General features: G+C 34.6%; 404 protein-coding genes, 3 pseudogenes, 2 riboswitches and 1 other annotated feature (2 of these 410 cut by a window edge). Of the genes and pseudogenes, 93 read left to right on the top strand and 314 right to left on the bottom strand.

The window, feature by feature from the left end; all coding sequences use genetic code 11:
* Positions 1-143, top strand: the 3' end of a protein-coding gene (locus tag MKY04_RS05120) for a DMT family transporter (protein ID WP_126295227.1). It extends 172 nt beyond the left edge of the window; the window shows 143 of its 315 coding nt (coding positions 173-315); its start codon lies off the left edge, out of view; its stop codon occupies positions 141-143.
* Between the two features lie 258 nt (positions 144-401).
* Here MKY04_RS05120 and MKY04_RS05115 read toward each other — a convergent pair whose 3' ends face one another.
* The 3 genes from MKY04_RS05115 to MKY04_RS05105 form a co-directional block, all read right to left on the bottom strand.
* Entirely contained in the window at positions 402-1055 is a 654-nt protein-coding gene (locus tag MKY04_RS05115) for a DUF1801 domain-containing protein (RefSeq protein ID WP_126295228.1), read from the bottom strand.
* 288 nt (positions 1056-1343) lie between these two features.
* Positions 1344-1751 carry a DUF5412 domain-containing protein gene (locus tag MKY04_RS05110; protein ID WP_126295229.1) on the bottom strand — a complete coding sequence of 136 codons (408 nt, stop codon included), beginning with the start codon at positions 1749-1751 and terminating at the stop codon, positions 1344-1346.
* A 513-nt stretch (positions 1752-2264) separates the two neighbouring features.
* Complete coding sequence (locus tag MKY04_RS05105) at positions 2265-3542, bottom strand: IS110 family transposase (protein WP_126296408.1); 1278 nt, start codon at positions 3540-3542, stop codon at positions 2265-2267.
* A 489-nt stretch (positions 3543-4031) separates the two neighbouring features.
* Here MKY04_RS05105 and MKY04_RS05100 point away from each other — a divergent pair, with 489 nt between their 5' ends.
* Positions 4032-4682, top strand: a complete 651-nt coding sequence (locus tag MKY04_RS05100) for an SDR family oxidoreductase (protein WP_346235461.1) — start codon at positions 4032-4034, stop codon at positions 4680-4682.
* Between the two features lie 131 nt (positions 4683-4813).
* Here the strand turns inward: MKY04_RS05100 and MKY04_RS05095 are convergent, their stop codons facing one another.
* The 3 genes from MKY04_RS05095 to MKY04_RS05085 all read right to left on the bottom strand — a co-directional run bounded on the left by MKY04_RS05095 (position 4814) and on the right by MKY04_RS05085 (position 7478).
* On the bottom strand, positions 4814-5392 hold the full coding sequence (locus tag MKY04_RS05095) for a hypothetical protein (RefSeq protein WP_126295231.1): 579 nt from the start codon (positions 5390-5392) through the stop codon (positions 4814-4816).
* Between the two features lie 473 nt (positions 5393-5865).
* Complete coding sequence (locus MKY04_RS05090; protein ID WP_126295232.1) at positions 5866-6288, bottom strand: hypothetical protein; 423 nt, start codon at positions 6286-6288, stop codon at positions 5866-5868.
* Between the two features lie 290 nt (positions 6289-6578).
* Entirely contained in the window at positions 6579-7478 is a 900-nt protein-coding gene (locus MKY04_RS05085; protein WP_126295233.1) for a stalk domain-containing protein, read from the bottom strand.
* An 820-nt stretch (positions 7479-8298) separates the two neighbouring features.
* Between MKY04_RS05085 and MKY04_RS05080 the strand changes: the two genes are divergently transcribed.
* From MKY04_RS05080 to MKY04_RS05070, 3 genes are all read left to right on the top strand, one after another.
* Positions 8299-10059 carry a methyl-accepting chemotaxis protein gene (locus tag MKY04_RS05080; RefSeq protein WP_126295234.1) on the top strand — a complete coding sequence of 587 codons (1761 nt, stop codon included), beginning with the start codon at positions 8299-8301 and terminating at the stop codon, positions 10057-10059.
* Between the two features lie 213 nt (positions 10060-10272).
* On the top strand, positions 10273-13428 hold the full coding sequence (locus tag MKY04_RS05075) for an amino acid adenylation domain-containing protein (RefSeq protein ID WP_346235460.1): 3156 nt from the start codon (positions 10273-10275) through the stop codon (positions 13426-13428).
* Positions 13428-14114, top strand: a complete 687-nt coding sequence (locus MKY04_RS05070; RefSeq protein WP_246020397.1) for a 4'-phosphopantetheinyl transferase family protein — start codon at positions 13428-13430, stop codon at positions 14112-14114. Before MKY04_RS05075 ends, MKY04_RS05070 begins: the two co-directional genes overlap by 1 nt.
* A gap of 223 nt (positions 14115-14337) precedes the next feature.
* Here the strand turns inward: MKY04_RS05070 and MKY04_RS05065 are convergent, their stop codons facing one another.
* The 5 genes from MKY04_RS05065 to MKY04_RS05045 all read right to left on the bottom strand — a co-directional run bounded on the left by MKY04_RS05065 (position 14338) and on the right by MKY04_RS05045 (position 18019).
* Positions 14338-14469, bottom strand: coding sequence for a hypothetical protein (locus MKY04_RS05065; protein ID WP_346235459.1), 132 nt, complete (start codon positions 14467-14469; stop codon positions 14338-14340).
* 118 nt (positions 14470-14587) lie between these two features.
* The gene (locus tag MKY04_RS05060; RefSeq protein WP_346235458.1) at positions 14588-15088 is read right to left on the bottom strand and encodes a hypothetical protein; all 501 of its coding nucleotides are present in this window, start codon (positions 15086-15088) and stop codon (positions 14588-14590) included.
* Positions 15089-15104: 16 nt separating this feature from the next.
* Positions 15105-15692 carry a dienelactone hydrolase family protein gene (locus tag MKY04_RS05055; RefSeq protein ID WP_126295236.1) on the bottom strand — a complete coding sequence of 196 codons (588 nt, stop codon included), beginning with the start codon at positions 15690-15692 and terminating at the stop codon, positions 15105-15107.
* A gap of 134 nt (positions 15693-15826) precedes the next feature.
* A complete protein-coding gene (locus MKY04_RS05050) occupies positions 15827-17092 on the bottom strand; it encodes an MFS transporter (RefSeq protein WP_126295237.1) in 1266 nt (421 codons plus the stop codon).
* Between the two features lie 165 nt (positions 17093-17257).
* Positions 17258-18019: a GNAT family N-acetyltransferase gene (locus MKY04_RS05045; RefSeq protein WP_346235457.1), complete on the bottom strand. Its 762-nt coding sequence runs from the start codon at positions 18017-18019 to the stop codon at positions 17258-17260.
* A 289-nt stretch (positions 18020-18308) separates the two neighbouring features.
* Here MKY04_RS05045 and MKY04_RS05040 point away from each other — a divergent pair, with 289 nt between their 5' ends.
* Positions 18309-18761, top strand: a complete 453-nt coding sequence (locus MKY04_RS05040; protein ID WP_346235456.1) for a thiol-disulfide oxidoreductase DCC family protein — start codon at positions 18309-18311, stop codon at positions 18759-18761.
* Positions 18754-19176 carry a hypothetical protein gene (locus tag MKY04_RS05035; RefSeq protein WP_126295239.1) on the top strand — a complete coding sequence of 141 codons (423 nt, stop codon included), beginning with the start codon at positions 18754-18756 and terminating at the stop codon, positions 19174-19176. The genes MKY04_RS05040 and MKY04_RS05035 overlap by 8 nt, the downstream gene beginning before the upstream one ends.
* A 919-nt stretch (positions 19177-20095) precedes the next feature.
* Here MKY04_RS05035 and MKY04_RS05030 read toward each other — a convergent pair.
* The 6 genes from MKY04_RS05030 to MKY04_RS05005 all read right to left on the bottom strand — a co-directional run bounded on the left by MKY04_RS05030 (position 20096) and on the right by MKY04_RS05005 (position 24080).
* Positions 20096-20242, bottom strand: a complete 147-nt coding sequence (locus MKY04_RS05030; protein ID WP_185807767.1) for a hypothetical protein — start codon at positions 20240-20242, stop codon at positions 20096-20098.
* A 111-nt stretch (positions 20243-20353) separates the two neighbouring features.
* Entirely contained in the window at positions 20354-20803 is a 450-nt protein-coding gene (locus MKY04_RS05025; protein WP_346235455.1) for a hypothetical protein, read from the bottom strand.
* A gap of 437 nt (positions 20804-21240) precedes the next feature.
* Positions 21241-21573, bottom strand: a complete 333-nt coding sequence (gene csaA / locus MKY04_RS05020) for a chaperone CsaA (protein WP_126295241.1) — start codon at positions 21571-21573, stop codon at positions 21241-21243.
* A gap of 17 nt (positions 21574-21590) precedes the next feature.
* On the bottom strand, positions 21591-22499 hold the full coding sequence (locus MKY04_RS05015; protein ID WP_346235454.1) for an EamA family transporter: 909 nt from the start codon (positions 22497-22499) through the stop codon (positions 21591-21593).
* A gap of 89 nt (positions 22500-22588) precedes the next feature.
* Positions 22589-23287, bottom strand: coding sequence for an AraC family transcriptional regulator (locus MKY04_RS05010; protein ID WP_346235453.1), 699 nt, complete (start codon positions 23285-23287; stop codon positions 22589-22591).
* 289 nt (positions 23288-23576) lie between these two features.
* Positions 23577-24080 carry a DinB family protein gene (locus MKY04_RS05005; protein WP_346235452.1) on the bottom strand — a complete coding sequence of 168 codons (504 nt, stop codon included), beginning with the start codon at positions 24078-24080 and terminating at the stop codon, positions 23577-23579.
* A gap of 109 nt (positions 24081-24189) precedes the next feature.
* Between MKY04_RS05005 and MKY04_RS05000 the strand changes: the two genes are divergently transcribed.
* Entirely contained in the window at positions 24190-25137 is a 948-nt protein-coding gene (locus MKY04_RS05000) for a YafY family protein (protein ID WP_346235451.1), read from the top strand.
* A gap of 35 nt (positions 25138-25172) precedes the next feature.
* Here the strand turns inward: MKY04_RS05000 and MKY04_RS04995 are convergent, their stop codons facing one another.
* The 6 genes from MKY04_RS04995 to MKY04_RS04970 form a co-directional block, all read right to left on the bottom strand.
* Complete coding sequence (locus MKY04_RS04995; RefSeq protein ID WP_346235450.1) at positions 25173-25613, bottom strand: hypothetical protein; 441 nt, start codon at positions 25611-25613, stop codon at positions 25173-25175.
* Positions 25614-25789: 176 nt separating this feature from the next.
* Complete coding sequence (locus MKY04_RS04990; protein WP_346235449.1) at positions 25790-26023, bottom strand: hypothetical protein; 234 nt, start codon at positions 26021-26023, stop codon at positions 25790-25792.
* 393 nt (positions 26024-26416) lie between these two features.
* Positions 26417-27481 carry a site-2 protease family protein gene (locus MKY04_RS04985; protein ID WP_346235448.1) on the bottom strand — a complete coding sequence of 355 codons (1065 nt, stop codon included), beginning with the start codon at positions 27479-27481 and terminating at the stop codon, positions 26417-26419.
* A gap of 234 nt (positions 27482-27715) precedes the next feature.
* Positions 27716-28423: a DNA alkylation repair protein gene (locus MKY04_RS04980; RefSeq protein ID WP_126293664.1), complete on the bottom strand. Its 708-nt coding sequence runs from the start codon at positions 28421-28423 to the stop codon at positions 27716-27718.
* Positions 28424-28625: 202 nt separating this feature from the next.
* Positions 28626-30014, bottom strand: a complete 1389-nt coding sequence (locus tag MKY04_RS04975) for a plasmid pRiA4b ORF-3 family protein (protein ID WP_126293733.1) — start codon at positions 30012-30014, stop codon at positions 28626-28628.
* Positions 30015-30216: 202 nt separating this feature from the next.
* Positions 30217-31131 (bottom strand): tetratricopeptide repeat protein, encoded by a 915-nt coding sequence (locus tag MKY04_RS04970; protein WP_126293665.1) that lies wholly within the window; start codon positions 31129-31131, stop codon positions 30217-30219.
* 248 nt (positions 31132-31379) lie between these two features.
* Between MKY04_RS04970 and MKY04_RS04965 the strand changes: the two genes are divergently transcribed.
* From MKY04_RS04965 to MKY04_RS04950, 4 genes are read left to right on the top strand one after another with little or no spacing between them, the layout of a single operon-like run.
* Positions 31380-32165 carry an ABC transporter ATP-binding protein gene (locus MKY04_RS04965; protein ID WP_126293666.1) on the top strand — a complete coding sequence of 262 codons (786 nt, stop codon included), beginning with the start codon at positions 31380-31382 and terminating at the stop codon, positions 32163-32165.
* A gap of 11 nt (positions 32166-32176) precedes the next feature.
* A complete protein-coding gene (locus tag MKY04_RS04960; protein WP_346235447.1) occupies positions 32177-33169 on the top strand; it encodes an iron ABC transporter permease in 993 nt (330 codons plus the stop codon).
* A complete protein-coding gene (locus MKY04_RS04955; RefSeq protein WP_126293668.1) occupies positions 33170-34186 on the top strand; it encodes a FecCD family ABC transporter permease in 1017 nt (338 codons plus the stop codon).
* 4 nt (positions 34187-34190) lie between these two features.
* On the top strand, positions 34191-35105 hold the full coding sequence (locus tag MKY04_RS04950; protein WP_346235446.1) for an ABC transporter substrate-binding protein: 915 nt from the start codon (positions 34191-34193) through the stop codon (positions 35103-35105).
* Between the two features lie 265 nt (positions 35106-35370).
* Here the strand turns inward: MKY04_RS04950 and MKY04_RS04945 are convergent, their stop codons facing one another.
* Together MKY04_RS04945 and MKY04_RS04940 are read right to left on the bottom strand one after the other, a co-directional pair.
* Entirely contained in the window at positions 35371-35577 is a 207-nt protein-coding gene (locus MKY04_RS04945; RefSeq protein WP_126293670.1) for a hypothetical protein, read from the bottom strand.
* A gap of 29 nt (positions 35578-35606) precedes the next feature.
* The gene (locus MKY04_RS04940) at positions 35607-36221 is read right to left on the bottom strand and encodes a hypothetical protein (RefSeq protein WP_126293671.1); all 615 of its coding nucleotides are present in this window, start codon (positions 36219-36221) and stop codon (positions 35607-35609) included.
* A gap of 408 nt (positions 36222-36629) precedes the next feature.
* Here MKY04_RS04940 and MKY04_RS04935 point away from each other — a divergent pair, with 408 nt between their 5' ends.
* Both MKY04_RS04935 and MKY04_RS04930 read left to right on the top strand, forming a co-directional pair.
* Complete coding sequence (locus MKY04_RS04935; protein ID WP_126293672.1) at positions 36630-38027, top strand: processed acidic surface protein; 1398 nt, start codon at positions 36630-36632, stop codon at positions 38025-38027.
* A complete protein-coding gene (locus MKY04_RS04930) occupies positions 38005-38661 on the top strand; it encodes a class D sortase (RefSeq protein WP_126293673.1) in 657 nt (218 codons plus the stop codon). Before MKY04_RS04935 ends, MKY04_RS04930 begins: the two co-directional genes overlap by 23 nt.
* Positions 38662-38789: 128 nt before the next feature.
* Here MKY04_RS04930 and panE read toward each other — a convergent pair whose 3' ends face one another.
* From panE to MKY04_RS04910, 4 genes are all read right to left on the bottom strand, one after another.
* Positions 38790-39713, bottom strand: coding sequence for a 2-dehydropantoate 2-reductase (gene panE / locus MKY04_RS04925; RefSeq protein WP_126293674.1), 924 nt, complete (start codon positions 39711-39713; stop codon positions 38790-38792).
* A gap of 368 nt (positions 39714-40081) precedes the next feature.
* Positions 40082-41344, bottom strand: coding sequence for a group II intron reverse transcriptase/maturase (gene ltrA / locus MKY04_RS04920; protein WP_346235866.1), 1263 nt, complete (start codon positions 41342-41344; stop codon positions 40082-40084).
* 686 nt (positions 41345-42030) lie between these two features.
* Positions 42031-43158 carry a Xaa-Pro peptidase family protein gene (locus MKY04_RS04915; protein ID WP_346235445.1) on the bottom strand — a complete coding sequence of 376 codons (1128 nt, stop codon included), beginning with the start codon at positions 43156-43158 and terminating at the stop codon, positions 42031-42033.
* Positions 43159-43180: 22 nt separating this feature from the next.
* Complete coding sequence (locus MKY04_RS04910; protein ID WP_346235444.1) at positions 43181-44578, bottom strand: sodium:solute symporter family protein; 1398 nt, start codon at positions 44576-44578, stop codon at positions 43181-43183.
* A 140-nt stretch (positions 44579-44718) separates the two neighbouring features.
* On the opposite strand from MKY04_RS04910, the gene MKY04_RS04905 reads away from it, so the two are divergent.
* On the top strand, positions 44719-45612 hold the full coding sequence (locus MKY04_RS04905) for a LysR family transcriptional regulator (protein WP_346235443.1): 894 nt from the start codon (positions 44719-44721) through the stop codon (positions 45610-45612).
* 306 nt (positions 45613-45918) lie between these two features.
* Here the strand turns inward: MKY04_RS04905 and MKY04_RS04900 are convergent, their stop codons facing one another.
* From MKY04_RS04900 to norA, 4 genes are all read right to left on the bottom strand, one after another.
* The gene (locus MKY04_RS04900) at positions 45919-46437 is read right to left on the bottom strand and encodes a YfiT family bacillithiol transferase (protein WP_346235442.1); all 519 of its coding nucleotides are present in this window, start codon (positions 46435-46437) and stop codon (positions 45919-45921) included.
* 270 nt (positions 46438-46707) lie between these two features.
* Complete coding sequence (locus tag MKY04_RS04895; RefSeq protein ID WP_346235441.1) at positions 46708-47883, bottom strand: chromate transporter; 1176 nt, start codon at positions 47881-47883, stop codon at positions 46708-46710.
* A 16-nt stretch (positions 47884-47899) separates the two neighbouring features.
* Complete coding sequence (locus MKY04_RS04890) at positions 47900-48208, bottom strand: PadR family transcriptional regulator (protein ID WP_126293678.1); 309 nt, start codon at positions 48206-48208, stop codon at positions 47900-47902.
* Between the two features lie 532 nt (positions 48209-48740).
* Positions 48741-49934 carry a multidrug efflux MFS transporter NorA gene (norA, locus tag MKY04_RS04885; protein ID WP_126293679.1) on the bottom strand — a complete coding sequence of 398 codons (1194 nt, stop codon included), beginning with the start codon at positions 49932-49934 and terminating at the stop codon, positions 48741-48743.
* A 100-nt stretch (positions 49935-50034) separates the two neighbouring features.
* Here norA and MKY04_RS04880 point away from each other — a divergent pair, with 100 nt between their 5' ends.
* On the top strand, positions 50035-50874 hold the full coding sequence (locus MKY04_RS04880; RefSeq protein WP_126293680.1) for a MerR family transcriptional regulator: 840 nt from the start codon (positions 50035-50037) through the stop codon (positions 50872-50874).
* 141 nt (positions 50875-51015) lie between these two features.
* Here the strand turns inward: MKY04_RS04880 and MKY04_RS04875 are convergent, their stop codons facing one another.
* Complete coding sequence (locus MKY04_RS04875; RefSeq protein ID WP_428833894.1) at positions 51016-51513, bottom strand: YkvA family protein; 498 nt, start codon at positions 51511-51513, stop codon at positions 51016-51018.
* 693 nt (positions 51514-52206) lie between these two features.
* Here MKY04_RS04875 and hpaB point away from each other — a divergent pair.
* The gene (gene hpaB / locus MKY04_RS04870) at positions 52207-53655 is read left to right on the top strand and encodes a 4-hydroxyphenylacetate 3-monooxygenase, oxygenase component (protein WP_126293682.1); all 1449 of its coding nucleotides are present in this window, start codon (positions 52207-52209) and stop codon (positions 53653-53655) included.
* Positions 53656-53806: 151 nt separating this feature from the next.
* On the opposite strand, the gene MKY04_RS04865 is transcribed toward hpaB, so the two are convergent.
* The 12 genes from MKY04_RS04865 to MKY04_RS04810 form a co-directional block, all read right to left on the bottom strand.
* Positions 53807-54049, bottom strand: coding sequence for a CsbA family protein (locus MKY04_RS04865; RefSeq protein ID WP_126293683.1), 243 nt, complete (start codon positions 54047-54049; stop codon positions 53807-53809).
* Between the two features lie 33 nt (positions 54050-54082).
* Positions 54083-55252: a PDZ domain-containing protein gene (locus MKY04_RS04860; RefSeq protein ID WP_346235440.1), complete on the bottom strand. Its 1170-nt coding sequence runs from the start codon at positions 55250-55252 to the stop codon at positions 54083-54085.
* Positions 55253-55377: 125 nt separating this feature from the next.
* Positions 55378-56823, bottom strand: coding sequence for a S41 family peptidase (locus tag MKY04_RS04855; protein WP_126293685.1), 1446 nt, complete (start codon positions 56821-56823; stop codon positions 55378-55380).
* Between the two features lie 237 nt (positions 56824-57060).
* On the bottom strand, positions 57061-57633 hold the full coding sequence (locus tag MKY04_RS04850) for a TlpA disulfide reductase family protein (protein ID WP_346235439.1): 573 nt from the start codon (positions 57631-57633) through the stop codon (positions 57061-57063).
* A gap of 259 nt (positions 57634-57892) precedes the next feature.
* A complete protein-coding gene (locus MKY04_RS04845) occupies positions 57893-59146 on the bottom strand; it encodes a murein hydrolase activator EnvC family protein (RefSeq protein ID WP_410799185.1) in 1254 nt (417 codons plus the stop codon).
* A 59-nt stretch (positions 59147-59205) separates the two neighbouring features.
* On the bottom strand, positions 59206-60102 hold the full coding sequence (ftsX, locus tag MKY04_RS04840) for a permease-like cell division protein FtsX (protein ID WP_126293687.1): 897 nt from the start codon (positions 60100-60102) through the stop codon (positions 59206-59208).
* Positions 60092-60778: a cell division ATP-binding protein FtsE gene (gene ftsE / locus MKY04_RS04835; protein WP_126293688.1), complete on the bottom strand. Its 687-nt coding sequence runs from the start codon at positions 60776-60778 to the stop codon at positions 60092-60094. Before ftsE ends, ftsX begins: the two co-directional genes overlap by 11 nt.
* 540 nt (positions 60779-61318) lie before the next feature.
* Positions 61319-61807 (bottom strand): DinB family protein, encoded by a 489-nt coding sequence (locus MKY04_RS04830; protein ID WP_346235437.1) that lies wholly within the window; start codon positions 61805-61807, stop codon positions 61319-61321.
* A 423-nt stretch (positions 61808-62230) separates the two neighbouring features.
* Entirely contained in the window at positions 62231-62395 is a 165-nt protein-coding gene (locus MKY04_RS04825; RefSeq protein WP_126293690.1) for a DUF2197 domain-containing protein, read from the bottom strand.
* Positions 62396-62878: 483 nt separating this feature from the next.
* Positions 62879-63445, bottom strand: a complete 567-nt coding sequence (locus MKY04_RS04820; RefSeq protein WP_126293691.1) for a hypothetical protein — start codon at positions 63443-63445, stop codon at positions 62879-62881.
* A gap of 174 nt (positions 63446-63619) precedes the next feature.
* Positions 63620-64159 (bottom strand): carbon monoxide dehydrogenase, encoded by a 540-nt coding sequence (locus tag MKY04_RS04815; protein WP_126293692.1) that lies wholly within the window; start codon positions 64157-64159, stop codon positions 63620-63622.
* 128 nt (positions 64160-64287) lie between these two features.
* Positions 64288-64593, bottom strand: coding sequence for a hypothetical protein (locus MKY04_RS04810; RefSeq protein ID WP_148103502.1), 306 nt, complete (start codon positions 64591-64593; stop codon positions 64288-64290).
* Between the two features lie 296 nt (positions 64594-64889).
* Here MKY04_RS04810 and MKY04_RS04805 point away from each other — a divergent pair, with 296 nt between their 5' ends.
* Positions 64890-65510 (top strand): flavin reductase family protein, encoded by a 621-nt coding sequence (locus MKY04_RS04805; protein ID WP_126293694.1) that lies wholly within the window; start codon positions 64890-64892, stop codon positions 65508-65510.
* A 530-nt stretch (positions 65511-66040) separates the two neighbouring features.
* Here MKY04_RS04805 and MKY04_RS04800 read toward each other — a convergent pair.
* The 6 genes from MKY04_RS04800 to MKY04_RS04775 all read right to left on the bottom strand — a co-directional run bounded on the left by MKY04_RS04800 (position 66041) and on the right by MKY04_RS04775 (position 71012).
* Positions 66041-66610, bottom strand: coding sequence for a DUF2812 domain-containing protein (locus MKY04_RS04800; protein ID WP_126293695.1), 570 nt, complete (start codon positions 66608-66610; stop codon positions 66041-66043).
* 108 nt (positions 66611-66718) lie between these two features.
* Complete coding sequence (locus MKY04_RS04795) at positions 66719-67984, bottom strand: erythromycin esterase family protein (protein WP_346235436.1); 1266 nt, start codon at positions 67982-67984, stop codon at positions 66719-66721.
* Positions 67985-68088: 104 nt separating this feature from the next.
* The gene (locus MKY04_RS04790; RefSeq protein ID WP_246020242.1) at positions 68089-68703 is read right to left on the bottom strand and encodes a DUF2812 domain-containing protein; all 615 of its coding nucleotides are present in this window, start codon (positions 68701-68703) and stop codon (positions 68089-68091) included.
* Between the two features lie 12 nt (positions 68704-68715).
* Complete coding sequence (locus MKY04_RS04785; protein ID WP_126293698.1) at positions 68716-69030, bottom strand: PadR family transcriptional regulator; 315 nt, start codon at positions 69028-69030, stop codon at positions 68716-68718.
* A gap of 469 nt (positions 69031-69499) precedes the next feature.
* Positions 69500-70495, bottom strand: a complete 996-nt coding sequence (locus MKY04_RS04780) for an LCP family protein (RefSeq protein ID WP_126293699.1) — start codon at positions 70493-70495, stop codon at positions 69500-69502.
* Positions 70485-71012: a sigma-70 family RNA polymerase sigma factor gene (locus MKY04_RS04775; RefSeq protein ID WP_126293700.1), complete on the bottom strand. Its 528-nt coding sequence runs from the start codon at positions 71010-71012 to the stop codon at positions 70485-70487. The genes MKY04_RS04780 and MKY04_RS04775 overlap by 11 nt, the downstream gene beginning before the upstream one ends.
* A gap of 368 nt (positions 71013-71380) precedes the next feature.
* Here MKY04_RS04775 and MKY04_RS04770 point away from each other — a divergent pair, with 368 nt between their 5' ends.
* The 3 genes from MKY04_RS04770 (at position 71381) to MKY04_RS04760 (ending at position 74312) form a co-directional block, all read left to right on the top strand.
* The gene (locus MKY04_RS04770; protein ID WP_126293701.1) at positions 71381-71899 is read left to right on the top strand and encodes an RNA polymerase sigma factor; all 519 of its coding nucleotides are present in this window, start codon (positions 71381-71383) and stop codon (positions 71897-71899) included.
* Positions 71872-72783, top strand: a complete 912-nt coding sequence (locus MKY04_RS04765; RefSeq protein ID WP_126293702.1) for a sigma factor regulator N-terminal domain-containing protein — start codon at positions 71872-71874, stop codon at positions 72781-72783. The genes MKY04_RS04770 and MKY04_RS04765 overlap by 28 nt, the downstream gene beginning before the upstream one ends.
* A 1076-nt stretch (positions 72784-73859) precedes the next feature.
* A complete protein-coding gene (locus tag MKY04_RS04760; protein WP_126293703.1) occupies positions 73860-74312 on the top strand; it encodes an AraC family transcriptional regulator in 453 nt (150 codons plus the stop codon).
* Positions 74313-74588: 276 nt separating this feature from the next.
* Here MKY04_RS04760 and MKY04_RS04755 read toward each other — a convergent pair whose 3' ends face one another.
* The 13 genes from MKY04_RS04755 to MKY04_RS04695 form a co-directional block, all read right to left on the bottom strand.
* The gene (locus tag MKY04_RS04755; RefSeq protein ID WP_346235435.1) at positions 74589-75338 is read right to left on the bottom strand and encodes an ABC transporter permease; all 750 of its coding nucleotides are present in this window, start codon (positions 75336-75338) and stop codon (positions 74589-74591) included.
* A gap of 381 nt (positions 75339-75719) precedes the next feature.
* Positions 75720-76997, bottom strand: a complete 1278-nt coding sequence (locus tag MKY04_RS04750) for an IS110 family transposase (protein WP_126296408.1) — start codon at positions 76995-76997, stop codon at positions 75720-75722.
* A gap of 169 nt (positions 76998-77166) precedes the next feature.
* Complete coding sequence (locus tag MKY04_RS04745; protein WP_126293707.1) at positions 77167-77487, bottom strand: PadR family transcriptional regulator; 321 nt, start codon at positions 77485-77487, stop codon at positions 77167-77169.
* Between the two features lie 562 nt (positions 77488-78049).
* On the bottom strand, positions 78050-78970 hold the full coding sequence (locus MKY04_RS04740; RefSeq protein ID WP_126293708.1) for an aminoglycoside phosphotransferase family protein: 921 nt from the start codon (positions 78968-78970) through the stop codon (positions 78050-78052).
* A gap of 73 nt (positions 78971-79043) precedes the next feature.
* Positions 79044-79592, bottom strand: coding sequence for a GNAT family N-acetyltransferase (locus MKY04_RS04735; protein WP_126293709.1), 549 nt, complete (start codon positions 79590-79592; stop codon positions 79044-79046).
* A 440-nt stretch (positions 79593-80032) separates the two neighbouring features.
* Positions 80033-81253 (bottom strand): DUF4097 family beta strand repeat-containing protein, encoded by a 1221-nt coding sequence (locus MKY04_RS04730; protein ID WP_126293710.1) that lies wholly within the window; start codon positions 81251-81253, stop codon positions 80033-80035.
* Positions 81254-81357: 104 nt separating this feature from the next.
* Positions 81358-84225 (bottom strand): excinuclease ABC subunit UvrA, encoded by a 2868-nt coding sequence (uvrA, locus tag MKY04_RS04725; protein ID WP_126293711.1) that lies wholly within the window; start codon positions 84223-84225, stop codon positions 81358-81360.
* Positions 84226-84232: 7 nt separating this feature from the next.
* A complete protein-coding gene (gene uvrB, locus MKY04_RS04720) occupies positions 84233-86215 on the bottom strand; it encodes an excinuclease ABC subunit UvrB (protein ID WP_126293712.1) in 1983 nt (660 codons plus the stop codon).
* Between the two features lie 397 nt (positions 86216-86612).
* Positions 86613-87809 carry an iron-containing alcohol dehydrogenase gene (locus tag MKY04_RS04715; RefSeq protein ID WP_126293713.1) on the bottom strand — a complete coding sequence of 399 codons (1197 nt, stop codon included), beginning with the start codon at positions 87807-87809 and terminating at the stop codon, positions 86613-86615.
* A 6-nt stretch (positions 87810-87815) separates the two neighbouring features.
* Positions 87816-89288: an aldehyde dehydrogenase family protein gene (locus tag MKY04_RS04710; protein WP_410799041.1), complete on the bottom strand. Its 1473-nt coding sequence runs from the start codon at positions 89286-89288 to the stop codon at positions 87816-87818.
* Positions 89248-90678, bottom strand: a complete 1431-nt coding sequence (locus MKY04_RS04705) for a hypothetical protein (protein WP_126293714.1) — start codon at positions 90676-90678, stop codon at positions 89248-89250. Before MKY04_RS04705 ends, MKY04_RS04710 begins: the two co-directional genes overlap by 41 nt.
* A gap of 323 nt (positions 90679-91001) precedes the next feature.
* Positions 91002-91994 carry a LacI family DNA-binding transcriptional regulator gene (locus tag MKY04_RS04700; RefSeq protein ID WP_346235434.1) on the bottom strand — a complete coding sequence of 331 codons (993 nt, stop codon included), beginning with the start codon at positions 91992-91994 and terminating at the stop codon, positions 91002-91004.
* A gap of 183 nt (positions 91995-92177) precedes the next feature.
* Positions 92178-92453 (bottom strand): IDEAL domain-containing protein, encoded by a 276-nt coding sequence (locus MKY04_RS04695; protein WP_126293716.1) that lies wholly within the window; start codon positions 92451-92453, stop codon positions 92178-92180.
* Between the two features lie 339 nt (positions 92454-92792).
* Here MKY04_RS04695 and MKY04_RS04690 point away from each other — a divergent pair, with 339 nt between their 5' ends.
* Entirely contained in the window at positions 92793-93299 is a 507-nt protein-coding gene (locus MKY04_RS04690; RefSeq protein ID WP_185807667.1) for a competence protein ComK, read from the top strand.
* Between the two features lie 176 nt (positions 93300-93475).
* Here MKY04_RS04690 and MKY04_RS04685 read toward each other — a convergent pair whose 3' ends face one another.
* The 4 genes from MKY04_RS04685 to secA form a co-directional block, all read right to left on the bottom strand.
* Positions 93476-93883 (bottom strand): hypothetical protein, encoded by a 408-nt coding sequence (locus tag MKY04_RS04685; protein ID WP_126293718.1) that lies wholly within the window; start codon positions 93881-93883, stop codon positions 93476-93478.
* Between the two features lie 781 nt (positions 93884-94664).
* Positions 94665-95879 carry an ISL3 family transposase gene (locus tag MKY04_RS04680; protein ID WP_346234469.1) on the bottom strand — a complete coding sequence of 405 codons (1215 nt, stop codon included), beginning with the start codon at positions 95877-95879 and terminating at the stop codon, positions 94665-94667.
* 175 nt (positions 95880-96054) lie between these two features.
* A protein-coding gene (prfB, locus tag MKY04_RS04675; protein WP_410798868.1) for a peptide chain release factor 2 occupies positions 96055-97159 on the bottom strand; the annotation gives its coding sequence in 2 pieces (ribosomal slippage) (positions 96055-97083 and positions 97085-97159; 1104 coding nt in all).
* Positions 97160-97291: 132 nt separating this feature from the next.
* Positions 97292-99799 carry a preprotein translocase subunit SecA gene (gene secA, locus MKY04_RS04670; protein WP_126293719.1) on the bottom strand — a complete coding sequence of 836 codons (2508 nt, stop codon included), beginning with the start codon at positions 99797-99799 and terminating at the stop codon, positions 97292-97294.
* A gap of 248 nt (positions 99800-100047) precedes the next feature.
* Here secA and MKY04_RS04665 point away from each other — a divergent pair, with 248 nt between their 5' ends.
* The 3 genes from MKY04_RS04665 (at position 100048) to MKY04_RS04655 (ending at position 102202) form a co-directional block, all read left to right on the top strand.
* Positions 100048-100467, top strand: coding sequence for a VOC family protein (locus MKY04_RS04665; RefSeq protein ID WP_346235433.1), 420 nt, complete (start codon positions 100048-100050; stop codon positions 100465-100467).
* A 126-nt stretch (positions 100468-100593) separates the two neighbouring features.
* Positions 100594-101163: a hypothetical protein gene (locus MKY04_RS04660; protein ID WP_346235432.1), complete on the top strand. Its 570-nt coding sequence runs from the start codon at positions 100594-100596 to the stop codon at positions 101161-101163.
* A 133-nt stretch (positions 101164-101296) separates the two neighbouring features.
* Positions 101297-102202 (top strand): DMT family transporter, encoded by a 906-nt coding sequence (locus tag MKY04_RS04655; RefSeq protein WP_346235431.1) that lies wholly within the window; start codon positions 101297-101299, stop codon positions 102200-102202.
* Positions 102203-102376: 174 nt separating this feature from the next.
* Here MKY04_RS04655 and MKY04_RS04650 read toward each other — a convergent pair whose 3' ends face one another.
* Positions 102377-103549: a DUF418 domain-containing protein gene (locus tag MKY04_RS04650; RefSeq protein ID WP_346235430.1), complete on the bottom strand. Its 1173-nt coding sequence runs from the start codon at positions 103547-103549 to the stop codon at positions 102377-102379.
* A 104-nt stretch (positions 103550-103653) separates the two neighbouring features.
* Here MKY04_RS04650 and MKY04_RS04645 point away from each other — a divergent pair, with 104 nt between their 5' ends.
* Both MKY04_RS04645 and MKY04_RS04640 read left to right on the top strand, forming a co-directional pair.
* Positions 103654-104349: a response regulator transcription factor gene (locus MKY04_RS04645; RefSeq protein ID WP_126293724.1), complete on the top strand. Its 696-nt coding sequence runs from the start codon at positions 103654-103656 to the stop codon at positions 104347-104349.
* Positions 104346-106016 carry a HAMP domain-containing sensor histidine kinase gene (locus MKY04_RS04640; protein ID WP_346235429.1) on the top strand — a complete coding sequence of 557 codons (1671 nt, stop codon included), beginning with the start codon at positions 104346-104348 and terminating at the stop codon, positions 106014-106016. Before MKY04_RS04645 ends, MKY04_RS04640 begins: the two co-directional genes overlap by 4 nt.
* A 350-nt stretch (positions 106017-106366) precedes the next feature.
* Here MKY04_RS04640 and MKY04_RS04635 read toward each other — a convergent pair whose 3' ends face one another.
* The 3 genes from MKY04_RS04635 to MKY04_RS04625 form a co-directional block, all read right to left on the bottom strand.
* Positions 106367-107767, bottom strand: a complete 1401-nt coding sequence (locus tag MKY04_RS04635; RefSeq protein WP_346235428.1) for a vWA domain-containing protein — start codon at positions 107765-107767, stop codon at positions 106367-106369.
* A gap of 730 nt (positions 107768-108497) precedes the next feature.
* Positions 108498-109052: a ribosome hibernation-promoting factor, HPF/YfiA family gene (hpf, locus tag MKY04_RS04630; RefSeq protein ID WP_346235427.1), complete on the bottom strand. Its 555-nt coding sequence runs from the start codon at positions 109050-109052 to the stop codon at positions 108498-108500.
* 113 nt (positions 109053-109165) lie between these two features.
* Positions 109166-109417 (bottom strand): PilZ domain-containing protein, encoded by a 252-nt coding sequence (locus tag MKY04_RS04625; protein ID WP_346235426.1) that lies wholly within the window; start codon positions 109415-109417, stop codon positions 109166-109168.
* A gap of 161 nt (positions 109418-109578) precedes the next feature.
* Between MKY04_RS04625 and istA (MKY04_RS04620) the strand changes: the two genes are divergently transcribed.
* Complete coding sequence (gene istA / locus MKY04_RS04620; RefSeq protein WP_036176596.1) at positions 109579-111009, top strand: IS21 family transposase; 1431 nt, start codon at positions 109579-109581, stop codon at positions 111007-111009.
* Positions 111002-111727, top strand: a complete 726-nt coding sequence (gene istB, locus MKY04_RS04615) for an IS21-like element helper ATPase IstB (RefSeq protein ID WP_346234634.1) — start codon at positions 111002-111004, stop codon at positions 111725-111727. The genes istA (MKY04_RS04620) and istB (MKY04_RS04615) overlap by 8 nt, the downstream gene beginning before the upstream one ends.
* Here istB (MKY04_RS04615) and MKY04_RS04610 read toward each other — a convergent pair.
* The 27 genes from MKY04_RS04610 to MKY04_RS04480 all read right to left on the bottom strand — a co-directional run bounded on the left by MKY04_RS04610 (position 111710) and on the right by MKY04_RS04480 (position 134894).
* Positions 111710-111928: a hypothetical protein gene (locus MKY04_RS04610; protein ID WP_346235425.1), complete on the bottom strand. Its 219-nt coding sequence runs from the start codon at positions 111926-111928 to the stop codon at positions 111710-111712. The two genes, istB (MKY04_RS04615) and MKY04_RS04610, sit on opposite strands and share 18 nt — an antisense overlap.
* A 220-nt stretch (positions 111929-112148) precedes the next feature.
* A complete protein-coding gene (gene fliS / locus MKY04_RS04605) occupies positions 112149-112553 on the bottom strand; it encodes a flagellar export chaperone FliS (protein WP_126293505.1) in 405 nt (134 codons plus the stop codon).
* 98 nt (positions 112554-112651) lie between these two features.
* A complete protein-coding gene (locus MKY04_RS04600) occupies positions 112652-113011 on the bottom strand; it encodes a flagellar protein FliT (protein WP_346235424.1) in 360 nt (119 codons plus the stop codon).
* 27 nt (positions 113012-113038) lie between these two features.
* A complete protein-coding gene (gene fliD / locus MKY04_RS04595; protein ID WP_346235423.1) occupies positions 113039-114610 on the bottom strand; it encodes a flagellar filament capping protein FliD in 1572 nt (523 codons plus the stop codon).
* Between the two features lie 12 nt (positions 114611-114622).
* Entirely contained in the window at positions 114623-114997 is a 375-nt protein-coding gene (locus MKY04_RS04590) for a flagellar protein FlaG (protein ID WP_346235422.1), read from the bottom strand.
* A gap of 335 nt (positions 114998-115332) precedes the next feature.
* On the bottom strand, positions 115333-115482 hold the full coding sequence (locus MKY04_RS04585) for a glycosyltransferase (protein WP_346235421.1): 150 nt from the start codon (positions 115480-115482) through the stop codon (positions 115333-115335).
* 155 nt (positions 115483-115637) lie between these two features.
* Positions 115638-116303, bottom strand: a complete 666-nt coding sequence (locus MKY04_RS04580; RefSeq protein ID WP_346235420.1) for a TylF/MycF/NovP-related O-methyltransferase — start codon at positions 116301-116303, stop codon at positions 115638-115640.
* 15 nt (positions 116304-116318) lie between these two features.
* On the bottom strand, positions 116319-117032 hold the full coding sequence (locus MKY04_RS04575) for an acylneuraminate cytidylyltransferase family protein (RefSeq protein WP_346235419.1): 714 nt from the start codon (positions 117030-117032) through the stop codon (positions 116319-116321).
* A gap of 18 nt (positions 117033-117050) precedes the next feature.
* Positions 117051-118181 (bottom strand): UDP-N-acetylglucosamine 2-epimerase, encoded by a 1131-nt coding sequence (neuC, locus tag MKY04_RS04570; RefSeq protein ID WP_346235418.1) that lies wholly within the window; start codon positions 118179-118181, stop codon positions 117051-117053.
* An 11-nt stretch (positions 118182-118192) separates the two neighbouring features.
* Positions 118193-119236 (bottom strand): N-acetylneuraminate synthase, encoded by a 1044-nt coding sequence (neuB, locus tag MKY04_RS04565; protein ID WP_346235417.1) that lies wholly within the window; start codon positions 119234-119236, stop codon positions 118193-118195.
* A 14-nt stretch (positions 119237-119250) separates the two neighbouring features.
* Complete coding sequence (locus tag MKY04_RS04560) at positions 119251-120960, bottom strand: motility associated factor glycosyltransferase family protein (RefSeq protein WP_346235416.1); 1710 nt, start codon at positions 120958-120960, stop codon at positions 119251-119253.
* 38 nt (positions 120961-120998) lie between these two features.
* Positions 120999-121340, bottom strand: coding sequence for a hypothetical protein (locus MKY04_RS04555; RefSeq protein ID WP_346235415.1), 342 nt, complete (start codon positions 121338-121340; stop codon positions 120999-121001).
* 129 nt (positions 121341-121469) lie between these two features.
* On the bottom strand, positions 121470-122291 hold the full coding sequence (gene hag, locus MKY04_RS04550) for a flagellin Hag (RefSeq protein ID WP_346235414.1): 822 nt from the start codon (positions 122289-122291) through the stop codon (positions 121470-121472).
* A 251-nt stretch (positions 122292-122542) separates the two neighbouring features.
* The gene (gene csrA, locus MKY04_RS04545) at positions 122543-122761 is read right to left on the bottom strand and encodes a carbon storage regulator CsrA (RefSeq protein WP_346235413.1); all 219 of its coding nucleotides are present in this window, start codon (positions 122759-122761) and stop codon (positions 122543-122545) included.
* Complete coding sequence (fliW, locus tag MKY04_RS04540; protein ID WP_346235412.1) at positions 122761-123204, bottom strand: flagellar assembly protein FliW; 444 nt, start codon at positions 123202-123204, stop codon at positions 122761-122763. The genes csrA and fliW overlap by 1 nt, the downstream gene beginning before the upstream one ends.
* 17 nt (positions 123205-123221) lie before the next feature.
* The gene (locus MKY04_RS04535; protein WP_346235411.1) at positions 123222-123785 is read right to left on the bottom strand and encodes a DUF6470 family protein; all 564 of its coding nucleotides are present in this window, start codon (positions 123783-123785) and stop codon (positions 123222-123224) included.
* 192 nt (positions 123786-123977) lie between these two features.
* Positions 123978-124883, bottom strand: a complete 906-nt coding sequence (flgL, locus tag MKY04_RS04530) for a flagellar hook-associated protein FlgL (protein ID WP_346235410.1) — start codon at positions 124881-124883, stop codon at positions 123978-123980.
* Between the two features lie 34 nt (positions 124884-124917).
* Entirely contained in the window at positions 124918-126552 is a 1635-nt protein-coding gene (gene flgK, locus MKY04_RS04525) for a flagellar hook-associated protein FlgK (protein ID WP_346235409.1), read from the bottom strand.
* A gap of 80 nt (positions 126553-126632) precedes the next feature.
* A complete protein-coding gene (locus MKY04_RS04520; RefSeq protein ID WP_346235408.1) occupies positions 126633-127130 on the bottom strand; it encodes a flagellar protein FlgN in 498 nt (165 codons plus the stop codon).
* A gap of 24 nt (positions 127131-127154) precedes the next feature.
* A complete protein-coding gene (flgM, locus tag MKY04_RS04515) occupies positions 127155-127415 on the bottom strand; it encodes a flagellar biosynthesis anti-sigma factor FlgM (RefSeq protein ID WP_346235407.1) in 261 nt (86 codons plus the stop codon).
* 168 nt (positions 127416-127583) lie between these two features.
* Positions 127584-127994, bottom strand: a complete 411-nt coding sequence (locus MKY04_RS04510; protein ID WP_346235406.1) for a TIGR03826 family flagellar region protein — start codon at positions 127992-127994, stop codon at positions 127584-127586.
* Between the two features lie 158 nt (positions 127995-128152).
* Positions 128153-128767, bottom strand: a complete 615-nt coding sequence (locus MKY04_RS04505) for a ComF family protein (RefSeq protein ID WP_346235405.1) — start codon at positions 128765-128767, stop codon at positions 128153-128155.
* Positions 128764-130203: a DEAD/DEAH box helicase gene (locus tag MKY04_RS04500; RefSeq protein ID WP_346235404.1), complete on the bottom strand. Its 1440-nt coding sequence runs from the start codon at positions 130201-130203 to the stop codon at positions 128764-128766. Before MKY04_RS04500 ends, MKY04_RS04505 begins: the two co-directional genes overlap by 4 nt.
* Before the next feature lie 113 nt (positions 130204-130316).
* Complete coding sequence (locus MKY04_RS04495) at positions 130317-131162, bottom strand: DegV family protein (protein ID WP_346235403.1); 846 nt, start codon at positions 131160-131162, stop codon at positions 130317-130319.
* Between the two features lie 181 nt (positions 131163-131343).
* Positions 131344-131871 carry a nuclear transport factor 2 family protein gene (locus tag MKY04_RS04490; RefSeq protein WP_346235402.1) on the bottom strand — a complete coding sequence of 176 codons (528 nt, stop codon included), beginning with the start codon at positions 131869-131871 and terminating at the stop codon, positions 131344-131346.
* A gap of 1146 nt (positions 131872-133017) precedes the next feature.
* Positions 133018-133692: a response regulator transcription factor gene (locus MKY04_RS04485; RefSeq protein WP_126293537.1), complete on the bottom strand. Its 675-nt coding sequence runs from the start codon at positions 133690-133692 to the stop codon at positions 133018-133020.
* A gap of 29 nt (positions 133693-133721) precedes the next feature.
* Positions 133722-134894, bottom strand: a complete 1173-nt coding sequence (locus MKY04_RS04480) for a sensor histidine kinase (protein ID WP_346235401.1) — start codon at positions 134892-134894, stop codon at positions 133722-133724.
* A gap of 171 nt (positions 134895-135065) precedes the next feature.
* Between MKY04_RS04480 and MKY04_RS04475 the strand changes: the two genes are divergently transcribed.
* From MKY04_RS04475 to MKY04_RS04465, 3 genes are all read left to right on the top strand, one after another.
* Positions 135066-135698: a YigZ family protein gene (locus MKY04_RS04475; protein ID WP_346235400.1), complete on the top strand. Its 633-nt coding sequence runs from the start codon at positions 135066-135068 to the stop codon at positions 135696-135698.
* Positions 135699-135894: 196 nt separating this feature from the next.
* The gene (locus tag MKY04_RS04470) at positions 135895-136980 is read left to right on the top strand and encodes an LCP family protein (RefSeq protein WP_346235399.1); all 1086 of its coding nucleotides are present in this window, start codon (positions 135895-135897) and stop codon (positions 136978-136980) included.
* Between the two features lie 294 nt (positions 136981-137274).
* Positions 137275-137817: a metal-dependent hydrolase gene (locus tag MKY04_RS04465; RefSeq protein WP_346235398.1), complete on the top strand. Its 543-nt coding sequence runs from the start codon at positions 137275-137277 to the stop codon at positions 137815-137817.
* Positions 137818-138025: 208 nt separating this feature from the next.
* Here the strand turns inward: MKY04_RS04465 and MKY04_RS04460 are convergent, their stop codons facing one another.
* A complete protein-coding gene (locus MKY04_RS04460; protein WP_346235397.1) occupies positions 138026-139105 on the bottom strand; it encodes an MraY family glycosyltransferase in 1080 nt (359 codons plus the stop codon).
* Between the two features lie 427 nt (positions 139106-139532).
* Here MKY04_RS04460 and secA2 point away from each other — a divergent pair, with 427 nt between their 5' ends.
* A complete protein-coding gene (secA2, locus tag MKY04_RS04455) occupies positions 139533-141899 on the top strand; it encodes an accessory Sec system translocase SecA2 (RefSeq protein ID WP_346235396.1) in 2367 nt (788 codons plus the stop codon).
* Positions 141899-142795 carry an accessory Sec system S-layer assembly protein gene (locus tag MKY04_RS04450; RefSeq protein WP_346235395.1) on the top strand — a complete coding sequence of 299 codons (897 nt, stop codon included), beginning with the start codon at positions 141899-141901 and terminating at the stop codon, positions 142793-142795. Before secA2 ends, MKY04_RS04450 begins: the two co-directional genes overlap by 1 nt.
* A 143-nt stretch (positions 142796-142938) precedes the next feature.
* Here MKY04_RS04450 and pyrF (MKY04_RS04445) read toward each other — a convergent pair whose 3' ends face one another.
* The 20 genes from pyrF (MKY04_RS04445) to MKY04_RS04350 form a co-directional block, all read right to left on the bottom strand.
* Entirely contained in the window at positions 142939-143913 is a 975-nt protein-coding gene (gene pyrF / locus MKY04_RS04445; RefSeq protein WP_126293545.1) for an orotidine-5'-phosphate decarboxylase, read from the bottom strand.
* Entirely contained in the window at positions 143906-144547 is a 642-nt protein-coding gene (locus MKY04_RS04440) for a hypothetical protein (RefSeq protein WP_126293546.1), read from the bottom strand. Before MKY04_RS04440 ends, pyrF (MKY04_RS04445) begins: the two co-directional genes overlap by 8 nt.
* Before the next feature lie 89 nt (positions 144548-144636).
* Positions 144637-145257, bottom strand: coding sequence for a dTMP kinase (gene tmk, locus MKY04_RS04435; protein ID WP_126293547.1), 621 nt, complete (start codon positions 145255-145257; stop codon positions 144637-144639).
* Positions 145254-146084 carry a hypothetical protein gene (locus MKY04_RS04430; RefSeq protein WP_148103500.1) on the bottom strand — a complete coding sequence of 277 codons (831 nt, stop codon included), beginning with the start codon at positions 146082-146084 and terminating at the stop codon, positions 145254-145256. The genes tmk and MKY04_RS04430 overlap by 4 nt, the downstream gene beginning before the upstream one ends.
* Positions 146085-146111: 27 nt before the next feature.
* Complete coding sequence (locus MKY04_RS04425) at positions 146112-146798, bottom strand: CPBP family intramembrane glutamic endopeptidase (RefSeq protein WP_126293549.1); 687 nt, start codon at positions 146796-146798, stop codon at positions 146112-146114.
* A 288-nt stretch (positions 146799-147086) separates the two neighbouring features.
* Positions 147087-147362, bottom strand: coding sequence for a PqqD family protein (locus MKY04_RS04420; protein ID WP_126293550.1), 276 nt, complete (start codon positions 147360-147362; stop codon positions 147087-147089).
* Positions 147362-148579 carry an MFS transporter gene (locus MKY04_RS04415; protein ID WP_126293551.1) on the bottom strand — a complete coding sequence of 406 codons (1218 nt, stop codon included), beginning with the start codon at positions 148577-148579 and terminating at the stop codon, positions 147362-147364. Before MKY04_RS04415 ends, MKY04_RS04420 begins: the two co-directional genes overlap by 1 nt.
* Positions 148580-148584: 5 nt before the next feature.
* Entirely contained in the window at positions 148585-148872 is a 288-nt protein-coding gene (locus MKY04_RS04410; RefSeq protein ID WP_126293552.1) for a hypothetical protein, read from the bottom strand.
* Entirely contained in the window at positions 148869-149528 is a 660-nt protein-coding gene (gene pyrF, locus MKY04_RS04405) for an orotidine-5'-phosphate decarboxylase (RefSeq protein ID WP_126293553.1), read from the bottom strand. The genes MKY04_RS04410 and pyrF (MKY04_RS04405) overlap by 4 nt, the downstream gene beginning before the upstream one ends.
* Before the next feature lie 15 nt (positions 149529-149543).
* Positions 149544-150797, bottom strand: a complete 1254-nt coding sequence (locus MKY04_RS04400) for an aminotransferase class V-fold PLP-dependent enzyme (protein WP_126293554.1) — start codon at positions 150795-150797, stop codon at positions 149544-149546.
* Positions 150798-151442: 645 nt separating this feature from the next.
* A complete protein-coding gene (locus MKY04_RS04395; RefSeq protein ID WP_346235394.1) occupies positions 151443-152090 on the bottom strand; it encodes an AroM family protein in 648 nt (215 codons plus the stop codon).
* Positions 152091-152120: 30 nt separating this feature from the next.
* The gene (locus MKY04_RS04390) at positions 152121-153503 is read right to left on the bottom strand and encodes a dihydroorotase (RefSeq protein ID WP_126293556.1); all 1383 of its coding nucleotides are present in this window, start codon (positions 153501-153503) and stop codon (positions 152121-152123) included.
* A gap of 11 nt (positions 153504-153514) precedes the next feature.
* Entirely contained in the window at positions 153515-154423 is a 909-nt protein-coding gene (locus tag MKY04_RS04385) for a dihydroorotate dehydrogenase (protein ID WP_342774105.1), read from the bottom strand.
* Positions 154424-154426: 3 nt separating this feature from the next.
* Positions 154427-155209, bottom strand: a complete 783-nt coding sequence (locus MKY04_RS04380) for a dihydroorotate dehydrogenase electron transfer subunit (RefSeq protein ID WP_410799198.1) — start codon at positions 155207-155209, stop codon at positions 154427-154429.
* Between the two features lie 5 nt (positions 155210-155214).
* Positions 155215-156444 (bottom strand): M20 family metallo-hydrolase, encoded by a 1230-nt coding sequence (locus MKY04_RS04375; RefSeq protein ID WP_126293559.1) that lies wholly within the window; start codon positions 156442-156444, stop codon positions 155215-155217.
* 239 nt (positions 156445-156683) lie between these two features.
* Positions 156684-157958 carry a TRAP transporter large permease gene (locus tag MKY04_RS04370; RefSeq protein ID WP_346235393.1) on the bottom strand — a complete coding sequence of 425 codons (1275 nt, stop codon included), beginning with the start codon at positions 157956-157958 and terminating at the stop codon, positions 156684-156686.
* 11 nt (positions 157959-157969) lie between these two features.
* Positions 157970-158449, bottom strand: coding sequence for a TRAP transporter small permease (locus MKY04_RS04365; RefSeq protein WP_346235392.1), 480 nt, complete (start codon positions 158447-158449; stop codon positions 157970-157972).
* Positions 158450-158511: 62 nt separating this feature from the next.
* Positions 158512-159579 carry a TRAP transporter substrate-binding protein gene (locus MKY04_RS04360; RefSeq protein WP_346235391.1) on the bottom strand — a complete coding sequence of 356 codons (1068 nt, stop codon included), beginning with the start codon at positions 159577-159579 and terminating at the stop codon, positions 158512-158514.
* Between the two features lie 139 nt (positions 159580-159718).
* A complete protein-coding gene (locus tag MKY04_RS04355) occupies positions 159719-161293 on the bottom strand; it encodes a PucR family transcriptional regulator (protein ID WP_346235390.1) in 1575 nt (524 codons plus the stop codon).
* A gap of 31 nt (positions 161294-161324) precedes the next feature.
* Positions 161325-161495: a hypothetical protein gene (locus MKY04_RS04350; protein WP_346235389.1), complete on the bottom strand. Its 171-nt coding sequence runs from the start codon at positions 161493-161495 to the stop codon at positions 161325-161327.
* Between the two features lie 616 nt (positions 161496-162111).
* On the opposite strand from MKY04_RS04350, the gene MKY04_RS04345 reads away from it, so the two are divergent.
* The 3 genes from MKY04_RS04345 (at position 162112) to MKY04_RS04335 (ending at position 165601) form a co-directional block, all read left to right on the top strand.
* Positions 162112-163368 carry an MFS transporter gene (locus MKY04_RS04345; protein WP_346235388.1) on the top strand — a complete coding sequence of 419 codons (1257 nt, stop codon included), beginning with the start codon at positions 162112-162114 and terminating at the stop codon, positions 163366-163368.
* Entirely contained in the window at positions 163352-164104 is a 753-nt protein-coding gene (locus MKY04_RS04340; protein ID WP_126293564.1) for a nucleoside phosphorylase, read from the top strand. The genes MKY04_RS04345 and MKY04_RS04340 overlap by 17 nt, the downstream gene beginning before the upstream one ends.
* 282 nt (positions 164105-164386) lie before the next feature.
* Positions 164387-165601: an ISL3 family transposase gene (locus tag MKY04_RS04335; protein WP_346234469.1), complete on the top strand. Its 1215-nt coding sequence runs from the start codon at positions 164387-164389 to the stop codon at positions 165599-165601.
* A 114-nt stretch (positions 165602-165715) separates the two neighbouring features.
* Here the strand turns inward: MKY04_RS04335 and MKY04_RS04330 are convergent, their stop codons facing one another.
* Both MKY04_RS04330 and MKY04_RS04325 read right to left on the bottom strand, forming a co-directional pair.
* Complete coding sequence (locus tag MKY04_RS04330; RefSeq protein ID WP_346235387.1) at positions 165716-166225, bottom strand: C40 family peptidase; 510 nt, start codon at positions 166223-166225, stop codon at positions 165716-165718.
* Positions 166226-166573: 348 nt separating this feature from the next.
* On the bottom strand, positions 166574-167611 hold the full coding sequence (locus MKY04_RS04325; RefSeq protein WP_346235386.1) for a C40 family peptidase: 1038 nt from the start codon (positions 167609-167611) through the stop codon (positions 166574-166576).
* A gap of 248 nt (positions 167612-167859) precedes the next feature.
* Between MKY04_RS04325 and brnQ the strand changes: the two genes are divergently transcribed.
* The 4 genes from brnQ to MKY04_RS04305 all read left to right on the top strand — a co-directional run bounded on the left by brnQ (position 167860) and on the right by MKY04_RS04305 (position 173155).
* Positions 167860-169164 (top strand): branched-chain amino acid transport system II carrier protein, encoded by a 1305-nt coding sequence (brnQ, locus tag MKY04_RS04320; protein WP_126293567.1) that lies wholly within the window; start codon positions 167860-167862, stop codon positions 169162-169164.
* Between the two features lie 64 nt (positions 169165-169228).
* Complete coding sequence (locus tag MKY04_RS04315; RefSeq protein WP_346235385.1) at positions 169229-170182, top strand: LCP family protein; 954 nt, start codon at positions 169229-169231, stop codon at positions 170180-170182.
* 106 nt (positions 170183-170288) lie between these two features.
* Complete coding sequence (locus tag MKY04_RS04310; protein ID WP_346235384.1) at positions 170289-171662, top strand: S41 family peptidase; 1374 nt, start codon at positions 170289-170291, stop codon at positions 171660-171662.
* A 377-nt stretch (positions 171663-172039) separates the two neighbouring features.
* Positions 172040-173155: an IS4 family transposase gene (locus MKY04_RS04305; RefSeq protein WP_126296411.1), complete on the top strand. Its 1116-nt coding sequence runs from the start codon at positions 172040-172042 to the stop codon at positions 173153-173155.
* Between the two features lie 129 nt (positions 173156-173284).
* Here the strand turns inward: MKY04_RS04305 and MKY04_RS04300 are convergent, their stop codons facing one another.
* The 6 genes from MKY04_RS04300 to MKY04_RS04275 all read right to left on the bottom strand — a co-directional run bounded on the left by MKY04_RS04300 (position 173285) and on the right by MKY04_RS04275 (position 182677).
* Positions 173285-173875, bottom strand: coding sequence for a TetR/AcrR family transcriptional regulator (locus MKY04_RS04300; protein WP_346235383.1), 591 nt, complete (start codon positions 173873-173875; stop codon positions 173285-173287).
* A 211-nt stretch (positions 173876-174086) separates the two neighbouring features.
* Positions 174087-175607 (bottom strand): murein biosynthesis integral membrane protein MurJ, encoded by a 1521-nt coding sequence (gene murJ / locus MKY04_RS04295; RefSeq protein WP_346235382.1) that lies wholly within the window; start codon positions 175605-175607, stop codon positions 174087-174089.
* Positions 175608-175648: 41 nt separating this feature from the next.
* Positions 175649-176743, bottom strand: coding sequence for a glycosyltransferase (locus tag MKY04_RS04290; RefSeq protein WP_126293572.1), 1095 nt, complete (start codon positions 176741-176743; stop codon positions 175649-175651).
* Positions 176743-177885: a polysaccharide pyruvyl transferase family protein gene (locus MKY04_RS04285; RefSeq protein ID WP_346235381.1), complete on the bottom strand. Its 1143-nt coding sequence runs from the start codon at positions 177883-177885 to the stop codon at positions 176743-176745. The genes MKY04_RS04290 and MKY04_RS04285 overlap by 1 nt, the downstream gene beginning before the upstream one ends.
* A gap of 307 nt (positions 177886-178192) precedes the next feature.
* Positions 178193-180922 (bottom strand): S-layer homology domain-containing protein, encoded by a 2730-nt coding sequence (locus MKY04_RS04280; RefSeq protein ID WP_346235380.1) that lies wholly within the window; start codon positions 180920-180922, stop codon positions 178193-178195.
* Between the two features lie 264 nt (positions 180923-181186).
* Entirely contained in the window at positions 181187-182677 is a 1491-nt protein-coding gene (locus tag MKY04_RS04275) for an O-antigen ligase family protein (RefSeq protein ID WP_346235379.1), read from the bottom strand.
* 191 nt (positions 182678-182868) lie between these two features.
* Between MKY04_RS04275 and MKY04_RS04270 the strand changes: the two genes are divergently transcribed.
* Positions 182869-184881 carry an S-layer homology domain-containing protein gene (locus MKY04_RS04270; RefSeq protein WP_346235378.1) on the top strand — a complete coding sequence of 671 codons (2013 nt, stop codon included), beginning with the start codon at positions 182869-182871 and terminating at the stop codon, positions 184879-184881.
* Between the two features lie 572 nt (positions 184882-185453).
* Here MKY04_RS04270 and MKY04_RS04265 read toward each other — a convergent pair.
* From MKY04_RS04265 to MKY04_RS04225, 9 genes are all read right to left on the bottom strand, one after another.
* On the bottom strand, positions 185454-186440 hold the full coding sequence (locus tag MKY04_RS04265; protein ID WP_346235377.1) for a nuclease-related domain-containing protein: 987 nt from the start codon (positions 186438-186440) through the stop codon (positions 185454-185456).
* 706 nt (positions 186441-187146) lie between these two features.
* Positions 187147-188361, bottom strand: a complete 1215-nt coding sequence (locus MKY04_RS04260) for an ISL3 family transposase (RefSeq protein WP_346234469.1) — start codon at positions 188359-188361, stop codon at positions 187147-187149.
* A gap of 155 nt (positions 188362-188516) precedes the next feature.
* On the bottom strand, positions 188517-190442 hold the full coding sequence (locus MKY04_RS04255) for an N-acetylmuramoyl-L-alanine amidase (RefSeq protein ID WP_346235376.1): 1926 nt from the start codon (positions 190440-190442) through the stop codon (positions 188517-188519).
* Positions 190443-190710: 268 nt separating this feature from the next.
* Positions 190711-191625 carry a C40 family peptidase gene (locus tag MKY04_RS04250; protein WP_346235375.1) on the bottom strand — a complete coding sequence of 305 codons (915 nt, stop codon included), beginning with the start codon at positions 191623-191625 and terminating at the stop codon, positions 190711-190713.
* 224 nt (positions 191626-191849) lie between these two features.
* A complete protein-coding gene (locus MKY04_RS04245) occupies positions 191850-192971 on the bottom strand; it encodes an S-layer homology domain-containing protein (RefSeq protein ID WP_346235374.1) in 1122 nt (373 codons plus the stop codon).
* A 239-nt stretch (positions 192972-193210) separates the two neighbouring features.
* Positions 193211-195661 (bottom strand): S-layer homology domain-containing protein, encoded by a 2451-nt coding sequence (locus MKY04_RS04240; RefSeq protein WP_346235373.1) that lies wholly within the window; start codon positions 195659-195661, stop codon positions 193211-193213.
* A 721-nt stretch (positions 195662-196382) separates the two neighbouring features.
* Positions 196383-197063, bottom strand: a complete 681-nt coding sequence (locus MKY04_RS04235; RefSeq protein ID WP_246020287.1) for an S-layer homology domain-containing protein — start codon at positions 197061-197063, stop codon at positions 196383-196385.
* Between the two features lie 47 nt (positions 197064-197110).
* On the bottom strand, positions 197111-199870 hold the full coding sequence (locus MKY04_RS04230) for an S-layer homology domain-containing protein (protein ID WP_346235372.1): 2760 nt from the start codon (positions 199868-199870) through the stop codon (positions 197111-197113).
* A 207-nt stretch (positions 199871-200077) separates the two neighbouring features.
* On the bottom strand, positions 200078-201973 hold the full coding sequence (locus tag MKY04_RS04225) for an S-layer homology domain-containing protein (protein WP_346235371.1): 1896 nt from the start codon (positions 201971-201973) through the stop codon (positions 200078-200080).
* Positions 201974-202792: 819 nt separating this feature from the next.
* On the opposite strand from MKY04_RS04225, the gene MKY04_RS04220 reads away from it, so the two are divergent.
* Positions 202793-203281 carry a hypothetical protein gene (locus MKY04_RS04220; RefSeq protein ID WP_126294237.1) on the top strand — a complete coding sequence of 163 codons (489 nt, stop codon included), beginning with the start codon at positions 202793-202795 and terminating at the stop codon, positions 203279-203281.
* Positions 203282-203333: 52 nt separating this feature from the next.
* Here MKY04_RS04220 and MKY04_RS04215 read toward each other — a convergent pair whose 3' ends face one another.
* Positions 203334-203759, bottom strand: coding sequence for a YiaA/YiaB family inner membrane protein (locus MKY04_RS04215; RefSeq protein WP_126294236.1), 426 nt, complete (start codon positions 203757-203759; stop codon positions 203334-203336).
* Between the two features lie 343 nt (positions 203760-204102).
* Between MKY04_RS04215 and MKY04_RS04210 the strand changes: the two genes are divergently transcribed.
* Both MKY04_RS04210 and MKY04_RS04205 read left to right on the top strand, forming a co-directional pair.
* On the top strand, positions 204103-205572 hold the full coding sequence (locus MKY04_RS04210) for a carbon starvation CstA family protein (RefSeq protein WP_346235370.1): 1470 nt from the start codon (positions 204103-204105) through the stop codon (positions 205570-205572).
* A 490-nt stretch (positions 205573-206062) separates the two neighbouring features.
* On the top strand, positions 206063-207532 hold the full coding sequence (locus MKY04_RS04205; protein WP_126294234.1) for a carbon starvation CstA family protein: 1470 nt from the start codon (positions 206063-206065) through the stop codon (positions 207530-207532).
* Between the two features lie 1171 nt (positions 207533-208703).
* Here MKY04_RS04205 and MKY04_RS04200 read toward each other — a convergent pair.
* Positions 208704-209153 carry a competence protein ComK gene (locus MKY04_RS04200; protein WP_346235369.1) on the bottom strand — a complete coding sequence of 150 codons (450 nt, stop codon included), beginning with the start codon at positions 209151-209153 and terminating at the stop codon, positions 208704-208706.
* Positions 209154-209505: 352 nt separating this feature from the next.
* On the opposite strand from MKY04_RS04200, the gene MKY04_RS04195 reads away from it, so the two are divergent.
* Positions 209506-210006, top strand: coding sequence for a sigma-70 family RNA polymerase sigma factor (locus MKY04_RS04195; RefSeq protein ID WP_346235368.1), 501 nt, complete (start codon positions 209506-209508; stop codon positions 210004-210006).
* Positions 210007-210101: 95 nt separating this feature from the next.
* Here MKY04_RS04195 and MKY04_RS04190 read toward each other — a convergent pair whose 3' ends face one another.
* The 4 genes from MKY04_RS04190 to MKY04_RS04175 all read right to left on the bottom strand — a co-directional run bounded on the left by MKY04_RS04190 (position 210102) and on the right by MKY04_RS04175 (position 222391).
* Positions 210102-210245: a hypothetical protein gene (locus tag MKY04_RS04190; protein WP_185807697.1), complete on the bottom strand. Its 144-nt coding sequence runs from the start codon at positions 210243-210245 to the stop codon at positions 210102-210104.
* A gap of 296 nt (positions 210246-210541) precedes the next feature.
* Entirely contained in the window at positions 210542-212197 is a 1656-nt protein-coding gene (locus MKY04_RS04185) for a pre-peptidase C-terminal domain-containing protein (protein ID WP_346235367.1), read from the bottom strand.
* A gap of 340 nt (positions 212198-212537) precedes the next feature.
* On the bottom strand, positions 212538-217307 hold the full coding sequence (locus MKY04_RS04180; RefSeq protein WP_346235366.1) for a DUF6359 domain-containing protein: 4770 nt from the start codon (positions 217305-217307) through the stop codon (positions 212538-212540).
* A gap of 119 nt (positions 217308-217426) precedes the next feature.
* Complete coding sequence (locus MKY04_RS04175; protein ID WP_346235365.1) at positions 217427-222391, bottom strand: choice-of-anchor I family protein; 4965 nt, start codon at positions 222389-222391, stop codon at positions 217427-217429.
* A gap of 452 nt (positions 222392-222843) precedes the next feature.
* Here MKY04_RS04175 and MKY04_RS04170 point away from each other — a divergent pair, with 452 nt between their 5' ends.
* On the top strand, positions 222844-224385 hold the full coding sequence (locus MKY04_RS04170; RefSeq protein ID WP_346235364.1) for a hypothetical protein: 1542 nt from the start codon (positions 222844-222846) through the stop codon (positions 224383-224385).
* A gap of 237 nt (positions 224386-224622) precedes the next feature.
* Entirely contained in the window at positions 224623-225129 is a 507-nt protein-coding gene (locus tag MKY04_RS04165) for a hypothetical protein (RefSeq protein WP_126294227.1), read from the top strand.
* 201 nt (positions 225130-225330) lie between these two features.
* On the opposite strand, the gene MKY04_RS04160 is transcribed toward MKY04_RS04165, so the two are convergent.
* Both MKY04_RS04160 and MKY04_RS04155 read right to left on the bottom strand, forming a co-directional pair.
* Positions 225331-226494 carry an ABC transporter permease gene (locus MKY04_RS04160; protein WP_346235363.1) on the bottom strand — a complete coding sequence of 388 codons (1164 nt, stop codon included), beginning with the start codon at positions 226492-226494 and terminating at the stop codon, positions 225331-225333.
* A complete protein-coding gene (locus MKY04_RS04155; RefSeq protein ID WP_346235362.1) occupies positions 226484-227767 on the bottom strand; it encodes an HlyD family secretion protein in 1284 nt (427 codons plus the stop codon). Before MKY04_RS04155 ends, MKY04_RS04160 begins: the two co-directional genes overlap by 11 nt.
* Positions 227768-228013: 246 nt before the next feature.
* Here MKY04_RS04155 and MKY04_RS04150 point away from each other — a divergent pair, with 246 nt between their 5' ends.
* Positions 228014-228571, top strand: coding sequence for a TetR/AcrR family transcriptional regulator (locus MKY04_RS04150; RefSeq protein ID WP_126294225.1), 558 nt, complete (start codon positions 228014-228016; stop codon positions 228569-228571).
* Positions 228572-228703: 132 nt separating this feature from the next.
* Here the strand turns inward: MKY04_RS04150 and MKY04_RS04145 are convergent, their stop codons facing one another.
* The 8 genes from MKY04_RS04145 to MKY04_RS04110 all read right to left on the bottom strand — a co-directional run bounded on the left by MKY04_RS04145 (position 228704) and on the right by MKY04_RS04110 (position 238850).
* Positions 228704-230389, bottom strand: coding sequence for a phospho-sugar mutase (locus tag MKY04_RS04145; protein WP_346235869.1), 1686 nt, complete (start codon positions 230387-230389; stop codon positions 228704-228706).
* Positions 230390-230397: 8 nt separating this feature from the next.
* The gene (locus tag MKY04_RS04140) at positions 230398-231687 is read right to left on the bottom strand and encodes a glucose-6-phosphate isomerase (protein ID WP_346235361.1); all 1290 of its coding nucleotides are present in this window, start codon (positions 231685-231687) and stop codon (positions 230398-230400) included.
* A 303-nt stretch (positions 231688-231990) separates the two neighbouring features.
* On the bottom strand, positions 231991-232869 hold the full coding sequence (galU, locus tag MKY04_RS04135; RefSeq protein ID WP_126294222.1) for a UTP--glucose-1-phosphate uridylyltransferase GalU: 879 nt from the start codon (positions 232867-232869) through the stop codon (positions 231991-231993).
* Positions 232870-232944: 75 nt separating this feature from the next.
* Positions 232945-234159: an ISL3 family transposase gene (locus tag MKY04_RS04130; protein ID WP_346234394.1), complete on the bottom strand. Its 1215-nt coding sequence runs from the start codon at positions 234157-234159 to the stop codon at positions 232945-232947.
* A gap of 179 nt (positions 234160-234338) precedes the next feature.
* A complete protein-coding gene (locus MKY04_RS04125) occupies positions 234339-235259 on the bottom strand; it encodes an NAD-dependent epimerase/dehydratase family protein (RefSeq protein WP_346235360.1) in 921 nt (306 codons plus the stop codon).
* A 69-nt stretch (positions 235260-235328) separates the two neighbouring features.
* Positions 235329-236696 carry a sugar transferase gene (locus MKY04_RS04120; RefSeq protein ID WP_346235359.1) on the bottom strand — a complete coding sequence of 456 codons (1368 nt, stop codon included), beginning with the start codon at positions 236694-236696 and terminating at the stop codon, positions 235329-235331.
* A gap of 253 nt (positions 236697-236949) precedes the next feature.
* On the bottom strand, positions 236950-237702 hold the full coding sequence (locus tag MKY04_RS04115) for a glycosyltransferase family 2 protein (RefSeq protein WP_346235358.1): 753 nt from the start codon (positions 237700-237702) through the stop codon (positions 236950-236952).
* Positions 237699-238850 (bottom strand): glycosyltransferase, encoded by a 1152-nt coding sequence (locus MKY04_RS04110; protein WP_346235357.1) that lies wholly within the window; start codon positions 238848-238850, stop codon positions 237699-237701. Before MKY04_RS04110 ends, MKY04_RS04115 begins: the two co-directional genes overlap by 4 nt.
* A gap of 916 nt (positions 238851-239766) precedes the next feature.
* On the opposite strand from MKY04_RS04110, the pseudogene MKY04_RS04105 reads away from it, so the two are divergent.
* The 5 genes and pseudogenes from MKY04_RS04105 to MKY04_RS22245 form a co-directional block, all read left to right on the top strand.
* Positions 239767-239938, top strand: a pseudogene (locus tag MKY04_RS04105) (IS256 family transposase); the annotation flags it as partial.
* A 195-nt stretch (positions 239939-240133) separates the two neighbouring features.
* On the top strand, positions 240134-241255 hold the full coding sequence (locus MKY04_RS04100) for an acyltransferase family protein (protein WP_346235356.1): 1122 nt from the start codon (positions 240134-240136) through the stop codon (positions 241253-241255).
* A gap of 142 nt (positions 241256-241397) precedes the next feature.
* Positions 241398-241556, top strand: coding sequence for a hypothetical protein (locus MKY04_RS22255; protein WP_428833902.1), 159 nt, complete (start codon positions 241398-241400; stop codon positions 241554-241556).
* Positions 241557-241709: 153 nt separating this feature from the next.
* Positions 241710-241850 (top strand): annotated as a pseudogene (tnpB, locus tag MKY04_RS22250) (IS66 family insertion sequence element accessory protein TnpB); the annotation flags it as partial.
* Entirely contained in the window at positions 241831-241884 is a 54-nt protein-coding gene (locus MKY04_RS22245; protein WP_428833901.1) for a hypothetical protein, read from the top strand. The pseudogene tnpB and the gene MKY04_RS22245, both read left to right, overlap by 20 nt.
* Before the next feature lie 541 nt (positions 241885-242425).
* Here the strand turns inward: MKY04_RS22245 and MKY04_RS04095 are convergent.
* The 14 genes and pseudogenes from MKY04_RS04095 to MKY04_RS04030 form a co-directional block, all read right to left on the bottom strand.
* Positions 242426-242734 carry an ATP-binding protein gene (locus MKY04_RS04095; protein ID WP_346235355.1) on the bottom strand — a complete coding sequence of 103 codons (309 nt, stop codon included), beginning with the start codon at positions 242732-242734 and terminating at the stop codon, positions 242426-242428.
* Positions 242735-243311: 577 nt separating this feature from the next.
* The gene (locus MKY04_RS04090; protein WP_346235354.1) at positions 243312-243545 is read right to left on the bottom strand and encodes a hypothetical protein; all 234 of its coding nucleotides are present in this window, start codon (positions 243543-243545) and stop codon (positions 243312-243314) included.
* Between the two features lie 1068 nt (positions 243546-244613).
* A complete protein-coding gene (locus MKY04_RS04085; protein WP_346235353.1) occupies positions 244614-245933 on the bottom strand; it encodes a glycosyltransferase family 39 protein in 1320 nt (439 codons plus the stop codon).
* 146 nt (positions 245934-246079) lie between these two features.
* The gene (locus MKY04_RS04080) at positions 246080-246397 is read right to left on the bottom strand and encodes an EamA family transporter (RefSeq protein ID WP_346235352.1); all 318 of its coding nucleotides are present in this window, start codon (positions 246395-246397) and stop codon (positions 246080-246082) included.
* Positions 246387-246713: an EamA family transporter gene (locus tag MKY04_RS04075; protein ID WP_346235351.1), complete on the bottom strand. Its 327-nt coding sequence runs from the start codon at positions 246711-246713 to the stop codon at positions 246387-246389. The genes MKY04_RS04080 and MKY04_RS04075 overlap by 11 nt, the downstream gene beginning before the upstream one ends.
* Positions 246704-247330 (bottom strand): HAD-IB family hydrolase, encoded by a 627-nt coding sequence (locus MKY04_RS04070; RefSeq protein ID WP_346235350.1) that lies wholly within the window; start codon positions 247328-247330, stop codon positions 246704-246706. The genes MKY04_RS04075 and MKY04_RS04070 overlap by 10 nt, the downstream gene beginning before the upstream one ends.
* A 23-nt stretch (positions 247331-247353) precedes the next feature.
* Positions 247354-248271, bottom strand: a complete 918-nt coding sequence (locus MKY04_RS04065) for a decaprenyl-phosphate phosphoribosyltransferase (protein WP_346235349.1) — start codon at positions 248269-248271, stop codon at positions 247354-247356.
* Positions 248272-248549: 278 nt separating this feature from the next.
* Entirely contained in the window at positions 248550-249572 is a 1023-nt protein-coding gene (locus tag MKY04_RS04060) for a glycosyltransferase family 4 protein (protein ID WP_346235348.1), read from the bottom strand.
* Positions 249572-251905, bottom strand: coding sequence for a methyltransferase domain-containing protein (locus MKY04_RS04055; protein ID WP_126294211.1), 2334 nt, complete (start codon positions 251903-251905; stop codon positions 249572-249574). Before MKY04_RS04055 ends, MKY04_RS04060 begins: the two co-directional genes overlap by 1 nt.
* Positions 251906-251909: 4 nt before the next feature.
* Complete coding sequence (locus MKY04_RS04050; RefSeq protein WP_185807694.1) at positions 251910-253178, bottom strand: ABC transporter ATP-binding protein; 1269 nt, start codon at positions 253176-253178, stop codon at positions 251910-251912.
* A 13-nt stretch (positions 253179-253191) separates the two neighbouring features.
* Positions 253192-253980 (bottom strand): ABC transporter permease, encoded by a 789-nt coding sequence (locus tag MKY04_RS04045; protein ID WP_126294209.1) that lies wholly within the window; start codon positions 253978-253980, stop codon positions 253192-253194.
* A 175-nt stretch (positions 253981-254155) separates the two neighbouring features.
* A complete protein-coding gene (locus MKY04_RS04040) occupies positions 254156-255733 on the bottom strand; it encodes an O-antigen ligase family protein (RefSeq protein ID WP_126294208.1) in 1578 nt (525 codons plus the stop codon).
* Between the two features lie 18 nt (positions 255734-255751).
* Positions 255752-256246 carry a tetratricopeptide repeat protein gene (locus tag MKY04_RS04035; protein WP_126294207.1) on the bottom strand — a complete coding sequence of 165 codons (495 nt, stop codon included), beginning with the start codon at positions 256244-256246 and terminating at the stop codon, positions 255752-255754.
* Positions 256247-257386: 1140 nt separating this feature from the next.
* Positions 257387-258003: pseudogene (locus tag MKY04_RS04030) on the bottom strand (ISL3 family transposase); the annotation flags it as partial.
* A 146-nt stretch (positions 258004-258149) separates the two neighbouring features.
* On the opposite strand from MKY04_RS04030, the gene istA (MKY04_RS04025) reads away from it, so the two are divergent.
* Positions 258150-259580 carry an IS21 family transposase gene (gene istA, locus MKY04_RS04025; protein WP_036176596.1) on the top strand — a complete coding sequence of 477 codons (1431 nt, stop codon included), beginning with the start codon at positions 258150-258152 and terminating at the stop codon, positions 259578-259580.
* Positions 259573-260298 carry an IS21-like element helper ATPase IstB gene (gene istB, locus MKY04_RS04020; protein WP_346234634.1) on the top strand — a complete coding sequence of 242 codons (726 nt, stop codon included), beginning with the start codon at positions 259573-259575 and terminating at the stop codon, positions 260296-260298. Before istA (MKY04_RS04025) ends, istB (MKY04_RS04020) begins: the two co-directional genes overlap by 8 nt.
* On the opposite strand, the gene MKY04_RS04015 is transcribed toward istB (MKY04_RS04020), so the two are convergent.
* The 7 genes from MKY04_RS04015 to MKY04_RS03985 form a co-directional block, all read right to left on the bottom strand.
* Positions 260281-260820 carry a transposase family protein gene (locus tag MKY04_RS04015; RefSeq protein WP_428833893.1) on the bottom strand — a complete coding sequence of 180 codons (540 nt, stop codon included), beginning with the start codon at positions 260818-260820 and terminating at the stop codon, positions 260281-260283. The genes istB (MKY04_RS04020) and MKY04_RS04015 overlap by 18 nt on opposite strands.
* Positions 260821-261087: 267 nt before the next feature.
* A complete protein-coding gene (locus MKY04_RS04010; protein ID WP_346235347.1) occupies positions 261088-262401 on the bottom strand; it encodes an ISL3 family transposase in 1314 nt (437 codons plus the stop codon).
* 239 nt (positions 262402-262640) lie between these two features.
* Complete coding sequence (gene ltrA, locus MKY04_RS04005) at positions 262641-263903, bottom strand: group II intron reverse transcriptase/maturase (protein WP_346235866.1); 1263 nt, start codon at positions 263901-263903, stop codon at positions 262641-262643.
* Positions 263904-264609: 706 nt separating this feature from the next.
* Positions 264610-265968, bottom strand: coding sequence for an IS1182 family transposase (locus MKY04_RS04000; RefSeq protein ID WP_346235868.1), 1359 nt, complete (start codon positions 265966-265968; stop codon positions 264610-264612).
* 284 nt (positions 265969-266252) lie between these two features.
* Complete coding sequence (locus tag MKY04_RS03995) at positions 266253-269438, bottom strand: S-layer homology domain-containing protein (RefSeq protein WP_126296356.1); 3186 nt, start codon at positions 269436-269438, stop codon at positions 266253-266255.
* An 836-nt stretch (positions 269439-270274) separates the two neighbouring features.
* The gene (locus tag MKY04_RS03990) at positions 270275-270994 is read right to left on the bottom strand and encodes a WecB/TagA/CpsF family glycosyltransferase (protein ID WP_126295526.1); all 720 of its coding nucleotides are present in this window, start codon (positions 270992-270994) and stop codon (positions 270275-270277) included.
* Between the two features lie 223 nt (positions 270995-271217).
* Positions 271218-272489: a nucleotide sugar dehydrogenase gene (locus MKY04_RS03985; protein ID WP_126295527.1), complete on the bottom strand. Its 1272-nt coding sequence runs from the start codon at positions 272487-272489 to the stop codon at positions 271218-271220.
* Positions 272490-273107: 618 nt separating this feature from the next.
* Here MKY04_RS03985 and MKY04_RS03980 point away from each other — a divergent pair.
* Positions 273108-274223 (top strand): IS4 family transposase, encoded by a 1116-nt coding sequence (locus MKY04_RS03980; protein ID WP_126296411.1) that lies wholly within the window; start codon positions 273108-273110, stop codon positions 274221-274223.
* A gap of 422 nt (positions 274224-274645) precedes the next feature.
* On the opposite strand, the gene MKY04_RS03975 is transcribed toward MKY04_RS03980, so the two are convergent.
* On the bottom strand, positions 274646-275107 hold the full coding sequence (locus MKY04_RS03975; protein WP_126295528.1) for an IDEAL domain-containing protein: 462 nt from the start codon (positions 275105-275107) through the stop codon (positions 274646-274648).
* A gap of 231 nt (positions 275108-275338) precedes the next feature.
* Complete coding sequence (locus tag MKY04_RS03970; RefSeq protein WP_126295529.1) at positions 275339-275677, bottom strand: hypothetical protein; 339 nt, start codon at positions 275675-275677, stop codon at positions 275339-275341.
* Between the two features lie 165 nt (positions 275678-275842).
* Here MKY04_RS03970 and MKY04_RS03965 point away from each other — a divergent pair, with 165 nt between their 5' ends.
* Positions 275843-276310 (top strand): helix-turn-helix domain-containing protein, encoded by a 468-nt coding sequence (locus MKY04_RS03965; RefSeq protein ID WP_126295530.1) that lies wholly within the window; start codon positions 275843-275845, stop codon positions 276308-276310.
* A gap of 191 nt (positions 276311-276501) precedes the next feature.
* The gene (locus tag MKY04_RS03960; protein ID WP_126295531.1) at positions 276502-278136 is read left to right on the top strand and encodes an S-layer homology domain-containing protein; all 1635 of its coding nucleotides are present in this window, start codon (positions 276502-276504) and stop codon (positions 278134-278136) included.
* 860 nt (positions 278137-278996) lie between these two features.
* On the opposite strand, the gene MKY04_RS03955 is transcribed toward MKY04_RS03960, so the two are convergent.
* Positions 278997-280019, bottom strand: a complete 1023-nt coding sequence (locus MKY04_RS03955) for a lipoprotein (protein ID WP_346235346.1) — start codon at positions 280017-280019, stop codon at positions 278997-278999.
* A 364-nt stretch (positions 280020-280383) separates the two neighbouring features.
* Here MKY04_RS03955 and MKY04_RS03950 point away from each other — a divergent pair, with 364 nt between their 5' ends.
* Positions 280384-281979: a hypothetical protein gene (locus tag MKY04_RS03950; protein WP_346235345.1), complete on the top strand. Its 1596-nt coding sequence runs from the start codon at positions 280384-280386 to the stop codon at positions 281977-281979.
* Complete coding sequence (locus MKY04_RS03945) at positions 281976-284816, top strand: DEAD/DEAH box helicase (RefSeq protein ID WP_346235344.1); 2841 nt, start codon at positions 281976-281978, stop codon at positions 284814-284816. The genes MKY04_RS03950 and MKY04_RS03945 overlap by 4 nt, the downstream gene beginning before the upstream one ends.
* A 390-nt stretch (positions 284817-285206) precedes the next feature.
* Here MKY04_RS03945 and MKY04_RS03940 read toward each other — a convergent pair whose 3' ends face one another.
* Positions 285207-285608, bottom strand: coding sequence for a single-stranded DNA-binding protein (locus MKY04_RS03940; RefSeq protein ID WP_346235343.1), 402 nt, complete (start codon positions 285606-285608; stop codon positions 285207-285209).
* 254 nt (positions 285609-285862) lie between these two features.
* Between MKY04_RS03940 and MKY04_RS03935 the strand changes: the two genes are divergently transcribed.
* The gene (locus tag MKY04_RS03935) at positions 285863-286291 is read left to right on the top strand and encodes a YwpF family protein (protein WP_346235342.1); all 429 of its coding nucleotides are present in this window, start codon (positions 285863-285865) and stop codon (positions 286289-286291) included.
* 145 nt (positions 286292-286436) lie between these two features.
* Here MKY04_RS03935 and MKY04_RS03930 read toward each other — a convergent pair whose 3' ends face one another.
* The 10 genes from MKY04_RS03930 to spoIID form a co-directional block, all read right to left on the bottom strand.
* Positions 286437-286844 carry a hypothetical protein gene (locus tag MKY04_RS03930; RefSeq protein ID WP_346235341.1) on the bottom strand — a complete coding sequence of 136 codons (408 nt, stop codon included), beginning with the start codon at positions 286842-286844 and terminating at the stop codon, positions 286437-286439.
* Between the two features lie 194 nt (positions 286845-287038).
* Positions 287039-287428 carry a hypothetical protein gene (locus tag MKY04_RS03925; protein ID WP_346235340.1) on the bottom strand — a complete coding sequence of 130 codons (390 nt, stop codon included), beginning with the start codon at positions 287426-287428 and terminating at the stop codon, positions 287039-287041.
* A 158-nt stretch (positions 287429-287586) separates the two neighbouring features.
* Positions 287587-288024, bottom strand: a complete 438-nt coding sequence (fabZ, locus tag MKY04_RS03920; protein ID WP_346235339.1) for a 3-hydroxyacyl-ACP dehydratase FabZ — start codon at positions 288022-288024, stop codon at positions 287587-287589.
* A 147-nt stretch (positions 288025-288171) separates the two neighbouring features.
* Entirely contained in the window at positions 288172-288438 is a 267-nt protein-coding gene (locus MKY04_RS03915) for a DNA-directed RNA polymerase subunit beta (RefSeq protein WP_126295539.1), read from the bottom strand.
* Between the two features lie 44 nt (positions 288439-288482).
* Positions 288483-289319, bottom strand: a complete 837-nt coding sequence (locus tag MKY04_RS03910; RefSeq protein WP_346235338.1) for a flagellar hook-basal body protein — start codon at positions 289317-289319, stop codon at positions 288483-288485.
* 24 nt (positions 289320-289343) lie between these two features.
* A complete protein-coding gene (locus tag MKY04_RS03905) occupies positions 289344-290180 on the bottom strand; it encodes a flagellar hook-basal body protein (RefSeq protein WP_346235337.1) in 837 nt (278 codons plus the stop codon).
* Positions 290181-290249: 69 nt separating this feature from the next.
* Positions 290250-291248, bottom strand: coding sequence for a rod shape-determining protein (locus MKY04_RS03900; RefSeq protein WP_126295542.1), 999 nt, complete (start codon positions 291246-291248; stop codon positions 290250-290252).
* Positions 291249-291471: 223 nt separating this feature from the next.
* Entirely contained in the window at positions 291472-291726 is a 255-nt protein-coding gene (locus tag MKY04_RS03895) for a sporulation transcriptional regulator SpoIIID (RefSeq protein WP_126295543.1), read from the bottom strand.
* Between the two features lie 276 nt (positions 291727-292002).
* Positions 292003-292659 carry a M23 family metallopeptidase gene (locus MKY04_RS03890; protein ID WP_126295544.1) on the bottom strand — a complete coding sequence of 219 codons (657 nt, stop codon included), beginning with the start codon at positions 292657-292659 and terminating at the stop codon, positions 292003-292005.
* A 70-nt stretch (positions 292660-292729) separates the two neighbouring features.
* Positions 292730-293689, bottom strand: a complete 960-nt coding sequence (gene spoIID, locus MKY04_RS03885; protein ID WP_126295545.1) for a stage II sporulation protein D — start codon at positions 293687-293689, stop codon at positions 292730-292732.
* Between the two features lie 312 nt (positions 293690-294001).
* On the opposite strand from spoIID, the gene MKY04_RS03880 reads away from it, so the two are divergent.
* Positions 294002-294601: a hypothetical protein gene (locus MKY04_RS03880; protein WP_346235336.1), complete on the top strand. Its 600-nt coding sequence runs from the start codon at positions 294002-294004 to the stop codon at positions 294599-294601.
* A 272-nt stretch (positions 294602-294873) separates the two neighbouring features.
* Here the strand turns inward: MKY04_RS03880 and murA are convergent, their stop codons facing one another.
* From murA to MKY04_RS03730, 30 genes are all read right to left on the bottom strand, one after another.
* Positions 294874-296205: a UDP-N-acetylglucosamine 1-carboxyvinyltransferase gene (murA, locus tag MKY04_RS03875; protein WP_346235335.1), complete on the bottom strand. Its 1332-nt coding sequence runs from the start codon at positions 296203-296205 to the stop codon at positions 294874-294876.
* A gap of 366 nt (positions 296206-296571) precedes the next feature.
* Positions 296572-296814 (bottom strand): DUF1146 family protein, encoded by a 243-nt coding sequence (locus MKY04_RS03870; RefSeq protein ID WP_346235334.1) that lies wholly within the window; start codon positions 296812-296814, stop codon positions 296572-296574.
* Between the two features lie 56 nt (positions 296815-296870).
* The gene (locus tag MKY04_RS03865; protein ID WP_346235333.1) at positions 296871-297278 is read right to left on the bottom strand and encodes a F0F1 ATP synthase subunit epsilon; all 408 of its coding nucleotides are present in this window, start codon (positions 297276-297278) and stop codon (positions 296871-296873) included.
* A gap of 24 nt (positions 297279-297302) precedes the next feature.
* Positions 297303-298718 (bottom strand): F0F1 ATP synthase subunit beta, encoded by a 1416-nt coding sequence (gene atpD, locus MKY04_RS03860; RefSeq protein WP_126295298.1) that lies wholly within the window; start codon positions 298716-298718, stop codon positions 297303-297305.
* A 49-nt stretch (positions 298719-298767) separates the two neighbouring features.
* The gene (atpG, locus tag MKY04_RS03855) at positions 298768-299631 is read right to left on the bottom strand and encodes an ATP synthase F1 subunit gamma (protein ID WP_126295297.1); all 864 of its coding nucleotides are present in this window, start codon (positions 299629-299631) and stop codon (positions 298768-298770) included.
* Between the two features lie 55 nt (positions 299632-299686).
* Entirely contained in the window at positions 299687-301195 is a 1509-nt protein-coding gene (gene atpA, locus MKY04_RS03850) for a F0F1 ATP synthase subunit alpha (protein WP_126295296.1), read from the bottom strand.
* Positions 301196-301223: 28 nt separating this feature from the next.
* The gene (locus tag MKY04_RS03845) at positions 301224-301760 is read right to left on the bottom strand and encodes a F0F1 ATP synthase subunit delta (RefSeq protein WP_346235332.1); all 537 of its coding nucleotides are present in this window, start codon (positions 301758-301760) and stop codon (positions 301224-301226) included.
* Positions 301757-302275, bottom strand: a complete 519-nt coding sequence (gene atpF, locus MKY04_RS03840; protein WP_126295294.1) for a F0F1 ATP synthase subunit B — start codon at positions 302273-302275, stop codon at positions 301757-301759. The genes MKY04_RS03845 and atpF overlap by 4 nt, the downstream gene beginning before the upstream one ends.
* 195 nt (positions 302276-302470) lie before the next feature.
* Complete coding sequence (gene atpE, locus MKY04_RS03835; RefSeq protein ID WP_036200106.1) at positions 302471-302683, bottom strand: F0F1 ATP synthase subunit C; 213 nt, start codon at positions 302681-302683, stop codon at positions 302471-302473.
* Between the two features lie 74 nt (positions 302684-302757).
* A complete protein-coding gene (gene atpB, locus MKY04_RS03830; protein ID WP_346235331.1) occupies positions 302758-303471 on the bottom strand; it encodes a F0F1 ATP synthase subunit A in 714 nt (237 codons plus the stop codon).
* A gap of 31 nt (positions 303472-303502) precedes the next feature.
* Positions 303503-303874: an ATP synthase subunit I gene (locus MKY04_RS03825; RefSeq protein WP_126295292.1), complete on the bottom strand. Its 372-nt coding sequence runs from the start codon at positions 303872-303874 to the stop codon at positions 303503-303505.
* A gap of 514 nt (positions 303875-304388) precedes the next feature.
* Positions 304389-305510 (bottom strand): non-hydrolyzing UDP-N-acetylglucosamine 2-epimerase, encoded by a 1122-nt coding sequence (gene wecB / locus MKY04_RS03820; RefSeq protein WP_126295291.1) that lies wholly within the window; start codon positions 305508-305510, stop codon positions 304389-304391.
* 209 nt (positions 305511-305719) lie between these two features.
* Positions 305720-306349, bottom strand: a complete 630-nt coding sequence (upp, locus tag MKY04_RS03815) for a uracil phosphoribosyltransferase (protein ID WP_126295290.1) — start codon at positions 306347-306349, stop codon at positions 305720-305722.
* 372 nt (positions 306350-306721) lie between these two features.
* A complete protein-coding gene (glyA, locus tag MKY04_RS03810; RefSeq protein WP_126295289.1) occupies positions 306722-307981 on the bottom strand; it encodes a serine hydroxymethyltransferase in 1260 nt (419 codons plus the stop codon).
* 209 nt (positions 307982-308190) lie between these two features.
* Positions 308191-308748 (bottom strand): TIGR01440 family protein, encoded by a 558-nt coding sequence (locus MKY04_RS03805; protein ID WP_126295288.1) that lies wholly within the window; start codon positions 308746-308748, stop codon positions 308191-308193.
* Positions 308749-308758: 10 nt separating this feature from the next.
* Positions 308759-309196, bottom strand: a complete 438-nt coding sequence (gene rpiB / locus MKY04_RS03800; protein WP_126295287.1) for a ribose 5-phosphate isomerase B — start codon at positions 309194-309196, stop codon at positions 308759-308761.
* Positions 309197-309508: 312 nt separating this feature from the next.
* A complete protein-coding gene (locus MKY04_RS03795) occupies positions 309509-310804 on the bottom strand; it encodes a methyl-accepting chemotaxis protein (RefSeq protein ID WP_126295286.1) in 1296 nt (431 codons plus the stop codon).
* Positions 310794-311252 carry a low molecular weight protein arginine phosphatase gene (locus MKY04_RS03790; protein ID WP_126295285.1) on the bottom strand — a complete coding sequence of 153 codons (459 nt, stop codon included), beginning with the start codon at positions 311250-311252 and terminating at the stop codon, positions 310794-310796. Before MKY04_RS03790 ends, MKY04_RS03795 begins: the two co-directional genes overlap by 11 nt.
* 16 nt (positions 311253-311268) lie before the next feature.
* Positions 311269-311781, bottom strand: coding sequence for a manganese efflux pump MntP family protein (locus MKY04_RS03785; protein ID WP_126295284.1), 513 nt, complete (start codon positions 311779-311781; stop codon positions 311269-311271).
* Between the two features lie 211 nt (positions 311782-311992).
* Entirely contained in the window at positions 311993-313009 is a 1017-nt protein-coding gene (locus tag MKY04_RS03780) for an L-threonylcarbamoyladenylate synthase (protein ID WP_126295283.1), read from the bottom strand.
* A 103-nt stretch (positions 313010-313112) separates the two neighbouring features.
* A complete protein-coding gene (locus MKY04_RS03775) occupies positions 313113-313709 on the bottom strand; it encodes a stage II sporulation protein R (RefSeq protein ID WP_185807773.1) in 597 nt (198 codons plus the stop codon).
* 45 nt (positions 313710-313754) lie between these two features.
* Complete coding sequence (gene prmC / locus MKY04_RS03770) at positions 313755-314615, bottom strand: peptide chain release factor N(5)-glutamine methyltransferase (RefSeq protein ID WP_126295281.1); 861 nt, start codon at positions 314613-314615, stop codon at positions 313755-313757.
* A complete protein-coding gene (gene prfA / locus MKY04_RS03765) occupies positions 314605-315681 on the bottom strand; it encodes a peptide chain release factor 1 (RefSeq protein ID WP_126295280.1) in 1077 nt (358 codons plus the stop codon). The genes prmC and prfA overlap by 11 nt, the downstream gene beginning before the upstream one ends.
* A 261-nt stretch (positions 315682-315942) precedes the next feature.
* Positions 315943-316515, bottom strand: coding sequence for a thymidine kinase (locus MKY04_RS03760; protein ID WP_126295279.1), 573 nt, complete (start codon positions 316513-316515; stop codon positions 315943-315945).
* A 207-nt stretch (positions 316516-316722) separates the two neighbouring features.
* Positions 316723-316923 (bottom strand): 50S ribosomal protein L31, encoded by a 201-nt coding sequence (rpmE, locus tag MKY04_RS03755; RefSeq protein ID WP_126295278.1) that lies wholly within the window; start codon positions 316921-316923, stop codon positions 316723-316725.
* Positions 316924-317135: 212 nt separating this feature from the next.
* The gene (gene rho, locus MKY04_RS03750) at positions 317136-318419 is read right to left on the bottom strand and encodes a transcription termination factor Rho (RefSeq protein WP_126295277.1); all 1284 of its coding nucleotides are present in this window, start codon (positions 318417-318419) and stop codon (positions 317136-317138) included.
* Between the two features lie 148 nt (positions 318420-318567).
* The gene (gene glpX / locus MKY04_RS03745; protein WP_126295276.1) at positions 318568-319530 is read right to left on the bottom strand and encodes a class II fructose-bisphosphatase; all 963 of its coding nucleotides are present in this window, start codon (positions 319528-319530) and stop codon (positions 318568-318570) included.
* A gap of 101 nt (positions 319531-319631) precedes the next feature.
* Complete coding sequence (locus MKY04_RS03740) at positions 319632-320912, bottom strand: UDP-N-acetylglucosamine 1-carboxyvinyltransferase (protein ID WP_126295275.1); 1281 nt, start codon at positions 320910-320912, stop codon at positions 319632-319634.
* A 287-nt stretch (positions 320913-321199) separates the two neighbouring features.
* Entirely contained in the window at positions 321200-321850 is a 651-nt protein-coding gene (gene fsa / locus MKY04_RS03735; RefSeq protein ID WP_126295274.1) for a fructose-6-phosphate aldolase, read from the bottom strand.
* A gap of 304 nt (positions 321851-322154) precedes the next feature.
* Complete coding sequence (locus tag MKY04_RS03730) at positions 322155-323009, bottom strand: class II fructose-bisphosphate aldolase (protein WP_126295273.1); 855 nt, start codon at positions 323007-323009, stop codon at positions 322155-322157.
* Between the two features lie 1192 nt (positions 323010-324201).
* On the opposite strand from MKY04_RS03730, the gene MKY04_RS03725 reads away from it, so the two are divergent.
* Entirely contained in the window at positions 324202-324402 is a 201-nt protein-coding gene (locus MKY04_RS03725; RefSeq protein WP_148103529.1) for a hypothetical protein, read from the top strand.
* Between the two features lie 262 nt (positions 324403-324664).
* Here the strand turns inward: MKY04_RS03725 and MKY04_RS03720 are convergent, their stop codons facing one another.
* The 4 genes from MKY04_RS03720 to MKY04_RS03705 form a co-directional block, all read right to left on the bottom strand.
* Positions 324665-325282 carry a metallophosphoesterase gene (locus tag MKY04_RS03720; RefSeq protein ID WP_126296317.1) on the bottom strand — a complete coding sequence of 206 codons (618 nt, stop codon included), beginning with the start codon at positions 325280-325282 and terminating at the stop codon, positions 324665-324667.
* A 15-nt stretch (positions 325283-325297) separates the two neighbouring features.
* Positions 325298-326383, bottom strand: coding sequence for an ABC transporter ATP-binding protein (locus MKY04_RS03715; protein ID WP_346235330.1), 1086 nt, complete (start codon positions 326381-326383; stop codon positions 325298-325300).
* Entirely contained in the window at positions 326346-328103 is a 1758-nt protein-coding gene (locus MKY04_RS03710; RefSeq protein ID WP_346235329.1) for an iron ABC transporter permease, read from the bottom strand. Before MKY04_RS03710 ends, MKY04_RS03715 begins: the two co-directional genes overlap by 38 nt.
* A 161-nt stretch (positions 328104-328264) precedes the next feature.
* Positions 328265-329338 carry an extracellular solute-binding protein gene (locus MKY04_RS03705; protein WP_346235328.1) on the bottom strand — a complete coding sequence of 358 codons (1074 nt, stop codon included), beginning with the start codon at positions 329336-329338 and terminating at the stop codon, positions 328265-328267.
* A gap of 153 nt (positions 329339-329491) precedes the next feature.
* Here MKY04_RS03705 and MKY04_RS03700 point away from each other — a divergent pair, with 153 nt between their 5' ends.
* A complete protein-coding gene (locus tag MKY04_RS03700) occupies positions 329492-330388 on the top strand; it encodes a LysR family transcriptional regulator (RefSeq protein WP_346235327.1) in 897 nt (298 codons plus the stop codon).
* Between the two features lie 303 nt (positions 330389-330691).
* Here the strand turns inward: MKY04_RS03700 and MKY04_RS03695 are convergent, their stop codons facing one another.
* The 4 genes from MKY04_RS03695 to MKY04_RS03680 form a co-directional block, all read right to left on the bottom strand.
* Positions 330692-332017 carry an FtsW/RodA/SpoVE family cell cycle protein gene (locus tag MKY04_RS03695; protein WP_126296376.1) on the bottom strand — a complete coding sequence of 442 codons (1326 nt, stop codon included), beginning with the start codon at positions 332015-332017 and terminating at the stop codon, positions 330692-330694.
* Positions 332007-332426 (bottom strand): PadR family transcriptional regulator, encoded by a 420-nt coding sequence (locus tag MKY04_RS03690; RefSeq protein ID WP_126296377.1) that lies wholly within the window; start codon positions 332424-332426, stop codon positions 332007-332009. The genes MKY04_RS03695 and MKY04_RS03690 overlap by 11 nt, the downstream gene beginning before the upstream one ends.
* The gene (locus tag MKY04_RS03685) at positions 332411-332962 is read right to left on the bottom strand and encodes a sigma-70 family RNA polymerase sigma factor (protein ID WP_346235326.1); all 552 of its coding nucleotides are present in this window, start codon (positions 332960-332962) and stop codon (positions 332411-332413) included. Before MKY04_RS03685 ends, MKY04_RS03690 begins: the two co-directional genes overlap by 16 nt.
* Before the next feature lie 453 nt (positions 332963-333415).
* Positions 333416-333802: a response regulator gene (locus tag MKY04_RS03680; RefSeq protein WP_346235325.1), complete on the bottom strand. Its 387-nt coding sequence runs from the start codon at positions 333800-333802 to the stop codon at positions 333416-333418.
* Positions 333803-333970: 168 nt separating this feature from the next.
* On the opposite strand from MKY04_RS03680, the gene MKY04_RS03675 reads away from it, so the two are divergent.
* Complete coding sequence (locus MKY04_RS03675; RefSeq protein WP_126294846.1) at positions 333971-334501, top strand: DUF2529 family protein; 531 nt, start codon at positions 333971-333973, stop codon at positions 334499-334501.
* A 325-nt stretch (positions 334502-334826) separates the two neighbouring features.
* Here the strand turns inward: MKY04_RS03675 and MKY04_RS03670 are convergent, their stop codons facing one another.
* The 18 genes from MKY04_RS03670 to MKY04_RS03585 all read right to left on the bottom strand — a co-directional run bounded on the left by MKY04_RS03670 (position 334827) and on the right by MKY04_RS03585 (position 357824).
* Positions 334827-335924 (bottom strand): ABC transporter ATP-binding protein, encoded by a 1098-nt coding sequence (locus MKY04_RS03670; protein ID WP_126294847.1) that lies wholly within the window; start codon positions 335922-335924, stop codon positions 334827-334829.
* A gap of 212 nt (positions 335925-336136) precedes the next feature.
* Positions 336137-337465, bottom strand: coding sequence for a pectate lyase (locus tag MKY04_RS03665; protein ID WP_346235324.1), 1329 nt, complete (start codon positions 337463-337465; stop codon positions 336137-336139).
* A gap of 22 nt (positions 337466-337487) precedes the next feature.
* Positions 337488-337820, bottom strand: coding sequence for a cupin domain-containing protein (locus MKY04_RS03660; RefSeq protein ID WP_246020350.1), 333 nt, complete (start codon positions 337818-337820; stop codon positions 337488-337490).
* A gap of 15 nt (positions 337821-337835) precedes the next feature.
* A complete protein-coding gene (locus tag MKY04_RS03655; RefSeq protein WP_346235323.1) occupies positions 337836-338999 on the bottom strand; it encodes an oligogalacturonate lyase family protein in 1164 nt (387 codons plus the stop codon).
* 84 nt (positions 339000-339083) lie between these two features.
* On the bottom strand, positions 339084-340571 hold the full coding sequence (locus MKY04_RS03650; protein ID WP_346235322.1) for an altronate dehydratase family protein: 1488 nt from the start codon (positions 340569-340571) through the stop codon (positions 339084-339086).
* Between the two features lie 14 nt (positions 340572-340585).
* Positions 340586-342055 (bottom strand): tagaturonate reductase, encoded by a 1470-nt coding sequence (locus MKY04_RS03645; RefSeq protein WP_126294851.1) that lies wholly within the window; start codon positions 342053-342055, stop codon positions 340586-340588.
* Positions 342056-342187: 132 nt separating this feature from the next.
* Complete coding sequence (gene uxaC / locus MKY04_RS03640; RefSeq protein WP_126294852.1) at positions 342188-343591, bottom strand: glucuronate isomerase; 1404 nt, start codon at positions 343589-343591, stop codon at positions 342188-342190.
* 104 nt (positions 343592-343695) lie between these two features.
* Positions 343696-344538 carry a sugar phosphate isomerase/epimerase family protein gene (locus MKY04_RS03635; RefSeq protein ID WP_126294853.1) on the bottom strand — a complete coding sequence of 281 codons (843 nt, stop codon included), beginning with the start codon at positions 344536-344538 and terminating at the stop codon, positions 343696-343698.
* 145 nt (positions 344539-344683) lie between these two features.
* Entirely contained in the window at positions 344684-345514 is an 831-nt protein-coding gene (gene kduI, locus MKY04_RS03630; RefSeq protein WP_126294854.1) for a 5-dehydro-4-deoxy-D-glucuronate isomerase, read from the bottom strand.
* Between the two features lie 26 nt (positions 345515-345540).
* On the bottom strand, positions 345541-346554 hold the full coding sequence (locus MKY04_RS03625; protein ID WP_126294855.1) for a sugar kinase: 1014 nt from the start codon (positions 346552-346554) through the stop codon (positions 345541-345543).
* A 2-nt stretch (positions 346555-346556) separates the two neighbouring features.
* Entirely contained in the window at positions 346557-347204 is a 648-nt protein-coding gene (locus MKY04_RS03620) for a bifunctional 4-hydroxy-2-oxoglutarate aldolase/2-dehydro-3-deoxy-phosphogluconate aldolase (RefSeq protein WP_126294856.1), read from the bottom strand.
* A 424-nt stretch (positions 347205-347628) separates the two neighbouring features.
* Entirely contained in the window at positions 347629-349176 is a 1548-nt protein-coding gene (locus tag MKY04_RS03615) for a response regulator (RefSeq protein ID WP_126294857.1), read from the bottom strand.
* Positions 349169-350974 (bottom strand): sensor histidine kinase, encoded by a 1806-nt coding sequence (locus tag MKY04_RS03610; RefSeq protein ID WP_246020352.1) that lies wholly within the window; start codon positions 350972-350974, stop codon positions 349169-349171. The genes MKY04_RS03615 and MKY04_RS03610 overlap by 8 nt, the downstream gene beginning before the upstream one ends.
* A gap of 688 nt (positions 350975-351662) precedes the next feature.
* Positions 351663-352772, bottom strand: a complete 1110-nt coding sequence (locus tag MKY04_RS03605) for a glycoside hydrolase family 88/105 protein (RefSeq protein ID WP_126294858.1) — start codon at positions 352770-352772, stop codon at positions 351663-351665.
* A gap of 195 nt (positions 352773-352967) precedes the next feature.
* Positions 352968-354317, bottom strand: coding sequence for a sugar ABC transporter substrate-binding protein (locus MKY04_RS03600; protein WP_346235321.1), 1350 nt, complete (start codon positions 354315-354317; stop codon positions 352968-352970).
* 50 nt (positions 354318-354367) lie between these two features.
* Positions 354368-355204, bottom strand: a complete 837-nt coding sequence (locus MKY04_RS03595) for a carbohydrate ABC transporter permease (RefSeq protein WP_346235320.1) — start codon at positions 355202-355204, stop codon at positions 354368-354370.
* 8 nt (positions 355205-355212) lie between these two features.
* Positions 355213-356154 (bottom strand): carbohydrate ABC transporter permease, encoded by a 942-nt coding sequence (locus MKY04_RS03590; RefSeq protein ID WP_126294860.1) that lies wholly within the window; start codon positions 356152-356154, stop codon positions 355213-355215.
* A gap of 359 nt (positions 356155-356513) precedes the next feature.
* On the bottom strand, positions 356514-357824 hold the full coding sequence (locus MKY04_RS03585; RefSeq protein WP_346235319.1) for a Gfo/Idh/MocA family oxidoreductase: 1311 nt from the start codon (positions 357822-357824) through the stop codon (positions 356514-356516).
* 381 nt (positions 357825-358205) lie between these two features.
* On the opposite strand from MKY04_RS03585, the gene MKY04_RS03580 reads away from it, so the two are divergent.
* Positions 358206-358982 carry an alpha/beta hydrolase gene (locus tag MKY04_RS03580; protein WP_428833892.1) on the top strand — a complete coding sequence of 259 codons (777 nt, stop codon included), beginning with the start codon at positions 358206-358208 and terminating at the stop codon, positions 358980-358982.
* Positions 358983-359260: 278 nt separating this feature from the next.
* Here MKY04_RS03580 and MKY04_RS03575 read toward each other — a convergent pair whose 3' ends face one another.
* From MKY04_RS03575 to MKY04_RS03535, 9 genes are all read right to left on the bottom strand, one after another.
* On the bottom strand, positions 359261-360859 hold the full coding sequence (locus tag MKY04_RS03575) for a CTP synthase (RefSeq protein ID WP_126294863.1): 1599 nt from the start codon (positions 360857-360859) through the stop codon (positions 359261-359263).
* Between the two features lie 806 nt (positions 360860-361665).
* Positions 361666-362250 carry a DNA-directed RNA polymerase subunit delta gene (rpoE, locus tag MKY04_RS03570; RefSeq protein ID WP_185807748.1) on the bottom strand — a complete coding sequence of 195 codons (585 nt, stop codon included), beginning with the start codon at positions 362248-362250 and terminating at the stop codon, positions 361666-361668.
* Positions 362251-362882: 632 nt separating this feature from the next.
* Positions 362883-366158, bottom strand: a complete 3276-nt coding sequence (gene icmF, locus MKY04_RS03565) for a fused isobutyryl-CoA mutase/GTPase IcmF (protein WP_126294865.1) — start codon at positions 366156-366158, stop codon at positions 362883-362885.
* Positions 366159-366302: 144 nt separating this feature from the next.
* Positions 366303-366941 (bottom strand): TetR/AcrR family transcriptional regulator, encoded by a 639-nt coding sequence (locus tag MKY04_RS03560; protein ID WP_126294866.1) that lies wholly within the window; start codon positions 366939-366941, stop codon positions 366303-366305.
* A gap of 3 nt (positions 366942-366944) precedes the next feature.
* A complete protein-coding gene (locus MKY04_RS03555) occupies positions 366945-368084 on the bottom strand; it encodes an acyl-CoA dehydrogenase (RefSeq protein ID WP_346235317.1) in 1140 nt (379 codons plus the stop codon).
* A gap of 47 nt (positions 368085-368131) precedes the next feature.
* Positions 368132-369262 carry an acyl-CoA dehydrogenase gene (locus MKY04_RS03550; protein WP_346235316.1) on the bottom strand — a complete coding sequence of 377 codons (1131 nt, stop codon included), beginning with the start codon at positions 369260-369262 and terminating at the stop codon, positions 368132-368134.
* Between the two features lie 15 nt (positions 369263-369277).
* Positions 369278-370129 (bottom strand): 3-hydroxybutyryl-CoA dehydrogenase, encoded by an 852-nt coding sequence (locus tag MKY04_RS03545; RefSeq protein WP_346235315.1) that lies wholly within the window; start codon positions 370127-370129, stop codon positions 369278-369280.
* A gap of 154 nt (positions 370130-370283) precedes the next feature.
* Positions 370284-371477, bottom strand: coding sequence for an acetyl-CoA C-acetyltransferase (locus MKY04_RS03540; RefSeq protein ID WP_346235314.1), 1194 nt, complete (start codon positions 371475-371477; stop codon positions 370284-370286).
* Between the two features lie 298 nt (positions 371478-371775).
* Complete coding sequence (locus MKY04_RS03535) at positions 371776-373956, bottom strand: (Fe-S)-binding protein (protein ID WP_126294871.1); 2181 nt, start codon at positions 373954-373956, stop codon at positions 371776-371778.
* Positions 373957-374953: 997 nt separating this feature from the next.
* Here MKY04_RS03535 and MKY04_RS03530 point away from each other — a divergent pair.
* Positions 374954-375490: an HXXEE domain-containing protein gene (locus tag MKY04_RS03530; RefSeq protein WP_346235313.1), complete on the top strand. Its 537-nt coding sequence runs from the start codon at positions 374954-374956 to the stop codon at positions 375488-375490.
* 107 nt (positions 375491-375597) lie between these two features.
* Here the strand turns inward: MKY04_RS03530 and MKY04_RS03525 are convergent, their stop codons facing one another.
* The 14 genes from MKY04_RS03525 to speB form a co-directional block, all read right to left on the bottom strand.
* Entirely contained in the window at positions 375598-376158 is a 561-nt protein-coding gene (locus tag MKY04_RS03525) for a cob(I)yrinic acid a,c-diamide adenosyltransferase (protein ID WP_126293272.1), read from the bottom strand.
* A 3-nt stretch (positions 376159-376161) separates the two neighbouring features.
* Positions 376162-377622 carry an adenosylcobinamide amidohydrolase gene (locus tag MKY04_RS03520; protein ID WP_126293270.1) on the bottom strand — a complete coding sequence of 487 codons (1461 nt, stop codon included), beginning with the start codon at positions 377620-377622 and terminating at the stop codon, positions 376162-376164.
* Positions 377623-377627: 5 nt separating this feature from the next.
* Positions 377628-378566, bottom strand: coding sequence for a FecCD family ABC transporter permease (locus MKY04_RS03515; protein WP_126293283.1), 939 nt, complete (start codon positions 378564-378566; stop codon positions 377628-377630).
* 217 nt (positions 378567-378783) lie between these two features.
* A riboswitch (cobalamin riboswitch) is annotated at positions 378784-378964 on the bottom strand.
* A gap of 196 nt (positions 378965-379160) precedes the next feature.
* Positions 379161-379916 carry an amino acid ABC transporter ATP-binding protein gene (locus MKY04_RS03510; protein ID WP_126293268.1) on the bottom strand — a complete coding sequence of 252 codons (756 nt, stop codon included), beginning with the start codon at positions 379914-379916 and terminating at the stop codon, positions 379161-379163.
* Positions 379917-379929: 13 nt separating this feature from the next.
* Positions 379930-380643 (bottom strand): amino acid ABC transporter permease, encoded by a 714-nt coding sequence (locus MKY04_RS03505; protein WP_126293266.1) that lies wholly within the window; start codon positions 380641-380643, stop codon positions 379930-379932.
* A 12-nt stretch (positions 380644-380655) separates the two neighbouring features.
* A complete protein-coding gene (locus MKY04_RS03500; protein WP_126293264.1) occupies positions 380656-381366 on the bottom strand; it encodes an amino acid ABC transporter permease in 711 nt (236 codons plus the stop codon).
* Positions 381367-381431: 65 nt separating this feature from the next.
* Positions 381432-382313, bottom strand: a complete 882-nt coding sequence (locus tag MKY04_RS03495) for a transporter substrate-binding domain-containing protein (protein WP_126293262.1) — start codon at positions 382311-382313, stop codon at positions 381432-381434.
* Positions 382314-382318: 5 nt separating this feature from the next.
* Complete coding sequence (locus MKY04_RS03490; RefSeq protein ID WP_185807643.1) at positions 382319-383521, bottom strand: acyl-CoA dehydrogenase family protein; 1203 nt, start codon at positions 383519-383521, stop codon at positions 382319-382321.
* A gap of 253 nt (positions 383522-383774) precedes the next feature.
* The gene (locus tag MKY04_RS03485) at positions 383775-385442 is read right to left on the bottom strand and encodes an acyl-CoA dehydrogenase family protein (protein WP_126293258.1); all 1668 of its coding nucleotides are present in this window, start codon (positions 385440-385442) and stop codon (positions 383775-383777) included.
* Positions 385443-386945, bottom strand: a complete 1503-nt coding sequence (locus tag MKY04_RS03480; protein ID WP_126293256.1) for a class I adenylate-forming enzyme family protein — start codon at positions 386943-386945, stop codon at positions 385443-385445.
* The gene (locus MKY04_RS03475; protein ID WP_126293254.1) at positions 386945-387328 is read right to left on the bottom strand and encodes a MerR family transcriptional regulator; all 384 of its coding nucleotides are present in this window, start codon (positions 387326-387328) and stop codon (positions 386945-386947) included. Before MKY04_RS03475 ends, MKY04_RS03480 begins: the two co-directional genes overlap by 1 nt.
* Positions 387329-387968: 640 nt before the next feature.
* On the bottom strand, positions 387969-389636 hold the full coding sequence (gene argS, locus MKY04_RS03470; protein ID WP_126293252.1) for an arginine--tRNA ligase: 1668 nt from the start codon (positions 389634-389636) through the stop codon (positions 387969-387971).
* On the bottom strand, positions 389633-390073 hold the full coding sequence (locus MKY04_RS03465) for a DUF1934 domain-containing protein (RefSeq protein WP_126293250.1): 441 nt from the start codon (positions 390071-390073) through the stop codon (positions 389633-389635). Before MKY04_RS03465 ends, argS begins: the two co-directional genes overlap by 4 nt.
* Before the next feature lie 257 nt (positions 390074-390330).
* Positions 390331-391203, bottom strand: a complete 873-nt coding sequence (gene speB, locus MKY04_RS03460; RefSeq protein ID WP_126293248.1) for an agmatinase — start codon at positions 391201-391203, stop codon at positions 390331-390333.
* A 326-nt stretch (positions 391204-391529) separates the two neighbouring features.
* On the opposite strand from speB, the gene MKY04_RS03455 reads away from it, so the two are divergent.
* Entirely contained in the window at positions 391530-393587 is a 2058-nt protein-coding gene (locus MKY04_RS03455; RefSeq protein WP_346235312.1) for a transglycosylase domain-containing protein, read from the top strand.
* Between the two features lie 351 nt (positions 393588-393938).
* On the opposite strand, the gene MKY04_RS03450 is transcribed toward MKY04_RS03455, so the two are convergent.
* Positions 393939-394457, bottom strand: coding sequence for a YwhD family protein (locus MKY04_RS03450; RefSeq protein ID WP_126293244.1), 519 nt, complete (start codon positions 394455-394457; stop codon positions 393939-393941).
* 69 nt (positions 394458-394526) lie between these two features.
* Between MKY04_RS03450 and MKY04_RS03445 the strand changes: the two genes are divergently transcribed.
* The gene (locus tag MKY04_RS03445; RefSeq protein WP_126293243.1) at positions 394527-394715 is read left to right on the top strand and encodes a 2-hydroxymuconate tautomerase; all 189 of its coding nucleotides are present in this window, start codon (positions 394527-394529) and stop codon (positions 394713-394715) included.
* Positions 394716-394953: 238 nt separating this feature from the next.
* Here the strand turns inward: MKY04_RS03445 and MKY04_RS03440 are convergent, their stop codons facing one another.
* Both MKY04_RS03440 and MKY04_RS03435 read right to left on the bottom strand, forming a co-directional pair.
* Positions 394954-396273 (bottom strand): HD domain-containing protein, encoded by a 1320-nt coding sequence (locus MKY04_RS03440; RefSeq protein WP_346235311.1) that lies wholly within the window; start codon positions 396271-396273, stop codon positions 394954-394956.
* A 421-nt stretch (positions 396274-396694) separates the two neighbouring features.
* Positions 396695-396919 carry a DUF1450 domain-containing protein gene (locus tag MKY04_RS03435; protein ID WP_126293239.1) on the bottom strand — a complete coding sequence of 75 codons (225 nt, stop codon included), beginning with the start codon at positions 396917-396919 and terminating at the stop codon, positions 396695-396697.
* Between the two features lie 375 nt (positions 396920-397294).
* On the opposite strand from MKY04_RS03435, the gene MKY04_RS03430 reads away from it, so the two are divergent.
* A complete protein-coding gene (locus MKY04_RS03430; protein ID WP_126293237.1) occupies positions 397295-397951 on the top strand; it encodes an RsfA family transcriptional regulator in 657 nt (218 codons plus the stop codon).
* Positions 397952-397969: 18 nt separating this feature from the next.
* On the opposite strand, the gene MKY04_RS03425 is transcribed toward MKY04_RS03430, so the two are convergent.
* A complete protein-coding gene (locus MKY04_RS03425) occupies positions 397970-398803 on the bottom strand; it encodes a biotin/lipoate A/B protein ligase family protein (RefSeq protein ID WP_346235310.1) in 834 nt (277 codons plus the stop codon).
* A gap of 497 nt (positions 398804-399300) precedes the next feature.
* Between MKY04_RS03425 and hemQ the strand changes: the two genes are divergently transcribed.
* Positions 399301-400056, top strand: a complete 756-nt coding sequence (gene hemQ / locus MKY04_RS03420; protein WP_126293233.1) for a hydrogen peroxide-dependent heme synthase — start codon at positions 399301-399303, stop codon at positions 400054-400056.
* Positions 400057-400151: 95 nt separating this feature from the next.
* Here hemQ and MKY04_RS03415 read toward each other — a convergent pair whose 3' ends face one another.
* Positions 400152-400334, bottom strand: a complete 183-nt coding sequence (locus MKY04_RS03415) for a hypothetical protein (RefSeq protein ID WP_126293231.1) — start codon at positions 400332-400334, stop codon at positions 400152-400154.
* A gap of 887 nt (positions 400335-401221) precedes the next feature.
* Here MKY04_RS03415 and MKY04_RS03410 point away from each other — a divergent pair.
* On the top strand, positions 401222-401623 hold the full coding sequence (locus tag MKY04_RS03410) for a spore coat protein GerQ (protein WP_246020178.1): 402 nt from the start codon (positions 401222-401224) through the stop codon (positions 401621-401623).
* 77 nt (positions 401624-401700) lie between these two features.
* On the opposite strand, the gene MKY04_RS03405 is transcribed toward MKY04_RS03410, so the two are convergent.
* The 6 genes from MKY04_RS03405 to MKY04_RS03380 all read right to left on the bottom strand — a co-directional run bounded on the left by MKY04_RS03405 (position 401701) and on the right by MKY04_RS03380 (position 406714).
* A complete protein-coding gene (locus MKY04_RS03405; RefSeq protein WP_126293229.1) occupies positions 401701-403380 on the bottom strand; it encodes a methyl-accepting chemotaxis protein in 1680 nt (559 codons plus the stop codon).
* Between the two features lie 38 nt (positions 403381-403418).
* Positions 403419-404597, bottom strand: coding sequence for a M20 family metallopeptidase (locus MKY04_RS03400; protein ID WP_126293228.1), 1179 nt, complete (start codon positions 404595-404597; stop codon positions 403419-403421).
* Between the two features lie 249 nt (positions 404598-404846).
* Complete coding sequence (locus MKY04_RS03395; RefSeq protein ID WP_126293227.1) at positions 404847-405227, bottom strand: DUF423 domain-containing protein; 381 nt, start codon at positions 405225-405227, stop codon at positions 404847-404849.
* 257 nt (positions 405228-405484) lie between these two features.
* Positions 405485-405772, bottom strand: coding sequence for a YwdI family protein (locus MKY04_RS03390; protein WP_126293225.1), 288 nt, complete (start codon positions 405770-405772; stop codon positions 405485-405487).
* Positions 405769-405951 (bottom strand): uracil-DNA glycosylase, encoded by a 183-nt coding sequence (locus tag MKY04_RS03385; RefSeq protein ID WP_126293279.1) that lies wholly within the window; start codon positions 405949-405951, stop codon positions 405769-405771. The genes MKY04_RS03390 and MKY04_RS03385 overlap by 4 nt, the downstream gene beginning before the upstream one ends.
* A gap of 82 nt (positions 405952-406033) precedes the next feature.
* The gene (locus MKY04_RS03380; RefSeq protein WP_126293223.1) at positions 406034-406714 is read right to left on the bottom strand and encodes a uracil-DNA glycosylase; all 681 of its coding nucleotides are present in this window, start codon (positions 406712-406714) and stop codon (positions 406034-406036) included.
* 209 nt (positions 406715-406923) lie between these two features.
* Here MKY04_RS03380 and thiD point away from each other — a divergent pair, with 209 nt between their 5' ends.
* The 6 genes from thiD (at position 406924) to ilvA (ending at position 413477) form a co-directional block, all read left to right on the top strand.
* The gene (gene thiD, locus MKY04_RS03375; protein ID WP_126293222.1) at positions 406924-407757 is read left to right on the top strand and encodes a bifunctional hydroxymethylpyrimidine kinase/phosphomethylpyrimidine kinase; all 834 of its coding nucleotides are present in this window, start codon (positions 406924-406926) and stop codon (positions 407755-407757) included.
* A gap of 216 nt (positions 407758-407973) precedes the next feature.
* Positions 407974-408324 (top strand): YojF family protein, encoded by a 351-nt coding sequence (locus MKY04_RS03370; RefSeq protein WP_346235309.1) that lies wholly within the window; start codon positions 407974-407976, stop codon positions 408322-408324.
* Positions 408325-408338: 14 nt separating this feature from the next.
* On the top strand, positions 408339-409016 hold the full coding sequence (gene bshB2, locus MKY04_RS03365; protein ID WP_346235308.1) for a bacillithiol biosynthesis deacetylase BshB2: 678 nt from the start codon (positions 408339-408341) through the stop codon (positions 409014-409016).
* 285 nt (positions 409017-409301) lie between these two features.
* Positions 409302-410651 carry a YjiH family protein gene (locus MKY04_RS03360; RefSeq protein ID WP_126293217.1) on the top strand — a complete coding sequence of 450 codons (1350 nt, stop codon included), beginning with the start codon at positions 409302-409304 and terminating at the stop codon, positions 410649-410651.
* 170 nt (positions 410652-410821) lie between these two features.
* Positions 410822-412036: an ISL3 family transposase gene (locus tag MKY04_RS03355; protein WP_346234469.1), complete on the top strand. Its 1215-nt coding sequence runs from the start codon at positions 410822-410824 to the stop codon at positions 412034-412036.
* Between the two features lie 178 nt (positions 412037-412214).
* The gene (gene ilvA, locus MKY04_RS03350) at positions 412215-413477 is read left to right on the top strand and encodes a threonine ammonia-lyase IlvA (protein WP_126293215.1); all 1263 of its coding nucleotides are present in this window, start codon (positions 412215-412217) and stop codon (positions 413475-413477) included.
* Between the two features lie 167 nt (positions 413478-413644).
* Here the strand turns inward: ilvA and MKY04_RS03345 are convergent, their stop codons facing one another.
* The 4 genes from MKY04_RS03345 to MKY04_RS03330 form a co-directional block, all read right to left on the bottom strand.
* A complete protein-coding gene (locus MKY04_RS03345; protein ID WP_346235307.1) occupies positions 413645-414622 on the bottom strand; it encodes a nuclease-related domain-containing protein in 978 nt (325 codons plus the stop codon).
* Positions 414623-414881: 259 nt separating this feature from the next.
* The gene (locus tag MKY04_RS03340) at positions 414882-415676 is read right to left on the bottom strand and encodes an ABC transporter ATP-binding protein (protein WP_346235306.1); all 795 of its coding nucleotides are present in this window, start codon (positions 415674-415676) and stop codon (positions 414882-414884) included.
* Positions 415669-416700, bottom strand: coding sequence for an ABC transporter permease (locus MKY04_RS03335; protein WP_126293211.1), 1032 nt, complete (start codon positions 416698-416700; stop codon positions 415669-415671). Before MKY04_RS03335 ends, MKY04_RS03340 begins: the two co-directional genes overlap by 8 nt.
* A gap of 29 nt (positions 416701-416729) precedes the next feature.
* The gene (locus MKY04_RS03330; RefSeq protein WP_346235305.1) at positions 416730-417755 is read right to left on the bottom strand and encodes an ABC transporter substrate-binding protein; all 1026 of its coding nucleotides are present in this window, start codon (positions 417753-417755) and stop codon (positions 416730-416732) included.
* A 374-nt stretch (positions 417756-418129) separates the two neighbouring features.
* Positions 418130-418174, top strand: a riboswitch (PreQ1 riboswitch).
* A gap of 6 nt (positions 418175-418180) precedes the next feature.
* On the opposite strand from MKY04_RS03330, the gene MKY04_RS03325 reads away from it, so the two are divergent.
* From MKY04_RS03325 to trpA, 6 genes are all read left to right on the top strand, one after another.
* On the top strand, positions 418181-418663 hold the full coding sequence (locus tag MKY04_RS03325; RefSeq protein WP_126293207.1) for a QueT transporter family protein: 483 nt from the start codon (positions 418181-418183) through the stop codon (positions 418661-418663).
* A gap of 222 nt (positions 418664-418885) precedes the next feature.
* Positions 418886-419150: a binding site (T-box leader), on the top strand.
* Positions 419151-419261: 111 nt separating this feature from the next.
* Positions 419262-420296: an anthranilate phosphoribosyltransferase gene (gene trpD / locus MKY04_RS03320; protein ID WP_346235304.1), complete on the top strand. Its 1035-nt coding sequence runs from the start codon at positions 419262-419264 to the stop codon at positions 420294-420296.
* On the top strand, positions 420296-421090 hold the full coding sequence (gene trpC / locus MKY04_RS03315) for an indole-3-glycerol phosphate synthase TrpC (RefSeq protein WP_346235303.1): 795 nt from the start codon (positions 420296-420298) through the stop codon (positions 421088-421090). The genes trpD and trpC overlap by 1 nt, the downstream gene beginning before the upstream one ends.
* A gap of 2 nt (positions 421091-421092) precedes the next feature.
* Positions 421093-421713: a phosphoribosylanthranilate isomerase gene (locus MKY04_RS03310; RefSeq protein WP_126293202.1), complete on the top strand. Its 621-nt coding sequence runs from the start codon at positions 421093-421095 to the stop codon at positions 421711-421713.
* Positions 421714-421770: 57 nt separating this feature from the next.
* Complete coding sequence (gene trpB / locus MKY04_RS03305; RefSeq protein WP_126293200.1) at positions 421771-422988, top strand: tryptophan synthase subunit beta; 1218 nt, start codon at positions 421771-421773, stop codon at positions 422986-422988.
* A complete protein-coding gene (gene trpA / locus MKY04_RS03300; protein ID WP_126293199.1) occupies positions 422985-423767 on the top strand; it encodes a tryptophan synthase subunit alpha in 783 nt (260 codons plus the stop codon). Before trpB ends, trpA begins: the two co-directional genes overlap by 4 nt.
* A 131-nt stretch (positions 423768-423898) precedes the next feature.
* Here the strand turns inward: trpA and MKY04_RS03295 are convergent, their stop codons facing one another.
* The 3 genes from MKY04_RS03295 to MKY04_RS03285 all read right to left on the bottom strand — a co-directional run bounded on the left by MKY04_RS03295 (position 423899) and on the right by MKY04_RS03285 (position 426834).
* A complete protein-coding gene (locus MKY04_RS03295) occupies positions 423899-424849 on the bottom strand; it encodes an L-threonine 3-dehydrogenase (RefSeq protein WP_126293197.1) in 951 nt (316 codons plus the stop codon).
* Positions 424850-425095: 246 nt separating this feature from the next.
* Positions 425096-425422, bottom strand: coding sequence for a YolD-like family protein (locus MKY04_RS03290; RefSeq protein WP_126293195.1), 327 nt, complete (start codon positions 425420-425422; stop codon positions 425096-425098).
* Positions 425423-425532: 110 nt separating this feature from the next.
* Positions 425533-426834, bottom strand: a complete 1302-nt coding sequence (locus MKY04_RS03285) for a DNA polymerase thumb domain-containing protein (RefSeq protein ID WP_346235302.1) — start codon at positions 426832-426834, stop codon at positions 425533-425535.
* A gap of 220 nt (positions 426835-427054) precedes the next feature.
* On the opposite strand from MKY04_RS03285, the gene MKY04_RS03280 reads away from it, so the two are divergent.
* Complete coding sequence (locus MKY04_RS03280) at positions 427055-427828, top strand: SDR family NAD(P)-dependent oxidoreductase (protein ID WP_126293191.1); 774 nt, start codon at positions 427055-427057, stop codon at positions 427826-427828.
* Positions 427829-427875: 47 nt separating this feature from the next.
* Here the strand turns inward: MKY04_RS03280 and MKY04_RS03275 are convergent, their stop codons facing one another.
* The gene (locus MKY04_RS03275; RefSeq protein ID WP_346235301.1) at positions 427876-428415 is read right to left on the bottom strand and encodes an isochorismatase family cysteine hydrolase; all 540 of its coding nucleotides are present in this window, start codon (positions 428413-428415) and stop codon (positions 427876-427878) included.
* A 397-nt stretch (positions 428416-428812) separates the two neighbouring features.
* Complete coding sequence (locus tag MKY04_RS03270) at positions 428813-429604, bottom strand: carbon-nitrogen family hydrolase (protein ID WP_126293188.1); 792 nt, start codon at positions 429602-429604, stop codon at positions 428813-428815.
* Between the two features lie 210 nt (positions 429605-429814).
* Here MKY04_RS03270 and MKY04_RS03265 point away from each other — a divergent pair, with 210 nt between their 5' ends.
* Entirely contained in the window at positions 429815-430627 is an 813-nt protein-coding gene (locus MKY04_RS03265; protein ID WP_126293186.1) for a DUF2262 domain-containing protein, read from the top strand.
* Between the two features lie 40 nt (positions 430628-430667).
* Here the strand turns inward: MKY04_RS03265 and MKY04_RS03260 are convergent, their stop codons facing one another.
* Together MKY04_RS03260 and MKY04_RS03255 are read right to left on the bottom strand one after the other, a co-directional pair.
* Complete coding sequence (locus MKY04_RS03260; RefSeq protein WP_126293184.1) at positions 430668-430898, bottom strand: hypothetical protein; 231 nt, start codon at positions 430896-430898, stop codon at positions 430668-430670.
* Between the two features lie 188 nt (positions 430899-431086).
* Positions 431087-432163 carry a hypothetical protein gene (locus MKY04_RS03255; protein ID WP_126293183.1) on the bottom strand — a complete coding sequence of 359 codons (1077 nt, stop codon included), beginning with the start codon at positions 432161-432163 and terminating at the stop codon, positions 431087-431089.
* 382 nt (positions 432164-432545) lie between these two features.
* Between MKY04_RS03255 and MKY04_RS03250 the strand changes: the two genes are divergently transcribed.
* Both MKY04_RS03250 and MKY04_RS03245 read left to right on the top strand, forming a co-directional pair.
* Positions 432546-433736, top strand: coding sequence for a pyridoxal phosphate-dependent aminotransferase (locus MKY04_RS03250; RefSeq protein ID WP_126293181.1), 1191 nt, complete (start codon positions 432546-432548; stop codon positions 433734-433736).
* 538 nt (positions 433737-434274) lie between these two features.
* Positions 434275-434925 (top strand): LysE family translocator, encoded by a 651-nt coding sequence (locus MKY04_RS03245; protein WP_126293179.1) that lies wholly within the window; start codon positions 434275-434277, stop codon positions 434923-434925.
* Positions 434926-435068: 143 nt separating this feature from the next.
* Here MKY04_RS03245 and MKY04_RS03240 read toward each other — a convergent pair whose 3' ends face one another.
* From MKY04_RS03240 to MKY04_RS03180, 13 genes are all read right to left on the bottom strand, one after another.
* Positions 435069-435482 carry a phosphotransferase gene (locus MKY04_RS03240; RefSeq protein ID WP_346235300.1) on the bottom strand — a complete coding sequence of 138 codons (414 nt, stop codon included), beginning with the start codon at positions 435480-435482 and terminating at the stop codon, positions 435069-435071.
* Positions 435479-435607, bottom strand: a complete 129-nt coding sequence (locus tag MKY04_RS03235; protein WP_346235299.1) for a hypothetical protein — start codon at positions 435605-435607, stop codon at positions 435479-435481. Before MKY04_RS03235 ends, MKY04_RS03240 begins: the two co-directional genes overlap by 4 nt.
* A gap of 84 nt (positions 435608-435691) precedes the next feature.
* On the bottom strand, positions 435692-435826 hold the full coding sequence (locus MKY04_RS03230) for a hypothetical protein (protein WP_346235298.1): 135 nt from the start codon (positions 435824-435826) through the stop codon (positions 435692-435694).
* A gap of 360 nt (positions 435827-436186) precedes the next feature.
* The gene (locus tag MKY04_RS03225; RefSeq protein WP_346235297.1) at positions 436187-437044 is read right to left on the bottom strand and encodes a MetQ/NlpA family ABC transporter substrate-binding protein; all 858 of its coding nucleotides are present in this window, start codon (positions 437042-437044) and stop codon (positions 436187-436189) included.
* 14 nt (positions 437045-437058) lie between these two features.
* The gene (locus MKY04_RS03220; RefSeq protein ID WP_126293277.1) at positions 437059-437700 is read right to left on the bottom strand and encodes a methionine ABC transporter permease; all 642 of its coding nucleotides are present in this window, start codon (positions 437698-437700) and stop codon (positions 437059-437061) included.
* A 27-nt stretch (positions 437701-437727) separates the two neighbouring features.
* Positions 437728-438729: a methionine ABC transporter ATP-binding protein gene (locus MKY04_RS03215; protein ID WP_126293174.1), complete on the bottom strand. Its 1002-nt coding sequence runs from the start codon at positions 438727-438729 to the stop codon at positions 437728-437730.
* Between the two features lie 360 nt (positions 438730-439089).
* The gene (locus MKY04_RS03210; protein ID WP_126293172.1) at positions 439090-440160 is read right to left on the bottom strand and encodes a nucleotide kinase; all 1071 of its coding nucleotides are present in this window, start codon (positions 440158-440160) and stop codon (positions 439090-439092) included.
* Positions 440161-440249: 89 nt separating this feature from the next.
* Positions 440250-441437 (bottom strand): glycine C-acetyltransferase, encoded by a 1188-nt coding sequence (locus MKY04_RS03205; protein ID WP_126293170.1) that lies wholly within the window; start codon positions 441435-441437, stop codon positions 440250-440252.
* Positions 441438-441606: 169 nt separating this feature from the next.
* On the bottom strand, positions 441607-442275 hold the full coding sequence (locus MKY04_RS03200) for a YczE/YyaS/YitT family protein (RefSeq protein WP_126293169.1): 669 nt from the start codon (positions 442273-442275) through the stop codon (positions 441607-441609).
* A 177-nt stretch (positions 442276-442452) separates the two neighbouring features.
* A complete protein-coding gene (ybaK, locus tag MKY04_RS03195) occupies positions 442453-442938 on the bottom strand; it encodes a Cys-tRNA(Pro) deacylase (RefSeq protein WP_126293167.1) in 486 nt (161 codons plus the stop codon).
* A gap of 136 nt (positions 442939-443074) precedes the next feature.
* Positions 443075-443275, bottom strand: coding sequence for a hypothetical protein (locus MKY04_RS03190; RefSeq protein ID WP_346235296.1), 201 nt, complete (start codon positions 443273-443275; stop codon positions 443075-443077).
* A gap of 23 nt (positions 443276-443298) precedes the next feature.
* Positions 443299-443808, bottom strand: coding sequence for a hypothetical protein (locus MKY04_RS03185; RefSeq protein WP_126293165.1), 510 nt, complete (start codon positions 443806-443808; stop codon positions 443299-443301).
* 167 nt (positions 443809-443975) lie between these two features.
* Positions 443976-445616: a Na/Pi cotransporter family protein gene (locus MKY04_RS03180; RefSeq protein ID WP_246020176.1), complete on the bottom strand. Its 1641-nt coding sequence runs from the start codon at positions 445614-445616 to the stop codon at positions 443976-443978.
* Between the two features lie 342 nt (positions 445617-445958).
* On the opposite strand from MKY04_RS03180, the gene MKY04_RS03175 reads away from it, so the two are divergent.
* Entirely contained in the window at positions 445959-448148 is a 2190-nt protein-coding gene (locus MKY04_RS03175) for a DNA topoisomerase III (protein WP_346235295.1), read from the top strand.
* A gap of 136 nt (positions 448149-448284) precedes the next feature.
* Here MKY04_RS03175 and MKY04_RS03170 read toward each other — a convergent pair whose 3' ends face one another.
* A complete protein-coding gene (locus MKY04_RS03170) occupies positions 448285-450369 on the bottom strand; it encodes a sensor domain-containing protein (RefSeq protein ID WP_346235294.1) in 2085 nt (694 codons plus the stop codon).
* 491 nt (positions 450370-450860) lie between these two features.
* Here MKY04_RS03170 and MKY04_RS03165 point away from each other — a divergent pair, with 491 nt between their 5' ends.
* Positions 450861-451703: a YitT family protein gene (locus MKY04_RS03165; RefSeq protein ID WP_346235293.1), complete on the top strand. Its 843-nt coding sequence runs from the start codon at positions 450861-450863 to the stop codon at positions 451701-451703.
* Between the two features lie 117 nt (positions 451704-451820).
* Here MKY04_RS03165 and MKY04_RS03160 read toward each other — a convergent pair whose 3' ends face one another.
* The 4 genes from MKY04_RS03160 to MKY04_RS03145 form a co-directional block, all read right to left on the bottom strand.
* Entirely contained in the window at positions 451821-452207 is a 387-nt protein-coding gene (locus MKY04_RS03160) for a VOC family protein (RefSeq protein WP_126293158.1), read from the bottom strand.
* Positions 452208-452414: 207 nt separating this feature from the next.
* Complete coding sequence (locus MKY04_RS03155) at positions 452415-452840, bottom strand: DUF3021 domain-containing protein (RefSeq protein WP_246020174.1); 426 nt, start codon at positions 452838-452840, stop codon at positions 452415-452417.
* A 1-nt stretch (position 452841) separates the two neighbouring features.
* Positions 452842-453291, bottom strand: coding sequence for a LytTR family DNA-binding domain-containing protein (locus MKY04_RS03150; protein WP_126293156.1), 450 nt, complete (start codon positions 453289-453291; stop codon positions 452842-452844).
* Between the two features lie 374 nt (positions 453292-453665).
* A complete protein-coding gene (locus MKY04_RS03145) occupies positions 453666-455090 on the bottom strand; it encodes a PLP-dependent aminotransferase family protein (protein WP_126293155.1) in 1425 nt (474 codons plus the stop codon).
* Between the two features lie 111 nt (positions 455091-455201).
* On the opposite strand from MKY04_RS03145, the gene MKY04_RS03140 reads away from it, so the two are divergent.
* The gene (locus MKY04_RS03140) at positions 455202-456101 is read left to right on the top strand and encodes a DMT family transporter (RefSeq protein WP_126293154.1); all 900 of its coding nucleotides are present in this window, start codon (positions 455202-455204) and stop codon (positions 456099-456101) included.
* Between the two features lie 147 nt (positions 456102-456248).
* Here MKY04_RS03140 and MKY04_RS03135 read toward each other — a convergent pair whose 3' ends face one another.
* The 6 genes from MKY04_RS03135 to MKY04_RS03110 all read right to left on the bottom strand — a co-directional run bounded on the left by MKY04_RS03135 (position 456249) and on the right by MKY04_RS03110 (position 460521).
* Positions 456249-456707, bottom strand: a complete 459-nt coding sequence (locus MKY04_RS03135) for a hypothetical protein (protein ID WP_346235292.1) — start codon at positions 456705-456707, stop codon at positions 456249-456251.
* Positions 456708-456739: 32 nt separating this feature from the next.
* Positions 456740-457321, bottom strand: a complete 582-nt coding sequence (locus MKY04_RS03130) for a DUF3231 family protein (protein ID WP_346235291.1) — start codon at positions 457319-457321, stop codon at positions 456740-456742.
* Between the two features lie 8 nt (positions 457322-457329).
* On the bottom strand, positions 457330-457746 hold the full coding sequence (locus MKY04_RS03125) for a DUF3231 family protein (protein WP_346235290.1): 417 nt from the start codon (positions 457744-457746) through the stop codon (positions 457330-457332).
* Between the two features lie 361 nt (positions 457747-458107).
* Positions 458108-458842: an ABC transporter permease gene (locus MKY04_RS03120; protein ID WP_346235289.1), complete on the bottom strand. Its 735-nt coding sequence runs from the start codon at positions 458840-458842 to the stop codon at positions 458108-458110.
* Positions 458843-458854: 12 nt separating this feature from the next.
* Positions 458855-459556 carry an ABC transporter permease gene (locus MKY04_RS03115; RefSeq protein ID WP_410799000.1) on the bottom strand — a complete coding sequence of 234 codons (702 nt, stop codon included), beginning with the start codon at positions 459554-459556 and terminating at the stop codon, positions 458855-458857.
* 53 nt (positions 459557-459609) lie between these two features.
* Complete coding sequence (locus tag MKY04_RS03110; RefSeq protein ID WP_126293145.1) at positions 459610-460521, bottom strand: ABC transporter ATP-binding protein; 912 nt, start codon at positions 460519-460521, stop codon at positions 459610-459612.
* Between the two features lie 156 nt (positions 460522-460677).
* On the opposite strand from MKY04_RS03110, the gene MKY04_RS03105 reads away from it, so the two are divergent.
* Positions 460678-461373, top strand: partial view of a response regulator transcription factor gene (locus tag MKY04_RS03105; RefSeq protein ID WP_126293143.1) — the 5' portion only. It continues 21 nt past the right edge of the window; only the first 696 of its 717 coding nucleotides appear in the window; it begins with the start codon at positions 460678-460680; its stop codon lies off the right edge, out of view.

The following is a 461373-nucleotide window of genomic DNA, read 5'->3' as shown; positions in this document are numbered from 1 at the left end:
CTTATGCAATCTGGACGGGGATTGGTGCTTCTGGTGGAGCAATTTTAGGGATGTTGCTTTATGGTGAATCGAAAGACTGGCGAAGACTTGTTTTTATAGGAATGGTATTAGGTGCTGCAGTTGGCCTAAAACTTGTCTCTTAAAAGAATTCTCTTAAATTACAAAACAAGAAAAAGTAGTATTAGAAAATTAATCTAATGCTACTTTTTGATATTAAAGTAAAATAAAAGTCTGTGAGAATCCTTCTTGATAAGGGTGCCGGCTCATGCCAACCCGTGGAAAGCGAGCAGACTTTTAATTTATTTATATAGTATAAAAATATCTAAAAAAAGATTTTTGAGTCACCCTCTTATGTAATTTTTCTTCTTGTTCAACTAACCTGTCACTTGAATCATAAGTTCTTATCGAATGTACTTGTGGGAGCCATCACAGTTAGGCATTTTTTTAGAAAGTCCACATGTGCAATCATTTAATCCCTTTCCATTAAGAATTTTTGGGATGCATTTTTCAACCCTTGACGCACGAGTTTTTGATTGTTTAGGTTGAGAAAAATGAAAAATATATGCTCTTTGCCGACCCGGAGTTAATGCTTCAAAAGCTATTTTCAAAGCAGGATTTTCATCCAATCTAATTTGAAATTCTTCTGGAATGATGTATTCTGTATCCTTTTTATAGTTTACATCCAATCCAGCTTTCTCAACTTCTATAGCTTTATAAATATAGGATTTCAAGATAGGTTCCAATTCAACAATTTCTTGAACATTGGTGAAGCGAATCTGCCGCGCAGCCTGTACATTCTCTGTTTGTTGAATTAGTATCCCGTGGGTATCCTGTAACAAGGCACCTTTGTGAAACAGAAGAGCACAATATTCTTTAAAACCATGTATTAAAACGATGTTTTTATTCTTAAACGTATAACAGGGATGCATCCACTTAAATTCCTCTGTCAGTTCACAGTCAAGAACGATATTTCTTAACTTTTCGTATTCATCTTTCCACTTTGTAGCTTTACTTAGAAATTCATCAACCTTAGGATTTTTGCTACTATTTGTCATTAAGGAAACCCCTCTCCAAGTTTTGGTACAATATTTATTGAATCAACGTGCTATTAGCTAGAGTATAAAATTTGTTACTCCCAATACATGCTTATATAATAAATAATCTTTCCGACATAGTCCTTCTTAAATAATTCTTTTTTATACTATAAGTATTTAGAAATATAACTTCAAATATTTTTAATATAAATATTTCTTTCTTTTTAAACTTACCTGCACCATTTTTTGTAGCAACAACATAAAAAGCGTCCCTCCTCCTTTATGAAACGCCTTGAATCACACCCAGTATTATTGATGTCTAAAATCAAATTTTTCTTTAGGAACATTAAGTGTATGACCATTAATCATTACTTTGTCGTTACCTAACCATTGAATGCTAGCAGTTTCTTCACGATAATTCCAATAAATATTTTTTGTTTTATATCCTTTTTCATTAAATACTAACTCTCCTCGTACAGCATAGGATGTTGTAGCACCGCCGTTTGTAACATAAGCTTTTACAGTGTATTTTCCATCAGGTGAAGTTGCTTGGGTGAGGTACTCTCCTGTAGGTAATCTATTCATATCATAAAATGCCCAATAAGCCCCATATCCAATTAGAGCAACAAATAGAGCACACGCTATTACAAAACCTATTAATAGTTTTGTATAATGATTCTTTTTCCCATATTCAAATTTCGTCTCTTTGATTTCCATTATATCCTCCTAAAGTATGTAATCTTTCATACTTTACGGAATTTCGCAGTTCCCAAAAGCTTGACGTTTTTTTAAAAAAGAAGTTCCATATTTTAGGTGATTTTGGAAAGTGTTTTGAAAATCTCAACTTATATCAAAACCCTCCCTCTATAAATGTTGATATATCAACGGTTTGACCCGTTTTATCTAATAGAAAAAATATTTTTTAAAGAATAATATTTTAGTATTTTACAATACTTCAATTCATTTACAGTTTGAGGATACGCTTCGCTAAAGTTAATTGGTAGTAATTAACTTTCCGTTCCAATATGTGATGCACAATTGGATCTCTGCAATGCTTATGATGACGTACCCTCCCATGTCTCTTGGCGTCTAGCGCATACATTCCTTCGTTCGGTCTATTCATAAGGCAGAGGCTGGCGATGCTCCTTTAGGGACTCGTAGTCGGATGGAATAAATAATGCCGGCTTCTCCGTGTCATCCTTTTGTAATTTAATCGAGCTAAGGTGTAGCTTAGGCTGCCTCTACGAGACAATAAAGGTCTTTCATCATAAGTTGTTCATCAAACTGTACTTTCTTCTTGCATAGAGCGTGTAAAATCTTCAGTAACTTACCACAAAGGACAACCATCGATTGCTTCTTTCGAAGTGGATTAACTGTGCGTGTGGTGTAATATTCATGTAATTGCTTAAAGGCTTCATTATGGCGAATCAACGGTATCATAACTCGGAATAAGAGAGAACGAAGCTTTCTTCTTCCTCGCTTTGAAATGCGTTTCTGACCTTTGTGTTGCCCAGATGAGTTTTCACGTAATGTGAGTCCCGCTAGTTTGATTAATTGGCGTGGATGCTCATATTGAGTGAAGGAACCAATCTCTGAAAGAAGATCGACGATTGTTACATCGCCAATACCAGGCACAGTGGCTAGATACTCATAATCCGTCATTTGTTTCGTTAATTCAATTAATTGTTCTGTTAGACTATCGAGCTGTTGTTGCATCAATTTGCGTTGACTAAGGAGTGTGGCAATTTCTATTCGTGCCATCGTAAGACCTTCTGTCAACCCGATTGAAGATTGAGCAGCCTCGACTAATTGTTTTGCCTTCGGCAATTGAGGTGATTTTAATCCCTCTACCTGACGGTATAAAAACAATAATTCTTCGGGAGATTTACCGAGAATATCAGCGGGTAGAGGTGTCTTTTCAAGAACCGCATACGCCATCTTTCCGAAACTTTTAAAAACAGACATAAATTCTGGGAAAAAGCGATCCAACCATCGAATGAGACGATTTTGTAATGCATTGAGATCTTCTTGTATCTTTGAACGTAACGTGGCACCGTTTCGTAATTCCGCTTCCACGCCTTCTAGAATACGTGGATAGCTAAAACGTCCATCACGTATTAGACGCGCAATTACAAGTGCATCCTTTTGATCGTTCTTCGTTTGGAGATTATCGTCCAATTCTTTGGATTTGTTCACATGGCTCGGATTCACCATGATAAACGGAATCCCATGTTCAAAAAGATAGACAGCGAGATTCATCCAGTAGTGGCCTGTAGGCTCAAAACCAACTAATATTTCGCTTTTATCATGCGTAGTAAGTAAAGTTAATAACTTTTCATAAAATGCATCAAACCCATTTCTTGATTGCGTGAAAGGGAATGACTTTTGAAGCACACGGCCTCGTTCATCAATTGCGCAAGCATAATGTTTGTGCTTAGCGATATCGATACCTACGACGAGTGTATTTTCAGTGACTTGATTAATTTTCTGGTTCGTATTAAAATTCATAGACGGAGTCCTCCTGTGTGATGATGGGTCAATGGCTGTTGACACTCATGCATCATACTAGAGGGCTTTTTTTATTTCAAGACCCTGAAAATCCTTCTAACAGGAATGCTCCTTTAAGCTGCAATGAATTTATTAACAAGGATGTAAAGACTATGCCTGGTCAATGTACCTCGTTAGTTAAAACTAAATCCTTTTGCCTTAGTGTGAAAATTGAATCACTCTAAGTAGCCATCCTTATAACACAAAATATTACTGAACTACAGGGAATGAAAATTGTTTGGAAATGACTATACTTATAAAGATTTATCACTAATAACCTTTTCTATCTAGATTAGGGTTTTGTTAGTATTGTCATTTTTCCATTTCAGAAGATTTACTTCATGTAGTGAAATACTTTATTTCATACAGTCTTTATAAGCAACATGTTTGATAATAGTATTGGTTTTTGAAACAATAGCGATAGTTATTTAAAGAAAGGGGCTTCTATAAATGCGGGTATTTTTAATTGGTGCGAATGGACAGGTCGGAAAACATATTGTGCAATTACTTAAAGATAGTGATCGACATACTTTAAAAGCAATGGTACGCACAGAGGAACAGGCGAAGGCGTTGAAACAGTCTGGTGTAGATGCAGTTGTTGCTAATTTAGAGGGAAGTGTTGATGATATAGGTGAAGCAATGAACGGCAGTGATGCGGTAATCTTTTCTGCTGGATCTGGGGGTAGCACGGGCGCAGATAAAACATTACTTGTTGACTTAGATGGAGCGGTAAAATCTATGGAAGCTGCAGAAAAAATAGGTGTCAACCGTTATGTAATGGTAAGTGCATTTAATGCACGCAATCGAGAAAGTTGGATAGATAGTCCGATTAAGCCCTATATGGTTGCAAAACACTACGCAGATCGAATACTTTCAGCAAGTAGCTTAAACTATACAATAGTCGGACCAGGACTTTTATTAAATGAACCAGGAACCGGAAAAGTAATAGCTGGAAAAGATATAGAAACGGGTTCAATACCTCGTGAAGATGTTGCAAAAACCGTTGTCGCAGTACTCGATGAGGAGAATACTTATAGAAAAACGTTTGACTTAATATCCGGAGAAAACACAATAGAAGAAGCTTTGAAAGGTTTAAAATAAACCTTATTTATAATTTAGTAAAAATCGAACAGTCTATCTAAGACTTGTTCGATTTTATTTTTTTAGATGTTTTGAATATCACTTAAACATATCGTAATTTAGTACTCCCTTTATTAATAAAGGAACAAGTATTACATCTTGATTGGGATAAAATGTACTGGCATATGTACTTTTTTACCATTACGCTTGTTGTGATAAGCCTTAAGCTTTCCTTCATACACAAATTGAAATTCAGTTCTTTTCTGCAAGTCATTTGGTGCTATAAGTGATGGTGATTTTTCAAAATCAATGATGTGGCATTCCTTTAGCACCGATGCAACAAACTGTGAACAGAAGAATGCTTTTTTTCTTTTTATCGGTTTATTAAGTAAAAACCCAAATAATCCTAAAAAATTATAGCGATAATTTTCTTTTTGCGCTTCAATTTCCTTTATATAACGATTTATCTTTTGCATTTGAACCTCTGAAACTGTAAAAGAATAAATCGCACAATCTGCTTGTTTAAATAAACCTTTCCTTATGTCCTCTTTTACAAATCCACCAATAAACGGATTCCTGGCTGTTTTTCTTCCAAAGCTATATACTTCAGATAATTCGGAGTCGAAGGATATTGACGCATGATTGTATGGTTTTTTTGTATATAGCTTTATTAACTTTGTAAATACTGTTCCTGTATCTGTTAAAAGAATATATACCCTTTTTTCTGTCATCATCATTCTCCTCTTTGTTTATCAAAGAAATATATTATATTACCAATATACTGGAGAAATCATAAGAAGACCTTAACAGAATTCTTAAGAATTTCTTAAAATTTCATGTACACTTTTATACTAATAAGCAATTAACTTCCCAATCCCAGTTTCCATTGTTTTTTCAGGTTAGATACCGACCTTTTAATAGAGGAATGTAAATATAAGCATCATAATTGTAGGCATCCCCCACACAACAAGGAAAGTAATTAGTAAGTCATTGTTTATGTTCAAATAATCCTCCAAAAAGTTAATCAATTAGAATTGTAATTATCTTATTAAACGATACTTTCCCTATTGTTTAATAGTAATCTACACACAAAATCATACCAAATTTTAACATAAAATCTAAGTATTTCAATTGAAAAAAATGGCATTTTTATTGAAGAAAGGCGCTTTCCTTATCAGAAAAGCGCCCATTATTGAAGTAAAAATTAAATTTTTTCTTGATATATTTCTAATTTTATCGGTTTAGAGTTTAAAGGTATTTTAAATTCCTGAAGATTTTCTATATGATCAAAAAAATCATCTATATCATCATAGTCCATTGACCATTCTGTTACCTTGAACTTTTTTAAGTCATCTGTCGGTTTAAGTAAGCATTTGCAGTATAGTTGTTCAATGTGTGAATAATTATTTTCTTCGTAAATTGTAAACTGGCGTACAAAGTCAAAATGAAATAGTTTCTCTCCGGTAAAATCGTAAACACCACATTGAAATAAAATTTCTTTTTCTTCTTCTCCCTCAACCTGTTCTTTACAAAAAGCTTTAAAGGTTTCCCAAACATTTTTTATATCATCAGTATCTTTACTAATCAGATTTCTAAGGTAACTCTCAGCATTTCTTACAGTAATCATTGCAACACCTCCAATAATATTATGTAATCATTCTTAATAAACTAACCTTTTATTAAAATAATGGTTCAGAATATCTTCGAAAATATAAATTAATTCGCTAAAAATTGTTCAACAATTTGGCCCTAAAAAAGACGCGTTTCTAAATAAACGCGCCCGATTGGAATAGTGAATAGATTTGTAAAAATGGTACCTAAAGCTTTACTTAAGCCTTCTCTATCCGAGTATATTTTTTTATAAATTGATACTCCTGTTACCATCTGGAAAGACGGTAAGTTTTTCTAAATATATTATTAATTTATTAATTCTTGAATAAATTGAACGGGTACATATGTTTTTTCTGGTTCGAGAAGTGCTGGAGCCATTTCGAAATAGCGAAGGGCTTTGTTGTAGCCATATGACTTTTCACCACGTGTAATCGTGTAGGTTTTAGCCCCTTTCGATAGAATTGCTCCTTTACCTGTTGATTCAACCTTATAACCAAGTTCTTCAGCAAGTTGTCGAAGCGGCACCATTTTTATACCGTTCACTTCATAAAAGTCTTTGGCAATAATTTCTTCGATGACAGGGCTTGTTTCAATTTCCTGATCAGTATCCTTTTGATCCAATACAACAACTTTATGAGGTGATGTTTGGGCAGGAATGCTTCTTGTTGTGACTGTATAGAATACAAGTAAATTTTTCTCTGCTAAATCGGAAACTTTTACTTCCTTACCTGATAAACTTGATAGTTCCATTTCTTCACTAACATTTAATTTTAATGACAGGTTAGCATCTAATAAGTTACTATCAAATGTTCCTACTGACGCAGTTCCCATTTCTTCTGTTTCAACAATAACTACCTCTGGGCTATATTGTGGTGGGTAGATTAATATCATTGGTTTATTTGCGTAGGTGTGAGCAATTACTTTGTCTCCTTTTTTCAGTTCAACCTTTTTACCTGTATTATCATAGACAAGTGTATCAGCTGTAACTGCTAGTGTATTTATATTTTCCCCTTCTTTTATAGAATAGTAACTTACATTTCCACGTTTCTCTACACTTTCAATTGTTCCTGCAACCTTAATAAAGATTGGTTGTACCTGCTCCTGTTCACTTGGTACATCGTTTGTTGCAAATGTTGTGTTTGCTACGGCTGTGCTGCCTACTAATAATGCTGTCATAGCAATTGGTACGATTTTTGTCATTTTCATGTAAAACATCTCCTTTTTTCATACTTCAAAGCAGTAGTCGTTTATAAGATGAAAAGGTTACAGTATTGTCGATAATTTTATTTACAGTAACAGAGACCATTATTTTTCTACCTTTTCGTAAAGTATCTCAACAAGCCCTTAATACTAGAACTTCCCATTGCTTACAGACCTATTACCTTCTAAAATATGTATATGTGGGGTTAAAAAAAAGTTCGGTAGTTATAAAAAGAGTTAAATTAAAAATAGCTTCGACTCTATAAATTTTTTAATTATACCAGAAACATTTTTAGTTAATTTAGCAATTAAGGTAAAAATAGATTTAAACATGTAGCATCAAAATAGTCTTAAACTCTTATCCTTTAGACAAGTATTTTCCTACGCTATAATGCATTGTGAGACGATGGGACCCCTGCGCCCATACCCAAATTAAGTAACTATGGAATTTTACTCATTCGTACATAACGATTCTTTGTTATGTATATATGCATTCTCATAAAATCATTCTCTAATACCATTTCTACTAATTTCATAGTTTTAACAAAGCCTTTTCTCATTGTGAAAGGCTTTTTTTATAGGATAAAACTATCAGGTATAACAGCTATTTATCAAACTTTTTTTAGTAAAATAGTCAGTTCATTGCATTGTATTTTTTTTCGATAGCCATTATAGTTATGTAGGAACGGCATGGATTACTTTGCTAAAAAAGTAAAAGGCGCCTACATAATATATTATTTAACCTAGTTACCAAACATTTTTTACTTTTATCGTCATTACCGGTTGTCCATTTTATCAAGTAATTATGGAGGGAAAGAAAATACATATGAAAAAGAAAAAGCTCGAGCAAAAACATTTATCAATGAGAACAAAGTTAATAATGATCATGGTTAGTATTTTATTATTATTAGGATTGGTTACTACGGGACTTTCCTATTACATTGTGAAAAGTAGTAATTTAAAAAATATGGATCAATCACTCTACGATAAGGGAGTAATATTATCGCAGACTATAAATCAGGAAACGTTAAAATCTGTATTGGAAAATCCAAGTGCTAATAATCCAGATGCCCTTCTATTAACTGAGGAAATGGATAAAATTAATGAAGAATCTGAAAGCATTACAAATCTATTTTTGATTACAGTAAACGGTGAAAACATAAATGCTCCAGTGCTTTCCTCAAGTATTTTGGAATTAGGTGCCGAATACAATCAAGATATGATTGCAATGGGGCTTTCGGATGATCTCCTTGCGAGAATAAAAGAAGTATTTGAAACTAAAAAAGCAACGGCAACTGATATTTACAGCGATGAATTTGGAAGTTATAAAACGGGATTAACACCAATATTGGATGAAGATGGATCAGTTTTGGCTACGTATGCAATTGACTATGATGTATCCATGGTAACAGCTAAAGCAATGTCGGAAGTATTACGAATTTTATTTGTTACAATCCTATTTTTAGTAGTATCTTCTATTGCAGTTTATGCATTATTAAAAAGAAAATTAACACCTATCCAACAGCTTTCACAATTATCTAAAAAAGTAGCTGAAGGTAATTTAGAACTTGAACCATTGCCTGTTAAATCTAATGATGAAATTGGCTTATTAACGAGCAACTTTAATCAAATGATTGATTCTTTAAGAAATGTTATTCAAAGTACAGCAAATGTTTCATCACGCGTTTCGAATTCGGCAAAGGTTTTATCAACACATATGCAAGGTGCAACAGAATCATACAATAGTGTTGCTGCTTCCATGCAAGAAATTGCAAGCAGTGCAGATATACAAGCACAAAAAGCAAAAGAAAGTTCAGCAACGATTGAAGAAATTAGTATTGGTATTCAACGCATTGCCATGACATCGAATCAAATTTCAGAATCTTCTATCCGGGCATCAGAGGAAGCTGAAAAAGGAAATATTTCGACTAACAAATCTGTTGAGCAAATGAATGCAATTAGTAAAGCAGTTAATCAATCCGCTTCATCAGTAAAAATGCTTGGTACTCACTCTGTAAAAATTGAAGAGATAGTTGGCATTATTACAGGTATTGCATCTCAAACAAATTTACTTGCATTGAATGCCGCTATTGAAGCAGCTCGTGCAGGTGAAGCTGGTAGTGGTTTCGCAGTTGTTGCAGACGAGGTTCGTAAACTCGCTGAACAGTCAGAAGCTTCCGCAAGAGAAATTTCTACCCTTATCTCACATATACAACATGATACAAATGAATCTGTAAATGTGATGATGCATGCTGTTGATGAAGTAAATAACGGTTTACAAATGATAAATGATTCCGAAAAATCATTTGCTCAAATTTTAAATTCTATTCAGCAAGTTTCAGATCAGATTCAAGATCTTACAGCAACTATCGAAGAAATGTCTGCAGGTATGCAAGAAGTAACTTCTTCTGTACAAGATATGGAGAAATTCTCAGTTCTCTCTAGAGAAAATACTAAGTCAGCTGCTGAAACATCTGCATCTCAATTAAATGCTGTACAAAAGGTGTCAGACGAAGCACAAGTATTATCTCAGCTGTCAACTGAATTAATGAATGTTGTGAATTCATTTATTGTGAAAACAAAATAAAAGTGCATTCGCCCCAATTGTATCCTTCACTTTCGGCATAAAATCTTGCACTTGATTACTGTTACTTGATAGCTAAAAGTGAGAGATTAACAATCCCTACTTTTCATTTTGGATTAGAAAAGTGTGGTGTGAATCAATACGTTGGAAAAGGGAAGTATTCAGTGGAAATTCTTTTCCATTGAATACTTTTTTACATAATAGGAGTTGAATTAAGTGAACATAAAACTAGAACTTAATAAAAAGAAAATGGATGAACAACAAAAACTATATGCGGATCGTTTTCAGTTATTAACAGATGAGGAAAAGTTACTTTACCATTCGTTAAATCAGACAGAAGCACCTTATGAATCAGATAAAACAATACCAGAAGTTTTCTATAAATCTGCAGCAAAATTCGCTGATAATATTGCCTTGTCCTTTGAAGGTGGAACAATGACATACCGTCAATTAAATGAACGTTCAAATCAAATTGCCCATATGCTTCTAGCAAACGGATTGAAAAAGGGTGATTACGTGGCACTTGTCATGGAGCGCAGCAAAGAAACTGTAATGAGCCTGCTCGGTATTCTAAAAGCAGGAGGTATTTATGTACCTATTGACCCAAGTTATCCAAAAGAACGTTGCCATTATTTATTAAATGATACTTGTGCTCCATTTATTTTAACTAAGAGTGAACATAGTAGTTTTCTAAGGGAGTTACTACAGCAGGACTCCCACTCTCGCTCAGTCTTTAAAATAGATCAAATGGAAGAAACATATTCAAAGGAAAATATTGATATTAATAGCAGTCCTTCTGATATTGCCTACATCATTTATACTTCAGGATCGACAGGCAAACCAAAAGGGACAATGCTTAGACATTATTCTGTTGTCAATTTAATTAAAGATCATCAAAGAATTTACCAATCTACTGAGAAGGATGTCTATTCTCAATTTATTTCATATAGTTTTGACCCATCTATTGCTGAAACTTTTACTGCCCTTTTTTCTGGCGCTAGATTACATATGTTAACAAGTATTGAACGGGTTTCAATTGAAGCTTTTGCTGAAATGATAAAGCGAGAGAAAATTACCTCAGCCACAGTCCCTAACGCTTTCTTTAATCAGCTAGCTACTTATCTCCCTGTTGAGATGAAAGAATCGCTAGCATCTCTTAAATACTTGTCAGTTGGCGGCGAAGCTCTAATGGCCTCTGTTATACAAAAATGGCAAGAAAAATTTGGAACAAATATAGAAATCGTGAATGTTTATGGACCAACAGAATGTACCGTTCTGTCTTCCTATTACAAAGTGAAAGGTGAAATAAAGGATAATACAACAAGTATTCCAATTGGAAAACCCATTGCAAATTATGAAATGTATATTTTAAATAATGAAGGCAAGCTATGTCCTGTCAATGAACCAGGAGAACTATATATCGCTGGTATTGGTTTAGCTGCTGGTTATTTAAATCAGCCTGAAAAAACGGCAGAAGCCTTTGTTCCTCATTTATTCTCAAATGATCCGGAAAAGCTAATGTATCGGACAGGTGATTTAGTTCGTTTATTGCCAAGCGGCGTAATTGAATTCGTCGGCCGTAAAGATACACAAATTAAAGTAAGAGGATTTCGAATTGAAATTGGGGAAATTGAAACTGTATTGGCCAATCATCCGAGCATTCATCAAGCAGTAATTCTCGCTAAAAAAATGAATGATGGAAATAATAGCTTATTTGCATATTATACTGTATCACCAGGCAGTCAAATCGAGCAGGAAGAAATAAGAAAGTACTTAGGACAAACCCTACCAGAATATATGATACCTGAACGATTTATCGAAATGGAACAAATGCCATTATCCCCGACCGGAAAAATTGACCGAAAACAATTAGCTGAATTGGAGATTTCATTATCCCAAACTAATGATTATGAAGCTCCTGAAAATGAAATGCAGCAAATATTAGCAAAAGCATGGGAGCACGTACTCGGTATTGAACGTGTAGGAATTCGCGATAATTTCTTTCATATAGGTGGACATTCTTTAAAAATATTAGAAATTCTTGTTCAAGTTAAAAAGCATGCCCCATTTTTGACTATACAGGATTTCTTCCAATATCAAACGATTGCCGAGTTAGATTACTTTATAAAAAACTATAATTTTGAAGAAAACAGCTCTACTAAACAATCGAAAGACTTTGTTTTGAAGGAATTAATGGAGCCGAGTGCCCTGTCAATTAATCCTAACGTAAAACCACTACCTATGAATAAAGTTTTATTAACTGGAGCAACTGGCTTCCTAGGCAGTCATGTGTTATACGAGCTTTTAGTTAAAACAAACGCCCATATTTACTGTCTAATAAGACAAAATTCAAATATGTCACTGGACAAAAAATTAAAAGATAGCATGCAATTTTATTTCGGTGAGGCAATTATTCCTTTACTTGAAAAACGTGTAACAGTCATTCAAGGTGATTTAAGTAAACAATCACTTAATTTGTCATCTGAAGATATTTCTACGTTAAGCGAGGAAATCGATGCCGTTATTCATTGCGGTGCCGATGTTAGACATTTTGGAGCAGCTGATCATTTCCATAATGTTAATATAGAAGGTACTAGATACTTGCTTGAACTTGCAAAACGTAGGGAAGGCGTTCATTTCCATCATGTTTCAACAATTGGTATTCCAGAGGAACTTGCAGTAAGTCAGTGGGATTATTATGAAGAGCATGGAGATTTTGATTATAACGTTACCCTCGGAAATGTTTACAACCAAAGTAAATTAGAGGCAGAAAAACTTGTTAAAAATGCCATATTAGATGGAATTCCAGTTTCAATCTATCGAGTAGGAAATTTAACATGCCACTCTGAAACTGGTAAATTCCAAAGAAATATGGATGACAATGCTTTTTATAGAATGATAAAATCAATGCTTTGTTTAGGAAAAACACCTGAGGCTAACTGGCATGTCGATTTTACGCCTATAAATTTTGCGAGCCAAGCCCTTGTTGCCTTAGCTAGCCAGCCGAAATCAAGTGGACATATTTTCCACTTATGTAATCCTGCGCCCCTACTATATCTTGATTTAATAGACATGTTAAAGGAAATGGGATATGACTTGGAAGTTATAAAAGCAAATGAGTATGAAAACTGGCTATTAAATGGGGACCATCCAGAAGAATTACAGGAATTTTTATCACTGGCAATTGCCCAGCTTGATGGTGATGGAGCAAGTGATTCACCATTTATATTTAACACAGCTAAAACTCAAGAATTTTTAAAGAAAACGGATGTAACTTGTGCAAAGCCAAATCCAACTTTTATCCGAACGATGATTAACTATGGCATTAAAATGGGTTACTTCCCAGAGCCTAAGCCCGTTGGAGTTAGATAATGTCTAAATCATGGAATATGAAAGACTCTCTTCATCTATTCATACTTCCACTGGGGCCACAATTATTGCCTTTGGAATGGGATAAGTACTTTTTAGAGCTTCCAATTGCAGAACGAACTAGAATATTAAAATACAAGCATTGGCAGGATCGGCAAAGGGCACTGTTAGGAAATATTCTAGTTCGTTGGATGCTCAAGAAGTTTACAAATGAGACTCCTATTAACATAGCTCGTAATACATTGGGACGACCCTATCTTGCTAATAATACCAATTGGTCAGGAGATTTTAATCTTTCACATTCTGGGGAATGGATCGTTGCTGCCATAACTAATCACGGTCATGTTGGAGTTGACGTTGAGAAGATTGAACAATTCAATGAAGAAATTATGGCATATACCATGTCAGAAGAAGAAATTAACGAAATAAATCAATATGCTAAATTTGATCGCACAAAGCTATTTTACGAGCTTTGGACGATGAAAGAAGCTATCTATAAAACAGGACTTTTTCCAAACGCAACTCCAGTTTCTATAAATACGATTGAAATTAATAAAAAACGTCGAGACATTCATACACACATCTTTTATATTGATAAAGTACATCCTGTTACAGTTTGTTGGGATTGCGGACAATTTCCTATAGTACGAACAGTACTGAATAGAGATCAGCTAGTTTCATATTTATAATAACTAACAGCAAATTCAATACCATAATGAATATTAAAAAAAATAACGTAAGTTTCAGCCAGTTGACGGACTAATTTATACCGGATACTGGCTGTTTAATTTTATCCTAAAAATATCTTTCCGAATTTAACATTACTGCCCCTATTAGTTATTAGCTTTACTTCAAACTTTATCCTCCATTTAATTATAAGGATAAATTCCACTTTCAATTGATTAAGGGCAATTATTTCTGCTGTAATTGTTTTAATAACTCTATAGTTTCGTTGTTTTGTTCCATAGTTTTTCGTAAATTCCCTTCCATACATAAACAGGTAATTGCTATCACAATAATAGCAATTGTTATAACAAACTCCATAAATTCAAACCTCTTTCCCATATATTTTTATGAACACTTACCGAAAGCTTTAGCGTCATTGTCCAACGCTGTTTGAAGGGTTTTGCAATATTTACAAAAAAGTATTTGCTTATTTTCTTTAATTCTTATATTTATTTTCCCACTCATCTCGCCATTTTTGTAAGTCTCCATGAATTTCTTCCATTGTTTTCCCATCTATCGAATAGAAAGCTCCAATCAATGGTTCCTTTGAGTGTGGGAATGACCAACCTCCAATAACTTCTTCATTAAATATCAGCACAGTTGCATTTGTTTTTCCCATATTAAACAAATTATCTAAAGGATGATTTTTCACCATAAAACTTACCGTATTAATTTCCTTATTTAAAAAGTTATCTGGTTCAGTGTATTGAACTCCCCATATTTGTTCACCTGGTAAATCCAACAAATCAGATTTTGTAAATAATAGCGAGCCTTTGGTCTCATATGAAATAACATCATAACCCAGTTCCTCAAGATAGTTCTTTGCTATGTCTATATTTTTATCTTCTTCCATTTCACTTTTCTGCTTATTATCGTTTAACTGATTGTTACACCCTGCAATTATGAATACTAGAAATAGTACAATAATTCTTTTCAAATTTATCTCCCTTATATTAAGCTAAAAAATCAATCATTATATTAAAAGTTTCTTGGGCAGATTTAACATTAAACTTTGGATTATAAGGGTCGCTAAAACCGTGCTCTCCGCTAAATTTATGTACCTCTAGATTCTTTCGTTCCAAAGAATCTATTAACTCGTCAACATGAAATGAATTTTCATTTTCCGGATAAAATAGTATTGTTGGACATGAAGGATTAATTTCTAAGTAGTTCCTAATTCTCGATCCATAGTAGCAAACAATTCCATCAACATCCTTTTCTTCACTGCATAACCAAGCAATTGTTGCTCCAACACTAAACCCTACAATAAAGATTTTTTCATACTGCCCTTTAATGTCTTGTATAACATTTTTAATTTTATTTGCGCCTTTACTAAAACCTACATTTTCCATAAAGTTTTTATAAGCAGCTTCTTCAAGAAAATAGTCAAATGAACTTTCCTTTTCTAGCAGGTTGGGACAAAGGATATCTAAGCCTTTTTCTGAAAGTGAATGACAAACTTCCTTCATATATCTATTAACCCCATATATTTCATGAACTACGATAATTAATTTGTTTGAGTTGTTTTTTATATGTATCAAAATTTACCTCCGATTAAAATGATTATATAAAGAAATAGCCGATTTTCACCTTCCGCATGCATTTCAACTCCAAAGAAGGCGCTAATCTTCATCTTGTTTGATTAACGCCCAGTAATTTTTGTAAAAATATAATTTTATTTTTTATTCCAACGAGACCAAAACACGACTGGAATTAGAATTAAAGATAAAAATCCTCCAGCAAGTGATAATGTTGCATAACTTGAACTAGCTACTACCATTCCTGATAAAGCTCCCCCAGAAGCCCCTGACAACGCAATCAAAACATCTACTGTACCTTGTGTTTTAGCCCGTGTAGATGTACTAGTTGAATCCACAATAAGAGCGGTTCCACTTATCAGTCCAAAATTCCATCCTAAACCTAGTAAAGAAAGAGCAACTATTAAAAGAATCATAGAGTCCCCTGGTGCAATTGCCGCTACTAGCCCTGCAAGAAGCAATGTAGTTCCAGAAGCAATAGCCATCACAGTTCGACCAAGCTTATCTACTAACATTCCTGTAATCAACGAAGGGAGATACATTGAACCAACATGAAAACCAATAACAAGACCTATTTCACCTAAGTCATGTCCATGCTCCCTCATATGAACTGGTGTCATTGTCATAATGGCAACCATTACTATTTGAGTGAGAAGCATAATTGCTGCGCCAACGATAATACCTCTCTTATTTTCTAACTGGAGAGTTTGCGTCTTATGTTCCTGCTTATCTAGGTTAGACGCTTCAATGGCTCTAGCTATAACTAATGGGTCTGGACGAAGCATAATAAAAAGTACAGAACCTGCTAATATAAATGCAGCTGCTGATAAAATGAAAGGGCCTGCAAGTGATGGAACACCGATAGAAAGAGCAAAATCCCCCATTACATTTACTAAGTTTGGACCTGCAACTGCACCAAATGTTGTAAAAACCATAGCAATACTTATAGCAGTCGCTCGCTGTTTATTACTAGCTAAATCCGTACCTGCGTAGCGAACTTGTAAATTTGTTGCGGTACCTGCACCATAAATAAATAGAGATGCAAATAAAAGCAAAACACTATTTATTATAGCTGCAAATATAACTCCTATTGCTCCAAGTCCACCTACCATAAATCCTATCGTTAAACCCGTTCGTCGTCCAAAACGCTGCGAAAGTCTTCCAACAACTAAAGCAGAAACTGCAGATCCTAAAGTGAATAAAGCTGTTGGAAGACCAGAAAATGCGTCAGTGCCGAGCATTTGCTGTGCAAGAAGTGCACCTACAGTAATTCCAGCTGCTAATCCAGCCCCGCCAAAAATTTGTGAGATGCTTACAATGATTAAAGTACGTTTATATAATTTTTTTTGTTTTTCTTGTGAATCTAAAAAACTTTGATTTAATTCATAGGTTTTACTGGACATTGTTTAATACCTCTTCCCTAATTTTTATATTTTCTTAAACTGACATAGAGGCTGTCCCGAAAATGTGAGCTTCTTCATATTTCTATTTATGTCTCACATCAAATCTTAATACCTTTAAGTTTATTGATTGCCTTCTGCAGTTGACCTCACTAGCTTAGGAAAGGTTTATTGTTCTACTATTAGTTTTGTTAGTAACTTGTCAAATTTGTTTGGGCTTAACATTTCATGTGTAATAAATTTCCCATTATAGAACAGACCAAAAGTCGTCCATATAGTAGGCCCATTTTGTGCTTCTTCTTTTGTCGTTATCCTAAAAGAATTAAACGTAATCCCTTTACCTTCACATACATCTCTTAACTCCTCTAATATACCAACAGCAAAGGGACACTGTGCCGTATAATAAATTGTTACTCCTTGTCCTATAAAAGGTGGATTCAAGCACTTTTTAAATGAAGGAACAACAGCTTGTTCATTGCACTTTAGTGCAACTAACTGAAAATATGGATCTGCCTGGTCTACTACCTCAAAACCCATATGTTCAAAAAAACGTTTTTCACTTAAAAAAGGAAGATTTTTCTTCCCTACTATATGTACAAGACCATCCATTCCTCGAGCAATTGCATCCTTCTTGCAATAATCCAATAATTGTTTTCCATATCCATTGTTTTTGTACTTTCCTGAAACCCATAAACAATTGATGTACATATAATTCGGTGCTTCAATTGGTACCCATGCCATTTCCGCAGGCAAGTATTCAATAAATACTTTTGCTCGCTCGTCTAGACGGTAAAAAACTAATCCTTCCTCCATCCGTTCCATTAACCATTGCTTTTTATCATTTACTGCTTGCTCATATTGTTTTGCACCTAGAGCACAACAAATGTGTTCATATTCCATATTGTTTTTTGTTAATTGAATGTATCCCATTCCCCACCACAACCTTACCATAATTATACAATTATTATACCAAGTTCCTTTCAGAAATCTTTAGTTTTTCTTCAATTAGATTCTTCAATAAAAATCTTTTTATTTTAATCCTCATTTTGAAAAGTATTTATGAGTGACATTTTTGTCACTTTCATTCAATTATTGTCACGGGAATCGATGGATAGGGATGAAAAATCTTCTTAAAATAAATACATATAAGAATCAATTAGAATTCTAATTCTTGCATTGGATTTGTGGAGAAATAGTCTAAAAGAAGGGAGCAACAATAATGAATGACTGTCTAGTTGATTCATACAGCAACTCTATTATTTTTTTCGATGGAGATTGTAATTTTTGTAATAAATCAGTGCAGTTTATTATAAAACGTGATTACAAAGGGCATTTTCGATTTGCATCATTACAGTCAACTATTGTAGAAAACCTTCTTGCTCATTACCAACATACTTCCCGACTTGATTCAATTGTTCTAATGGAAAATGGACAACTATTTACAGAATCAACTGCAGTACTTCATATTTGTAGAAAACTGGATGGGTTATGGAAGGTTTTATATATTTTTATACTTTTTCCTAAACCAATTCGAAATGCCTTTTATCGATGGTTTGCTAAAAATCGGTATCGTTTCTTCGGAAAACAAAGCAGTTGCATAATCCCAACTCCAGAAATCCGAAAAAGATTTTTGAACATTGATCAACAGAATGGAGATAAAGAAAATGAATAATTCAATACTTTGGCGCGTGCTTAAACAATCCATCCCTACTACTTTTCGTTTCTTTTTAGCTTCATCTTTTCTTATTTATGGATTGGTAAAAATAGTGATGGGGCAATTTGGTGCTCCTCCTCCTGAAATAGCAGAATTAAATGGAGAAGGATTTACCCTGGCATGGACATTCTTTGGCTATTCCCGTTTTTATGAAATAGTAATTGGATTAGGCGAGGTCATTGCAGCACTTTTACTTATAATACCCAAAACCAAAACACTCGGAGCTATTATTTATTTTCCAATAGCTATTAATGTTATGTTGGTGAATTATTGTTTTGATATAGGTGTACAGGATTTAAGTACTGTTTTAACATTCATGTGCTTGCTTTTACTTTGGATAGATCGTAAAAAACTATTTGCTATTTTAAAATAATCAGATGATTCTTGAAGAGGAAGAAAAGGGGAGATGGATTCATGACAAATTTTGTTATTACTCAATTAATAGTAATTTTCGCACTTACCACTATCTATTACTTTATTAAAGAACTAAGAACTGATTCAAAGAAAAGAAAGATCTTTAAATAATTTAAAATTTATCTATTGTTTGGATTATTAAAATTTCGAGTATTTTTCAACTAAATATCAGCTTGATAGAAATTGCTACCAACCATCCTTCTATCATATATAGAGAGTATTAAGGGACACTACGGCAAGACTATTTAAAGAAGTATGTCCCTTCCTCACTTAGAGGTTCCGTTAGGATTATATATTGGATAACGGTGTTTTCGGGCGTATGGAACAGTATTTGCATTTTGGATCACTACATGTTGATTCAGTCCAGCTATTACATTTAGGGCAAAAATATGAATCAAAATCTTCATAGTATACTAAATTAAATTCGCACTTAGAACAAAACTGTGTTTTATCAATATGGCCATAAAATTCAAAGTCATTAACTTGTATTTATCTTTTGACTCAGTTATTTTCATAAATAACCTCCTTATTGAACTTATTACAGAGTTGTAATAAGAAAAAACTTAAATTTTTAATAGTTTTTGGAATAAACAAACAATATAACCCCAATGTGCTTAAATAAACATTACTTCAATTCACGTAAGTATCGCCTAAATCCATGTAAAAACTTCAAAGCAATCGGCAAATTTTATATTTTTATATGCTAGCAGTGTAATTTTCATTGATTTTCTATATTTATACTCTGAGAATCGGGAAGATACATAGATTTTCCGAACAAATATGTAGCTCGTATAAAACAATTCAATTAATACGATGCTATAAAATTATCTAATATGTTTGCGTATGGATATATTTATTTTAAGGTTCCTCTCACAGTATTACATAATCAATTTAAATAACGTCGCTAAAAGAAAAAGTGGTACCCCAACGATTAGCATTCCAGCAAAAAGATAACACAAACTTGTTAAAATAAACTTAAAGAAATCAAAAATTGCCCCAGCCAAGTCATCAACAAATCTTATCAAAGTAATTTCCTCCAATCTTTTCATGATAAACTATTTCCCTTATAAAAAATCTTCATTTAGTTTAAGCGTTTATTTATTTCAATTAATTCTTCAAAATTCTCTATCTTCAATTTAAACGGTACCTTCCGAATTTGGAATGTAGTAAACCTTTAATATTTGTTCATTAACTTCTTTTATCGCTTCTATCATTTGTTTGTATTTTTCTTGTTGTTGTTCGTTAACCCCCCCATCTTGGTAGTAATTATCTTCAATTCCTTTAGCAATGTTCGATATTTTACTAGCAATAGGTTGAAGCAATGTTTGCCCTGTTCCTCTGTCTATAACATTTGAATAAGCCGTAACATAAATAAGTCTTTCATTCATTTTACTTATAGCGTCTATCGTCAATCCCTTATTCGAATCTTCAATGATACTGTTATAACCTTCCCAGACATTATAAACAGAGTTTCCTATTACTGTCTTAATATTTCCTTCTACTTCTTTTTTACCCGCTTGATAACTAAACACTATTGCTAAAACAATTGCAATTATCCCTAACAAATATCCGATTCTTTTCTTCATTTAAATCCAACTTCCTATATATTTTAAAAATTCAATCTTGCAATTTTAACTAAATTGCATATGTAATTTTTTCAATTTTAGGGTGATACTCATCGTCTAGACACTCCATCGAAAGTAAACCATGTGGGTCCCATTCGTAAATTATTTTCTTTACCATATTTAAAAGTTACTTTATATTTGATCATTAATCCCTGTTCTACAATAAACACCCCTTAAGGTGATGGAAATTCCTTTTTATTTTTTATACGGTTTAAAGGAATAAAAGTTCCAATAATTTCAATTTTATCAATGAATTGTTGCAAAAAAAACTCAAGTCCATCACCCTCAAATTTTACTTAGTAAAAAAACGTTCCTGTTTTTATAGGAACGTTTTAAAAAGTTGAAATTATAAGTACCTTTATTCAAGTTTACAACTGCATTTTTGTAGGTTAACAAGTTTACTGAACACGCGTTCCATTTCTAATAGGTTCATCAGGTTTTAATAGAACTACATCCCCTTCTTCTGGAACACCGCCTATTATCAATACTTCAGATTTAAACCCTGCAATCCGCATTGGTGGAAAGTTAACTACGCCTATTACTTGACGTCCACAAAGTTGTTCAGGATTATATCTATGTGTAATTTGAGCGGAAGATTGCTTTATTCCAATCTCTTCACCAAAATCAATTTCTAATTTTATAGCAGGCTTTCTTGCTTCTGGAAATGCTGCAGCATTGATGACTGTACCAACTCGAATATCAAGCTTTAAAAAGTCTTCTATTTTTGCCATATTGATTTATCACCTTTCTAGAAAGTTTCAATATTACCCATTTTTCCAAGTCCCTGTTCACTTCTTGAATTTTTGGACGACCATATTAATATTCCGATTCCGAGCATTAAAAGGAAGATTCCTAACCAAGAAGTTATGTTTAAATATTCACCTAATAAAAAAACTCCTAATAATGCTGCGGTTAATGGCTCTGCTAACGCAAGTGTAACGGCGGTTGATGAAGAAACATTTATAAGACCTTTAGCAAAAAGAAGATATGCTATCCCAGTCGCTACAATTCCAAGCTGAAGACTTACACCAATACCTTCGATACTCATTATCCAAGACATATCAAAAACGAATAAAAATGGAGATAACCAAATTGCACTAAGAGTGAAAACAACTGCTACTACTGATAATGAGGAATGATTTTCAACCAAGGTTCTGCTTATTAAAGTATAGCAGGCAAAGGATAGCCCAGCTCCAAGAGCCATTATAATGCCTATAGGGTCTACAAGTACCGATTCTTTATTACTGAAAAGCATTAGACATCCTAAAATTGATAAGAAAGTCGAATACCACCAAATTTTAGATGGACGAACTTTTAAATATAACCACTCTATTAAACCTGATAAAATAGGTGCACTTCCTATCGCTACCACTGTACCAATGGCAACACCCGTAATCGAAACTGCCGAGAAAAACAGTGGTTGATACAATGCCATACTTAAGGAAGCCAATATCGTTGTCTTGATTGGCCAATTTGTAAATTCGAATTTTCCAATTACTAAAACAATTAATACTAAAAATATGCCGCCAACTGCTAAGCGGGTTGCTCCAATAGCAATCGGATGTGCTGTTTCCGGCGCAAATGCTTGGGTTGTGCCCGTGGTTCCCCAAAGTACCGCTGCAAGTAATATTAAAAATGGAGACAATTTACCCTTCATTTTGTTCACCTCAATAAAAAAAAGAATAATTAAACTTAGAATAGAAAATTTCTTAAAAATTTTCTTTACCAAATTTAATATCCTTTTTATCAATTATTAAGAACTCTATATTTTTGTGGTGATATGTCCTCGCAACTGACAAACCATCTTGTAAACGATGAAGAATTCTCAAAACCTAATTCCTCACTTATTCTCGACATAGACCATGCTGTAGAAGTTAATAAATATTTGGCTTCTTTTAAACGAAGCTCAGATATATAATCTTTTGGACTTTTCCCGGTCTTATTCTTAAACCATGATGAATAATACGTTGGATGGTAATGTTCTATTTTTGCTAACGTTTCTAATCGAATGTTCTCCTTAAAATGGTTATGTATATAATCAATAGACGGAGGGTTAGATAGTTGAATTTTACTCGATACATATCTAGTTAGATCCGCTAAGGAAGAAGTGCTCTCCTCATTCTTCGCCTCTTCTAAAAGCAAGTACCGGATAGAAGCCCATTGTTTATCCAAGCGTAAATACATGCTGCTTGTACCTTCTGGCAAAAAATGTGTAGGAATATCTAAAATTAAAAACTCATTTCTGTCTATAGATCGGTAGTTATGGTCACATTTGGGAGGCAGATAAAAGCAATAGTCTGAGTTAAGCTTTATCTCTTGCCATTTCGTTTGTAGATCTAAAGAACCTTGTAATGGAAAAAGAAATTGCCCGAAGTCATGTTGATGCGATTTAAATTCCCTAGAATAGGACCTTATCTCACAAGTTACCTGATTTACACTTGCCATTCTACTCCCTCCTCGATTACTTTAAGATATATTATATCGTAAACAAAAATGTAATAAAGATGTGAAAAAAGTGAAATTGCTTTTTGAATAATAAATTCTTTTCAGGATGAACTTCATACCTACCTATCTAAAATTGGCAAATAAAAAAAGCATCATAACAAACCATTTTTTCAAAAGAAATGGTTTATTATGTGCTACAAGTGCTTTTACCTTCCTTGTTTCTCAAATTGACATCAACTACTACAATCAACAACTCTGATATTTGATATTTTACTTCTAAATTATTTTATTAAAGTGGTGGATTTTCTTCACCATAATATATCCAATCTTCTTTTGGTGGGCCATAAACTCCAAAAGGTTTAAGGCCTGCTTGACGAATCAAAACCGTTATTTGTCCACGATGGTGAACAATATGCTTTATTAGCCCCATTAAAATTTGCGCATTTGATTCTTCTCTTCCAAATGCTATTTGCACATGCTTCAACTCTTCGTCTGTCCATTGTTCTTTGATGGCTTTTGCTGCAACAGCACTTGTATTTTTAAATATGTTAGCAATATCCTTAGCAGATGTTGGAACGCTATCTTTATTTTCTACTTCATCTAATTCCAACCCGAATTGTGCTAAATATTCTGGAATACTCGTCGTTAAATGCCACGCAATTCTTCCTAAAGAACGACCTTCAGAATAAACTTTTTGGTTTAATGATTCATCCGTTAAGCCCTCTAAAACCTTTTCAGTTAAAAATGCTTCCTTATTCCATTCATTTAAAAAGTCTGCAATCGTCACATACATTACTAACTCCTCCTATTCTTTGTACTAGTTCTTTCTGTTTCTAATGAAGAGTGTATATTATAATAGTGACAACTAATGTCACTGTTATTAAATTTTTTTGGAGGTATTCATGACTAAAGCTAAAAGATTAAATGAACTTATTATGATGGTGAATCGAAAGAAAAGATTTACTATTGGAGAATTAGCGCAGGAGTTTGGTGTGTCCAAAAGAACCATTTTAAGAGATATGCAGGAATTAAGTGAGATGGGGGTTCCTTTATATTCTGAGACAGGTCCTCATGGTGGTTATCAAGTTTTAAATGAAAGAATTCTTCCTCCAATTGCTTTTAGTGAAAATGAAGCGATTTCAATCTTTTTTGCAATTCATGCATTAAGACATTACATTTCTCTTCCATTTGATACTGAGTATGAATCAATAAAAAAGAAATTTTACTTAAATCTTTCTGGAGATGTAAGGGATATGATTGACAAAATGAAGGATCGAGTCGATTTTTACTCTATTGTTCAACAAGAAAAAATCCCATTCTTAAAACAATTATTAGAGGCTGCAATCGAGCAGAAAGTAATTAACTTGGACTATGAAGCTAACGGAAAAATAACAATTAGAAGCATTCAACCGATTGGAATTTATGCAAGCAATGGAAAGTGGTATTGTCCAGCTTATGACTTTTTAAGAAATGATTATCGTGTCTTTAGATGTGATCGGATAAAATATGTCAAACATGATGAAAAAACTTCACCTATTAATTTGTCCGGTATTAATTTAAATAACCGTTTCACTATTATTAATAAAGATAAAAAAACGTATCAATTAAATGTAGAGTTAACGAAAAACGGAGTTGAAAAATATAAAATGGCAAGCTGGACAAGTGATGAATTAAATATAAGAGAAGATGGCTCTGGTTTTATAAAGGACGAAATCTCAGAAAATGAAATTCAGTTTTTTGCCGATTATTTTATCAATTATGGAAAAGAGGCTCTAGTTAAAGGTCCGACCGAATTAATTGATTGTATAAAACAAAAGTTAAATGACATTTTAACACAGTATATTGATTAAATTTTAAGTATTACAACGAAGTAAAAATTCGTTATCTATTGACCAATTTTCTCGTTTTTTTCTAGAACGGAGCTAAATAAACTAATAACGAATGTTAATCCTGCTACAAACCCAAAAATATCCATTGAATAAAGTTTAAAAAGTTCCATTGGAATTCTAGAGGTATTTAAAAACTCTGGCAACAAACCTACACTTGCAAAACTTATTATTATTGGATATAAAATTGAAATGAAAATGCATGGAATACTCACTAATAATAGCAAAAATTTATTTATATGAAACTTCCACTGTCTTACAAAAAGTATTGCTACATAGCAGCCTAATAAAAAAGTAGTAAAGAACTTAATCCATATTACAGGTGTTAAATTAATTATAGATTGTGAATAATTTTGCACATTAAATTCTAATTGATAAGCAATTCGCGAGAAAATTACTAAGCCGATTAACCAAGCGATTTTAAGCATTACTTTCTTCATTGTAAACACCCCTTCCTTTTAATATAATAAAGACCTTTTGTTTACTTACGATAATAACAATTAAAGGTTCCAAATTAAATTAACTTATATTGTTAATTAAAAAGGAGATGCTTTTTTCAGCATCGCCCCGTTAAATTAATTCAATAAAATTCGAACACATCGTAGGTTGAAATATTCTAAAAACCATTCTTTTTGTATTCATATAAATAAAAACCCGAATATTTAGCATAAAATCCATCTTTGATTAAATCATAGTTCTCGGGTTCAATTGCAAATCCAAATGATGAATTTGGCCCTTGTCCAGATTGACCTATATCGACTTTTTCACCTTTATTGTTATAAATATAAAAGTCTTCGAAAGAACCATTAGTTGTAAATGAACCATCCTCATTAAAGATACCATTGTACATAAAATTTCCCTTATTGAATTTCAAATTGTATGTGGTATCTAAACTAAAATAAATATCATTGCCTCTATTCAAAACCGTACCGAGTAGAATGTTTGTATTATTTTTAGTTAGAATTGTCATGTTATATTCTTTATTTTCATCATTATTAATAGGAATCCATTCAGGCTTGATATAAAACTCAACGGTTTCGTCTTCTTTAATTAAATTAAGTGTATAACTTCAATTATATTTTCCAATATACCTTTAGATGAATATTTTCCATAAAACAAATATCCAATTAAAATGAAACACCCGATAATAATCAAATACATTTTTTTATTATGCATTTTGGAATCCTTTCTTTGAAAAACTAACATAAAATATAACCCGCTTGATAAACACCAACCACAAAAATCAACGTTTTACAAACTCTTCTACTCTAATCTCTTTTATTAAAAAATTTGTTAACTTTTCTTCAGCATAAAAAAACCCAAATAGTTTTTTGCTTTTATGAATTTCTTTCATTACTTCAGATAATTTTAATGTTGCTTTCTCATTATCTCCTTTTAATTTTGCGAGAATAGCTTCACTTCTTTTAAAGCTTATTGGCTCCATTGGGTTCATAAGTTGATGGTATTCCTTTAGCTTCTCCCCATTATTAGTTCCTTTAACAATCAAATCAATTTGTTGTATGTGATTTATAAACTGTAATGAAAACTTATTCTTCTTCGTGACTGGTAATTGCTTATAAGGTTCAATTAATTCAGAGGCTTTTTCGTAACTTTCTTTTACAAGAGTGTAATAAAAAATAATTAAAGCAACTACTACATTTTCATCCGCTGGTGGTAAAGTTTTTGCTCTTTCTATTAGCTCTTCAGACCATTCTGATGGGTGTTTTGGCGAATTCATTTCTTTGAGTAATAAAAGGGAAAGTAAAAATTCCTCCTTTTCTTTTCCCCCTTTAGATAATTCCAATATTACACGCCCATCCGACTTTAACGCCCCTTTATAAGGTAAAATTGTGACGATAAAAATAATTAAATTAAAGATTCCAAAGTATGTAACGAACTGCACATCCATTGCCCGCCCTATAATCAAACTAATGATAGCAGCCACGAGAGAAAAAATCGGTCCTCCTGCCGCAAACCATTTATGTTGCTTTGCAATAGAAGTTAAATCCTTTGAAAAGGGGGTACAACTTGCTACACCACCAAATAAAAACCAACTATTATTAGGTTTAATATGTATACAATCTGTATTTTCAATTGTTATTGGCCCAACTGTTAAATAGTTAAATCGGTAGCCAACTCCTATTCCGAACAACACATGACCTAATTCATGGAAAAACAGTGTAAGGAATAGAAGGACTAATGCTACACCTATAAAATTGGCGATTGAAGCATAGTTCGTAAAGTTAAATAAACAAATAAGTAAAGCTGTAATAACTGTTATACCTAATGGTTTTCTAATAAAATTCACAATTTCTTTCCTCCTTTTTGATACTTTTTAAACAAATATACTTGGAGATGTTTCATACAAAAGCAACCTCCACAATTCAACTAACTTTACTTCATATGCTTTTCTTTTAATTTTTCAATCTTTATATGCATAATTAATGGTAATAGTAATTGGTACGAGAAGAAGAGGTCCGCTATTGGTTTTTTAAGAACTCTAAAAATACTTACTGTTGATATATTAAATGACTTTAGTTTTTTAACAACGAACATATTTCCGCTTAAAACCGATTTTACCTCGATCGACTTCTTTTTGAATACTTTCGAAAGCATTTAGAATACTGCTTTTTTTATTTTCCCGTTTGATTTCTACTGGACCTATTGCCTTTGCAATCTCGACTGCTCTTTCATGGAGTGGTACATAGGAGATTCCCACTGTTTGGATAAAATTATTCATAGCAGACTTTGTACGTTCTGGTGAATTGTGTATTGTTTTTTCCACCGTTTCAAGCATATTGTTTAATTTACTCTCAGAGAATTCAATATCAGGTCGATTCCCTAGAAGCCAACAATAGCAGCTCCACCCACCTGACATTCTTAGTTCCTCACCACTTGCAATCCATTTGTCAGCAACGTCCTGCGCAATATCTGCTTCTGCTAAAGTCACCGCCACGACATAATCTGACAGCATATAAAAATAAGCCCCATCCATCCAACGATTATAATCCGACCCTGTCATCGCTTTTGGGTCTGCAATAATACCTGCAAAGTACATGGCATCATAGTTGCCAGTAGCATAAAGCTGTTCTGCGAGCGGTTGATTGATTTTTATTTTCTTAGCGAGTGGTTTCATCGCACCCGTTGCTACACCAAAAAGTGGCTCTCTAGCACCATTGGACATGTATATTTTTTTCGTTCGTTCTTTGCCAAGAGCTTCAAGCTCCTGCATTACCATCTGCAAATCCATGTTTCACCCTTCTTTCATTAATAAAGTCTGTTACCCAAATTGGTATTGTAACCATTTAACTCCAACAACCATTGTATATTCAAAAAAACATTCATCCCACTTCCCAAAGCGTCCCCCTTCATTTGAAAGGGCGTTCTTAGGAAATTATTATAGGTAATTTCAAACGATACGAATATTTTCAATTGTTTGGGTGCCTAAGCACTTATTTTCCGCAGCATTTCTTGTATTTTTTCCCGCTGCCGCATGGGCATGGTTCGTTTCGGCCTACTTTTCCACCGTTGATTACTTGAAGTGGTATTGATGGTGATGCGTCTACAATTGGTTTAGGTCTTCTTGAGAGTTCTTCTGGTGTATGGCCACGGTTTTCCCAAATACGTGTTGTGTTTGCAATTTTCATGATGACTTGAAGATATTCGTTTGCTTGCTTTACATCATTAAATTCATAGCGTACTAAAAATCGTTTTACAATGCCATTAAAATCTGCGTCTGTTGATTGTAATTCATCAACTAGCTCATCAATCTCTTCTTGAGCCATTAATGTACTGCCGCCAAAAAAGTCTTTCGCTAACATCTTTTTTAATTTTTCTTGATGGATTGTCTTTTCGTAGTATAGTTCATCTGTATAACGTAATAATTCCTCTTTTGCAGGTACGTAGCATGGCTTCCCACTCACTCCTCTTAAAAAGGCTTTGTAACCCCCAAGATATTCTATCGCCTCGTGGACAAATGCTTGTTGTTGCACAAACACAAATTGTTTTTCTAATTGTTTTTTATACTCCGAAGTTGTAATTAATGCCCGCAGTTCCTTACTCGATAAGGATGATTTATTTTGTGAATTATATATTTTTAGAAACATTGGGTATTCTATTACCCCATATAAATTTGTACACGCGACTGCATATTGAATAATTAAGTCTTTATTATGGAGAGCTTCTACATCTACAAAATCTGAGCCGCGGTATTTATCTAAGAGCACATAATAATTTTCATGATCAATATGCTCCCATTCTGTTTTCTTAAATTTTACATGCTTCAATAGTTCGTTAGCATTATCAATATCAAGTAGGAAATAATGCATGGATTCCGCCCATGCATATGTCGATAAATACTCTGGATGGAAAGGATTATGATAAATTTTTAGAAACTCTTCATATCCTCGTGGACCACCAACATCCTCAGGTGGTGCTATACCTTCCCCTGCAATAAGTGTTGGATATCCAAAATAATAGTCATCTACTATATCTTCCAGTACTATTTGAATATACCAGCCATCCCCAAAATCATAGTTATATAAGAATTCACCATGCTTTTCTATATATTGATCGATTTTAATTCGAGCTGGCTGTTTTACCTTTAAACCTTTAAACAATTGTGTTTTATATTCTTTTAGAAACTCTTCATTGTTAGTAATAAAAATGTCTTCAATTTCAATTCCGAAGCTATGATAGGGCTCTAATTCACTCTGAAAGTTTGTTACATACTGAATCGTTTCGTGTAATCGATTAAATGTAGCACCTGCAGGTATAATCACTCGACGCCAAACTTCTGGCTGAATGTGCTGGAATGAAAATTTTAGAATATATGCTTTCAATAGGTCACCTAGTTTCTTTTTTAATATAACTATTAATATTATAACCTATTAATTTTGGCATTAAACATCCCCCCTGACAATTCAACTGTTTATAAAGAGCTAGAACATTTTCTGTCCTAGCTCTTCTCACATAACTGTATAGTCTTCCTTCACAATCAATCCACTTTTGACATTATAATTCCTAAATCATCAATTACTCTGTTTACTCTTTGTATTCAGGATGATTATGCCGTTTACATCCAAACAAATAACAGGCTCCAGTTGTTATAGGCTCAAAATCTATCTCGGGGATATATCCAGTTAATATTCGCTCAGCCATATTTTCATAGTTGCTTTTCTCCGCAAATAACCGTTCAAGATATTCCTCTTTATCTTTTTCCGTCCAATCTTCATCACATTCTTCTTCATAAGTTTCTTTGATTTCTTTGTCTTTTTGATGAATAACATTATCTATTACTTCATGAATTCGTTGAATATTGTTTGTTTTATACAGTGCATAAATAAACCTACTGATCCAATCAGGCATTTTGGCGTAATCATTATAGCCTTTTTCAAACCAATAGGTGGCTTCTGTAAAACACTCTAATTCCACATATAAATCCGCAACCTCGATGTCTCCTACATAATCATCTGCTTCTACATTAAACGCATTTAGCTTCTTTCTCGCCTCTGTTTTCAAACCAAGGTCAATCAGACATTTAACATGAGCATACATTACAACATCTGAATCTCCTGCAACACGCAGGAAAAGGTCTGAAGCTTCCTTTACGTCACCTAGCTTATACTTTACTACAGCTAAATTATGATATGCTTCATTAGATGGTTGGATTGAAAGGGATTTCATTAAGGCACTTGAAGCTAAGTTCCATTTTTCTTGTCCAATGTAAATCTCTCCTAATAAGTTATAAGGGAAATACGAGGCTGGATTCATGTTAATAACTTCTTTAATTAATTCAAGGGCTTTTTCATCATTTTCTTCTTCATAGAAATAAATCCAAGCAAGATTATTAAGAGACTGAATATTTCTTGATTCTTCGACCGCCTCGTGAAATAGCTTAATGGCTGCCTCATATTCATTTTTTTCAAATAGTTCCAGTGCCTTTTCGTTCGTATTCAATACTAGTCCTCCATTTTCATCATATTATTAGACTTCTAATATTCTCTCCCGCGCAACTCTTTGTACAGCGCTTTTAATTAATATTATTTCATAATCCCGCTCACTTTTTAACATAAATATCCATTCCAAATATTAAACGGGCTATATTTTATAATCTTTATTTAGAAGTTGCGTTGACTTTTGAATTAAAGTAGAATAGAATCACTAATTGATAATGATAATTATTATCATATAGAGGAGATAAGCAAATGTTCCGAGTTTCTGCAAATACAATAGAGGTGAAGTATGATAAAAAAATCATTCTTAAAGACCTATTGTTACATATCCCAGATAAAAGTATATCAACCATTATCGGACCAAATGGTTGTGGCAAATCAACTTTGCTAAAAGCTTTAACAAAAATATTACCGTATTCAAAGGGGCAAATTTTATTAGATGGTCAAGCGTTGAACTCATATAAGACAAAGGAATTGGCGAAAAAAATGGCTTTACTTCCTCAGTCACAAATTACACCTGCTCAAATAACTGTACGTGAACTTGTTGCTTACGGTCGATATCCTCATCAGGGAAACTTTGGGATATTAAGTTCTCAAGACCGAGAAATTATAGACTGGGCTATTTCAAAAACAAAGTTAAACGACGTAGAAAACGCTACTGTTGATTCTCTCTCGGGTGGACAGCGCCAACGTGTTTGGATTGCCTTAGCATTAGCCCAACAAACAGATATTATTTATTTAGATGAACCAACAACCTATTTAGACTTGGCACACCAACTTGAGCTAATGAAATTTCTTAAACAATTGAATGAAGAAGAAAATCGTACAATTGTTATGGTGTTACATGATCTAAATTTGGCAGCGCGTTTTTCAGATTACATGATTTCGATGAATTCTGGGCAAATCATAAAAGCTGGAACGGTTGAAGAAGTCATGACGACAACTAATTTAAAGCACGTCTTTCAAATTGATGCCGTCATCAGTAAAGACCCGTACACAGGAAAGCCAATTTGTCTATCCTATAACACTAGTCTATAAGAGGTGAATATATGACAACTTGGCACAAATGGCGTACGATAATTCTACTTTTTCTCGGAAGCTTAGCTTCTATAATATTAGCAATTAGTTTAGGAGCTAAAGATATATCCTTTATGACAATGTGGACATCGATTTTTCATTTTGATGCTAATAATAATCTGCACCAAATTATTTATGAAATTCGTTTACCTAGGGTTTTAGGTGCAGCATTTGTCGGGATGGCATTTGCAGTGGCTGGATCAATTATTCAGGCTGTAACACGTAATTCACTAGCTGATATTGGTATCTTAGGAATCAATGGTGGTGGTGTACTGTTTGTGACAATCTGTTTTGCGTTCTATCCTGCAATTTCATACGGATGGCTTACGTTCTTTTCTTTCGTTGGAGCAACTCTATCAACTATCCTTGTTTTTTCAATCGGTCTCGTAGCTCGTGGCAATTTATCCCCATTGACTTTTACAATAGCCGGAGCAGTAATTGCTGCATTTTTGCATGCAATTAGTTCTGGTATTGCCATTTTTTTTGATTTAAATCAAGATTTGGCATTTTGGTATGCAGGGGGTGTTGCAGGAGTTACATGGGGACAGCTTCCAATATTTATTACTATTGTTATAATAGCAGTTTTTGTTGCAATCTTACTGGGTAAGCAATTAACCATTATTGGTGCAGGGCAAGAAATGGCATCAAGTTTAGGTATTAATATTAGGTTTTTATTATTTTCAAGTATGGGACTTGTAGTTTTGCTTGGTGGTGCCGGAGTTGCAGTTGCAGGATCAATTAGTTTTGTTGGTCTAATTATTCCTCATGTTGCACGTAAATTTGTTGGACATGATTATCGCTGGATTATCCCTGCAAGTGCTTTATTGGGGAGTACACTTGTAGTAATGGCTGATTTATTAGCCCGTATAATTTTTGCACCGAAAGAACTTGCATTAGGAATTTTAATTGCCTTTATAGGTGTGCCATTCTTTCTAATTGTTGCAAAGAAAATGGAGGGAATTTAAGTGGCACCAAAGAGAAGAAACTCATTACTTTTATACATATTAGTCACTTTATTATTGGTTTTTCTAACATTTCTCTTTTCAATCAACTTAGGAAGCTACCATCTTTCTTTATTAGAAGTGGCCAATACTTTAGTTGGTCATGGCAGCGATAATAGTATACTCGTATTGTTTGAGTATCGATTGCCACGTATTTTAATAGCCTTAGTTGGTGGTGCTGGTATAGCAGTGGCTGGATCATTACTACAATCTTATACTGGCAATCATTTAGCGGATACTGGCTTATTAGGTCTCCATGCAGGTGCTTCATTTGGGCTAATTATATTTATGAGCTTTTTTAGTCAATCCTTTTTATATGCTGAAATGTTAATACCATTCTTTGCTTTTATCGGTGGTATTTTGGCTGCTATTTTGATTGTTTACTTAGCAAAGTCTAAAAATCGCACCATTAATACTAATAAATTGATTTTAATTGGTATTGCAGTATCAGCACTGTTTAATGCAATTACATTGTTTTTATCATTACGTTTAAGCGATGAAACTTATTCTTTCGCAGCTAGTTGGTTACTTGGAAACATTTGGGCTCGCGACTGGATTCATGTATCCATTATACTTCCATGGGTTGCTATATTTAGTTTGCTTGCATACCGTTTAGCGCACCCATTAAACCTTTTACAGGTTGGGGATGAATTTGCCCAAACAACTGGAATTAGCGTAAAGTACATAAAAAATAACGCTTTGCTATTAGCCGTTTTGCTTTCAAGCGGTTCGGTTGCCATGGTTGGTAATATTAGTTTTTTAGGTCTACTAGCTCCCCATTTGGCAAGACAATTAGTTGGTAGTGATTATCGCCTCACTCTCCCTTTATCTGCCATACTAGGATCAATTATTTTATTGCTATCCGATACAATTGGGCGTTCGTTATTTGAAGCAAATCCAATTCCAGCTGGTATATTTGTAGCCTTCATTGGAGGTCCTTATTTTATTTTTTTATTATTAAAAAACAATAGGAGTGTATAACAATATGAAAAAATGGTTCTTGCCTGCATCTTTTACTCTATTAGCAGTATTTTTAGGTGCTTGTGGAAATGAAACAACAACAAATGAAGTGACATCTGACAGTACAACAGAAGCAGCTACTGAACAACGTATAGCTTCCTTATCAATTCATTTAACAAATGATTTAATTGCATTGGATATTATTCCAGTCGGCTCCGTAGTTGGTGGCTCATTAGGCGATTTCCTGCCACAATCCGCACCTTACTTAAAAGATGCTGTAAAATATGGCCCTGCAAAAGAAGTGGATATGGAAGCATTACTTGTTTCTAAGCCAGATGTAATTGTAGCAGATGAAGAATTTGCAACAGCAAATTTAGCTGACTATGAAGATATCGCACCCGTTCAATTATTTGATTTAGATGAAGGTACTTGGCGTGATCATTTAACATTACTCGGTCAAAATTTCAATAAAGAACAAAAGGCAGAACAATTTATTTCAGATTATGAGAAGAAAACAGAAGAAATAAAAGCAAAACTTGATGAACAGTTTGGTGAAAATGCTACAGCCATGGCGATCCGTGTAACTAATAAAGAATTACGAGTATTTTCAACTGCTCGTCCAATGGGACCGATTCTTTTTGAAGACTTAGATCTTGAACCGGCTAACGGTATCGTTGAATTGGGTACAGAAGAACCCTATCAAGTAATTTCAAAAGAAGTTATTGGTGATTTTGATGCTGATATAATTTTTGTTGTAGTAAATAACGATGAAGAAGCCCAAAAAGTATATGATCAACTAGCGGCGTCATCAGTATGGCAATCCCTAGAAGCTGTGCAAAAAGACCAAATTTTTGTTGTTTCAGACCAACCTTGGTTAGATTATTCAGCTCTTGGAAATTCAATGGCAATAGATGAATTATCTAATCAATTAAAAGAATAAAAATGTCATCTTCTATTATCTCAATGCGACAATGAAGGGTCATAACCTATCTTTTAAAAATCCAATAAACATTGATACAGTAATGTTTATTGGATTTTCATATCATTTACACTACTTTTAACACCTCACTTTATCCACTATACTTGCCCTTTAGTTTTTAATCGAAGTTGAACTAAAAAAACATCTATTAAATGCTTAAAAATATTTCATATAAATTGATCAATAGATTTATTACTTACTCATTTTTCAATTATTAGGGGAATGTCTATTTTTTAAATTCGTCTTCCAATTCCTTTTCAATTTCTTCATCACTAATTGGAACTATTTTTTCTTTATCACCATACTTATTTATTATTATTTGACCAACCTCAGATTTATCAATTCCATCCTTTACTGCTGAAGAAATGACGAAATACAAAATTAGCAAACTAATAATCCACAAAAAAATACTTCCTAATACTGCAATGGTCATTTATCTTTCCTCCAAATGAATGTTCCAACCTAGTACTGTTTATCCTCTTCTAGTTTAATTTTTAATAAACAAACAATGTTATGTTCATTGATTAGATCCTGTAGTTCTTGTTCGTTTTGATAATCATATCCTGTGCGAACTTCACTGCCTTTTGATTGTCGATACACTGCTAATAAGTAAGTTTTGCCATATTTTAATTCTAGTTTTTCGTCTCCAATTGCATAATCCCATGCTTCAAATGAATCAGGAGATTTTAAATTTTCGATTATTTTTGGACCTGTGCTTACATTTGGTGCAGAAAGAAATATAGATCTTACTTCTTTATCAGGATTTATCATGCCAAATAAAAGATTTCCTTCATCTACTTTATTTATGCTTAACCCATATGATAATTGTTCAAGTGGCTCATCTACTTTTTTTCCATCCTCGTACTTTTCTATCCAAATATTGACCCATGTTTTGTCTGCTTCATTTAGCTTGAAATCAAAATCAAACAGCACTCCTAGATTTAAGTCTTCAAGCGTTTCCATATGTTCTGAATTGGAATTAACTTGAATAGTAGCGATACTGGAATTAGAGCAACCCGAAACCATAGTTACTAATAAAATGAATATTAAACTATAAGAAAAATAGTGTTTTTTCAAAAAGACTTCCCCCGGTCCTAAAGGTTCTATGTATATTTAATGCTATAGTAATTTTATCAATTAAAACCACAAATTGTAAAACATTTCCTATACATTAACTCGATGATGCAAGTTACTCTTATAATCTTTATGTCCGTATAATTACCTGCACTATTTTGCCATTCTTAAAATGGACTACAATTGGAACTTATTTAATTTCTTATAATTGAATAATCTTAAAAGATAATTATTCAAAAAAGTGAAAGCTCACTAAATGATTCAATGAAAAGAGGATTAACGTTAAATGTACTCTGCCAAAACTCTCTATCTAAATAACCAAAAATGGTAAATTTATCTCTATATTGTTAAGTTTTTGTTGTCAAATTATAATACTCTAGTAATATAAAATTAATAGAACTGGAGAATTATATGAAAAAACTGGGTACATTTTTATTATCATTTTCATTGCTAATTGCCTTATTTCCGCAAATAACAATGGCTGCACAAGACACTAATTTTGAACAAGATTTAATAAACTACTTAGAACAAGTAAGCAATGAAAGAGGATTTGAAGTAACAAAAGAGGATATAGCATTGTCACTGTCCTATTATGAAGACAGTCTTGAAAACTATAATACTGTTGAAGAGTTGTCTCAATTTCTTGGTGAAATAATTAAAGCTGATTATAGTAACGTAGATTCCATTTACGAGCAATATGAACTAACTGAAGAAAGTCTCGTTCAATTGTTAAAAGAAAATGGTGAACAACTAAGTGATTATATTTTCTTAGATGATCTCGATACAGCGGTTTACTTTTATACAGAAGATGGCACGTTTGAACGTGATCCGAATTTTGAACAAAATCTTATTGATTATTTAGCCGATGTTAGTGATCAAAGAGGATATAATGTGACAAGGGATAATGTAGTAAATAGTCTTGCTATTTATGAGAGTAACCTAGAAGATTTTGAATCTGTGGAACAGCTAAGTGATTTCTTAGGCGAAGTCATCCAAGCTGACTATAGTAATTTAGATTACTTTGTGGAAAATTATGGTTTAAGTCAACAAGAATTATTCAACTTATTAGAATCAAATGATGAAAACATCAACGATTATATATATATTGATGACCTCGACAATACTGTTTGGAAATATGTTGGGAATGACCTGTCTGTCATGTTTGAATATCTAACTGAAGATCTACTTCCACTATTTCAAGAAATCGATTTGACGGATGAAGAGCTGAAACGATTTGAGAATCATCTAATATCCTTAGAAGATCATTTTTCTAATCCAGAAACACTCGAACTTCTTGAACAATTAAACTATGAACTAATAGCTCTTGAAAGCGATATGAATAGCCAGCCAACTGTAGAGCAAATGGAAATGAGTTTGTCCATTCTTGAAAAAATCTTTTCAATTCTTCAATTAAAGGCTTCCTATAGTTTAGTAAATGATGCTATTGAGACTCCTATCTCTTTAATGGACTTAATGAAAATGGAAGTATTAGAAGGTACTGATTTGAAAGTAGCATTTTACAGTTCAGAAGGACAATTCTTGGGAGACCTTATAATTACGGAAGAATTTATTAATTCTGGACTGGTTACTGACTTAGGGGAACAAATTGTGGACAGTGCCGTTGAACAACCACCTGTAGTACAACCTAAAAAACAAATTAATACTACTCAAACATTAGCGGAAGAGTATCACACCGTTAAAGGTGGAAAGCTTCCTAAAACAGCTTCTGATTATATACCGAATGCACTATTTGGTCTATTCATTGTAATGCTCGGAATTTTCATGTATGGAAAGGTTCGGACTTCTTAAGTTGGAAGCCTTCAATAATAGGCAAAAGAACCATAAAAAACGATTAGTATTTGTTTTGTTTTCAATAGGTGTTATTATATTTGGCACGTGTTTTTCTACAGTCAATATTTATAAGTTTGTCAACGGGAACATTGTTGTTAAAACTGGTTCTCTTAGTGAGCAAGTAATAGATAAGAAACAGTCCAAAAACAATGAACCCGGACAAGCGTTATATCCTACACGTCCAGAAATTGGAGAGGAAATTGGCGAGCTATATATTCCGAAATTAGATGCAAAACTCCCGATTTACCACGGAACAAATGAAGATGAATTAGCAAGAGGAGTTGGGCATTTTGCTGAAAGTGTACTGCCTGGTGAAAATGACAATTCCGTTCTTTCAGGGCACCGAGATACAGTTTTTCGAAAACTTGGTGAAATAGGTGAAGGAGATGAGTTAATTGTTCGAACTTCGGCTGGTGAGTTTAAATATATTGTCTACAAAGTACGAATTGTAGATGAAAATGATCGAACTGTCATCGTTCCAAAGCCAAGAGCAACACTAACCGTCACAACGTGTTATCCATTTGATGATTTCGCATCCGCCACTGAACGTTATATTTTAGTTGCTTATTTAGCTTCTGAAAAAGTAGGTTAACAAATAAATATTTTTTGCCTACCTTACATGTCGCAACTATATATGGCACGAAACGGTGGTCACAGTAACATAGGGGCCGTCTCCACTCTGACGGCCCCCACTTTAATTTATAGAAAGTCGAAGATCCCTTATCCCTTTGATAGCATCGTTTCATATACCTTTAAATTTTGGTATATCGATTTTAACAATGGTGTTTCAACACTATATTCTGTAGCTAATTTTAGTAGGTACCCTTGTAGATGCTCCCCTTCGATTTGTAAACCTTTTTCCATATCCCGTTGCATTGAAGATTTCATATCATAGGAAAGACTATCCATCGTTTTCATATGTTCTTCCACGATATGGTCCACAACTGGCGCCCCATATGCCCGCATTATCTGTGCGATTTCTTCAAGCAATGATTTGATAAACTCTTGCCCCCCATCGGTTTCACGAATTGGTCCGATTGGAGCACGCATCAGTGTCGTTACACCTGACATAGCCGCAATAAATAAGTATTTATGCCACATATCTTGCACAATATGGTCACTTAGAACAAAGCTTGCTTTTGTGCCACTGAATGTTTCTGCAATTCTCTCAACTCGGTCCGTCTTCGTCTGATTAAATTCACCAAATAGAAGTCGATGAGCTTTACTTGTTTGAACAATGTCCCCACCTTCATTTAGTGTTGTTTCTATAAAGCATAACCCTCCAATCACTCTATCCTGACCGAATTCCTGTTGTAATGGAGAAAGATGGGCTACACCATTTAATAATGGGATAATGACCGTTTTTTCACCTACAAATGGTTTCAAATCATTGATGGCTTCTTCTAAATGATATGCTTTTGTTGAAAATAACACGACATCAAATGAATCTGCATTATCTGTTTTTGTTATTAATTTAGGGGTACATGAGAAATCTCCATTTATACTATGGATATTTAACCCATTTTCCTCGATTTGTGTTTTGCGTCTGCTACGTACGAGAAACGTAACATCTTCCCCTTTTTCTACTAATCGTCCGCCAAAATAACCACCAATTCCTCCAGCCCCTAACACTAAAATACGCATCTACAACTCTCCTTCATCCTAATCAATTGATTACTTTCATTATATCTTATTTGATATTACTATTTACAATACCTTCCACAAGTTTACTATAGTTTTCTATGACAGAATGTAGGAGTAGTTTGAGCCTCCTTCTTCGCTAAATCGGGTCAACAGGATACTGATTACAAAGGGGTTGCCATAAGATATGGTATTTTTAACCTTTATAGCATTATCAAGAAGTTCAAGTTTTACTCTGCATTAAAGCGTATCTGCTGAACTCACCTCTTCCATTCCAGTCAACAAGTTTAGACTAAAATCGAGTAGGAGGGAGTGATTAACTCCCGACCTCTCACACCACCGTACGTACGGTTCCGTATACGGCGGTTCAATTAAGATGAATAACGCAAAGTTTCGTAACGAACTTTCAGACTTTTCAGCCCTTGGCTTTCCCAATAGGAATTGCCGAGGGTTCTGTGTAATATGGGGCTTTTAGAAATGCGCCAGTACCCTTTTCGGGTGTTTCCCCACTCGTATGCTTTTCCATAAGGAACTTTCAACCGAGTAAGATTTCTGACTCTTGTTTGAGGTTTCTTCCAATTCTTCCATAGACACATCCTTAATCTTCTTTTAATCCAGCTATCTAGTGATTTGAATATGGAACTCGTATCTGCTAATGCAAAATAACCACACCACCCCATTAGATATTGGTTTAACTTCTCGATTCTGTATTCCATGGAGTATGGCATCTTTCTTGAGGTAATCTCTCGTATTTTCTTCTTCATTCGAACTAAACTTGTTTTCGCAAGACGAACCTTTGGTTCTTTATGATTCGTGAAACTAAAACCTAAGAACTTCCGATTCCAAGGACGGTCTACTGCTGATTTCTTTTCGTTTACTTTTAAACGAAGTTTTCCTTCGATAAATCTTTGTACACTCGCCATTACTCTTAGTCCCGCACGTTCTGTTTTCACATAAATATTACAATCATCTGCGTATCGAACGAATTTATGTCCACGTTCCTCCAACTCTTTATCGAGTTCATCTAGAACTATGTTTGAAAGTAAAGGACTTAAAGGTCCACCTTGTGGTGTTCCTTCTTCTGTACTTGAAACCACTCCATTTATCATGACACCGGCTTGGAGGTATTTACGAATAAGTTTTAATAAAGGTTTATCTGAAATTCGTTTCGCTAATGTTGCCATTAGTCGGTCATGATTGACCTTATCGAAGAATTTCTCTAAATCCATATCAATCACCCATCGATAACCTTCCTTTATATAACCCTTTGCTTTCCGAACGGCGTCATGGGCGCTCCTGTTTGGACGGAATCCATAACTCTGGTCCGAAAATGTTTTGTCATATTCCTTCGATAAAATCTGCGAGATAGCTTGTTGAATCAAACGGTCTGTCACGGTTGGGATACCTAGTAAACGCACACCACCATCTGGTTTCGGGATTTCGACTCGACGTACTGGTTGCGGTTCATAGGTTCCATTCAAAATCTGCGATTTAATGCTTTCCCAATTTTCGAGAATGTGCTGTCGTAAGGTTTGTACGGGCATCATATCTACTCCATGGCTTCCTTTATTCGCTTCAACTCGCTTTAGCGCTTGTATCATGTTTTGCCGTTCGAGAATTTGATCCAACATCACCATTTCGTTCCTTTCCGTGATTAGCTTATCTTCTTATGCCCATCTGAACTCCACCCTCCGCAAATACCCTCGTGGGATTCACCACTACTTTCTAAGCGTGAGGTTTCTCTGTTTTCTGTGCTTATTCATTCTAGATGGAAAGCCAAGGGCTAATCTCTCTCAATTGTTCAGTCCTTCCGAGTAATTCTAGACCTACTCGTACTATGACCTCTGCTGACTTCTGACAGTTCAGCTACTTGTCTCCAAGTAGGTTATGAAGGGTACTTCACGTTTCTGTCAGACCTCCCCGGGTAAGCGCATGCACTTTCACACCATCTATCCGCCTCATTTACTTGATATGACCTTCGACAGAAGGAACTTTGTTTTGTAGCGCAAACTCATTCAATCATACCTAGCCTTATATGAGATTCGTGTTCCTCGGACCGGTGTTTTGCCTCCAGCTTCCTTCAGATTCCGCGTCGCCACGGACACCCTTGCTCTTAGCTAACCTCTACTTCTGTCTTCGGGGTTCGGGACTTGCACCCTATAGTTCATACGCATGCCGGGCGCACGATAAAAAATCTGCACATTTTAAAAAATGTGCAGATTTTTACTCACTTATTAATTCTCTGAAGCTAAACTTTTGGGTCTTCTTCTTATACTTTGATTAATTAAAACTAATTTTTAATATTTAACAAGTTGATATTTTAAAAAATTAAATCATTTAAGTCTCGTGGATAATCAGTGATTAGTAAATTTCCATCCTTTTTCAAGATAACGGTGTCAGAGTGTCTAAATCCACCCAATCCCGGGATATAAATTCCTGGTTCAATTGTATATGCCATACCTTCTTCAAGAACAAGGTCATTATCGTAAGAAAGATATGGCGGTTCATGAAGTGAAACACCAATCGCATGCCCCGTACGATGTATTGCATATTCTGCGTAGCCTTCTTCCCTTAAAATGTCCCTTGCAACAGCATCAACTTCTGATGCTTTTACACCCGGTTTAATAAAATCCAATGCAGCTTGCTGTGCTTTTTGCATAGCTAAAAATGCATGTGCTTGTTGTTTCGTAGGCTCTCCCATAATGACAGTCCGTTCTAATTCAGCCCGATAGCCATTTAACGAGACTTGTCTTGTGTGAATAATGACATCACCTTGCTTAATTTTACGCGTATTAGAATAAACATGTGGTAAAATACTGCGCTCAGGTCCAGAAGGAGTCATTACGAGTAAATCTAAAGTAGCATTTGGATAATTCTCTGATGCTATACGATAAATAACTTGATTCCCAATGGCGTCTATTTCCAATTCTGTGGTACCAACCTTGCAGGCCTTCAGTGTTTCACTAACACCTAAATTAACAAGCTTTCCTGCCTCAATCATTGCTGCTATTTCCTCATTATCTTTTATTGATCTCATTTTTTCTATCTGTCCACTTATATCTATTACCGTTGACTTAACATTTTTAATTTCATTAATTATTTTCCCAGGTGTAAAATTCATGTCAACTCCAACTGCACTAACTTCTTGAGCTTTTAACTCCTTTTCCAATACTTCTAAATATGTTTTCGCTATGTTTGCTTTCTCAGGGTGTTCATAATATGGCAGAATTCTATCAACATTAGCATGTCCTTTGGCATGAGATTCTTCTAGTCCTGGTACTATTAAACTACATTGTTCAAGAGTAATTAAGCATATAATAGGTCTTGAATAGATTAAAGCACGAAAGCCCGTTAAATAAAATTGATAGTCAGGACTCATTACAATTGCAACTTGAAGATTATTCTCTGTCATAAATTCTCGAAGCTTTTTTACTCTTTGATTAGTCATTATACCTCTCCTTTTAATTGATTTATTTGTCTTGTTCAATTTGAACTGTATATTTTGGTGTTAATAAACTAACTACAACAAGTGTAATGATAGACAATGGCAATGCGATTAGAACACTATTCCAGCCCATTGGCTTATTTAAAACTAACTCCCAAACAAGAGTTGCCACACCTCCAGTGATAATCGATGCTAAAGCACCAGGTCCGTTTGCGCGTTTCCAAAGAAAACTAGCTAATATAGCAGGTGTTAAAGCAGCACCATACATCGTATAAGAATACATTTGAATTGATAGGACATCCGGGAAGAATGCTCCTAGTACATAGGCGATTACTCCAAGACCTAGTACAGAAAATCTATTAATTTTTAGTAAACTCTTATCTGATATTCCGGGTTTTAACCTTTGAACAATATCATAGGCAATATTTCCAGCTGCTGATAATAAGTAAGAATTACCTGTTGTTATTAAAAATGAAACTGCAGCTGTTAAAATTAACGCTCCTACAATAACCGGCAGTCCTCCGTTATAGGCAAGCTGCAGAATAGCTGTATCTGGTTCTATATCATTAAATAAAGCATAGGAACCTATTGTTAATAAAATAACAAGACCAAATACAACAATTGCTGAAATGAAGAAACCTATTGTAGAACGTCTTGCAGTTTTTGTATCTTTTGCTGATGCAAGTCGCTGATACATATTTTGATCTGCTAAAACTAGTAAAAATAACGGGAAAAAATATCCTAACATTTGTGGAATGGTTAAGTTTCCAGTCCAATTAAAATGTGACTCTGGTAATGAACTTACTATACTATCAAAGCTAATAACGTTAGTAGTTAAGTAAAATAATCCTAGAATAAATCCTATTAAAATAAGTAATGAACTTAAAAAGTCTGTATAGGCAACTGAAAACATACCGCCAATAGTTGCTAGGAAAATTACAACCACTGCAGTAATAATCGTACCAGCTTCAACAGTAATACCTGTTGTCAAATTTAATATGTAGCCCCCGCCAGTAAATTGGTATGAAGCAATTCCAATATAAGCAAGAATGATAAATATTGAGGAAATTGTCCTTGTTAATTTTCCATATTTTAATTCAAGAATTTGTGGAATTGTATATTTAGAAATCAACCACGTTTTTCCAGCAATAAAATACAAAATAATAATTCCTATAGGTACTCCAGCAAAATAGATGATGCCAGCTAATGGCCCTTGTTGATAAATGAAGCTAGCTCCCCCAATTACCGTTCCCGATCCTACAAAAGTAGCTAATAATGTACCGACCAACACTACGTTTGGTAATGAACGGCCTGCTAACATATAATCTTCAGTGTTTTTTATTTTTTTCCTACCTAAAAGTGTTCCAGCTACAATCATTAACAAAATGTAGCCAATAATAGTAATTAGCAATATAGTATTCATTTAAAGCCTCCTCCAAACGCAATCTATTGACTATTTAAAATAATCTTAAAATTAAATTTACAGCATTTTTTACTCTCTGTATAATATATATATTGAATACTAGTAAGACGTTTAAAATATAAGTGAGGAGGTAAACCATAGTGGAATTTCGCAGAATTCAGTATTTTATAGCAGTTGCAGAAGAATTAAATTTTACGAAGGCTGCAGAAAAATTGAAGATATCTCAACCTCCTTTAAGCCAACAAATTAAAATTTTAGAAAATGAAATCGGTGTAAAATTATTTAATCGCAATAAAAGAGTAGTAGAATTAACTGATGCTGGTAAATATTTTTTAGAAAAAGCTAAAGAAATAGTTCTTAAACTGGAATCAGTCTATGAAGAAACTAAACAGATTGAAAGAGGTGAATTTGGGAAACTATCTATAGGTTTTACAGGCTCCGTTACATACGACCTACTACCTACACTTATTCAAACATACCAACAAGCTAATCCAAAAATAAAAATCATTTTAACGCAGATGTCTTCTGCAAGACAGGTACAAGCATTAGAAAATAATGAAATCGATATTGGAATGTTGGTTCCCCCTGTGGAATCTGCTTCATTAAAGTTAAAAACTTTAAGAAGTGAACCTTTTGTTATAGCTATCCCAAGTACCCACCCATTAGCAGCTATGAAAGAACCTGTTAGTTTATTAAATTTTAAAAATGAACCATTTATATTTACTGACCGAGATGTAGGTCACGGTTATTACGACGCCATTATAAATCTATTTTATGAAGTTGGATTTAGCCCTATACAATCTCAACAGGCGAACGAACTTCAAACAATTGTTTCTTTAGTAGCATCTGGTGTAGGAAATGCTGTCTTACCTGCTTCCATAATGAACTATATTAATAATAAAGTAACCTATCTAAAATTGACTGAAAACAATACTTCCTGTACTTCTTCAATGGCCTGGAAAAAGGATAATGAATCAGCAACATTAAAATTATTCATTGAACATGTTGACCAGCAAAATCTTTATTTAAGTTAAATCAACCATACTGTAATTAAGGCTCTCTTTATATACATCATATACCCAGCTAAAAGCAGTACAATAAAAAGGAATTACCATGAGCATGTTTATATAGGCATGCCTGTTGATAATTCCATTCCTTAACTAAAACTTCTATCTTAAAACAATCTAGCAAACAACAAATTACACATGTAATCCAATCGTCGAAAACTAATTCGCATTCAAAGGACAAGTCGCTAGAGAAATATTGTAGTCCCGCTGCAATGCCAGCAATCTTAAAATTAAAGCAAATAGTCAATAAAATTTACTATCTAACCGATTTATTTACCAGCCTTTTCGACTACATAAAGCAGTAATGTGCGCAAGATGATGTCGGCCATGCCAAGCGTAGATACCAATATTTTTACCTACTGAAACTTCACCTGAGTCTGGATGTATAAATATCCTTTCCATATCAGCAGGATTTAGACTATGGAGAAGTTTTGTCCAGCGTATGTGCAATGATTCAAGCAGTGATAATGAGACATCAATTGGCAATTTGTAATCAGGAAGCTTCGCCCACTCCCCTTCTTCATACGGTTTAATAATAGGATTTTTTTCAGTAAGAGCCAATTTAAAGCGAACATATGCATTCATATGACTATCTGAAAGATGATGGACTACTTGTCGAACAGTCCACCCCCCTGAACGGTAAGGGGTATCAAGCTGTTCATTAGTCAAGTCACTTACAGCCTCTCGTAATAATTTAGGCAACTGTTCAATTTCATTTATCCATTCTTTAATTACACTATCAGTAATCTCACCATCAAATTCAAATTTACCAATTGGATATTTCTCTTCCATTAAAATTGCCCCCTTTAAAATCCTTATAGTATTTTAAGACATCTTTATTAGTTTTATCATTTTTCCAAATCTTTTACACCTGAATTATCTTTTTCTATTAATCTTTATTTCTAATTAAAATCTTGAGTTCATTTTTTCTAAATCATTAATATTTTTTTATTCCCTTTACCTCAACTTCTGTTATTTGTTGCTTCAATAAATAAAGTGTTGACCCTTTCTGAATCAACACCTGCTTGGCACTCCAATAATTATAATTTCACAATCTATATGTTATAGGAAAAGAAATCCTGCAATAGCCCCAACTAATACGACAACCCAAGGAGGTAATTTCCAATACACAAGCATACAAAAAAGGATTGCTGCAATGGCGAAATCAATCGATTCCTGAATAGAACTAGTCCAAATTGGATGGTATAGTGCGGAAAATAAGATACCTACTACAGAAGCATTAACTCCCATTAACGCCCCTTTAATTTTAGGATTACTGCGCAAGTCATCCCAAAATGGCAAAGTGCCTAAAATTAATAAAAACGCAGGTAGAAAGATCGCAAATGTAGCAAATAATCCGCCTTGCCATCCAGCAACAACAGCTCCAATATACGTAGCGAACGTAAATAATGGACCAGGTACGGCCTGCGCAGCACCATATCCTGCAAGAAATTCTTGCTCACTTAACCAACCAGTTGGAACAAATTCCTGTTCCAATAATGGCAATACTACATGCCCTCCGCCGAAAACAAGGGACCCTGAACGATAGAAACTATCAAACATTGTAATCCACTGAGATGAAGAAAAATTACTTAAAATCGGCAAGAAAATTAATAATCCAAAGAATAAAGCCAAACAAAAATACCCTAACTTTTTAGATATTGGGAAAAGTGAAACATTTAATTTTTCATCTTTACTTGCTTCTTCACGATATAAAAGATAACCGATAAAACCTGCTATTAAAATCACAGCTATCTGAGTATATGCAGTTTGCCAAAGCAATGTAACAACTAAGGCAAATAATGCGATTGTTTTTCTTTTAATATCAGGAGTTAAATTCTTCGCCATTCCTAAAATCGCATGGGCAACAACCACAACTGCAACAATTTTTAACCCATCTATCCAACCAGCATCCTCAATGCCAAATGTTTGGAGAGCAGTTGCAAAAATAATGAGAGCGATAACTGATGGAAGTGTAAATCCTAGAAATGAAATAATTCCCCCAATTATACCACCGCGCATAACTCCTAATCCAATTCCAACCTGGCTGCTGGCGGGGCCAGGTAGAAATTGGCATAGTGCAACTAAATCAGCATAACTTTTTTCATCCATCCATTTCCTTCTTCGAATATATTCTTCATGAAAGTATCCCAGATGTGCAGTAGGACCGCCAAATGAAGTAAGTCCAAGTCTGGTAGATACCATTAATATTTCTAGCCAAATTTTCAATTTAGTCATTTCATCACCTACTTCTTTAATTTTTTATTTCTTTAAATAACTCGTATGCTTTTGCACGAGCTTGAATAAGCACTTCTTCCCCTTTACTTGTAGCTTTATAGTACTTTCTAATTTTCCCTTCTACATTTCTTTCTTCTTTTTGTAAAAGACCATCCGCTTCCATACTATGTAGAATAGGGTAAAGTGTTCCAGAACTTATTTCATACCCATGTTCACGGAGTTCTTCCAGCATCCAAGCACCATAAACAGGATGTTCCTTTGCATGATGAAGAATATGAATTTGTATAAAGCCCAAGAAAAGCTTTCGTAGTATCTTGTCCTCCAAATTTTAAAACCTCTTTTCATTCTCGAAAACCGATATCGAAATTCGATATCATAATGCCAATTACAAATTACCATATCCACTATTTCGCTTCAATCAGAATAATGGAATTGTTAATTAATTTACACGATCTTTACAATAAGGTGGGCAGCCATTGCTCTTTAAATTCAAATATAACGTTTTAATCTGTTCGAATGCTCTCTGTAAAAATAAAAAATACCATTTTCAACTTGATCTTTTATTTATAAAGAGTTTAAAATAGTAACTTTTCTATGCTATAACTTAAAATAATATCCATATATTCAGTAGGTTGGAAAGGCTGACTATATTGCAAGTTGAATTTGGAACAGTAGCAACTAGTTGCAATGTAAGTCAAATAAAAAAGCGTCAACCCTTTTTGAACTGCTCCAGGTTTTTCATCTTCTACTGGGCAATTCATATAGATTAACGCTCTCTTAAAAAATATTAGTCTTACATATTATATAACAATAAGGAAACACACTTTATTTAAAAATGTTTTATTTTATAATTTTGATTAATTAGCTACACTTGCCTTTACCTTGTTAGAAGAATTATTGGCTTGCTTCTTCCAGAATAATGTAATAACAACTCCCAAAGCTAATATCACAGTTGCAAAATAATAAGGATAGTTAATATCTAAATCAAATAATATTCCTCCTAGAATTGGTCCACTAATGTTCGCTAAACTTGTAAACATCGAGTTCATTCCCCCAACAAAGCCTTGTTCGTTCCCGGCTATATTTGAAAGATATGAAGTAACTGCTGGTCGGAATAAATCAAATCCTACAAAAACAATAAATGTTACAAGTAAAATAGATAAATATGAATGAACTACTGTCATTAAAAAGACAAGTACGGCTGATAATATTAAACTATATCGAATAAGTTTAATTTCACCCCAAATTCGCGTAAGCTTATCAAATAATATAACCTGTGCAACTGCACCAAAAATCGCCCCGCCTGTGATAACTATAGCTATATCTGATGGTTTAAATTGGAATTTGTGGTCCACAAATAGACTAAAGAACGATTCAAAAGCCGCTAAGCCAAATGAAGCAATAAAAATTAAAATGAACGCTAGGAAATATTTTGGTGCAAAAATACGATTCAAGCCCACTTTGCCATCTGAGATTTGTTCCTCATTTTCTTCAGTACGATGTGGCTCCGATAATAAAATGATAGAAAGTATTGCCGCAACTGTACCCAGTCCTCCTGCAAAGAAAAACGGTATACGAGTTCCGAATTCCGCTAAAAACCCACCAATACCTGGTCCAATAATAAATCCTGTACTAATTGCAGCTGACATATAACCGAGGGCTTTAGGTCGATTATCAAGATTCGTAATATCAGCAATAAAAGCTGTAACAGCTGGCATAATAAACGCAGCACTAATTCCACCTAAAATACGAGAAATAAATAACACTTCGATTTCTCTGCCAATCCCAAACAGCAATTCTGAGATCCCGAAAATAAATAACCCAATGACAATCATAATTTTTCTGCCAAATTTATCTGCTGCTTTCCCTGCAAATGGTGAAACAATCAACTGAGCAATTGCAAAAGCAGCTGTTAAATAACCAACTGTTGTTCCAGTAATACCTAATTCATTCATCAGTGTAGGCAACACTGGAATTACAAGGCCAATACCCAAAAAGGCTATAAATAGATTCATTAATAGTAATCCTAAGGTGACTTTATTATTCTTCATCTTTATTACTCCTTTAACTGTTTTGTACAGTTATCATTTATTTACATTTCCCATCCTAGTGTATATAGTAACTATATAGTCAAGGACGGTGTTTTAAAAAATGAATAATAAAAGAGGAAAATATTTAACAACAGGTGAATTTGCTAAGCTTTGTAAGGTAAACAAACAGACACTTTTTTATTATGATCAAATTGGTCTTTTATCACCAATAATGAAAAATGAAAAAGGCTATCGATATTACTCAATTTCACAATTTGATTTATTCATTGTTATTGATTTATTAAAGGACCTTGGTATGTCACTGAACGACATTCAACAGTATATGCAAAATAAATCACCTGATAGCTTTTTGACTTTAATGTATCAAAAAAAAGAAGAAATCGTAAAAATGCGCAAGGAAATAGAAGCTAAGGAAAAAATTATTGATACAAAAATAAAATTAATGGAAGAAGCATCACATCTAGATTTTGATAAAATTACACTAGAACACTTACCCGAAGCAACACTTTATTTAAGCAGAAATATTGAAAATATATCTGATGAAGAATTTGTAGAAGTCTTTTCTGATTTTATTGATGAATTGTACGTATTACAACTTGATACAGGTTATCCAATAGGTGCTATTACAAAACGCGAGCAATTATTGAAGGGGGAATTCAACAATTATAGCCATTTATATATTGAACAATCAAGTCCAAAGAAAGATTCCCCTTATTTTCAAGCAATTGCAGGTGATCATCTTATCGGTTATCATATTGGTGATGAAAAAACAATACAAAACACATATAAGCGTCTCTTCTCTGAGATGGAACGTTTAAATTTAACTTTAGGAGATTATGCTTTTGAAGAGTATATTTATGATACTGTTGTAAAGAATCATAAAGAACATTACGTCACTAAAATTATGATGCAAGTCTGTCGAACAGAAAATAAAAAATAAGGCTTTCTTATTACATAGGTTTGGGATAAATTTACTCAACTATTTTTACGTCTAGAGATATGCATTTTGGATTTTTTGGGTATTATAACTTCAACAAAAAAGGAGCATGAATTTTATGAATCATTGCTCCTCTTTTACAATCTAAGCCAATTTATTATCAATCTCTGAAGTATCTACATTATCGCCAAACCAATCTTTTAGTTTCTCTTTAGCTTGATTTTTAACATCCGCATCAATATACATTGATACTTGCCATAAAGCTGCAAGAAGTGCTCCTATATCATCAGAATATCCAACTACTGCTGCTAAATCCGGAATTAAGTCGAGAGGTAAAATAAAATAACCTAATGCTCCAATGATAATGGCTTTATTTTTCGCAGGCACCTCGTCTTTTTGTAATACATAATAAAGGAGAAGCACTGCATACACAGCAGATGAACCAGCTTTTTTAGAAAATTTCTTTATCTTATTCCAAAGCCCATCATCAGAATAATGCTTACTATGCTTTTGAAGTGTACTTTCATCCATAGTTTCAGCTTTCTCTTTTAATACTGCAATTTCTTCCTTGCTAAGATTAATCTCTTCTTCTAATAATATTGGCAGCTCTTCCTGTTTTTTCCTTCGAAATCTTTCAAACATATATATCCCCCCTAGGTGTAAGTTATTATAAAATTATAAAGTATTTATATACGTATACTACATTCCCATTTATCAAATTATAATTGAACTTGCTAAATTGGTGTACTTTAAACATTCAAAATATATTTGTTTCAGTCAACATAAAAGCATTGCCGCTGGATAAACCCCTTTTATTAAAAAATAAACACTATAATACATAAAATAAATAAAATAATTGATAGAAGAAAGCGTACAAATCCACTCCTTATATCCTCTATATGTGCCGCATTTTTCATATCTTTTTTAAAGTCTAGCCAACTTAAGATTATTGAAACTGTAATTAAGGTTAAAATTATTAGTTTCATATAATTCTTCTCCTAACTTTTATATTTATACGAGTGGCTACTGCACATTTTACCTTTAACAGATAAGATTAATATTTATTAAATTTATTTCCTTTTAAACATTGTAAATTATTCCCTAAATTTTTGAAACGATTTACTGAACTATCTTGGATTAATAAAACAATAACTCAAATAAAAAAATAATTTCCCCTCACATTTATACCCCATGGAATTCCAACCGTTAAGAGCTGCACAGAATATACATTTTTGAATTTACTTAAAAAAATAGGTATTTCACCATTTTTCAATAGTTTAATAAAATATTATACAGAGTATTATTGTAAAAATTTTCATAAATAGGAGTGGCACTATGGGAGCTATTAACGGAAATGAGTTCATTAACCGAGTAAACCAACTAAAAAATGAAATTTGGTTTGACGGCCAAAAGATTGAAGGTTTAATCTCCGAGCATTCTGCCTTTAAAGGAATTATTCAAGAAAAAGCCGCCCTTTATGATTTACAACTAAATCCTAAATTTAAAAATGAAATGACTTTTCTCTCACCTGAAACAGGTGACTCAATTGGACTTTCTTTTTTGCAGCCAAAATCTAAAGAAGATTTAATAAAAAGGCGGAAAATGATTGAACATTGGGCAAAGCAAACTTATGGAATAATGGGGAGAAGCCCTGATTACTTGAATACTGTTTTAATGAGTTTTGCTTCTTCGGCCGGCTTTTTAGAAGGAAAAGAGAATTGCTATCCAGAAAATCTTATAAAATTTTTTAAATATGCTAGAGAGAAAGACTTATCATTCACACATACATTTATTAGCCCACAAGTGAATCGATCTCATCTTTATTTAGAGAATAGCGATGAACCGATCGCTGCAAAAGTTGTGGATGTAAGCGAAGATGGGATTGTCATTAAAGGGGCGCGCTTACTTGCTACTCAAGGCGGTATAACAGATGAAGTATTAGTTTTTAGTGTAGGCAGATTTATTTTTAATGAAGATGAAGCCTTTGCTTTCTCAATCCCATCTAATACAAAAGGATTAAAATTTATATGTCGGGACATATTTGCTGGAGGGACTTCTCATTTTGACCATCCTTTAAGCTCTCGATTCGAAGAAATGGACTCAATTGTTGTCTTTGACAATGTTTTAGTCCCTTGGGAAAGAGTATTTTATTATGATAATGGCGAGGTAGCAGAAGACTTCATCATTAAAAGTTCCTTTCATGCTTTTGCTAAACATCAAGTAGTAACTAGACAAATTGTAAAAACTGAATTTTTATTAGGGATTGCGCAGCTGCTTATCGAGACAATTAATATTGGTGAATATCAGCACATACATGATAAAGTATCAGAAATCATTGCTGGTCTTGAGACTATGAAGGCATTGCTGGAAAGAGCAGAAAATAATGCTTCTTTAGATGAATTTGGGTTTATGCGTCCTGATATTTTCCCACTAAAAGTAGCTGGTTATATTTTCCCTAAAATTTATCCTCGCTTTACTGAAATTATTCAGTTAATTGGTGCTAGTGGAATGATTACTTTACCAACAGAAAAAGCTTTTCAGTCAAGTATACGTCCAGACTTAAATCAGTATCTTCAAGGAGCAACGAAATCAGCTGAAGATCGAGTAAAAATATTTCGTTTAGCTTGGGATTTAACGATGAGTTCATTTGGAACAAGGCAAACTCAATATGAGCGATACTTTTTCGGTGATCCTATTAGGATATCTAGTGATTTATATAAGAGTTTTCCTAAAGAAGAATATGTAAAAAATGTTAGTCAATTTTTAAATTTAAAAGAATCGTAGTTGTTTACAATTTTAAAGGGGCTTCCCCAAAAAATAAAATATATTCCTATTTAAGTTTTCTTAATAGTTCTGCTAACAGAAGCTATAGAAACATACAAAAAAGGATAGATGTAAAAAGAGTTCATACCTTTTTCATCTATCCTTTAACTTTTTAATCTTTATTTATCCCGCGCTGTACCATCTGTGTAGCAAACCAAAAACCAGCCGTTAATGACAGTGCATCAACTACAAAAATAAGGGGCGGTGATGTGTACCCTGCGTATACTGAAGCAGCGATTAAAGCAATTGATAATAGTAAAGCAACGTAATGATTATACGTAATTCTTGTTAACAGAATAACGATCATGCCTGGTAAAAATAATGCTAGTATTATTTTTAAAATAATTGATTCCATAACAAGCCCCTCTTGTCACGAACAAAATTACTATTATTCTGCAATTAAAAGTCCAATACGGTGATGATCACCACTATGAACTACATGTTGTGTTAATCGAACTTCATTTTGATGATTTAATACTTCTAAACGACAATGTGCAGCATTGATTTGCAGTGCTTCATACAATTGACGCTCTGAATGTACTTCTACTCCATTCACTTTTCGGATTACCTCGCCTATTCCTAAGCCCATTTTTTCAGCCGGAGAGTTTGGCAATACCCCAGCAATCATTACACCATTTGATTTTGCAGATACTGCGTAAACATCCTTCTGTTCACGTATTGTAAACCGAATCGAAATAATGATGCGAGCGATTGCTCCAACTATTAATACAGCCAAGCCAATTAACGGTTCAAAGTAAGCTGCAAGACCACCGATTATGATTAGCTCACCTAAAATAAGTACTGTACGACCTAACTTCGGATATAAATAGACAGGCAACGTATGGCGTGTCACTTGTTGGAAGCCTAGTATTACAGGAAATAATACGAGTGAAAAACGGTCAGCACCTAAAGAAAATTGAGGCCACCATGGAAAATATGCTGCGAGTGCATCACCTGGTACAACAAAAAAGATTGGTAATAGCCAAACTTTTTTACTTAGAAAAGCAACAGCCTTTAAACCGCGCTTCGAATTTTCGATTATTGGCGAAGCATATTTTGCACCGTTTTTACGAATTAACAAGCCCTCTGCTACAAGTAAAAGTCCAGCTAGGATAGCTGCTGTAACAGAAGCCCCCTCATTTACTTCTATTCCATTAACTGTAAGACCAAATAAAGTAAATGACCAATTCTGCATATTCATAACCATTAAAATGATTATGCTAGCTGCAAATAATATAATCGGCGAAAGTAAATGAAAGACATAAACTACAAGAGCTATGAAACTAGCAATCGTCACTACGTATAAAAATTGTGTTGGCAATGTTAGCCCGAAAACAACAGAAACAATCGAAATAATAAGGGAGATGAGCAACCCTTCCTTTAGTAATCCAATTGCCTCAGACCAACCCCATAAAATACGGATATGGAAAAATTTTCTCTCTCGTTTGACACGACGATAGCCTAAAAAAATTGCCATTAAAATTACTATATAAAGTAATGGATTTATAAACATCCGACCAATTGATATAGCAACCTCTCCTAATATATCAGTTATCATTTTTCCACCGCCTGTTTACTACTAATACTGTCATTGTATCAAACGAGAATACAGTTGCGTAGATAAAAACTTACTATTTTTCTATTAAGCTTCTGAATATAATTAAATTTAGGTATAAGATAAAATCAAATATCACCTTGTAAACGATGCAACATAACACTTAAGCCCATATTTAATTGAACATCATTATCTTCATTTTCTTTATAAGCTGTTACCTGCTCACGGATAGTGGAGAAGAAGGCATCATCCATATGTCGTCCTTTTCTTAAATCATTTTGTTCACGGAATAACGCCACTGCTTGAGCAGTATCTTCATCATAGAAACCATCTGTTCTTTCAATTGTATAACCTAACCCATTTAATATTTTTTGTGTATACGCAATTTCTTCACTAAAATCGCCCTCTCCAAATTCCCCACTTAATGGAATAATTTCCATTGAGTATAAAGGGTGTTGTTCTACCTCAATGTCAGCCTTAATTCCTTTTCCATGAATCCATTCTCTATTTGGCGTTAACCATTTATTTGTAGATAGCTTTAATTCGCCTCCATTTTTTAAATCCCAAGTTTCTTGAACAGTGCCTTTTCCAAAGCTCTTAACACCTACTATCAATGCTCGCTCCCAGCTTTGTAATGCACCAGCCATAACTTCACTTGCCGAAGCACTTCCTTCATTTTGCATTAGGATAATTGGGAGCTTTTTCATTTTATCTAAATATTGTTTTTCTTCATCAATCTGTTCAGTTTTTAATTCTTCCATAGCACCTTGACCATTTTGCATATAAGCAAATACTGTATTCTTATCTTCTATACTACTTACGACAGCAGCTACGCTATGTAAATATCCACCTGGATTATCCCGCAAATCAACGATTAACCCTTCTACATCTTTGCCAATTAATTTTTTTGTTTCTCTAATCCACTCTTCAGCAGTTTTTTCTCCAAACATTGAAATAGATATGTAGCCAATATCTGTCTCTCCAACTGTTAAAACTTTAGATTCAACTGTTTTATTATCAATTTCAGCACGCACGACACTTACTTTTATATGACGTTCAGTGCTTGGACGATATAAGACGAGCGTGACTTTTTCACCTTTCTCTCCTTGAATAAGCTGCATTACTTCACCAATTGTTTTTCCTTCAAGGCGTTCGTTATCTACTTGAACGATTTCGTCAAAAGGACGAATACCAGCTTTTTCTGCTGGCGACGATTTCACAGGAGACACAACTATAAATTTTCCATTCTTCTCTGTAATTTCAATTCCTATACCAACTCTTTGTCCAGCTAATGTCTGCTTTTGAATAGCTGCTTCCTTCGCTGTATAGTACGTACTATAAGGATCTTTTATGGCGTTTGCCATCCCTCGCAAAGCCCCTTCTACAATCACATCTTCGCTTGTACCATACACAGATTTTTCTTTAATAAGTGAAAATGCTTGATCAATTACTGTAACATCGCTTACAGTTGTTGTCTCATTCCCCTTACTCATTGACCACTTCTGCCATAGAAAAAAGCAAGCGATAACTAAAGTTACTACAGCAACACATAAAAAAATTCGACTCTTTCGCATTTCTTTTCCTCCTCTCGTTCAATCTATGAAAAAACAATAGGGGATAACACATTACTAAGAGCCGAATTTTATAATTTTAAATTGAGGATGCCTAGATAATTAAATATTCTAGCATCCCCCTGCTTATTGTTGGATTATTTGCTTAAAGCGTTACTGCTACAATTGGTTCATTTACTTTGCAGGAAAAGCAATAAAGCATAATCTAAACCTTAGCTTTTGAAATCGCATCTATGGTCATTAATCTAAACTTGATGCATATTTTTTTAAAGCTTTTTGGTTTAATGGTCCAACGATATGATGCTGAATCCGTCCTTTACTATCAATCATAAAGGTAGAAGGAATTGTCAGCACTTGATAGGTTGAACTTAATTTATCTTCTTCCATTAACAGAATTGGGAATGTCAGCTCATAGCTATCTATAAAATGCTGGATGGTCTCTCTTGAGCCATCTGTATATGTTAGATTAACTCCTATAATTTCGACATTCTCTTCTTCAGCATATTTTTCATAATAGTCCTGTAAATGAGGCATTTCTTCTTTACATGGAGGACACCACGTTGCCCAGAAATTTAAAATTACCTTCTTGCCTTTTAGATCTGATAAAGTGTAGCTTTCTCCCGATAGTGTCTTTAATGTAAAATCAGGGGCGATTTGTCCCCTTTCTAATCCTTCTTCTCCAAGTTCCATTTCATAGCCGAGCGCACTATCATTTATTGCCTCACTCGCTTCAATTTGTTTCTTTATATAAGTACCAAGCATAATGACAACTAGCAGCATTACAATCAATAGACCAATTGTTTTCTTCTTCATTTTCCACTCTCCGATAGAAAAATTTTTCATCATTGGTGATTTTCTAATAACAAGAATATCATAATTGGCCATCAAAAGTACAAAACGCTAGTGAATTCTTAAATCTGGTTTAGTCAAAAATGGCAAAGTGTAGCTCTGTGGTGTATGGTTCGGCGTTTACCTCAAGAAAATTATAATCTCTAACTTTTTTAAAATTTCCTTCATAAAATAAAAACAGGCTTAGTTGTGATAATCACAACCAAGCCTATTGTTTTCCTTTTTATAGTGGGATATAGCGCAATGGGTTTACATTGCCTGCTTTTTGACCTTTCCAAGGACCGATATGAACCTCGAAATGTAAATGAGACCCTGTAGATCGTCCCGTATTACCCATTTGTGCAATTTGTTGACCTTTGTCAACAACATCTCCAACACCCACATTATACGAGCTTAAGTGTGCATAAACTGTCGTATAGATTTCCCCACCCATCGAATGGGTAATAATAACGACATTACCGTAAGTAGAAAGTGGTCCTGCATAAACTACGGAACCGCCTGCAGCAGCTACAATTGGTGTACCGATAGAGTTCGCTAGGTCAATTCCGTAGTGGAATTCAGGTCCATAACCTAAATTTCGCCAGCCATAACCGCTTGTTAGGCGACCATTTGTAGGTTTTGTCCAAGAACCATCCGAAACAGCTGGTAAAGAACCGCCACCACTTTGTTGTTGTTCACGTTGGCGCGCCAATTCAATTTGACGCTGCTGTTCTTTCATAATTTGCTCTTGAAGTTCATCACTTACTTCTAATGCTTCTGAATATTCTTCTTCTAATAATTTTTTCTCGCTTGCAAGTTTTTCTTGCTCTGCCTCTAGCTCATCAATTAATTTATTCTTTTCTTCTTTCTGTGAATTAAGTGAAAACTTTAATTCTTCTAGCTTGGCCTTGTCAGATTCAAGCTTTTTCTTCGTATTCTCTAATTCAAGCTTTTGTTCTTCTAATTTTTCTTTGTCATTTTTTTGATCGCGCATAATTTGGCGATCCGCTTCCATTAATGTATTAACCGCTGAGAATCGGTCAATAAAATCTACAAAGCTATTAGCTCCTAATAATACGTCTAAATAACTAACAGAACCATTAGCTTGAATCGCTCTTGCTCGCTCTTGAAGAAGTTCATCACGTTGTTCAATTTTTTCCTGAAGCTTTGCAATTTCTTCCTGTAATGCTTCAATCTCTGCCTCTGCAGTTTTGATTTCCTTAGATACTTCCGCGATGTCTTCATTTGTTTTAGTGATTTTTTCGCCAAGCTTCTTAATTTGAGCAAGCAGTTGGTCTTGTTTATTTTCAACTATTTTAAGTTGATTCGTTTTATTTTTAATTTGACTATTAAGTTCATCTTTTTTCTGTTCAACTTGTGATTTTTGATCCTTTAAATCTGACAAACTTGCAGCATATGTAATAGGCATTTGTATAAAAAGCAACATTGCTAAAGCTGCCATGAAAATTTGGAATGGCTTTTTTTTCATGAGTTTCAACATTAAAGACTCCTTTCCATTTTTAATCTACAATTCTACTTTTTCGCGATGAAATACTGTTAAATTTTTAAAAACTTTCGAACAGACATAAAACTTCCCCAAATACCAATCAATATCCCAAGTATTAGCAACAATGCGTTAACTTGATATAGTAATGGTGTCACATTAAGCATTTGCAGCAGTTCTCCGTGTAGTCTCGGTTCTAAAATGTTGTACACATTGTAGTAAACAATGGATACCACAACCATTGGTATGATTGCACCTAAAACTCCCAACCACATTCCTTCCAGCACAAATGGGATGCGAACAAATGAATTTGTTGCCCCTACTAATTTCATAATTTCAATTTCATCCTTACGAGCAATAATCGTAATACGAATCGTATTTGAGATTAAGAATATTGCTGTAAAAAGCAGACCTAAAATTAACACTAAGCCGACATTTCTACTTGTGTTTAAAACACTAAATAATTTTTCTACTTTACCTTCTCCGTATACAACGTCATATGTATTATCGAATTTCTCTATTTTTTTCGCGACAGCCGCAGTTTGTTGAGGATCTGCTGCTTTAACATAAAGAACGTTCCGTAAAGGGTTGCTTTGTTCAAAAAGACTTAAATCATCACCGAAGTCTTCAATTAAATTGTTTAGCTCCTGTTCTTTAGATGAGTAAACAACTTCTTCAACATCAGGCAAGCTTTTAATTTCTTTCATCAGCTTTTCTTCAGCTGCTTTCGCTTCGGTAGGGTCTTCAATAATTTCAATAAGCACACGAATTTCTACATCATTTTCAATATCGTCTGCTAATTTGTTTAAATTCATCATAATTACTGTAAAAACACCAACTAATAAAAGGGTAACAGTTACAGCACTTATGGAAGCGAATGTCATCCACCCATTACGATTTAACGATTTAAGACTTTCTCGGAAATGACGACGTATTGTTCTACCCTTCATAGCCATAGTCACCTCCGTATACATCACGGACAATCATGCCACCCTCAATGGCGATAACGCGTTTACGGATTGTATTAACAATTTCGCGATTATGTGTCGCCATTACAATTGTCGTGCCACGTGCATTTATTTCTTCAAATATGTTCATAATTTCCCATGAAGTTTCAGGATCAAGGTTTCCTGTAGGCTCGTCCGCAATAACAACTTTAGGCATGTTCACAATTGAACGCGCTATTGATACCCGTTGCTGCTCTCCACCAGAAAGCTCACTTGGCAACATCCGGACTTTATGCTTTAAGCCAACTAATTCTAAAACTTCCATTACACGTTTGCGAATTGCTTTCGGCTGCTCTTCTATAACTTCTAGAGCATATGCTACATTTTCGTAAACATTTAGACGAGGAAGTAATTTAAAGTCTTGGAATACAACTCCCAGCTGACGTCTAAAATATGGTACACGATTATTCTTAAGCGTCGATATATTCGTTCCAGCGATAATTACATCACCTGAAGACGGTTTTTCTTCGCGATACATTAATTTAATAAAAGTAGATTTCCCAGCACCGCTTGGACCTACTACGTAAACAAATTCACCTTTTTTTATATCAACGGTAATACCGTTTACTGCTACTACTCCGTTAGGGTACTTTTTGACCACATTATTCATTTGGATCATTAACTAAACCACCTAAGTTCTATTAAATAAATTTTTTCACTCACCAACCATTATAGCACTCATTTAATCTATTTTTATTACATTTTCTTTTCATTATTATGGGTATTACTCAAAGATTTATGGAAGCTGTCATATTACTTGTGAAATATGCACTATTAATATTTTGTTATTCTATTTTTTTCTATAAAATTTAACAGTTGCATTGTAAATTATTCCATAAAGGGGCAAGAATCCCTTCTATTTTTCATTAATTTCTAAAAAAATACAAAAATAGCATATATTAAATTAAAAATAAATGTACTTCTAAATGTCATGCACCAAGCCTCAGATGACTTAAAAGCTTAACCTAGATATCTAAGTGCCTGAACAACAATTTGTCCTTAAATGAAAATAGACGCATTTCCAAAAGAAACGCGCCCTTAAGTCGAATATGATTATTTCTTCTTTTTTTGTTTTTATGTATTTTTGCATCAAGAATCCTGCATCATATACCGATTTTAGCCCCTTAGTTAATAACACTAGAGAAATTCCATTCGTCCACTATTCAGCTAGCCCCAATATATCTGTATTTTTTGGTATGTACCCAAGTAGGCGTAGCATTGCTACAATTTGCCCTTTATGATGAAATTCATGCGTAATCGAATGAATCAGCAACTGATGTGGGGTTTTTCTTACAACTAAACTATCTTCCTTCCATGAAAGTTCTTTTTCGATAACTTCATCAAACTTATCTGCGAATTGTTCAAATACAGTTTCTACATATATATCAGCTTGTTGAAAATAACTGTGAATATCCTCTATTTGCATATCATTGATTACTTCCCTTGTTAAAAGAGGGGTTGTTGTTTGTGAAAGCACAAAAGACCCCAGCCATGCATGATAACAACCTGCAACATGAATTAATGACTCTCTAATACTTTGAAATCCAAATCCTAATTCTTTTGTAAAATCATTATCACTTAGTTCTTTACATTGATCTAGTAAAATCTGTCTTGTTTGTTTAACCCACTCATATTCGTGTCTATCCATAACTAATCACTTCCTAATTGCCAGAATATTCTTTTCATTATACGTGAATGTACACTAACTTTTAAAGGCCAAATTTAACTTAGTATTAATGAATAGTCTTTTTACTACAAAAGATGTTGGAAATACAATTCTTATTAATAGCGGGTTCAATTTAGCTATAAATTAAAATAAAGTTGGAAAAATTCAGAGGGAATAATTGAAGCATTATCTAGTGTTAGTTTTAATTAAAAAATCCATTTTGAAAAATGATTAATCAAAATGGATTCTTATTTCTAATTTATTGTTCCACATCGAGCCCGTTTTTTGAGTAACAGAGGGGAAATTATTAACTGATTAAGTACCAATAAGTTCGACTACAAAGTATCATTTCTGAATAAAAGCACATGTTAATTTTACAATCTATTAGTAGAACTCTTCCAAAAACTATTTAAAGAAATTTTTTATCGCATCTATGCGTACTTTATGGTCACATTCTTCGCAGCGAAAAATCTTATTAGTTCTTTCCTTTAATAGCTTATATTTTAGTGAACCTTCATATACTCTAAATTTTTGTCTACAACTATAACAAAGTACCTCATAGTAATACATTGTTCTCCTCCTAGTGACATATTACTTTTTGTTGATCTATGCCCAGTTATTTAGTATATTCCGAACATCTAACTGGGGATTTCTTATTAATTAAACCAGTCAATGAAATTTCTTAATATTAACGCCATCACCTTGCTGACAGTTTGGTTAATTCTCTTAAAACTTTCTACAATAGGGAAAAAATGCTGCAGATTTTAATTTACAAATGGTTTCTCGATAAATGACATTTGTTTATTAATTATTTGGTTTACTTTTCACTCTTTTTTATTTTAGGATAGTGGTACAAAAAAATCAAAAAACGTTTAATTAAAGAGTACTAAATAGTTCTTGAATCACTTTATACAATTTAACTGTCCCTTTAGTTTAAGTGTAATTCTACACAACCAGAATCACATTTAGATATGAATATTGCTAATTTTACTCAACAACGTAAAAATAGACGCAATCCTTAAGGAAAGCGTCCGAATGTTGAAAAGTATATCTTTAGTAATCAATAGAATTGGCTATCTGAACTAGGATTTCGGGTGTTACTATATTCGAAACATCTTTATCAATACTCAACATATATTGCCAATTATCCTTTTCAAATAATAAATGATTAAACCCTTGGCTTAATTTTTCCATATACTTCGCATTACTTCCGTTATTTAGTTTAAAAACTTCCGAAACGTTCTTGTCACTAAATTGAATTTTATGCTTAATTGGTCGGACATCAATTTTGAAATGGTTTTGTGGTTCTTGCTCACTTATAAGTGTAATTTCAAAAGTATCATTCATATCACCTTCTAAATTGCTAAACCTGCCAAAATGGTGAGTAAAGCTAATCGGTGGAACTCTTAGGGGTAGTTTAAGTTCTTGATTAAAATGCTGCTCAAATTCCCTTGCAGCTTCTTCAACTGTCTTATATCCAATATCGGAATAAATTTTTTCATAAGGTTCCGATGTTTCTATTTCACTGGCAAAACTGTTATCACCTTTAGTATCCAATCTTAAAATAAAATAACTACTAAAAATTAGTAATAATAATATAAGCGATACACTTTTTTTCATCCAATCACCCTAATTTATATTTAGAAATATTTTTCCCAAGACAGTTCAACCATATTAAAAATATATCCCTTTAAAAGAAAAAGACGTATTTCTGAATAAATACGCCGATTTGAAGGATCATTTCATAGGCCTTATTAAAGCAAAGACACTTATTTTATTAAATACTTTCATTAGTTAATTGATTGAATTTGCAATATCAACTAATACTTCAGGTATTTCAATGTTGGTAGCCTTGTTATGAATTCCAATTAAATATTGCAAATTATTTTTTTCAAAGACAAAAAAGTTAAATAAATCCGATTCAAAATGTATCCCCTTTGTACCATCTTGAAGTGTATATTTCCTACCTTCAAAATCCAACTTATTTTTTAGTGGACATATATCAATTTTAAATATATTATGTCCTATTTTACTATGAACAAATCTAATTTGTAGAGAATCATTGATTTCATATTCTTTATCTTCATAGAATTTACCAAATTCATGTGTAAATGGAATCGAAGGTATCATTGTAGGTAGCTTTACACTACAGTTGCAATGCTTTTCAAATTCCTTTACTGCCTCGGATACAGTTTTATATCCCATTTCCCTAAATTGTTCCTCAAAAGAAGGAGGAGTATCGTTAGGGTTTGCATAGACTGTTCCACTATTCCCCTTTAATATAAAAAAGCCTAGTAAAAGTAATAAAAAAGAAACACTTTTCTTCAAATTCATCACCCTAAATTATATTTGGGTATAGTTTGTCCAATTCAGTTATATAAATCCTTATTCAAATAAATGGACCAATTTATAAAAAAAGAACGCAATGAATTGCGCCCTATAATTGAAAAATAATATCCATTTTAACCCCACCACATAGCTAAAACAAACAAAGACCAACAAGTAGTTAGTAGACCGATGCAACCAATTATAGAAAAATATAACACCAAATTAACTTCTTCACTTCCGTGTTTCTTATATTGAAGAAAAGTCATAACAAAAGAAATTAAATATAATAAAACGCTAATTATCGTTAGGACAGTTAAATAGTATATTGGAGGTATTTTAGCTAAATTTTCATTCAAAGAATAAGCCATTCCTTGACCAAATATTCCAAATATAGTTGCTAAAATTAAACTTCCAAATATTATAGCATTCATTTTTCTCATCACTCTCACCCCACATAAATAAAACGAATTAAGTGGGATAAAGTTACAAATTCCCCTTCCACTATCTTGCATTGTTGGAATACAAACTCTGCATACCTTTGCACATCGAATTTTCAGTATAAACCTATTCGGCTATCCATAGATCTAAGTAGCATAGAAGATCGAGTGAATTAGAAATTTATGGAGGAAATATCTAGATTCACCTTTCCCTCCTTACATCCATATTTCGATGAGAGTGGAAATGTTATCCTATTATAATATAAATGTACTTTGGTTTTTAAAGGAGGAAGAAACAATTGCTTATTGATAAAAAGGATACTAATAGCTTTGTAGAAATTAAACCAAAAATTTTGTATTATGGGACACCGATACTACTTCTTAACACTTTAAATGAAGATGGCACAACTAATATTAGCCCAATCTCTTCGTCATGGGCTTTAGGTGACTGCATTGTTCTCGGAATAGGGCTAGGAGGGAAAGCTATAGAAAACTTAGAAAGGCATAAAGAGTGTGTCTTAAATTTACCCAGTCCAAACCTTTGGGAAAACGTAGAAAAAATATCATCATTAACTGGTAAAGAGAATATACCACCTTTGAAGAAAGCGATTGGATTCACTTATAAAAAAGAAAAGTACGAGGCAGCAGAGTTAACACCTTTAAATTCAAAATCGGTTTTACCTACACGAATTAAAGAATGTCCTATACAAATTGAAGCGGTAGTTAAAAATATTCGCATCCCTAATTATTCATCGTTTGCGATTGTTGAAACACAAGTATTACATTTCCATGCTGAAGAAAGTATAGTTCAAAATGAAAATTATATCGATCCATCAAAATGGAGTCCTTTAATATATAACTTTAGACATTATTTTGAATTGGGAAGAGAGTTAGGAAAAACATTCCGTTCTGAAACTTAATGATTAATGTTTTTATAATACCTTTCTCTTTCTTATCTATTAAACTATTTATCGTTGCCATAGTGAATGACAGAGTAATAATCTTCTGTCATTCACATTCGTTACAGATTCTTTTATACTACACCCTTTTATCAAACAATAAGGAATTCTTATTTTTATACTATTTCGGAAACTTTTATAAGTTTTATTTAAAAAAGCGCAGTTCCGATACTTTGGAAAAGCGCTTGAAAAAAAGTAACCCATTTTATGTTGCTATCTTAAAATATCTGCAACTTTTGAATGTACCAACCTAATCATTCCTTAGTTTATCATCTATATATCTTAACATTTCATCTTCAACTAACTTCGTCATTTGTTTATGTCTAGTCTAGTCCTTATGCTATGTAGATCCATGAAAGTGTTATTCCACATTCTGTCCCTTTAATGACTTTTAGGGCGCTTCTTTTTTCCGTTAGAGTCTCCCGATTAACAAATACATTATCTTCAATTACTTCTTCTTTGGATTAAAAAATACTTAACTTGCTAGCATCTTAGTTTTCTTTTAACATTGAATACTTTCGATAAGCTTTATAGAAACTGCTGCAATAGAAAACAACCATAAGGGCGGGAAGCGACCTCAAAAGAGCAAATGGAGTTTCAAATAAAAAAGCTTTCCAAAATAATGCACCTTCCATGCTCCAAAGGCCTTCAGCTAAATATAAACCTGAATCCTTGTACAGCATATAAGAAAATAACAAAAACAGTATACCTAATCCAGATGAATAGCCCATTAATCTTCTATAATAATTACTCGTTGATTGGCGATCCGAAAAGATTTCATTTTGATTATCATCTTCTTTTTGCCAATATCGAATCCCTCCAAGCCATGAGCTATTTATATAATTCCAACCAAAATCTTCATATATCCCTTTGTAATCTTCAAACTTTTTCTTTGATAAATAGTCTTGATAATCCAGTCGTATCACATATCTCTTGTCAGTTTTTTTGAAGGTGTATATTCCTAATCCACTAATATTTGTACAACAATAACCTTTTTGCAATAGCTCGTTCAGCCATTGCTCCTCTTTTTCAATATCAAAAAACATCTTAAATTTCTTCATTTGATTCACTTCCTTCGTACAGGGATAAAATATTAAACAAAAGTTTTGTTGGAAACCTAAGAAATTAAGAAGATTGTGTTATTCAAAGGCTAATCTAATAAAACCTTACTATTCTACTACATTTGTTGGTGTTGCTTTCTTTACGATAATAATCCCGTTATATGCTTCGTTGGGTGTCATTTCAATCGTGTAAAATGTCTTTAAAAACTTGTACCAAGAACGGAAATCATCTCCAATATTTGACATCTTTTGCTCTCTCGAAATGATATCCAATAACTCTTCTGACTCACTCGCTTTTTCAAAATCAACAAAGAATTCATTTAACTCCACTTCACTGAATGCATCAACTAAATCATTGTGATTTTCCACTGTATGAATTTGTCGTTCACCAGAGCTGCCATTTTTCGCCTGAAACTCGCTGCTAATAAAATCAGTACCAATTGCAAAATATCCTTCTCCATATAGCTCGTCTAAATAATTTCCCATTGATTTGTAGCCAGCTAATGAGGCAGACGTTTTTTCAATATGCCCATTATGTCCGGTTACAAATACTTTATCGTGACCTTTCGCTGCTTCAAATTCAGCAATCCATTGTAAATTGTCTGCCAAATATTGATCACGTAGTTTCATATAATCTTCTTCATTTAAAAACAACTGTGTACGCTGTTTCATTATTTGTGCATATTGTAAAGCAAATGCATAAGATTCAACGGAGGATTTTTCCACGTAAGTCGCTTTATTTGATTGCAAATCTAGAATGATATTGTTTATTATTTCATCTATTTCTTTCAACTGCTCCGTCGTTAAATCACGCATTGTATCATTTGAAACGTGTTCTAGCTGTGTTGCATATTTTTTTGCTGCATCTGCGTTTATAACTTTATAAAAATCAAGTACACCTTTTTTACTTAAGTCATAGCGTTGCATATCATTTCCATAAAAATAAACTTTCTCGTCCTGGCTTGCCGTTAAATTATAATCATACATCCATTGAACAAGATTAACCATTTGTTCCGTTTTATAAATACTATAATCAAGGTTATTGACTACCTCTTCTGCTGTGCCTTTTCCATTTAAAATAAATTGATTAATTGTCTGTCCGCCACCAAAATCACCTTCTAAGACAAAAACACGGACATTTTCATTTTTTACTAACACTTCAAAAACGTCTTTTTTCAACTCTTGAAATTCAACATTTCCATGTGTAGCCTCCCCCAAACCAATCACCTTGACATCATCTGGAATATCAATTTGATTAATAGTTGTAATGTATTGATCTGCATTATTTACTGCCACAGCGCTCCCGCAGCCGGATAATAAAACTGAAAGATAGATAACTACTACTAATAAAGAGATCTTTTTATTAAAATTCATTTTATGTCCCTCTTATTCTCATATTTTTCGATACTCCTAGCGCTAGTTATTAAAAGTTCAGGTTGTTACCAACATCTTTTTCCATTAAAACTAACGCATTAAGACTAATTCAAAGTCTTTTCATACAATCTATTTGCTTTGTAACTAAAGAATAAAAATGAAATTAACGAAATTGGAATAACTAGCCATACTAAACCTCTGAAAAATGCAAAGGGTGTTTCAAACAAAAAGGCTCTCCAAAATGATAATCCGTGCATTTCCCACAATCCCTGTGTATAATACAATGATTTAGGATCAACTATTGCTTCTATATCAATAGCTCCTGTAGTTTGCAGTGCAACGAAAATTGGTAAATAGCATATCGCCATCTGCATGAACATATTAGATAATCTTTTATATTTCCCAGCTCTTGATTTTTTATCTGAGAAAATATCATCATCACTATTGTGATCCATTTTTTTGAAATACTGTGCACCTGAGCTTTTCGTTCCTATGATATGCTGCCAGCCACTATCTTCAAATAAAGTACAATATTCGATGAAATCCTCTTGCTTTTTAAATATTCTATAATCGATCTTAATTACTGTATCCTTAGGTTCTGCCTGACGAAATTTATACCCGAAAGAGACACTTTCTAATTGATATCCCTTATTCGCCATTTCTTTTAACCATTTTTCTTCTTTATCATAATCAATAAAGTATTTAAACTTTCTCATAATTTCCCCTCCAAATTATTTGTTCAATAATCTTTCTGTCACACGAATTAAATGCTGCATTCTTTCAAAATCCAATTTCAAAACTTCTAACCCTTTTTCCGTAATTACATAAGTTTTTCGACGTTTATCTTCACCTTTAACAGATTGGATTAAATCATGTTTTAGTAAATTTTCAATAGCTCCATAAAGGGTTCCAGCAGCTATTCTTACTTGCTGGTTACTTAATTCTTCAACCTTTTGCATGATAACGTACCCATGAGCAGGCTCTAACAAGGATAAAAGTACATAGTATGTGGTCTCTGTTAATGGTAAATGTTTATTTCTATTCATAATTTCCTCCAGCATCGATTAAGTTCAACTATACAGTTTAAATATACAGTTGAACTGTATAGTTTGATTATATACAGTCAAACTGTATATTTCAACAAAAATTACTTTAAAATTTTCACCGTCATTCAGTTTCCGAATGGGAGCGCCTACTTACTTTGTAGAGGATGATTACTTAGCAAAATTAGATACTGACTCAATACCAGACCCTTTGTTTGTATACGAACCTAGCAGAAGCTATGGTAACGTTCTGAGAACTAAATAAAATAGCCGATTCCTCAATGTACAGGAGGAATCGACTTTTTCGGTTTAACGCACTTAGCGTGCTAAAGTTGTGAAATGTTGATGGTTTCCATTTAAAGAAGTTATTTCACATTCTTGTGCTATTCATTTACTCATTTATCAATCTGTAGCTATTACATTTATTAGTAAGATAATTAAAACCTATCAGTTTAATGTTTAATATAACCGCTTAATTAAATGTTGTTAATTCTTCTGAAACCGAATTTAAAAAATCTTTTTCAAATTTAATATAGTAAGCCCCATTTATCTGCGTATCTTTCATTCCATCGATTAATGATACTAATTGAATCGATGGAAGTTCCATTTTATTCTCTACCAAATGATCAAATGGCATATTACCTTCTATCGTAGTAGTTAGTTCTTTTAATTGTGATTTTGGAAGTTCGTTTTTTGTTTTATGAATAACAGCACTAATGAGGTTGACTAGGTCTTCTTCACCCAAGCTTCTTTCCGTTGTAGCATCTACCATTAATGCCACAACCTCTTCTCCATTTAAATGATGCGTCCCCTTTTCGAATTCAAATGCCACTTGAGATATAGCTCTTACTTGAATATCTTCTTGCAAGTCGTACTCTATACCATTCATTAAATCTATCATTGATGAAAAGGTTTCTAAATCCATAACCGCATAATAATCAATTGTTAAATTAAATAGCTTAGACACTGTTGTTCTTACATTTTCAGCCCCTCCTGAACCGTAAACATAAGCATGGGTCAATTTATCATATAAAGTAGTTCCATCATTATCTAATATAGGAGCATAAGCATCTCGAGGGATAGATACAACTTTCATCATTTTTTTATCTTTACTATAAGTAAATAAAAGGTTAATAGGTATTCTATTATTCTCATCTTTCACCGTAAATAATGCAGTAAAATCTTTGTCTTCTGGAGCTACTACTCCAATTGAATCCGTTCCGTTATTTTCGTTATTAATATTTCCTTGAAGGATTGAAGGAATAAAGAAAAATATACACAAACCTACCGCTAACAAAGATACAGTCAGTGGAGCGAATTTTTTTGAAATAGATATAAGAGATTTCTTTTGTGTATGTTCATTATCCATTTTAATTTGTTCAAACACTTTATTACGGTCTTCTTTCGTAAATCTTAATTCTTGATCAGACACATTATTAAAGTTATATTTTATTCGTTTATCTTCCATTAAATTCAGCCTCCTTTATCATCGATTCTAATTTTTGCTTCGCTCTTCTTAATCGAGTTTTCACTGTATTAACTGGAATATCTAAAACGTCCGCAATCTCCTCTGTTTTTAATGAATCATAGTAGTACAGATAAATTACTTCCCTATACATTTTCGGAAGAGAAAAGATATTATCTTTGATTTCTTCGTTAGTATATTTATCGATAACTGCTTTTTCTGTTGATGGTAGTATTGACCTTGTCGTTTCACTTAAAATACTTCTTACTTGTACCTTTTTGTAATTCCAACTTTTTAAATAATCTTTACATTCGTTAATTGTTATACGATAAAGCCATGTTTTTATTTGTGCATCAAATCGAAACGAATCCAAGTTTTTATAGCATTTGATAAAAGTATTTTGAACCATATCCTTAGCAATCCCTATATCTTTCACATATGAAAATGCCAATCTTACCAACTCGTCGCCATATTCAATCATTATCTTTTCTAATATGAAATCTTTTTCTTCTTTGTCCAATCTACTACCCTCCCTTTCAACCTATTTCAAATTCTGCTATTAGACGATTACCAAATAATATTCGGTTCAATTTTATAAAAAAATTAATAAGACTTCTTTTATATAGTAGATAAACACAACTCGAACCAAATATGCCAAGTTATTTATACGGATTTACATAAAATTACTTCACTTTCCAATTCTTCATAAAAAAATATGTACAGAGCCACCAATCTGCTCGATGTGGGAAATTTCACTCTATAAATAACCTTTTTTCAGAAAACATCCTTTCGCAGTTAGTATATAATCGCTAAATATTGAGAATAAATTATTTTTTATTTGTCTACTTTTTCTATTCTTCAATCGTTGTATAAATGAGGAGGAAAAATATGAATCAAAAAGACACGTTCACCTCCTATCTAATTCAAATTGGAGAGGAAGTGTTTCTACTTTTACGCTCAAAAGGAGCATCAAAAGAAGATGCAGAAGACATTATTCAAAATACATTTTATAAAATCTATTCAATGTTAACTGACCTAGACGAAAAAATAATTCGTCAATGGTTTTATCGGGTAGCTCTCAATGAGTTTATTGATTTAAAGAGGAAAAAGTTTCAGCATAATGCTCCACTTTCTGATGAAATCCAATCAAAATTAGCAAGTGGGAATGCCGACTTTGAACAACTTTTTAATCAAGATGAAATAATGTATTTGTTGAAAAATGTAAAAAAAGAATATAGGGAGATTTTTGTTTTGAAATATTATTACGAATTTTCTTACGAGGAAATCTCACAATTACTTCATTTACATATGGATAATGTTAAGCAAAAGCTATACCGCGCAAGAAAAACAATTCGTACAGAAGTTGGAGGGATTAAAGCATGGATCCATCGATTCAAAATGCATTAAAAAAAGCAAAAAGAAAACAATGGATTATAATTACGCTAATTTCGATGGTCGTTTGTGTTATCTTATTATTTACATTTAATCGACTCGGAAACTATTTGTCTGCCCAAAATACAGCTCGATTACATGACAGTCTCTTTTTACAACACGCTATTTCTCAACCTAATGTAACCATTGACTCCCAAGTAACGGCTAATTCATCAATGTTTGGCGGCAATATTATTACAAACCGATCAAAAAATATAAATGGTTATCTAGTTCCTTGGAGTACTTTAACTAGCTCTTATTCGTGGTTTGGAGTTGATATTGACCACAACGAATTAATCCCTGGAATTCAATTAAATGGCACCAATAGTTATGAATACGATAAACAAACGAAGCAAAAAGTTGCAACCTTTTATCATCCGGCAATCGAACAATATTATGACGGGGTTCAAAATGAACTCGAGGAAGTTATTCAAATGAATAATTACGTCGCTGAGGTGGCTATCTCATTCAAAGAGCCGTTAACAATCAAACAAATTCGACAAAACATACCTGAAAATTTAAATATAGCTTGGCTTTATATGACGTCAGAAATTGTAGATGAAGATTCTGGGCCATCGAGTTTACCGGTTTACGGTTATTCAGATCCTGACCTTTCAAAAGAGGCATTCGCTGAATTTATCAATAATCTAAAACAATATGACAATAATCAATCAATCGAGGAAATCCAAAAATATATTGAAGAAAACGAAAACAAACCGTTTAACGAAGTTACAGTACTAGGTGTTATGGTAACAGGCCGTACTGAAAACTTTAAAGAACTGGTAGGGAAAGACTTTATTCGAGGAGCTTCAGTAGGAGTAACTGCACCAATTGTTCCGTATATTCAACCTATAAAATAGTAATTTGATATATATTGCAAATTGTAATTTGTTAAATATCTCAATCTAGGTATGATAGTTATAGTAATAGTGCCAACCCAGATTAGGATTGGCACTAAACTATTTCTTATTCGCAGCGCACTTGGAAGAAAGTGCTTAAAAAAGCGGTAAAAGTTCGTAAATATTATATGAAATCACATAAAAACCACTAAAAAGTGAGTGAAAAGTGAGTGAAACCGCGTAAAAAATAGTATCGTATCATTAAATATTTTTGATTACATTATTCAGCCAACTTTTTAGAAGCAATCTCTAATTCTTTCTCTAAATATCTCTGAGGATCTCCCCATTGATATTTTTCCAAAAAAGTCTTTCCCAAATGTATTAACAATTAACTGCAAATCAATGATGAGTTTTCTTAGTTCTATTCTCTCTTTGTCACTTAAATTTCCTTTATACGATTCCTGCCCCAGCCTATACAATAAGTTCATAGAATTCCAATTAAATTCCGTAAAATTCCTTGGAAATTCGACTATTGACATTGATTAGTATGAACGGTTCTTTTCAAACTCTAATGCCAAACTATAAAGAGTTTGAGGTTTAATATCATTTAAGTTTCGATTATCCAAAGTCATTGCAGCTCGATAATAAGTTGCAATTTACTCTTTATATATTTCTCTCTGCTGTTTTTCAATCAATTGATGTTGTTCAAACACGATATATCCTATTGAAATAATACAGATTATAGATATAAGAATAAAATACTTAATGAATTTTTCCATAGTAAGGTTAACTCATCTTGAGAAGATATTTATCCTTATTTTACCTAACATGTTTTAAGATGATAATGGTAATTAGTGCCGCTAGATATTAATCTATAAATGCATTTCTCTATATTACTTACCTACATACCTCCTTCTCAACAAAAAAAATAAGCGTTTGAGAAAATTCTCCCTTTACTTTAACTAAACTCCCGTTGCTAAAAACAATCAAAATAAAAATATTTAAAAAAGTTTAAAAATTACACTGAATTTGATTTTAAAGCATGTTACATTCAACCTGTATCATACAAATATGAATCAAGAAAGGAAGAAGAAATTATGAATTTTAAAATTGAAACAATTCCGAACTATCGTGTTGCTTATATGCGACGAGTCGGCCCGTATGGGAATGGAAACATTGAAGTGTGGGAGAATTTTAAAAAATGGGCTAAGGAGAAAAACCTTCTTAAATCAAATACTATACTACTTGCAGTTCAGCAGGATAACCCTGAAACAACACTACCTGAAAATTGTAGATTTGACGCATGTATTGTGATATCTGAGGATTATCAAATAGATGATTCAATCAGCGAGAATGAACTTCCTGGTGGAAAATACATGATATATGAAGTAAAACATACAAGAGAAGATATTCAAAATGCATATTCTAGTATTTTTCCATCTATACAAAAAAGCGGATATCAAATAGAAAATAAACCAATTTTCGAAAGATACATTGGTGATATGAGTAATAATCATTATTGCGAAATATGTATACCTATAAAACAATAATAATAATAATAATATTGTTTTATATAACATTGGAAAAATAAGAGAAGAAAAGTTAGTTATTATTATATTTAACTTCTTGTTCTTCTCTTATAAACTTTCCTCTTTAGACGGTTGAGAACTATTAGCTGTTTTGTTGAATAACAAAAAATTATTATATTAACAATAGTTTACCTTAGAATTTAAGAAATTAATTAAAGAACTGAAATTTCCCCATGCTTTCCCAAATATATTTTTTATTTGTAAGGTTTAGTTGCCACGAGACAGCCGATAGTTTCCTTACTCAAACTGGCGTTTAAATGATTTACTGGCGAAAAAGTAAGCGATAATCATGATGCCGACGCACCAGGAGAGCGCGATCCAGATATCTTTACCAACAGCCCCTTCATATAATAGGGCACGAATAGCATTCACGATTGAAGTTACGGGCTGGTTCTCAGCAAACAGACGGACAATTTTAGGCATGGTTTCAGTAGGGACAAAAGCCGAACTGATAAATGGTAGGAAAATCAGCGGGTACGAGTAGGCTGTCGCTCCTTCCATAGACTTCGCTGTCAATCCAGGAATGACCGCTAACCATGTCAGCGCCAGTGTAAACAGACCGATTATCCCAACTACCGCGAACCAATCCAGGAGATTAGCGCTGGAACGGAAGCCCATCAATAACGCGACCAGGAACACCAGCATGAGAGTCAGCGCATTGGAGACAAGCGATGTCAATACGTGAGCCCATAATACCGATGAGCGCTTGATTGGCATGGTAAACAATCGTGCCATCAGCCCACTATTTACATCTGTAAACAGCCGTACGGAAGTGTAAGCGACGCCGGATGCGATAGTAATCAGCAAAATTCCTGGCAATAAATAATTGACGTAGTTGTCCGTGCCTGTATCTATGGCGCCTCCAAATACATAAACAAACAACAACATCATCATAATCGGCGTAATTGCCACCGTGATAATTGTATCCGGGCTGCGCATTATGTTACGTATTAAACGCCCCAATAATACCCCTGTTTCGCTTTTCATTTATATTTCCTCCCTCTATAAATGTTGATATATCAACGGTTTGACCCGTTTTATCTAATAGAAAAAATATTTTTTAAAGAATAATATTTTAGTATTTTACAATACTTCAATTCATTTACAGTTTGAGGATACGCTTCGCTAAAGTTAATTGGTAGTAATTAACTTTCCGTTCCAATATGTGATGCACAATTGGATCTCTGCAATGCTTATGATGACGTACCCTCCCATGTCTCTTGGCGTCTAGCGCATACATTCCTTCGTTCGGTCTATTCATAAGGCAGAGGCTGGCGATGCTCCTTTAGGGACTCGTAGTCGGATGGAATAAATAATGCCGGCTTCTCCGTGTCATCCTTTTGTAATTTAATCGAGCTAAGGTGTAGCTTAGGCTGCCTCTACGAGACAATAAAGGTCTTTCATCATAAGTTGTTCATCAAACTGTACTTTCTTCTTGCATAGAGCGTGTAAAATCTTCAGTAACTTACCACAAAGGACAACCATCGATTGCTTCTTTCGAAGTGGATTAACTGTGCGTGTGGTGTAATATTCATGTAATTGCTTAAAGGCTTCATTATGGCGAATCAACGGTATCATAACTCGGAATAAGAGAGAACGAAGCTTTCTTCTTCCTCGCTTTGAAATGCGTTTCTGACCTTTGTGTTGCCCAGATGAGTTTTCACGTAATGTGAGTCCCGCTAGTTTGATTAATTGGCGTGGATGCTCATATTGAGTGAAGGAACCAATCTCTGAAAGAAGATCGACGATTGTTACATCGCCAATACCAGGCACAGTGGCTAGATACTCATAATCCGTCATTTGTTTCGTTAATTCAATTAATTGTTCTGTTAGACTATCGAGCTGTTGTTGCATCAATTTGCGTTGACTAAGGAGTGTGGCAATTTCTATTCGTGCCATCGTAAGACCTTCTGTCAACCCGATTGAAGATTGAGCAGCCTCGACTAATTGTTTTGCCTTCGGCAATTGAGGTGATTTTAATCCCTCTACCTGACGGTATAAAAACAATAATTCTTCGGGAGATTTACCGAGAATATCAGCGGGTAGAGGTGTCTTTTCAAGAACCGCATACGCCATCTTTCCGAAACTTTTAAAAACAGACATAAATTCTGGGAAAAAGCGATCCAACCATCGAATGAGACGATTTTGTAATGCATTGAGATCTTCTTGTATCTTTGAACGTAACGTGGCACCGTTTCGTAATTCCGCTTCCACGCCTTCTAGAATACGTGGATAGCTAAAACGTCCATCACGTATTAGACGCGCAATTACAAGTGCATCCTTTTGATCGTTCTTCGTTTGGAGATTATCGTCCAATTCTTTGGATTTGTTCACATGGCTCGGATTCACCATGATAAACGGAATCCCATGTTCAAAAAGATAGACAGCGAGATTCATCCAGTAGTGGCCTGTAGGCTCAAAACCAACTAATATTTCGCTTTTATCATGCGTAGTAAGTAAAGTTAATAACTTTTCATAAAATGCATCAAACCCATTTCTTGATTGCGTGAAAGGGAATGACTTTTGAAGCACACGGCCTCGTTCATCAATTGCGCAAGCATAATGTTTGTGCTTAGCGATATCGATACCTACGACGAGTGTATTTTCAGTGACTTGATTAATTTTCTGGTTCGTATTAAAATTCATAGACGGAGTCCTCCTGTGTGATGATGGGTCAATGGCTGTTGACACTCATGCATCATACTAGAGGGCTTTTTTTATTTCAAGACCCTGAAAATCCTTCTAACAGGAATGCTCCTTTTTTATAAAGCTGAACAAGATTTTCTAAAAATATTGGATGGAATATCTTATGCAGCTACGTTGATTTCAAAATGTTGATTTTTGAAGATACAAAATCCCATTTTTTCCAAAACAATTCAAGTTCTTGACGACCGGCCTCATTAAGTGAGTAAAACTTACGTGGTGGACCCATATCTGACGGTTTCTTTTCTACGTTTACCAGCTTTTTCTTTTCTAGTCGAACGAGGATGGTGTAGACAGTCCCTTCCACGACTTCGGTAAACCCGAGCTGGTTTAGGCGCCGGGTAATCTCGTAGCCATAGGTTTCATGGCGGCTGATGATTTCCAGCACACAGCCTTCAAGCGAACCCTTTAGCATTTCAGTTAAATTTTCCATGTTCAGTTCCTCCCCTATTCTGTCTGACTTATATTCAGTATTACTTAGTACCAAAGAAAATTTTAACTTAATAGCATTTGGGTAAACATGCTATTAAGTATTGCTTATTACAAGTATATTGCATTTAGTAGTAGAGGTGTCATTTATTTTAATTGCAACCTGTTATTATATATCATCTGTATTCAGTATTACTTACTACAGGTATATAGTAACACGTAGTAGATAGACTGTCAACTGGATTTCTAAAAATTTTTAAGTAGCTATGCCCATTGGATGAGAAACACTTTTATTAAATTAATCACCCTAATTATATTTAATTCAGTTTGTTCCAATTTAGTTACAACAATTCTTATTAAAGGTAACTGAACGGATAAATAAAGAAAGATTGTAATTTCTCCTCTGAAATTGCGCACTTTTGCGGAATAACCAGAACATAATTCGAATCCTAAAATCAATTAGTTTTAAGCTTTACTACTGTGTTCGAGCCAAACCCTATAGGCATCATAAATCTCCAGTATCATCATTTGTGTAGAAACCCTATACCTCTATTCCTCTTTTGCTATCATTTAATATGATTTATCTTCATTTCACACTGAATGATATTTACAGCTTCTTCTAACATCTCTCTATTATTTCTTTTTATGCCTTCCAATAACAGTACAACATTGTCAGCTGTCAGGAAAAAATAGAGCTTTTCAAACTTATGTTGAATATTTTCTTCCTTTCTATGTTCCATCACATTTTTCGTAAATAATTCTCCAAATTCCTCCAACAAGTATAAATATTCATAATCAGGGTCACCAATTTTCATGTCACCAAAATCAATGATTCCAGTTAATTCTTGCCTCTTTTGATCAAATAGTAAATGGTCCATCGATAAATCAGCATAAAGAACCTTAGGTGAATATCTGAAATGGTTTTTATTTTTGAGGTATTTTTCAAATCGAAAAGAAATATAAGTTTGCATATCTTGATTGATTTTATTAAAGGCTTTTTCCTTCACCTCATTGAAAATATCTAAATAATATTGATAGAAGTTCTTTTCAGGAATATTTAGGCTTTTTGCCTGTTCAATACTGAATGAACAGACTTGATCTATAAATTCAGCAATTTGATAGGAGATTTTTTCTTTAGTTTCTGATGGCAATGAGCAAAATAGTTGTTCATTCATTGGTTCTCCTGTTAATAATCTGTAGCCGACAAAAGGGTATCCATTATCTTGTTTCCCACAATAAATAAATTCCGGTATGTTTAAAGAAATATGTTTTTTTAGGTAAAGTAACGCCTTTATTTCTTTCTTTATATCAATGGCCCCGTCTTTATCTTTTGGAAATCTAAATACGAGCTCATGATTGATCAGATAGGCAGTATTCATCCAACCCTCACCAAGTTGCATAATGTGATTAATTTTCATGTTTTCAAAATTACTTGTAATCATTTCCTTAACCCACTCAAACTTAGCATTTTTGAAACTGCTATCCATTTTACTCAGTCTCCTTTAATAGTATGGGTAGTGCCATTTCCAATAGACTCCAACCATTAGTTTTTCTTACAGCTCAACCTAATACCAAATCGCTAATCTTGATTCTCCAAATCATATGATCATATCCTTTGCCCCAATAGTCCTGTAATAAATAATTAGGCTCTCCAAATTTCTTTTTCCAAATTTTTTGTGAGCTTATATATCCACAATCTAAGCAAAATTCTTCTATGCCTCTACTCTGCAAAGTATAATACATCTTATTCAAAAGTAAATTCCCTATCCCCATTTTCTGGTAATAAGGATGAACGAATACTGTACCTATTTCAATTAGCTCTTTGAAGGCGTTGTTTGTACAATTACATATAAGATCACTTGCTGGACCATATTCAATTGAACCGATAATTTTATCACCATCTAAAGCAATCAAGAAATATCGTTTTTCGCCATTGCTTTCAAAATCACTTTTTAAGTATTTTTCCTTAACTTTAATTTCATCATAAATATCGTCTAACTTCTCACCTAAACCTTCTTTAATAAAAGTATCAGTAATCACTAATTTAAAAAATGAATTTAACTCTTTTATGTCCCCAGTTCTTGGCCTTCTTATCTCCACTTTAAGCATCCCAAACCTCCCAATTCTCCACTTAACACGAATTAGTTTATAAATTAAAATACTCCTTTTTATCCTCCTAAATAACTGCTATTAATTTTATTATAATATTGATAATTAAAATTTTACTGCATATTCATCGTGATGGATTTCAGTTTTTATTAGTTACTGTGGCGGTATTACTATCGTTTGCCTGAATTAAAAAAGCGATCCTTCACTTTTGAAGAATCGCGAATGATTGTGGAAATTTGAAAAACACGAAAGCTGTAAAAATAGTTCCCTAGTTATTTTGCTATATACCCTTATTGAATTAGTTATGAAACATTCAAGCAGATTATTAAAATTTAGAATTTGGTGAATTTCCCAGAAGTTGAATAAGGGATAAAAATTTAAGGACAATAGTTTCCTAATAAAAAAACGAATCGCATTCCACGATTCGTTTTTCCCAACCATTATTCAGCATTATATCTTACAATAATACTTCCTGTACGGGATTCTCCAGTTAATTTTAACATATTTGCATTTTCTATTATTTTATCGAAATGTAATGTTTTAAGTAAAAACTGATCTCCTTCAATACGTGTGACAGCATCGGCTAAACCAACATCTGCCTTCCCAAAGTTCGTTGTAACTTGTCCGTCTAATGATAATGTTTTCGGAATATATAATTCAACTGCTCCAGCAACGGTATGTGCTTTTATTTTCCGCGCATTTTCTGCATGCGTTGTGACAACGACAGCACCGTTTACTGATTCAGCCTCTACTTCTTGTATATGTCCATCAATATAAATTCGACCATTAACTGTTTCTACTTCAAGGTCTTCACCATGTACATTTCGAACTTCAATTGCTCCGTTGCCTGTTTCAATATTTGCATTTTGGAATGAAGACTGATCCAATTTAACAGCTCCATTATATGTCTTCACTTTTAAAAGCTTAGTATTCAGTTCTTGTATTGTTATCCCTCCATTTAATAAACGTAGGATAAAAACATCATACTGCTTCTCTGGTACAGTGAACTGAACAGATACTTGTGACATTTTCGAAGGAACTGCAATAGTTAATTTTCCATCTTGTAATTGTAAAAACTCTTCCTCAAATTGAGCCTTTGTTTTTTCTTCATCATGGTCATTAAGAGGTGCTTTTATTTTTGCTTCCACTAAAAATTGATTATCTTCTGCTTTTGCTACCTCTACCTTGCCGTTTGGAATTTCAAGTTCAAGGCCTCTTATATCCTCTGCATCGAATGCATAGGTTTTAGTAAATTGAACTTTTTCGCCAAAAGGAAACTCTAAATCAAAATCTTTAATTTTTGAGAAGGTTGTGTTCATTACTCCCATAACACGATTACTAAAATTAGATAAGTCTTCTTTTAAGTCATTCATAAACTCATCCATTTTTTTATTTGCTTCTTTATTGTTAAATGTTTTACCAAATATATCTTCAAAACCGGATGTTTTAGATGTTGTTTCTTCTTCTGCATTTTCTGTTTGCTGAGATGCATTATTCTCTTGTGATGTTTGTTGTTCCTCTTCTTTTGATGATAGAGAAGTTTTGCTCGATTGAGTGGATTCTTTTTCTTTTGTTAACGCCTCAAGTAAAACAATGGCCTCTTCTGCTGAGATTGTTCCGTTCTCGACTAATTTTAAAATTCGTTTACGCTCGTTTTCCATAAATAAAAAGCCTCCCTCTATTGTATATACAATTATACGCAGAGGAAGGCAGAAAAGTTTCATTTATTGGTTTTAACTATTTATTTTTACTACTAGCTCTTATATCATTTATTAGAAGCTTCGGCTAGCAACTCTTGCATTCGTTTTCGGTCACGTTCTAAAATTGGTTTTAAGTAACGGCCAGTATAAGAATTTTCATTTGCTGCAACCTCTTCAGGTGTACCTGTTGCAATAATAGTTCCGCCCTTATCGCCGCCTTCTGGACCTAAATCAATAATATGGTCTGCCGTTTTAATAACATCTAAATTATGTTCGATAACTAAGACAGTATCACCATTATCGACAAGTCTTTGTAAAACTTTCAACAGTCGAGCAATATCTTCTGCATGAAGTCCTGTTGTTGGTTCATCTAAAATGTAGAAGGATTTCCCTGTTGAGCGTCGATGCAGTTCCGATGCAAGTTTTACACGTTGTGCCTCTCCACCTGATAAAGTGGTAGCAGGCTGACCAAGCTTCATATAACCTAATCCTACATCTACTATCGTTTGAAGCTTCCTTTGAATTTTAGGGACATTTTCAAAGAAAACAACTGCATCTTCAATCGTCATATCTAATAGCTCTGCAATATTTTTTTCTTTGTAGCGAACTTCTAATGTTTCACGATTATATCGTTTTCCATGACATACTTCGCACGGAACATAAACATCAGGTAAGAAGTGCATTTCGATTTTGATTATGCCATCTCCACGACAAGCTTCACAGCGGCCGCCTTTAACATTAAAGCTAAATCGTCCTTTTTTATATCCCCGTACTTTCGCTTCATTCGTTGCAGAAAATAAATCACGAATATCATCAAAAACCCCAGTATATGTTGCTGGATTTGAACGAGGCGTACGGCCGATTGGTGATTGATCTATATCAATCACTTTATCTAAATGCTCAATGCCTGTTATTTCTTTATGTGCACCAGGTTTTGTACGTGCACGATTTAATTTTTGTGCTAGAGATTTATATAAAATCTCATTAATAAGCGTTGACTTTCCTGAACCTGAAACACCTGTTACAGCAATAAATTGTCCAAGAGGAATATCAACTTTGACATTTTTTAAATTGTTTTCTGATGCACCTTTAATTGTTAGTTTTCGTCCATCCGATTGTCGACGTTCAATTGGAAGAGGAATGAATTTTTTCCCGCTCAAATATTTGCCTGTAATCGATGCATCATTTTGCATCACTTCTTCTGGTGTACCGACAGCGACTATTTCACCGCCATGGACACCTGCACCTGGTCCAACATCGATTAAATAATCGGCAGCCATCATTGTATCCTCATCATGTTCAACGACGATTAACGTATTGCCCAAATCACGCATATTTTCTAGCGTTGCAATAAGTCGATCATTATCACGTTGATGCAAACCAATCGATGGCTCATCCAAAATATAGAGAACACCTGTCAGCCGAGATCCAATTTGAGTGGCAAGTCGGATACGTTGTGCTTCCCCGCCTGATAATGTTCCCGCTGAACGAGAAAGTGTTAAATAGTCTAATCCTACATTTATTAAAAAGCTTAATCGTTCAGTAATTTCACGGATAATCAACCTTGCAATTTGCATCTCTTTTTCTGTTAAAGATAAAGAAGAGAAAAATCCATACATTTCAGCAATAGAATGCTGGGTTGCTTCCGCAATGTGTAGACCTTCTACTTTTATCGCTAATGTTTCCGGCTTTAATCGATAGCCTTTACATGCTGGACAAGGCTGCTCTGCCATATATTTTTCCATTTGTTCACGTACCCAATCCGAAGTGGAATCTCGGAAACGGCGTTCAATGTTACGGACTACACCTTCAAATTCAATATCTTTATCATGAACGCTACCATATTCATTTTCATAGTGGAAATGGATGAGTTCATTACCTGAGCCATACAAAATTTTATCCATTTGACCTTTTGGAATTTGTGACACGGGTACGTCCATCGGGATGCCATAATGCTCGCATACTGCCTTTAATAACTGAGGATAGTATTGTGAGCTAGTTGGCTCCCATGCAGCAATCGCGTGTTCTTCTAAAGTTTTATCCCAATCAGGAATTAATAAATCTAGGTCTACTTCTTGTTTAGTCCCAAGCCCATCGCAGGAAGGACAAGCACCAAATGGACTGTTGAAAGAAAACATACGTGGTTCTAATTCTCCAATTGAAAAACCACAAAGTGGGCATGCATGGTGTTCACTAAACAGCAATTCCTCATGTTCCATTACATCTACTAATACTCTGCCATCTGCCAATTTACATGCCGTTTCAAGAGAATCACTCAGCCGTGCTGCAACACCATCTTTTATAACTACACGGTCTATGACAACCTCAATATTATGTTTTTTATTTTTGTCCAGCTCAATTGAATCATCTAAATCACGCATCTCTCCATCGATTCTTACTCGGACATAACCTTGCTTCTTTAAATCTTCCAATAGTTTCACATGTGTTCCTTTTCGTCCTGAAACCATTGGTGCCAACAATTGCATTTTTGTACGTTCAGGATATTCTAATAGTCGGTCCACCATTTGTTCAATCGTTTGGGATGTAATTTCAATGCCATGATTTGGGCAAATTGGTTTCCCTATACGTGCAAATAACAGACGTAAATAATCATAAATTTCTGTTACAGTACCGACTGTTGAACGTGGATTTCTGCTCGTAGTTTTTTGATCAATAGAAATCGCAGGCGATAGCCCTTCGATTGAATCAACATCCGGTTTATCCATTTGTCCTAAAAATTGACGTGCATATGCAGAAAGAGACTCGACATATCGTCGTTGTCCTTCCGCATAAATTGTGTCAAATGCTAGTGATGATTTACCAGAACCAGATAAGCCTGTTAATACGACAAGCTTATCTCGTGGTATTGTTACGTTAATATTTTTCAAATTATTCGAACGTGCACCTTGCACAACTATTTCTGTATTTTTCACGTTTTGGTCACCCTTCTACCTTCAGTTCAAATATCGTATCTCTTAATTCTGCTGCACGTTCAAAATCAAGTGCTTTGGCGGCTTCCTTCATTTCATTTTCAAGCGATGCAATCAATTTCTCGATTTCTGCTTTTGACAGCTTTTTGCCCTTCGTCACTTTTGTTGCATATGTCTCTTCTTCTTCTGCAGCCTGCGTTGCGCGAATTAAATCTGGAATTTTCTTCTGAATTGTTTTTGGTGTTATACCGTGTTCCTTGTTGTATGCCTCTTGAATTGTACGACGACGTTTTGTTTCATCGATTGCTTTTTTCATTGAATCAGTCATGTTATCTGCGTATAAAATTACATGTCCATTCGCATTTCGGGCAGCTCGTCCAATCGTTTGAATAAGTGAACGTTCTGAACGTAAAAATCCTTCTTTATCAGCATCAAGGATTGCAACAAGAGATACTTCTGGAATATCTAGTCCTTCACGCAATAAATTGATTCCTACGAGAACATCATATGTTCCTTTTCGAAGCTCGCGTATGATTTCAATTCGTTCCAACGTCTTAACTTCAGAGTGAAGATACTCGACTTTGATGCCGATTTCCTTCAGATAGTCTGTTAAATCTTCTGACATTTTCTTCGTTAACGTTGTAATTAAAACACGTTCATTTTGTCGAACCCGTTCATTTATTTCATCGATTAAATCGTCAATTTGTCCTTCAATTGGACGAACATCAATTGTTGGGTCGAGCAGTCCAGTTGGACGTATAATTTGCTCAACCATCTCTGGTGTATGTTCGATTTCATAGGGGCCAGGAGTTGCTGAAACGTAAATGGCTTGATGTATATGCTGTTCAAACTCTTCGAATTTTAATGGTCTATTATCAAGTGCTGATGGTAAGCGGAAACCGTGTTCTACTAATACATTCTTACGAGCTTGGTCCCCATTATACATTCCGCGTATTTGCGGCAAAGTTACGTGACTTTCATCCACAACTAATAAAAAATCTTTGGGGAAATAATCTAGCAATGTATAAGGTGTTACTCCCGCTTCTCTCAACGTTAAATGACGGGAATAGTTTTCGATTCCTGAACAGAAGCCCATCTCACGCATCATTTCTAAATCATAGTTTGTTCTTTGCTCTAAACGCTGCGCTTCAAGCAGTTTATCTTCTGCTCGGAATTTTGCAAGCTGCTCTTCAAGCTCAGCCTCAATATTTTCAATAGCCTTTAACATTTTCTCTTCTCGTGTAACGAAGTGGGAAGCTGGGAAAATAGCTACATGATCGCGGTCACCCATAATTTCACCAGTTAAAGCATCCACTTCCCGAATTCGATCAATTTCATCGCCAAAAAATTCAACACGAATACATTTTTCATCTCTAGATGCTGGGAAAATTTCGACTACATCTCCTCGAACTCTAAATGTACCCCGTGTAAAGTTTACATCGTTCCGTTCATATTGTATGTCTACGAGTTTTCTCAACAATTGATTGCGTTCAATTTCCATCCCAGTTCGGACAGATACAACCATTTCACGATATTCCTCTGGATTCCCTAAACCATATATACAAGACACAGAAGCTATAATGATGACATCTTGTCGTTCAAACAATGCTGATGTAGCGGAGTGTCGCAGCTTGTCGATTTCATCATTAATGCTTGAATCTTTTTCGATATAGGTATCCGTTTGTGGAACATAAGCTTCCGGCTGATAATAATCGTAGTAGCTGACAAAATATTCAACCGCATTGTTTGGGAAAAATTGTTTAAATTCGCTGTATAGCTGTCCTGCCAGTGTTTTATTATGTGCAATCACCAGCGTTGGCTTCTTTACTTCTTTTATTACATTGGAAATGGTAAATGTTTTCCCCGTACCTGTTGCCCCAAGCAAAGTTTGATGCCTTTTGCCATCCTTTATGCCTTTAACAAGCTCCGCAATGGCATTCGGCTGATCGCCGCTTGGTTCATAGGCAGAATACAATTCAAAAGTTTCGGCCATTCGTAGATCGTCCTTTCACCCAATTCTTGTATTTTATTTTAGCATAACCATTTAGAAATTTCGAACAAAAAGCGAACATATATTCCTCAACTTTTTACTTCTCCCCATTTGTAAGGAAACAACCTATTATTACAAACCAGCAGTGAGATATAAAGATAAGAAGTAATTTACTAAATCTGAGAGTGCATTATACAAAGCACTTAGACGATTATAGAGTCTTACACCACAGCTCTATGACTTGTGTACAAAGTCTACTTGTCCCCTGCTAAAAAAGAAATATGCTTCAACATAAAGTTATCTGTAAATCTAAATTTTTATTTTCTTAAAAGAAAAAAGTACACTTCAGTTTTGGTTCTGAAGTGCACTTTTTTGTTTTTCGGACAACACAAGCTTGTTTTTAATGAATTTTTTCTAAACTATTTTTTTCAGCAATTTTCCCTTCAAACGCTGCTTTATAAATCGACAAAATATCTTCTCGTAATAATGGCATTGGGCTCCGTGCTAAAATCCGCTTTTGTTCAATAGCATCCTTTGTTAAACTTTCAAGCGCATCCTCAGTAATATTGAATCCTTGTAAAGTAGATGGAATATTTACATCCTCTACTAACCTTTTTAATTCGTCTACACATTTGTAAGATGCTTCTTCTTGGGATAAGTTTACTGCGCTAAAGCCCATCGCTTCATATATATCTTTCATTCGTTTCTCACAGCTTTGACGGATGTACCCCATGACATATGGAAGTAAAACGGCATTGGAATCTCCATGGGCAATATGGAACTGTCCTCCAATAGGATAAGCTAAGGCATGGACACCAGCTACACCTGCATTAAAGAAGGCCAGCCCAGCAAGATAACTTCCGTAGCTCATATCTGTACGAGCTTGTTTGTCTTCACCATTAGAAACAGCAGTACGAATAGAATTACTGATTAAACGAATCGCCTGTAATGCAAGTGCATCTGATACGGGGCTTGCATTTTTAGAAATGTAAGCTTCAACTGCATGAGTCAGTGCATCTACCCCCGTTGCGGCTGTCACTTTAGGTGGTAAAGAAATAGTTAAAGCAGGATCAACAATCGCAACATCCGCTATTAAATAATCATGTGTCACGACATCTTTTGTTGTTTCAAGCGATAATACAGAAATATTCGTAACTTCCGAACCTGTTCCCGAAGTAGTAGGGATTAATATTTTAGGAAGTCCTTTATGTGTAATTTCCTTTGTTCCTGTTAAGTTTAGGTAATCAGCAACAGAGCCTTCATGTGAAGCTAAAACGCCTGCAAGCTTTGCTAAATCAAGCGCACTACCTCCTCCGACGCCAATCACCATATCGAATTGATGCTCTCGTGTGTAAGCAACTAACTTTTCTCCAATCGCAAGCGGTGGTTCAGGTACGACCTCTGTATAAACTTCAGTTATATAGCCCACTTTTTCCAATGGTTCAACGATTTTATTAGTTAATCCAATATTTTTTAAAAATGGATCAGTGATGACAAGGATTTTTTTCACTTCGAAACGATTTACTTCATCTACTAAGTGAGATAACGAATCCCATCCTGTAAAACTGACCGGTGGAAATGTAATTTTTTCAGACATGTCCAATCACTCCTCACTTTGGTTCCAAACAATTAGCTTTGTTTCCGTCATTTCATGTATGGCATATTTTAAACCTTCTTTACCTGTCCCACTTTCCTTTACACCACCATATGGCATCTGGTCAACACGGTATGTTGGAATATCATTTATCATTACGCCGCCAACTTCAAATAATTTTGAAGCTTTAAAAGCTGTTTGAATGTTATTTGTAAAGATCCCAGCTTGTAACCCGTAGTTGGAATCATTAATTGCTTCAATGCCTTCTTCAATACTAGAAATTCGAGAAACGACAACTATCGGTGCAAACACTTCCTGGCACGATACTTTAGCATCGGACGGTACATCAGTTAAAATCGTAGGCATCAAGACACCATTGTCAATCGTGCCGCCCGTAATAATTTTTGCTCCATTTTGAACTGCTTCTTGAATCCAAGAAAGTGCTCTCTCTTGCTCTTTTGGATGAATCATAGCTGAAATATCAGTTGATTCCTCTAAAGGACTCCCAATAACTAACTTTTTTGTTCCAGCCTCAAATTGTTGAATAAATTCATCGAATAACTCGTCCATTACATATGTGCGCTGCAATGAAATACACACTTGTCCTTGGTTTGAAAAAGCACCTGTTACACATTTCGATACAATTTTAGATAAGTCCACACCTTTGTCGATAATAACGCCTGCATTCGAACCGAGTTCTAGTGCGACCTTCTTTAATCCAGCTTTATTTCGAATACTAATCCCTACTGCTGGACTACCTGTGAATGTAATCATTTTTACTTTATCGCTTTCTACCAATGCATCTCCAACCGTGCCGCCACTACCTGTTACTACATTATAAGCTCCTTTTGGCAACTCCGTTTGATCTATCAATTCTGCTAGAAAAAGTGCTGATAAAGGTGTTTGCGAAGCTGGCTTTAATACGATTGTATTTCCCGCTGCAATAGCAGGCCCTACTTTATGTGCTACTAAGTTTTGTGGGAAATTAAACGGCGTAATAGCACCGATAACCCCGAGAGGCTCTTCTATTGTATAACCGAAGCGATTTGCCCCATTTTTAGCGGCATCCATCGGAATCATTTCACCAGTTAAGCGTTTTGCTTCCTCCGCCGCAAATTTGTAAGTTTCAATTGTACGGTCGATTTCAGCTAATGCAAACTTTATCGGCTTAGCTGATTCTAAAGAAATGATTTCAGCTGCTTGTTGTCTATTCTCAATAAAAAGTTGGGCAATATGCTCTAAAATAGCAGCTCGTTTATAAGCAGTTAATTCCGCCATTTGCTGTCTCGTTTCGTATGCAACATCAATGACTTCCTCTACTTCTTCACGTGTTGCTTGTGGAATTAAAGCAATTGTTTCTTTTGTATATGGTGAAACAAGCTCTGCATATTTTTCAGAAGATTTCCATTCACCGTTAACGTAGTACTTTTTTTCCTTTGAATTAAACATTAAGAAGCTCTCGTTCTTCATCATTCTTTCCATCTACGTTTAAGTCTCCTTTTCCATTTTGTTGGTCTTTTGTAAATGTATTATCGACTTCTCCTTTAAAGAAATTCTTTCCGTAAATTAATAAACAAAGGATAATTCCTGCAGCGAAAGCCCATGCTGCGCCTTTAATACAGAGTATGGCACCAATGATTCCAGCAACCCCTAGATCAGTTTGACTTCGCGCTTCTAATATTCCAACCTTCACACTTACATAGCCTTGGATTAACATCGTTGAAGCAAGTGCTACCCCTAAAATTGGCTCTACTAAGCTTACAATTGGCAACAAGAATAGCCCTGTGTTTGTTCCCCAACGGAATGATCCAATACCCCCAAAGAAGGAATCCATCGCCTTTCTACCTTTTTTGAATCGTTCCACCATAACAACTTGCATTGCAGACCAAATTGGACCACACATTGTTACGTCAGGACCTAAAATACTCATGGCACTGTTACGAATTCCAAAAATTAAATGTGCACGGCTTGGGCTGTAATCTACTTTTTCATCTACTCGTACAGCAGCACCGTCCTCAACCAATGCTTTTGTTTGTAACACATCACCAAATAGCACAATATACGCTGCCAATACTGTTGGTAATGCGGTAATAAACATCATAATTGGTGGGAAACCTAAGCCAAAAATCGTATATTCATTCCACAATGTTACAAAGTCAGGTGCAGAAAAGCCCCACTCTATAGATGGCCATGCTGCTTCCCCAAATATAGGTGCAATAATTACCGCTAGAAGAATAACTGGGAAAATCCCAAGCTTTCCTATAAGCCCCCAAAAGCGATTTTTGTGCTGGAATTTTGAAAAATGTTTAGAGAATAATAGATAAAAAGCAATTCCTATCGCAATAGTAATAGTCCATGGGAAAGATTCAAATCTTCCTCCAATCTGGAACACTGAAATTACTGCTGCCAACCCTGCACCAAGAATAATCCCTGACTTCATAGCAGACGGAATTAATCCTACTACTTTCGCTGCTAAACCTGTTGCTCCCAAAACTAATGAAAGAATCCCTAGTGTCATCTGAAAGGCAATTAAGGAGTGTACTCGCTCTGGCCCTTCTGGAAACTGTGAACAATATAAAGTAATCAACGGTATGGCTGGTGTAATCCACCCTGGCACAGTTGGATCTCCTAGTAAATGATGCAGTAAGTAGAAAAGTCCATTTAAGACGACAATAGCCAAAGCTACTTCAAATGGCATTCCCAACAATTCGACTAATATTGGAATGGCCGACAAATCCACCGCACACATTAATAAACCTTGAACATAATCAGGCCACTCAAAGCGATAATGAATAAATGGCAATCGAATTTTAAAAGGCCCTGCTGGTATATGTGGTGACTCTTCACCAAATTTCCTATTTTTCCATAACATAATGTATTACTCCTCCCCTTTTTGTAACCCCTTACATTAAATAAAAAAGTTTCCCTCCTATATTTATTGATGTCGACTTAACAAAATGAATACGTAACCATTTTTGGTTTTAAAAAAATTTGTTACTCTATTGATTTTCGATATAGCTGATATGCTTTTAGCTACTTTATTTTTGGATTAAGTATTATCCTGCTTTTGCAGGATAATGTTCAACCTTTGCCGCAATCATTATTTACTAAAATCAACAATTATCAAATCAGGATTATAATGGTTACGTATTCATTTTTGAATATATATAAAACAAACTTTTAAAAAAGTTTGTTTTATATTCTACGAGTCGTTTTTCTAGTATAAATTTTAACAGACTCCGTAATTTTAACGCAAGAGTTTTTTTTATTTTCAATCAATTCTATTAATTTATTAATAGCCAAAAAGCCTAAATTTTCTTTAGATATACTCCCCACAGTTGTTAGTTGAATGGATGCATGTTGACTAATGTCTACATTGTCTATACCGATAATACTAATGTCTTCAGGTACGCTTAAATTAGCATAAATGGCATCATCCATTAAATATAATGCAAGTGAATCTGAACCTGCACATATTCCTGTTGGCCTATTTTTCGAATGTATTAGTTTTTGAAACGCTCTTGAAACATCCATTTTTGAAGTATCTGTATGAATTATATATTCTGCTGAAACGGAATGTTGGTACTCTTTTATCGCTTTTAAAAACCCATGATATCGGTTATTAAATGTGCTCATTGTTAATGGACCGCCAACCCAAGCAATATTTGTATGACCAAGCTCAATTAGATGCTTTGCTGACAAATAACCTGCTTCAAAGTTATCTATTTCTACAAACTGACTATTATTTTTATGCTTGCGATTATATGTAATGAAAGGAATGTCCATTTTTTCTAACTTCTCAAAAATTGGATCATCTATTAAAATACACGATAAAATAATCCCGTCCACCTTTTGCTCAAATGCTGTTGCATAGGCTTCCGTTAGCTTCTTATCGTTTACAAACTGTACATTAACACGATACCCCTTTGAATTTGCATAATTCACAATGGCTGTAGTTGTATCGACGAAAAACGGATTATGTAATGGCCCTGATAAAAGAGCAATCGTGTAAGTCTTATTTTGGACGAGGGATCGAGCATGGGCATTTGGAATATAGTTTAATTCCTGGATTGCCTTCATTACTTTGTCAATTGTAGGCTTTTTAACTAGTTCTGGAGTGTTTAAAACACGTGAAACTGTTGTTTGAGATACTCCTGCATGTTTTGCAACGTCTTTTGAAGATACCAAAGACAGGACCCTCCTTTTGCTACTTTCTCTACTAATGTAACTATACATTGAATTTAATCAAGTGACTATCATCAATTTTTTGTAAAAAAATCAAATAAAAAGTCGCTAAAACCGAATTTGTCCAATTACTAGCAAGACATTCTTCTGTTCAGCGACTTTTTGATTTTTCATTTTATATTCATTTTAATTTATCGACTCTTGTGTTTCTTGGCTTTCTTCCATTTCCTGTGTTTCCTGCAATTCATTTAACTCTTTAGTGTAAGAATAAAAAGCATCTTTATTTCGTTCATCTAATGCATTATCGATGAGATCTTTTAACTGTTCAATTCTTTGCAATCTTTGCATCCGGTTTAAAAACAAGTCCAAATAAATGTCATTCAATAATTTTTCAGATTCATTTACATGTTGGTAGCTTCCTACTGCCTTAATAAAATCTGTATATGAATAATATTTATCCATCGATATCACCCCGATTCCCTTTTTTCTATTATAAAAAATCAAATTTCAATTTGCAATATATTCTGAAAAATAGGTGAATTTTTTACTACTTTGCTTTCTATTAGCTGTAGATTTACGGCTGAAGTTTCATACTTTTATACTTTATTTATTTTTTAATAGAAGTTTTAGGCATTCGATTATTATTTTGAAGTAATTAACCTTACAAAATAATGGGCCAAATTTTAAATTTGGACAGTTCCCTAAAATTTGTAAAATCAATGTTGAATTTGCTCGAAAAACATACTATTATGTTTTTATATCGACTATTTCCATTTTATAACAATGAAAAGGAGGATACCTATGTTGGAAAACGTAAATGTTGTCGATTATTATCATCTTTCGTTTAACAGTTACCTTATTGAACCGGTGAAACATGAGGACAAGCTTTTCTCGCGTGTTTATGACAAAACTGGAGAAGTAATTGTTGGAAGAAAACCAATTTACATCGTTCGTAAATCTTGTCAGGTGATGGGTAACAATTATAAAGCAGCTCGTGCGGTATCAAAACGATTTTTCGGTAAAGAAAAACATAAACTGCCAATCATTATTTCACATGATTATGGTATACCTTGTGTATTCTTCCCATTGCTTTCACCTGCTTCACCAAGCAATGTTTGGATAGGACTGCATGCAGTAACAAACATTCGTCGTTCCAAAGATTGTACAGAGATTACATTAAAGGATGGAAAAGAACTGTTGCTTAACGTTAATTACTCTTCCTTCTGCTCTCAATATGTCAGTGCATCTATGCTGCAAAAATACGCCACTAATGAGCGGTTAATTTTCCAAAATGAAATGCCTTTTTGAAAAAACTAATATAGCATACTGAAGTTGAAGGAAATGTATTATTAAGCTAAGCGTTCCGATAATCGCAAAAGTTTACAGCTTGCTTTAGTATGGAAACAGTTTTCAAAGTAAATTATGCAAACAGATATTTGCTTGCTTATGAAAAAACTATTTATTTGAAGCACCATGCGAACACTTTATTGATTCAAAATGGACTGGCTTTCAAAATGAATGTCCTTTTGAATAACGTTTGAGGCTTTGTTTAAGTAGAAGTTAAGCAAATGTTCAACATGATTTCGAAGGCGTATATTTGAATACCTTCTCACTTCCATCAATTGATGGTAATGAAAATGATACTCTGTAAACATTTCATCACGTTGCCCTTTCACTACTTTTAAACTACGATTTTTTAAATACGCCTTCGTTTTTTTTAAGTCTTCTTCAGCATTTCTTCTAGCTTCATCAATTAAAAAAATGTACGGTCGCTTTAATTTAAACTGCCCTGCCTCAATTTGTGCATGATCTTTTTCTAAAACGATTAGCAGCATTGGTAAATAAATAGCCGCTTCTAAATATGGGACAGTTTCAATGGGGATATGTGCCATCAAATAACCCTCCTAATCGAACATTTGTTCCTTTTATTATATTACATCAAACTCGAAAAAATGCAATCTTGTTATGATGGTGTTTTATGGAAGGGAAATGGATAAGTTGAAGATGGCATATGATGATGAGATAATAATTAAGTTTTGGTTACTTACTGCGGCTGGGTGTTAGGGGATTAAACCGTTAAATATGTAATATGACAATGAAGTAATTTAATTTTTTAAGCTTAGTATGGACCGTTCTAAAAGATTAAAAAATAACTTTTATCCTTTAATTGCCTGATAATGGTTTATTGAAAATACCAAAGTCGTAAGTTAATTCATGTGATACTTCTCCGTCTATTAATAATGATACTAAATAACTAATTGCTAAACCAAAAACAAATACTTCACTATAAGAAATCTACGTTGCAAAACGAGATTGTTCTCTCCCTTTCTATTCTCTTCTTCAATATAACTACCTCGATAGGTGAGGTGCTTTTTTAAAATCTAACCAAACTTTATACAATTTTGCTAATTTGTTAACAACATAACCCAATATAAAGATAATGAGCAGTAGGTATGCTATTCAGGGGAAGTTTAGTTTAGTAGTAAGTTATCTTAAATGGACACTTTATAGACCAGCTCAATCGTTTTCATAGGATGACTCACAATTAAGCCCTTTTCGATTCCTATAACTTCAAGTTCACTTCTTACTTCATAAGTTGTAACACACTATCAATCTAATTAAATTGGTTCTATGTCAAATGTTGGGGTGAAGTGATATTACACGGCACCCCGATTATCCTAAATGAACCCCAATTTTCTTATATAAATTATTTAATAAAATTTTCGCTTTAAAGTGTTCATAGCTTCTAAAACCATAAGCATTGCGCTTCAAAACTTTTGATTTATTATTAATTCCTTCTAAAAAACCATTTGAATATCCAAAACTTAAACTATTTAAAATTTCAACTTGCCAATTTTTTAGCGTTTGAATAGCCTTTAAAAATGCCGGAATATTTGCTTCTTCTACCTTTCGGTAAAAGGCTTCTAATCTTTTTTTTATTTCTATCAAATCATTTGAAGTTTTTGCCCAATCAAACCATTCGCAGTAAGCTTCTTTTAATTCATAGGCTTGCTTTAGTTCCTTCGACATTCCTATGTAACGATTTAAGTACCAACGATTCGTTTCTGTTAACTTATCAAATCGTTTATATAGTACATGACGCATTTTCTTACATTTCTTTCGATCATATGCATGCCATTCTTTTTGAACATTTCGACGTACTTCATCTAGTGCCCAGTAAATATAACGACAATAATGAAAGCGATCCGCAATAATAATCGGGCGATTTAACGCCTTCCTAACTGCTGCTTTAAAGCTTGGATTCATGTCCATAACCACAATTTCTACATCTGCACCGTATTTCATCAAGTAATCCTTAATGGTTTCTTTTCTACGATTTGGTAAAATATCAATTGGTTCATGTGTTTCCGCATTGGCAATAATTAATTGATAAGTTCCCGCATCGGTATCTGCTTTATATTCATCAATCGCGATACATTTTGGTAAATGAACCCCTTCATTTAATTGTTCCTTTACTACTTCTTTAAAGCGACGAATCACTGTTGAGCTTGATGTACCAAGTACTTCAGCTGCTTCTTTAAATGTTTTTGCCTTTATTGAACGGATTCGTACAACTTGATTCCATTCTTTCGAGAAACGTTGATATTTATCCACGAAAGGGGATTTTTCTGAAAAACGTTTCCCACATTGGCATACATAACGACGACGTTTATAAAAAAGGACGGTTAATCGTTCAAACCATTTTAAATGATTAATTTTTTGAATTCGATAATCATGGACTTTTGATGTTATATTCTTGCATGCCGGACATTGATGTTCTTTTTTTGGTATGGAAACGTGTAGAACAATACGTTCCCCCATCTCCTCCACCTTATGAACAGTTACACCTTTTAATCCTGGAATATTCATGTTAAAATTCATTTGCACGTATCACCTTTCATTGCTTGTTTCTAGACAATTCAAGTATATAGAAATCGGTGATTACGTGCTTTTTTATTTATGAATTTTTTCAAACCCCAACAAATATTATAGAGCCATTAAATTAATATAAAAGACCCTCCCGACAAAGGGAAAATCCCCGCCAGAAAGGTCTGTAAAAATATTATCCAATGCGTGAACGTAAGTAGGCATTAATAAAATCATCCAAATCTCCATCCATTACACCTTGGACATTGCCTGTTTCAAAATTAGTACGATGATCCTTTACCATTGAATATGGATGGAATACATAAGAACGAATTTGAGAACCCCAACCAATTTCCTTTTGTTCTCCACGAATCGCGTCAAGTTCTGCTTGTTGCTTCTCTATTTCAAGTTGATACAATTTCGCTTTTAACATGCTCATTGCTTTTTCACGGTTTTTAATTTGTGAACGCTCTGCCTGGCATGATACAACGACACCTGTAGGAATATGTGTAATACGAACAGCAGAGTCAGTCGTGTTAATATGCTGACCACCAGCACCAGTTGCACGATACGTATCAATTTTTAAATCTTCAGTTCGTACTTCAATCTCGATTTCATTGTTAAACTCTGGCATAACTTCACATGAAACAAAGGAAGTATGACGGCGTCCAGCTGAATCGAACGGAGAAATTCGCACTAAACGATGTACTCCCTTTTCCGCTTTTAAATAGCCGTAAGCATTATGACCTTGGATTAACAATGTTACGGATTTTATCCCCGCTTCATCCCCAGGCAAGTAATCCATTGTTTCTACTTTAAAACCGTGTTTATCGGCCCAGCGTGTATACATGCGCAGCAGCATCGAACCCCAGTCTTGTGATTCCGTTCCACCAGCACCTGGATGCAACTCTAAAATCGCATTGTTTTTATCATAAGGCTCACTTAATAACATTTGAAGCTCAAAAGCATCCATTTTCCGCTCAAATTCTTCCAACTCATTGCTAAGCTCCTCTTGCAATTCGTCATCTGGTTCTTCCTTTAAAAGCTCAAGCGTCATTTCTAAATTTTCTTGTGTAGTTACAAGGTCGTTAAATTCATTAACAATTGCTTTTAAACCATTTGCCTCATTAATTACCGTTTGCGCAGCATTTTGGTCGTTCCAAAAATCCGGCATTAACATCACTTCATCAAGCTCTTGAATACGTGCCTCCTTGTTTTCTAAGTCAAAGAGACCCCCTGAAGTCCGCCAATTTTGAGGCTGTAGTTTCCAACGTATTTCTTACATCTGCTAATTCAATCATGTAAATAAATCCTCCGTACTGTAAATTAAATTGAGAGAACCGCACCATCAAAAAGATGACTACGGTTCAAACTGTTTTTATACAAAAATAGTCTATGGTAACTTGATAAGTTCGCCATTATTTTTGAAAATCTTATTGCTCTGCACCATGACAGTTTTTATACTTCTTGCCGCTTCCGCATGGACATGGATCGTTGCGGCCAATATCTTCGGCTTTTCGAACAGGTTGTTTTTTCTTTGGTGCTGCCTCTTCTTTCGGATTTACAGCTTGACCTTTCGCTACTTCTTCACGTTCAAGGTTATTACGAATTTGAGCCTTCATTGCATATTTCGTAACATCTTCACGAATCGATGCAATCATCTCTTCAAACATCGCAAATCCTTCTTGTTCATACTCGCGTAAAGGATCCGTTTGACCGTAAGCTCGAAGGTGAATTCCTTGGCGCAATTGATCCATTGCATCGATATGATCTATCCATTTCGTATCAATAGAGCGCAGTAAAATTACCTTTTCAAACTCACGCATACGTTCTGGCGTTAGTTGCTCTTCTTTTTCATCATAGCGTTTTTGGACTTCTGAATAAATGAATTGAATCATTTCTTCTGGCGATTTTCCTTCAAGATCGCTTGCTTTAATAGCACCCTCTTCTAAAAGATTCGCTTGAATGTAGTCCTCGATTGCTTTGAAGTTCCACTCTTTTTGATCGCCCTGTGTATGAATACCTACAATCGTCTCGATTGACTCTTGAATCATATTTTCAACAAGAGCCCGCATATTTTCTGTTTCAAGAACATCGCGACGTTCTTTATAGATTACCTCACGTTGTTGACGAAGAACATCATCATATTGCAATAATCGTTTACGTGCATCGAAGTTATTTCCTTCTACACGTTTTTGTGCAGATTCAACTGCTTTAGATACCATACCAGATTGAATTGGTTGTGAATCGTCCATCCCAAGTTTAGTCATCGCATTTTTCATTCTATCAGTACCGAAACGACGCATTAAGTCGTCTTCAAGCGATAAATAAAATTGCGTTACCCCTGGATCCCCTTGACGACCAGAACGACCACGCAGCTGATTATCAATACGGCGAGATTCATGGCGTTCTGTACCAATTACGGCTAAACCGCCAAGCTCTAATACACCTTCGCCAAGCTTAATATCAGTACCACGACCTGCCATGTTTGTCGCGATTGTAACAGCACCTTTATTACCTGCATTTGCGATAATTTCTGCTTCTCGCTCATGGTTTTTCGCATTTAATACATTGTGAGGAATTTTATGTTTATCAAGTAATTTCGAAATAATTTCTGATGTTTCAATGGCAACTGTTCCAACTAATACAGGTTGCCCAGCCTTATGACGCTCTGCAATATCCGCCGCAACTGCGTTAAATTTACCGTTCATTGTGGCAAAAATTAAATCCGGTTTATCATCACGCGCGATTGGTTTATTTGTTGGAATAACAACAACCTGCATATTGTAAATGTTACGGAACTCTTCTTCCTCTGTTTTGGCTGTACCTGTCATCCCAGACAGTTTTTCATACATGCGGAAGTAGTTTTGGAACGTAATTGTAGCCATTGTCATCGATTCATTTTGAATTTCTACGCCTTCTTTTGCTTCAATCGCTTGGTGGAGACCATCAGAATAACGGCGCCCCTTCATTAAACGACCTGTAAAGCCATCAACGATAATAATTTCACCATCTTGCACAACATAATCTACATCTCGGTGCATCGATACATGTGCTTTTAACGACTGATTAATTGCATGAAGCAGACGAACATGTGTTAAATCAAAAAGATTATCAATACCGAAAGCTCTCTCTGCTTTTCCGATACCGTTTTCCGTCAATGTAACACCTTTAGTTGTTTCATCATATGTGTAATCTTCTTCTGCTTTTAACATACGAACAAACGCATTTGATTGAACATAAAGTTTCGCTGTTTTTCCAGATTGCCCAGAAATAATAAGTGGTGTACGTGCTTCGTCAATTAAAATTGAGTCAACCTCGTCAATAACTGCATAGTATAAAGGCCGTTGAACACGTTCTTCTTTGTAAAGCACCATGTTATCACGCAAATAGTCGAAACCTAATTCATTGTTTGTACTATATGTAATATCAGCAGCATAAGCTTCACGTTTTTCTTCTTTTGAAAGGCTATTTAAATTTAATCCAACAGATAAGCCTAGGAAATTATAAAGTTGTCCCATTTCGTTCGCATCACGGCTTGCCAAGTATTCGTTTACTGTAACAACATGTACACCTTTGCCTGTTATGGCATTTAAGTATACCGCCATAGTGGAAGTTAATGTTTTCCCTTCCCCTGTTTTCATTTCTGCAATATTACCTTCGTTCAATGTTGCAGCACCCATAATTTGCACACGGAACGGATACATGCCTAGAACACGGCGCGACGCCTCACGACAAACTGCAAATGCTTCTGGAAGCAATTGCTCTAATGTTTCCCCATTTTGATAACGCTCTTTAAATTCCGTCGTTTTTTCTTTTAAATCTTCATCATTTAGCTGCTCCATTTGAGAAGCAAGCGCCTCAACTTGATCAGCAATTTTATTTAATTTTTTAATTTCTTTTTTATTTAAGTCAAAAATTTTATTTAATATGTTTGCCATGAATTATTTTCACTTCCCATATAGTCTCAGTTTTCATTTTAGCATTACCTATATACTAGGTGCAAATGACCTTCTCCCTTTTTATTCTCGTTCTTCAAGTAGTAAAACGATTCAGGTACAATTTTGAAAAATTTTTTTGAAATTTTGAAGGGATTTTTTACTACTAGATTAAATTATTCAAGAGTGGGTATAAGATAATATGCAGGATATTAAAATGCAAATAATATGGATAAGGAGTGTTGGAACAAGTGGCAGTTGAAGCATATTTAGTTTTCAATGGAAATTGTCGTGAAGCAGTAGAGTTTTACTCAAAAGTATTTAAGACTGAAGCACCTAATATTATGACATTTGGAGACTCACCACAGGACCCAAGTTATACAATGCCCGAGGAAGCAAAAAATTTAGTTATGCATGCTAATTTAATCATTGCAGGCAGCAGAGTTATGTTTTCCGATACTTGGCCAGGCTCTCCGTATGTTGTGGGTAACAATGTAACTGTAGCTCTTGTTAGTGAAGATGAAGCACTCCTTCGCTCTGCCTTTGAAGGATTAAAAGAAGGCGGCACTGTTAAAATGGAACTTCAAGAGACGTTTTGGAGCAAAGCTTTTGGAATGGTAAAGGACAAATTTGGTGTTGAATGGCAAATTAGTTTAGAAAGCGGAGAATAATTTAATACATTATGAAATTAGCCTACAGCAGACTTTTTTGGTGCTATAGGCTTTTTTATATAGGGCTGGTTTTTTGGAATTGCATCTAAAATCACGACGTAAATATTCCAAAAGCGTAAAAAAGCTGTGAAACCACGTAAAAACTATTCAAAAGCACGTAAATATTTCTGCAAAACACGTAAATATCACCCAAAACCGCGTAAATATTCCAAAACGCGTAAAAAAGCTGTGAAACCGCGTAAATACTGTTCAAAAGCACGTAAATATTTCTGCAAAACACGTAAATATCACCTAAAACCGCGTAAATATTCCAAAACGCGTAAAAAAGCTGCGAAACCGCGTAAATACTATTCAAAAGCACGTAAATATTTCTGCAAAACACGTAAATATCATCCAAAATCGCGTAAGTATCCCAAAACGCGTAAAAAAGCTGCGAAACCGCGTAAATACTATTCAAAAGCACGTAAATATTTCTGCAAAACACGTAAATATCATCTAAAATCGCGTAAGTATCCCAAAACGCGTAAAAAAGCTGCGAAACCGCGTAAATATTCCAAAACGCGTAAAAAAGCAACGAAACCGCGTAAATACTATTCAAAAGCACGTAAATATCTCTTCAAAGCACGTAAATATCACCTAAAACCGCGTAAATACTCCCATCACTTAAGAAACATCACACTAAAGAAACCCCTATAAAGACATTACCTATAAATTTATCAAAAATCCCCCAGCTATTAATATAAGCAAAAAGCTTTTATATGAAACGTTCCATTCCAAGCATATACCGCATACATTGGGGATATGTCATAAATGGCAGGAGGGCTGTTTGATGGGGAATGAAAGCAGAAAAATTGTTTCTTATTCTTTGTTAGCGATATTAATTGTTGTTTGGGGTGCAAGCTGGCCAATCTATAAATTCGCAGTCTCTTTAATGCCGCCACTTTTATTTGCCGGTGTTCGAGCTTTTTTTGGGGGAATTATTCTACTTTTGATAGCATGGAAAAATCGCCATTTACTTAATTTCAAAAAAAATTGGGTTTACTATATTATTTCTGCCATTTTAAATATTGTCTTTTATTTAGGAATACAAACAGTTGGACTTATTTATTTGCCTGGTGGATTGTTTTCCGTTCTCGTCTATTTTCAACCAGTGCTTCTTGGAATTCTCGCATGGTACTTTTTAAAAGAAGAGATGACCATTTCGAAAATAGTTGGTCTCATTATAGGATTTATTGGAATTATCTTCGTTAGTGTCGATGGACTAATTATTCATCTGTCTGCAATAGGGGTTATTTTAGCTCTTGCAACTGCATTAAGTTGGGCAATTGGTGTCGTTTATGTAAAGAAAAATCGCGACAAAGTTAATTCCTTCTGGATGGTAGTCATGCAGCTTATAATTGGTGGAGGCATCTTATTAATTGGTGGTTTGATAACCGAAGATATAAATCAAATTGTTTGGAATAAAGGGCTGATCTTAAGTTTAATATGGGGAACAACTGCTGGAATGGCAGTTGCTCAAGTCATTTATTATAAGTTGATGAACGAAGGTGAAGCGAGTAAAGTTGGGGCATTTACATTCTTAGTTCCGATTCTTTCCGTTTTTATTAGTGCATGGTTCTTAAATGAAAGTATTACAATGAATTTATTTTTTGGAATGTTATTAGTAGGTATCAGTATTTACTTAGTAAACGCTCAACGTAAGCAATTTTTGTTGAAGGAAATTAGGAAGGAATAATCTACGTATAAAACGCCCCAATTGTCTTAATAACAATTGGGGCTGATCGTACATTAATTTTCTCTATGAATTTTCAATATAAAACCTTAACTTAAATAAGTAGCAAATGCCACAATAATCCCTGCAACGAAAATCATTAATAAATAAAACCACCAAGTGTCTGTAAATTCTTCTTTATTCTCCCGCATGAATGGGTTTCACTTCCTTCACTTTCGTTTTACCGCTCAATGAAAAATTCGTCCACATACGTAAAATTACTTCTAGCGGGCCTCGTTTTAATTTCTTTAAGTAAAGTGTACTTGCAAAACACTGGAGGCTATACACGACAAGTCCTATTAAAACGCCCGTAGCAACACCCAGTTGACCATAAAAACCTAACCCATAACCATAAAAGACAAGGGTACAGATTATCGTTTGCAAAATGTAGTTTGACAGCGATAACTTCCCGACATTTTCAAAAATCTTGCGAACACGTGTGAAAATCTCCGTTCTATATATTAATGCAAAGAAGCTAATGTAACCTATTGATAGTATAATTGAGCCTCCTAGTAAGAAAATGCTTGACCAATCATTTTCTATTTGACTAAGTGCCTTAAAGATTAGTCCAATAGGTACGAAAAATGAGCCAATTACATACCACTTTCGTTCCTTATCCATATCTTCAAATGCGCGAATCTTCGCAAGTCCCATTCCAAATAAAAACATTGGTGCATACATTAATGGCGCGAAGAAAAGTAACATAATGATAAGGATTGGATCTTCAAATCCAGGAGGCATAACATTATTTCGGAAATCGTAAATTTCATCGTAGCTTCCATTTGCCATTATTACATTTGATTTCTCAACATACTGCATCATTTCTTGCTGTTCTTTTTCCGTTTCTTCTACTTGCCCATAACCTGTGGCTATTGTTAAAGCAAATAGTACAAAAGCCCAGATAAAAAGTGTTTTCGGCTTTCTATTTATAAACGGGATGAGCAAAAGCATAATGCCTCCGTAAAATAATAAAATATCCCCCTCCCATAAATAAGTGGCATGTAGCAACCCAAGTACAATTAATCCGATGCTTCGGCGAACTATCGACCAGCGACTTTTTCTTCCCTTTTTCCTAATAGACTCTACTAATTTAATGAGAGAATAACCAAAGACTACTGTAAAGATTGGCATTGCAGAACCTTCGACTGCGATTTTCACAAACTTTAATGCTCCTTCATCCAAAAAAGATGAAGAATTTATATATTCTTTTCCAAACATGCCATATTGGAAAATTAATAAATTCGCAAGTAAGATGCCAAGAAGACTAAATCCCCTTAAACCATCTATAAAAGAAACTCTTTTCGATTCCATCTTTTTACTCCTTTATGATAATTTATAAATATAATGTAATATTGGAATCTTATGCTAACATAATAGCTATCTTAAAATAACCTTAAATTAGTAGGTGGGAACTTATGAATTGTGCATCTATCTTAGTGTTGGAAGACGAACGAGCCATTTCAGACATGGTTGAAATTATCTTAAGAAAGGAAGGATTTCAACACATACATATTTGTGAAAATATTAAAAAATGCAGGGAACTCGTAGAACGGCATACATATGATTTTTATTTATTAGATATCATGCTTCCAGATGGGAGCGGTTTGGATATTGCAGAAATAATTCGGCAAAACAGCGATGCGCCTATTTTCTTTTTAACGGCAAAATGCAGTGATGCGGATAAACTTCGTGGATTTATGAATGGAGCAGATGATTATATTACAAAACCTTTTAATCCATTAGAGTTGGTTGCGCGTATTAAAGCTCAATTAGGTCGATATTTAAAACAAAAGAAACAAACTCCAACCCTCTTTCAATTTGACCGCTTTACATTTGACTCTGAGGCTGCAGAACTGTGGGTGGACGGTCAACGTGAAATTATCAATGGCAGACTCTTTTATTTACTGTCATATCTTTGTGAAAACGCAGGACAGGTATTGTCTAAGGAACAAATTTATCAACACGTTTGGGGGGATTTTTTATTTGATGACAATACCGTTATGGTCCATATTCGAAAACTGCGAGAAAAAATTGAAAAGAATCCAAGTAAACCAACATGCATTGTAACAGTACGAGGGGTAGGCTATAAACTTGTTGGTGATGGAAAATGAAATCTTCAAGTAAATTAACCATTCGATTTATTTTATATTTTATTTTATTTTACCTCTTTATTATCATTGGAACGATTGGGAGCATTGTAGCGTTTTTCTTTTATATTAGTGGAAATACGGGGAACGATATTCATTTATTTGATGGATTTGAATTTGAAGATGAAATTATTAAAGAAAAGAATAGTTACAAATTATCAGATTATCTTATAGAACAGGCGGAAGACAATAGTGGTCAGCTATATCTTGTAAACAACGCAATGAAAGTATTAGATTACACTGGGGAAACTTGCGAGCTTTGTAACATGACAAAGGAAGAAATTTTGGCGTTGGATACAAAGGGGTTGCATACATGGAAACTTTCAAACCACTATTTGCTTTTTGTACCGAAATCCCCACTGGAGCCTTTATTTAATAAAATTAATATGGAATGGACTTCAACAGCTAGCTTTTCATCCTCATTACAAAAGGAGTTAGAGAAGCATAATATTTCCGTTGAACTTTACGATGAAAGATGGAAGCGCGAAACACTCTTTGGAGAGAGCAAACCGCTAGTTCACTTGCCTGATATCGTACAAAACAACTCCGATATTTTTGAACAAAAGGAATGGTTGTCGGCTAAATCTCTATCGGATGGCTCAACCCTTGTAGCACGTATGCCTAATGATTATTATCAACCTTTTGAAGAACACTTTAATAAAGGAATGCTAATGCTTATTTTCTTCTTTGTAGTGTTCCATATCATTTTATTAATTGGGATTATCCTTTTATCATTTGGCATCTCTAATCGATTTGTTAGACCTATCGTTTACATTTTATCTCGAATAGGAAAACTAGCAAAATTTGATTACAACAAATCAATAGATGAACGGATTCATCACAAGAAAACAGGTAAATTAAAAAGGAAATATAAACTATTCCAACCTATAGATGATTCCATTGATAATTTAACAAATCGTTTAGCTTATAACGAACGTCAAATAAAACGGGCAGAACAACTTCGGGAAGAATGGATTACCGGGCTATCGCATGATCTAAAAACCCCATTAAGTTCAATTTACGGGTATTCTACTATGCTTTCATCAAGCGATTATAACTGGTCGTCCGAGGAAACTCGTGAATTTGCCGCAACAATGCGAGAAAAAGCAAATTACATGGATGCCTTAATTCAAGATTTAACTTATACGTATCAATTAAAAAATAAGGCGGTCCAATTGAGTCTTGAAAAAGTTGATTTGGCTAAATGGCTGGCACAGTTTCAAGATGATCAAGTATCTGTTCAAACAAGTGGAAATGTAATAATTGAAGCAGATAAATTGCTGCTTTATCGAATAATTGAAAACATAGTCGGCAATGCCAAAAAGCATACACCTACAGGTACCCCCATAAAGATTACAGCTTGGGAAGAAAATTTTAGTGTCATATTAAGTGTTAAAGATTATGGTTCAGGTATACCACAAGAAGATTTAGATAATCTATTTGAACGTTATTATCGTGGCACCAATACAACTGATGATTTAAACGGCACTGGATTAGGTCTTGCAATAACAAAACAGTTAATAGACATGCACAATGCAGAAATTGATGTGTTATCAAATGAAGGTGGAACAGAGTTTAAAATACGATTTGGCAAAGCAAATAACTTTAAGGATATGGAAGGCGGCATTTAGGTAATAATTTTGAGATTATTTAATTCAATGCCTAAATCATTAAACAACTGACATAGTGAAAACAGTTTCCAACTTCGTTTCGAGACTAAATTCTTCAGAATAAATCACCAAAAGCTCCCCCTATGCCTGTTAGCCATAGGGGGAGCTTTTCTCCTAATTCTACTTTTCTATTATTCGATAGCAAGCATTTTACTTAATTAAGAACATATTTTAAATAGCTCAAAGGTGGTCCATACCCTTCTTGTGGTATATCTTTTGTAAACGTATCAATTAAAATGCCATCTGTTATCGTTTCATATATAGCATCGGTTCGTATTTTTACACGATATTTATCGTAAGAAATGATAATTTTAAGATGTAGTTGTATTTGTAAGATATTTTTCTTCTAATGCTTTAAGCGCTTCAGCGTGATTCATTTCATTTATTTCTTTTAATTCGTCCCGTAATTTGTCATACTCATCTTCAATCCAAGCATGATATTCTTTATTTTTCTTCTGTAAATAATCATGGGATTCACGGGACATTTTATTTTTTTGTTGATATAAATACGTTAACGTAAAGCCAACCTCTTGCCTTTCGTCTATCCATTTTCCAAACTCTTTTGAATGATAACTAAAAATATCTAGAGAGTTATCGGTTTTATAATAATTAATCCAACCCTCTTCAGACGTTTTCCACTGTTTCCACTTCAAAGCTATCTCATTTGCCTCATTTAATTGCTCTTGAAGACCTTGTGCATCTGCCACATTTTCGTAAGTACCTTCCACCGCAGTCGCAATTTCCTGTAACTGCTTTTGACCTTCTTGATCTACATTAAATCCAATTACATTTACAATCGGTGTAATATCGGAATCATACAAAGCTTTTGCTGCTCCAACTGGATCATCATCACAAGTTGAGATACCATCACTTACCAAGTAGACAATATTTGTATTTGAGTCTCCTTTTAAGGATGCTAAATCTTTTTTCGCCTCATTTAATGCATGGCCAATTGGAGTCCATCCTGCCGGTACTGCTTTTGAAAGAGCCTGTTCAAAGTTTGCTGCATTATAATTACTTAATGGATAAATCAGTTCACTGCTGCTGCAAGACAAAGCCTTATCTGAATCATTTCCAGTACCTTTATGTCCGTATATACGTAAACCAACATTTGCATCCCCAGGCAAGGTTTTAACAAATTCCGTAATAGCCTTTTTAGCAGCATCCATTCTCGTTACACTGCCCTCATAATTGGCCATACTGCCTGAAGCATCTAAAATAACCATTACATTTAAATTTTCCTTAAATTGATAGCGTGGATCTTCAATATCCGGGCTTCCAATTGTTTGAAATTTTAACTGCTCTATTAAATCTCCCGGACCCTCAAAATCTTGTTGAAAAACAGATAAAATTGCCTCGTAGTACCGATCTAATTCTTCAGTAGTTGGGTTGTCCGATATATCCGGAAGATTTTTCGTCAGTTCATCTGTTAATTGTTTTCCTTCATCTTCGAGTCTATTAATATATTTTGTATAGCCTGAAGGAAGTTTTTCAAGTTCCTCTAAAGTAGTTGGAAGTGGAGAACCTACTATAACATTCTCATTTTCACTTTGTTCCTCAACTTCCGTTGCTTCTTCTTTAACATTAGACAGTTCTTCTGACTCAACTTCAGTTTCTGCCTCTTCTGATTCATTAGTTGTTGTTTGTTCCTGATTACATCCAGCAAGTAAAATGAATATGATAACTAATAGAAAACTGTACCTTTTATACAAATCTTTCAACTCCTTTCTAACTCTAATCTACCATTAACTAATCGATTAATTGAACCATATAGCCCACTTACTGCCGTTAAATTAATCCCTAAAACTAAAAATTAATAAAACGGCTATTCCAACGAATTGTTAAGCACCTTTTCTTTTACCGGCATAAGTAATATTGAACTAACAATTATTACAATAGCAGTAATAGCCTGCAATCATATCATCACTTCAAAGAAAGATAACAGCATATAGTTTACTTCTATATACCCCTACGTTTTACTAATTTCGATCTTGGGTAATGATGGAATTCCTCATTACATTTTTCAGTATAGGGAACTTAGAAATGTTGTCAAAGACAGTCAAGAGAACAAAGAGTTTTTTCCTAGACTAATAGACATATGAAAATAGTTACGTTTACCAATAATGATTTTTATGATATTTATGTAAGCGCTGTTATTTGTCGGAATTTCTGTTTAAATAAGTTCAATCAGCATATAAAAATTTGAAAAAATAAGCCCAAATAATCATTTTAATATTTTTCTTAATTTTTAGTATGTATCTTGAATATGAGAAAAATAGATTCATAATAGTTTAAAGGTAGTATTAAACGGAGTTTTGTTAATATTTCAAGGATAATTTAATATATTGTTGTAGTATGATAATCAGGAAGAAAACAAAAAGTAGAACTTTTGCCCATAATAAAAACTCCCAGAATAGTCCGGGAGCTTATATGATTTAAGGCTTAGTTTGTTTCAATTAATCCATATTTTCCATCACGGCGTTTGTAAACGATATTTGTGCCGTTTGTTTCAGCATCTGTAAAGATATAGAAGTCGTGTCCAAGTAAATTCATTTGAAGAATCGCTTCTTCAGAATCCATTGGTTTTAAATCGAATTGTTTTGTTCGAACAACTGGGAATTCTTCTTCTTCACTCGATCCATTTTGGCCATTAACGACTTCGTTTGCAAAATAAACACCTGTTCCTTCACGTTCACGGAACTTACGGTTTACTTTTGTTTTATGTTTACGTATTTGTCGTTCTAATTTATCGACGATTAAATCGATAGCTGCATACATATCAACATGTCGTTCTTCTGCACGGAGAGTGACATTTTTAAGAGGAATCGTCACTTCAACTTTAGTTTGCTTATCATTGTACACTTTCAAATTCACGTTAGCGTTTGCATTGACACCGTTACTAAAATAACGTTCAATTTTTTCAATCTTGCTTTCAACGTAGTCGCGAATCGCTGGAGTTACCTCAATGTTTTCACCACGAATGTTAAAGTTTAGCATGTAAACTCCTCCTTTTGTTACACCTATGTAAATATATATTCGCCATAGGTTTAAAAAAATCCTACCACTACAGAGAAATCTTTTCCATGTTTCGACATCGCCTTCACAAAATTTTAATATTTTATTTTTGTAAATTTATCTTGAAGAACTTCCTTTTTTCGTCGTTGCTTCATTTCACTAATAATAAGTTCATCAATATTCTCATCTTCATGGAATAAAACCCCAAACTGACTGCCGTTTGCATATGGCTTGCTCCAAACAATTTCACCAGTTGCCCGAATCATTGTCACATCTAGAATAAATTGAACTTCAATCTGTAGAGTAGTATTTTTTAAATATTCCCCAATTTTCGCTTCTGAAAACATTTTAATTCCTCTTGGTGTTTATTGCAAAATAAAAGTGCAGACTTGTGCAAAGAATTTGTACAGAGTCTAGCACTTTTTTAGTGCAAAAAAATAGACTTGCCAGCCACCCCAAGTCATTCTACTGTTAAAGTGTCGAATTTTAGCAGTGGAGGAATGAAAGGATGCTAGCAATGTCTGAAATTAATTGTATCAAAACATTAAGAAATGAAAAAGGATTATCGATATCTACAATTGCGGAAACTTTATCCATCAATTGGAGAACAGCAAAAAAATATGGTGATAAGGATCAACTACCTCAAGTAAAAACACAAATAAAGAAAGGAATGATGTATGACGAAAAATGGGGAGAAATCGTAAGTGATTGGCTTGAAGAGGACTCAAAAGTAAAGAAGAAATTAAGAAGAACTAATAAGCAAATGTATGAAGCCTTGGGAAAAATGGACTTCAAAGGTTCTTATCGAACAGTCTGTAACTTTATAGAGGAATGGAGAGCTAATAGAGATGATGAAATTTCCAAGGGATTTGAACGATTAACACATCCTGAAGGAGAAGCTCAAGTTGATTTTGGGATAATGGAAGCTGTTCATGAAGGGGAAATAGTAGATGTACATGCACTAGTAATGTCATTTCCAGCAAGTAATGTCGCATTAGGAATCCCCCTTCCTTCTGAAAACCAAGAGTGCTTTTTAAGTGGGCTGAAGAAACTTTTTAAACAAGCTGAAGGCGTACCACTTAGTATTAGAATCGATAATCTAACACCTGCGGTGAAAAAAGTGCGTGGTTCCGAAGGAGAAGCACAGTTAACTGATGAATTCATTGCTTTTCAAAATCATTATGGCTTTAAAGTTCAAGTTTGTAATCCCCGAAGCGGTCATGAAAAAGGAAATGTGGAACGGAAAGTTGGTTATATTCGATACAACTTCTTTAGTGTCCCTCCTGTAATGAAGGACTTTGAAGATTTAGAAAATCAGTTATCTGAGAGATTAGTAGAAGACCGTAAACGCATGCACTATCGCAAGGGTGAAATGATAGAAATTTTATGGGAGAGTGAACAGAAGCAATTATTAAAGTTACCTGAAAATGATTATCCAGTTTTTAAACAAATGCCAATCAAATTTAATAAATATAACGAATTCAAATTGGATCAACATCTCATTCATGTGCCAAAGGCGAAGAACTATTCGCAGTTATATTGCGTTACTTTTTGGGATCAGTTTAAGGTCATAACAAATAATGGTGAAGTAATTTTAAGTGATTCAAGACCATATATGAAAAAGCGTAGGTTTATACCTTGGATTGATATATTCAAAGACTGGCTACTTAAACCGAGAGTAGTTGGCCATTCAAGATATACAGAGTACCTACCGGTACGTATAAGGGAATATTTATTAGTCCCATCCTTATCTTTACGGAAACGGAGAATCGAAGAAGTTATTACCCTACTACTTCAGCATGATATGAAGGAAATTGATAGCCAATTTTATGAGTTAATAGCCAATAATGATAAGCTTTCTTCTCATCCTTATGATGTAGAGTGGTCACAGTATGATGCTCTACAGCCAGTAACATCGGGGGTGAGTGAAAATGAATGAAACGATCGAACATTTATGTAAGCAACTTAGATTAGCTCATATCGCTGAGGGGTTCGAGGAAATTCCATTTACAACACCAGATGAATTTGTCTATAAATTATTACTAAAAGAACGAGATGGCCGTGAACAGGCGAAAGCATCTAGAAACATTAAAAAAGCACGATTTTTAGATTACAAAGTACTAGAAAACTATGAATGGCATAAAGATATTTGTCTCCCCTCACATTTAACGAAAGAGGAATTGATGAACCTAGATTTTATACATCGCCATGAGAACATAATTTTAGTCGGAGCACCTGGAACCGGTAAAACTCATTTAGCCTCCGCTTTAGGCCGAAGAGCCTGTGAGATGGGGTTTGAGGTTCGATTCTATCGAGTTTCTCATTTAGTTGAAGAGTTAGAGGATGCTTTAAGTAGTGGTCGTTTAACAAGCTTTAGAAAAAAATTAGAAAAAGTGGATGTCATTATTTTAGATGAAATGGGATATGTACCATTTGGAAAAGATGGTGCAGAGCTGCTATTTCAAATTATCTCAGAGTGTTATGAGCAAAAAAGTTTGATAATTACATCAAATCTAGAATTTAGTCAGTGGAATCGAATATTCGCAGATTCACGTTTAACAGCAGCACTGGTGGATCGTTTGATTCACCATGCCCACATTATTTCATACACGGGGCAAAGCTTCCGTTTAACAAATGCTTTATCGAAGAAATTGTAAAAATACTGGGTGGCAACACTCTGTATAATTAATTGCAAATCTCTGCACTTTTTTCTTGCAAAATACACTTGGGCTAATATCTATGATTTTACACTCATAGGGTTCAAAATTAATATCCCTGCCATTAAGCTTTAATTTAATTTTAGCATCTATCGCTTCATTAAATACGAAACGAAAACCTTCCTGCCTTTTAAAATTCATATTGTTTTCCCCCAAAAATATCAAATCAACTAACATCAAACGTAACGAAATATTTGCACAAAGTCTACTAGACTATTTGCTATATTTTCCAACCTCTATATTTAGGAATTTTCGTAGTATTTTAACTGTAAATAATATAGAAAAAAGTTGCTTGTTGTATATTTCATCCAAATAAAAAGCCTTACACCATGAAATGATGATGCAAGGCTTCGTGAATTTATTAAACTTGTTGCGTATTGCTATATTGCTGTTGACGAGTAATTTGAATAACTTGCTTCCATGTATCACGGAATTCAGTAGTTAAACCAATTACTTCATCAATAATTGCCGTATCATTTTTTAAATTTGCTTCAATAAGACGGCGATTCATATATTCGTAAAGTGGAAGCATTTGCTTTGAAATATCATAATCCATATTTAAGGTTGACATAAGCTCAGAGATGATGGCTTGTGCCTTTTGTAAGTTTATATTTTTTTCTTGAATATTTTTTTCTTCGATTGCTTTATTCGCCTTTGTTAAAAATTTAAGACAGCCGTTATATAACATTAACGTCAATTCTCCAGGCGAAGCAGTTGTCACACTATTTTGTTTGTAAGCATTAAGTGCGGAATTTTGTACTGCCAATATAAGACACTCCTTTTGAGGGACACTGTATAGTTCTATTGTAATACATTGAATCGATTAATGCGACCAAATGATTATAAAAGTATTTAGAACAATATTTATTTTTTCTTATCGTAATAGCGTCCGTCCATCACTCGAACACTGGAGTACGGATTAATGTACTGCATTTCATGTTTTTTCGAATTGTTAAGATTTTTTATATCTGATTTAACTTCATTAAGAACTAAATTTAAACGCTCCTGAATTCCTTTATCAAGTTCGAATAATGTGACATGTGTCTTTATTGATTCATCATAACGAAATCCTTCTATTTTTAGTTGTTCTACTAGTTGTCCTCGTTCGTCTAGTAAATTATTTATTTCATCAATAAAAGTTGTACGTTCATTTCCATTAGGAATAGTCGTTAAATGCTTAAAAAGTTTTGCAGATACTTGAAGCAATTGAGTAGTTAAGTCCATTGAATACACTCCAATTAAATTAAACGATTATCCTTGAGCGAATAAACTTGCTTGGCTGTTTGCCTTTTGAATAGCCGCTTCCATTGCTGAGAATTGTTTAAAATAGCGTTCTTCAATATCCTTTAAACGATCTTTCCAATTTTCAATTCGATCATCAACAGAAATTATCGTTTCTCCTAAAGCGAAGCTATTTTCTTCAGCGCCTTCTTTACCTGCTTTTTCTTCGATTAAGTTAATTGTAGTTTTTGCGGTAGCACGCAGTTGAGTAATGAGGCCACCTTTATCTACTACATTACCATCTGCATCTTTTTCTTCAGCTCTCGTAAATAAATCCGCTACGGCTTCTGGATTTGCTTCAATTGCCTCACGTAATTTATCTTCATCTATTTTTAATTTACCGCCGTCTGAATATACATCCGTTGTTGTAATACCAATATTATAAAAGGCATTATATTTGCCATCCAGATCTGTTGTTACACTATAGATGGCACTACGCATGCTAGAAACCGTATTGCTGATGATAGAATCATTGCGCAGAATCCCTTGCTTTGCCTTTTCTTCCCACTTTTCAATTTCTTCCTTTGACATTTCAGCTTTTTGTGCTTCTGTAAGTGGCTGATAGTCATAATTCTTTTTTTCCTTTATAGGAGAATTTAAAGAGTCTATAAGACCATTATACAATTCAACAAAGGATTTAACATTTTCAACAATAGTATCTGTATCTGTTGTAGATGAAATTGTAACAGAACTTCCTGAGAAAGCTTGATTTAGTGTAATACTGTAGCCAAGTTCGGAAATCGTATTAGTATGTGAAGTTTTTGTAACGCCATTAATTGTGTAAGTTGCATCAGTACCATTTAAAATGGCAGTTCCTGCAGAATTAGACGATGCAAATCCTAATGATTTCATTAGACTATTATCATCGGAAACGATACTTACCAGCCCATTATCATATTCTCCAGTAGCTGCTGTAGATAGTGAGAAGCTTCCGTCTTCACCAACAACAGCAGTTAAACCTTTATTTTCTTTATTTATTTTTGAAGCAAGGGACTCTAAAGTATCCTCTGACGTATAATCGACAGATAATTCTTTTGTTGATCCATCTTTTTGTACTACATTTAATTTTAATGTCCCGTCAGATAAACCTAATTCACTTAACTTTGTCTGATTGGTAGCATATACCGCATCACTTGTACCAGTAGCCGGACTTATAACTACCCTTTTAACGTCTTGTCCATTTTCCGCTAATGTAGCATCGGAAATTGTTAACGTTCCGCTAGCTGAAGAACTTGCTTTTACTGATAATTTACTTGTATCTGATACACTTGCAGTTTTTGCTAAAAATGTATTAGTCTTAAGTTGATAGTTATCAAATATCTCTGTTTGGAAGGCTTCTAATTTTGAATTAATGCCACGATACGCATCACGCTGCCACTCATACTTTTGTTTTTGTTGCTGAAGCTTTTCCATTTTTGCGCTTTCAGCTTTCATTAGCTTTTCTACGATAGAATCGATATCCATCCCTGAAGCTAACCCTGTAAAACGGTTACCCGTAGTTTGTAAATAAGAATATGTTGCTGATACATTATTACTTGCCATAGTGTTTCCCTCCTAAATTTTTTCGTCTACAATCATTCCAACAAGTTTCTGCATTTCATAAAATGCATCTAGTAGCTTTTTTGGTGGAATTTCTTTTATAACTTTATCTGTGTCCTTGTCTACCACAGTAACGTAATAACGTTCTAAGCCTTCATGATAAACAAATTTTGAAGAATTATGATTAATTTCTAATAATTCATTCATCGATTTTACTGCCTGTTGTAATTTTTCTTCTGATATTTCGTTATTTTCATTTGGAAGAATTTGTTGGATAATCATTGATGTAGAATCATAGCTTCCTTGCTTAGCTTCATGTTCAGTTGGTGCACTTTGAACAGCCTTTGAAACCTTAGAAGAATCAATAGTAGGTTGTGCTAAAATGCGCATGTTCCTATCCCTCCTGGATTATGTTCACAACATGTATACCAAATTCTATAAATTATATCGGCTTGTTTACTTAGTATTTATACTAATTATTAGAAATAAGTAATTTTTACTAAAATATGCCACTCCATTAACATTAGGAGTACTTTTGTTATCCCTTTTTTCTGCGCAATCTTGAAAGAAAAATTAACTTTTTCGATTATATTATTATGTATTTTTAATTTCTACAATAAAAAAAGTGTAGAAGAGCCAATTCTGACTTTCTCTACACTCTAAACATATCATCAATTTTAAAATTTATAACCGTAAATACTGACCAACTGTTAATTGAAGAAAACTTATTTATTATACACGTCATTATAAATATCTACTATTTGTTGAGCCCGCTGATTAAAGGTGTGATTTCCTACAATCGCTTGCCGTGCAGCATCAGAAATTGCTTCACGACGTTGTTCATCATGAAGAAGATTCCTTACGTTTTGTACCATCAATCCTGATTTTCGTTCATACATAGCTTTATCGGAAGACTCTTATTTCAAAACTATAAAAAATTCATTCATATATATATTGACTTCTCAAAAAACATTAAAAAATTCCTATTTTTCGTTTTCTCAACTTATTATCTAATAAAATCTTTTAAACTTTATTTTTTAATAATAAAAGATGGTTTTGAATGAGAAAAACTATATTTATTAATTTGATAATCCCTTTTTTCAAAAAATTCATCTACAGCTAAAGTTTCTCCCTGAACGGTACCATAATCATCTAAAATAATAACTCCACCTTTAACAATCCGATCGAATAATAAATCCAATGCGAATTTAGCGGGTTCATATACGTCTGTATCAATATGTAAAAGAGCTATTTTAGTATGTGGGTTTTTTAATAAATATTCTTCTAAAGTTTCTAATATATTCCCACTTATCAACTCAACATTTTTAATATTCTTATACTCTAAACTAGAGTAAATTTCTTCTTTTGTTAAAAATTCGTCCTTAAAGTCCCTATTCCACCTAGATACAAATTCTTTATCCGATTCAACTCTATCAATTTCAGGAAAAACCCCAAAAGCATCGAAGCCAATAATTTTTCTGGAGTTTTCATTCTCTAATAGTTCTCTAAATGATGCAAATTGGATTAAAGAATTCCCTTTGAATACTCCTAATTCAATAATATCACCAGGTAAATTTATTATTTTTTTATATAATTCATAATGAGCAATAAAATTCCCCATTCTATAAACATCAGAAGTCAACATAAATCCATTCTCATAGTCAAATTTTTTACGTTCGTCATATTTATTTATCATTCTATCCCTCTTCAATTAATCAATTTCATTTAAAATTAATGAGTTTAATTTTTTTTTAAACTCTTCTATATCTTCAATAGTATCAATATCTATATCATATTTTTCTTCCATAATATATGGCCAAACATTGTCATTTAAACTTGTATTTAGCCCAAATGATTGATCAATCTTGTTAATATAAATAGCTCCATTTACTACATAATATGTATTAAAATCTTGTCTTCTCACAGTACTATTTGCTTTTAAAATCGACTCAAGTTCCCCAGTTTCATTAATACTGCGTATTAATAATGGATTATTTTTTAATTTTGTTACACTTACTAAACTATCTTTATTATTTTCAATAATACTTTCTAATGCTTGATCTATATGAAATGTTCTCCGAAGTGGTGATGTAGGTTGTAAAAGAACTACATAGTCAAACTTTTCGTTTAATTTTAAAAGTTCATTTATTTCATATATTATTACATCAATTGTTTTAGTTTCATCCTTTGCTAATTCAATTGGTCTTAATTTTTCAATGATTATTCCAAAATCATTTGCAACCTTAGCAATTTTAGGATCATCGGTAGAAACAATAATCTTATCAACATACTTAGATTTTTTTACAGACTCTATTGTATAGCCAATTAAAGGTTTTCCATTTACCTCAATTATATTTTTCCCTAGGATTCCTTTGCTACCACCTCTAGCTGGTATGATACATAAAACCTTTTTATTATTAATCATTTATATTTCTCCATTATTTTAAAGTAAATCAGAAAATTTCTTTTGAATATCTATATTCCAAATAATTCCCTGCTTTAAAATGTTGATGAATTTATTAGCACTTTGCCCTTCCCCGTATACTGAACTCTTGAATGAAGAATTAAGAGGTATGTCGCAAATTGCCTTTAATATTTCTGCTGCATTTTCATTAACATGCTGAATTAGCTTGTTACTTAATTTATTATATCGACCATTTTGACGATTTCCAACATCGATTGAGGGTGTTCCATATATAATAGATTCACGTATGCCTGCACTTGAATTACCTATCATAAATTCAGCATGCTTCATAAGTGTTAAAAAATATTCAAATCTAATCGATGGGAAAATCAAGAAATTTCCGTTACTTTCCAAGCGTTTATATGCTTCTATTATAATATCGCTTCCAAGGTCATTATTAGGGAAAATAACCACATATTTTTTTTTAGATTGAATTACACCATCTAGGAGTTCATTTATATTATTTCTTAACTTACCAATTTCCGTTGTGACAGGGTGGTACATTAAAATAGCATATTTATCAAAATATATTTCATACCTTTTTTTAACGTTAGTAATCGAGGGCAATTTATTTGAATACATAATATCAATGTCTGGTGAGCCTACAACAAATACATGTGCTTCATTCTCCCCTAACTGAATAATTCTTTTTCTGGATTCTTCATTACTAACCAAGTGGATATGTGCAAATTTTGTAATTGCATGCCGTATAGATTCATCAATTGTTCCTGATACTTCCCCACCCTCTATATGTGCTACTAGAATATTATTAAACGCACCGACAATTGCCCCTGCTAAAGCCTCTAATCTGTCTCCATGGACTACAATTAAGTGTGGATTAATCTCAGCTATATAATTACTTAACCCCGCAATTGTATTACTAAGTGCAATATCCATAGAAGTATTTTGAGTTTGATTTATAAAATGATACACGTTTTTAAAACCATCTTTTTCAATTTCGCGCCAAGTTGAACCATAACGTGAAAGCATATGCATTCCAGTAACAAATATATATAGTTCGAAATTATCATCTTCATGAACTTTACTCATTAAGGATTTAATTTTCCCGTAATCGGCTCGAGTACCCGTTAAAAATAATATTTTTTTCATATGTTTCTTCCTTAGTTTTGTACATCTTCAAATGACAAATGTTGCTCTTTTTTTATATTACGAACAGCTTTTTTTCCTAAAAGACTTTCAAAATGTTCAGCTCTAATATCTCCTGTTCCTGGACGTTTTACCCATATGTTATTTTTAGTCAGAATCTCACCTCGAATTATATCCTTTATTGCAACAACTGTTGCAAAGGCAAAGTCTATGGTTACTTGTTCTTCTTTAGCTGCTTCTTTTTTACCTCCACGCATTTGAAAAATTTCATTAGACCCTAATAATAATTGCTGAAGTTCTTCTGGATCCATTGAACAAACAATATCTGGGCCGGTTCTTTCTTTAGAATCAGTAAAATGCCGTTCTAGAATTGATGCTCCAAGTGCTGTTGCTGCTAAACATGCATTATTATTTATAGTATGATCAGACAAACCAATAACAGCATTTGGAAATTCCCTTTGTAACTCTTGCATTCCACCAAGTCTAACTAATCTGGGTGGAGTAGGATAAACATTAGTACAATGTAGGAGTGCATATTGAATGTTATGTTTTTCTAAAATATCGACAGTTTTCCTTATAGCTTCAATCCCATTCATTCCTGTAGAAACAATCATCGGTTTTCCAAAAGATGCGATATGTTCAATTAATGGGTAATTATTACACTCCCCTGATCCAATTTTATAAGCAACTACTCCCATTTTTTCAAGTCTATCAGCAGCTGCTCTTGAAAATGGTGTACTTAAAAAAATCATACCCTTGGATTCTACATAATCTTTCAATTCTTTTTCTTCATCTTCATCTAAAGCACAACGTTCCATCACTTCATAAATCGATACATCAGTATTTCCGGGAATTACTTTTTTTGCTTCTTTACTCATCTCATCCTCTATAACATGAGTTTGATGTTTTATTACTTCTGCTCCGGCTTTAAAAGCCGCATCAACCATTTGTTTTGCAATATTTAAAGATCCCTCATGATTTATCCCTATTTCCGCAATAACAAGTGGGGGATGATCTAAACCTATTTTTCTATTACCAATAATTATTTCCCTTTTCATTTTTACCTCCATATCTAGTTTTGAATATTAAATTTGATTCTGCTTATCATCTCATTAATTTCATCGCTAACTTTCTCGGTTAATTCTAAAATAGATTTATATAAAAATTCACTCTGAGTATTTACTCTTCTAAACTTTTCTGTATTTGTTTCATTTTTCCCCTGCTTAAACCTTGTTAAAACTTCTAAATTAATTAATGACATTGCAGGTGAAATACAAGTATTTACAGAAATCTTATTAATTTTCATATCATTGATATTTAATATTTCTAAATCACTACTAGAATAGCAGTTTTTACCCTCACTGTTTTCTAAGATTCTCAAATTCTTTTTTAATAACGACTTTAATTTATTTAGATCTTTTAATTCTTCTTTAAAAAATTTTAATAAACTACTATATTCTTGTGATTGTTTTAAAATATTTTTTTTAAGTAAATATAAATCGAACCGATGATCAGAATTTTTCATATAATTTTCAATAAATGAATTAAAACTAATTTTATTCATTTTTTCAATATTAATTCCACCTTCAGTACAGTTAAATATTGTTTTAGTTTGAGGAAGAATCTCCATTAAGTGTTCAAAACTCTTTTTCATACTAAAAAACGCATAATCTGTTAATACCTTTTCATTTCCATAATATCCTTCTGTATAAAATGCCTTTCTCTCTGCGATAAAATTTTCATCAATTTGTACCTGACCTATGTTATTATCAGCATGACTTTTATTATCTGTATAAGCTAAATCTTGTCCTAAAAGTGCGATTGGACCTGACGAAATAAACCTAGCAAATGTTAAAGCATAATTTGCTACTGATCCTCCTCCACTCAAACATGCTAAATCAATCTTAAAAGTGTCTTCTAATTTAGCTTTTTGGTTATGCATATCTTCCCCTAAAAAATATAATGAGGGTTGATTTATAACTTCCCTAATACCAGAAAAACTTTGAAAACTATAGATAAAGATAGTATTTTTCAAGTTCAAATCTTTATAATGATTGAGATTTTCTTTTTTACCATCTATTGAAATAAGAAAATCAGGTTCAATATCAGCTGCTAAAAGTGAGTTAATAGTTGATCCTGCTGCTATTAATATACATTTTTCTCTATTTTTTTTTAATAATTGTAGCTGCTTTTTTAATGATGGTCCTCCTGAGGCAATAACCACGGGCAAGTTAAATTTATTATTTAAAATTTTAATAGATTTGTCCTTTGGTAAATAGTAAAGATTATTTATATAATTGAGGTTCCACATCAATGCATCTTTTCTAATTGTGTTATTGGAAATACTTTTTATAGATATAAAATCCTTTAACCTTTTTAAAACATCCTTTACTTCTTCTGGACATAATTTTTCATAATTGGGAGATATTAAACATTTTATATCGTTTGTAGTCCCAAAATAATTTAGTAAAAAACTTTCTGTAATTTGATTTATTGAAATACCTTTAAATTGTTCACCTTTTAAATTTGTGACATCAAAAAGAGGATCTACTATTAAAATCCTTGCATTTGAATTCTTAATATTAAGTAAAAGTTCATCAAAAATATAACCTTTACCATAACCAAACAATAAATAGTGGACATCTGGTATAAAGTTTTTTTCAACAATTAATTTAGCTTCTCTAATAGGGTCGTATTTGCTATGTATAAATAATTCATTAATAGTAAAGATTTCATATCCGTTTTTACTTAACAAACATTCCTTCTTATATGACTTACTCAAATTCTATAAACCTCCGGAATTTAATAAATATAAAACCATTAACTAATCGTTAATCCTTTAAATTCTTCAAATACAACTAATATTTCATACTCTAGAATATCTGCTACTAATAGATAATCTTCAATTTCTAAAGCCTTATTAATTTCATTTAAAATATCAACCAAATCTTCAATTTTAATTACATTTTCAATACTATGTATAACAAGTAAATTTCCAATTTTTTGGAGCCAATCTAGTCCTTCAACCAAATTTTTTATTATTTCTAATCCTTCAGAAATCTTATTATCTCTTAAGTTATTTATTATTAAATTACAACCACTAATTACTTTTGGTATATACGCATTATACATTTCAATAGATTCTTCAACAATTTTATCCATAAATAACTCCTTAAATTTTACTCTTTATTAATATATCGTTCTAAATTTATAAAATTCCATAACAATATTTAATTTGTATCAAAAAAACCTCACTCATTTAAAAGAGCGAGGTTTTTTATTTTTTAAAGATTATTGTAATAATTGAAGTACACCTTGTGGTTGTTGGTTAGCTTGAGCTAACATCGATTGAGCTGCTTGCATTAGGATATTGTTTTTAGTGAAGCCCATCATTTCTGCAGCCATATCTGTATCACGGATACGTGATTCAGCAGCTGTTAAGTTTTCAGATGCAGCACCTAAGTTGTTAATAGTGTGCTCTAAGCGGTTTTGAACAGCTCCTAATGCTGAACGTTGTGTCGATACATTTTTAATAGCTGTATCAATTGTTGCAATTGCAGCACTTGCACCAGCAGCTGTTGAAATTGTTAAGCCAGCAGAAATTCCTAATGCAGTAGCACGCATATCACCAATTGTCATCGTCATAGTTTGACCTTCATTAGCACCGATTTGGAAAGTTAATCCAGTAGATGAAAACGCACCTGATAATAATGTTTTTTCGTTGAACTCAGTAGTTTCAGCAATACGGTCAATTTCATCACGTAATTGTTTAATTTCATCTTGCAAGAAATTACGGTCTAGGTTTTCGTTAGTATCGTTACGAGATTGTACTGCTAATTCACGCATACGTTGTAGGATAGAGTGTGTTTCGTTTAATGCACCTTCAGCAGTTTGGATTAAAGAGATTGAGTCTTGAGAGTTTTTAGTTGCCATGTCAAGACCTTTAATTTGTGCGCGCATTTTTTCAGAAATTGCAAGACCTGCAGCATCGTCGCCAGCGCGGTTAATTTTGTAACCTGAAGATAATTTCTCAAGGTTTTTAGCTGCTTGAGAGTTGTTGAAAGTAAGGTTACGGTGTGTGTTTAAAGCTGAAATGTTGTGTTGAATTCTCATTTGGAATTCCTCCTTGAATTTGTTTTTTATAATCCACATCCATGTGGAACTTTGAAAGCTCGGTCATATTATCTACTCCCTATGCTTTACATTAGTTATATCGTCTTTATTAAAAATAGTTTTATAGTTTTATATAAAAAATTTTCTATTTTATATAATTTTTAACTCTATTCATTTATAAGTAGAAAATTCTATTCATCACTGGGGGTGGCCCTATTAATTCACCTAGCTAATTGCAAACCTGAATCAGTTTATTTTTTCTTCAATTGTTCCAATAGATTAACATTTGTATTTAGAGCTTCTTTGTTCTGTTCCTGAATCGCATCAAAAATTTCAGTACGGTGCACTATTACAGATTTTGGCGCAACAATTCCTAATTTAACTTGATCCCCTTCAACTGCAAGTATTTTTACCTCAATATAGTCGCCAATCATAATTGATTCATTCTTTTTTCTAGAAAGGACAAGCATTATTTTGCACTTCCTTCCACTGCTGTGATTTGATAACGCAGAGGATATATTTTATTATCAGGTAGAACTACTTGTTTACCATATCTTTTAGCAGTATTAATAACAATGGGTGCTAATAAATTTAATGTTGAAGTTTCAAATGGTTCCTTTAAAGTTACGATAGAATAGGTAATGAGTTCTTCTTCCTTCTCGACTCTTAAGTCCTTTTTATCTTCTTCACTAATTTCGAAAACATAATCTTCTTTAAATGCAAATGGATACGCTACAACAAAACCTATTTCTTGTTGCTCCGTCGATTGTAGTATTACAAACGGGCTCTCTTTTTCCAATGGCAGCAATACAAACTTTTTGATGTCTCCTAATCCTAGCAAACCTTGTTCAAAGGTAATAATTTGTTGCTCTTGAATTTCGATATCTCCTAAAAATTTTGTAGCAATTAGCATATGATTAACTCCTCGAATTATAAAATAACATCAATTTTCACATCAGGATATTGTAGTACGTTACCAGTGACTTTTCCTGGGGTGTATTCATGAATTGGTTTATTTACTTTTGCATCTATTTTTGGCTTTTGAGGTGTAAACTGAATATCCGTCTCACCTGGTATATACTCTATTTTGACAGAATCAACAGATGGAACAAATTTCACATTAAAAGGTACGCGTTTTGGGCCATGATTTTGTTTTGCTATATTTTTTATAATTGAATTTCCTTGATCTTTCCCCGCATTTTCCATCAACTGGCGTCCCTCTTTAGCTCGCCGCGCAGCACCTTCTAGTGCCACTTTCTTTCCTTCTCGTGCCCATTTTTCATTTGACTCAAGTGGACCAATTAAACCTAAATCCCGTCTAGATTGGCTAGAATCAATCTTTAATCTTCCTCTTGTTGTATTAATATCTAAAATAGCTGCAGGCTGCTCAATTGTTTGCGTAGCTTTAGGTTGTTTTATTTTTTGGATAGGCTTTTGTATTTGTAAGTCAATTGCAATATCTGTCGTTTGAATTTGTATTTGAGGTAGTCTCATATTTCCACCCTCCATTCTAAAGAAAAGCGCTTGAACAAAGTTGTCCAAACGCCTTTATGATAGTAAAATCTAATAATAAATACCTAAAGATATCTATCCGAATAACCAAAGTTTGCGAAGTCACTTTGTTTTCGTCCCAGATGTAATTTAATATTTAGTTTACTTTAATGTACATCCTTGTAAAGAATTTCACTATCGAATAAAGTCAACGAGTGTTTGTTGAATTATATTTGCTCCTACTGATAGTGCAGCTTGATGGATAGATTCTTGCGTTACCATTTCTGTAATTGATTCAGCATAATCTACATCCTCATTATTAGACATCTGTTTTTTTACATTTATTTCTTGAATGGATAAACGATTTGTCATCATTTCCACTCGGTTTTGTTTTGCCCCAACCTCAGCACGTTCTGCTAATACGTCTTCATAAACTGCTTGAATATTTCCTAATAGTGAGCTTAACTCAGTAGCATCATCACCATCTCCACCAGGTTCAGCTGAAAGCTGCCCTTCAATTGAGGTTAAAGTATCTTCAATATCTTTAAATAATTGAACTGCATCTGTATTTACATTTAATTGTATACCATCGAATACTTCAATTTTTACATCGGCATTAAAAGCTGTACCCGTTGTTGTGGCAGGAATCAAATTGCCATTCGCGTCATACAATGGACTTTGTGTCTTCGTTCCACTGAAAATATAATCATCCCCAACTTTTGTATTCGCAACATCTTTTATTTGTGCCTTGATTTGAGAAATTTCTGCTAGAATTTTTTCACGATCATCAGAATCATTCGTATCATTTGCTGCCTGCGTTACAAGTTCTTGTACACGTTTAAGTGCCTCACTCACTTGACCTAACGATTCATCCGTTGTATCAATCCAAGAGTTTACTTGATTCATATTCCGAGTAAACTGTTCTACTTTATTTAAATCCGTACGATAGCCCATGCCTTTAATAGCGGCAACTGGATCATCAGAGGGACGGTTAATTTTAGAACCTGATGTGAGTTGTTCTTGTAATTTTCCCATTTTCGAATAACTATTATTTAAGTTTCGAAGCATATTACTCGATAACATCGATTGTGTAACTCGCATTGTCGTTCTCCTTTATATTAAAGTGTTATAGTTGTTATAAACCTACTCGACCCATACCATTAATAATCTTATCTAATGTTTCATCAATTACTGTCAGCATGCGTGCATTTGCATTATAAGCTTGTTGGAAAGTAATCATATTTGTCATTTCTTCATCTAATGAAACTGAGCTCATTGATGCACGATTATTTTCAATCGTTAATCGAATCGTTTCCGTATTAAATTGTAGAGTAGAAGATTCCTCTCCATCTACACCAAGCTGACCAATTAAGCCTTCATAAAATGATTGGAATGTTGCCCCTTCTAAATCGGCCGTAATATTAACTGACAGCTGGGGAGTTCCATTACTATCTTTTACTTCAATTGTTGCACCAGGGGAAATCCCTTTAAACTGTAAATTTGCTAATTCTGTTGCCCATTTACCATTTCCTTCTTCATCTGCTACTGTTGAAGCAGCAAGTAAATTTGGATCTTCAACGATTGCATTGTTAATTTGAATCGTTCCAGCGCTTGTTCCAGTAAAGAAATTTACACCGTTAGTCGATGGATTCTCCGGTGTACCTAGAGTATACCCTGCACTATGAACTTCATTGAAAGCTGTAATAAACTGTTGTGCAAGCTTGTCTAAGTTAGCGAGCATTTCTGGATAATAGCCTTGGTTACCGCTATGTCCATATGAGTCAATTAAGGATAATAATTTTCCTTTTGATGTTTCAAAATCATCGTATGTGATTGTCCCACCGCCAGAACCTTCTGCTGGTGGATCCCCAAGTGCTGATACTTCAATTTTATCGAATAAAAAGTAGCTCGAAGATGTACCAGTTTCGTCTTCATTGCCGTCAATTTTAGTTCCATTTGTATCCAACGTTGACAGCTTAGCGTAATTTTTGCCATCAACTAACTTAATTTCAGTACCGTCTTTAGTTTTATATGTAATCGTTAAACTTCCTTCAGCAATTGCTAAAGCATTCCCGCCAGAAGGAACATTTTCAATTGTGACAGGCATATATTCATTTAATTGGTCTACTAATACATCCCGCGCATCATATAAGTCATTCGGCATGTAGCCATTCGGTTCCACAGCTTGTATCTGACGATTAATTTCTGCGATTTGTTTTAAAATAGAATTAACTTCAGTTGTAGAAACATCGATCTCATTTCCTATATTCCCTTGAATTTCCTTTAATTGTGTATCAAGGTAATTAAATGAATCAGCCAAATGTGCAGCTCGTTGTATTGCAACTTTTCTTGCTGCAGTATCTCCAGGTTTTGCACTTACGTCCTGTAAAGATTTCCAGAATAAATTGAATGCTTCATTCAACCCAAATTCAGATGGCTCCGACATAATGTCTTCCATTTGAGAAATAGCGTTCGAACGTGATTCCCAATATCCTAATTTATTTGTCTCTTGACGGTATTGTCGATCGATAAACTGATCTCGAATACGTTGAACTGAACTTGCTTCCACACCAGTTCCAATAAATCCAGCTGTTTGAGGTGCATTTAACCCCATACCCGGATAACCTAGTGTTGGCGTCATATTAACACGTTGACGCGAATAGCCAATTGTATTGGCATTTGAAATATTGTGGCCAGTTGTATAAAGTGCACTTTGTTGTGTAAAAAGCCCTCTTTTACTCGTTTCTAATCCCATGAATGTGGAGCGCATATAGTCTCCTCCTTAATAAAATTATGGTCGCTCATATATATAAAAATATGAAGATTATGTTATGGATGATTTGCTGACATTTACGCCTGTGAGTCAAAATATGTTTTCTTTGAATTTGTTTGGTTTCCACTCACGTTTTTCCCTGTATAGTTAATTTGTTCAGGTCGTGGTCGCAGCATATCCAACGTCATATTAACAATTTGTAATGATTGAAAGATAAGACGTTGATTTAAATCATTTTGTTTACGTAAATCATCTATTACTAAAGTTAATCGTTTACGAGCAGCATCGAGATGATTTCGCTCTTCTGGTTCAGCAACTTCGATCACATCAGAAACAGTTGGTGTGTCAGAGGGAGCTATTCCTTTAGCTCTTAGGTAATCCGTTACCACCTGCTGACGCTGTTTCTCAAGTGTTTCAATAGCAGCTACATGTGATTGCTCTGTTTTCAGCATATTATCAAGTTCTGCCATGTCACCTTTTTTTATTAGTTCTGTTTTCTTGTACGAATGCTCAAGTAAGCTTTTGTGCATTGTTTCGAGTTTTTCTAATATCGCTATAATAGCTTGGACTGACATGGTTTAACGAACTCCTTTAAAAAATTAATATCGATAATATTTCAACATATCCTCAGCTACTTTTCGTGCATCGATTTTATATTCGCCAGATTGAATTTCTTCTTTTAGTTTTTTAACTTTTTCTGCACGCTCTGCACTATAAGTAGACGACACGGACATTTCTTTTGCAGTAGTTGAAATTTCAATTTTGTCCGCAAATGTTGACTTACTATCTGTAGATTTCACATTTTTTGGTTGCTTATTATATGGGTTGATAGAATTCACATTATACGAAGTGATTTTCATAATTACCCCTCCCTCATCAATCGTTTTCTACTGTATATTTCGGTTCATTCATAAAAATGTTAACGTTTCTCAATAAAAAAACTCATTAGTTCCATAAAGCTTAAGAAATTGTCTATCTAGTATAACAATTTCTCACTTTTTCTTAGAACAAATGAGCTTAAAAAATATTTATTTTTTTTCAGATAAGTAGGTTCCTCTTTCACGATTCGCAACGTTTTCTCTAAATTCTTTTGCTGCTTCAAATGTACGAAGATCTGATTTCAACTCATCTTGGCATTTTTCGCAAAGCTTTCCTTTATTCGTAATACGTCCACAATTATCACAAGGGTATCCTAAATTAGGGAAAATTGCAGGGTGGAGGCGATTTTTTCGAACCCATTTATATAGCAGTTCTTGTTCTACACCCGTCGCTTCTACAATTCTCTCCATAGTCGCAGCTCGATTTTCCCGTTTTCGCAAAAAGCGATAGACGATTTGATACATTTCCTCTTCTTTTTGAGCACATTTATAGCATACGTCCCGCACCCCAGTAAAATTAAAAAATTCTCCACAGCTTGGACAATTTTGTATTTCTGCCATACTAATACCTCCACATCAATCGATCCATGATGAAATCATTATTCATTTTCTCTTATTTGTGATTATACAGTAATCAATAAAAATTGTATCATTTTCCAATGAAAAACATCTTTTATAGATACTAATTTAAAATTTATTTCACATTTTAAGTTTTGAAATTATCCTCGAACTAAAGTAAATGCCGTCACTCTTTTCGCACCAGCCTTAAATAATGCAGTTTTCGCATGAAGAATTGTTGTTCCTGTTGTATAAATATCGTCAACCAATAAAAACTCTTTACCTTTTATATCGACATTTTCGGACGTTCTAAATAGTTGTGATGAATTTATTCGCTGCTGGCGTGTTTTACCTACTTGCGTATCAGTTGTTATTTTCTCAAGATAATGTTGAAATGGAATATTCGCTTCTTTTAATAGTATGTCTATATGCGCAAAAGTACGTTCTTTTAGTTTTTCTGGATGTATTGGAATAGGAACAATGATTGCTTTTGTCTTCGCCAGGTGCTCATTTATTTGTTGACGAAATACTTTAGCTAATATAACGTCATGCATAAATTTATAGCGATGTATGAAATCTTTCATCATATCGTTGTATTTGTAAAGAGATATAATGCATTGTTCTTCTTGTTGTGATGGATTATAGAGTTCAAATTTTTGTTCACATTCCAAACAAATTGTTTTCGGAAAAGTATTTGTGAGAAAAAACTTCCAAGTAATGGGTTCATTTAAAGAAGAATTGCATAATAAGCAGTTCCGAGTTTCATATCGTTTCATTTTGCTTCCATCCTAAAACCTTCTTTATTAAAGCGAATGATTTCATTCCGTGCTTCATCCATTTCAACGGTAATTCCGTGATGAAAAAATACAACTTCACCGCTTGGAAATAGAACGTTTCTTCCAACACGTCCGCTTATTTGAATCAATGCACTCGAGTTAAAAATTTTCGAGTCTGCTCCTACAACTGCTACTTGTACGTTTTTTATCGTAATACCTCTTTCTAGAATAGTCGTTGTTAATAATCCAGGAATTTCTTCGTTGCGAAGTTTCAATACTTTTCCCTTCCGCTCCGGGTCCTCAGCATGGACACCTAGAATTTTTTTATCTAAATGTTGAAACAATGGAATCGCCTTCTCCATTAAATTAATTGTTGGAAAAAAAATTAAAAAGGGTTCTTTATTTTCGAGTCGTGTTGTCGTCCAATCTAGCAGTTTTTTAGGAATGCGGCCCTTCTGAATGATTTTATTGTATGACCAAAGAGGCTCGAAACGAGGTACAGGCAACGGATGGCCGTGGTATCTTCTTGAAATCAAGCTATACCCCCATTTTTCACGTTTCATTTGTGCTAATATTTTTGCTGAAGGGGTAGCTGTAACTAAAGCAATCGGTACCCCTACTTTCTTTGACTTTAGCACTGCTTTTTGCAGAGCTCGATCATACGTATAAGGAAACGCATCCGCCTCATCTACAATAACGAAATCAAAAGCATTTTCGAATCGAAAAAGCTGGTGTGTTGTAGCAATCACAAGCTGCGGGTAGCCGGATTGACTTGGTGCATTCCCGTATAATGCGTGGAGAATAGTTTTTGGAAATACTTTCTGAAACCGAGGAAACAATTCTAATACAACATCTGTACGTGGCGTGGCAATACATACACGCCACCCTTTTTTTAGTGTAAACAAAACTGCAGGAAATAATATTTCAGTTTTTCCAGCTCCACAAACCGCGTGTAATAAATGATTGCGACTTTCTTTTAAACTTTCTATTAATTGCCGTGCAGCAGTAGATTGTAAATCAGTAAATACACCATTCCACACTAGTTCATGAGTCTTCTTAAATTTTGGTTGTGGTCCATTCCATAGTAAAAGATCTGTACAGCTTGTGATTCTTCCCATATTGATGCAATGTCGACAATACACACATATTTTGTTACAGCGCGCACAGTCATATTGTATGAATTCATCTTGCTGCTCATTGTGGCAGCGATTGCATTTGTACCTTTTGCGATTAAAAATTCCAATTGAACGGTTGATTGATATACCAGGCTTCTTGTTGAAATAATTTTGTTCTATATACTTTTCAATTTTTTCTTGTGGGAAAGGGGTATTTATTCTTGTCCAAATTCTTCCGATAAAAAAATCACGTATTTGAGGCTCAATGATAATTCCTTTATATAAAATAAAATGCTTTTCTTTTAAAAGCTTATAAGGCATTGAATCCACTCCTTAATTATTAATTTATCTCTAAAACAAAAAGCAGCCCCTACTATTAAAATAGAGACTGCTTCTTAATATTGTATTATTAAATTTAAAAGCATATTTAACCTTTAGAACTTCTTCACCCATCCGAGTCCAAGAGAGCCTTCTCCCAAATGAGTCCCGATTACAGGTCCGAAATAACTTAAATTAAATTCAACATTTGGATAGGCTTCTGCTAGTTGATTCATCCACTGTTTGCCTTCTTCTTCACAATTAGCATGGATAACAGTTGCTTGAAGCTGATTACCATTCGCAGCATCTTGAGCAAGCAATTCTTCTACACGACGCAATGCTTTTTTCTTCGTACGAATTTTTTCAAATGGAACAATTACTTTTTCTTCAAAATGAAGAATTGGCTTTACTTGCAACAATCCTCCAACCAATGCTGCGGCTGCTGATAGTCTACCTCCACGCTGTAGATGAGATAGATCATCTACGACAAAGTATGCTCTCAATACTGTTTTCATTTCTTCAAGCGTACTTAAAATTTCTTCTGCTGAAGCTCCCTGCTGAGCCATTTCAGCAGCCTTTAATACATAATAACCTTGAGGAGAACAAGAAATCTCACTGTCAAATGCGTGAACCTTGACACCTTCAACCATCTGTCCCGCCTGTATCGCCCCTTGGTATGTACCACTTATTCCACTCGATAAGTGAATTGAAATAATTTCATCATAATCTTTTGCAAGTTCCTTAAACAATTCAACAAATTTCCCTATTGGTGGTTGAGTTGTTTTTGGAAACGATTTTTGCTTGCGAACTTTTTCATAAAATTCAGAAGCAGTAATTTCTACTTCTTCTTCATAACTACCATCTTCTAAATTTACACTAAGAGGAATCATTTGAATGTTGTAGCGCTTTCTATCCTCTAGCGTTAAATACGCTGTACTGTCAGTTACGACTGCAATACTCATGAATTTCCCACTCTCCTATGTACAATATATTACCCTATCTCTTCTACTATGTGAATAAAAACGAAAGCGCTTTGTGTACGTGTAATTAGTCAATTGTACACAAAACGCTGATATACTTATTAAAGTTCACTCTTTGCAACATTCAATCAAATATTTTGGAGTACATTACCAACAGAGATGATTATTGTTGAGATTCATTTCCTATATAATAAACACTTGTTACTTTCCAGTTGTTGTTTTCCTTCACAAATACCGTAACCTGTCTTCCGCTGCTATTTAACTCTGCATTCGTTTTAATTTCTGTCATTTTCACATCTAAGTTTGCATATACTTGTGCTTCTTCTTCATTATACTTCACAATTGTTACATCGGAAGCAGTTCGATTAATATCATATTGTGCGAAAACATTTTTTGCTACTTCTATATCTTCATTAACATCAAAGCCTTGAGGGTTTTTAGAAAGTGTATTTATATAGCGGTCGATATCTTTTGAATTAAATGATGCAATATACTCATCAAAAGCAGCTAAAATTTCTTTTTCAGCTTCCTTTGGAACATCATCCGCCTCTTCAATACTATCTCCAAGCATTTCATATCCAACTGTAGTTTCCTTATTGCTGGCAACAGAACTTTCAATATTTGATTCTTCTTTATTATTACAAGCAGTTAGCATAAGTAAAGCCACTGCCAACATCAACCATTTTTTCATAAACTTTAAACCTCCCGCGCATATTGTAGCATAGTTGTCTAATTATGGCTAATTCCGTAATATTAGCACGAAAATGTAATACTATTTTATTATTTGTTATCTTTTCGATTTATTGACGATTTCCACTATAATTAGTTTCGCTCTTACAGTACTATTTGATATTCCACTTTGTATAAACCAAAGTGCGATAAGTTAGTGGCAAACTATAAAAAAATTCAAAGTCCGTAAAAAAGCTGTGAACATGCATAAATTTCACCTGGAACTACGTAAAATTTTCAAAACGCTTAAAAAAGCAGTAAATCCGCGTAAATTCTGTTCGAAAGTGCGTAAATATTTCTTTGAAACGCGTAAATATCATACTAAACCGCGTAAAACTTTCAAATCGCTTAAAAAAGCAGTAAACCCGCGTAAATTCTGTTCGAAAGCGCGTAAATATTTCTTTGAAACGCGTAAATATCATGCTTAACCGCGTAAAACTTTCAAAACACGTAAAAAAGCAGCAAACTCGCGTAAATACTGTTCGAAAGCGCGTAAATATTTCTTTGAAACGCGTAAATATCATGCTTAACCGCGTAAAACTTTCAAAACACGTAAAAAAGCAGCAAACCCGCGTAAATTCTGTTCGAAAGCGCGTAAATATTTCTTTGAAACGCTTAAATTTCACCTAAAACTACGTAAAACTTTTAAAACGCGTAAAAAAGCAGCAAACTCGCGTAAATTCTGTTCGAAAGCGCATAAATATTTCTTTGAAACGCGTAAATATCATGCTTAACCGCGTAAAACTTTCAAAACACGTAAAAAAGCAGCAAAACCGCGTAAATTCTGTTCGAAAGCGCGTAAATATTTGCTTAAAACGCGTAAATATCACCTAAAACCGCTTAATTTTTTCGCCTACTTTAAAGCACGCTTTTCATCATATAGATTTTTCAAACCTGCTAGTTGCGCAACACTATATACTATGAACCATCTATAATTATTTAAATTTATAAAGAAAAACCGCATATCTAATCTAAATCATCCCCAAAACAAAAAAATTCCAACCAACGATATTTCAGTCGTTGATTGGAATTTTTAGGCTACGTTGCGATTTTCAATAAGAAATCGATTTTATAAATTTCTATCTATAGTAGACTACTATGTAGAAAATTAACGCACTTCAACCCAACCATTTTTGATTGCTGTTACAACAGCTTGTGTACGGTCGTTTACGTTCATTTTTTGGAGAATACTTGAAACATGGTTTTTTACTGTTTTCTCTGAAATATAAAGCGTTTCTCCGATTGTACGGTTGGATTGGCCATCTGTTAGTAATTGAAGCACTTCGCATTCACGTTTAGTTAATAAATGGAATGGTCGGCGTATTTCTGCTTGATGGAAGTTTCCTTTATTTTCATGCTCGCTTAAACGGCGGAACTCCGCTACTAAGTTTTTCGTAACTTTTGGATGCAGATACGAGCCACCATTCGCAACAACTTTAATTGCTTCTACAATTTCGTCAGCGTCCATTTCTTTTAGCATGTAGCCTAGTGCACCCGATTTTAAAGCGTGCGTTACATACGATTCATCATCATGGATAGAAAGCATAATTACCTTTGCATCCGGAAATTCTTCAATTAAGTCGCCAGTTGCTTCTACACCATTTTTTTCAGGCATATTAATATCCATTAGAACAACATCTGGCAAATGATCTCGGTATAAGTTAATTACATCTGAACCGTCGTCGCCTTCAGCAACGACTTCAAAAGTATCTTCGAAATCTAGTATACGCTTTACCCCTTCACGGAATAATTGGTGGTCATCAATAATAATAATTTTCGTCATAAGTCTTTACCCCCTACATAAATATGAAGCTATTTTAATTTTTCTAATTCAAGTTCATCGTCAGGAAACGGCACTTTGAATGAAACAATAGTTCCTTTTCCAATATTACTTTGGATATCCATCGTCCCTTTTAGCAAATCAATTCTTTCTCTCATTCCGATAATACCAAAAGATTGATCCTTTACACTAGTTTTATCGAATCCTTTGCCATTATCTTTGACTAGAATATTGACGCTATTTGCAAGCCACTCTATTTTTACCCATATCTCTAGTGCTTTTCCATGTTTCATAGCATTATTGACACATTCTTGTACTAAACGGAAGATGGAAACTTCATAATCTGAAGGAAGTCGTTTTTCATTACTATAGGATTGAAAATGAATTTTAACGCCTTCATTGTATTCCATTACTGTAGACAAATATTTTTTTAAAGTGGGAACAATACCAAGGTCATCTAATGCCATTGGACGCAAATCGTAAATGATTCGCCGTACTTCGGATAAGGCATCTCGTACAGTTACTTTTAATTCTGCAATTTCTTTTATCGCTGCGTCAATACCTCTTTCTTTATACGTCCGTTCAATTAAGTTTGAACGCATTAGAACGTTTGCCATCATTTGTGCTGGACCGTCATGGATTTCACGAGAAAGACGCTTTCTTTCTTTCTCCTGTGATGCAATAATCTTAATACCAAACTCTTGTTTAATTTTTGCTTTTTCTAATGCAGCAGATACATTTTTCAAATCAGAAGTTAAATAATTTAATACAACATTTACTTGGTTGACGATATGCTCAGCTCGTTGTATTGTGTCGTATAGTACTCTTAATCGCCGTTCTAAGTCATCTCGTTTTTCTCGCAGTCTTTTTTCTTCTGAACGGGTTAGAGAAAGTCTGATTTGAAGATCATTTGCTGATTCGTAGGCTTCCCGCACTTGCTCTTCAGAATATTTATCAAAAAACCTACTCACTTCTACTAGACGCTGCTTAGCAATTTTGGTTCTGGTTTCTAATATGTCGCTTTCATTTATGAGAATTTTTATTTGTTGTTTTATGATTTCTAGCTCTGCTTGCATTTCTTCAAAGCTTCTACGACTTTGTTCACTTATAATAAAAATATCATTTTTTGAATTTGTAATTGTTTCGATCATACGATGAAAAATTACATCAAGTGAACCAATGTCAACATTATCGTTTGAAAACATACCTTTTCCCCAATCTAATTGGTGTTAATATTATAACAATAAAAGGTTTCTAAGATTTAAAACCCAGTAAACAGAATTGTTAAATACTATTATAACATTTTAATTTTAAATTTTAAGTAAAATTACTACTATAGAATAATGTATTTTTTGTTAAAAAAAGGAGAAATTTTAATGCGAAAAGACTATAAAACGGTAAAAGGATATGGAGAAAGGGAAATTGTCATCTCAAAATCTCGATTTATTGCTTATGTAAATAGAGCTGACACTGAGGAGGAAGCACTAGATTTTATTGATAGTATTAAAAAGAAGCATCCGAATGCTACTCACAACTGCTCTTGTTATATGGTTGGGGAACACGATCAGATACAAAAGGCAAACGATGATGGGGAACCCAGTGGAACTGCTGGCGTCCCTATGCTAGAAGTATTAAAAAAACAAGGTTTAAAAGATACTGTCGTAGTTGTTACCCGATATTTCGGCGGCATAAAATTGGGTGGAGGCGGATTAATTCGTGCTTACGGCAAATCAACTACAGAAGGAATCGATGCTGCACAAGTAGTCGAACGAAAATTACATCACGTCATGAAGGTTTCTATTGATTATACATGGCTTGGTAAAGTAGAGAATGAAGTTAGAAATTCTCATTACACTTTATCAGAAATCCAATATGCAGAGGGAGTAGATGTGTTTGTGGAAGTATTGAAAGATGAAGAGGAAGCTTTCATAAACTGGATTACTGAACTTACAAATGGGCAATCTATTATTTCTTGCATTGATAAGAAATTTGTAGAATTTATCGTATAATTTGCGAAATTTTATTTTACTGTATTTCGACAACATAGTATAATTAGTTTTATTGAAAAAAATTAAACTTGTTGTCGAAGTACATACAGATACATACTGCAAGTTTTACCACTGATGATTGGTATTATGTTCGACATACTAAAGATGTATACAAATTAGATATATTATGCGATTCCTACATTAGAGGAGAGTTTAAATGAAGAGAGTAGAAATAAAAAAGAAAAAGTCGACAAAATTTTCCTTAATTCTCAAAGTAATATTATTATTGTCGGCTTCCCTTTTAATTTGCGTAACAGCATATGGCATTTATATAACAAAAAAAGCAGAACATGCAGCCAATAAATCGTTTGAGGAAGTTGCAGATCGAGAACAATCTGACAAACGACAGGCAAAAGTTGAACCTGTTCAAGACAATGTCTCTATACTTTTTATCGGTGTAGATGATAGTGAAAAACGCGGTCAAGGTTCAGATAATTCCCGCTCAGATGCTTTAATATTAGCTACATTAAATAACGAAGAAAAATCGGTAAAATTAGTTAGCATTCCACGTGATTCAAAAGTTTATATCCCTTATGTTGGATATGAAGATAAAATCACTCATGCGCATGCTTATGGTGGTACACTTGCTTCAATTGAAACAGTAGAGGAATTATTTGATATTCCTGTTGATTATTATGTACGTATGAACTTTAATGCATTCATCGATGTTGTCGATGCATTAGGTGGTATTGAAGTTGACGTTGATATACCATATGCCTTTACTGAAAAAGATGAAAATGACCGCTATTCAATTCGCTTGGAACCAGGCTTGCAACAGTTAAATGGCAGTCAGGCACTTGCCTTAGCGAGAACTCGTAAACATGATAGCGATATTATGCGAGGCAAGCGTCAACAAGATATTTTAAAGGCAATTGCAAAAAAAGCTTCTTCTGTATCAGCTATTACAAAATATGATGATATTATTGAAGCAATTGGCGATAATATGAAAACTGACATGACTTTTGATGAAATGAAATCTTTCTTTAGTTATTTATCAAATGGTATTCCACAAATTGATACATTAACTTTAGAAGGTTCGGATGATATGTCTACAGGTATTTATTACTATCTACTTGATCAAGAATCTTTGGAAGAGACACAACATATTTTAAAAAGCCATCTAGGTTTAATTCCAGATACATCTGACATTTCCGGAACAATGTCAGGAACAAATAACAACTTAGACGTAACAGCATCTGAAAATATACAAGCCGATACTTATAATTCTTCATTACAGCAATAGTATTGACTACATCGTATTTCTTCATAACTATCATAGACCAACCCTTAGAATTTTATTCTTAAGGGTTGTTTTTTTATTTTATATTTTAAAAGCAACTGTACTTGAATATGAACGAAGCACACAGAAGACGAAAGAAGTATTACCTTTTTAATCTAACTCCTTAGATAAAAGTAATTAGTTGAATAAATCTACCATTTGTAATAAAACTATTACATACGAAAAGTACATAAGGTAGAAAATAATCCTTCTTTTTCGCTTCAAAGACTAAACACATATTAAAAAGGAGGAAAAATCATGAATAAATCGGCGCATTTGATGAGTGGTTTAACAGTAGGAATTGCAGTTTCGAAATACATAGTTCCAACTGTTCCGTATAACGACCAGATAGATGGAATGGTTGGGATTGGAGCAGTCCTTTGTGGGGCTTTATTAGGTTCACTTCTCCCCGACATAGATCATCGAAACAGCTATATCGGCAGAAAACTTAGAATTACTTCTTTCATTATTAGCAAAACTCTAGGGCATCGAAGCATCGTACACACTCCTCTAGTAATCTTTGCTTTTTCATCATTACTTTTCTACCTTGCTATGCAGTTAACAGGCATTATACATGACGTATCGCTTTTCTTTGTGATTGGGGCAAGTTATGGAATGTTTAGTCATTTATTTTTGGATATGCTGACTAGAAGAGGCATCCCTCTACTGTATCCATTAACCTCAAAAAGCTTCAGAATTGCAAATTTTAAAGGAGGTGGCATTGGAGATAACCTAGCCATTTATAGCTGTACTATTTTAATTATTTTGATGTTACTAAATTTTAAAATTCCTTTTTTATAGGTCTAAAATACATAAGTAAAGGGACGTTATATATTCAAAATAAATATGTAATGTTCCTTTCTTTCTAACATAATATTCTAGAATAGCCTTAATGTAATTTGTAATGAAGTAATTTCACAAAATTAACATCAACTATTGAAGGAATAAAAAAGCCCTTACTCCAAGTCGTTTCAAAGACGTTCAAAGTAAGGGCATGTATTTTGTTATTTTATTTATTAAAAATCCTCGCTAAATTAATTAACGGTCGATAGTTTTTACCTGCTAATCCAATTACTTCAACGAACAATTCAATTGCCACTAAAATAACTGTAATAAGTAAAATTGCACCCCATAATTTTGCCATTGAGAATATAATGGCTGCAATACCAAATAAGGCTGCAATACCGTAAATAATTAAAACAGTTTGTCGATGTGAAAAACCGATATCAATTAAACGGTGATGTAAATGCGATTTGTCTGGATCAGACCATTTTTGCTTGTTACGCACACGACGTACAATAGCAAAGAATGTATCAGAAATTGGTACACCAAGCATAATAACAGGGATAATAAATGAAAAGACCGTTACACCCTTAAAACCAAGTAAAGAAAGTACAGCAATCATAAATCCTAGAAATAATGCACCAGTGTCACCCATGAAAATCTTTGCCGGATGGAAATTATAGAATAAAAATCCGACTGTGCTGCATGCTAAAATAGCTGCAGTTGCAACCACGAACATATTGCCCATAATTAAAGCCATACATGCCAATGTAATTAAAGCAATTGTTGAAACACCTGCTGCAAGACCATCTAAACCATCGATTAAGTTAATGGCATTTGTAATCCCAACAATCCATAAAATTGTAAATGGAATACTTAAAAATCCAAATTCTAATTCTCCACCAAATGGTAAATTAATGAATTCAATTTGAACTCCGCCAAAAAATACAATGATACAAGCTGCTACTAATTGCCCTAACATTTTTGCTTTTGCGGATATTTCGTACATGTCATCTAAAATACCGGTAATGACAATTACTGATGCACCTAATACCATTGCTAATGGTATTATAAATGGATTTTCTCCAGTTTGAACTAATGGAGTCCCAGGTACTGGTCTTAAAATAGCTAGTCCTACTAAAAAAGCAATAAATACTGCTAACCCACCTAATCGTGGCATTATCCGCGAGTGTACTTTTCGATAGTTTGGCGCATCAACAGCACCAATGCGAAACGCTAATCGCTTGACAAGTGGAGTGATTAAAATGGACACAACTAGTGCCACGATTAAAGACACATAAAGCATGTCTCTCCTCCTCAAAAATAAAGTATAAGCACATAATCAATTACACCTTGGTATAATTGATTCCGGATTTCGTGCTCGTGAAAACACAAGGCAATTCTTAGATGAAATCCGTGAGATCCGCCTAAGGCTTTATCTTCATTCAAAGGGGGATTTTAGACCCCCACTGAATGAAGATAAGCCTAAATCATTATAGCATGAATAAAAACTAAAATATAGATGTTCTCCATTACATTTATGAAACATTTAAAACAAATTCATCAATTTTTAATTGTAGATAGAGGAACCATTTTTAGGGGAAATTGGTTATTTTAATAACTTATATTTCATTGATTTAGTTTTCCCCTTCCCTAAGTAGTCATACATTCAAAAGTTTGATAGAATATCTAAGTGTCTACATATTTAGACGATGTTTAAAGGAGCGTAAAAAATGTTCTCAATTTTAAATCGTAACAAAGAAAAAACTAGTGTTCGAGAATTAAAACGATATTATAAATTGGTTGATCAAATCAATAAACTAGAAGTTACATATTCATCCATGTCCGACGATGAACTTAAAAATATGACGGTCACTTTTAAAGAAAAGTTACAAAATGGAGAGGAAATAATCAACATTATTCCCGATGCGTTTGCAGTAGTTCGCGAAGCATCAAAACGCGTTTTAAATATGCGCCATTTTGACGTTCAATTAATTGGTGGACTCGTATTAACAGAAGGAAATATTGCGGAAATGCCTACTGGGGAAGGTAAAACATTAGTTGCATCCCTTCCATCCTACGTACGCGCCCTTGAAGGTAAAGGTGTTCATGTTATCACAGTAAACGATTACCTAGCGAGACGCGACTATGAACTAATTGGGCAAATCCATCAATTTTTAGGTTTAACAGTTGGTTTAAATGTACCGATGATGGAGCTTAATGAAAAGAAGAAAGCCTATAAAGCAGATATTACTTACGGTGTAGGGACAGAATTCGGTTTCGACTATTTACGAGATAATATGGCACATTCAATCGCAGATAAAGTGCAGCGTCCATACCATTTTGCCATTATTGATGAGGTGGACTCCGTTTTAATTGATGAAGCAAAGACGCCATTAATTATTGCAGGAAAAATGTCAGCCAATGAAGAGCTTCACCGAATTGCAGCACTTCTTGCAAAACGCTTTAAAAAAGATGAAGACTATGACTTCGATGATGAAACTAAAGCAACGTCCTTAACAGAACAAGGAATTGAAAAAGTAGAAGCTGCATTTGGTGTTGATAATCTCTACGATTTAGATCATCAAACACTCTACCACTATGTAATTCAAGCAGTTCGTGCCCATGTAATGTTTGAACGCGATGTGGACTACATTGTGAAGGACGATAAAATTGAATTAGTTGATATGTTTACAGGACGTATTTTAGAAGGTCGTTCTTTATCGGATGGGCTGCATCAGGCATTAGAAGCAAAAGAAGGCGTTTCAATTACAGAAGAAAATAAAGCACAGGCCCAAATTACAATTCAAAACTACTTCCGTATGTATCCAAAATTATCTGGGATGACAGGAACAGCGAAAACTCAGGAAAAAGAATTTCGGGACGTTTACGGAATGCGAGTTGTACAAATCCCAACAAACAGACCTCGTATTCGTATAGATCAACCTGATTATATTTTTGAAACAATTGAAGCCAAATATGAATTTGTTGCTCAGGAAACTAAACGTCGCCATGAGAAGGGACAGCCTATCTTAATTGGGACAACTTCGATATTACAATCAGAAAAAGTGGCAAAATATCTTGATAAATATAACCTACCTTACCAATTGCTAAACGCGAAAACAGTTGAACAAGAGGTTGAACTTATTTCTGAGGCTGGCCAAAGAGGTCGAATTACAGTCGCTACGAATATGGCTGGCCGCGGTACGGATATCGTTTTAGGAGAAGGCGTTGCCGAATTAGGGGGTCTTTATGTAATAGGTACGGAGAAACATGAGAGCCGCCGTGTTGACAACCAATTACGCGGCCGCTCTGGTCGTCAAGGAGATCCAGGAGAAAGCCGTTTTATCATTTCCATTGAAGATGACATGTTCCGTCGATATGCTAAAGATGATGTCGAGAAGTTTATGAAAAAAATTCAAGTTGATGAAAAGAAACTTATTCTTAATAAGGATGTTCATGAATTAATTAATCGTACTCAGCGAATTGTTGAAGGCGCTCATTTCTCATTACGAGAATACAATCTAAAACTAGATGATGTTATCAACGAGCAACGAAAAATTATCTACACTTTAAGAGATAGTATTTTAAAACGCGAAAACTTAATTGAACACCTACGAAAAATGATATTTGAAACAATCGATTTTGCAGTTCGAGACAATGCACCAGAAGAAGTGGATTCAGCACAATGGGAATTTGAAAAAATCGAACAAACACTTAATACACTTTACCTAACACCTATCACTATCGACCGTGAAACAACTAAAATAAATGCAATCTTTGACCAAGTAGAACCCGGTTATTTAGAGCTAAAATCGTTTATTGAGCAGTATGAGGAAAATGAACGCGTTATGTCTATTATCCCTCAAGTAATGCTGCGTTTCATCGATCGTATGTGGGTGAAGCATTTAGAGCAAATGGCCCACCTAAAAGAAGGTATTGGCTTACGAAGCTACCAACAAGAAGATCCAATGCGTATTTACCAACGCGAAGGATTAGAGCTATTCGGTAAAAACTATCAAGAACTTCGCCGTTCAATTGTAGAAGATTTAGTTGTTTTTATGAAAACAATTGATGCTAAAGAAAAGGAGGAACAATGATGAATTTATTCTCATTTTTCAAGAAAACTGATAAAGTAGGAGCCGATAGCGCCATTGATTCAAATCAACTAGTTCAAGACACGGAAGCCTCTTCAGATATTAAAGAGGTTACTACAAAGCTTTCTTTACACCCTGATTGGAACGTACCGTTGGAGCAGCAGTATGTATTTAGTTTTCTAGCCAATGAATTGGAACCATTAAAGCCAAATCAATTATCATTGGCAGCTATTAATATAGAAGAAGATAAAAAGAGTGGTGCATGGTATGTTAAAGCATTTTTCCGTTCTTCAATTCCTAACAATATAGAGCTTGGTGAAATAGGATTAATTATCGTTGATAAAGACGGAAAACGTCTTGCTTCAAAAGTATTTGACTTTAAAGAGCTTGGCACTTTACCACCAGAAAGCGCACGTCCATGGGTATTCAAATTTGAGAAGGAATATCTTGAAACAAAAGAGACACCGAAAGACGGTTGGACAATTGCATTCAATTTAATTGCTTTAAGAGGTCATCAACTTGAGTTAGATGAATCTTGGAAAAAGCAATTACCACAGGAACAACAGGAATTGCTAGCGAAAGTTGTAAAGGAATTGCCGAAGCTTGGCAGAAAAGAAGTGAACTTTACTGGTTTACAGGCAAGAGTTCGAGATGATAATAGTTTAATGGTTTCTATATTTATTCGTAACGGCAACGATCAAGTAATAAATCTAGAGCAGCTGCCATTAGAAATCATTGATGCAAATGGCAAATTAGTAGCAAAAGGTTCATTTAAAATGAATCCTGCCTTAACAGTTCAAGGAAACTCAACAAAGCCATGGACATTCATCTTCCCAGCAAAAACAGTTAATGCTGAAGGTGCAGACTTATCTCGCTGGACTGCTAAGGTTGTACAATAAAATAAAAAATTAGCCGATGTATTAAGTCACATCGGCTTTTATTTTTCTGAATCTTGTTTCTGTGACCAAAAAAAGTTGCACTTCATCGTTTAGTTATCACAGAATTCAGATAACTCAACATAATATAAACCCTGAATAGTACACTAATGTCTACTATTCAGGGCTTCAGCTTTCCATTTTAATTTATTTTCTCTAAGTAATGCATCATTAATATCATTATTCATATTTCTAACCGCATCAGTAATACATTTTTTTATTTGGTGCTCAGTTTTTATTTCTACTTTGTTATAAGAATATATAATACTTCTTGATGCACTTATTAGGGCACCATAGCCATCTGGATTAAAGGCATTAGTTATATTTTCACCTTTTCCCCCTTGAGCCCCATATCCAGGTAAGAGAAAAATACTATTAGGCATTAATTTTCTAAACTTTAGAATATCTTTTGTATGTGTCGCCCCTACGACAGCACCTATAAGTGAATACCCATTTTCACCAATACTATCACATGCGTAATTATTTACCCATTCTGCAATTGTTTCACTAACTGTTAATTGTGATTTTAGTTGTTTATCTTGTAAATCCTCTGAGGAGTCATTGCTAGTTTTTACCAATATGAATAAACCCTTTTTCAAAGAAATTGCACTATTATAAAAAGGATCTATACTGTCTTTTCCTAGATATGGATTTATAGTTAGAGCATCAACAGTTGGATTTGAGTCTCTCCATTTATTCGTTTTATCACCAAAAAAAGACTCAGAATACGCCCTAGAAGTAGGTCCAATATCTCCACGTTTTGCATCCGCTATAACAATCAAACCTTCATTTTTAGCATGTGAAACCAATTCCCAAAAAGTTGCAACACCATAAGCCCCATATACTTCAAAATAAGCTGACTGTAATTTAACTACTGCAACATAGTCCTTAACCGTATTAATAACTGTTTTTCCAAACTCTAATAATGCATGAGCTGCTCCTTGTGAGGAGACTCCATATAAACTCTCGGCTTCTTTTAAATAAAAAAGAGGAATTCTGTTAATATCAGGATCTATCCCTACAACAACATGAGATTTTTTCATCTTAACATTTTGGATAATTAAATCAGAAAAATTAAACATTATGGTGACACCTAGTTTCTAATTCTTTTTTTACGTTTTCAATATTCTTTTTGAATTTCTCATGAACACCATATCTTTTTGCCATTATCATTGTTTCAGGATTAATTACTCTTGAATATGGTAAAATAGGTTGACTTCTAACCAAAAATGAAACTGCAAATGGATTATTTTGAATAATTCTATGGAATTTCCCTGCCTCAAAGAAATAAGTTGATCCTTCATTACATTCTGATCTGGAAATTAGTTCTACTTCTACTTTATCATTAATAGTATTAACTATTTTATACTCTTCGTGTATATAACTTCCATAAACAATGTTTGAAACAAAATGAAATCTATGATCATGAATATTTTCTACCACATCAATTGCATCCGTATTATTCCATAAGTGTAATCTTGCACGCACCTCATCATCCCATAGTACATACTTTTGAAAACCTAAAGGATGGATTTCCATAAGAGATGCTAAATTAGAAATTTCAGTGGTATTCAACTGTAATACTTCGTCCAAAAAATTAAGAATGCTATTGCTATTAATATTTTTATTTATTAATGTACACAAAGCTTGTTGGTGATTTGTATCGACAAAAGCATTAGTAGCTTTTACTTGGCTAATTAATTCCTTTAAGTTCATTTTACCTACTCCCTCCAAATTGGTTTGAATATTCTGAATCAACGTTAAAAAAAAATGTTTTAGCTAAATAATTTGAAAATCCTAGATTATTAGGTAGCTATTATCTTATCTTTTATGATCAAATTCAGTTCTCCAATTATTATCTTATGAATTTCTTCCTCAGATAAAGTTCCATCGATTATAAGTGCATTACTTGGAAGCACCTCATTTAAAAAAGCTTCACGAACTTTTGTAAACATAGTAGGCTCCCTTTCTTCGAATTTAGTTGTTTTACCATCTCTTATAGAAATTCTTTGTAGTAAAATTTCCGGCTCTACATCTAAGAAAACTGTTAAATCGGGAATTAATGTACCATTATTAAGCTGTTTTACATATTGTACATCTAGACCTCGTGCAGAAAAATAGGCTAGTGAACTAAAAAGGTAACGATCAGAAATAACACTTACTCCTCCCTTAAGGGAAGGTTCAATTAAAGTTTTAATATGCCATATTCTATCTGCTGCAGCTAGCATTGCTAATGCTTCCATACTTCCACATTGCCCATTATCTAAATATTCTCTAACCCTTAAATCTTGGCGGTAGTAATCTGTAGGTTGTTTTGTAAGTAAAGTTGGCAATTGTTGATTACGAAACCAATTTTCTAATTTTTGAATTTGAGTAGATTTACCTGAACCGTCTAGTCCACAAACTGCTATTAATAATCCCTTCATCTCGATTTCTCCATTTCTTTAGTTGTTTTCAACATAGAAATTGTTTTATTCCTAATCTTAAATGCGAGTCTAACCATTGCTTTTGTTTGGTCCTTAAGTTCTTCTTCTTCTAAAGAGTTAAGTTGCCCTACATAGAGGGATATAAAATCTGGAACCCAGGATTCAGTACTAGAAAAAACACTGTATAACCGTTTTATTATCCACTTTTCTTTTGGGTTTGTTTGACCATTAATAAATATTATCGATTCTACAGCCTTTTCTAAACAACTTCTAGCATTTATATAGGCTGTTAGAAAGTCTTTAGATTCAAGAGCACCTACAGCATCATCATGTCTGTTTTCACTATAAGCAAGACGATTTAATGTACATGCTAATTTAAAATTTTTGCTATCCATTTTCTTTAGTATAATAGCATCAAATAATTCAGAATTTTTAATAACATAGGAACATAGAAGTCTATGATATAACTCAACTTTTCTTATATCACTAAAATCTATGTTCTCTTTTTGTAATTTACTTTTGTATTCATCTAAAAATTCTGTTAAAAATTTAAATTTTATTAAATTTATATTTATAGGAATTTGATAAGTTAAAATAGTGTATTCGTATCCAAAATAACTATTAGAAATGTTTGAGTTCTCAGGAAATTTAAAATTTTCATTGTAAATAATATAGACATCTAAATCCGACCCCATATTTGAAAATCCCTCAATTACAGATCCAGATATAAAGACAATATCATTCCCACTTACATTTAGATCCTTTAATAATTGTTCTGTTTTAATATTATATTTATATAAGTATTCATCATATTTTTCTTTTGTCATTTTTATCAAATCCATTGTTCATATTTTTTATTTCCTACCTCTTTGCAATAAAATAATATAATTTGTAAAATTATAAGTAATATGGCCAAAAACTATTGGCGCAAATATTTTATCGAAAGATAAATAACAATAACCCAATATAATTGATAATAAAAAATGATAGACATAATCTATAAATTTATATTGGTTATGAGCAAATCTATTAAAATGGTGGTAACATGCAAAAACTAAACCATTTAAAATAATATGCCAAAACGAAGGGTTTGAAATTAAATTATAATAAAAAACTCTAAATAGAAGCTCCTCTCCAATTATAATGAGAGTTAATTTTACCATTTGCATAAAACAAGTTAATTTACTAATAGGTTCCAATAGAGTAGAGATTTTAATTGCTTCTTTTAAGTTGTTATATCTTGTTAGTAATAAAATTAGACTAAGTAGCATGGTTATTAAAAAATAATGATATTCATCTGTGAACCAATCTATATGAATAGAAAATAAAACATTAGGTAAAACCATACTTATTAATATTGGAATATAACGATATTTTATAGGAACATTGATTCTTTGATAGAGTAAAGGAGCAAATGCCATAATAAGTAGTGGCATTGACAACCCTAAAGTAATAATTTGACCTAATTGATTTTCAAATATAAAGAAATAAACATATGTTAAGATTAAAATTATTAAGTATATTTTTTGCCTTTTTAACATATTATTTTACCTTTTGGTAACAAGAGGCAGATTAAGCCGCCTCTTGTTAAGTATTTTTAGAATTTTACATGAGCAATAATTGCTTGTGGGCAATTTACTTTCTTAGCTGTTGGCTTTACATACATTTTTTTCATTAGTATCCCCCCTTTATTAAACTAGTTGCCTCTTGTTAAGTACTTTTAGGATGCAACAACATGGGCAAGAATAGCTTGTGGACAAGTTACTTTCTTAGCTGATGGTTTAACATAACTTTTTTTCATTCATCTCACCTCCTTTCAAGATTACTATCTAATTATATTGTTCATACGCTAATAACTTTTCAGAAATTAAATATTCAATTAGCTCTAAGGTATCCTCATATATTATTTTTTCATCTGTATTTTCATATAATAAACAAAGTTTGTTTATAATATCTTCCACTGTATGTTCACCATCACATAAATCAACAATTTCTTTACCAATACTATTTAACTTCCAAGCAGAGTTTTTACTTACTAAATAGTAATCTCCCTGCAATTCTTTTATCCTAACGGAATAATCTAATATTGGTTTAATAGATTGCATTATGATATCCCTCTTTTCTTATAAGTTATTACTTTTTCAAAAAATAGATAATTTGTTAAAAGAACAAGAATTATACCGATTCCAGATATAGTGAAAACACTAGAAATAGATATTATTTTATTTTCTATAAGCCAACCAGAAAGAAAAACGGCGACCGGTGCAGTAACTCTTGATAACATTTGAGAAGTGGTAAAAACACGGCCTAACATATAAGAAGGTGTATTTTTTTGAAGATAAGTATTTATAAAAATACTACCTAATGTGAGACCTCCATTAATAAAACCGAATAAAATACTAATTATTATCCAATGTGTCGAAATGGGAAAGAATATAAAAGCAATACCTGTAAAAGCACAGGATATAAATATGGATTGGAACAGATTAAAATTCTTATTGATTTTTTTGGCCATTAAGGTAATAAGAAAAGCTATTCCACCACCAAGTGCATATAAATAACCAACTTCTGTGGAGTTTAATGATCTTTCATCTAGGAGGAAATATAAAATCATAGAAGTACTGAAATAGATACTAAAATTTAAAAATAAGGAAATAATATTTATTTGAAAAATGTTTTTATCATGAAATATAAATTTAATTCCATCTAATGAATCTTTTATAATTGACCATTGCTTATTAGATTTCTTTATGGGTTCTTGATTAATTTCCAAAGTTGGTATAAATATTAAGAGAAAGAAAAAAGAAAACATATTTACTAACATAGCAAAGGTCGCATTATAGTAAGCCAATAAAAATCCACCTATTATAGGCCCAATAATTTTGATAATAGTAAGTGAACTTTGTATCCATGAATTAGAAATAAGTAATTCACTTTCTCTCACTATGTTTGGAATAGTACTTCTATATGTCGAAAGAAATAATAACGAAGATGTCGAATAAAGAAACGAAATTACATATATATGATATATTTCCAGTACTTTGAAGTAATATAAAATTGGTATTATACCACAAAGTAGTACTTGTATAAGGGTAGATATAAAAAGAAGTTTTTTCTTGCTGCCATTATCTATTATTGAACCTAGGAAAAAACCGAACAAAATTTGAGGAAGACTTATCATAGCAGCAACTGTTCCCATTGTTAAAGTGGAATGTGTAAGCTCATAAACAAACCAAGGTAGCGCAAGGATATATATTTGTTCTCCTATATTTGAAATACTTTGACTAAAGAAGAGCGTAAAAAATTGTTTATTTTTAATCATTTAATTTACTCATCCTCAATGCGTCCTAATATATTTTCCAAGCTTAGAATTCCTTGATTTATAGTACCGGCATTAGTTACCAAACAATAATTCTTCTCTCTATAAAAATGAATGATTGTATCTAATTTTGTGTCTCTAACTAATACACATTTTGAGGAAAGTTCAATTGATTTTTCTACCTCTTTAATTTTAGTTAACTGTTTTATAGATAAAATTCTTTTAAAATTAATCTTTAAAGTAAAGTTATTACTTTCAGCACAGTATTTTTCAACTTGTAATGACTCAATAATCATACATTAACACTTTCTCTTAAGTTTAAAACAACCTCTCTAGGGTTAGGAGCATTATAAATTGCTCTTCCAATGATAGCAAAATCAGCACCAGCATTTAATACTTCTCTAAAATCTCCCCCCTGTGCACCTACTCCACAAGAGACAATTGTTTTTTTCTCACCTATCGTATTTCTCAATTGGTTTATTTGATCAGGTCTTGTCCCCGGAGCCTGAATACCATACGCATCTATAAGACTACATATATTAGCAAAATCTATTGAGTAAGGTCTTGTAAATTCCAGACCACCTGGATGAGTTAGTTCAGTAACAATTATTACTCCAATTTCATTATTAGCAATATTCATTATTTCTAATAATGCATCTGTACCTATAAATCCATGCACCATAATAGCATCAGCACCTGCTTTTTTAACAAGCTCTACTATTCTGTTATTAGTTACCGGTACATCAGCTACCTTAAAGTCCGCTAAAATTTTCAAACCATACCTTTGTTTGATTTCCGAAATAAGAGATAAACCTTCTTTTAGAATTAAAGGGTAATTAAATTTAATAACATCTATTAAATCATGAGTTTGATCTAATACTTTAATTGCCTCCGCTTTACTTTCAGTATCTAGTGCAAGGATAATATGAGAATTTGGTTTACCTAAAAACATTTGGATTTCCTCCTCTTAAATTTGTTTTATTAATGAAATTTCTTTCAAAGCTTTTTCTAATGTATAAATATCTTCCATCTCATTGAAATAACCAGGGCTTATTCTTACAGTACCTTGTGGAAACGTACCAAGCATTTTATGAGTCCATGGTGCACAATGAATGCCTGCTCTTGTAACTATGTTATAAACATTTTCTAAAATAATAGCTACTTCATTAACTGGATGAAGATTTTTTGCATTAAATGATATTATCGGTAAATGATTTTCTGCTTCAAAATTCCCATAGATATGAATGCCATCAATTGCTTTTAACCTCTTTATAATTTCTTTAGTTAGCATGCTTTTTTTTGTAATAACTTCTTTAAAATTTTGCTCTAAAAAATGTATTGATTGATTGATAGACAGTATTCCAGGTATATTCATAGTCCCAACTTCATAATCTAATTCTTCAGTTGGAATAATAAAATCATCTTCACTCTTGATTCCCGTTCCCCCTGTGAATATAAGGGGCAAATTCATATTATTACGGAAATAAAGAAAACCAGTTCCAGTTAACCCCATTAAACTTTTATGCCCAGAAAAAGCCATAATATCTATATTTTCTCGTTTTACATTAATTTCAATATTCCCAACTGCCTGAGAAGCATCTACAAAAACAATGAGCCCATACTTATGAGCAATTTCACCAAATTTTGATTTATAAATTATATCCCCAGTAACATTAGAACCATAAGTCATGACTATCATTTTAGAATTTGGAGATAGTAAATTTAATAATAATTCTTCGAACTCTTCTTCACTAGTGTTGGTATTAACATTTAATAGTGAATAACTTATATTTCGCTCATGAGTTAAGGAATAAAGTGTTCTAGAAATAGCTGAGTGTTCATACCTAGTAGTTAATACATGATCATTTTTATTAAGAATCCCACGTAGAGCCATATTAATAGCATGCGTTGCATTAAAGGTAAATATTAATTTATCCTCGAAACCGCTCCCTATAAAAGTTTTTATCTTTCTTCTGGATTCATCGAGTATAGAAGAAAGATTATAATCACTACTATAACCTCTTCTATTAATGGATCCGGGAGTTCGGTCTATAATTTCCTGTATTCGCATAGTATCAATGGCTTTCGGAAAACTAGTTGCAGCATTATCTAGATAAATCATTTTTATTATAATCACCTCACAAATTGTTGTAATTTTCCATTTTTTGTTTATTTTATTGTAATTTAAAATTCTGAAGTTTGGATATGTTTGTTTAGACAAAGATTAATATCTTAAATTTGTTATAACTTTTAAAGTAACCTTACAACTGGTGTACAGTTTATTAATTATTCATTACTAAAGTCACGAAGTCTTCAAAGAGTTTGTTTCCATAAAAATTTTCTCCTTCTATTTTCCGCTTTGTTTTAATAAGGAAAAAATATAAAATAGTTAGTTTTTTCCAATAATGAAAAAAATCTAATGGGGTCTTTAAAATACAGCAATATTTTATGAGGATATATAAAGGGTTAGTTAAAGCTAGTAGTTAACTAAAAGAATAAGATTATCTAACATACTTTTAAGAAATTTGAAAGGATTCACAGTTAAATGTTGGGGAGATGTGGTTGCAAGTTTTGAGTAAATAATACAGTTCACACCTATAAAGCACAAACTGCTTATGAACTTTGCTACAACTCAATATAAAGCTTAGAATCAAACAATGTCCTGAATAAAAAAGCGAGATTACATTTTAAAGTGTGATGATTTTTAAATGCTAGTAAACTCGCTGCATATCGAATGAATCACATAGTATATAACAAAATAAATATAATTTTGGATTTTTCCAAAAATCAGTTGACGAAGTAAGTTAAACTTAAATCGTTTATGAAATAAATTAATATATTATTTTTTTATATCAAATTAAATAATTTAATATAAGTTCAATATAGCTCCAACCAATTCTATTGGCGTCCACGTATTCCAATTTGTTTGTTTTTCTACTAAAAGACGGTGTTCCCTTGTGTAACTCATACAATCAAGAACAATTTGACTTACATAATCATTTGGTAAAGCATTTTTTATTTGCTTACAACTAAAATCAGTAGGTGGAATTGCAATAACAATCGGATTGAAGCCATAACTTCTCCACTTTTTCTCATTTGCAGCTATCTGTTCTTTTATTGGAGAAACTACAAGTATATTTTTATTATTCTGATTTGCTTTTACAGTTCCTTCTAATAAAAAGGAAGGTCTAATAATTGGAATCTGTGATTTGAAAAAGAAATCAAACTCTCCTGAACATAATAATACTGCCCTTTTACACCCAAGCTCATGTAAATGATTAATCTGTTTCTCAATAAAAGGTTTAAGTACTTCTATATCAATTACTTCGGATTGGGTTCCTATACGTACACTTAATGGATATTTACCTTCATGTACTGTTAAATTTTTTATAGAGTCATTACTCAATCCATCTAATGCCCCTACTAATATAAATTTATCACCTCTACAGTGCTCTTCAAAATAAGATAATAAATCTAACCTTGGAGAAGTACCCAACGTAATTAATCCAATCATTCAAAACCCTCCTAGCAATCAAATTAAAAATTAGGCTTTTATAAATTGTCCCTTTAAAGTCTCAATTACTTGACCATCTTCCATTACAACATGACCATTTACAATTGTATAAACCGGTAACCCCTTCACTCGGAAACCATCAAAAGCTGTTACTTTGCTCTTGCTTAGTAAATCCTTTGTTCGAATAACAGTTTCTTTAGATAAATCTACAATTGTTATATCTGCATCAGATCCTACCCGTATAACTCCCTTCCGTGAAGCTATCCCATGCTCTAAAGCTGGTTTATATGACAACATTGATACAAGTTGATTTAAAGAAATCTTCCCCGTACTAACAGCATCAAGCATTAATGGAACCAAATGTTGTACACCACACATTCCTGCTGGTGCTTCCCATAAATCCAATTGCTTATCCTCTGCAGTATGTGGAGCATGGTCTGAACAAACCGATGTAATAGTCCCATTTTGCAAACCTTCCCATAATAATTCCTGATCTTCTTTATACTTAATAGGTGGGAAAACCTTCAGCATATTTCCTAGTTCATCATACATAGATGCATCTAAATACAAATAATGTGGACAAGTTTCCCCAGTAATCGGAAGTCCTTCTTCTTGAGCCTTTTTAATATAACCAACTGTCTTACCGGAACTAATATGCAGAATATGCAAACGAGCACCCGTCTCTTTCGCCATTCTAATTCCTGTTTGAACAGTTAACTCTTCAGCTAAACTTGGTCGTGCTTTTAATAAATCTTCATAATTATTTGAGTCATTTTTGTAACGATTTGTTAATGTTTTTATTAATGCACTGTTTTCTGCATGAATAGCAAGCATTTTATTTGTTTTACCTACTTCTTCAAAAATTTCATAAACTTCACCATCGTCCAGTGGTGGAAGTATATTTTTCAGCTCCGGATGATAATTATAAACTAGTTGATAGTTATCTAGATTCAATGCATATCCCCAGAAATATTTATAACCGATAATACCTAGTTCATTTAATCGACTTAAATCTTTTAAGTTTTCCTTCCCTAAGCAAATTGCCCACATTCCAAAATTAACATTTGCTTTACTACTTAAATTTTCGAGTTGCTGATTAAAGTTTTCTTCATTATTTACTGGGGGGTTAGTATTTGGCATTTCAAAGACCGTTGTAATCCCCCCTGCTGCTGCAGATAATGTCGAGTGATAGAAATCTTCTTTATGTGTTGCTCCACCATCTCTTGAATGAACATGTGTATCAATTAACCCAGGTAATACATATTTACCCTTAGCATCAATAACACGTTTCCCCTCACCAAGATCCTCTGTAGAAATGACCGAGATTTTCCCATCTTTTATATACAGATTTGCCTCATACTTTTCTTCATGAGTAACGATCGTTCCATTTTTAATAATTAACTCCCATTCCATTAATAGCACCCCTATTCATTTATTAATACTTTTCCTATAAGCTCGTTTATTGAGGAAATTTGATGTTGTTCCATATACTCTTTAATTTCATCTAGAATTTTTTCCATTGCATTTGGATATATAAATGAAGCAGTTCCTACTTGAACTGCAGAAGCCCCAGCCAAAATCATTTCAATAGCATCTTCGCCATTCATTACGCCCCCACACCCAATAATTGGTACTGAAGTAACTTGATTTACTTGATAAATCATACGAATAATAACTGGTTTTACTGCTGGACCGGACAATCCTCCGACAATATTACCGATTTTAGGTTTTCTTGTATGAATATCGATAGCCATCGCGAGTAATGTATTGGCTACATTCAGTGCATCCGCACCAGCTTCCTCACAAGCTATTGCAATTTCTTGTATACTAGTAACATTTGGAGTTAGTTTTGGTATAACTGGTAAATCAGTGACGGATTTTACTTTTTGAATGAGTGAATACGAAATATCTGAATCCATTCCAAATGACTTCCCATCGTGCTCTAAATTTGGACACGAAATATTGAGTTCCAAAGCAGAAACCACTGGATGGCCAGAGATTATCTCCGCCATTTCAGCAAATTCATTAATAGAATCCGCTGAGATACTTGAAATGACAGGTAAATTATATTTTCTGTACTGTTCTAAAATATTTTTCAAATAATAATCAATACCCTTGCTTTGTATACCAATAGAATTAATCATGCCACTAGTTACTTCACAAACACGAGGGGTTTTATTGCCGGGACGAGGATATTTTGTAATACTTTTAGGTACGATTGCTCCTAATTTTTTAATATCTAAAAACCCATCCATTTCGTATCCAAAGGCACCTGAAGCGGGCATAATTGGATTTTCCAATTTTAATCCGCCTATATTTACAGATAAATCCACTATTTATAAGACCACCTTTCTTAAATCAAAAACAGGTCCTTCTTTACAAACTCTAACCGATTCGATATTTTCATCATTTAAAATATTACATACACATGCGAAACACACTCCCATACCACATGCCATATGTTCTTCTAAAGCTATCTGCCCCTCTAACTTTTGCTCTATAACAAATGATTTTGCTAATTTTGATAGACGTTTTGAACCACATACATAAATTCCCTGGATGGAAAATTTGTAATGGATTTTTTGCATTATTTCTTTAACATGAGTTAATTCACTTGTTCCTTCTTCATCAGTAACAATGTGTAAATGAACTCCTAATGAGGTTAACAATCGCACCGCTAATAAATCATCTTTTGTTCGTGCACTTAATATTGCGTGGCACTGTATACCCTTCTCTACTGCATATTGAGCAAGAGCAGTAAGGGTCGCAATACCAACCCCTCTTGCAACTAATAAAATGTGCCTAGCACCATTATTTAATTTAAAAGGAACTCCTAAAGGACCGACTAAATCCATACAATCTCCATTTTTAAATTTTGTCAGCCTTTTTGTACCATCGCCTTTAACTAAATATAAAAACTCTATAGTTTTTTTATCATAATTAATTTTGTAAACGCTTAATGGCCTACGTAAAAATGGAAACGTATTTTCATTCGAACATAATAGATTAAAAAATTGACCTGGAAGGACATTGTCAACATCTTGCCCAACAAAAACTTCCATATGCCAATATCGAGATGAAATTTGTTTATTGAATAAAATTTCATTTAACTTATACAACATCATCACTCCTTATCAACAGCAAGTAAAAAATCTTTCATCAACGAGATTCCTTTCATAATCTCTTGAATACACGTATATTCTTTAGGGTTATGACTAATACCGTATTTGGAAGGTACAAATATCATTGCGGATTTAAATAACTTTGCCATATTCATGACATCATGGCCTGCACCACTACTCATTTTCTTAACTTTAAAATTATTTTTTTCTGCTAACATTAATAGTAAATCGATATAGTATTCATCCATTGGAACGGATTGTTCCTCAGAAAGCTTTATTATTTCTATTTCTACATTACGCTGATTTTTTAATAGAAAAATAGTTTCAATTAATTCCTCTGTTACACGATTTCTAGATTCCATATCAATTCCTCTAATATCAACCTGTAAAAGAGCTTCCCCGGGAATAATATTCATCCCTCCTGGCTTAATCGATAGCACTCCAACAGTTGCTACCGTACTATAAACCGATTCTTTAATTCCTAAACTTTCTATTTTTAATACTAATTCACTTGCAGCAGCTAAAGCGTCCTTTCGATATTCCATTGGTGTTGTACCCGAATGAGCAGCTTCACCTAGTACTTTTATTTGATACCGAGCCGGTGCTGCTATAGATGTCACAACTCCTATTTCTAGCTGTTCTTTTTCAAGTATTGGACCTTGCTCGATATGTAACTCTATAAACGCTTTTAATTCACTTTTATTACGAACAACTTCATCGATTTTTTCTATACTTAAATTTTGACTACTTAATGCATCTTCAAATGATATTTCATTACGATCTTTTAAACTTAGTAACTCCTTAGCTGAAAGCTGATTTGTCATTACTTTACTCCCAATAGTTGAAACACCAAATCTTGAAGATTCCTCACACGCAAATACTATAATTTCGATTGGATGATTTGTTATAATACCCTGTTCATTTAATGAGGTTACTACTTCTAAACCACCAATGACACCAACTAGCCCATCAAATAATCCTCCATCATATACTGAATCTAAATGGGATCCCATTGCAATTACAGGTAATCCATCCTTTAACCCGTCTTTACGAGCAATTACATTTCCAATTGCATCCATTCTTACCGTCATCCCCTGTGCCATACATAAACGCATAAAATGATGCTTTGCTGCTGTTTCAACATTTGTATAAGCAATTCTATTAATCCCTTCACCTTCAAAGGAGTAATTTCCAAACACCTCAATCAAATGTTTTACTCGTTCCTTATTCATTCATTACCTCCAACTACTCTTATATACAAATAGTTTAACGGATAATTTTCCGAAAATTATTACTATTATTAACAATTTTCACTTCTAAACTTTGTCTTTTTCAATAAAAAGTTGTTACATGTATCCTTATCCGTATTGTTTAGAAAGACAAAAATTAATTGAATTTTTGATAGAAAATAAAATAGACTATCCGAAAATGAATAGTCTACAAAATTTTTATTATAAAATTTAAGAAATAGTTAACCCAGAAAACGAACTAAGAATAATGATAAATCCGGTACATAGGTAATTATTAACAATGCCGCTACATTAAAACATAAAAACTTGCCGATAAATGGCAGCATTTCTTTTAGCTTTACTTCACTTAAAGATTGACTCACAAATATATTCATACCAAAAGGTGGTGTATACATACCTAAGGCTAAGTTAGTGATCATAATAATCCCTAAGTGAACTGGATCAACACCAAGTGAAATCGCAGACTGGTATATTAAAGGTGCTACTACAATTATAGAAGCTACCCCTTCCATAAACATTCCCATAACTAATAATATAAGGTTTAAAATTAATAAGAATACAATCATTGATGTAATGTTGTTCGTAATAAACTCTACGACCATTTGAGGTAATCTTGCGCGAGTTAAAACCCACCCTAAAATTTGGGCAGCTGCTACTAATACTAAAACTTGTGCAGAAGTAATAGCAGAGTCAATACTAATATCAATAATTTTTCTTAATGTAAGTTCTTTATAAATAAACAGACCTACAAGTATTGCATAAACAACAGATATACCTGCTGCTTCTGTCGGACTAAATAGTCCAGTATATATTCCACCAAGAATAATAACAGGAATCATTAATGCCCACCCTGCAGATATAGCACTATTTAATAATTCTTTCCCCGTTGCTTTTGGATCTCTTGGAAGCTTATTCTTTTTTGCATAAATATAAATATATAGTAACGATGATAAGCCTAAAAATAGCCCGGCACCAATTCCCGCTATAAATAATGAGCTTACAGAAACACCAGTAACTGCACCAAAAATAATTAATGTTATACTCGGCGGAATTACAAGTGAAACTGCCCCAGCGGATGCTATTAAACTGGAACTAAACCCTCTGCCATAGCCACCGCGCAACATTTCTGGATACATAATCTTCCCTATCGCTACAACTGTTGCTGGGGCAGAGCCAGATAGCGCGCCAAAAAACATACTTGCTACTTGTGTTGTCATGGCAATACCGCCTGTTAGATGGCCGACAAGTGCTTTCGCTAATTTTAAAATTCGGCTTGACAATCCACCTCCGTCCATTAAGTTGGCAGCAAAAATGAAAAATGGAAGTGCCATTAATGAGAACTGGTCAATTCCAGCAAATAACCTCTGTACTAATATCATCGGTTGTGTATCACTAAATAATACGATGGCTATAAATGACGCCAAACTTAAAGATATAAAAATAGGTACACTTGTAAATAAAAATAAGAATATCAAAATTACTAGTGCAATTAACATTGGGTACCCTCCTATTCTTCTTGAAAATCAATTGATTTATTTTTTAATAACATAATCGTATTTATTGAGATATGTAATATTGAGAGTAGTGCACCAACTGGAATTGCTAGGTAAATCATATACGTTTTTATTTCAAGTGATGGAGAAATTTGGCCTGAATTATAACTAAACATCACTAAATCCAGACCATATTTAACAAGAAAAATCATAAAAATAAGCGCTAATATGTTAATAAGTAATTGCAGATATCTTTTTCTTTCTGTTTTCAATGAAGTCATCAATAAATCAACTCCTACATGTAAACCTTTTCTAAAACAAATAGCCATTCCGATAAATGTTATGTATATCATAGAATATCGGATAAACTCTTCTGTTCCATCAAAGTTATACTTAAAAATCTCACGACTTATAATATTAATGAATAAATCTACAGAAACTAAAAGGATTAAAAGTCCAACAAAATATTCCTCTATTTTTTTTACATATTTCATAACAAAACACTCCTTCTTTATAAAAGAAACTGTGAAGCAACAAATACTTCACAGCTTTTTGTTTAGTTTAATTCATTAATAACTTGTTTAAATTTTTCTAAAAGCTCAGGTTGATTGCCAGCACCATATAATTCACTATAAGTTGCTTCTGATACATTTTTGAAAACTGCAATTTCTTCATCTGTTAGTTCGTAGTATACCGTTCCACTATCAATAATGTTTTGACGATATTCTTCTTCTGTTGCTACTAAATTATTTCGCGCTTCTGTACGTCCATGTTCCTCAGCTTCTAAAATTAACTTTTGGGTATCTTCACTTAACCCTTCAAACCAAGATTGGTTTGCCATAAGAATATATGTCATTGCACCATGCTTTGTATCCATAACAAATCCTTGAACTTCATGATAATTATTTAAATAAATTGTTTGTAGTGGATTCTCTTGTCCATCAACAATTCCTTGCTGTAGACCGTTATACACTTCCGCATAAGCCATAGGAATTGCAGATGCACCCCAAGCTTCATATTGAGAAATTAAAAGTGGTGATTCCATTACACGAATTTTTAGCCCTTCTAAATCAGATGGTGAATGAATTTCTGCATCCTTTGTAGAAATTAACTTATATCCACCTGGCCAATATCCAAGGCCTTTAAATCCTCCTTGTTCAAGAGTACCTAATATTTCTTGTCCAACTTCTCCATCTAATACTTGATACATTTTTTCAGTTTCTGTAGGTAATAAATACGGTAAATCTACAATCTTGATATCATCAACAAAAGGTGTGATTACTGAGGCAGGTTGCATAGTTATATTAATTTCACCTATTTGTGTTGATTCTACTTGCTCACGCAAACTACCTAACTGGGAAGCAGGGAAAATGTCTACTGTAATTTTCCCACCAGATTTTTCTTCGACATATGATTTAAATGCTTCCGCACCAACATCTTCTGGACTTCCAATAGGTTGATTATGGCTAAATGTTATAGATAATTCTTCATAATCTCCTAAAATATTTGTATTATTCTCAACTGTTGAAGCTTCCGTTTTTTGTTCTTCACTTTGTTCTTGGGCACATGCAGTAATTACAAGCAATAAAATTAGTACTAAAAATGTAAATGACAACTTTTTCATATAATACCCCCTACTCACAATTCAAATATTGGATTTAAAATCCAACCCATAAACAAATAATAAATACTTCTTTGAATTTTTTAAATATTCTATACAACAATAAATTCTTCTTTAAATTGTCTTAATCTACAATTTTTACTTACATAGATTGTCTACTTTCATGAATAATACATCCAATATAAAACATCGTTCGATCATCTACACGCTTGAAAGATAGCCCCGTAAGCTCTTCCATTCTTTTTAAACGGTACTTTAAGGTATTAACATGTATATATAAACAATCGGACGTTATTTTCAAACTCTCATCATGATTGAAATAACATTCTAAAGTCTTTACAAGTTCGAATCCTTTCTCATCATCAAGAATCATCAAGATGGTCTCATTATAAATATTAAGCAATTCTTCCGAAGACCCTAATTCAAAAATTAAACGCCTAGTTCCAATTTCATCATAATGAGTAATAATTCCTAACCTATTTGTTTGATTAGCAAGTTGTAAAGCCTTTTCAGCCTGCTTAAAGCTTTTTTTCATGCCTACTATTCCTTTTAATTCTTGACCCACGCCAATTACTATTGATGAAGAATGATGAATTAATAGTTTTTTTAATAATTCTTGAATTTTATCCAGTATATCTCCTTCAAGAATTGTTTTCGGTAGTGCGATTGATATACTCTCCTGGGTGAATGCAACAATTATATAATGATGAATTTTCTTGATTGCCTCTGACAACCGATATTTATTGCGCTCTAAATCTTTACGGAATGCATCTATATTTTTGTAGTTTGTAATAATAAGACATTGATAGCCGATAGTCGTTGATAAATTATATTTTTTTCCCCATATTTCAATATTTCTTTGATTTAAAGATTCACTGTAAACAATTTCTTTGAAAAAATCCGATTCATATTGTTGCTCAATATCTATTCGTACTTTTTTCTTTAAAAACTCAAATGATAAAATAGATACTGCCTTTTCAAGTAATAAAATATCCGATTCTAAATGTTCCCTATACGGTGCCCAGCTAGTAATGTTTCCATAATACTTACCATCAACTATGATTGGCGATATAACCGTTTCCAAAGAATGTACTTGTCTATTCCGTTGCATTGGCACAGGTTTTTTTATAATTAAAAGTTCCTGAATTTGTTCTTCAGTTATTGGTTGGATGTCATAGTGGTTATCACCTGTTAGGACGTAAGAAATTTCACTCTCAATCGTAAGATCAAAATCTATAAACCTCTTTAGAGTATTCATAAAATACTCATACCCCTCAACTTCTAATGAAATTTCATTTAACATTTTCATAGCTAATTCAATCTTTTTATAATCAATTGAACTATCATTCATGATTAAATTTAAAACAGGCGACATAATGTCTAAGTATTTAATTTCCTTAGGTATTAAAATTATTGGAAAGTTTAATGCATTACCGCTTCGGATAATACTCTCGGGAATTTTATTATCTAAATAAACTGTTTTAATAGCTAATGCACTTGCATTAACTCTATCAAGCTCATAGATTAGATTAGCAATAGCATGTTCATCATCTTTTATAGCGTATAAGGATGTTAAAATAATTTCATTTCCTTTTAACCATTTCGATACTTCTGGAACCTCCATTATTGTGATGTTTTTCACATACCTATCTAAGCCTTTTTCACCTGCGACTACATTACACTTAGCTAGTCCTTCTGTATTTAACAACGTTTTCACAGCATGCACTACTTATCATCTCCATATATAATTAGTACAAATTAAATTGATTACGGATAATTGCTAAATCCACCTCTAAAATATCACAACACTTTTTCACTTCATCTTGAAAGTTAAAATCATTAGGAATAGGTAAATCACGATTTTCTTGATAAAAACTAATTAGACCAAATAACTCTTTAATTGCTTGTTCTTTTGTCATGGTTCTCCACCTCTGATTATTCAAATTTTAGAATTATTAAAATTGTCAATTTTTAATATAATAGCATAAATTTATACAATTGTATTTATATATTCAACTAATCAAATCATACTATTAAAGATAAATTTAAGTTTATGAGGTAATTTAATCGTTCCAATCCTTTTATTATCAAGTCCTAAAATATTTATAATTGTAGTGACTAAAATGTTATTTTAAAAAATAATTAGTTAGTTGAACTGTCTGCAAAAAGGCAAAATAGCACAATAAATACTTACAACTAAAGTAATGAAGCTCTTAATTTTAACTTTTTTGAAATAGAAATGAACAATACTATTGGAGAACTAATAACAGATTAAAACTAAACAACTACAAACCTAAAGTACTTAATTTAAAATCTACTTCTTTTTACAAAGACTTAATTAACAAAATTACGAGGTTTTAGTACCTGTTTTTGTTTTGTATATATACATACCTTGTAATGTAAAATTTTCAATTATCACAATTTTCACACTTTATTTTTGTCTGTTTGAACACATCTTTAAATTCTTTTATCAATGTATAATTCGACTATTCAGAATATTTTGGGTGAACTCATCATTAAGGAGGGTGAATAATTATGGATTATCGTAAAAAAACTGTTTTCGCTTCAACTGCTGGTTTAGCGCTAGAAGGTATGGATATCATGTTTATATCTTTTGCCATGTCTATGATGGTTACTGATTTTGGTATTAGTTTAGCTCAGGGAGGATTAATCTCTTCAGTGACTAACTGGGGAATGCTTTTAGGTGGTATTATTTTTGGCATTCTGGCAGATAAGTTTGGAAGAGTACTCGTATTTACTTACACAATTATATTATTTGCAGTCGGTACTGCTTTAACAGCTATAGCGCCAAATATAGAAACAGTATATTTTTTTAGATTTATTGCTGGCTTGGGTGCTGGAGGGGAATATGGTATTGGAATGGCTTTAGTTGCTGAAGCATGGCCAAAAAAATGGCGTGGTAGAGTCTCCTCATATGTCAGTATAGGAGGACAAATTGGTGTCATTTTGGCAGCTCTTTTGAGTGCAATTATTTTACCTACATTAGGTTGGAGACCATTATTTTTTATTGGGATCTTACCAGTGATCCTAGCATTCTATCTTCGCCGTAACCTTGCTGAATCTCCTGAGTGGTTAGAAGCACAAAAGAATAAAAGAAATAATAAATTAGAAGCAACTAAAAGTAACCCTCTTTTACAGTTAATTAATACTCCTAAAATGGCGTTTACTACTATAGCAATTACAATTATGGCAACAGTTCAAGTAGCAGGTTATAACGGGTTAATGGTTTGGTTGCCCTCAATGTTACAACAATCTCATGGTTTTTCTGTATCGGGTTCAGCTATATGGACTATCAGTACAATAATCGGAATGATTGTAGGAATGTTGACTTTTGGTATATTCATGGATAGATTTGGAACAAAAATTACGTATGGATTATTTCTTATTTCATCCGGTATTGCAGTATTTTTATATTCGTTTGCTTCAAGTAGTATAACACTTTTAATCGGAGGAGCAATTGTAGGATTTTTTGCAAATGGAATGTATGCAGGATATGGGGCTCTGATTAGTAATCTGTATCCAACGGAAATTAGAAGCACAGCAACTAATACAATTTTCAACTTAGGACGTGCCGTTGGAGGTTTTTCTCCTATATTTGTAGGATTTATTTTACAAAGTTACAATATGACTATTGTTATGATTTACTTAGCTAGTCTATATTGTATTTCTCTATTAATGGTTCTATCACTTAGAGATAATAGAAAGAAAAAAGAAGGTAAATACATTATAGATTACGAAAAGGCAGGATTAGAAAATGACTATTCATCTTAAAGGTATCTCTTCAGAAGACATTGGAAAAGTAACTTTACTCGTAGGGGATCCTGGGAGAGTTGAAATAATCTCGCAAAATTTGGAAAAACCAAGATTAATACTTAACAATAGAGAATTTGTACTTATGAATGGATTTTGGAATGGTCAAAAAGTATCCATTTGTTCGACAGGAATAGGTGTAAGTTCTACTGAGATAGCTATTATTGAATTAATAGAACAGGGTGCAAAAATATTAGTAAGAATTGGTGGATGCGGTGCGTGGAAGGATGATATTAAGCCAGGAGATATTATCATTAATAATGCAATGGCTCGTGAGTTAGGATTACTAAATGCTTATGCTATAGATTCCTTTCCAGCAGTAGCAGATCCCTTATTAATTCAAAGTATAATGGAAAAAGCTGTTTCAAGTAAATTTAATACACATTTTGGAATTGGTCTTACATCGCAGTCTTATTATTTAGGACAAGATCGTAAACCCAGAATAAAAAATGGGCCAAATGTAAATAATTTAATGAATTATTGGCAAGAACGTTCTATTCTAAACTGCGAGATGGAAACAGCTGTTATTTATATGTTGGCATCTATTTATGGTATTCGTGCTGCTAATTGTCTAGTTGTTCATGGAAATAGACTTAACAATGAGTGGGTTCCAGAAGAAGAATATCATAATATACATGTAAAAGTTACAAACATAGTTTTAGAGGCTTGTTTTGATGTTTTAGAAAAATATAATTAGTTTAATAAAATTAAGTTAACTTAATAAGGATTGTTGTAAATATTTGGGATGGAGACACAATTCTTCATCCTTTTATATTCTTTACATAAATTATTAGTTACCCTAATAATCCTTATTCCCCTAATTCCCCACAAGTATTTCAAAATAAATCGAATCAACCACTCTTTTCTTTAGGCTCTATAATATTTGTTGGGGTTTGAAAAAATTCATAAATAAAAAAGCACGTAATCACCGATTTCTATATACTTGAATTGTCTAGAAACAAGCAATGAAAGGTGATACGTGCAAATGAATTTTAACATGAATATTCCAGGATTAAAAGGTGTAACTGTTCATAAGGTGGAGGAGATGGGGGAACGTATTGTTCTACACGTTTCCATACCAAAAAAAGAACATCAATGTCCGGCATGCAAGAATATAACATCAAAAGTCCATGATTATCGAATTCAAAAAATTAATCATTTAAAATGGTTTGAACGATTAACCGTCCTTTTTTATAAACGTCGTCGTTATGTATGCCAATGTGGGAAACGTTTTTCAGAAAAATCCCCTTTCGTGGATAAATATCAACGTTTCTCGAAAGAATGGAATCAAGTTGTACGAATCCGTTCAATAAAGGCAAAAACATTTAAAGAAGCAGCTGAAGTACTTGGTACATCAAGCTCAACAGTGATTCGTCGCTTTAAAGAAGTAGTAAAGGAACAATTAAATGAAGGGGTTCATTTACCAAAATGTATCGCGATTGATGAATATAAAGCAGATACCGATGCGGGAACTTATCAATTAATTATTGCCAATGCGGAAACACATGAACCAATTGATATTTTACCAAATCGTAGAAAAGAAACCATTAAGGATTACTTGATGAAATACGGTGCAGATGTAGAAATTGTGGTTATGGACATGAATCCAAGCTTTAAAGCAGCAGTTAGGAAGGCGTTAAATCGCCCGATTATTATTGCGGATCGCTTTCATTATTGTCGTTATATTTACTGGGCACTAGATGAAGTACGTCGAAATGTTCAAAAAGAATGGCATGCATATGATCGAAAGAAATGTAAGAAAATGCGTCATGTACTATATAAACGATTTGATAAGTTAACAGAAACGAATCGTTGGTACTTAAATCGTTACATAGGAATGTCGAAGGAACTAAAGCAAGCCTATGAATTAAAAGAAGCTTACTGCGAATGGTTTGATTGGGCAAAAACTTCAAATGATTTGATAGAAATAAAAAAAAGATTAGAAGCCTTTTACCGAAAGGTAGAAGAAGCAAATATTCCGGCATTTTTAAAGGCTATTCAAACGCTAAAAAATTGGCAAGTTGAAATTTTAAATAGTTTAAGTTTTGGATATTCAAATGGTTTTTTAGAAGGAATTAATAATAAATCAAAAGTTTTGAAGCGCAATGCTTATGGTTTTAGAAGCTATGAACACTTTAAAGCGAAAATTTTATTAAATAATTTATATAAGAAAATTGGGGTTCATTTAGGATAATCGGGGTGCCGTGTAATATCACTTCACCCCAACATTTGACATAGAACCTTTCTTTAACAAAAAACCCTCTGTCAGAATTGTATTCCAACAGAAGGTTTGATTAATTGAGTATTATTATTTTTTTGATACTAGTTTAACATCACTAATACGTTTTGCACCTACGTATTTGTCTGCCCAGTACCATTTATCGTTAAGTGGAGTAATTGTTACTCCTTGACTAGTTGATGCATGAATGAATTTTCCGTCGCCGTAGTAAATACCTACGTGTGAAATGCCGCGTCCTGACGTATTAAAGAATACTAAATCTCCTGGAATCAATTCGTTTTGGCTCACTGATTCCCCCACATTATACATTGAAGCTGAAGTTCTTGGTAACGAAGAAACACCTAAATCTTTAAACACTTTTAAAACAAAGCCTGAGCAGTCAAAACCGCTTGCCGTCGTTCCAGCGCTTTTATAAGGAGTACCTAAATATTGTTTCGCAGTTTCTCTCAGTTCAGTTGAAGTGAAATCTTCTTTCACTTCTGCTGCTGAAGCATCTCCTGATACGATTGGTGAAAAGTATATAGTTAATCCAGCCGCTGAAGCTAGTAAGATTTGTTTAATTCGTTTACTGTATTTCATCGTGTCCCTCCACTGTAACAGAAATTTTCTGAAAAATTATCTGTACTTAGAGTAACACGATATTCCCATCTATAACATTACAGTTTCATAACAAAGAAATTACACTATCAGCTTTTTTTGCTATTTTTTGAAAACGACGGAAACCCATATATACCAAGGGTTTCATGGTATACCAAAACAATTTTTGTTACCTTAGGAAATTATTATGTTATATAACGTAATATAGAAAAACTGTATTTGTAACATTTGTAACAAAACTCCAAGCTATAACTTGTCCAATTTACATATAGTTCGTACTACTTTTTATGATAATTCTACTAGAAAGGAAATGATCTTGATGATATAAACTTAATATTCGCTGCTTAATTGATTAAATCGTTTAAATGCTACAAAATGAGAATCCCAGTATTCATACTCAAGCTTTGTCAATTCAACTGCTTTAGTCCCGGCATGAATAAACTCACCGTTTCCTATATATATTCCCATATGTGAGATTCCTTTTTCATAAGTATCCTTAAAGAACACTAAATCCCCTGGTACAGGTGATTCAACAGCTGTAGTATCATTAAAGAAATAATCCTTACTGCTTTTACGGACAATGTTTAAACCTGCCTCTGCATAGACATACCGGACAAATCCACTGCAATCAAAGCCTGCTGGTGTATTTCCTCCATATAAATAGGGTTTACCTAGTAAAGAAGTTGCGATTTCAATAACTTTGTTGTAAACAGCTTGTCCTTCTCCTAAGGAATTAGAGAGAATACTAGTTTCCTTTGCCAATTGTTCTTCAATTTGTTGATTAGTTTCTCCTAGCTTGTCTCTTTCAGCTTGTTGCATAGGTTCTCCTAAATCGGCTGTTGTAGATGAATTTCCAATTTTTAAGGTTTGTCCAATAAATATCGTATCGGATTTTAAATTGTTCCATTCTTTTAATTGTGCAACGTTAACATTGAATAGCTTTGCAATTTTCGTTAATGTATCACCTTTTGCTACTGTGTAAGTTGCTGTTTTAGCTTCCTTTAAGTTATTTTGCTGTGATTTCGAGGTTACGCTTGTTGTTTCTTTTTTAACATCCCTCGTCGCTTGATTGTTATTACTTCCATTATTCTTCACTTCACTGCTTGGCTTGTTAGTTCCTTTGCTCTTTGCTTCATTCAGATTGGAAGAGTTCGGCATAACTAATTTTTGCCCGATAAATATTAAATCATTATTTAAATTATTTTGTGCTTTCAGTTGCTGAACAGTAGTTCCGTTTGCTTTTGCAATTTTCGTTAATGTATCACCTTTTTGCACAGTATAAGTAGATGCTTCAGCAATTGGTGCTGCTATTACAGAAGTTGCAATTATTGCTGAAGACAATAAAAGAAGCTTCTTATTCTGAATCAATTTTGAATCACCCTTTCAACCCTAAAGTTTCCTATATTTCCACCTATTTTTAATTTCGACAACTTTTATAATATTTTAATGGAAAGTTTTTTTCGAAAAGTATCATTTTTTCGACATTTATCGAAAAGATATCGTAATAGTACTTGATTCATCTGCAAAATATGATAAAATTCAACATTGTGTGTACTTTAATAATTATTATTTTTTGAAAGTTTAAGCTTTTCAAATTAGAAAGGATTTTGTAGTTCATGAAATTTTTTAAAGAAAATCTCGCAGTTGGATTTATGCTTCTAGCATTATTTCTAGGTGCAGGAAATATAATTTTTCCACCTTTATTAGGACAATTATCTGGACATGAAATTATTCCTGCCATGATTGGGTTCCTTATTACAGGTGTAGGGTTGCCTTTAGTTGGTATTATCGCTGTAGCTAAAAACGGCGGTGACTTACAGGTTGTTGCAAATCGTATACACCCGATGTTCAGTGTTATTTTCACATCGGTTATTTATTTATCAATAGGTCCATTGTTTGCAATTCCGCGTACAGGGGCTGTAACGTATGAAATTGGGATTGCTCCATTTTTATCTGAGGCTGCACAAGGAAGTTGGGTTCCTTTATTCATAACTTCACTGCTATTTTTTGCGATTGTTCTTTATTTATCGCTAAATCCGTCAAAATTAATCGATACAATAGGTAAGCTTTTAATGCCCGCTTTACTAATTGTCATTCTGTTGCTGGCGTTTAAAAGTATTCTTACACCATTGGGACCAATTGGGGAGCCTCATGGTGTTTATGTAACAAAAGCTTTCTCTGAGAGCTTCATTCAAGGTTATTTAACAATGGACGTACTAGCTTCACTTGTATTTGGGATTGTTATCGTACAGGCATTACAAGGAAAAGGCATTGTTGACCGTGCAAAACAAGTGAAAATTACGGTTTTCTCTGGAGTTATTGCAGCTATTGGATTAGGTTTCATCTATATTGCACTTGCATATATTGGTGCAACAAGTACAAGTACTATTGGTTTATTAGATGATGGAGGAAGCATTATCGCTGAATCAGCACGAGCACTTTACGGCAATGCAGGTAATATTATTTTATCTATTACAATTATATTAGCTTGTTTAACTACGGCTGTTGGTTTGGTTTCAGCTAACGCAAGCTACTTTAATAAGCTATTCCCTAGCCTTTCATACAAATGGCTGGCTGTAATTTTTACAGTTTTTAGTTTCGTTATTTCAAACTTCGGTTTAAGTAAATTAATCGGTATAACGTTGCCAGTTCTACTATTCATTTACCCGATTGCAATTGTTTTAATGCTTTTAGTACTGTTCGACAAAGCTTTCGGTCGAAATCCAATCGTTTACAGCTTAGCTTTAATTGCTACAGCATTTGTAAGTTTGTATGATGGATTAAAAGGTGCTGGCATTGAAATTTCTTGGTACGAAAATATTTTAAAAACATTCCCGCTTTACGATCAAAGTATCGGCTGGCTTGTCCCAGCAATCATTGGTGTTATAATAGGATGGATCATTCACCTTATAACAAAATAAATGAACAATGAGACTAAAATCTCCTCTTTTTACATATACTTGTAAATGGAGGAGATTTTTTCATATGTCAAACTGGCTTACAAAGAAAAAGATAATATTAAGTTCCATTTTAATCGTATTTATTGCTTTAATTGGATATACAACGTATTTATATTTAAATTTTAAATCTACAATGGAGGCAATTCATAATCCAATCCAACAAGAGGAAACTAAAAATGCTATTGCTTCAAATAATGCACCTATATTAGAAGAGCCTCAGAAACAGGATTCTACAACCCCTTCCCCAATTACCCTTCTTTTACTTGGAATCGATCAATTGGAGGATACACCTGGACGAGCTGATACAATTCTATTTCTAACGATTAACCCTGAAACAGAATCAATGAAAATGCTAAGCATTCCAAGGGATACATATACAGAAATAGCTGGGCTTGATTTTTCTGATAAAATTAATCACTCTTATGCATTTGGTGGAATGCAAATGGCACATGCGACCGTTGAAAACTTACTGCAAATTCCAATAGATTATGTTGTCACAATTAATATGGAAGGATTTAAAGAATTAGTTGATTTGCTGGATGGTGTAGAAGTAGAGAATGAGTGGGCATTTTCAAATTGGGGTTATGATTTTCCTGAAGGCACTATTACTTTAACAGGAGAAGAAGCACTTTCTTTTGTACGAATGAGAAAGCAAGATCCACTTGGAGATTTCGGAAGACAAATTCGTCAGCGTCTTGTTGTTGAAAGCTTATTAGATGAACTTTCTTCATTAAATTTAGTATGGCAAGTGCCATCTATACTCGACATGTTGCGTGAACACTCTGAAACGAATATAACATTTGACGAGATCAAACAATTTGCTAAATATTATAAACCTGCTTTAAACAATATTGAACAGCTTCATTTTGAGGAAGGTGATGGAAGAATTGAAAACGGCATTTGGTATTATTTCCCTTCCGAAAAAGAACTTGAATCTATAAGAGAACAATTAAAAAACTCGCTCACCATTGAAAAATAAACCACTATAGTAAAAATCTTAATTTTTTCTTAAAATGTGTCTGAAACAGGTCACTACTACTACCAAAGGTATATAATGAAAATATTCAGATTAAGAGGTGTTCAAAATGAAAAAAATCGTACCATTTTTATTAAGTCTATTAATCGTTCTAACTTTACCTCTCCAAACATTTGCAGCAAGTTTAGATGAAGTTATCTCGATTATAGAAAGCGAATATGTTGGCGATATTAAGGGCAATTTAGACAATGCTGAATCAATTGATGACGTTATGGAAATGCTCGATCCGTATTCTGCCTATTTTACAGCAGAAGAATATAATGCATTTATAGATTCTGTTGATCTTAAAACAGTCGGAATCGGCATCGTTATCGAAAAACATGAAAAAGGTATTTTAATAGTTGATGTCGTTGAGAATGGCAGTGCAATAAATTCCGGTATAGAAGCCGGGGATATCATCACTGAAGTAGATGGAAAATCGACAATCAACATTAGTACAGAGGAAGCTCAAACTTTACTTCTTGGTGAAGAGAATACTAGAGTTGATCTTACAATATTAAAAAAAGATGGTACTATAACTCATAAATTATTAACTCGCCAATCCTTTGCACTGCCAAATGTGACGACAGAATTGTTATACGGAAATGTAGGTTATATTGCACTCAGCTCGTTTTCTGAAGATGGGGCTAAGCTAGTAAAAGAAGCATATAATGATTTGGTAAGTCAGGGTGCTACTTCATTTATCTTAGACTTGCAATATAATGGCGGCGGATATGTCGCAACAGCAGAAGAATTAATTGGTCTATTTCCTAATGCTCCATATGCATACAACGTGAAGTACTCAACTGGATCGGAAATGATTCGGTCAATAAGTCAGGAAGTAAATTTCCCAAAAAATACACGATTACTTGTCAATCGCTATAGTGCAAGTGCGTCTGAAATGACGACAGCTGCTGTACTCGATCAGGATGCTGCAATTGTTTACGGTGAACAAACATATGGAAAAGGTACAATGCAAGGATTCTATCAATTTAGAGATGGTAGTGTTTTAAAATTAACTATAGCTGAATTTTTCGGTCCAAATGGTACAGTAGTTAAAGATGTTGGCTTAACACCTGATATTGTGACAAAATCAAACCCATTATATCAAGCTCATTTTGATAGTATTGCAGAAAATCTATCAAATTATAAAAAGCTTCCTAGTTTAGAAAATGTCCCAACTACAAAAACGTTTAAAGTAAGCTTTAGTAAGGATATTAAACAACAACTTGTCGAAAATGCGGTAGAGCTAGTTGAATTAGGTGGAGACAAGGTAGAAGTTTCACTAAAAGCAAATAACTCTCAACTAGAAGTAACACCAGTTGAACCATTAAAAGCTGGATCACAGTATATATTAATCTTCCATCCAACAATTCAAGATAATGAAGGAAAAAATCTAAAAACAGGAAAATATCTACACATTACTGTTCAGGAAGAAAATTAGTAGGAAAGCGTCTATCTCTTAAAGATTGACGACATTCAGTTTAATTTAGTAGATATGCAATTTATCAATGCAATCTGGGAACAAAGTTTAGACTTTAGTTTACACGACGACTGCTTATTGGCGAATGGTCTTAGCATATTCTATTAATCCATGACAAAAAAAAAGCGACAAACTCTAAAAAAATAGAGAGTTTGTCGCTTTTAATTTATCTTACAAGTTCTTTTTGACTAATGAAATCACTAGTGTTGCATTAATTTAAATTCACTATTAAAAATACTCAAAATGTTCAATATTATTATTTTATGCAAAGAAAAAGTCCTTTATAATGGATTAGTCAGGTGGTAACCCGTCCAAATCCACTAAAAAAGGACCATCACATGGACAAGATTACACGAAAAACTTCATTTGGACAATGGTTTTCACCTATAAATCTTCAATTATTTGAAGAAAACGTGAAAACGATGAAATTAGATTACTATACGAAAAAATTAACGACAGAGTCATTTCTAAAATTACTACTTTTTGCGCAGCTACAAGAAATTGAAAGTCTGCATGCGCTGGGTGATTGTCTTTTCGATGACCAGCTTCAAAAAGGGATAGACCTTGATTCTATTAGTATTTCTCAGTTGTCACGGCGGTTAAACGGCATAAACCCTGATCTATTTCAAAGGCTTTTCCTTGATTTAGTGTCACAAATTCATGCCAAAACGCATTACACGAAACTCGTGATGCCGTTAAAAATCATTGATTCAAGCACATTGCCACTTAATTTGACCAATCATAAATGGGCTAAATTCCGCAAAACAAAAGCAGGTGTAAAGTTACATTTGCGCCTTGTGTTTATGGAAAAGGGTATATCCTATCCTGAAAAGGCCGTTATGACAACGGCAAAAGAACATGACCGTGGTCAGCTTGAAATCATGGTGGATGACAAGGAATGCATGTATGTGTTTGACCGTGGTTATCTAGACTACGAGCGCTTTGATCGCATGACTGATGATGGCTACTTCTTTCTTTCACGGCTACGCAAAAATGCAGTCATACGGAACGTTTACGATTTTAAGCTACCCAAGGATACAGCTGTTTTATCAGACCAAATGGTGTTGATAGGTACGACTCAAAACCGTGCTGAAAATTACTTTCGGCTTCTAAAAGTGATTGACTCAAAAGGAAATGAACTTCATTTAATTACAAATCGTTTTGATTTAAGCGCCGAAGAAATTTCAGAAATGTATAAATCACGGTGGGCAATTGAGCTGTTTTTTAAATGGATCAAACAACATCTCAGCATCAAAAAGTTCTACGGTCAAAGCGAATGGGCGATTCAAAATCAAGTATTTATCGCACTAATTGTTTTTTGCCTACATGTTCTCGTACAAATCGAGACCAGAAGCAAGCGAAAAACCTTACAGATTAGCCGTTATCTAAGGGCTGCATTGTGGAAACCAGCGAATGTTTGGCTTCGAAAGATTGAAGGAAAAGCCATCCCTTAAATATGCAAATTGTCGTCGTTGCAAAAGTCTAATTGTAAATAAATTTCCAAATGGATGGGGACACCTTTGATTGGGTATTTACTTTTTTGCCTCTAAACAGGGAAGGTGAGTAAACTGAAAATTATGACACTATTTATGCAACACTAGTGTAATGAAATAAATATTTACAATGTCTTCAGCTAATTGTTCTGGTTCACGAAGCTCTGTAAATAAAGCCGTTAATGTTAACCTTTCAACAGCTCCTACTATCATATCTGCAAAGATTTTAACTTCAATTTCCGAGGAAAAATTAATCTCTTGATTTTCCTGCAACTTATCAGATAAAGCTAGAGCAAATTTTTCCTTAATAGACTCTGCTTCAACTGAATCATAAAAACCAATTTTCGTTAAAAATAAATTACCAGCAAAATAAGTAAAGATTTTCACTAAAGCTTCTTTAATGTTATGAATAAAAGAACGATTTGCTGATGGTTTATTTTCTAGATCATTGTGAACAATTTCAAAGAAGTTGTTTTGGAATTGTTCAATTAAATCTTTATATAAAGATTCTTTACTTTGGAAATATAAATAAAATGTCGGTTGAGTTAGATTTGCCGCTTTAACAATATCACTAATTTTTGTTTCATGATATCCGTTAGTAGAAAAAAGCTCTATTGCTTTTTCTAATAGTAATTTTTTACTTTTTTCTCCACTAGAGTTTACTTTTCTTCCTTTTGGCACATTAACTCGCTCCTCTATTCAAATCTTTACAGATAATTTACTAGTTTATTCCATTTCCAATTATCCTAAAATTATTATATATTAAAAATAATTAGAATAAAAGGATTTAGTCATAAAATTGACAATTTTATCCTTTAGAATAGTTCGAATATAATAACTGTAAGTAATTTAACTATTTCCGACTAGTTTTTTATCCTACTATATATGAAGACTACTTGTTACTTTTTAATAACTTATTTTTAAGTTTCACAATAGTACCATGTACTTCTTGAAACTTTAACAAATAAACCAATACACTATAGCTTACTAACGACAATAAAAGTGTTACAAAGAAGTGAATCCATTTGTAATCAATTACAATAAATTTAGAAATAAGCCATGCAACAACTACAAATGCGATTGTTAATACGCCGAATTTTACAAATTGGAATAGGTTGCTTTTTACAATGTTCAGTTTATATTTACCTTGTAAATAGGCAACTAGCAAAATAAAGTTAATTACTGCACTAATTAAATTCCCCCATGCAACCGCTTCTGCACCTAGATTTCCGATTAAAGCATAGGTAACAGCAATATTGACACCAAAAACAGTAATCAAGCTAAAAATAACAGGTGTCATCGAATTACCTTTTGCATAGTAAAAACGAGTAATATAGGTATTTGCAGCCAGGAAAAACATCGTTAAGCTGAAAATTTGTAATAATGGTGCTGTATACGCTGTTGATTCTTCATTAAATTTCCCATATTCAAATATAATTTTTACAATAACTTCTGATTGGAAGAAGAAATACATCGAAATAGGCATAACAAGTAAAAATAACATACGTAAGCCACGAATATATAATGCTTTTACTGATTCTTCATCCCCTTCTCCTTCCTTTTTACTTAAAAGAGGATAAATTACTGTCGTAACTGCCGTCATTAAAATGGCCTGTGGGAACTGGGAAACCTTTGTCGCATAGTTCATTGCTGAAACAGCACCGGCATCTAAAAAATTGGTGAAAAATCGTTGGAGCAAAACATACATTTGGGCAGTTGCCCCACCCAACATAATAGGTAAAGATACCTTCCAAAGTTCCTTTTGATCATCAGCTAGACTAAAACTAGGTTTAAACGACATATTCTCTAGTTTTCTAACACCAAAAATTAAAAATCCAATCATAAAGATGGCACCTATCAATGCCCCAATACCATATCCAATTGGTCCAATAAAGAATGATAATCCTACTGAAATGACTAAAAATGAGAGATTATAAACAAGAACAGAAAAACTAGATAAGTGGAACTTTCCTTGAACGTTTAAAATACCACTTAACCAAGTTGATAAAACAAGCATAATTGTAGATGGCATCATCCATTGATAAAGTGATTTTAATAGCTCAAACTCTCTATCTGTCAGATCTCTAAAATAAGCATGCAAAATAAAATCATCAAACACCATAAAAATAAGAGTTATAACAGCCATAGATACTACGATTGTTGTAAATGTTCTACTTATATAATCTCGAATTGAACTTTTTGTTTTATGATAAATAGAAATAAAGGCAGTAGTAAATGCACCGCCAATTACTAAATATAAAAAGTTTGGGATTGTATAGGCGTTAATAATACTATCTGACATATCTGTTGTCCCAAATTGAATCCCGATAATTACTTCTCTTAAAAAGCCGAAAAGCCGCGCAATAATATTAATGATTGCAACTGCTCCGATGATTTTCAAAAATCGTTTCAAAATATGATCATTCCTTTAAATAACGAAACGTCCGTTATTATTTATTTCGAATAGCTTTCATATAAATTAGTTAATCGTGTAATAATTTCTTTTGAATCATGAAGCTTAAGCAGTTCTTCAATTCTTTCATTATTTGCATGGACAGCGCCATTTTGCTGAATTACTTTCTCGAATTCTACATATAAAGCGTCAGCATTTTTCGGCGGAACAAGCACCCCTGCACCATCCTGCAGCATGTAGTGAAGTCCCCCAACATCAGAAGCTATTACCGGTGTTCCACATGCAAGTGCTTCTAATGCAACTAATCCTAATCCCTCTATGTAAGATGGTAATACGAATACATCTGCAGCTTGAAAATACCTTGTCAGCTTTTCTTGTGGCATTGGCTCAAGAAAATGGATATTCTTACTTTTTGCAGCTACCTCTTTCATTCTACTGGAGAATGAAACATTTTTTGTTGACCCTACACAATACAACGAAGCACGATTTTCATATGTTTCATCTAATTTCAAAAATGCCTCGATTAATTCTTCTACACCTTTTTCTTGAATAATATTGCCAACAAATAAAAAGTTCACTCGTTCAGGATCCATACCTAAGTTTTGGGCAGCTTCCTTTTTGGATTTAGGTTGGTGAAAAACATTGCGATCAATTCCCATACTCATTACAGAAATGCGGTCATCTGGAACTTGAAAATCTCGCTTTATATCTGCAGCCAATTCTTCTCCAACTGCGATAACATGATCTGCATGCTGCAGTATTTTTTCCGTATAACCCTTTATTCGAGCACTTTTCTTTGCCATTTTATTAATATCCCCGCCATGAGCAGTAACAATATAAGGAACGCCATAACGCTGCTTCAGCCAATAACTAAACATGCCACTCGGGAAAACGTAATGACTATGTGAAAGTCCAATACTTTTTTTATTTTTGCGAAATACTGATAGAACTTGAAGAGCCCAGCTTGCATATTTCTTCAGCACATTGACTTTACCTGTATTAGGATTTGCATTAACAGCAAGCACAGTGTCAATGCCTTGTCCGTTCAATTGCTCCACTTGATTTTTGACAAAAATACCATAGGAAAGATGCTCTTTTGATGGATACATATTGCTTATGACAAATACTTTTTTCATTACTTTTTCGCACCTTCTACAAGTAATTTCAATCCAAGGCTTGATTTTTCTTTAAAATCGTTGTTTGTTGAAGAAGCAAGATTTATTGCACTTTGCCAATCATTGTTCATTTTTGTAAATAATTGTGTGAAAGAATCATCACTTTCATGTAATGAATCAATTGGCAGCGAATACTCGCCTAGTCCTGCCATTTGTAAAAAGTCGTTTACTTTGGTATGATACGAAACACCGATTATTGGTGTCTTAGCATCTGTAGCTAAAATAAGCGAATGTAAACGCGTTCCAATTAGTACATCAAAGGTAGCAGATAAATCTAATATTTTCTGAGGTTTCAAATTATCATCAATAATTGATGTGTTAGCAACATGCTTCATTTTGCTTTGAATATCTTTTGTAACATCTGCATCCTGAGGATATTTCGTTGCAAAAAATGTGATTTCTACATTAAATGTTTCAATCAATTTATCTAAATTTTTTGCCATACCGTCAATGTAGTTGTTATAAAGTGTTTCATTTCCCGTTGGCCAGTAAGAAGCATTATAGTATGGTACAGCTGTTACCCCTACTTTTTTAGGAGCATCACTGTAACCTGCACGCTCTATTTCTAAACTAAACGCCGGGTCCCCAATTACATGCACATCACGTTTTACGCCAATTTCTTTTAGCAACTGCTGTGATTTTGGATCACGAACAGAAATATTTTGGGCATGTTTTGCCATGTAGCGAATAAACCATTTTCCTAAGCCAGTATTTAAAGGACCTGCTCCACAACCATAGACAACATATGGTACGCGTGAATTCTTCGCCATCATAGCATAAGAACCGTAAAGAGGAGCTTCTCGCTTATACAAATCCATTAAAATACCGCCGCCGCCAATAACAACAAAATCTAATGTTTTTACAACCTCAACATTTTCTTTATACGTTTTAAAGAATGTTTTTGCTGCATTTCCATTTTTGTAATAAAGCGGGTAGCTTTCTACACCATAATGTTCTGCTGTTTGCTTCGGATTATTGCTAAACACCGTAATATCTTTTGTTTCTATTTCAAATGCTTTTTGGAGCTGGCGGATAATGCTAAGTAAAATTGCCTCATCCCCATTGTTATCATTGCCATAGTTTCCTACAATACCTATTTTCACTTATTTCTCATCCTTTTATGTTTCAACTTTTTCTTCATCAAATTGGTGTATTACACTCTATAACCAATGCCAATTCATTGCAATAATTATAGGTGATTTTAAAATTATATTTTCAATTTAGAGTATAGCATATCACCTATTGTAAATGCCCTTTTACAAACGAAATTTGACAACCAAAAGTTTCAAAACTGTATGAAAGCCATTCTAGAATCGGTGCCGCTCGCATTGGAATCACCTCATGCACATTAACAAAGTAAAAGGCTGTTCAGATTCGATCTCTGAACAGCCCTTTTTAACGAATTCTTTTTTATTTCGTCATCGCACGATACAAGAATAGACTGAAGTGTACACGCGACACTGCAACTCCCGGCTTATACGTATTATCCTCATAACCAGTTGTAATATTATTTGCAGCTAGTGTATGAACATAATCGTAATACCATTGCTCTTTACTTACATCTTTGAATTTTGAAGTAGTTGTTCCTGTTAAATCATACGCTTCAACTAAAATTTTCGCCATTTGTGCACGTGTTAATTTTGATTCAGGATCAAATGAACTAGAATCTTTTCCACTCATAATTCCTGCATTAACAATGGCTGCAATTTCTTTGTAATATGGATGACTTGTTGGAACATCCTTGAAACCAGGGTTTTTCACATTTGTTGTATCAAGCTTTAAGGCACGAGCTAATAAAACTGCTGCATGTGATCGTGTTAAAGCATTTGTAGGTTTAAATGATCCGTCTGTATAACCATTAATAAACCCGCGATCAACTAAGTACTTAATTTCATCTTTATTAACATTTTCATTGCTTACATCTGTGAAAATTGGTTCTTCATAAGATGTTTTATATACTGCTTGTAATTTATCAAAGTAAACTGTTCCTGCTTTTTGTTTCGAAACAGTTGGTTGTGCTAGATAAATTGATTCAAATGAAACTGGTCTAGCAATATCATTTGAAATAGGTGCTTCGATATACTTCCATCCTGTCCATGTTTGGCCATTTTCTGCTGTAAAATCAACTGGATGTCTTTCTCCTGATGCGTCACGTATATATCCTCTTACCCATGTCTCCTTGCCGTCACCATACATCCAAACTCCGATTTTCAATGGATTTCCTGGTAATTTAACTAAGGAATTCAAACGTAAATATGTTGCGGCAGTACCTGATTGATTTCCTGTCATATCATAAGAAAGCTTAATTGAATATTTGCCTTCTTTACCATATTGTTTTGAATCAATTGCTGTATGACTTCCTTTAGATAATGCAGTTTCTATGCGCCAATCAGCGGCTTTTTCAAAATTATTGATTGCAAAAGTAGTACCTGTATACGTTTCTTTTACTTCGATATCTTTTGAAACAGTTTTAGTACCTAAAGTAGCTACAATCTTCCCTTTGCCGTATTTACCATTTGATTTAAATAAACCTGTACTGCTAATTGTTCCGATATCACCTTCTACCTCCCATTTTAATTGTGAAGGCGAGTATACTAAATTGTTACCTTTCGCATCTTTTGCAGTAGCAGTAAACTTCATTGTTGCACTTGGCTCAATGCTTGTACTATCTGAAGAGATTGATAGAGTTGAAGGTGCATCAACTACATCAAATGAAATTGTTTGTGCTGCGTTGCCGTTTTGTACTGTTAAACGCTCAGAACCTGCTTTAACAGCAGTATAGCTAAGACCGCTCACTTCAACTAGGTTTTGTTGAGGAGTAATAGTAAAGTCCTCGTTGCGAATTGTTACTGGGTTATAATGTTCGTCCATTAAGTATTCCGGCGTTAAAGTAACCTTTGAGCCTACTAACATAGAACCTACTTGGTCTCTTGTCACTTTTAAAATCGTTGGTGTACCTGTAGTACCCGTACTTACCGCTTCAAGAATAGCTGAAACTCTACGTTGTGATCCGCCTGATGGACTATTCGCTAACACTACTGTATTGCTTCCATATTTACGGATTCCCATAGTAGTGGAGCCACCGCCATCTAGGTTAATTGCACGGTCTACACCCAGCTTTGATAAGTAAGTTGCAAATTGCGCAATCGTCATTCCTTTGTCAACCGTTATTAAATGCACTGTTTTTTTGTCAGCACTAATTGCAACAGCCGTTCGAGGAGTAACTTGTCTTGCACGCGAACTTGATGTATCCATTGTAATATTAACTTTGCCATCATAGATTAATAAAGGTCCGCTAGCCATAATATATTCGGCATCTTGCCATTTTTGATTAATATTAAATGAAACTGAAATTTGTTCCCCAATTTTAATATTTTTAAATTTTTCAAGCATAGTCCCATTTACAGATAGGACAAATCCATTACGTGGAATTGTTGATTTTGTTGCATCACCATATTGACGAATCGATTTCACCGTACCTGTTAATGTTTGTCCAAATTTTGTAGCTGAAACAGTTTCAGGTGTTTCAACAATGAATTCCATACCAAATTCATTTGTCGGTGTCTTTGAACTATGGTGCTGTGGTGTATAAACAATTCCTTGGTTGGCATCTCTTGTTTTATTTACACCGCTAATCTCAATATTTTGACCGTTGTATTGAACAATAATATCACTATTATAGTAATCAATTTCAGCATTCCCATTTGCAGTAATCCCAAAGGCGATTGGTTCACTTACATAGTATCCTTTTGAACTCGAAAGAACTTCTGGTGTTACAATCGTATTATATTGGGAGATTAAATACATTGGGTACCCATCGCCCATATTAAAGAAGTTGGCATTAATTGCACCAACGACACGATTCCCTTCTTTTGAATCACTATTTGCACGATTCGTAAGTGTCATCACTGAATTAATAGGAGAAGGAACACTTAGTTTTAACTTTGTATAAGGATTCGATAAATCTACTTGTAAATGATTCACTGGTTTACTTGAATATGTATAATTTGAATACTTTACTCCTTGTGAAACTGGATATGAATCATTGGTTGTTTGAAAGGCGTATCCTTTATTCCCTCCAACCAGTACAAACGTTACAGCGAGTAAAAAACTTAAAACTACTGTTATCTTCTTTTTCATAATGCGTATGCTTCTATATTTATGACGAAGCAATCCACCATCCTCTCAAATTCCTTATATGTTTAAAGATAACAAATTTTCTATTCTTATTCTATAAATCTATTGTTACAATTCAATAATTAATCTATTACATATCACCTACGAAAAAAAAAGCAGCTTCCTATGTAAGAACTGCTACGAACAATTTTATAAATTATAGTATCCTGAAACTTACATACTAAAAGGACAGCCCTTAAAAAGAACTGCCCCTTTAGAATTTTATATTTAATTTGACTGTTCTCGTTCAGTTTTGCTTAATTCTAACATCGGGTAATAATTTCGCACCACAGAGTAAATTGCAAGCAACATGAAGAAGAACATCGTATATACTTTTAATTCCCAAATGTTGTAAACACATCCTGCTGCACTAGTTGCAAACCATAATGCAAACATATATTGGCCAAATGTAGTTTTTCGATCTTGCCAGAACATCCAAAGCATTGTTAGCAAGAATCCTGCAAAAAGAATTACGCCAATGGCACCAGTTTCAGCAATAATTTGAATGTATTGATTATCTGAGTAGAAGTTTTTACCGCCATAAATATCAGAACGGATTTCATACTTCTCATAAATCGGTGAATCGTATGACAATGTTGCTGAACCACCAAATGTCCCAAATCCAGTACCTGTTACTGGGTAATCGGCAAATACCTCAAATCCTTTTTTAATATAGAAGAAACGTCCACTTTCGTTCATTAACTCCAAGTTTTCTGAATCAAACGTTGCATCAAATCGACTTTTAAAACCACCAACCGTAACTTCTCTTCCTTCAGGATTTTCAATGCCAATTGATTGCATGATGATTAATGTTAAATTTACAGGTGCATAGACAAAAATAATCGCTGCAATTCCTGTAATTACGAATTGTTTTAAAAGCTTCCATTTTCTCGAAATCAATACAAAGAATAGAACAAAGACAAAAGTTGAAATCCAAGTTCCACGTGATAACGTTAAAAGAAGCAACCCTGCAGATGCCACTTGCGAGATAATTAATATGATCTTATATTGCCCATCTTTATAAGCCCATCGAAGGAAAAATGCAGCACCTATTGCAAAGAACATAATAAGTGATAATGTATTTGGATTATTTACTAGTCCATAAATACGAACTACGTTTGTGGAAGATAACACTTTGTCAGACCATGCTTCAGGCATCCACATTGTACGCAGCGATAATTTTTCAACAATCCCTTGTACTACTAATATCAAACTTGAAAATACCGTAACCCATGCAAGCTTCACAAAGAAGTTACGCGGTAAATAGCTGCGACTTAGAATGTAATATAATAAATACATAATGATAAATGTACGTACTTGGAAAATAATCGCATTAATTGATACACCTGTGAAATAACCAATAATTGCACCAAAAACTAAAAAGATAAAGAAAAACCATTCAAACTTTTTAAAATGAAACCATGTTTTCCAATTTTTCAAATTAAATAATAATAATCGGAAAAGAACAACAAATGTTATTAAGTCTCCGATTAATTTCATTCCTGCATTTATCTCAATAAAGAATGAGCGGAAGATTACATATGGAATTAATACCACTAAGCTTTGGAATGGTTTAAAGAAAGCAAACAAAGCAAAGAAAATGGATGTGCTTATTAATGCTATGGTAGATGGCAAAAGCGTAGCAGCAATCATTACAGCAGCTGCTAATATAATCTCAAGCCACTCTTTTTTTCTTATTTCCGTAGAAATGTCTTTCATTGAATTGTCTATCCTCTCTATTTAAATCTATTTCAACGATTCATCTCGCTTTATCTGTATTTAGTTTACGACGAATTTAAGTATAATATGGATGCAAGTTTATTACAAACCTTTTAATAGTCTTATTTTCTCTATCTTTCTTCTAACAATATTGGTAAAATAAGAGCGTTAAGGAAGGGGTGTAAAATATAGTGGTCAAAAAAATATTAGGATTACTATTTTCTACTATATTACTAATATCCTTTGTGGTACCAAATATCTCCTACGCAAATGATATTAGTAATCATCAGATGAAAACCGAATTAACCTACTTCGCGAATAAAGGTGTTATATTACCTGATGAAAAAGGCAATTATAACCCAAATCGTGATGTAACTCGTGGAGAATTTGCAGCATATATTGCTCGTGCTTTGGAGCTGCCCAACTCATCTAAATATACATTTAAAGATTTAAAGAGTGGGACACGATTAACCCAAGAAATTCAAAATGCTGCAGCTGTTAATATTTTAAGCGGGTACCCGGATGGTACATTTAAACCAAATCAAAAAATAACACGTCAGCAAATGGCTGGTATGTTATATAAAGCTTTGCGTTACTTAGATGTTCCTTTAAACAAGGCTCCTTTAACGTTTAAAGATAACTATAAAATTAGTTCTTCTTTTACAGACGCTATAGCTAACTCTGTTTATTATAACATTATCCGTGGTGATCATACTGCAAATGGTGTGTATTTTAAACCAAAAGAATCTGCAACAATTGCGCATGCAGCAGCTTTCATTTATCGTACGCTCGCAATTGCTGACAAATATGGACCACAGGATGAAGAAGATGATGATCAGCCAACGCAAGAACCAGGAGATTCGAATTCATCAAGTTATTATATTGGAAAAGTTTCGAAAGGGACTATTACTAAAAACCCAACTATTTATACATCTTATGAACAAGCGCTAACAGCATATAATGCTTCTTCAGGTGATGTAAACTTGATTTTCAAAGGCGACAAAATTGTCAAGATGTCTAGTGGACTAGCTTACGCAGCCGATACGACAGCAAATACTACTTCTATTTACTATAATAAAAATTTTACAAATCAAATTACTTACATTACCGAAGGCCGTGAATTGAAATATAACGGAACGGCTTCAACAGGTGAATATTTAATTGTTCAAGTTGGAGATATCGTAGGTTACGCAAAGCCTTCAGATGTTAATTTAATCCCAGCTAGTTTAATTGAGGGTCGAGATGAATACTACGTGGAAGACTCTCTATTAACACACCGAATTTACAACCATGTTAAAGGTGCATATGAAGGGAAATATACAGTTGGACCAGCTCCATCATTTATGCAAGCAGGTGCAACTTACTATAGCTTTGACGGAGTTCATTTCTATAATTCTAATGAAAAATTAGTAGGAACATACTTCCCTTACTTCCAGTTTGCTTCAGTACGCAAACCAAGCAATTATACGGCTGAAGAGTTGGATAAGATTATTATTTCAGAACTCGAAAATCGTGAAGCTTATGGCGGTGCACAATATAAAGATGCAACAACAAAGTCAAAATTAATCGGATTAGGCAAATTCCTGAAGGAAATGGAAACAACTGAGCATATTAATGCATTATTCGTATTAGCAGCTGCAATTCACGAAAGTAATTATGGTATGAGTGCAAATGCTCAAACGAAAAACAATCTTTTCGGAATTAAAGTTTATGATGGCGACGTTCAACAAGGAGAAAAATACAAGGCTCCTGCAGATAGTGTGAAAGCATTTGTAGTACACTACATGCAAGAAAGATACGTTCCTCAAAGTGCACTATATCCATTTGGAGCAGTTCCAGGCAATAAAACAACTGGTATTAATGTTTACTATGCATCTGACCCACATTGGGGAAGTAAAATTGCAGGCCATATGTACCGAATTGATTCTAAGTATGGTAAAAAGGATTACGGTGTAGGTAAAATCGGTATGGTCTTAACTGGTTCAGGATCAGTAAACACACGCTTAGAACCTTCAACAAGTAGTCCATTAGCATACTCATACAGACAAAAAAATTCAGGTGAATTAGAACAACTAGGATACCCAGTTATCATAGTTGACGAAACACAAGCTTCTGATGGCACTTGGTACAAAGTATACTCTGATGATAATAAAATCGCAGAATACGTTTGGATCCGTTCTGATTTAGTAGAAGTGTTGGATTAGTACTTTAATAGTCTCATAGAGCAAGTTTCATTTTATGAGCATGTTGAAGTAAAATAAGAAATAAAGGACTTCCTTAAGCTTTTGATGCTGGAGGAAGTCCTTTTTTTATTGAGAAATTTTGTGAGTTTTATGGAGCTTTAATTTACGTGAATTGTTTTTTACGTGGTTTTACTTATTATTTACGCGGTTTGGTTGTTATTTACGTGGTTTGGTTATATTTTTACGTGCTTTGGTCTTGTTTTTACGCGGTTTCGATTTTTTACGCGGTTTTACTTATTATTTACGCGGTTTGCTCGTACTTTTACGTGCTTTGCTCATATTTTTACGCGCTTTGGTCTTGTTTTTACGCGGTTTCGATTTTTTACGCGCTTTTACTTATTATTTACGCGGTTTGCTCGTACTTTTAAGTGCTTTAATCTATTTTTTACGCGGTTCTGACCTATTTTTACGCGATTTCTATTTTTTAAGCGTTTTTACTTATTATTTTCATGGTTTACCTATGCTTTTACGTACTTATTTGTTTTTTATGAGTTTTTACCCAACTTTATACGAATTTATTTTAAGAGATTCCTTCATATATTAATTCGTACTATTTCCTTGACGTTATTTCCATTCTCCTTAATAGATTCGTTTGTAAAATCTGGCGGAATCGTATATACTCTTCCTTTTTTATTCCCTTCGAAAGGCAAGTTTAATCGAGTTAAAATTCTTGCTGCTATATCTTGTGAAGGAATATTAAAAAAAGTTCTAAATTCTTTATTTCTAATTTTATTGTCTATTAATAAACGATAGTCCTTCAAACCGGTGAAGAGGACTTCTTTCCCCTTCTTCCCACAGTTATTACAAATCCAATTTCCATGGTAATATTTCATTGGTTGTTTATGATTACAGTTATCACAAATCATTCCCCTTAATAATTTATCTGTCTCTAGCTCAAATCTCCAAATCCGTGGATTGTGATGTTTTATTAATAATTCTACAATTTCATTCAATCTTTTTGGTGAAATATTATAATTGGAATATTTTTTAGTAAGAAGTTCTATATGTTGGTGTATGCCACTTGCATGAAAAATAGGGATATTTCCAGGTGTATTCCCAATTATTGTTGAAGAGTTTGATATAACAATTGCATATTCAATAGGTATTTTTAAATTGAAACTTTGAAGATATCTGGCATGACGAAGAACTTGATCGATTGGATTATAAAATCCTTCTTTACTTCCATCATTTCGTGTTCTTAAGAATTGATGTTTCTCATACTCAAAATCAAGATGCCCACTGATATTCTTAATCTCTAGTATTAATAAAAAATTTGGACAGATATATAATGTATCTATTTGATGGTTTTGCAGTTCTAAATTGTGTAATAAATAATGTGATTTGTGAGTATTTATTTGACTCCATTCTTTATCAACTTTTTGTTCCCCATCGTATCCTGACTTTGTACGAAAGTAAATATCATTGTAATAATCATAATTTGGATCATTATCAGGTAATCTACGTAAAATTGCTTCTAAAACCTCTAATTTTTTTGGTTTTTCACGTGCAAGAATTATCAAACAATCACCTCTTTTTAGAGGTATTTTATACCAATTTCCCTTTGAAATTAATAGCTTTGTAGAAAAAAATTATTTCGATAGTATTTTTATATTTAAAATTTGTAATTCATACAAATTAGCAATAATAAGGTATTAAATGTACTTATTTATATAATTTCATGATGTATTGAAGGCTTGAATTTTAGTTTTATTTATTTTCTATAAACTATTGCTATTTTAAAAGCCCTCTCAGCTCAAGATTATACTGATTTATTTTTAACGCGATTTCTTTTCTTTTTTATGTGAGATGATTTTTTTACGCGGTTTTACTTATTATTTACGCGGTTTACTCATATTTTTACGTGCTTTGGTCTTGTTTTTACGCGCTTTCTTCTCTTTTTTACGCGGTTTCGATTTTTTACGCAGTTTTACTTATTTTTTACGCGGTTTTACTTATTATTTACGCGATTTGCTCGTACTTTTACGTGCTTTGCTCATATTTTTACGCGGTTTCTTCTCTTTTTTACGCGGTTTCGATTTTTTACGCGGTTTTACTTATTATTTACGCGGTTTACTCATATTTTTACTCGAGTTCAATTTTTATTCGATTCTTTTTATAGAGAGTTATTTTTTATGCATAATTTTTATTATTTCTAGCTCTAATCTCTCAAAACAAAAAGGTTCTATGTCAAATGTTGGGGTGAAGTGATATTACACGGCACCCCGATTATCCTAAATGAACCCCAATTTTCTTATATAAATTATTTAATAAAATTTTCGCTTTAAAGTGTTCATAGCTTCTAAAACCATAAGCATTGCGCTTCAAAACTTTTGATTTATTATTAATTCCTTCTAAAAAACCATTTGAATATCCAAAACTTAAACTATTTAAAATTTCAACTTGCCAATTTTTTAGCGTTTGAATAGCCTTTAAAAATGCCGGAATATTTGCTTCTTCTACCTTTCGGTAAAAGGCTTCTAATCTTTTTTTTATTTCTATCAAATCATTTGAAGTTTTTGCCCAATCAAACCATTCGCAGTAAGCTTCTTTTAATTCATAGGCTTGCTTTAGTTCCTTCGACATTCCTATGTAACGATTTAAGTACCAACGATTCGTTTCTGTTAACTTATCAAATCGTTTATATAGTACATGACGCATTTTCTTACATTTCTTTCGATCATATGCATGCCATTCTTTTTGAACATTTCGACGTACTTCATCTAGTGCCCAGTAAATATAACGACAATAATGAAAGCGATCCGCAATAATAATCGGGCGATTTAACGCCTTCCTAACTGCTGCTTTAAAGCTTGGATTCATGTCCATAACCACAATTTCTACATCTGCACCGTATTTCATCAAGTAATCCTTAATGGTTTCTTTTCTACGATTTGGTAAAATATCAATTGGTTCATGTGTTTCCGCATTGGCAATAATTAATTGATAAGTTCCCGCATCGGTATCTGCTTTATATTCATCAATCGCGATACATTTTGGTAAATGAACCCCTTCATTTAATTGTTCCTTTACTACTTCTTTAAAGCGACGAATCACTGTTGAGCTTGATGTACCAAGTACTTCAGCTGCTTCTTTAAATGTTTTTGCCTTTATTGAACGGATTCGTACAACTTGATTCCATTCTTTCGAGAAACGTTGATATTTATCCACGAAAGGGGATTTTTCTGAAAAACGTTTCCCACATTGGCATACATAACGACGACGTTTATAAAAAAGGACGGTTAATCGTTCAAACCATTTTAAATGATTAATTTTTTGAATTCGATAATCATGGACTTTTGATGTTATATTCTTGCATGCCGGACATTGATGTTCTTTTTTTGGTATGGAAACGTGTAGAACAATACGTTCCCCCATCTCCTCCACCTTATGAACAGTTACACCTTTTAATCCTGGAATATTCATGTTAAAATTCATTTGCACGTATCACCTTTCATTGCTTGTTTCTAGACAATTCAAGTATATAGAAATCGGTGATTACGTGCTTTTTTATTTATGAATTTTTTCAAACCCCAACAAATATTATAGAGCCAACAAAAAAAGAATCTCCGCATTACTTAACACGGAGATTTCTTCTTTTATTTTTTGTAGTATTGTACGATGCCTTTGTAGATAGAGTCTGCAAAGATATCAACATACTCGCTGCTTATTAGTTTTTCACGGTCCGATGCATTTGTAACAAATCCTAACTCTACTAACACAGAAGGCAGAAGTAAGTTTCGAACTACAAAGTAATCTTCGCGTCTTACACCACGGTCCACCATACCTGCATTATTTACAATTTGAGAGTTAATTGCGCTTGCTAGGCGGTAGTCTTCTTTTTCGTTTTCATTGCCTGAAATACTATAGTAAGTTTCAGTTCCACTTGCTGATTCGCTTGATGCTGAGTTTACATGGATACTTACAAATACTTCAGCATAATTGTTTTGTGCAAAGTCTACACGATCTTGTAAAGTTGGATACGTGTCTCCAGCGCGCGTCATATATACTTTTGCACCAGCTGCCTCTAGTTTTTGCTTTACCTTTGTAGCTACTTTCAATACGATTTCTTTTTCAATGGCACCACTTTTTGATGTACCTGGGTCTTTACCTCCATGACCTGGATCAAGGACGATAATTCTTCCTGCTACTGCACTGCCAGATTGATTGATTAAACGTAAATATGTTTTATGTGTGTAGCCATCAATTCCATTGTACGAAATTTTCGCCCAGTTTCCTGAGATGGAATGTACTTCAACATATGTTCCGCGATTAATAGTACCTAATGATTTTGAAGAACTAGATGCTTCCGAACGAATATGCAACGAATCAACTGTTGCCATACCTATTGTATTTGTCGTAAGTTCATTATCTTGATTATCATCGACATTAGGTGGTTGTTCTTCATTTGGTTCTTCTTCTACAGGCTCAATTTCTTTTGTCTGAGAAATGCGGACATAGCCTGGAATTCCATTTTGAATAGTTAAATACCAGTTGCCTACTGTTTTGTAGACTTTAATTTTCTCGCCATTGCTAAATGAACCTAATTCTTTTCCATTAATATCTCTTGTTTTATAAAAAATTACTTCTGATGCATTCGCAAGGACCTCTTTTTCCACTGATCCAACAGGTTGACCATCTTGATCTAAAAATTGAGTGTAGCTACTTGAAATATAAGCATAGCGACCATTGTAGGAAACCTTTAACCAACTGCCTTCAACTTCAAATACTGGCAACTTCGCACCTGTATTTACTTTTCCTATAATATTAGCACTTGTTGAAGATGTTGCTGAGGAACGAACATTTAAGTTATCTGTTGTTGATTTAACAGTACCAATCGCATCCTCTTCATTTGGTACAGTAACTCCTTGAACAGGTAAATCCAGTCTATACTTTTCTTCCGCTGAACGAGCAATAAAAGAAGCAAATTGAGACCGTTTTACAGGTTCATTTGGATTAAACTTTGTTCCAGTTTCGTTGCCTTTTGTAATTCCGTTGTAGTAAATCGCAGCAATGTACTTATAATAAGGATCCTTTGGCGAAATATCGGTAAACGGAACTGTCAAATTTGCGTACTTTTCTACATCTAAATTAAAAGCTTTGGATAAAGTTTTCGCCATTTCGTTGCGAGTTAATGGCGTATTTGGAGCAAATTTTCCGGCACCGTATTCAGTAAAGAAACCTAATTTTACAGCGCTTTCAACATAACCAGAAAGCTCAGGATATAAATCTATTTTTATATCTGAAAATGAAGAATTTGATACAACTAATGGTTCGTGTCCAGTTGATTCAACGACCATTTTTGCAGCTTGTCCGCGTGTAACATAATTATTTGGTTTATAATAGGATTTCCCATTTTCTGTATAACCTTTAATTACACCTAAATCGACAAGATAATTTATCTCTTCATACGCTCCATGCGACGAAGGGACATCTACAAATCGTTGACTAGCACTTACATTATGTATGGTAAACATTGACATGAAGAAGACTACCACAAAAAGACTGACTTTTTTAATAGACAATGCTCCACTTCCTCCCTTCTTTTTTTTCGCATTCCTATTTTATCAAATTATAGCAATATATACATCGGGCTTTTCTACCTTATTTCACATGATTAAACAAAAATCTCGTTTTTTTCTGTTAAACTACAAAATATTTATTATATTTCGACTTATTGTAACACCTATTGTACATGAAAAAAAGGAAATATATGAAAAATTTATAGAAAAAAAGAGAGACACTAAATTTTGTGTCCTCTCCAAATCAAAAGCATATAAAAATGCCTATGTATTATTGTGTTAAACGATCAATAAATACATCCATATGTTTTATCATTACATGATCGTTTAAACCAAAAGTCCCGTCGCCCTTACCGTTTGTAATTTCGTTCGAAGAAAGGATCTGTACGTATTCATATGCCCAATGAGATGCTTTAACATCTGTAAAGTTTTCAGCTTCACCTTGTAATTTCAAGTCAAATGCTTCTACTAAAACTTTTGCAACTTGTCCACGAGTAATAGGCGAGCTTGGATTGAACTTTCCGTTTTCATCTCCTGTAAAGATTCCAAGTTTATTAAGAGCAGTAACAGCTCCTGCATATTTAGAAGTTGGCTTTACATCAGGGAAAGGTGAATTTGTATCAGTTGTATCTATTCCTAATGCTTCAGCTAGTTGTAGAGCTACTTCACCACGAGAAGCATAAATACTAAAGTCAATAGAAGCATTTTTTACTTCTGCAACGATTTGAGTTTTCGTAAAGTTGCCGATTCGTTTAGCCCCAACATATCGTGATCCCCAGTAATATGGATCAGAAATGCTGTCGATTGCTACGCCCGAGCTTGTCGTTGCTGAGATAAAATCTCCACCGCCGATATAAATTCCTACATGTGAAATACCTGATCCAGAAGTATTGAAGAATACTAAGTCTCCAGGTATTAAATTATTTTTAGATACCGATGTACCTTGCTGATATTGTTCTTTTGATGTACGAGGCAATGAAATGCCAAATTTTGAAAATACTAGACTTGTAAATCCTGAACAATCAATCCCATTTACTGTTATCCCACCGTATTTATATGGTGTGCCTATATATTGAGTAGCTGTAGTTTTTAATTCTGAATATGTAGCCGCTTCTGCATCATTTACATTTACACTTGAAAATAACATGAAAGATGCAAAAATCGGTAATAACCATCTCTTTTTCACTATGTATGAAACTCCTTCCAAAAAGCCTAAGCTTTTATTGCTTATCTAAAGACTACCATAGAAAGAAGTTTTGGTATTTTTCATTTGTGTAACGTTTGTTATTAAATAAAAAATACCGAATCTCTATTAAAAGCTAGAGATTCGGTACGTTTGTAAGGTTTTTCATAAAAGTTTTCTATTACGGTCGTAATATGAATGTAATAGAAAGTCTATTATTTTCCATTTTATTTGCTAGAAAACAGTTGAACCCAATAAAAGTTTCCATTTTCATTCGGTTTAATACCAATACCTATATTTGTATAATTTTCATTTAAAATGTTCGAGCGATGTTTATCAGAGGCCATCCACGCATCCATTACCTCTTTAGGAGATTGGAAATTACGTGCAATATTTTCACCAAAGCTCGTATAATCATAGTCAAATAACGTTGCCATATCCCATGATTGTCCATAATATGGTGAATTATGCTCGAAGTAATTTCTATTAATCATATCCTGTGCCTTTATGATGGCAAGCTGATTAAGCGAAGCATCCTGATTTAAAGAAGATAAACCTGCTTTTTTACGCTCCTCATTAACCAATTTAATTACTTCATTTGTCCAATTTGTATAAGAATTAATCGTTGAAATATAATCCTTCGATAAATAATCATAGGCAACTTCTAAACGGTTAATTTTATTGCGAAACTCCATCCCTCTTACCGTTAAACCAGCTAAATGCGCTCTAGAAACATATTGATTAGGGGAAAATGATGTGCTAGTCGTTCCGTTTATAATTTCTACATCTGCCAATGATTCAATATAATTTTTAGCCCAGTAGTTTTTCGAATAATCTGTAAAACTAGTTTTATTCACATTATCGACGGCTATACCAAATGCAAGTGCAATCATTTTTGAAATATGTGAACGTTTCAGAGGTTCAGTTGGATTGAAATATTCGTTATTTTGAATAACACCCAGCTCAGCTAACTTACGGATTTCTTTATAATAAGGATGAGTTGTCGGCACATCCTTAGCTTTTAGCTTAAAAGTAGACTCCAATGATATTCCCATCATTTTTGCGATTACATAAGCCGCTTCTCCTCTAGTGGTATTACGGTTTGGTTTAAATGAGCCATCCTTATAAACTTGCATATACCCTTTATCTACTAGATATTTTATAGAGTCTGCAGCCCAATAACTTTCGCTCACATCTGTATAATAGTATTGCTCCGAATCAGCTAGTACAGTAACATCCTTTTCCGGATTTTTATTATTAACGTTCGATGCGTTCGCTTCAGAATGCAACAAATTGCTTGTTAATAGCAGTGCTATGAAAGTTGAAAGTAATATTTTTTTCAGTATCATCAAACGGCTCCTTTTAATATAGAAGATAGATTTCTGTTGTTTAGAATTCTTAATTCTTATTATAACAGAACTTAAATAAAAGTAATTTAGTTTAGCAGTTACTAGAAACTTTCTTAATTTTCGTCTTCAAAAAAACAACTATTTTTCAACCGTTTCATTCTATGATATTACTGTAAATATTTCAAAACAAAAAATCTCATACCAACCCCTATGGATTGATACGAGATTTTAATAGTTAATTATAATGCATCTGTATACATTGGGCCTTTTGGTAAATACTTAGACATTCCTATCTCTTCTAGGCCATTTTTAATTTTTAGCGTGTAGCCATAATTATTTCTTGATAAATAGCCAGCTTTGGAAGCAATCATTTCTTCAAGTACTGGTAAATATGTTGTATCTATGTCTTTCCAAAGTCGATACGCATTGATTAAATCTTCAAGCGTTAGATGTTGATAGTCTTCTCCTCTAAACTCGCCTTGTTTATTGACACGATACCAAATGTCTCCGTTTGAACGAATCCATTTATTCTTTTCTTTTGCAATTGCAGATTGTATCGCTGTTGCTGTTTTTAGATATTTTGCATCTCCAAACTCTTTATAGGCAATTAATAATAGATTCATTCCACCTAACATATGATTCATGGAAGAATGCGTCGTTACCTCCTGTACAAGCGGGAAATAGTCAGCGATATAATAAGAATCACGATCTACTCGAATAATGTGTCCTGCTGCCTCTCTTGAAACAAGTAAATCTGCATAATTTCGCAAAGGCTCTTTATAATTAGGAACACCAAACATTGCCCCTGAATTATAGTAGAATAAAGCAATTTGCTCGTTAAATCGTGTATCGATAAACGGTGCATGAATGCCGTAAAGTCCTTTTAAATAAGTACTTGTTACTTCCGTTTCCCAATACTTTTTGTTCCCTTTAAATTTAGTTAAACTTACGAACGAGTTGTTCACTAAGTTTTCAAAATAGCGATCGCCTTGTTCTTTATATAAAACTAATGCGCGATCCTCTTTTACTAACAATAAATTTCGTCCGAAGCCCTGATAGGAACTTGGCATTGGTTCAGTTGTAGTAGCCATTTTATTAAATGGACCTTCCGCTGTATACCATTTATTGCGTTTCTTGTAATTTTGCGCTGTTTCAACCATCCAGCTGTTCATGTTTTCATCGGAATTAAATAACTGTTTACTTGAATCCATATACCAAGTATCAACAATATCTTTTCCGTTTGATGTTAAAGTATAGAAAACATACATATCCGTTCCCAGTTTGTTATATGATAGAGCCTCATATTCGGAAATTAAATCCCGCATTAAGCTGCGCCCACCATCCTTATAAGTTTGCACCAATTGTTTTGAACGGTATGCTTGACCAACCATACGCTCGCCGGAAACAGCTCCATCTCGATTTACAAAACGAAGAAGTCCTGTTGGATAACTTGATGAATCATAGCCAAATACATCATCTGGGTTCTTTTTCAGCGGGTAGCGATCATAACGATATAATCGTGAATTTGATATACCCTCTTCTTTTTGGAATAAATCAACTGTCACCTTTGAATTCGATGGATTTTCAAGTGTAGTAAAAACAAACTCATCTCCATTATTTAGATGGCGTACAGTTACTTCTAAAGTTGCACCATCTAAACCAATTGAGTAGTTATAAACTGTGTCCTTTGCTACACCATAAGAAGTAGTCGTTGCCCCTTTGTTGACAATTGTTGTATTTGCACGAATGTAAAGAGGGTTCGTCCCACCTGTTACTTTTGCAAAATTTGCTTCCTTGCGATTTAGCGCAAAATTGCTTGATGCTTCACCAGCTGTTATCGTGAACTGATTTTCTGGGATTCGATTAGTTGCAACTAAAGCACGGTATAGCATTACTGTAAATGTTACACGATTTACTGTTGTTTTCGGATCGAATGTACCATCTTCTTTACCCGTTGTAATGCCATGTTGTGCTAAAATTTTTACGTTTTCTCGATGTGAAGGACTGATTCGATTCCAGTCTTTAAAGGTAATCTGTTCACCAGTATCCTGTAATTCAAAAGCACGTACAATTGTTGTTGCCATTTGCTCACGTGTTAGGCCGTCTGCAACTCCGAATCTCCCATCTGGTTTCCCTTGAAATATTCCTGATGCAAAAGTTCTCATTACTCCTTGTAAGAAGCTTGATTTTGAACTCACATCTGAAAATATTGGTTGGTAAGGAGCAGCAGGTAATTGAAGTGCGCCTGCAAAAAGATTTGCAGCTTGGCCGCGATTGATTTCTAATGCTGGTCGAAACTCTCCATCAGGATAACCATTTATAACGCCCATTTCCACAAGCTGCATAACTTCATTTTTTGCCCAAAATGAATTAGGTATATCTGCAAGCTTTTGTGAAACAGTAATATGCTGTGGTTGTTGAGGAGATATAGTTGCCGAGTCCTCAGTTGATTGGCTGCTATTAGCTTCTGTATTTCCCTCATCATTAGCCTCAACTACATCTGTTGCCGATTGTGACTCGTCTGCTGAATTTTCAATCGAATTATCTTCCGTAGAATTTTCTTGATTTCCTAAATCAACATTATGTTCAGAAATATCTTGGATATCGTCCTCTGACGCACTGACACTTATCGGCAGAATAGTCGAAAGCATTAGTGAGAGGGATATAAGAATTGTAGTAAGTTTCTTCATTAAAAAGCGATCCTCCTGGTGACTATTCTAATACAGTGTTTCGTGTCGAAATATGTACACTCAATTTTTATTATAACATTCCATAAAATAATAGAAATAGTATATAAAAATCAATTGATTAATTTTTAAATGTAAAATTATTATTCTATGAATGTTCGTATAGATTAGCATACTTTAGGAAAGGCGATGTTTTGCTGAAATGTGGGGATTTTTTAGATTAGGTTCTGGAATTTTTTTAAGTTGATTATACTTATTAATCGGATTGCATTGCTTAGGGATTTTTTTGTGGAGTTTGGATAAGTTTTACTTCTTTTTCTGCGATTCGAAATTATTTACGCTGTGTGAAGTATTATTTACTTGCTTTTGAGGAATTTTTACGCGGGTTTTATTCTTTTTTACGTGGTTTGAATTTTTTACGCGGTTTCTCTGCTTTTTTACGCGGTTTGAAGTATTATTTACGTGCTTTCGGGGAATTTTTACGCGGGTTTTATTCTTTTTTACGTGGTTTGAATTTTTTACGCGGTTTCTCTGCTTTTTTACGCGGTTTGAAGCATTATTTACTTGCTTTCAAAGAATTTTTACGCGATTTCTTTTCTTAATTTATACGATTCAAATTTTTTACTCAACTTCAATTCACTCAAGCTGACAAATCTCTCACCTATACCTAAAATAAGCATAAAAAACACGCTCTCAACCTGAGAACGTGTTCAAAAGCCCGAGACTATTCAACCGAAATAATCTCTAATGCAGGTTCTGTTGCTTCAATTGCATTAAATAAAAATGAAGCAAGTTGTCCGCGTTTTAATTTGCCATTTGGGCTGAATGTTGTCTCTGTTGTACCTACCGTAATTTGATAGTCAACTAATGTTTGAATATAACGTTTAGTGTTTGTATCCGTTAATTTATTTACATCAACAAACTTTGAATTAGTTGTTGTTGCGATGTCTAAATCAAACCCTAATGTTAGCATTTTTGCCATTTGGGATCTTGTTAATGTGTTATTCGGCTTAAATGTATCGCCATAGCCACTGATGATGTTGTTTTCAAACAACGCTGCAATTGCTCCATAATATTTGCTTGATGAAGGCACATCTTTAAAACCTGGGTTTTGTACATTTTGAGTATCAAGCTGTAGGGCGTTCGCTAAATATAACGCCGCATCACCACGAGTTGCTTCTTGATTTGGTTTAAACTCAGTCGCTGTAATGCCAGTTACGATGTCTTCATTATACAATGTAACAATTGCATTATAATGTGAATTGTTTGTGCTTACATCAGTAAAAGGATTAGTTAACTCCTCGGCAGTTGGAGCATTATTAAACATAGACCCTGTTATTACTGTGGCTAATACAAAAGCAGAAGCAATTTTGCCCCACTGCTTCTTTGATTTGTTACGAAACATTTGAAGCCCCCCTATGAAAATTTTAAATAAAACTCTTTTTTATTATATTACCAGAACGTAGATTGTACATATATTGTCGTTGATTCCCATTCTGTTTTATTGCCACTAAGATCTGTAATTTCTTTGTTTGGTTTAACTTTAATTGTAAGTCTCATCGCCTTATCTTCATCTTCATCATTTGAAACCGTTAAAATAATTTTCTTTCTATCAGAAGGATGAAGTTTCGAAGTTACTTCAAATGAATTTCCTTCATTATCTTTAATAACAAAATAATTGTCCTCAATATCGGCTAGTTCTTCATTAAACTTCAATGTAATTTCAAGTTCATTTGTTACGGTAGCATTTAGGAAAATCGGTTTACGGTTCTCATACATATCGACTAGTTTATTAAATTCTTTCATCTTTTCAAAAGAACCTTCAGCTCTTATATTTTTTATTTTTAAATTTGGTGATTTTCCTGAAGTCGAGCTGCCACGGACAATAAGTTCTACCTGGTAAGGTTTTGAAGCATAATAATTTGCACTTTCAATTCGATATCCAGCAAGCTGATAGTTATTTTTATTTTCCGCATCAGCCTGGTTTACAGGATAATTAAAATTGATTAATAATCGATTATTTTCTTCAATATCATCTGATGAACGAGAGGATTCAATTGTTACTACCTCTAAACGACTATTATTAATGTTATAATCCACAGAACGCGTAAATTTCACATCCTCCGCATTATAAACAGCCATATTACGTTCATTTGTAACACCATCAAACGTTAAGTTTACAAGATACTCGGCATCTTCAAGATCTATATCTTTCAATAGCTCTCTCAATAATACTCGAACAACTTTCTTATTTGTTTTGTCTGTTCGCACGATTGCTTTGTTTGTGGACGGAATTTGATTTGTTACACCATTATGGACGTAGACTCCATCGATAGACACCGTCGCATCTTTTTCTGCCATAATATTTCGGTCAAACGTTATATATAAATACTCATTGTTTTCTTCTCTAACAACTTGTGTATCAATCACTGAAGACCTCGTAGAATCAGAAGTAAAAGTATGTGTTGTTTTAAAAGTAGCTGTCTCGCCTGATATATCTGAAATCGTATGGCCATTAGCTGTTGAAATTGTCACATTGCCTTGTAGGTAATCCCCAACTGTTACAATAAATGATGCTAAATCATCCTTATCCTGCTCAACAGACTCCACTGCAACAGTAGAACCTCCCTGAATGATTTGTAAATCTGATTTCCAAATTGGAGATAAGTCTTCAGAAAAAGTTAATTTAAACTGCTTAGCACCAAGCTGTGTAACCGATTCTAAAACGGGTTTTACCCCATCCTCATCCGCTTTACGCAGTTCAATTTCTAACTGCTCTGGCGAAGAAGTATTCCCTGCAATATCCGTTATCACACCAAATTTCACATATATCTTCGTATTTCCCTCAAGCTCTTCACCATTAGACGTAGCGTTAGACAAATCAAACACTACCTCAGTAGCATTCCTTTCAATCTTTCCTGTTATATTACTTACCGTTTGTCCACCTGCTAGTTTAAATTGAGGTGTATCACTTACACTTTTAATTGGTTCAGAGAAAATAACTTTCACTTTATCGCCGCTAAGCTTTTGGATTCCATTTATTTTCGGTTCTACATTATCCTCATTGAAAAAGAACGTTCCTTCATAATTCGATAACGTATAGCCTTTCATTGATTTGACGCCATTAATTTTTAGACGATATCGTTCATTTAACGCCTCTTCATCATCAATTGTAATTTTATAAGATCGTTTATCTTCACTTATTTCACCTTTATTTAATGAAACAGAGCCAACATTATCTATTCCAGTAAGTTTAAACATTGATTCTAGCTTTTCTGAGTCAGTTGTCGAATCAAGATTTATTTCCTGATTAAAATAAATCGTAAATTGACCACCATTATTACTTTTTACATCGTCAACCTTCAACTGGCTAATGCTATAAGTGACTTTAGCAGAGTATGAAACATTATCGATTTCAAATGAAACTGTTGTAGGGACATTTTCTTCAAGTGAATCTTTTAGTTCTACATGATGAGTTGTGTCATCTGAAAGTGTTACCTCAAGCTCATTTGCTGATAAAACTTCTACCTCTTTAACAGTTAATGCCGGAATACGTACATTGCTCATGTTATAAAACATTGATGCAAACTGGCCACGCTCTGTAACAGACTTAGGGTTAAAGGAAGAAGCCTTCGTTATATCAAAATAATCAAGTACTTTAATTGCTCTTTGTGCTTCATTCGTCGCTTCACCCAAATCTCTTATCTCAATGTTGAAGTTTTGATTTGCAACATAGTCAATATAATCAAAATTATGTATTGTTGAAAATGCGCGCACTAAAACAACCGCCATATGTTCCCGGCGCATTTCTTCATTCGGTAATAGTTGACCATTATTCCCGTTAAATACTCCGACATCCTTTACCAATGCTGCATATTGAAGCAGCTCATCAGAAGTATTTTTGGATAGATCCGAGTAACGCATGTTAGACTTATAATCATTAGGAATTTTATATCCTATGGAAACTAAATATTTCCCTAATATTTTTACGACATCTGAACGAGTCAAACCTTTCCCTGGTTTAAACGTTCCGTCAGCATATCCATTAATAATCCCTTGTTTGACTAGAGCCTCTATCGCAAATTGGTGTGAGTTTCCATTAATATCGGAAAATAATGCTGCACTTGTAGAAATTGGAGCTACTGTTGAAACAACAACCGCTGCAGCTGACAGACCTGTCAAATATTGAAAACGTTTCGATTTTTTCTTCATATGTCTCCCCTCCAAAAAATAATGGGTATATTACCATTCTATAGCATTTCTGGATGATTGCCATTAGAAAAACACAATTTGTATCAAAATAATGCCAGTTGCTGTCTTTTTAATGTTGATTTTCACTCATTTCTTTTATCTACTAATAAAAAATGCCGATTATGAAATGGATCATAATCGACATAAAAAATTTCTATATTAGATGAATTATTTTTTAGCTGTTAATGCAATAGCAGTTTCAAATTTAATTGAATTACCATTTACATCTGTAATATCTGTACCTTCAAGACCAACGATTGTTAATTGCTTTTGCATATCATCAGTTGTCAAATCAGAAACTACAACAGAGATTGTATTTGCTGATGTTGCTTCAGCATCTAGAAGATTCGCATCAAATTTGATTGGGGCTTCAAATGCTTTTCCATCTACATAAACTTCGAAGTCGTTAACAGCAGCTTCGTTTAGTTTAATAGCTTCTGAGAAGGTAATTTCGATTGTTTTTGTTGCAGCATCTAATGTAGCAGATTCAACAGTCGGAGCAGCGTCCTCTTCTTCTTTAGTGAATTCTACTAATTTAGTAGCCGTTTCTCCTGCTTCACCTGAAAGATCAGTGAATGAAGATACTTCTACATAGTAAGCAGCACTGTTGAATTTAGAGCTTGCAGTAACGTGAAATAAAGTTGGATCTTTTTCATCAACTTCAACGGTAGTAATTTCTAATGAATCAGCTGTAGTTCCTAATTTTACAGTTGGGTTTGCAAGTAATTTCTCGGAAACTTTAATTGTAAATGTGTTTTCACCTGTTTGAGTGATTGTTTCTACTGTTGGAGCTACACCATCTTTTTCACCTTTAACTATTGTGAAAGTTGCTGGGTTTGGATCCAATAAGTTGCCAGCGATATCCTTTGCATCAGTAATTGTTGCTGTAAATTCCTTTTTAGCTTCAACATCTTGATTAATCGTTAATGTTAATACTGTTTGCTCTTCATTTAATGATTTTCCAACAGCTACTTCTTGGCCTTGTGCATCTTTGAAAGTAATTTTACCTACTGCGTCAGCTTGTACTGGCTCTGAGAAATTCACTTTGTAAACTAAAGATGAAACCTGTTCTGTTGTAAATGTTGGTGCTTGCGTATCATTAAAGTGAACAGTTGTATTATATGAAGGAACAAACTCACCGGCTGCACCTTTAACCGTTTCGGAATCGATTACGACATTGTAATCACCATCGAAGAATGCATTATTTTTAATGTCTGTTGAAATTGTAAGTGCTTTTCCATCTTCACTTAATCTATATGATAAAGTGCTAGTATCTGATGTTGTCACACCAACTTTTTCAACTTTAACTGCTTGTAAGTTGGCTTGCGTACCATCAATCGGTTGTGTGAATTCTACTACAATTTTTGAAGAATCTATAGTTGTTACAGATGCAACTTCTAATTCTTCTTCATATGTAATTGTCTCGATTGTACGATTTAGGAAAGATGCGAATTGTGCACGTGTTACAGAGTTTTTTGGTTCAAACTTCTCAACAATTGAAATACCTAAGTTGCGTAATGCTTGAATTTCTTCACGTGATTCAGCTTTAGCAGATGTAAGATCAGCTACTACTAAGTCTTTTGCATTTTCTGCAATTTCAACTAATGAAGTACCTGTAACTGCTTTGTAAGCACGGTCTAATGTCAACGCCATGTTTTCACGAGAAATATGGCCTCCAGCGTTTAATTTGCCGTTAGATCCGATAAAAACACCTGCCTCTTTTACTAATGCAGCGTATTTTACTAACTCTTGGTCTTTAGCACCAACTTCCACATCATCGAATCGTTGAACTGTATTCCAATCAGCAGGGATTTCAAAACCTTGTTTTTCCACCCACTTACCAAGCATTTTAACAACATGTCCACGTGTTAATTGAGCGTTGGGGCGGAATGAACCATCTTCATATCCTTTAATAATTCCAGCTTCAACTAATGCATTGATTGCTTCAGCGTGTGAATTGTTTTCTTTCACATCATCGAATGCCGCAGATGCTACTGGAACGAATGCAGATGCTACTAACGTTGCCGTAGTTGCTGTTGCCATGAATTTTGAATATTTCTTCATAAAAAAATCCCCCTGGATATCAAAATATTATCATCTTTACTGTTACCTATTAAATACGATAACTTTTTACAGTATACTTTTAATCTTTTTGTAAAATCAAAGGTAAATAGTGTCATTGAATGATTTACCAATATTGTCGGGGATTTAATATTGTAGTTATGATTTTCTAAAAAATTAATATATCGTTTATATTTTTGATATTTTTTTGATATCGAATACAAAAAACAAGAGCACAAGTACGAATACTTGTGCTCTTGTTTTTGGGCTACCAACCATTTTTCTTAATGACTGTTAATATATGCATGATGAGGAAAAATTCTTTTACAAATTAAGTCTACCATTTCTTTCAAAAAAGAACAATCTTAATTTACTATCCTTTTTCGTAGAATGATGATTTATTATGTATTTTTTTGACAAAAATAGTAGATAGATTCATTTTAAAACTCAAATTTTTATAAAAGGGAAGATTTCGACCACTCCAGAATTCGAGTAAACCTTACCAATTTATGGTTGATATAGCTTCAGACATAGTTTAGTATAAGTAAAGGTAAATTATGTTTAAACCATTATTAAACGTTTGAACGGTATTAACTTGGCTTTAAAGTGTTCTAAATCGTAAATTCATACATATTAGAGAATCGTTAGGCGTTAAGCAATACCCGAGTTTTTTAAAAAAAAATTATTTTTAGGAGAAATCTCTTATCCTAGCAGGATAAATTAATTAAATTAAGTTTACGATTTCTAAATTTATTGCAACAACATATATTATCTTTGATTCCTTTCATGGGGGGAAAAAAATAAGTGAAAGGAGGTGTTTTTATGTCTTCATACAACAGTTATTCAAGTGAATATGATGCTTTATTTGGGGGCTTACTTTTAACGTTTATAATTGTTGGTATAGTATTAGGTATTCTAGGTTATATTATTACGGCAATTATTTTCTATAATGCTGCCAAAACAAATGGATTAGCCGAAATCGCTTTCTGGTCATGGATTCCTATTGCCAATGCGTATGTTTTATTTGCACTAGGCTCAATTAAAACATCAACTGATGAAATTAAAAAAGATGCGCTAAAATTCCTGTTAATTTACATTGCACTTGCCATCATTTCCATCATTCCATTTATCGGTATTCTAGCATCTATTGCACTTATGGTAATATCCATTTATTATATTTACCGTTTGTTCTACCGCTGGATAGGAGATACTGGGAAATCCATTCTATTCGTTTTCCTAACATTTATAACATGTAGTATTTTCTATTACGTTTATGGCTTATTACGCATGAAAAAACCATTTGTAGCTTAATAAAAAATACCTGGCATACAAACATCACAGAATGTTTGTGTGCCAGGTACAATTATTCTTCTTTTTCAATTATTGCGTCTTGTACTTCTTTGTGTTCCTCTAAATATACTTGACGGTCACGAATAACTTTTGCAAGAGCTACAGATGTATATGTTGTAAATAAAATCCCCATCCAGTAATAGCCCTTTTCAACAAAAATCCATTCTGTGTTCCATACTGCAATCATACCAATACTAAATGATACAATCATAGAAAGCCACGCCAAAAATAAATATTCAGGGGCTGTTTTAATACCTTCATTTCTATCACGTAAAACTTTTACTAATGAAAATGCAGAAAAAGTTATCCAACCTAAACAAATAGTATAAAATCCTCGTTCAACCAACATCCAGTCTGTGTTCCAAATAGCAATTAGGACAAAACTAAACGATACAAGAAATGCTGCCCATGTTAAGAAGAAAAATTCTTTACTTTGCATATAGGTTTCCTCCACATATTCTATTATGCTAATGTTCAAACCCCTACATATTTAATTTCACAAAACATTCTATGTGACCGAATACGAAACTATGTAGGATCCCTCAATCCCTGATACTTAAATCAATTCTTTAGAGTATAAGAAATTCGCTCATCCAACATTGGAAATCGCACATAGAGTCCCGAAATTCGCTCATAAACCTTGAAAATCCGCTCATAAAGTCCCCAGATTCGCTCATAAACCTTGGAAATCCGCTCATAAAGTCTGAAATAAATTAAATTATTGTCCTATTATAGTGTGTTATTATTTCAATAGTGAATATTAAAAGGATGGTGGACTTAAGTTGATAACGCTTCAAGTCTGTATTGCGTTGTTAATTCTTGCTTATTTTACATATGGAAAATACGTGGAAAAAGTTTTTGGGGCTAACGGTGAGCGTCAAACGCCAGCTTATGTAAATGCAGATGGAGTTGACTTTGTTCCAATGTCGACTTCAAAAAATTCTTTAATCCAGCTGCTTAATATAGCTGGAACTGGGCCTGTATTCGGACCGATTGTAGGGGCACTTTATGGACCTGTTGCATTTATTTGGATTGTTGTTGGCTGTATCTTTGCAGGAGCAGTTCATGATTACCTAACGGGGATGATTTCGATTCGAAACAAAGGAGCTCATTTACCTGAATTAGTGTCAATATTTTTAGGGAAATATATGAAGCATGTCGTAAATGTTTTTGCACTACTATTATTACTTTTAATTGGTACAGTGTTTGTAACTTCACCTGCAATGCTGATTAATAATCTATTGGAAGGTCAAATATCAATAGAAGTTATTGTTGCTGTAATTTTCTTTTATTATATTTTAGCTTCTATTTTGCCTGTAGATAAAATTATCGGTCGTCTCTATCCACTATTTGGAGCATTGTTAGTTATTTCTGCTTTGGGTGTTGGATTCGGATTAATTGTAACAGGTGCACCAATTCCGGAATTATCTTTTACTAATATGCATCCAAATGAATTACCGATATTTCCATTAATATTCTTTACGATTACTTGCGGTGCGTTATCAGGATTCCACGCAACACAAACACCTATCATTTCTCGTACTACACAAAATGAAAACCAAGGTCGTAAAATTTTCTACGGAATGATGGTTGCAGAAGGGATTATTTCTTTAATTTGGGCTGCAGCTGCAATGAGTTTATTTGGAGGTTCCGAGGGGCTATATGAGGTTCTTACTACAGGTGGACCAGCAGCTGTAGTAAGTCAAGTTGCATTATTAATATTAGGGTCGATTGGTGGTACTTTAGCAATTTTAGGTGTAATCGTATTACCTATCACCTCTGGAGATACAGCATTCCGTGCAGCACGAATGATTATAGCTGACTATTTTAAAATGGGACAAGCAAAATTATTTAGCCGTTTATGCGTTGCAATTCCATTATTTATCATTTCCTATAGTTTAACCAAAATTAATTTCAGTAATTTATGGGTTTACTTCTCTTGGGCAAACCAAGTAACAGCAGCAATTGTACTTTGGGTAGGTGCAATGTATTTATTTCATGCAAAGAAAAATCACTGGATAGCAACTATTCCAGCGACCTTTATGACATATATGGTAATTGTTTATATTCTTTATGAGCCATCTATGGGCTTTGGCATCTCATTAAACGCTTCATTCATTGGCGGTATAGTGGCAACAATTGCAATTTTATCAGTATTCTTCAACTTCGCCTACAAAAATCGTGGAACAGCTTTTATTCTTGATGAAGATGTATCCCGATTTCAAATCGCAAGCAAAGTAGAACAAGATTAGAAGTACTTGAAGGCGAGGATGAGTTCCTCGTCTTTTAAATAGCATGGTTTTAAGTAGACATCTCTATGATCTTTGTAATATTTAATCGGTTTCATATATATATACGAAGTTTAATGTAATATTTACGCTATTTGTCTTTATATTTACGTATTTTTTAGATATTTAATCGTTTTATCTCAGTATAGGTATTTGCACATATTCCTCGAAAAATCGTTCATAAATTCTGAGTATTCATCGTTAATTGCACCCTTTTTCAATCTTCCATAAAAATAATGAGTATTTCTTTTGGTAGAAAAATAATTTTAGTGAGCGATCTATTAAGTTCTTATTTTAAATGTTCAATTTCTCCGCTTACACATAGGAAAAAGCTTTATCAAATAAAGAATAGCTCTGTTATATAAAAATAGTATTGTTGTTATATAACATCATATGTTATTATCGTTTTAGTAGTGAATATTGCGAATATTTCAAAAGGGATGGGGGACTTATAATGATTACATTTCTAGTATGTATCGTATTATTAATCGTTGGTTATTTTACGTATGGAAAATACGTAGAAAAAGTCTTTGGGGAGAGACCAGACCGACCAACACCAGCTTATGTAAATTCAGATGGAGTTGACTATGTTCCAATGTCTACTCCGAAAAATTCATTAATCCAGTTGCTTAACATTGCTGGTACTGGACCAGTATTCGGTCCAATTGCAGGGGCTCTTTACGGACCTGTTGCATTTATTTGGATTGTGGTTGGCTGTATTTTTGCAGGTGCAGTTCATGATTATTTAACTGGTATGATTTCGATTCGAAACAAAGGGGCTCATTTACCAGAACTAGTTTCAAAGTTCCTTGGGAAATTTATGAAACATGTTGTAAATGTTTTTGCGTTATTATTATTACTTTTAGTTGGAACCGTTTTCGTTACTTCTCCAGCTATGCTTATAAATAATTTACTAGATGGTCGAGTAGCACTTGGTATTATCGTAGGAGTAATCTTCTTGTATTATATTTTAGCTACGCTTTTACCAGTTGATAAAATCATCGGTCGATTATACCCATACTTTGGAGCGCTATTAGTAATTTCAGCGGTAGGTGTAGGAATTGGACTAATTGTAACAGGAGCACCAATTCCAGAATTATCGTTTACAAATATGCATCCAGGTAATTTACCGATTTTCCCATTAATATTCTTTACAATTACTTGTGGTGCATTATCAGGATTCCATGCAACACAAACACCTATCATTTCTCGTACAACTCAAAATGAGAAACAAGGCCGTAAAATTTTCTATGGAATGATGATTGCTGAAGGTATTATTGCGATGATTTGGGCTGCTGCTTCTATGAGTTTATTTGGCGGATACGATGGGCTAAACGAAGTAATTGCTGCTGGTGGTCCTGCAGCTGTTGTAAGTGAAGTTTCATTATTAATGCTAGGCTCCATTGGCGGTACATTAGCTGTTTTAGGTGTTATCGTGTTACCTGTTACTTCTGGGGACACAGCATTCCGTGCAGCTCGTATGATTATCGCAGAATATTTTAAATTTGGGCAAGCAAAATTATTAAGCCGTTTATGGATTGCAATTCCATTATTCGTTATTTCTTATGGGTTAACAAAAATAGATTTTAATATTTTATGGCGCTATTTCTCATGGGCAAACCAAGTAACCGCAGTAATTGCACTTTGGGTGGGAGCAATGTATTTATTCCTTGCAAGGAAAAATTACTGGATTGCAACAATTCCAGCAACCTTTATGACGTATATGGTAATCGTTTATATTCTTTACGAACCAACAATGGGCTTCGGCATCCCATTAAACGCTTCATTCATTGGTGGTGTAGTGGCAACAATTGCAATTCTAGCAGTCTTCTTCAACGCCGCACACAAAAAGCGCGGTACTTCCTTCTTACTGGATGAAGACGTATCCGGATACCAAATAGCAAGTACAGTAGAACAAGATTAGAATAACTTGAAGGCGAGGATGAGCTCCTCGCCTTTTCAATTGCACGGTTTTAGTATTAAGGATACACATATAGGATGTTTATTGTGCTATATATTTACGCGGTTATTAATTGTCTACTTTCAGTTGATATTTACGTGGTTTTGGGTGATATTTACGTGGTTTGATTTAATTTTTACGTGGTTTCGAGTTGGATTTACGCGGGTTCACTAGTTTTTTACGCGGTTTGATTTTTTTACGCGATTTCACTTGATATTTACGTGGTTTGATTTAATTTTTACGTGGTTTCGAGTTGGATTTACGCGGTTTCACTAGTTTTTTACGCGGTTTGATTTTTTTACGCGATTTCACTTGATATTTACGTGGTTTGATTTAATTTTTACGTGGTTTCGAGTTGGATTTACGCGGTTTCACTAGTTTTTTACGCGGTTTGAATTTTTTATGCGATTTCACTTGATATTTACGTGGTTTAATTTAATTTTTACGTGGTTTCGAGTTGGATTTACGCGGTTTCACTAGTTTTTTACGCGGTTTGATTTTTTTACGCGATTTCACTTGATATTTACGTGGTTTGATTTAATTTTTACGTGGTTTCGAGTTGGATTTACGCAGGTTCACTAGTTTTTTACGCGGTTTGATTTTTTCACGTAATTTCAATTCATATTTACGAAATTTAAATACAAAAAGAGACTAATCCTGATTAACTGTATTAGGATTAGTCTCTTTCCTCTGTACCAGAACTGATTGTAAGCGTTTTCTTTTCATAGTACATAAGTTTACAAGAAATTAATTTCTATCACAACACCGACTCTACAGCTCTAACCACTAGTTATATAGAAAAAGGCAAGAATGATTAGTACAATCAATAAAACAAATGTAATCAAGAAGTCTGATTTTTTTCTTTCTTCGACAATTCTCATAAATAAACGAATAATGACTAGGGTTAAAGCAATACAAATAATGCCTAAAAGAAATTTAAAAATATAGACCCCCCCTTACTTTATTGTATGCCTATATTGTGTATCATGTACACTATAAATTCAGAAAATTACAAATTTTAATTCTCTAAAACAAAAAGCAAATTCACTTTTCCTTCATTCCTGAAAGCATTCCCTTAATAAATAAAAGATAATTTATGTAGTTATTAAAAAGTCATAAGTAAACGCTTACAAAATCACAACATAAACTTAACTAATAGTTCAAATCCCTTTAGTTTTCTTTGTCTTATCGCTTCTAAGGAGAGATCTATTGGCAGTTTGACGTGAGGATTAAAGATAATCTCACTAAAGGAGTTGCATTTCTTTATTTTAAAGTTCAAATCAAGTATCCAAATCGTTTCTTTTGTGTAGTAACAGGGAGCTTGGATTGCGACTCGAGGTAAGCTTTCAGAAATTAGAATAGGCGGATTTTTGATATAACCGAGCATTTCACGTGAAGCATGTAAACGTCCAAGTAAAGTAGAACCATATTCTAAACAAAGATTTTCTATAATTTTTTGAACAGGTTCCTTTGAAAAAACATGGCCTTGATCAGTGTAAATTATCGATGAATGCATCCCATTATAATAAGGAGCAATTGCGTGACAAGCATGTTCTTTCAAAATTTTCATTTCTTCAAAACACATAAATACTCCTCCCCTAATTGAATTACTTTCACTTTGATAACTTCCATACACCTAATAAACAAAAAATGGTAATTATGGATAATATTTTAAAAATTATTCCTAAAATTATCAATATTTAGAATTTGAAAGTCGAAAAACTATCACATTTAAAATTTGCTAGCAGAATCCATCCCTAAAAATAGTTGTTATTTCAATAACTTACTAGGAAAACATTGTAAATTACTATTAAAAATTCCCGTAATTCTCCTAGAAAATCTCTTAAATAGTGAGTTCGCTTCCATAAATAATCTTATGTACGATAGAGCCACCATGGAATAACGGACTTGCGCGCTCGTCATTAAGGAAGAAGTAAATGCAAACTTTTGACGAAGTATTTGAGAAATATTCACCTATGATATCGCATGTATTGAAAAGAACAAATATATACAAAAATCATGATTACTATCGACAAAGTGCAGCAATTGCACTTTGGAAAGCATGGCAAAACTACGACGAAACCCTAGGTGATTTCGCTCCATATGCATATCGAACGATGTTAACAACAATCTATACAGAGATGAGGAAGGATAACCAATATAATGGTAGAAACATTGCGTACGATAAAGAAGAACTTGTAAATATAGCACAGTATTACGAAATGAAAAATCGTTCAAATTTCGATTTTGGGCAACTGGAGGATATACTATCTCAATTAAAGCTTGAAGAGTACAACTTACTTATGAATCTATATGTTTATCAATACTCATATAAAGAACTTGCAAAAATTGAAAACATACCTCTTTCAACTTTAAAAAAACGCCGGGACCGATTAATAAAAAAAATTCGAGAAATGATTGTCCACCGAACATCATAATCATCAAAAAAAGGAATCAAACGCAAAATATGCGCTTAATCCCTTTTATAATTTAAATCGTCTGTGTGCTGGGTACAAAAGGTGTACCTGGCACATTATTCGCTTTTTTCTAAAAGGACTTTTAGTTTTTCAGATAGTTCTTGGATTAGTTCTTGAACTGTAATAGAAGATTCATTGCCTCTATGTATGCCATATTCTAAAATGCGTTTTAATTCTTCTTGTATATCATCTGTCATCATTTCTACGATGCCTCCAATGCCCCCAAGTAATACAAATGCATTTAATGTTACTTAAACTATTATATGTGTTTAAAAGAAATCTGTCCCTTAAGTCCATTGTTACAATTGTATATTAAAAGGTGCTAAAATTTCAAAAATCTACAACTATATTTCTTACTAGATTATTATTTTTTTATCCTACCATTACTATCTTTCTAATTTGTATGCATGACAATTTTTTCGTATAAAAAAGAGCGTAAACAAAGTCGATTCTGACTATGTCTACACTCTAAACAGTATGATAGAGATAATATTCTCTATTTTAACTGTGGATTAATTCCTTTTTGAGAAAGACGATACATGAAGGTAATCGCTTGAGCTCTTGTAATCTTTCCATCTGGGTTGAAGTTATTATAATTTTTAGGTTTTGATGGATTGATTCCTGTTGTTATATCGTGTGTATATAACCATTGTACTGATTCTTGTTCAGTCATATTTTTGCCAGTATAAACTTTTGCTAAAATTTTGGCCACATCTCCACGACGCAAAGGACTATTTGGCTTATTTGTTACCTCAATTTTTTTGTTGTTAGCCATCTCATAATAGTTGTTATACCACTGTCCACTAGTTGAATCCTTGGCTTCATTTGGAAATGCATATCTTAATACCATCGCTAACATTTGTGCTTCCGTAATATTTTTATTTGGATTTAAACGATTTGACTGTTTATCTCCTGTTAAAATATTATTATTAATTCCCCAAGTAAAGGATTCTACCCAATACTCACCAGGTCGAAAATCCTTATAGAATGTAATATCGGTACTAAATGTGTCTGCTATTCGCAGATTATATTGAACGTTTCTGCTTACACCTTGGCTAGGCTGAATTTTTATAAAATAGATACCTTGCGGCAACGTAATATTGCTAATTTTCGATAAGCTGCCATTACCATACTCAGTATACATTTCTTCATTTATACTAAAAAGTTGATCAGTAATTTCTACTTTGAACGTCGAATTTTTAGGCTGTGTTAAATATAAATCAAAATTAGTATTTTTTGTTACATGTAAACGATAGTAATCAACATCGGCACTCGAACTAATAACACCTTGTTTTATTTGTCCAGTTAAAATTTCATTTGCTGAAGAAGATGTTCCATTATTTTCTACCTCGAATGAATCATTCTTTTTGAAGTGAACAGTAAATTCATAAGGGATGTTTGCTAAATCCCCCTCTTTTGTTTTGATTCTTAAATAATACGTACCCTCTGGCAAACCAGTATGAATAATTGTATCCGTACTAGAATTATAATCCGTATCGTAAATTTCCATTTCTGTAAATGCAGAATTTAATAAAGAAACTTCAAATTTTGTTCTAGTTGATTGGGCAATGTCGATTTTCAATTCACCATTCGAAGGAACTTTAAAAGTAAATAGGTCGTTACTCGTATCTGCAAAACCAAAGTATTTTTGATTAAATGAAATCGAGTTGGCAGTACTACGATCGTTGTTTAGCTCTTTTTCAAAATAATCACTTTGTGTAAACTTTAGACCTAAAGTGTAAGGAACTTTGTCACTTACTCCCTTGTAGTGTTCAACTTTTACGTAGTAAGTTCCTACATCAAGCCCTTGTGAAAATAGTAGCTCCACTCCATTATCTGCACCGTTAACTGTTTCATAATTTTCAATTTCTCTTTGAACTGAGTTGTATAATGTTACACGATATTGCGTACTTGTACTACGATTTATACTAATATCTAACTTACCTGCCTTAGATAATGTGAACTTATAAAAATCCTTATTTGAAGCATTTGTTAATTCACCATTAATTCTTACCGACTCATTTCCAACTTTAACTGATGTAGCTCCTGAAAAGGAATCGTTTGTAGTTTCAGCTGCCGCTTTTGCTTGAACATCATTTAATAAAAATGCAAAGCAAAGCACGATTAACAGTGAATATATCCACTTTTTCATTTTATATCCCCCCAATTATCGGTTTATCACATGTATAATTTTAACAAGCAAAGGAATATCTAGGAGGCCTATTTTAATATATAGTTCATAAGTCTATAAAAAACTCGAAAATTAAGGAAGAAAGCCATCTAAAGTTTTAGTAATCCTGGAATAGTTCTCTATATAAAAATTCTTTGAATTAATTGAGCAGTTAGTCAACAGGAAATTAGGACAATATTCCTAATCCCGGATTAGGTCGAGAAATTTCAAAACACCCATCCTCGTTAGTTGGTTGATACTCACTGTACATCTAAACAAAAAGGACCCCCTCGAAAAACTTCTCGGGCGGTCCTTTCCAAATTTACATCTCTTTATTTAAAGAATTTAAATCAATTACAAAACTATTATCCTGTGATGGATCATTTAATAAAGATAAAATCGCATTTCCCAACATTTTGACCATTGGATCATCACTAGATGTCATGCCCTGAAGAATTTGTTGATTTTGTGGACTAAGTGTTTCATCACCTACGTAATGTTGAATTAATGCATCCGTAATTAGGCTGCCTACAGTAATTGACGGATCTAGCTGTGGAGCTAATTGCGTATCTACTAAAGCTTGTGCATATTGTAATGCTTGTTCCTCAGTTAGATTTGGTTGTTGTTGACGAATCATTTGTGCAAGAGTTGATGGAACAAGGGTTTCCATTCCTTTTTCTAAAAACTCCCTAGCGTATTCAGGGAATTCTTTTCCGTTTGTATTGAAATTAATTTCATCAACTGTAACTGTATCGACATGGATTTTTCCATTAGCAATTTCAATATTTCGGTAAGGAGATGGATAAGTAACAAGTGAACCCGTTTCAATATCATATATTGTGTTACCTGCTGCAGTCGTTTTTGAAACGGCGTCCTGTGCATGGAAATGTCCAGTAAATACGATATTTAATCCTGCATTGGCTAATGTTTCCGATACTTTTTGCCAATCTTCAATTACATACTGAGGGAAGATTTCCTCCTGAACTTCAAAGTGCTCAACAATTCCATGATGTGTCATCCCTATAATGAGTTGATTGTTTTCTTTAGCATCTTCAATTTGTTCTAGAATCCATGTAAGTCTTTGTTGATCAATGGCACCAGATGTTTTCGGTTTTCCATCTACCATATTCGTATTGTATAAAACTGAGTCCATTACAATAATGCGAATACCATCCTTAGGCTGTACAACATAACTTAAGGAATTCGAATCTTGAGCGATTGCTTCACCATAACCAAAATCATTATATAATTCCTTGTATTGTTCTACAGATACAGATGGAACCTGCTCTGTTGCATCACCCACAAATTTTACTGCATGTGGGTTTTGGATATCGTGATTTCCATGTGTTACATAAACTTTTTTCCCAGCAGCTTCTAATTCTTTTAATACTTTAACTACATTTTGATGACCTACAAGTTCACCATCTTTTGTAAGATCCCCTGATATTAACACAACTTCAGAGTCATTTTCTTTTATTTCTTCTACTGCTGAGTGAAGAACAGCCGCGCTTTCAATTAACAGTTTTCTATCATTTTCTAGATAGGCATTTAATGCTTCACCTGAAGTGCCAAGTGAAGTGTCATAGTAGTGAATATCTGACAGAACAGATAATTTAATAGAAGCCGAGTCTGGAGTTGTATTAGGATCATCGCCTGGATTTGTTCCAGGGCCGGCACCATTTATATACTCAAAAATTTGCTCTTCATGAGCGTTTCTGATTTCAGCTACATTTGGTCCATCAATGATGATTCGACCTACTTTAGTATTCTTTAAGTCGATGATTGCACCCGGTTGTTTAGGTTTGACTGTTAACATAACATTTGCCAAGCCTTCACCTGCAAATTCTGCATATTTCCCAGTGAATACTATTCCATTTTTAATTTCTGAATTATGGTCCAGCGTTACAGAAACACTTGGTTTATTGATGATTAATTTACCTGTTTTATAGTTTGTTAAATTGTATATTTTTTCTGCAACGATTGGTTCTTCACTATCTTCAGCATGCAAATCAATTTGCACCATTACTGGGTCGTGGTCACTTGCACGACCAGCCATGTCAGTAAAGTCTGCATTAATATGAAGAATATCAATTTCAGTATTGTCTACTAAATTATTAGATACTAAAATATGATCTAAAACTTGTGAGTTACCTTGGAATAGGTACGTATAACGGTCACTTTCTTCCACATGATTGATCATGTTTGTCATTAATTCACCCTCGTGGATTTTCAGTGACTCAGAGAACTGGAAGTCGTTAAAATCACCAAGTGATACAATATTTGCATCAGGATTATCATTTTTGATTTTTTCTACAAAGTCATAAACAACATTAGCAATCTTATGACGTTGTTCCTCACTTCCGTAAACAGGTGGTTGAGTTGAACCAAATAACGGTGTATCTCCTGATTTTGAATTCCAATGATTTGCAATAACAATAACCTCTTTACCCTGGAACACAAATTGTGCTGCTAATGGCTTTCGGCTATCTTCAAATGCTTCATTTGTTGGATCAATTCGACCTGGATTATGTGTTAGTTTTCCATCAACATAACCAACTGAAGTTGTTGCATCACCAGGAGTTATTCCTTCAGGTATAGAAACTCGATCTGGATTATATAAGAATCCAACACGAATATTCGCGTTCGGTGCACCACCATCTTCGTTATTAATTGGATCGATATTTAAATATTCATATCGAACTCCACTTTCTTTTTCAATTGCATCAATTAAACGTTCATAACTTTCATTTGCAGCTGCATCTCCAGCACCTTGTCCATTATTATCTTGCACTTCTGTTACTCCAACAATATCAGGACTGCCCATATCTGTTCCAATTGCTCTTGCTAATTTAGCAGCTTTGTCCTCTGTTGTTTCGTTTGTATTATTTGAGAAGTTTTCTAGATTGTAAGATGCAATTGTTAATTTATCCTCTGTTTTTACAATCGTTGTTTTTTCTGGCTCCGCACTGCCTTCTACATGTTTTGCTTTCATATATTCATAGTCAGCATAAATTTTATAATTTTGGAACCCATAGTTCACAACACCTTGAATTGGACCAGTGAATTTATCACCTGTTGCGACTTCAAAATCTCTCGCCTCATAGTTATCAAAAAGCTTAAATTGAATACGATCTGGATTTGCGTTATTTTCTTCTAATAACACTCCTCCGTTAATTGTGTTTGTTGCTCTTTCTTCAAGAACTGTTATTAAATCACCGTGTTCTTGAGGAGCAACTGCTTTCACTGTCCCAACTTCTACTAACATTCCCTCTAAACTTTCCCAGAAATCAATTGCATCTTCTTCTGGATCAAAGTCTGCAAAACCATCATTATCAATTACTGCGTTTGGTAGATTATCGCTTGTAATTTTAATAGGCTCTGGGAGTTCAACCCCTTTTTCAAGAACTCGCACGATACCATTACGATCGTTTCTAGCATTGATTTGAGTTACAGATAAATCTGTATCTTGCTTCGTGTCATTGTAGCCATCGATATGATATTCGTCGACAGTCCCTGTTACACTTACTAGATCACCGATTTCAACTAAAGCTTGATTACCTGTATAAACAACAATTCCTTCTGATGTTTTAGGGTTATTGTCTATTAAATGGTCTGGTGTTTGAATATGGAAGTAATTCCCGTTACCAATTTTATAAGTATACGTTACTATACCTTCAATGTTTTCTACTATTTTGCCATCAAAAGGAGAGTTATGGGATTCACTTTGGATATGGTGAATTTGCAATCCATCTTCCTGATTGTAAACAGTGTAACTAAATTCTGAAACTTGGCTAGCTGTTAGACCTTCCTTTTTAGCAATTGCTTTCATCGTCATTGCTTCATTGACAACTATCGGTTCGCTATATAATTGACCATTTGTTAATGGGTCAGAACCGTCCGTTGTATAATAAATTTCCGCACCTTCAGTAGATGTGGATAGCGTCACCTCTGTACCAGCAGGAATTACTCCTGATTGATGACTAGCTGCAACAATTTGAACTTTCGATGAATCTTCTACAATATCCGCTTTACTTCTCGGGATAATTTGGAAATTCCCATTGAATTCTTGAACGATACCTGTAATTGATTCATAGATAGAACCTACTGAAAGCCCTAAAGATCCAGTTTCATCACGTACGATAAATTCTGTTCCATCTGAGGCTAAATAGTTAGCCCAACCAGTACCTTCATTAACTGATTTCAAAGTAACATTGTTAATCGTTGCGAGCTTCGACTCGTTTTCTTCTACTAATTCAGAGCCATTTAGAACAACTGCTTCAGGCACCCCTACTTGCCCTTTATTTTCAACAAGTTTAGGGCTTTGAAGCTGCAGTAAATCATTGTATTCGCTTAATGTACCAATCACTACAATTTCATCACCAACTTGAACATTTAGAGATGTTGGGTAAATTGCAATGGCGCCTGTTTCATCTTGGATATGGATTGTATTTTTTAGGATCGCTGTAACAGTGCCATTGACTGATACTTTGCCTTCTCCTTGAGTACGAGCTTCAGCGATTGAGATAATCTGTACTGGTTCTTCTGGAGCAGGATCTTGTCCAACAATCGAATATTCAGTTGGCGATTTTAATCCTGGTACAGAGAAGTAAGCTTCAAGACTTCCTGTGATCATTATTTCCTTTTTAAAGTTCTCCGGGTTATCCACTAAATTAAGGTCACTTCGAATTGCTCCTGATGGTAACTGTACAGGTAAAATCTTTGATGGATCTGTTTCATTTGGGTCATCTGCTAAACCTATATTCGTATTAACAGTAAACGGTGGTTCTTGATCATATTTTGAGCCACTATTTGCGATACCTACAATATATCCTCGAACAGTAGCTATACCACTATTATTTGCTATTGCTTCTTCTACTGTAATGAATTCTTGGACAATTGTAGTTGTATCAGGAGTTGTTGTTTCAGTAGCTGCAATTACTCTATTTGAGTAATTTTTAAAAGTATATTTATTTAGATCCTTTGAAGCTGATTCTGCATTTATAATTGCTGGGGTTGCTGGTACTACAACAGTTGCTACTAAACTGGCAACTAAAAACGCATTCATACTTTTTTTAAATTTTCGCTTATTCATTTTTATCTCCCTTTTCGTACATATTTTATTCCTTGTATTTTGTCGGACAAACTCGTACTTAAATACTTAATAGAGAGTAGCCCTCCATCACAAAGATGTGCTGGAAGGCTTTATAATGATTAAAAAGTTGTATTTCCAGTTACTTCTAACCCATCGAAATTATAGCTATCTCCCTCTAAACCTGATAGATCTGCGTTTCCTTCAACTTTGACATTGATAATCTCAAATGTCTCGCTTGGTGTACCTACTAGAATCAAGTCACCTTTAATCGTTGCATTTTCAAGCTTAGCAGCATTTTTAATCGTTACTTTTACATTACCTTCGTAAACTTTTGGTTCACTTGCAGTACCAGAAAATGCATCTTCAGGAATTTCTTGTACAGGAACATCTTTTCCAAATTCATAAACAGCAACTGTCCCTGAAACCTCGTGAGTTGCCATTAATAATGCTTTACCTGTTGGGCTCTCTTCGGCTGAAACAAATACTAAACCTTCAGGAGATACATCCCCTTTAATATTCTCAGAGAAATCACGGCTTGATATTAATGTTACAAATTCAGGTTTATTTACATCCGTTAAGTCGTAAACCATAATACCGCTGAATCGCTCTAATCCAATAAAAGCATAAAGTTTGCCATCAATTTCACCAACGACTGCACTTTCTGGTTCAGGACCTTTATTATCACTGCGATTATCTACTTCTACCTCTTCATTATCAACATTGAAGTGTTGAGGTACTTTTTCTGCGATTATTTTTTCAAAGTCACTGCCACTATCGAACACTAAATCCATTGTTTCAGCATCGAAAATTGAGAAGCTTCGGCCTCCAAATGCATAAAGTGCTTCGTATTCGCCGTTTTCATTTAATCCATTTTCTTTTGTCAGTTTAATTTTTTCTAATTTTTTAAGTCCGCCATCAGCAATAAATGCGTCTAATTCTTCTTGAGTATATCCTTGATAATTTTCGGCATTTAATTTAATTTTATCTGCTATTTCTTTAAGTTCTGTTTCCTCACTATATGCATCCCAATCTCTTGCATCTCCTTCATTCGGTGTGATGATATAGGTTTTACCACCGACTGTAAATGTGTCAATTGCGTCCGGCATATAGAACGAAAGGAGCGGCAATTTTTGAATATTAATGCCGTCTTTATTGTGTGCATCAATTTCATTTCCTTCTACAGAATGATCTTTTACACCAAGACCTTTTACTGAAAGGATCTCACCATTTTCTAAATCTACTGTTGCAATGGCGTTATTTTCTTGTAATGAAACATAAGCAGTTTTGCTGTCATTAGAAACTGTTATATATTCAGGTTCAAGCTGCACTAATGCAGAATCGCTTGAAGATACAAAGGAATTTATGCGAACTTCATCGTCTAATAATGATTCTGTAAACGTTAGTGTAATTACATCATAATTGTTTTGTAAATCAATAATTGTAATTGAACCTTCCGGATCTGCTGAATAATCCTCAGCTGGCTCACCTTCGTTTGCTACAATTGCCTTCGTTCCATCTGGTGTGAATGTTACCATGTCAGGTAGTGCGCCTACTTGAACATGTGAAATATATTTGCCGTCTTTTGATGCGAAAACAACATATCCTGCATTTGTTTTCGGATCACTTACTGCAGTTATGGCAATTAAATCTTTAGTTGGATGTGAAGCAATGCTTGTAATATCATTGACATTTTCAATTCCAAACTCTGATAAAAGTACTCTTTTTGTTGACGGTACATCAGTAAATTCTCCTGTTTTTAAACTAGAGAATAATATAATATCGAATCCACTAACAGCACCATTTGTCACAAATGCTAATTGACGTTCGGCATCATATGCTAAAATTTCTGTACCTGTTGAACCTACACCGCTGTCATATCTAGCAATTTGAGAAACTATTAAATTTTCTGGATTTGAATTATAGAAGCCTGTAATTGGTTCTGGTTCAACATCCGTACCAGCCACATTCACAATACGGCCTTCTGTTTCAGTCGGGATTGTTTCTAGACTTTGCAGATGCTCTCTAAAGTTTTCCCAATCGGATAAACCTAAGTCTGTTACTCTTCCTTCATCGTAGGCTTTCTTAAATACTGTGAAACCATCTCCACCTTGGGCTGTGAATGCGTTTGTAGCGACTGTATACATCACATCATCTTGTACTTCAACATAATTTCCATCAGCATCTTTGTATTCTACTGAAATAACACGTTCACCGGCAGGTTTAGATGCATCAAATTGAACTCGACCACCAGCTACATGTAAAAACCCACCGTTTTCTCCTGGATATTTGCCTACACTAATTTCAAATGCTTCTTTTAATTCAGCTCCGGTTACATCCATTACGGCTAATGTGTTGCCAAATGGTAAAACCTTTATGACTTCACCTACTGTAATTGGACCAGCGTCAATTGCAGCACGGATGCCGCCACCATTTTGCAATGCCATGATTACATTTTTATTTGTAGCTTTTTTCGCCTTTGCAAGCATACCGTCTGTAATTAAATTCCCTAATACTGTTTCGTTTTTACGGACACTTTCACCCGTTGTATTTCCTACATCACCTGTACGTGGGTTTTCTAACGCTACCTCTGCCGTTACACCAATTTCTTCTTGCGCTAATTTATCAACTTGTTCTTTGTATGGTGCAAGTAATGCTTTTGCCTCTGCATCTTCTTCTTGATCACCAATTGCAATTAGTTCACCGGCTTGTTTAGTAATCACGCCATTTTGATCGAATTCTACATCTAATACACCTAAATTGCTGTTGTTGGCTCCTGTTTGAACAATGACAGTCGGCGTTGCGTCTTCAGCAATGACTACCGGCTGTGAAAGTGTTGTATGTGAATGTCCACCAACAATGACATCGATGCCTTCTACTTCTTTAGCTAAAGTTAAATCATTGTCTATAGCCGCATTATCGTCATAACCGATGTGCGTAATGGCAATAATTTTATCTACTCCTTGGCCTTCAAATGCCTTAACTGCTTTTTCTGCTTCTGCTTTATAATCCTCAAATGTAATGGCACCTGGGCTTGAAAGATCTTTTGTTTCTGCAGTTGTTAAACCGAAGATACCTACTTTTTCACCATTGATTTCTTTAATAATACCGTTATAGATTTTTCCGTTTTCAGGTTCACTAGAAATTAAGTCAGTGAACAAGCCTTGGAACTTTTCATCTTTAGAGAAGTCGACATTTGAACTTACAAATGGGAACTGTGCGCCTTTAATAAAATCTATTAATCCTTGATGACCTTCGTCGCTAGAACCTAAATCAAACTCATGGTTGCCGAATGTCATTGCATCATACTTCATTAGATTCATAAATGCTAGATCAGCTTGTCCTTGGAATTCATTGAAGTATAGTGTTCCTGAGAATACATCACCGGCATTTAGTAATAATGAACTTGGCTTTTCTGCCCTTACTTCTTTTACTGCAGTTACAGTTTTTGCAATATTATCTAAGCTAGCATGTGTATCGTTCGTATGCATAATTGATAATGTGAAGTTTTTGTTTTGGCCTCCACCAGACCATCCACCTGAGCCTCCGCCAACCCAGGAATTCCCTGGATTCACTTCTGAGCCTTTATCATCTTTTACTTTTTTAATTTTTTCTTTTACACTGTTGTAGTTTTTAATAATAGAAGAAACTTCAACACTTGTTGGGATTACTAAAGTTTCAATCGTAACATTAGCCCCTAATTCTATACTCTTATCTTTATTTTTGGTAACTAGCTCTTTAATTTGTCCAACTAGATTCAGAAGAAGATCAATTGTCTGTTCAATTGTGACTTGGTCAATTGCACCTTTCCCTTTTATCTCTAAATTTACAGTAGTGTTAATTGTTATTTTTTCTGCATCTGCATTGATTTCTAGCATTGATACTTTAGCAGATACTTTTACTTCAGATAATTTTGTATCTGAAGATAAGGATATATTGTTACGTTTTGCATGAACCGATTTAACTTTTGATTTCTTTAAGTCAATTTTTGGCCCTTTTGTTGATTCTGCAGCTATAAAGCCATTAACTGATGCTACTTGGTCTGCAGCACCTTCCTCAATAATTAATTCTCCATTTGCAGTAAGACCTTCAGCTGAAAAGTCAGTTACAACTTTATCTGTAAGAGTAACATTACCAGCCACTGTTACATTATTTAAAGCAACGAAATCAGCATTTACTGTAACAGCTCCTTGGATCGTTGTATTGCCGCCATCAAATACAACAGCTTTTCCTTCAGTGCCAGAAGCGTTAAATGTTAGTGATGAAACTTCTGTAATTACACCATTCGAAACAACTGCTGTTACTTTTGCACCTTTCAAAGCAGTTGCATTTTTAGAATGAAAGATTGGCGTTAAAGAAGAAGCGACATTTAATTCACCTTCAGAAGTTTGAATCGTATTATTTGAAACACTTTCAATCGTTAAAGTAAGCTGTTGATCTTGTTGTTCCGGTTGGTCAGAAGGTTTTACGTTTTCTGCACGGATAACAAATGCAGCTAACTGACCTCGTGTTACATTTGAAGAGCCATCAAATGTAGTTGCTGTTTTACCTGTCGTTACACCGTTTTCATAAAGAGCCGAGATATAATTTTTATAATCACTTCTGACATCTGTAAATGGAAGTGAGTTAGTAGAAGGTTTAAGTTCAAAAGCTCCAGCAAGTATTTTTGCCATATGGTTGCGTTGAACTGGTTCACCTGGACGATACGTATTATCTTCATAACCACTAATAATTCCTGCATTGGCAAGTGCTGCAATAGCGCCATAGTATTGATGACTTGTTGGGATATCTTTAAAGCCCGGATTTTTTACATTTTTAGTATCTAAACCTAGGGCACCAGCAATAATTTTTGCTGCTTGTCCACGAGTAACATGATCGCCTGGACGAAATGTACCATCTTCAAAACCCTTAATTATTCCACGTTCAGCTAGATTCGTCACTTCCTTATAAAAATTATAATTAGAAGGAACGTCTGAAAAGCTTGTATTTGCACTTGTTGTATTTGGTGCTAACGTCGACACCCCTGATGCAGCCACTGTAGCGGCTATCGTAGCAGTAAAATACTTTTGATATTTCTTCTTCTTCAAAGTAATTCATCCCCTTTATTTGGATTAAAATTGTAAATCAACCAATATTTATAGTAGAGAAAGTTTGTAAATTTAAGATAGTAGTTTTGTGAAACAATTGTAAATATTAGATGGTAATTAATAGATTTCTGTTATATTTTGTCGATTTACAAAGTATAAAAGTTCTATAAAATAGTTATTTTGAAGAACTTTAGAGATTGTACACTCACTATTATTAGGTGAAATGTCATAAGGAATTGAGTTTATATTGATGTAGGTTTTTAACTTAGCAAATCTTAATCATTATATGGTTGGAAATATATTAATATGATTTTTTTCAAGTCAACTAGAGTAATATAGATAATCAAAATGTTGAACTTGCAACCATATTCTTGTTTTTTATTAAAATAATTACAAATTATGATTATATTTGGGATAATGAAATAGATTTCAAATTTTATCGGGGTGTTAAAATGAAAAATATATTACTTCTTCTCGTCTTACTATTCGTTTTATTTGGGTGCAATGATAATAGTAAGCAAGAAGAGACGTTACAATTCAATCAACAATTTGATGAGGCGATTGAACTAATAAATCAAAATGAATTTCAATCAGCAAAAGGAATTTTAACAGAGCTAGAGGAAACTTTAAGCTCTAGTAAGGAACATAATGATTTGCTCAAAAATGTACAAACTGAATTACATAATGTTGAAGATCAAATAGCTCAAAATAAACAATTAGCATTAATACTGCTTGATATTTATGAAAACTATGGAGTTGTGTCACCTAATCATGGCTATCATGAATCAGAGTACACTACTGGAGTTGTCTATACTGAATTAATTGATTTTAATAACGATGCGAAAAAAGAGTTGTATATTTTATTTAAAAGTAATGACTATCAGACCGATGAAATGGAACATCGGAATCAAAATGGATACATAGAAGAGGTATGGGGAGCTTCCGAATCGGACCCATCACTTCTATGGGATGCTTTTTATACGATTGATTCAAGCACAGCATCTGATTTAGCTGTAACATTAGTAAAATTAAAAAATAATACAACAGCTATCAAGCATTCTAGTGATATGACTAGACAAGGGATTGAATATTCGCACAATCTGTTCTTTACGCTTCAGGATAAAACAATTTCTTTAACTGATGAGTTTTATTACGCATTAAACAATAACTTTGAAGAGGATAATTTTTTCTACGGGGTCAATGGTGATACAGTTGATCAGCAAACATATGAAAAGGCATTCGATACTTATGCAGGAGAGGAACAACCAATAATAAAAAGTTCTATTGGAACGAAGGAATTTGCAATGGATCTTTCTCCTATATCCTCTCTAGAAAATGTTATTAACACGTTAACCACTGACATGGGCGATTTTGCCAATGGTAAGGAAGCAACTATGACTCCAGAATTAGAACAAGCAATTACAGATTATAGTTATTTCGGTAATATTGACAAACGCGACACCCTTACCTATGAATCGATGATTGCATATGTCATTTTGCATAACATCGTTGAATCAGATGCTCCAGGGGAATATGGAGCTGGCTATACCGAGCAAACAGTTAAAAATGCTGTAAAAGAATACTTTAACGTCGACTTAGACCCAAGTAGTCTAGATTTGCCTTCTGAGTTTGATTTAGAAAATTGGAATTGGATGTACTATAAGGATGGTATTTTCCAAGTTGCTGCTTCGGATTTTTATGATGACGTAGTAATTCGTAATATTGAAAAAATTGTACAAGTAACAGACGATTTACTTTTTGCAAAAGTAAATGATTTAAACTTTGACTACATGAACCATAGTTTAAATACAAATCTTGACTTTGATTATAATCCTTATATAAATAAACCAATCGAACAATGGCCAGATCATGCTCAGCCATATTTGAAGAGAGAACTCCCAACATACCTTTTATTACATCAAAATAACAATCGATACCAATTGTATTATCATGGAAATAAGGTGATAACGAGTGAGGAGATAGAGGAGTTTTGATTGTAAAAGAATACTTAGTGTGCAAATTTAAGTTGTTCAAATAATAATTACTTTGTCGTTTAAATAGAGCCTGTCAAATCTTCTTAGCAGGCTCTATTTATACTTAATGAATACCTACTAATATTAGCGGAATCGTGGTTTCAAGTTTGGGGTGTTTGATTCAGTTACATTTCAAATAGTAGATTATTCTCTAGTAACTTCTATGTTATAATATAAAAAAACGTGGAGGTAATGAGGATGAATAACGAAATTGCAGAATTGTTACGCTCAGTTTTAAAGGAAGAGTTAGAACCAGTCAATAACCGATTAGACTCAATGGATCAACGACTGAACGGAATGGATCAGCGTTCTGATTCAATTGAGCAGCGTCTACACGGGATGGATCAGCGCTTTGATTCAATTGAACAACGTCTACACGGGATGGATCAGCATTTTGTTTCATTTGAACAACGTCTACATGGAATGGATCAGCATTTTGTTTCATTTGAACAACGTCTACACGGAATGGATCAGCATTTTGTTTCATTTGAACAACGTCTACATGGAATGGATCAGCATCTTGACTCTATCGAACAAGAAGTGAAAGCATTACGAATAGATCATGCTGAACTTCGAAATGAAATTATTGGAACTTTAGGTGACTTCACCGAAAAAATAGCATCCGATGTAGATTATAAAACATCTGCATTAAACAAACGGGTGTTTAATATCGAAACGGAACTTCAGCGATTGATTGGGGATTAATTGTAAATCTAGCATATTTTTTTAAAGGAGATTCTGATTTTTAAAGTTATGGGTCCCTTCCATTAAAATGCATAACAATCACTTGACAAAACTAAAGAAGATTACCAATTTTTGCGAATATGGTAATCTCCTTTTAATATTATGTTTAATTTACTTTTATATTAGGTACATCAATTATTTCAATTTCACTAATCTCTCCGATTAAAGAGCACCTTTCTTCCTAAATACAATCGTACTCGTAGCAAGGAAAGCGACAAAGAAAGTTACAAGACCAATTAGTAAGAGACTAATAATATCGCCCCATATAAATGATAGGCCATTCCCTTTAATTAATACATGACGAATTCCATCTAAATAATAAGTCAAAGGTAAGACTTGTGAGAGTCCAACTAAGAAATTAGGCATTTCTTCTAATGGCCAAGTAAATCCGGATAACACAAAAGATGGGACAGCAACAAGCATAGTCACCTGAGTAGCGCTTAGTTGATCTTTAGCAAATAAACTTGCTAAATATCCTATACCTAATACCCCAAAAGTAAAACTACAAGACAACAAAACTAGCGGTATGACGTTACCCTGCATTGGTAGTTTGAACCAATATAAGCAAACTAATAAAGTCGTAAGTGTATTAATTAAATTTACTAAGAAATAGGGAAAGACTTTAGCAAAAGCTAATCTCCAAGGTGTTAACTTCCATTTGGCAAATTGCCCCCATAACCCACTTTCTTTTTCACGTGTAATCGTTAAAGCTACTCCTAAAAATAACACCTGCTGCAATATCGTTCCAACTAAGCCATAGACCATGAAGTCACTGTAGTTGGAAGTTGGATTATATAAAATACGTGTACGATAAGGAATGTGAAAAAAAGTTGAATTAATTTCCTCATCCCGGAATCCCTGCTGTTGAAGCTTCGTCTGTGAAAAACCATAGCTGAAAGTACTAATGATTGAATTCGCTGCTCTACTTGTTGAATTAGTTACAATCATATTACTGCCATCAATCAAAGTGACGATAGGAAGGTTCTCACCTTGTAAAAGTCGTTTATAGAAGTTTTCTGGTATTACAATGCCGACCTTTATCTCTCCTATTGCTAACGCATCCTTCAATTCCTTCTCACTTTCCATATAACCAGTCACATGAAAGGTTTGACTTTCATCAAACGCTTGTATGATTTGTCGGCTTAATTGGCTATTATCATGATCTATCACAACGGTGTTTACTTCTTTTAGTTGAGCACCAGAATAAGAATATCCAAACAGGAATGTATATATTAGTGGAACTAAAAATAATAGCCCAATTGTATGTGGATTCTTAACAATATGCATCCATTCACGATAAAGGATATCCCAAACTTTAATTTCCATTATGTTCACCTAAAAGTTTCAACCATTTAACTGTCATGCCTGTTTTCACATCATTAGGAATATTTTTATATTCTACTTTAACACTAAAAGAACGAATATCTGTATCATCCATGTTTTGTGTAGCCTTTTGAACTGCAAAATCGGCAGCAGGCGATATGGAAACTACTTTTGCTTTTAGTTTTTTTCCGGTTGCAATTACTTCAATTTGAACCCAATCTCCAACTTGTATGTTAGAAATCTCGGTTTCAGGGAAGTAAAATTTCGAATATCTTTCCTCTGCTTGCTCCAATGTAAAGACTGGGAATCCTGCACTTACTAGTTCACCCACTTCTGCTGCTTTCGTTTTAATTACTCCGTCAGTTGGGGCGATTAGCTGTGTATATGATAAGTACACATTGGCTTCAGCCAAGGCGGCTTCTGCTTGAGATTTACCTGATTGTGCCGTAGATACAGCCCCAGCAGCTTGCTTAATACCCGCTTCTGCTGCTTTTACTTCACCTTGTCGCACCAAAACTTCATCTTGTGAAGCTACAGCCAATTCATAAGCAGCCTTTGCCTGATCTACTTGTGCTTTGGCAGCTTTTACCTCTTCTTCACGTGGACCTTGGACCGCTATTTCATATTGCTGTTTTGCCACCTCATACTTCCCTTTGGCTTCTTGATAGGTTGTATTAGCCTTGTCAACATCCGCCTGGGAAGCTAAACCATGTTCCAGTAAGGTTTGTAGACGTTCTAAATTATCCTTCGCTACTTTTTGAATTTCTTCCGCTGCTTTCATTTGACTTTCTGCTTGCTTGATTTCTTCTGGACGAGCACCATTTTGTAATGCTTCCAAATTTGCTTCTGCTGCTCTTAATGCAGCTTCAGCCTGAGCAACTTTCTTTGCAGCAGTTTCTGCTGTTACATTCACTGCTGCATTGCCCTGTTCTATTTTAGCTACTGCAGTCGATTGAGCTGCTTTTGCTTCATTTATCTGTCCATCTGCTACACTTACCGCAGCTTCTGCCTGCGATACTTTAGCTTCTAATTCATCATTTTGTAGAACTCCGATAACCTGGCCTTTTTTAACTACATCTCCTTCATCTACGAGAAGTTCCTCAATTCGTCCATCTAGCTTAAAGCTGACCTTACTTTCATCTCCTTCAATATATGCTGTTGGCTGTCCTTCCAAAAGATTTTTTCCTGCCGCTTCTTTTTTATCTAACAGGAAAAAACCACCAACAATTAAGCCAGCAATAAGGGACAAAACTAAAATAAGTCTCGCCTTTATCACTTTAAAACCCCCTTCTTAACAGTTACGATACCGAATGACTAAAAATGAATTTCAGTTCTGAACGTAGTAAAATATACCATATATTACTTAACTAATCTAGAAAAATTTTCTTTTAGTTCATATTTTTAAGTTCTAAATGGAATTCTAGTTCATTTTAATATAAACTTAAAAAGAAATTAATTAATGGAAAAAAGACAGGATTTTGTCATTGAGTACATTCCAAGAAAATAAAGGGGAATGCGAAAAATGATTGAGGAAAAAAAAGAGAGAATTATTGAAGCAGCTACTACCTCGTTCAGCCAATTTGGTTTCAAAGGTACAACAATGGATAGTGTTGCAAAGATTGCAAAGGTCGGAAAAGGAACAGTATATACTTATTTTGACAATAAGGAAGATTTATTCGACGAAATCGTTGATAGTACCATCAAACAAATGATGAATGTTGCTAATAAAGCAATTAAACCAGGATTACCATTTCATGAAAATATCCGTCACGTGCTTGAAGCAATTTTAGCATTTAGACAAAGTCACTCCCTTATCATGAAAATAGTTCAAGAAGCTCGGGATATCCAAACCGTTCATGTCATCAAAACAATTGAAAAAATCGATCAGAAAATAATCGATTATTTAAAAAATCTAATTCAGCAGCAAATAAAAACGGGAGAAAACATTCAACAAGACCCTGAATTTTTGGCCTTTTTATTATTTAAAACCTATATTCTTCTAATTTCAGATTGGGAGAGAAATCATCCTTCTTTGGATTCTAGTAAAATTACTGAAGTTTTGCAACGACAGGTGTATTAAAAAAGAGTTTTCAAGGAGATTTGAAAAGCTCCCAACCTCAAAATAATTACAAAAGGAGATTACCGATTTAATAAATACGGTAATCTCCTTTTGTAATTGTATGAATTTATAAAATAATTTGTATCAGGCACATCAAAAAATCTCGTTTAACAACTGCTCAAGTCTTTCTTCCGCAATTCTATTTGAATCTGCTACAACACCAAAGTAATATTTACACTTAGGTTCTGTACCTGAAGGACGGATAGCAATCCACGAGTCATCCTCTAAAACAAATTTTAAGACATTTTCTTTTGGTAAAGTAATAGCTTCAGTTGTTCCATCAACGAAAGTAGTGATACTAGACAAGTAATCTTCAACTCGAACTACTGTTAACCCCGCAATTTCAGAAGGAATTTCTTTACGTAAATTATCTAATATTGCTTTCATTTTTTCTTGGCCGTCTTTTCCTTCAAACACTTTTGAAACAAGCGCTTCCCTATAGTAGCCAAATTGAGCATATAAATCATTTAACGCATCAAGTAATGTTTTACCTTGTTTTGTATAATGAGCTGCCATCTCAGCAACTTTTAAGGCAACCTGCACCGCATCCTTATCGCGAGCAAAAGTTTTGATTAAATATCCATAGCTTTCTTCATAGCCGAATAAAAATGTATGTTCGTTCGTTTTTTCGTACTGTGCAATTTTTTCTGCAATGTATTTAAAGCCAGTTAAAGTATTCACTGTCGAAATATTAAAATGTTCTGCAATTTTTGCACCAAGTTCAGAGGTAACAATTGTCTTAATCATTGCACCATCATCAGGCAACATACCTGAACGTTGCTTTGTGGATAAAATATAGTGTAATAACAATGCTCCCAATTGGTTTCCTGTTAATAACTCATATCTATTATCATTTCGAACAGCAACACCTAATCGGTCGGCATCTGGGTCTGTCGCTAACAGTAAATCTGCTCCAACCTTCTCACCTAGTTCTATTGCTAACTGGAAAGCTGCAGCCTCTTCTGGATTAGGATAACTGACAGTCGGAAATGCACCATCTTGAATAGCCTGCTGCTCAACAATATGTATATTACTAAAACCAAATTGATTTAACCCTTCTCGTACTGGTACAAGTCCTGAGCCGTGTAGAGGTGTATAAACAATGTTCATATTCAAATCAATATCATCATTATCCTTTAATGTAAGAAGATTTTTCATATATTTTTCATCTAAATCTTCTAAAATCCATTTGAATAATCCTTGGTCTTCTAAAATAGCAATATCAGCTATTGAAATATCAAAGATGTTATCTATTTCCTCCATATGCTCTACAATAGCATTGGCTCCAGACGGTACTAATTGTGCACCATCTTCACCATAGACTTTAAAGCCGTTGTATTGCTTTGGATTGTGGCTGGCTGTGATAACAACCCCTGCAAAAGCATTCAACTCACGGACAGAATAAGAAAGTTGTGGAGTTGGGCGTGATTCTTTATAAACAAATATTGTAATACCATGAGCACCTAATACACGAGCAGTTTCAACCGCAAACTCATATGAAAAATGTCGAGTATCATATGCAATTACAACTCCGCGCTTTTTCGCTTCTTTACCATTTGATTCAACGAAACGTGCAAGTCCCTCCGCAACACGGCGAATCGTGAAGATATTAATACGATTTGTCCCCGCTTCAAGAAGTCCGCGCATACCACCTGTGCCGAAGGAAAGATATTGGTAGAAACGGTCTTCGATTGCAGCCTCATCTCCAGTGATACTCTGCAATTCTTCAGCTAAGTATTCAGGTAAGTCTGCATTTGTCCACGATTTATAATTATACATTACACTACTCACTTTGACACCTTCTCTTCCTTCAACAATTCAAGCATTTTCTTCTTATAAGACTCGACACCAGGCTGATCAAATGGATTTACTTCAAGAAGTGAAGCACTCATCGCACATGCTTTCATAAAGAAATAGATTAAATATCCTAAATGATATGCATCAAGCTTCGGCAATTCTAGCTGAATTACTGGAACGCCACCTTCTGCATGGGCAAGCGCTGTTCCTTGCTTTGAAATAGCATTAATTTCATTAAAAGTTCGTCCAGATAAATAATTAAGACCATCTTCATTTCTAGAATCAAATGGCACCTCGTAATCTACCTCAATTTCGTGGAAATGAAGCAATGTTTCAAATAATATTGGACTACCATCTTGAATAAATTGTCCAATTGCATGTAAATCTGTTGAGAAATTAACTGTAGATGGATATAGACCTTTTTTTTCTTTCCCTTCACTTTCTCCAAATAATTGCTTCCACCATTCATGAAATTTATTTAAAGAAGGTTCAAATGACGCTAAAAGTTCAACTTTATAGCCCATGTTATATAAAATGTGACGCATTACAGCATATTGGTATGCATTGTTATGAGCCAAATCAGGTTCTTGAAGTTCAATTGCTGCAGTCTTTGCACCATCCATTAATGCCTTAATATCAATACCAGCTACTGCAATTGGTAATAGACCAACCGGTGTTAAAACTGAATAACGCCCACCAATATCAGACGGAATAACAAATTGACGATATCCGGCTTTATCTGCCAAATTTTTTAACAAGCCTTTTTCAGGGTCTGTTGTAACAATAATTCGATTAATCGATTCTGCTTTATATCGTTTTTCCATATAGGAACGTAATACACGGAAAGCAAGTGCAGGCTCCATTGTTCCACCTGATTTTGAAATAACGTTCACATAAACTTCTTTGTCTGCAATATATGTAAGTAATTGGTTGATGTATGCACCACTCATGTTTTGACCTACATAAATTACTTCAACTCCTATTGGATGCATACCGAAATAAGGCGTTAGGGCGTCTTGTACTGCTCGTGCTCCTAAAAAGGAGCCCCCAACCCCTATAACCACTAACACATCAGCTACTCTTCTTATTTCTTCAGTAACATTGAAGACTCGTTCAAAAAGGACAGATTGATTTTCTAATGGTAGATCAATCCACCCTATTAAATCATTTGATTTTTCTAATTTATTATGGATTTTTAAGACCCGTTCTCTATATCTATCTATATCACTATAATCAAATGAATAATTTAATAATGTTGTGTGTACTGAATGGGTTACCATATTAATAACCTCATTTCTATAATTTAAATTAACGTATTCTATTATTACATAGTAGTTAGGAAATGCCAACTTGATACTGTTAGTGTTAAATCCAATTAATATGAAGTTTTTACGGGTAATCCCATATACTATTCAAAGCACAACTAATGCTTTACAACTTACACTTTAATATATTTGAATTAGATACTTCTTCACAAAAAGTTAACTCAAATTTTTCCATAAAAACATGTTTATTTTATGTTTATATAATTTTATAATCTCTAATTACAATAATGGTCATTCAATTCATAGCTATTGAAGTAGTTATTCCCCAATTATTTCCTTTGCTTTTCGTAAAATCATTTTTTTAACAGATTCACTCAAATCCTCTCGTTCCAACGCAAAATCAATTGTTGTTTCAATAAATCCTAGTTGTTCTCCTACATCATAACGCTTTCCTTCAAATCGATAGGCAAATACTCGCTGAATACTATTTAACGATTCTATTGCATCGGTGAGTTGGATTTCCCCGCCCTTACCAGTTTTCTTTTCATCAAGGAAACGGAATATCTCTGGAGTCAATATATATCTACCTATAATAGCAAAATTAGAGGGTGCATCTTCTAAAGCAGGTTTTTCAACAAATTGTATAACTCGCATTAATTTTGAATCGGTTGTTTCAGGATTAATCACACCATAACGATGAACGTCTTGATCAGGTACTTCCATTACGCCAATAACACTTGAATAGTTTTTATCATATTGATTCATTAATTGTTTTAGGCATGGTGTTTCACTTTTCACTAAATCATCACCAAGTAATACAGCAAACGGCTCATCACCAATAAATTTACGTGCACACCAAATAGCATGCCCCAAACCTAATGGCTCTTTTTGGCGAATATAGTGAATATCAATATTTGACGAGAAACGAACTTTTTCTAAAACTTCAAATTTTTTCTTTCCGATAAGATTTGCTTCTAATTCAAATGCATAATCAAAGTGATCTTCAATAGCCCGTTTGCCTTTACCTGTCACTATTAGAATATCTTCTATCCCCGAAGCTATAGCCTCTTCTACAATAAATTGAATTGTTGGTTTATCGACTATAGGTAACATCTCTTTTGGCATAGCCTTTGTTGCTGGTAGAAAACGAGTCCCTAGTCCTGCTGCTGGGATGATTGCTTTACGAATTTTTTTCATTTACATTCCACTCCGTTTTTTATATCTGGTTCTATGTCAAATGTTGGGGTGAAGTGATATTACACGGCACCCCGATTATCCTAAATGAATCCCAATTTTCTTAGATAAATTATTTAATAAAATTTTCGCTTTAAAGTGTTCATAGCTTCTAAAACCATAAGCATTGCGCTTCAAAACTTTTGATTTATTATTAATTCCTTCTAAAAAACCATTTGAATATCCAAAACTTAAACTATTTAAAATTTCAACTTGCCAATTTTTTAGCGTTTGAATAGCCTTTAAAAATGCCGGAATATTTGCTTCTTCTACCTTTCGGTAAAAGGCTTCTAATCTTTTTTTTATTTCTATCAAATCATTTGAAGTTTTTGCCCAATCAAACCATTCGCAGTAAGCTTCTTTTAATTCATAGGCTTGCTTTAGTTCCTTCGACATTCCTATGTAACGATTTAAGTACCAACGATTCGTTTCTGTTAACTTATCAAATCGTTTATATAGTACATGACGCATTTTCTTACATTTCTTTCGATCATATGCATGCCATTCTTTTTGAACATTTCGACGTACTTCATCTAGTGCCCAGTAAATATAACGACAATAATGAAAGCGATCCGCAATAATAATCGGGCGATTTAACGCCTTCCTAACTGCTGCTTTAAAGCTTGGATTCATGTCCATAACCACAATTTCTACATCTGCACCGTATTTCATCAAGTAATCCTTAATGGTTTCTTTTCTACGATTTGGTAAAATATCAATTGGTTCATGTGTTTCCGCATTGGCAATAATTAATTGATAAGTTCCCGCATCGGTATCTGCTTTATATTCATCAATCGCGATACATTTTGGTAAATGAACCCCTTCATTTAATTGTTCCTTTACTACTTCTTTAAAGCGACGAATCACTGTTGAGCTTGATGTACCAAGTACTTCAGCTGCTTCTTTAAATGTTTTTGCCTTTATTGAACGGATTCGTACAACTTGATTCCATTCTTTCGAGAAACGTTGATATTTATCCACGAAAGGGGATTTTTCTGAAAAACGTTTCCCACATTGGCATACATAACGACGACGTTTATAAAAAAGGACGGTTAATCGTTCAAACCATTTTAAATGATTAATTTTTTGAATTCGATAATCATGGACTTTTGATGTTATATTCTTGCATGCTGGACATTGATGTTCTTTTTTTGGTATGGAAACGTGTAGAACAATACGTTCCCCCATCTCCTCCACCTTATGAACAGTTACACCTTTTAATCCTGGAATATTCATGTTAAAATTCATTTGCACGTATCACCTTTCATTGCTTGTTTCTAGACAATTCAAGTATATAGAAATCGGTGATTACGTGCTTTTTTATTTATGAAATTTTTTCAAACCCCAACAAATATTATAGAGCCTTATATCTAAATAAACCCTTACTTATAATTTCAGTAAGGGTATGTAAAAATTATATGAAATAGTAATTTTTATTGCGAAGCTAAAAAGTAAGAAACAGTTTCATTTAACCCCTCTTCTATAGATATAGCTGGTAACCATTGTAATATTCTTTTAGCATTTTCATTACTTAATGAACTTTCATAAATATCCCCTACTCTCGAAGGTCCAAAATTTGCTGGTTTATTATATTCAATTAATTTAGCTAAAAAATCATATAGGCAATTAATACTAATTGATGTTCCAGAAGATATATTTAATATATGGGGATCACTTGGTACTATTGCTCTCACTAATGCATTAGCAACGTCCTTTACAAAGATAAAATCTCTGCTCTGATTACCATCACCTTCAATTGTTGGAGTAATACCTTTAATCATTTGATTAATAAATTTTGTAACTACCCCAGCCTCCCCATTTTCACACTGACGTGGACCATATACATTAGACAAACGCAAAATCGAATAGTTTAATTTGTGAAGTTTATTATATAGTTTTATGTACTTTTCACCGGTTAATTTAGATAAACCATACGGTGAAAAAGGAGATAAAGGATAACTTTCAAGTATTGGTAAATTGCCATTTTCCCCATATACTGCTGCACTCGAAGTGAATATTATTTTTTTCACCTGATATTCCTTACTTAACTCTAGAATATTAAGAGTTCCTATTATATTTGTTTGAGCGTCTTTTTTTGGAAATCCTATAGAAGTAGATACAGAGGTTTGGGCAGCTAAATGAATTACATATTCAGGTAAAAAGTATTCAAAGATACTCTTTACTATTTTCGAATTTATATCGATATCAAAAATATTGACGTTTGTTTTTATATTGTTTCTTTTTCCAGTTTCAAAATTATCAATGACTACCACTTCATGGCCTTCAACTATTAATTGATCTACAACATGTGAACCAATGAAACCTGCTCCACCTGTAACTAGCACTTTTGACATACTAATCGTCCTTTTGTTATTTTATTTTCATTACACTAACATTGTAGTTCTTGTAAAATAAACCGTCCTTTAATAATTTAAAGAACGGTCATTTTTTGGTTCTAATTTTTCGCTTTCTACTCTTCCTTCAGATTTCGTTTTATCAAATAATACTATGATTGTTCTAAACTGAATAATCATATCAAGTACAAAAGAGTAATTACGTATATAAAATAAATCAAATCGTAATTTATCATCCACACTAGTAGTATATTTACCCATTATTTGTGCATAACCAGTAATTCCAGGTTTTACCGTACTTCTATATACATATGAGCTTAAATCTTTTTCAAACTGTTTTGTGAAAAACTCTCTTTCAGGTCGTGGTCCAACTATGGACATATCACCTTTTAATACATTTAATAACTGAGGCAATTCATCAATTCTTGTTTTCCTAATAAAATGCCCAGTTTTCGTAATACGAGGATCATTTTCTCCTGCAAGTACTGGGCCTGTAATTTTTTCTGCTCCCTCAACCATTGAACGAAATTTATATATTATAAATTCTTTATTGTACTTACCTAATCTTGGTTGTTTATAAAATACGCTACCCTTTGGATCTTCCATTTTTATAATTAACCCTACTAATAAAAATAGTGGAGATAGGATAACTAATCCTACAAGAGAAATAACAATATCGTATAACCGTTTAGCAACTTGTTGACTCCATGACAATCCAAATGGTTTAACAGCCATAACCATCGAGTCATCTATTGAAGTAATAACAGCTTGGGATAAAAGTAATTCATAAAGGTCGGGGACAACATAAACGATTTTCCCATTTTTAATAGAATCGTATATAATTTTTGCCTTTAAATCATTAGATATTTTTGAACCCATCATGACATAATCTACAAACTGTAATTCATGCAGAATACGTTCTTCTAATTCTTTACTAGATATAAATTTAACAATTGTTTTCTTTCCAAATTGTGTATCAATTTGTCGGGCAATTTTTTGATGTTCTTGATTGTCACCGATAACAAGAACTGTGCCTAATTTTCTTGACAGAAGTATAATAAATACCAGCTTCCAAGAAATTAAAAATATATTAATAATAATATAGGAAATTAAAATAACTGATCGAGGTAAAGCAAACTCTCGAAATAAAAAGGATGCTGCCATTGTTAAAAACATCATTAGAGTAGATGAAACAATTACTTTCCGTATGACATCCCATTTACTTTTTTGATCAAGAGAATATAACTCATACATGGTAATAAAAAATAATCCAATTAATAAAATCCATGGCAATAAAGAAATAAATGCATCCCAATTTCGGGGGTGAATATTATCATAACGGATATGGAAAGCGAAGATATAGGCTATAATGATTAAGCATAAATCTATGATAATCAATGTAAATTTACGACTTCGTTGATTAACAACATTTGACAAAAAAAAACCCCCTAGCAATTAAGACTGCTAGGGATATTGTAACATAAAACTTTATTAATTTTCTCCATAATTCCCATGTTTTTTTAATCACTTATAGGAATTTCATTTTTAAAGAGGTGGAAGAAGTTTGATATACTTCCTCAAAAGGATTACTTATCATTATAATTCCCATTTGTTTTTTACCTATGGAAATACTTTTTTAATACCTTAACATTAATATTCATTACCTCAAGATATGATTTAATTCAACAATTTACAAATAATGCTTTTTGACGGCATTCCATGCATAATTCAAAAAATACCAAAAAGAACTAAAGACATTTAATTTTTCAGAATTTCTATATACTCTCCACATTCTCTTTGCTACTATCCATTTATTACTTGATACTGAATTCGTAACAATCCTATAACAAGCTAATGATTCCTGTAAACAATATGCATTATACCCTTTTTTTAAAATCTTTAACCATAGTGCAGTATCTTCTGGTTGTAAATTAGGCATTACTAGTTTATCTATTTTATCAATATCAATCATGACTGTTAAACAACCAATGGTAGTATTTTTTAATAGGTCTTTATAGTTTATAACTTCTGGACAGGTCACTACTCGATTCAAATCCTGACCATTCTCATCAATCATTTTATAGTTGGTAAAAGAAAATGCAATATTATTATTGTGCATAAATTGAACTTGCAATTCAAGTTTACGGGGTTCCCACAAATCATCACTATCAAGAAATGCTATGTACTTTCCCTTGGCTAATTGGATAGCTTGGTTACGAGCCAACGCTGCACCTGAATTTTTATCCATTCGCAGTAATTTAATTCGGGAATCCTCTTTTTCAAGGTCTTCCAAAATCATCCAAGTATTATCACTAGAACAATCATCTACAATAATATGTTCAAAATTTTGATAAGTTTGGTTCCGTACTGATTGAACAGTTTCGTTTATAAATTTTGAACTGTTATACGTTGGCGTAATAATGGAAACTAAAGGTTTTTTCATAAAATACCATCCTTAGTAATAGAATGATAAATATTAAGCAATGTCTTTTTCGTTTTATCCCAACTATATTGCGGGTAAAGAAGTTTTGCATTTTCTCCTTTTATTTTTAATACATCAATACTAATGTTTTTTATTGTATGAACTAAATTTTCTATATCGAACGTTACTACATACCCAATATTATTTTTTTCAACAAATTGATCGATAGATGTATCCTCAGTAACAATACACGGCTTCCCTAAATAAAGAGCTTCATACAATTTATTTGGAGAAGCAATCTGGTTATGTTGATAACTAGGATCATAAACCATATAAATTAAATCAACTTGTTGGACGACTGATAGAATTTGATTAAATTCAAGAAATCCAAGGAAGTGAATGTTATCACATTTTTTTGCATATTGTAAAATTTCTTCTTCTAACTCACCTTTTCCCGCTATCCAAATTGATACATTATCCAATGCTGATAATTGTAATAAAAGATTAATACCTCGATCTTTACTCAATGCACCGTAATATATGATATTGATTTTCTCTTTAAACTTATTAATTGGATATTCTTTAGTTACTTTAGGAGGGTCAATTGAGTTATTGACCACTTTTGTTTTAGAGTGTAAAGGAACTGGAATATTAATGAGACGATTATCATCAGGTATGATAATTAAATCAGCTTGTTCCATTATATTTGCGCTTACCTTTGAAATTTGTCTTCTAATTGGCTTTGGTATTGGACCATGAAATGTTTCTACAAAATCTGCTATATCATAAATGAATTTAAAAGTAAGATTACGCTTTATCTTTTTGGCTAAATAGGTAGGGAAGGCTAAATCAAAGTCAATGGCATGTACTACTTGATAATGATGGCCGTTCCTTAATAGAAACTTTATGACTTGATATACAAATTTTATTTTTTGTAAAGCAGTTAAAATTCCTCTTCCGTAAGGAGTTTCACCACAGTTAATTGAATGAACTTTAATTCCTTCTTCCGCGAATTGGTGGCTGGCTGTTTGGATCACTTCAGAATTAATGCCCCTATCCCAATTTAATATTTCCACGTCATACCCTGCTTGTTTTAATGCTCTTGCTGCTCGTGGTAAACGATTTGCAATAAAGGCACTATTTTGGGCAAGTAAAACTTTAGACTTCAACAATATCCCTCCGATTTAAGCACCTTAAAAAAAACTTCTCTAATTGTTATTATAATTAAATCTAATCGAAATATATAATTTCCCTCGCATTTCAAATATTTAGGAATTTCTCTGTTAATGTCTAATCCTCCCTTAACCCGAGCAAGACTGGGTTGTACCTGGTTCGACAATCTTGTTCTTCAGTATAATGTTCACAATTTCTAATATTTTTCTGGTCTTAATTCAACTCATACACATATCGCCTTTAACACTGTTAGTAATTGCTAAAATTTTATCTAAGCTTGTTTTACATAATAATTGACTTAATTATGTAAAATTATTTTCAGTGCCCGTTGATTTAAAGTCAAAATTATCTGGTACTCATCCTGGCCAATCATACTTTCACTTTTTTATTAGTAGGTACCGTTTGAATGGCTTCGTTTTTAATCATTTTTTAGTTTTGTAAGATTTTTATCTACCATTCGGTTTTTAAGTCTCTAAACATACTTATATAAAATAGACTACCACATGAAAATAGATTCAACAATTTTTGAATAGATGGAAAGTAAGCCCGTATTCATAAAACCCGAATTGAAGACTTATTAAGTAGTGGTGATTTAACATTTTTTTGAAAAAAACTGAAATGTTACCACCTTCACTAACAGAAAAAATTGGTTGTTCGCCCAATCGACGAAAGGTACAAAAGCAAGTGTTAACATCTATAGCATTGTCGAAACCACTGAGAAAAATAAGTTAAATCCACTGAACTACTTAACGTTTTATTTGAACAATTACCCTTATTGATGTAAATGATGTAGAAGCGATTGATTAACTCCTATCATGTCGAAGACAATTCCAGTAAAATATCATGTTCCAAATAAGGATAAATAAAACATACAACAAGCGCCCACGAAAAAAAACGTGGGTGCTATTTGACGTTTATAAATATACAGAGCGCAAAGAACAGTTTCCGAATGAAGATTAGTTGGAACGCTTCTTACGTCACACAATTCGAGGACCATTATCAACGCTTTGCGAAACGTTATCATTTTGGATTTAATAAAGCACGTGCTGCCATTGAAAAGATGTTAGAGGAGCTAAATTCTTAGTTTACACCAACGGAGAAATTCATTTACACAAAATTATTGACACTACTTAAATTTTTAAATCATATTAAGTAATTCTACATTGACTAATATTTAATTACTTTTACACATCATCTATCTTCTAGAAAAGTTCTTTACCTTTATTAAAAAGTCCTTTACAATTTCATAGAACTGAAATATTAAAATGAAGGTGTAGAAATGACTTATTTAACTATCAAGAGAGATAAAAACATTGATTATTTTCGCAGTACTGCACTAATATGGATACTTTTTATTCATTCTTTATTTTGGCTCGGAATTATATCATCCGAAAATATACTTAAATCATACTTATTATTTACACAACCTGTAATTTTCTTTATTACAGGAGCAAGTAATTTATTTTCTAAGAACAATAATATCCTTAATTTTTATAAAAAGAGACTTTTACAAACACTCATACCTTACTGGTTTTACTCTTTGATTTGTATTTTCGTCATAGAATTAACAACTAGATATCAAAATCAACCTTCTCAATTAACATATTTTGATTGGTTCATTCCAAATATGCAACAATGGTCTAACTATTCTTTTTTAAATTCGCATTTATGGTTTATTACAGTATATTTATTAATAATACTATTATTTCCTTTCTATCGGAAATACTATTTATTTTTTAGTAAGAACAGCTCATCAATCAAAAATGCAGCTAAGTATTTGCCGCTTTTTTTATTGATGATTATTATTTATTACATAGATCATAATTATGTTAGTGAAACATGGAATCAATTATCATTACATAATTACCTTAAATATATAGCCTTCTATTCTTTTTGGACTTATTTAGGATTTTTTTATCACGAATCTAAAAATATTAAAACTAATAATATAAGTATTTTGTTTATAATAATTTTATTTGGGATTTTAACATATTTATTAATACACTTTGATAATTTGTATTATTTAAATATGCAGTATAATAAATTCCCACCAAATTTTTCATTTTTAACTATGAATATTGTTGCTTTTTGTGTTTTGTTTTCGTTAAGAAAAGCTATATTGAAAGTAGTTAAATTAAATATTTTTAATTATTTATACAAAACATTCGCTCTTTATGGATATACAATTTATTTATATCAACCTTTTTGTTTTTATGCTGCTAAAATAATTTTCTTAAAGTTAAACATAGACACTTTCCTTTACTCACATAAACTAATTGGTGTTATTACCTATTTTATTGTTGTATTATTGCTATCATTTATTACGGCACATTTGTTTGGTAACATACAAACATTTAGCACAAAACTCGTTAGATATAAACCTAACAAGCACATTACATAAAAATTATACTTATCAGGTTTTAGAGTTAGCCGTAAATTATCCACACCTCCTATAACGATGTTATTGTGATAATCACAATAACATGTTATAGGAGGTTTTTATGTCACCAGACGAACGTAAACAAATCTAGCAGCAACAACGGATTGAAGCATACAAATCGAGTGGTGAGACCAGTGTGAAAACTTGGTGTAAATTAAATCAAGTTAGTTCACCAAGTATGTACCAATGGATGAATAGATTGCAAATGGAACACAATGGGGTTTCATCAATTTATCCACATACTTTTTACCCACAAACTTAAAGAAACAACCTCTACTCTAAAGGTAAAAGTAGGGTATGTTTTTATTGAAATTAATGAAGGATTTATTCGAGCACATTTTCAACAATGTGCTTCAGATTCTCCAAACTCGTGTTAAGTAAGACGCCTATTAATTGGGTCTAATTAGCTTGTGGTTCAACGGATTTACGAAAATCGATTGAAGGAATAGCAGTAAATGTTCAATTGAGTTTTCAATTGGATCCTTTCTCTTCTAATCTGTTTGTTTTTTGTAACCGTAAAAGGGATAAGTTGAAAAATTCTCCATTGGGACAATAATGGTTTTTGGTTGTACTATCGTCGACTTGAATAAGGGATTTTTCAATGGTAAGATGAACAAACAGCTAGCCCACTTTCCATCAGTCATCGTCAATTTAACTGATTAATAGATGGCCTACCTCCGGAAACAATTCATTATTTTTACAATGGATATATGATGGCTTACTAAAAGTTACCCTGATGAACGATGTTTATAGTTTCAAAGAAACTGACATCGATATTTTCTTATACGATTATAGATGGAACAGGATATCGTTTGAAAGAGACATTCCATGATTCTGTAAGAATACAGCGATTGGTAGAGGAAAACATCCACCTAAGAAGGCGAGGTGTTGAATTAGAACAAGAAAGAGCAACAATACAATATTGCTGTATTTTGTAAGAAAAAAGTGCAGAGAATTGCAATTTAATATACAGAGTGTTGCCACCCAGTATTTTTACAATTTCTTTAATAAAGCGTTTGTTAAACGGAAGCTTTGCCCTGTGTATGAGAATATGTAGGCTTAGTGAATCAAACGATCCACCAGTGCTACTATTAAACGCGAGTCAGCGAATATACGGTTCCACCGACTAAATTAAAGATTTGATGTAGTAATCAAACTTTTTTGTTCATAAACACCCTGAGATAATTTGGAAGAGCAGCTCTGCACCATTCTTCCCAAATGATCATACCCCATTTCATCCAATATTATGACATCCACTTTCTCTAACTTCTTTCTAAAACTTGTTAAACGACCATTACTTAATGCGGTTTCTAACACTTCTAATAAATGAGAAACTCGATAAAATCGAACCTCAAAACCTTTTTCACATGCTCTTCGACCTAAAGCGGAGGCTAAATGAGTTTTTCTCGTTCCAAGTGCTCCTACTAAAATATATGTCAATCCAAGGGATAAATCTCCTCTTTCTCATATACGGTCTTGTATCACTAAGAATTACTTCATCATCATTTGTTATTACCTTACCTTAAACTGATCCCAAAAAGTAACACAATATAGTTGTGAATAGTTTTTAGCTTTTGGTACATGAATCAGATGTTGAACTAACTTGAACTTGATGTATTTATTATATTTAATTGGTAGTTGTTTAAAGAATGGATAACCATTTTCTAGGAGTTTTAATAATTGCTTCTATTCTCTTTCGCATAGAAATTCTATCATTTCTTCTTTTCGATAGTGCATACGTTTACGGTCTTCTATTAATCATTCGGATAACTGACTACCTAAATCTTTAAAGTCTTTCATTTACGGGAGCTACGTTAAAGAAGTTATAACGTATATATCCAACTTTTCGTTCGACATTACCTTTTTCATGCCCGCTTCGAGGATTACATACTTAAACTTTAAATCTATATTGATTTTGTAATATATTCATCTGTTAATTGTGCCTCTCCTTCAAAACCAAGTACCTTTTTCACCACAGGTGTTAGATTATCTATTCGAATACAAAGAGGTACGCCCCCTACCTACTTAAATAGTTCCTCAATCTACTTAAAAAGCATTCTCGGTTTTCAGATTGAAGGGGTAAACCCAAAGCAACATTACTTGCAGGGAATGACATAAGCAATACATGAATATCAACGATTTCTCCTTCATGAGCAGCCTCCATTATTCCAAAATCTACTTGAGCTACTCCTTCAGGATGTGATAAATGTTCATATCCTTTAGAATGTTCATCATCTTTATTAGCTCTCAATTCTTCAATAAAGTTATAAACAGTTCAATAGGAACCTTTAAAGCCCATTTTCCCTAGTGCTTTTCATGCATTTGTTTATTTGTCCGTCTTAATTTCTTTTTTACTTTCGAATCTTCTTCGAGTCAATCACTTACAATTTCACTCATTGTTCGTCATACGTCATTCCTTTCTTAATACGGGTTTTTATTTGTGGTAATTGATCTTCATCGCCATATTTTTTGCAGTTCTCCAATCGATGGATAAAGTTTCTACAATCTTATTAATTGAAAGTCCTTTTTCACTTCGTAATGTTTTATACAATTTATTTCAGACATTGCTAGCAATCTTTCATTTTTCTATTGATAAAATTCGACACTTTAACAGTAGAGTGACTTAGGGCTGCTGGCAAGTTTATTTTTTGCACTAAAAAAGTGCTTGACTCTGTACAAATTCGTTTGCAGGAGTCTGCACTTTTATTTTACAATAAACAATTGCCTTGGTGAATTGTTATTAAGATGGCAAAGTAATAAATGACAAGAGAAACCCAACATTTTATTATTTAGGGAAGCCATGTATTTTTTAGCTTTTCTTTAACTTTGTCAAAAATTCCGTCAATATATGACAAAATGCAACATCAGTTTCTCGCCAAAATACATTGGCATTAAAACTGTAGAAGCGATTATCAACCCCTACCATGGTCGAAAACAATTCCAGAAGAATGTCGCGTACCGAATCAATCTAAATAAATCATACAACAAGCGCCCACGAAAAAACATGTGGGCGCTCTTTGACGCTTACGTTGATACGTTGTTGCCACATCTGTTTGCGTTCTTCTTGTGACATAAAAAACCACCTAACAATTGATGTTACTGTGATTATCACAAAGCACTGCAATGATTAGTAGGTGTGGATTATTTAGCGCTTACTTAGTAAAGGAGATGATTTTTTCAAATTAATTTTTTTGATATTCAAAAAGCGATCCTGCACAGTGGAAAAATCACCATTTGTTAGACAGCCCCATATTTGACACTTACGTTTAAATACGGGGCTTTCAGAAAAATTATTTCCATTAGAGAATTGGGTATAATTTCATTCTTTCATGTTTTTATATCCAATTAGCAATTTATCAAGACAAATTACTAAAGCTATTATAAATAAAAATAGAACTGGATAGTTATATCTCGACTGCCCTTCGAAAACAAAACAAATTAAAACAAAAAACAGAATGTTAATTGAAGGTAAAGATATAATATAAGGTATTTCCATTTTGAGGAACTTTTTTATTATATAGTACAAACCTAAAAAGGAAAAAATAAAACCAAACATTGACAATGTATATACAATAGTATCCGTAATAAATTCAAATAAATAAATATTTCTAGCATATTCATTCCAAGGCATTTTTTCTTGTAATTGCATATTAAATGAACTCATTGACCAGTCTTGAATATCTGATGCTCCACTGAAGAATGTTGCATCTATTCTTAATAGCCCAAGTTTTATAAAAGTGATAGGATGTTCTTTTATCCAATCCATAGCTTGTTCTTTGTATAAATCTGACGCTTTTGCACTTAGTTCACCATAAGATATATTCTTTTCTGCAAACTTAACTAATATTTCTTCACTAGGTGTAACAGCATTAACATCCATATATTTTCCATTGTTATTTTGATCATTATTATTGATATAAAGTACGTAACCACCATTATATGAAATTGGTATGAACTTATTAAACTTATTATAATTTATTATCGCCATAGGTGATATTACTGCTGCTGTAAAAATACCGACAACACCTAAAAAGACTAATGATTCTTTTAAGTTCTTATTTTTCAAAAATAGAATTATCATCAGTAGTATTGGATATATCATAAATTGAGGCTTCGTTAATGCAGCAAATCCAATAATGATACCAAGTAGTGGTAATCTAGCCTTATTGTTAAAGTTATATAAGTATAACACTAATATTAATGTAAATAAAAAAACGAAGAAAGTTTCAGTTCCAATAATATTGTTATATGCTATATAATTAGGAAGCAATGTTACAAGAAGAAGAACCAATAAAGATAACCACTTATTTTTTAAGAGTTTAATAGAGATTAAATAGATTAAAACCAAGGTAACTGTTGATAAAATTACATTAAAAAATTTCGCTATAAAAATATCTGTACTATTAAAAATAGAAAATATTACAGAAAGTATAAAAGGATAGCCAATCCCTTGATAGCCCATTAAACTATGTGTTTCTCCATTTACAATACTAATAGCAATTTCATAGTATGTTTGAAAGTCAGAGAATGGCTCATTTGGAACATTTAAAATCCACAATAAGCGTAAAGTAAATCCCATACTTAGTAAAACAAAGAATACTACTAAGTCTATATTCTTTTTAAAAAAGTCTAAATTCATAATCAAACTCCCTACAGAAATTAATTGTTCTATTATTTTCCGATTCTAGATTATATCCGATAAGTGTAGCTTTCTTAACGTTTAAAATAAGAAACTAAAAAATATATAGTATTTAAGTTTTTTATCAAAATCCTAATTTTAAATTCTTATAAATAAATAAGAAATATTGTTCCTAGTATTATAAAAATAACACCTATAATTTGTTGAAGTTTAACATCTTCACAAAAAAAGAATTTTGCAAGAATTAATACCCAAACATATGTTAGAGCGTTTGCTGGAAAAACAATCGTTAAAGGAAGTTCTTTTAATAAAAATATATTTGTAATTGCCCCTAAACCATAAAATAAAACTCCTAGCAGCAAATAAATAATCTTTTTTGAAGAATACATTTTAAAATATACTGCACCTAATGATCCAAACAAAGTCATAGGTATTAATAAGAGAATTAATATATTACTTTTCATATGATGTCAGTATCACTCCAATAATAAGCAATGTTATTGCTATACTTTTTGAGAAAGTAATTGGTTCACCCAAAAATACGTCACCAAAAATTAGTGCAAATATATAACTTGTACTCATTAAAGGATATACAACAGAAAGCTTTTCTAGGGAAAGAGCCTTCATCATGGTTACTGCTCCTCCTCCATAACAAATAAATCCCAGGATCATAAAATAAAAATTAGTAAAACCTAACTTCCAAAATAATTGACCAATAGCTGTCATAATAGCAGCTAAAATCATCAAATATTTACCATAATGTTTTTGTATTATTTCCAATTTACCACCTTTATCTCTTCCTTACTTTTTCCATTAACAATAAACGAATTCCTTACTAGTGCCAACATTGGTAAATCAGATAATGAATCCGAATATGCATATGAATTATTAAAATCGATTACATATCCTAATTGCTTTAGATGTTTTTCTATTTTTCTAACCTTTTCTTCCCCTTTACAATTATCACCGTTTATTCTATTTATATAGAAATCATTTTTTATTACTAACTCTGTTCCAATTACATCATCAACATAAGGGATTTCCTTAAAGTATTTAACATATGCATATGGAGAGGCTGATACTAATAGATTGTAACAACCTTCATTTTTTCTACTTTGAAGTTCCTCCATTGCTTCAATAAAAATATGTTTTTTTAACATTAAATAAAACTCATGAAGGTCTTCTTCTTTTAAAAATTTTATTGAGTAAAAATAGTACTCTTTAACTCTTTTTGAGCTTATTAATCTTAATGTATATAGAATCGTAAAAAAAAATATTGGTAATAATACTGGAAACGTCCTCGGACGTTTTTTTAATCCAAACCACACAAATAAAAACATGGAATCTTTCTTAATTATTGTTTTATCAATATCAAAAAAAGCTATTTTTTTATTCATTACATATTGCTCCTGGTTACTAGTTATTCAAAGACACCTAAAATAATTATTACTGATATCACGTATAAAAAAACTGTAAATAATATAGGCTTATCTTCAAGTAATACTTTTTCTGGTGAACCACCTTTATTTTCAATATGGATTAAATATAAATAACGAAAAACACCATATATTACAAATGGTATTGTCCACATTAAGTGGATTGTATGTCCTGAAGTAAAAGTAAATAATGAATAACTAATAATTGTTGCAGATATGACGATACTATTTAGTTGATCTAAAAGCGTAGGGGAATAACTTTCTAACACTTTTCTATGTTCACCTTTACTGGATTCTAGTAGTGTAAGTTCATGTCTTCTTTTGCTGATTGCTAAAAAAAGAGAGAGTAACATTATGCATATTAGAAACCATGGAGTGAAAGGAACATCTATAACTAGACCTCCCGCAATAGCACGAAATACGAATCCTAATGCAATAATCATCACATCTATGATAACAACATGTTTCAATTTAAATGAGTAGGCAACATTAAGAATAAAATAAGTTAATAACAACACACTTAACAAAGGATTAAGATTAAATGATACAACCAATGACCCTATTAATAATAAAACGCCAAAGGTTAATGCAGTGTTAGGATTTAATGCACCTGATGCCATTGGGCGATATCTTTTTTTAGGGTGCTTACTATCTGCTTCTCTATCTACATAGTCATTTATTATATATACACAACTAGATACAAAAGCAAAAAGGAAAAATCCAAATATAGATTTACCTAGATTTTCAAAATTCATTACTTCAGGAGAAAAAATTAAAGCAGCGAACACCAATAGATTTTTGGTCCATTGTTTAGGTCTCATTTGCTGAAAAAGTAAACTAATCGTACTAGAATTAGTAATAATTGTTTCACTGCTATTTGAATTGATTTTTGTTAAACTCATTTAGAAAACTCCTTCTATTAGCTATACTGACATCTATACTAAAAAAAACACTACCCTTCATTTAAAAATAACTCATTAAAATAAAGTAGTTTTTATATTACTATCTGTTTAATTGTTTTTTAAATAACTAAAAATTCCATTACCAAAGTTACCGAATATAATTTTATTAAACCAATTCATCAAGTTAATATAAAAAATAAAGTATTTAATAATTTTTAGCTAATTTGAAGTGGAAATCTTATATTCTCTCTTTAGATCTATAAGGATACTAAAAAAGATTAATGAAACAGATTTCCCCAGTCTATTAAAAATGTGTTATCGGAAAAATTTTCTCTTAGTAATGCAAGTTGATTTTTAACAATTTCATTATTCTCTAACATATATTCAATTTTTCTTACCGCTTCTTCTATATTCCCAAGTTGATATAAAAATAATTGATTACCATTTACTAAGTGACTATGTACATGCGAAGCAACCACAGGTATTCCTGACATAATTGCCTCTGCGACGGATAAACCAAAGCTTTCTCCTTTTGATGAAGAGAGGAATAATCCTTTATTCATTTTAATTATTTTTAGTAATTCAGTAATTTTTTCAAAAGGAAGAGGTGGTAGATATATGAAGCGATCTAATAAATTCTTATTTTCAATGATTTTAAATAGATTTACTTCTTGTGTTATAGGTCCGGCTATTAATAAAATAAAACGATCACCTAAACGTTCTTGTAAAAGTGAAAAAATCTCAATTACTTCTTCCGTATTTTTCAACTTATCTACTCTTCCAATATAGGCAATCGGTACTTTACTGAATCTTTTTAATATATCCTTTGGAATTGTAAATAAATCCTGTGGAACGGAGTTTCTTAAAGTATGCGTTTTCTCATGTAGTTGAACAGGTATTTCTTCAATAATATCTTGTCTAAACTTCTCTGATGGAACGATAATTCCTTTAATATCTAAAGGGAGTTTTGCAATATAGGTTCGATTTTCTGTATAAGCTGTATGACATTCAAAAAATATCTTCTCATTATTTTTCATCATATCAAAAATCTCAGGGGTATCAATGGAATGGATTACATCATATTGATCAGGTACAAACTTTTCAACTACTTGTAGGTAATGTCCAAGTTTATAATCATTGATATATTTATTTAATAGTCTTTTTCCTCCAGAATCATGGAGGAAAAAGACATCCTGAGCTACTTGTAAATTGGAAGACTTAAAAGCTTGGGCACGATTTAGTAAAACTCTTTCGACGCCTCCCATCGTTGCCCACTTGTAAACGTATAAAACTTTATGCATTAATCTGACTCTCCTTCATATAAATCCTGAAGAAAACTTTTCTCTTTTATACTTTTCATCATAAATTGGAATCTGTTTTCCCAAGTTGAATTTTCTAAGAAATTCTCTATATCTTGAAGTTCTAACGATTCATTTAATACTTCACTATACCTTTTATCAATCGCATTTAAAACTTCTGAAGTATTTTCGCAATGGTCTACAAGTGGGTATTTCCCAATATGAGGAATCCCCGTTGAAATGGTCGGTAAGCCGAAGAATAAGTATTCATAAATCTTAATCGGATCTACTGCTAAAGATAATTTCGATTTTTTAAATGGAATAATCCCTAAGTGCCAGTTCTTAACGTATTCATAGAGTTCTCCTGGATGGACTTTTCCATAGAATTTAATATTCGGATAACTTTTTAATCGATTTAACGTGGCATCGTCTACACCGTAACCAATAATGTGAATAAATATATCTTTTCTTTCTAATATGTCAAAAATTAATTCCCAATCAAACCATGATGAAGTTAAGTGTCCAAAATACCCAATATGAATTTTTTGATCCTCTGCTAAACTTCTCAAAGAAATATTTTTCATTTTTGAAATATTTTCATTGTAGCCATTTCCGAGAACAATGATGTCATTTCTAATTGATGAGAATTTTTCTTTTAAAGGTTCTGATACACTAACTACTAAATCTGAATTTAATACAATCGCTTCTTCAATATTTTGTTTGTACCACGGCGCTTCCCCAACTTTATAAAATTCTTCCCATTCATCCATGATATCGTATGTGATATAGAACCCTTTTTCTCGGAAAGGAACAATTAGTTTATAAAAATGTTCAGTCGGGAAAGTCATAATGAAATGTTTTTCTTTTATTTCAACCAATGGTTCCATTTGTGTTTCTAAAAAATCATAAAGTGGTACTTGATATATTTTATCAAGGAAGCATTTATAGCTATTGCTATGATCTTCCCCTTTTTGCCATTGCCACGCTATATAAAGTACTCCGTAGCCCTCATTTGCTAAATATTTTGCTAAGTTTATCGTTCTTTGGTTGTACAGTTCGTCAAATTCAAAAGCAGAAGGAATAATTGCAATTCCTTTTATTTCATTATCTTGATATTTAGTTACTAATTCATCATATATATTTCTTACTTGTTGATTGTCTGAATAATAGGTTGGCTTGGTATTACGATTTTTGAAGAAACTAAAGGATCTAGAAACAGCTTCTTTTACACCTTTTGTTTTCGCAACATACATGAATTTCTTTGAATGACCTTTTAATTCTCTAGTTGATTTTACACCGTTATAATACTTATTCACTAAACGCCATGCTTTTGTATTTAACATATTCGATATTTCTTGATTAACTAATGCAACATTGTACTTATGTGATTCTATTTCTTCCTGTTGTTTAAGGATTTTATCCTTTTCGAATTCTAACTCTTTATTTAATTGTTCAATGATGTTATTTTTTGACTCTATTTCTTTGATAAAGTATTCATTCAATTTTTCAATTTCGCCTAAAGCTTTCTCCAAAGATAAGCTCAAACTTTGTACTATTCGATCTTTTTCTTCCAACTTCTGATAGTACCAATTAATACTTTCTTCTTTAATTTTTAGTTCTGATTGTAAATCATGAACTTCATTTTCCTTCAAAAAATATTTTTTTTCATGAAAATTATAATCTGAGAAAAATGTATTAAGAGTAAGCTCCATAGTATTAACTATTTCTTTATTAGAATAGATTAAAATTGCCTGTTTCCCACTCCAGTATGTACCTTCTATAAACCTACAATCAATTTCCTTAAAGTAAGTTAAATTATAATTTTGAATCTCTAAAGGTATGGAATCATAATTAAAAGTATACATATGTTCTTTAATTCGATTCTCTTCTTGGAAAGGAATCATGATAATAACATGATTTTTAGCACTTTCAATTAAATTGGGAATGATATCAAAAGGTTGTTCAAAATGCTCTAAAACGTTCGAGCATAGAATTACATCATATTGTTCTTGAATTTGATTTATATCCCCAACTATAAATTCTACTTCCGGATAATATTCTTTCGCCTTTTTTATGGCTTCACTTGAAAAATCAATACCTTTAACATCTGATTTGGGGAAATTTTTTGACAAAAGATATGTTCCTTCACCTTCGGCACAACCAGCATCACAAATAGTTAATTTATTATCTTCGATTTCATTCAATAGCCATGTTGGTAAATTCTTTAAAAGCAAATCTATAAAAAAAGTAGTTTGTTCTCTACCTAAAAAATCTTCCCAATTGGTTTGAAATCTATCATTCCAATACTCAAGACTATTTACCTTAAGCTCACTCATTTTGCTACTCCTTCATAAAGTTAATTGTTTGACTAACCGGTGGATGGAAGTAACCAAAAATTTTCTTTTCACTTATTACTTTAAAATACTTAGCACCTTCAATATAGTCAAAGTACTCTGGCTGTAAATTTTTTCGTTCTTCAATCGCAACAACCAATATATATTCATCGTCTCGCAAATAATTTTCAAATTCAAAGGTTACTTCTATTGCATTCGTATTAGCCTTGGTAAATCGATGATTGTGATCATAGGTAGTACTTACCATTAAGTCAGTTCCAACTTTATTTTTAATTGAAAAAGCAATACTAACGAATTTTAAATCCACTTCTTTCGGAACTTCTGTAATAATCTTAATAGAAACTGTTTCACCAAAATTAATAACTGTGGATTTTTCACCTTTTGAGTTGAACATTTCAACATATTTAATAATTCCTTGTTGTGAGCCCCAGCGATTAATAGGATCAAAGTCTGTAGCAATTTTGTTCAAAGACATTTCTATTGCAGCTGAAGCTTCCAATGTACTTACATCATCATTCATATATTTCATATATTCAGCTGTAACATCTAATGTATTACCGTATTCTATTACTTCCCCTTCATGAAGCCATAGAGCTAAATCACAAAAAGTTCTAATACTCGAAACATCATGGCCAACAAATAGAATTGTTACACCATTCTCTTTTAATTCAGTTAATCGATTGAAGCATTTAGCTTGAAATTTCATATCTCCTACTGCAAGCGCTTCGTCGATAATTAATACTTCGGGATCAACATTAATAGCTACAGCAAATGCCAATCTTGCAAACATACCAGAAGAATATGTTTTAACTGGCTGATAAATATATTCTCCAATATCTGCAAAATTTAATATACCATCTAATCTTTGATCCATCTGTTCTCTAGAATAGCCCATGATTGTTCCCTGTAAATAAATATTCTCAATACCGGTATATTCAACGTTAAAACCCGCACCTAATTCTAATAAAGCGGCAACTTTTCCATTTACCATTACTGAACCTGATGTCGGTGTCAGAACCCCTGTTAGTATTTTTAATAAGGTTGATTTACCAGAACCATTTTTCCCAATAATTCCAAGTGTTTGACCTTTTTTTATACTAAATGATACCCCATTGAGAGCATAAAATTCTGAATGATACTTTTTTCTTATAAAACTTAATGACTCTTTTAATCGGTCTTTTGGATTATCATATAATTTATATACTTTTGTTAAATCTTTAACTAAGACAGCATTGTCTTCATTTAAATTTGTCATCATAAATCCCTTCTTATAATACATCTGAAAAATGTGGTTTTAATTTTTTAAACATGATGCTACCTACTATTAATATGAATAACGTAACAATCCAAAAATAGGTTGTTAGTAGCGGGTCTTCCCAAAACCATCTTTGATAGATAAACGTATTACGATACCCTTCTACAATATAGTAAACTGGATTAAGTTTAAACCAAAATTGTATTTGTGGTGGAACAATTGAAAATGACCAAAAAATTGGTGTTAACCAAAAACCAAATTGCAATAGCATACCAACGATTTGGCCAATATCTCTTGAAAAAACAGCTAAAGATGAGGTAATCAATGAAATACCATAAACCAAAATGACTGAAGCAATTAAGAAATATAATATCTGTAGATAGTAAATATTTAAACTATAACCATAAAGAAAAAATAGTAAAATTGATGCAATTAAAAATATAACATGTATAAAGAAAGTCGATAATGTTTTTATTATTGGTAGAAGACTTACTTTAAATACGATTTTTTTCACTAAATAGCTATTATCCAAAATTGAGTTTGTGCCATTTGAAATAGCTTCTGTAATAAAAAACCAAGGGATAATACCTGCCACTAACCAAAGTACAAATGGAACATCTTCAATGGGCGTTACTCTAAAGCCAATTTGAAAGACAAACCAATAAATTAGAATTGAGATAATAGGATTAAAAAAAGCCCAAAAAACACCTAAATAGGATCCTAAGTATTTTACTTTAAAGTCATTTTTTGCAAGTTGAAATATTATATTACGATCTTTAATTAAGTTACTTAAGTAATTCATGTATGAACTAACCTTCCTGTAGTTATAGTTTTCTCTTCCTTAACCGTTTTTTTGTAAAGTTACCCTAACTAATTTCATTATGAAAATACTTAATGGTATTCAACAAAATGTTTACTCTATTAAAACCAAAAAGTTCCAGCGTTTTTTAATATTTTTGTTTGCATTCATAATGCTGCTACTCATGTATATTTCTACCGTAGTGCTTTTTTCTGGAATGAATCCCAAACACCATGCCAATTAATATCCATGCGATAGCTGAAGTACCCGGAAGTGAATCGTTAAACATAGATTGAACAAAATACGCTAATACAGCTGCAACAAGTACGATGTTCTGAATATAAATTTTCTTAAATAAATTGGTAACACTATAAACTACAACAGATACAAAAAGAAGTAAGAATCCTATAAATCCTACTAACCCTGTACCATATAAAATACCGAGAAAAATATTATGTGGTTTATCGGTAATTATATTTTCATCCCAGTTTCCAGATCTAGCATCGATATTAAAATGGGGAAAGTTATACATTAAAGAATCTAATCCATATCCGAAAATCGGTCTGTCTTTGAAGACGTCTATAGTTTTTTCCCAAATATAAAGACGGCCAGTACCAGCTGAAACACCTCTCTCTGGTAAAACTGGTAATACAAATGAGTTATCTGCTGCTGATACTTCATTCATATACCCTAATTCAAAACTCGAGGTAATTTTTGAAAATGCCTGTTCTTCTAAATAAGGGTTATTTTTAATTAAGAAGCCAAGTGATTCATCCCACACTCTCGAATTTTCGCTTGCTAATACATGTAAAACAGAAGCTGAAATTAAAAGAAATAAAGCCAATATAACAGTACCCTTAATCTTATTTACCGCTTTAATTACTGATACGATTATAATTGGAACCATTACTAACAAAGTTACAAATCCACTTGTCGAAATAGACATGAACATAACTGTGATTGAAAGCGTCGCCACAATAACACTAATTATGCTTTTTATCCATGTCCCTTCAACTATGGCCCACACTAAAAACATTACTGTCAAAATTGCGAACATACCACTCATATAGTTCCACTGGTTAAGAGTACCTACTATTTGTGAGCCTGCTGAAAAACTCGAACCATCAGGTAAAGCAATCGAAACCAATGTTTGCACCCATTTATTTTGCATTAAGTCGTTACCTGTAAAGTTCATTGTGATTATGTACAAGTTAATAAATACAAATGGATACAGTGAAAACATAATATAGTTAACCGCTTTTTTCGGATAATTAATGTTCATTGCAATAAACATTAATGCTATGTAACATAACCAACTAATAGCCCCATCATTTCGGTTATATTGACCACTCAATGCAATTGAAATGTTTGGAGAGAAAATAGTAGACATGACAATTGCAAAAGTAAATATTCCTAAGAAGTAATTCAATATTGTTTTTTTAATTTTCCCATTCATAAAGAAAATCTTTATTAGCAAAAGTAGCCCTGCAATAATTGTAACTAATAGTACTAAAAATGCCTTGTAGTAAGTGAATAAATCGCCTTTAGTACCTGATGTTAGAAGACTAACATCAGAAACAAGTGGACTAATAACATCTTTTGTATGACCTAAAACTATTAGTGGCATGAAACCTATTAAAATTAAGAATAGCCTAAAAATCCACTTATCTACATTCGCACGTGAAACTTGATTCTCTTCTTCATCACTTATAATATCTTTTTGTCGATCTCGATATTCTCCATAAAACGAAGTCATCTATGTATACCTTCCTTACTACATATTTTCTATTGAACTTAATAAATCAGCAACTTTAGCTTGATAGTTTGGATAATCTTCTGGTACCCATCCAGCCTCTTGACAACGCATTAATACAGTTTTTGCATCCTCGTATCGTTCTACTTTATAAAGAGTTTCACCAAACTGTAACATAAACATAGGATCTTCAACCCTATAAGGATTAATATCTAAAACCTTTTGAAAAAGTATAGAGGCTTGTTTCATTTCCCCAACATTTGCAGAAATTAAACCACCTAAATAATTGACATCCTCTGATTCTGATTCTTTTTTTATAAGTTCATTTATATAGACAGACGCCTCTTCGAAATTACCTTCATTTGCTAACTGAGTTGCTTGTTGAAATAAGAGATCTTCGTTTGCAAACTGCTCGTCCTGACCTTTTGCTAATACATTAGCTACAAACAATCCTATTACTATAAATGCCACCATTCCTATTAATATATATCTTCTTGTGGATTCTCTTAACTGCATAATCCTCATCCTTTATTCGACTTTTTTCATACCCTAATATTATACACTAATTATATAACGATTTCCTTAATAATTGGATAATCTATTTACTTACTGGTACACTACAAAAAAACAAGAGTATAAATACTAATTTAAAATGTACATTTCTTGTTGAATAAAGATGTAGAAATTTGATTTTAAAACTCAGACTAATTTTGGTTGATTATATGTGCATAATAACAGATTTTGTAATTAATAGTCTGTTAGACTTAACAAGATTCAAACAAGTAATGGAGTAAAGATGATAATTGATAAAAGTAAATTACTAAGAGACATGAGGGTAGATCGACTAACAATTGATAATTCATAAATGGGTTTGTTCTAAAAACATAGTTTAGTAAACTATCTAAAATCGGTGAGTATACCCGAATTATAGCAAGTGTTTTATTACCAACGTAACCTTTAGCAGTATTTAAAAGATAATCATAGTCTAAATTTGCGCAGTCAACATTCCGTAAATATATTTCTAATACACAAGAATTTAAAGGCTATATTGATATAGGTGAGCATGTTTTTTTGTATAAACAATAACGACATTCGATTTCAAACGTGGGAAAATTAGCACAGAAGGATTGGAATTTATGAAACAAGTGATGGTGAACAAGTTGAGATTAATGTAGAAGTATTAGTATTTGGATATTCTCTCATGTAATCCTTTTAAATGAGTATTTCGAAAGTTAGGGGCGGGCACAACTCCACCATTATCCTTTTACTTGCTTGGGATTTTGTTAACCATTTTCTTTTGTCTTAGTAAATCACCGACAGAAGGATTTGATAAGCGATCTCCAATTTTTTTGATATGGAGAAATATCGTTCTGAATACCATTTTTCCTTTTTTGTTAACTTTTACGACTTTTTTAGGAAGACAAAACGCTTCATTTTACCATCTCAGTCTTAGTCATTCTAGTCCTTTTGAATTCGGATACGAGTTCGTTCCTTTGCCCAATAAATAAACACAACTCATCTATACCTAACTTATTTCTCAACAATTCAAGTTTAGTAAAATAGGTTCTATGTCAAATGTTGGAGTGAAGTGATATTACACGGCACCCCGATTATCCTAAATGAACCCCAATTTTCTTATATAAATTATTTAATAAAATATCCAAAACTTAAACTATTTAAAATTTCAACTTGCCAATTTTTTAGCGTTTGAATGGCCTTTAAAAATGCCGGAATATTTGCTTCTTCTACCTTTCGGTAAAAGGCTTCTAATCTTTTTTTTATTTCTATCAAATCATTTGAAGTTTTTGCCCAATCAAACCATTCACAGTAAGCCTCTTTTAACTCATACGCCTTCTTTAATTCTTTCGACATTCCTATATATCGGTTTAAGTACCAACGATTCGTTACTGTTAGCTTATTAAATCGTTTATATAATACATGGCGCATATTTTTACATTCTATCGATCATACGAATGCCATTCCTTTTGTACATGACGGCGTACTTCATCTAGTGCCCAGTAAATATAACGACAATAATGAAAGCGATCCGCAATGATAATCGGGCGATTTAATGCCTTCCTAACTGCTGCTTTAAAGCTTGGATTCATGTCCATAACCACAATTTCTACATCTGCACCGTATTTCATCAAGTAATCCTTAATGGTTTCTTTTCTACGATTTGGTAAAATATCAATTGGTTCATGTGTTTCCGCATTGGCAATAATTAATTGATAAGTTCCCGCATCGGTATCTGCTTTATATTCATCAATCGCTGTTTATTGCAAAATAAAAGTGCAGACTTGTGCAAAGAATTTGTACAGAGTCTAGCACTTTTTTAGTGCAAAAAAATAGACTTGCCAGCCACCCCAAGTCATTCTACTGTTAAAGTGTCGAATTTTAGCAGTGGAGGAATGAAAGGATGCTAGCAATGTCTGAAATTAATTGTATCAAAACATTAAGAAATGAAAAAGGATTATCGATATCTACAATTGCGGAAACTTTATCCATCAATTGGAGAACAGCAAAAAAATATGGTGATAAGGATCAACTACCTCAAGTAAAAACACAAATAAAGAAAGGAATGATGTATGACGAAAAATGGGGAGAAATCGTAAGTGATTGGCTTGAAGAGGACTCAAAAGTAAAGAAGAAATTAAGAAGAACTAATAAGCAAATGTATGAAGCCTTGGGAAAAATGGACTTCAAAGGTTCTTATCGAACAGTCTGTAACTTTATAGAGGAATGGAGAGCTAATAGAGATGATGAAATTTCCAAGGGATTTGAACGATTAACACATCCTGAAGGAGAAGCTCAAGTTGATTTTGGGATAATGGAAGCTGTTCATGAAGGGGAAATAGTAGATGTACATGCACTAGTAATGTCATTTCCAGCAAGTAATGTCGCATTAGGAATCCCCCTTCCTTCTGAAAACCAAGAGTGCTTTTTAAGTGGGCTGAAGAAACTTTTTAAACAAGCTGAAGGCGTACCACTTAGTATTAGAATCGATAATCTAACACCTGCGGTGAAAAAAGTGCGTGGTTCCGAAGGAGAAGCACAGTTAACTGATGAATTCATTGCTTTTCAAAATCATTATGGCTTTAAAGTTCAAGTTTGTAATCCCCGAAGCGGTCATGAAAAAGGAAATGTGGAACGGAAAGTTGGTTATATTCGATACAACTTCTTTAGTGTCCCTCCTGTAATGAAGGACTTTGAAGATTTAGAAAATCAGTTATCTGAGAGATTAGTAGAAGACCGTAAACGCATGCACTATCGCAAGGGTGAAATGATAGAAATTTTATGGGAGAGTGAACAGAAGCAATTATTAAAGTTACCTGAAAATGATTATCCAGTTTTTAAACAAATGCCAATCAAATTTAATAAATATAACGAATTCAAATTGGATCAACATCTCATTCATGTGCCAAAGGCGAAGAACTATTCGCAGTTATATTGCGTTACTTTTTGGGATCAGTTTAAGGTCATAACAAATAATGGTGAAGTAATTTTAAGTGATTCAAGACCATATATGAAAAAGCGTAGGTTTATACCTTGGATTGATATATTCAAAGACTGGCTACTTAAACCGAGAGTAGTTGGCCATTCAAGATATACAGAGTACCTACCGGTACGTATAAGGGAATATTTATTAGTCCCATCCTTATCTTTACGGAAACGGAGAATCGAAGAAGTTATTACCCTACTACTTCAGCATGATATGAAGGAAATTGATAGCCAATTTTATGAGTTAATAGCCAATAATGATAAGCTTTCTTCTCATCCTTATGATGTAGAGTGGTCACAGTATGATGCTCTACAGCCAGTAACATCGGGGGTGAGTGAAAATGAATGAAACGATCGAACATTTATGTAAGCAACTTAGATTAGCTCATATCGCTGAGGGGTTCGAGGAAATTCCATTTACAACACCAGATGAATTTGTCTATAAATTATTACTAAAAGAACGAGATGGCCGTGAACAGGCGAAAGCATCTAGAAACATTAAAAAAGCACGATTTTTAGATTACAAAGTACTAGAAAACTATGAATGGCATAAAGATATTTGTCTCCCCTCACATTTAACGAAAGAGGAATTGATGAACCTAGATTTTATACATCGCCATGAGAACATAATTTTAGTCGGAGCACCTGGAACCGGTAAAACTCATTTAGCCTCCGCTTTAGGCCGAAGAGCCTGTGAGATGGGGTTTGAGGTTCGATTCTATCGAGTTTCTCATTTAGTTGAAGAGTTAGAGGATGCTTTAAGTAGTGGTCGTTTAACAAGCTTTAGAAAAAAATTAGAAAAAGTGGATGTCATTATTTTAGATGAAATGGGATATGTACCATTTGGAAAAGATGGTGCAGAGCTGCTATTTCAAATTATCTCAGAGTGTTATGAGCAAAAAAGTTTGATAATTACATCAAATCTAGAATTTAGTCAGTGGAATCGAATATTCGCAGATTCACGTTTAACAGCAGCACTGGTGGATCGTTTGATTCACCATGCCCACATTATTTCATACACGGGGCAAAGCTTCCGTTTAACAAATGCTTTATCGAAGAAATTGTAAAAATACTGGGTGGCAACACTCTGTATAATTAATTGCAAATCTCTGCACTTTTTTCTTGCAAAATACAATCGCGATACATTTTGGTAAATGAACCCCTTCATTTAATTGTTCCTTTACTACTTCTTTAAAGCGACGAATCACTGTTGAGCTTGATGTACCAAGTACTTCAGCTGCTTCTTTAAATGTTTTTGCCTTTATTGAACGGATTCGTACAACTTGATTCCATTCTTTCGAGAAACGTTGATATTTATCCACGAAAGGGGATTTTTCTGAAAAACGTTTCCCACATTGGCATACATAACGACGACGTTTATAAAAAAGGACGGTTAATCGTTCAAACCATTTTAAATGATTAATTTTTTGAATTCGATAATCATGGACTTTTGATGTTATATTCTTGCATGCTGGACATTGATGTTCTTTTTTTGGTATGGAAACGTGTAGAACAATACGTTCCCCCATCTCCTCCACCTTATGAACAGTTACACCTTTTAATCCTGGAATATTCATGTTAAAATTCATTTGCACGTATCACCTTTCATTGCTTGTTTCTCGACAATTCAAGTATATAGAAATCGGTGATTACGTGCTTTTTTATTTATGAAATTTTTTCAAACCCCAACAAATATAATAGAGCCGTAAAATAGTGATGCTGTGTATTTTCATTTCAGAAATTGTTTAAAAACCCTCAGCATATATAATAAAACCCTGCTTATAAGTAAAAAGGTTCTTTGTCAAATAACGTTGGTGAAGGATATTAATCGATTATTACCATGCTCTTAACTAGCCTTAGGCTGTTTGGGAGCGTGGTTGTTTTTGTTCTGTTGTTTTGAGTTTGAAGTGTAAAATAATTCGCTTTTTGTAATTCATAAAATTTCTATATCCATAAGCTACACGATTTAATACTTTAATTTTATTGTTAATCCCTTCAATTTTGCCGTTGTTATAAGGATAATTAAAGCTGTTATGTATATACGGAAGATGCTCTTTCAACGTTTTTATACTAGTCTTCATATAGCTAGAGATTAAAGGATGAACAGGATTTATTAAACAAGATTCTAACATTTTAAAGTCCTTCTCTTCCATTGCTTTCAAAAGGGCTTGATAAAGCTCATAATTCGCTTTTAGCACTGGATCATACGCTAAAATCTCTTCAACGATGCTTGTTTCAAGACGTTGTCCGAATAGCGAATAATATTTGTATTCAACGCTAGAGAGAACCGATTTCTTTTTGAGAATTAGCTTCCAGTAACGCTTCAATCGACGGTACTTTTTCATGTCTTCGTTATCTGAAGTTCTTAGTTGATTCATCACACTGATTCGGCACTTATTCATAGATCGATTGATTAATTGAACTAAGTGAAATCGGTCAATAATTATTTTCGCTTTTGGAAACAGTTCTTTAATGACGCTTACATAACCTGCATTCATATCAATCGTTACCGTTTCCACATTTCGTCGGTCATTTAGGCTGTAATTCACAATGAAATGATTTTTAATTGCGAAGTTATCGCGACGATTAAGAATGTCCAAGATATCACCATTCAACACATTGATATATTCAAAAGCCATTGCCCCTTTTGCGTATTTAAATTCGTCAAAAGAAAGATGCTTCGGAAGCTTAGTATGATGGGGTTTAAGATGCACTGCAACTTCATTAATGACTCGTTGAACCGTTGTAGGTGAAATCGAACAATCTTTAGCGATCGATTTTAAGGATTGAGCTTCTGCAGATTTAATCATTACTTGAACTTTAACATTCTTAGAAATATAACAATTACGTTCAACGATTGGTGTTTTGGCAGTAAAGCTAGTGTTGCATTCTGTACACATAAAGCGTTGCTTTCTTAGTAGTAAATAGGTTGGACTTACCCCGGTAAGAGGTAAAGTAATTCGCGATAATTGAGTTCCGTTCTTAAAAACTGTAAAATTTTTGTTTTCAATACCACACTTTACGCAATGAGTAGGGTTGTAGGTTAATGTTCCAGTGATGTATTTACAAGCTTTTCCTTTAAAAGTCCCTTGTTTTACACAATCTTCATCGAATGTAATATTCAAGTCTTGAATATCAATCAAGGATTTAATACTATTAGAATATGACAAGTGAATTCCCTCCTGAATGATGGTTTTGGTCGACTTTAATTCTACAGGGAACCTCACTTGTTTTCTATTATTAAAATAAAAGAAAATAACGCTAGTGAAATTCCATCACCTTCTCCAACTTTCGGGAGAAGGTGATTTTCATTCACCAACGTTATAAATTGTACAATCGAGTAGGAGGGAGTGATTAACTCCCGACCTCTCACACCACCGTACGTACGGTTCCGTATACGGCGGTTCAATTAAGATGAATAACGCAAAGTTTCGTAACGAACTTTCAGACTTTTCAGCCCTTGGCTTTCCCAATAGGAATTGCCGAGGGTTCTGTGTAATATGGGGCTTTTAGAAATGCGCCAGTACCCTTTTCGGGTGTTTCCCCACTCGTATGCTTTTCCATAAGGAACTTTCAACCGAGTAAGATTTCTGACTCTTGTTTGAGGTTTCTTCCAATTCTTCCATAGACACATCCTTAATCTTCTTTTAATCCAGCTATCTAGTGATTTGAATATGGAACTCGTATCTGCTAATGCAAAATAACCACACCACCCCATTAGATATTGGTTTAACTTCTCGATTCTGTATTCCATGGAGTATGGCATCTTTCTTGAGGTAATCTCTCGTATTTTCTTCTTCATTCGAACTAAACTTGTTTTCGCAAGACGAACCTTTGGTTCTTTATGATTCGTGAAACTAAAACCTAAGAACTTCCGATTCCAAGGACGGTCTACTGCTGATTTCTTTTCGTTTACTTTTAAACGAAGTTTTCCTTCGATAAATCTTTGTACACTCGCCATTACTCTTAGTCCCGCACGTTCTGTTTTCACATAAATATTACAATCATCTGCGTATCGAACGAATTTATGTCCACGTTCCTCCAACTCTTTATCGAGTTCATCTAGAACTATGTTTGAAAGTAAAGGACTTAAAGGTCCACCTTGTGGTGTTCCTTCTTCTGTACTTGAAACCACTCCATTTATCATGACACCGGCTTGGAGGTATTTACGAATAAGTTTTAATAAAGGTTTATCTGAAATTCGTTTCGCTAATGTTGCCATTAGTCGGTCATGATTGACCTTATCGAAGAATTTCTCTAAATCCATATCAATCACCCATCGATAACCTTCCTTTATATAACCCTTTGCTTTCCGAACGGCGTCATGGGCGCTCCTGTTTGGACGGAATCCATAACTCTGGTCCGAAAATGTTTTGTCATATTCCTTCGATAAAATCTGCGAGATAGCTTGTTGAATCAAACGGTCTGTCACGGTTGGGATACCTAGTAAACGCACACCACCATCTGGTTTCGGGATTTCGACTCGACGTACTGGTTGCGGTTCATAGGTTCCATTCAAAATCTGCGATTTAATGCTTTCCCAATTTTCGAGAATGTGCTGTCGTAAGGTTTGTACGGGCATCATATCTACTCCATGGCTTCCTTTATTCGCTTCAACTCGCTTTAGCGCTTGTATCATGTTTTGCCGTTCGAGAATTTGATCCAACATCACCATTTCGTTCCTTTCCGTGATTAGCTTATCTTCTTATGCCCATCTGAACTCCACCCTCCGCAAATACCCTCGTGGGATTCACCACTACTTTCTAAGCGTGAGGTTTCTCTGTTTTCTGTGCTTATTCATTCTAGATGGAAAGCCAAGGGCTAATCTCTCTCAATTGTTCAGTCCTTCCGAGTAATTCTAGACCTACTCGTACTATGACCTCTGCTGACTTCTGACAGTTCAGCTACTTGTCTCCAAGTAGGTTATGAAGGGTACTTCACGTTTCTGTCAGACCTCCCCGGGTAAGCGCATGCACTTTCACACCATCTATCCGCCTCATTTACTTGATATGACCTTCGACAGAAGGAACTTTGTTTTGTAGCGCAAACTCATTCAATCATACCTAGCCTTATATGAGATTCGTGTTCCTCGGACCGGTGTTTTGCCTCCAGCTTCCTTCAGATTCCGCGTCGCCACGGACACCCTTGCTCTTAGCTAACCTCTACTTCTGTCTTCGGGGTTCGGGACTTGCACCCTATAGTTCATACGCATGCCGGGCGCACGCCAGTAAAAAACTCTATGGAATTATCCATAGAGTCAGGTTGTTGACAAAAGACCTTCAGAATGGGCTTATTCTGAAGGTCTTTTGTAATTTTAATAGATTATTGGGTATTTAACCGACTTATTTGGGGTAAAAACACTCTTCGAGTATTATATTTTAGGCCATTTCTGAAGCTTGCCACGTCCAATTAGCAAGCTTTTTTAAATTCATGGCAGCAAAAGTAAGCATCGCCTGCATAGACAATTTTTTAATTCCACGTAGGGTTGTCCATCGCATACCATGCTTTTCTTTTGCATCTGCAAAGACACGTTCAATCGTTTCTTTACGTCTAGCATATATTTGTTTGATATCACTTTGATGACGAAGATGATCCGCTTCCTCTACATGATGTGCCCAAATATGACGTTCAATGATTTTTCTGTGATCCTTACTACTTGTACATTGAGTAAGTAAAGGACAGTTTACACACTGAGTAGGGTTTGATTTATATTGGCGTTTCCCATCTTTAGTCGTTGTCGCATATTTAAGGACTTGCCCTTCCGGGCAAAGATAGCAATCATAATACTCATCATAGACATATTCATGTTTGCGTAAAAATCCATCCTTTGTTTTTGGTCGTGTATAAGGAAGTGCTGGTTGAATATCATGTTCAAATAAGAATTTAGTAATCGCAGGTGTTTTATAAGCAGCATCGGCAGCAACAGCAAGTGGCTTTTTCACTTTTTCCATTACCTTTTCAACAAGTGGTTGAAGCATATGACTATCATGAACATTACCAGGTGTCACAATTGATCCGAGTATAAATCCATAGCGGTCAGCTGCCGCATGAAATGAGTAAGCAAACTGCTTAGTTCGTTCATCTTTTACATAGTAGCCACTTTCAGGGTCTGTCGTACTTTCTTTAATTTCCTTTATCTCTTCTTTTTCAAATTTATCTGGTGGGAATGGTTTCTTCCCATGGTCAATCCGATCTTGATTCAATTCTTCTTGAAGTTTAGCTTCATATGCCCGAGTCTCTTTACGTACCATCTTCTTCTCGAATTTACGTTTATTCGCACTCGCTTTAACATGCGTTGAATCGATGAAAACATGGTCAGCACTTAGTAATCCTTTATCAGCAATTTCTTTAAGTATTCGATAGAAAATCTGTTCAAAGATATCTGTGTCTTGAAAACGACGTTCATAGTTTTTACCGAAGGTTGAAAAGTGTGGTACTTCTGAATGGAAGCCAAATCCTAAAAACCATCGATACGCCATATTCGTTTCGATTTCTTTTATTGTTTGACGCATTGAACGGATTCCAAATACATATTGAACAAATGTCATTTTGATTAATACGACTGGGTCAACACTCGGGCGACCTAATTTAGAATACAGCGGTTCTACTAGTGGATAGATGAAAGAATAATCAATGGCTGATTCAAGCTTTCTAACAAGATGGTCTTTTGGTACAAGTTCTTCAATCGTAATCATCTCAATTTGATCGCGTTCATTTATTTGATTTTTCGACATCATTTCCATTCACCTCAACGTATATTTAGAAGTAGTTGATTGTAGTGTAGGCGGCGACTCCTGCGGGAAAAGCGTGACGGCCGATACCCCGCAGGAGCGTAGCGACGAGGAGGATTGGCCCACGCCCGCGGAAAGCGTCCGCCGAAACGGAAATCAACTAACTTATTCAAAAAGGGTTATTAATTTTATTTTAAAAGAAAAAAGACTGTAGGCAAACTCGAATTTTCGAGTTTGTCTACAGTCTGACTCTATGGAATTATCCATAGAGTTTTTTTAAGTAATAATTATTATTTAACGTAAACTTTAACAGTTTGAGTTTTACCATTAATAGTTAATGTAAGGTTGAACGAATCACCTTCAACAACACCGTTATTACCGCCTACATAAATTTTAGTTGAAACAGTACCATTTGAACGTACTTCAACATCGTCATCATTTGCTGAATTAATATCAGAAATTGTTAAGCCGAGTTTTTGTTTTCCACGGAAGAAAGTAAATTCACCAGTAGATGAGTTAAAGTCATCATTATCTAAATCTTCACCATATTGATCTTCTATATCAAATGATCCTTGTGATAATAATGCTGCATAAATATCTGTAGCAGTGATTACTGTATCTCCACTAGTTACATTAATATCTAATGATTTCAACAGATTACCATTTAATGAATCTGCATCCTCAAGTTCAAATGATGCAACTTTTGGTGTTGCTTCAGCAAGTGTGATTTTATGTTCAATTCGAGATCCATCACCATTAATTACTACAGTAACATCTGTTTCAATACGATCACCAGCATCGCTTAGATTAGTACCAATTTCAGTAATATCTGCTTTTACATCTACTTCATCTGTATCAGTAACTGTTAAATAGTCACCTGCTAGAACTTTATAAGCAATACCATCAGCTGGTAATTCTACTTCTACACCGTTTCCAAGAACACCATATACTTCGATATTAGCATTATCTGCAGGTGAAGCATCATCTTTACCATAAACTAATTCATCACTATATACTTTATAAGAATCAAAGTCGGATGCTTCTACTGTGCGAATTGTAGTACTTAATACATCAGTTACTAAGTTACCTTCCACGTCTCTAGAAGTTAAAGTGAATTCAACTGTAGCATTACCATCGATACCAACAAGATCTAATCCAGAAGTATCAGAAGATGTAGAGACATTATTTTCATTTAATGATTTGCCAGTAATAGTGTAGTTTTTCCAAGATGGAATTGGATTGCCTTCACTATCTCTAACAATGTTTCCATTACTATCTTTTTGGTATGAATCTGTATCAGAGAATTTGTCAAATACTCGACCATATTGATCTTCAATAACAAAATCATCGTAGGCTAACTCAAGTGTTGCCCCTTTATAGATATAAGTGTTAGAATTATCAGCGATTTTTACTAATGACTCTGGATGTGCATTAGGTTCGATATCAAGAGTAATTGAGCTTTCTTCGCCTGATTTATCAACCTCAATATCAATATCAAGCTCTTCTGCTTCGTCACCTAAATTATCTGCTGAATCAAAAGTTAAATATAATTGACCATCTTCTTCAATGAAAGTAAATACAGTAGATGCAGCTGCATTACCTAAAGCAACTCTATCAGCATCCCAGTCAATTTTAATTTTACCATCACGAAGATCATCGTTTAATTCAGCTGCATCTGTAATTGACTCTCCATTTTGGTCATATGCAAATACCGGTACTTTAACTTCTTCGTCACCAGCAACAACTTCATCTGGAGAAGAAAGTTCAATTTTGTACACTTCAGCACTATCAGTAACTTTGATTACAGATGAGCTCTCTTCACCAGTAGCTTTAGCACGGAATGTTACAGTGTTTTCTCCACCTACAATATCATCCTCGTCTACTTCTTCAGAATCGATTGCTATTGCGAAATACCATTTCCCATCAACATTCTTAACTTCAATGTCTTCTTCATCAACTAAAGCGAAAATGTCTTTGTTAGATACATCTACACGTAATCCATCTTGAACTTGTTCTAAAATTGTAGTATCGCCAGAAGCAACATTTTGTTTGTCAGCGTATTCTGGGTCAATCGTAGCACCGAATTGATCTTTAACACTGAAGATAATGTAGAATTCATCACCATCAATTAAGTTTTTAGTGCTTAGTTCCTCGTCTGTTGGGCTATAAACACCTTTAATTTCTACAGAACCTGGTTCAATTTCATCTGAAAGCACTACATCTTGATCAACATCAATTTCAACTTCACCATTTTCGTAAGTAAAGCTGATTGATCCTTCTGCATCATCATCTTCATCTTCATCAACCATTACAGAGATAACACCTTTATAACCAGCAGGGAACTCAATGCTTTCTTCATCGATACCACTGATTTTTAAGTCTTTATAGCGACTTGTTGGGATATCATCTGTAATCTCTTCACCATATTGGTTATAAACAGAGAAAGTAATACGTGCTTCTTTTGCAGTAGCTGTTTCAGTACCAGTTAAAACTAAAGTGCTTGAATTAAATTCGATTGAAGATACTTCTTCACGAGTAGTTTTAATTGAAGCAGTTAATTCTTTTTCAGCTACACCAGTTACTGTTAAATTGTAAGTTGCATCAACGAATTTAGTATCAACTGTTAATACAGCAGTTGTTTTGTCTTCGCTCCAGTCAACATCAGTAACGTTGATTGCAGTTGTACCACGAGCAAATGCGAATTTTGCAGCTTCTGTATCTGCTACAGGAGCGTCGAATACTACTGTTACTTCGTTAACTTTAGTAGCTGTTGCAGATTTAATTGCTCCAACTTCTGTAGATGGAGTGCCTTCAGCTTCGATTGTACGGTGTAAGAATGAAGCGAATTGAGCACGAGTTACTGTGTCTTTTGGATTGAAAGTATTAACGTTAGAAATTCCTAAGTTGCGTAGAGCTTGGATTTCTTCACGAGCTTCTTCTTTAGCAGTAGCAAGGTCAGAAACTGTTAAGTTTGTAGAACCTTCAGCTAATTCTACTAAAGATTTTTTGAATACAGCTTTGTAAGCACGGTCTAAAGTAAGAGCCATGTTTTCACGAGTGATGCTGTCGGCAGCATTTAAGTCACCATCAGAACCTAAGAATACGCCAGTGTCTTTTACTAAAGCAGCGTATTTTACTAATTCTTGGTCAGCAGCGTCAACAGCTACGTCGTCGAAGCGTTGAACTGTGTTGTAGTCAGCTGGGATTTCGAAACCTTGAGCTTCTACCCATTTACCAAGCATTTTAACAACATGTCCACGTGTTAATTGTGCGTTTGGTTTGAAAGTACCATCTTCGTACCCTTTAATGATGCCAGCTTCAACTAATGCGTTGATCGCTTCAGCATGTGAATTGTTTTCAGCAACATCTGGGAATGATGCTGCAGCAGAAGCTACAGGAACGATTGCAGATGCTACTAATGTAGCTGTTGCAGCAGTTGCTACAAACTTTTTGTATTTCTTTGGTTGGTTAGCCATAGAAAGATTTCCTCCTCTAATTCTAGTAATAATTTTAGTTATCCTCACTATTTATGTGTAGAAAACTATTACACATAAAAGTTTAGTAGTATACAAATGGTATGTCAATCATTTTTTAGCTTTAATTACAGAATTGCCTAAACTAATGCTATTAAATAATTACCATTTTTGTATTTTGGATAACATCAAATGTAATCCTATTATGACACAAATACACCTCTAAAACCAATACTTTCTTTCATTCTATTTTTTTACTATTATTTCAATATAATTATATTTATCAAAAGTTACATGAAATTAATAGATTTTGATATTAAATAACAGAAAAATAACTTTTGTAATATAATTATATTATTTATTTTATTTAAGTAATAGTGAGTTTTCTTAAATGAATTATTAGTATATGTAAAGAAATGCACTAATTTTTATCAACTTCGGTAATTTGTGTCTATAATTTTTTAATAGGTAATCTACCCGAATAAGTATATTATAACATTTATGGAATTATGCATAAAAATTTGATTTATTTTTTGCGAGGCAATTAGATGAATTTAAAAGGATTCTTTTAATAGCCCAAAAAAGAAGGTCTAAGCAAATTTGCTTAGACCTTCTTTTCGGGCTACCAACCGTTTCCTTGCAGGGAAAATATATTGCTATATATCATAGAGAAAATCTTACTACTGACTACATTGTAACATCAGAGTAATAAAAGAACAATAAAATATTACAAAGATTACAAAATTATTTTTACATGCATAAATTTGGGCAAAAATGTTTTATCTTCTAAAGTAATGTCTGGTTTTCTTACCATTATAATGCACGAGCTGTAATTTATTCTACTTCTTTTTCGATCCGCGCGCTACCTCTAGTAAAAACAAGGGCAGTGCCATTTGGCGTTTAATGCGCTTTGGTTCTTTCATTAATCGGTAAAACCATTCCATACCTACTTTTTGGAACGCTTCTGGCGCACGCTTTACGGTACCAGCTAAAACGTCAAATGAACCACCAACACCTTGATAGATTGTAGGGTGCAGATGATCTCGATTAGCGTTTATCCAGTTTTCCTGTTTCGGGCTGCCCATTGCAACAAATAAAATATCTGGCTTTGCTTCATTTATTTTAGCAATGACTTTATCATTATCTTTTTCATAGCCGTCTTGTGTACCTGCAATTACAATTCCTGGGTAAAGTTCCTTTAGTTTCTCTGCTGCTTTATCTGCTACTCCAGGTTTACCACCGTATAAAAAGATTGGCTTTTGTTGTTTTGCAGATTCAGCGCATAGGCGCATCATCATATCAACGCCTGTAACCCGCTCTGTAATTTGGCCCTTTTGAATTTTAGACGCAAGGATAACGCCAATGCCATCAGGAATTTGAATTTCTGCTTCATTTAATAATTTTTTCAGAGCAGGGTCTTCTTTTGCTTTTATAATTTTCTCAGGATTGATGGCGACGATTAATGATTTTTCTTTCTTCTCAATTCGATTAAAAATATCCGTAATTAGTTCATCATAGTTTTCTGTATTAACATTAATTCCAAGTACTGTTTCTTTCATATTCTCAACCGTCCTTAAGAAAAGCGCAAACGCCCTGGTCAGCCCCGACAAGCGCTGGAGGGACCTGACGAGTGTGCTCGCACACGTGGGAAGGTACCGAAGCGACCTCGAGGGGCTGGGCGTTGGAGCTAGACATTATTCACTTTTATACTATTATCAGTAAAAAATTGGCAGCGTGCTAATTACAGTGCACACTGCCATTTTATTTTTATTTCGAAGCTTATTATTTATTCTTCGCATCTCCAAGTAAATGGAATTGGAAGCCAGCTTCTTGCCATGATTCGCGGTTTAAGCAGTTTTTCGTATCAAACACAATTTTATTTTGTGTAGAAATTGTTAACGGATTATATGCTTTGAATTCGTTATGATCTGTTAACACTAAGATAATATTTGCATCCTTCGTTGCTTCTTCTAAACTTTGAGTTTGAGTTTCGTGTTTGTTTTCTTTAATATGTGGATCGTATGATACTACTTCTAATCCAAGGTGTTGAAGTTCTTCGATTACTTCTGTTGATGGGCTTTCTCGCATATCATCAACGTTTCCTTTGAAAGCAAGACCTAATACAGCAACTTTACCGCCAGCAATTTTGTTGCGATTTAAAATTGCTTGTGTTTTTTGAGCTGTAAATTTAGGCATACTATCGTTTGTATTGCGGGACATATTGATAATTTGTGCCTTTTCTCCACCAAGCTCTACTAAGAACCATGGATCTACTGCGATACAGTGTCCCCCAACCCCAGGACCTGGGAAGTGAACATTTACACGTGGATGGAAGTTTGCAAATTTAATTGCTTCCCAAATGTTCACATCCAGTAAATCTGCCATTTTTGCAAGCTCATTTGCAAATGCAATGTTTACATCACGATATGTGTTTTCCATTACTTTTACAAGCTCTGCAGTTGTCGCATCTGTTAGGTGAATTTGTCCTTTCACAAATGTTTCGTAAAGCTCTTTTGTTAATTCTGCTGATTTGCGATTAATACCGCCAACAATACGATCGTTGTTTACAAGCTCTTCGAAAATACGTCCTGGAATTACACGTTCAGGAGAGTGTGACACGTAAATATCTGTTCCGATTTCTAAGCCTGTTTTAACTAGTTCTGGAATCATAATGCGTTCTACTGTTTTTGGTGGAACAGTTGATTCTAAAATTACTAAGTTTCCTTTTTTTACATAAGGAACAATTGATGCTGTTGCTTGACGTACATATTCTAAGTTTGCTGTTTTATCAGGATTAATTGGTGATGGCACTGCAACAATAAATACGTCTGCTTCTACAGGCGTAGTAGATGCTGTTAGGAATCCTTCATCTACCGCTTTATTTAGGCGCTCTTGCAAGCCGTTTTCTTCAATGTGTAATTGTTTTTCTTGAATGCTTCTCACAGCTGCTGGATTCACATCGACTCCATGTACTTTTACGCCGTGGTTTGCAAACATAACTGCTGTTGGTAATCCAATATATCCTAACCCAACAACACAAACTGTCTTTGTCATAATTTTCGTTACTTCCTTTCAACTTCGAGAACGAGTGTCTATTTTATTTGTTTTTCGACTAGTTTCTTTTAAGAATACCCATGTACACTTTATCTCATGCTTGAGCTGGTTTGATAAGTATGATTGGGCCGATAATAAGTATCATTCTTAAAAGCCTGTCCAAAATTTATATTTTGCATATGAAACTTTTGAATTTTATTCAATCACGGTATAGTATACAACTTTCCTTTCACTGTGTGAATTAATTTCGTATTTTAATAGAAATTAAGGAAGTTAAATTTCAAAATTTTTGTAGCGATTTAGTCAGTATTTCTGAATTCATATTGCATTTTATAGATTGAATCTGTCTCTACTCTACACATTTTTTATTACAATTCCATTGCATAACGTTTTCTTTTTAATGAATTATCGACTCATACTATGGAAATGCATTCTTAACGCAGTACCTTACCTTTGAATAACTTTTTAAATCTAAAATCACTAGTGTTGCATTAATTTAAATTCACTATTAAAAATACTCAAAATGTTCAATATTATTATTTTATGCAAAGAAAAAGTCCTTTATAATGGATTAGTCAGGTGGTAACCCGTCCAAATCCACTAAAAAAGGACCATCACATGGACAAGATTACACGAAAAACTTCATTTGGACAATGGTTTTCACCTATAAATCTTCAATTATTTGAAGAAAACGTGAAAACGATGAAATTAGATTACTATACGAAAAAATTAACGACAGAGTCATTTCTAAAATTACTACTTTTTGCGCAGCTACAAGAAATTGAAAGTCTGCATGCGCTGGGTGATTGTCTTTTCGATGACCAGCTTCAAAAAGGGATAGACCTTGATTCTATTAGTATTTCTCAGTTGTCACGGCGGTTAAACGGCATAAACCCTGATCTATTTCAAAGGCTTTTCCTTGATTTAGTGTCACAAATTCATGCCAAAACGCATTACACGAAACTCGTGATGCCGTTAAAAATCATTGATTCAAGCACATTGCCACTTAATTTGACCAATCATAAATGGGCTAAATTCCGCAAAACAAAAGCAGGTGTAAAGTTACATTTGCGCCTTGTGTTTATGGAAAAGGGTATATCCTATCCTGAAAAGGCCGTTATGACAACGGCAAAAGAACATGACCGTGGTCAGCTTGAAATCATGGTGGATGACAAGGAATGCATGTATGTGTTTGACCGTGGTTATCTAGACTACGAGCGCTTTGATCGCATGACTGATGATGGCTACTTCTTTCTTTCACGGCTACGCAAAAATGCAGTCATACGGAACGTTTACGATTTTAAGCTACCCAAGGATACAGCTGTTTTATCAGACCAAATGGTGTTGATAGGTACGACTCAAAACCGTGCTGAAAATTACTTTCGGCTTCTAAAAGTGATTGACTCAAAAGGAAATGAACTTCATTTAATTACAAATCGTTTTGATTTAAGCGCCGAAGAAATTTCAGAAATGTATAAATCACGGTGGGCAATTGAGCTGTTTTTTAAATGGATCAAACAACATCTCAGCATCAAAAAGTTCTACGGTCAAAGCGAATGGGCGATTCAAAATCAAGTATTTATCGCACTAATTGTTTTTTGCCTACATGTTCTCGTACAAATCGAGACCAGAAGCAAGCGAAAAACCTTACAGATTAGCCGTTATCTAAGGGCTGCATTGTGGAAACCAGCGAATGTTTGGCTTCGAAAGATTGAAGGAAAAGCCATCCCTTAAATATGCAAATTGTCGTCGTTGCAAAAGTCTAATTGTAAATAAATTTCCAAATGGATGGGGACACCTTTGATTGGGTATTTACTTTTTTGCCTCTAAACAGGGAAGGTGAGTAAACTGAAAATTATGACACTATTTATGCAACACTAGTGATCTAAAATATGTTTACTAGTTTTATTTTTTGGTAATACTAGGTTTAAAAAGGGCTTTTATTTTTAAAGGAGGGAGAATGATGAAGGAATCGAAGCGTTTGACTTTAACGAAAGAGGATTGGCTCTTTGGTATTATTGGCTGCGGGATAGTTTTAGCAATAATTCAAGTTTTCCTGGCCTATTAAATAGGCTTCTTTTTTCCAAAAACTCTATAAAACGAAAGCACCCCCGATTTATATTCAAATCGTGGTGCTTGCTTAAACATAAAATAACTCATTTCATTTTTGCTTTTTGCTCTAACAACTCATAGAAACGCTTTTCATCTCTTTGTTCTAATGCTTCATCAATTAACCGTTCAAAGTTTACCTCTTCCATCTTTCGGATCATCTTTTGCACATCGGACTCCTCTTCCTTAGGCACCAAATTGACCGTTTCTTCGCTGGATGAGGCTTTTTCTAAAATCGGTGATAAATGCTCATGTACATTTGAAATGAGCAGCAGCTGGTAGAGTGGCAAGCGAATAAAACGATTGCCGCGCTGGAACACAAAGATTTCAGAAAGGTTTTCGATTTGCTTCGTATCAAGATTAATGACCATTTCCTTCCCCTCTACCGGTACAAAATGAAACAGTTCGTCATCCTTAACAATCGAAAAATATTGATAAGCAAACACTAAACGAAGGGTTTTTCCCGTCACTTTTGTGTAAAAGGGTTTCATAAATTGCACTTGTATCATACAATCCCTCCTAAAATGGAAGCTTTCTTGCTTTCCCAATTTCGATACAAAACATAGTTGAAAGCGATTTCATTATATATTCTTGAAGTAAGTCGCTTGAAAATAAGAAATTTATTTATATCATACGAACTTCACACCATATTAATGATATAGTCTCCATACTTTTCTTATTTCAAACTTCTTGTTTTGTACGAATTTTAGCGATATTTGTATTATTTTGTAAGCTGCTCTTTATTTTTGATTTGGTCTTTTACGATAGCGTGTCAAAAGGAAAACTTGTGATGATGGAGAGGTTTGTATAGTAAGTGATTCCAATATGTTTAAAATAGCATTAGGGTTTACTTCTTTTAAAGATATATGTAACTTCCCTTTTTCAAAGTCAAAAATTAATTTTTCATAGGAGTAGCCATTGATTTCGATTTTACCAATTTCCTCGTAGCGATTAATTGAAGAATATTGAAGGCGTCGTTTCTTTTTAGGGTCGTTCAAAATTGTTAGTGTCCATTGAAATGCAGAGTTGCCTAATTGATAATTGCTCGTTTGCGGTATAGAAATTTCAAACATTACCATTGTCATTCCCCCATTTCATTTTACCTATTTCCTTTTTTTACAATTTATTGTAATAATTTTCCGAACCCTTTTCCTCTTTCCCCCCGGAGCGAAATATTTTACACTTATAATATAATAATTTCCCAATTTTGGATTAGGAATGAAATGCAGTGAGGCGGTGATGTTATGAACTTTGGCGAGCACTTAAGAGAATACCGTGAAGAAGAATTAAATATTACACAGGGCGAAGCAGCTTATCGACTTAAATTAGTTCCAAATACTTACTCAAACTATGAAAGGTGTCAACGTCCAATTCCTATTGATCTGCTGCCAAAAATTAAAGAAACGTTTAACATCCCAGATGAACAATTTTTAGATATGCTCCTCGATCGACCGCGCAACAAAAAGAAATTATCAGTAGAAGCTTTAACAATGCAAACTAAAGATTTGCGTGAACGTTACATCATAAGCTTCGGCGAATCCTATTTTGAGCTGCTTCAAGAATCTCCAGAGCTTCGGCAGCTGCTAGGATTCATCAAGGCACAAGATGCAAAAAAACGTCGCCTATTTCTAAACGCTATAAAGTCCATTTTGTTAGTATATGATGATGCACTTAGTAAAGGCGGTTCTGAATTAAATAAAGAAGAAAATTAACTTTTGCCTCCTATGCGAAAGTACTTTGAATAGGAGGCTTTTTTGAATGGTCATTTACTTAGTATTGAAAAGAGGATTGGGGGTTTTCAAGACTATGTTTCCAAAAAAATATAATATTACTAATTTCTTTTAACAAAGCCAAAATAATTATAGAATGGAACTAGGTCTAAATTAATTTTGGAGGATTTAATATGAAAACTAAGAAAAGTGGTAAGAACTTGTTTACAGCAGCTGCTGCTCTTACAGTGATTGCTTCAACGGTTACTCCAGGTGTAGCAAGTGCAGCCCAATTTTCAGATATACAAGGAACTTCACTTGAAGGAATAACAACCGAGCTAGTAGATATGGGAATAATTAGCGGTTATCCAGATGGAACATTCAAACCGAATAAAGATTTAACACGCTCGGATGTAGTAAAGCTAATCGGTAAATATTTAATTGTAAATGGATACAAAATTCCATCAGACTATAAAACAAAGATGCGTTTTACAGATTTAACTTCAAATTCAAACGATGAGCTTCTTCAGTACGCTGCATTAGTAAAAGACGAAGGTATTTTTAATGGGGATAATGGTAAATTAAATCCATCAGATAAAATAACACGTGAAAATATGGCAGTTGTACTTGTAAATGTACTATCGACAATTCATCAATTTGACTATACGACGTACGTTGACAATCAATCTTTTAAAAATGAGGTAGTAGATTTATATAAAGCGAAGGAAAGTGCACGCCCAGCTATAAATGTTCTAGATTATTATGATATAACGAAAGTTGAGCTTTTCAACCCGAAAAAAATTGTAACACGTGTCCAATTTGCTCAATTTCTATACAATCTAACAAAAATAAAAGAACCGAATCTTTCCGTAACTCAAGTTGATGTCATTTCAAATAACCAACTATTAGTTACACTTTCTGATCAATCTACACACTATGTTACGCTTTCAAACCCATTAACCGAGAACGTACAAGAAACGGTAGAGTTCGAAATCGATGGTATTCAATATAAGGCGGTTGTTGAATATGAAAAAGAGGAAAATGAAGAGCCAACTACTAATCCTGATAACGGATCAACAGATGACGATACTAAAATATCAGATTATAAAGTAGAAAGCGATGCGCTTCTATTTGCAGTTACTTCAGATGGTAAATTTATCGAATCAGATGATGCAAATATCCAAGTATTCGGCTTAATTGGAGACAATGAAGTTGAACTCCCTAGCAGTGCATATAATATAACTACCGATAGTAAATATTTAACAATTGAAGGAAACCGTGTAACTGCAAATCCCGAAGCAATTGATGCTGATGGTATTTTAGAAAATGAAACAGATAAATATGAGGCTGAGATTCGTATAACTATTAATGAAACTGGTGAAACAATTACACATAGCATTACTATTTCTCGGGAAAATGTAAAGGCTAGCGGTAAATTCGAGCTGATTGATAAAAATTCATTAAGTGAAAAATTATTAAAAGATATCGAAATTGATATTTCAGAAAATGATTTGCAATTAACTACTAGTGATTTGTTCAGTGAAATACTAGAAGAAGGCTTCTTTGAAATCGAAGACCAATATGGCAATGAGCCCCTATCAATTAATGCTTCTACTGGTGAAGTAATCTTCTTTGATGGCTCCTCAGATTATATTAGACCAATTATATCTGAAGTTAATTCATCAAATGATGACGTTGTTATTTCTTCAAACGGCACTAGCAGCACAACGATTAAATTGGGTGAAAACGGTCTAACTGAAGGAGATTCATTCACTCTTACACTAACAATTGATGATGCATCTCAGTCGATTAGGGTTTATATTAGATAGTTGAACTAGCGGTAACTTTAAGGAAATTAGGATTTCAAATAGAATTTTTAGAGCATGTTTTGAGTGAAAATTTTTCAAAGCATGCTCTTTTTTTGCGGCATGTTTTAAGATTTGCATGCTTAGAGCATTATAGGGATTTTTACGCGGTTTTAGGTGATATTTATGAGGTTTGTCTCTTTTTTACGCGGTTTCAGGCTATATTTACGCGGTTTGCCTCTTTTTTACGCGGTTTTCGGAATTTTTACGTACTTTCGCAGATTTTTTACGCGGTTTGTATTTCTAAATTTATTTTAAGTTCTTATCTATGTTTTAAAGTCACTTCTTTTTAGTAGGTCTGTGACTTTTTACGCGGTTTCAGGCAATATTTACGCGCTTCTCGGGGTTTTTTACGCACTTTCGGGGTTTTTTTACGTGATTTGAATTTTTGGAGGTATTTTGCGTTCTTATTTATTTTTTAAAATAACTCTTCTTAGCATGTCTGAGATTTTTATACGCGGTTTGCTACTTTTTTCTTTAGCATTGAAATCACCCATTTCATAAGTTTTACTTTTCTGTAAACAAATTAAAAATAGATTAATTTCCAAGTATACAAAGGCAATACTTCCTGTTTTATGATTGAGGTGATTAATGAGGAGAAGTAACGAATATACACCTTGCAAAAGTGGAAACATAGGCTAGCCCTTAAATAACGTAGTCTTTTGGCTTTTGCTCGTAAAGAGAAGTACAAGGTACAAGTATGCATTATAATAATCAACAAAGCTAATAAACCACTTATTGGGAGAATAATTCTCAAAAACATTAAGAAAATATCAATTTAATAAAAGACTAGGTTATTTGAACCTAGCCTTTTGAAAAGTCCTTTACTGACCTCCTTGCTCTTCCCACTTTGGCAATTCTTCACCGAAGTTATCAAAAATTGTAGACATCCTGTTTACTAATGCTTCATTGTAATGTTGACCTAAAATAACATCAATGCTATTATTATCCGCCTCATATTTTGCGATCACATCTAGAGAATGCTCCAGAGTATCTTCCCATATTTTTTGACTTTCATCTAAAAGTGGCGAAACGCCATCAAAATATTTTAGGATAAGGTCCATATTTTTCTCATACATCTCTTTGTCTTCCAAAAGATTTTGCCTTAAATCGTAATTGCTTGTAAAATTATCCACACCGCCGTTATCTTGATAATAAATACTAACCATATTTTCGACTATACCTTTTACATGTACACCTAAATCTGTATATGTGGGTTGCTTAGCCTGTTCTTCTGCTGGTGGCTCCAATTCTTCTGATGGTTGAATTTCAACATTTGTCTCATGGATTTTCCATTGGCCATTGTCTTTTAAATAAGTTGTATCAACAGTCCCACCGTCTTGTAAAAATTTTGGTTCATAAGTTGAATGGAGAGTAAACTCATTTTCATTATGAATTGTTATATCAACAGAATCTGCTTCTTTAGCCATACTAACTGTAAACGGCTGATCACACGCTACACAATGATTTGTAATATAGTCATAGTAATAGGATTCAATGTATTCTTCCGTCATATAGGGTTTTAAGCGATTAGTTAAATCATCTGCGATTTCTACATAACTGAGTTCAGGGTTCATCGTATAGAAATAGTCAAAGTTTCCGTAGTAATACATATCAACAGAGCCAACTATTTGATTAATTAAGTACAGGTTATAGTGATCAATTTCAATAGCTTTTTCTAAAGTAATCTCCTCTAAAGCTTTTTCTTCTGTTTGTTCGTTTAAATTACTTTCTTCTGTTTTAATTTCTTTTTGTTCTGAAGCAGCTGAATTCGTCATCTCTTCCTTTTCACTACTGCAAGCACTTAATAAAAATAAAAGCCCGAGAATATATATTATTCTATTCATAATCTCCTCCTTAAAATGTTAAAACATTAGGCATAAACGATTGCTATTAAAGAGGGAAGCTGGTGTTTTACTCGCACCCTTGTATTTTATACGTAGAGTTTAATAAATTATGAAAGTCACCTAGGGCATATTTTTAATTTGTATTATATTCATCTAGGAAATTAAATGTACGTTCTTTTTCCCATTAAGGCTCCCTCATCAATTTGCTTACAAAACACTTCGTATCATTCACCAAAATATCTCCACCTTAAAAATCTCCATTCAAAAATTTATAAGCAATCTTTGAGCAGACACAATCCTTTTGCTTATCAATCCTTATATTTCAAGTTATAATGGAAGGACAGACTTTTTTAGGAGCGATGGTATGGGGTTATCAGTTTCATCACTTGCGCATGAACATAAAAATTTTATTTTAGAACAACTTGAACAAATTGAGCGGACGTTGCATCCTTCAGTGACCGAAGATGAAGAGCTTGTACGCCGCGCATTGTTTGCCGTGCGAAACAAATCGGTTGTGTTCGAACGCTACATCCCAACAACGAGCGTTTTATATACTGCTGTCCAAGATGTTCGCCCGACAGAAGTAACGGTTCACTTCAATAGTAATGTCATTCAATGCAGCTGTCCTCAACAAGATTGGTGTCGTCATAAGGTCAGTGTAGTTCTTTCACTCTATCAGTACCTGGATTCTGTCCAAGACTGGTCGGCGAAATGGCGTGCCAAGAAGGGTGTTAACTTGCATTTACTAGCATCTAACCGAACACCGGAAAACTGGCTTAGAATGGTCAATGAAGTGATGGCGCATTTATTGCCTGAAGGGCGTCAAATTGAGCAATTCCTCATTTCAAACATTGCTGAAAATGCACTTAGTAAATTAAAAAAGCACTTGCCTTTTGAACGGGAATGGCAGCCGATATACAACCTTTTTATGGAAGTAGCCGTGCTTAATAAATTATGGCAACATATTTTTCAAACTGATACGAATTTAAAAAATGATTACTTTGAATACTTTTTTGATAGAAGATTTGAAACGATTCAAAATTATGTACATGAAATCTCAGGAAAATCCCGTCTTTTTGCAACTGATCCTTTTTTTGATGTGTTGCAATCATTAGTTCGAGAGCTTTTACTTGAGCAAAAAGAGTATATTAGCAGAAGACTGAACTTATATTTATTATTTTGGGATACTATATTTATCGAAAGAAAACGGATTGAAGAAGAATGCGATATAATTCAAAACCTTATTGAAAGTCCTTCGTCAAATCCAAATTTAAGTGAAGATGTTCCACTTCCAACAGTGCTCGCTCTTTTTCATATATTACTTAAAAACTACGATGAATTAAGAGAAATTTTAACTACAATTCGTCCAGAACAGTTAGATATTTATTTTGGTTTAGCAAAGTTTTCATTTTCACATAATGATGAGGTTGCTGGAGAAATGATTTTAAGGGCAACGGTTCCTCATTTAAATGAATTTATAAATAAATATCTATTGCCTCAACAGCGTCAAATGTCAGTACGTCGTATTAATTTATTATTTGACAATATTAAATTAACTGAGCATGAGGAATTAATGCTATATACCGCTTTTGGAGTTTACGGGGTTCAGCCTTACTCAAATTATTTATTAAAAACAAAACGATATGAGGATTGGGCAGCTCTTCATCAATTATACCCATCATCCATTTCTTACTTAGAGACTTGTGGTTTAAAAGAAGTACTGGATGAGGCGCCAGAAGTAACCCTTCCACTTTATCATTACTATGCACTTGAAGAAGTGAAACAAAAATCACGTATGAATTACAAGCAAGCAGTTCGTATTTGGAAAATGATGAAGTCCGCAGCAAAAAAGAGCGGTAAAACAAACTATTGGGCAGACTATATCCAAACTGTGCGTGAGCAATATAAACGTTTGAGAGCATTACAAGAAGAATTAGAGAAAGGAAATTTACTGGTATGACAGATATTCAATTTACAACACCATTTACGAAGTTACTTCGGTTAAAGCTCGATGAACAACAACCAGGTTTCTTTTCTGTTGCAGCAGTAAATGAAGATGGTTTGATTCTTCCTACCACGGACTGGTCGCATTATTTATTTTATCGCTATGAACCGAACTTTTATGGGTTAAATGGAACTATTGAAGATAATGAAATTAGATTGACAGTCTCAGAATTAATGGATTTATTTTCTCCAGCATACCAACATCCGTTTATTCAACAAACCGGAGCGGATGAACAATCAAAATTGCTCCTTTCTACCATAAATGCACTTCAGCTAGTTTGGAACAATAGTGCACTTTGGGATTATGCTGTCATACAAGAAGATGAAGGGACAGTCAATATAGCGTTTGATTTACCTGCACAATTTGCTGAAGATGAGTTTGTTCAAAAAGCCTATGGAAAATTTGAGGTTAAATTAGATGAGTGTGCTTCAATTCTTACTACTGCTGTTATACAAAAGCTAGCATTCGCTGGATTAACAGTAGGAGATATACCAGCCTTACTACCTTTCTTTAAAGATGGTGGTTGGCCATTGAATAAAGAGCGATCAGTCGGCAATGTAAAAGTTGCACTCCGATTAAGCGAGCCTGAAGATACATCATCAGAATGGCTTCTTGAAACAGTTTTAAGCTCGGTAAAAACGCCAAAACTTTGGACTCCTGCTGTTAGAAAACGTCGTTTGCCTATTGAACGGGCACTCCCTGATAAGTGGTTGCCGTTTGCAGATGATATTACTAATTTACAAAAACAAATGTTGGAATTAATGGATTTAAGCCATTCCAACGTTACATCTGATACATTTCTACACGTTACATTAGAAGAATCAGATATTCGAAAACTTTTACGGGATGACTTTGCAAAGCTTAGTGCACTTGGGTTTGAAGTTATCCTCCCTGCTTGGTTAAAAGAATTAAAACAAACAAAAATGCGCGTTCGTGTAAGTGCAAGTAATCAATCTCAACGTTCTGTCGCAGGCTTAGATGATATTTTATCATTTAAATGGCAGCTTTCAATTAATGGTGAGGAAATTAGTCCTGAAGAATTCCGAAAAATTGTAGATGAAAATCGTGAATTTATACAAATTGGCAATGAATGGTTCCGAATGGACGCAAATTGGATGAATGAAATTCGCGAGCTAATGGACCAAGCTGAAAAGGAAAACTGGACTGTTCGCGAATTATTGTTCCGTGAGCTTCCAGAAGAACTATCTGCCCCAGTTGAGGAAGAGGAAGATGACGAACGTGACGATCCTTTATTTGCATTTGAAATGCAGCGCTCATTAAAAGATTATGTGGATCAGCTGCAGCATAAAAAAGGGCTGCCTCACGTTCAAATTCCGAAAAGTCTACAAGCACAGCTGCGTCCTTATCAGCAAGAAGGATTTGAGTGGCTTGCTTTTATGCGTGAACAACAATTTGGGGCTGTTTTAGCCGATGATATGGGACTTGGTAAAACCGTTCAGTTAATAAGCTATTTGCTTCATACGTACGACTCGTTAAATGAACATCAGCCAACATTAATTATTTGCCCTACCTCTGTTTTAGGGAACTGGCAAAAAGAATTATCCCGTTTTGCGCCAAGCTTAAAAGTGCATACTCACTATAGCTCTTCTCGCATAAAAGACGAAGCGTTTACTAAATTTATTGAAATAGAGCAGCCAAAAGTTGTGTTATCTACTTACGGAACAATTTCTCAAGATATTGAGTTTTTACAGTATATAGATTGGGCTACAGTAACGTTAGATGAAGCCCAAAATATAAAAAATATGCAAACTCTTCAATCTCGTGCAATCCGTAAGTTACAAGGAAAACACCATATTGCCTTAACGGGAACGCCTATTGAAAATCGACTTTCTGAATTGTGGGCGATTTTTGATTTCATTCACAAAGGCTATTTAGGCAGCTTCGGAAAGTTTCAGGAGCAGTTTATTGTTCCGATTGAACGTGATGAATCTGAGCGGCATAAACAGATTTTACGTTCTAAAATTCGTCCATTCTTGTTAAGACGTACGAAAAATGATCCAGATCTAATGCTAAATTTACCTGATAAGCAAGAAAAGAAAGAGTTTTGTGCTTTAACAAATGAACAGGCAGCACTTTACGAGGGGTATATTGAAGACACAATGGCTCAGCTAGAGGCAATGACTGCTTTTGAGAAAAAAGGCCGCGTGCTGCAAATGCTTAGTAAACTAAAGCAGCTATGTAATCACCCTGCCCTTTATTTAAAACAGCCATTTGATGATGCTAGAACTATGCTCAATCGCTCGGTAAAGCTGAAAAGAATTGTTGAATTAGCGGCAGAAATTGTTGAGAATGGAGAGCAATGTATCATTTTCACACAGTATATTGGCATGGGACATTTACTCCAGCATTGTTTCTCAGAGCTTTATGACATCGATGTACCTTTCTTAACGGGAAGTATGCCGAAACAACAGCGTGATCGATTAGTTGATGCATTCCAGGCCGGGGAGTTTCCGATTTTCTTACTATCACTAAAAGCTGGAGGAACAGGATTAAATTTAACAGCGGCAAACCATGTATTACATGCTGATCGATGGTGGAATCCAGCTGTTGAAAACCAAGCAACAGACCGTGCCTATCGAATTGGGCAAACTCAATTTGTTCAGGTGCATAAATTCATAACCATTGGTACGATAGAAGAAAAAATTGATAAAATGATTGAAATAAAATCTGCACTGTCAGAAGAACTTATTCAATCAAGCAATTGGTTAACAGAGCTACAAGAGGATGAGTTGATGGATTTATTGATGTTAGATACTGCTGTAGTGAGGTAACGTATCTCCCTTTAGCTATCCTACGAGATAGTTAAATAGTGGTATCTTCCCAATGGTCTTAACTTGTATACAAAGCTTATTAAAAATGTTTCAAGCTAGATTCTTTCCAGTAAAATAAGTTACTTGATTGAAAACAGAGTCGAGTTGGTATCGACTCTGTTTTACAGTCTCGTTATCCTTTTTCACTTTTCCAAAATTCTATATTCAGTTGTTAGTTCTCTACTTTTGAACCTTTATAGATGGCAGGTACTTATGTAGAGTTAGGAGAAATGGGATCACTACTGTGCGGTCAGCAGCAGTGATAAATTTATCAGCTCCCTTGCAAATTAATTTTTAACAAAATGCATACCTAAGAAATCTTAAACAACTTCCACAAGAACTTCCCATTTACTAAGGAACAGGCAATGCTTCATTTTTTTCAGGAAGTACAAAATGCTTTTCCACTTCCTGATTTTTATCACCTTGTTCAGAACGGGATTTTAATGCATAAAATCGGACATCATCGACAACAACTTCAGTAGTATACACTTTCGAATTTTCCTTATTTGTATAAGATCGTGATTGTAAACGGCCGTTAATTCCAATCAATGATCCTTTTCCGCAATATTGTACGATTCTCTCTGCAAGCCTTCCCCATGCAATGCAAAGAACAAAATCGGCATCAACATTACCTTGGCTATTTCGAAAGTTCCGATTAATGGCTAATACGAAGCTTGTTTGTAGTCGACTTTCAGTGAGCGGTCTTAAAACAGGATCCCTTGTTATTCGACCGACCAGTCCGACTTGATTCATTGAATCACCTCCTTCCATTTCCTTCGTCACTATCATAATTTGTAATGCGAAAACTGGCAAAATCTGAAAAATAGAAAGTTCCCCATTTTTCGACTTGAAATTTCCTTTTTCAAAAGCGGACAAATACTGCATTTTTCTTGTGGATATAGAAATGGTGAGTATTAAGGGATTTTTAATTGATATAGGCAAATAATAAATTTCACAATTTTTCTATGTTATACTTAATATAACTAAAATCTGCAGGAGGATAGTGAATGATGAAGACTTTTAAAATGCTCTCGTTTGATTTGATAAGTGAAAATGGAGGACAAAATATACCAATAATCGACGGGATTGTTATAAACCAAGAAAATAGTCATAAGTCTTGGATATTAGAGCTGTTTATTTCAAAAGAATTTCAATCTACATTTCAAAAGTTCAAAGCATCTGGTGAAATATTAGAAGTTCATGTCATCATTTCTTTTCCTGACAATGAACCTGCGCCATTCAAAGTGATTGTAAGTGACATCAGTGAAATCGGGGATCGCATTACGGTTTTATTAAAAGGAACAATTATAACTCAGCGAAATAAATATGCAGAACAGCTGCTAAAAATGTTGATAAATGAAAACTTGCCGAACGACGAATTGCTGCAACGCTTTAAACAAGGCATGCGCGAGCGTCCAAGGTTGAAGGAATCGTAATTTTAACGAACGGAGTAAGATACTCTTCTACAGCGGATCTTGCTTCCTGTTTTGATTACATGCTTTCACATCGACGACATTACAAAATCACATAGATCAAAAGAAAAGAAATCACCTCAATTTCAAAATTGAGGTGATTTCTTTATTATTCATCCTGAGCGTCACGATCACGGACATCCTTGTTGTCTTCAATGATGTCTTCTTGATTATCGTCTAGGATGCGTTCATCATTATTTTCTACAGTACCAGAAACGCCATTTTGACCAGCACCGTTGCTATTGGATGCATTATCATTGTCAACAGCACCATTATTTGTACCATTTCGATTGTCATCATCATTTAGTACACCGTCGTTGTTGTCATTCGTTCCATTATCATTATCATTATCTAGAACGTCATTGACACCTTCTTCGACATCATTAACACCTTGGTTGACACCTTCTTCAACATCATCAACTACATTGTCGTTATCATCAACGGCATCGTCATTATTGTTACATCCAACTAAAAATGCTGAACCAAGCATGAAGGCAAATACGGATTTTTTCCACATAAAAAACGTTCCCTCCTTTCAAGTTTTACACTCCATCACATACGGATGTGATTATTTATAGAGTGCCCGACAAAGGAGGGAACTATCCTAAAAAAGACGAGTCTATTTTAGATTTTCTTCAATATCCTGACATGGAAGAAAAAATCCTTTTTGCGACTTTTATGCATCAAAGGATAATGTAATGAGACAGGGTCTTATTTATTATTTAACTTTTCTTTTAATAATTGTTCAATATATGCAGCCTCTGCTTTACAACCATACGTATAGCTTGTACCAAGTTGTTTTTGCAGCTTTTCAATTGAATCAATTTGTTTTTTCGTCGGTTTTTCATTTAATACTTTTTCAATCGTTTCATCGATTTTTTTTGCAATCTCTTCATGGAACTCTGAGCTCACTAAAACTTCTTGAGGAACTTTGTCAAACCAAGCAGCATTTTCAGTAAAATATTTTTGCCAGTTTGCTACAAAGTCTTCCATCGAGAATTTTTCCTCATCCCAACCGATACTTGCTAAATATGATTCAAAAGACGTTGAGATGGATCTAGTGATGCTTATCTTTACGCCTGAAGATAACTGTTTATACATCTATTTTTTAACCTCCTACGTTTAAAAAGCAAAACTATACATAAACCTAATCGAACCTTTTTATTTTATATCCTTCGCCAATAAATTGCAAATTCGTGGCATTTCTAAACAATGTAGAACATATTAATATAAGTTTTATTGGTAAAGGATAAAAAACGTTACTTCGGTTGAACAGGTCCAATTGCAAATAAAATATCTGTTTCACAAACAAGTTCGCCATCAACTGTTGCTACAGCATGGCCTTTACCCATTGCTCCGCGCAGTTTGACAAATTCTACCTCTAATTTTAATTGATCTCCAGGGATTACCTGACGTTTAAATCGGCAATTATCAATACCAGTTAAAAATGCAAGACGTCCTTTAAATTCTTCTGATTTTAATAATGCCACGCCGCCTACTTGTGCAAGCGCCTCAACAATTAAAACACCAGGCATTATTGGATAACCTGGAAAATGTCCGTTAAAGAACTCTTCATTAATTGAAACGTTTTTGATACCCACTGCTCGTTTGCCTTCTTCGATTTCAATAATGCGATCCACTAATAAAAATGGATAGCGATGTGGTAAAATTTCTTGAATTTGATCAGCTGTTAACATTCACTTAAAACCCCCAAAATTTTTCAATATAAAAAAACAGTATAAAACTTCAACAATTGCTTAATTTAAATAGGGATAATCAAATACAGAAATTAGTTGCTCACATCTAACTAGGCATTAGAGTGAGCAACTAATAACTTATACTATCTATTCTTTCCCATTTACTATATCTAATATGTGCTGCCATGTTTTCCATTTTAGAGCATCTAACGGCTCACCGTCTCCAATAACGCCATATCCAATCATCAGCCCTGCACATGCTGCAATGAAAAGTAAGAGAAGGATAAAAACTAATCTTAACCATATTGGAAATAGACGAAAACTCATCCAACGTATAGATGTTTCCTTTGTTTTATCGCTTCTTTTTTGTTTTCTTTCTTGAGGGACGGAATTGGTTTTTGTTTCATTTGTCATTCACTTTTCCCCCTTTTAAAACACTGCTTTTAGTTGCAACATATTTAACGAATTCCGTTAATTAATCCTAGCATTTGATCGGCAATTGAAATTGCACGTGAATTGAACTGATATGAACGCTGAGCATTAATTAAGTCTGTCATCTCTTTTGAAAGATCAACGTTTGACATTTCAAGCTTGCCCTTTGCAATTCCAATTTCATTTCGCGCAGCACCTTGTAAATTTGTTAACACGTCACCTTGATTATATCCTAACTCATTTAAATTCGCAGGCAAAGCAATATATGTACCTGAAACATGCTCCATAACTTGAGGCTTTTGAAGTTCTGTAACCCCTAATTCAAAGCTTAGTGTTTCACCATCTTCATAGTTGACTAATAACATTCCGTCATTTGTTAAGTTGAAGTTTTTCACATTGTCAGGGAAGTATATCGCTTGCCCGTTAGAATCTGCTACTGCATAGCCATCCCCATTTACAAGCATAACCTGTCCATTTGCAACTGGTGAAACGTAAAAATCTCCTTGACGGGAGTACACGACACGTTGACCGTTTTCATCTGGCATAAGGATATTGAAATATTGTTTTTCTTTTGTAAAAGCAAGGTCTAAATCACGATCCGTATTCTGTAAATTACCTTGGGCATGGTTAGTTTGAATTTGACCTATTCTTGCTCCGACTCCGTAACGAATTCCAACAGGTGATTGTCGGACAGTTGTATCCATTTCATCATTGTTAAATTGTTGATATAAAAGCTCAGAAAAACGTGCTTCCTTAGTTTTATATCCTACTGTGTTGCTGTTTGAAATGTTGTTGCTTATTGTATCGATTTGACTTTGCAGCTGATTCAATGTGTTGCTAGCTGTGATCATTGTACGAAGCATTTATAATCCTCCACTCTTAGGTGATTAAACTCTGCCGATTTCATTAACAGCCTTGTCCATACTCTTGTCATATGCTTGAAGTACTTTTTGGTTTGCTTCAAATGCACGATAAGCTGTTAATAATTCTGTCATTGATTGTGCTGAATCTACATTTGAGCCTTCTAAATAGCTTTGTTGCATCGCAAATGTAACGCCATCTTGTCCATAGGCAGTTGGAAGATTTTCACCATCAACTGTTCGGAATAAACCATTATCTTGCTTTAACAATTCATCTGGATTTGCAGAGAAAGAAACTCCTAATGTTGCAACTTGCTGATTATTTACATAAATATTTCCGTCTTGCGAAAGCTGAAAATTATCATCTTGCAATTGAATACGTTGCCCTGTATTAGATAATACATACAGTCCTTGGCCATTCACTAAGTAACCCCGTCCATCTAATGTAAAGTTCCCATTTCTTGTATAAGCTTCTCCATCCTCAGGATGTTCCAGTCTGAAAAAAACCGTGCCTGTTTGACCAGATTCTTCATCGATAGGCATCGAGCCATTGATTAAAGCAAAATCAGTTGTTAGATTCGTTTCATAGATTGACCCTTGTGTATAGTTCGCAAGTGTTTCTTGCAGGTACACGCCTGTATTTAATGCACCTATTGGATCTTGATTTCGGATATTCAAGCCTTTTTCAGTTGGAATGTTTGTATCTCCGATTGCTGAAAGCAGCATATCTGGAAATGAACGAATTGTAGATTGATCTGCTTTAAAACCAGGTGTATTAGCATTTGCCATATTGTTTGTCAGTATTTCTGTTTTCCTTTGTTGTGCAATCATTCCTGTTGCAACAGTATAAAATCCTTTAAACAACCGAATTCACCTCTTTTTCAAATAAAGCTTGATAAAACTCCGTTTAAACTTATTGAATTATGTGATTTTTTAAATTCTAGAACCAGGTGAACGATCAATATTATCCAGCATTAAGCCCGTACCAATTGCTACACAGTCCATTGGGTTGTCCGCTATAAAAACAGGTACTTTTAATTCGCGAATTAATAATTGATCCATTCCGTGCAATAACGCTCCACCGCCTGTAATAATTACTCCACGATCGATAATATCTGCTGATAACTCAGGAGGTGTTTTCTCTAATACATTTTTCGCAGATTGTACGATTAATGACACGGATTCATGTAATGCTTTTTCAATTTCAGATGAATGGATTGTAATTGTTCTTGGTAAACCTGTTACCATATCTCGGCCACGAATTTCCATCGATTCGTTGCGGCTGTCTGGGAAAACAGTTCCAATATTAATTTTGATTGATTCGGCTGTACGTTCACCGATTAATAGTTTGTATTCTTTTTTTATGTATTGCAAAATGTCGTTATCGAAAACGTCCCCTGCTACTTTGATTGATTCGCTTGTTACGATATCTCCCATAGAAAGGACTGCTACGTCTGTAGTACCGCCGCCGATATCAACTACCATGTTGCCGCTTGGCTGGAAAATGTCCATTCCTGCACCAATTGCAGCTACTTTTGGTTCTTCTTCTAAGTATACTTTCTTACCGCCGGATTTTTCAGCAGCTTCACGAATTGCTTTTTGTTCCACACTTGTGATATTTGTTGGACAGCAAATCAATATGCGTGGTTTTGAAAACATTCCTTTTAAGTCTAGTTTATTAATAAAATATTTTAACATCGCTTCTGTTACATCAAAATCTGCAATAACGCCATCTTTTAATGGACGTATCGCAACGATATTTCCAGGTGTTCTTCCTACCATTTGACGTGCTTCTTCACCTACAGCAAGTACTTTATTACTATTTTTATCGATTGCAACAACAGAAGGCTCGTTTAGTACAATTCCCTTTCCTTTTACATAAATAAGCACATTTGCTGTTCCTAAGTCGATACCAATGTCTTTAGACAACATTATATTTCTCCTTCCTGCTATTTCCAACTTTTTCACGTTCAAGTATCTTTTATCTTTATCTTGAATATTTTATCATATTCGAATATTAATTACATCTTAATTTGTTAAGCAAATTTCCTTATTTAAGGAATATAGGGTTATTTTTCTACCATTTTTAGTTCTATGACTTTATACATAGTAAAAAAGCATTTAGTTGACTTTTAAAGCCAAACTAAATGCTCTTTCAGTGTTGTCGGGACTGCCACTTTTTACGTGTCGCCTCGCCCCCCCGCAAATGACGGATTGATTTGTGATATGCTAAAATTTCTTTTACCTCATTTGCTAATTGTTCATTAACTAGGAATAGTCGTTCAGTTAAATCTTTATGGACTGTACTTTTCGAATAGCCCGTCATTTTCGCAAGGACACGAACCGTTTCACCCGTTTCAATAAGCAGCTCTCCAAGCCGAACGCAGCGATGCCTAATGTGCTCGTGCACGTTCTCTTCCTTTCTATCGGATATAAGAATGTGCCGTTTTGCTAACGAGAGGTGTTTTTTTCAACATGTACATATTGCGAGTGTTTCATTGAAATTTTTGCAACTAGCGATTTAAACGTTTATTCACAATATGAGGTATTTCGGAAATTCAGAACCATTTTTAGTAAGAAAACTGCAAAAACGCCCATTAACCTCATTTAGACGTTGAAACTCCTGCAAGGTTGCAAGTGAAGCTTAACGCTTTTGAGGATATGGACGTTTTCTTAAGCAACTAAATTAAAAAGCTAGGTAATTTCTTGGATTTACATGTTCTCCATTTTCTAATACTTCAAAATGGAGGTGGATTCCAGCATTTGGATTCCATTCATTTTCAGTTGTAGTTGCCAATGGTTGACCTTGTACTACTGTATCTCCTTGTTTTACAAGGATATCTGTTACAGAGCTATATCGTGTCTCCATACCATTTGGGTGTGTGATTACAATCTGATTTCCAGTGAATGCATCAAGTTTTACTTCAGTAACTTCACCACTCATTGCAGCTAGTACTTCAAAAGGCTCGCCATTTACAGCTAGTGACACACCAGATGAGGTAGAGAATGTTTGGTTAAACACTAAAAGTGCATTTTCACGAGTTTCTGCATCAGCAGTTACATCGTAAAAGTCTTGTAATACTTCTACATTGTCTAATTGCTCTTCATTGAAAGGATATTTCAATGTTTCTACTTGAGCATTAGTTTCAATGACTGTTGACTCTTCAGAAGTATTTTCTTGTACAACTTCTTCCTCTTCTTCATCACCTATAATTGCATTATAACTGAAAATTAAACCGATTAGCACCACAGCAATTGCTGCATAGATCGACGGCCAAAACCACGGCTTTTTCTGCCAACTGTTTTTATTTGGAGAAGGTTTAAATTGTTTTTCTTCTCTCATGTTCATCACCTCTGATTGAAGTGTGAACAATATTTTACATTTCTAAACACATTTTGGAAAAAAATTTCTATTATTTACAACTTATTTTTTCAATACTTGTGTTTTTATAATAATGCTGCAATATTTCGTGTGCTGTTGCACCGTTGTCAGCCATGGCATCAGCGCCGTATTGACTCATTCCAACACCGTGGCCGTACCCTTCTGTAGTGACAACAATTTGTCCATTTTCGACATCTATTCTGAAGTCTGTCGAGCGCAGGTCTAGAAGTGTTCGAATTTCCCGTCCTGTCCACTCTTTATCCTGCATTGTAACTGTTTCTACCCTCCCTGTATCATTTCGTTTCAATCGTAAATTTTTAAAGTGATCGATTGTCCAATTTACATTCAATAGATGGTTCCATTCATTTAGGGTAAATACTTTTTCTGTTTCATAATTATCTGCATATTGGAAGTCTGAACTTGCTACTGACTGTAAATATGGAAGATCAGCTCCACTATAATTTTTTGCGCTTTCTGTCATTCCATTGCTCATCGAATGAAACATGGCAGTAATCAGTTCACCGTTGTAATTTATAATTTCCCCAGCCGTACTTTCAACTGCTTGTCTAACCTTCTTTTCGTATTCTTCGTAGGATGCTTCCCAATTTTCCTTTCTAGTATCGTCATCATAAAAAACTTGTTTCTCTACGGTTGGTTCAATTTGTTCTTGTCCAAAATTCGTAGTTTTTAAGACATATGTCCTTGCTGCAATGGCTTGTGCCTTTAATGCTTCGAGATTAAAATTTGCAGGCATTTCAGCAGCAACAACACCAATGACATATTCCTCAAGATCCATTGGTATGTCATTACCGCTGACAGTGATTGTAATTTCACATGCATTATCAACTATCTCGCGTGTTTCTGCAGCGGTTTGAGTATTATTTGGCTGCTCTGTTTGCCTAAAAACGAATGGGAAGAAAAAGAGTCCAGCAATAAAACAAAAAATTGATGCGACAATTAGTAAGGTTTTATAAGATTTTATTTTTTTCATACATATTACATATGATTTAGAGAGTGGAAATATTTCTAGATTGGTGAATTTTTTTGTTAAGTATGTGTTAATTGGAATTTAGGAGTGTTTTAAGTGGTTTGATAATTCCTTTGCGTAGATTCTTTTACGCGGTTTGTCTGTTTTTTTACGCGGTTTGCGGTACTTTTTACGTGGTTTCGCACTGCTTTTACGCGGTTTGATTAGTTTTTTACATGCTTTGATTTTTTTACGCGCTTTCTCTGCTTTTTTACGCGGTTTGCGGTACTTTTTACGCGGTTTCGCACTACTTTTACGCGGTTTGATTAGTTTTTTATGTGCTTTGATTTTATTATGCGCTTTCTCTGCTTTTTACGCGGTTTGCGGTACTTTTTACGCGGTTTCGCACTACTTTTACGCGGTTTGATTTGTTTTTTACGTGCTTTAATTTTTTTACGCGCTTTCTCTGCTTTTTTACGCGTTTTGCGATACTTTTTACGCGGTTTCGCACTGCTTTTACGCGGTTTGATTAGTTTTTTACGTGCTTTGATTTTTTTACGCGCTTTCTCTGCTTTTTTACGCGGTTTGCGGGACTTTTTACGCGGTTTCGCACTGCTTTTACGCGGTTTGATTAGTTTTTTACGTACTTTGATTTTTTTACGCGCTTTCTCTGCTTTTTTACGCGGTTTGCGGGACTTTTTACGCGGTTTCGCACTACTTTTACGCGGTTTGATTTGTTTTTTACGTGCTTTGATTTTTTTACGCGCTTTCTCTGCTTTTTTACGCGGTTTGCGGTACTTTTTACGCGGTTTCGCACTACTTTTACGCGGTTTGATTAGTTTTTTATGTGCTTTGATTTTATTATGCGCTTTCTCTGCTTTTTACGCGGTTTGCGGTACTTTTTACGCGGTTTCGCACTACTTTTACGCGGTTTGATTTGTTTTTTACGTGCTTTGATTTTTTTTGAGTTTATCTATTTTTTAGAAGTTTCATCTGTTATTTACGAACTTGATTTTTTTAAATTTCAACTCGACTTGATGCATTATTTATGAGATTTCATTTAAATTCCTCGCAAAATAGCTATTTTTAAACAGCAAAACGGCAAAATTCTCAAGAAAGAATTTTGCCGTTGAATTAGTCATATTTAATTATTACATTTCATAATAATAATTAAGTAGAGATAGAGACCCGCATTGTGCCTGGATCCTTTAAATTTCTACAGTTTGTTCTTTTTCTTTGGATAAAGAAACTTTATCATCTTGCTTAACGTCAGTATCATCGTCAATACGTTCGATATTAGCACCAAGAGAAGCAAGTTTATTATGGAAGTTCACATATCCCCGATCTAGATGGTGCAATTTTGTAATGCGAGTAATACCATTCGATACAAGACCAGCCAAAATTAATGCGGCAGCTGCACGCAAGTCTGTAGCACTTACTTCTGCACCCTGTAATTTTACTGGACCTTCAATAAAGACAGAACGTCCTTCTATTTTTGCCTGTGCATTCATTCGACGGAATTCTTCAACATGCATAAAGCGGTTTTCAAATACCGTTTCAGTAATAATACTCGTACCTTCAGCAGTTAATAGTAATGCCATCATCTGTGCTTGCATATCTGTTGGGAAGCCAGGATGTGGCATCGTTTTAATATCAACAGCTTTAAGCGGGTTTGTCGCACGTATACGTAAACCTTCATTTTCCTCGATTACTTCAACGCCCATTTCACGCAGTTTTGCTATTAAGGCAGTCATATGCTCCGGAACAGCATTTTCGATGAACACATCACCTCGAGTAATTGCAGCTGCAACCATAAATGTCCCAGCTTCAATTCGGTCTGGAATAATGTGATGTGTTACACCATGTAATTCTTTTACACCATCAATTCGAATAGTGTCTGTTCCTGCTCCAACTACACGACCGCCCATACCGTTAATAAAGTTAGCTAAGTCAACAATTTCAGGCTCTTTAGCCGCATTTTCGATAATCGTTGTACCTTTAGCTAAAGCGGCAGCAGTCATTATATTCTCTGTTGCTCCTACACTAGGAAAATCTAAATAGATTTCTGCGCCATGTAAACCATCCACAGTCTTTGCTTCAACGAATCCATGACCAAATGAAATTTTAGCTCCCATTGCTTCAAAGCCTTTTAAATGCAGTTCAATAGGACGTGAACCGATTGCACAACCTCCTGGCAATGCGACACGGGCATACCCATTGCGTGCTAGTAGTGATCCCATCACTAAAATCGAAGCACGCATTTTACTTACATATTCAAATTGTGCTTCACTTGATAATTGTTTTTCTGCATTTATATGAATTTCATTTTGTTCTTCGTTATAGATTACATTTGCATTTAAACTTTTTAGTACTTCATTTATTGTATGAACATCCGCTAAATTCGGAACGTCTTTTATAATATTTATATTCTTAGAAGCTAGTAATGATGCTGCTAGAATTGGTAGTACGGCATTTTTGGCTCCTTCTACTTTTACGACTCCTCGTAATTTCTGGCCTCCCGTAACAATTATTTTCTCCACAATTCGTCCCTCCGAATTCAATTGTCCAAAACTGTTAAACCTTGTCAGTTAGTTTATTCTATTACACACACAGACTATCACTATGATACTGCTTTTATTTTGGTTAAACAAGCATCCAAATCACTATTTTACTCTAAAATTCAATATTTATCTACAACTTTATATTACGCTGCATTAAACATATTGGTGAATTTAACATGGGTGAAAAATGAATTTTTAGTTGGAAAACGCCTAATCTACTCTTTCAAATTTCAACAATATTACCCAGGAAATATACAATTATATGTTATGTAACGACAAACGAGACATCATTTACCCTTACATAACATATAAAAATTATACATAAACGACAAAAAAGGTGACTTCCTAAGAAAAAATATAATGTAACTTTTGTGACCAGTTTGAAAAGTCTAATACAAAGTTAGATACACTCGAACCTATTGCGATACTTAATAAAATGTAAATTAATTGAATTTGAACTGTTCTTCCTTTTTTAAATAACTGATCTAAACGAAATGCCTGTAATGCATAAAATGTAATTGCAATAAATAAAAGATGCGAAAATATACCTAAAACTGATTGGATACCTAGAGTATGATATACTTCCATTTAAAATTCCTCCTAACCTATGTAAAAAAGCGGACAGTCACGCTGTCCGCTTAATTTTAAAGATTACCCTCATGAACGCTGATACGATTGATCGCACGTTTTAAAGCTAGCTCAGCGCGTTTGAAATCGATGTCATCTTGTTTCTTTTGAAGACGTTCTTCTGCACGTGCCATTGCTTCTTTAGCACGAGCAACATCAATATTAGCTGCTAATTCAGCAGAAGGAGCTAATACCGAAATTTGTTCAGGACGCACTTCAATGAAACCACCACTAACGGCTACAACTTCTTGTGAACCGTCTTCTTTTTTAAGTGTAACAGCACCAATTGCAAGTGGGGCAACTAAAGGAATATGTCCTGGAAGAACCCCAATTTCACCAGAAACTGTTTTAGCGATAACCATTGCGACTTCTGAATCGTATACTGGGCCGTCGGGAGTGACAATGTTGACTTGAACTGTCTTCATATTTTTTCCTCCTCGTCCCTAGTGTTATACCTCTACGCCCATGCTTTTCGCTTTTTCTACTACCTCTTCAATGCTACCAACTAAACGGAAAGCATCTTCTGGTAAGTGATCGTATTTACCTTCAAGGATTTCCTTGAATGAACGAACAGTATCTTTTACGTGTACAAAAGAACCTGGTTGACCAGTGAATTGTTCCGCAACATGGAAGTTTTGAGATAAGAAGAATTGAATACGACGAGCACGTTCAACTGTTTGCTTATCTTCATCAGATAATTCATCCATACCTAAGATGGCGATAATATCTTGTAATTCGTTATAACGTTGTAACGTCATTTGAACGCCACGTGCAACAGCATAGTGTTCTTCACCAACGATTTCAGGTGATAATGCACGTGAAGTAGATGCTAATGGATCCACCGCTGGGTAAATACCCATCTCAGATAATTTACGCTCTAAGTTAGTTGTTGCATCTAAGTGAGCGAAAGTTGTAGCTGGCGCTGGGTCAGTATAGTCATCGGCTGGTACATAAATCGCTTGGATAGATGTAACAGAACCTTTGTTTGTTGATGTGATACGTTCTTGTAAGTTACCCATTTCAGTAGCAAGTGTTGGTTGGTAACCTACCGCAGAAGGCATACGACCTAATAGGGCAGATACTTCAGAACCAGCTTGTGTGAAACGGAAAATGTTGTCGATGAATAAAAGTACGTCTTGACCTTGTTCATCACGGAAGTATTCAGCCATTGTAAGACCAGTTAAAGCAACGCGCATACGTGCTCCAGGTGGCTCGTTCATTTGTCCGAATACCATTGATGTTTTGCTGATAACGCCAGAGTCACTCATTTCGTGGAATAAGTCGTTACCTTCACGAGTACGTTCACCTACACCCGCGAATACAGAGATACCACCGTGACCTTGAGCGATGTTGTTGATTAATTCTTGAATTAATACAGTTTTACCTACACCGGCACCACCGAATAAACCTACTTTACCACCTTTAATATAAGGAGCTAATAAGTCTACTACTTTAATACCTGTTTCTAGGATTTGTACTTCTGTAGTTAATTCATCAAATTTTGGAGCTTCGCGGTGAATTGAATCACGACGAGCTTCCGCTGGGATTTCTTCTCCTAAGTCGATAACTTCACCTAGTACGTTGAATACACGTCCTAAAGTTACATCACCAACTGGTACAGAGATTGGATTTCCTGAGTCTGTAACTTCTGCACCACGTTGTAAGCCGTCAGTAGATGACATGGCAATTGTGCGGACAGAATCGTCACCTAAGTGAAGAGCTACTTCTAAAGTTAAAGTAACTGGTTCTTCATTTGGACGTTCAATCTTAACAGTTAAAGCGTTATAGATTGCTGGTAATTGGCCGTTGCTGAATTTAACGTCAACAACTGGACCCATTACTTGAATAACGTGTCCTATGTTCATTCCTGTGTATCCTCCTATCGTACTTTTATACGAAATGGTGAAAGCTGCCCTATTCTAAGGCTGCAGCTCCACCAACGATTTCTGTAATTTCCTGTGTAATCGCCGCTTGACGCGCACGGTTGTATACAAGAGATAAGTTGCTAACAAGTTCATTAGCATTATCAGTTGCAGTTTTCATCGCTGTCATACGAGCAGCATGTTCACTAGCTTTACCATCTAATAAAGCACCATAAATCAAGCTTTCAGCATATTGTGGAAGTAAGACTTCTAGAATTGCTTCACCTGATGGTTCGAATTCATAAGAAGCAGATACGCCTTCGCTTGCTGGAGCCAAATCAGTAATTGGTAATACCTTTTTCTCAGTAACTTCTTGTGAAATAACACTGACAAAGTGGTTATAGTACATATAAAGTTCATCATATGTACCATCAGCGAACATACCAACAGCTTTACGAGCGATTTGTTTAACGTCTGAGAAAGAAGGTTGGTCTGGTAAACCAACAATACTATCTAATACGTTGTAACCACGTTTTACGAAATAATCACGAGCAACACGACCGACTGCAAAAATCACATATTCATCTTTTGATTTGTGACGTTCGTTTAAAGTGCGTGTTAATTGACGTAAGATACTTGAGTTATAAGCACCTGCAAGACCACGGTCAGAACCAATTACAAGATAAGCTGTTTTCTTTACAGGACGAGAAACTAACATCGGGTGTGATGCGTCAGTACTACCTGATGCGATTGCAGCAACCACATCTTGCACTTTTTCCATGTAAGGGACATACGATTTTGCATTTTGCTCTGCACGTTTACTTTTAGAAGCAGAAACCATTTGCATGGCTTTCGTCATTTGACTCGTTTTCTTCGTTGAAGTAATACGACCTTTTATTTCACGTAAGTTTGCCACTGGTATTTCACCACCTTTTCGTTTTTAATCACAAAACACATTGTACTATTCGAACTTACTCTGATTTAGCAAAAGTCTTTTTGAATTCGTTAAGAGCTGCTGCCATTTCTTCATCAGATGGAAGTTCTTTTGTAGTGCGAATATGATCTAAAACGTTTGTGTGGTTTACATCTAACCAGCTGTATAATTCAGCTTCGAAACGAGTGATATCTTGAACAGGAATATCATCTAGGAAACCACGAGTTAAAGCGTAAAGAATTGTTACTTGCTTTTCTACTTTGATTGGTTTGTTTAGGTCTTGTTTAAGAACCTCAACTGTACGTTTACCACGTTCTAACTTAGCAAGAGTAGCTTTATCTAAATCTGAACCAAATTGTGCGAATGATTCAAGTTCACGGTAAGCAGCTAAGTCAAGACGTAGTGTACCAGCAACTTTTTTCATCGCTTTAATTTGCGCAGAACCACCTACACGTGATACAGAAAGACCGGCGTTGATCGCTGGACGTACACCTGAGTGGAATAAGTTAGATTGTAAGAAAATTTGTCCATCAGTGATTGAGATAACGTTTGTTGGGATGTATGCAGAGATATCCCCAGCTTGCGTCTCAACGAATGGAAGAGCTGTAATCGAACCATTTTTATATGTTTCGTTTAATTTTGCAGCACGCTCTAAAAGACGGCTGTGTAAGTAGAATACGTCACCAGGGTAAGCTTCACGACCTGGAGGACGACGTAATAATAATGATAGTTCACGGTAAGCTGCAGCTTGTTTTGATAAATCATCGTATACGATTAATACGTGTTTACCTTGCAACATAAACTCTTCAGCCATAGATACACCAGCATAAGGAGCTAAGTATAATAATGGAGCTGGTTGAGAAGCTGAAGCAGTTACAACGATTGAGTAATCTAATGCACCGTGTTTACGAAGTGTTTCAACTACGCCACGTACTGTAGATTCTTTTTGACCAATAGCAACATAGATACAGATCATATCTTGGTCTGCTTGGTTAAGAATTGTATCGATTGCAATCGAAGTTTTACCAACTTGACGGTCACCGATAATTAACTCACGTTGACCACGACCGATTGGTACAAGTGCGTCAATCGCCTTAATACCAGTTTGTAATGGTTCGTGTACTGATTTACGAGCCATTACACCGAAAGCTGGACTTTCGATTGGACGAGATTTTGTAGTGTTGATTGGGCCTTGACCATCCACTGGTTGACCAAGTGGGTTTACAACGCGACCAATTAGTTCTTCACCAACTGGTACTTCCATAATACGGCCAGTTCGACGTACTTCATCGCCTTCTTTAATGTCTAAGTATGGTCCTAAAATAATGATACCAACGTTTCCTTCTTCTAGGTTTTGTGCCATACCCATGACACCATTTGAGAACTCTAATAATTCTCCAGCCATGACATTGTCGAGGCCATGAGCACGAGCGATACCGTCACCAACTGTGATTACAGTACCAACTTCGCTTACTTCTAATTCAGATTGGTAGTTTTCAATCTGCTTTTTTATCAGCACGCTGATTTCTTCAGCTTTGATGCCCATGAATGTCACCTCTCACATTTCTATTTAATTAACCAACTAACGTACGTTTTAGACCCTCTAGCTTGTTCGCTACAGTGTTGTCAAAAATGTAGTTGCCGATTTGAACTCGTACACCACCAAGTAAAGATGGTTCAATTACGTTTGTAATGTTTAAATTTTCTTTACCAACTAATTTACCAAAAGTAGAAGAGATTTCTGATTTTTCTTGTTCAGTAAGTTCACGAGTAGAGAAAACTGTACTATCTGCAAAGCCTTGTGCTTCTGCAGCTAGAACTTTGAATTCTTGTGCTAAGTAGCCAACTTCGTTCACACGTTTCTTATCAATAAGAAGTTCAAGCGTGTTCACTACGATTGGATTCGCACTTGCAAAAATTTCAGCTACTATTTGTTTTTTGCGTTCAATTGAGAATTTTGGAGAAGAAAGCAATGAAAGTAATTCAGGTGTTGTCTCAATTACTTTTACTAACTCCTCAAGATCATTGTTGACTTCTTCAACAACTTTTTTCTCTTGAGCTAATTGAAACAATGCGTCGGCATAGCGCTTAGCTACAGTAGACTTACTCATTTCGCTTCGCCTGCCTTCGCAATCGTTTCTTTAATTAATGCACTATTGTCCTCTTCAGAAATTTCTTTTCCAAGAACTTTAGATGCAGCAAGAACTGATAGTGAAACGACTTCTTCACGAACTGCAGCGATTGCTTTTTCTTTTTCTGTTTCGATTTCACGAACAGCTGATTCTTTTATGCGGTTTGCTTCTGTACGAGCCGCAGTGATAATTTCATCACGTTGTACTTCGCCTTGTTTTTTAGCGCTCTCAATAATGACCTGCGCTTCTGTGCGAGCTTCTTTTAATAAACTTTTTTGTTCTTCTAATAATTTCGCAGATTCCTTGCGAGCGTTTTCAGCTGCTTCAATTTCGCTAGCAACTAACTCTTCACGTTGTTGCATAACGCCCATTAATGGACCCCACGCAAATTTCTTTAGAAGGAACATTAAAATAAGGAATATCACAAGTGTCGCAATGACATCCCCACTATTAAAAGGACCTTCAGCACCTAGAACTAGGTAATCAAAATTCACGATTGTTTCACTCCCTTCAAGAGCTTTCAAGAATAATATCTAGCTTGTTGCTGCTAAGCAAAAGCTATCTTTATCTATAGTGTACTGCTTTAACATTCAAATTTAAAAAATGGAAAATTCTTGCGAATATTAATACAAAAGGAATGGCGAAGCTTCTTCTAAGTGGAAAATTCTTCGCCACATTTTATTCGATAATTATCGGTTCATTACGATGAATGCTACTACTACTGCGATAATCGGTAGGGCTTCAACTAACGCTACCCCGATGAACATAGTAGTTTGAAGAACGCCGCGTGCTTCTGGTTGACGAGCGATACCTTCTACTGTACGTGATACGATAAGACCGTTACCAATACCTGCACCAAGTGCACCTAAACCGATTGCTATTGCTGCTGCTAATAAACCCATTGAAAATTTCCTCCTTGGAATTGTTTGTATTTTTGTTTTTTAAGCATCTAATGTATTACACTAAAAGCTTTATATTAATGGTCCTCACTCACTTTGTGAGATAAGTAAACCATCGTTAACATTGTAAAGATAAAGGCTTGGATAAAGCCGATAAAGATAGAGAATCCTATCCATGCCATTCCTGGAATAAAACCACCCAAGAATCCTAAGAAGCCTGTTCCGGCAATACCTGCAATTAAGCCAAGTAAAATCTCACCAGCATAAATGTTACCGTAAAGACGTAGACCTAACGTTAAAGTGTTGGCAAACTCCTCTACAATTTTTAATGGAAACATGAATGACATTGGTTGGAAGAATGTGCCGAAATAATGTTTGGCACCACGCATTTTAATACCGTAGTATGTTGCTAATACCATAACCATTGCTGCTAATGTTAAAGTAACAGTTGGATCAGCAGTTGGAGATTTCCACCATAACTTGTGATGGATCACAATCCCTGAGAACGGTAGACCAAGCAAGTTAGCAACTGCGATAAACATAATTAGCGTGATCCCTAAAATGTGGAATCGGCCACCTGTTTTCCAGTCCATATTGCTTTGGATAATTCCCTTTACGAAATCCATAACCCATTCCATAAAGTTTTGCATGCCAGTTGGTTTTAGCTTTAAGTTACGTGTTGCAAAAAATGCAATTAAAAACACAATAATTGCAGTAATAACAAGCATAAGAACTGTTGATAAATTGAATGTTAAGAATCCTATCGTCAGCAGTGGAGCTTCATGATTCATTATTGCATTCACCTCACTTTCTTTAGTTACCTTAATTGTTTCTAATAAGATATACGATTACCCCGACAACAAGGAAAACGTATGGAATCATTAGCCCTATGATTGTGCTAATAGTATGGAAATATTGTGGCAACGTAATTGCGATAGCGACTGCTGCAATACCTGATCCAAAGCGCAAAGCTGAACCTAGTGATACTACTTTTTTTCCCTCACTTATGGAACGATCAAACTTGTCCATTCTTCGAACAAGAATCCAAAAGTTATAAGTACCAAAGCAAGCACCAACAGCTATGCCAGCAAAAACTGTAGAGTATGCAGTAAAGCCCCATCCTAATGCACAAAGAGCGAGCAAAAAAAATAACGCTTTCTTCTGCATAGCGAAAATGTGATGCAAATCTAGCATTGGCAAATTATCTCCCAAATCTTTTTCGAGTAAATTGTTTAATCGTCCTACTTAAGGAATCAAGCGTAGCGAAAGTATTACAAGCGGTTTCAATAATACGAAAAAATAATAAAAAATTCTTGTTTACATAAAAATCTTTTATTTATCTGTTATTTTCACCACTGTAAACATTTAGTATTCAGACGCCTGAAAACGTTGCAAATTGACAATTATTAGTTTCAACTGCCAATCTAGTAGAAACTTGATATAACAAGCGTTTCGGGGGTCAAATTTTGACTCGAAACCCTTATCATTCTTACCCTTTGTAAGCATACAATAGGGGAAAATTGATGTCAATTAGTTCAGGTGAAAAACTTCACAACTAAAGAAACATTGTCAAATTGTTGACAAATTTGTGATGTAGTTTTGAAATTATTGAATGGGGCATTTTATCAAATTAGTAATTTAATTTTAAAAACCCCCATAATTTGTTATTCTTTTAAGCTTCTAACATCGAAACTTTGATACTGTCATATTATTCACTTTTTTCTAAAAAACTAATCAGCGCCTCAACAATTCTTCGTGATGCTTCCCCATCGCCGTATGGATTTGATGCGTGGGCCATTTTCTCATATGCATTTGCATCTTCTAAAAGCTCTTTTGCTAGTAGATAGATTGTTTCTTCTTCAGTACCTGCAAGCTTCAATGTCCCCGCTGCAATCCCTTCTGGGCGTTCTGTTGTATCACGTAAAACAAGCACTGGTTTTCCAAGCGAAGGAGCTTCTTCTTGAATTCCACCAGAATCAGTTAAAATCATGTATGACCGCGCCGCAAAATTATGGAAGTCAAATACTTCCAACGGTTCGATTAAATGGATGCGCGGGTCATTTCCAAGAATCTCATCTGCAACTTCTCGAACAGCGGGATTTAAATGTACTGGATAGATAACTTGTACATCTTGATGTTCAGCTAAAATGCGTTTTATCGCTCGGAACATATTGCGCATAGGTTGACCAAGATTTTCTCTGCGATGTGCAGTTAGTAAGATTAAACGATCATCACCGACTTTTTCTAAAACTGGGTGGTGGTAGTTTTCACGAACTGTTGTTTTTAACGCATCTATTGCCGTATTCCCTGTAACAAAAATCGCTTGCTCATTTTTATTTTCTTTTAGCAAGTTTTCCTTTGAATTTTCAGTCGGTGCGAAATGCAAATCTGCCATTACCCCTGTTAATTGGCGGTTCATTTCTTCAGGGTATGGAGAATATTTATTCCCTGTACGCAATCCTGCCTCGACATGTCCGATAGCAATTTGATTGTAAAAGGCAGCTAGACTTCCAACAAAAGTTGTCGTCGTATCACCATGGACTAACACGATGTCTGGTCTTGCATCTTTCATTACTCCATCAAGACCATGAAGTGCATTTGTCGTTACATCAATTAATGTTTGGCGATCCTTCATAATATTCAAATCGTAATCTGGCTGTATTTCAAAAGTTTCTAATACTTGGTCAAGCATTTGGCGATGCTGTGCCGTTACAGTTACGATAGATTCGATTTTATCTGGATGCTTTTGTAGCTCTAGTACGAGCGGAGCCATTTTAATTGCTTCTGGTCTCGTTCCGAATATGGTCATTACTTTCCACTTTCTACTCAAACGAATTGCACCATCCTTTATTATGTGCTGTATTGTAGGTTTCCAATATGTGTTCGGATTACCTGCTTTTTGTAAAGAAGTGAAGGGGGTTGGGCTAACCTAGGTCAGCATGGGTAACAACCTACTCTGAGCCCCCTTTTATTATAGTAAAGCTGCTAAATCTGCCCTGTTTTGTAAAACAGAACTACGCGAAAACTTTATTACCAAGATTACTTTGTCCCAAATAAACGGTCGCCTGCATCGCCTAAACCTGGAACAATGTAGCCGTGGTCATTAAGTTTTTCATCAAGTGCTGCAATGTAAATATCTACATCAGGATGCTCATCTTGAATTGCTTTTACGCCTTCTGGAGCAGCGATTAAACACATGAACTTGATATTTTTAGCTCCGCGCGTTTTTAATGAATTAATAGCTTCTACAGCTGAACCACCTGTTGCAAGCATTGGGTCTACTACTATAAATTCACGTTCCTCAACGTCTGCTGGAAGTTTTGCATAATATTCTACAGGTTTTAATGTTTCAGGATCACGGTATAGACCAATATGTCCTACTTTTGCAGCTGGAATTAGTTTTAAAACACCGTCTACCATGCCAATTCCTGCACGTAAGATTGGAACAATAGCAAGTTTCTTCCCTGAAAGCACTTTTGTTTTTGCTGTAGTTACAGGAGTCTCGATTTCGATTTCCTCTACCGGCATATCACGAGTAATTTCAAATGCCATTAATGTTGCTACTTCGTCAACAAGTTCACGGAATTCTTTTGTTCCTGTGTTTTTATCACGAATATACGTTAGCTTATGCTGAATTAATGGGTGATCAAATACATATACTTTGCTCAATGTGGTTCGCTCCTAACTATATCTAATCGTGGCAATCATTTAGTAAATATCATACCAACTAAATGAAATTTCACTTTATCTAGCCTAGTATATCAAAAAAAGTCATAACATAAAACATTATGTCGAATGAATGAAGTTTCTTAACTAGGTTCTTTTAATAGCTTGTTTCTTATCACTCTAATTTGTGAAGTTATCGCTCCCCTTTATGAACTTATCACCCTGATTTGTGAAGTTATCACTCCCTTCTATGACCTTATCACCCTGATTTGTGAAGTTATCACCTACTTTTGTGAATTAATCACTCATTTAAGGAAATCTATTCCCCTAAAAAAATCCCCATCCAATATAAATTGGACGAGGATTCGCTTTTAATTAAATATTTGTTACTAATTCTTCATAAATTGGATATTTGTCAGTTAAAGCTTTTACGCGGTCAGCAGCTTCTTTTTTAACAGCTTCATCTTCTGGATTTTTAAGAAGTTTAGCAATGATTAAACCAACTTCCTTCAAATCTTCTTCTTTGAAGCCACGGCTAGTTACTGCAGCAGTACCTAGACGGATACCAGAAGTGACGAAAGGTTTTTCTTCATCGTAAGGGATTGTGTTTTTGTTGGCAGTGATTCCTACTTCATCAAGTAAATGCTCTGCTACTTTACCAGTTAAACCAACTGATTTTACATTTACTAATAATAAATGGTTATCGGTACCACCAGAAACTAGCTCTAAGCCTTCTGATACTAATGTTTCAGCTAACACTTTAGCGTTTGCTTTAATTTGTTTTGCGTATTCTTTGAATTCTGGCTGCAACGCTTCACCAAATGCAACAGCTTTTGCAGCGATAACGTGCATTAGCGGACCACCTTGAATACCTGGGAATACGGATTTATCAATCTTTTTACCCCACTCTTCTGAAGTTAAGATTAATCCACCACGTGGGCCACGTAATGTTTTATGAGTAGTTGAGGTTACAAAATCAGCATATGGAACTGGAGATTGGTGTTCACCAGCAGCCACAAGACCAGCGATATGTGCCATATCCACCATGAAGTAAGCACCAACTTCATCAGCGATTTCACGGAATTTTTTAAAGTCGATTTCACGTGGATAAGCAGAAGCACCAGCTACAATTAATTTTGGCTTATGTTCTAATGCTTTTGCGCGTACATCTTCATAATCAATAACATTTGTATCTTTTGTTACGCCGTACTCTACAAATTTATATTGAATTCCAGAGAAGTTAACAGGTGAACCGTGCGTTAAGTGGCCACCATGAGAAAGGTTCATCCCTAACACTGTGTCGCCTGGTTCAAGAACTGTGAAGTATACAGCCATGTTAGCTTGTGCACCTGAGTGTGGTTGAACGTTTGCATATTCTGCACCAAAGATTTGTTTTACACGATCACGTGCAATATCCTCAACTACATCTACATGTTCACATCCGCCATAATAGCGTTTGCCTGGATAACCTTCAGCATATTTATTTGTTAATACTGAACCTTGTGCTTCCATTACCGCTTCTGAAACAATGTTCTCAGATGCAATTAATTCAATGTTTGCCTGTTGGCGCTTTTTCTCTGCTAAAATTCCTTCAAGTACCGCTTTATCTTGTGCTGCTAGTTTTTCATATGCCATTGTTAAAAATCCCCCTAATCATTCATTTGTTTTATATAGTAAGAAAAGCGTAAGCACCCTAATAAAAATCGCTCCTCTCATGACATTATCAAATCTGTCACCTCAAGGGGCTGGGTGGCTCTTGCTAGTCATTCTTCAAAAAATTTACACTTCTTATTCTATGAAAAAATCTAAATGGTCTCTATCGAATCTCTATAAAATTTTAAGTATTATTCGCTCTGTCTTACATAAATAGCACGCGCTCCACCTATTAGCTTAGGCCGAGTAGTCGCTGCTGTAACGATTGCATCTCCAATTTGACGAATAGAAGTACGTACTGGAATGGCGACTTCCTTTAAATGCATACCAATTAACGTTTGACCAATATCAATTCCTGCATGTGCGCTAACCCGCTCGACAACTACTGGATTTTCCATTTGTGTATAGGCATAAGCCGACATCGAGCCTCCAGCGTGTTTTACTGGAATAACTGTTACCGGTTCCAATGAATATTTCTCCGCTGCTTCATATTCCATCGTTAATGCACGGTTAATATGTTCACAGCCCTGAAAAACTAAATAAATATCATGTTTTTTGGCAAAGCGTGCAAATACTTCGTAAAGTGCTTCAGCTACTTCCATTGCTCCAGCAGTTCCAATTTTGGATCCAACAATTTCAGAGGTAGAACAGCCAATAACAAACAATTGCTTTGATTTGAATTGCACTTGTTGTTCAAGTTCATTTAACAACTGAGACAATTGATTTTGCGAGTGTTGTAATGAAGTCATTCGTTGACACTTACCCTTCAAGCTCAGAAATTTTGTCAATGCGTCGAGTGTGGCGACCACCTTCAAAGTCTGTATTTAACCACGCTTTTACGATTTCACATGCAAGGCCTGGCCCGATGACACGTTCCCCCATTGCTAGTACGTTCGAATCGTTGTGACAGCGAGTCGCTTTTGCACTAAACACGTCATGAACTAATGCACAACGAATGCCTTTTACTTTATTTGCGGCAATGGACATTCCGATTCCTGTTCCGCAAATTAAGATTCCACGATCAAATTTACCGCTGGCAACACCATCCGCTACTGGTTTAGCATAATCAGGGTAATCAACAGAATCCGAAGATTGTGGACCAAAATCTTCATAGCTAATATCAAGATCGTCTAATAGTGACATAATTTCCTTACGTAAATTATTGCCGCCATGGTCTGAAGAAATTGCAATTTTCACTATGTTACCTCCTACACTCTTGTTTCATCAACAGTGTACCACTTATTGTTGAAGAATAACATGTATTTTGCAAAGAAATATAGAATATTTTTAGTAAAATACGAATGTTTTTGCTTACAAATAATACAACGTTCACTTTTTGGCTAAAAAATAGTTAAATTTTAATATTATAATTCGTATATAGCGTATTACATCGTGAAACAACGAAAAATTCCGAATATTTTGTGTGTCAATATTTTTTTCAATTAACATCTGGTATACAACAAAAAAAGCCCCGAAAATTCATCTAGTAGAATTCCGGAACTTTTCTAATTAATTGGATCTATCAAATTGTTGAATCATTTTGTATAGCTGTTCAGATTGACGTTTTAAATCCTGTGAAAGTCTTTCAACTTCTTCAATTGCATATGCTTGTTCTTCTGTAGAGCCTCGAACTTCCTGTGCACCTGCCGAAGTTTCTTGAGCAATCGCAGCAACCTCTTGTGATTGACGAGCTGTTGTTTCAATATTGGTCATTTGCTTTTCAATTAATTGTGAAATATCGACAACTGCATCTGCCATTTCGCGAACACTTGAAGCCATCCCTTCAACAGTAGCCGTTGTCTCTGAAACTTTCGATGACTCATTCACTGCAAAAGTAACTTGCTCATTCATTTGTTTAACAACTATATTTACATTTTCTTGCATCGTTTGAATAAGAGCGGTAATTCCTTGAACTGCTTTTGCACTCTCATCTGCTAAACTACGAACCTCTTCTGCCACAACTGCAAACCCTTTACCATGTTCGCCAGCACGGGCCGCCTCTATGGAAGCATTTAAAGCTAGTAAATTAGTTTGAGCAGCAATGTCGCCTACTAAACTAATAATTCTTTCAATTTGTTCAGCATTTTTTTCTAACTGATGAATGTTATCTAGTGCTTTTTCATTGCCTTTTGCAATTTGTTGAATACTATTTACTAAACCTTGGATTGAATCTGTTGTTAATTTTAAATTTTGAATTATCTGACGCGATTGAGTAGCAGAGTTTAACGCACGAGAGTTTACTTCTGAAGCTAAAACACGTACATCCTCGATAGCTTCCACCGTTTCTTGAACTGCTGCCGCTGAAGCTTCAGCACCCTCTGAAATTTGACCGACAGTGCTTGCAATTCCCTCTGCTTTTCTAGATGCTGAGGATGTTTGCTCAGACAATTCAATAATTGTGTTATTTGTTTTTTGGAAATTGCCGTCAATGCTATCAACCATTTGTCTTAAGTTAGTCAGCATTAATTGGAACGCTTCTGCAACAGAACGGATCTCATCATTTGTTCTCGGCATTTCAACATCTTGACCAATTTTACCCTCCGCCACACGAGTAGCGGTTTTTTCTAGCTGCTGCAACGGTTTTACTAAAACAGAACTACAAATTGCAGCTAAAATACAAGACCAAGTAATTCCCAATACATATGTAATAATTTCAAATAATATTTGATTTTCTATAATTGATGAGAAGAATGCTTCATGTAGAAAATGAATAAATACAAAACTTGTAGAATACGTAACAAGGGCAAGAACCCCAACAAATAAAACTAATTTCCTGCGCAAGCTAAAAGTTTTATTACTTTTCATTATTCGTGCGACCCCCAGTAATCTTTAATTGTAATTCGTCAATTAGTTTTTTTAATTCTAGAAAAGTTTGTTTATAAGTATAAATGTCTCCTCCAAATGGATCTGAAACATCTTTTGAACTATAAGGTGCCACGAATTCTTTTAAAGTAAATGTTTTGTTTTGTCCATTTGGGAAAGTATGAAGGATCATATTTTTATGTGCCAACGTCATTGTTAAAATTAAATCAGCCCACTCGATATCTTCTTTCTTTACTTGAGCAGTAACATGTTCAAACTGAATCTGGTTTTGCTCAAGAACTGCGTTTGCATTTTCGGAAATTTCCCCTCCCTCTAATGCATAAATTCCTGCAGATTTTACTTGAAGACCTTCAATGTTTTTACTTTTTAAAATAGCCTCAGCCATAGGACTTCTACACGTATTCCCAGTACATACAAAATAAATATTCATGTTGTCACTCTTCCTCTTAAGAATTATCGATACTGTTGATGAATGTATAAATACTAATTACGATTAATGAAATACCTGCTAGCCATTTTATACTATCGCCTTTAAAAGTAAAGCGGCTTCTTGCAATTTGCAAGGATATGTATGATAGAACAAAAGTACATAGTCCCGCACTAAGTATAAATAAATACTTTTGTAAGTTAAGCATACCAAAAGAAATGCTAACTGAAAAGGTATCTAAACTTGCTGTTACTGCTAAAATCGAGATTGGAATCGCTATAATTTGACGATTTTTTGTCGAAAGAATTAATTGAAGTCCAATAAAAAATAATAAAATACTCGAAATTAAGCTGGACCATTGTAATAGCATGTTCATTATCCATCTTCCTAGAGTAAACCCTATTATTGGAAAAAACATATGTAATATACCTGTATACAAAGATAGTATAAATCGTCTTTTTACATCTGGCAGCAGTAGATAAAGAGCTACTACATCCAAAGCGACAATGAGTCCCGTAAGTATTTCCTGCAAAATAGTCCTCTTTCCTATTTATTGATTTGTACTATCTTATGCCTCGTCCTCTTTTAATATCATTCCTAGTTTACATTGCTATAAAAAAAGAAACTGTTCGAAATGTCTTTACACTCGGAGCTTATTAGAAGGATGCGAAATACTGCAGGAGTAGTTGCTAGAGACGGAGAGAGGCTGCCCAGAATTCACTTCTAGACAGCCCCCCTGATAACTAAAAATTAAACCACTTGCCACCAGCGGCTTTTTGCAATCGATTCATAATAGCAGCGCCGACTCCCTCTGTTGTTGTCTCTGTTGCTAAGATTATTGCTGCGTCTGTTTTATCACAAGCTCTTAAAGCATCATATAGTTTATCGCCTTCTTCACCAAATGGGAAGAAATAATCTGCCTTTAACTCTTTAAACTGATCTGGTGCAAGTAATGCAACTTTATTCCCTTCATTTTTCAGCTTCAACAAAGCCTTTTCAACAACGTCTTTATTGCTTTCAATTAAATAGACAGGAGCGTTTGGAGCATAATGCGTGTATTTCATCCCTGGTGCCTTTGGTGTTGAATCGAGCTTTTGCTGTTCATGATTGGGCTGGATGACTTGTCCAATTACTCCCTCTAGCATTTCTTTCGTAACTCCGCCTGGACGCAGGATAACTGGTGGATTTACGGTAACATCTAAAACTGTAGATTCCAAACCAATTCCTGTTACTCCACCATCTACAATAAGCGGGATACGTCCACGAAGATCTTCTTCTACATGAATTGCTTTTGTTGGACTTGGTTTTCCACTTCGATTTGCACTTGGCGCAGCGACTGGCTTTTTCAGTCTTCTTAATAATTGCAATGCTACTCCATGACTGGGCATACGCATTCCGACAGTCGATAAACCAGCTGTTACACTCGGAGCTAGAACATCTTTTTTTGCTTTCATAATAATCGTTAATGGACCCGGCCAAAAAGCGTCCATTAGTTTTCTAGCGTTTTCAGGAATTTCCTCTATATAATTTGTAATTTCTTCAATCGTGCCAATATGTACGATTAATGGGTTATCTGAAGGACGGCCTTTTGCTTCAAATATTTTTTTTACCGCCAAATCATTTGTTGCAACTGCTCCTAAACCATATACGGTCTCTGTCGGAAACGCGACAACTTCCCCATTATTTAATAAATCCACAGCTTGTGAATAACTTTCCTCATTATCCCCATCACTATCCACAAGCACTCGAACTGTTTCCATCCTTCCAACTCCTTTATTAAAAGGCATTTTCATTATGTTATACACAATATGTGGATAATTATATACTACCTGTGCATAATTTTTAAAATTTTGTTGATAAATTTTAGTTAAATAATTTCTTTATCCATTCCCAAACAAGAAACTTCACTTCTTTTTCTTCAGCTTCTTCGGATTTTTTAGTGTCTTCTTTTTCACTTGGACGCTCACAAACATTTGGAAAAATGCTGCACCACCAATTATCCCCACGACCGTCTCCAATCGTTAAAACGATGGAATTATAAAAATATTGTGGATAAAATGTATTGGCCGCTATTTTTGGCGGGATTAAATTTTCCCCAATATTAATTTTCACATCAGCCTGTGCATAATTTTTTTCCACAAAAGCAGCTAGCTGTTCATATATTTCTTCATTACCTGCATTGGAAATTTCATTTTCTTGAATTTGCTTAAAATATGGTGTTAGACTTGCAACCATTTCACTTTTTAATTGTTGATCTGCTGCTGTATTACTATTTGCTATCACTCGAATTTTTAATGAATCGTCAACCAAATTATTTCTAGTTTCGTAGACTTCATTTATAAATTTCGGTAATAATAGAATGGCACAGAACACTGCTAATGAACACGCAATTAATTTTAATAGACTAAGTATCGGATAAACTGTTTTTTCAACTCTTGTAATCTCGTAATCGTTTAACATGATAAATTCCCTCCCTGACATCATAATTGGCAGGAAGAGAATTTTTTATACATGTATTTCACAAAAAACTAGTCGATTTTTTTTATTTATATCTTTTACGATTTCAATTTTCGCCTGTGGAAAACTAGATTTAAAGAAATTCTCTACTGCCTCCCCTTGTGTGTAGCCTATCTCAACACCAATTAAAGCAGGTTTATTTAATAATGCCGGCAGCTGTTCAGCTAGCTTTCGATATAGAATGAGGCCATTTTCCTCTGCAAAAAGTGCTGTATGTGGTTCATGCTCCAATACAACTTCTGACATTTCTTTGGCTTCATCGAAAGCAATATAAGGAGGATTGGATAAAATGACGTCCCATTTTTCATTGGCGATTGGTTTAGTTAAATCACCCATCCTAAAATCGATCGCTGCGTCTAGTTTATCAGCGTTTTTCTTTGCGGTTTGCAGTGCGTCGTTAGAAATATCTGTCGCTGTCACTTCTGCATTTGGCCATTCACCTTTCATGGTTACAGCGATAGCACCACTGCCCGTTCCGATGTCGGCTATTTTTACTTTGGCATTATGCCCAAATATTTTATTCATTCGTTCGATTGCACCAACAATCAATTCTTCTGTTTCAGGACGTGGAATTAGGACAGATTCATTGACTTCAAATTGTCTTCCGTAAAATTCTTCAACACCTGTAATGTATTGAACAGGACGACCTTTAGCATGCTGCTCTACATAGTCTTTAAACTGTTCTAAGTGGGCTGGTAAAATTTCATCATGCATTCGCATCATTAATCCCGAGTAATTGATTTGTAAAATATGCTGCATTAGTAGTCTTGCAGCGTTTTCGTCACGACCATGAGCTACTAAAAAAGAAGAAGCCCAACTAAGGGCCTCAAAAATTGTTTTATTGTTCATCGTTTAGACGTGCAAGTTTCGAAGCTTGCTCTTCTAACATTAATGCATCAATCACTTCATCCAGCTTACCTTCCATGATAATATCAAGCTTTTGAAGAGTTAAACCAATACGATGGTCTGTAACGCGGTTTTGTGGATAGTTGTATGTGCGAATACGTTCTGAACGGTCACCAGTACCTACTGCTGATTTACGAGTTGCATCAATTTCTTTTTGTGCTTCTTGTTGATACATATCGGCAACACGGGCACGAAGAATTTTCATCGCTTTTTCACGGTTTTTAATTTGCGAACGCTCATCCTGCATCGAAACAACCACACCAGTAGGAATGTGCGTCATACGAACAGCTGACATTGTCGTATTAACCGATTGCCCACCTGCACCAGATGATGCAAATGTATCTACACGAATATCTTTTTCATGAATTTCAACATCAACTTCTTCTACTTCTGGTAGACAGGCTACTGTAGCAGTTGACGTATGGATACGACCTTGTGATTCTGTTGCTGGAACACGTTGAACGCGGTGTGCACCGTTTTCAAATTTGAACTTAGAATAAGCACCTTGCCCGTTAATCATAAAGATAATCTCTTTATAACCACCCATTGCATTTGGTGTAGCTTCCATAATGTCGATTTTCCAGCCTTGTGCTTCAGCGTAGCGAGAATACATACGGAATAGATCCCCAGCAAAAATGTTTGCCTCATCCCCACCTGCTGCTCCGCGAATTTCCATAATAACGTTTTTATCGTCGTTCGGGTCTTTTGGAATTAAAAGAATTCGAAGGCGTTCTTCTAGTTCTGGAATGCGTGCATTTAATTCATTGAATTCTTCTTTTACCATTTCGTGCATATCAGGGTCTTTTTCAATTTCGAGCATTTCTTTTGCATCTGCTAGCTGTTGTTTAACTTCTTTATATTCACGATATACTTCAACCATCTCTTGGATATCTGATTGCTCTTTTGAGTATTCGCGAAGCTTTTTACTATCACTAACGACATCTGGATCGCTAAGTAATTCATTTAATCTTTCGTAACGGTCTTCAACCGCCTGTAATCGATCAAACATGGTTGGTTTCACCTCAATTATTTTGTGTTTGAAATTCGCTTTTTAGTTGATCCGCGAATTTTGGGGTTATCTTCTAAACTGTTGGGGTTATCCACCAAATTTTAGAGTTTATCCGCCAATTTTAGGGATGTATCCGCCAATTTTTAGGCTTTATCCGCCAAAATTTGAATTGTATCCGCCAATTTAATTCTCTCATTATTTTTGTACTATCTCATTATAAAGAAATTATGGGGAAATCGCTACATTCATAGTTAATGCAGCTTATAGCGGCGGGTTTACATGGCATTTTCGGCAAACCGGATAATATGTATCATTGCCACCGATTTGAATTTGTTCACCTGTGTAGACTGGCTTGTTATTTTCATCAACACGTAGGTTCATCGTTGCTTTTTTATGACAGAACCAACAAATCGTCTTCATTTCTTCAATTTTATCCGCGTAAATGAGCATATAACGACTTCCTTCAAACAGCTCGTTTTGGAAGTCATTTTTTAAGCCAAAGCCCATTACAGGAATGTTTAACTCGTCAACGATTTTAGTTAGCTGTAAAACATGTTCTTTTGTAAGAAATTGCACTTCATCCACTAAAACACAATAAAGTTTTTCAGGATAATTTTTTACATATTCAAATAGGTTTGTATCATTGAATACAGGTATCGCTTGGCGGCGAAGTCCAATACGGCTTGATACATATCCTACTTCATCTCTAGTATCAATCCCAGAAGTAAAAATTAATACCGGCTTATTTTGTTCTTCATAATTATGTGCAACTTTTAGAATTTCAATAGATTTTCCACTGTTCATTGCTCCATGCTTAAAAAATAATTGCGCCATGTTATATTGCGAACCTCTTTTCTATTTTATATGCTTTGTTTTTGAGCCTTTTACGCGGTTTCATAATTATTTACGCGGATTTGAGCTATTTTTATGCGGGTACATCAAATATTTAAGTGCTTTGAAAAGCATCCCACATTTTTCAGTAACATTATATATCTAAAAAATGCCTGCCAGCAGTTGCTTGGCAGGCATTTTATAAAGTTCTTATTTAAGACCGTATTTTTTGTTGAAACGATCCACACGTCCGTCAGCAGACGCGAATTTTTGACGTCCAGTATAGAATGGGTGGCACTCGTTGCAGAACTCAACAGTGATTTTTTCTTTAACTGAACCAGTTTCAAATGTGTTACCGCAAGAGCATGTTACTGTTGCAGTTTTGTATTCTGGATGAATTCCTTGTTTCATATTCGTTTCTCCTCTCGCCCTGAACCATCTGGAACAGAGTAATATTCGTACTGCGCCTTACATAACCCGAATATGCCAGTTACATATGCACACGTTACATACCTAAAAGATTATAGCAAGAATTAAAAATGAACGCAACAAAAAGATGAAATTGTATTTTTTCAGAAAAATAATCTCATTTCATTACAATGCGGCAAATCTCAAACTTTACTTTAGATTAACCCTTTTCCTTTTGTCGCCTTCTTCATATCTTCATTCAGTTTTTCGAAAAATTCATCATTAGTTTTCGTGCTGCGCAATTTTTTCAGGAAGCGTTCTGCAAAGTCAGGTGCATCTGAAAACGTTTTACGAATTGCCCATAATTTTTCTAGCTGTTCTGAAGGAATTAACAGCTCTTCTTTACGTGTACCTGAACGGCGAATATCAAGAGCTGGGAAGATTCGACGTTCTGCTAAATTACGGTCTAAATGAAGTTCGAGATTGCCTGTCCCTTTGAACTCTTCATAAATAACCTCATCCATACGTGAACCTGTATCAACTAATGCAGTTGCTAAAATTGTTAGGCTGCCGCCTTCTTCGATATTACGTGCAGAACCGAAGAAACGTTTTGGACGGTGGAACGCTGCTGGATCAATACCACCAGATAACGTACGTCCGCTTGGTGGAATGACTAAGTTATATGCTCGAGCCAGTCGTGTAATAGAATCCATTAAAATAATCACATCACGTTTATGTTCAACTAAACGGCGTGCACGCTCTAACACAAGTTCAGCAACCTTTACGTGATTTTCTGGCACCTCATCAAACGTAGAGCTAACAACATCTGCATTTACTGAACGTTCAATATCTGTTACCTCTTCAGGACGTTCATCGATTAATAAAACGATTAATTCAGCTTCTGGATAGTTAGTTGTAATAGCATTTGCAATCTCTTTTAATAGAGAAGTTTTCCCTGCTTTTGGCGGTGCAACAATTAAACCACGTTGTCCAAATCCAACTGGCGCTACCAAGTCCATAATACGAGTAGATAGCTTAGTAGGAGTTGTCTCAAGCTTGATATGTCGGTCAGGATAAAGTGGCGTTAATGCTGGAAAGTGAACACGTTCTTTTGCGACTTCCGGATCTTCACCGTTAACAGCATCGACTTGCAGTAATCCATAATAACGCTCGTTTTCTTTCGGTGGGCGGACCTTACCAGAAACTTTGTCACCATTACGTAGATCGAAACGGCGAATTTGTGAAGCAGAGATATAAATATCCTCTTTGGATGGTGAATAGTTAATTGGTCGAAGGAACCCAAACCCCTCTTGATTGACTATTTCAAGGACACCTTCCATGAAGAAGAAGCCTTCTTGTTCAGAACGTGATTTCAAAATAGCAAAAATTAACTCTTTTTTTGTTAATTTACTATAATATGAAATCTTATAATCACGTGCAAGAGCATATAACTCTTTTAACGTCATATTTTCTAATTGAGCTATTGTAAGAGCTGACATAGCATTTCTCCAGTCTTTTAATTTAATTTTTATATACTCATATGTTGGAAGTTTTCTCGCAGTAGGGTAATAAAGTAAGAAAAGATTGTAGGAAAGATGCCCGATTGAATAGAAGAGTTTTCATAATCAGGCATCTCAGTAATTGAAGTTATTTTACGTATCTAGGTTTTTTGTCAATACTATGACGACCTTCGATGAAACGAACTGTTCCAGTTTTTGCTCGCATTACTACCGAGTGCGTTAAGCAATAATCCCCTTTATATTGTACGCCTCTTAATAGCTCACTATCGGTTACAGCCGTTGCCGCAAAAATAGCATCGTCGCCTTTTACTAAGTCTTCTAAGTATAACACTTTATCTAAATCAATACCCATTTTTTTGCATCGCTCTACTTGAGCTTCATCTTCTGGTATTAATTTAGCTTGGAAGTCGCCGCCTAAACATTTTAATGCTACAGCTGAGATTACACCTTCTGGAGCACCACCAGTACCAAACATTATATCAATACCAGTCTCATCAAATGCAGTGCTAATTGCAGCATTTACATCTCCGTCTTGGATAAATTTAATGCGAGCGCCCGCTTCACGAATTTCATCTACAATATGTTGATGGCGAGGGCGATCTAATAAAATTGCCACAACATCTGAAATTTCTTTATTTTTAGCTTTTGCTACTGCTTTTAAATTATCTGTTACTGACGCATTTATGTCAACTTTTCCTGCTGCCTCTGGACCTACAGCTAATTTTTCCATATACATATCAGGTGCATTTAATAAGTTTCCACGGTCTGCAATTGCTAGAACTGTCATTGCTCCGTTTGTTCCTTTTGCAACGATGTTTGTTCCTTCAAGAGGATCGACTGCAATATCCACTTGTGGTCCGCCGTTACGTAGGCCAAGTTCCTCACCAATATAAAGCATTGGTGCTTCATCCATTTCACCTTCACCAATAACAACGGTACCATGCATTGGAATTGTATCGAATAAAGCGCGCATTGCTGTTGTTGCTGCATCGTCTGCTTCCTCTTTTAATCCGCGTCCCATCCATTTCGCAGAAGCGATTGCTGCTGCTTCTGTTACACGTACTACTTCCATCGTTAAACTACGTTCCATTCTTCATTTGCCTCCTGTTTTCGGCGAGTACCGAAACTATATGTTCCATCTATTGTAACATATTTTTTTCTATCTTAATTTTGGGTATTTTTCTCTATCTTTTACTCTGCTCTTTTAATGGTGCTCACAGCAATTGTTTCACGTCGAATATTAGCACCAAGGGCACATAACTTTTCAATAAGCGAGCTATAGCCTCGTTCAATATGATAAATATCTCGAATTTCAGTTTCACCTTCTGCAATTAATCCAGCTAAAACTAGTGCAGCTCCTGCTCGAAGATCTGTAGCAGTAACTTTTGAACCATGAAGTTTTGTAGGACCTTGAATGATTGCAGTATTTCCTTCAACCTTAGCGCTCGCATTCATGCGTCGTAGTTCATCAATATGTTTAAAACGAGCTGTGTAAATCGTATCAGTTACTTTTGAGGCACCGATTGCTTGTGTCATTAAAACGGAGAGCGGTTGTTGGACGTCAGTGGGGAACCCAGGGTATACAAGGGTTTTAACATCTACAGCTTGCAGTACATCCGTTCTTGAAATAAAGACGCTTTCTTCTCCCTCTATTACTTCGACACCCATCTCACGCAATTTTGCTGTCACTGCTTCCAAATGGAAAGGAATAATATTGTCAACAGTTACTCCATCACCTATAGCAGCGGCCATAATCATAAATGTAGCCGCCTCGATACGGTCTGGTATTATTGTATGTTTTGTACCATGTAGTTCATCTACTCCATCAATACGAATCACACTTGTACCCGCACCTTTTATATTTGCCCCCATATTATTTAATAAAGTGGCAACATCAATAATTTCAGGTTCTTTTGCAGCGTTTTCGATTACCGTACGACCTTCTGCCCGAACAGCTGCCAACATAATATTAATCGTTGCACCTACACTGGCAACGTCCAAGTAGATTTTCGCACCTTTTAATTCCTCTGCACGTAAATAGATGGCACCATGTTCGTTTGTAACCTTTGCCCCTAAAGCTTCAAATCCTTTAATATGCTGATCGATTGGACGCGGACCTAAAAAGCAGCCTCCTGGCAAACCAATAACTGCTTTTTTAAAGCGTCCTAACATTGCCCCCATTAAATAGTAAGACGCACGAAGTTTTTTTACATTTCCATTAGGTAAAGGAATTGCAAGCATATTTTTAGGATCTATCGTCATTTGACCATTTTCAAAACTAACTTCGCCACCAATTTCCTCCAACAATGCTTTTAGCGTCCAAGCATCTGAAATTTCTGGTATTCCACCAATAGTGACGGAAGAATTAGCTAAAATTGATGCGGGGATTAAAGCAACCGCACTATTTTTAGCTCCACTTATTTTGACTGTGCCTTTCAGACGGTTTCCGCCATTAATTTTATATACATCCATTGCGCGTTCTCCCTTATGATTGGAAAGTTTCACATATTATTTTCCTTACACTCTAAACTATCGCTCACTTTCTTAAAATAAGGTGATTAATTTCTTATTTTAATCATTACTATTATTATTTACCTTTTTTACATTTTAAAGCTCAATTTTAAAAAATTTTTCTCTATATATTATTTAATTTACAATTTTTGTTGACTGTTGGACTTGCCGCAATTGTATAAACCTTTTTCTTTTGGCACGGCAATTTTAAACACTTATTTTAAAGCACCTTAGTTTTAATAGAAAAATTATTTACTTTTTCTATTTTCCCAGTCAGCTAAAAACCCTTCAATCCCTTTATCTGTTAATGGGTGATGGAATAATTGTTTTAATACTTTAAATGGTGTTGTTGCAATATCAGCACCAGCTAATGCCACATCTGTAATATGTTGTGGGTGGCGGATAGATGCTGCAATAATTTCTGTTTCAATACCATGGATTGCAAACATATCTGAAATCGTAGCGATCAACTCAACACCGCTTTGACCAATATCGTCAAGTCGTCCAACAAATGGAGATACGTAAGTTGCACCTGCACGAGCTGCCATTAATGCTTGGTTTGCACTAAAAATAAGTGTAACATTTGTTTTAATTCCTTTTTCTGAGAAGAATTTACATGCTTTTAATCCATCTGGCGTCATTGGCAATTTCACTGTAATATTTGGTGCAATAGCCGCTAATTCCAAACCTTCTTTAATCATACCTTCTGCATCTAGTGAAATAACTTCACCACTAATAGAACCATCAACTAGTTCGGCAATTTCACGAAGACGATCGTGAAATGAAACGTTCGCTTCTTTTGCTACTAAAGATGGATTAGTAGTTACTCCTGATAAAATACCCCATGAATGTGCTTCTTTGATTTCTTCGAAGTTTGCTGTATCAATAAAAAATTTCATATTAGGTCCTCCCCTATTTTCACGTTATTTATATTACCAATATCAAAAACGAAGAGAAGGTCGATTGAAAACACAATCGGACACTTCTCCTGCAAATCATTATAAGAAAAGCGTAAGCGCTCCGCCTAGAACCTCTTTTGGTGAAGACGCCACATCGTAAGCCTCGGACAGTTTTATGAGCCGCAAGTGCTTGCGCTAGACACTATTCAAAAATAAAAAGAAAAGCAGTGCATCATATTGTTTACATTATAGTAAACATTTTTCTACGAATTTTAAACCATTCTGCTTCCAATTTTTAAATTTCTTACGCTTTTTGTGAGCTGCCAAATTCACGCATTTTTCCAATAACCGTTGCTTTAATCGCATCGCGTGCTGGTGCTAAATATTTACGTGGATCGTACACTTTTTTATCATTTTCTAAAATTTCACGAATCACTTTTGTTGCTGCAATTTGGTTTTCAGTATTTACGTTAATTTTTGCTGTTCCTAAAGAAATTGAACGTTGAATATCCTTTGTTGGAATACCTGTACCACCATGTAATACTAATGGAAGATCAGTTAGTTTAGAAATTTCCTCCATTTCAGCAAAACCTAAGTTTGGTTCACCTTTATATGGTCCATGAACAGAGCCTAAAGCTGGTGCTAAGCAATCAATTTCAGTTTGTTCTACAAGTGCTTTACATTCTTGTGGATCTGCATAAATGATTCCACCGATTACACCATCTTCATCTCCACCAACTGAACCTAATTCTGCTTCTACTGAAACACCTTTTGAATGTGCGTATTCTACTACTTGTGTTGTAATTTTTACATTTTCTTCAAACGGATGATGAGAAGCATCAATCATTACAGAAGTAAAACCTGCGTCAACTGCTTCTTTACACTTTTCAAAGCTAGAGCCATGGTCTAAATGAATTGCTACTGGCACAGTAATTTTGTAGCTTTCCATTAATCCTTTAACCATGTTAACAACCGCAATGAATCCGCCCATATATTTACCCGCGCCTTCTGAAACCCCAAGAATAACTGGAGATTTCTCTTCTTCCGCAGCTAATAAAATTGCTTGTGTAAATTCTAAATTATTAATATTAAATTGCCCTACCGCATACCCTTCGCTTTTAGCCTTAATCAACATTTCTTTCATAGATACTAATGGCATCGATAATCCTCCTCGGACAGAAATTATATTTTCAAGTTATTTATTCCAGATTAACTATAGCAAAAACGATGTAGTCTCACAAGTGAGACTACATCGTTTTCTGCGCCGAAAGCGAAGCGACAGGCGCAAAATATTTTCCCTAATTAGTACAGTACTTCATTAGTTATTTTAGCCCTTATCGTAGTCTCACAAGTGAGACTACATCGTTTTCTGCGCCGAAAGCGAAGCGACAGGCGCAAAATAAATTCCCCATTAGTACAGTACTTTTTTAGTTTTTTTAGCCCTTATCGTAGTCTCACAAGTGAGACTACATCGTTTTCTGCGCCGAAAGCGAAGCGACAGGCGCAAAATATTTTCCCTAATTAGTACAGTACTTCATTAGTTATTTTAGCCCTTATCGTAGTCTCACAAGTGAGACTACATCGTTTTCTGCGCCGAAAGCGAAGCGACAGGCGCAAAATAACTTCCCCATTAGTACAGTACTTTTTTAGTTTTTTAGCCCTTATCGTAGTCTCACAAGTGAGACTACATCGTTTTCTGCGCCTAAGCATGCGCGACTGGCGCAAAATATTTTCCCTAATTAGTACATTACTTCATTAGTTATTTTAGCCCTTATCGTAGTCTCACAAGTGAGACTACATCGTTTTCTTCTCCTAAGCGTGCGCGTCTGGCGCAAAATATTTTCCTTATTAACACACCACTTCTATTAGTTATTTTAGCCCTTATCGTAGTCTCACAAATTAGACTACATCGTTTTCTTCTCCTAAGCGTGCGCGGCAGGCGCAATATATTTTCCCTAATTAGTACATTACTTCATTAGTTATTTTAGCCCTTATCGTAGTCTCACAAGTGAGACTACATCGTTTTCTTCTCCTAAGCGTGCGCGGCAGGCGCAAAATCTTTCCCTTGATTAGTACATTACTTCATTAATTATTTTAGCCCTTATCGTAGTCTCACAAGTGAGACTACATCGTTTTCTGCGCCTAAGCTATGCGCAACTGGCGCAATATAAATCCCTCATTAGTACAGTACTTTTTTAGTTATTTTAGCCCTTATCGTAGTCTCATAAGTGAGGCTACATTGTTTTCTGCGCCTACGCATGCGCGACTGGCGCAATATAAATTTCCCTTTCATGATTTTACGGGCGCGAAATACATTTATATTATTTGCGAGACCGATATATGGAAAGGCATTGACGTTAGTTACACTCATTCATGATTCAATTGAATTGAAAGAAGTCCGTATGGTGGTTCCATCTTTTTATTTTTGGGATGGAGGATGGAACGTTATAAAAGTTTACATAAATCTGGCTCATACATTAAAAGCCTCTCTGTACGATGATCGAGTTAAAATTGATAATAATCTAGCAGAAAATGCAATTCGCCAAATGTAATTGGATGAAAAACTAGCTTTGTTAGTGCACTGGTGCAAAGGCAAACGTCATTTGTTTAAGTTTAACGAAAACTGCAAAAGAAAACGGCATCGTTTTTTATCAATATTTGGTGAAGATAATAACGGACCTACCAAGTTTACCGATTCTCCGCAGCCAAAAATTCCACATTATTACATGCCTTGGTCGAAAAATGAGTAACATGTGCAAATTAGAAACAATAAAAAACCTCCTTACACTTGTAAGGAGGACATAAAAGTTACAGTTAAAATTGAAAGACTTCTACTTGTTGGATAACTGGATTTAATACAGGCACGCGGTAGTGAGTTCGATTCGTTAAATCAACTAAACTTAAATAATGGTTTATACCAGCTCCTGTATCAATGCCAATTTTTTTCGCTTTTTCCCAAAGCATTCCTACTGGGACATCTAAACGATGAGTTGGTGTATGACCAAATATAATAGTTGCGTCTTCCTGTATATTTTCACTAAAAAAAGGTTCTCTTATTGTAAGTAAATCTTCTTCATGTTGTTCATGTAACGGGATGCCTGTCCGTATTCCGGCATGAACGAAAATGTATGGAGGTCTTTCAATAAAAAGAGGAAGGTTTTTTAAAAAATCGGACCAATAGCTCCATTTCGGACTCCCAGATTCGATATCCACAATTGCACATTTTTCATGGTTCCCCATAATAGCATTAGCTCCATTTTCAACATATTGTTTTACAGCTTGTAATGTTCCTTCGCTATTTGGTCCTTTATCGATATAATCTCCGACAAAATAAAGTTCATCTTTATTTGGCTCATACTCGGCAAAATGCAATAACGCTTGTAACGCTTCAAGATGTCCGTGAATGTCGGATATGGCCAAAACTCTATTCATAATTCGCCTGCTTTCTTATTTCAAAACTCCCATATTATTACCAAAACTTGTTGCTTTAGAAAAAAGGAATGTTTGTTGAGGTTCAAATGCAACCTTTACTGCTTGATTTACCTCGAATCGTTCTTTACTTAATGCAGAAATTCGTCCACCTGCTGTTTGTAAAATAATGCGCCATTTCTGTCCTTCATATATAACATGTGTAACCTTCGCATCAATTTTATTTGCATTATTACTATCTTCCATATGTTTTAGAATACGAAGTGCATCAGAATCAACAACAATAACTGCATCACTGCTCATCGATAATTGCCCTATACCTGAAATGATCGATTCACCAACTTTAGCAGTTGTTTCGGTTAATTGGGTTGCTGTTATTCTATTTGTCATTCCAAGAAGTCCTGCGACCCAAAGAGATGCTGGATTTTGACGAACCTCCTCGGGTGTGCCAAATTGCTCAATACGTCCTTCACGAAGGATTAAAATTCGATCAGCTAACGAGTATGCTTCTAATGGATCATGTGTTACATGTAAAACTGTTGTTCCAAATTGACGCAATAAGTAAGAAAGCTCTGTTCGCATTTCAAACCTCAATTGCATATCAAGATTTGAAAGAGGCTCGTCCATTAAAAGAAGTGAAGGATTTGTTGATAATGCACGCGCAATTGCAACACGTTGTTGCTGACCACCTGAAAGCTCGCTTGGATATCGATTTTCTAATCCATTTAGTTGCAATAAATTAAACAAAAAATTTTGCTTTTTGAGTAATTCAAACTTGTCTTCTTTACGAATTTTTGAACCGTAAAAAATATTTTGTAGCACTGTCATATGAGGCCATAACGCATAATCTTGAAACACCATATTAATGCCACGTTTTTCAGGAGGTACTATATGCTTTACAGACGAAATAACGTTCCCATTCAATGTAACTTGACCAGAATCCAACGTTTGTAATCCTGCTACAATTTGCATTAAAGTAGATTTTCCACAACCTGAAGGTCCTAAAATACTAACAATTTCGCCTGTTTCAACTGTAAAACTAACATCGTTGATTGCTTGAAAATCTTTAAATTTCTTTGACACGTTTTGAATCTTTAAAGACATGGGACTTCTCCTTTTTTGCTAGGTTAAGAAAGTAATCTATTCCCTTTTCTACAAACCATTTAAATGTCATCATGAAAATAATAATGATTGTACCGCTTGTTATTGTTGCAGCTGTTGCAAAACCATAATTTAAATCTTCAAAAGCTTTATTGATGGCAACAGGTAAAGTAACAAAATTTGGCGGATACAAAATTGATGTAATCGCTAAGTCAAAAATACTCGTTCCAAATGCAGTAAGCCCAGCTGTTAAAAGCGACGCTCGCATTAAAGGAAGTAAAATTGTAAATATTCGGCGAGTCAATGACGCTCCTTGAATTGATGCTGATGCTAATAAACTAGCAGGAATCTTTGTCATAGAGCTAATCATTAATCTAGCTGCAATTGGTATGGCTCCTGCAACACTTGCTAGAACTAAAATAGCCGGTGTGCCATATAAATGAAGGTGTATATGCTCCAGAAATGGCTGATTCCAAATGAAAATATACCCAATACCTAGGACTACGCCTGGTACAGCCAATGACACGACTGATAACGTGTCGATAAATGAACGGTATTTAAAATCCGTAAAGATAAGGACATATCCAATCCCAATGCCCACAATTAATCCAATAACTCCTGCAAGTGCAGCTATGGTTAACGAGTTTTTCAAACCTTCTAATATTGTAGAGTCAATATTTAATAACTCTTGATAATTTTCAAGTGTAAAATTACTGATCGTTATACCACCACCGATAGAATCCATAAACGATACGATAATACTACTACCAATTGGTATTCCAAGTGCGATTAGTAAAAAGCCGATATTAATGAAATCGTACAACCAACTATTTTTTGTTTTTAATGGATTTGTACGAATCGCACGTCCAGAAATTGTAGAATAGTTTCCTTTACGTAATATCCAAAGTTGGAAAAGCATGACGAAGACAATAATGGCTACTAGATAAAAAGAAAGTATCCCAGCCATATCGTAACGAATAGGTGCTGTATAAAGAGCAGTATAAATTGAATATGATAACGTCGGGAAACTATATACGGCCGCTAGCGAGGCAGGTAACCCAAAGTCACCAATTGTATCCATAAATATTAACGCTGCCCCTGATAGAAGGGCAGGAATGACTAATGGAATTTGAATCGTCCTTAGCGCTCTCCAACTCGTCGCTCCATTTAAACGAGCAGCATCATTAAAGTAAGATACATTCCATTCTAGTGCAGCTGTTACTGCTAAATAAGCATATGGAAATTTACATAATGACATAATAAAAATGAGTCCCATCGGTTGAAACACAAAATCATTTACCCACGGCAAGCCCAATATATGATTGGCAATCCCATTTCCGTTTGAAAAAAGAACCCAACCTTGCGCGATAATGAAGGAAGGTAAAATAAGAAGCGCCCAAGCGGTAAAATCAAGTAAAATAGCTGTATAAAAAGATCTAGATTTCCTCATGATAGCCAAAGCAGTACCTATAACGGTTCCGAGAACTGCTGTTCCAGCTCCAAGTAGTAAAGAATTCGATAAAGACTTACTCCACAATTTGCGCTCAAATATTTCAAAAACTAATCCAAACCCTTGGAAATCAAGTTTTCCGAAAAAAATTCCTGGTAGAACGATTTGAATTAACACTGCAGCAAGTGGCAATAGTATAAACAATATTAATATAAAGACAACGCCCCACCCTAGTACTGTTGGTGCGCTGGGTTTTTTAGTGAGTTTTAGCATAACGTCTTTAATACCTCATCTATAAGACATGATAAATGAACGTACACTTTTCTATCTATATATAAATCATGGAGGAAAAAAGATGATAGAAAAGTGCTTGTTCATGCAAACTTAAAGAATGTATAAGTAATATAAAGTTTACTTATACATTACCTAAGCAATTATTGTACAGATTGATCAGCAAACCACGATTTGATTTCCGCTTCATTTTCAGCAGCAAGTTCAGGATCAGCAACTAGAAGAGGAGCATTGGCATCGCGTTCTTTTGGACTTGCAACATCTTTAACTGATGAAGTGTAGTAACCTTCAACACCAGCAGCGACCATTTCATCTTGTGTTTCTTTTTCCAGTAAGAAATTAATAAATGCTTTTGCAACCTCAGCTTGATCTGTATCTTTACTTATTGCTGCATAACGAACAGATGCTGGTGCACCTTCTTCTGGCCAAACAATTTCTATTGGCTCTCCGTCTTGCTTCATTTTATAAGCGTTGGATTCTTGTAAAGCAGCGACCTTTAAGTCTCCAGCAAGTAATGCCTCCACAATGTTAGGGTTTTTTGGATATACTTTTGCTCCATTATTAAATAGTGAAGCAAAGTATTCCTTACCACCGTCCATACCTAAATCTTCAAAGAACCATGAAACAAAAGGAAATGCAGGAGCTGCAATAGATGGATCAGCCATACCGACGATATCTTTAAATTTTGGATCAGCTAAATCTGCCCAAGTTTTTGGTGCATCTTCTGCTGAAATTTCGTTTATGTTGTACACGAGTATCCCTGCAGCATGTGCACCTGTTGGATAGTAAGCTTTATCTTCTGGTAGAAGAGAAATACCAAAATCATTTAAGTTTGCTTCATTTTCTAAGGCTAAATCTTTAAGAAATATTCCTTCTTGATCCCAACGTGAAAACGATGCTTGTCCATCCATCCACACAACGTCCCAGTTAGGGTTTCCCTTTTCAGATTCAATACGTGATTGAATTTCTGCACCGTTTCCTGCAACAAGTTCAATATCATAACCTGTTTCTTCTTCAAATAACGGTTCAATTAATTCATCGAAATCATTTAAGTAGACTACTAGTGGCTCTGTTTGTTGTACTTCTTCAATTGTAGTTATTTCTTCAGTTGGCGTAGTGTTTGCAGTTGCTTCGTTCGTTTTTGATTCATCTCCTGAAGAACATGCGGCTAAAAATAGAGCAGTAAAACCAGTTAATGCAAATAATGATTTTTTCATTGTTCTACCTCTTTCATAATTTTTTGAACAATGTAAGCATATCGTTTCGCATTTAATAGAATGTGAAGGGATTGTTAAGAAAGGGTTAAATAATATCTAATAATATTGATTAATAAATAGATTTTATCTATATTTTGAGTGAGGTGATATAGTTTGAATTTACAGCAGCTAAAAGTATTTGTTTGTACTGTTCAAAGTGGCAAGCTAAGTATTGTAGCAAAACAGTTAAATATAAAACAACCAACAGTAACCTTTCATTTAAAGGCATTGCAAGAGCATGTAGGAGTGGCACTTTTTGAGGATCATAGCGGCAAACAGTGGATTTTAACTGATGCAGGAAAAGACTTTTATCATTATGCACAACAAATAGTTAGCCTTGTTCATGAATCAGAACAAGTAATGGAACAGTATCGCTTGAATAAAAGAGGGAAGCTGCAATTAGGGGCAAGTGAAACAACTGCTTCATACATATTGCCTCCTTATTTAGCTCAATTTCAAAAAGAGCACAATCAGGTATATATATCGCTTATTGTAAATAAAGCACCGATTATTTTAGAAAAGGTTAAAAATTTTGAGTTGGATTTTGGTGTAATCGCATATGGAGACTTATATGATCCAGATTTAATGATCGTGCCAATTATGGAAGATGAATTAGTATTGATTATGTCAAACGATCATCCTCTATGTAAAAAGGAGAACGTTGCACCTTATGAATTAACACGTTATCCATTTATTTTGCATGAGAAAAAAGCAGTTAGTCACCAACTAGCTGAACAATGGATGTACCAAAACAAAGTGGATTTAAATATTATTATGGAGATCGGATCAATACAAACAATTAAAGAAGCGGTGGAATTAAATATTGGAATTGCCATTTTGCCAAAATTAAGTGTTGAAAAGGAAATGAGAGAAGGACGTTTGTTTGTAAAGCCATTACCGAATTATGTGAATGAACGACATATTTACCTCATTTATCGTAAAAATCAGCATTTTACCCCAATGATGAAAGTATTTATTGAATATTTAAAGACTTCTTTTAAGGCAATGTAAAATAAAAATAGAATAGCTTTTTAAATTTGCCTACCTTATTACACGAAAAGATTTTATACGATAGTGATTGTTTATTAGCAAAAAGCAGCAGCCTGGCGCTAATAAATAAAAAGGTATCATCATTGGCTTAGTCATGTGAAGTATTTTATATACGTTTTCTGAAATTGTAAAAGAGCAATAATTTTCTAATCAATTACCGCCCCCCTCTCATACCTCAACAATCAAATATATATTCGATTAAGTCAAAATAAAAAAAGCGTTGATCATTATGACCAACGCACCTTGCTTTTTAAATATTAAAAATCACTGAAAGCTGCTCAAGTCCTTCTCTTCCCTTTTTATTTGAATAAAATGTTTTCTTCGATAAACACTTAAAACTAGCCCGACAATAAAAGCATTTAGTACAGTTGGCATTAAGCCGTAACTCATAAATGGTAATGTAATTGAGACAAGCGGAAGCAATCCAAAGGTCACCCCTACACTATAGAGGAATTGGGTAGCAAAAAGTGTTGCGCCCCCTATAATGAGTAACTTTCCAAAAGGCTCCTTAATTGACTTTAAAATTATCCAGATTCGAGCCAAAAAAGCAGATAAAATCACAAAAATTACTATACCTAGTGCATATCCATATGTTTGAATTAAATTTCCAAATACAAGAATAGTATCGGCATCCGGAATATATATTATATTTTCTGTACCAAACATACCCGCATTTTTAATTGCATTTTCAAGTGTCACATATTGATAACCACTGCCAGAAGCATGCTCATAAGGGGCAATAAAACCCAATAAACGATCCACTTGATAGTGTGCTATATTCCCTTTCATATAAGAAACTGTGAAGAAAATAATTATTCCTACCATTAAAATAGCTGCAGCTCCAACTACTAGTAATTTCTCTTTACGACTAAATTTACTTTGTAAGAAAAGGACACTAACAATTACAATATAAATAAATAGCATTGATAAATTAGCTATCCACAAAAATAAATAAATAGAAAAAGCAAATAGACCAATACAATGCCATAACTTAAATGACGTATTACTAAAAATTGATGCCCAGGCTATTAAAAATAACGGAATTGCCATCCAAACCTGTATATCAATACCACCTAATGAAATCATCTGTTCTCCATTAACAATGCTATTCGTAAATAACTGAAGGAATATTATCAATCCAACTCCGGCAGCATAAAACAGATAACCAAATCTTTTTAGTTTTCGATAGTCAAAATACATAATCCCAATCGCAACAATTAATCCAATGATTATAAAAATCACTTTGTTTTGTATCATTGTTGAGAAATTCAAATTAAAAAAGTCTAAATATCGTTCTTGATTTAATGCCATAATTGGTAAAAAGCTTAATAACAATGTAACAATTAATAAAGAAATTAATAACCAATCTACTTTCGGCCTATGTAATTTATTTAAAGACTTACCTAATGTAATGGGACTGCCCATTTCTTTCACGGCCTTTTCCTCTGCTTCTATTTCACTATACCCGCGTTGCACCCAGGATTGTTTTGATTTTTGTATATGCTGGCTTAATTCTACCTTCACGTACTGCTTTGCTTCCTTAGACTTAATTTCATTCGTTACTGTTTCTAAAAAGTGACTAATGTTCATTTAGTGTCACCTCATTAAATAACTGTTTTAAGGAAATATCACGACTGCTTTTTTGCACATTTTTCTTTTGTAATATCTTCATACCTTTATTTGTTAATTTATAATACTTTTCATCGTCCTCAGTCCAGTATGATTCAATGATTCCTTGTTGCTCTTGAGCGTGTAGAATTGTATAGACTATCCCTTCATTATTGATGATAGTTTTGATCCCTCTTACATGCAGTAATTGTGTTAACTCAGAGCCAGTCCTTTCTTGAGTCAGCAATGAAAGGATAAATTTTGTCACATCTTGATCTTCAAGTTGTTCTATTTGTTCGTTTATTTTTTGGCGATGGGCATCCGTAAACTTCACTTGACGAAACGTATGATTGTTCATCGCTTTTTTTAACCCTTTTAATCGTTCATCCATAGGGATCCCTCCAGCATTTCTTTTAATAATGATTTGCCTTTGCGTAAACGTGTTTTTATAGTATTTCCATTTACTTCAAGTATAGAGGCAATTTCTTTAATCGAACGCTCCTCATAGTAGAATAAGTAGATTACTTCTCGATATTTTATAGGCAGTTGCATGACAGAGTATGCAAGTTGTGCATCTTCATCTTGTTGGATAACTGTTTGTTCAACGCTATCTCTACGTTCACTTATGATTAAACCAACATCCTCTGAAACTTTAACACGTTGGTTATACCAGCTTTTCAAATAATCTTTTGAATGGTTGATTGCAATTCGCCAAAGCCATGTCTTAATGGACGATTTTCCTTTATAGGATTCTATTGATTTATAACATTTTACAAAAATTTCTTGGGTCAAATCCTCCGCTATTGTCTCGTTATGTACATAAGCATAAACAAGCTGTTGGATTTCCTGCCCGTATGTACGCATTAAATCATCAATCAATTCTTCATGATTGATTGTTGTTATAGAAGCATACGTTATCTCTTCCACACTCTCCCCTCCATTTCGACTATTAGACGAGGCTAATAAAAAGAAAGTTTTAAAACTATGTAATAATAAAAAAATTGGTTCCCCTACTTACAAAAGAACCAATAAAGCATTTTAATATTTATACAGTATTTCAACAGCTAGTTTCTTAAAAAAGGACTTATTTTTACCTATCTACCTGAAAGAGAAATCTATATTTATATAATTTCCTTTCATTGCTCTTCCACCGTTACTTCCTCGCTACTAAAAAAGGCTAAACTAAATAAAATAGTTCAGCCGAAAAATGTCTCGTTATATTGTTGTATAAATTACTTTAACTATCTATAAACCGAGCAAAAGAGATTTTAATTTAATTATAGTTATGTTTACAATTACAAAGCTTTTTCAACGCTTAAGTATATAACAGCAGAAAAAATGTTATGTAATTAATTCCTTTTACAAAATCAGAATTTAACCTTAACGATCTTCTACCGAATAATCCTGACCTTGTTCTAATACTTTAACAACTTCATTTCGAATATCAAATATGTTAAATGGTTTAGTAAAATAATTTACAACGCCTAATTTTCCAGCCTCATCTATTAGTTCTTGTTCTCTGAAAGCTGTCATCATAAATACAGGAATACTTAATTTATTGTCTCTTATTTGTTTTAATATTTCTAAACCGTTCATTCCAGGTATTTTCATATCTAACAAAATGCAATCAACTTCTTCTGACTCTAATATTTTAAGTGCTTCCAAACCATTTGAAGCCTGATGAATTTTATAGCCTTCCTTTGAAAAAACTTCATCTAACAATAAACGTATGCCTTTTTGGTCATCTACTATTAATAACTTTTTCATAGTTGTTGTCCCCTTATTGTCGTTTTATTTTCAGATATTGGCAACTATTTATTCCCTAAAATATTTCCCTTAAAACCTAATTTTCGATTTAATTAATGAAACTCCTTCAATCTTTCACATTTTACATTTGATTGAATAAAATTTTATAATACTTACTGAGGTGAAACTATGTCAAAAATACTTTCTACTCAAATGAGTGGATTATTCCAAAGAATTATTCAAACTGAAGAAGAAGCAATTGAAGAAACTGCACGTTTACTTGCGCAAGCTAGTGTTGGACAAGGAAAGGTTTATTTTGCATGTTTTGGTGAATTAGAAGCTATTGAAATTCATGCTTTAAAAGGTGTTGAGAAGTTTGTGAATCTAGCTGCATGGACACCAGAAACTGTTGTGACAGAAGTAGACCGAGTTTGTATTTTCACTGAAAGTTGTCATAACGAAGAGGCCTTACAACTTGCAAAAAAATTATTTGATGAATTTATTCCATTTGCTGTTATCTCCAGTGAGCCACAAGAACCTACTAATAAACTTAGCGAATTAGCCTACACTTATATTTCAATGAAAATACGTGGGGGTTTGTTACCACATCCATCAAACTTAGGTGAGCGAATTGTTATCCCACACCTGATTGCAGGTTTATTTATCTATGAGGCTATTAAGTTAAACTATGATGAAATAATATTTGATGATGAACTCTAAGTTTAACCTTTCACCAGTGGCATTTATATGGATTTGATTATTATTCTTTTTCTAGATAATTTTATCTTACTATAAAATAGTTAAAGATTGGTTAAATATTACACAATTTTACTTCATTATTCAAAACTTAACCAAAAAAGGGATGTCTTATATGTCCCTAATTTGAATATATGTAGAAAAATAAACTGCACCTCATCCACCATTGACGATAGTTCCTTATTAGGTAACTTCTGCTACCTAATGAGATTTAAAATCAAAAACTACCTAGTAAAGTTCCCATAAAACTTTTACTAGGTAGTTTTATTTCCTCTGATATTTCGGTTGACTAACGAATTCTAATTTCTGTCTCTTTATTAAAGAAATGAGCTTTATTCATATCAAAAGCAAGTTCAAGCTGATCACCAGGCTTGACTTCTGTACGTGGATCAATCGTCGCTACTAAATTCTGACCTTCAATAGTAGAGTAAATCGTCATATCCGCACCAGTAAGTTCTGCTAAATCTATATCAATTTTAACCGTTGCTCCTTTAGCATAGTCAATAAATACTGGCTCATCATGGAAGTCTTCCGGTCTAATGCCAAGAACAACTTCTTTTCCAACGTATCCTTGTTCACGGAGAACCTTCATTTTTCCTTCGGGAATCACGATGTTTGTTTTTCCCATAGAAAATACACCGTCTAAAATCTTCCCATTAAAGAAATTCATTGAAGGTGATCCTATAAATCCGCCTACGAAAATATTCTCTGGATTTTCGTAAATGTATTTAGGTGCACCTACCTGTTGAATTACACCATCTTTCATAACGACAATTCGACTCGCCATTGTCATTGCCTCTGTCTGGTCATGCGTTACATAAATGGTTGTTGTCCCCAAGCGGCGGTGAAGCTTAACAATTTCAGCTCGCATTTGAACACGTAGTTTTGCATCAAGGTTTGATAATGGTTCGTCCATTAAGAATACTTTGGCGTCACGAACAATGGCACGACCTAGTGCAACACGCTGACGCTGCCCTCCGGAAAGAGCTTTTGGTTTACGTTTTAGATATTCTTCGAGACCTAAAATTTTGGCTGCTTCATTCACACGACGATTGATTTCATCTTTTGGTACTTTACGAAGCTTTAATCCAAACGCAATATTATCGTAAACCGTCATATGGGGATAAAGTGCATAGTTTTGGAAGACCATTGCAATATCACGATCTTTTGGGGCAACATCATTTACACGGCGTTCATCAATGAAGAAATCTCCTTTAGTAATTTCCTCAAGTCCGGCAACCATTCGTAAAGTGGTTGATTTTCCACAACCAGATGGTCCAACAAATACAATGAATTCTTTATCTTGAATATGAAGGTTAAAATCACTTACCGCGGTTACTTTATTGTCGTATATTTTATAAATATTATTTAATTTTAGCTCTGCCATTTTTTCAGCCTCCTACTATCTAAAAGTATTATCCATCGTTTGCCAACAACACGACTGATTTTTTATGCTACTCTTATTTCTCATTTTATCGGAAAACGCTTTCAAATATAATTTAATATTTTTAGATAATTGTTAAATATTTTTATATTTTCATTAGTCCAACAAAAAGACTTGCCAGTATGTATACTGAACAAGTCTTTTATTTAAGAATCTTATTTTATTTTACCTGCACCTGCTTTTGCCTTTACATTTGCAGGAACAGCCTGTGTTGGCTGAATTTTTGTGTACAAAGATGGCTTCCAACCAACATTCTCATTAAGTTGTGCATCATTTCCTTGGTTATGTGCTTTAACAAGATCTACTCGGCTTCCTTTGCCTTTTCCGTTAACGAATGAGCCATCTTCATATATAGAGATTCCTTTCCAATAACGAATAATTTGAGAAGGATCTACATCGTAACTAAAGTTGAAATAGTTGTTTTCAGCATAGATTTTTGATTCAGCTCCTACTCCAAATGCATAATCGAATAAGTACTCCGAGTCGTTTGTATACTCATAATAGTTATTGTAGATATGAACCTCACCATAACGTACTCTTGGTAAACGCTGCGTTACATCCTTAAAATAATTATGGTGAACTGTTACTTTTAATCTATCTTTATCAGTGGTTTTGCTGTCACTTGACCCAATCAGCATCACTTTATCATGATCTTCAAATTTGTTATACGAAATCGTTACATAGCTTGCACCATTAGTTACGTCTAATAAGCCATCATGCTGCTGGTAGGTACGGCCAAAGTATTTACCAAACGATGCGTCTGTGTTTTCGCCGTCTGTAAATGTACAATGGTCAATCCAAACATTTTCAGTATTATTTGTGATGGAAATATTATCGTACTCTGAATTCCATTCACCATAATCTCCGTCTGTCGGGTCCCATTGTGGGAAGAAGTCACGTGGTGCTTCAAACTCAATATTGCGTATAATGATGTTCTTTACTCCGCTCAGATTAAGACTTCCCCCAATAATTTTGGCATCATTATCAATTCCTATAATGGACGTATTTGAACCAATATTGATAACGATTTGTTCTTTTTGCTTCTTCTGAGCTTCGGCACGTGCATCCTCGAGTTCGCCTTCTACTTCCTTTTCATAGCCCCACTTTTCAGGATTGTATGCCTTTAAATATTCTTCTAAATCATATCCTGTACCTTCCGCATAGTATTCGGGTCCAATCGGATTATTATTTTCATCTACATTAAGCTCAATTGTCCCTTTTACATAAATAATCTTCGGTGTGTCATTCTTGCCATTTGATTTATTATCGCCGCCCAGTGCTTCAATCAATTCACTTTTATTTGTAACAGTAAAAATATGTTTTTCATCTGCTTTAGCCCCGCCTGTTGTACCATTTCCAAAGGAGGCCCAACCATCCTTTGGTTGTAATACTTCACTTCCTAAGTCATTTGATGTAGCTGAGACGGAAATAACCCCAAAACTGAATAAAAATGCTGCTAGGATCGTACTAATCATTTTTTTCATAGATTCACCTATTCCTCTCATTTTATTTTTCTTGTAAAAAATCTTCGCGCTGCGGGGTAAAAACATCTAAAATGGTAGACTCATCTTCCAGCGCTTTGACACCATGACGTATACCGGATGGGATGTAGATACTGTCTCCTTGTCTAACGATTTGCACATCTCCGTCGAGGTTGAACTCAAAGCTTCCTCGTGTGATATAACTTACTTGTTCATGAGGATGTGAATGGACGCTTCCAACCGCGTCTTTCTCGAAGGTTACCTCAGTCATCATTAAACTGCCTCCGTAACCTAAAAGCTTTCGTTTTACCCCTTCCTCTGTTGGGATGGCCTTGATTTTTTCTCCAAAAATAAACACATCATTCACCCCTTATTAAGTTTGCTTAGGTAGTTCAATTAAATAAAGATTACATGATCCTTCTCGGTCAGATGTAAATAAAATCTTTTCGTTATTCCAGCTAAAGGTTGGATGGCAATGAGTTTGTTGAGTGTTCCAGCTCGTATGATGAGAACATAACGTTTTGATCATCGCTTTCTCCCCTGATATATCTATTAATACTAAATCTTCTACTTCATCTCCAACTAATAGGGTATTATCAAGATTGCTATGATAGTGATTACAATAGAAAGGCAAATCAATTTGTCTGATTAAGTTCCCCTCATCATCCACTAGCCCTACAAATGGAATCTGCCCTGATTCATGTGAATTCTGAATAGTTGCTTGCGTTCTATGAACGGTAATAGTTCCGTCATGGCCTTTTCGACGGTTGTCAAAAAAGATCTTGCCATCACTGGTCCAAAACTCATGGCCAATACAATCGTCTTCTGCTTGCCTAAATAATGGTTGAGGTGAACGAGAGCGAATATCCAATAGCCAAATCCGTTGATGAACAAGATTCCATGGTCCTTCATGACAAAAAGTTGCCAGGCTGCTATTTATAGGAGAAAACTGAAAATGCCCTAGCCAGTGGGTATCTTGGAAAACATCAAAAACTTCTTTCCCATCCATGCTGATTAAAGTTATCCACCCCTTTTTCGTCGCATACATCGTTTCTTTAAACCCTCTATAATTGGCTCCTCTTTCTATTGGAACAAATTCATTACGAGCCATCCCGATATACCTTTTGTCCGCAGAAATATGCGGATGTCCTAATTCTATCCCTGGCTTTTCTTCATAGAGTACAGTGGTTTTAAGAGTTGAAGTTTCTAACTTCTTTAGTAATCTACCCGTTACATAAACGACAATGTCACCCTCAGGCGTTTTCGTATGGAAGCTTGGGGTGATTCCCTCGGGTTCATCTGTTAACTGCAAAATCCTCCCAGTCTCTAGATTCATTTTAAAAAGATTATAAACTGTTGATTTTTCAGAGGAACGATCTGATAAGAAGTAAATGTCTTGATCACCTGTACAAAAAGAGTTATCTGTAAAGTAAAAGTGGAAGTTATTAGAACCGTTAGATGTTATCTGTTTAACAACATTTCCTGTCTTCTCATCTATATACTCTTTGATTTCTGAAGGAAACTCCTTGCCAATCATAATTCTCCTCCTTTCTATTAAGGTTAGAGTCATTAAGACAATGTCGGCTTCTAAGGAAATAAATGCTTTAACACTAACATCAACTTATAAAGTTACTCCCGTCTTAAAAATCGCAATTTCCCTAAAATCATTTTTCTCATTATTCACGAGTTCTCCACTCGCAACTTGAATAATATAGTCGATAAAATCGTTTAACACGATATCGGACTCCTTCTCTAATAACACACCAGCGTTAAAATCAATCCAGTGTGGCTTTGTTTCAGACAATGGGGTATTTGTTGAAATTTTCATTGTTGGCACAAAGGATCCAAATGGCGTTCCCCGTCCAGTCGTGAATAGTACCAATTGACACCCAGCTGCAGCTAGAGCAGAAGATGCAACCAAATCATTGCCAGGTGCGCTCAATAGGTTTAACCCTTTTTCTCTAAGGATTTCTCCGTATTTTAGAACATCTTTTACCGTTGATGTGCCAGCTTTCTGCGTACAACCTAGAGATTTGTCCTCCAATGTAGAAATTCCACCATCCTTGTTTCCTGGTGAAGGATTTTCATAGACTGGTTGTTTGTTTTCAATAAAATACTCTTTAAATTCATTAATTAACTCAACCGTCTTTTCAAAAACTTCTGAATTCGCAGCACGCTCCATTAGAATTGTTTCCGCGCCAAACATTTCCGGAACCTCTGTCAGCACCGTTGTACCTCCTTGGGCAACAAGAAAATCTGAGAATCTACCAAGCAATGGATTTGCCGTGATGCCTGAAAAACCATCAGATCCACCGCACTTCAACCCAACCTTTAACTCAGATAATGGTACAGGTTCACGTTTATCATTTTTAGCAGCTGCATAAATTTCTTTTAGTAATTCAACACCTGCTTCAATTTCATCAGTTACCTCTTGCGAAACTAAAAACTTTACACGATCTTCATCGTAATCTCCAAGAGCATCTTTAAATTCATATAAGTTGTTATTTTCACAGCCTAATCCTAAAACGAGGACACCACCGGCATTTGGATGGAGCACTGCATCTCTTAAAATTTTTCTAGTATTTTCATGATCGTCTCCTAATTGGGAGCATCCATAATTGTGTTTTAATACGAGGACGTTTTCAAACGGGTGAATATCGCCCACTTCTTTTTCAAAAAGTTTCAGCATTCGTTCTGCAATCCCATTCACACAGCCAACAGTTGGAACAATCCAAAGTTCATTTCGAATCCCTACATTTCCGTTCTTCCTTTTGAAGCCATTAAACGTAAGGTTTTTATTTTCATAGGGATTGCTGTTTAATTTTTGATGAAATTGATACTCCTGAATTCCATCCAAATTCGTTTTAATATTATGGGTATGAATATGTTCACCCACTGAAACTTCTTTAATTGCGTGGCCAATAGGGTATCCATACTTAATGATATGATCATTAATAGATAAATCTTTGATTGCTACCTTGTGACCTCTTTTAATATCATCCTTTAGTACGATGATTTCCTCTTTAATAGTCAGTGTTTGCCCTTTTGACAAATCTTTTAATGCTACAACCACATTATCGTGATCATGTAACTGGATGAAATCCAACATGAACATTCCCCCTATTAATTGGCCGTCTTTTGCTCCAATATGGATTCAATGGCCTGTTTCATTCCCTTCGTTTCAATTTCAAATAGATTTTTCGTCACCTCGCCTGTTAACTCTGGTACATCGTTTAGGTTAATATCCCAGATTTTTTCGCAACTTAACACACTTGAGACAATCTCCTTTATGCTCTCTAAACTGCCATTAGCTTTACTCCATTGTGTCTTAAACAATTCAAGCACTTCAGGATCGTCCGAAAGTTCAATTTCTTCGTCACCTCTTTTCCCCTTATAAAAGGAAATTAACGCAGCTAGTGAGAATACTAGCTTCTTCGGCAATGTGTTTTTACGGTTAACATATTCCAGCAAAGATGGTAAATCTCTTGTTTTAAATTTAGACGTAGAATTTAATGAAATACTTAACAAGAAATGCTGCATATAGGGATTCCTAAATCTTTCAATCACTTCGTCTGCAAATGAACGACATTCTTCCTCGGGGAAATCCAATGTTGGAATGATTTCATCATAAATTAGCTCTTTCACGAATTTCCCAACAATTTTATGCTCAATTGCCTCGCCTACCGTATTGAGCCCATATAAATAAGAAACAGGAGCCATCGCTGAATGAGCACCGTTTAAGATTCGCACCTTCCTTGTTCGATATGGGGTTATATCATCAACAAAGAAAGTATTCAATCCTGCTAGATGAACTGGAAATTCCTCACGAATCCATTGAGGCCCTTCAATAACAAATAGATGGAATTGCTCACCGACAACGACAAATTCGTCTAAATAGCCAAGCTCTGCTGTAATCTCGTCGATTGATTCTGTCGGAAAACCTGGGACAATTCGATCAACAAGTGTATTACAGAAGGTATTTGCTTCATTAATCCAGTCCACAAATCCTCCCCCAAGGTTCCAAATTTTCGTATACTTCAAAACCAATTCTCTTAATTGATCACCATTACGCTCAATCAACTCACAAGGTATAATAATTAATCCTTTATCTTTCTCACCTTGAAATGCTTGATAACGTTCATATAAGAATGATGTTAGTTTTCCCGGAAAACTCTTTTGTGGTTGATCTGTTAATTTATCATTGTCGTCAAAAACAATTCCGGCTTCTGTTGTGTTGGAAAATATAAACCGCAGCTCAGGATTATGGGCAAGTTGTAAATATTCATCATATTGTTTAAAAAGATTTAAACCACGACTTATACAACTGATTATCGAATGCTCTTTAACAGGTCCCCCTTCTTTTATTCCTTGTAAATAAAGGGTAAATAAACCATCCTGTTCATTTAACTTTTCAACCGCACCCTGTCCGCGTGGCTGAACAACTACCACACTGCCATTAAAGCCTGTTTTCTCGTTAAGTACATCTATTTGCCAATCAATAAAGGCTCTTAAAAAATTACCTTGACCGAACTGAAGGACTTTCTCCGGGCGTTTTTGATAATTTTTTAAGAAATGCTTATTTAATTTTTCCATGACTTCCCCCTAAACATTTTGCCATTCACCCATAAACTTTAAGAAGATGTGTAATGTTTAAATCCTATCAATCCTTTAGATTTCTTTTCTAATGACTCTCCTTATCTGAATTGCTTCTTACCCTTGTATTCTTTATTCAAATTGAAAGTATTCTTTTGCATTGTAGTATGAGATGCCTTGAACGATTTTCCCTAGGAATTCAGGGTCATTTGGAACTTCTCCATTTTCTACCCATTCACCGATTAAATTGCATATTAATCTTCTAAAATATTCATGTCTTGTATAGGATAAGAAACTTCTGGAGTCAGTTAACATGCCAATAAAACGGCTAAAGAGACCCATATTGGCTAAGGACTGCATTTGTTCAAGCATTCCTAACTTATTATCGTTAAACCACCAAGCGGTACCAAACTGAATTTTTCCTGGAATTCCTCCCCCTTGAAAGCTTCCAATTACAGCGGAAATTACGTTATTATCTTTCGGATTTAAAGAATAAATAATCGTTTTCGGCAGCGCATTTTCTTTGTCCATTGAATTTAATAGCTGCACTAATGGTTTCGCGATTTCTTCATCATTGATTGAATCATAGCCTGTATCCGGACCTAAAATAGTAAACATTCTTTCATTATTATTTCGTAGGGCGTTAATATGGAACTGCATTGCCCAGCCTAATTCGGCATATAGCTTTCCTAAAAATCTTAATGTAAAACTTTTATATTTCTTTTCAGCTTCTGTGGAAACTTTTTTACCTTGTAAAGCTTCTGCAAAAATGCTTTTTACTTCATCTAACGTTGTGTCTGCATACATCATAGTATCAATTGCATGATCCGAAACTCTACCGCCTATTGAATGGAAAAATCGAACTCTTGACTCAAGTGCTTCAAGGAAATCCTCATAACCATTAATCTGGATTTCTGAAATTCCTTCGAGTGTTTTCACCCAATTTAGGTATCCTTCACGGTTAATTTCGAGACCTTTATCCGGGCGGAAGCTAGGTAAAACTTTTACATCAAAATCATTATCTTCTTTCAAACTCAGATGGTACTCAAGGCTGTCGACTGGATCATCTGTCGTACAAACAACCTGTACATTTGACTTTTTAATAAAATCCCTTGCACGGAAACCATCACTATTTAATAACGCATTTACCTTTTCCCAAATGATAGGGGCGGTCTCTTCATTTAAAAGTTCATTTATCCCAAAAAATCTTTGAAGTTCTAAGTGAGTCCAGTTGAATACTGGGTTTCCAATTGTCATCGGAAGAGTTTTTGCCCATGCGAGGAACTTATCGTAATCACTAGCATTGCCTGTGATATACTCTTCGTCAATCCCATTTGCTCTCATTAAACGCCATTTATAATGATCACCATATAACCAGATTTCCGTAATATTTTTGAATTTTTTATTGTCGTAAATTTCCTTAGGGCTTAAATGGCAATGGTAGTCAATAATGGGCATATTCTTTGCATACTCGTTATATAACGTTATGGAGATATCGTTGTTTAGTAAAAAATTTTCATCCATGAAATTTCGCATATGAACACCAGCCTTCTAATTTTTATAAAATTTATTTGTAAAAAACACCAATATAATATTCCCTTGTAACTATTTCATCTTCTTTATGGCGCATCAATTCATCATTATGCGTTGTCATATTTCTCCTTTAAATATGTCATACTGCTAGTGATGTAAGGTTCACTTGTACCTTCCATAAGAACGTTCAAAAAAGGTTTTCTTTGCTTTATGCATTTAAAAATAACATCATAATTTAACAAGCCTTGCCCTACAGGTACCATTTTGATCCAGTTATCCTCAATGATAAAATCTTTTGCATGAAGTGCTACAATCTTGTCTCCAAACAGCTCTATTGCTTCTTGAATCACATCTTCTTGATGTTGGTAATTATCTATTGACATAAAATTAGCAGGATCATATATAACTTGAAGATGATTAGAAGGAATTTCGTCAAGTAAACGTTTCATTCGTTGTGGTGTATGGATTGGATGATTAATTCCCCCTTCGATTCCAACAAGCACACCGAATTTCTCCGCCTCTTCCACAAGTTCTTTGACACTTTCCACTACTTCAAGGAAGGGCTGTTCCTCAAAATTATTCTCTGTATACACTATGTCCTTATTGACATTCCCCGTCTCTGTTCCCACAATGCTACAGCCAAAGTCTCTTGCAAATCGGATATGCTCCTTGAAACGATCGAGTTCCTTTCTTCTAACATGATGATCCGGATGAATCATGTTAATATAACAGCCTAAAACCGCAATCTGAATTCCTTTTTGTTTAAAAGCGCTTCCAATGTGATGGGCAAATCCAGGACTTAAACTTCCTAATGAAGTATTCATCTCTTTAAATGATTTCCCTAACGCTAACTGAACAGAGGTTAATCCTTTACTAGATATCTCGCTTACTAATTCTTTTAATGGAAGATTGGCCACATCATGAGCTCTGATTCCAATGTTTAGGCTCACCTTTTCTCCTCCTATTCTAAAAAAGGATCTGGCCCTTAACCTGAACCAAACCCTTTTAAATTTGTTTATCTCCTAGTCCCCTCCACTTATTGCAAGAGGATTATTATATTAACGAACGCTAGACATTAGCAACATTAGGATTTACTTAGCGTAAATCTTCCATTTTAACGTGGTCCATGTCTGTATACGTGATATTTTCTCCGCACATTCCCCATATAAAGGTATAGTTGCTTGTGGCTGTTCCTGTATGAATTGACCAGCTCGGTGAAATAACTGCCTGTTCATTTTTCATCACCAAATGTCTTGTTTCATTTGGTTGTCCCATAAAGTGGAATACACGAGTATCAGGTTTCATATCGAAGTATAAGTACACTTCCATTCGACGTTCATGAGTATGACATGGCATTGTATTCCAAACGCTGCCTGGAGATAGCATCGTTAAGCCCATTTGAAGCTGACAGCTTTCACACACATTAGGATGAATATACTGATAGATTTTTCTTTCATTTAACGTTTCAGGTTCCCCAGCTTCTAGTGGTTTTATTTCATTAATATCAATTTTGACGGTCGGATACGTATGATGTGCCGGAGTTGAGTTGATATAAAACTTAGCCGGATCCTGTGGATTACTAGAGCGGAACAATACTTCTTTTGTGCCTCTGCCTACATATAAGCCGTCGCGACGTTGCATATCATACTCAACACCATTCAAGATAACGCTTCCATCACCACCGATATTGATAATTCCTAACTCACGGCGCTCAAGAAAATAAGACACTCCCAATTCTTTATCGAGCTTTATTGTTAACTCTTCATCTGTTGGAGTAACCCCGCCAAAGATCATTCGGTCTGCATGTGTATAAGTTAAGTGAACCTTTCCTGGTTCAAAAATAGTTTCTACTAAAAAGTGATTTCTTAATTCATCTGTGTTGTACCTTTTGATTTCCTCTGGATGGTTTGCATAACGAGTTTCCATTTTAAATATTCCTCCATTCGAATTGCTTAGCGTACAATTTTACCTGGTGCCTGATTAGCAAAGATCTTAATCTCCTCTGGTGAAAAGGTGTTACAGTCACCAAGAATAGTGTGTTTCAAGACAGATGCAGCAGTTGCAAATGTAACCGCTTCCTTAAATGGTGTAGATTCAAGGATTCCATATAACATCCCTGCCACGAAGGCATCTCCACCACCAACCCGATCGACAATATGATCAATTTGGTAAGTTTTCGACTGATATAAAACCCCCTCAGCAAAAAGATTTCCTCGCAATGTATTGGTTGATGCTGAAAGTACATCTCGGAATGTCGAACTTAAGTATTGAATATTCGGATAATTTTTTCGGATAGTTTCGTAATAATATGTAAGTCTATCCTTGTTTTCTAATGAGTTTGAAGCTTTATCAATGCCAAGCAAGTAAATAGCGTCTAATTCGCCACAAAAACAAATATCCACATATGGAAGAAACAGTTTCATTGTTTCAGCTGCTTCCTGATGGCTCCACAATTTGGAACGATAGTTAAAGTCAAAGCTTGTGGTTACTCCATTTTCCTTTGCCTTTTGTAAAGCTATTAGAGTTAACTCTACTAAACTAGGTGAAAGTGCTGGTGTAATCCCGGTAATATGGAATAAATCAGCGTCTTTAAATATGTTATCAAACTCGATTTCCTCGCTCATTATTTGTGAAAAGCTGGAATTTTTTCGATCGTAGGTTACTTGTGAACTTCTAGCTCCTATACCTGACTCAACATAATACGTACCTAAACGCTCCCCGCCCTTTAATAAAAATTCCGTTCTGACACCGTTTGTTTTTAAGTGTCTTTCTGCAGCTAACCCAAGGGGATTATCAGGAACTTTACTAACAAAATAAACGTCATACCCGAAATTTGACAAAGATACACTGACATTCGCTTCCGCACCGCCATAGTTCAGATCAAGTTGATCTGCTTGGGAAAGCCGTTTTCCAACATCAGTTGACAATCGAAGTAAAATTTCTCCTAGAGTAATAATCTTTTTCATCATTAAACCTCTCGAGCAGTTTTGACTTTGTTCATATATTCTCTTGCGTATTCTGTAATCCTAGCAAAATCACCTGTTTTTGCCGGTGCTACTAAACTTCCTCCGACTCCAACAGCAACACAACCATTTTTAATCCATTCATCGACGTTTTCTAAGTCGACTCCACCTGTAGGCATAAGATTAATTTGTGGAAGAGGTCCTTTTACTGCCTTCACGAAATCAGGTCCAAATCCACTTCCTGGGAAGAACTTTACAATATCTGAACCATATTCTAGTGCACGTTTCATTTCTGTTATCGTCATACAGCCAGGCATATAAGGGATTTGATAAAGATTACATAATTTTGCTGTTTCTTCATCAAAACTTGGACTGACAACAAACTGAGCTCCAGCCAAAATAGCGATTCTTGCCGTAGTCACATCCAAAACAGTCCCAGCACCAATAACCACATTGCTATTATTCTCATAATGAGCCAATAAAGTTTTTATTACCTCATCGGCTCCATTGACCGTAAAAGTAACTTCAATCCCTATAATCCCACCTTCAATGCAAGCATGTGAGATCTTTATAGCCTCTTCTTGGGAGTCTGCCCGAACAACTGCAACAACTCCACAATCTAAGAGCTTTGATAATATATTAAATTTTTTCATAGCGTCACCCCAAACGTGGTTATCAATTAGAAATTTTTAGGATATAAGAACTTATACGTTGAGTATATAAATCCATGAAAGGGATTACAATTTGATTTGGCAAACATCTTAAAATCTTAAACCATTATCTTAAGATTTTGTACATGTATGAAAATACTAGCTATGGAAAATGGGGAAAGATTTTTTAAATCTTTGGAAAAATAATTGTAGAAATGCTTCTAAAATGGGGCGAAAATTCCTTTCTTCGTGAAATGTGCTCTTAATAGCTCATAGGGTGCGTTATTTTTTGTATTACTTACTAATTTATCCGCAGATATCACCACTCCTTTTAACAAAGCCAAAAAAAATAAAGGTCAGACCCCCTCTAACTCAACATTAGTTTCGTTGGGGGCTTATACCCTTTAATATATTTTATCTGTTGAATTTATTTAAACTGCTTTTTATACTCAGCAGGAGTATAGCCAGTAAATTTTTTAAAACAAATACTAAAATATTGAGGATTATTATAGCCTACTTTTTCACAAACTTCATATGTTTTCTTATCACCTTTACGCAATTCTTCCATGGCTTTCTTCATCCTTAACTCCAATAAGAAATCTCCAAAATTAATTCCTTTTTCGAGTTTAAATAAATTACTTAAATACGGAGCACTAACATGGATAAATTCAGCCACTTTTTTGAGTGTCAAGGTGCTGTCATGAAAGTGATCTTTGATGTACATAATTGCTTGATCAACATGGCTGAAATGATTCTTGTCCTCTTTTTTATACATTTCATCAGACCATTGTTGTATTAATCGATTTAAAATCTCCATCATTTCTGAAAGGGTTTCCATTTTTATGATATCTTGATAAACATCCGATGAATTAAAACTCTTAATCTCCTCTTTTTTCCACTTTTCAACTTCGAAAAAGAGCATCGTACTAAACTTTAATGCGATAATTTTTAGTTCAGTCAACGGCACGGATTTTTTTTCAATAATCGCTTTATTTAATTGATTAAGCGTTTCACTCACCTTTTCAGGTATTCCTAACTTAATTTGATTTTCTAATTCAAATTCCAATTCTTTCAAACGACTTTCAGTTTCTTCCTTGCTTGAAACGGTATCTTCAAATGAAAATACCTTGCCTATCCCCATAATATGTCTCAAATCCATAGCTAAACGTGATTCAAGCAATGATTTGCCTAGCTCGAATAAATTTGAGTAAGTTCTACCAAGCGTTATTGTTATAGAATGTTTGACGGAATTACAACAATCAAACAATTGTTGTACAAGCTGTCCCTTCCTTACATCATTTTCTCCTTCCAGAGATAAAAGAATTGCGAATTCATTAGCATCGATATTTATGACAATAAAATTATTCTGTGAAAAAAAGGAAGAGGTAATCTCTGATATCTTTTGTTTACATTCATCATGAAAACCGGTAGAAGAATGAACAAGTACCGCGCCATAGTTAGGGCCTTCTAACTCAACCCCAAGCTCGGCTAATTCCTTTTCTATATCCATCCACTCCTCCCCTCCCTTCATCAACTCTTGAAAGAATTTTTGCTGAAGATAAGGCAAGGATTCTGTGATTCTTTTTTCTTTTTTTGTTTGCTGTTCCCAATCTGCTGCTGCTTCTTTTGCTTTATGTAACAATTGCTCGGAGTCCACTGGCTTTAGTAAATAATCATATGCTTTAAGTTTCACCGCTTGTTGAGCATACTTGAAATCTTCGAAGCCTGTTAGAAAAATAATTCTCGTTTCCGGGCTAATTTCTCTTATTTTTTTCGCCATTTCTAACCCATCCATAAATGGCATATTAATATCTGAGATGACGACTTGGGGTTGTTCTTTTTCAATTAACCCAAGTGCCACCTCACCATCTCCTGCTTCCCCTGCAACGATAAATCCATGCTCATCCCACTTGATTGACTGACAAATCCCACGACGAATAATACGATCATCTTCAACAACAATCACTTTATACATTTTCGCTGATCTCCCCCTTTGTTTTGGGAATAAGAATGCTCACCACTGTGCCTTGACCAGATTCACTTGATATATGCAAACCATACTCTTTTCCAAAGTGAATTTTAATTCGTTCATTTACACTTTTTAGCCCAATCCCAATAAAACTCTTTTTCTCTTGAAAGGAAGCTTCCATTTCTCTTAAAATCTCTACTAATTTCTCTTTTTCAATGCCATTCCCATTATCAGCCACCTCTAGGTGAATCGCATCTCCTGTCTGATAGCCTTTTATTGTAATCTTCCCTTGTCCTCTCCTCTGCTTTACACCATGGTAAATGGCATTTTCAATCAAAGGCTGCAATGAAAGTTTAATAATGTTATAGGATAAAATGTCATCTTCAACATCAATTACGTAGGAAAAGTCATCCCCATATCGCATTTCCTGGATGAATAAATAGTGCTCAATATGTTCAATCTCATCCTTAATTGAAATAATTTCTTTCCCTTTACTAATTCCTATACGGAAAAAGCTTGAGAGAGCACTTATCATTTGGCTTGCATCCTTATTTAATCCCATATCACATAATCCTTTAATCGAATAAAGTGTATTATAAAGAAAATGAGGATTAATTTGCGCATGCATAATCGCAAATTCTAATTGCCTTTTCTCCTCCTGTTCTAACTGAATCTGTTCCATCAATGATTGAGTTCGTAAAAGTAACTCTTTAAACCCATTATGAAGTATTTTCATCTCCTCTGGACCAGACGATTCATCATAAAAAGCAAGACTCTCCCTGTTAATAGTACGCATTTGCTTAGCCATTTTTTCAAATGGTTTTGAGATATACTTTCCAACTAAGGAGGTTAAAAAGATAGCACTAACAATCATTATTAATATGAAAAAAACAGTAGAGTGTTTTATGTAATTTACTTTATTTAATATTTCACTTTCAGGAACAACAGCCGCCAGTTTCCATTTATTAGCCTCAATCGTGTCATAAATCACGATCATATCTTCACCGGCAACGCTTTCATAAGAGAATTGCCCACTCTCATCTTCTGTATTTTGAAGTGAATAGAGTGTTTTATTATCTAGCTTATATTCTGTTTTAACGTCTTTCGATTCATATTTGCCATTTGGGCTAATTAGTGTTAAATAGCCATTTTCCCCGATTAACGATTTGTTTAATACTTGTTCAAAATAATCATCTCGAAGATTAAATAGGATAATCCCTCTATCAGACGAGGATTTTCTCTCAATTAATCTAAATACTGAGATCACTTGATCATTCGTATTAAAAATTTCATCTTCATGCATATTTCTCCAATAAAAACCTTCTTTGCTTCCATTATATTGATTAAAATAATCCTCATATAAAACTGATGGATTCGAATTATAATCACTATGATAAAGGAAAAACTCTCCTTGATTGAGATCAATGAGAACGGATTCAATTATGACGTTATATCGGGAATATACATGCTGCAAACTCTTATCAATTTCCACATAATATTCTGGTTTAATTTCTGATTCCTCAGTTCCAACCAAGTTTAAAATCCTTGGGTTACTCGATACAGTAACTAGTTGCTGGAAAACATCTGAAAGCATATAGTCTAAATAATTCTTTGTTTGGAAAATCGTATCATTGACATTTTTATATGCATTTTCTTCAATTTGTGCGGTTGCAAGCATAGAAGAAACCCATCCAGAAATGGATATAAAAATAATAATGATAGGTAAATAGAGAGTGTTAATCGTCGATTTAATAGAGTACAGAAAATATTTCTGAATTAAGTTCTTTATTTTCTTAACCATCATTTATACTCTCCTTCTCTCCTATCTAAACAATAACTGATATTATGTAAGCGGTAAACAAAATTCGCCTCTTTATTCTAAATATACTAAATTTTCAATATACTCCACAACCATATATAGATTGATTTAGGAATTTAACTGACCTATTAAAATGGTTATAAATTTCCTTAGTCGAGCGAAAGCTTTGTAGAGTTATAAATTGAAAAGTATATTAAATAGGAGCTTCCATTTCGTTAACTTTACTAATAAAACTTTCATAAGCTTTCAAACCCATGTACCTAGACAAAAGGGCTTAAATCTTGAGAGATGGCTTGCAGTCTCTAAGAGTCATAATCATTATTTACCCAATATTTATTGATCAATAGCTGTACAAATAGGAAAGAAAAAAGCACTCGTTGCGATTTCACATCGAATGCTTCAGGCTAAACTCCATGTTATTGTACAAGGAGCCTTGTATGTGCCCCAAATAAATACAAAATATTTTATACAAGCGACCCCTCAACAGGCAGCTCTCATTACTTATTGACAATCCATCATGATTACTCAATGACTCTATGGATTATATATTTTCACAGAAAAAATTTTAACGACTTATAAATTCAGTTTTTTGACGAAAGCTTTTCCTCGAATAAAATCAACGGTTTCGCTTGGATCTAAAATTACCTCATCACATACTACAAATCCAACTATATTATGCTTTTATAAGGTCGTAATATGCCATACTTCCCAAGATAAATGCACCCATGCCATGTAAATCATTTTCAGATGTTGGGCGGTCCACATAGTAGTCATACACTCCAGCCGAAGTGCCAATGCAAATTCCACTTAAAGTAAGTGTAGAATCCTTTTCTTCCACCATGTGCTCTATCAATCCCTTATAGATTTTATCTGCTACCGCACGATAGGAATCGTCTACATAACCATGTCCAATAGCTTTCGATATAAAATAAAGGAACAATGCAGAACTAGAGGACTCTAACCAGTTATCTTCTAGACTGCCTTTATCTACAATCTGATACCATAAGCCCGTTTTGTCATCTTGGAAGTTAACAATAGCTGGTATGAAGCTTTGAAGAGCTTGAATTAATTCTTCTTGCCCTCGCTTTCGATCCCCTAAAAGCTCTAACAAATCAATCAATGCTGTGCCATACCAACCAAGTGCACGTCCCCAAAATTCTGGTGAACAGCCTGTTTCAGCATTCGCCCATGGCTGAACCCTACGCTCATCCCACGCATGGTAGAGTAGACCTGTTTTCTCGTCTGTCATATTTTTTCTCATTAATTTTTCTTGCAAAAGAACTGTTTGAATTAGTTCTTCTTCATGGAAATGCTGGCTGTAAAGAACCATGAATGGCCCGCCCATGAAAAGTCCATCTAACCACATTTGATATGGATATTTCTCTTTATGCCAGAAGCCATTTTCTGATGTTCTATTCAGCGTATCTAATGCACTTCTTAATCGCTTAGCTGCAATCATATACCTTTGATCATTTGTTTCTTCATATAATGGAAACAACAGAATTCCTGCCATTGTTGAGTCAAGCTCATCCCTCGCGAAACACAAATTTCCATACTCATCAATTAAACAATCATAATAGGCTTTAATATAGTCAAAGTATTCCTTCTTACCTGTTTCTTGATAGACTCTGTACATTCCATACAGAAAAACACCTTGATGGTAGTGAAAAGCTTTTGCAGGCGGCAATTCTTCGGGACGAAATGCTTGCATTAAAGCTTGACATGCCTTTTCCGCCATCACCAATGGAGTTTCAGTTGCAATTGTATCTGTTGTCTTTCCCATTGTTCATTCCCCTTTTCTTGAAAGTATTTCACCTATATTGAAGGATTGGGCTGATCCTTTGCCTGCCCGTTCGTTTTCCTGTATTAATCGTGAAAAAACGAGTGAATTAGTAACATACTTAAATTTTATAAACAATGCTTTTTTAAAACTTCATTCAGTGGAGACTTCCCCCACTGAATGAGTTTACGTCATCGTTTAATTGTTAAACGTCTGATCATATTTTTCTTTTGACTCTTCAATTGCTTTAGCCCATTCATCTAAGAATTCTTTTGCTGTCTTTTGGCCACTCATCACTTGCTGGATCCCAGGGTCTACTAAATTATCAAGAATTGAACGATAATCTGGTAAGTAGAATGGCGGTTCATAAAGCTTAGTTTCAGGGTTTTCATACACTTCGAACGCTACCTTAATATGCTGTGCATTTTGTACCCACTCGTCATCCAATACATCGGCGTTTGTTGGGATTTGCCCAGTAGATTCATTCCACAAGCTTTGTGCTTCAGCAGAGTTTACAAACTCGACAAATTTCCAAGCAGCATCAGGATGTTCTGTACTCTTGAAGATTGCTACATTGACAGCGTTTCCACCTTCAGCAACGTATTTACCATCCTCTGTCTTAGGCAGTGGAATCGTCTTAAATGTACCTTCTTCTAATGATTTTTTGTGCTCACCGTAAGAACCAACATTATGGTGTACCATTGCAACAACACCAGTATCAAAACCTGCAATCATTTCTTTATATCCATTTGTAATATCACTCTTTGGAGTGAATTTTTCATAGTAAGATAGATATTTTTCAACAAATTCGACATGTTTAGGGTCATTGATATTTACTTTACCATCTTCCCCAAAATAATCTAAACCGCTGTAAGCAAACATTAAACGCTGTAGTTGGAATGATCCTCCTGCCCCACCGCGGATTGTGTATCCATAGCGACCATTTTCCTTATCCGTCATTTTTTCAATTGCAGTAAAGAACTCTTCAAATGTCTCTGGTTCTTTTACTCCTGCTTCCTCAAACCAATCTGTACGGATCCAGATTGTATCTAAGTTTTGAGCATATGGAACTCCATACAATTTGCCATCTTGTGTGATTTTCTTATTGAATTCAATCGCACTTGCATTAATTTTATCCTTCAATTCAGAACCTTCAAAATATTCATCGAGAGGAATTAATGCTTCACGTATAGAGAATTCTGGAAGCCATGTTGTTTGAACAGATCCAACGTCTGGGGTATCATTTGCAGCAATTGCCGCATCATATTTGGATTTAGCTGATTTATTTGGAATCCCTACATACTCAACGTCAATATTTGGATTTGCATCTTCAAACTGTTTAATAATTTCTTCCCATAACGGTGTACGCTCTGGACTTGCATTTTCATCCCAGAAAGTAATTTTTACAGGTTCATCTGAATTACTTTCTGAGTCAGTTGGTGCAGAAGACGTCGTTTCATCATCACCGCTGCAACCAGCAAACAGCAATCCTGAAACAATTGAGAATGCTAAAATAGAACTTTTGTATTTTCCCCTTTTCATAAACATGATGTTTCCCCCTATTCCTTTTCATCATTGTATTTATTTTTATTACAAAATTAACCTTTGACAGCCCCACCCATGCCATTGACAAGGTGTTTCTGTGCGTAGGCAAATAATATAACCGCAGGAATTAAAGCAATCACACTTCCAGCTGCTAATGCTCCATAGTTAACGTTAAATTCTCCCATCATTGAACTTAAGCCGACAGGGAGCGTGAACCTGGATTGTTGATTAGTCAGCATCAAGGCTAATAAAAATTCATTCCAAGTATAAATGAATGTAAATACTCCTGTTGCCACGATCCCCGGCATTAGTAATGGAAAGACGACATGGCGCAGGGCTTGTAATTTTGAACATCCATCAATCATGGCCGCTTCTTCCAATTCCCTTGGAACATTTGAAATAAATCCTGACATAAGAATCGTTGTAAATGGAATCTCAACGGCTGTATACGTAATGATTAATGAAAGCGGATGACTAATTAATCCTAAATTTTTAAAGATAATAAATAATGGGATAATCATCATTGCCCTCGGGATAAATTGAGTGCATAATAGCATGAGCATGAAACCCTTTTTCCCTTTAAAATTGTATCTAGCTAGAGCGTAACCAGATAAAGTAGAGCAAATAAGAACAATGATGACTGTACATATCCCGACGATTAAGCTATTTTTAAAGAATGTGGCAAATCCAATATTGGTCCAGGCATAAACAAAGTTTTCAACTGTCGGATTTGCTGGCAAGTATTGGAGTGGACGCTTAAGAATATCTCCTTCCGGTTTCAATGCTGTATTGATTGTCCAATAAATTGGAAACAAGGTAAAGCTAAGCATTAACGCTAGAGGTAAGTATAAAGTTAAGATTCTATCTAGTTTTTTATTTTTAGAAAACATCCTTCAAATCACTCCTTTTCATAACGTGATAGCCTCAAATAAAGGATGGCAAAGATTAATAGAATACCAAAGGAAACAACCGTTAATGCTGAACCGTAACCGAAATTACTTCCGTGTACAGCTAAATCAGCTATATACATCGTTAGGGTTGTCGTTGAATGTGCAGGGCCACCGCCTGTTAAGTTGAATAGAAGATCGACGTTATTAAATTCCCAAACTACCCTTAATAATGTTGTTAAAATAATTGTATTTTTTAGTTGTGGCAGAGTGACATAGATAAATGATTTCCATCTGCTTGCACCATCCACTCGTGCAGCTTCATATAATTCGTTTGGAATACTTTGCAAGGAAGCTAATAGAGTAATAGCGAAGAAAGGAATTCCCCTCCATAATTCAGCAATTACCACAGCTCCAAAAGCGGTTGATGTGCTTGCTAAAAATGCCATTGGTTCGTTAATGAGTCCCAATTTCATAAGCATGTCATTGATGACACCCATATGTTCATTGAACATCATTGACCACATAACGGAAGCAAGTACTCCTGAAATCGCCCAAGGTATAAAGGCAACCGCTCGTGCCAACCCTCTAAATTTGAAGGTTTGGTTCAGTAATAAAGCCAAAATCATACCAAAAATTAATTGCAGACCGACTTCTGAAACAACCCACTTCAAACTGTTAATTAAACTTGGGATAAACATTTGATCTTGTGTAAAGATTTTTATAAAATTATCAAGTCCTGCAAAACTATTGTAGTAAGGTGCAGATACATCATAGTTTTGAAGACTGTAGTAGAATACAGTTGCTATTGGGTAAAACAGAAACCCTAAAATAATGAGAAATGATGGCAATATAAAAAGATAAGGTACCCATTTATCTTTCTTTATTTTCTTTTTATGAACCACTTTTTTACTGTTTACAGCAGTTTCAGGAAATCCTTGTGAATAACTCATTTAGTTTCCTCCTTCCTAATTTCAATTGTAAATGAAAACGGTTTCTTTAATAATTAAAGATTTTAAGATGATTAGTAAAAATTTTAAGATATTTTAGAAAATTACTTTTACGGAATTTTTTTCAAAAACAAGTCAAGCTTTACTGCTATTAATCAGGCAGTTAGGAATGATTATTTTCTATTTTAGAGTGCGATAGGCGTGAGTAATCTCGATGCAAAAGCTTGTGAGGCCTCACCTGCCCCCGCTAATCCCGATGCTGACTCGCCTATTACACTCAAGCTACCGTAAACGTTAACTTTCAAAAAACCTATTTAAAAATAACAACTTATTAAAAGAAGCCCTTATTTCATGTCTACTTTTTATTTAGTAGAATGGCTCGTAACTTTCTTTGGCTGGAATAAAAGCTCTTTTATTTTCATAGGCTTTCCTTCTTTGACAGATCTCCATACACCTTCTCCAACTGCAATCGAATAAGCACCTGCTTCTGAGCCAGCTAAAATTGGATAGTTCCGGGACGGGTCAGGACCAAGAAAAAGATCTTCTAGTAAAATTGGATCTCCCCCTCCGTGGCCCCCAGGATTTTTGACTAGTTCTATCGTTTCTTTTGCACCGAAAAGCGGAAAATAATCGATTGTTTGCTCAGGATAATTAAAGTGGATTCTTGATGGTTCATGGAATTCAGTTGTCTCGATTCTTCCTTTTGTTCCATTGATAGCAAGTCGATATCCCTCATATGGAGCTGAGAAATTAATTGAATAGCTTAGTAAACTTCCTCCATCATATTTCACTGTGGCAACATAAGTATCTTCAATACTAATTTCCTCATCGTAAATACAAGCATCAGGTCTGTAGTTGGTATAAGGAATTTCCTCATAAACACCTGCCAGAAGATGGTCGTCCCTCACACTATTGGAACCACTGCGTGGATTCCAACGTCTGTAATAGGCACAGTTTCTCTGCTCATCACAGTTCCCACAAAAGCGGCTTGCTTCCTTACGAGGATTTAATTCACCATCCGGGCCAAAATAATGTAGAGCTCCATAGGCAAACACTTCTTCTGGTTTTTGGTCCAACCACCAATTCACTAGATCAAAGTGATGAGTTGATTTATGAACAGACAACCCTCCTGAAAGTTTTCGATCTCGGTTCCACCTTCTAAAATAACTAGAGCCATGGAACGTATCAATATACCAATTTAAGTCAACAGAAGTAACTCTACCGACTTTGCCTTCAAGAATCATTTCTTTGATTTTCCGATGGAATGGACTGTATCGATAGTTAAACGTGACAATTACACTTGCATCACTTTCTGCTTCAGCCTGCATGACTTTATAGGCATCTTGGGCATTTGTCACCATTGGTTTTTCTGTAATCACATTCACTTGCTTTTGCAACGATTTTAGAATGTAATCAACATGGGTATCATCTCTTCCCGCAACAATGACATAATCTGGTTTTGTCTGATCAATCATTGTTTCAAATTGTTCTGAAGAAAACGTTGGAACATGTTTAAGGAGTGGGTATTTTTGTTTACATATGGTAAAGCGATAAGAATCGGAATCAAGTAACCCCACAATCTCGCTTTCTTTTGAAAACTCGTTGATCATTGGACCGATAAACATTTGTAATGCCCGGTTACTAACACCACAAATGACATACTTTTTTTTCATACAACTATCCCCCTATTCCCATGATGTTAGCGCTATCATTTTAATTACCTAAATCTAGCAAAGGTAAAGATAGTGTAATTCAATCCTTCCCGACTCTCAATCAAACTTTCTATTTACCTTAAAATTTTAATCATTCATCTTAAAATCTTTAATTATTTTCAAAAGTGAATTCACCTAAAATTTAAATGAGTGACAAAACAGTTGGAGGGAATTATGCTCAATAATAATTGGTTGTTTAAAGCCTTAAATTATCACCTGCTCAGTCTTGTCGGCTCTTATCCAGTAAAGATTTCTAGCTTTTCTATGATAGAGAAAATGCAGTTAAACTTTAAGATCCTTGCTTAGTTTTAAAAAATACATTTATAAAAGAGGCGATGTAATATGACATACTTACTATGGCCAGAAACAAGGTTGGAAAATAACGAAGATGTCCCTACCCTGACTCCCTATCTAGTTGAGCACTCAGTGGGTCGTGGTGCTATCATTATTTGTCCTGGTGGAAGCTATCAGCGCCGTGCAAATCACGAGGGGGAGCCCATTGCAAAGTGGTTAAACTCTCTTGGAATCTCAGCGTTTGTACTAAATTATCGAGTAGCTCCATATAAACATCCCGCTCCATTATCAGATGCCCAACGTGCAATTCGTTTTGTCCGTTTTCATTCTAAAGATTGGAACCTCGATAAACAGAAAGTTGCCATTCTTGGTTTTTCTGCCGGGGGACATTTAGCTGCTTCAGCCTCTACACTATCCAGTTTTCATGCTTATCAACCGAGTGATGAGATTGATCAGGAAAGCTGCCGGCCAGATTTCGCAATACTTTGTTATCCTGTTATTTCTTTTTTAGAGAATTATCATGATGGGTCCCTCCATAACCTACTAGGAGAAAATCCCACTAATGAGCTACGAGCTAATTTATCTAATGAGTTAAACGTCTCCACTCACACTCCACCGACGTTTTTATGGCATACGGCTGACGATGCTACTGTTCCTGTTGAAAATAGCCTTTTATATGCCAGAGCTTTATCGAAATGGAACGTACCTTACGAAATGCATATCTTCCCAAACGGCCGCCATGGTCTGGGCCTTGCAGAAAGTGATGTAGTTGTTGGACAATGGAAGGACTTATGTAAAAGCTGGCTTGTAAGACAAGGTTTTTAAGAGTCGAACTTTCTCTCCCTTATTTGAATATAAAAATAGAAAGGGGCTAACCCAAAGTGAATGAATTATCACTTTTGGGTTAGCCCCTTTGTTAAGAAATTCATATTAAGCGCTAATAACTTTGCTCTAAAATAACTTTGATGCCTGAAGTGCCCAATTCACCTATTATTTTCGTCAAGCTTCGTGTGCTTGTCCCCGTATCGGCACTTTTCCACCGGTGAAATAACACATCAAGTTTCCTCTGCTAGTTGCAGAGTACTTACTAACTCATTTATTTTTTAGCGATTGTTAAATGCTGCACCAACAAACTCGCGGAATAGCGGTTGTGGGCGTTGTGGACGTGAAATCAATTCTGGGTGGAATTGACAAGCCACATAGAATTTTTTATCAGGCAACTCAATAATTTCAACTAATTTATTGTCAGGGCTTGTACCTGAGAATACAAGTCCTTCTGCTTCCATCGCTTCACGGAACTCGTTATTAAATTCATAACGATGACGATGACGTTCATATACAAGCTCATCATTATAAGCTGCCATTGCACGTGATCCTTCTTTTAATTTACATGGATATAATCCTAAACGTAATGTTCCACCTAAATCGATATCATCACTTTGATCTGGCAGGAAGTCGATAATTGGATACGGTGTTTCTTTATTAAGCTCAGTTGAATGTGCACCTTCTAATCCAAGAACATTGCGTGCAAATTCTACTGTTGCCAATTGCATACCTAAGCAAATTCCTAAGAAAGGAACGTCGTTTTCACGTGCATATCTGATTGCAGAAATCTTTCCTTCTATTCCGCGATCACCGAACCCACCAGGTACTAAAATTCCATCAGCATCTTTTAATAATTCGTTAACATTTTCAGAATTTACGTGTTCTGCATTGATCCAGTCGACTTCGATATCTGAATCATAAACGTATCCTGCATGTTTTAATGCTTCTACTACTGAAATATAAGCATCTGGAAGTTCAACATATTTCCCAACAAGGGCAATACGTGTTTTATTTTTTAGATGTTTTACTTTATCTACAAATTGTTTCCAGTCAGACATGTCTGCTTCTGGTGCTTCGATGCCAAAGTGTTCTAGAACGATATCATCAAAGTCTTGAGCATGTAGATTTAATGGTACTTCATATAAATGTTCAGCGTCGCGAGATTCAATAATATCACGAGGTGTTACATCACAGAATAATGCTAATTTATCTTTCATATCTTGAGATACAGGTTGTTCAGTACGAACAACTAAAATATTTGGTTGAATACCTAAAGAACGTAATTCTTTCACAGAATGTTGTGTTGGTTTTGTTTTTAATTCACCAGCAGCAGCGATGTAAGGAATTAATGTACAGTGAACATACATTACATTGTGGTGGCCAAGATCTGATTTCATTTGGCGAATTGCTTCTAGGAATGGAAGCGATTCGATATCTCCCACTGTACCACCTACTTCTGTAATTACGATATCAGCATTTGTTTCACGACCTGCACGTTGAATACGATCTTTTATTTCATTTGTTACATGAGGAATTACTTGTACAGTTTTGCCGTTATAATCACCACGACGTTCTTTTGCAAGAACTGATTGATAAACACGTCCTGAAGTTACTGTTGAATGTTTCCCTAAATTGATATCGATAAAGCGTTCATAGTGACCTAAGTCTAAATCGGCTTCAGCACCGTCATCCGTTACAAACACTTCACCATGTTGATATGGACTCATTGTACCTGGGTCAATATTTAAATATGGATCAAATTTTTGAATTGTTACTTCTAATCCACGGTTTTTTAATAATCGTCCTAATGAAGATGCGACAATTCCTTTCCCTAGCGAAGAAACTACCCCACCTGTTACAAAAATATACTTCGTCATTTGCAAATTCCTCCTCATAACTACAATTGCTTTTATATCAATTACGCCACTTAAGATTGCACCTTTAAGTTGGTTGAAGGTACAAAAATAGTGCATGCGTAAAGATAAAATAAATAAATTTAATAACTCGTTTTAGCTGTCTACAACATTTATTCCCTTTATTCCAATTGCTAAAGCAAAAATAAAGCTTATCTTTTTTAAATATTGTTTTACTGAGTAGAAAAGTATAAGACATATGATTTATTTCTATTGCAAGCATACTAACCTCTTGAAGTGATTTGTATTCCTCGATGAAAGGGAAAAATCGAAAGATGCTTTCTTTTTGTACCTTCCGATTTACAGAATGTATTAGTGTCGCCTTTTCCAAAGGAAGAAACATTAATGTCAATCCGCGCTTAAAGCCACACAAGGTGATTTACAATAGCATTACCATTTGGCATTGTTTGTCATCTCACTTCTAAAATGCCTTGCCCTTTTCTTACCTGCAACATTCCACGAGCTTTTCAAACCTATACATTGGAGGATCTCCTTAATGAATCCTCTTTAAAAAACTAGAAATTAATTGTCTCCTTAAATGGTTGCTTACCGTGCTTATCACACTTTCAACACCTTTTTTGCTAAGACATTAACTCATTGAAATAGCCGGAAAAAATAAAAAAACGCTCCACCTGCAGTACGTTGCAGGGGGAGCGTGAATTTATCAATCACGGTCATTCTCCATTTTTAACGGAGCCCAAGTAAAAGATTATATTGAACGATAAAAGAAGTCAAGCCCTTTACGAAAATTAAGAAAAACTAATTAAAAATTAATCTTCATCTTCTTCGTCTAAAAGATCGTCCTCTTCCTCCTCATCATCAATAATAAATCCATCTTCTTCTTCAATTAATTCATCGTCAATGTCTGCATCAACATCTACATCTACTTCATCAATGCTGTCAATTTCTTCTTCAACGAAGTCCAAGTCGTCTTCGTCATCTAAATCATCATCTTCCAAATCGTCCTCAACGAATTCATCAAAGTCTTCTTCAAATACTAAATCTTCTTCATCAACAATTAATTCTTCCTCATCGTCTTCAAGAACAGCTTTTTTACGTTTACGAGCTTTAACTGTTGGTGCAGTTTCTTCTTCGATTGTTTCGATTTTGTACCATTCACGAAGACCCCAAGTATTTTCGTGGTTTAGAAGGAAACGACCTTCAATATTCATATCAGTATAAAACTGAACAAGTCTGCTTTGAATTTCTTCATCCGATAAACCGTTTAGATTTTGGATTTCTTTTAGTAAGTCGTGGAATGCAATAGGTGATTTTCTTTCTTCTAAAATTGCATAGGCTAAGTCAATTAACGATTCCTCTGCTAATTGTTCTTGTGTCATTTCACGAATATTCAACTCGTGCACGTCCTTTCTTTAAATACGTTTCATTCAATTTCTTCTTTATTAGAAATTGCGTCCAGATTTCGGACTCGTGTTTTCACGAGACTCTCCATTAGCGAATTCTCGTGATTCGTTGGAGGCATTATCTTTATTCATCAATAAAATCTAAACTATGTGGATGATTTTTTGAACAAAGATAATTATATCTTAAGCATAATATCCATTATATACAAAGTACTATAGACTATGCTAGTTTCATTTACTGTTTTTTATGTTATATATCTCTTTTAAGCCCAAGTAAAATAAAAAACAAGATAATATAAGGAGTGGGATTGACCCTAACTGCTTATTATACAAAAAGAAAGTAGCAACAAGGCATGCGAGTATGATGATATAGTGCGCGTATTGTTTAATCACTTGCAAATCCTTCCTTTCTGTATTTTTATTATAGCTAAATTTCCAAAAATAGTACTAATTATTACGTTGGAGAGTTTAACTTATTTTTAAGCAGCAACATTTATTAGAAATTTTTGTAGTTCAAGCAGTTGAAAATCAATTAAAATAATAACATTTCGTGTAGTATGAAATTAATTTATGCAATAATTGAGCGCTTGCTTGTTGCATAAGCAAGCGCCTTATTAGTGTATCTACATATTTCTTCTATATTGTCCTCCGACTTCATACATTGCTTTCGTAATTTGACCTAGGCTGGCTACTTTCACAGTCTCCATTAATTGCTCGAAAATATTTCCACCAGTTAGTGCAACTTCTTTTAATTTTTTTAACGATGCTTCACACTCTGCTTCATGTCGTTTATGGAAGTCCTGCAGGTTTTTAATTTGCAATTCTTTTTCTTCTTTTGAAGAACGTGCTACTTCCATGCTATCGATTTCTTCAGCAGAAGGTGGATTCGGATTTAAATAAGTATTTACTCCAATTATCGGAAGTTCTCCAGAATGTTTAAGCTGCTCATAATACATTGACTCTTCTTGGATTTTGCCGCGCTGGTATTGCGTCTCCATTGCACCTAACACACCGCCACGGTCATTTATACGTTCAAATTCTTCAAGAACGGCCTGCTCAACCAAATCTGTCAGCTCCTCAACGATAAATGAACCTTGCAGCGGATTCTCATTTTTTGATAGACCGTGTTCTTTCGTAATAATTAATTGGATAGCCATTGCACGGCGAACTGACTCTTCTGTTGGTGTTGTAATCGCCTCATCATATGCATTTGTATGAAGTGAATTACAATTATCTTGCAATGCCATCAATGCTTGAAGCGTTGTACGGATGTCATTAAAGTCGATTTCTTGTGCGTGTAGGGAACGCCCTGAAGTTTGGATATGGTATTTCAATTTTTGAGAACGTTCATTAGCCCCATATTTGTCACGCATTACAATTGCCCAAATTCTTCGCGCAACTCTTCCGATTACTGTATATTCAGGATCCAATCCATTTGAGAAGAAGAATGACAGATTTGGTGCGAAATCATCAATCTTCATGCCCCGGCTTAAATAATATTCAACATACGTAAAACCATTAGCAAGAGTAAAGGCTAACTGAGAAATCGGATTTGCCCCTGCTTCTGCAATATGGTAGCCGGAAATGGATACAGAATAATAATTGCGTACTTTGTGGTTGATAAAGTATTCTTGAATATCGCCCATCATTCTTAGCGCAAACTCAGTGGAGAAAATACAAGTATTTTGACCTTGATCTTCTTTTAATATATCTGCTTGGACTGTACCTCGAACTACTTGCAATGTTTTTTCACGCACTTCTGTAAATTCCTCAACAGTTAAAGTACGCCCAAGTTCTTCTTCCCGTTTTTTTACTTGCTGATCAATCGCCGTGTTCATAAACATAGCTAAAATAATTGGTGCAGGACCGTTAATCGTCATTGAAACAGATGTTGAAGGAGCACATAAATCAAAGCCGTCATACAGCTTCTTCATATCATCAAGTGTACAAACGCTTACACCAGACACGCCAACCTTACCGTAAATATCTGGACGGTAATCCGGATCTTCACCATAGAGTGTAACTGAATCAAATGCTGTAGATAAACGTTTTGCATCATCATCTTTTGATAAATAGTGAAAACGTTTATTTGTACGCTCTGGTGTACCTTCCCCTGCAAATTGGCGTTTTGGATCCTCCCCTTGCCGTTTAAAAGGAAATACTCCTGCTGTATATGGAAACTCCCCAGGGATGTTTTCAGCATATACCCATCGCAATATTTCACCGTAATCTTTAAATTTCGGTAAAACGACTTTAGGAATTTTTGTACCAGATAACGAAGTTGTTTTTAAAATCGTACGTATTTCTTTATCTCGAACTTTCGTAATAAATTCATCTCCAGAATACGCTTCTTTTAATTTTTCCCAATTATCCAGTATACGTTTTGACTCTTGAGATAATTCATTTTTTACGCTATCTGCCAAAGATTGAAGCGATTGTATTAGTACATCATTAGGTGAGCTTTCTAATACTTGCTTAATTGCCCCTTCAAGTTGATACAGTTTAGACGCCAGTTCAACTTGATGTGCTGCTTTTTTATGATAGTTTCGAACCGTTTCTACAATTTCTCGCAAATAATAACGTCGATCATTTGGGATAATGACATCTTGTTTTTGAGTTTTTACGAATTGCTCATAAGATGTTTTCCAATCGTAGCCGAATTTTCCATTAATCTTTTCAACAAGTGCTGCAAATAAAGAGTTTGTTCCTTTATCATTAAATTGACTAGCAATTGTACCATATACTGGCATTCTATCCAAGCTTTCTGACCATAATTCATGGGAACGCTGATATTGTTTTTGAACTTGACGAAGTGCATCCTCTGAACCTTTTCTTTCGAATTTATTAATTACAATTAAATCTGCATAGTCAATCATATCTATTTTTTCAAGTTGTGTCGGTGCACCAAATTCACTTGTCATAACATACATTGATAAATCTGTATATTTTGTAATTTCCGCATCCCCTTGGCCGATTCCACTTGTTTCTACAATAATAAGATCAAAGCCCGTCGCTTTTACAACATCAAGAACGTCTCCAATGGAAGCAGTCAGTTCTGTTCTAGAACCCCTAGTTGCCAGGCTTCTCATATATACCCGTTTATCAAAAATGGCATTCATTCGAATACGGTCCCCTAGTAGGGCTCCACCTGTTTTTTGTTTTGTTGGATCAACTGAAATAATTGCAACCTTTTTCTCCGGGAATTCACGTAAGAAACGTCGAATTAATTCATCTGTTAAAGATGATTTACCAGCCCCACCAGTACCAGTAATCCCTAATACAGGTGTATGTTTTGTTCTTTTACGGGCTTCTGCCAAAAATTCTGTGATTTCTGCATCTTCACCTATTTCAGCAGCTGTTATTAGATTTGCTAATATTTCTGGTGTATCTGTTGAAAGCTTATCTAATAAATCCAAGTAATTTCCTTTTAAAGTAGAGAAATCTGCCCCTTCTATCTGCTTATTAATCATTCCTTGCAGCCCTAATTGCATCCCGTCTTCTGGGGAAAAAATTCCTGCAATGCCGTAATCGTGAAGCTCTTTTATTTCACGTGGTAAAATAACTCCCCCGCCGCCCCCATAGATTTTAATATGTGGTGCACCTTTTTCACGTAGTAAGTCATACATATATTTGAAATATTCCAAATGTCCACCTTGATAAGAAGAAACGGCAATTGCCTGTGCATCTTCTTGTATAGCGGCGTTAACCACTTCTTCAACAGATCGATTATGTCCTAAATGAATGACTTCAGCACCACTTGCTTGTAAAATGCGACGCATAATATTAACGGATACGTCGTGTCCATCGAATAAACTAGACGCAGTCACAAAACGAACAGGGTGTTTTGGACGATATACTCCAGGTTTTTCGTTTTTTTCTACAAAATCAGCTTGCACCATATTAAATACCCCTTTCATTTCCATATTGCATTCGTTCAATTAATGTTGCCTAAAAGTGGTTTACAACGAATGCTTATGTTTAAACGTAAACAAACACCGCTAAAATGCATCGTCAAACGTATGCTTTTAGCGGTGTCATCCCCATTACTCACCATAATGTATAATTCCTGACAAGCACATTTTCGTTTGAGCAATTGTAAAGTCTTGAATTGTAAAACGTTTATTAAGTGCCCATTTTCTAAACGCCCAGCTTTGTCCTTGAACAACGATATGATTTGCAGCTAAATATATTTCCTGATTACTCATATTAATCGTGCCTGCATGCACAAGTGTTTTTAATATTTTTTCAAAGAGTGCAGTCATCTCTAGTTCTTTTTTTAGTACGTATTGTTGTGCTTCTTTGCCCAATGATTTTGTTTCTTGATACATGATAGTAAATTCATCTACCATACTATCAATCAATAAAAAATATTGTCTGATTGCCTCTTTTAATTCTTCTATCGTTCCTGAACTCGTTGAAATTCGAGATAAACGTTTCATCACTTGGTCATAGATATTGTCACAAACTAAAAACAGTACGTCCTCTTTCGTACGGATATATTCATATAGTGTTCCAATGCTAAATCCGGCAGCTTTGGCGATTTCCCTTGTTGTTGCGCGATGAAAGCCTTTTTCTTTAAACAATTTTAAAGCGCCATTTACAATTTGCTTCCTACGAATTTCTATTAAGCTTTCATCTTTTACGGATGACTGTACTAAAATTTTCTCATTGTTATTGTTCATAGATTATTTTGTTAGCATTCTTGAGATTACAAGACGTTGAATCTCTTGTGTACCTTCATAGATTTGTGTAATTTTTGCATCTCGCATAAAACGCTCAACTGGGTACTCTTTTGTATAGCCATAGCCGCCAAAAATTTGTACTGCATCGGTTGTGACAGACATTGCTGTATCTCCAGCCATTAATTTTGCCATCGCAGACGCTTTACCGTACGGAAGATTATTTGTTTCTAGCCAAGCAGCTTGATAGGTTAGTAGTCTTGATGCTTCAACAGCTGTCGCCATATCCGCTAATTTGAATGAAACGCCTTGGTTTGCCACAATTGGTTTGCCGAATTGAATACGTTGTTTTGCATATTCAGTAGCAGCATCTAACGCACCCTGTGCAATTCCGACTGCTTGTGCAGCAATGCCATTTCGCCCACCATCTAACGTTTTCATCGCAATAATGAATCCTTCACCTTCGTTGCCTAGTAAGTTTTCTTTTGGTACTCGACAATTATCAAAAATAATTTCTGTTGTTGGAGATGAACGAATACCCATTTTCTTCTCCTTTTTCCCTACTCCAAAACCGGGGAAACTTGATTCAACAATAAAGGCGCTTGTTCCTTTATGCTTTGATTCAGGATCTGTTACGGCGAACACGATGTAAGTATCTGCTACCCCACCGTTCGTAATGAAGATTTTAGAGCCATTTAGAACGTATTCATCACCTTCTAATTTTGCTGTTGTTTTCATGCCGCCCGCATCACTGCCCGAGCCCGCTTCTGTTAAACAATAAGCACCAATTGTTTTCCCCTCTGCCATTGGCCGCAAATATTTTTGTTTTTGCTCTTCATTCCCATATTTGAAAAGTGGCCATCCTGCTAAAGAAGTATGGGCTGATAAAGTTACACCTGTTGAAGCACAGACACGTGAAAGCTCCTCGACAGCAATACAATAAGCTAAATAGTCAAAGCCTGCTCCGCCATATTCTTCAGACCAAGGTATTCCGGTCAATCCAAGCTCAGCCATCTTATTCCATATAGCACGATCAAAGTGTTCATTTTCATCGCGCTCAGCTGCAGATGGTGCTACCTCATTTAATGCAAAATCTCGAACCATTTCCCTTAATTGCTCATGTTCCTCTGATAATTGAAAGTTCATTTCTACCCCTCCATTTATGTTAAGTGCAATTCTTATTTTTCAGATAATCAAATTTGTTTGCTTATTACGATGCGTTGGATCTCACTTGTTCCTTCATATATTTCTGTAACTTTTGCATCACGGAAATAGCGTTCGACTGAATAATCCTTTGTATATCCATACCCACCGTAAATTTGTATTGCTTCTGTTGCTACTTGAACAGCAGTTTTTGAAGCAAATAATTTCGCCATTGAAGCCTCTTTTCCGCATTGGAGACCGAGAGAATGCAGATGGGCAGCGCGGTACACTAATAGCTTTGCAGCTTCCACCTTGGTTGCCATATCCGCTAGCTTAAAACCTACCCCTTGGTTTACTGCAATTGGTTTGCCAAATTGAATTCGTTCACTTGCATATTCAATTGAAGCTTCCGTTGCGGCCTCGGCAATTCCAAGTGCCTGTGCTGCAATCCCAATTCTCCCTGCGTTCAAGTTTGCCATCGCAATTTTAAACCCTTCATTTTCTTTTCCTAAAAGATTGGATGCAGGTACTTTCATATTGTCAAATGTAAGCTGTACTGTACTTGAACCATGTAGTCCCATCTTATGTTCGTTTTTTCCGATAATGAGTCCGGGACTGCCCTTCTCGACTATGAAAGCGGAAATACCCCTAGATCCTTTTTGAGGATTTGTCGATGCAAATACGATAAAAACATCTGCTTCCCCACCATTCGTTATAAACACTTTTGAACCGTTAAGGACATAGTAATCATCGCTTTTTACCGCTCTGGTTTTTAATGCGCCCGCATCAGAACCGGCTTCTGGCTCCGTTAAACAAAACGCCCCCAAATATTTTCCACTCGCGAGGTTTGGAATATATTTTTTCTTCTGCTCATCACTTCCAAAATAAAGTATCGGATTCGTTCCGACAGAGGTGTGAACAGATAAAATGACTCCTACAACAGCACTTACTTTCGAAATTTCATTGATTGCTAAAATATAGGAAGTAAAGTCCATCCCTGCACCACCTAAGCTTTCTGGAACAGTCATCCCCATCAGCCCAAGTTCTCCCATTTTAGCAAGGATCTCTTTCGGAAATTCCCCCTCTTCCATTTTTTCAACAAATGGGGCGATTTCACTTTGTGCAAATTGACGCACCATTTCCCGGAGCATCGTTTGCTCTTCTGTAAAGTTGAGATTCATAGATGTCACTCCTTATTATTCGTATACATAGAAACCTCGCCCTGTTTTTCTTCCTAGCCAGCCTGCTGCAACATACTTTCGAAGTAAAGGACATGGACGATATTTGCTATCTCCCAATCCTTCATGAAGAATTTCCATAATATATAGACAAGTGTCTAAGCCGATAAAGTCTGCCAAAGTTAAGGGTCCCATTGGATGATTCATTCCTAGCTTCATCACTTCATCAATTGCTTCTTTTGTTGCAACCCCCTCATATAGTGCATATATTGCTTCATTGATCATTGGCAATAAAATGCGGTTTGAGATAAATCCAGGAAAATCATTTACTTCAACAGGTGTTTTGGACAATTTTACTGTCATTTCTTCTACTGCTTGGTACACCTCATCTGCGGTTGCTAAACCTCTAATAATTTCTACTAGTTTCATAACTGGAACTGGATTCATAAAATGCATACCGATAACCTGTTCAGGCCTTTCCGTCACCGCAGCGATTTCTGTAATCGGCAATGAAGAGGTATTTGTTGCTAAAATTGCATTTTTAGGTGCTATTGCATCAAGTTCTCTAAATATTGATTGCTTAATATCCATATTTTCTGTTGCAGCTTCGATTATGATATCGACGTCGAAAGCATCTTTCAGGTCTAGTGATGTAGAAATGCGATTTAGAATTGCTTCTTTTTCTCCCTCTGTTTTACGTCCTTTTTCGACGTCGCGCATAAGATTTTTCGTAATGACTCCTATGCCTCGTTCTATAAACTCTTGTTTTATATCATTCAGCTTTACGTCAAATCCTGCTTGTGCACATACTTGAGCAATTCCAGATCCCATCTGGCCAGCCCCTACAACCATTACTTTTTGAATTGTCATTTCACGATCCTCCTATATATAATCAACATTTAGAAGCAACTAGCCATACTGTCTTAAAACGCTTTTCATACAAGCCAAACGAAACGCGAATAGTTGCCGAAATTCGCAGATAGGTGAGGCAAATAACGTAGTACGAATGCTTTTGTCAACAGATTTATTGTTTTGGTACTTCAATCATAATCGCATCGCCTTGGCCACCACCTGAACAAATAGCCGCAATACCAATTCCACCGCCTCGGCGTCTTAATTCATACGCAAGTGTTAAAATAATTCTCGCACCTGATGCACCGATTGGATGACCTAGTGCTACTGCACCACCATTGACATTTACTTTCTCTGAATCTAGTCCAGCAATTTGGTTGCTTACTAGAGCTACAGCGGCAAATGCCTCGTTAATTTCAATCAAGTCAATGTCTTCAACTGTTTTACCAGTTTTCTTTAGCAATTCGTTTATAACGAGTCCAGGTGTTTGAGGAAAATCTTTCGGTTCTACCCCAACCTCTGCATGCCCTAGTACATATGCAAGAGGTGTACGCCCTTCGTTTTTTGCTCTTTCGTCACTCATTAATACAAGTGCACATGCTCCATCATTTACACCCGGCGCATTACCAGCAGTAATCGTGCCATCTTTATCAAAGGCTGGCTTTAACTTTGACAGCGCTTCCATTGATGTGCCTTTTCGAGGCGCTTCGTCTTCTGCTACAGTTGTAATGTCTCCTTTGCGACCACGAATTTCAATTGCTGCGATTTCTTCAGCAAATTTCCCTTCCTCCATCGCTTTAATAGCTAATTGATGGCTTCTTACTGCCCATTCATCCTGCTTTTCACGGGAAAGCTCAAACGTATTTGCTGTTTCATTTCCATAAGTCCCCATGTGTACATTGTTTGGATGGAATGCGCAAGAAAGTCCGTCAAAAATCATTCCATCAACAAGCTGCGCGTCCCCCATTCGAAGGCCCCAACGTCCTTTTGGTAAATAGTAAGGAGCATTAGACATTGATTCCATACCGCCAGCAACAATAACTTCTTCTTCCCCTAAACGAATAAGCTGGTCAGCTAGAGTTACACTTCTCATACCTGAAGCACATACTTTGTTGATTGTTTCTGTTTTTGCAGAATAAGGTATTCCAGCTTTTGCCGCTGCCTGACGAGAAGGGATTTGCCCTTGCCCTGCTTGAAGTACAGTACCCATAATCACTTCATTTACTTGTTCCGGTGCAATATTTGCTTTTTGCAAAGCTGCTTTTATCGCATTTCCTCCAAGTTCACTTGCAGATAATGTTGATAATGCACCTCCAAATTTACCAAATGGTGTTCTTGCTCCGTCTAAAATAACTGTTTTCAACACTTCTCCCACCCCTTTGTTTTATTAGGAAAATCATGTTTCTTTAACTGTACTTATTTCTTGATACTAACTTGCTTGCTTCGCTGCTCGTCGCAAATTTGATTGTTCAAGTACAGCTTGAACAATCAAATTGACTGAACGCTCGCTCAACTTCTTGCTTAAATAAAAATGGGAGTCTTTTAGAGCTCCCATTTTTTTCTTTTTACAATATAATTGTACGAAATTTTCTTTTTTTTCGCAATTTGTATTTTTCTAATTATTTAATTTTATTGTTGAATAAACGAAAAATCCCATCGTTCAATCAAGATTCTTCTGTTGCTGCAATTTCTGTTGGTTGAGTACTTGCTATCGCATACTCTTCCTCTTCTTCTATTTTCATATCCCCAAATACAGATCGTTCTAGAAGTTCAGCTATATCGAATGTTCCTACTGTTTCCTCTACTTCTTTTGCTTTCGTACCGTCAGAAAGCATTGTTAAACAGTATGGACATCCCGAAGAGATAACTGAAGCATTCGTTGCAAGAGCTTGTTCTGTACGAGCTACATTAATGCGATTTCCTACATGCTCTTCCATCCACATTAAACCACCGCCAGCTCCACAGCACATTGCAGTTTCACGATTTCGTTCCATTTCTACTAGGTTAACACCTGGGATAGATTTTAAAATCTCACGTGGAGCATCGTAAACATCGTTGTATCGGCCTAAATAACAAGAGTCATGGAATACAATTGTTTCTTCAACACGGTGATTTAAAGTTAAACGTCCTTGATCAACCAAATCGTATAACAACTCAGTATGGTGGTAAACTTCACCCTCCCAGCCAAAATCTTTATATTCATTTTTAAAAATATTGTATGCGTGAGGATCGATTGTTACGATTTTCTTCACTTCGTTTTTCTCAAATTCCTCTATATTTGCTGTTGCTAGCTCTTGGAATAAAAATTCATTCCCTAAACGACGCGGCGTATCACCGGAGTTTTTCTCCTTGTTTCCTAGAATTGCAAATGTAACGCCTGCTTCGTTCAAAAGACGTGCAAAGGATAAGGCAATTTTTTGTGAACGGCTGTCAAATGCCCCCATTGAGCCAACCCAGAATAAATATTCAAAACCTTCGCCAGATTTTTTTGCTTCTTTCACTGTCGGAATCTTTATTGTTGGATCAAGATCACGCCAGTTTTCTTTTTCTTTACGGTTAAGACCCCAAGGATTTCCTTGTCTTTCAATGTTATTCATTGCGCGTTGAGCATCTGAATTAATTTTTCCTTCTGTCATTGTTAAATAACGACGAAGATCAATAATTTTATCAACATGCTCGTTCATTACAGGACATTGGTCTTCACAGTTGCGACATGTAGTACATGCCCAAATTTCTTCTTCTGTAATGACATCTCCAATCAAGGATGGACTGTAAATATCATCAATAACAGCACCTTCAGCACCTGCTGCCATAGCTAATTGATTGCCTTTTGTATTATTAAATGCAAATGCTGGCACCCAAGGCTTTTGCTTTGTTGTAACAGCCCCTGTGAATGTTAAATGGTCACGCAATTTTACGATTAAATCCATTGGTGAAAGCATTTTTCCCGTACCTGTTGCCGGACACATATTTGTACAACGACCACATTCTACACAAGCGTATAAATCAATTAATTGTTTTTGTGTAAAATCAGTAATTTTTCCAACACCGAATGACGGCATTTCTTCTTCATCTTCCATTTCTTCCATTGCTTCAAAATTAATCGGGCGAAGAGTACCCGCACGATCCAGCCTGTTAAAGTAAACGTTTACAGGTCCAGCAATTAAGTGGAAGTGTTTCGATTGTGGAACGTATACTAGGAATGTTAATAAAATAAGTAAGTGAATCCACCACATTACATAAAATACCCCTGCAGCTGCTTCTGGTGGCAAGAATCCAAAAATTGCTGCAATAGTTGATGCAATTGGTTCACTGCCTAAAAAGCTATGTTCATGCCAAATAATACTCATGCCGTTTCCAACTAATGTAGACACCATTAATCCACCGATAAAAATTAGCACTAGCCCATTTTTCCAGCCGCGCTTTAAACGAACAAGCTTCTCGATATAACGGCGATAAAATGCCCAAACAACTGCTACTATAATAACAACTGCCACGATTTCTTCAAATAAAGTAAATACTTGATAGAGTTGTCCTAAAGGCAAATGCGAGCCTGGTGCCAACCCTTTCCAAATAAAATCAATGGCACCAAATTGTACGAGAATAAATCCATAGAAAAACAGAACGTGAATTAGTCCACTTTTTTTATCTTTCAATAATTTGGATTGTCCAAATACATTAATCCATATTTTCTCAAGTCTTTCTTTTACATTCTCATTAAATTCTTCTTTCTTCCCAAGCTTTATAAATGCATACCGTGTTTTCAAAATATAAACAAACAATCCTACCCCATATAACACAACAGCTAAAAAGAATACCCAGTTTGCAATTAATAACGGATTCATCTTCTCTCCCCCTCTAACCATATCCCCTATGAATGCTGTTTCTATTAGTTATTCTTCTATACTACTAAATATGATACTAGTTTCATCGGTAAATTATCTTCCCTCTGTACCATGTCTTTATTGTAAATATGAATGAGCATTCAGTCAACGTATTATTCGAAAATTTCTAATAATCACTCATTACTTTGTCGATTATTCACGTTTTCTCTATTAAAAGAAGTTATGTTGGATTATGTATTGATACTTGCATAGTGCTTTATCCAATTAATAAAACCACCCGACTCTCGATAAGAGTAAAAAATCCACGCGTTATGGACTCGTGGATTTGCTTTTTTTGTAGAGAATAAAATTGTATATAAAGTCGAAAATCGAAAATACATAAGCCGATGCAGCTATAAATAATGCAGGGGAGTCGTAACCGTAATACATCATATCCTTCATGTGTAAACTCAATAACCAAACGGATGTAAAGATTAATAGGGATATATCGTATCCGATACTTAACGGGCGTTTAATATCTTTTAAAGCAAAATTAAAAACAATAACTCTAAAAAACACAAATAAAAATAAAAAAATGAAATAGAGGGTGGTGCTGTAAAATAATAGGGTTGAAATTAACGGTGGCATAGTGAGAACTCCTTAGATGGTTTTATAATCAGTTTATCGAGTGAAAACCATATATCTATAAGAATATGTAAGTATTTACAAAGTCGATAACGAAAGAATCGCTCTCTAAGTGTTCGAATATTCTACTTTTGATTTAGTTTTAACTGACAAATAAAATCCCTTCATTAATCAGGAAAATTATACCATGAATACAGACTCTCTTATTTAAGAAAGCCAAGTATGTTACGAGATTGAAATAAAAAACAATTGCCTAGACGCCGTTAATAAAAAACAGGAGGTAACTCAAAATTTCTATTTTTATTTTACCTCCTTTTTACAATCATTCATTATAATGTAAGAAAGAAAGATTTATTAATTGAGGAGTGTCGCGATGAATGATTGGTTCGATATACAAACAATTATTTGGATTTTCATTATTATCTTTATATTTCATGATTTTGAGGAAATCATTCTAGCTGAAAAATGGCTTCAGAAAAATTCAAAGCTTATTAATAAAAAACTGCCAAGAAAAATGGCAAACGCAATTATAGATCAGCTTTCAATGTCAACTGCGCAATTCTCTGTAGCAGTGCTTGTCATTTTTTTATTTGTCAGCAGTTCAACGATGATGGCAAATCAATATATAAATGGAGGACCTTTTGGAAATATTGCCTTTTTTGTAGTAGTTACATTAACCTTTTTCCTTCATTCATTTATTCATATTGGCCAATCTATATTTCTTAGAGCGTATACTCCCGGTGCATTTACGTCGTTAATACTTCTCATTCCATATAGCATCATTTTGTTCCGAACACTATTAACGAATGAAATTATTACATGGAACTTTATTTTTATATGCCTTCCATTTGTTTTGTTGATGGTTCCAGTATTGTTAATTGCACATTCGATTGGAAAAAAGGTAATTTAAAAAGAAAAACAATCCTATTGAATACTCATTAGGATTGTTTAGTATAAATATCTATATTTATTCACGTATAAGTATTCAAGTGAAAGTAGGCAAATCGCCCAGTTCTATTACTTAAATACATCTCCACTGCGAATATACTCGATGTCTTTAACGTTCATTCGGAAGTTTACTACACGTGCTGCCGCGAAGAAATAGTCAGATAAACGATTTAAATATTTTTGTACAATTGCAGGGACATCTTCTATGTCATTCATTAACGTAACCACTTGACGTTCTGCTCGACGCGTTACAGTACGTGCAATATGGAGGGTTGCTGCTGCCGGCGTCCCTCCCGGCAAAATAAATCTTTTTAATGGCGGTGCTTCATCTGATAATACATCTATGCGTTTTTCAAGAACTTCAATTGAAGCCTCCTGCAATTTATACTTTCTCTCTTTCATAACGTTTGCTAAATCGCCGCCGCAATCAAACAGTTCATGCTGGATTGTTTCTAAATCCGCTAGAATATCTTGAAAAACTGTTGAATCTAATTCACTGACTGCTTTACCTATAAAAGAGTTTAATTCATCTATCGTACCATATGCCTCAACACGTAAATGATCCTTCCTTACGCGGCCACCCATTAAACTCGTTTTCCCAGTATCCCCTGTTTTTGTATAAAGCTTCATATCCTAATCCCCTTTTCGATATATTTGAATTGCCTCTTTAGTTGCCTCAAAAACACCTCTTCCAATTACCTTGCCAACGTCTGTAATTGGTCCGCCATATTGCATTAGCGGCCCTTGTTGAGTTGCTGCAACTAACAAACTATCTGTCGGTGTACTTGTCGCAATTGAATTTGATCTAAAATCATACACTTTTTCCTGCTGCAAAGCTTTCGTTTTTGCTTCAGTCGCAGTCATCATCGCTTGCACGAATGCTTCATCAGACAATTTCCCATTAATCACAACCCATGTATTTATTGTTCCGATATGCAAAGAATCTTCATGTTTATATGCCTGCGAAACATCAATAGCGTTGCCAATTCCTGCAGTTACAATTACAAAAACATCCCCGAAAGAAGCATTGTATTGTTTAATTACTGCATTCTTTGTATCTACGGCTGTCATCATTCCGACCGTATTCGTTGGAGAAAACCCTTCATCAAGTAAATATTGTAAAAATTCTTCCTTCACCTTATCAATATTATAATCTGCTTTAACGGTACGGTTAATAAAGTTTGAATACCATCCTAAACCAGCGTTATGAACAGCAGATGACAACACCCTTAAAGGAAAATTCAATTTTAATTCAACATATTCCTCTTTTATTTTGATATGATCTCTTAAAACCTTCTTTTCACTTGCCTCCTTTTTCACATCTGGCAAGATAGTCATTTGTGGTTTTGGCTGTTCAGGATGAGCTTGTAATGATATTCGTGCTTCATAAACATCTTTAATTTGATGTTCAATTAAAACTTCATGAGGCTCACCGAATGCTCTTACAGTTCCTTTTTCCATTAACAGTAGTTCATCACAATAAAGTGATGCTAAATTAATATCGTGAAATACTGAAACAACTGTTAAACCATTATCCGTTACTTCTTTCCGAATCATATCTAAAATTTGCTTCTGATGTGCAATGTCTAAATGGTTTGTCGGTTCATCGAGTAACAGTAAATCTGAACTTTGCGCAAGTGCTTGTGCTATAAAAACACGTTGCTTCTCCCCTCCAGATAAGTACTCTATAAAGGTATGCTCGAATTTTTTAACAGCTGTCTGCTCCATCGCCTTCATGACCGAATGTTCATCCTCATTTGACCAACTAGAAAAAAAACCAGATTGATGAGGATAACGGCCAATGCTTACTGTTTCTCGAACTGTGCTTGAAAAAGCCGCTGTATGGAGCTGAGGCAGCACGGTCATTTTTTGTGCTAATTGACGGGAGGTATATTTATTAATATCAACCTCATCTATTAATACGTTTCCAGAGGTCGGCTTTAAAAGGCCGCTAATGATTTTTAACAGCGTGGATTTTCCACAGCCATTCGGTCCAAGAATACCTAGAAACTTCCCTTTACTTACTGAAAAAGAGATATTTTTTAATATTGGGGTAGTATCATAGCCTCCAGAAATGTTGTTTGCCTTTAGCATACAATTCACCCCCTGCTTCTTCTTTGTTTATAAAAAATATATGAAAATACTGGGGCACCAATAAAAGCAGTAATTACCCCAATAGGCAGTTCTGCTGGTGCAAGTATTGTTCTTGAAATTAAATCACAAATAATTAACAGGCTTGCTCCGTTTAAAAATGACAATGTTAATAAATGACGATGGTCTGCTCCCCAAAGTATCCTTGTCATATGAGGAACAACTAACCCAACGAAGCCAATCGTACCTGAAACTGCAACTGCTGCCCCTGTTAACATTGAACCTCCAGCTAAAATCGCATATTTGCTTCTCTTCACATTGACTCCAAGTGATTGTGCCCTTTCATCACCGTACATCATTGCGTTTAATTCACGACGATTTAACCATAAAATAATTGAGCCTACTATAACAAATGGCACAATCATTGTGACATAGGGCCACCCGCGCATTGATACACTTCCAAGCAGCCACCCCATAATTTCGCGCAGCTCTTGACCAGTAAGCGCAATCATTAATGAAATACATGACCCTAAAAATGAACTAAAAATAACACCAGTTAAAATAAGCGTTTCCATTTTCATTGAACGATCTACTAAGCGTGCAAAACTTAAAACAAATATTAATGTTAAAAGCGCTCCAAGCATCCCGAAAATCGGTAATGTAAAAGAACCTATAATTGGTATGGAAATGCCAAAAAAGATAGTAGCTACTGCTCCAACAGATGCTCCCGATGAAACTCCTAGTGTATATGGGTCAGCCAAAGGATTTTTAAGTAATCCTTGAAATGCAGCACCTGCAATTGCAAGCGAAGCTCCAACTAAACCAGCTAACAACACTCGGGGCATTCGAATACTCCATAATATATTGTAGAGACTTGGATTAGTTGAGCTATCCCATAATGCAGATAATGGTACATCTACTGAACCATTAGAAACTCCAAGCCACATACTAAATAGTAAAAATAAAATAGAGGAAGTATATGCAAAAATCGTTTTCTTTTTCACAATATAACCTCGTTTAATTGTTCATCTTCTTGTTTCATCATATTGGCAAAATGCTCCCCCAAAAAATTATGCAAAATAAAAAGTCTCTCTTTACGAGAGACGGTAATTTTAAATATAGTATGACCATACATACAATTAGCCTTCCTTATCCTCGTAAGGGTAGTTGGTATACATAAAGGCAGGTCTCCTGGCTTATGTTCTTGCGATCTCCTTCCCATTGCAGCAGTGAAATATTAGGGTCGCTCACATTTACAGTTGCGGGACAGCGCCGGACTTGCACCGACTTCCCTTTTATTCTTATCCGTATATAGACGAAAAGAACCTTTATGTGAATATTTAATTGGTCTAACTCATTATATCTTATTTTAATTGATTGTTATAGAAAACAATTAGTACACACACTAATAAGAGAACCTGGACATATGTTAAAAATTATTCATTTGAAATGAAAACCGCATGAAATCATGGTTTTCAAATTGGATTTCATGCGGTTTATTAATTTTTAAAGGTTTTATCCCAGTTCAATTTAATCTTATATTAAATATCAAAATCAAATTCGCCTGGTAATACACGTCGTAAGAAGCGTTGGGTTCTTTCTTCTTTTGGAGTTACAAAAATTTCATGTGGCGTTCCTTCTTCTACAATATTGCCGCCATCCATAAATATGACCTTGTTTGCAACATCTTTTGCAAACCCCATCTCATGTGTGACAACTAGCATTGTTGTACCTTCCTTTGCAATATCCTTCATAACCTGAAGCACTTCTCCTACCAACTCTGGATCCAGTGCAGATGTTGGTTCATCAAAAAGGATAATATCAGGGTTTAATGCTACTGCTCGGGCAATGCCTACACGCTGCTGTTGACCTCCTGAAAGCTGACTAGGATATGAGTCATATTTCTCAGACAAGCCTACTTTATCTAATGCTTTTTTTGAAATTTCATAGGCTTCTGCTTTTGGTATTTTTCTACCTATGATTAGACCTTCTGCTACGTTTTCCAAGGCTGTTTTATTATTAAATAAATTATAGTTTTGGAATACAAAAGCTGTTTTCTTACGGATTGCTAATATGTCTTTTTTCGAAGCCGTTTTTAAATCAACATTTAATTCTCCAAAGCTTGCAGTCCCCTGGTCCGCTCTTTCTAAGAAATTAATGCATCGCAGCAGTGTCGTTTTCCCAGAACCACTAGGCCCTAATATAACGACTACATCGCCTTTATCAATCTTCAGGTCGACACCCTTTAAAATTTCATTTTTACCGAACGATTTATGAATATTTTTAATTTCTAACATTTATTTTGCCTCCTTAAGCGCTAGCCATTTTATAGCGACTTAAACGTTTTTCCCACCACTTAAATAGCTGTTCTACTGCAATACAAATAATTAAGTAAACGATAAAAATATCAATGTATGCTTCTAAGTAGTTATAACCTAAATTTGCTTCAACTTTTGCTTTCAACGTAATTTCTTGCAATGAAATGGCATATCCAAGCGATGTTGCTTTAATTAAATTTACTGTAGCTGTAGTTAAGTTTGGCAACGCGGAGACTAATGCTTGTGGAATAATAATTCTCACATAAGCTTGTTTTGTCGTAAGCCCAACAGAATGTGCTGCTTCCAATTGACCGCGATCTACCGTACCTAATGCAGAACGGAAAACTTCAATTAAAACTGCAGCTGTATTGAATGAGAAAATAATAAACGCATACCAAATTGGATGGATATCATAAATTGGATAATCAATATTGTATTTAGTAAAAATACTGTTCAAGAAAATCGGTATAAAGCTATATAATACAAAGATTTGAATAATAATTGGCGTTCCACGGACAAAAGAAACGTACACCTTCGCAATTTGATTTAAAACAGGAATTTTATTAATGCGAGTTAATGCAAGGAAGAAACCGATTGGTACTGCAATCGCCATTGCAACCACTGTTACAAGAAGGGCAACTGGCACTCCGCTTAATGCAACCCAAAATGTATCTATTAGAAAAGGTATATTTAAACTTGATTCCATAATATCCACCTCCTATGATGCTTTTAGTGAACGAGATCCTTTACTGAATAGCTTTTCTAATTTCTCGAAAACTTTTTCTATTGTTATAGAGAGAACCCAATAAATAACTGCAAGGGCAATATAGATTTCTAATGCATGTGAATTAAGGTTACTTGCAATAATTAAATTTGCCTTACCAACAATATCAATAAAGCCAATTGTGTATGCTAAAGCACCCTCTTGTAAAATTGCTATTAATCCATTCCCAAAGTTTGGCAGTGCAACAACAAATGCTTGTGGGAAAATAATTCGTCGATAAGCTTGAAATGGTGTTAATCCAACACTTACTGCTGCCTCGTATTGTCCTTTATGGATTGACTGGATGGCGGAACGAATGACTTCAGACATCATAGCCGAAAATTGTAGAGAAAACGTTGTAACAACAAAAACTCCTGTATTTATGTCTTGTAAATTAACATGAAAAAGCGAGTCTGCAAGAAAAGGTACTCCGTAATACACAAGGAATAATAGAACAATGGAAGGTGTACAACGCATAACAGTTGTATATCCGTTCGCTAAAGAACGTAAAACTTTGCTTTTCCCAATTTTCGCAAAGGCCAGTGCTAAGCCAAGTAATGTCCCGAATAGAACAGCGAGCCCTGCAACTAAAAATGTAATTTTTAAATACGGTAGTAAATTAGGTATCGCATTCCACAGATAACTAATATCAAAGTATTTTTCCACTTTTGTTCACCACTTTCCTAAAAAAGTGAGGCTGCAAGGTTTACACCCGACAGCCTCATGTTCACTTATCGTTCAACAGTTTCTAACACTTCAAATAAATCTCTACCATAATGTTTTTCCATTAATTTATTTAGTTCATCAGTTTGTTTAATTTCCGCCATTGCTTTATCGTAAGCATCAGAAAATTCTTGCTGTTCTTTGTTAAATAATGGCCAAGTTTTAATAACAATAAATTCGTTATAAATAACGTCGTTTATTAAATTATGGTAAGGTCCATTTTCGTCTAAAATTTGGGCATTGTATTGAGCTTCAAGGTAAATTGCCCCATCAGCACGACCTTCGTTCACCCATTGAACCTGATCAACATTAAATTCATCGCCTGCTACTAGTTTTACTTGATTATCTGGATTTGCTTCGTTGTATTCTGCAACAATCGTGTATTGAGCGTTATTAGCTGCAATTGGTGCTAATTCTAAGTTTGCCGCTGCAAAATCTGATAGATTTTTAATGTTTTCATTTTCCTTTTTCAAAGCCAAACCAGTACTACTTAAACCTAGGAATTCTTTTGGGAAAATGTATTTTTTTGCACGTTCATCCGTGTACCATACATTTTTAATCCCTACATCATATTTACCTTGTTCAACACCGATTAATAAATCATCATCCGTTGTACCAATAAACTCAAATTCATAATCTTCTAATTTTTCGTCAACTAGTCTCATAGCATCCACATCGTAACCAGCTGCTTCACCATTTTCATCTTGGTATGAAATTGGCTTCGTTCCAATTGCATATGCTACTTTAACTTTTTTAACTTCACCAGAATCTTGGCTGCTACCATTCGCATTGTTAGCAGTTGTATCTTCTTCATTTCCTCCACATGCAGCTAATATAGAAATTGATGCTAAACCTACTGCTGCAAATTTTAATAGTTTGTTAAATTTCATGTTGATTATCTCCCTTTATTTTCATTTTCTTTTAATGCCGTTTCAGCTAATTTTTTAATTGTAATATCGTCCATCGGTGGATTATGAAGTCCGGCACGTACATCGCGATAGTAACGTTGCAGCGGGTTTGTACGCTGCAAGCTCTTTGCACCGACTACTCTCATCGCCTTATCGGCTACTGTGATTGCTGCATTTGTTACAACATGTTTTGCTGTGTTTACCGCATTAAGGATTAAAGTACCCTCTTCCACAGAAAGCTCATGCCCTTCTGTTTCTTTTTGTTTTAATTCCACATAGCTTTGTGCTGCACCATACAAAGCAAAGCGAGCCGTAGCAAGTTCCAATTCAATTTCACCAAGAAGAGCCTGCACATTAGGTAATGTTGCAATTGTTCCTTTAATACTGTTTGGTGAATGCGTATTGGCAAATTGAAGCGCGTAATCTCTCGCTGCTTGTGCAATACCTAAATATGTAGCTGGTATAAGCAGCAGCCAGCCATTTAATTTAAATCCAGTATTGTAATTTGGCAGCTCTACTAAATCTGATTCATCTACTGCTACATTATTTAATACTAGATCATGGCTGCCCGTACCGCGCATTGCAATGACATCCCAAGTTTCATCAATTGATAATCCTTCTGTATCTTTATGAATTAAGAAGAAGCCGATTTTTTCTTCTTCCTCAATCCAAGCCGATGTTAAAAAATAATCAAGTTCAGGAGAGCCTGTAGTATAGCTTTTTCGACCATTGATAATCCATTGGCTGCCAGTTTTTTTAGCAGTTGTACCTGGACGGCCGCCACGGATTGGACTGCCAGTTGCTACTTCACTTACAGCACGGTTAATGATTGCACCCTGTTTGACTTTACTAGCAAAGTCAGTTAATTTCGAAGGCTCCCAATACTTATTTTCGAATAGTTCACCTACTGTTAGTAATGTCCAAGCAGTTGCCAATCCCGTACTTCCATCGTAGCTTCCTAAAGTTTCTTGAAGAGCAATTGCCTCATATAAATTAAACCCTTCTCCACCAAGTTCTTTCGGCAAGGTTAATTTTGTATATCCGATTTTGCGCAGTTCGTTAATATGTTCATGGGGAAATGATGATTGCTCATCAATTTCTTGTGCATTGGTTTTAAATGTTTCCTCTAGGCTAGCTAACTTTTCAAGCCAAATACGCTGCTGCTCTGTTTTTATAAATAAATCTTTCACAATACATCCTCCTTTTCAGGCAAACTATCCAACTATGTATAATCAATTCCTACTTATTCACTTTGAAAAATCGGCTAACCGATAGAATTGATTTTACTTTCTGACTTTTCAATAGTCAATAGGTTATTCGAAGTTTTTTTATAGGAATTAATACTTTTAAATTAAGAAGGAAAAATTAAAAACCAAGAATGTTGATTTAACAGCATTCTTGGTCTTCTTCTTGTAATTTTTTCAATTAATATTTTGTCAAAATCTAAATAACATCATGGAAATATTGGACAGTTTTCATTGGGTCTCCTATGTTGCGTAGCTTCCAAGCTTCTTCTAAATAAATTTCTGCTAGTTTTTCATATTTCCCACTATATTTATCAGCCCATTCTACTGCAACAACACTTTCGTATAATAAAGCCATTTTCTCTGCTATTTTTTTAGCCTCAAATGTTTGCATTGCATCGTCTAGAGTAATAAATACGTGCAACTGTTCTTCTAAAGTTTTTAATTGTTCAACTACAATTTCTTTTAAACCTGTTTTTGCAACTTCTTGCAAGCGAGATTTCATTTCTTCTATAAATAGACTATATGCATTATATTTGTTAAATAAACGAATGACCTCTAGCGCTAAAATATTCGCAGTTCCTTCCCAAACAGTTAAAACTTGTGCATCTCGAAGAAGACGAGGTGTTACAAAATCCTCTATATAACCATTGCCCCCGTGAAGTTCAATTGCCTCACTCGCAAATTTTACTGCCTGTTCTGCAGTTTCCTTTTTCATAATTGCGATGTTAAGGCGATTTAAAATCATTTCTTTATTCGTACCATTTCCAGCTGTAACTTCATCGTACAATTTTATTAAGTCAAACGTAGTAGCCACTTCTACGTGAACTTTTGCAGCAAACTTCGCCAATGAATCTTGAATCATAGGATAATTCGTTAACACTTCTCCAAATGCAGTTCGATTTGATAAATAATACTTTGCTTCCAAGTAAGCACGGTTCATTATTCCAACTGATGCAATTGCATTGCAAATTCTCGATAGATTCAAAGCCTCCAGCATATAATAAATTCCTTTGTTTGGATCTCCCACTACGTAAGCAAGCGCTCCATCGAATTCAACTTCTCCTGACGGGACTGCACGAACACCGAGCTTATCTTTTAAACGACGAATACGAAGACCATTAACTGTCCCGTTTTCATTTTTCCAGGGAACTGCAAACAGCGTTAATCCTTTTGTTCCTGGCCCAGCATCCTGTCTGCGTGCCAACACCATTGCCACCCCGCACATCCCCGCATTTGAAGCAAAGTATTTCTCACCGTACAAACGATAATGTTTTCCGTCAAAACGTGCTTCAACGACATTGGCACCAACGTCTGAACCACCTTGACGCTCTGTTAAGAAAGTGGCACCCTCAAACAATTCCACTTCTCCTGTTGAACAAACATGTGGTAAAAAACGATTCTTAAGTTCCTCATCAGCATAATGGTCAAGCAAGTAGGCTGTTGCCATTGTCAAAGTAACGGGGCAATAAAAACCAGGCTCAGCATGCGATAACAAATATCCTTGTGCAAAACTATAAATATAGTTTCCCTTTCTACCAAGCTGGGGTATTTCTTTATGAACATACCCAACAATTCCAGTATTATAGGTCTGTTGAATGGTTTTTTTGTAGCCTTCATTTACCCAAATCTCAGATACTTCGTCACCATATTTGTTATAACGTTTTAAACGGGGTTCTCCTTCTCGATCTGTATGTTTTGCCCGTTCATCAATTTCACCAGCTACAAGCTCACCGAAATCGTTTAATTCTCTTTTTGCAAAATCAAGAAACTCTTTGTCTAACATTTCCTCCAATATTTTATGAAGTGTTTCATTGTTGGAAAAAAAGTTTGTTTCCTTAGCGTTGGTTGATTGTAAAACTTTCATTTAGTTCACCACCTGCTGTTTTAATTGTTGTTTCAAGATTTTCCCAGCTGCATTGCGCGGTAATGCTTCCACCTGCTCATAAATTCGCGGCACTTTATATTTTGCTAGATGTTCAGATAAATATTGTTTTAATGCCTCTTTATCAATCGATGTTTTTGCTGCAAAAATCGCCTTAACAGTTTCTCCCCATTCCTCATGTGGCACTCCAACGACAGCGACCTCGAAAATCCCTTCATATTGAAGAATCCGATCTTCAATTTCCTTAGGATAGATATTAACTCCTCCGGAAATAATGACATCTTTTTTACGGTCCACAATCCAAATATAGCCATCCTCATCAAATCGAGCTAAATCTCCTGTTTTCACCCATCCGTCAATAAACGCAGCTTTAGTTGCTTCAGGGTCTTTGTAATAACCTATCATGTTCCCTTCCCCATACAAAACAATTTCTCCAATTTCCCCTACTGCAACGTCTTTGCCATCTTCATTTACTATGCGCAGTTCTGTACCAAATGGAGCTCTTTTACCAACACTTCCTGCCTTCCCAGCATGTTCATAACCAAACATTAACGCCCCGCTTGGACCCGCTTCTGTTAATCCGTATACACATGTTAAGTTTTCTGTTTTAAATGCATGTTGTATATAGTGAACTTCCTTTTCAGAAAGTGGCGCACCACCATATATCCACCATTTCATTGAAGAGAGGTCTGCTGTTTGAAGTCTAGGATGTGAAGCAGTGGCTAAGTAGGCAACTGGTGCACCAAAGAAGTGTGTTGTTTTTTCATTTTCAACTGAAGTAATGAATAAATCTGGTGTAAACGTTGGGGTTAATACATTTGTTGCACCTACTAGAATGCCAGACATTAGGAATAGGTGTAATGGAGCAGAATGTGTTAATGGCATCATAAGTAGAATACGGCTTTCAGGTTTTACTTCCATTTCAATAGCAATCATTTGTGCAACAGCCAATATATTTCGATAGCTAAAAAGCACCCCTTTTGGCTTGCCTGTTGTTCCGGATGTGTAAAGAATTGTAGAAAGGTCATCTTCATTTAGTAAACAATTAATCTGTGTATTGTCAGCGCTTTCAATAAGTTCCTCATAGCTTAACCATTCTTCTTTTGCCGGGCCTGTTTTAATTTTTAATGGTATAGTTGAAATTTTTTCGACTGATGAAAAGATTGCTTCATGAGCAATAATTGCACTTGCTTCTGCATGTTGTGCAACGTATTCAACTTCAGACAGTGTGAACTTTGCATTTACTGGCACAACAATTGCTCCGATTCGTTGAACAGCAAAATAACTAACGATAAATTCCAAAACATTCGGCATAAAAAGAACGACTTTATCTTCTTGTTTAATTCCTTTTGATATTAAAGCATTGCTTAATCTTGTTACTTGATCATCCAGCTCTTTATACGTAGTTCGTCTACCATTACAAATTACTGCTTCATTCATTGGATATTTTCGGGCATTTCTTGCTAATAAATTTGAACTATTCATCAAGTATCTTCCCCTTTTAATCTCGTTAATTTTTCGCTAAACATCGTATACAGTTGCTGTAATTCATTTTTCATTTGAGTAAGCTCAGCGATTTTTTCATCAATTTCTTTCATTTTTTGCTCGCCGTAGTTGACTGTACGTTCCAGTTGTTGAATCCCTGTACGATCAACATCGAAAAGCAGCACCATCTCCTTTATTTCTTCAAGAGAAAAACCAAATTTTTTGCCTCTAAGGATGAGTTTCAATTTTGCAATTTCTTTTTTTGAAAAGGTTCGTTGATTTGATATCGAGCGACTTGGATGAAGCAGACCAATTTCTTCATAGTATCTAAGCGTCCTAGTTGAAACATTGAACTGCTTAGCAACCTCCTTTATCGTCTTCATCTGATCACCTCTTCTTTTTTATCAGTATAGCATTGACGTTAACGTAAACTTCAACAGAAATTATGACATTATTAGAATTTTCTATACATTAAATAGAGTTATATGTTCTCAATAAATATAGAATTGTCTATGTACCTAGGATTTTTTTAAAAGTTCTTTTACTCAGGGCTTCCATATTAAGTTGTATTGCTGCTACCGCGATACGAGGCAGTCTGGCTAGTTGCTTTTAACTGTTTATAAAATGAAAAAAGAGTGAAGACAAAGTCAATTTGCTTTGTCTTCACTCTGAAAGCCCTGTATTACTAGGGGATATTTGTTATTACATTTTCTTAGGTGCAGCTATGTCCATTAAACATAGAGCGTTTGTAGCTGTCGGCTTCGCCTTTCGCTACAGAATACTTTTTATTTTTATTACTTGTTAAGTAATTACATTTTCTCAGGTGCAGCTACGCCTATTAAACGTAGGGCGTTTGTAGCTGTCGGCTTCGCCTTTCGCTACAGAATACCTTTTATTTTTATTACTTGCTAAGTAATTACATTTTCTCAGGTGCAGCTACTCCTATTAAACGTAGGGCGTTTGTAGCTGTCGGCTTCGCCTTTCGCTACAGAATACCTTTTATTTTTATTACTTGCTAAGTAATTACATTTTCTCAGGTGCAGCTACTCCTATTAAACGTAGGGCATTCGCTAATGTTACACGTACTGTGTTAATTAGTGAAAGGCGTGCTTCTGTTAGTTCTTTATTATCTGGGTTGATTACTTTTTCCGCATTGTAGAAGCTGTGGAAAGCAGCAGCTAATTCTTGAATGTAATTCGCAATGCGGTGAGGTGTACGATGATTCGCAGCTTCTGCTACTACTTGTGGGAACGCCCCAACTTTTTTCAGTACATCCTCTTCTTTCTCAGCTGTTAAAAGATTTAAATTATCTAAAGATGCACTAAATCCTTGTTCCTCTGCTGAACGAAGAATTGAGCAAATACGAGCATGAGCATATTGTGCATAGTAAACAGGGTTTTCGTTTGATTGAGATACTGCTAAATCTAAATCAAAGTCCATGTGTGAATCACAAGCAGTTTTAACGAAGTAGTAACGTACTGCATCTAACCCTACTTCTTCTACCAACTCACGCATTGTAACCGCGTTACCTGTACGTTTACTCATTTTGTATTTCTCGCCGTTTTTATAAAGCTGAACCATTTGGATTACTTCAACTTCAAGTTTATCACGATCGTAGCCAAGCGCTTGGATTGCCGCTTTCATACGAGGAATGTATCCGTGGTGGTCAGCACCCCAAATATTAATTAGTTTTTCGAAACCACGATTGATTTTATCTTCATGGTAAGCAATATCAGGAGTTAAATAAGTAAATGAACCGTCAGATTTAACTAGAACACGATCTTTATCGTCGCCGAATGTTGTTGAACGGAACCATGTAGCTCCCTCTTCTTCAAAAACATGACCGTTTGCTTTTAATTTATTTAATGCTACATCAATTTTGCCGTTTTTGTATAAAGAAGTTTCTGAATACCAAACGTCAAAGTTCACGCGGAAGTTTGCTAAGTCATTTTTTAGTTTTTCTAACTCAAGCTTTAAACCATGTTCGCGGAAAAATTCGAAACGTTCTTCATCTGATTTTTCTAAAATGGAATTACCAAATTGCTCTACTAATTTTCCGGCAATGTCGATAATATCTTGACCATGGTAGCCATCTTCTGGCATTTGTGCATCCAAACCTAATGCTTGTTTGTAGCGTGCTTCTAATGAGTAAGCAAGATTGTTAATTTGATTTCCAGCATCGTTAATATAATATTCGCGGGATACATCGAAACCAGCAAAGTCCAAAACATTACATAAAGAATCCCCAAATGCGGCACCACGAGCATGTCCTAAGTGAAGGTCACCTGTTGGATTTGCAGAAACAAACTCTACTTGAACTTTTTCACCGTTCCCTGCATTTGAACGTCCATAGTTATCACCTTGCTCTTTAACAGCCTTAATAACATCAGCCAGGAAGTCTTTACGAACTGTAATGTTAATGAAGCCAGGTCCAGCAATTTCGATTTTTTCAATTTCTGTACCTTCAGTTTCAAGGTTTTCTAAAATGCTTTCCGCGATAGCACGAGGTGGTTTCTTTGCTAACTTTGTTAATTGCATAGCCAGGTTTGTTGCAAAGTCGCCATTCGCCTTATCTTTTGGAGTTTCAAGGTGGATGTTATATTGTGCACCTTCTTCTACTAAGCCCGATTTTTCAACTGCAGCTGCTAGAAGCTGCTTAATGGATTGTTGCAATTGCTCTACTGCGTTCATTTTTGTCCCTCCGAATATTGAATTTCCAACGTATATTTACCAACAGATTGACCACTAATAATAAGGTCATACTGGACATGAAATTTACCATTTATCACGCTTTGTTCATTATGTTCATGGGTTAATTGATGCGTCTGTGTAACGATAGGCAGCGTTCCATATTGTGTTTCATAGTGCCCGCCTTCTTTTTGAAGTGTATTAAAAGGAAGCCGCATCTTTACTCCACCACTTCGTAAAATAAGGGCATTTTCGTTATCCATTTTAACAGTCGTACGAATCTTATTTTCATCGATTGCTTCTTCATATCGTAAATATGTTTTGCCCGATTTTTCAATATAAGTTCCACTTAACCACAATTCATAAGTTTCGGATTCTCCATCTGCCGGCAGGATCGTTGAGTTTAACTTTATTTTTACGTTTTTTTCAACTTCACTCATTCCAATGGTCAACTCCTCGCCTTACATTACTATAACCTTATCATTATAGGACGAATCTCGTGTTTTTATCAAGGTTGAACTTTTTGAAAAAAAGAGCATGGAACACTTTTAACAAGTTTTCCATGCTCTTTGTTTTGTTTCGCACATAAACTGGTGAAATTCGCACATAAAGTGTGAAAAATCGCTCATATATCTCAGAATTCCGCTCATAAAACTCTTAAACCCGCTCATAACAAGGGTTAAATCTTTCTAACGGATTATTTTACCCAGCCAAGAATCATTTCTCTTAATAATTTAGAAGCTGTGTTTGCTGTCATTTCGCTTGGGTCGTATATTGGGGCTACTTCTACTAAGTCAAAGCCTACTACGTTGACATCGCTGCCCGCAATTGCGTGGATTGAAGCTAGTAATTCTTTTGATGTAATGCCGCCGCAATCAACTGTACCTGTACCTGGTGCATGTGCTGGGTCTAATACATCAATATCAATTGTTACGTAAACATTGCGCCCTGCTAAAGTTGGCAGCACTTCTTTTAACGGCTCTAATACTTCAAATTTTGAAATGTGCATACCGTTCTCGCGTGCCCAATCAAATTCTTCCTTCATTCCAGAACGAATACCGAATGAATACACATTGTTTGGACCGATGTGCTCAGCAATTTTACGAATTGGAGTTGAGTGTGAAAGTGGTTCCCCTTCATATTCAGTACGTAAATCTGTATGAGCATCGAAATGGATAATTGCTAAATCGTTATATTTTTCATAAACAGCTTTCATAACAGGCCAAGAAACTAAATGTTCCCCACCCATCCCTACTGGAATTTTACCATCAGCTAAAAGTCTTTTAACGAATTTCTCAATTTCATCTAGTGATTTCTGCGCGTTTCCAAATGGCAGCGGGATATCTCCAGCATCAAAAAATTTCACATCATCTAGCTCACGATCTAAATATGGGCTATACTCCTCTAACCCGATGGATACTTCACGGATACGTGCGGGACCAAAACGCGAACCTGGACGATAGCTTACTGTCCAGTCCATTGGCATTCCATAAAGTACTGCCTTAGATTCCTCATAATTTGGATGACTTTTAATAAATACGTTGCCTGAGTATGTTTCATCAAATCTCATTTACTTCACCTGCTATTTTCAAATTTTAATCATTTCATTTGTGAATTTATGCCTCGAAGTTTTCGGGACAATTCAAACATTTACATTCACATATTACCAAATAAACTTGGAATTTTCGAAAGTCCAATAGTGAATTACTGCCTGAAAATTCGGATTAAGTTAGGTTTCGAAACCTTATTTCGACATTTTTCGTATAGTTTTATACATACAGGAAAAAAGTATAGATGTTTTTAGACAAAGTGCAACAGTTTTTTTATGTATAAAATCGATTAAAGCGGAAAGTTCAAGTCCATACTATATTTAATAAGAAAATGAGGTGAATACGGATGAGTAGGCAAAGCTATAGACGAAAAAAGAAACGGCAAAAATGGATAAAGCATACAGTTTTCATTACTGTCGCTCTTATTAGTGCAGTAGCTGTGTCACTTATGGGAATTCGGCTGTACGCCCAAATTGCCGGTGCCCCACCTTTAACTGTGACGAAAGCATCCGTGTTTTTAGATAGTAGTGGAAATCGAATCGGTGATTATTTTACAGCCGAACGTAGATATTGGGTTGATTTGGATGAAATATCGCCTTATTTAATCGATGCAACCGTCGCGGTAGAGGATAAAGACTACTATAAACATAATGGTTTTGACTTTTCTCGTATTGCGAGTGCATTATTAACAGATTTAAAAACCCAAAGTATGGCTGAGGGAGCAAGTACAATAACAATGCAGCTTGCACGCAACCTCTACCTATCTTTAGATAAAACATGGACAAGAAAAATACAAGAATCATTTTACGCATACAGATTAGAAACTTTTTACAATAAAGATGAAATTTTAGAAGGCTATTTAAACACCGTGAATTATGGCCACGGCATGTACGGTGTGGAAGCAGCAAGCCGGTATTATTTTGGAAAATCAGCAAGCGATTTGACATTAGCTGAGTCTGCTCTATTGGCGGGTATTCCAAAAGGTCCGAGTATTTATTCTCCTATTAATAATTATGAAAAATCAACTAACCGACAAAAAACTATATTAGGCTTAATGGAAGATCAAGAGTATATCTCATCAGAAGAAAAAGAACGTGCCATCTCGGAAAAAATAGTTTTAAAAAATGAACAATGGACTGCAGCAAAGTCCGTCGCCCCTTACTTTTTAGATGCTGTTTGGCAAGAAGCCGAACAAATTTTAAAAAAGGAAAATAAAAATATTCGTGAAGGCGGTTGGGTTATTAAAACAACATTAAACCAAGCTCATCAACAGGCTGCGGAACAGGCTATTGAAAATAATATGCCAGATAGCGACTTACAAGCAGGTTTAGTAAGTATGGATGTTGAAACAGGCCATGTCACTGCATTAGTTGGCGGGAGAGATTATGAAAAAAGCTCATTTAACCGAGTAACACAAGCGGCTCGACAACCTGGTTCGTCTATTAAACCATTTCTTTACGCTGCAGCATTAGAAAACGGCTTTTCTCCTCTAACGTATTTAAATGTTGGAGAAACAATTTTTACGTATGACAATGGACGAGCAACATATAAACCACAAAATGTAAACGGACAATATGCTGATGGTGAAATGTCGCTGGCACAAGCAATTGCAATCTCAGACAATATTTATGCCGTTAAAACGTTGGAGAAAATTGGTTATGAACCATTTCGGGATATGTTAGAACGATTTAATTTAAATTATTCAAAAGCTAATAACCCATCGATTGCTCTTGGTACAATCGAAACATCACTTTATGATTTAACAAATGCATATAATACAATTGCTGCACAAGGTAAACAACGTCAGGCAACAACAATTCTTTCTATAGAAGATGCCAATGGCGAAATAGTATATGAATATAAAAAACCTGAAGAGAAGCAAGTTATCTCAGAAGAAGATGCTTTTATTTTAACCGATATGTTAACAGGCATTTTCGATCCAGTATATAGTGACTACTCTCCAGCAACAGGTGTATCTCTTCGCCCACGTATGACTCATACGTATGCTGCAAAATCAGGGACAACTGTTAGCGATCAGTGGATATTAGGTTTTACTCCAAGTATTACAGCAGGTGTATGGAATGGTTATGATCAAGGAAAAACCCTTTCTGTACAAGAAGACATGGCTGCATCAAAACAAGTTTGGATTGACTTTATGGAAGCAATTAATGAGGGAAAACCAAATGAAACCTTTGAAGCTCCAGAAGGTGTTGAAGGTGTTGTCATTGACATAGAAACAGGCAAGCTTGCGACAGATGCTTGTCCAAAGCAACGTCTTATTTATGTAAAAAAAGAAGATGTACCAACTGAAAAATGCTCATCAACAGAATTGTTTGATAATGATTCATGGAATAATTTCTTAGATTTATTCCCATTTGAAGCATTTAAAAACTTTTTAAACTAAAATAGTATTGCAAAATATAAAAAAGCTTTCTCTTAGTCGGATTAGTTCCGAACACAGAGAAAGCTTTTTTATGGCAAATAAAAACATGAGGATTATGGGGCATTTGGCTTGGGATGTTTCAAATGCCGCATAGCTCTCATGCTCTATTTGCCAAGTGTCCTAGCCTACTATTATAAGCTATAGACTCAGTGTACTTTTTTTCATTGTCAGTTTCAATAATGGATTAAATTGCATATTAAAATGTCACAAAATGTTCAATATTAGTTTTATTATTTTATAAAAAGATATTGACTAAATCATTTCAAGATTAATGCAATTCAAAATATTTTTTTACAAAAATATACAATTAATTTATTTTACAATTAGATCATTTCGCAGCTGTTCATCGCTTTTTTCCCACATTTCTAAATTATGGGATTGGAGAAATTCTGCTAAAACTCGTTTTGAATCATCATCCATATGATCAACAATAATTCGGCGTTTCATTGATTTATCCATTTTATTTACATGGTCTGCTAAAATTTTGTATCCACGTCTTTTTTCTCGGTTTACGACCATTTCACAAGCTGTAACCCCTGCAAAATATGGTCCTTCTTCTTTAAAATCAATTGTTACCCAAACGAGCCAATATGGTTTACCACCTTCTGAATCCTCACGATTTGTTGTAAATTTGATGCCGCGCTCTACATCACTTTTTGCATGCATAGCACCAATATCAATAAAAGCACGTTTTTCTTGTATATCAATGAAGACAGGCGATACATTTTCTAGTGACAATGAACCTATTCCAAACCCTTTATGGCCATCCGTTGGATCATTTTTAATAATTGTAAAGCCTATTTTTTGCTTAGGTGTTTCTTCATTTGCCATTGTAAATCCCTCCGTATATGCCTATTATAATGAATATACACTATTATTATCCACTAAGGAGGATGTAAAATGCCAATCGTAACTGTAAAAATGATTGAAGGTCGTACAGATGAACAAAAGAAAGCTTTAGTTGAAAAAGTAACAGCAGCGATCGTTGAAACAACGAATGCACCAGCAGAAGCTGTTTCAATCATTATCGAAGAAATGTCTAAAAACCACTACGCAACTGGTGGAGTACGTGCTATCGATAAAAAATAAGAAAAGCACAAGCGCCTGATTAACCCCGACAAGCGCTGGTCGACATTGGTGCATCCATGTACTTCAGAAGACCCGAATCAATAAGCTTTTCCAGCTTTCGATCAAGGGCAAACCGAGACCTTGAGGGGCTGGGCGTTAAAGCTGGACATTATTCAAAATTCTATAATATCTTATTCGTTACTAAAAACATCCTTCAAGCAAATCACTTTGATCTGACCTAAGGATGTTTTTCTTCGTTTTAACCAATCAATTTATGCAGCTCATTTCGAAGATTTGCATCAATTGACTCATCGTGCAAAATTTCTTTCGGAAAATAGACTTTATGATCACTTTTAATACGACCAGCAATTGCGTCTACAATTAATGATTCTTGAGACAGCTCGCGAATTTCTCCATTTGGCATGAGCAAGAAGATGGGTAGACGTGTACTCTCTTTGCCTGTTCGATAAAAATCATATGGTAAATCGGTTGTACAATCATGATATAAATAATATTCAGGATCAATACCCATTTGAGCAAAAAGATCTTTTAAACGGTTGAAACGTTCCGGCTCCTCTTCTGGATTCAAATTACTGTATTGAAATAGTTTCCGATTTACAAAACGGCTACATAAATCACTTAATATTGGATCCTTCTCTTTCATCCAAAATTGAAAATATGTTAATAAAATATATTCATCTAAAGCGAGGTAATCTTCTATTGTTATACTATTTTCAAAAAACGCCTTAAAATGAGTAGGTTCAAGTGCAAATTGATAATCTTCTTCATTAAGTTGTTTTGCTCTTTTTAATATATTATTTAACAACACTTCTGCACTGCGAGAAACCGGGTGGAAATACACTTGCAAATACATTTGATAGCGTGACATTATGTAATCCTCTACAGCATGCATCCCACTTGATTTAATAATTACTTTTCCTTCTCGGGGTCTCATCACGCGCAATATTCGTTCCATATCAAAATGACCATAGCTTACTCCAGTATAGTAAGCATCACGTTGTAAGTAATCCATTCGATCTGCATCAATTTGACTTGATATTAGGCTAACTACAAGTTCATTCGGGTATTTTTTTTCAATTACTTGTGCAACCATATCAGGAAAATCTTCGGAAACTTTCCTCAATACACCATTCACTTCGGTATTTCCAAGTAAAATTTGTCTTGTAAAATACTCATGGTCTGTATGGAAGACAGTTTCAAAAGCATGTGAGAATGGACCATGTCCTAAATCGTGCAGTAAAGCAGCACATAGTATTAGTAAACGCTCCTGTTCATCCCACTCTGAACGACCACGAAAAACATCATCTGTAATGCGCCGAACAATTTCATATACTCCTAGAGAATGATTAAATCTACTGTGCTCGGCACCATGGAACACTAAATATGTTGTCCCCAACTGACGAATTCTACGCAGCCTTTGAAACTCTTTCGTGGCAATTAAATCCCAAATAACCTGATCTCGCACATGAATGTAACGGTGCACAGGATCTTTAAATACTTTTTCTTCTACTAATTTTGCATTTGCATAATGTTCCACTCGACCGCACCTCACTCCCATAATCTTACTTTCTATTATATGTGAGTTTAGGCGAAAATTACATTAAACTCTATTTAAAAGTTATACAAGAAATTTGCAAGTGCCTATTCCTGTCGTTGCACTTTTGGTGCTAAGAGCAGTGCTTACCATTGACCTCCTTATGTCACATCTTTGGAAACAGACAGTAACTTATCTTTACGAAAGCGAAGCGGCTGATAGATGCCTCTCATCATAAGCCTCTAACGCAGTCCAACAAAAGCCCCCATTACCTTATTCGTACTTGCAAAGGCCCGAATCGATAAGCTTTTCCAGCCTTCTACCAAGGACAGTTCACTACCTCCAGGAGCGGCGGAGCTAAACACTGGTCAAAAATTTCATACTTTCTTATTCACTAAAGAAAATAGCTATCTTCCATATTATCTAGAAGATAGCTTAAAATTCATTATCCTTTTAACTTTGTTATTACTTTTTCCATAAGTTCTTCTTCTGTTAATGCGGCAACAGGTCGACCATTTACAAATGTAAAGGTTTTTTTCCGGCCTGGTCCACAGTATGAATGACAGCCAATTTCAATCGTTGCATCAGGATCAAGTTCTTTTAATTTAGGAATTAACGTTTTTAAATTAACGGCTTGACATTCATCGCAAACTCGAAACTCGTTTGCCATTTTGTCAACAACCCTTTCTATTTGTGTATTTTTAAATTGTTTTTACAATCTATTTTTATTCAAGGATTTTTTAACCTACCAGCTATTGTAGCCTAAAAAAACAAACCTCTTCAAGTAAAAACAATATAGTTCAGTCAAAGGTCTGAAAACATAACTTTCGATAGAGATTGTTTATCTCTAGCTTACTCTTTTCTTATTAAAAGCATCATTTTCATCGTTATCCTAAACATCTTCTCGTGTCTAACTCTCCTAATTTTTATTAGTTCAAAAGATACTATTAAAAATTTTTTTTATTAATATGTTTAAAATTGGAACATGTTGGACATCATAAGTTTTGAAATAACAAAACTACTACATTAACAGGAGGTTAAAAAAATGGTCAAAATTAGACAAGATGCTTGGCTAAAAGAAAACGATGAACTATTAGCAGAAGCAGTTTTAAGACATGTAAAGGAAGGAAGCACACAGTTAAATGCCTTTGAGGAAGCTGGTGATGCACTTAATAGAACAGCAGCTGCTTGTGGTTTTCGCTGGAATGCAGTGGTTCGCCGTTTATATGAAAAAGAACTAGCTGAAGCAAAAAAAGAAAGAAAAGAAAGAATGCGAGTATTAGGTATGAATGGAAGACGCCGTGCTCAAGGTATTTATTTACTTCCAAGTTCTAACAATGGTGAAGAAACAAAATCTATCCCATTATCGGCTCTTAATCTAGATATTGTCATTGCATATTTACTGCGCCTGCAAAATCAAGGGGGCAACGATAATGAAGCTGCTAAATGGCGTCATATTGCAAATACTGCAACTGAAAAAATAAAAGAATTAGAAAATCAACTAAAACGTCTTGAACAAGAGAATAAAGAGATTCGTGAAGATTACGAGCAATTTGTTCAAATTATGAATCGAGCTCGTAGACTAGTAACATTAGAAGATGATGAACAGCGTGTAGCTCCAGTATTCAAAATGGAGAAAAACGGAAATCTTGTAGCGAACTATACCCATAGCGAAAAAGAAAATGTGGATGTGCCAAATTAAGCACATCCGTTTTTTCTATTACTTCGAAGATAACATTTTTTTATTTCTTTCTAAAACCCGATTTAAATAAAAAGTATAAAGTTCTAATTCTTTGTCACTTAATGACTGAAAAATAATATTTTCACCTAACAATTGAAGCATTTTTTGTAACCGAAAGACTGTTTCTTGCACAGTAATTTTTGCATTTAATAGCTCACTAATACCAGCCATAACATTAGGCTGAATTTGTGGATAAACAAATTTTGTTTCAACATCTTTTAAACTCACACTATAAAAATCACGTATTAGTTCTGCTCGTTCACTGCCACTGCCTTCAATACATAAATAAATTTGTACAGCGATGCCTTGACGCAAACGTCGTTGAGAAATGCCGGCAAACTTTTTCCCTCCGATGCTTAAATCATACGAACCAGGGCAATACGAACCAACAATTTCATAAGCTTCAATTTTATCAGCGATTTCAGGGAATAATAGCTTTATAAAGTCAACCATGACATCATACCCTGTATTAATATCAATCGACTTAGACTGCTCTGAAAGAATGACAGAAATATTTAATACACCGCTATCCAACACAACTGCTAATCCGCCAGAATTTCGAACAATCGCATTATATCCACGTGCTTTTAATAAGTCTATTCCTTCTTGTACAAAAGGCAGTCGGTGGTCTTGTATTCCTAAAACAACTGTATGATCATGGACCCACGTTCTTACAGTCGCACTTGACTGCAATTGTCCAACTAACTGACATAGTGTATCATCCATAGCGAAAGATTCAAGTGGTGTACGGTTTTTCATAATAATAGATTGGTCTATAAAACGCCATGTATTTTGCTGCAATAAAGGATGCATAGTTTTTACTCCTTAATACAATGTTCTCTAAATAATCATACACGAAAACTATTTTAATTGAACTCCCATCACCTAATTTCTACAAAGTTCTTTGAAATAGTGGGTTCCTTTCAACTTTAAAGTAGGTTAGCTGGATTTAATTAACTAAACCAATAATTGTAAACAACCTTTACCTGGTGATTGAAGTTGTAAAATACACTATTTCCTGTTTGTAACTATTCGAGAGTTTCGGAATTTGTAAACTTTGAAGACAAACACGAAGTTCAACTTACATTGTGGCGATAACTGTATTGTTTAATGACCACTTCATTCATTTCCTATTTTTTATGTATTATGCCTTTTTACCCCTTCTATGAAAGTCTCTATTGGGATAAAATTTGAACACACTATTGACGAATTCGTGAAATCATTAAAATTGCACCTTTCTAGCAAGGAATTATTTTGTTTTTGTGCTAAGATAATTGTGAATGATTATCAATTAAGGGAGTGTTTATATAATGAACGAAGCAGCAATTACATTAGATGGCTGGTATTGTCTACATGACTTCCGTGCAATCGACTGGGCATCTTGGAAATTAGTTTCCCCAGAGGAACGCACAAAAGCTGTAGATGAATTCGTACAATACTTGGAAAAACTGAACGAAGCACATGTTGCAAAAACAGGTTCACATGCATTTTATTCAATTATTGGGCAAAAAGCTGATTTTATGCTAATGATTCTTCGTGAAACACCTGAAGAGCTTCAAGAATTAGAAGCAGAATTTAATAAATTAGCGATTGCAGATTTTACAGTTCCAACTTATTCTTATGTTTCTGTAGTTGAACTTTCAAACTATTTAGCTAAAGATTCCGACGAAGATCCATATCAAAATCCTCATATCCGTGCTCGTTTATATCCTGAACTACCTCGCACGAAATATGTTTGCTTCTATCCAATGGACAAACGACGTGAGGGCAACGACAACTGGTATATGCTAGATATGGAACAACGACGTGAATTAATGCGCTCCCACGGTTTAATCGGACGCAGCTATGCTGGTAAAGTAAAACAATACATTACAGGGTCTGTAGGATTAGATGACCATGAATGGGGCGTTACATTATTCTCAGATGACATGCTGCAGTTCAAAAAAATCGTTTACGAAATGCGTTTTGATGAAGTTTCAGCTCGCTACGGCGAATTCGGTGAGTTTTTAGTAGGAAACTTATTGGATAACGATAAATTAGTTCAATTTTTAAATGTAAATAAATAAGTAATTGCAAAGTTCTCTTTTAGCTGCGCGTCGGCATTGGGAGACAAGGGTTAGGCTAAACATAGAAAAACGAGACAGGTATCCTATTAGGATTCCTAAATCTCGTTTTTTTCTTTTTCATCCTTTGTTTTTAATATAAGGATTACTGTATTAATGAAAAAACCTATAAATATGATTAAGATGAATAAATACCAATGCAACGGCTGTTCGTAAAAATCTGCGACGATAAAAGATATTATCGCACTGATGACAATAGCTATCCAAATACCTATTTGCATAGTATCAACCCCTAATTAGATTTTCTTTAAAACCGATTCCCCTTTTTTAATATTGTTTTTTTCCCGTTCAATGAGTTGATTAAATAATGCGTGATTTCACCCTTTATTCATTGTATTTATTCCACGATTTTTTTATACAAATTTTATGAACGAAATAAAATTCCGCTACATAGATTATTTGCATAGGCGTTTTTTTTCAATTATTTATTCTTAAATGGTCGGAAAAGCATACATTGTTATGAGGAGGTTTGAATATCGCTGTTTTGCAAACAAATGATGCTCAAGTCGCTTTCTACACTCGATTAATATATGCAGAAGCTGAAGGTAATAGGGTCTAGTCATGTTGGTGTTAACCGTGTTCTTAGAGATTACCTTGATTTTACTAATCTTCTTTCATAGTCCCGGGGGGTTTGGTTTGAACAAAAAAGCTACTTCTAGTATCTGCTCTACGTGAGCGGCTCCATCCAGATGAGAGACTCTTTAGCTTTTCATGCCTTTCGAAGAATCTTTAAATCAATGGAATACAGGACGTTTTTTTCTTCTCATCTATTGCAACTTACGCATAATTTAATTTATCTCTTTTTAAAATACTTATATAGGTTCTCTTTTGATAATTTCGAGAAAATGACTTCACTTTCCTGACTGGCTGCAAGCTCAACCTTTTCCGAGTAGTCTTGCAAAGCAGTTTTCCCTAAATAATTTTAGGTCATGTTCTCGAAATGCTATCCTTTCTAAGAACATAAAGATTTGGATTGAATTCATTTGAAGATTTAGTGTTCATTTTTAATTAAGAAGTATTCTAGCTTAAATATGTCACAATTTAGTTTAGTCGGTGTCACTTTTAATTTATATACATTTTGTATAATTTTATTGAAGGGGTGTTACGTTTGACTTATTACTACTGGAGCCCAACAGGCCAACAACAATACCCAACTGGGCAGTATCCAACTGGACAATTTCAGCAGCAAGTTCCACCAACAACAAGCGGAGGAACTATGCAAACTGGTGGTGTAAGAAATGGCACTGCCGCATTACGTGGTGAAGAATCGTATATCGAAAATATTTTACGACTAAATCGTGGAAAACCAGGAACTTTCCATTTTACTGTACCAGAAGCAAGAGGCGGCAATAATACAGTTTCAGTGCGTGGAGTAGTTGAAGCAGCTGGCCGCGACCATGCGATTATTCGTGAATTACAATCAAACCACCGCTTTTTATTCCCAATGATCTATTTCGATTATGCTGAGTTCGACGAAGAGCTTGCATACTTCAACCAAGCTCCAAGATAATTATCAAAATAAAATCCACTTCATAAACCTTTTTAAAGGTTCATTGAAGTGGATTTTCTATTTGTACTTTTTTTGGATTAAATTTTAAACTTTTGGATTTCGTTTTGTAAGCTTTGTGCCTTATCGCTTAACTCAACTGCAACAACATTTATTTGTTCCATTGTCGCTGCTTGTTCTTCTATTGCAAGTGCAATTTGTTCCACATCATTTGCAGATTCTGATGAACCTCTTGAAATTTCGTTTACTGATGCAGATACCTCTTCTGCACTTGCAGAAATTTGCTCAGATGTAGCAGAAATTTCTTGGATTTGAATAGTCATATTTTCAACTGCTTGAACAATATTTGAGAATGAATCTCCTGCAACCTCAATTATCTGCACTCCATCTTGAACAGATGATAATGATTCTGAAACAGCTTTTTCTACATTTTCTGTATCTAGTTTTATTTCCGATGTTAAAGCAAAAATTTGGCTAGCAGATTCCTTAGATTCTTCAGCTAGCTTTCTAACTTCATCTGCAACTACAGCAAATCCTTTGCCGTGTTCTCCTGCTCGTGCTGCTTCAATCGCTGCATTAAGAGCAAGTAAATTTGTTTGTTCTGTAATTTCAGTAATAACCTTTGAAATTCTTTCAATCTCTTCTGTCTGTTTACTTAATTTTTGAACGAGTATATTAACCGATTCTGTTGATTGATTAATCATATTCATTTGTTCATTAGCTTGACGTATAATTTCTTTACCTTTAGTAGCAGTCTCACTAGCATCCATTGAGCTGTTATGTAGTTCTTGGGTAGATTCCGCTATACGTTGTACTCCTGCAGCCGTTTCTTCCATAGATCGTGCACTTTCATAGGCCGCCTGGGAGCTGCTTTTTACCGTTTCTGTTGTAGCATTTACCCGTTTTGTTACATCTTCTGTTGTTGCAGTTACTTCCTCTGTACTTGCTGAAAGTTCTTCTGCTGCAGCGCTTAAATGCTCTGTATTTTGTTGTACGCTATAAATGAGTGTTTTAAGATTATTTTTCATCGAATTAAAGGCATTTGAAAGTTGCCCAATCTCATCTTTTGATGTAACTTTAATATCTTCTTCAGTTAAATCTCCAGTTGAAACAATTTTTACAGAATCCACAACTTTTCTTAATGGTGTTTTTATTGTTTTTCGAATGTAGATAACTAAGAAAACACTAATGATAATGCTGATAATTAATACACCGATGGAAATTGCTTTAGAAGTTGCTATTGCTGAATCAGCTTTTGCATTAATTTCATTGATTTTTGTGTTTTGGAAGTCCAACACTTTTGATACTACCTCTGTTAGGCGTCTATCATCTTCTTTTAAATTATTGATAATAATTGCTACTTGATTAGTATCTCCTTCATCAGCAGCAGCTTGTGCTAAATTAAGGTTATTTTTATATCTTTCTTCATATTCAATTATTTCATCAAGATACCCCTTCATTGTATCACTTGAAACTAGTGCGCTTAATTTATTTATATTTTCATCTAATAAGCCTTGATAATGCGCCAAATCCTCTCTAGCCTGTGTAGAACCGGATACAATGTCACGAACAGATAAACCTTGCATTGCTATAGCATACCGAATTTCATCAGCTATTAGAATTTGAGTCACTCTATAATCTAATGCTTCTTCCATTTTTTCTTCAATATTATTTACATTAAAAATGCTTACACCGACAGAAATACATATTAAAATAATTAGCGAATAAATTGTTGCATTTAATTTGGCTCCTATACTCATAAAATCCCCCACTATAAACTTTTAATTTAAATATCGTTTTATTTATTATTTTTTAAATATGTTAAAGCAGCCAGACCTAGAGTTTTTGCAGCTATTAACATCGCTTTTTCATCAAAGTTAAATTTTGGATGATGATGTGGGTAGACGATATCCCACTCTGGGTTTTTCGCACCTGTGATGAAAAATGTCCCTGGTACCTTTTCTAAATAATACGCAAAATCCTCGCCAACCATTAATGGAGAACATTCTGCTACATTTTTCACTTCTGGAACCTGGCAAGCTATATCTGCGAGAAATTGAGTTTCTTTTTTATGGTTTACTACAGGTGGATAGCCTCTAGTAAATTTAAATTCATATGTTGCATGTGCACCATCGCAAATAGATTTAAGAAGCAATTCGATTTCATTTTCAATAAACGAACGAACCCCTTCTTCAAATGTTCGAACTGTCCCTTTTATCACCACTTTTTCTGCAATCACATTAAACGGATTAATCGCTTCAAAATGACCCACTGAAACTACAGCTGACTTCAATGGATCTACTCTACGCGAAACTACAGTTTGAAGCTGTGTAATAAATTGTGATCCTGTGACAATTGCATCTACGGAATTATGGGGTTCCGCACCGTGGCCCCCTTTCCCGTGAATTGTTATTTCAAACATATCGGCTGCAGCCATGATGGCTCCATTTCGAACTGATACGTCTCCTAGTGGGGTTGGTGCCCATAAATGTGTACCAAAAATTACGTCTACTCCGTCTAAGCAACCATCCTCTATCATCGGCTTTGCTCCTCCTGGAGTAATTTCCTCTGCAAATTGATGAATAAAAACAATATTTCCATGGAAATCTTCTTTCATTTCGTAAAGAGTTTTTGCTAGAACTAGAGCGATTGCAGTATGTCCATCATGTCCACACGCATGCATAACGCCATCCACTTTTGATTTAAAAGGTATATCATTTAATTCTTGAATTGCCAATGCATCAAAGTCTGCACGAATTGCAACTGTTTTACCTGGTTTTGCTCCACGCAATGTTGCAACAACGCCTCGGCCGCCGACGCCTTCTCTAACTTCAAGTCCTAAGTCACGATGATAGTTTGCTATATAGGCAGGTGTATGTACTTCTTGAAACGAAAGCTCTGGATTTTCATGCAAGTAACGACGAATCGAAACCATTTCTTCATAGTATTTATGTAATGCTGAAAATAAATTATCCATAGTAAATTACCCCTTTCACATATAAAATATCCATTTTATTAAATTATAGGTTCTACTTACCAGTAATATCATCTACTTTACCATGAATTTAGGTTATAAAATATATAATTCCTAAGTTATTCAAAAAACTGATATAAAAAAAGAATTATAGGATGTAAAACATATTAGACCGCAATCAAAGTAAAGTTTTCTACTTTTCCAATGTGCTGATAAGATGCTTTCACCCTATAATTCTTATTGGGTTCATATTTAGTTTTTATGCTTCAGTGCTGAAAGGATTAAAAGTATCCAGCCTATTAAGAAGAAAACGCCTCCGATAGGTGTGATGGCACCTAAAATACCAATGCCTGATATCGCTAGTACAAGCAAGCTTCCTGTAAAAAATATAATACCTAAATTCATGCAAATCGCTGCCCATTTAAGCTGTTTCGACGCACCCAACAATTTTGAGCTCATTAAGATGCCGATTACTAGCAACGCGGTAGCATGAAACATTTGATATTGTATAGCAGTATCCCATATTCCTGTTCCATAATCATCCAATACTTCCTTAAGCGCATGTGCTCCAAAAGCACCTAGTGCAACTGCCAAAAAGCCGTGAATTGCACCTGAAATAATTGAACCTTTCATTTTCTATACCTCTTTCTTTAAAATACGTCTTTCATTAATAGAAAGACAGTTTATTTTTAATAATGCGCATTTGTCCTTTAGCGGCTAGCTTTACAGTTAAAAACGCCGTATCAGCATAGGAACGGCTAATTTGCGTTAACAGTGACAGCTGCTTGCTCCTAAAAAATTTATAACTCTATTTATGCACATTAAGAACCATGATTGTTAGCTTACACTAAACAATTTTTAAATTTAATATATTTGAACAGATCATTGATTTAAAAATCAAAAATAGAATCTCCATTTGCATCGTTTTCTTGAAGTTTTGCCCCTCTCATGGAGGAAGCTGTATTTATCATAGTTTGAGATGAATTTATTTCGTTTGATAAACTAGTAATCGTTTTTTGTCCTTGCAATGTTTGATGAGCACTTCCATTTGTTAATGCTACGTTGCAAAGTGAACGAATAGCACTTAATTGTTCTCGCAATTGGTGTTCATCATTGACATTTTTCGCATTTGCTACAAGTTGTTCTATTTCACTTAATAATGCTTGATAAGAAATCATCCTCGACGCACCTCCTGAGTTTGCTTCGGTGAAAACTGCATACAATCAATTCCAGAGGATTTTTTTACAACAATTGAAGGAAGCTGTTTCGATTTGAATTGATATGCAGCACAGCCTCTTGGGTTATTCTGATCCCAAGTTACACGGAAATATTGACACTTAAAACAATTAACACCCATACAAAGCTCCCCCACTTTCAATACCAATGTACCATGTTTCATAAACAAAGATAAAAGTTTTGCTTTAAGATGGGTCCTACTTTTATTCACTTAAATTCCAATCTATTGGCTCTTGCCCCCACTCAACTAATTTAGCATTAATTTTAGAGAATGGCTTGCTTCCAAAGAATCCACGATGGGCACTTAATGGACTTGGATGTGGAGCTTGCAATATAAAATGCTGTGGACCCTTTTGTTCAATTATCGCCCGTTTCATTTGAGCTGGTCTTCCCCATAACACAAAGATTATCGGTTCTTGTCGTTCAGCCAGCTTTTCAATTACTTTATCGGTAAATTGTTCCCAACCAGCACCTTTATGAGAATTTGCCTCACCTTGTCGAACAGTAAGTACGGTGTTTAGCAAAAACACACCTTGATTAGCCCATTTCATTAAGTACCCGTCTTTCGGAATTGGACAACCTAAATCATGATGCAGCTCTTGAAAAATATTTCGTAAACTAGGTGGATGCGGCACTCCTTTTTTTACTGAAAAGCACATACCATGAGCTTGTCCTGGTCCATGGTATGGATCCTGTCCTAATATCACAACCTTCACAGACTTATATGGTACCGTATAAAACGCGCTCATAACTTCTTCTTGCGGTGGATAAACTGTTGATATGCTATATTGCTCAGCTACAAATTTTCTTAGTTGTATGTAATATGGTTTTTCAAATTCTTCAGCAAGTATTTCTTGCCACTCATTTTCAAATACTCTTTTCATTTTTAGCACCTCTCTATTTAAACGTACTTTAACAAGTTAACAGTTTCAATAGAAGAATTAATAGATTTTTTTACAACATTATATAGCAGTCAACTTATTGTCAAAAACTGACCTTATACTTTTTATTCATTCTGACTATTTTTACAAAGTCAGAACTACTTTATACTTTTAATATTAACTTAAACTATTTAAAAAGGGGTTTGAAATATATGTCACTGAAAAAAACATTAACAATTGCTGGCTCTGATGCTTCTGGCGGCGCTGGTTTGGAAGCAGATTTAAAAGCATTTGAAGAACATAACACATATGGAATGGCCGCTGTAACAGTAATTGCAACAATGGATCCTGATAACAACTGGAATCATGGTGTTTATACATTACCAATCGATGTTTTAAAAGCACAGCTTAAAACAGCTTTTTCAACTGGAATTGATGCATTGAAAACAGGAATGCTCTCTACAGAGGAAGTAATCCAAACTGCTGGTGAAGCAATTGCCGAATCTGGTGTTAAAAATGTCGTTATTGACCCTGTAATGGTATGTAAAGGTGAAGATGAAGTGTTAAATCCTGGTACAGTTGACGCCATGATTCAATACCTTATCCCTAACGCTCTTGTGACAACACCCAACCTTTTCGAAGCTGGTCAATTAGCTGGTACAGGTACTCCTAAAACAATTGATGAATTAAAAACAGCTGCTGAGAAAATCCATGCTCTTGGTGCGAAAAATGTCGTAATTAAAGGTGGACGTGCCCTACAAACTGACAAAGCAGTGGATCTATTCTACGATGGCGAAAAATTTTACTTGCTTGAAACTGACAAAGTAGAAACTACATACAATCACGGTGCTGGTTGTACGTTTGCAGCAAGCGTAACATCAAACTTAGCGAACGGCTTATCTGTTAAAGAGGCTGTTTTAGAAGCAAAAGAATTTGTTGCAGCTGGAATCAAACATGGCTGGAAACTAAATGAATTTGTTGGACCAGTTTACCATGGTGCAAAACCTCGCTTAGGTGCACCAGAAGTTACAATAAAAGAAATTTAATTATCATTTGGAGGGGCTGTCTAGGAAATAAAATTTTCTGTTCAGCCCCTCCGCTATTTTAATTTAAAAGCATAATTCTTAGGTATATCTCCTTCTGTTCTCGAAGGTCCGCCAAGGTAAAATAAATTTTAAACGGTTCTTTGACTGCTTTTTCTTTTCATAAAGTGGATTTTTTTACTATACTTATTAGTAAATAGATGTGAAAGGAGAATTAAGATGAAGGAAGTACAAATTGACGAGCTCCAAGAATTGCTTAATTCTTTTGCGAACAAAGACGTCTATATTCATCTAGAAACAACTAATGGCGCTTATGCTACACATTTTAATGAAAAAGTGTTCAATGCAGGAGCTTTCATTCGCAATGCGAAAATCAAATACGAATTAGCAAAAGTTATTAACGATACTCCACACCGTGTCGGATTGAAAATGGAACATGGTTGGGTTTACGCACAAGGGATAACTCACTATGAACTGGATGACAAAGGCCGTTTATTAATGGCTGGATTAGACTTTACAGGAAAACTTGCTGTTGCACTAGAAATTAGTGAAACACCATTTTCTTATTAAGGAGTGGATTAAGAATGACATTACAACCACAACGTCAAATTTTAGTTGTCTTTCCTCATCCAGACGATGAAGCATTTTCATCAGCGGGTACGATTAGACTTTATCGTAATATGGGTGTCCCTGTTACATACGCCTGCTTAACACTAGGTGAAATGGGTCGCAATCTCGGTAATCCCCCATTCGCTACACGAGAATCTTTGCCGGAAATTCGCCGCAAAGAATTACAAGCCGCGTGTGAGTTTATGGGTATTGAAGATTTACGAATGATGGGACTGCGCGATAAAACAGTTGAATTTGAAGATGATGAAAAAATGGTCAAACTGGTAAAAGACTTAATTGATGAGTTAAATCCATCATTAATAATTACCTTCCTGCCGGGATATGCTGTCCACCCAGATCATGAAGCAACTGCACGCTCAGTAGTTGAAGCTGTACGACGCATGCCAAAAACGATTCGCCCTACAGTTTACGCTGTCGGCTTTGCAAACAATACATTAGCAGACAAAGGTGCTCCCCCTGTTGAAATTGATGTAAGCAGCGTAAAACAAGATAAATTAAAAGCCCTCCAAGCACACGCTTCCCAAACTGCTTGGATGATTGAAGAAAACACAAAACGTGTTGATGAAGGTCAGCCAATGAGTGATAGTTGGCTGCATTATGAAAGATTTTACATTGTAGATTTTGAAGATTAACCATTATACTTCATAACATTGGTATTTTTTCTAATTATTGAAGTCTTCTCAGTTAATATGAGGAGGCTTCTTTTTTATTAATTTTGGGCATAAATATACATATATAATCAGCAATGTTTTTGTAAATTAAGACGTTTTCCAATCCTTCAAATACCATTTTATTCATTTTCCATACAAATGAAAGTTTCTGAATACTTTTTCTTTATCAAAACATATTTACATTTGCATATACTCCCTTTATATTGTATAAATATTCAACGAATAATTTTAGAAGAGGTTATGACAATGAAAAAGTTCACTTCATATACATGGGTCCTCTTTATCCTACTTTCAGTAATTGGTGTCTTCCTATTTATTACACCAATTGGTACTGATGATGGTTTAAAGGTCCCGATAACAATTTTGGCTAACTTATTGGCAGGTAAAGTTGTTTCATTTATTCATTGGTTCGCATACATCATATTTATTGTTGCTGCGGTAGGGTCTGTCATGTTTCAATTCATTCCAGAAAAAAATGAACGTACTTTAGCTGACTCTTTATTCCGAGTAAACTGGTTTTGGACGGTAATGCGCATTTTAGCCGTAGTTTTCGCTACTATGTATTTGTTCCAAGTAGGTCCAGAAAGCTTCACTAGTGAAAATACAGCAGGCTTGTTATTAGCACCAGATGGCGGATTAGTTACAATGATGTTTACGTTATTCTTATTTGCTGGTCTATTACTTCCATTATTAACTGATTTCGGATTACTAGAGTTTTTCGGGTCTATGATGGTAAAAATAATGCGTCCTGTTTTTAAAATTCCTGGTCGTGCGGCAATTGACTGTTTGGCTTCTTGGGTTGGAGATGGAACAATCGGTGTTCTTCTTACGAATAAGCAATATGAAGACGGAAACTATACTGCTCGTGAAGCTGCTACAATTGCAACAACATTCTCAGTTGTATCAATTACGTTCTGTTTAGTTGTTGTAGAAACAATCGGCATTCAAGACTATTTCTTCGAGTTTTATGGAACTGTTATTGTTGTAGGGTTAATTTTAGCATTTATCATGCCTCGTATCTTCCCGCTAAAACATAAACCAGATGTATTATTTGATGGCTCAAAGCCTAATGAAAAGCAGGAAGATATTCCAGAGAACTTTAATGCAATTACATTCGGCTTGCACAACGCGTTAACAAAAGCGGAAAGCAATAAAAACTTAGGCCAAGTTTTGCTATCAGGGTTTAAAAATGTGCTGGAAATGTGGTTTGCCGTAACACCTATTATTATGGCGTTCGGTACGATTGCACTTGTGCTCGCCGAGTTTACAAGCTTCTTTGAAATTTTAGGTATGCCATTTGAGCCTATTTTAGCACTGCTGCAAATTCCAGAAGCAGGGCAAGCTGCACAAACGATGATTGTTGGCTTCGCTGATATGTTATTGCCTTCTATTTTAGGAGCCGATATCGAATCAGAATTAACTCGTTTCTTTATTGCAACAATTTCCGTTACACAATTGATTTACATGTCTGAAGTTGGTGGATTAATTTTAGGTACGAAACTCCCATTAAAACTTTGGGATTTATTTATGATTTTCTTAGTCCGTACATTAATTTCAATTCCACTAATTGCATTGATTGCACATATTTTATTCTAATTTCTCAAGGGACTGGCAGCTGTCAGTCCCTTTTTTATTCCACCATTATGTAATGTTAAAAGGCTCTATAATATTTGTTGGGGTTTGAAAAAATTCATAAATAAAAAAGCACGTAATCACCGATTTCTATATACTTGAATTGTCTAGAAACAAGCAATGAAAGGTGATACGTGCAAATGAATTTTAACATGAATATTCCAGGATTAAAAGGTGTAACTGTTCATAAGGTGGAGGAGATGGGGGAACGTATTGTTCTACACGTTTCCATACCAAAAAAAGAACATCAATGTCCGGCATGCAAGAATATAACATCAAAAGTCCATGATTATCGAATTCAAAAAATTAATCATTTAAAATGGTTTGAACGATTAACCGTCCTTTTTTATAAACGTCGTCGTTATGTATGCCAATGTGGGAAACGTTTTTCAGAAAAATCCCCTTTCGTGGATAAATATCAACGTTTCTCGAAAGAATGGAATCAAGTTGTACGAATCCGTTCAATAAAGGCAAAAACATTTAAAGAAGCAGCTGAAGTACTTGGTACATCAAGCTCAACAGTGATTCGTCGCTTTAAAGAAGTAGTAAAGGAACAATTAAATGAAGGGGTTCATTTACCAAAATGTATCGCGATTGATGAATATAAAGCAGATACCGATGCGGGAACTTATCAATTAATTATTGCCAATGCGGAAACACATGAACCAATTGATATTTTACCAAATCGTAGAAAAGAAACCATTAAGGATTACTTGATGAAATACGGTGCAGATGTAGAAATTGTGGTTATGGACATGAATCCAAGCTTTAAAGCAGCAGTTAGGAAGGCGTTAAATCGCCCGATTATTATTGCGGATCGCTTTCATTATTGTCGTTATATTTACTGGGCACTAGATGAAGTACGTCGAAATGTTCAAAAAGAATGGCATGCATATGATCGAAAGAAATGTAAGAAAATGCGTCATGTACTATATAAACGATTTGATAAGTTAACAGAAACGAATCGTTGGTACTTAAATCGTTACATAGGAATGTCGAAGGAACTAAAGCAAGCCTATGAATTAAAAGAAGCTTACTGCGAATGGTTTGATTGGGCAAAAACTTCAAATGATTTGATAGAAATAAAAAAAAGATTAGAAGCCTTTTACCGAAAGGTAGAAGAAGCAAATATTCCGGCATTTTTAAAGGCTATTCAAACGCTAAAAAATTGGCAAGTTGAAATTTTAAATAGTTTAAGTTTTGGATATTCAAATGGTTTTTTAGAAGGAATTAATAATAAATCAAAAGTTTTGAAGCGCAATGCTTATGGTTTTAGAAGCTATGAACACTTTAAAGCGAAAATTTTATTAAATAATTTATATAAGAAAATTGGGGTTCATTTAGGATAATCGGGGTGCCGTGTAATATCACTTCACCCCAACATTTGACATAGAACCTGTTAAAAGAGTTTTCACAATAAAACGTTTTCATTTTATAAATTTTTTGAATTCAATAAAAATTTGTGAAAAAGCGCGATTTTTTATGTTAAAATGAATAAATGTTTTAAATAACGGAGGTTACCAAACGATGGAAGTTGCAGACACTAGATCCCTTGCAGTGGAAAATATTTTAATTGCACATCATCTATTGAAAGATGTCGTTTTACATACACCACTTCAAAAGAATGACTATTTATCTGAAAAATACGGTGCGAATATTTATATTAAACGTGAAGATTTACAACATGTTCGTTCATTCAAATTGCGTGGTGCATATTATAAAATCAAAAAAATTGAGGATGCTGCTCGTACTAGCGGCGTTGTCTGTGCAAGTGCTGGCAACCACGCTCAAGGTGTTGCTTTTGCTTGCGCTCATTTAAATATTAAAGGTGCTATTTTCATGCCTTTAACAACTCCAAAACAAAAAGTCGACCAAGTTCGTATGTTTGGTCGAAACAATATTGAAATTATTTTAGCCGGGGATACTTTTGATGATTCTGCCGCTGCTGCAATGGAATATTGCGAAGAGCATAACATGATTTTCATCCACCCGTTTAATGATATAGACATTATCGCAGGTCAAGGTACTGTTGCTGTCGAAGTATTAAACGACATCGAAGAGCCGCTTGACTTCATTTTTGCAGGAATTGGCGGCGGTGGTCTCATGGCCGGCATTTCAGCTTACGTAAAACATATCTCACCCAATAGTAAGGTTATCGGTGTTGAGCCAGCAGGTGCTGCTAGTATGAAAGCTGCATTCGAAAATGAAGGTCCAATAACTTTGGATAAAATCGATAAATTTTGTGATGGCACAGCTGTACAATGTGTTGGATCTACAACTTATGAAATATGCAGAAATTATTTGGATGACATCGTGCTTGTTCCTGAGGGCAAAGTAAGTACAACGATTCTAGATTTATATAATAAGCATGCCATCGTTGCTGAGCCATCTGGAGCGCTTCCAGTTGCAGCACTCGATTTATACGCTGATCAAATTAAAGGAAAAAGTGTTGTCGTTGTCATTACTGGTGGAAATAATGACATCAGTCGTATGCAGGAAATTAGAGAGAAGTCTTTACTATATGAAGGCTTGCTTTATTACTTCATCGTAAGCTTCCCACAACGTGCTGGAGCATTACGTCAATTCCTAACAGTTGTGCTCGGTCCAAACGACGACATTACTACATTCGAGTATACAAAGAAAAACAATAAAGAAAGCGGCCCTGCACTAGTAGGAATTGAAGTAAGCAAACCAGAAGACTACCAAGCCCTAGTCGATCGCATGAGAATCAATGGCTTCGAGTTTAAAGAAGTAAATAAGGATAGCACATTATTCGGATTGCTAGTGTAAAATGAATTTAGTTACGCACTCGATTTTTGGATCGGGTGCGTGTTTTTGTTTTGGCATTAGGTTTATGTGCGAGTTCCTGGACTTTATGTGCGAATTCTCGAACTTTATGTGCGATTTTTCGAGATTTATGAGCGGTTTTAGAGAATTTATGTGCGGTTCCTCATTATTTATGTGCGTTTTTCTATAAACGTTAGAATATTGTCCGGTATCCGGTACTTTCGGTCTTTTCTTATACCTTCATATTCTAGATTTAAATTAGAAACTAAACGCTTAACAGCAAATCGCGATCCAATATTTAAGTAATTTCTAAGATCATAATTCGTTATCCATTCACTATGTAGATGCCTGTAGTCATATAACGCCTCATATAATGCGTCTTTATTTTTCGCTTTACACATAGGGCAAATAAAATTGCCGTGCTCAAATCTCATAACTGATTTATAATTACAAGCTTTACATAAAACTCCCTTGCGCAGCTTATTTTTATCAATCTTCGGGTCCCATATTTTCCGCTTTCTAATTGCCAGCAAATAGTTTTTTAATATCTCCAATTTATGTGGCGAGATTTGATTCTTTTGATACTTTGCAAATAAATTATATACATACGTTTGCAATCCACTCACATGAAATATAGCTGCATTATTAGGGGTATCTCCTATAACCGTAGAAGGCTGTGTTAGAATAATTGCGTACTCAATTGGTAATGCTATTTCCCATTTCATGAAAATACGTTTGAAAAATCTAACATGACGCTCGATTTGATTAACCGGATTCGAATACCCATCTTTTGTACCATCTAACCGAGTTCTCATAAACTGATGCTTTTTTTGATCAAAATTAATTCTTCCACCAATATTTTTTATTTCCAATAATAAAATAAAATTCTGACTAGCAAAGATCGTATCAATTTGATGTGAATGTTTCACTTCATTCTCAGTTTCAAAATTATGGAACAAATAATATTTTGATGGGATTATAATTTCTTCCCATTCGCGGTCTACATGCATCTCACCTTCATAGCCATACTTTATGGTTTTATACTGATTTCTGAAATATTCATAATCCATATCCTCTTCATCCAACCGACGCATTAATATTTCTAACATAATCATTTTATTGGAACTCTCTCGCTCTAAAACTATCATCTATCCCCCTCCTTGCCCCCTATTTTATTACCCTAAAACTATTTGAGACAAATCTCATAAATATTAATTTCACCTTCATTTACTAAGATGAAAATTAAATTTTCAACAACTTCAAATTATCTTCTTTCTTATAAAAAACAAGTAAGAACACAATTTACTTGCAGTTCCTACTTGTTTATGAAAATCAAATTTCATAACCTACAAAAAAAATTGACCCCAATTGTTAAATTGGAGTCAATTTTATATTTGTTTACTTTTATTATCCCAACAACGCTCTATCAGAGTTCATTTTTTCTCCGCGGATTTTTTCGAATTCTGACATTAAGTCTGGGATAGTTAGGTTTGGTTTTTTGTCTTCATCAATCGATAAAATGATTTGGCCTTTATCCATCATGATAAGGCGGTTTCCTAAGTCAATTGCTTGTTGCATGTTATGGGTAACCATCAATGTCGTTAAGTTCCCCTCTTCAACAAGCTGCTTCGTTAAATTCGTAATGAGTTCTGCTCGAGATGGGTCAAGTGCTGCTGTATGTTCATCCAACAGCAATATTGCGGGTTTTGTAAATGTTGCCATTAGTAACGACAACGCTTGTCGTTCCCCACCTGAGAGCATCCCTACTTTTGCATTTAAACGATTTTCTAAGTTTAAATGTAGCTTTTCCAATGACGTTCTGAAAAAGTCACGGCGTTCGCGATTCACTCCACCACGGAAGCGGCGCTTTGCATTTCTTGAGTAAGCTATCGACAAATTTTCCTCAATCGTCATAGATGGTGCCGTTCCTGCCATTGGATCCTGGAACACACGACCAATAAATTGAGAACGCTTATACTCTGGCAGCTTTGTCACTTCTTTGTCATCAATTGTTACTGCACCGAAGTCAGGAGTAAGTGCTCCTGAAATCATGTTCATCATTGTAGACTTACCGGCACCGTTACTTCCGATAATTGTAACGAAATCACCAGGTGCCAAGTGAAGATTAATATTATCTAAGGCAATTTTTTCATCTGGTGTACCTTCATTAAAAATTTTGTTAATGCCTTCTAATCTAAGCAAGGTGATTCCCCCCTTGCGCTACATTTTGTTGACTAAGACGTTCAGCACGCCGTTTTTCTTTACGCTTTTTCTCGCGGCGTTTTTCAATCATTTGTGGAATAACTAAAGCTAAAATAACAATAACTGCCGTAATTAACTTCATATCAGAAGTATCCAACCATTCGATACGAAGCGCAACCGCATATATGATACGATAAATAATTGCACCTGCTACTACAGCAATTGTTGTACGGAAGATTGTCTTTGTTCCAAAAATCGCTTCCCCGATAATAACAGAAGCAAGACCAATCACAATCATCCCAATCCCCATATTTACATCTGCAAATTTCGAATATTGAGCGATTAAAGCTCCAGAAAATGCAACTAAGGCGTTTGAAAGCCCAAGTCCTAATACAATTAAAGAATCCGTGTTTGCTGAGAAGCTTCGAATCATTCGTTTATTATCACCTGTTGCACGGATCGCAAGCCCAACTTCTGTTTTTAAGAACCAATCGGCAATTAATTTAATAATTAGAGTGATAATTAATACTACTAATGCTATTCCCCATGTAGATGGAGCTGATTGGAAGCCTAATGTATTTTTCACGAAGTTTGTCATTACGTCATCAATGCCTAAAGTACTCCAAAAAGCATTGAATTGCGAAAAGATTGTCTCTGAATTCATAAGTGGAATATTTGGGCGAACAATTGCATTTTCTGCAGATAACCCCATGATTCGAAGATTGATTGAATACAATGCAATCATCATTAAAATCCCTGAAAGAAGTGGATTTATTTTTCCTTTTGTGTGTAATAGTCCTGTCATACATCCTGCAATAAATCCAGCAACAATTGCTAATAACGTAGCTAGTATTGGGTTGTAGCCAAGTGCAATCATTGTTGCCGCAGTAGCTGCCCCTGTTACAAAGCTGCCGTCAACCGTTAAATCCGGAAAATCTAACACTCGGAATGTTAAATACACTCCGAGCGCCATAATTGCATAGATGATTCCTTGCTCGACCGAACCGAACAATGCTGCAAACATAATGAATCATCTCCTAACTAACTTCAATATTATTCGTAAACTTCTGCATTCCAAGTATCTTTAATTTCAAGACCTAGGTTATCTGCAGCTGATTTATTAATAAGTAATTTTAAGTTTGCTGGGTAAGCTGCTGGAATTTCTGCAGATGTTGCTTCACCATTTAAAATTTTCACAGCCATTTGTCCCGCTTCATAACCGATATCATAATATTCAAAACCGTAAGCACCTAATCCACCGCGTTTTACTGAATCAAGTTCTCCAACCATTAAAGGAAGTTGGTTTGCATTTGCAACGTCAATTACTGACTCTAATGCAGATACTACCGTGTTATCCGTAATGATATATAAAGAATCTACTTGACCAATTAAAGATTCAGTCGCTTGTTTTACTTCTGCTGAAGTTGAAACTGGTGCTTCAACTAGTTCTAGGCCAGATTCTTCTAATAAGGCTTTTACTTGTTCAATTTGTGCAACAGAGTTTTGCTCACCAGTGTTGTAAACAGTACCAACTTTTTTCGCGCCTAATTCATCTTTAAGGAATGCTACAGTATTTGCAATTGTATCAGGATGTAAGTCTACAGTCCCTGTTACGTTGCCTCCAGGAGCTTCCATTGATTCTACTAATTCTGCTCCTACAGCATCTGTTACAGATGTGAAAATGATTGGAATATCAGATGTTGCACCTTTAACTGCTTGAGCGGATGGAGTTGAGTTAGCAAAAATTAAATCAACACCTTGATTTACTAAGTCTTGTGCAATTGTCGTATTCATACTTTGATCATTTTGAGCGTTTTTATCAACGAACTCTATGTTTAAACCAGATTCTTCAAGAGCTGCTTTAAAACCTTCTGTTGCAGCATCTAACGATGGATGCTCAACAATTTGTGTAATCCCGACTTTAAATGACTTTGCATCAGTTGGCTGTTCTGTATCTGTGTTTGTACCTGAGTTGCCTTCTGTTGATTCAGTAGATGTTTCATTACCGCCGCCACATGCAGCTAGTAAAAGTACTAAACCAAATAGTAAGAACGAAAGCTTTGCCATACTATTTTTCATGTAAACTTCCCCCTTATTTCTCTCAAATAAGATTTATAGACTCGTTTTTGAATAAATTTCTTTACCTATTTAATAATTCAAAAAAGTTTGAGTTTATCGATATATTACATTGCTGCAACATGATAGTCAACAACATTAAGAATGTTCTGAATATAGTAAATTCAAATTACTACATTAAAAATATTAATTTGGCGCTTTAAACCGTTAAAACATTGAATTCCTGTAAAGAAATTATTATGTTAATAAAATTTTAAAATTTTGTCTATTTTTCGACATTTTTCGCATCTTTGTAAAACTTCTAGCCTATACCTCTTACCTTTTAATAACAATTTGACATAGTAAAAGAATTATTATAGTATATTATTTTGTGTTCAGTCACCGTGGTTCGAAACCATCCCACGAAAAAAAACTAAGGAGAAATGAATATGAAAGTGAAGTTTTTAGCGACTACCGGGATTATTGCTGCGCTTTATATAGCGGTTACCCTTTTAGTTGCACCATTTGGTTTTACAGAGATCCAATTTCGGGTTTCGGAGATGTTTAATCACTTAGTGGCATTTAATCCACGCTTTATGCTAGGCATTGTTATTGGTGTATTTATTTCAAATTTATTTTCACCATTGGGCGTATACGATTTAGTGTTTGGTGTTAGCCACTCTATTATCACTCTTACAATCTTTATTTTGATTTGTAAGTTTGTGAAAAACACATTATTGCGCATGATCATTAATACGTTTTTATTTACTGTTACAATGTTCATCATTGCCTTCGAATTAAACTTAGCACTAGAATTGCCATTCTTATTGACATGGTTTACATGTGCAGTAGGCGAATTCGTTGTATTAGCTGTTGGGGTGCCAATTATGCATCTTTTAAATAAACGTTTAAACTTCAAAGATTTAGTTTAATTTGTATTTTGCCGGGAGCTTTATGTTCTCGGCTTTTTATTTTAGAGCTTTATAAGACGTTGAAACCAAATCCCACTACAATTTTTCAGAAAACATTGACAACAAGAAAAATTAAGTCTACAATTCTAGTTAACAAAAATTGTTCGTATACGGTAGCAGGTTGCGGGAGCGCGACCACCGTTTGAGCAAAGCAGAGTTTAGAAATTAGATGAGTATAGCTGAGAAAAATTGATGAATAAGAATAGTAGCAATATAGTGTTCTTAAGAGAGCTAGTGGTTGGTGTGAACTAGTGCACACATATTGTGAATGGGCCTTATGAGAGCAACTAGCGGCAGTTAGTTGACGTCTTTCCTACGTTATAAGGAAGTGTTTTTCGTTTACTTAAATTCGGGTGTTAATTCACCTATTCGTAAAGAAAAACACACCAAGGTGGAAGTAAACAATGCTTCAACAGAGGTGGCAACGCGGTCTATTATCGTCCTCTACAAAAGGGATTTCCTTTTGTAGAGGACTTTTTTATTTTCCGCAAAAGCCCCCCTCACCTAAAGTTTCATTTATCTAACCTGCTAATTTATGATTTTGGGAGGATGAGTTTAGATGAGTATTCAATTATTTACAAAAACTGTGAAGCAAAATGAAAGTTTATCGTATGATGACATGATTCAAGCTGCCGAGCTCGTATTTAATGAGGAAACACCACAAGAAGATATTGCAGCTTTTTTAGTTGCCTTAAGTGAAAAAGGCGAAACAACTGAGGAGATTGCAGCCCTTGCAACTGTTATGAAAGCTAATGCCACTTCAGTACCCGTCCCTAATGGTGCTTATATTGACAATTGCGGAACTGGCGGCGACGGACTAAAAAGCTTCAACATTAGTACAACAGCAGCATTCGTTCTTGCTGCAAATAATGTTTCCGTTGCAAAACATGGCAACCGCAAAATTTCAAGTGCTTCAGGCAGTGCAGACGTGTTGCAAGCATTGGGCATCCATACAAACTTTACTATTAATGATTCTGTTGATTTGTTAAAACAAGAAGGTATTACCTTCCTGTATGCTCCAAATGTTCATCCGAAATTAAAACGCATCGGTGAAGTTCGCAGGGCGATTGGAAAACCAACTATTTTTAATATGGTTGGTCCTCTTACAAATCCAGTTAATTTAACAACTCAGCTTGTCGGCATTAATCGCCCTGAGTTTGTCAGCGAATATGCCGAAGTTCTTCGTATTTTAGGTCGTGAACGTGCAGTTGTTGTTTCTGGCACACAAGGTATGGATGAAGCATCACTCGATGGCGAAAACAAGCTTGCTCTCCTTGAAAATGGAGAGATTAAAGCTTTCACCTTAAATGCTGAGGACTACGGATTATCTGCTGTCTCTGTTAGCGCACTTATTGGTGGAACTCCAGAAGAAAATGCTGTTATCTTGCGTGATTTACTAAAAGGAAAACAAAGTCCTTACTTTGATGCTGTTTTATTAAATGCTGCAATTGGTTTCTTTGCCTACGGTTCAGCTGCATCTATCAATGAAGGTATTGATATGGCCCGTGACAGCATTATGTCTGGCCGTGCATTATCAAAACTAGACGCAGTGGTGGAATACAGCCAATCCATTTTAAAGGAGCGCATACGATAATGACCATTTTACAAACGATTTTAGATCATAAGGAAACTCTACTCCCTACTTTAATGGCAAATGAACCTATGTTTAACGTTATACAAAAGTCACGTCCATCCCTATATGATGTGCTGCGAAAATCCGATACGCTGCAAATTATTTCAGAAATGAAACGGGCTTCCCCTTCTAAAGGCTTGATTGCAGAAGGCGCCAACCCTGTAGAGCAAGCAAGGAAGTATGCAGATGCAGGTGCTGCCTGCATTTCTGTTTTAACGGAAGAAAAATTTTTCAAAGGATCTTTTCAAGATTTAGTGGATATTGGAAACTATGTTGAAATTCCAATTTTAAATAAAGATTTCATCATTCATGAGGTGCAAATAGATTACGCAAAAGCCGCTGGTGCATCTGTCATCTTACTTATTGTTGCTGCACTTTCAGACAAAAAATTAAAAACTTTTTATGATTATGCGAATAATTTAGGGCTTGATGTTTTAGTAGAAGTTCATAACGAAGAGGAGCTGGATCGCGCATTAGCTATTCATCCTAAAATTATTGGTGTAAACAATCGCGACTTAAAAACATTTAATGTTGAGTTAGCTCAAACCGAAAAATTAGCACAAAAAATTACCGCTTATGAAGATATAGCATTCATTAGTGAAAGTGGCATTTGGAATGTAGAGGATGCAAAGAGAGTTGTCAATGTCGGGGCACGTGGTGTACTAGTTGGTGAATCACTAATGCGCAGTGGGGATGTAGAAAAAGCTTTAAAATCATTGCAAATTCCCTTACCTGTAAATGTGAAGGACGTGTAGTAATGGTAAAAGTAAAAATATGTGGACTTATGGAAGAAGAACATGTTCAAGCTGCTGTTGATGCTGGTGCCACTTGGATTGGCTTTATGTTTGCTCCTAGTAAACGCAAAATTTCCATTGAACGTGCTGCACAACTTGCAAAGTTAGTCCCTTCCCATATCAAAAAAGTTGGTGTTTTCGTTAACCCAACTGAACTACAAGTTCGAGAAGCGGTAGAAGAAGTTGGTCTTGATTATGTCCAATACCATGGCACGGAAGATGCTCAGTTTATAAAATACTTAGGCTACCCTTCTATTAAGGCGTTCTCTGTTAGAAGCTATGAAGATGTTGAAAGAGCAAGTAAATATGACGTTGACTACTATCTATTTGATGCACCAGGCACAGACTTTTCTGGTGGCAGCGGCCATGTTTTTGATTGGTCATTGCTTGATCAGCTTTCTATCCCGAAAGACCGCCTCATTCTAGCTGGTGGACTTAAGTCTGATAACGTTGAACGGGCCATCGCTCAAGTAGAGCCCTTTGGTGTCGATGTATCAAGCGGTGTTGAACGAAATGGCTCTAAAGATAGCGAGTTAATAAAACAATTTATCGAATTGGCAACAAATGTTCAGCTGTTGCCTTAAACATAACCAATGAAATCTACGACAATCTACACGAAAGTCGTAAAGGAGTGAATGAAAATGACAACAAATAATTACACCGACCAAAGCTCAGTAGAAATAAAAGGCAGGTTTGGACGTTTTGGTGGACAATTCGTACCGGAAACATTAATGACCGCGCTGCAAGAACTAGATGAAGTGTATGACAAAGTTAAAAATGATGAATCGTTCCAGAAAGAGCTTCGTTACTATTTAAAAAATTATGTTGGGCGCGAAACTCCCCTTTATTTCGCAGAACGTTTAACTAATACTATCGGCGGCGCAAAGATTTATTTAAAGCGTGAGGATTTAAACCATACAGGGGCTCACAAAATTAATAATGCTCTTGGGCAAGCACTTCTTGCAAAACGCATGGGTAAGAAAAAAATTGTTGCCGAAACAGGTGCAGGTCAGCATGGAGTAGCAACGGCTACCGCATGTGCGTTACTTAACCTTGAATGTATCGTTTACATGGGAGCGGAAGATGTAAAACGCCAAGCATTAAACGTATTCCGTATGGAGCTGCTTGGAACAAAGGTTGTTGCAGTAGATAAAGGCTCTGCAACGTTAAAGGATGCAGTGAATGAAGCATTGCGCCACTGGGTAACAAATATTGAAGATACACATTATATTTTAGGTTCTGCAATGGGGCCCCATCCATTCCCTACAATTGTTCGAGATTTCCAACGCGTCATTGGAGATGAAACGAGATCCCAAATATTAGAGATTGAAAATCGTCTGCCAAATGCAGTAGTTGCATGTGTTGGAGGAGGAAGCAACTCCATTGGAATGTTCTATCCATTCATAAAAGATAAAGAGGTTGCACTATACGGTGTAGAAGCAGCTGGTAAAGGAATCGAAACTGGTCAGCATGCCGCAGCTATTCAAGGAGGGCAAACTGGTGTTTTACACGGTGCATTTATGTACCTATTACAGGATGAAAACGGCTTTGTTCAAGAAGCACATTCGATATCAGCTGGCCTTGATTATCCAGGTGTAGGTCCAGAGCATTGCCTCCTTCATGAAAGTGGCCGTGCAACCTATGGCACTGTCACAGATGATGAAGCGTTGGAAGGTGTAAAATTACTTAGTCGTACAGAGGGTATTCTTCCTGCCCTCGAAAGTGCACATGCCATCCATTTCGCGGCAAACCTTGCCAAAACAATGGCGTCTGATGATATTCTAGTAATTTGTTTATCTGGACGTGGGGATAAAGACGTGCATACAATTTCAGCTGCACTTGGAGGTGACCTAGCATGAGTCAATTAAAACAAGCCATTTTATCAGTTACTGCTGCTGGTGATAAAGCGTTCGTTCCTTATATCATGGCCGGTGATGGCGGCTTAGACAAATTACAGCCTACAATTTTAAAGCTTCAAGAACTCGGCGTAACGGCCATTGAAGTCGGCATCCCATTTACTGATCCTGTTGCAGATGGCCCAACGATTGAAAGAGCTGGAGAGCGAGCATTAGCAAATGGTACGACTTTACGTAAAGTGCTTGAAACATTAACCGGTTTTGCTGATCAAATTACCATTCCACTTGTTGCAATGACATATCTAAATCCAATTTTAGCTTATGGTGTGGAGAAATTTGCTCATGATGCAAAGCAGGCAGGCATTCGCGGTGTCATCATTCCTGATATGCCGCTTGAAGAAAGTGGCATCGTCCACCCAGCCTTAAAGAATGCCGAAATCGCCTTGATACAGCTCGTTTCATTAACAAGTACTCCCGAGCGAATTGAACGTTTGACTAAAGCTAGTGAAGGTTTTATTTATGCAGTTACTGTTAACGGTATTACAGGTGCTCGTTCTAGTTTTGCAGGCTCGCTTGATGACCATTTTAAACGAATTCAAACTTATACAGACACACCTGTTCTAGCTGGGTTCGGAATTTCTGCACCAGAGCATGTTAAAAATTTCGGCTCGTTCTGCAGCGGCGTTATTGTTGGCAGTAAAATCGTCGATAGCTTAGCAAATGGTGATTGGGATATCATTGAGGAGCTCGTGAAGGCTTCAAAGGCTTCTGCTGTAAAGTAAGTTGAATAGTTGAATTGTTTCCGGAACATCGTTAAATTTCTTATCGATGTTCCCTTTTTATTGTGGAACCCCTTTAATAATGGAAATTTCAAAAAAGGAGCTCTAATACTTCTGGAGCTCCTTCACTGCTATTATGAAATTGACTTTCTCTCTAATTTTCTTCTTAATTTATTTAACATATCCACTGTCATTTTCTCTAAATCATATTGCGCCTTAAATCCCCATTGCTCTGCTGCTTCAGACGAATCAATGGAATTTGGCCAGCTATCCGCAATCGCTTGGCGCACTGGGTCTACATTGTAATTTATTTTAAATGATGGAATATGCTTTTTAATTTCAGCCGCGACTTGTGACGGCTCAAAACTCATTGCAGAAATATTAAAGGCATTACGGTGTTTTAATTTTGAACCGTCCGCCTCCATTAAATCAACAATCGCTTGCAGTGCATCTGGCATATACATCATATCCATATACGTACCTTCTGCAATATATGAAGTATAATGACCCTGTTCTATCGCTTTGTAATATATATCCACTGCATAATCAGTTGTACCCCCACCAGGAGGCGTTGCATACGAAATTAAACCCGGGAATCGAACACCGCGCGTATCTACCCCAAATCTTGTGAAATAATAATCACATAAAAGTTCCCCCGCTACTTTATTTACTCCATACATCGTTGTAGGTCTCTGCAACGTATCTTGAGGTGTATTGTCCTTGGGTGTAGATGGACCAAAGGCACCGATTGAACTTGGGGTAAAAAATTGCATCTTTAATTCTTTTGCAACCTCAAGTGCATTCATTAAGCCCCCCATATTTAAATTCCAGGCAAACAGTGGATTCTTCTCAGCTGTTGCAGAAAGCAAGGCAGCCATATGAATCATCGTATCTGCACCAAATTGATTGGCAAGCTCATACATGCGCTTCCCATCTGTTACATCGAGCACTTCAAATGGTCCATAGGAATATTCTTCTCTAATATCTGTAGCTAACACATTGTCTTCTCCATATATATCTCGTAATTTTCCGACTAATTCCGAACCAATTTGGCCTAACGCACCCGTTACAAGTATCCTTTTCATTTTGCTCCCTCCTCTGATGAAAAACAAATGTACATCTGAAAAGTACATTAAAACATTATCAAATCAACGTTTCAAGTGGATTTCATTATAACTCGTTCACCATAAAAAGACAATATAAAATTCACTTTGCCTGTTCCTCTTACTATCATATGCAATCTGTTTTTTGAGGTAAAAAGGGTTCCTTAACAAAATAAAACAGATGGAGAAAATGGAATCGTTTCTCTCACCTGTTTTGTTTTAGTCAGTTTATTCAATTAGTGACACACCAAAGATGGACTGAAAAGGAAACTTCCGACCATCTTCCAAATAAAGTGTTTCATTGTTTATATTTAATTTTGCGATTTTTCCGGTGGCTTTGAAAAGTCGTTTTTCCTCCCAAATGTTTAATTCTACTTCTAGTTTATTCGTAAAGGCCCTTTGCAATTGCTCGCTAAGTTCCTGTAATGTCCATTCATCCAACTGCGGCTTTGCAACATATTGATCTTTTTCATGCCATTCACGCAGCAGCTTCACGTGCTCTGGAAGCATCATCGTGTTCCATTTAATATTTCCACGGTCTCGAATCATATTCATCACCTCTTCTCCAAAAATGGAGTACCGTCTTTTCAATGGAGTTTACCTTTTCGCTCAAAGATGGTCTTAATCCATTTAAAAAGTAGTTTGGCTCATTTATATGGTAGAAGCTACTTTTTATGTCCCCCTACTAGCTGAGCTCGAGCAATTGCCGTCCCTGCCTCTGTATAGGAAACAGCGCGCAAAATAGCAGTAGAACCATGCTTTGAGCGCAAATAATCCATCGTCGCACCAAGCTTTCGCCTTTTCCATTTTTTACAATCGAATAAACTGAGTTGTATGGAGCGTTCTGATTCTAACTTTGAAAGACTGATTGTAATCTTTCTTACAGGGCGCTCTGCATAGTATTGGTCTAGTAATTGCTCGCACACTTTGTAAACTTTCATTGTGTCATTAGTCGGTTCATCGATTGTGTGAGTTCGTTGAAAACCACCTCCAAATGCGTCTTTACTGTAGCTGACACCAAGTGAAATCGTCCTTCCAACTTGATAGGCCTCTCTTGCTCTTCTTGCAACGTCTTCACACATTTCAAGTATCACCGTGAGAATCTCACTGCGACTTCGATAATCCCGCATAAGCATTTGACCTTTGCCAAAACTAATTTGTCCTTCTGCAAGCGGTGCTCCAAGCGGCGACAAATCGATTCCCCATGCATGATAATAAAGTTGATTGCCCATAATACCAAAGTGATCTTCCAGCATATTTAGGTCGGCATGTGCTAAATCGCCAACTTTAAAAATACCCATATTATTTAACGTACGCTCTGTTCGACGTCCAATGCCCCACATTTCAGAAAGTTTCGATACAGGCCAAAGTTTTTCCGGAATATCAGCATAGGTCCACTTTGCAAATTCAGTCTTCTTCGCCTCTAAATCTAGTGCGAGCTTTGACATAAGCATGTTTGGCCCCATTCCAACTGCACTCGGAATTTGAAATTGACTATAAATGCTTTGTTGAATATATTTTGCGGTTTCTTCTGGTGGTCCCCAAAGCTTTTCAGTACCCGTTAAGTCTACAAAGCTTTCATCAACACTATAGACGTGAATTGCTTCCTTTGGAACAAATTGGTTAATTAAATTCGTAATTTCCATTGACATTTGAACGAAAAATTCCATTTTTGGTTCGAATAATTTAATGTCAGGATGTTTTGGAATCTCATAAAGCCTTGAGCCTGTTTTGATACCAAATCGCTTCTTCATTGGCGGTGATGCAGCAAGCACTACACTTCCCTTTTGCTTGAAGTTTCCAACAACAGCAATAGGCACCTTAAAAGGATTAAGGTTTTCAATCATAGCCATACAGCTCGCATAAAAACATCGCATATCAATGCACATAATCGATCGATTTGGCGCGTGGTTATATACTTCAAATAAATTTGCTGAATCTGCCTCACTGTATTTTAATGCATGCATCACTACACCTCCAATTTCACATTTAGTATATGCGAACGTTTGTTCCTTCATTCATTTTAACAATGAGACAATTGAGACGGCAAGTGGTAATAGTTGGGGGTTCTAATGAGTAATTGGAACATGCACCCCACTAATTTTTTATCTATCGCATAAAAATCTAGAAACAACTGAATAATGACACTGATAAATAATTTTCAAGAGACTTGAAGGAGTGTTGATATTGAGCAGATTTGACAATAAAGTAATCATTATCACCGGGGCAAGTGGAGGAATCGGGTCAGCTACAGCAAAAAAACTATATAGTGAAGGTGCTTCATTAGTTTTAGTTGATTTAAAACAAGAGGGGCTGGATAAGTTAATTGCAGAAAATCAATTTTCAAGAGAGCGCATCCTCTCATTGACAGGCGATGTTTCGAAAAAGGAAGACGTCAGAGCCTATGTTCAAGCGACAGTGGACCGATTCGGTAAAATTGACGGATTTTTCAATAATGCAGGTGTCGAAGGTCCTTCTAAACCTTTTGAAGAGTATACAAAAGAGGACTTTGATTTTGTATTTGGCATAAACGTATATGGCGTGCTTTATGGCATGCAAGAAGTTTATAAAGTAATGAAGAAACAGGGCTATGGCTCAGTCGTCAACACAAGCAGCTTAGCCGGTTTAATGGGTTCACCAGGTACGACTGTTTACAACACTTCGAAGCATGCCGTATTAGGGCTAACTAGATGTGCTGCCCTCGAAGCTGCTGAAATTGGCGTCCGTTTCAACTCTGTACACCCTGGCGTTATTGCAACGGGAATGATGACGCGTATTGAAGAGAATGTGGCACCAGGCAATGCAGAACAAATGCATGAAGCATATACAGCTTCCGTCCCAATGAAACGCTTCGGACAACCTGAAGAAGTAGCAAATGTTGCGGCATTCCTGCTATCTGATGAATCATCATACGTAACAGGCTCAATTTATACAGTTGATGGCGGTATGATTAATCAATAAAATTTGTTTAGGGATGCCCCAAAATATCGAAGGCATCCCTTTTCTAATTAAATAACTTCCGTAAAGAAACATGTTTTCATATGTTGGATAAAGGTGTCACCTAAATCGGTAAATGTGGCCACACCTTTTTGGTGAATCGCTGTTTTAAATCCTTCCGCATCAGCTCCTGCAACTGTTAGAAAATCACATATATCTGTACATACACCTACAACATGAACCTTTTCTACATTGAGAGCTCTTAATTTTTCTGCTAAATCCGTTTTAAAAAACGCATTGTAATTAGTTTTAGGCTGCATAATGACATTCGGATTTGATTCATTTTCTTTAAACCAAACCGCTAAATCACCGTAAAGCTGCTGTCCTTTAGTACCAATTACATTATGTACTGGCCATAAATCAAAATGTGGATCATTTTCTTGATGAGCATCCATTGCAACGACTACAATCTGGTCACCATTTAAAAACTCGTTTGCTTTCTCAATAATATATGGCACAATTTCTTGTGCTGCTTTACCAGCCGTTAAACTTCCATCATCTGCAACAAAATCGTTGCTCATATCGACAATAATTAAAGCTTCTTTTGCCATAATTGAATATCCTCCTTCTAGTAATTCTATAGTATTTTAATTTCGACACACCTACTATAAATTCCTATATATTAAATACGATCCAAAGAGGTTGAGGATTTTAAATAGTACGAACATTCAAGTTGTCTAATTGCTTTTGATTGCTATATGCAATCGTTCTTAAAAATAGATAGTATTAATGAACATGTAAACATTCGGAAATATGGAAAAGACCCCCCAAAGCTGATAGCCCCAAGGAGTCTTATTTTTAGTCTATGTGAAATATTGAATTTGTTGCTGTAAGAAAAGTTAAAAATTTGTAAATTTAATATAGAGTTGAAGATTGGCGTAAGAAATACCGAAATCCCCGGCTTACAAAAACGTGACCATTCTCTATTAAGACTTATATAAGGTAATATTATTCCTCCACTACCCCAGCATAAAGTCCTGGACGACGGTCATCGTATACTGGAATTCGGCCGCGCACTTCTTCTACTTTTGAAAAGTCAACGTCGACAATTGCGAGTTCCTCATCTTCTCCACCTGTCCATAGCACTTCACCCCATGGTTCGATTACCATTGATTGGCCATTAAAGTTTTCGACTTTACGGGAGATGCGGTTTACTGCAATAACGAAGCATTGATTTTCAATAGCACGGGCTTGTAGCAATGTTTTCCAATGATCGATGCGAGGAGTTGGCCATTGTGCAGAAACGAATAACACATTTGCGCCAGCTAATGCATGTGCACGCAGCCACTCTGGGAAGCGAATGTCGTAGCAAATGACACCACCGGCCTCAATGTCTCCTAACGTAAAACGATTCATTTCGTTGCCAGCTTCTAAATATTTTTCTTCGTTCATTAAGCGGAATAAATGTACTTTACTATACTCGCTAACCAACTCGCCATCACGGTTATAAACATACATTGTGTTATAAAATTTGCCATCACGTTCTGTTGCAACTGAGCCGCCTACAATATGTAGCGAAAGCTCCTCTGCCAAGCCCTTTAAAAATGCCTTAGTTCGTGCCCCTTCTGAATCAGCTAGTTCTTCTAATTTCTCAAGTGCATAGCCAGTATTCCACATTTCAGGTAAGACAACAATTTCTGCTCCCTTGCCTGCCGCCTCTCGAATTAAATGCTCTGCACGCTCAAAATTCTCATCGACTTTCCCAAATCCTACATTCATTTGAATACACCCGATTTTCATTCAATAACCCCCTAGAATTAAAAATTCTATTATTCTTAACTATCAAACTACTAAGTAAACCATATCAAAAAACATTTGAACATGCCATATATAGCAATGTTTTCAACAACCCTCACTACTATGACAACTTTAATGAACGATCTTTAAAAAGGAAAAAATGAAACTTAGTAACGTTAGTAATCGTAAAAACGAACGAGGAGAGTGTTTAAAATGAGCATATCGAATGAAGTCAGCAATTTTGAAAAGAGATTTACAGACGATGTAATCGAAATAGCAGCAGTTACAGGTGCATCAGGTGTTGGCGCAGGGAGAGCAGCAGGAAATACATTATGGCAAGCATCCATCCCTTTAATTGGATGGAAAAAGTTAAATAGCAATGATCCTGTCATCAAGGAAAATTTGCGTTTGCAATGGCTCGCTAATGATAAGGAATTTGAGGAATCAAGAGATTTATTGGACATGAACTCCATCGTAAGGTTACAAATTCGAAAGGGAGAAGGTTCTATGATGCTTGTTAAGGTTTTAGAAACTTCCTATCAAGACGATGATTTGGAAGTGGTACTTCAAGAATCTTTAAAACCTGTTTTTTACAATGATGAAATACTAGGTCAGTTTGAATTGATTAAAAGCGTTAATACTTTTGAAAAAAAGATAATATGGGCAAATGATGAAGGGCTGTTGTCTTTTGATTGGTTTGAAGACAATGATAAGATGAAATCAGCATTGAAAACCGCCTATGTACTTTTCGAGCAACAGGATGAATGGAGCCAGAGAGTAAAAGAATATGCTGCAGAAGAACTAACTGAGTTGGCAAATGATTGGCTACAGGATGATGAGGAAACAGAAATCCAAGAAATCACTAAGGAAATGTTTATGGGGTTAATGAAATTAAGCACGATATGCGTTTATCCAGAAGGTGATTTTGAAATCTTCTATTCTGATGGAGATATGTTCTGGGGACATTCCATCATTGTATGCGGAAATATAGATGGAAAATTTGATTCAGCAGAAATAGCCGGTTAAACAGGTTAAAGTATCTTTGTATCTATAATTAAGAAAGAAGTTAGTCTGATTTTGGATCCACGAATTTTTCATCCCCCTTAGAAGATTCATATTCGAAATGAATATCTACATCAATGAAATAAGAAACTTTATTTGTATCCATGTCTACAGCATAATCAATCATTTCAACTGGTTTCGTTCCAGTTGGTCTCCAACCATTACGAAGGGAGATTCTAATTTCTTTCTCTTGATCTAGTTCTTGTAGTGCTTGAATTAGGTTTTTTACTAACATGTACAACACTCCTTTTCAAATGGGGTAACTAATATTTCACCATAGTATCTTCCCCAATATTAAAATGGGAAGATACGTGGAATTTACAAAGTGCAAAGATTAGGTAGATACCCCATTTAAATACAATTAAATTATATTCCGTAAACAACTGGAATTTATTTCAAGAGTGGTTTATGACACAATAGAAATTAACTAGGAATAAATATGATCATTTCAAGCTCTGCTTGAGGTGAGTTCCCGTTAAATTCTAATTGATATGTCCCTATATCTGTTACTATTTCACTCGAATAAAAAGTACCACTATCATCAATCATATTTTCTGTCTCAATAATATCTATTGATTGATTAAAGAACCTAGATAAATCCTCCACAGTTACCATATTAGTAGGTGTAATATAATAAGCATAAATTAAACCTTGATGATCAGAATTACAAATAAAGAACGAGGAATAAAATGAACAAAGCCCACCTTCATAGTAGGTTTCCTGTTCTAACGGCTCCGTAATTTTCTCTTGTGCCGTGTAATACGAGTCGCCATATGTAATAAAATAATTATTAATAGTCGTACCTATTAATTTCGCTAATTCATCATCGATAATTAAGCCAATTCGTTTACCTTCATCATCTACTAATTCACCATTTTTAAAATTATATTTTAATGTATCACTTTCTCCTATAACATTAAATTTATTATTACCCAAACTTAAATTTAAAGTATCAGTAGATTGTAATTTGATATTGGCTAGTTCTTCAAAGGCTGCAGTTTCGTTATTGTAGTTTAGGATGACTACACTTGAACTCATCGTATTGGCATATGCTTCTACAGTTTCAAAGGCAAATGCCTCTTTTACCGAATCATCGTATGTGAATTTCACATTTTGTTCCAGCCGAATCGCTAAACTAGTATCGTATGTAAAACTTGAAGCCTTTTCCCAAACTTCATTTTGTAATTTGAAAATCAAAACTTCTGATTGTATTACATCACTATTAACACCTAATACGATCTCAGGAAGTTCATCACCCTCAAAATCTACTACCTCGTTAAATGCTATATCTTCACTTTTAATTTCTTGATATTCAGTAGTTTTCTTAAATTCTTCTAAATACTCCTCTGGCGTTTTCTTTTCTATTTGTTGCACTTCTTTTTGTGATTCTTGCGTATTTTTATTTGCTACTTCACCACTACCGTTTTTTGTGTTGGCATCCTCATTTGAACACCCAACCATTAGAATTATTAAAGTAAGTAAATATAAAAACTTCTTCATCTTTCAATCTCCATTCAAGCAGGTGCCCAAAACGCACCTTATTTACCATTTATTATATAATTATATCAAACTACTTTTAATAATTGTCTAAGGATTCTATTATTTTTCCATACCTCTATAATGCTTCTAAACACTAACAGGAAAAGAAACGATAGCTGCAACAGTTAAATCGAAAAAGATTTTTATAGTAATTACTATATTAATAAATTGATTTTCCACTTGAAATCCATGGTTTACGAAGCACTCAAACAATTATATTATTAAAGAAAGAATTTCCGGAATTTATTTTCCGAATATTTCGGTTATAACTATTTGATTTTTCATAGGTTTGGAATTTCCCGTATACCTATGCAAATAAATTTATTGAAAAAGAGGAACTGACATGGAATTTTCAAATAAACTTCAAAAGCTCCCAACGCAGTTTTTTGCTGCGCTTGTGCAAAAAGTAAATGCAGCGATTGCAGAAGGACGAGATGTCATTAATCTCGGCCAAGGGAACCCCGATAGACCAACGCCTGCTCATATTATAAAAGCTCTTCAGCAAGCGTCGGAAAACCCACAAACACATAAATATTCCCCGTTTCGTGGTATTCAGGAGTTAAAAGAAGCAGCAGCAAACTTTTATAAAAGAGAATATAATGTGGACATTGATCCAAATACGGAAGTGGCGATTCTAGGCGGTTCAAAAATTGGCTTAGTTGAGCTGCCAATGGCCATTTTAAATCCTGGTGATTATATGCTTTTGCCTGATCCGGGTTATCCTGATTACTTATCAGGTGTAGCGCTTGGCGATGTTCACTTTGATACGATGCCTCTACGTGAAGAAAATGAATTTTTGCCAGATTACAATGCATTATCAGATGAAGTTAAGCAACGAGCTAAATTAATGTATTTAAACTATCCAAACAACCCAACTGGTGGTACAGCGGATCTTGAATTCTTCAATAAAACAGTTGAATTTTCTAAGGAAAGTGAAATAGCAGTTGTACATGATTTCGCTTACGGTGCAATCGGGTTCGATGGGCAGCGTCCTGTAAGCTTCCTTCAAGCTGATGGAGCAAAAGAAGTCGGTGTGGAACTTTATACGTTATCTAAAACGTACAATATGGCGGGATGGCGTGTTGGCTTCGCAGTTGGAAATGCAGATATTATTGAGGCTATCAACTTGATTCAAGACCATCTGTTTTGCAGCATCTTCCCTGGAATCCAATATGCCGCAATAGCAGCACTTGATGGAGAACAAGATTGTGTAGACGAACAATGCGTAATTTATGAAAATCGACGAAATGCACTCATAAGAGAAGCAAAACGAATTGGCTGGGATGTAAAAGCTCCAAAAGGTTCATTCTTTGCATGGCTCCCCGTCCCTGATGGATATACAAGCGAACAATTTGCTGATTTATTATTAGACAAAGCAGATGTTGCGGTTGCAGCAGGAAACGGCTTTGGGGAGTACGGTGAAGGTTATATTCGAGTTGGCCTATTGGTAAGTGAGGATCGTTTGACAGAAGCAATTAGCAGAATTGAAAAGTTAAATATTTTTAAAGTGAAAAACGTTTTAATATCAAATTAACTCGAATCTTTCATTGAAAATGGACGTCCCCAAAAATTAATGGGCGTCCATTTTTACTTTATTCTTCAAAATTCAGTTTTCTCCTTTGCTGTATAAAAAAGCTAACAATTAATAATAAAATCCACAAACGAGACTCCATGTATTGGTTTGGTTTGGATATTCTTTTACAGCAACCCATATAAAAAATGCGGACAAAGGAAAATGGTAAATGGCATACGGTAACGTCTTCTGTCTCTACTTTATTATCTTCACTTACTTCATCACTTCAGTATTCTTAAATATCGCCATGAAGATACTCTACAGCCCTACAAATTGCCTCTAAAGTAGAACATCAGAAGTTTATTAGTTATCTAAATAAAAAAGACCCTTTTAGAAAGTCCTTCATTAAAGGGATGTCCTTATATTAACCTATCAAGTATTTATCAGAAAATGTTTTTAGAAAAAACTTACAAATAAGTTACGCAATATTCAGAATCCTTATTGTTTTATTGTGCATTAAAGATTATTATAATTTTATAAATTTTAAGGAGGATCACAAATGTTCGATTTTCATTTAATTGATTATTCGCTCTTACCTGCATTTATTCTAGCTGCATTTATTATATGTGTGGCACCTGGACCAGATATGGCGTTTGTAATAAGTCGAAGTATTTCTCAAGGAAGAAAGCATGGAATTGCAACAGCCATTGGCATCCAGATAGGGACAATCATTCATATTTTATTAGCTGTATTAGGTTTATCTGCAATCCTAATGACATCTGTGTGGGCCTTTCTTATATTAAAATATATAGGTGCAGCATATTTAATATATTTAGGAATACAAACACTCAAAAATAGAAATAGTTTTAGCATTTCAACAGATAAGAAGAAAGTTAGCATTCGTAAAGCGTTTTGGGAAGGTGCACTTACAGATATATTCAATCCAAAAGTAGCTTTATTCTTCTTAACATTTATTCCTCAATTTATTGACCCTAGTTTATCGAATACAGCGATTCAATTTATAATTTTAGGTTTAATTTTAGGTATATTAGGTTTAATTGTTGATATTACAGTAGCTTTAATAGCAAGTTTATTTGGTAATTTCCTAGCAAAAAGTAAAATAGCACTTTGGTGGCAACAGACTATAAGTGGAGTAACATTGCTCGGTCTTGGTGCCTGGTTGGCGTTGGAAGGAAAAGCAAAAAATTAAACCAAAGTATTGTTCTCCATAGTAAAGGCCTCGAATAGAGCACTTTTTAAGTGTTCATTATTCGGGGTTTAGTTTTTATCCTGATCGAAATACTCTCTTTCTTAGAAATATTTATGATCAATCAGCTTAATGTACTATAGCATTTATTTAATTCGTGCTTCAGTTTTTAAACATTTCATAATCCAAGATACCGTTTCTTCAGGAGACATTGTTGAGGAATCAATCCACAATCCGATTTTAGGATTTTCATTGATTAGTACTTCATAAAGAGGTTCAACTTGCCAAGTAGTATACCCTGTCTTATTTCGTTTTTGCTCTCTATTAATTATTGATTCAACACTCGGATTTAACGTAATAAAGTAAACTGGCTTAGATTCGAATTCATTTAGAAAAGAAATTACTTCTTTTCCTAAATACGTATCTTGTATAACTACAGAAAACCCTGCATTGTAATACATTTCAGCCACCTTTGCAGCCATCTTATAACGTAGTTTCAATTGCTCGACGGCACTTTGAGAATAATCTGGAGTCATATCAATATTCCCTTTTACGATCATTTTTCGGAAAATATCTCCACGCACGTGAACACCTTTTCAAATTGCTCTGCTAACATTTGTGCAATTGTAGATTTACCGGAGGCCATTATCCCCGTTATAATATAAATTCCTCTTTCAAAAGTCATAGTTTATTTCCTCCTGGAATATCATTGGCTATCCTTATTCCGAAATGGAATTGTCGAATAAATATCAAATAAATCACTGATAGTTTATTTAATAACTTCATCGCCACCTGTTCCATTTATTGCTGTATCGAGCCTTGCATACATTATTAGCAAAAGACTTTTGGCTTCTAATTCTTCTAGCTGTTGTATTCTTTCCTTTACTTTATCAATCTCTAACAATATATTTTCCTCCTTAATTTTTAGGATTCAATTATGTCCAGCCTGATCTCTCTTCCTCTGATAATTCATTACAACCAACTAGCATAAAAAAGGGATAGAACTCCCAATAATATTTCTCTCCCCTAGCAGCTAAGTTCCCACCCATATTAGTATAAATATCTACTTCACTTTAAATTATTTTCCATAATAAAAGTACCTAAGTTCGAAGGTGAAATTTATTACTAGCACGAGGCATCTTGTATTACCTGTAACTTTCAAGTCGTGGATATCTTCCTCAAAGTCATATAAAAAACCAAATAAAAAGCTTAAGGTATTCGCTATTAACAAACACCTTAAGCTCTTTTTACTAAAGTTATTAAATTAACGATTTGTCATCCATTCCGGTTTACCGAAACCTTGGAATTCAGCGTCAATTACTTCTTCAAATTTAGCTGATTCTACGATTTCAATAATGTCTTTTGCAAGTTGGCTATCTTTATTTTCAGCTTTTACTGCTACAACATTGCGGTATTGGTCTGGCATGTTTTCTAAGAACATTGCATCCATTAGATCTAAGCCAGCTGCTAAAGCGAAGTTACCTGGCACTGCTGCGATGTCAACGCTTTGGATTTGGCGTGGTAGTGAAGCAGCTTCAACTGGCTGGAACACTAAGTTTTTATCGTTTTTCACAACATCTTTTTCTGATGCAGTTAAAGTATCAACGTTAGGGTCGATTTCAATTAAACCTTGTTCTTGTAAAGATGAAAGCGCACGTGCTGCATTTGATGGGTCGTTTGGAAGTGCAACTGTTGCACCGTCAGCAATTTCTTCTACAGAAGTAAATTTATCTGAGAAAAAGCCCATTGGAGCAGTTGGTACGATAATTAACGGCTCTAAATCCATATTGTTTTGCTGTTCGAAAGTTTCTAAATAAATTGTATGTTGGAACAAGTTTGCATCAATGTCGCCATTGTTTAATGCAATGTTGGGTTGAATGTAGTCACCAAATTCTTTAAGTTCTACTGTATACCCTTTTTCCTCTAATTGAGGGATGATTGCTTTCTTTAACATATCACTATATGGGCCTGCAGTAGCTCCTAAAATAATCTCTTTGTCTTCAGTAGTGTCAGCTGTGCTGTTGCTGCCATTAGTTGTTGTAGCAGCTTCATCCTTACCGCCACATGCCGCTAAAACTACAGCTAATGCAAGTGTAAGGAATACTAGTAAATACTTCTTCATTTTTTATTCTCCTTTTATCTTTTATCGATTGATTTTGCAACTAGTTCTCCAGTTAATTGAATTAGTTGTACTAAAATAACTAAGATAGCTACTGTTGCGATCATAATTGTATCGTCATAACGATAATAGCCGAATCGTATCGCTAAATCCCCGATACCTCCGCCGCCTACTACCCCTGCCATCGCAGAGTAAGCAACCAAACTAATAATCGTTAATGTGACCCCTCGAATAATACTTGATCTTGCTTCTGGAATTAGGACATCCTTTATAATCATCCATGGTGTAGCGCCAACAGCAATTGTAGCTTCAACAACACCTTTATCAATTTCTCTCATCGATGATTCTACGAGTCTTGCAAAATATGGGATAGCTGCCACAGAAAGAGAAACACTTGCTGCAACTGGTCCAATCGTTGAACCAATGAGTAAATTCGTTAGCGGGAATAATGCAACTAACAAAATAATGTAAGGGATGGAACGTACTAAGTTCACCGCAAATCCAAATACATTTTTAATAAATCGATTTTCCCAAAACATTCCTTTATCTGATACGAATAATAAAATACCTAGCGGCAACCCAATAACTAGTGAGATTGAAACCGAAATCGCAATCATAATGATTGTTTCTTTGAAGGCTTTCCAAATATCTGGCAGCATACTTATAAAATACGGAAAATCGAACACCTAGACCACCTCCACTATTGCGCCACGTTGTTCCATATAATGCTTGGCCTCATTTACTGCGGCAATTTCACCTTGTAATTCCATGATGAAAATCCCAAGTGGACGTTCTTGTATGTATTCAATCGTGCCATGTAGAAAGTTTCCTTTTACATTAAAGCGTTGCATTGTATCAGAAATAACACCTTCGCCTGCCACTTCGCCTTTAAATAAAATTTTAATAATTTGTCCTTTTACATCCTTTAAAATTTCATTTGGAATATCAAAAGATACGACACTTTTAATAAACTCTTGTGTTAGAGGCTCTTTCGGCTCAGCGAATATATCATAAACTTCGCCCGTTTCAACTACACGGCCATCTTGCATAATCGCCATTCGATTACAAATTTCTTTTACAACATCCATTTCATGTGTAATTAGAACAATTGTAATTCCTAGCTTTTCATTAATTTCTTTCAATAATCTCAAGATGGAAAGTGTTGTTTTTGGATCGAGTGCTGATGTTGCTTCGTCACAAAGTAGAATAGAAGGATTGTTTGCTAGTGCTCTTGCAATCCCAACACGTTGTTTTTGCCCGCCACTGAGCTGTCCAGGATAAACATCCCGCTTATCGGTTAGACCTACCATTTCAAGCAGTTCATTAACACGTTGTTCAATTCTGTTTTTTGGTGTTTTTGCAGCCCGTAATGCAAAGGCAATATTTTCACCAACTGTCTTTTGGCTAATAAGATAAAAATGCTGGAATATCATCCCGATTTTTAAACGAGCGATACGCAATTCACTACTAGAAAGTTGTGTTAAATCTACACCATCAACAAGAACTTTCCCACTTGTCGGCCTTTCTAGTAAATTTACACAACGAAGTAATGAACTTTTCCCTGCACCAGAGTAGCCAACGATTCCAAAAATGTCGCCTTTGTTAATCGTTAGAGAGACGTTATCTACACCGACTATTTGTTTCTTTTTAGATTCATAGATTTTCGTAATATTTTGAAACTCTAGCATGTACTTCTCCTCACTGGTCAGTATTAGTTAATACCAACTAAACATCTATATTTTATCAAAATACATTGAAATCTCTGTTATGTCAATAAATACAGAGAAATTGTTTGACTAATAAAATAATAAACTATTTTTATAATTTTAACTCAAAATAAAAAAATTGCTACCCATATAGTAAAAAAGCAGCAAAGTGGTTATTCTAAAAGGAATTTTGAATTTCTTTTCTTGCGATGAAGTTGCGTAGTACTGCAGGAGTAAAAAAAAAAAGGAGGCTGGGCCGTCCAGTAACTTTTATTTTTTGGACGCCCCTGCTTTAGATATCATTAATCCCCATATTATTTAAGTAGAAAACAAATTACTTTCTTATATAAATAATCCCTCTGTCCGTTTATCAAATTCTTCTGAATTGACTGCTTGATCTATTATTTCGCGTACCTTTCTCTCTTCCTGAGCATACAAATTGGCATTGATTGTCGCATCATAAATAGCAGATTTATATTCTGCAACAATCTTTTGTATATTGCTCTCTTCAACCTTTGTTGGATGGCAATGCTGAGCAATGTCAAAGATTTCATCTCCAGCTCGACTTTCATCCGGGAAGTAAACATGTGGTTCAGTGCTGTCAAAAATACAAAACTTTAGCTCTGGTAAAATAACCATATCTACTGAATTTGAATCAAGACCACACCATACCATTTGCACATCATATCCTCTTGAAGCAGCTTCGTCGGCAAGTTTTTTCATCATAGATGACTTTCCAGTGCCTGGGTAACCTTTTATAAACAGCCTTCTTTCAAGATTTTCTGTGATGCTTTTAACCGTATCCCGCGCCCCTTTTGGAGTTAATGTTCCAAGCAGACGGTGTGTTCTTTTTGCAATTTTAGCTAGTTTTGCGTCCCCAAAAAGATCGCTCTTTAGTTCATCAAATTGTTCATCTAGTCCTTGCCAGTTCATATATCTTCTTGTTTCAACTTCCCAATCATCATGAATTTTAATCGCATTAGCTAAAGCAGAAAAGCAATTTTGATAGTATTCTGCTTTTGTTTCATATAATTGTTCAAGTTGCTCACCATGTAAAGTAAGCTTTTGCTCATCTAGACAATCATATAATGAAATGACTTTATCTCTTTTTCCTAATACGATAGGTTCAACAGATGGATTGGTAGCTTGGAGGTAAAGAATGTTGTAAGGATTTTTTACGAATATAGCTTCGAGGGTATTTTCAAAAAGCGGGTCAAGGAAGTATTCAACGTCTACTCCTTTATTGCTGTAGTGATTTGCAAGTTTTCCAAGCAGATCAGATATTTTAAAACTATGTGCTCCTTTTAAAAGATATACTGTGTTTGCTTCCGTGCTCATTAATTCTTTATATAAATGTTTCATGCCTTGCCCAGTCATTGCTTGCCCGAAAAAGTATGTTATTGTCCCAGTCAAAATTTCATCCTTCCATAGATTCGTTAACTTATTTTTATGTCAACAGCCTAAAAAAGGTACCTAGTTTTAGTTCACTAGGTACCTCATCTTTAGATTACTCCTAATTCACGACCTACTTTTTCATAGATTGCAAGAGCGTTATCGAGCATTTCTTTTGTGTGGGCTGCTGTTGGCATATTGCGCACACGCCCTGTTCCTTTTGGTACTGTAGGGAAGACGATCGCTTTTGCGTAAACCCCTTCTTCTACAAGGCGTTTAGAAAACTGTTGCGTTAGCTTTTCATCCCCAATTATACATGGAGTGATTGGCGTTTCTGACGCACCAATGTTAAATCCTAACTTTTTCAAACCTGCTTTTAAGTAGTCGCCATTTTCCCAAAGTTTGTCGTGCAATTCGGTTGAGTCCATAATCAATTGTACTGCACGTGTAATGGCAGCAACATCTCCCGGAGTTACAGCTGTTGAGAATAAAAATGGACGAGAGCGAACTTTTAACCAATCGATTAAATTTTTCTTCCCTGCCACATAACCACCTACTACCCCAATCGCTTTCGATAGGGTACCGATTTGGAAGTCGATTTCTTTTTCTAGTCCAAAATGTTTTACAGTTCCTTTTCCTTTACCTGTTACACCTGAACCATGAGCATCATCTACATAAGTGATTAAGTCAAACTCTTTTGCAATTCCCACAATTTCAGGAAGCTTTGCAATATCGCCATCCATCGAGAAAACTCCGTCTGTAATAACCATAATTTTATTGTATAAGCCTGACTCTTTTGCTTCTTTTGCTTTTGCACGTAAATCTTCCATATCAGAATGATTGTATGCAATAATTTTAGCCTTTGATAAACGACAGCCGTCAATAATAGAAGCATGGTTTAATTGATCTGACAGAATCGCATCATTTTTATCCATGACTGCAGAGATGGCAGCCATATTACAGTTAAAGCCAGATTGATAAGAAATCGCCGCTTCTGTACCTTTAAATTCTGCAAGCTTTTCCTCTAATTTCACATGAAGGTCTAGTGTTCCATTAATTGTACGGACTGCCCCTGAACCAACACCATACTTATCAATTGCTTCCTTGGCAACTTGCTTTAGTTCCCCATTGGTTGCCAATCCTAAATAGTTGTTTGAAGATAGGTTAATTAGTTGCTTTCCGTTCACTTGAATAATCGGACCATTAGCGCCTTCTACAGCATCGATTTCATTGTATAAACCTTGATCTCGCAGAATCTGTAAGTTTTCATTTAAAAATGTATCTAAAATTTTAGCCATACCTTCAACATCTCCCATTCAAAAAATTCTATGTTCATTTTAGCATAACAACTATCAAAGAATCCCCTCTATTTCATACACTCACTATGTGAAAACAATAATTGGCAAAATTATTTTATTTAGTTTGTACTTTTATAGCTTAAAGGAAAATTTAAAACACTCGCAAAAGCTATGATTCTTTTGCGAGTGTTTTAGATTGATGTTTGGAAACAAGTTTTTCGGCCTCTGGTTCTGAAATTTGCTTCTCCAGCAGCTTTCTAAAAAATGACAAGGCCGGTTGAATGATGGAACCTGTAGATAACACGATAATAATCGTTCCAATTCCAACAGGTCCTCCAAGCAGCCATCCTAAAACTACTGCCGATAACTCCATTATGAAACGTGCTCTACGGATTGAACCACCAAATTTCTCCACAATTAAAATCATAAGTGTATCACGCGGCCCTGCGCCTAAATTAGGCGAAATATACATAGCACATCCTAAACACATAACGACTAGACCAAAAATAAAATATAGGACTTCAAAAATAAAAATATCCGTATTAGGTAGCAGCCAGCTAAAACCATCAATGAATACACCACAAAGAATCATATTCAACCATGTTGCTACTTTCGGCCATTGTTTTAAATAGATAGATGCGCCTGTAACAATAACTAAACCGGTAATAATCGACCATGAACCGATTGAAAAGCCGATTTGCTTAAATAAACCGATATGCAGCACATCCCACGGGCTCACTCCTAACACTTTCCCCTTAATTATCATCGAAATGCCAAGTGACATAATAGCAATTCCCCCAAAAAAGAATAGCCATTTCCACTTTAACTCTCTTCGCATTATAAAGCCTTCTTTCTCTTTATAGAAAAGCGTAAGCTCCCTTTAACTGCTGGATGTGGGTAGCCCTAATTCGATAAGCCTACCCACTCTCAATCAAGGGCAGACAGCGACCTAAAGGAATCGGATAGCTTACGCTAGACATTCTTTTAAACTTTCTTTAGAAGTTGACACCCACAACTATATTGTTAAACTTGCAAACTTCCCTTGGGTTACTTTAATTAAATCACTGGGATTTAATTGAATTTGCATCCCAATCTTACCCGCACTTACTAGAATATACTCAAGATTTTTAGCTGATTCGTCAATAAAGGTTGGAAACAGCTTCTTCATTCCTACTGGCGAACATCCACCACGGATATACCCTGTAGTAGCCAATAAATCTTTTACATGGAGCATTTCAATTTTCTTTTCACCAGCTGCTTTTGCACATGCCTTCAAATTTAATTCCTCTGCTACAGGAATAACAAAAACAAAAAATTTACCTGCACCTGCTGTTGTCACTAGTGTTTTAAATACATGAGAAGCCGGATGCCCCACCTTTTGTGCAACTGTCACCCCATCAAGTCGATTGTCCTCAATTGTATACTCCATTAAGTTGTAGGCGATTTTTTTTTGATCTAATAAACGAACCGCATTTGTCTTTGCCAGTTTTTGTTTTGCCATCTATAACACTACTCCTATATATAGAAAAATTCCATACCTAAATCATATCAAATTTGTAAAGATTTCATTGTACATTTTGTTTTTTTAGCAAAATAAAAATACCCATTGCATAAAATGGGCACTTTCCTTCACTATATTATTGAACTTTTTGTAAATGTCGAACTAATTGATCATAATGCCCTACAACATGTTGAACAATTAAATGATCAATTAAGAAGGACAATGGCTTACCGTCAAAGTTTGGATTATAACTTGGAGCAGTTTTTGTCAGATCCTCTTCTTTTACCTTTCCGAATGTTTTTTCTACTCTTGGAACAACTGTCATTATGTTTGCCAAGTCTTTAAGTATTCTTTATTGTTTTATGCAGTTAAAAAATATTGTGGTTGATCAATGTTATATCCGTTCTGTGCTAGTTGCATATGATAAGTGTATGTTGAAACAGCCTTGTTGTAAGTTCTTTCAAATATTATATTTTCTAACTGCTTTCCTCCCACTTGCTCAAAATTTCGATTGAAGCTTTGCATAAAACGTTCAGGGATTACGAATTCGAATTGCTCGTCTGAAAATGATTCAAAGCCATCATCTCCACTACTGGCAATCTCATTTTTGACAGGTGATAAATAATTTTCAATTGTATCTTCTTGGACACTTTCCAAATCTTTATTTAAAGTAACATTATCATTTTCGAAGAGTTCTTTTTCGGTTTTACCGGTAATTAGATTCTCAAGAATTTCTAGCATTGTGCTAGTATTCTTTTGAGTGTAACTGGCATTCTTTTTATAGGCATCATTCATTTCTTTGCGCTGCATTAAACGTTTGCGCTCATCCATATTAATGTTGCCTTCATTTAAAAGACTCGCAATTCTCATCCGCATCACCTTTTTTTAACATAAATTTTCATATATTTTACATAATATAGTAATTTTCTTAAACTAAATTTACAAATATTTTGATTTAAATAACGAAAAAAGCAACACATTATTTATACGGAAAATTAAAAAGCTGTGCAAAGAAATAATCTTCGCACAGCCTTTAATTAAATTGCTCCAAACGGATGATTTTCTTCTAATATTGTCTCAGCAATATTTACTGCATGATCACCGATACGCTCTAAGTTACTTATAATATCAGCGTAAATAATGCCTGCTGAGCCTGAACATTCTCCATTATTTAAGCGATAAATATGGCGTTTGCGCAATACACGTTCCAATTCATCAATTCGATCTTCCTTGCTAATAACTTCTCTTGCAAATTCTTTGCTTTGTTTATCTAAAGCAAGGACTGATAGGCTTACTGTATCTAAAACGAATTCGTACATTTCCTTTAGCTCTTCATAAGCTTCTTCGCTGAATTTAACACGATTCATTTCTTTAGATTGAATTAATTCGACAAGGTTTTCGAAATGATCCCCTACCCGCTCAATATCACGAATATTTTGGAATAGCGAGTGATGCAATTTAGAATCTGTTTCAGAAAGTGATTCTTTTGATAGCTCTACTAAATAATCTGTCGTTACTCGATCTAAATTATTAATCGCATCCTCTAATTGTACTGTCATTGTTACATGTTTCTTGTCACCAGTAAATAAGAAATCCATCGATTCTTGAAGACCTTTTACTGCAAATTCACCCATTCTTACTACTTCCTGTTTTGCTTGTCCCAATGCAATTGATGGGGATTGCTCAATTAGCGATAAGTCTAAGTGCTTCGGTGCATACTCAATCGATTCGTCCTCACCAGGGACAATTTTAGTCACAATATATGCTAAAACACCTACGAACGGTAGCTGAATGATTGTATTAACTACATTAAACGTACCATGAGCAAAAGCAATTTGCATTTTCTCTTCAAGATTTAGTGCACCAGAAATCCACTCAACATAATTAGTGAATAATGGTAGTATTAATAAGAATATAATTGATCCAATGATGTTAAATAATACGTGTGAAGCCGCTGCACGACGAGCTGTAATAGAAGCACCTAAAGAAGCTAGTACAGCTGTAATCGTTGTTCCTATATTGTCACCAAATAGAACTGGTAGAGCTCCACCTAAAGGAATTAGCCCTTCCGAATATAGTCCTTGTAAAATACCTACTGTTGCAGAGGATGATTGTACAACTACTGTAAACAATGTTCCTGCAATAACCCCTAAGATAGGATGGTCACTAAAGTTAACTGTTAAATCAATAAATGCATCCCAGTCTCGCAGGGGCTTCATGCCATCCCCCATCATTTCTAACCCGATAAATAAACCTGCAAAACCGAATAAAATTTGTCCGATATTCTGAATTGTATTCTTTTTAAAGAAGAATAAAAGGACAGCACCAAGTGCCATAATTGGGTATGAATAAGCCCCGACATCAAAACCGATAATAAATGCCGTAACCGTCGTACCAATATTGGCACCCATAATAACGCCAATTGCCTGACGCAATGTCATAAATCCTGCACTAACAAGTCCAACAGTAATAACCGTTGTCCCTGAACTAGACTGAATTAATACGGTAACAACAATCCCGACTAAAACGCCCATTAAAGGATTTGTTGTAAATCTATCTAATATTTCTCGAAGCCGATCTCCTGCTGCTTTTTGCAGACCGTCTCCCATAAACTTAATTGCAAATAAAAATAAACCTAAACCGCCCAGGAACTGGAAAATCATCGTCTGCCAATCCATTTTTTTATATTTTCACCCTTTCGATTGTTTCGACACCTATTATTTATAATTTACGCAGCAATGTAAATGTTTTTACAAATTTGAAATATAACATTTACAATCCCTTTACAATTGGTTAATAAAATGTTCATAATTTTGATGTTTACATAATAATTCACCTTTATAATAGAAGGTTATGGAAATTTTTCATTTATATTTTCTTTTAAAAAGTATTCCCGAATCAGCTTAAATAACTCAAATTGAATTTTTAAAACCTTTTTTCTATATGAATAATTTCCTCCCTAACTGAAACTGCAAGGAGCATATGCTATAATCGTATGGAAATTAGAAAGGATGTTTATCATGGCAAAAAGCTTAGTGCTAGCTGAAAAACCATCTGTAGCGCGTGATATCGCTAGAGTATTAAAATGCAGTAAAAAAGGCAACGGTTATCTTGAAGGTGATCAATATATTGTTACTTGGGCTTTGGGGCATTTAGTTACATTAGCCGATCCCGAAAGCTACGATGTGAAATATAAAACGTGGAATTTAGAGGATTTGCCGATGTTGCCAGACCGTTTAAAATTAACGGTTATTAAGCAATCCGGCAAACAATTTAATGCAGTTAAATCACAATTATTACGCAATGACGTATCGGATATTATTATTGCAACGGATGCTGGCCGTGAGGGTGAATTAGTTGCCCGTTGGATCATTGAAAAAGCAAAAGTAAAGAAACCGATTAAACGTTTATGGATTTCATCTGTTACCGACAAAGCGATTAAAGATGGGTTCAAAAATTTAAAACCAGGGAAAACATATGAAAACTTATATGCTTCCGCTGTTGCTCGATCAGAAGCAGATTGGTATATCGGTTTAAATGCTACCCGCGCTCTTACTACTCGTTTTAATGCGCAGCTGAACTGTGGCCGCGTGCAGACTCCTACTGTCGCGATTATTGCTCAGCGTGAAGAGGAAATTAAAACCTTTAAGCCGCAAACCTATTACGGAATTGAGGCGCAAACAGCAGACGATTTAAAATTAACGTGGCAGGATAAAAACGGAAATTTGCGTAGTTTTGATAAAGAAAAAATAGATGGGCTGGTTAAAAAGCTTGGCCGTCAAAATGCAGTTGTGTCAGACATTGAACGCAAATCGAAAAAATCATTTGCACCTGGTCTTTATGATTTAACAGAGCTTCAACGTGATGCCAACAAAATTTTCGGATATTCAGCAAAAGAAACATTAAATATTATGCAGAAATTGTATGAGCAGCATAAGGTGTTGACATACCCCCGAACTGATTCACGCTATTTATCAAGTGACATAGTGGCGACACTTCCTGAAAGATTAAAAGCATGTGGTGTTGGAGAATATCGTCAACTGACAAATAAGGTGCTTTCTAAACCTATAAAATCAAATAAATCCTTTGTCGATGACAGTAAAGTAAGTGACCACCATGCAATCATTCCGACTGAAGGATACGTTAACTTCTCTGCATTTAATGATAAAGAGCGAAAAATTTATGATTTAGTCGTAAAGCGTTTCTTGGCAGTATTATTCCCTGCATTTGAATATGAACAGCTGACTCTTCGTGCAAAAATTGGGGATGAAAGTTTTATTGCTCATGGAAAAACGATTCTTTCGAGTGGTTGGAAAGAGGTATATGAGAATCGTTTCGATGATGAAGAAAATACCGATGATGTAAAAGAACAAATTTTGCCTCGCATTGAAAAAGGTCAAACCTTAAATGTGAAATTGATTGCCCAGACTTCTGGCCAGACAAAGCCACCAGCACGTTTTACCGAGGCAACCTTACTTTCAGCAATGGAAAACCCAGTAAAATATATGGGTACTCAAAATAAACAATTAGCTGAAACATTGAAGTCAACTGGTGGTCTCGGAACAGTTGCGACACGTGCTGATATTATTGATAAATTATTTAATTCATTTTTAATTGAAAAACGCGTCGGCAAAGAAATTTACATTACTTCTAAAGGTCGTCAATTACTTGATTTAGTTCCGGAAGAATTAAAATCCCCTGCCCTTACCGCAGAATGGGAAATGAAACTTGAGCAAATTGCAAATGGAAAATTGAAAAAAGAAGTATTTATTTCTGAAATGAAAAATTATACAAAAGAAATCGTTTCTGAAATAAAGGCAAGCGATAAAAAATATAAACATGATAACATTTCCACAAAATCTTGCCCTGACTGTGGAAAACCGATGCTTGAAGTAAACGGTAAAAAAGGCAAAATGCTTGTTTGTCAGGATCGAGAATGTGGACATCGCAAAAATGTATCCCGCGTTACAAACGCTCGTTGTCCACAATGTCATAAAAAGCTGGAGTTACGTGGTGAAGGCGAAGGACAAATTTTTGTGTGTAAATGTGGATATCGCGAAAAGTTATCCACTTTCCAACAACGCCGCAGCAAAGAATCGAAAGGAAAAGTGGATAAACGTACTGTACAAAAGTATTTAAAACAGCAAAATCAAGAAGAGCCTGTGAATAACGCATTAGCAGAAGCATTAAAAGGGCTGAAATTTGATTAAGCTAAATTATTTTTCTGTATAGAAAATTTGTACCTGTCGCTTCGCTTTCGGTACAGATAATTTGTACCTGTCGCTTCGCTTTCGGTACAGATAAGTGGCCCTCTCATCCTTTTATGAGAGGGCCACTTTTTGCTTGCTATTTTCTTATAAATCTTTTATCTATAAAATTCGGGATTTCCTCAAAAGGTATCGGCTTACTAAAAAGATAACCTTGAATATTATAACAACCAAGTTTTTCTAGATATAATAACTGACATTCTTCCTCTACTCCTTCAGCAATTATCCCTTTATCTAAACTATTTGCCATTGAAATAATAGTATGTACAATCGCTTCCTGACCTGAAGCATTTATATTTTGTATAAATGATCGGTCAATTTTGAGTGTATTAATAGGAAGCACCCCTAAATAATTTAGAGATGAATAGCCTGTACCAAAGTCATCAAGAAACACTTCAATCCCCAGTTCCTTCAATTGAAGAAGCTTTTCAATAGTTCTCTCTATATTCTTCATCATAATACTTTCAGTTAATTCTATTTTGAGTAATTTTGGATCAAAGTTAGTCTCATTTAATATCTTTATAAGTTTACTAAGAAACAGTTCATCTTCAAATTGCTTTGTTGATACATTTACTGATAAATAAGCCGAAACATCACAGTTCCTATATAATTCATTAAACTCTATACAAGCCTTATGAAAAACCCACTCACCTAATGGGATGATAAGCCCCGATTCCTCTGCTATTGGAATAAACTCAGATGGGGAAATTGTTCCTAATGTTGGGTCATTCCATCTTAAAAGAGCTTCAAACCCTACAATACTTTTATCTCTAATATCTATAATAGGTTGATAGTGTAATGTCATGGAATCTTTGTATAAAGCTTGACGCAAAGCTTGTAATACATCTAATTTCCTACATAATTCTTCTGAAAAGTCAGCTTTATAGAATTTATATGTGTTTTTACTATCTCTTTTAGCTGCATTTAGCGCTTGATCTGCGTAAGTAATTAGCCGTTCCGTCACAGTGGTATGATCTGGAAAAATACTTATTCCAATACTCGCTGTAAGGACATAACACCTTTCTCCTAAATAGATTGGATTTAGTATCGCATCAATAAGCTTTCGAGCTTCTGTTTCAACTTCTTTAATATCGTCTATATCTTGCAATAAGATAATAAACTCATCTCCACCTAGCCTTGAAACGATATCTCCCTTTTTTAAAGTATCTTTTAAACGTTTTGCCACAATCGTTAATACTTTGTCTCCTACAGTATGGCCAAGTGTGTCGTTTATCGACTTGAATTCGTCAAGATCAAAGAAAAGAATAGCAATTTTTTTGTTTTCCTTCTTTGCATTTAAAATTGCTTTATCTAAAAGCTGTTCAAATAGTCTGCGATTTGGTAAATCGGTTAGTTCATCATGAAACGCCATAAATTCTAATTTTTCTTCTGCCAATCGCCGTTGATGAATGTCTACAACAACCCCATTAAGTTTAACTAAATCTCCTGATTCATTTAATATTGGCGTTGTATAATTTGATACCCACTTTATATTTTGATTAGCATCAATAATTCGATACTCCAACTTTAATGTCTGCCTGTCAGCTGCTAATTTAGGCTGCATGTTTTCAACATAAGCAACATCATCAGGATGGATAACCTCTTTCCATAAATCGGGATTTTCTGTAAATTCTTCTTGAGAGTATCCATAAATTTTCTTACAAGCAGAAGAAATTTGATATACCACTTCATGTTCAAAATCTGTTGACCATACACATACATCGATGCTATTAAAAATACTTTCTAAGTCTATTTTTGTCCTTTCAAGCTCACCTTGCATAAAGTTTTTTTCTGTTATATCTTTAACAATACCCGCAACACCTAAAACCTGATTCCCTACAATTATAGGTACTGAAGTTCCGTACAATTCGATAACAGCACCTGTTTTATGTTTAATTGAAACTTCGAAGCTTTTTATTTTTTCATTTGTTAGTACATCTATAAATAACTCGTTCATAGACTCTTTGAATTCATCAACTATTAAATCAAGAAAAGAAAGTTTAGAAAACTCCTCCTTCGAATACCCCGTTAAGTCCTTTGCCATTTGGTTAATTAGAATAAATTGTCCGTTTCTGTCTATTGCGTAACATGGATCTGGATTAAATTTGAAAAGGGATTTATAAATTGCGAATAAGGTATTTAGATCATCAAAAATAGAGTTCATCTATGCTGCCTCACTTTAATTTAATAGTATTAAATCAGTATTTCAAACCATACAAAAAATCATATAAAGGTAGGTCTTTTGATACAAATTGTATTTTATATTATCTTAAAATTCAATAAGTTTTTACTATTAATAAGGTAATTATTTTAAATATTTTATAAATCAATCAATAATCTGATAATATTTTAAAGGAGAAGTTAAATAATAAAATTTCCACCCCTACCCAACCGCCATAAAAATCGCTTTCCCCTTCCCTCGGTCTAATAAAATATCATATTGAAACTAATAGCATACTTTAAAACTATTAAATACAGTATGGAATCAAAGAATAAGCAACTTAATGTAAAAATTTACTTGTTCTTACACTACTAGGTTGACTCTCTATAAATTCATGTTATCCTTGTTACTAAATTAGCATCCCCTCTATGAGGATTAAAGGAAGCTTATCTATGTATTTCTTAAACATATAATTTTAATTGAGGGGTAAAATCATGAACAAAAAAATTAGATTAGAGCTTTTAATGATTATAGTAGGCTCTTTTATTTTTTCGGTAGCTATCAATATATTTGTAATTCCAAATAATTTCGGAGAAGGAGGAGTAACGGGCACTACCATTATTTTGTACTACTTATACGAATGGTCCCCTGGTCTAGTTAGTTTCATTTTAAATGGACTATTAATAGCGGTTGGATATAAGTTTTTAGATAAAAAAACAACTATTTATACAATTATTGCAGTTATAGCAATATCTTTATTTTTGCATTTCACTGAGAACTGGACAATTCAATCAAACCAAGATATACTTAACGCTTTATTTGGTGGAGTTATTGTAGGAGTTGGACTTGGTCTTATTTTACGTTCAGGAGGAACTATTGCGGGTTCAACGATACTGGCAAAAATTACTCAAAAATATTTAGGATGGAGTGTAAGTTACGGACTTTTATTTTTTGATTTAGTTGTGGTGTTTTGTTCTTATTTTATTATTGGAATGGAAAAGTTAATGTTCACCATTTTAATGTTATACATAGCTACTAAAGTTATGGACTTTATCATCGAAGGTTTAAATACAAAAAAGGCCGTAACTATCATTACTAAAAATCCAGACGAAATAGCAAAACAAGTCAATGAACAAATAAACAGAGGCGTTACTGTATTTAATGGATATGGTTTTTACACAAAAAATTCAAAAGAAATTCTTTATGTTATTATCAACAAACAACAATTAGTGGAACTGAAGAATATTATAAAATCAATTGACCAAACGGCATTTGTCACTATACATGATGTTAGAGATGTATTTGGTAAAGGGTTCGTAGATATTAACAAAAATTAATATAGAAATCCCATACCTATTTAAGACTAAAAATATTGAAATTCAAATTAAGCCATGCCTACAAAATACTGTAAGCATGGCTTTCGTCTCAAATGTATATCTTGGTTTGATGCAGTTTTAATTATTTACCTTTTCCATTACTGCAAAGTAATTATCTTCAGTATCTGCAAAATTAAATACTCTTCCGGAAGGCATATTTACAATTTCTCCAACTGTTACATTTTTATTTGATAGATTACTGTATAGCAGCTCCAGGTTTTCCGTGAAAAACATTAAAGAAGGTGTACCAAGATTTAATTCAGGCTCCATTTTTGCAACAAGTTCCTTATTATGCAGGATAATGCTTGTTTCTGCATCCCTTGCTGGAGCAATTTCAATCCATCTCATACCTTGTCCATTATCTTCTTCAGAGATGACTAAAAACCCCACCTTTTCCGTCCAAAAACTTACTGCCTCATCCTGGTTATTAACGTACAACATAATTTGACCGACCTTACTAATCATAAACTTCCCCACCCCTTATATTAGTATTAATGCCAAACCTTCCCCTTTATCAAAGTTGTTCATATCTTATGTCAATTACTTGATAAAAGAATGTTTTGGGTAACAGATAATTCCCCGCATCAATATAGGATTTTTCACTGTTTTATTAATTATTCTTTAAGGGGGTGAGAAATTCCTTTACAACACTTTAATTACACTATTTGCAAATCATAAATTCTCTCTTCTTTTTTGAATAAAGAGATTCATTTCTTCTATATCACGTTTTTGAAGAAGTAAAGCAATCCCCCAACTAATAATGTAAATAACAACAATTGAAATCAAAAGACTTATGATAGTGGCAATACTCGTAACGTCATACCATTCCCCAATATTCCCAGCAGCAAACACACAAATGGTTACGACAATAAAGTGAATAAATAGTTGTAATGTAAAACTAAAGCGTTCTGTTTTAAAAATGAGTGAAATCAAACCGATGACAATACCAAGAATGGCAGCAATAATAACTTGTTCAAACAATTCTTTCCCTGTTATCGGAGCGTTTGAATCAGCTAAAAGATTAAATGTCACTATTGTGTATGATGAACTTAATCCAATTAACAATCCAATTATGGCAAACCGTATAATCTTTATCATTTTAATCTCTCCCTATACCTAATCGTTTTTTCAAGCCTTTAAAATATTTGCGGCTTACATGAACTGATGATTCATCATCTAAAATTATTTCCGTCGAACCAATGCGACCCATTTGAATTGAGGCGATTTTATCCATATTGACGAGCATAGATTTGCTTACTCGAACAAAATCATGTGACAGCATCGTTTCCAGCTCGTAAAGCTTTCTCTTCGATTCAAATTCATGCCCTATCGTTTGCAAATAAACCTTCGCTCCTTCTGCATAGATAAAATAAATGTCTTTGACTTTGAGCATATGAATTTCTTGCTGTAAATAGCCATCAATGACCTTCGTTGTCTGTACTTCTTGTAATTGTTTCATCAGTTCCTCGATTTGTTCATTATATTGTTTTGCACATATATGAACTTCAGTTTCTTGATATTTCTCGTCAATCATTAATTGAATTTTCATAACTGCCTCCTTCCTTCATTGTTACTGTAACATATGATTTTGTAAGTTTTTCTCTTTGCTTAATAAGTGGTAAAAAAGTGGATATAAGCGGTTTAGTTTATCAAATCAAAATAAAATATGTACGGAGATTTTAGCATTCGTGAAATATAGGTGGACTTAAAGAAAGAGGAACCTGTGAATAACATCTCAAATGCTTGAGGTTATTGTATGTGCATTTTCATCCATAAGCTCCCTATTCTTTATAATTACTATTACAACAAAAAATCCCTGCTCACCTCTAAGTTTAAAGCAGGGGTATTTCTATGCATTCAATTATAAGGACTTAATGAAATCAATACATTAATAGGAGTTTTAAATTGTCCCTTTTTCTAGATTCATGTTGCAGAAGTTCGGCTTTTAATACTATACATTGCTTGGTTAAGTCTTGTTATACCTTCTTCTATTTCTCCATTTGTCAGATGGCCAAACCCTAAAATAATCCGATTCTTATGTTTCCCTTTTTCTATAGCATGGTCTTCTACCGGATATATTTTAACGCCAAACACTTCAATTTCATCGAGTAAGTCTTTTGAAAAATGACATTCTTTCCATTCAACTATTAGATGCAAACCAGTTGAATAACCGCAAATTTTTATATTATTAGAAAAGGTCGTTTTTAAACAATGAATTAGGAAGTCTCTTCTTTTTTTATAAATCTTCTTCATTTTCATAATATGTCTTTCCAAATGCCCTTCTTCAATAAAACGAGCAAGGATAAGCTGATCCATAGAGGGTGTATGTAAATCTGAAAACCATTTTAATTTACGGCACTTTTCAATAAGATGTGATGGAAGAATTACATACCCCATTCTAAGAGCTGGTGATAGGATTTTACTAAAAGAACCGATATATAACACACGTTCTGGATCCAACCCCTGCAACGAACTTACAGGTGGGCCTTCGTATCGAAACTCACTGTCATAATCATCTTCAACAAGATAGCAACTCGTTTTTCGTGAATAGTTTATCAACTGGATACGTCGTTGAATCGGTAATACTCCGCCCAAAGGATACTGATGGGAAGGGGTAACAAAGACTAATTTCGGACTAATATGTGATGGAAGCAGCGACGTCTTTATCCCATATTCATCAACCGGTATTGGATAAAGGCTAGAACCTAAAGCTTTAAAAATTGTTTGTATATCACTTGTTATAGGATCCTCAATAATTACTGAATCCTCTGTGGATAAAAGTAATTTCGAAACAAGTGTTAAGGCTTGCGTTGCGCCAGAAGTAACGACAATTTGTTCTGGATGACAAACAACCCCTCGTGTTTTTAGTAAATAACGGGATAAAACTTGCCTCAGTTCATAACGCCCTTCCGGAACATCATATCCAAATGTTGAAGGTGCTGCTTCATTCCATATGGCTAGTGACAACCTTGCCCAAATCTTACGTGGAAATAAGTCCAATGCTGGTATTCCAGAGCGAAAGTTGATCATGTTATGACCTTTATTTTTGTCTTCACCCCAATCTGTAGAATGAAATGAAGGAATTCCACCATGTTCCTTTAAAAAAGCTCCATCAGCGACAAATGTTCCTGAACCCATTTGTGAAACTAAGAAACCTTCAGCCAATAATTGATCATAAGCTTCTAAAATTACATTCCTTGATACTTTTAACTCTGAAGCTAGCTCCCGTGTTGAAGGTAGTTTTTCCCCTGATTGTAGGTCCCCATTTAAAATTAGCACTCGTATTTGCTCATAAACTTGTCTAATTAAAGGTATATCCAATGACCGATCAATAGTTATCCATAGCATATGTATATCCCCCCTTCACAAAATTGGCACCATCAAAAGATATAAAAAGTGGCACTAATATAAACCATTTTACCATGATAAGGTAAATACAAATAGAAAGGAGTAAACCTATTGAACGAAAATTTAGTCCCAAGTTTGAAAATTATGTTAGCAATGATTATTGTAGGAAGTTCAGTAATAGTAGGAAAATTGATTGTGCAGAGTTTCCCAGTATTCTTAGGAGCTGAATTAAGATTCCTTATCGCAACGATTATTTTAGTCCCTTTAATGATAATACTTGAAGGATTCCCTTCTATTAGTAAACAGGATTTATTGATTCTATTTTTACAAGCATTTTTTGGTGTATTTTTATTTAATATCTTTATGTTATATGGACTGACAATAACTACGGCAATGGAGGGTGGAATTATTACAAGTACAGCTCCTGCAATCACAGGGGCAATTGCCTTCCTTTTCCTAAAGGAAAAATTGGGCAAAAATGTAATATTAGCAATTTCACTTGCCATTTTCGGCACATTAATAATTAATTTTACCGAATCTATTTCAACGGTTGGAAATTCCTCATTAATAGGAAACTTACTTATTTTCTGCTCGGTTATATGTGAATCTTTGTTTATTATATTTGGGAAGTTTGTTGCAGAGCGAGTTAGCCCCCTTGCTATTTCTACAATCGTGAGTATTTTTGGGGCTGTCTTATTTTTACCATTTTCCCTCTATGAAGGCAGTCAGTTTAACTTTGGAGAAGTATCCGTTTTAGAATGGGGATTAGTATTCTATTCAGGTATCGTTGTAACCGTCATTGCCTTTATTCTTATGTACCAGGGGGTTTCAAAAATTCCTGCAAGTACTGTAGGCGTATTAACATGTGTTTTACCAATAAGCAGTGTCATACTTTCAATAGTTATTTTAGGGGAAAAAATGACTTTTACCCACCTGATAGGAATATGTTTAATATTAATAGCCATTTACTTGATTGCAAGACCCGAGAAACAAAATAATTTAAGAAATTAGGATTTTCAATTAAATTGCTACATTAACAATAAAGTATTTAAAACGTCCATTAGTCCTATTCAGCAAGAGAACCGATTGTTTAATAGGCATTAAAAAGAACACAATAGCTCTCATCTTATTTTAAATAGCTGAGAACATTTTGTGTTCTTATTTGATTAAGAATATAAGGGCTCTTTTTACAATTAATCCTATAAAAACACCCGGGAGGACCAATACCATTGGTAAAAAAACTGGCCCAAACAAAACCCCAAAAATTGTAATTTTTGCAGAATAAATTATACCAATAGTTACTAAATACGCTGCAAATACAAATGGAAGAAAAGAAAATGGGCTTTTTCCTCCGCCAGCATCTTTAAAGGCATCCCACATCGAAAAAAAGTATAAGCATGGATAAAACATTAGCCACTGATAGTTGGTTTCTTTAATGGAAGAAAGAATATCCCCTTGGAAACTTAAAAGGATTGCTATGTTTAAGTTAGCCTGTATATTTATCAAAAGTTCTAATAAGATTAAGGTTATACCTTTTATATATTTTCGATTCAAAAGTTGTCCAAACCCTGGTAAGGCTATAGACCAGAGTAATGTTTCAATCGAATTTTTACTCATACTATTAACCTACTCCCTAATTCTTAAAAACACTATCCCCTTGCTAATCCTTTATGATTTGGAACCTGTGGAGGCTGTTCCATCCATTCGTGTTTAATCATAAGATTCAAACCATCTTTCGCATATTGAGCACTTTCTGCTGTTAAACGGACATATGATGTCGATATGTCATTTCGTAAACTTGCTGCTGAAGCTGTTGCGTAGTTAGAAATGCTTGATTGTATTAACAATGATGCATGAAACATTATTAATTTATCCGAAAAGGGTGAGATAGTCGACTCTGTTACTTCTAGATCCCAAGGCATTGGAGCAGGAAGGGAATTATTCGTTAACAGTGATGCAAAAACTTGAATATGTTTTTTTGCTATCTCTGAACCTCTGAGACAATATTCACGAACCTTCTTTGACTTTGCTACTTGAGAAAGACCTGCTATAAGTATTTCCCCCACTGTATTTGTTTCAATATTTATTTGAATATGTGTAATCTCTATGACATTTAAAGGTCTATTATTTATATTTAATACTCCACCTAAATAACTTTTTTTGTCGATAAAATCAATCTCATTTGAGGCTGAAACATAAGGTGGTTTTACAAATAACCCCTTTGATAACAAAACATCAGTTACTTTATTATAAAGGTCTGTGGAAGTTGTATAGCTTGACTTAAAAAATTACGGACATCGGACTGTGCGGCAGTCGCCAAAGCCACACCATAAATCGATAAACCAACCTTAGCCATATTTTTAAGATAATATAGATAAAACGCATCAGAATATAGACGAGGAGCTGTTGGATTTACATCTTCATTAGTAAAAGCAACTGGAATTTGCCGGTGGTCTTTTTCTAGAATTGATTTGCTTATATTTAAGTTATTTTGTGATATATCGAGTGCGAATTCTAAAACGGACTTAACATCATCATCGTCAACATTTGCTAGGAAATATTGCAGAACACATATTGACAAACTGTTGTTCTGACAACTACTCCAAATTACCGAAATTTCGGAAGATGTTAATCTTGAATTTAAATCTCCCTGCATATAATCCCCCCAAAAATCAGATAATTTTATTATTAGATAATAAGTGAAATATATTCAGAATAAAAAATGAAATTTATTATGGAAGATTCCATAAGTAATTCCTATTTAAAAAGTATTCCCTCCGAAGTATGGTAATAAGCTACTTCCATTTTCAGATACTAAAATATTTCTAAAAGATGGAACCCAAGCTTATTATTCAACATCGTGAATTTAACCCTGTATCGAATTCAGCAAACGATTGGTACTCATGAAATGTTTTTTATGATAAATTAAACACCTTAAATTTACCTCGTCCTAAAATCGGGACGAGGTTATGCGTGTTTAATATAAAATATCTATCGTCTTCTATATCATTCACTTGTTAAGCCACTACATCCGACTTTCTCAGCCGGTAAATGGCTGCCATACTAATTATGGCAATGAAAAACAGATTCATAATGAAAAACAATAGATGGTTGCTTATGGATAAAATGCCTGTTTGACTGAGTACTCCCATTCCAATAGTTAGTAAGGAATGGGGAAAAAACATACCCAAATCAATAACGTACATGCCCAGGCCAATAATAGCTGCGCAAAAGCCGATGCCAATAGGAACGGCAAAGCTGCGAATACACATGGACAGTGCTAATTGCAGTACACTAATCGATAAAGCTGATATCCAGCCTCTAACAAGCCATCCAAGTAGTTCCTGAGGCAGCTCAGAGGGTAATCCTATTAGTCTCCCTCCTAAGAAATACAATAGAAAAAATAATACTTGAACGAACATTAGCAGTACACCAACTACGATCAGTTTAGAGAAAAAAATACTGGCTGCCGATACAGGTGCGGTCATGATCATATTCCAGTTCTTATTAAAATGTTCTAATCTCCACAAGTATGCACAGCAAATAGCAATAAGAATAGGAAAGAAAAATTCACCATAAAACAAAGCTACTTGAGACCATAAACTATACCATTCTTTTTTTAATACACCTTGATTCATAGTAAAGTTGAAGCTTCCTATTAATACACTTATAATCGGTAAAATTATTATGATCATCCACATACGGGAATGGCGTAGTTTAATCCATTCAGCAGAAACACAACGTTTTAACATTATTCACCCTCCTTATACCTCTTTCCTTGATAAATGGAAGTTTCCAACTAGATATAAAATACTTCCAGCAACAATCACAATAAGCATCATAGGAAGTAATGCATGTATATCTCGAACTATAAAATCTAGTTTCTCGCTTTTAAAGCTTTGTGCAACTGGGCTTAGTTTTGAAAAGTAGGACCATATAAACATCCCGCGTATTCCAGTAGGCATTAAATCTGCTGTCATGCCAATAAAGCCACCAATCATACCAAGAGATATTGCAAATGCTTGGTTTTTCCACATCATTGATATCCATAGCTGCAGTGCTATTACTGCCATACTTGTCAAATATATTCCTGCAAAAAACCAAATAAGCAAGGATGTTGGAACCGAATTTTCAAACCCATTTACTATGCCAAACACAGCGATGGCAAGTACTTGTAATGTACAAGCCCATAACATCAAAATACATGCGCAAATATACTTTGCTGCATAAATTTGTCCCGGATTTACAGAAAGGGTCAACAATAATTTCAATGTATTGCCTTTATGTTCCGTATCACAAATCCGAGAAACACAAACTGATACAAGAATGGGGAATATAAGTCCATTCATAGAAGCAAACATTACAATCAGTGCCTCCCAATTCGCATTATGAGGATTTATTGAGATCGACCTACTTATCCCCATGAATAAAAAAGCAACTTCTACCAACAGGAATAATGTCACCATCAAGAACAAGCGTCTATGCCGAAACTTATAGAATTCAAGACTAATCGCTTTCACTATAGGCTCTTCTCCTTTCCAGTTAAATCAAGGAAAATATCCTCTAAGCTTTTCTTATTTTCTTCAATACGTAATACATCGATGTTGGCAGTAACTAAGCTTCTATTCGCCTGTATTATCTCTTCATCCATTAAGTTTTCAAATACTAAACTATCTCCTCGTTGCATCGAATAAAAACCCTTTGAATAAAGAAGCTCCTGAGCAAGCTTATTGTTTCTCGTTTTGATCATAATTGTTGAATGGCTTTTATCTTTCAATTCAGCCATGCTTCCTTGGAACATCATCCTTCCATTGTTGATGATGCCTACTGATGTTGCAATTTGCTCAATTTCTGTAAGTAAGTGGCTAGAAATAAGTACTGTTATTCCATAACGTTCGGGTAAAGATTTAATTAACTCGCGTATTTCGCCAATACCTGCCGGATCAAGACCATTTGTTGGTTCATCCAGTATTAAAAGCTTCGGAAATGACATCAACGCCATGGCAATCCCTAAACGCTGTTTCATCCCAAGGGAATACTGGTTCACCTTTTTATCAATTTGTTTATCCAAACGAACAATTTTCAAGGCTTCCATTACATTTTTTTCAGGAACTTCTCGTAACCTTTGTACAATGCGCATATTCTCAAGTCCTGTAAGATGTCCGTAATAGGATGGTGATTCAATAAGTGAGCCTGTTTGACTTAAAATTAGACGCCTGTTTTTATTAAATTCCTTTCCAAAAACCGATACGATGCCATTATTAGGGCGAGTCAACCCTAAAATCATTTTCAATGTAGTAGACTTCCCTGCCCCATTAGGACCAAGAAATCCATAGATTTCCCCTTCTTCAACAGAGATATTTAAATCTTCCACACAATATTTGCCTTGGTACCTTTTAGAAAGATTGTGGGTTGAAACAATTTGTTTCATATTCGCTTCCTCCAATTTCTCTTTTGTCAAAGATTAACAAGACAACATTTCTATAAACTGACAACAACCTTACGTCAACCTTAAATCAAATAAATAACCAGGATTATCATGTGGAAAAAAGAAAAAGAAATATATAATTATTATTGGTGATGTTATATGGATGATATAAAAAATAAGAAACTACTAATTGTAGACGATGAAAAAGAAATCAGAAACATATTAGATGAATTTTTAAGAAAAGAAGGATTTAATCGTATTTTCCACGCTGCTACTTGTGAAGAAGCATTACAGGTTTGTCAGACGGTAAAACCAGATATTGCAATTTTAGATGTTATGCTGCCTGACGGAGATGGCTTTTCCCTTTTGACTTCTATACGACAAATATCAAATTTTCCGGTTCTTTTTTTATCTGCAAGAGGAGAAGATGAAGATCGTTTATTAGGACTTGGACTCGGTGCTGATGATTATATAGTAAAACCTTTCTTACCCCGTGAGCTATTCCTTCGACTAACAGCAGTTTTGCGAAGGGTATATTCACAGCCTATGAGGGATGAGCCACCTATCTTTAATTTGGGTAACCGCATCATCGATCTTGGAAGCGGCACTGTTCAGTACAAAGAAAATGAATTTTCTTTAACAGCAAAGGAATTTGCATTACTTTTCAAACTTTATGAAAACCGGAACCGTATCGTAACAAGTGATGCACTTTGCCAAGCAGTATGGGGAGATGATTACTACGGTTTTGAAAACACTTTGATGGTCCATATACGCCGAATCCGAGAAAAGATTGAGGCGGATCCTTCCAATCCGGAATTTTTGCTTACCATTCGGGGGTTAGGATACAAGCTAATG

The organism is Lysinibacillus telephonicus (assembly GCF_039654155.1).
In the GTDB taxonomy this organism is placed as follows: domain Bacteria; phylum Bacillota; class Bacilli; order Bacillales_A; family Planococcaceae; genus Ureibacillus; species Ureibacillus telephonicus.
The sequence above is the reverse complement of the archived record's forward strand: the minus strand, read 5'-3'. Positions and strand labels throughout refer to the sequence as shown.

What these genes read in the sequence shown, in the direction of transcription:
- ybaK (WP_126293167.1), bottom strand. Translation starts at nt 442,938, where the DNA reads ATGGCAAAACAAAAACTGGCAAAGACAAATGCGGTTCGTTTATTAGAT.
- MKY04_RS04310 (WP_346235384.1), top strand. Translation starts at nt 170,289, where the DNA reads ATGAAAAAAATCGTACCATTTTTATTAAGTCTATTAATCGTTCTAACT.
- MKY04_RS04795 (WP_346235436.1), bottom strand. Translation starts at nt 67,984, where the DNA reads ATGAATTTTAATAAAAAGATCTCTTTATTAGTAGTAGTTATCTATCTT.
- MKY04_RS04555 (WP_346235415.1), bottom strand. Translation starts at nt 121,340, where the DNA reads ATGGATAAAATTGTTGAAGAATCTATTGAAATGTATAATGCGTATATA.
- MKY04_RS04705 (WP_126293714.1), bottom strand. Translation starts at nt 90,678, where the DNA reads ATGTTATGGAAAAATAGGAAATTTGGTGAAGAGTCACCACATATACCA.
- MKY04_RS05040 (WP_346235456.1), top strand. Translation starts at nt 18,309, where the DNA reads ATGAATGACTGTCTAGTTGATTCATACAGCAACTCTATTATTTTTTTC.
- hag (WP_346235414.1), bottom strand. Translation starts at nt 122,291, where the DNA reads ATGAGAATTCAACACAACATTTCAGCTTTAAACACACACCGTAACCTT.
- MKY04_RS04000 (WP_346235868.1), bottom strand. Translation starts at nt 265,968, where the DNA reads ATGATGTCGAAAAATCAAATAAATGAACGCGATCAAATTGAGATGATT.
- MKY04_RS04185 (WP_346235367.1), bottom strand. Translation starts at nt 212,197, where the DNA reads ATGAAAAAGTGGATATATTCACTGTTAATCGTGCTTTGCTTTGCATTT.
- MKY04_RS05100 (WP_346235461.1), top strand. Translation starts at nt 4,032, where the DNA reads ATGCGGGTATTTTTAATTGGTGCGAATGGACAGGTCGGAAAACATATT.
- MKY04_RS04945 (WP_126293670.1), bottom strand. Translation starts at nt 35,577, where the DNA reads ATGACCATTGCAGTATTAGGAAGTATTTTTTTGTGGATTATTAGTTTG.
- MKY04_RS04715 (WP_126293713.1), bottom strand. Translation starts at nt 87,809, where the DNA reads ATGTCTGAAAAAATTACATTTCCACCGGTCAGTTTTACAGGATGGGAT.
- MKY04_RS03960 (WP_126295531.1), top strand. Translation starts at nt 276,502, where the DNA reads ATGAAAACTAAGAAAAGTGGTAAGAACTTGTTTACAGCAGCTGCTGCT.
- MKY04_RS04480 (WP_346235401.1), bottom strand. Translation starts at nt 134,894, where the DNA reads ATGTTTTCAAACGATAATGTTGACATTGGTTCACTTGATGTAATTTTT.
- MKY04_RS03215 (WP_126293174.1), bottom strand. Translation starts at nt 438,729, where the DNA reads ATGCTAGAGTTTCAAAATATTACGAAAATCTATGAATCTAAAAAGAAA.
- MKY04_RS04200 (WP_346235369.1), bottom strand. Translation starts at nt 209,153, where the DNA reads ATGTGTTTTGAAGAAATGAAAATTTTGAAAGAACATGCTTGTCACGCA.
- MKY04_RS03655 (WP_346235323.1), bottom strand. Translation starts at nt 338,999, where the DNA reads ATGATTGGCAAGGAGTTTCCTTCAGAAATCAAAGAGTATATAGATGAG.
- MKY04_RS03165 (WP_346235293.1), top strand. Translation starts at nt 450,861, where the DNA reads ATGAACAAAAAAATTAGATTAGAGCTTTTAATGATTATAGTAGGCTCT.
- MKY04_RS05115 (WP_126295228.1), bottom strand. Translation starts at nt 1,055, where the DNA reads ATGACAAATAGTAGCAAAAATCCTAAGGTTGATGAATTTCTAAGTAAA.
- MKY04_RS04995 (WP_346235450.1), bottom strand. Translation starts at nt 25,613, where the DNA reads ATGAAGAAAGTAATGCTTAAAATCGCTTGGTTAATCGGCTTAGTAATT.
- flgM (WP_346235407.1), bottom strand. Translation starts at nt 127,415, where the DNA reads ATGAAAATCACTTCGTATAATGTGAATTCTATCAACCCATATAATAAG.
- hpaB (WP_126293682.1), top strand. Translation starts at nt 52,207, where the DNA reads ATGGGAGCTATTAACGGAAATGAGTTCATTAACCGAGTAAACCAACTA.
- MKY04_RS05010 (WP_346235453.1), bottom strand. Translation starts at nt 23,287, where the DNA reads ATGGCAAGTGTAAATCAGGTAACTTGTGAGATAAGGTCCTATTCTAGG.
- MKY04_RS04710 (WP_410799041.1), bottom strand. Translation starts at nt 89,288, where the DNA reads ATGGAAAGAATGATGAAGAACGAGAGCTTCTTAATGTTTAATTCAAAG.
- MKY04_RS03445 (WP_126293243.1), top strand. Translation starts at nt 394,527, where the DNA reads ATGCCAATCGTAACTGTAAAAATGATTGAAGGTCGTACAGATGAACAA.
- MKY04_RS04415 (WP_126293551.1), bottom strand. Translation starts at nt 148,579, where the DNA reads ATGATTAAAAATAAACAATTTTTTACGCTCTTCTTTAGTCAAAGTATT.
- MKY04_RS04410 (WP_126293552.1), bottom strand. Translation starts at nt 148,872, where the DNA reads ATGATTATTGAGTCATTACAAGTTGAAAAATACTGTGCTGAAAGTAAT.
- MKY04_RS03135 (WP_346235292.1), bottom strand. Translation starts at nt 456,707, where the DNA reads ATGAGTAAAAATTCGATTGAAACATTACTCTGGTCTATAGCCTTACCA.
- MKY04_RS04695 (WP_126293716.1), bottom strand. Translation starts at nt 92,453, where the DNA reads ATGGATAAATATTATTCATATACAGATTTTATTAAGGCAGTAGGAAGC.
- MKY04_RS04510 (WP_346235406.1), bottom strand. Translation starts at nt 127,994, where the DNA reads ATGGCAGAAATACAAAATTGTCCAAGCTGTGGAGAATTTTTTAATTTT.
- MKY04_RS03950 (WP_346235345.1), top strand. Translation starts at nt 280,384, where the DNA reads ATGGGGTTATCAGTTTCATCACTTGCGCATGAACATAAAAATTTTATT.
- atpD (WP_126295298.1), bottom strand. Translation starts at nt 298,718, where the DNA reads ATGAACATAGGACACGTTATTCAAGTAATGGGTCCAGTTGTTGACGTT.
- MKY04_RS03710 (WP_346235329.1), bottom strand. Translation starts at nt 328,103, where the DNA reads ATGCTAAAACTCACTAAAAAACCCAGCGCACCAACAGTACTAGGGTGG.
- fabZ (WP_346235339.1), bottom strand. Translation starts at nt 288,024, where the DNA reads ATGTTAACAGCTGATCAAATTCAAGAAATTTTACCACATCGCTATCCA.
- MKY04_RS04190 (WP_185807697.1), bottom strand. Translation starts at nt 210,245, where the DNA reads ATGATGACAGATGATATACAAGAAGAATTAAAACGCATTTTAGAATAT.
- MKY04_RS03790 (WP_126295285.1), bottom strand. Translation starts at nt 311,252, where the DNA reads ATGAATATTTATTTTGTATGTACTGGGAATACGTGTAGAAGTCCTATG.
- MKY04_RS03205 (WP_126293170.1), bottom strand. Translation starts at nt 441,437, where the DNA reads ATGGCTAAAATTTTAGATACATTTTTAAATGAAAACTTACAGATTCTG.
- MKY04_RS04465 (WP_346235398.1), top strand. Translation starts at nt 137,275, where the DNA reads ATGAATAAATCGGCGCATTTGATGAGTGGTTTAACAGTAGGAATTGCA.
- MKY04_RS03650 (WP_346235322.1), bottom strand. Translation starts at nt 340,571, where the DNA reads ATGTTGGATTTCATCCAGTTACATGATCACGATAATGTGGTTGTAGCA.
- MKY04_RS03580 (WP_428833892.1), top strand. Translation starts at nt 358,206, where the DNA reads ATGACATACTTACTATGGCCAGAAACAAGGTTGGAAAATAACGAAGAT.
- MKY04_RS04485 (WP_126293537.1), bottom strand. Translation starts at nt 133,692, where the DNA reads ATGACGAAAATTATTATTATTGATGACCACCAATTATTCCGTGAAGGG.
- MKY04_RS03560 (WP_126294866.1), bottom strand. Translation starts at nt 366,941, where the DNA reads ATGAACAATAACAATGAGAAAATTTTAGTACAGTCATCCGTAAAAGAT.
- MKY04_RS04145 (WP_346235869.1), bottom strand. Translation starts at nt 230,389, where the DNA reads ATGTATAATTATAAATCGTGGACAAATGCAGACTTACCTGAATACTTA.
- MKY04_RS04290 (WP_126293572.1), bottom strand. Translation starts at nt 176,743, where the DNA reads ATGAAAAAAGTATTTGTCATAAGCAATATGTATCCATCAAAAGAGCAT.
- MKY04_RS04040 (WP_126294208.1), bottom strand. Translation starts at nt 255,733, where the DNA reads ATGACTTCGTTTTATGGAGAATATCGAGATCGACAAAAAGATATTATA.
- ilvA (WP_126293215.1), top strand. Translation starts at nt 412,215, where the DNA reads ATGGAAGTTGCAGACACTAGATCCCTTGCAGTGGAAAATATTTTAATT.
- MKY04_RS05085 (WP_126295233.1), bottom strand. Translation starts at nt 7,478, where the DNA reads ATGAAAATGACAAAAATCGTACCAATTGCTATGACAGCATTATTAGTA.
- MKY04_RS04755 (WP_346235435.1), bottom strand. Translation starts at nt 75,338, where the DNA reads ATGAAAAGCGAAACAGGGGTATTATTGGGGCGTTTAATACGTAACATA.
- MKY04_RS04240 (WP_346235373.1), bottom strand. Translation starts at nt 195,661, where the DNA reads ATGAAGAAACTTACTACAATTCTTATATCCCTCTCACTAATGCTTTCG.
- MKY04_RS04780 (WP_126293699.1), bottom strand. Translation starts at nt 70,495, where the DNA reads ATGGAAGATAAACGAATAAAATATAACTTTAATAATGTGTCTGATCAA.
- MKY04_RS04580 (WP_346235420.1), bottom strand. Translation starts at nt 116,303, where the DNA reads ATGATAAATAAATATGACGAACGTAAAAAATTTGACTATGAGAATGGA.
- MKY04_RS04345 (WP_346235388.1), top strand. Translation starts at nt 162,112, where the DNA reads ATGGATTATCGTAAAAAAACTGTTTTCGCTTCAACTGCTGGTTTAGCG.
- csrA (WP_346235413.1), bottom strand. Translation starts at nt 122,761, where the DNA reads ATGCTTGTCCTTTCTAGAAAAAAGAATGAATCAATTATGATTGGCGAC.
- MKY04_RS03980 (WP_126296411.1), top strand. Translation starts at nt 273,108, where the DNA reads ATGGACAAGATTACACGAAAAACTTCATTTGGACAATGGTTTTCACCT.
- MKY04_RS04315 (WP_346235385.1), top strand. Translation starts at nt 169,229, where the DNA reads ATGTCAAACTGGCTTACAAAGAAAAAGATAATATTAAGTTCCATTTTA.
- norA (WP_126293679.1), bottom strand. Translation starts at nt 49,934, where the DNA reads ATGAAGAATAATAAAGTCACCTTAGGATTACTATTAATGAATCTATTT.
- MKY04_RS03125 (WP_346235290.1), bottom strand. Translation starts at nt 457,746, where the DNA reads ATGCAGGGAGATTTAAATTCAAGATTAACATCTTCCGAAATTTCGGTA.
- MKY04_RS04800 (WP_126293695.1), bottom strand. Translation starts at nt 66,610, where the DNA reads ATGAAGAAATTTAAGATGTTTTTTGATATTGAAAAAGAGGAGCAATGG.
- MKY04_RS04440 (WP_126293546.1), bottom strand. Translation starts at nt 144,547, where the DNA reads ATGAACTTAAAGGAATTAATTAGCCAAGTAAAAGCTACTAATGCTTTT.
- MKY04_RS03715 (WP_346235330.1), bottom strand. Translation starts at nt 326,383, where the DNA reads ATGTCTTTAAAGATTCAAAACGTGTCAAAGAAATTTAAAGATTTTCAA.
- MKY04_RS05070 (WP_246020397.1), top strand. Translation starts at nt 13,428, where the DNA reads ATGTCTAAATCATGGAATATGAAAGACTCTCTTCATCTATTCATACTT.
- MKY04_RS04395 (WP_346235394.1), bottom strand. Translation starts at nt 152,090, where the DNA reads ATGATTGGATTAATTACGTTGGGTACTTCTCCAAGGTTAGATTTATTA.
- MKY04_RS05110 (WP_126295229.1), bottom strand. Translation starts at nt 1,751, where the DNA reads ATGGAAATCAAAGAGACGAAATTTGAATATGGGAAAAAGAATCATTAT.
- prfA (WP_126295280.1), bottom strand. Translation starts at nt 315,681, where the DNA reads ATGTTTGATCGATTACAGGCGGTTGAAGACCGTTACGAAAGATTAAAT.
- MKY04_RS05080 (WP_126295234.1), top strand. Translation starts at nt 8,299, where the DNA reads ATGAAAAAGAAAAAGCTCGAGCAAAAACATTTATCAATGAGAACAAAG.
- MKY04_RS03180 (WP_246020176.1), bottom strand. Translation starts at nt 445,616, where the DNA reads ATGGATTGGCAGACGATGATTTTCCAGTTCCTGGGCGGTTTAGGTTTA.
- MKY04_RS03225 (WP_346235297.1), bottom strand. Translation starts at nt 437,044, where the DNA reads ATGAAGAAGTATTTACTAGTATTCCTTACACTTGCATTAGCTGTAGTT.
- MKY04_RS03845 (WP_346235332.1), bottom strand. Translation starts at nt 301,760, where the DNA reads ATGAGTAAGTCTACTGTAGCTAAGCGCTATGCCGACGCATTGTTTCAA.
- tmk (WP_126293547.1), bottom strand. Translation starts at nt 145,257, where the DNA reads ATGAAGGGATTATTAATAGCAGTTTGTGGACTAGACGGTTCAGGTAAA.
- MKY04_RS03805 (WP_126295288.1), bottom strand. Translation starts at nt 308,748, where the DNA reads ATGACTTCATTACAACACTCGCAAAATCAATTGTCTCAGTTGTTAAAT.
- MKY04_RS04730 (WP_126293710.1), bottom strand. Translation starts at nt 81,253, where the DNA reads ATGGAAAACGAGCGTAAACGAATTTTAAAATTAGTCGAGAACGGAACA.
- MKY04_RS03865 (WP_346235333.1), bottom strand. Translation starts at nt 297,278, where the DNA reads ATGAAGACAGTTCAAGTCAACATTGTCACTCCCGACGGCCCAGTATAC.
- MKY04_RS04280 (WP_346235380.1), bottom strand. Translation starts at nt 180,922, where the DNA reads ATGAAAAAGAAGATAACAGTAGTTTTAAGTTTTTTACTCGCTGTAACG.
- fliD (WP_346235423.1), bottom strand. Translation starts at nt 114,610, where the DNA reads ATGGCAAGTAATAATGTATCAGCAACATATTCTTATTTACAAACTACG.
- MKY04_RS04685 (WP_126293718.1), bottom strand. Translation starts at nt 93,883, where the DNA reads ATGGCACATATCCCCATTGAAACTGTCCCATATTTAGAAGCGGCTATT.
- MKY04_RS04760 (WP_126293703.1), top strand. Translation starts at nt 73,860, where the DNA reads ATGAATTTTAAAATTGAAACAATTCCGAACTATCGTGTTGCTTATATG.
- MKY04_RS03155 (WP_246020174.1), bottom strand. Translation starts at nt 452,840, where the DNA reads ATGATAAAGATTATACGGTTTGCCATAATTGGATTGTTAATTGGATTA.
- MKY04_RS03450 (WP_126293244.1), bottom strand. Translation starts at nt 394,457, where the DNA reads ATGGCAAATGAAGAAACACCTAAGCAAAAAATAGGCTTTACAATTATT.
- MKY04_RS05000 (WP_346235451.1), top strand. Translation starts at nt 24,190, where the DNA reads ATGACTAAAGCTAAAAGATTAAATGAACTTATTATGATGGTGAATCGA.
- flgK (WP_346235409.1), bottom strand. Translation starts at nt 126,552, where the DNA reads ATGCGCTCCACATTCATGGGATTAGAAACGAGTAAAAGAGGGCTTTTT.
- MKY04_RS04340 (WP_126293564.1), top strand. Translation starts at nt 163,352, where the DNA reads ATGACTATTCATCTTAAAGGTATCTCTTCAGAAGACATTGGAAAAGTA.
- MKY04_RS03900 (WP_126295542.1), bottom strand. Translation starts at nt 291,248, where the DNA reads ATGTTGTCTAAAGACATTGGTATCGACTTAGGAACAGCAAATGTGCTT.
- MKY04_RS03690 (WP_126296377.1), bottom strand. Translation starts at nt 332,426, where the DNA reads ATGGATGAACGATTAAAAGGGTTAAAAAAAGCGATGAACAATCATACG.
- MKY04_RS03990 (WP_126295526.1), bottom strand. Translation starts at nt 270,994, where the DNA reads ATGAAAGAAACAGTACTTGGAATTAATGTTAATACAGAAAACTATGAT.
- MKY04_RS03600 (WP_346235321.1), bottom strand. Translation starts at nt 354,317, where the DNA reads ATGTTTATGAAAAGGGGAAAATACAAAAGTTCTATTTTAGCATTCTCA.
- MKY04_RS04930 (WP_126293673.1), top strand. Translation starts at nt 38,005, where the DNA reads ATGGAAAGGTTCGGACTTCTTAAGTTGGAAGCCTTCAATAATAGGCAA.
- MKY04_RS03535 (WP_126294871.1), bottom strand. Translation starts at nt 373,956, where the DNA reads ATGAATCCGTTATTAATTGCAAACTGGGTATTCTTTTTAGCTGTTGTG.
- MKY04_RS04520 (WP_346235408.1), bottom strand. Translation starts at nt 127,130, where the DNA reads ATGTCAGTCCAAGCTATTATAGCGATATTAGAAAAACTCGAAACAATG.
- MKY04_RS04085 (WP_346235353.1), bottom strand. Translation starts at nt 245,933, where the DNA reads ATGAATTTAGACTTTTTTAAAAAGAATATAGACTTAGTAGTATTCTTT.
- MKY04_RS05090 (WP_126295232.1), bottom strand. Translation starts at nt 6,288, where the DNA reads ATGATTACTGTAAGAAATGCTGAGAGTTACCTTAGAAATCTGATTAGT.
- MKY04_RS03680 (WP_346235325.1), bottom strand. Translation starts at nt 333,802, where the DNA reads ATGAAAAAGTTATTAATAGTAGATGACCAAAAAGGCATACGTTTATTG.
- MKY04_RS04015 (WP_428833893.1), bottom strand. Translation starts at nt 260,820, where the DNA reads ATGAATTTTAACATGAATATTCCAGGATTAAAAGGTGTAACTGTTCAT.
- MKY04_RS04235 (WP_246020287.1), bottom strand. Translation starts at nt 197,063, where the DNA reads ATGTTTCGTAACAAATCAAAGAAGCAGTGGGGCAAAATTGCTTCTGCT.
- MKY04_RS03415 (WP_126293231.1), bottom strand. Translation starts at nt 400,334, where the DNA reads ATGCAAATAGGTATTTGGATAGCTATTGTCATCAGTGCGATAATATCT.
- MKY04_RS04370 (WP_346235393.1), bottom strand. Translation starts at nt 157,958, where the DNA reads ATGTTAATTGCACTAGTAATTTTGATATTCTTATTTTTATTTACAAGT.
- MKY04_RS04305 (WP_126296411.1), top strand. Translation starts at nt 172,040, where the DNA reads ATGGACAAGATTACACGAAAAACTTCATTTGGACAATGGTTTTCACCT.
- speB (WP_126293248.1), bottom strand. Translation starts at nt 391,203, where the DNA reads ATGAGATTTGATGAAACATACTCAGGCAACGTATTTATTAAAAGTCAT.
- MKY04_RS04505 (WP_346235405.1), bottom strand. Translation starts at nt 128,767, where the DNA reads ATGAAACGATATGAAACTCGGAACTGCTTATTATGCAATTCTTCTTTA.
- MKY04_RS03940 (WP_346235343.1), bottom strand. Translation starts at nt 285,608, where the DNA reads ATGAATCAAGTCGGACTGGTCGGTCGAATAACAAGGGATCCTGTTTTA.
- istA (WP_036176596.1), top strand. Translation starts at nt 258,150, where the DNA reads ATGCTAGCAATGTCTGAAATTAATTGTATCAAAACATTAAGAAATGAA.
- MKY04_RS03695 (WP_126296376.1), bottom strand. Translation starts at nt 332,017, where the DNA reads ATGAACATTAGTCACTTTTTAGAAACAGTAACGAATGAAATTAAGTCT.
- hemQ (WP_126293233.1), top strand. Translation starts at nt 399,301, where the DNA reads ATGAACGAAGCAGCAATTACATTAGATGGCTGGTATTGTCTACATGAC.
- MKY04_RS04375 (WP_126293559.1), bottom strand. Translation starts at nt 156,444, where the DNA reads ATGAATAAGGAACGAGTAAAACATTTGATTGAGGTGTTTGGAAATTAC.
- MKY04_RS03670 (WP_126294847.1), bottom strand. Translation starts at nt 335,924, where the DNA reads ATGGCAGAGCTAAAATTAAATAATATTTATAAAATATACGACAATAAA.
- MKY04_RS04165 (WP_126294227.1), top strand. Translation starts at nt 224,623, where the DNA reads ATGAATAACGAAATTGCAGAATTGTTACGCTCAGTTTTAAAGGAAGAG.
- brnQ (WP_126293567.1), top strand. Translation starts at nt 167,860, where the DNA reads ATGAAATTTTTTAAAGAAAATCTCGCAGTTGGATTTATGCTTCTAGCA.
- MKY04_RS04230 (WP_346235372.1), bottom strand. Translation starts at nt 199,870, where the DNA reads ATGAAGAAAAAATCGAAACGTTTTCAATATTTGACAGGTCTGTCAGCT.
- MKY04_RS04895 (WP_346235441.1), bottom strand. Translation starts at nt 47,883, where the DNA reads ATGACTAAATTGAAAATTTGGCTAGAAATATTAATGGTATCTACCAGA.
- trpD (WP_346235304.1), top strand. Translation starts at nt 419,262, where the DNA reads ATGAGTATTCAATTATTTACAAAAACTGTGAAGCAAAATGAAAGTTTA.
- MKY04_RS04050 (WP_185807694.1), bottom strand. Translation starts at nt 253,178, where the DNA reads ATGACAAATTTAAATGAAGACAATGCTGTCTTAGTTAAAGATTTAACA.
- MKY04_RS03310 (WP_126293202.1), top strand. Translation starts at nt 421,093, where the DNA reads ATGGTAAAAGTAAAAATATGTGGACTTATGGAAGAAGAACATGTTCAA.
- MKY04_RS04815 (WP_126293692.1), bottom strand. Translation starts at nt 64,159, where the DNA reads ATGAATTTGAAGAAAAGTGTTTCTTTTTTATTACTTTTACTAGGCTTT.
- flgL (WP_346235410.1), bottom strand. Translation starts at nt 124,883, where the DNA reads ATGCGAGTTACACAATCGATGTTATCGAGTAATATGCTTCGAAACTTA.
- MKY04_RS03625 (WP_126294855.1), bottom strand. Translation starts at nt 346,554, where the DNA reads ATGAAAAAGATTATTACTCTAGGAGAAATTTTACTTCGATTGTCAACT.
- MKY04_RS04430 (WP_148103500.1), bottom strand. Translation starts at nt 146,084, where the DNA reads ATGACAAAAGAAAAATATGATGAATACTTATATAAATATAATATTAAA.
- MKY04_RS03390 (WP_126293225.1), bottom strand. Translation starts at nt 405,772, where the DNA reads ATGATTTCTTATCAAGCATTATTAAGTGAAATAGAACAACTTGTAGCA.
- MKY04_RS05045 (WP_346235457.1), bottom strand. Translation starts at nt 18,019, where the DNA reads ATGGGATACATTCAATTAACAAAAAACAATATGGAATATGAACACATT.
- MKY04_RS04500 (WP_346235404.1), bottom strand. Translation starts at nt 130,203, where the DNA reads ATGCCTTATAAGCTTTTAAAAGAAAAGCATTTTATTTTATATAAAGGA.
- MKY04_RS04910 (WP_346235444.1), bottom strand. Translation starts at nt 44,578, where the DNA reads ATGAATACTATATTGCTAATTACTATTATTGGCTACATTTTGTTAATG.
- rho (WP_126295277.1), bottom strand. Translation starts at nt 318,419, where the DNA reads ATGTCAGCTCTTACAATAGCTCAATTAGAAAATATGACGTTAAAAGAG.
- MKY04_RS03335 (WP_126293211.1), bottom strand. Translation starts at nt 416,700, where the DNA reads ATGTTTGCAGCATTGTTCGGTTCGGTCGAGCAAGGAATCATCTATGCA.
- MKY04_RS04045 (WP_126294209.1), bottom strand. Translation starts at nt 253,980, where the DNA reads ATGAATTACTTAAGTAACTTAATTAAAGATCGTAATATAATATTTCAA.
- MKY04_RS04765 (WP_126293702.1), top strand. Translation starts at nt 71,872, where the DNA reads ATGGATCCATCGATTCAAAATGCATTAAAAAAAGCAAAAAGAAAACAA.
- MKY04_RS04215 (WP_126294236.1), bottom strand. Translation starts at nt 203,759, where the DNA reads ATGCAAAGTAAAGAATTTTTCTTCTTAACATGGGCAGCATTTCTTGTA.
- MKY04_RS04365 (WP_346235392.1), bottom strand. Translation starts at nt 158,449, where the DNA reads ATGAAATATGTAAAAAAAATAGAGGAATATTTTGTTGGACTTTTAATC.
- MKY04_RS04625 (WP_346235426.1), bottom strand. Translation starts at nt 109,417, where the DNA reads ATGTTTTCAGAAGCGAAAATTGGGGAATATTTAAAAAATACTACTCTA.
- MKY04_RS03525 (WP_126293272.1), bottom strand. Translation starts at nt 376,158, where the DNA reads ATGAAGCTTTATACAAAAACAGGGGATACTGGGAAAACGAGTTTAATG.
- MKY04_RS03935 (WP_346235342.1), top strand. Translation starts at nt 285,863, where the DNA reads ATGATGAAGACTTTTAAAATGCTCTCGTTTGATTTGATAAGTGAAAAT.
- MKY04_RS04745 (WP_126293707.1), bottom strand. Translation starts at nt 77,487, where the DNA reads ATGGAAAATTTAACTGAAATGCTAAAGGGTTCGCTTGAAGGCTGTGTG.
- istA (WP_036176596.1), top strand. Translation starts at nt 109,579, where the DNA reads ATGCTAGCAATGTCTGAAATTAATTGTATCAAAACATTAAGAAATGAA.
- MKY04_RS03880 (WP_346235336.1), top strand. Translation starts at nt 294,002, where the DNA reads ATGTGCTTTGATTTTATTATGCGCTTTCTCTGCTTTTTACGCGGTTTG.
- icmF (WP_126294865.1), bottom strand. Translation starts at nt 366,158, where the DNA reads ATGGTGCAAGCTGATTTTGTAGAAAAAAACGAAAAACCTGGAGTATAT.
- MKY04_RS05035 (WP_126295239.1), top strand. Translation starts at nt 18,754, where the DNA reads ATGAATAATTCAATACTTTGGCGCGTGCTTAAACAATCCATCCCTACT.
- spoIID (WP_126295545.1), bottom strand. Translation starts at nt 293,689, where the DNA reads ATGAAAAAAATAAAATCTTATAAAACCTTACTAATTGTCGCATCAATT.
- neuC (WP_346235418.1), bottom strand. Translation starts at nt 118,181, where the DNA reads ATGAAAAAAATATTATTTTTAACGGGTACTCGAGCCGATTACGGGAAA.
- MKY04_RS03430 (WP_126293237.1), top strand. Translation starts at nt 397,295, where the DNA reads ATGGTCAAAATTAGACAAGATGCTTGGCTAAAAGAAAACGATGAACTA.
- MKY04_RS03270 (WP_126293188.1), bottom strand. Translation starts at nt 429,604, where the DNA reads ATGAAAATCGGGTGTATTCAAATGAATGTAGGATTTGGGAAAGTCGAT.
- MKY04_RS03610 (WP_246020352.1), bottom strand. Translation starts at nt 350,974, where the DNA reads ATGATGGTTAAGAAAATAAAGAACTTAATTCAGAAATATTTTCTGTAC.
- MKY04_RS04475 (WP_346235400.1), top strand. Translation starts at nt 135,066, where the DNA reads ATGCGAAAAGACTATAAAACGGTAAAAGGATATGGAGAAAGGGAAATT.
- MKY04_RS03780 (WP_126295283.1), bottom strand. Translation starts at nt 313,009, where the DNA reads ATGGAAACAGTTCGAGTGCTTGTGGATAGTGATGGGGATAATGAGGAA.
- MKY04_RS03495 (WP_126293262.1), bottom strand. Translation starts at nt 382,313, where the DNA reads ATGAAATTTAACAAACTATTAAAATTTGCAGCAGTAGGTTTAGCATCA.
- MKY04_RS03620 (WP_126294856.1), bottom strand. Translation starts at nt 347,204, where the DNA reads ATGAAAAAATTTAATATATTATCAAAGCTCTTAGATTGTGGAGTTGTT.
- pyrF (WP_126293545.1), bottom strand. Translation starts at nt 143,913, where the DNA reads ATGTTTAATTTTTCTGATTTAATTATCCAAAATGTTAAGATGAAAAAA.
- MKY04_RS03705 (WP_346235328.1), bottom strand. Translation starts at nt 329,338, where the DNA reads ATGAAAAAATCATTATTTGCATTAACTGGTTTTACTGCTCTATTTTTA.
- MKY04_RS03235 (WP_346235299.1), bottom strand. Translation starts at nt 435,607, where the DNA reads ATGACTTTTGAAAGAGGAATTTATATTATAACGGGGATAATGGCCTCC.
- trpB (WP_126293200.1), top strand. Translation starts at nt 421,771, where the DNA reads ATGACAACAAATAATTACACCGACCAAAGCTCAGTAGAAATAAAAGGC.
- MKY04_RS04935 (WP_126293672.1), top strand. Translation starts at nt 36,630, where the DNA reads ATGAAAAAACTGGGTACATTTTTATTATCATTTTCATTGCTAATTGCC.
- MKY04_RS03775 (WP_185807773.1), bottom strand. Translation starts at nt 313,709, where the DNA reads ATGTTAAACGATTACGAGATTACAAGAGTTGAAAAAACAGTTTATCCG.
- MKY04_RS04535 (WP_346235411.1), bottom strand. Translation starts at nt 123,785, where the DNA reads ATGAGACTACCTCAAATACAAATTCAAACGACAGATATTGCAATTGAC.
- glpX (WP_126295276.1), bottom strand. Translation starts at nt 319,530, where the DNA reads ATGGAACGTAGTTTAACGATGGAAGTAGTACGTGTAACAGAAGCAGCA.
- MKY04_RS03110 (WP_126293145.1), bottom strand. Translation starts at nt 460,521, where the DNA reads ATGAAACAAATTGTTTCAACCCACAATCTTTCTAAAAGGTACCAAGGC.
- MKY04_RS03150 (WP_126293156.1), bottom strand. Translation starts at nt 453,291, where the DNA reads ATGAAAATTCAATTAATGATTGACGAGAAATATCAAGAAACTGAAGTT.
- MKY04_RS03910 (WP_346235338.1), bottom strand. Translation starts at nt 289,319, where the DNA reads ATGCTTCGTACAATGATCACAGCTAGCAACACATTGAATCAGCTGCAA.
- MKY04_RS05005 (WP_346235452.1), bottom strand. Translation starts at nt 24,080, where the DNA reads ATGTATGTGACGATTGCAGACTTTTTAAATGAATGGAATAAGGAAGCA.
- MKY04_RS05095 (WP_126295231.1), bottom strand. Translation starts at nt 5,392, where the DNA reads ATGACAGAAAAAAGGGTATATATTCTTTTAACAGATACAGGAACAGTA.
- MKY04_RS03285 (WP_346235302.1), bottom strand. Translation starts at nt 426,834, where the DNA reads ATGCATGCATTAAAATACAGTGAGGCAGATTCAGCAAATTTATTTGAA.
- MKY04_RS05050 (WP_126295237.1), bottom strand. Translation starts at nt 17,092, where the DNA reads ATGTCCAGTAAAACCTATGAATTAAATCAAAGTTTTTTAGATTCACAA.
- MKY04_RS04275 (WP_346235379.1), bottom strand. Translation starts at nt 182,677, where the DNA reads ATGAAAGACATTTCTACGGAAATAAGAAAAAAAGAGTGGCTTGAGATT.
- MKY04_RS04860 (WP_346235440.1), bottom strand. Translation starts at nt 55,252, where the DNA reads ATGATAACTGATATATTAGGAGAGGTTGCTATATCAATTGGTCGGATG.
- atpE (WP_036200106.1), bottom strand. Translation starts at nt 302,683, where the DNA reads ATGGGTTTATTAGCAGCAGCAATAGCAATCGGTTTAGGTGCACTTGGT.
- MKY04_RS03505 (WP_126293266.1), bottom strand. Translation starts at nt 380,643, where the DNA reads ATGGAATCAAGTTTAAATATACCTTTTCTAATAGATACATTTTGGGTT.
- MKY04_RS03730 (WP_126295273.1), bottom strand. Translation starts at nt 323,009, where the DNA reads ATGCCATTAGTATCTATGAAAGAAATGTTGATTAAGGCTAAAAGCGAA.
- MKY04_RS04880 (WP_126293680.1), top strand. Translation starts at nt 50,035, where the DNA reads ATGAATAATAAAAGAGGAAAATATTTAACAACAGGTGAATTTGCTAAG.
- MKY04_RS04425 (WP_126293549.1), bottom strand. Translation starts at nt 146,798, where the DNA reads ATGTTAAAAAGGCAAAAAATATACTTAATAATTTTAATCTTAACATAT.
- MKY04_RS03170 (WP_346235294.1), bottom strand. Translation starts at nt 450,369, where the DNA reads ATGAACTCTATTTTTGATGATCTAAATACCTTATTCGCAATTTATAAA.
- MKY04_RS04735 (WP_126293709.1), bottom strand. Translation starts at nt 79,592, where the DNA reads ATGCTTAAAGTGGAGATAAGAAGGCCAAGAACTGGGGACATAAAAGAG.
- MKY04_RS04080 (WP_346235352.1), bottom strand. Translation starts at nt 246,397, where the DNA reads ATGAAAAGTAATATATTAATTCTCTTATTAATACCTATGACTTTGTTT.
- MKY04_RS03400 (WP_126293228.1), bottom strand. Translation starts at nt 404,597, where the DNA reads ATGGATAATTTATTTTCAGCATTACATAAATACTATGAAGAAATGGTT.
- MKY04_RS03160 (WP_126293158.1), bottom strand. Translation starts at nt 452,207, where the DNA reads ATGATTAGTAAGGTCGGTCAAATTATGTTGTACGTTAATAACCAGGAT.
- secA (WP_126293719.1), bottom strand. Translation starts at nt 99,799, where the DNA reads ATGGCAAACATATTAAATAAAATTTTTGACTTAAATAAAAAAGAAATT.
- MKY04_RS04060 (WP_346235348.1), bottom strand. Translation starts at nt 249,572, where the DNA reads ATGCATAAAGTTTTATACGTTTACAAGTGGGCAACGATGGGAGGCGTC.
- MKY04_RS04470 (WP_346235399.1), top strand. Translation starts at nt 135,895, where the DNA reads ATGAAGAGAGTAGAAATAAAAAAGAAAAAGTCGACAAAATTTTCCTTA.
- MKY04_RS03925 (WP_346235340.1), bottom strand. Translation starts at nt 287,428, where the DNA reads ATGTATAAACAGTTATCTTCAGGCGTAAAGATAAGCATCACTAGATCC.
- MKY04_RS04490 (WP_346235402.1), bottom strand. Translation starts at nt 131,871, where the DNA reads ATGAAAAAATGGTTGATGTTGGCAGTGGCTTTACTTATGCTAACTGCT.
- MKY04_RS03955 (WP_346235346.1), bottom strand. Translation starts at nt 280,019, where the DNA reads ATGAATAGAATAATATATATTCTCGGGCTTTTATTTTTATTAAGTGCT.
- MKY04_RS04205 (WP_126294234.1), top strand. Translation starts at nt 206,063, where the DNA reads ATGATTACATTTCTAGTATGTATCGTATTATTAATCGTTGGTTATTTT.
- MKY04_RS04750 (WP_126296408.1), bottom strand. Translation starts at nt 76,997, where the DNA reads ATGAATTTTAATACGAACCAGAAAATTAATCAAGTCACTGAAAATACA.
- ftsX (WP_126293687.1), bottom strand. Translation starts at nt 60,102, where the DNA reads ATGAAGGGTAGAACAATACGTCGTCATTTCCGAGAAAGTCTTAAATCG.
- MKY04_RS03520 (WP_126293270.1), bottom strand. Translation starts at nt 377,622, where the DNA reads ATGCTAAAGGCAAACAACATTTCTGGAGGCTATGATACTACCCCAATA.
- MKY04_RS04070 (WP_346235350.1), bottom strand. Translation starts at nt 247,330, where the DNA reads ATGAATAAAAAAATAGCTTTTTTTGATATTGATAAAACAATAATTAAG.
- MKY04_RS03870 (WP_346235334.1), bottom strand. Translation starts at nt 296,814, where the DNA reads ATGGAAGTATATCATACTCTAGGTATCCAATCAGTTTTAGGTATATTT.
- MKY04_RS03435 (WP_126293239.1), bottom strand. Translation starts at nt 396,919, where the DNA reads ATGGCAAACGAGTTTCGAGTTTGCGATGAATGTCAAGCCGTTAATTTA.
- istB (WP_346234634.1), top strand. Translation starts at nt 259,573, where the DNA reads ATGAATGAAACGATCGAACATTTATGTAAGCAACTTAGATTAGCTCAT.
- MKY04_RS04575 (WP_346235419.1), bottom strand. Translation starts at nt 117,032, where the DNA reads ATGATTAATAATAAAAAGGTTTTATGTATCATACCAGCTAGAGGTGGT.
- MKY04_RS04055 (WP_126294211.1), bottom strand. Translation starts at nt 251,905, where the DNA reads ATGAGTGAGCTTAAGGTAAATAGTCTTGAGTATTGGAATGATAGATTT.
- MKY04_RS04650 (WP_346235430.1), bottom strand. Translation starts at nt 103,549, where the DNA reads ATGGAATCGAAAAGAGTTTCTTTTATAGATGGTTTAAGGGGATTTAGT.
- MKY04_RS03185 (WP_126293165.1), bottom strand. Translation starts at nt 443,808, where the DNA reads ATGAGAATTGCGAGTCTTTTAAATGAAGGCAACATTAATATGGATGAG.
- MKY04_RS04495 (WP_346235403.1), bottom strand. Translation starts at nt 131,162, where the DNA reads ATGAGTATTGCAGTCGTAACTGACAGTACAGCGTATTTAACGCTAGAG.
- galU (WP_126294222.1), bottom strand. Translation starts at nt 232,869, where the DNA reads ATGAAAAAAATTCGTAAAGCAATCATCCCAGCAGCAGGACTAGGGACT.
- argS (WP_126293252.1), bottom strand. Translation starts at nt 389,636, where the DNA reads ATGAACGCAGTAGAGCAATTGCAACAATCCATTAAGCAGCTTCTAGCA.
- MKY04_RS03605 (WP_126294858.1), bottom strand. Translation starts at nt 352,772, where the DNA reads ATGGGAAAGACAACAGATACAATTGCAACTGAAACTCCATTGGTGATG.
- MKY04_RS04770 (WP_126293701.1), top strand. Translation starts at nt 71,381, where the DNA reads ATGAATCAAAAAGACACGTTCACCTCCTATCTAATTCAAATTGGAGAG.
- MKY04_RS03115 (WP_410799000.1), bottom strand. Translation starts at nt 459,556, where the DNA reads ATGGTGACATTATTCCTGTTGGTAGAAGTTGCTTTTTTATTCATGGGG.
- MKY04_RS04875 (WP_428833894.1), bottom strand. Translation starts at nt 51,513, where the DNA reads ATGTTTGAAAGATTTCGAAGGAAAAAACAGGAAGAGCTGCCAATATTA.
- MKY04_RS04245 (WP_346235374.1), bottom strand. Translation starts at nt 192,971, where the DNA reads ATGATACTGAAAAAAATATTACTTTCAACTTTCATAGCACTGCTATTA.
- MKY04_RS03425 (WP_346235310.1), bottom strand. Translation starts at nt 398,803, where the DNA reads ATGCATCCTTTATTGCAGCAAAATACATGGCGTTTTATAGACCAATCT.
- MKY04_RS04990 (WP_346235449.1), bottom strand. Translation starts at nt 26,023, where the DNA reads ATGTACAATGGTATCTTTAATGAGGATGGTTCATTTACAACTAATGGT.
- MKY04_RS03975 (WP_126295528.1), bottom strand. Translation starts at nt 275,107, where the DNA reads ATGATACAAGTGCAATTTATGAAACCCTTTTACACAAAAGTGACGGGA.
- atpA (WP_126295296.1), bottom strand. Translation starts at nt 301,195, where the DNA reads ATGGGCATCAAAGCTGAAGAAATCAGCGTGCTGATAAAAAAGCAGATT.
- MKY04_RS04460 (WP_346235397.1), bottom strand. Translation starts at nt 139,105, where the DNA reads ATGCTTTATGTGTCTTTAATCGTGGCACTAGTTGTGTCCATTTTAATC.
- MKY04_RS03575 (WP_126294863.1), bottom strand. Translation starts at nt 360,859, where the DNA reads ATGACGAAGTATATTTTTGTAACAGGTGGGGTAGTTTCTTCGCTAGGG.
- MKY04_RS04785 (WP_126293698.1), bottom strand. Translation starts at nt 69,030, where the DNA reads ATGAATAGAAATAAACATTTACCATTAACAGAGACCACATACTATGTA.
- MKY04_RS04690 (WP_185807667.1), top strand. Translation starts at nt 92,793, where the DNA reads ATGTTGGAAAACGTAAATGTTGTCGATTATTATCATCTTTCGTTTAAC.
- MKY04_RS04360 (WP_346235391.1), bottom strand. Translation starts at nt 159,579, where the DNA reads ATGAAAAAGTTGTCATTTACATTTTTAGTACTAATTTTATTGCTTGTA.
- MKY04_RS04350 (WP_346235389.1), bottom strand. Translation starts at nt 161,495, where the DNA reads ATGACAAAAGAACAAGCAATTAAAGAGTTATTTGGTCTAATTAGTTTT.
- MKY04_RS04820 (WP_126293691.1), bottom strand. Translation starts at nt 63,445, where the DNA reads ATGAAAAAAAGTGTATCGCTTATATTATTATTACTAATTTTTAGTAGT.
- MKY04_RS03760 (WP_126295279.1), bottom strand. Translation starts at nt 316,515, where the DNA reads ATGGCGCAATTATTTTTTAAGCATGGAGCAATGAACAGTGGAAAATCT.
- trpC (WP_346235303.1), top strand. Translation starts at nt 420,296, where the DNA reads ATGACCATTTTACAAACGATTTTAGATCATAAGGAAACTCTACTCCCT.
- MKY04_RS04420 (WP_126293550.1), bottom strand. Translation starts at nt 147,362, where the DNA reads ATGCAATCTATTAAACCAATATTAGATTATTCCGTTAGGATAAAAGAA.
- MKY04_RS03145 (WP_126293155.1), bottom strand. Translation starts at nt 455,090, where the DNA reads ATGCTATGGATAACTATTGATCGGTCATTGGATATACCTTTAATTAGA.
- MKY04_RS04035 (WP_126294207.1), bottom strand. Translation starts at nt 256,246, where the DNA reads ATGCAGTTAAGAGAATCCACAAGAAGATATATATTAATAGGAATGGTG.
- MKY04_RS04830 (WP_346235437.1), bottom strand. Translation starts at nt 61,807, where the DNA reads ATGGATAGACACGAATATGAGTGGGTTAAACAAACAAGACAGATTTTA.
- MKY04_RS03890 (WP_126295544.1), bottom strand. Translation starts at nt 292,659, where the DNA reads ATGAGAGAAGAAAAACAATTTAAACCTTCTCCAAATAAAAACAGTTGG.
- MKY04_RS04125 (WP_346235360.1), bottom strand. Translation starts at nt 235,259, where the DNA reads ATGTCAAAAGTGCTAGTTACAGGTGGAGCAGGTTTCATTGGTTCACAT.
- MKY04_RS03385 (WP_126293279.1), bottom strand. Translation starts at nt 405,951, where the DNA reads ATGGGTGTTAATTGTTTTAAGTGTCAATATTTCCGTGTAACTTGGGAT.
- MKY04_RS04915 (WP_346235445.1), bottom strand. Translation starts at nt 43,158, where the DNA reads ATGACTAATCAAAGAGTAAAAAAGCTTCGAGAATTTATGACAGAGAAT.
- MKY04_RS03200 (WP_126293169.1), bottom strand. Translation starts at nt 442,275, where the DNA reads ATGCGAAGAGAGTTAAAGTGGAAATGGCTATTCTTTTTTGGGGGAATT.
- MKY04_RS03175 (WP_346235295.1), top strand. Translation starts at nt 445,959, where the DNA reads ATGGCAAAAAGCTTAGTGCTAGCTGAAAAACCATCTGTAGCGCGTGAT.
- MKY04_RS03245 (WP_126293179.1), top strand. Translation starts at nt 434,275, where the DNA reads ATGTTCGATTTTCATTTAATTGATTATTCGCTCTTACCTGCATTTATT.
- MKY04_RS04160 (WP_346235363.1), bottom strand. Translation starts at nt 226,494, where the DNA reads ATGGAAATTAAAGTTTGGGATATCCTTTATCGTGAATGGATGCATATT.
- fsa (WP_126295274.1), bottom strand. Translation starts at nt 321,850, where the DNA reads ATGAAATTTTTTATTGATACAGCAAACTTCGAAGAAATCAAAGAAGCA.
- MKY04_RS03595 (WP_346235320.1), bottom strand. Translation starts at nt 355,204, where the DNA reads ATGTTTTCTAAAAATAAAAAACTAGATAGAATCTTAACTTTATACTTA.
- ftsE (WP_126293688.1), bottom strand. Translation starts at nt 60,778, where the DNA reads ATGATCCAAATGAATAATGTGGTCAAAAAGTACCCTAACGGAGTAGTA.
- MKY04_RS04655 (WP_346235431.1), top strand. Translation starts at nt 101,297, where the DNA reads ATGGGGAATGAAAGCAGAAAAATTGTTTCTTATTCTTTGTTAGCGATA.
- MKY04_RS04950 (WP_346235446.1), top strand. Translation starts at nt 34,191, where the DNA reads ATGAAAAAATGGTTCTTGCCTGCATCTTTTACTCTATTAGCAGTATTT.
- MKY04_RS03985 (WP_126295527.1), bottom strand. Translation starts at nt 272,489, where the DNA reads ATGACAAAGACAGTTTGTGTTGTTGGGTTAGGATATATTGGATTACCA.
- MKY04_RS04450 (WP_346235395.1), top strand. Translation starts at nt 141,899, where the DNA reads ATGAATTTATTCTCATTTTTCAAGAAAACTGATAAAGTAGGAGCCGAT.
- MKY04_RS03260 (WP_126293184.1), bottom strand. Translation starts at nt 430,898, where the DNA reads ATGTTAGTAAAAAACCTAATTCAAGCACTACAAGAACTAGATCAAGAG.
- MKY04_RS03275 (WP_346235301.1), bottom strand. Translation starts at nt 428,415, where the DNA reads ATGGCAAAAGAAGCTTTAATTATTGTCGATATGAGCAACGATTTTGTT.
- MKY04_RS03240 (WP_346235300.1), bottom strand. Translation starts at nt 435,482, where the DNA reads ATGATCGTAAAAGGGAATATTGATATGACTCCAGATTATTCTCAAAGT.
- MKY04_RS04810 (WP_148103502.1), bottom strand. Translation starts at nt 64,593, where the DNA reads ATGAGAAAAATGAATGCTATAATATTTGGAAGTTTAATTTTAGCAACT.
- MKY04_RS04640 (WP_346235429.1), top strand. Translation starts at nt 104,346, where the DNA reads ATGAAATCTTCAAGTAAATTAACCATTCGATTTATTTTATATTTTATT.
- MKY04_RS04585 (WP_346235421.1), bottom strand. Translation starts at nt 115,482, where the DNA reads ATGGTACAAAACGTAAGGAATCTTCTTCATGATGAACAACGTCGTGAA.
- MKY04_RS05105 (WP_126296408.1), bottom strand. Translation starts at nt 3,542, where the DNA reads ATGAATTTTAATACGAACCAGAAAATTAATCAAGTCACTGAAAATACA.
- MKY04_RS03550 (WP_346235316.1), bottom strand. Translation starts at nt 369,262, where the DNA reads ATGAATCTCAACTTTACAGAAGAGCAAACGATGCTCCGGGAAATGGTG.
- MKY04_RS04645 (WP_126293724.1), top strand. Translation starts at nt 103,654, where the DNA reads ATGAATTGTGCATCTATCTTAGTGTTGGAAGACGAACGAGCCATTTCA.
- prmC (WP_126295281.1), bottom strand. Translation starts at nt 314,615, where the DNA reads ATGAACAATAAAACAATTTTTGAGGCCCTTAGTTGGGCTTCTTCTTTT.
- MKY04_RS04590 (WP_346235422.1), bottom strand. Translation starts at nt 114,997, where the DNA reads ATGCGCATTTTAGCACAACCTACTATTGATTCTTCTAAGGTTTCAAAG.
- MKY04_RS04855 (WP_126293685.1), bottom strand. Translation starts at nt 56,823, where the DNA reads ATGCGAAAGAGTCGAATTTTTTTATGTGTTGCTGTAGTAACTTTAGTT.
- MKY04_RS04610 (WP_346235425.1), bottom strand. Translation starts at nt 111,928, where the DNA reads ATGAATTTTAAAAGGCAGGAAGGTTTTCGTTTCGTATTTAATGAAGCG.
- MKY04_RS03590 (WP_126294860.1), bottom strand. Translation starts at nt 356,154, where the DNA reads ATGAGTTATTCACAAGGATTTCCTGAAACTGCTGTAAACAGTAAAAAA.
- csaA (WP_126295241.1), bottom strand. Translation starts at nt 21,573, where the DNA reads ATGGCAAAAATAGAAGACTTTTTAAAGCTTGATATTCGAGTTGGTACA.
- MKY04_RS04100 (WP_346235356.1), top strand. Translation starts at nt 240,134, where the DNA reads ATGACTTATTTAACTATCAAGAGAGATAAAAACATTGATTATTTTCGC.
- istB (WP_346234634.1), top strand. Translation starts at nt 111,002, where the DNA reads ATGAATGAAACGATCGAACATTTATGTAAGCAACTTAGATTAGCTCAT.
- trpA (WP_126293199.1), top strand. Translation starts at nt 422,985, where the DNA reads ATGAGTCAATTAAAACAAGCCATTTTATCAGTTACTGCTGCTGGTGAT.
- MKY04_RS03585 (WP_346235319.1), bottom strand. Translation starts at nt 357,824, where the DNA reads ATGAAAAAAAAGTATGTCATTTGTGGTGTTAGTAACCGGGCATTACAA.
- MKY04_RS03740 (WP_126295275.1), bottom strand. Translation starts at nt 320,912, where the DNA reads ATGGATGTATATAAAATTAATGGCGGAAACCGTCTGAAAGGCACAGTC.
- MKY04_RS04225 (WP_346235371.1), bottom strand. Translation starts at nt 201,973, where the DNA reads ATGAAGAAATATTCAAAATTCATGGCAACAGCAACTACGGCAACGTTA.
- MKY04_RS03290 (WP_126293195.1), bottom strand. Translation starts at nt 425,422, where the DNA reads ATGAATATGATTCGAGACCGTGGAAATATTAAATGGAACACGATGATG.
- MKY04_RS04140 (WP_346235361.1), bottom strand. Translation starts at nt 231,687, where the DNA reads ATGGTAACCCATTCAGTACACACAACATTATTAAATTATTCATTTGAT.
- MKY04_RS03380 (WP_126293223.1), bottom strand. Translation starts at nt 406,714, where the DNA reads ATGAAAAGAGTATTTGAAAATGAGTGGCAAGAAATACTTGCTGAAGAA.
- MKY04_RS03965 (WP_126295530.1), top strand. Translation starts at nt 275,843, where the DNA reads ATGAACTTTGGCGAGCACTTAAGAGAATACCGTGAAGAAGAATTAAAT.
- MKY04_RS04980 (WP_126293664.1), bottom strand. Translation starts at nt 28,423, where the DNA reads ATGGATTTGCAGATGGTAATGCAGGAGCTTGAAGCTCTTGGCAAAGAA.
- MKY04_RS03370 (WP_346235309.1), top strand. Translation starts at nt 407,974, where the DNA reads ATGAAGGAAGTACAAATTGACGAGCTCCAAGAATTGCTTAATTCTTTT.
- MKY04_RS04825 (WP_126293690.1), bottom strand. Translation starts at nt 62,395, where the DNA reads ATGTATTACTATGAGGTACTTTGTTATAGTTGTAGACAAAAATTTAGA.
- MKY04_RS04065 (WP_346235349.1), bottom strand. Translation starts at nt 248,271, where the DNA reads ATGAGTTTAACAAAAATCAATTCAAATAGCAGTGAAACAATTATTACT.
- MKY04_RS03720 (WP_126296317.1), bottom strand. Translation starts at nt 325,282, where the DNA reads ATGAATAGAGTTTTGGCCATATCCGACATTCACGGACATCTTGAAGCG.
- panE (WP_126293674.1), bottom strand. Translation starts at nt 39,713, where the DNA reads ATGCGTATTTTAGTGTTAGGGGCTGGAGGAATTGGTGGTTATTTTGGC.
- secA2 (WP_346235396.1), top strand. Translation starts at nt 139,533, where the DNA reads ATGTTCTCAATTTTAAATCGTAACAAAGAAAAAACTAGTGTTCGAGAA.
- MKY04_RS03915 (WP_126295539.1), bottom strand. Translation starts at nt 288,438, where the DNA reads ATGACAAATGAAACAAAAACCAATTCCGTCCCTCAAGAAAGAAAACAA.
- kduI (WP_126294854.1), bottom strand. Translation starts at nt 345,514, where the DNA reads ATGGAAACTCGTTATGCAAACCATCCAGAGGAAATCAAAAGGTACAAC.
- neuB (WP_346235417.1), bottom strand. Translation starts at nt 119,236, where the DNA reads ATGAAAAGGGAAATAATTATTGGTAATAGAAAAATAGGTTTAGATCAT.
- MKY04_RS03295 (WP_126293197.1), bottom strand. Translation starts at nt 424,849, where the DNA reads ATGAAAAGGATACTTGTAACGGGTGCGTTAGGCCAAATTGGTTCGGAA.
- MKY04_RS03405 (WP_126293229.1), bottom strand. Translation starts at nt 403,380, where the DNA reads ATGAGTATAGGAGCCAAATTAAATGCAACAATTTATTCGCTAATTATT.
- MKY04_RS03510 (WP_126293268.1), bottom strand. Translation starts at nt 379,916, where the DNA reads ATGTTAGAAATTAAAAATATTCATAAATCGTTCGGTAAAAATGAAATT.
- MKY04_RS04180 (WP_346235366.1), bottom strand. Translation starts at nt 217,307, where the DNA reads ATGAATAAGCGAAAATTTAAAAAAAGTATGAATGCGTTTTTAGTTGCC.
- MKY04_RS03675 (WP_126294846.1), top strand. Translation starts at nt 333,971, where the DNA reads ATGTCAAAAATACTTTCTACTCAAATGAGTGGATTATTCCAAAGAATT.
- MKY04_RS03970 (WP_126295529.1), bottom strand. Translation starts at nt 275,677, where the DNA reads ATGGTAATGTTTGAAATTTCTATACCGCAAACGAGCAATTATCAATTA.
- rpmE (WP_126295278.1), bottom strand. Translation starts at nt 316,923, where the DNA reads ATGAAACAAGGAATTCATCCAGAATACAAAACTGCAACAGTAACATGC.
- MKY04_RS04330 (WP_346235387.1), bottom strand. Translation starts at nt 166,225, where the DNA reads ATGAAATACAGTAAACGAATTAAACAAATCTTACTAGCTTCAGCGGCT.
- MKY04_RS03480 (WP_126293256.1), bottom strand. Translation starts at nt 386,945, where the DNA reads ATGAATAGTTCAAATTTATTAGCAAGAAATGCCCGAAAATATCCAATG.
- MKY04_RS03455 (WP_346235312.1), top strand. Translation starts at nt 391,530, where the DNA reads ATGAGTAGGCAAAGCTATAGACGAAAAAAGAAACGGCAAAAATGGATA.
- MKY04_RS04150 (WP_126294225.1), top strand. Translation starts at nt 228,014, where the DNA reads ATGATTGAGGAAAAAAAAGAGAGAATTATTGAAGCAGCTACTACCTCG.
- glyA (WP_126295289.1), bottom strand. Translation starts at nt 307,981, where the DNA reads ATGGCATATGAAAAACTAGCAGCACAAGATAAAGCGGTACTTGAAGGA.
- MKY04_RS03515 (WP_126293283.1), bottom strand. Translation starts at nt 378,566, where the DNA reads ATGTGGCTTGGAGTTTCTAATGGTTCAGTAGATGTACCATTATCTGCA.
- MKY04_RS03255 (WP_126293183.1), bottom strand. Translation starts at nt 432,163, where the DNA reads ATGAAGAAGTTTTTATATTTACTTACTTTAATAATTCTAATGGTTGGG.
- uxaC (WP_126294852.1), bottom strand. Translation starts at nt 343,591, where the DNA reads ATGCGAAATTTCATGGATGAAAATTTTTTACTAAACAACGATATCTCC.
- MKY04_RS04390 (WP_126293556.1), bottom strand. Translation starts at nt 153,503, where the DNA reads ATGGAATGGGAGTTAATTATTAAAAATGGAACGATCGTTACTCATGAA.
- MKY04_RS04220 (WP_126294237.1), top strand. Translation starts at nt 202,793, where the DNA reads ATGTCTTCATACAACAGTTATTCAAGTGAATATGATGCTTTATTTGGG.
- MKY04_RS03330 (WP_346235305.1), bottom strand. Translation starts at nt 417,755, where the DNA reads ATGAAAAATAGTATGGCAAAGCTTTCGTTCTTACTATTTGGTTTAGTA.
- MKY04_RS03395 (WP_126293227.1), bottom strand. Translation starts at nt 405,227, where the DNA reads ATGAAAGGTTCAATTATTTCAGGTGCAATTCACGGCTTTTTGGCAGTT.
- MKY04_RS03795 (WP_126295286.1), bottom strand. Translation starts at nt 310,804, where the DNA reads ATGAAAAGTAATAAAACTTTTAGCTTGCGCAGGAAATTAGTTTTATTT.
- MKY04_RS03665 (WP_346235324.1), bottom strand. Translation starts at nt 337,465, where the DNA reads ATGAAAAAAATGATTAGTACGATCCTAGCAGCATTTTTATTCAGTTTT.
- MKY04_RS04850 (WP_346235439.1), bottom strand. Translation starts at nt 57,633, where the DNA reads ATGAAGAAGAAAACAATTGGTCTATTGATTGTAATGCTGCTAGTTGTC.
- MKY04_RS05065 (WP_346235459.1), bottom strand. Translation starts at nt 14,469, where the DNA reads ATGGAGTTTGTTATAACAATTGCTATTATTGTGATAGCAATTACCTGT.
- uvrB (WP_126293712.1), bottom strand. Translation starts at nt 86,215, where the DNA reads ATGGCCGAAACTTTTGAATTGTATTCTGCCTATGAACCAAGCGGCGAT.
- MKY04_RS03250 (WP_126293181.1), top strand. Translation starts at nt 432,546, where the DNA reads ATGGAATTTTCAAATAAACTTCAAAAGCTCCCAACGCAGTTTTTTGCT.
- MKY04_RS04865 (WP_126293683.1), bottom strand. Translation starts at nt 54,049, where the DNA reads ATGGAATCAATTATTTTAAAAATAATACTAGCATTATTTTTACCAGGC.
- MKY04_RS03465 (WP_126293250.1), bottom strand. Translation starts at nt 390,073, where the DNA reads ATGAGTGAAGTTGAAAAAAACGTAAAAATAAAGTTAAACTCAACGATC.
- MKY04_RS03930 (WP_346235341.1), bottom strand. Translation starts at nt 286,844, where the DNA reads ATGTGGAAAAAATCCGTATTTGCCTTCATGCTTGGTTCAGCATTTTTA.
- MKY04_RS03825 (WP_126295292.1), bottom strand. Translation starts at nt 303,874, where the DNA reads ATGCTAGATTTGCATCACATTTTCGCTATGCAGAAGAAAGCGTTATTT.
- MKY04_RS04170 (WP_346235364.1), top strand. Translation starts at nt 222,844, where the DNA reads ATGAAAAATATATTACTTCTTCTCGTCTTACTATTCGTTTTATTTGGG.
- pyrF (WP_126293553.1), bottom strand. Translation starts at nt 149,528, where the DNA reads ATGTTTTTAGGTAAACCAAATTCTCATATTATCCTTGCACTAGATACT.
- fliW (WP_346235412.1), bottom strand. Translation starts at nt 123,204, where the DNA reads ATGCTAATTGCTACAAAATTTTTAGGAGATATCGAAATTCAAGAGCAA.
- MKY04_RS04900 (WP_346235442.1), bottom strand. Translation starts at nt 46,437, where the DNA reads ATGGAAGAGAAATATCCAATTGGTAAATTTGAATTTGATGGTGAGATT.
- bshB2 (WP_346235308.1), top strand. Translation starts at nt 408,339, where the DNA reads ATGACATTACAACCACAACGTCAAATTTTAGTTGTCTTTCCTCATCCA.
- MKY04_RS04195 (WP_346235368.1), top strand. Translation starts at nt 209,506, where the DNA reads ATGCAAACTTTTGACGAAGTATTTGAGAAATATTCACCTATGATATCG.
- MKY04_RS03345 (WP_346235307.1), bottom strand. Translation starts at nt 414,622, where the DNA reads ATGATAGTTTTAGAGCGAGAGAGTTCCAATAAAATGATTATGTTAGAA.
- MKY04_RS04600 (WP_346235424.1), bottom strand. Translation starts at nt 113,011, where the DNA reads ATGGACTTAACTACTCAATTGCTTCAAGTATCTGCAAAACTTTTTAAG.
- MKY04_RS03265 (WP_126293186.1), top strand. Translation starts at nt 429,815, where the DNA reads ATGAGCATATCGAATGAAGTCAGCAATTTTGAAAAGAGATTTACAGAC.
- MKY04_RS03645 (WP_126294851.1), bottom strand. Translation starts at nt 342,055, where the DNA reads ATGGAAAAATTAAATAAGCATTTCTTAAAAAATTATCAAAAACGCCCG.
- hpf (WP_346235427.1), bottom strand. Translation starts at nt 109,052, where the DNA reads ATGCTAAACTTTAACATTCGTGGTGAAAACATTGAGGTAACTCCAGCG.
- MKY04_RS03545 (WP_346235315.1), bottom strand. Translation starts at nt 370,129, where the DNA reads ATGACAATTCAAAAAGTAATGGTTGTAGGGGCTGGCCAGATGGGATCT.
- MKY04_RS04115 (WP_346235358.1), bottom strand. Translation starts at nt 237,702, where the DNA reads ATGAAAAAACCTTTAGTTTCCATTATTACGCCAACGTATAACAGTTCA.
- MKY04_RS04740 (WP_126293708.1), bottom strand. Translation starts at nt 78,970, where the DNA reads ATGGATAGCAGTTTCAAAAATGCTAAGTTTGAGTGGGTTAAGGAAATG.
- MKY04_RS05025 (WP_346235455.1), bottom strand. Translation starts at nt 20,803, where the DNA reads ATGAAGAAAAGAATCGGATATTTGTTAGGGATAATTGCAATTGTTTTA.
- MKY04_RS03440 (WP_346235311.1), bottom strand. Translation starts at nt 396,273, where the DNA reads ATGGGAGTGAGGTGCGGTCGAGTGGAACATTATGCAAATGCAAAATTA.
- MKY04_RS04960 (WP_346235447.1), top strand. Translation starts at nt 32,177, where the DNA reads ATGACAACTTGGCACAAATGGCGTACGATAATTCTACTTTTTCTCGGA.
- MKY04_RS03945 (WP_346235344.1), top strand. Translation starts at nt 281,976, where the DNA reads ATGACAGATATTCAATTTACAACACCATTTACGAAGTTACTTCGGTTA.
- MKY04_RS03475 (WP_126293254.1), bottom strand. Translation starts at nt 387,328, where the DNA reads ATGAAGACGATAAAGGAGGTTGCTAAGCAGTTCAATGTTTCAACTAGG.
- MKY04_RS03485 (WP_126293258.1), bottom strand. Translation starts at nt 385,442, where the DNA reads ATGAAAGTTTTACAATCAACCAACGCTAAGGAAACAAACTTTTTTTCC.
- MKY04_RS03615 (WP_126294857.1), bottom strand. Translation starts at nt 349,176, where the DNA reads ATGTATAAAGTGATTGTTGTTGAAGATGATCGTATTATTCGTCGTGGG.
- MKY04_RS03120 (WP_346235289.1), bottom strand. Translation starts at nt 458,842, where the DNA reads ATGTTAAAACGTTGTGTTTCTGCTGAATGGATTAAACTACGCCATTCC.
- MKY04_RS05015 (WP_346235454.1), bottom strand. Translation starts at nt 22,499, where the DNA reads ATGAAGGGTAAATTGTCTCCATTTTTAATATTACTTGCAGCGGTACTT.
- atpB (WP_346235331.1), bottom strand. Translation starts at nt 303,471, where the DNA reads ATGAATCATGAAGCTCCACTGCTGACGATAGGATTCTTAACATTCAAT.
- MKY04_RS03530 (WP_346235313.1), top strand. Translation starts at nt 374,954, where the DNA reads ATGAATGATTGGTTCGATATACAAACAATTATTTGGATTTTCATTATT.
- thiD (WP_126293222.1), top strand. Translation starts at nt 406,924, where the DNA reads ATGTCACTGAAAAAAACATTAACAATTGCTGGCTCTGATGCTTCTGGC.
- MKY04_RS03995 (WP_126296356.1), bottom strand. Translation starts at nt 269,438, where the DNA reads ATGGCTAACCAACCAAAGAAATACAAAAAGTTTGTAGCAACTGCTGCA.
- MKY04_RS03555 (WP_346235317.1), bottom strand. Translation starts at nt 368,084, where the DNA reads ATGAACTTTCAATTATCAGAGGAACATGAGCAATTAAGGGAAATGGTT.
- MKY04_RS03220 (WP_126293277.1), bottom strand. Translation starts at nt 437,700, where the DNA reads ATGCTGCCAGATATTTGGAAAGCCTTCAAAGAAACAATCATTATGATT.
- MKY04_RS04965 (WP_126293666.1), top strand. Translation starts at nt 31,380, where the DNA reads ATGTTCCGAGTTTCTGCAAATACAATAGAGGTGAAGTATGATAAAAAA.
- MKY04_RS03325 (WP_126293207.1), top strand. Translation starts at nt 418,181, where the DNA reads ATGAAAGTGAAGTTTTTAGCGACTACCGGGATTATTGCTGCGCTTTAT.
- MKY04_RS03360 (WP_126293217.1), top strand. Translation starts at nt 409,302, where the DNA reads ATGAAAAAGTTCACTTCATATACATGGGTCCTCTTTATCCTACTTTCA.